Source organism: Modestobacter sp. URMC 112, assembly GCF_053502575.1.
This window is the reverse complement of the sequence record NZ_CP199957.1, coordinates 840,477-1,301,849: the sequence shown is the minus strand read 5'-3', so window position 1 is coordinate 1,301,849 and position 461,373 is coordinate 840,477. Positions and strand designations below refer to the sequence as shown.

The 461,373-nt window shown below is 75.0% G+C and carries 415 protein-coding genes, 6 tRNA genes and 1 pseudogene (2 of these 422 running past the window's edge); 148 read left to right on the top strand and 274 right to left on the bottom strand.

Annotation, left to right across the window (positions count from 1 at the left end):
- The 12 genes from ACWIX6_RS06215 to ACWIX6_RS06160 form a co-directional block, all read right to left on the bottom strand.
- Window positions 1–839: the 5' portion of a YifB family Mg chelatase-like AAA ATPase gene (locus tag ACWIX6_RS06215; RefSeq protein ID WP_448615968.1), read on the bottom strand. It extends 682 nt beyond the left edge of the window; only the first 839 of its 1,521 coding nucleotides appear in the window; the start codon lies at window positions 837–839; its stop codon lies off the left edge, out of view.
- Complete coding sequence (locus ACWIX6_RS06210; protein ID WP_448615967.1) at window positions 839–1,240, bottom strand: YraN family protein; 402 nt, start codon at window positions 1,238–1,240, stop codon at window positions 839–841. The genes ACWIX6_RS06215 and ACWIX6_RS06210 overlap by 1 nt, the downstream gene beginning before the upstream one ends.
- 127 nt (window positions 1,241–1,367) lie before the next feature.
- Window positions 1,368–1,688, bottom strand: coding sequence for a DUF2469 domain-containing protein (locus ACWIX6_RS06205; protein ID WP_163612132.1), 321 nt, complete (start codon window positions 1,686–1,688; stop codon window positions 1,368–1,370).
- On the bottom strand, window positions 1,685–2,434 hold the full coding sequence (locus ACWIX6_RS06200; RefSeq protein WP_448615966.1) for a ribonuclease HII: 750 nt from the start codon (window positions 2,432–2,434) through the stop codon (window positions 1,685–1,687). The genes ACWIX6_RS06205 and ACWIX6_RS06200 overlap by 4 nt, the downstream gene beginning before the upstream one ends.
- Window positions 2,435–2,684: 250 nt before the next feature.
- Window positions 2,685–3,389, bottom strand: coding sequence for a LuxR C-terminal-related transcriptional regulator (locus ACWIX6_RS06195; RefSeq protein ID WP_448615965.1), 705 nt, complete (start codon window positions 3,387–3,389; stop codon window positions 2,685–2,687).
- A gap of 183 nt (window positions 3,390–3,572) precedes the next feature.
- A complete protein-coding gene (gene lepB / locus ACWIX6_RS06190; protein WP_448615964.1) occupies window positions 3,573–4,595 on the bottom strand; it encodes a signal peptidase I in 1,023 nt (340 codons plus the stop codon).
- A 120-nt stretch (window positions 4,596–4,715) separates the two neighbouring features.
- Window positions 4,716–5,072: a 50S ribosomal protein L19 gene (gene rplS / locus ACWIX6_RS06185; RefSeq protein WP_448615963.1), complete on the bottom strand. Its 357-nt coding sequence runs from the start codon at window positions 5,070–5,072 to the stop codon at window positions 4,716–4,718.
- A 235-nt stretch (window positions 5,073–5,307) separates the two neighbouring features.
- On the bottom strand, window positions 5,308–6,060 hold the full coding sequence (gene trmD / locus ACWIX6_RS06180) for a tRNA (guanosine(37)-N1)-methyltransferase TrmD (protein ID WP_448615962.1): 753 nt from the start codon (window positions 6,058–6,060) through the stop codon (window positions 5,308–5,310).
- On the bottom strand, window positions 6,057–6,602 hold the full coding sequence (gene rimM / locus ACWIX6_RS06175; protein ID WP_448615961.1) for a ribosome maturation factor RimM: 546 nt from the start codon (window positions 6,600–6,602) through the stop codon (window positions 6,057–6,059). The genes trmD and rimM overlap by 4 nt, the downstream gene beginning before the upstream one ends.
- A 14-nt stretch (window positions 6,603–6,616) precedes the next feature.
- On the bottom strand, window positions 6,617–6,853 hold the full coding sequence (locus tag ACWIX6_RS06170) for an RNA-binding protein (RefSeq protein ID WP_448615960.1): 237 nt from the start codon (window positions 6,851–6,853) through the stop codon (window positions 6,617–6,619).
- Window positions 6,854–6,856: 3 nt separating this feature from the next.
- Entirely contained in the window at window positions 6,857–7,348 is a 492-nt protein-coding gene (gene rpsP, locus ACWIX6_RS06165) for a 30S ribosomal protein S16 (RefSeq protein ID WP_448615959.1), read from the bottom strand.
- 201 nt (window positions 7,349–7,549) lie between these two features.
- The gene (locus tag ACWIX6_RS06160; protein WP_448615958.1) at window positions 7,550–9,706 is read right to left on the bottom strand and encodes a molybdopterin-containing oxidoreductase family protein; all 2,157 of its coding nucleotides are present in this window, start codon (window positions 9,704–9,706) and stop codon (window positions 7,550–7,552) included.
- Between the two features lie 206 nt (window positions 9,707–9,912).
- Here ACWIX6_RS06160 and ACWIX6_RS06155 point away from each other — a divergent pair, with 206 nt between their 5' ends.
- The gene (locus ACWIX6_RS06155; protein WP_448615957.1) at window positions 9,913–10,953 is read left to right on the top strand and encodes a helix-turn-helix domain-containing protein; all 1,041 of its coding nucleotides are present in this window, start codon (window positions 9,913–9,915) and stop codon (window positions 10,951–10,953) included.
- Here the strand turns inward: ACWIX6_RS06155 and ACWIX6_RS06150 are convergent.
- The 7 genes from ACWIX6_RS06150 to ACWIX6_RS06120 form a co-directional block, all read right to left on the bottom strand.
- On the bottom strand, window positions 10,934–12,670 hold the full coding sequence (locus ACWIX6_RS06150) for a proline--tRNA ligase (RefSeq protein ID WP_448615956.1): 1,737 nt from the start codon (window positions 12,668–12,670) through the stop codon (window positions 10,934–10,936). The genes ACWIX6_RS06155 and ACWIX6_RS06150 overlap by 20 nt on opposite strands.
- A gap of 62 nt (window positions 12,671–12,732) precedes the next feature.
- Window positions 12,733–13,821 carry an amidohydrolase family protein gene (locus ACWIX6_RS06145; protein ID WP_448615955.1) on the bottom strand — a complete coding sequence of 363 codons (1,089 nt, stop codon included), beginning with the start codon at window positions 13,819–13,821 and terminating at the stop codon, window positions 12,733–12,735.
- Entirely contained in the window at window positions 13,818–15,413 is a 1,596-nt protein-coding gene (ffh, locus tag ACWIX6_RS06140) for a signal recognition particle protein (protein ID WP_448615954.1), read from the bottom strand. The genes ACWIX6_RS06145 and ffh overlap by 4 nt, the downstream gene beginning before the upstream one ends.
- Window positions 15,414–15,664: 251 nt before the next feature.
- Entirely contained in the window at window positions 15,665–15,865 is a 201-nt protein-coding gene (locus tag ACWIX6_RS06135) for a hypothetical protein (RefSeq protein ID WP_448615953.1), read from the bottom strand.
- 116 nt (window positions 15,866–15,981) lie between these two features.
- Window positions 15,982–18,354, bottom strand: coding sequence for a [protein-PII] uridylyltransferase (locus ACWIX6_RS06130; protein ID WP_448615952.1), 2,373 nt, complete (start codon window positions 18,352–18,354; stop codon window positions 15,982–15,984).
- 163 nt (window positions 18,355–18,517) lie between these two features.
- Window positions 18,518–18,856: a P-II family nitrogen regulator gene (locus tag ACWIX6_RS06125; protein ID WP_110552495.1), complete on the bottom strand. Its 339-nt coding sequence runs from the start codon at window positions 18,854–18,856 to the stop codon at window positions 18,518–18,520.
- The gene (locus tag ACWIX6_RS06120) at window positions 18,853–20,220 is read right to left on the bottom strand and encodes an ammonium transporter (protein ID WP_448615951.1); all 1,368 of its coding nucleotides are present in this window, start codon (window positions 20,218–20,220) and stop codon (window positions 18,853–18,855) included. Before ACWIX6_RS06120 ends, ACWIX6_RS06125 begins: the two co-directional genes overlap by 4 nt.
- 348 nt (window positions 20,221–20,568) lie before the next feature.
- Between ACWIX6_RS06120 and ACWIX6_RS06115 the strand changes: the two genes are divergently transcribed.
- The 5 genes from ACWIX6_RS06115 to ACWIX6_RS06095 are packed head-to-tail and all read left to right on the top strand — an operon-like array spanning window position 20,569 to window position 24,356.
- Window positions 20,569–21,285 (top strand): energy-coupling factor ABC transporter permease, encoded by a 717-nt coding sequence (locus tag ACWIX6_RS06115; protein ID WP_448615950.1) that lies wholly within the window; start codon window positions 20,569–20,571, stop codon window positions 21,283–21,285.
- Window positions 21,282–21,659: a PDGLE domain-containing protein gene (locus tag ACWIX6_RS06110; RefSeq protein WP_448615949.1), complete on the top strand. Its 378-nt coding sequence runs from the start codon at window positions 21,282–21,284 to the stop codon at window positions 21,657–21,659. The genes ACWIX6_RS06115 and ACWIX6_RS06110 overlap by 4 nt, the downstream gene beginning before the upstream one ends.
- Before the next feature lies 1 nt (window position 21,660).
- On the top strand, window positions 21,661–22,446 hold the full coding sequence (gene cbiQ, locus ACWIX6_RS06105; RefSeq protein WP_448615948.1) for a cobalt ECF transporter T component CbiQ: 786 nt from the start codon (window positions 21,661–21,663) through the stop codon (window positions 22,444–22,446).
- The gene (locus tag ACWIX6_RS06100; RefSeq protein ID WP_448615947.1) at window positions 22,443–23,201 is read left to right on the top strand and encodes an energy-coupling factor ABC transporter ATP-binding protein; all 759 of its coding nucleotides are present in this window, start codon (window positions 22,443–22,445) and stop codon (window positions 23,199–23,201) included. The genes cbiQ and ACWIX6_RS06100 overlap by 4 nt, the downstream gene beginning before the upstream one ends.
- A gap of 51 nt (window positions 23,202–23,252) precedes the next feature.
- A complete protein-coding gene (locus ACWIX6_RS06095) occupies window positions 23,253–24,356 on the top strand; it encodes a phytase (protein ID WP_448615946.1) in 1,104 nt (367 codons plus the stop codon).
- 96 nt (window positions 24,357–24,452) lie between these two features.
- On the opposite strand, the gene ftsY is transcribed toward ACWIX6_RS06095, so the two are convergent.
- Complete coding sequence (gene ftsY, locus ACWIX6_RS06090) at window positions 24,453–25,670, bottom strand: signal recognition particle-docking protein FtsY (protein WP_448615945.1); 1,218 nt, start codon at window positions 25,668–25,670, stop codon at window positions 24,453–24,455.
- 72 nt (window positions 25,671–25,742) lie between these two features.
- On the opposite strand from ftsY, the gene ACWIX6_RS06085 reads away from it, so the two are divergent.
- Complete coding sequence (locus tag ACWIX6_RS06085; protein ID WP_448615944.1) at window positions 25,743–27,404, top strand: alkaline phosphatase D family protein; 1,662 nt, start codon at window positions 25,743–25,745, stop codon at window positions 27,402–27,404.
- Window positions 27,405–27,463: 59 nt separating this feature from the next.
- Entirely contained in the window at window positions 27,464–28,267 is an 804-nt protein-coding gene (locus ACWIX6_RS06080) for an endonuclease/exonuclease/phosphatase family protein (RefSeq protein ID WP_448615943.1), read from the top strand.
- Between the two features lie 18 nt (window positions 28,268–28,285).
- On the opposite strand, the gene smc is transcribed toward ACWIX6_RS06080, so the two are convergent.
- From smc to ACWIX6_RS06020, 12 genes are all read right to left on the bottom strand, one after another.
- Window positions 28,286–31,834: a chromosome segregation protein SMC gene (gene smc / locus ACWIX6_RS06075; protein ID WP_448616979.1), complete on the bottom strand. Its 3,549-nt coding sequence runs from the start codon at window positions 31,832–31,834 to the stop codon at window positions 28,286–28,288.
- 85 nt (window positions 31,835–31,919) lie between these two features.
- Window positions 31,920–32,123 (bottom strand): hypothetical protein, encoded by a 204-nt coding sequence (locus ACWIX6_RS06070; RefSeq protein WP_448615942.1) that lies wholly within the window; start codon window positions 32,121–32,123, stop codon window positions 31,920–31,922.
- A 152-nt stretch (window positions 32,124–32,275) separates the two neighbouring features.
- A complete protein-coding gene (locus ACWIX6_RS06065) occupies window positions 32,276–32,563 on the bottom strand; it encodes an acylphosphatase (RefSeq protein ID WP_448615941.1) in 288 nt (95 codons plus the stop codon).
- The gene (gene mutM / locus ACWIX6_RS06060; protein ID WP_448615940.1) at window positions 32,560–33,450 is read right to left on the bottom strand and encodes a bifunctional DNA-formamidopyrimidine glycosylase/DNA-(apurinic or apyrimidinic site) lyase; all 891 of its coding nucleotides are present in this window, start codon (window positions 33,448–33,450) and stop codon (window positions 32,560–32,562) included. Before mutM ends, ACWIX6_RS06065 begins: the two co-directional genes overlap by 4 nt.
- Window positions 33,451–33,453: 3 nt before the next feature.
- On the bottom strand, window positions 33,454–34,254 hold the full coding sequence (gene rnc, locus ACWIX6_RS06055) for a ribonuclease III (protein ID WP_448615939.1): 801 nt from the start codon (window positions 34,252–34,254) through the stop codon (window positions 33,454–33,456).
- Between the two features lie 22 nt (window positions 34,255–34,276).
- The gene (rpmF, locus tag ACWIX6_RS06050) at window positions 34,277–34,456 is read right to left on the bottom strand and encodes a 50S ribosomal protein L32 (RefSeq protein ID WP_222049252.1); all 180 of its coding nucleotides are present in this window, start codon (window positions 34,454–34,456) and stop codon (window positions 34,277–34,279) included.
- Between the two features lie 2 nt (window positions 34,457–34,458).
- Window positions 34,459–35,001: a YceD family protein gene (locus ACWIX6_RS06045; protein ID WP_448615938.1), complete on the bottom strand. Its 543-nt coding sequence runs from the start codon at window positions 34,999–35,001 to the stop codon at window positions 34,459–34,461.
- A gap of 236 nt (window positions 35,002–35,237) precedes the next feature.
- A complete protein-coding gene (locus tag ACWIX6_RS06040) occupies window positions 35,238–35,927 on the bottom strand; it encodes a hypothetical protein (protein ID WP_448615937.1) in 690 nt (229 codons plus the stop codon).
- Window positions 35,928–36,000: 73 nt separating this feature from the next.
- A complete protein-coding gene (coaD, locus tag ACWIX6_RS06035; protein WP_448615936.1) occupies window positions 36,001–36,486 on the bottom strand; it encodes a pantetheine-phosphate adenylyltransferase in 486 nt (161 codons plus the stop codon).
- The gene (rsmD, locus tag ACWIX6_RS06030; RefSeq protein WP_448615935.1) at window positions 36,483–37,040 is read right to left on the bottom strand and encodes a 16S rRNA (guanine(966)-N(2))-methyltransferase RsmD; all 558 of its coding nucleotides are present in this window, start codon (window positions 37,038–37,040) and stop codon (window positions 36,483–36,485) included. Before rsmD ends, coaD begins: the two co-directional genes overlap by 4 nt.
- Window positions 37,037–39,241 carry an ATP-dependent DNA helicase RecG gene (gene recG / locus ACWIX6_RS06025; RefSeq protein WP_448615934.1) on the bottom strand — a complete coding sequence of 735 codons (2,205 nt, stop codon included), beginning with the start codon at window positions 39,239–39,241 and terminating at the stop codon, window positions 37,037–37,039. Before recG ends, rsmD begins: the two co-directional genes overlap by 4 nt.
- A gap of 70 nt (window positions 39,242–39,311) precedes the next feature.
- A complete protein-coding gene (locus ACWIX6_RS06020) occupies window positions 39,312–40,919 on the bottom strand; it encodes a DAK2 domain-containing protein (RefSeq protein ID WP_448615933.1) in 1,608 nt (535 codons plus the stop codon).
- 220 nt (window positions 40,920–41,139) lie between these two features.
- Between ACWIX6_RS06020 and rpmB the strand changes: the two genes are divergently transcribed.
- Window positions 41,140–41,331 (top strand): 50S ribosomal protein L28, encoded by a 192-nt coding sequence (rpmB, locus tag ACWIX6_RS06015; protein WP_091537495.1) that lies wholly within the window; start codon window positions 41,140–41,142, stop codon window positions 41,329–41,331.
- A gap of 171 nt (window positions 41,332–41,502) precedes the next feature.
- On the opposite strand, the gene ACWIX6_RS06010 is transcribed toward rpmB, so the two are convergent.
- From ACWIX6_RS06010 to ACWIX6_RS06000, 3 genes are read right to left on the bottom strand one after another with little or no spacing between them, the layout of a single operon-like run.
- Window positions 41,503–42,132: a cytidylate kinase-like family protein gene (locus ACWIX6_RS06010; RefSeq protein ID WP_448615932.1), complete on the bottom strand. Its 630-nt coding sequence runs from the start codon at window positions 42,130–42,132 to the stop codon at window positions 41,503–41,505.
- Entirely contained in the window at window positions 42,120–42,650 is a 531-nt protein-coding gene (locus tag ACWIX6_RS06005) for a GNAT family N-acetyltransferase (protein WP_448615931.1), read from the bottom strand. The genes ACWIX6_RS06010 and ACWIX6_RS06005 overlap by 13 nt, the downstream gene beginning before the upstream one ends.
- On the bottom strand, window positions 42,634–43,668 hold the full coding sequence (locus tag ACWIX6_RS06000) for a thiamine-phosphate kinase (RefSeq protein ID WP_448615930.1): 1,035 nt from the start codon (window positions 43,666–43,668) through the stop codon (window positions 42,634–42,636). The genes ACWIX6_RS06005 and ACWIX6_RS06000 overlap by 17 nt, the downstream gene beginning before the upstream one ends.
- Before the next feature lie 107 nt (window positions 43,669–43,775).
- Here ACWIX6_RS06000 and ACWIX6_RS05995 point away from each other — a divergent pair, with 107 nt between their 5' ends.
- A complete protein-coding gene (locus ACWIX6_RS05995; RefSeq protein WP_448615929.1) occupies window positions 43,776–44,009 on the top strand; it encodes an Lrp/AsnC ligand binding domain-containing protein in 234 nt (77 codons plus the stop codon).
- A 108-nt stretch (window positions 44,010–44,117) separates the two neighbouring features.
- Entirely contained in the window at window positions 44,118–44,657 is a 540-nt protein-coding gene (locus tag ACWIX6_RS05990; protein WP_448615928.1) for a DUF3515 domain-containing protein, read from the top strand.
- A gap of 64 nt (window positions 44,658–44,721) precedes the next feature.
- Here the strand turns inward: ACWIX6_RS05990 and ACWIX6_RS05985 are convergent, their stop codons facing one another.
- From ACWIX6_RS05985 to ACWIX6_RS05960, 6 genes are all read right to left on the bottom strand, one after another.
- On the bottom strand, window positions 44,722–45,372 hold the full coding sequence (locus ACWIX6_RS05985; protein WP_448615927.1) for a hypothetical protein: 651 nt from the start codon (window positions 45,370–45,372) through the stop codon (window positions 44,722–44,724).
- The gene (locus tag ACWIX6_RS05980; protein ID WP_448615926.1) at window positions 45,369–46,562 is read right to left on the bottom strand and encodes a D-alanine--D-alanine ligase family protein; all 1,194 of its coding nucleotides are present in this window, start codon (window positions 46,560–46,562) and stop codon (window positions 45,369–45,371) included. Before ACWIX6_RS05980 ends, ACWIX6_RS05985 begins: the two co-directional genes overlap by 4 nt.
- A gap of 11 nt (window positions 46,563–46,573) precedes the next feature.
- Entirely contained in the window at window positions 46,574–47,761 is a 1,188-nt protein-coding gene (locus tag ACWIX6_RS05975) for a cystathionine gamma-lyase (protein WP_448615925.1), read from the bottom strand.
- A 46-nt stretch (window positions 47,762–47,807) separates the two neighbouring features.
- Complete coding sequence (locus ACWIX6_RS05970) at window positions 47,808–48,803, bottom strand: NAD(P)H-dependent glycerol-3-phosphate dehydrogenase (protein ID WP_448615924.1); 996 nt, start codon at window positions 48,801–48,803, stop codon at window positions 47,808–47,810.
- A complete protein-coding gene (locus ACWIX6_RS05965; RefSeq protein ID WP_448615923.1) occupies window positions 48,800–49,645 on the bottom strand; it encodes a lysophospholipid acyltransferase family protein in 846 nt (281 codons plus the stop codon). The genes ACWIX6_RS05970 and ACWIX6_RS05965 overlap by 4 nt, the downstream gene beginning before the upstream one ends.
- Window positions 49,646–49,747: 102 nt before the next feature.
- Window positions 49,748–51,184, bottom strand: a complete 1,437-nt coding sequence (locus ACWIX6_RS05960; RefSeq protein WP_448615922.1) for a serine hydrolase domain-containing protein — start codon at window positions 51,182–51,184, stop codon at window positions 49,748–49,750.
- Window positions 51,185–51,276: 92 nt separating this feature from the next.
- Here ACWIX6_RS05960 and cofC point away from each other — a divergent pair, with 92 nt between their 5' ends.
- The 3 genes from cofC to ACWIX6_RS05945 are packed head-to-tail and all read left to right on the top strand — an operon-like array spanning window position 51,277 to window position 54,986.
- Window positions 51,277–51,924, top strand: coding sequence for a 2-phospho-L-lactate guanylyltransferase (gene cofC / locus ACWIX6_RS05955; RefSeq protein WP_448615921.1), 648 nt, complete (start codon window positions 51,277–51,279; stop codon window positions 51,922–51,924).
- 43 nt (window positions 51,925–51,967) lie between these two features.
- A complete protein-coding gene (locus tag ACWIX6_RS05950) occupies window positions 51,968–54,055 on the top strand; it encodes an RNA degradosome polyphosphate kinase (protein WP_448615920.1) in 2,088 nt (695 codons plus the stop codon).
- Complete coding sequence (locus tag ACWIX6_RS05945; RefSeq protein ID WP_448615919.1) at window positions 54,039–54,986, top strand: NUDIX hydrolase; 948 nt, start codon at window positions 54,039–54,041, stop codon at window positions 54,984–54,986. Before ACWIX6_RS05950 ends, ACWIX6_RS05945 begins: the two co-directional genes overlap by 17 nt.
- A gap of 87 nt (window positions 54,987–55,073) precedes the next feature.
- Here ACWIX6_RS05945 and leuD read toward each other — a convergent pair whose 3' ends face one another.
- The gene (leuD, locus tag ACWIX6_RS05940; RefSeq protein ID WP_448615918.1) at window positions 55,074–55,679 is read right to left on the bottom strand and encodes a 3-isopropylmalate dehydratase small subunit; all 606 of its coding nucleotides are present in this window, start codon (window positions 55,677–55,679) and stop codon (window positions 55,074–55,076) included.
- A 26-nt stretch (window positions 55,680–55,705) separates the two neighbouring features.
- Complete coding sequence (leuC, locus tag ACWIX6_RS05935) at window positions 55,706–57,124, bottom strand: 3-isopropylmalate dehydratase large subunit (RefSeq protein WP_448615917.1); 1,419 nt, start codon at window positions 57,122–57,124, stop codon at window positions 55,706–55,708.
- Window positions 57,125–57,224: 100 nt separating this feature from the next.
- Here leuC and ACWIX6_RS05930 point away from each other — a divergent pair, with 100 nt between their 5' ends.
- A complete protein-coding gene (locus tag ACWIX6_RS05930) occupies window positions 57,225–57,902 on the top strand; it encodes an IclR family transcriptional regulator (protein WP_448615916.1) in 678 nt (225 codons plus the stop codon).
- Window positions 57,903–58,032: 130 nt separating this feature from the next.
- Here ACWIX6_RS05930 and ACWIX6_RS05925 read toward each other — a convergent pair.
- The 6 genes from ACWIX6_RS05925 to ACWIX6_RS05900 form a co-directional block, all read right to left on the bottom strand.
- Window positions 58,033–58,105: transfer RNA gene (locus ACWIX6_RS05925), tRNA-Glu, on the bottom strand.
- 137 nt (window positions 58,106–58,242) lie between these two features.
- Window positions 58,243–58,315, bottom strand: a tRNA-Glu gene (locus ACWIX6_RS05920).
- A 55-nt stretch (window positions 58,316–58,370) separates the two neighbouring features.
- Window positions 58,371–58,442 (bottom strand) — tRNA-Gln (locus ACWIX6_RS05915).
- Window positions 58,443–58,528: 86 nt separating this feature from the next.
- Window positions 58,529–59,791: a CPBP family intramembrane glutamic endopeptidase gene (locus ACWIX6_RS05910; protein WP_448615915.1), complete on the bottom strand. Its 1,263-nt coding sequence runs from the start codon at window positions 59,789–59,791 to the stop codon at window positions 58,529–58,531.
- A 332-nt stretch (window positions 59,792–60,123) separates the two neighbouring features.
- Window positions 60,124–61,587 (bottom strand): glutamate--tRNA ligase, encoded by a 1,464-nt coding sequence (gene gltX / locus ACWIX6_RS05905; protein ID WP_448615914.1) that lies wholly within the window; start codon window positions 61,585–61,587, stop codon window positions 60,124–60,126.
- An 8-nt stretch (window positions 61,588–61,595) separates the two neighbouring features.
- On the bottom strand, window positions 61,596–62,408 hold the full coding sequence (locus ACWIX6_RS05900; RefSeq protein WP_448615913.1) for a fumarylacetoacetate hydrolase family protein: 813 nt from the start codon (window positions 62,406–62,408) through the stop codon (window positions 61,596–61,598).
- Window positions 62,409–62,535: 127 nt separating this feature from the next.
- Between ACWIX6_RS05900 and ACWIX6_RS05895 the strand changes: the two genes are divergently transcribed.
- On the top strand, window positions 62,536–62,865 hold the full coding sequence (locus ACWIX6_RS05895; RefSeq protein WP_448615912.1) for a putative quinol monooxygenase: 330 nt from the start codon (window positions 62,536–62,538) through the stop codon (window positions 62,863–62,865).
- 79 nt (window positions 62,866–62,944) lie between these two features.
- Here the strand turns inward: ACWIX6_RS05895 and ACWIX6_RS05890 are convergent, their stop codons facing one another.
- Window positions 62,945–64,153, bottom strand: a complete 1,209-nt coding sequence (locus tag ACWIX6_RS05890) for an FAD-dependent monooxygenase (protein ID WP_448615911.1) — start codon at window positions 64,151–64,153, stop codon at window positions 62,945–62,947.
- 26 nt (window positions 64,154–64,179) lie between these two features.
- Between ACWIX6_RS05890 and ACWIX6_RS05885 the strand changes: the two genes are divergently transcribed.
- Window positions 64,180–64,563, top strand: a complete 384-nt coding sequence (locus ACWIX6_RS05885; protein WP_448615910.1) for a VOC family protein — start codon at window positions 64,180–64,182, stop codon at window positions 64,561–64,563.
- A 27-nt stretch (window positions 64,564–64,590) separates the two neighbouring features.
- Here ACWIX6_RS05885 and cimA read toward each other — a convergent pair whose 3' ends face one another.
- From cimA to serA, 3 genes are all read right to left on the bottom strand, one after another.
- Complete coding sequence (cimA, locus tag ACWIX6_RS05880) at window positions 64,591–66,174, bottom strand: citramalate synthase (protein ID WP_448615909.1); 1,584 nt, start codon at window positions 66,172–66,174, stop codon at window positions 64,591–64,593.
- Window positions 66,175–66,507: 333 nt separating this feature from the next.
- Window positions 66,508–67,530: a 3-isopropylmalate dehydrogenase gene (locus ACWIX6_RS05875; RefSeq protein WP_448615908.1), complete on the bottom strand. Its 1,023-nt coding sequence runs from the start codon at window positions 67,528–67,530 to the stop codon at window positions 66,508–66,510.
- A gap of 94 nt (window positions 67,531–67,624) precedes the next feature.
- Window positions 67,625–69,238, bottom strand: coding sequence for a phosphoglycerate dehydrogenase (gene serA, locus ACWIX6_RS05870; RefSeq protein WP_448615907.1), 1,614 nt, complete (start codon window positions 69,236–69,238; stop codon window positions 67,625–67,627).
- 170 nt (window positions 69,239–69,408) lie between these two features.
- On the opposite strand from serA, the gene ACWIX6_RS05865 reads away from it, so the two are divergent.
- Entirely contained in the window at window positions 69,409–70,119 is a 711-nt protein-coding gene (locus ACWIX6_RS05865; RefSeq protein WP_448615906.1) for a hypothetical protein, read from the top strand.
- 314 nt (window positions 70,120–70,433) lie between these two features.
- Here the strand turns inward: ACWIX6_RS05865 and ilvC are convergent, their stop codons facing one another.
- From ilvC to ilvD, 6 genes are all read right to left on the bottom strand, one after another.
- Entirely contained in the window at window positions 70,434–71,462 is a 1,029-nt protein-coding gene (ilvC, locus tag ACWIX6_RS05860; protein ID WP_448615905.1) for a ketol-acid reductoisomerase, read from the bottom strand.
- A gap of 78 nt (window positions 71,463–71,540) precedes the next feature.
- Window positions 71,541–72,065, bottom strand: coding sequence for an acetolactate synthase small subunit (gene ilvN / locus ACWIX6_RS05855; protein ID WP_448615904.1), 525 nt, complete (start codon window positions 72,063–72,065; stop codon window positions 71,541–71,543).
- Between the two features lies 1 nt (window position 72,066).
- Window positions 72,067–74,004: an acetolactate synthase large subunit gene (locus tag ACWIX6_RS05850; RefSeq protein WP_448615903.1), complete on the bottom strand. Its 1,938-nt coding sequence runs from the start codon at window positions 74,002–74,004 to the stop codon at window positions 72,067–72,069.
- 264 nt (window positions 74,005–74,268) lie between these two features.
- Window positions 74,269–77,049, bottom strand: a complete 2,781-nt coding sequence (locus tag ACWIX6_RS05845) for a putative bifunctional diguanylate cyclase/phosphodiesterase (RefSeq protein WP_448615902.1) — start codon at window positions 77,047–77,049, stop codon at window positions 74,269–74,271.
- Window positions 77,046–79,724, bottom strand: coding sequence for a putative bifunctional diguanylate cyclase/phosphodiesterase (locus tag ACWIX6_RS05840; protein ID WP_448615901.1), 2,679 nt, complete (start codon window positions 79,722–79,724; stop codon window positions 77,046–77,048). The genes ACWIX6_RS05845 and ACWIX6_RS05840 overlap by 4 nt, the downstream gene beginning before the upstream one ends.
- 155 nt (window positions 79,725–79,879) lie before the next feature.
- Window positions 79,880–81,586: a dihydroxy-acid dehydratase gene (gene ilvD / locus ACWIX6_RS05835; protein ID WP_448615900.1), complete on the bottom strand. Its 1,707-nt coding sequence runs from the start codon at window positions 81,584–81,586 to the stop codon at window positions 79,880–79,882.
- Window positions 81,587–81,666: 80 nt separating this feature from the next.
- Between ilvD and ACWIX6_RS05830 the strand changes: the two genes are divergently transcribed.
- Window positions 81,667–82,056: a PH domain-containing protein gene (locus ACWIX6_RS05830; protein ID WP_448615899.1), complete on the top strand. Its 390-nt coding sequence runs from the start codon at window positions 81,667–81,669 to the stop codon at window positions 82,054–82,056.
- Between the two features lie 19 nt (window positions 82,057–82,075).
- Here ACWIX6_RS05830 and ACWIX6_RS05825 read toward each other — a convergent pair whose 3' ends face one another.
- Complete coding sequence (locus ACWIX6_RS05825) at window positions 82,076–83,038, bottom strand: 2-hydroxyacid dehydrogenase (protein ID WP_448615898.1); 963 nt, start codon at window positions 83,036–83,038, stop codon at window positions 82,076–82,078.
- Window positions 83,039–83,108: 70 nt separating this feature from the next.
- Between ACWIX6_RS05825 and ACWIX6_RS05820 the strand changes: the two genes are divergently transcribed.
- Window positions 83,109–84,269, top strand: a complete 1,161-nt coding sequence (locus tag ACWIX6_RS05820; protein WP_448615897.1) for a PQQ-dependent sugar dehydrogenase — start codon at window positions 83,109–83,111, stop codon at window positions 84,267–84,269.
- A gap of 107 nt (window positions 84,270–84,376) precedes the next feature.
- Here ACWIX6_RS05820 and ACWIX6_RS05815 read toward each other — a convergent pair whose 3' ends face one another.
- From ACWIX6_RS05815 to gatC, 5 genes are all read right to left on the bottom strand, one after another.
- Window positions 84,377–84,565: a hypothetical protein gene (locus ACWIX6_RS05815; protein ID WP_448615896.1), complete on the bottom strand. Its 189-nt coding sequence runs from the start codon at window positions 84,563–84,565 to the stop codon at window positions 84,377–84,379.
- 97 nt (window positions 84,566–84,662) lie between these two features.
- Window positions 84,663–86,165 (bottom strand): Asp-tRNA(Asn)/Glu-tRNA(Gln) amidotransferase subunit GatB, encoded by a 1,503-nt coding sequence (gene gatB / locus ACWIX6_RS05810; RefSeq protein WP_448615895.1) that lies wholly within the window; start codon window positions 86,163–86,165, stop codon window positions 84,663–84,665.
- The gene (locus ACWIX6_RS05805) at window positions 86,162–86,359 is read right to left on the bottom strand and encodes a hypothetical protein (protein ID WP_448615894.1); all 198 of its coding nucleotides are present in this window, start codon (window positions 86,357–86,359) and stop codon (window positions 86,162–86,164) included. Before ACWIX6_RS05805 ends, gatB begins: the two co-directional genes overlap by 4 nt.
- A complete protein-coding gene (gene gatA / locus ACWIX6_RS05800) occupies window positions 86,356–87,891 on the bottom strand; it encodes an Asp-tRNA(Asn)/Glu-tRNA(Gln) amidotransferase subunit GatA (protein ID WP_448615893.1) in 1,536 nt (511 codons plus the stop codon). Before gatA ends, ACWIX6_RS05805 begins: the two co-directional genes overlap by 4 nt.
- A complete protein-coding gene (gatC, locus tag ACWIX6_RS05795) occupies window positions 87,888–88,187 on the bottom strand; it encodes an Asp-tRNA(Asn)/Glu-tRNA(Gln) amidotransferase subunit GatC (protein WP_448615892.1) in 300 nt (99 codons plus the stop codon). The genes gatA and gatC overlap by 4 nt, the downstream gene beginning before the upstream one ends.
- Before the next feature lie 207 nt (window positions 88,188–88,394).
- Between gatC and ACWIX6_RS05790 the strand changes: the two genes are divergently transcribed.
- Window positions 88,395–89,060 carry an ACT domain-containing protein gene (locus tag ACWIX6_RS05790; protein ID WP_448615891.1) on the top strand — a complete coding sequence of 222 codons (666 nt, stop codon included), beginning with the start codon at window positions 88,395–88,397 and terminating at the stop codon, window positions 89,058–89,060.
- Window positions 89,061–89,119: 59 nt separating this feature from the next.
- On the opposite strand, the gene ligA is transcribed toward ACWIX6_RS05790, so the two are convergent.
- The 14 genes from ligA to ACWIX6_RS05720 form a co-directional block, all read right to left on the bottom strand.
- Entirely contained in the window at window positions 89,120–91,297 is a 2,178-nt protein-coding gene (ligA, locus tag ACWIX6_RS05785) for an NAD-dependent DNA ligase LigA (protein WP_448615890.1), read from the bottom strand.
- Between the two features lie 141 nt (window positions 91,298–91,438).
- The gene (locus ACWIX6_RS05780; RefSeq protein ID WP_448615889.1) at window positions 91,439–92,473 is read right to left on the bottom strand and encodes a methionine synthase; all 1,035 of its coding nucleotides are present in this window, start codon (window positions 92,471–92,473) and stop codon (window positions 91,439–91,441) included.
- A 38-nt stretch (window positions 92,474–92,511) separates the two neighbouring features.
- A complete protein-coding gene (locus tag ACWIX6_RS05775; RefSeq protein ID WP_448615888.1) occupies window positions 92,512–94,365 on the bottom strand; it encodes a bifunctional metallophosphatase/5'-nucleotidase in 1,854 nt (617 codons plus the stop codon).
- A 72-nt stretch (window positions 94,366–94,437) separates the two neighbouring features.
- The gene (mnmA, locus tag ACWIX6_RS05770; RefSeq protein WP_448615887.1) at window positions 94,438–95,535 is read right to left on the bottom strand and encodes a tRNA 2-thiouridine(34) synthase MnmA; all 1,098 of its coding nucleotides are present in this window, start codon (window positions 95,533–95,535) and stop codon (window positions 94,438–94,440) included.
- Window positions 95,535–96,725 (bottom strand): cysteine desulfurase family protein, encoded by a 1,191-nt coding sequence (locus tag ACWIX6_RS05765; protein WP_448615886.1) that lies wholly within the window; start codon window positions 96,723–96,725, stop codon window positions 95,535–95,537. Before ACWIX6_RS05765 ends, mnmA begins: the two co-directional genes overlap by 1 nt.
- Before the next feature lie 16 nt (window positions 96,726–96,741).
- Window positions 96,742–98,139: an MFS transporter gene (locus ACWIX6_RS05760; RefSeq protein ID WP_448615885.1), complete on the bottom strand. Its 1,398-nt coding sequence runs from the start codon at window positions 98,137–98,139 to the stop codon at window positions 96,742–96,744.
- 218 nt (window positions 98,140–98,357) lie between these two features.
- Window positions 98,358–99,320 carry an electron transfer flavoprotein subunit alpha/FixB family protein gene (locus tag ACWIX6_RS05755; RefSeq protein WP_448615884.1) on the bottom strand — a complete coding sequence of 321 codons (963 nt, stop codon included), beginning with the start codon at window positions 99,318–99,320 and terminating at the stop codon, window positions 98,358–98,360.
- 33 nt (window positions 99,321–99,353) lie between these two features.
- Window positions 99,354–100,133 carry an electron transfer flavoprotein subunit beta/FixA family protein gene (locus ACWIX6_RS05750; protein WP_448615883.1) on the bottom strand — a complete coding sequence of 260 codons (780 nt, stop codon included), beginning with the start codon at window positions 100,131–100,133 and terminating at the stop codon, window positions 99,354–99,356.
- Window positions 100,134–100,276: 143 nt separating this feature from the next.
- Window positions 100,277–101,377: a PLP-dependent cysteine synthase family protein gene (locus ACWIX6_RS05745; RefSeq protein WP_448615882.1), complete on the bottom strand. Its 1,101-nt coding sequence runs from the start codon at window positions 101,375–101,377 to the stop codon at window positions 100,277–100,279.
- Between the two features lie 4 nt (window positions 101,378–101,381).
- Complete coding sequence (locus tag ACWIX6_RS05740; protein ID WP_448615881.1) at window positions 101,382–102,167, bottom strand: enoyl-CoA hydratase/isomerase family protein; 786 nt, start codon at window positions 102,165–102,167, stop codon at window positions 101,382–101,384.
- 72 nt (window positions 102,168–102,239) lie between these two features.
- On the bottom strand, window positions 102,240–103,733 hold the full coding sequence (locus ACWIX6_RS05735; protein WP_448615880.1) for a glycosyltransferase family 39 protein: 1,494 nt from the start codon (window positions 103,731–103,733) through the stop codon (window positions 102,240–102,242).
- A gap of 121 nt (window positions 103,734–103,854) precedes the next feature.
- On the bottom strand, window positions 103,855–105,453 hold the full coding sequence (locus tag ACWIX6_RS05730) for an NAD(P)/FAD-dependent oxidoreductase (RefSeq protein ID WP_448615879.1): 1,599 nt from the start codon (window positions 105,451–105,453) through the stop codon (window positions 103,855–103,857).
- 133 nt (window positions 105,454–105,586) lie between these two features.
- Entirely contained in the window at window positions 105,587–107,275 is a 1,689-nt protein-coding gene (locus ACWIX6_RS05725; protein ID WP_448615878.1) for a hypothetical protein, read from the bottom strand.
- Window positions 107,276–107,286: 11 nt separating this feature from the next.
- The gene (locus ACWIX6_RS05720) at window positions 107,287–108,084 is read right to left on the bottom strand and encodes an ABC transporter ATP-binding protein (RefSeq protein ID WP_448615877.1); all 798 of its coding nucleotides are present in this window, start codon (window positions 108,082–108,084) and stop codon (window positions 107,287–107,289) included.
- A 74-nt stretch (window positions 108,085–108,158) separates the two neighbouring features.
- On the opposite strand from ACWIX6_RS05720, the gene glgX reads away from it, so the two are divergent.
- Window positions 108,159–110,297, top strand: a complete 2,139-nt coding sequence (gene glgX / locus ACWIX6_RS05715) for a glycogen debranching protein GlgX (protein WP_448615876.1) — start codon at window positions 108,159–108,161, stop codon at window positions 110,295–110,297.
- Between the two features lie 214 nt (window positions 110,298–110,511).
- On the opposite strand, the gene ACWIX6_RS05710 is transcribed toward glgX, so the two are convergent.
- From ACWIX6_RS05710 to glgP, 6 genes are all read right to left on the bottom strand, one after another.
- Window positions 110,512–111,483, bottom strand: coding sequence for an FHA domain-containing protein (locus ACWIX6_RS05710; RefSeq protein WP_448615875.1), 972 nt, complete (start codon window positions 111,481–111,483; stop codon window positions 110,512–110,514).
- A gap of 155 nt (window positions 111,484–111,638) precedes the next feature.
- Window positions 111,639–112,370, bottom strand: a complete 732-nt coding sequence (locus ACWIX6_RS05705) for an ABC transporter ATP-binding protein (RefSeq protein ID WP_448615874.1) — start codon at window positions 112,368–112,370, stop codon at window positions 111,639–111,641.
- Entirely contained in the window at window positions 112,367–114,223 is a 1,857-nt protein-coding gene (locus ACWIX6_RS05700; RefSeq protein WP_448615873.1) for a branched-chain amino acid ABC transporter ATP-binding protein/permease, read from the bottom strand. The genes ACWIX6_RS05705 and ACWIX6_RS05700 overlap by 4 nt, the downstream gene beginning before the upstream one ends.
- Entirely contained in the window at window positions 114,223–115,098 is an 876-nt protein-coding gene (locus ACWIX6_RS05695; protein ID WP_448615872.1) for a branched-chain amino acid ABC transporter permease, read from the bottom strand. Before ACWIX6_RS05695 ends, ACWIX6_RS05700 begins: the two co-directional genes overlap by 1 nt.
- An 88-nt stretch (window positions 115,099–115,186) precedes the next feature.
- Window positions 115,187–116,365, bottom strand: a complete 1,179-nt coding sequence (locus tag ACWIX6_RS05690; protein WP_448615871.1) for an ABC transporter substrate-binding protein — start codon at window positions 116,363–116,365, stop codon at window positions 115,187–115,189.
- 337 nt (window positions 116,366–116,702) lie between these two features.
- Complete coding sequence (gene glgP, locus ACWIX6_RS05685; RefSeq protein WP_448615870.1) at window positions 116,703–119,252, bottom strand: alpha-glucan family phosphorylase; 2,550 nt, start codon at window positions 119,250–119,252, stop codon at window positions 116,703–116,705.
- Window positions 119,253–119,361: 109 nt separating this feature from the next.
- On the opposite strand from glgP, the gene ACWIX6_RS05680 reads away from it, so the two are divergent.
- From ACWIX6_RS05680 to ACWIX6_RS05655, 6 genes are all read left to right on the top strand, one after another.
- Window positions 119,362–121,380, top strand: a complete 2,019-nt coding sequence (locus tag ACWIX6_RS05680; RefSeq protein WP_448615869.1) for an alpha-1,4-glucan--maltose-1-phosphate maltosyltransferase — start codon at window positions 119,362–119,364, stop codon at window positions 121,378–121,380.
- Between the two features lie 49 nt (window positions 121,381–121,429).
- A complete protein-coding gene (gene treS / locus ACWIX6_RS05675) occupies window positions 121,430–123,295 on the top strand; it encodes a maltose alpha-D-glucosyltransferase (protein ID WP_448615868.1) in 1,866 nt (621 codons plus the stop codon).
- Window positions 123,296–123,368: 73 nt separating this feature from the next.
- Window positions 123,369–124,739, top strand: a complete 1,371-nt coding sequence (locus ACWIX6_RS05670) for a maltokinase N-terminal cap-like domain-containing protein (protein WP_448615867.1) — start codon at window positions 123,369–123,371, stop codon at window positions 124,737–124,739.
- A 95-nt stretch (window positions 124,740–124,834) separates the two neighbouring features.
- Window positions 124,835–127,939: a 1,4-alpha-glucan branching protein GlgB gene (glgB, locus tag ACWIX6_RS05665; RefSeq protein WP_448615866.1), complete on the top strand. Its 3,105-nt coding sequence runs from the start codon at window positions 124,835–124,837 to the stop codon at window positions 127,937–127,939.
- A gap of 148 nt (window positions 127,940–128,087) precedes the next feature.
- Window positions 128,088–129,494, top strand: a complete 1,407-nt coding sequence (locus tag ACWIX6_RS05660) for a neutral zinc metallopeptidase (protein WP_448615865.1) — start codon at window positions 128,088–128,090, stop codon at window positions 129,492–129,494.
- Between the two features lie 61 nt (window positions 129,495–129,555).
- Window positions 129,556–130,245, top strand: a complete 690-nt coding sequence (locus ACWIX6_RS05655) for a haloacid dehalogenase type II (protein ID WP_448615864.1) — start codon at window positions 129,556–129,558, stop codon at window positions 130,243–130,245.
- Window positions 130,246–130,269: 24 nt separating this feature from the next.
- Here ACWIX6_RS05655 and ACWIX6_RS05650 read toward each other — a convergent pair whose 3' ends face one another.
- The 4 genes from ACWIX6_RS05650 to ACWIX6_RS05635 form a co-directional block, all read right to left on the bottom strand.
- The gene (locus ACWIX6_RS05650) at window positions 130,270–131,241 is read right to left on the bottom strand and encodes a tetratricopeptide repeat protein (protein WP_448615863.1); all 972 of its coding nucleotides are present in this window, start codon (window positions 131,239–131,241) and stop codon (window positions 130,270–130,272) included.
- A gap of 273 nt (window positions 131,242–131,514) precedes the next feature.
- On the bottom strand, window positions 131,515–132,987 hold the full coding sequence (locus ACWIX6_RS05645) for a phytoene desaturase family protein (RefSeq protein WP_448615862.1): 1,473 nt from the start codon (window positions 132,985–132,987) through the stop codon (window positions 131,515–131,517).
- Window positions 132,988–133,027: 40 nt separating this feature from the next.
- Window positions 133,028–134,050: a methylmalonyl Co-A mutase-associated GTPase MeaB gene (gene meaB / locus ACWIX6_RS05640; RefSeq protein WP_448615861.1), complete on the bottom strand. Its 1,023-nt coding sequence runs from the start codon at window positions 134,048–134,050 to the stop codon at window positions 133,028–133,030.
- Complete coding sequence (locus tag ACWIX6_RS05635) at window positions 134,047–135,249, bottom strand: acetyl-CoA C-acetyltransferase (protein WP_448615860.1); 1,203 nt, start codon at window positions 135,247–135,249, stop codon at window positions 134,047–134,049. Before ACWIX6_RS05635 ends, meaB (ACWIX6_RS05640) begins: the two co-directional genes overlap by 4 nt.
- A gap of 195 nt (window positions 135,250–135,444) precedes the next feature.
- Here ACWIX6_RS05635 and mce point away from each other — a divergent pair, with 195 nt between their 5' ends.
- From mce to ACWIX6_RS05605, 6 genes are all read left to right on the top strand, one after another.
- Window positions 135,445–135,897, top strand: coding sequence for a methylmalonyl-CoA epimerase (gene mce, locus ACWIX6_RS05630; RefSeq protein WP_448615859.1), 453 nt, complete (start codon window positions 135,445–135,447; stop codon window positions 135,895–135,897).
- An 84-nt stretch (window positions 135,898–135,981) separates the two neighbouring features.
- A complete protein-coding gene (gene ccrA / locus ACWIX6_RS05625; protein ID WP_448615858.1) occupies window positions 135,982–137,313 on the top strand; it encodes a crotonyl-CoA carboxylase/reductase in 1,332 nt (443 codons plus the stop codon).
- A gap of 252 nt (window positions 137,314–137,565) precedes the next feature.
- Entirely contained in the window at window positions 137,566–138,816 is a 1,251-nt protein-coding gene (locus ACWIX6_RS05620) for a DivIVA domain-containing protein (RefSeq protein ID WP_448615857.1), read from the top strand.
- A 200-nt stretch (window positions 138,817–139,016) separates the two neighbouring features.
- Window positions 139,017–141,194 carry a hypothetical protein gene (locus ACWIX6_RS05615; protein ID WP_448615856.1) on the top strand — a complete coding sequence of 726 codons (2,178 nt, stop codon included), beginning with the start codon at window positions 139,017–139,019 and terminating at the stop codon, window positions 141,192–141,194.
- Between the two features lie 133 nt (window positions 141,195–141,327).
- Window positions 141,328–142,188, top strand: coding sequence for a DUF4397 domain-containing protein (locus tag ACWIX6_RS05610; protein WP_448615855.1), 861 nt, complete (start codon window positions 141,328–141,330; stop codon window positions 142,186–142,188).
- An 8-nt stretch (window positions 142,189–142,196) separates the two neighbouring features.
- On the top strand, window positions 142,197–142,826 hold the full coding sequence (locus ACWIX6_RS05605; RefSeq protein WP_448615854.1) for a class F sortase: 630 nt from the start codon (window positions 142,197–142,199) through the stop codon (window positions 142,824–142,826).
- Window positions 142,827–142,885: 59 nt separating this feature from the next.
- Here the strand turns inward: ACWIX6_RS05605 and ACWIX6_RS05600 are convergent, their stop codons facing one another.
- From ACWIX6_RS05600 to nucS, 3 genes are all read right to left on the bottom strand, one after another.
- Window positions 142,886–143,092, bottom strand: a complete 207-nt coding sequence (locus ACWIX6_RS05600; RefSeq protein WP_448615853.1) for a hypothetical protein — start codon at window positions 143,090–143,092, stop codon at window positions 142,886–142,888.
- Window positions 143,093–143,216: 124 nt separating this feature from the next.
- On the bottom strand, window positions 143,217–144,998 hold the full coding sequence (locus ACWIX6_RS05595; protein ID WP_448615852.1) for a 3-hydroxyacyl-CoA dehydrogenase family protein: 1,782 nt from the start codon (window positions 144,996–144,998) through the stop codon (window positions 143,217–143,219).
- A 74-nt stretch (window positions 144,999–145,072) separates the two neighbouring features.
- On the bottom strand, window positions 145,073–145,744 hold the full coding sequence (gene nucS, locus ACWIX6_RS05590; protein ID WP_448615851.1) for an endonuclease NucS: 672 nt from the start codon (window positions 145,742–145,744) through the stop codon (window positions 145,073–145,075).
- A 59-nt stretch (window positions 145,745–145,803) separates the two neighbouring features.
- On the opposite strand from nucS, the gene ACWIX6_RS05585 reads away from it, so the two are divergent.
- Window positions 145,804–146,706: a hypothetical protein gene (locus tag ACWIX6_RS05585; protein WP_448615850.1), complete on the top strand. Its 903-nt coding sequence runs from the start codon at window positions 145,804–145,806 to the stop codon at window positions 146,704–146,706.
- 87 nt (window positions 146,707–146,793) lie between these two features.
- Here the strand turns inward: ACWIX6_RS05585 and ACWIX6_RS05580 are convergent, their stop codons facing one another.
- Both ACWIX6_RS05580 and ACWIX6_RS05575 read right to left on the bottom strand, forming a co-directional pair.
- Complete coding sequence (locus ACWIX6_RS05580) at window positions 146,794–147,570, bottom strand: enoyl-CoA hydratase-related protein (RefSeq protein WP_448615849.1); 777 nt, start codon at window positions 147,568–147,570, stop codon at window positions 146,794–146,796.
- Window positions 147,567–147,830, bottom strand: a complete 264-nt coding sequence (locus ACWIX6_RS05575) for a hypothetical protein (protein WP_448617028.1) — start codon at window positions 147,828–147,830, stop codon at window positions 147,567–147,569. Before ACWIX6_RS05575 ends, ACWIX6_RS05580 begins: the two co-directional genes overlap by 4 nt.
- On the opposite strand from ACWIX6_RS05575, the pseudogene ACWIX6_RS05570 reads away from it, so the two are divergent.
- A pseudogene (locus ACWIX6_RS05570) lies at window positions 147,712–148,477 on the top strand (YqjF family protein). The gene ACWIX6_RS05575 and the pseudogene ACWIX6_RS05570 overlap by 119 nt on opposite strands.
- Window positions 148,478–148,487: 10 nt before the next feature.
- On the opposite strand, the gene ACWIX6_RS05565 reads toward ACWIX6_RS05570, so the two are convergent.
- The gene (locus ACWIX6_RS05565) at window positions 148,488–150,497 is read right to left on the bottom strand and encodes a methylmalonyl-CoA mutase family protein (RefSeq protein ID WP_448615848.1); all 2,010 of its coding nucleotides are present in this window, start codon (window positions 150,495–150,497) and stop codon (window positions 148,488–148,490) included.
- Window positions 150,498–150,620: 123 nt separating this feature from the next.
- Here ACWIX6_RS05565 and ACWIX6_RS05560 point away from each other — a divergent pair, with 123 nt between their 5' ends.
- On the top strand, window positions 150,621–150,944 hold the full coding sequence (locus ACWIX6_RS05560) for a hypothetical protein (protein WP_448615847.1): 324 nt from the start codon (window positions 150,621–150,623) through the stop codon (window positions 150,942–150,944).
- A gap of 145 nt (window positions 150,945–151,089) precedes the next feature.
- Here ACWIX6_RS05560 and murA read toward each other — a convergent pair whose 3' ends face one another.
- Window positions 151,090–152,373: a UDP-N-acetylglucosamine 1-carboxyvinyltransferase gene (murA, locus tag ACWIX6_RS05555; RefSeq protein WP_448615846.1), complete on the bottom strand. Its 1,284-nt coding sequence runs from the start codon at window positions 152,371–152,373 to the stop codon at window positions 151,090–151,092.
- A 108-nt stretch (window positions 152,374–152,481) separates the two neighbouring features.
- On the opposite strand from murA, the gene ACWIX6_RS05550 reads away from it, so the two are divergent.
- A complete protein-coding gene (locus ACWIX6_RS05550) occupies window positions 152,482–153,084 on the top strand; it encodes a cob(I)yrinic acid a,c-diamide adenosyltransferase (RefSeq protein WP_448615845.1) in 603 nt (200 codons plus the stop codon).
- A 48-nt stretch (window positions 153,085–153,132) separates the two neighbouring features.
- On the opposite strand, the gene ACWIX6_RS05545 is transcribed toward ACWIX6_RS05550, so the two are convergent.
- The 3 genes from ACWIX6_RS05545 to ACWIX6_RS05535 form a co-directional block, all read right to left on the bottom strand.
- The gene (locus tag ACWIX6_RS05545) at window positions 153,133–153,537 is read right to left on the bottom strand and encodes a DUF2550 domain-containing protein (RefSeq protein WP_448615844.1); all 405 of its coding nucleotides are present in this window, start codon (window positions 153,535–153,537) and stop codon (window positions 153,133–153,135) included.
- Window positions 153,538–153,571: 34 nt separating this feature from the next.
- Window positions 153,572–153,961, bottom strand: coding sequence for a F0F1 ATP synthase subunit epsilon (locus tag ACWIX6_RS05540; protein WP_448615843.1), 390 nt, complete (start codon window positions 153,959–153,961; stop codon window positions 153,572–153,574).
- A 177-nt stretch (window positions 153,962–154,138) separates the two neighbouring features.
- Window positions 154,139–154,375, bottom strand: coding sequence for a hypothetical protein (locus ACWIX6_RS05535; protein WP_448615842.1), 237 nt, complete (start codon window positions 154,373–154,375; stop codon window positions 154,139–154,141).
- Window positions 154,376–154,702: 327 nt separating this feature from the next.
- On the opposite strand from ACWIX6_RS05535, the gene ACWIX6_RS05530 reads away from it, so the two are divergent.
- Window positions 154,703–155,239: a DUF6318 family protein gene (locus tag ACWIX6_RS05530; RefSeq protein WP_448615841.1), complete on the top strand. Its 537-nt coding sequence runs from the start codon at window positions 154,703–154,705 to the stop codon at window positions 155,237–155,239.
- A 470-nt stretch (window positions 155,240–155,709) separates the two neighbouring features.
- Window positions 155,710–156,135, top strand: a complete 426-nt coding sequence (locus ACWIX6_RS05525; RefSeq protein ID WP_448615840.1) for a hypothetical protein — start codon at window positions 155,710–155,712, stop codon at window positions 156,133–156,135.
- 127 nt (window positions 156,136–156,262) lie between these two features.
- Here the strand turns inward: ACWIX6_RS05525 and atpD are convergent, their stop codons facing one another.
- The 21 genes from atpD to argS all read right to left on the bottom strand — a co-directional run bounded on the left by atpD (window position 156,263) and on the right by argS (window position 179,160).
- Complete coding sequence (gene atpD / locus ACWIX6_RS05520) at window positions 156,263–157,708, bottom strand: F0F1 ATP synthase subunit beta (protein ID WP_448615839.1); 1,446 nt, start codon at window positions 157,706–157,708, stop codon at window positions 156,263–156,265.
- 87 nt (window positions 157,709–157,795) lie between these two features.
- Window positions 157,796–158,764 (bottom strand): F0F1 ATP synthase subunit gamma, encoded by a 969-nt coding sequence (locus ACWIX6_RS05515; protein ID WP_448615838.1) that lies wholly within the window; start codon window positions 158,762–158,764, stop codon window positions 157,796–157,798.
- Between the two features lies 1 nt (window position 158,765).
- Complete coding sequence (atpA, locus tag ACWIX6_RS05510) at window positions 158,766–160,403, bottom strand: F0F1 ATP synthase subunit alpha (RefSeq protein ID WP_448615837.1); 1,638 nt, start codon at window positions 160,401–160,403, stop codon at window positions 158,766–158,768.
- A 61-nt stretch (window positions 160,404–160,464) separates the two neighbouring features.
- Window positions 160,465–161,295 (bottom strand): F0F1 ATP synthase subunit delta, encoded by an 831-nt coding sequence (locus ACWIX6_RS05505; RefSeq protein ID WP_448615836.1) that lies wholly within the window; start codon window positions 161,293–161,295, stop codon window positions 160,465–160,467.
- Window positions 161,295–161,900 (bottom strand): F0F1 ATP synthase subunit B, encoded by a 606-nt coding sequence (locus ACWIX6_RS05500; RefSeq protein ID WP_448616978.1) that lies wholly within the window; start codon window positions 161,898–161,900, stop codon window positions 161,295–161,297. Before ACWIX6_RS05500 ends, ACWIX6_RS05505 begins: the two co-directional genes overlap by 1 nt.
- A 50-nt stretch (window positions 161,901–161,950) precedes the next feature.
- The gene (atpE, locus tag ACWIX6_RS05495) at window positions 161,951–162,184 is read right to left on the bottom strand and encodes an ATP synthase F0 subunit C (RefSeq protein ID WP_448615835.1); all 234 of its coding nucleotides are present in this window, start codon (window positions 162,182–162,184) and stop codon (window positions 161,951–161,953) included.
- A 99-nt stretch (window positions 162,185–162,283) separates the two neighbouring features.
- Window positions 162,284–163,114 (bottom strand): F0F1 ATP synthase subunit A, encoded by an 831-nt coding sequence (atpB, locus tag ACWIX6_RS05490; protein ID WP_448615834.1) that lies wholly within the window; start codon window positions 163,112–163,114, stop codon window positions 162,284–162,286.
- On the bottom strand, window positions 163,111–163,335 hold the full coding sequence (locus ACWIX6_RS05485; RefSeq protein WP_448615833.1) for a hypothetical protein: 225 nt from the start codon (window positions 163,333–163,335) through the stop codon (window positions 163,111–163,113). The genes atpB and ACWIX6_RS05485 overlap by 4 nt, the downstream gene beginning before the upstream one ends.
- Window positions 163,336–163,453: 118 nt before the next feature.
- Window positions 163,454–163,927, bottom strand: coding sequence for a hypothetical protein (locus ACWIX6_RS05480; protein ID WP_448615832.1), 474 nt, complete (start codon window positions 163,925–163,927; stop codon window positions 163,454–163,456).
- A complete protein-coding gene (locus ACWIX6_RS05475; protein ID WP_448615831.1) occupies window positions 163,924–165,216 on the bottom strand; it encodes an MraY family glycosyltransferase in 1,293 nt (430 codons plus the stop codon). Before ACWIX6_RS05475 ends, ACWIX6_RS05480 begins: the two co-directional genes overlap by 4 nt.
- Before the next feature lie 17 nt (window positions 165,217–165,233).
- Window positions 165,234–166,541, bottom strand: coding sequence for a serine hydroxymethyltransferase (locus ACWIX6_RS05470; RefSeq protein ID WP_448615830.1), 1,308 nt, complete (start codon window positions 166,539–166,541; stop codon window positions 165,234–165,236).
- A 353-nt stretch (window positions 166,542–166,894) separates the two neighbouring features.
- A complete protein-coding gene (locus ACWIX6_RS05465) occupies window positions 166,895–167,536 on the bottom strand; it encodes an L-threonylcarbamoyladenylate synthase (protein ID WP_448615829.1) in 642 nt (213 codons plus the stop codon).
- Window positions 167,537–167,550: 14 nt separating this feature from the next.
- Window positions 167,551–168,402, bottom strand: a complete 852-nt coding sequence (prmC, locus tag ACWIX6_RS05460; protein ID WP_448616977.1) for a peptide chain release factor N(5)-glutamine methyltransferase — start codon at window positions 168,400–168,402, stop codon at window positions 167,551–167,553.
- A gap of 14 nt (window positions 168,403–168,416) precedes the next feature.
- Window positions 168,417–169,496, bottom strand: a complete 1,080-nt coding sequence (gene prfA, locus ACWIX6_RS05455; protein ID WP_448615828.1) for a peptide chain release factor 1 — start codon at window positions 169,494–169,496, stop codon at window positions 168,417–168,419.
- Window positions 169,497–169,604: 108 nt separating this feature from the next.
- Entirely contained in the window at window positions 169,605–169,841 is a 237-nt protein-coding gene (rpmE, locus tag ACWIX6_RS05450) for a 50S ribosomal protein L31 (RefSeq protein WP_448615827.1), read from the bottom strand.
- A 175-nt stretch (window positions 169,842–170,016) separates the two neighbouring features.
- Window positions 170,017–172,386, bottom strand: a complete 2,370-nt coding sequence (gene rho / locus ACWIX6_RS05445) for a transcription termination factor Rho (protein ID WP_448615826.1) — start codon at window positions 172,384–172,386, stop codon at window positions 170,017–170,019.
- Between the two features lie 253 nt (window positions 172,387–172,639).
- Window positions 172,640–173,581, bottom strand: coding sequence for a homoserine kinase (thrB, locus tag ACWIX6_RS05440; RefSeq protein WP_448615825.1), 942 nt, complete (start codon window positions 173,579–173,581; stop codon window positions 172,640–172,642).
- A gap of 17 nt (window positions 173,582–173,598) precedes the next feature.
- Complete coding sequence (thrC, locus tag ACWIX6_RS05435) at window positions 173,599–174,717, bottom strand: threonine synthase (protein ID WP_448615824.1); 1,119 nt, start codon at window positions 174,715–174,717, stop codon at window positions 173,599–173,601.
- Window positions 174,717–176,012: a homoserine dehydrogenase gene (locus tag ACWIX6_RS05430; RefSeq protein WP_448615823.1), complete on the bottom strand. Its 1,296-nt coding sequence runs from the start codon at window positions 176,010–176,012 to the stop codon at window positions 174,717–174,719. The genes thrC and ACWIX6_RS05430 overlap by 1 nt, the downstream gene beginning before the upstream one ends.
- Window positions 176,009–177,502 (bottom strand): diaminopimelate decarboxylase, encoded by a 1,494-nt coding sequence (gene lysA, locus ACWIX6_RS05425; RefSeq protein ID WP_448615822.1) that lies wholly within the window; start codon window positions 177,500–177,502, stop codon window positions 176,009–176,011. Before lysA ends, ACWIX6_RS05430 begins: the two co-directional genes overlap by 4 nt.
- A complete protein-coding gene (gene argS, locus ACWIX6_RS05420; protein WP_448615821.1) occupies window positions 177,499–179,160 on the bottom strand; it encodes an arginine--tRNA ligase in 1,662 nt (553 codons plus the stop codon). Before argS ends, lysA begins: the two co-directional genes overlap by 4 nt.
- A gap of 153 nt (window positions 179,161–179,313) precedes the next feature.
- Here argS and ACWIX6_RS05415 point away from each other — a divergent pair, with 153 nt between their 5' ends.
- A complete protein-coding gene (locus ACWIX6_RS05415) occupies window positions 179,314–180,141 on the top strand; it encodes a DUF3105 domain-containing protein (protein ID WP_448615820.1) in 828 nt (275 codons plus the stop codon).
- The gene (locus ACWIX6_RS05410) at window positions 180,138–180,812 is read left to right on the top strand and encodes a DUF305 domain-containing protein (RefSeq protein ID WP_448615819.1); all 675 of its coding nucleotides are present in this window, start codon (window positions 180,138–180,140) and stop codon (window positions 180,810–180,812) included. Before ACWIX6_RS05415 ends, ACWIX6_RS05410 begins: the two co-directional genes overlap by 4 nt.
- On the opposite strand, the gene ACWIX6_RS05405 is transcribed toward ACWIX6_RS05410, so the two are convergent.
- Window positions 180,809–181,804 carry a hypothetical protein gene (locus ACWIX6_RS05405; RefSeq protein ID WP_448615818.1) on the bottom strand — a complete coding sequence of 332 codons (996 nt, stop codon included), beginning with the start codon at window positions 181,802–181,804 and terminating at the stop codon, window positions 180,809–180,811. The genes ACWIX6_RS05410 and ACWIX6_RS05405 overlap by 4 nt on opposite strands.
- Before the next feature lie 122 nt (window positions 181,805–181,926).
- On the opposite strand from ACWIX6_RS05405, the gene ACWIX6_RS05400 reads away from it, so the two are divergent.
- A tRNA-Arg gene (locus ACWIX6_RS05400) sits at window positions 181,927–182,001 on the top strand.
- 75 nt (window positions 182,002–182,076) lie between these two features.
- Here the strand turns inward: ACWIX6_RS05400 and ACWIX6_RS05395 are convergent.
- Both ACWIX6_RS05395 and ACWIX6_RS05390 read right to left on the bottom strand, forming a co-directional pair.
- Window positions 182,077–183,714 carry an ABC-F family ATP-binding cassette domain-containing protein gene (locus tag ACWIX6_RS05395; RefSeq protein WP_448615817.1) on the bottom strand — a complete coding sequence of 546 codons (1,638 nt, stop codon included), beginning with the start codon at window positions 183,712–183,714 and terminating at the stop codon, window positions 182,077–182,079.
- Window positions 183,715–183,744: 30 nt separating this feature from the next.
- Complete coding sequence (locus tag ACWIX6_RS05390) at window positions 183,745–184,791, bottom strand: adenylate/guanylate cyclase domain-containing protein (protein ID WP_448616976.1); 1,047 nt, start codon at window positions 184,789–184,791, stop codon at window positions 183,745–183,747.
- Between the two features lie 415 nt (window positions 184,792–185,206).
- Between ACWIX6_RS05390 and ACWIX6_RS05385 the strand changes: the two genes are divergently transcribed.
- The 5 genes from ACWIX6_RS05385 to ACWIX6_RS05365 all read left to right on the top strand — a co-directional run bounded on the left by ACWIX6_RS05385 (window position 185,207) and on the right by ACWIX6_RS05365 (window position 192,113).
- On the top strand, window positions 185,207–186,019 hold the full coding sequence (locus ACWIX6_RS05385) for an ankyrin repeat domain-containing protein (RefSeq protein WP_448615816.1): 813 nt from the start codon (window positions 185,207–185,209) through the stop codon (window positions 186,017–186,019).
- Between the two features lie 173 nt (window positions 186,020–186,192).
- Complete coding sequence (locus tag ACWIX6_RS05380; protein WP_448615815.1) at window positions 186,193–190,083, top strand: multifunctional oxoglutarate decarboxylase/oxoglutarate dehydrogenase thiamine pyrophosphate-binding subunit/dihydrolipoyllysine-residue succinyltransferase subunit; 3,891 nt, start codon at window positions 186,193–186,195, stop codon at window positions 190,081–190,083.
- A 14-nt stretch (window positions 190,084–190,097) separates the two neighbouring features.
- Window positions 190,098–190,274 carry a DUF6104 family protein gene (locus ACWIX6_RS05375; protein ID WP_448615814.1) on the top strand — a complete coding sequence of 59 codons (177 nt, stop codon included), beginning with the start codon at window positions 190,098–190,100 and terminating at the stop codon, window positions 190,272–190,274.
- A gap of 121 nt (window positions 190,275–190,395) precedes the next feature.
- Window positions 190,396–191,109, top strand: coding sequence for a metal-dependent hydrolase (locus ACWIX6_RS05370; RefSeq protein ID WP_448615813.1), 714 nt, complete (start codon window positions 190,396–190,398; stop codon window positions 191,107–191,109).
- A gap of 26 nt (window positions 191,110–191,135) precedes the next feature.
- The gene (locus ACWIX6_RS05365; RefSeq protein WP_448615812.1) at window positions 191,136–192,113 is read left to right on the top strand and encodes a 2-hydroxyacid dehydrogenase; all 978 of its coding nucleotides are present in this window, start codon (window positions 191,136–191,138) and stop codon (window positions 192,111–192,113) included.
- On the opposite strand, the gene ACWIX6_RS05360 is transcribed toward ACWIX6_RS05365, so the two are convergent.
- Both ACWIX6_RS05360 and ACWIX6_RS05355 read right to left on the bottom strand, forming a co-directional pair.
- Complete coding sequence (locus ACWIX6_RS05360; RefSeq protein WP_448615811.1) at window positions 192,100–193,287, bottom strand: NAD(P)-dependent malic enzyme; 1,188 nt, start codon at window positions 193,285–193,287, stop codon at window positions 192,100–192,102. The two genes, ACWIX6_RS05365 and ACWIX6_RS05360, sit on opposite strands and share 14 nt — an antisense overlap.
- 51 nt (window positions 193,288–193,338) lie before the next feature.
- A complete protein-coding gene (locus tag ACWIX6_RS05355; protein ID WP_448615810.1) occupies window positions 193,339–193,701 on the bottom strand; it encodes a S26 family signal peptidase in 363 nt (120 codons plus the stop codon).
- A 52-nt stretch (window positions 193,702–193,753) separates the two neighbouring features.
- Between ACWIX6_RS05355 and sodN the strand changes: the two genes are divergently transcribed.
- The 6 genes from sodN (at window position 193,754) to ACWIX6_RS05325 (ending at window position 198,479) form a co-directional block, all read left to right on the top strand.
- Window positions 193,754–194,158, top strand: a complete 405-nt coding sequence (sodN, locus tag ACWIX6_RS05350) for a superoxide dismutase, Ni (protein ID WP_448615809.1) — start codon at window positions 193,754–193,756, stop codon at window positions 194,156–194,158.
- A gap of 252 nt (window positions 194,159–194,410) precedes the next feature.
- The gene (locus ACWIX6_RS05345; protein WP_448615808.1) at window positions 194,411–195,658 is read left to right on the top strand and encodes a PP2C family protein-serine/threonine phosphatase; all 1,248 of its coding nucleotides are present in this window, start codon (window positions 194,411–194,413) and stop codon (window positions 195,656–195,658) included.
- 49 nt (window positions 195,659–195,707) lie between these two features.
- Window positions 195,708–196,373 carry a phosphatidylserine decarboxylase gene (locus ACWIX6_RS05340; protein ID WP_448615807.1) on the top strand — a complete coding sequence of 222 codons (666 nt, stop codon included), beginning with the start codon at window positions 195,708–195,710 and terminating at the stop codon, window positions 196,371–196,373.
- A 14-nt stretch (window positions 196,374–196,387) separates the two neighbouring features.
- Entirely contained in the window at window positions 196,388–197,179 is a 792-nt protein-coding gene (gene pssA / locus ACWIX6_RS05335) for a CDP-diacylglycerol--serine O-phosphatidyltransferase (protein ID WP_448615806.1), read from the top strand.
- Complete coding sequence (locus ACWIX6_RS05330; protein WP_448615805.1) at window positions 197,176–197,700, top strand: N-acetyltransferase family protein; 525 nt, start codon at window positions 197,176–197,178, stop codon at window positions 197,698–197,700. Before pssA ends, ACWIX6_RS05330 begins: the two co-directional genes overlap by 4 nt.
- A complete protein-coding gene (locus ACWIX6_RS05325) occupies window positions 197,697–198,479 on the top strand; it encodes an HAD-IIA family hydrolase (protein ID WP_448615804.1) in 783 nt (260 codons plus the stop codon). The genes ACWIX6_RS05330 and ACWIX6_RS05325 overlap by 4 nt, the downstream gene beginning before the upstream one ends.
- Before the next feature lie 54 nt (window positions 198,480–198,533).
- On the opposite strand, the gene ACWIX6_RS05320 is transcribed toward ACWIX6_RS05325, so the two are convergent.
- Entirely contained in the window at window positions 198,534–199,019 is a 486-nt protein-coding gene (locus ACWIX6_RS05320; RefSeq protein ID WP_448615803.1) for a hypothetical protein, read from the bottom strand.
- Between the two features lie 99 nt (window positions 199,020–199,118).
- Here ACWIX6_RS05320 and ACWIX6_RS05315 point away from each other — a divergent pair, with 99 nt between their 5' ends.
- Window positions 199,119–200,066, top strand: a complete 948-nt coding sequence (locus tag ACWIX6_RS05315; protein WP_448615802.1) for a diacylglycerol/lipid kinase family protein — start codon at window positions 199,119–199,121, stop codon at window positions 200,064–200,066.
- A gap of 314 nt (window positions 200,067–200,380) precedes the next feature.
- Window positions 200,381–200,632 (top strand): WhiB family transcriptional regulator, encoded by a 252-nt coding sequence (locus tag ACWIX6_RS05310; protein WP_448615801.1) that lies wholly within the window; start codon window positions 200,381–200,383, stop codon window positions 200,630–200,632.
- Between the two features lie 109 nt (window positions 200,633–200,741).
- Here the strand turns inward: ACWIX6_RS05310 and ACWIX6_RS05305 are convergent, their stop codons facing one another.
- The 3 genes from ACWIX6_RS05305 to ACWIX6_RS05295 all read right to left on the bottom strand — a co-directional run bounded on the left by ACWIX6_RS05305 (window position 200,742) and on the right by ACWIX6_RS05295 (window position 203,817).
- Window positions 200,742–202,223, bottom strand: a complete 1,482-nt coding sequence (locus ACWIX6_RS05305; RefSeq protein WP_448615800.1) for a sensor histidine kinase — start codon at window positions 202,221–202,223, stop codon at window positions 200,742–200,744.
- A gap of 183 nt (window positions 202,224–202,406) precedes the next feature.
- Window positions 202,407–202,631: a biotin/lipoyl-binding carrier protein gene (locus tag ACWIX6_RS05300; RefSeq protein ID WP_448615799.1), complete on the bottom strand. Its 225-nt coding sequence runs from the start codon at window positions 202,629–202,631 to the stop codon at window positions 202,407–202,409.
- Between the two features lie 145 nt (window positions 202,632–202,776).
- On the bottom strand, window positions 202,777–203,817 hold the full coding sequence (locus tag ACWIX6_RS05295; RefSeq protein ID WP_448615798.1) for a biotin carboxylase N-terminal domain-containing protein: 1,041 nt from the start codon (window positions 203,815–203,817) through the stop codon (window positions 202,777–202,779).
- A 224-nt stretch (window positions 203,818–204,041) separates the two neighbouring features.
- On the opposite strand from ACWIX6_RS05295, the gene ACWIX6_RS05290 reads away from it, so the two are divergent.
- The gene (locus ACWIX6_RS05290; RefSeq protein ID WP_014742531.1) at window positions 204,042–204,116 is read left to right on the top strand and encodes a 50S ribosomal protein bL37; all 75 of its coding nucleotides are present in this window, start codon (window positions 204,042–204,044) and stop codon (window positions 204,114–204,116) included.
- Window positions 204,117–204,202: 86 nt separating this feature from the next.
- On the opposite strand, the gene rsrA is transcribed toward ACWIX6_RS05290, so the two are convergent.
- Together rsrA and ACWIX6_RS05280 are read right to left on the bottom strand one after the other, a co-directional pair.
- Window positions 204,203–204,577, bottom strand: a complete 375-nt coding sequence (gene rsrA, locus ACWIX6_RS05285) for a mycothiol system anti-sigma-R factor (protein WP_448615797.1) — start codon at window positions 204,575–204,577, stop codon at window positions 204,203–204,205.
- Window positions 204,574–205,275 (bottom strand): sigma-70 family RNA polymerase sigma factor, encoded by a 702-nt coding sequence (locus ACWIX6_RS05280; RefSeq protein WP_448615796.1) that lies wholly within the window; start codon window positions 205,273–205,275, stop codon window positions 204,574–204,576. The genes rsrA and ACWIX6_RS05280 overlap by 4 nt, the downstream gene beginning before the upstream one ends.
- Window positions 205,276–205,486: 211 nt before the next feature.
- Between ACWIX6_RS05280 and ybaK the strand changes: the two genes are divergently transcribed.
- On the top strand, window positions 205,487–205,972 hold the full coding sequence (gene ybaK / locus ACWIX6_RS05275) for a Cys-tRNA(Pro) deacylase (RefSeq protein ID WP_448615795.1): 486 nt from the start codon (window positions 205,487–205,489) through the stop codon (window positions 205,970–205,972).
- Here ybaK and ACWIX6_RS05270 read toward each other — a convergent pair.
- Together ACWIX6_RS05270 and ACWIX6_RS05265 are read right to left on the bottom strand one after the other, a co-directional pair.
- On the bottom strand, window positions 205,956–207,425 hold the full coding sequence (locus ACWIX6_RS05270) for a fused MFS/spermidine synthase (protein WP_448615794.1): 1,470 nt from the start codon (window positions 207,423–207,425) through the stop codon (window positions 205,956–205,958). The genes ybaK and ACWIX6_RS05270 overlap by 17 nt on opposite strands.
- A 113-nt stretch (window positions 207,426–207,538) precedes the next feature.
- Window positions 207,539–208,285 (bottom strand): SOS response-associated peptidase, encoded by a 747-nt coding sequence (locus ACWIX6_RS05265; protein ID WP_448615793.1) that lies wholly within the window; start codon window positions 208,283–208,285, stop codon window positions 207,539–207,541.
- Window positions 208,286–208,437: 152 nt separating this feature from the next.
- Here ACWIX6_RS05265 and ACWIX6_RS05260 point away from each other — a divergent pair, with 152 nt between their 5' ends.
- The 4 genes from ACWIX6_RS05260 to rsgA all read left to right on the top strand — a co-directional run bounded on the left by ACWIX6_RS05260 (window position 208,438) and on the right by rsgA (window position 212,699).
- Window positions 208,438–209,889 carry an NAD-dependent succinate-semialdehyde dehydrogenase gene (locus ACWIX6_RS05260; protein WP_448615792.1) on the top strand — a complete coding sequence of 484 codons (1,452 nt, stop codon included), beginning with the start codon at window positions 208,438–208,440 and terminating at the stop codon, window positions 209,887–209,889.
- Between the two features lie 61 nt (window positions 209,890–209,950).
- Window positions 209,951–210,391, top strand: coding sequence for a YdeI/OmpD-associated family protein (locus ACWIX6_RS05255; protein ID WP_448615791.1), 441 nt, complete (start codon window positions 209,951–209,953; stop codon window positions 210,389–210,391).
- Between the two features lie 23 nt (window positions 210,392–210,414).
- Window positions 210,415–211,689 carry a 3-phosphoshikimate 1-carboxyvinyltransferase gene (aroA, locus tag ACWIX6_RS05250; protein ID WP_448615790.1) on the top strand — a complete coding sequence of 425 codons (1,275 nt, stop codon included), beginning with the start codon at window positions 210,415–210,417 and terminating at the stop codon, window positions 211,687–211,689.
- Window positions 211,690–211,700: 11 nt separating this feature from the next.
- Window positions 211,701–212,699, top strand: coding sequence for a ribosome small subunit-dependent GTPase A (rsgA, locus tag ACWIX6_RS05245; protein ID WP_448615789.1), 999 nt, complete (start codon window positions 211,701–211,703; stop codon window positions 212,697–212,699).
- 97 nt (window positions 212,700–212,796) lie between these two features.
- On the opposite strand, the gene ACWIX6_RS05240 is transcribed toward rsgA, so the two are convergent.
- Window positions 212,797–213,357, bottom strand: coding sequence for a DUF2087 domain-containing protein (locus ACWIX6_RS05240; protein WP_448615788.1), 561 nt, complete (start codon window positions 213,355–213,357; stop codon window positions 212,797–212,799).
- A gap of 52 nt (window positions 213,358–213,409) precedes the next feature.
- Between ACWIX6_RS05240 and ACWIX6_RS05235 the strand changes: the two genes are divergently transcribed.
- Both ACWIX6_RS05235 and hisN read left to right on the top strand, forming a co-directional pair.
- Entirely contained in the window at window positions 213,410–213,592 is a 183-nt protein-coding gene (locus ACWIX6_RS05235) for a DUF2795 domain-containing protein (protein ID WP_448615787.1), read from the top strand.
- A 185-nt stretch (window positions 213,593–213,777) separates the two neighbouring features.
- Window positions 213,778–214,593 carry a histidinol-phosphatase gene (hisN, locus tag ACWIX6_RS05230; RefSeq protein ID WP_448615786.1) on the top strand — a complete coding sequence of 272 codons (816 nt, stop codon included), beginning with the start codon at window positions 213,778–213,780 and terminating at the stop codon, window positions 214,591–214,593.
- Between the two features lie 10 nt (window positions 214,594–214,603).
- Here hisN and ACWIX6_RS05225 read toward each other — a convergent pair whose 3' ends face one another.
- The 4 genes from ACWIX6_RS05225 to ACWIX6_RS05210 all read right to left on the bottom strand — a co-directional run bounded on the left by ACWIX6_RS05225 (window position 214,604) and on the right by ACWIX6_RS05210 (window position 217,250).
- The gene (locus tag ACWIX6_RS05225; RefSeq protein ID WP_448615785.1) at window positions 214,604–214,789 is read right to left on the bottom strand and encodes a hypothetical protein; all 186 of its coding nucleotides are present in this window, start codon (window positions 214,787–214,789) and stop codon (window positions 214,604–214,606) included.
- Window positions 214,790–214,921: 132 nt separating this feature from the next.
- A complete protein-coding gene (locus ACWIX6_RS05220; RefSeq protein ID WP_448615784.1) occupies window positions 214,922–215,458 on the bottom strand; it encodes an XdhC family protein in 537 nt (178 codons plus the stop codon).
- Window positions 215,455–216,498, bottom strand: coding sequence for an aldo/keto reductase (locus ACWIX6_RS05215; RefSeq protein ID WP_448615783.1), 1,044 nt, complete (start codon window positions 216,496–216,498; stop codon window positions 215,455–215,457). The genes ACWIX6_RS05220 and ACWIX6_RS05215 overlap by 4 nt, the downstream gene beginning before the upstream one ends.
- Window positions 216,499–216,548: 50 nt before the next feature.
- Window positions 216,549–217,250, bottom strand: coding sequence for a GAF and ANTAR domain-containing protein (locus tag ACWIX6_RS05210; RefSeq protein ID WP_448615782.1), 702 nt, complete (start codon window positions 217,248–217,250; stop codon window positions 216,549–216,551).
- Between the two features lie 247 nt (window positions 217,251–217,497).
- On the opposite strand from ACWIX6_RS05210, the gene ACWIX6_RS05205 reads away from it, so the two are divergent.
- Both ACWIX6_RS05205 and ACWIX6_RS05200 read left to right on the top strand, forming a co-directional pair.
- Window positions 217,498–218,904, top strand: a complete 1,407-nt coding sequence (locus ACWIX6_RS05205; protein ID WP_448615781.1) for a cystathionine beta-synthase — start codon at window positions 217,498–217,500, stop codon at window positions 218,902–218,904.
- Window positions 218,901–220,046 (top strand): cystathionine gamma-synthase, encoded by a 1,146-nt coding sequence (locus ACWIX6_RS05200; RefSeq protein WP_448615780.1) that lies wholly within the window; start codon window positions 218,901–218,903, stop codon window positions 220,044–220,046. The genes ACWIX6_RS05205 and ACWIX6_RS05200 overlap by 4 nt, the downstream gene beginning before the upstream one ends.
- Window positions 220,047–220,427: 381 nt before the next feature.
- On the opposite strand, the gene map is transcribed toward ACWIX6_RS05200, so the two are convergent.
- Window positions 220,428–221,198, bottom strand: a complete 771-nt coding sequence (gene map / locus ACWIX6_RS05195; protein ID WP_448615779.1) for a type I methionyl aminopeptidase — start codon at window positions 221,196–221,198, stop codon at window positions 220,428–220,430.
- Between the two features lie 49 nt (window positions 221,199–221,247).
- Here map and ACWIX6_RS05190 point away from each other — a divergent pair, with 49 nt between their 5' ends.
- Together ACWIX6_RS05190 and ACWIX6_RS05185 are read left to right on the top strand one after the other, a co-directional pair.
- Complete coding sequence (locus ACWIX6_RS05190) at window positions 221,248–221,688, top strand: SRPBCC family protein (protein WP_448615778.1); 441 nt, start codon at window positions 221,248–221,250, stop codon at window positions 221,686–221,688.
- 44 nt (window positions 221,689–221,732) lie between these two features.
- Window positions 221,733–222,617 carry a glycosyltransferase family 2 protein gene (locus ACWIX6_RS05185; protein WP_448615777.1) on the top strand — a complete coding sequence of 295 codons (885 nt, stop codon included), beginning with the start codon at window positions 221,733–221,735 and terminating at the stop codon, window positions 222,615–222,617.
- On the opposite strand, the gene ACWIX6_RS05180 is transcribed toward ACWIX6_RS05185, so the two are convergent.
- Together ACWIX6_RS05180 and ACWIX6_RS05175 are read right to left on the bottom strand one after the other, a co-directional pair.
- Window positions 222,595–223,464 (bottom strand): polysaccharide pyruvyl transferase family protein, encoded by an 870-nt coding sequence (locus ACWIX6_RS05180; protein ID WP_448615776.1) that lies wholly within the window; start codon window positions 223,462–223,464, stop codon window positions 222,595–222,597. The genes ACWIX6_RS05185 and ACWIX6_RS05180 overlap by 23 nt on opposite strands.
- A 42-nt stretch (window positions 223,465–223,506) precedes the next feature.
- A complete protein-coding gene (locus tag ACWIX6_RS05175; RefSeq protein WP_448615775.1) occupies window positions 223,507–223,977 on the bottom strand; it encodes a MarR family winged helix-turn-helix transcriptional regulator in 471 nt (156 codons plus the stop codon).
- 80 nt (window positions 223,978–224,057) lie between these two features.
- Here ACWIX6_RS05175 and ACWIX6_RS05170 point away from each other — a divergent pair, with 80 nt between their 5' ends.
- On the top strand, window positions 224,058–224,570 hold the full coding sequence (locus ACWIX6_RS05170) for a VOC family protein (protein WP_448615774.1): 513 nt from the start codon (window positions 224,058–224,060) through the stop codon (window positions 224,568–224,570).
- Between the two features lie 88 nt (window positions 224,571–224,658).
- Here the strand turns inward: ACWIX6_RS05170 and ACWIX6_RS05165 are convergent, their stop codons facing one another.
- The 5 genes from ACWIX6_RS05165 to ACWIX6_RS05145 all read right to left on the bottom strand — a co-directional run bounded on the left by ACWIX6_RS05165 (window position 224,659) and on the right by ACWIX6_RS05145 (window position 228,814).
- The gene (locus ACWIX6_RS05165; protein WP_448615773.1) at window positions 224,659–224,934 is read right to left on the bottom strand and encodes a GNAT family N-acetyltransferase; all 276 of its coding nucleotides are present in this window, start codon (window positions 224,932–224,934) and stop codon (window positions 224,659–224,661) included.
- 61 nt (window positions 224,935–224,995) lie between these two features.
- On the bottom strand, window positions 224,996–226,177 hold the full coding sequence (gene galK / locus ACWIX6_RS05160; RefSeq protein ID WP_448615772.1) for a galactokinase: 1,182 nt from the start codon (window positions 226,175–226,177) through the stop codon (window positions 224,996–224,998).
- Complete coding sequence (galT, locus tag ACWIX6_RS05155) at window positions 226,174–227,328, bottom strand: galactose-1-phosphate uridylyltransferase (RefSeq protein WP_448615771.1); 1,155 nt, start codon at window positions 227,326–227,328, stop codon at window positions 226,174–226,176. The genes galK and galT overlap by 4 nt, the downstream gene beginning before the upstream one ends.
- Before the next feature lie 88 nt (window positions 227,329–227,416).
- Window positions 227,417–227,490: transfer RNA gene (locus ACWIX6_RS05150), tRNA-Met, on the bottom strand.
- Between the two features lie 67 nt (window positions 227,491–227,557).
- Entirely contained in the window at window positions 227,558–228,814 is a 1,257-nt protein-coding gene (locus tag ACWIX6_RS05145) for a DUF4032 domain-containing protein (RefSeq protein WP_448615770.1), read from the bottom strand.
- Window positions 228,815–228,968: 154 nt separating this feature from the next.
- Here ACWIX6_RS05145 and ACWIX6_RS05140 point away from each other — a divergent pair, with 154 nt between their 5' ends.
- The 7 genes from ACWIX6_RS05140 to ACWIX6_RS05110 all read left to right on the top strand — a co-directional run bounded on the left by ACWIX6_RS05140 (window position 228,969) and on the right by ACWIX6_RS05110 (window position 235,637).
- Window positions 228,969–229,736: a DUF6544 family protein gene (locus ACWIX6_RS05140; protein WP_448615769.1), complete on the top strand. Its 768-nt coding sequence runs from the start codon at window positions 228,969–228,971 to the stop codon at window positions 229,734–229,736.
- 89 nt (window positions 229,737–229,825) lie between these two features.
- Complete coding sequence (locus ACWIX6_RS05135; RefSeq protein WP_448615768.1) at window positions 229,826–231,895, top strand: GAF domain-containing protein; 2,070 nt, start codon at window positions 229,826–229,828, stop codon at window positions 231,893–231,895.
- The gene (locus tag ACWIX6_RS05130; RefSeq protein ID WP_448615767.1) at window positions 231,892–232,578 is read left to right on the top strand and encodes a response regulator; all 687 of its coding nucleotides are present in this window, start codon (window positions 231,892–231,894) and stop codon (window positions 232,576–232,578) included. Before ACWIX6_RS05135 ends, ACWIX6_RS05130 begins: the two co-directional genes overlap by 4 nt.
- Before the next feature lie 103 nt (window positions 232,579–232,681).
- On the top strand, window positions 232,682–233,065 hold the full coding sequence (locus ACWIX6_RS05125; protein ID WP_448615766.1) for a hypothetical protein: 384 nt from the start codon (window positions 232,682–232,684) through the stop codon (window positions 233,063–233,065).
- 141 nt (window positions 233,066–233,206) lie between these two features.
- Window positions 233,207–233,971, top strand: coding sequence for a DUF4389 domain-containing protein (locus ACWIX6_RS05120; protein WP_448615765.1), 765 nt, complete (start codon window positions 233,207–233,209; stop codon window positions 233,969–233,971).
- A 116-nt stretch (window positions 233,972–234,087) separates the two neighbouring features.
- Entirely contained in the window at window positions 234,088–234,855 is a 768-nt protein-coding gene (locus tag ACWIX6_RS05115) for a DUF4386 domain-containing protein (RefSeq protein ID WP_448615764.1), read from the top strand.
- Complete coding sequence (locus tag ACWIX6_RS05110) at window positions 234,852–235,637, top strand: DUF4386 family protein (RefSeq protein ID WP_448615763.1); 786 nt, start codon at window positions 234,852–234,854, stop codon at window positions 235,635–235,637. Before ACWIX6_RS05115 ends, ACWIX6_RS05110 begins: the two co-directional genes overlap by 4 nt.
- A gap of 117 nt (window positions 235,638–235,754) precedes the next feature.
- Here the strand turns inward: ACWIX6_RS05110 and ACWIX6_RS05105 are convergent.
- The 3 genes from ACWIX6_RS05105 to ACWIX6_RS05095 form a co-directional block, all read right to left on the bottom strand.
- Window positions 235,755–235,831: transfer RNA gene (locus ACWIX6_RS05105), tRNA-Met, on the bottom strand.
- Window positions 235,832–235,916: 85 nt separating this feature from the next.
- Entirely contained in the window at window positions 235,917–238,868 is a 2,952-nt protein-coding gene (locus ACWIX6_RS05100; protein WP_448615762.1) for a UPF0182 family membrane protein, read from the bottom strand.
- Window positions 238,869–239,071: 203 nt separating this feature from the next.
- A complete protein-coding gene (locus ACWIX6_RS05095) occupies window positions 239,072–240,094 on the bottom strand; it encodes a YlbL family protein (RefSeq protein WP_448615761.1) in 1,023 nt (340 codons plus the stop codon).
- A 206-nt stretch (window positions 240,095–240,300) separates the two neighbouring features.
- Here ACWIX6_RS05095 and ACWIX6_RS05090 point away from each other — a divergent pair, with 206 nt between their 5' ends.
- The gene (locus tag ACWIX6_RS05090; protein WP_448615760.1) at window positions 240,301–241,710 is read left to right on the top strand and encodes a zinc-dependent metalloprotease; all 1,410 of its coding nucleotides are present in this window, start codon (window positions 240,301–240,303) and stop codon (window positions 241,708–241,710) included.
- Here the strand turns inward: ACWIX6_RS05090 and ACWIX6_RS05085 are convergent.
- Entirely contained in the window at window positions 241,704–242,336 is a 633-nt protein-coding gene (locus ACWIX6_RS05085) for a M48 metallopeptidase family protein (protein ID WP_448615759.1), read from the bottom strand. The two genes, ACWIX6_RS05090 and ACWIX6_RS05085, sit on opposite strands and share 7 nt — an antisense overlap.
- Window positions 242,337–242,731: 395 nt before the next feature.
- Between ACWIX6_RS05085 and ACWIX6_RS05080 the strand changes: the two genes are divergently transcribed.
- Together ACWIX6_RS05080 and ACWIX6_RS05075 are read left to right on the top strand one after the other, a co-directional pair.
- Window positions 242,732–243,805 carry a ThiF family adenylyltransferase gene (locus ACWIX6_RS05080; protein ID WP_448615758.1) on the top strand — a complete coding sequence of 358 codons (1,074 nt, stop codon included), beginning with the start codon at window positions 242,732–242,734 and terminating at the stop codon, window positions 243,803–243,805.
- Window positions 243,806–243,809: 4 nt separating this feature from the next.
- Entirely contained in the window at window positions 243,810–245,132 is a 1,323-nt protein-coding gene (locus ACWIX6_RS05075) for an ABC1 kinase family protein (protein ID WP_448615757.1), read from the top strand.
- A gap of 143 nt (window positions 245,133–245,275) precedes the next feature.
- On the opposite strand, the gene ACWIX6_RS05070 is transcribed toward ACWIX6_RS05075, so the two are convergent.
- The 4 genes from ACWIX6_RS05070 to ACWIX6_RS05055 form a co-directional block, all read right to left on the bottom strand.
- Window positions 245,276–245,587 carry a hypothetical protein gene (locus ACWIX6_RS05070; protein WP_448615756.1) on the bottom strand — a complete coding sequence of 104 codons (312 nt, stop codon included), beginning with the start codon at window positions 245,585–245,587 and terminating at the stop codon, window positions 245,276–245,278.
- Window positions 245,584–245,934 (bottom strand): WhiB family transcriptional regulator, encoded by a 351-nt coding sequence (locus ACWIX6_RS05065; RefSeq protein ID WP_448615755.1) that lies wholly within the window; start codon window positions 245,932–245,934, stop codon window positions 245,584–245,586. Before ACWIX6_RS05065 ends, ACWIX6_RS05070 begins: the two co-directional genes overlap by 4 nt.
- A gap of 147 nt (window positions 245,935–246,081) precedes the next feature.
- A complete protein-coding gene (locus ACWIX6_RS05060) occupies window positions 246,082–246,420 on the bottom strand; it encodes a hypothetical protein (RefSeq protein WP_448615754.1) in 339 nt (112 codons plus the stop codon).
- Between the two features lie 190 nt (window positions 246,421–246,610).
- Window positions 246,611–248,650, bottom strand: coding sequence for an ATP-dependent helicase (locus tag ACWIX6_RS05055; protein ID WP_448615753.1), 2,040 nt, complete (start codon window positions 248,648–248,650; stop codon window positions 246,611–246,613).
- A gap of 146 nt (window positions 248,651–248,796) precedes the next feature.
- Here ACWIX6_RS05055 and ACWIX6_RS05050 point away from each other — a divergent pair, with 146 nt between their 5' ends.
- The 3 genes from ACWIX6_RS05050 (at window position 248,797) to ACWIX6_RS05040 (ending at window position 250,540) form a co-directional block, all read left to right on the top strand.
- Window positions 248,797–249,060: a mycoredoxin gene (locus ACWIX6_RS05050; RefSeq protein ID WP_448615752.1), complete on the top strand. Its 264-nt coding sequence runs from the start codon at window positions 248,797–248,799 to the stop codon at window positions 249,058–249,060.
- 95 nt (window positions 249,061–249,155) lie between these two features.
- Complete coding sequence (locus ACWIX6_RS05045; protein WP_448615751.1) at window positions 249,156–249,845, top strand: ANTAR domain-containing protein; 690 nt, start codon at window positions 249,156–249,158, stop codon at window positions 249,843–249,845.
- Between the two features lie 95 nt (window positions 249,846–249,940).
- On the top strand, window positions 249,941–250,540 hold the full coding sequence (locus tag ACWIX6_RS05040) for a uridine kinase (protein ID WP_448615750.1): 600 nt from the start codon (window positions 249,941–249,943) through the stop codon (window positions 250,538–250,540).
- Here the strand turns inward: ACWIX6_RS05040 and nudC are convergent.
- The 6 genes from nudC to ACWIX6_RS05010 all read right to left on the bottom strand — a co-directional run bounded on the left by nudC (window position 250,506) and on the right by ACWIX6_RS05010 (window position 257,732).
- Entirely contained in the window at window positions 250,506–251,507 is a 1,002-nt protein-coding gene (gene nudC, locus ACWIX6_RS05035) for an NAD(+) diphosphatase (RefSeq protein ID WP_448615749.1), read from the bottom strand. The two genes, ACWIX6_RS05040 and nudC, sit on opposite strands and share 35 nt — an antisense overlap.
- Complete coding sequence (locus ACWIX6_RS05030) at window positions 251,504–252,880, bottom strand: M16 family metallopeptidase (RefSeq protein WP_448615748.1); 1,377 nt, start codon at window positions 252,878–252,880, stop codon at window positions 251,504–251,506. The genes nudC and ACWIX6_RS05030 overlap by 4 nt, the downstream gene beginning before the upstream one ends.
- The gene (locus ACWIX6_RS05025) at window positions 252,877–254,187 is read right to left on the bottom strand and encodes a M16 family metallopeptidase (RefSeq protein ID WP_448615747.1); all 1,311 of its coding nucleotides are present in this window, start codon (window positions 254,185–254,187) and stop codon (window positions 252,877–252,879) included. Before ACWIX6_RS05025 ends, ACWIX6_RS05030 begins: the two co-directional genes overlap by 4 nt.
- Before the next feature lie 170 nt (window positions 254,188–254,357).
- The gene (locus ACWIX6_RS05020) at window positions 254,358–255,269 is read right to left on the bottom strand and encodes a DUF2510 domain-containing protein (RefSeq protein WP_448615746.1); all 912 of its coding nucleotides are present in this window, start codon (window positions 255,267–255,269) and stop codon (window positions 254,358–254,360) included.
- A gap of 53 nt (window positions 255,270–255,322) precedes the next feature.
- Window positions 255,323–256,312 (bottom strand): protein kinase domain-containing protein, encoded by a 990-nt coding sequence (locus ACWIX6_RS05015; RefSeq protein ID WP_448615745.1) that lies wholly within the window; start codon window positions 256,310–256,312, stop codon window positions 255,323–255,325.
- A 4-nt stretch (window positions 256,313–256,316) separates the two neighbouring features.
- Window positions 256,317–257,732, bottom strand: coding sequence for a dipeptidase (locus ACWIX6_RS05010; RefSeq protein WP_448615744.1), 1,416 nt, complete (start codon window positions 257,730–257,732; stop codon window positions 256,317–256,319).
- Between the two features lie 53 nt (window positions 257,733–257,785).
- On the opposite strand from ACWIX6_RS05010, the gene ACWIX6_RS05005 reads away from it, so the two are divergent.
- From ACWIX6_RS05005 to ACWIX6_RS04995, 3 genes are all read left to right on the top strand, one after another.
- A complete protein-coding gene (locus tag ACWIX6_RS05005; RefSeq protein WP_448615743.1) occupies window positions 257,786–258,634 on the top strand; it encodes an alpha/beta fold hydrolase in 849 nt (282 codons plus the stop codon).
- Window positions 258,635–258,788: 154 nt separating this feature from the next.
- Window positions 258,789–259,391 carry a DUF1326 domain-containing protein gene (locus tag ACWIX6_RS05000; RefSeq protein WP_448615742.1) on the top strand — a complete coding sequence of 201 codons (603 nt, stop codon included), beginning with the start codon at window positions 258,789–258,791 and terminating at the stop codon, window positions 259,389–259,391.
- Between the two features lie 15 nt (window positions 259,392–259,406).
- Window positions 259,407–260,216, top strand: coding sequence for a DUF2182 domain-containing protein (locus ACWIX6_RS04995; protein ID WP_448615741.1), 810 nt, complete (start codon window positions 259,407–259,409; stop codon window positions 260,214–260,216).
- A gap of 6 nt (window positions 260,217–260,222) precedes the next feature.
- On the opposite strand, the gene ACWIX6_RS04990 is transcribed toward ACWIX6_RS04995, so the two are convergent.
- From ACWIX6_RS04990 to ACWIX6_RS04955, 8 genes are all read right to left on the bottom strand, one after another.
- Window positions 260,223–263,498, bottom strand: a complete 3,276-nt coding sequence (locus tag ACWIX6_RS04990; RefSeq protein WP_448615740.1) for an ATP-dependent helicase — start codon at window positions 263,496–263,498, stop codon at window positions 260,223–260,225.
- A gap of 116 nt (window positions 263,499–263,614) precedes the next feature.
- Window positions 263,615–266,887, bottom strand: coding sequence for an ATP-dependent helicase (locus tag ACWIX6_RS04985; protein WP_448615739.1), 3,273 nt, complete (start codon window positions 266,885–266,887; stop codon window positions 263,615–263,617).
- A 39-nt stretch (window positions 266,888–266,926) separates the two neighbouring features.
- Window positions 266,927–267,232 (bottom strand): MGMT family protein, encoded by a 306-nt coding sequence (locus ACWIX6_RS04980; protein WP_448615738.1) that lies wholly within the window; start codon window positions 267,230–267,232, stop codon window positions 266,927–266,929.
- 1 nt (window position 267,233) lies between these two features.
- Window positions 267,234–268,094, bottom strand: a complete 861-nt coding sequence (locus ACWIX6_RS04975) for a hypothetical protein (RefSeq protein ID WP_448615737.1) — start codon at window positions 268,092–268,094, stop codon at window positions 267,234–267,236.
- A 151-nt stretch (window positions 268,095–268,245) separates the two neighbouring features.
- On the bottom strand, window positions 268,246–268,821 hold the full coding sequence (locus ACWIX6_RS04970) for a TIGR03086 family metal-binding protein (protein ID WP_448615736.1): 576 nt from the start codon (window positions 268,819–268,821) through the stop codon (window positions 268,246–268,248).
- A 126-nt stretch (window positions 268,822–268,947) separates the two neighbouring features.
- Complete coding sequence (gene moeZ / locus ACWIX6_RS04965; RefSeq protein ID WP_448615735.1) at window positions 268,948–270,108, bottom strand: adenylyltransferase/sulfurtransferase MoeZ; 1,161 nt, start codon at window positions 270,106–270,108, stop codon at window positions 268,948–268,950.
- A 121-nt stretch (window positions 270,109–270,229) separates the two neighbouring features.
- Window positions 270,230–271,237 (bottom strand): DUF3152 domain-containing protein, encoded by a 1,008-nt coding sequence (locus ACWIX6_RS04960; RefSeq protein WP_448615734.1) that lies wholly within the window; start codon window positions 271,235–271,237, stop codon window positions 270,230–270,232.
- 71 nt (window positions 271,238–271,308) lie between these two features.
- Window positions 271,309–272,379 carry an alpha/beta fold hydrolase gene (locus ACWIX6_RS04955; RefSeq protein WP_448615733.1) on the bottom strand — a complete coding sequence of 357 codons (1,071 nt, stop codon included), beginning with the start codon at window positions 272,377–272,379 and terminating at the stop codon, window positions 271,309–271,311.
- Between the two features lie 67 nt (window positions 272,380–272,446).
- Here ACWIX6_RS04955 and ACWIX6_RS04950 point away from each other — a divergent pair, with 67 nt between their 5' ends.
- The 3 genes from ACWIX6_RS04950 to ACWIX6_RS04940 all read left to right on the top strand — a co-directional run bounded on the left by ACWIX6_RS04950 (window position 272,447) and on the right by ACWIX6_RS04940 (window position 275,650).
- Window positions 272,447–273,103, top strand: coding sequence for a TetR/AcrR family transcriptional regulator (locus tag ACWIX6_RS04950; RefSeq protein WP_448615732.1), 657 nt, complete (start codon window positions 272,447–272,449; stop codon window positions 273,101–273,103).
- Window positions 273,104–273,204: 101 nt separating this feature from the next.
- The gene (locus ACWIX6_RS04945; protein WP_448615731.1) at window positions 273,205–273,435 is read left to right on the top strand and encodes a DUF3107 domain-containing protein; all 231 of its coding nucleotides are present in this window, start codon (window positions 273,205–273,207) and stop codon (window positions 273,433–273,435) included.
- Between the two features lie 259 nt (window positions 273,436–273,694).
- A complete protein-coding gene (locus ACWIX6_RS04940) occupies window positions 273,695–275,650 on the top strand; it encodes a methyl-accepting chemotaxis protein (protein WP_448615730.1) in 1,956 nt (651 codons plus the stop codon).
- A gap of 101 nt (window positions 275,651–275,751) precedes the next feature.
- Here ACWIX6_RS04940 and ACWIX6_RS04935 read toward each other — a convergent pair whose 3' ends face one another.
- Window positions 275,752–276,402, bottom strand: a complete 651-nt coding sequence (locus ACWIX6_RS04935; RefSeq protein WP_448615729.1) for a ferritin-like fold-containing protein — start codon at window positions 276,400–276,402, stop codon at window positions 275,752–275,754.
- 256 nt (window positions 276,403–276,658) lie between these two features.
- On the opposite strand from ACWIX6_RS04935, the gene ACWIX6_RS04930 reads away from it, so the two are divergent.
- From ACWIX6_RS04930 to ACWIX6_RS04915, 4 genes are all read left to right on the top strand, one after another.
- A complete protein-coding gene (locus tag ACWIX6_RS04930) occupies window positions 276,659–278,422 on the top strand; it encodes a DEAD/DEAH box helicase (protein WP_448615728.1) in 1,764 nt (587 codons plus the stop codon).
- 122 nt (window positions 278,423–278,544) lie between these two features.
- Window positions 278,545–279,717, top strand: coding sequence for an outer membrane protein assembly factor BamB family protein (locus tag ACWIX6_RS04925; protein WP_448615727.1), 1,173 nt, complete (start codon window positions 278,545–278,547; stop codon window positions 279,715–279,717).
- Window positions 279,718–279,890: 173 nt separating this feature from the next.
- Entirely contained in the window at window positions 279,891–280,838 is a 948-nt protein-coding gene (locus tag ACWIX6_RS04920; protein ID WP_448615726.1) for an alpha/beta fold hydrolase, read from the top strand.
- The gene (locus ACWIX6_RS04915; protein WP_448615725.1) at window positions 280,835–281,704 is read left to right on the top strand and encodes an oxygenase MpaB family protein; all 870 of its coding nucleotides are present in this window, start codon (window positions 280,835–280,837) and stop codon (window positions 281,702–281,704) included. The genes ACWIX6_RS04920 and ACWIX6_RS04915 overlap by 4 nt, the downstream gene beginning before the upstream one ends.
- A 179-nt stretch (window positions 281,705–281,883) precedes the next feature.
- Here ACWIX6_RS04915 and ACWIX6_RS04910 read toward each other — a convergent pair whose 3' ends face one another.
- Complete coding sequence (locus tag ACWIX6_RS04910; RefSeq protein WP_448615724.1) at window positions 281,884–282,777, bottom strand: LysR family transcriptional regulator ArgP; 894 nt, start codon at window positions 282,775–282,777, stop codon at window positions 281,884–281,886.
- Window positions 282,778–282,847: 70 nt separating this feature from the next.
- Between ACWIX6_RS04910 and ACWIX6_RS04905 the strand changes: the two genes are divergently transcribed.
- The gene (locus tag ACWIX6_RS04905) at window positions 282,848–283,477 is read left to right on the top strand and encodes a LysE/ArgO family amino acid transporter (protein ID WP_448615723.1); all 630 of its coding nucleotides are present in this window, start codon (window positions 282,848–282,850) and stop codon (window positions 283,475–283,477) included.
- 16 nt (window positions 283,478–283,493) lie between these two features.
- Here ACWIX6_RS04905 and ACWIX6_RS04900 read toward each other — a convergent pair whose 3' ends face one another.
- The 5 genes from ACWIX6_RS04900 to ACWIX6_RS04880 form a co-directional block, all read right to left on the bottom strand.
- Window positions 283,494–284,339 carry a RecB family exonuclease gene (locus tag ACWIX6_RS04900; RefSeq protein WP_448615722.1) on the bottom strand — a complete coding sequence of 282 codons (846 nt, stop codon included), beginning with the start codon at window positions 284,337–284,339 and terminating at the stop codon, window positions 283,494–283,496.
- Between the two features lie 95 nt (window positions 284,340–284,434).
- Complete coding sequence (locus ACWIX6_RS04895) at window positions 284,435–285,292, bottom strand: PHP domain-containing protein (protein ID WP_448615721.1); 858 nt, start codon at window positions 285,290–285,292, stop codon at window positions 284,435–284,437.
- 82 nt (window positions 285,293–285,374) lie between these two features.
- Entirely contained in the window at window positions 285,375–286,115 is a 741-nt protein-coding gene (locus ACWIX6_RS04890) for a PH domain-containing protein (RefSeq protein ID WP_448615720.1), read from the bottom strand.
- Window positions 286,116–286,122: 7 nt separating this feature from the next.
- Entirely contained in the window at window positions 286,123–286,278 is a 156-nt protein-coding gene (locus tag ACWIX6_RS04885; RefSeq protein WP_179653873.1) for a hypothetical protein, read from the bottom strand.
- A 166-nt stretch (window positions 286,279–286,444) separates the two neighbouring features.
- Entirely contained in the window at window positions 286,445–287,068 is a 624-nt protein-coding gene (locus ACWIX6_RS04880; RefSeq protein ID WP_448615719.1) for a DUF6758 family protein, read from the bottom strand.
- Between the two features lie 96 nt (window positions 287,069–287,164).
- Between ACWIX6_RS04880 and ACWIX6_RS04875 the strand changes: the two genes are divergently transcribed.
- Window positions 287,165–287,578, top strand: coding sequence for an NUDIX domain-containing protein (locus tag ACWIX6_RS04875; RefSeq protein WP_448615718.1), 414 nt, complete (start codon window positions 287,165–287,167; stop codon window positions 287,576–287,578).
- A 34-nt stretch (window positions 287,579–287,612) separates the two neighbouring features.
- Here the strand turns inward: ACWIX6_RS04875 and ACWIX6_RS04870 are convergent, their stop codons facing one another.
- Window positions 287,613–288,119 (bottom strand): MaoC family dehydratase, encoded by a 507-nt coding sequence (locus ACWIX6_RS04870; RefSeq protein WP_448615717.1) that lies wholly within the window; start codon window positions 288,117–288,119, stop codon window positions 287,613–287,615.
- Window positions 288,120–288,243: 124 nt separating this feature from the next.
- On the opposite strand from ACWIX6_RS04870, the gene ACWIX6_RS04865 reads away from it, so the two are divergent.
- Together ACWIX6_RS04865 and ACWIX6_RS04860 are read left to right on the top strand one after the other, a co-directional pair.
- Window positions 288,244–288,732, top strand: a complete 489-nt coding sequence (locus ACWIX6_RS04865) for a hypothetical protein (protein WP_448615716.1) — start codon at window positions 288,244–288,246, stop codon at window positions 288,730–288,732.
- Window positions 288,729–289,652 carry an HTTM domain-containing protein gene (locus ACWIX6_RS04860; protein WP_448615715.1) on the top strand — a complete coding sequence of 308 codons (924 nt, stop codon included), beginning with the start codon at window positions 288,729–288,731 and terminating at the stop codon, window positions 289,650–289,652. The genes ACWIX6_RS04865 and ACWIX6_RS04860 overlap by 4 nt, the downstream gene beginning before the upstream one ends.
- A 46-nt stretch (window positions 289,653–289,698) precedes the next feature.
- Here ACWIX6_RS04860 and ACWIX6_RS04855 read toward each other — a convergent pair whose 3' ends face one another.
- A complete protein-coding gene (locus tag ACWIX6_RS04855; RefSeq protein ID WP_448615714.1) occupies window positions 289,699–289,992 on the bottom strand; it encodes a WXG100 family type VII secretion target in 294 nt (97 codons plus the stop codon).
- Between the two features lie 150 nt (window positions 289,993–290,142).
- Here ACWIX6_RS04855 and ACWIX6_RS04850 point away from each other — a divergent pair, with 150 nt between their 5' ends.
- Window positions 290,143–294,504, top strand: coding sequence for an FtsK/SpoIIIE domain-containing protein (locus ACWIX6_RS04850; protein WP_448615713.1), 4,362 nt, complete (start codon window positions 290,143–290,145; stop codon window positions 294,502–294,504).
- Window positions 294,505–294,509: 5 nt separating this feature from the next.
- Here ACWIX6_RS04850 and ACWIX6_RS04845 read toward each other — a convergent pair whose 3' ends face one another.
- The 4 genes from ACWIX6_RS04845 to ACWIX6_RS04830 all read right to left on the bottom strand — a co-directional run bounded on the left by ACWIX6_RS04845 (window position 294,510) and on the right by ACWIX6_RS04830 (window position 298,662).
- On the bottom strand, window positions 294,510–295,013 hold the full coding sequence (locus ACWIX6_RS04845; RefSeq protein ID WP_448615712.1) for a DUF6912 family protein: 504 nt from the start codon (window positions 295,011–295,013) through the stop codon (window positions 294,510–294,512).
- A gap of 120 nt (window positions 295,014–295,133) precedes the next feature.
- Window positions 295,134–296,528 carry a WS/DGAT/MGAT family O-acyltransferase gene (locus ACWIX6_RS04840; RefSeq protein ID WP_448615711.1) on the bottom strand — a complete coding sequence of 465 codons (1,395 nt, stop codon included), beginning with the start codon at window positions 296,526–296,528 and terminating at the stop codon, window positions 295,134–295,136.
- Between the two features lie 98 nt (window positions 296,529–296,626).
- Window positions 296,627–297,907: an AAA family ATPase gene (locus tag ACWIX6_RS04835; RefSeq protein ID WP_448615710.1), complete on the bottom strand. Its 1,281-nt coding sequence runs from the start codon at window positions 297,905–297,907 to the stop codon at window positions 296,627–296,629.
- The gene (locus ACWIX6_RS04830; protein ID WP_448615709.1) at window positions 297,907–298,662 is read right to left on the bottom strand and encodes an SAF domain-containing protein; all 756 of its coding nucleotides are present in this window, start codon (window positions 298,660–298,662) and stop codon (window positions 297,907–297,909) included. The genes ACWIX6_RS04835 and ACWIX6_RS04830 overlap by 1 nt, the downstream gene beginning before the upstream one ends.
- Window positions 298,663–298,851: 189 nt before the next feature.
- Between ACWIX6_RS04830 and ACWIX6_RS04825 the strand changes: the two genes are divergently transcribed.
- Window positions 298,852–299,109 (top strand): helix-turn-helix domain-containing protein, encoded by a 258-nt coding sequence (locus tag ACWIX6_RS04825; protein ID WP_448615708.1) that lies wholly within the window; start codon window positions 298,852–298,854, stop codon window positions 299,107–299,109.
- 27 nt (window positions 299,110–299,136) lie between these two features.
- Here ACWIX6_RS04825 and ACWIX6_RS04820 read toward each other — a convergent pair whose 3' ends face one another.
- Window positions 299,137–299,706 carry a hypothetical protein gene (locus tag ACWIX6_RS04820; protein ID WP_448615707.1) on the bottom strand — a complete coding sequence of 190 codons (570 nt, stop codon included), beginning with the start codon at window positions 299,704–299,706 and terminating at the stop codon, window positions 299,137–299,139.
- Between the two features lie 88 nt (window positions 299,707–299,794).
- Here ACWIX6_RS04820 and ACWIX6_RS04815 point away from each other — a divergent pair, with 88 nt between their 5' ends.
- Together ACWIX6_RS04815 and ACWIX6_RS04810 are read left to right on the top strand one after the other, a co-directional pair.
- Complete coding sequence (locus tag ACWIX6_RS04815; RefSeq protein ID WP_448615706.1) at window positions 299,795–300,673, top strand: LysM peptidoglycan-binding domain-containing protein; 879 nt, start codon at window positions 299,795–299,797, stop codon at window positions 300,671–300,673.
- 56 nt (window positions 300,674–300,729) lie between these two features.
- Window positions 300,730–301,329, top strand: coding sequence for an Rv3235 family protein (locus ACWIX6_RS04810; protein WP_448615705.1), 600 nt, complete (start codon window positions 300,730–300,732; stop codon window positions 301,327–301,329).
- Window positions 301,330–301,485: 156 nt separating this feature from the next.
- On the opposite strand, the gene secA is transcribed toward ACWIX6_RS04810, so the two are convergent.
- A complete protein-coding gene (gene secA / locus ACWIX6_RS04805; RefSeq protein ID WP_448615704.1) occupies window positions 301,486–304,614 on the bottom strand; it encodes a preprotein translocase subunit SecA in 3,129 nt (1,042 codons plus the stop codon).
- Between the two features lie 79 nt (window positions 304,615–304,693).
- On the opposite strand from secA, the gene ACWIX6_RS04800 reads away from it, so the two are divergent.
- Complete coding sequence (locus ACWIX6_RS04800) at window positions 304,694–305,086, top strand: pyridoxamine 5'-phosphate oxidase family protein (protein WP_448615703.1); 393 nt, start codon at window positions 304,694–304,696, stop codon at window positions 305,084–305,086.
- A 107-nt stretch (window positions 305,087–305,193) separates the two neighbouring features.
- Here the strand turns inward: ACWIX6_RS04800 and hpf are convergent, their stop codons facing one another.
- The 12 genes from hpf to ACWIX6_RS04740 all read right to left on the bottom strand — a co-directional run bounded on the left by hpf (window position 305,194) and on the right by ACWIX6_RS04740 (window position 318,745).
- Entirely contained in the window at window positions 305,194–305,871 is a 678-nt protein-coding gene (gene hpf / locus ACWIX6_RS04795) for a ribosome hibernation-promoting factor, HPF/YfiA family (protein WP_448615702.1), read from the bottom strand.
- 38 nt (window positions 305,872–305,909) lie between these two features.
- Window positions 305,910–306,758, bottom strand: coding sequence for a ComF family protein (locus tag ACWIX6_RS04790; RefSeq protein WP_448615701.1), 849 nt, complete (start codon window positions 306,756–306,758; stop codon window positions 305,910–305,912).
- A 95-nt stretch (window positions 306,759–306,853) separates the two neighbouring features.
- Window positions 306,854–308,572: an LpqB family beta-propeller domain-containing protein gene (locus ACWIX6_RS04785; protein WP_448615700.1), complete on the bottom strand. Its 1,719-nt coding sequence runs from the start codon at window positions 308,570–308,572 to the stop codon at window positions 306,854–306,856.
- A complete protein-coding gene (gene mtrB / locus ACWIX6_RS04780) occupies window positions 308,569–310,317 on the bottom strand; it encodes an MtrAB system histidine kinase MtrB (protein ID WP_448615699.1) in 1,749 nt (582 codons plus the stop codon). Before mtrB ends, ACWIX6_RS04785 begins: the two co-directional genes overlap by 4 nt.
- Window positions 310,318–310,384: 67 nt before the next feature.
- On the bottom strand, window positions 310,385–311,092 hold the full coding sequence (gene mtrA / locus ACWIX6_RS04775) for an MtrAB system response regulator MtrA (RefSeq protein WP_448615698.1): 708 nt from the start codon (window positions 311,090–311,092) through the stop codon (window positions 310,385–310,387).
- Between the two features lie 344 nt (window positions 311,093–311,436).
- Window positions 311,437–312,921, bottom strand: coding sequence for an adenosylhomocysteinase (gene ahcY / locus ACWIX6_RS04770; protein WP_448615697.1), 1,485 nt, complete (start codon window positions 312,919–312,921; stop codon window positions 311,437–311,439).
- A gap of 165 nt (window positions 312,922–313,086) precedes the next feature.
- Window positions 313,087–314,262, bottom strand: a complete 1,176-nt coding sequence (gene manA / locus ACWIX6_RS04765; RefSeq protein ID WP_448615696.1) for a mannose-6-phosphate isomerase, class I — start codon at window positions 314,260–314,262, stop codon at window positions 313,087–313,089.
- A 72-nt stretch (window positions 314,263–314,334) separates the two neighbouring features.
- Complete coding sequence (locus tag ACWIX6_RS04760; protein WP_448615695.1) at window positions 314,335–315,435, bottom strand: cation diffusion facilitator family transporter; 1,101 nt, start codon at window positions 315,433–315,435, stop codon at window positions 314,335–314,337.
- A 97-nt stretch (window positions 315,436–315,532) separates the two neighbouring features.
- A complete protein-coding gene (locus ACWIX6_RS04755) occupies window positions 315,533–316,678 on the bottom strand; it encodes an SIS domain-containing protein (RefSeq protein WP_448615694.1) in 1,146 nt (381 codons plus the stop codon).
- Window positions 316,675–316,905, bottom strand: a complete 231-nt coding sequence (locus tag ACWIX6_RS04750; protein WP_448615693.1) for a Trm112 family protein — start codon at window positions 316,903–316,905, stop codon at window positions 316,675–316,677. Before ACWIX6_RS04750 ends, ACWIX6_RS04755 begins: the two co-directional genes overlap by 4 nt.
- Window positions 316,902–318,269: a phosphomannomutase/phosphoglucomutase gene (locus tag ACWIX6_RS04745; protein ID WP_448615692.1), complete on the bottom strand. Its 1,368-nt coding sequence runs from the start codon at window positions 318,267–318,269 to the stop codon at window positions 316,902–316,904. Before ACWIX6_RS04745 ends, ACWIX6_RS04750 begins: the two co-directional genes overlap by 4 nt.
- Window positions 318,270–318,394: 125 nt before the next feature.
- Window positions 318,395–318,745: a DUF3499 domain-containing protein gene (locus tag ACWIX6_RS04740; protein ID WP_448615691.1), complete on the bottom strand. Its 351-nt coding sequence runs from the start codon at window positions 318,743–318,745 to the stop codon at window positions 318,395–318,397.
- A gap of 140 nt (window positions 318,746–318,885) precedes the next feature.
- On the opposite strand from ACWIX6_RS04740, the gene ACWIX6_RS04735 reads away from it, so the two are divergent.
- Window positions 318,886–319,344: a metallopeptidase family protein gene (locus ACWIX6_RS04735; RefSeq protein WP_448615690.1), complete on the top strand. Its 459-nt coding sequence runs from the start codon at window positions 318,886–318,888 to the stop codon at window positions 319,342–319,344.
- Between the two features lie 298 nt (window positions 319,345–319,642).
- Window positions 319,643–320,710: a hypothetical protein gene (locus tag ACWIX6_RS04730; protein WP_448615689.1), complete on the top strand. Its 1,068-nt coding sequence runs from the start codon at window positions 319,643–319,645 to the stop codon at window positions 320,708–320,710.
- A 16-nt stretch (window positions 320,711–320,726) separates the two neighbouring features.
- Here the strand turns inward: ACWIX6_RS04730 and ACWIX6_RS04725 are convergent, their stop codons facing one another.
- Together ACWIX6_RS04725 and ACWIX6_RS04720 are read right to left on the bottom strand one after the other, a co-directional pair.
- A complete protein-coding gene (locus ACWIX6_RS04725; protein ID WP_448615688.1) occupies window positions 320,727–321,560 on the bottom strand; it encodes a hypothetical protein in 834 nt (277 codons plus the stop codon).
- A 367-nt stretch (window positions 321,561–321,927) separates the two neighbouring features.
- A complete protein-coding gene (locus ACWIX6_RS04720; RefSeq protein ID WP_448616975.1) occupies window positions 321,928–322,170 on the bottom strand; it encodes a WhiB family transcriptional regulator in 243 nt (80 codons plus the stop codon).
- A gap of 431 nt (window positions 322,171–322,601) precedes the next feature.
- Here ACWIX6_RS04720 and cofD point away from each other — a divergent pair, with 431 nt between their 5' ends.
- From cofD to rfbA, 3 genes are read left to right on the top strand one after another with little or no spacing between them, the layout of a single operon-like run.
- Complete coding sequence (gene cofD / locus ACWIX6_RS04715) at window positions 322,602–323,576, top strand: 2-phospho-L-lactate transferase (protein ID WP_448615687.1); 975 nt, start codon at window positions 322,602–322,604, stop codon at window positions 323,574–323,576.
- Complete coding sequence (locus ACWIX6_RS04710) at window positions 323,573–324,721, top strand: coenzyme F420-0:L-glutamate ligase (RefSeq protein ID WP_448615686.1); 1,149 nt, start codon at window positions 323,573–323,575, stop codon at window positions 324,719–324,721. Before cofD ends, ACWIX6_RS04710 begins: the two co-directional genes overlap by 4 nt.
- A gap of 11 nt (window positions 324,722–324,732) precedes the next feature.
- A complete protein-coding gene (rfbA, locus tag ACWIX6_RS04705) occupies window positions 324,733–325,605 on the top strand; it encodes a glucose-1-phosphate thymidylyltransferase RfbA (RefSeq protein ID WP_448615685.1) in 873 nt (290 codons plus the stop codon).
- Between the two features lie 111 nt (window positions 325,606–325,716).
- Here rfbA and ACWIX6_RS04700 read toward each other — a convergent pair whose 3' ends face one another.
- The 6 genes from ACWIX6_RS04700 to ACWIX6_RS04675 form a co-directional block, all read right to left on the bottom strand.
- A complete protein-coding gene (locus ACWIX6_RS04700) occupies window positions 325,717–326,349 on the bottom strand; it encodes a hypothetical protein (RefSeq protein ID WP_448615684.1) in 633 nt (210 codons plus the stop codon).
- A 119-nt stretch (window positions 326,350–326,468) separates the two neighbouring features.
- Complete coding sequence (locus ACWIX6_RS04695) at window positions 326,469–327,407, bottom strand: DNA-3-methyladenine glycosylase family protein (RefSeq protein ID WP_448615683.1); 939 nt, start codon at window positions 327,405–327,407, stop codon at window positions 326,469–326,471.
- 447 nt (window positions 327,408–327,854) lie between these two features.
- Window positions 327,855–328,625 (bottom strand): SDR family NAD(P)-dependent oxidoreductase, encoded by a 771-nt coding sequence (locus ACWIX6_RS04690; protein ID WP_448615682.1) that lies wholly within the window; start codon window positions 328,623–328,625, stop codon window positions 327,855–327,857.
- Entirely contained in the window at window positions 328,622–328,804 is a 183-nt protein-coding gene (locus ACWIX6_RS04685) for a hypothetical protein (RefSeq protein WP_448615681.1), read from the bottom strand. Before ACWIX6_RS04685 ends, ACWIX6_RS04690 begins: the two co-directional genes overlap by 4 nt.
- Before the next feature lie 71 nt (window positions 328,805–328,875).
- Entirely contained in the window at window positions 328,876–329,976 is a 1,101-nt protein-coding gene (locus ACWIX6_RS04680) for a mannose-1-phosphate guanylyltransferase (RefSeq protein WP_448615680.1), read from the bottom strand.
- A 2-nt stretch (window positions 329,977–329,978) separates the two neighbouring features.
- Window positions 329,979–330,896 (bottom strand): glycosyltransferase family 2 protein, encoded by a 918-nt coding sequence (locus tag ACWIX6_RS04675; RefSeq protein WP_448615679.1) that lies wholly within the window; start codon window positions 330,894–330,896, stop codon window positions 329,979–329,981.
- Between the two features lie 126 nt (window positions 330,897–331,022).
- Here ACWIX6_RS04675 and glf point away from each other — a divergent pair, with 126 nt between their 5' ends.
- Complete coding sequence (glf, locus tag ACWIX6_RS04670) at window positions 331,023–332,210, top strand: UDP-galactopyranose mutase (RefSeq protein WP_448615678.1); 1,188 nt, start codon at window positions 331,023–331,025, stop codon at window positions 332,208–332,210.
- Window positions 332,211–332,215: 5 nt separating this feature from the next.
- A complete protein-coding gene (locus ACWIX6_RS04665; RefSeq protein ID WP_448615677.1) occupies window positions 332,216–334,162 on the top strand; it encodes a glycosyltransferase in 1,947 nt (648 codons plus the stop codon).
- Here ACWIX6_RS04665 and glfT1 read toward each other — a convergent pair.
- From glfT1 to ACWIX6_RS04635, 6 genes are all read right to left on the bottom strand, one after another.
- Window positions 334,149–335,045 carry a galactofuranosyltransferase GlfT1 gene (glfT1, locus tag ACWIX6_RS04660; protein ID WP_448615676.1) on the bottom strand — a complete coding sequence of 299 codons (897 nt, stop codon included), beginning with the start codon at window positions 335,043–335,045 and terminating at the stop codon, window positions 334,149–334,151. The two genes, ACWIX6_RS04665 and glfT1, sit on opposite strands and share 14 nt — an antisense overlap.
- Window positions 335,042–335,803 (bottom strand): galactan export ABC transporter ATP-binding subunit Wzt/RfbE, encoded by a 762-nt coding sequence (gene wzt, locus ACWIX6_RS04655; RefSeq protein ID WP_448615675.1) that lies wholly within the window; start codon window positions 335,801–335,803, stop codon window positions 335,042–335,044. Before wzt ends, glfT1 begins: the two co-directional genes overlap by 4 nt.
- A 2-nt stretch (window positions 335,804–335,805) precedes the next feature.
- Window positions 335,806–336,642 (bottom strand): galactan export ABC transporter permease subunit Wzm/RfbD, encoded by an 837-nt coding sequence (gene wzm / locus ACWIX6_RS04650; RefSeq protein WP_448615674.1) that lies wholly within the window; start codon window positions 336,640–336,642, stop codon window positions 335,806–335,808.
- A gap of 114 nt (window positions 336,643–336,756) precedes the next feature.
- Complete coding sequence (locus tag ACWIX6_RS04645) at window positions 336,757–339,192, bottom strand: LGFP repeat-containing protein (protein ID WP_448615673.1); 2,436 nt, start codon at window positions 339,190–339,192, stop codon at window positions 336,757–336,759.
- A complete protein-coding gene (locus tag ACWIX6_RS04640) occupies window positions 339,189–339,797 on the bottom strand; it encodes a hypothetical protein (RefSeq protein WP_448615672.1) in 609 nt (202 codons plus the stop codon). Before ACWIX6_RS04640 ends, ACWIX6_RS04645 begins: the two co-directional genes overlap by 4 nt.
- Window positions 339,798–339,909: 112 nt before the next feature.
- Window positions 339,910–342,681 carry an N-acetylmuramoyl-L-alanine amidase gene (locus ACWIX6_RS04635; protein ID WP_448615671.1) on the bottom strand — a complete coding sequence of 924 codons (2,772 nt, stop codon included), beginning with the start codon at window positions 342,679–342,681 and terminating at the stop codon, window positions 339,910–339,912.
- Window positions 342,682–343,050: 369 nt separating this feature from the next.
- Between ACWIX6_RS04635 and ACWIX6_RS04630 the strand changes: the two genes are divergently transcribed.
- Entirely contained in the window at window positions 343,051–344,574 is a 1,524-nt protein-coding gene (locus ACWIX6_RS04630; RefSeq protein WP_448615670.1) for an LCP family protein, read from the top strand.
- 484 nt (window positions 344,575–345,058) lie between these two features.
- Here the strand turns inward: ACWIX6_RS04630 and ACWIX6_RS04625 are convergent, their stop codons facing one another.
- On the bottom strand, window positions 345,059–346,060 hold the full coding sequence (locus tag ACWIX6_RS04625) for a decaprenyl-phosphate phosphoribosyltransferase (RefSeq protein WP_448615669.1): 1,002 nt from the start codon (window positions 346,058–346,060) through the stop codon (window positions 345,059–345,061).
- Window positions 346,057–346,596: a phosphatase PAP2 family protein gene (locus ACWIX6_RS04620; protein WP_448615668.1), complete on the bottom strand. Its 540-nt coding sequence runs from the start codon at window positions 346,594–346,596 to the stop codon at window positions 346,057–346,059. The genes ACWIX6_RS04625 and ACWIX6_RS04620 overlap by 4 nt, the downstream gene beginning before the upstream one ends.
- A gap of 81 nt (window positions 346,597–346,677) precedes the next feature.
- Here ACWIX6_RS04620 and ACWIX6_RS04615 point away from each other — a divergent pair, with 81 nt between their 5' ends.
- The 4 genes from ACWIX6_RS04615 to ACWIX6_RS04600 all read left to right on the top strand — a co-directional run bounded on the left by ACWIX6_RS04615 (window position 346,678) and on the right by ACWIX6_RS04600 (window position 350,037).
- A complete protein-coding gene (locus tag ACWIX6_RS04615) occupies window positions 346,678–347,481 on the top strand; it encodes a TIGR03089 family protein (RefSeq protein ID WP_448615667.1) in 804 nt (267 codons plus the stop codon).
- A 40-nt stretch (window positions 347,482–347,521) separates the two neighbouring features.
- On the top strand, window positions 347,522–348,319 hold the full coding sequence (locus tag ACWIX6_RS04610) for a CoA transferase subunit A (RefSeq protein ID WP_448615666.1): 798 nt from the start codon (window positions 347,522–347,524) through the stop codon (window positions 348,317–348,319).
- Between the two features lies 1 nt (window position 348,320).
- The gene (locus ACWIX6_RS04605; protein WP_448615665.1) at window positions 348,321–348,989 is read left to right on the top strand and encodes a CoA transferase subunit B; all 669 of its coding nucleotides are present in this window, start codon (window positions 348,321–348,323) and stop codon (window positions 348,987–348,989) included.
- Window positions 348,990–349,215: 226 nt separating this feature from the next.
- Window positions 349,216–350,037 (top strand): DUF1028 domain-containing protein, encoded by an 822-nt coding sequence (locus ACWIX6_RS04600; RefSeq protein WP_448615664.1) that lies wholly within the window; start codon window positions 349,216–349,218, stop codon window positions 350,035–350,037.
- A gap of 19 nt (window positions 350,038–350,056) precedes the next feature.
- Here ACWIX6_RS04600 and ACWIX6_RS04595 read toward each other — a convergent pair whose 3' ends face one another.
- A complete protein-coding gene (locus tag ACWIX6_RS04595; RefSeq protein ID WP_448615663.1) occupies window positions 350,057–350,824 on the bottom strand; it encodes an SGNH/GDSL hydrolase family protein in 768 nt (255 codons plus the stop codon).
- Window positions 350,821–353,967, bottom strand: coding sequence for an arabinosyltransferase domain-containing protein (locus ACWIX6_RS04590; RefSeq protein ID WP_448615662.1), 3,147 nt, complete (start codon window positions 353,965–353,967; stop codon window positions 350,821–350,823). The genes ACWIX6_RS04595 and ACWIX6_RS04590 overlap by 4 nt, the downstream gene beginning before the upstream one ends.
- Before the next feature lie 131 nt (window positions 353,968–354,098).
- Here ACWIX6_RS04590 and ACWIX6_RS04585 point away from each other — a divergent pair, with 131 nt between their 5' ends.
- From ACWIX6_RS04585 to ACWIX6_RS04570, 4 genes are all read left to right on the top strand, one after another.
- Window positions 354,099–355,466, top strand: coding sequence for a lipopolysaccharide biosynthesis protein (locus ACWIX6_RS04585; RefSeq protein ID WP_448615661.1), 1,368 nt, complete (start codon window positions 354,099–354,101; stop codon window positions 355,464–355,466).
- Window positions 355,463–356,581 (top strand): glycosyltransferase family 4 protein, encoded by a 1,119-nt coding sequence (locus tag ACWIX6_RS04580; RefSeq protein ID WP_448615660.1) that lies wholly within the window; start codon window positions 355,463–355,465, stop codon window positions 356,579–356,581. The genes ACWIX6_RS04585 and ACWIX6_RS04580 overlap by 4 nt, the downstream gene beginning before the upstream one ends.
- 344 nt (window positions 356,582–356,925) lie before the next feature.
- Window positions 356,926–357,510, top strand: coding sequence for a cysteine dioxygenase (locus ACWIX6_RS04575; protein ID WP_448615659.1), 585 nt, complete (start codon window positions 356,926–356,928; stop codon window positions 357,508–357,510).
- On the top strand, window positions 357,507–357,926 hold the full coding sequence (locus ACWIX6_RS04570; RefSeq protein ID WP_448615658.1) for a rhodanese-like domain-containing protein: 420 nt from the start codon (window positions 357,507–357,509) through the stop codon (window positions 357,924–357,926). The genes ACWIX6_RS04575 and ACWIX6_RS04570 overlap by 4 nt, the downstream gene beginning before the upstream one ends.
- A 13-nt stretch (window positions 357,927–357,939) precedes the next feature.
- Here ACWIX6_RS04570 and ACWIX6_RS04565 read toward each other — a convergent pair whose 3' ends face one another.
- The 5 genes from ACWIX6_RS04565 to ACWIX6_RS04545 form a co-directional block, all read right to left on the bottom strand.
- Entirely contained in the window at window positions 357,940–358,878 is a 939-nt protein-coding gene (locus ACWIX6_RS04565) for an ABC transporter permease (protein ID WP_448615657.1), read from the bottom strand.
- Complete coding sequence (locus ACWIX6_RS04560) at window positions 358,875–360,083, bottom strand: quaternary amine ABC transporter ATP-binding protein (protein ID WP_448615656.1); 1,209 nt, start codon at window positions 360,081–360,083, stop codon at window positions 358,875–358,877. Before ACWIX6_RS04560 ends, ACWIX6_RS04565 begins: the two co-directional genes overlap by 4 nt.
- A 1-nt stretch (window position 360,084) precedes the next feature.
- Window positions 360,085–361,041 (bottom strand): glycine betaine ABC transporter substrate-binding protein, encoded by a 957-nt coding sequence (locus ACWIX6_RS04555; protein WP_448615655.1) that lies wholly within the window; start codon window positions 361,039–361,041, stop codon window positions 360,085–360,087.
- 133 nt (window positions 361,042–361,174) lie between these two features.
- A complete protein-coding gene (locus tag ACWIX6_RS04550) occupies window positions 361,175–362,068 on the bottom strand; it encodes a TauD/TfdA dioxygenase family protein (RefSeq protein WP_448615654.1) in 894 nt (297 codons plus the stop codon).
- 44 nt (window positions 362,069–362,112) lie between these two features.
- Window positions 362,113–362,202 carry a putative leader peptide gene (locus ACWIX6_RS04545; protein ID WP_448615653.1) on the bottom strand — a complete coding sequence of 30 codons (90 nt, stop codon included), beginning with the start codon at window positions 362,200–362,202 and terminating at the stop codon, window positions 362,113–362,115.
- A gap of 276 nt (window positions 362,203–362,478) precedes the next feature.
- Here ACWIX6_RS04545 and chrA point away from each other — a divergent pair, with 276 nt between their 5' ends.
- Together chrA and ACWIX6_RS04535 are read left to right on the top strand one after the other, a co-directional pair.
- Entirely contained in the window at window positions 362,479–363,885 is a 1,407-nt protein-coding gene (gene chrA, locus ACWIX6_RS04540; RefSeq protein WP_448615652.1) for a chromate efflux transporter, read from the top strand.
- A gap of 124 nt (window positions 363,886–364,009) precedes the next feature.
- A complete protein-coding gene (locus tag ACWIX6_RS04535; protein WP_448615651.1) occupies window positions 364,010–364,345 on the top strand; it encodes a YnfA family protein in 336 nt (111 codons plus the stop codon).
- Window positions 364,346–364,505: 160 nt separating this feature from the next.
- Here the strand turns inward: ACWIX6_RS04535 and ACWIX6_RS04530 are convergent, their stop codons facing one another.
- The 7 genes from ACWIX6_RS04530 to ACWIX6_RS04500 all read right to left on the bottom strand — a co-directional run bounded on the left by ACWIX6_RS04530 (window position 364,506) and on the right by ACWIX6_RS04500 (window position 372,136).
- The gene (locus ACWIX6_RS04530) at window positions 364,506–366,818 is read right to left on the bottom strand and encodes a heavy metal translocating P-type ATPase (RefSeq protein WP_448615650.1); all 2,313 of its coding nucleotides are present in this window, start codon (window positions 366,816–366,818) and stop codon (window positions 364,506–364,508) included.
- 45 nt (window positions 366,819–366,863) lie between these two features.
- Complete coding sequence (locus tag ACWIX6_RS04525) at window positions 366,864–367,850, bottom strand: hypothetical protein (RefSeq protein ID WP_448615649.1); 987 nt, start codon at window positions 367,848–367,850, stop codon at window positions 366,864–366,866.
- A gap of 16 nt (window positions 367,851–367,866) precedes the next feature.
- Window positions 367,867–368,148 carry a metal-sensitive transcriptional regulator gene (locus ACWIX6_RS04520; protein ID WP_448615648.1) on the bottom strand — a complete coding sequence of 94 codons (282 nt, stop codon included), beginning with the start codon at window positions 368,146–368,148 and terminating at the stop codon, window positions 367,867–367,869.
- 107 nt (window positions 368,149–368,255) lie between these two features.
- Entirely contained in the window at window positions 368,256–368,465 is a 210-nt protein-coding gene (locus ACWIX6_RS04515) for a heavy-metal-associated domain-containing protein (RefSeq protein WP_448615647.1), read from the bottom strand.
- Between the two features lie 728 nt (window positions 368,466–369,193).
- Window positions 369,194–370,348 (bottom strand): acyl-CoA dehydrogenase family protein, encoded by a 1,155-nt coding sequence (locus ACWIX6_RS04510; RefSeq protein WP_448615646.1) that lies wholly within the window; start codon window positions 370,346–370,348, stop codon window positions 369,194–369,196.
- A 53-nt stretch (window positions 370,349–370,401) separates the two neighbouring features.
- Entirely contained in the window at window positions 370,402–370,905 is a 504-nt protein-coding gene (gene purE / locus ACWIX6_RS04505; RefSeq protein WP_448615645.1) for a 5-(carboxyamino)imidazole ribonucleotide mutase, read from the bottom strand.
- Window positions 370,898–372,136 carry a 5-(carboxyamino)imidazole ribonucleotide synthase gene (locus ACWIX6_RS04500; RefSeq protein ID WP_448615644.1) on the bottom strand — a complete coding sequence of 413 codons (1,239 nt, stop codon included), beginning with the start codon at window positions 372,134–372,136 and terminating at the stop codon, window positions 370,898–370,900. The genes purE and ACWIX6_RS04500 overlap by 8 nt, the downstream gene beginning before the upstream one ends.
- A 66-nt stretch (window positions 372,137–372,202) precedes the next feature.
- Here ACWIX6_RS04500 and ACWIX6_RS04495 point away from each other — a divergent pair, with 66 nt between their 5' ends.
- A complete protein-coding gene (locus ACWIX6_RS04495; protein WP_448615643.1) occupies window positions 372,203–372,727 on the top strand; it encodes a GtrA family protein in 525 nt (174 codons plus the stop codon).
- A gap of 197 nt (window positions 372,728–372,924) precedes the next feature.
- Complete coding sequence (locus ACWIX6_RS04490; RefSeq protein WP_448615642.1) at window positions 372,925–374,490, top strand: acyltransferase family protein; 1,566 nt, start codon at window positions 372,925–372,927, stop codon at window positions 374,488–374,490.
- Between the two features lie 99 nt (window positions 374,491–374,589).
- On the opposite strand, the gene ACWIX6_RS04485 is transcribed toward ACWIX6_RS04490, so the two are convergent.
- From ACWIX6_RS04485 to ACWIX6_RS04470, 4 genes are all read right to left on the bottom strand, one after another.
- Entirely contained in the window at window positions 374,590–377,550 is a 2,961-nt protein-coding gene (locus tag ACWIX6_RS04485; protein WP_448615641.1) for an AAA family ATPase, read from the bottom strand.
- A complete protein-coding gene (locus ACWIX6_RS04480; protein WP_448615640.1) occupies window positions 377,547–378,695 on the bottom strand; it encodes an exonuclease SbcCD subunit D in 1,149 nt (382 codons plus the stop codon). Before ACWIX6_RS04480 ends, ACWIX6_RS04485 begins: the two co-directional genes overlap by 4 nt.
- A 78-nt stretch (window positions 378,696–378,773) precedes the next feature.
- Window positions 378,774–379,331 (bottom strand): PH domain-containing protein, encoded by a 558-nt coding sequence (locus ACWIX6_RS04475; RefSeq protein ID WP_448615639.1) that lies wholly within the window; start codon window positions 379,329–379,331, stop codon window positions 378,774–378,776.
- Window positions 379,332–379,406: 75 nt separating this feature from the next.
- Complete coding sequence (locus ACWIX6_RS04470; protein WP_448615638.1) at window positions 379,407–380,225, bottom strand: biotin--[acetyl-CoA-carboxylase] ligase; 819 nt, start codon at window positions 380,223–380,225, stop codon at window positions 379,407–379,409.
- Between the two features lie 171 nt (window positions 380,226–380,396).
- On the opposite strand from ACWIX6_RS04470, the gene ACWIX6_RS04465 reads away from it, so the two are divergent.
- Genes ACWIX6_RS04465 through ACWIX6_RS04455 form a run of 3 tightly spaced genes read left to right on the top strand, consistent with a single transcriptional unit; the run spans window position 380,397 to window position 382,842 of the window.
- A complete protein-coding gene (locus ACWIX6_RS04465) occupies window positions 380,397–382,025 on the top strand; it encodes an acyl-CoA carboxylase subunit beta (protein WP_448615637.1) in 1,629 nt (542 codons plus the stop codon).
- Window positions 382,022–382,237, top strand: a complete 216-nt coding sequence (locus ACWIX6_RS04460) for an acyl-CoA carboxylase subunit epsilon (RefSeq protein ID WP_448615636.1) — start codon at window positions 382,022–382,024, stop codon at window positions 382,235–382,237. The genes ACWIX6_RS04465 and ACWIX6_RS04460 overlap by 4 nt, the downstream gene beginning before the upstream one ends.
- Complete coding sequence (locus ACWIX6_RS04455; RefSeq protein WP_448615635.1) at window positions 382,234–382,842, top strand: Maf family protein; 609 nt, start codon at window positions 382,234–382,236, stop codon at window positions 382,840–382,842. The genes ACWIX6_RS04460 and ACWIX6_RS04455 overlap by 4 nt, the downstream gene beginning before the upstream one ends.
- Before the next feature lie 21 nt (window positions 382,843–382,863).
- On the opposite strand, the gene ACWIX6_RS04450 is transcribed toward ACWIX6_RS04455, so the two are convergent.
- Window positions 382,864–383,586 carry a class I SAM-dependent methyltransferase gene (locus tag ACWIX6_RS04450; RefSeq protein WP_448615634.1) on the bottom strand — a complete coding sequence of 241 codons (723 nt, stop codon included), beginning with the start codon at window positions 383,584–383,586 and terminating at the stop codon, window positions 382,864–382,866.
- A 148-nt stretch (window positions 383,587–383,734) separates the two neighbouring features.
- Between ACWIX6_RS04450 and ACWIX6_RS04445 the strand changes: the two genes are divergently transcribed.
- Window positions 383,735–385,492, top strand: coding sequence for an acetyl/propionyl/methylcrotonyl-CoA carboxylase subunit alpha (locus ACWIX6_RS04445; protein ID WP_448615633.1), 1,758 nt, complete (start codon window positions 383,735–383,737; stop codon window positions 385,490–385,492).
- 15 nt (window positions 385,493–385,507) lie between these two features.
- Here the strand turns inward: ACWIX6_RS04445 and ACWIX6_RS04440 are convergent, their stop codons facing one another.
- The 3 genes from ACWIX6_RS04440 to ACWIX6_RS04430 form a co-directional block, all read right to left on the bottom strand.
- The gene (locus ACWIX6_RS04440; protein ID WP_448615632.1) at window positions 385,508–388,285 is read right to left on the bottom strand and encodes a zinc-dependent metalloprotease family protein; all 2,778 of its coding nucleotides are present in this window, start codon (window positions 388,283–388,285) and stop codon (window positions 385,508–385,510) included.
- 128 nt (window positions 388,286–388,413) lie between these two features.
- The gene (locus ACWIX6_RS04435) at window positions 388,414–391,803 is read right to left on the bottom strand and encodes a S8 family serine peptidase (protein WP_448615631.1); all 3,390 of its coding nucleotides are present in this window, start codon (window positions 391,801–391,803) and stop codon (window positions 388,414–388,416) included.
- Between the two features lie 93 nt (window positions 391,804–391,896).
- A complete protein-coding gene (locus tag ACWIX6_RS04430) occupies window positions 391,897–393,306 on the bottom strand; it encodes an NAD(P)H-quinone dehydrogenase (protein ID WP_448615630.1) in 1,410 nt (469 codons plus the stop codon).
- A gap of 116 nt (window positions 393,307–393,422) precedes the next feature.
- On the opposite strand from ACWIX6_RS04430, the gene ACWIX6_RS04425 reads away from it, so the two are divergent.
- Window positions 393,423–393,881: a gamma-glutamylcyclotransferase family protein gene (locus ACWIX6_RS04425; protein WP_448615629.1), complete on the top strand. Its 459-nt coding sequence runs from the start codon at window positions 393,423–393,425 to the stop codon at window positions 393,879–393,881.
- A gap of 42 nt (window positions 393,882–393,923) precedes the next feature.
- Here ACWIX6_RS04425 and ACWIX6_RS04420 read toward each other — a convergent pair whose 3' ends face one another.
- The 7 genes from ACWIX6_RS04420 to ACWIX6_RS04390 form a co-directional block, all read right to left on the bottom strand.
- Window positions 393,924–394,865 carry a hypothetical protein gene (locus ACWIX6_RS04420; RefSeq protein ID WP_448615628.1) on the bottom strand — a complete coding sequence of 314 codons (942 nt, stop codon included), beginning with the start codon at window positions 394,863–394,865 and terminating at the stop codon, window positions 393,924–393,926.
- A gap of 174 nt (window positions 394,866–395,039) precedes the next feature.
- Entirely contained in the window at window positions 395,040–396,095 is a 1,056-nt protein-coding gene (locus ACWIX6_RS04415) for an alpha/beta fold hydrolase (protein WP_448615627.1), read from the bottom strand.
- A gap of 79 nt (window positions 396,096–396,174) precedes the next feature.
- Window positions 396,175–397,176 (bottom strand): methylmalonyl Co-A mutase-associated GTPase MeaB, encoded by a 1,002-nt coding sequence (gene meaB / locus ACWIX6_RS04410; RefSeq protein ID WP_448615626.1) that lies wholly within the window; start codon window positions 397,174–397,176, stop codon window positions 396,175–396,177.
- Complete coding sequence (gene scpA, locus ACWIX6_RS04405; RefSeq protein ID WP_448615625.1) at window positions 397,176–399,383, bottom strand: methylmalonyl-CoA mutase; 2,208 nt, start codon at window positions 399,381–399,383, stop codon at window positions 397,176–397,178. The genes meaB (ACWIX6_RS04410) and scpA overlap by 1 nt, the downstream gene beginning before the upstream one ends.
- Entirely contained in the window at window positions 399,380–401,380 is a 2,001-nt protein-coding gene (locus ACWIX6_RS04400; RefSeq protein WP_448615624.1) for a methylmalonyl-CoA mutase family protein, read from the bottom strand. Before ACWIX6_RS04400 ends, scpA begins: the two co-directional genes overlap by 4 nt.
- 44 nt (window positions 401,381–401,424) lie before the next feature.
- Entirely contained in the window at window positions 401,425–402,657 is a 1,233-nt protein-coding gene (locus ACWIX6_RS04395) for an amidohydrolase (RefSeq protein ID WP_448615623.1), read from the bottom strand.
- Window positions 402,654–403,802: a glutamate--cysteine ligase gene (locus tag ACWIX6_RS04390; protein WP_448615622.1), complete on the bottom strand. Its 1,149-nt coding sequence runs from the start codon at window positions 403,800–403,802 to the stop codon at window positions 402,654–402,656. Before ACWIX6_RS04390 ends, ACWIX6_RS04395 begins: the two co-directional genes overlap by 4 nt.
- A 115-nt stretch (window positions 403,803–403,917) precedes the next feature.
- On the opposite strand from ACWIX6_RS04390, the gene ACWIX6_RS04385 reads away from it, so the two are divergent.
- The 5 genes from ACWIX6_RS04385 to ACWIX6_RS04365 are packed head-to-tail and all read left to right on the top strand — an operon-like array spanning window position 403,918 to window position 407,942.
- A complete protein-coding gene (locus tag ACWIX6_RS04385; RefSeq protein ID WP_448615621.1) occupies window positions 403,918–404,733 on the top strand; it encodes a purine-nucleoside phosphorylase in 816 nt (271 codons plus the stop codon).
- A 17-nt stretch (window positions 404,734–404,750) separates the two neighbouring features.
- Window positions 404,751–405,575, top strand: a complete 825-nt coding sequence (locus ACWIX6_RS04380) for an NAD-dependent epimerase/dehydratase family protein (protein ID WP_448615620.1) — start codon at window positions 404,751–404,753, stop codon at window positions 405,573–405,575.
- Window positions 405,572–407,200 (top strand): phospho-sugar mutase, encoded by a 1,629-nt coding sequence (locus ACWIX6_RS04375; protein ID WP_448615619.1) that lies wholly within the window; start codon window positions 405,572–405,574, stop codon window positions 407,198–407,200. Before ACWIX6_RS04380 ends, ACWIX6_RS04375 begins: the two co-directional genes overlap by 4 nt.
- A gap of 43 nt (window positions 407,201–407,243) precedes the next feature.
- Complete coding sequence (locus tag ACWIX6_RS04370) at window positions 407,244–407,429, top strand: hypothetical protein (RefSeq protein WP_448615618.1); 186 nt, start codon at window positions 407,244–407,246, stop codon at window positions 407,427–407,429.
- Window positions 407,430–407,435: 6 nt separating this feature from the next.
- Window positions 407,436–407,942 carry an HAD-IA family hydrolase gene (locus ACWIX6_RS04365; RefSeq protein ID WP_448616974.1) on the top strand — a complete coding sequence of 169 codons (507 nt, stop codon included), beginning with the start codon at window positions 407,436–407,438 and terminating at the stop codon, window positions 407,940–407,942.
- Between the two features lie 121 nt (window positions 407,943–408,063).
- Here ACWIX6_RS04365 and ACWIX6_RS04360 read toward each other — a convergent pair whose 3' ends face one another.
- The 4 genes from ACWIX6_RS04360 to ACWIX6_RS04345 all read right to left on the bottom strand — a co-directional run bounded on the left by ACWIX6_RS04360 (window position 408,064) and on the right by ACWIX6_RS04345 (window position 411,198).
- Window positions 408,064–408,498: a DUF805 domain-containing protein gene (locus ACWIX6_RS04360; RefSeq protein ID WP_448615617.1), complete on the bottom strand. Its 435-nt coding sequence runs from the start codon at window positions 408,496–408,498 to the stop codon at window positions 408,064–408,066.
- A 226-nt stretch (window positions 408,499–408,724) separates the two neighbouring features.
- The gene (locus tag ACWIX6_RS04355; protein ID WP_448615616.1) at window positions 408,725–409,615 is read right to left on the bottom strand and encodes a Gfo/Idh/MocA family protein; all 891 of its coding nucleotides are present in this window, start codon (window positions 409,613–409,615) and stop codon (window positions 408,725–408,727) included.
- Window positions 409,616–409,617: 2 nt separating this feature from the next.
- Window positions 409,618–410,241, bottom strand: a complete 624-nt coding sequence (gene upp / locus ACWIX6_RS04350) for a uracil phosphoribosyltransferase (RefSeq protein ID WP_448615615.1) — start codon at window positions 410,239–410,241, stop codon at window positions 409,618–409,620.
- A 63-nt stretch (window positions 410,242–410,304) separates the two neighbouring features.
- On the bottom strand, window positions 410,305–411,198 hold the full coding sequence (locus ACWIX6_RS04345) for a DUF4349 domain-containing protein (RefSeq protein WP_448615614.1): 894 nt from the start codon (window positions 411,196–411,198) through the stop codon (window positions 410,305–410,307).
- A gap of 225 nt (window positions 411,199–411,423) precedes the next feature.
- Here ACWIX6_RS04345 and ACWIX6_RS04340 point away from each other — a divergent pair, with 225 nt between their 5' ends.
- From ACWIX6_RS04340 to ACWIX6_RS04320, 5 genes are all read left to right on the top strand, one after another.
- Window positions 411,424–411,585 carry a hypothetical protein gene (locus ACWIX6_RS04340; RefSeq protein ID WP_448615613.1) on the top strand — a complete coding sequence of 54 codons (162 nt, stop codon included), beginning with the start codon at window positions 411,424–411,426 and terminating at the stop codon, window positions 411,583–411,585.
- Window positions 411,586–411,740: 155 nt separating this feature from the next.
- Window positions 411,741–412,736, top strand: a complete 996-nt coding sequence (deoC, locus tag ACWIX6_RS04335; RefSeq protein ID WP_448615612.1) for a deoxyribose-phosphate aldolase — start codon at window positions 411,741–411,743, stop codon at window positions 412,734–412,736.
- Window position 412,737: 1 nt separating this feature from the next.
- Window positions 412,738–414,183, top strand: coding sequence for an aldehyde dehydrogenase family protein (locus ACWIX6_RS04330; RefSeq protein WP_448615611.1), 1,446 nt, complete (start codon window positions 412,738–412,740; stop codon window positions 414,181–414,183).
- The gene (locus ACWIX6_RS04325; protein ID WP_448615610.1) at window positions 414,180–415,046 is read left to right on the top strand and encodes an aldehyde dehydrogenase family protein; all 867 of its coding nucleotides are present in this window, start codon (window positions 414,180–414,182) and stop codon (window positions 415,044–415,046) included. The genes ACWIX6_RS04330 and ACWIX6_RS04325 overlap by 4 nt, the downstream gene beginning before the upstream one ends.
- A 188-nt stretch (window positions 415,047–415,234) precedes the next feature.
- On the top strand, window positions 415,235–416,632 hold the full coding sequence (locus ACWIX6_RS04320; RefSeq protein ID WP_448615609.1) for a hypothetical protein: 1,398 nt from the start codon (window positions 415,235–415,237) through the stop codon (window positions 416,630–416,632).
- Between the two features lie 324 nt (window positions 416,633–416,956).
- On the opposite strand, the gene ACWIX6_RS04315 is transcribed toward ACWIX6_RS04320, so the two are convergent.
- From ACWIX6_RS04315 to ACWIX6_RS04270, 10 genes are all read right to left on the bottom strand, one after another.
- Window positions 416,957–418,582: a DEAD/DEAH box helicase gene (locus ACWIX6_RS04315; protein ID WP_448615608.1), complete on the bottom strand. Its 1,626-nt coding sequence runs from the start codon at window positions 418,580–418,582 to the stop codon at window positions 416,957–416,959.
- A 232-nt stretch (window positions 418,583–418,814) separates the two neighbouring features.
- On the bottom strand, window positions 418,815–419,891 hold the full coding sequence (locus tag ACWIX6_RS04310; RefSeq protein ID WP_448615607.1) for an adenosine deaminase: 1,077 nt from the start codon (window positions 419,889–419,891) through the stop codon (window positions 418,815–418,817).
- A 57-nt stretch (window positions 419,892–419,948) separates the two neighbouring features.
- The gene (locus ACWIX6_RS04305; protein WP_448615606.1) at window positions 419,949–420,767 is read right to left on the bottom strand and encodes an ABC transporter permease; all 819 of its coding nucleotides are present in this window, start codon (window positions 420,765–420,767) and stop codon (window positions 419,949–419,951) included.
- Window positions 420,764–421,666: an ABC transporter ATP-binding protein gene (locus tag ACWIX6_RS04300; protein WP_448615605.1), complete on the bottom strand. Its 903-nt coding sequence runs from the start codon at window positions 421,664–421,666 to the stop codon at window positions 420,764–420,766. Before ACWIX6_RS04300 ends, ACWIX6_RS04305 begins: the two co-directional genes overlap by 4 nt.
- Before the next feature lie 160 nt (window positions 421,667–421,826).
- On the bottom strand, window positions 421,827–423,134 hold the full coding sequence (locus ACWIX6_RS04295; protein ID WP_448615604.1) for a thymidine phosphorylase: 1,308 nt from the start codon (window positions 423,132–423,134) through the stop codon (window positions 421,827–421,829).
- Complete coding sequence (locus tag ACWIX6_RS04290; protein WP_448615603.1) at window positions 423,131–423,532, bottom strand: cytidine deaminase; 402 nt, start codon at window positions 423,530–423,532, stop codon at window positions 423,131–423,133. The genes ACWIX6_RS04295 and ACWIX6_RS04290 overlap by 4 nt, the downstream gene beginning before the upstream one ends.
- Window positions 423,532–424,806 (bottom strand): ABC transporter permease, encoded by a 1,275-nt coding sequence (locus ACWIX6_RS04285; RefSeq protein ID WP_448615602.1) that lies wholly within the window; start codon window positions 424,804–424,806, stop codon window positions 423,532–423,534. The genes ACWIX6_RS04290 and ACWIX6_RS04285 overlap by 1 nt, the downstream gene beginning before the upstream one ends.
- On the bottom strand, window positions 424,803–425,972 hold the full coding sequence (locus tag ACWIX6_RS04280; protein WP_448615601.1) for an ABC transporter permease: 1,170 nt from the start codon (window positions 425,970–425,972) through the stop codon (window positions 424,803–424,805). The genes ACWIX6_RS04285 and ACWIX6_RS04280 overlap by 4 nt, the downstream gene beginning before the upstream one ends.
- On the bottom strand, window positions 425,969–427,507 hold the full coding sequence (locus tag ACWIX6_RS04275; RefSeq protein WP_448615600.1) for an ABC transporter ATP-binding protein: 1,539 nt from the start codon (window positions 427,505–427,507) through the stop codon (window positions 425,969–425,971). Before ACWIX6_RS04275 ends, ACWIX6_RS04280 begins: the two co-directional genes overlap by 4 nt.
- Before the next feature lie 191 nt (window positions 427,508–427,698).
- Complete coding sequence (locus ACWIX6_RS04270) at window positions 427,699–428,763, bottom strand: BMP family lipoprotein (RefSeq protein ID WP_448616973.1); 1,065 nt, start codon at window positions 428,761–428,763, stop codon at window positions 427,699–427,701.
- 285 nt (window positions 428,764–429,048) lie between these two features.
- On the opposite strand from ACWIX6_RS04270, the gene ACWIX6_RS04265 reads away from it, so the two are divergent.
- Window positions 429,049–430,428: a D-alanyl-D-alanine carboxypeptidase family protein gene (locus tag ACWIX6_RS04265; RefSeq protein ID WP_448615599.1), complete on the top strand. Its 1,380-nt coding sequence runs from the start codon at window positions 429,049–429,051 to the stop codon at window positions 430,426–430,428.
- On the opposite strand, the gene ACWIX6_RS04260 is transcribed toward ACWIX6_RS04265, so the two are convergent.
- From ACWIX6_RS04260 to hisC, 4 genes are read right to left on the bottom strand one after another with little or no spacing between them, the layout of a single operon-like run.
- Window positions 430,391–431,518 (bottom strand): YihY/virulence factor BrkB family protein, encoded by a 1,128-nt coding sequence (locus ACWIX6_RS04260; protein WP_448615598.1) that lies wholly within the window; start codon window positions 431,516–431,518, stop codon window positions 430,391–430,393. The genes ACWIX6_RS04265 and ACWIX6_RS04260 overlap by 38 nt on opposite strands.
- 10 nt (window positions 431,519–431,528) lie before the next feature.
- Window positions 431,529–432,128, bottom strand: coding sequence for a 2'-5' RNA ligase family protein (locus ACWIX6_RS04255; RefSeq protein ID WP_448615597.1), 600 nt, complete (start codon window positions 432,126–432,128; stop codon window positions 431,529–431,531).
- Complete coding sequence (trpS, locus tag ACWIX6_RS04250; RefSeq protein ID WP_448615596.1) at window positions 432,125–433,153, bottom strand: tryptophan--tRNA ligase; 1,029 nt, start codon at window positions 433,151–433,153, stop codon at window positions 432,125–432,127. Before trpS ends, ACWIX6_RS04255 begins: the two co-directional genes overlap by 4 nt.
- Before the next feature lie 27 nt (window positions 433,154–433,180).
- The gene (gene hisC / locus ACWIX6_RS04245; protein WP_448615595.1) at window positions 433,181–434,332 is read right to left on the bottom strand and encodes a histidinol-phosphate transaminase; all 1,152 of its coding nucleotides are present in this window, start codon (window positions 434,330–434,332) and stop codon (window positions 433,181–433,183) included.
- A gap of 72 nt (window positions 434,333–434,404) precedes the next feature.
- Between hisC and galE the strand changes: the two genes are divergently transcribed.
- Window positions 434,405–435,361, top strand: a complete 957-nt coding sequence (galE, locus tag ACWIX6_RS04240) for a UDP-glucose 4-epimerase GalE (RefSeq protein ID WP_448615594.1) — start codon at window positions 434,405–434,407, stop codon at window positions 435,359–435,361.
- 83 nt (window positions 435,362–435,444) lie between these two features.
- On the opposite strand, the gene ACWIX6_RS04235 is transcribed toward galE, so the two are convergent.
- The 6 genes from ACWIX6_RS04235 to ACWIX6_RS04210 form a co-directional block, all read right to left on the bottom strand.
- Window positions 435,445–436,776 carry a hemolysin family protein gene (locus ACWIX6_RS04235; protein ID WP_448615593.1) on the bottom strand — a complete coding sequence of 444 codons (1,332 nt, stop codon included), beginning with the start codon at window positions 436,774–436,776 and terminating at the stop codon, window positions 435,445–435,447.
- 134 nt (window positions 436,777–436,910) lie between these two features.
- A complete protein-coding gene (locus ACWIX6_RS04230; RefSeq protein WP_448615592.1) occupies window positions 436,911–437,813 on the bottom strand; it encodes a hypothetical protein in 903 nt (300 codons plus the stop codon).
- A 245-nt stretch (window positions 437,814–438,058) separates the two neighbouring features.
- The gene (locus tag ACWIX6_RS04225) at window positions 438,059–439,276 is read right to left on the bottom strand and encodes an NADP-dependent isocitrate dehydrogenase (protein ID WP_448615591.1); all 1,218 of its coding nucleotides are present in this window, start codon (window positions 439,274–439,276) and stop codon (window positions 438,059–438,061) included.
- An 82-nt stretch (window positions 439,277–439,358) separates the two neighbouring features.
- Window positions 439,359–440,312 (bottom strand): malate dehydrogenase, encoded by a 954-nt coding sequence (gene mdh, locus ACWIX6_RS04220; RefSeq protein WP_448615590.1) that lies wholly within the window; start codon window positions 440,310–440,312, stop codon window positions 439,359–439,361.
- Window positions 440,313–440,398: 86 nt separating this feature from the next.
- Window positions 440,399–440,725, bottom strand: a complete 327-nt coding sequence (locus tag ACWIX6_RS04215) for a DUF3017 domain-containing protein (RefSeq protein ID WP_448615589.1) — start codon at window positions 440,723–440,725, stop codon at window positions 440,399–440,401.
- Window positions 440,722–441,591, bottom strand: coding sequence for a bifunctional methylenetetrahydrofolate dehydrogenase/methenyltetrahydrofolate cyclohydrolase (locus ACWIX6_RS04210; protein WP_448615588.1), 870 nt, complete (start codon window positions 441,589–441,591; stop codon window positions 440,722–440,724). Before ACWIX6_RS04210 ends, ACWIX6_RS04215 begins: the two co-directional genes overlap by 4 nt.
- Before the next feature lie 101 nt (window positions 441,592–441,692).
- On the opposite strand from ACWIX6_RS04210, the gene ACWIX6_RS04205 reads away from it, so the two are divergent.
- The gene (locus ACWIX6_RS04205) at window positions 441,693–442,451 is read left to right on the top strand and encodes a hypothetical protein (protein ID WP_448615587.1); all 759 of its coding nucleotides are present in this window, start codon (window positions 441,693–441,695) and stop codon (window positions 442,449–442,451) included.
- A 213-nt stretch (window positions 442,452–442,664) separates the two neighbouring features.
- Here ACWIX6_RS04205 and purH read toward each other — a convergent pair whose 3' ends face one another.
- The 7 genes from purH to ACWIX6_RS04170 all read right to left on the bottom strand — a co-directional run bounded on the left by purH (window position 442,665) and on the right by ACWIX6_RS04170 (window position 450,032).
- Complete coding sequence (purH, locus tag ACWIX6_RS04200) at window positions 442,665–444,215, bottom strand: bifunctional phosphoribosylaminoimidazolecarboxamide formyltransferase/IMP cyclohydrolase (protein ID WP_448615586.1); 1,551 nt, start codon at window positions 444,213–444,215, stop codon at window positions 442,665–442,667.
- Window positions 444,212–444,868 (bottom strand): phosphoribosylglycinamide formyltransferase, encoded by a 657-nt coding sequence (gene purN / locus ACWIX6_RS04195; protein WP_448615585.1) that lies wholly within the window; start codon window positions 444,866–444,868, stop codon window positions 444,212–444,214. The genes purH and purN overlap by 4 nt, the downstream gene beginning before the upstream one ends.
- A gap of 97 nt (window positions 444,869–444,965) precedes the next feature.
- Entirely contained in the window at window positions 444,966–446,162 is a 1,197-nt protein-coding gene (locus ACWIX6_RS04190; RefSeq protein WP_448615584.1) for a cell division protein PerM, read from the bottom strand.
- 81 nt (window positions 446,163–446,243) lie between these two features.
- Entirely contained in the window at window positions 446,244–446,756 is a 513-nt protein-coding gene (locus ACWIX6_RS04185; protein ID WP_448615583.1) for a hypothetical protein, read from the bottom strand.
- A gap of 121 nt (window positions 446,757–446,877) precedes the next feature.
- Entirely contained in the window at window positions 446,878–447,756 is an 879-nt protein-coding gene (gene sucD, locus ACWIX6_RS04180; protein ID WP_448615582.1) for a succinate--CoA ligase subunit alpha, read from the bottom strand.
- An 83-nt stretch (window positions 447,757–447,839) separates the two neighbouring features.
- A complete protein-coding gene (sucC, locus tag ACWIX6_RS04175) occupies window positions 447,840–449,000 on the bottom strand; it encodes an ADP-forming succinate--CoA ligase subunit beta (RefSeq protein WP_448615581.1) in 1,161 nt (386 codons plus the stop codon).
- 96 nt (window positions 449,001–449,096) lie between these two features.
- Entirely contained in the window at window positions 449,097–450,032 is a 936-nt protein-coding gene (locus ACWIX6_RS04170) for a hypothetical protein (protein WP_448615580.1), read from the bottom strand.
- Between the two features lie 353 nt (window positions 450,033–450,385).
- Here ACWIX6_RS04170 and ACWIX6_RS04165 point away from each other — a divergent pair, with 353 nt between their 5' ends.
- Together ACWIX6_RS04165 and ACWIX6_RS04160 are read left to right on the top strand one after the other, a co-directional pair.
- Entirely contained in the window at window positions 450,386–451,309 is a 924-nt protein-coding gene (locus tag ACWIX6_RS04165) for an esterase/lipase family protein (protein ID WP_448615579.1), read from the top strand.
- A gap of 240 nt (window positions 451,310–451,549) precedes the next feature.
- Entirely contained in the window at window positions 451,550–452,575 is a 1,026-nt protein-coding gene (locus ACWIX6_RS04160; RefSeq protein WP_448615578.1) for a peptidoglycan DD-metalloendopeptidase family protein, read from the top strand.
- A gap of 207 nt (window positions 452,576–452,782) precedes the next feature.
- On the opposite strand, the gene pcrA is transcribed toward ACWIX6_RS04160, so the two are convergent.
- Entirely contained in the window at window positions 452,783–455,077 is a 2,295-nt protein-coding gene (gene pcrA / locus ACWIX6_RS04155; protein ID WP_448615577.1) for a DNA helicase PcrA, read from the bottom strand.
- Between the two features lie 258 nt (window positions 455,078–455,335).
- Between pcrA and ACWIX6_RS04150 the strand changes: the two genes are divergently transcribed.
- The 4 genes from ACWIX6_RS04150 to ACWIX6_RS04135 all read left to right on the top strand — a co-directional run bounded on the left by ACWIX6_RS04150 (window position 455,336) and on the right by ACWIX6_RS04135 (window position 458,014).
- Window positions 455,336–455,617 carry a chorismate mutase gene (locus ACWIX6_RS04150; RefSeq protein ID WP_448615576.1) on the top strand — a complete coding sequence of 94 codons (282 nt, stop codon included), beginning with the start codon at window positions 455,336–455,338 and terminating at the stop codon, window positions 455,615–455,617.
- A gap of 136 nt (window positions 455,618–455,753) precedes the next feature.
- Window positions 455,754–456,329 carry a carboxymuconolactone decarboxylase family protein gene (locus tag ACWIX6_RS04145; RefSeq protein ID WP_448615575.1) on the top strand — a complete coding sequence of 192 codons (576 nt, stop codon included), beginning with the start codon at window positions 455,754–455,756 and terminating at the stop codon, window positions 456,327–456,329.
- Window positions 456,326–457,216, top strand: a complete 891-nt coding sequence (locus ACWIX6_RS04140) for an RNA polymerase sigma-70 factor (RefSeq protein ID WP_448615574.1) — start codon at window positions 456,326–456,328, stop codon at window positions 457,214–457,216. The genes ACWIX6_RS04145 and ACWIX6_RS04140 overlap by 4 nt, the downstream gene beginning before the upstream one ends.
- A gap of 63 nt (window positions 457,217–457,279) precedes the next feature.
- Window positions 457,280–458,014 carry a PIG-L deacetylase family protein gene (locus ACWIX6_RS04135; protein WP_448615573.1) on the top strand — a complete coding sequence of 245 codons (735 nt, stop codon included), beginning with the start codon at window positions 457,280–457,282 and terminating at the stop codon, window positions 458,012–458,014.
- 33 nt (window positions 458,015–458,047) lie between these two features.
- Here ACWIX6_RS04135 and ACWIX6_RS04130 read toward each other — a convergent pair whose 3' ends face one another.
- Complete coding sequence (locus tag ACWIX6_RS04130; protein WP_448615572.1) at window positions 458,048–458,743, bottom strand: response regulator; 696 nt, start codon at window positions 458,741–458,743, stop codon at window positions 458,048–458,050.
- The gene (locus ACWIX6_RS04125; RefSeq protein WP_448615571.1) at window positions 458,740–459,939 is read right to left on the bottom strand and encodes an ATP-binding protein; all 1,200 of its coding nucleotides are present in this window, start codon (window positions 459,937–459,939) and stop codon (window positions 458,740–458,742) included. The genes ACWIX6_RS04130 and ACWIX6_RS04125 overlap by 4 nt, the downstream gene beginning before the upstream one ends.
- A 135-nt stretch (window positions 459,940–460,074) precedes the next feature.
- Between ACWIX6_RS04125 and ACWIX6_RS04120 the strand changes: the two genes are divergently transcribed.
- The 3 genes in view from ACWIX6_RS04120 to ACWIX6_RS04110 are tightly spaced (at most 28 nt apart) and all read left to right on the top strand, a layout consistent with a single transcriptional unit that may run on beyond the window.
- Window positions 460,075–461,004 (top strand): PspC domain-containing protein, encoded by a 930-nt coding sequence (locus ACWIX6_RS04120; RefSeq protein ID WP_448615570.1) that lies wholly within the window; start codon window positions 460,075–460,077, stop codon window positions 461,002–461,004.
- Entirely contained in the window at window positions 460,997–461,287 is a 291-nt protein-coding gene (locus tag ACWIX6_RS04115) for a hypothetical protein (RefSeq protein ID WP_448615569.1), read from the top strand. The genes ACWIX6_RS04120 and ACWIX6_RS04115 overlap by 8 nt, the downstream gene beginning before the upstream one ends.
- A gap of 28 nt (window positions 461,288–461,315) precedes the next feature.
- A protein-coding gene (locus ACWIX6_RS04110) for a hypothetical protein (RefSeq protein ID WP_448615568.1) crosses the window boundary here: on the top strand, window positions 461,316–461,373 show its beginning. Its footprint extends 263 nt past the window's final position; 58 of the gene's 321 nt are visible here — the first part of the coding sequence; the start codon lies at window positions 461,316–461,318; its stop codon lies off the right edge, out of view.

Below are 461,373 nucleotides of genomic sequence, written 5' to 3'. Positions count from 1 at the left end.
AGGGCCGCCATCGTGGCCGAGTGGTGCGGTGCCTCGAACGGTGGCCGGACGGCGAGCGCCTGACCCGGGGACAGCGTGCCGGCCACCGAGGCGATCGCGGTCACCTCCAGTGCGGCCGGTTCGTCCAACGGCGGGAGCACCCCGGGAAGCCGTTCGGCGAGCATCGTCTTGCCCGCGCCCGGTGGACCGGTGAGGAACAGGTGGTGCCCGCCCGCGGCGGCGACCTCCACCGCCCGCCGCCCTGCCGTCTGCCCCACCACGTCGGCCAGGTCCGGCCCCGGCGGCGCAGGCGAGCCCGGCGCGCGGACGTGCGGCACGAGCCGCGCTCTCCCCACCAGGTGGGCGACGACCTGGCCGAGGCTGCCAGCGCCGAGCACCGCGATGCCTTCGACCAGTGCGGCCTCGTCGGCGTTCTCGGCCGGGACCACGACCTCCCGGTGGCCGGCCTGAGCGGCGGCCAGCACGGCGGGCAGCACGCCGCGCACCGCCCGCAGGGAGCCGTCCAGGCCCAGCTCCCCCAGCAGCACGAGCTCGTCGACCGCCGGGCGCGGCAGCACGCCGGCTCCGGCCAGCACGGCCACGGCCAGCGCCAGGTCGAACCCGCTGCCCTGCTTCGGCATCGCCGCCGGGGACAGGCCGATGGTGACCCGCCGCAGCGGGAACTCGTGGCCGCTGTTGACCACCGCCGCCCGCACCCGGTCCACCGACTGCCGGACCACGGCGTCCGGCAGGCCGACCAGCACCACCGTGGGCACCCCGGAGGCCAGGTCGACCTCCACCTCCACCAGGGCGCCCCGCACGCCGGCCAGCCCCACCGACCACGTCCGCGCGAGCGGCATCAGAACGCGTTCCGCAGATGGGTGACCCGGGCCGGGCCCGACGACGTCACCAGCACGCCCACCACGTCGAAGCGCAGGTCGGGTGCGTGCTCGTCGTGGGCGTTGAGCCAGGCGCGGGCCAGCTGCCGGAGCCGCCTCCGCTTGTCCGCGGTGACGGCCTCGACCGGGTGCCCGAAGCCGCTGGCCGAGCGGGTCTTGACCTCGCAGAACACCAGCGCCGAACCGTCGCGGGCGACGAGGTCGAGCTCACCGGCCCGGCAGCGCCAGTTGCGGTCCAGCACCTGCATGCCGGCATCGGTCAGCACCCGGACGGCCACCCGCTCCCCGTAGGCGCCCAGCGGCGCCCGGGTGGAGACGCGGCGGGGCGGTGCAGGTGGCGGGGCGTTCTGCTCGGTCGGCACACGACGACCGTCCCCGCGCCGCGCCCCCGGCGACAGGCACGCGGTCAGGTTGTGGAGGACGGCCCTGGCTGTGGACGGCGGACGGCGGAGCGCGCGACGAGCGGGGACGCTCCCCCGGTGCGACGGATCAGGGCAGGCGCGGGTTGTCCGGCAGCTCGAGGTCGGGCTTGTCGAGCTCCTCCACGTTGACGTCCTTGAACGTCACCACCCGCACGTTCTTCACGAACCGGGCCGGGCGGTACATGTCCCACACCCACGCGTCGGACAGCTTGAGCTCGAAGAACACCTCGCCGCCGGCGTCGCGGACCTGCAGGTCCACGGAGTTCGCCAGGTAGAACCGCCGCTCGGTCTCCACCACGTAGGAGAACTGCCGGACGATGTCCTTGTACTCGCGATAGAGCTGGAGCTCCATCTCGGTCTCGTACTTCTCGAGGTCCTCGGTGCTCATCGCTCGGCTCCGCCCACGAGCACCGGGAAGTCGGTCGGCTGGGTGCTCACCGGCTCATCATCGTGCATGGACCCACCACCCGACAGCCGCGGCACCCGCGTGGCGTGCAGCCGGCTGGCCCGGGCCACGTTGACGAACCGCATCCGGTGCTCCGGACACGGCCCGTGCCGGTCCAGCGCCGCACTGTGCGCGTCGGTGATGTAGCCCTTGTGCTCGTCGAAGCCGTAGTCCGGGAACCGCTGGTGCAGGTCGAGCATCACCCGGTCCCGGGTGACCTTCGCCAGCACCGAGGCCGCGGCGACGCAGGCCGCGACCCGGTCGCCCTTCCACACGGCCAGGCTGGGCTGCGCCAGCCCGCTGACCGGGAAGCCGTCGGTGAGGACGTAGTCCGGTCCGGGCTCCAGCACCGACACCGCCCGGCGCAGTGCCTCGATGTTGGTCACGTGCATGCCCCGGGCGTCCAGGTCGGGCACCGGGATGGCCACCACCGACCAGGCGACGGCGCGGGCGACGACCTCGCCGTAGACCTCCTCCCGGACGGCGGGGGTCAGCAGCTTCGAGTCGGCCAGGCCGGGGACCCGGCCCCGGCGGCCGGCGGGGAGCACGCACGCGGCCGCGACCAGGGGCCCGGCGCAGGCACCGCGACCGGCCTCGTCGGCTCCGGCGATGGCACCGAAACCACGGCGGCGCAGTGCCCCCTCCATGACCCACAGGTCGTCGGGGACGGGAGCGGGACGAACAGCCATCGCCGTCCGACACTACGTCGCCCGAGGGCGGGGTCGACGGACCGCCACCGGCTCGCGCCGGGCGCCCATCCTGGCCCGGGAACAGGACCGCGAGCCGGTCCCCGGGGGAACGGGGACCGACTCGCGGACGACCACGCCGGACTCCAGGGGGGTCCGGCGCGGCCACCGGACCGCCACCGAGGTGGACGGTCCGGCCGTGCGGTCGGGACCGGGCGCTGAGGAGACCACCCGGGCCCGACGGGCCGGGAGGTCAGACGCCGCTGAGGGCGTGCGCGCCGCAGGTGCAGCCGGGGCGAGCGGGGTTGCGGGCGGAGAGCACCAGGGAGACCGCGTGGGCGCGGTCCCGGGCGCCCAGCTTGCGCAGGATCGCCTTGACGTGGGACTTGACGGTGTCCTCGCTGATGAACAGGTTCCGGCCGATCTGCCGGTTGGACTGCCCCTGGATCAGCTCGTCGAGGACGTCGGACTCGCGCCGGGTGAGCGGCACGGACGGGGTGAGCTCCTTGGCGACCGGCTCGGCGGCGCCCTCGGTGCGGCGGATCTGCGGGTCGACGACGACCCGGCCGGCGCGGGCGGCCAGCACGGCCCAGCCCAGCAGCGTCGGCGAGGTGTTCATCAGCAGGTAGCCACGCACCCCGGCGGCCAGCGCCTCGTTGACGACGGCCGCGTCGTCGGAGGTGGCCAGCGCCACGATCGCGACCTGGGGGAAGCGGCGGCGCAGGTCGCGGCAGGCGTTCAGCGTCTCGGCCCGGCCGGCACCCAGCTCCACCACGACGGCGTCGGGGCGGGCGGCCTCGGCGAGGGTGAGGGCCCGGCGGGCCTCCCCCGGAGCCCCGACGGCCTGCAGGCCGGCGGTCTCGTTGATCATGCTGAGCAGACCACGGCGCAGGACCGGGGCGTCGGCGAGGATGAGCACGCGGGTGACGCCGCGGGTGTTGGCCAAAGGTGCAGACACAGCCTGACTCCGTTCAGATCCGGTGAACTCTCACAATGCTCATCGGACGGGTGAACGGTGTACTTGAACACTTTTTCAAGAATTGTCGGGAATGGAGTCCGACCACGGAGTGAGAACCCGTCGAGCCATTCACCCGCTTGTGTGAGGGAATGTCGACAAAGCGTCGCCCCACACCGCGAATGGTCAGTCGCCGGTGGACTCCCGCCCCGGCCGGGTCCGCTTCCCGCGGCGCAGCCGGCGCCACCCGGTGCCCGGGGGGCGACTCGAGGGCCCGGCGAGGACGGCGCGGTGGCGCGCCGTGCGGCGGCGGCGCCGCCACGTGGTGAGCGGGACGGCACCGATCAGACCGAGCAGGTAGGGGGTGGCGACCGCCGCGCCGCCCTGGACGACAGGCGCGCCCAGGGCCTGGTCCTGTCCCTGGATGTCCGGGCTGTCGAGCAGGGTGAACCGGTTCAGCGGCCAGACGACCAGCGCCGCCTTGCCGATGACGTCGTCCACCCCGATGGTGCCGGAGTACTGGTCGGTGACGTGCTCGCGGGAGTCCGCCGACGCCACCCGGTGGTCCCCCATGACCCAGAGCCGGTCCTCCGGCACGGTGACCGGACCGAAGCCGCGCTGCTCGATCGGCTTGTCCTCGAAGATGTAGGGCTCGTCGAGCGGCCGCCCGTCGACGGTGACACGGCCCTCCAGGTCGCAGCACTGAACCGTCTGGCCCTCCGTCGCCACCACCCGCTTGACGAAGTCGTCCTCGCTGGGCGGTGCGATGCCGATGGCCCGACCGATGGTCAGCAGCGCCCCGGAGGCCCAGTTGCCCGGCTCGTCGACGGCGATCTCCGGCGACCAGGTGTCCGGGCCCTTGAAGACCACGATGTCGCCGGGCTCGGGCTCCCCGAACCAGTAGGGGACCTTGTTCACCAGCACGCGGTCGCCGGTGCAGCCGGTGCAGCCGTGCAGCGTCTGCTCCATCGAGCCCGACGGGATGAAGAAGGCCTGCACGAGGAAGGTCTTGACCAGCAGCGCCAGCAGGAAGGCGATGACCAGCAGCACCGGCAGCTCGCGCAGCAGCGACGTCTTCTTCTCCCCGCCGGCCGGCCGGTGCGAACCGCCGCCGCGTCGCGCCCCGGCCCCCTCCAGCCGGTCCCCGGACTGCTCGGGCACGGGACCGTCAGCGGCGTCAGCAGGCCCGTCGGCCCGGTCGGTGCTCATCGGCTCCAGCCTACGGTCCGCACCGGAGGGGAGTCGGGACCGCGCGCGGGCGCCCCTCCACACGCGACCGGGCCGGCTGCCCGCAGGCAGCCGGCCCGGTCGGGCGGCACGGAGGTCGCGTCAGCGCGCGACGGTCTCGCGCTTCTCCTTGATCTTGGCGGCCTTGCCGCGCAGCTCGCGGAGGTAGTACAGCTTGGCCCGACGCACGTCACCGCGGGTGACGACCTCGATCTTCTCCACCACCGGGGTGTGCACGGGGAAGGTGCGCTCCACACCGACACCGAAGCTGACCTTGCGGACGGTGAAGGTCTCCCGGATGCCACCGCCCTGCCGGCGGATGACCACGCCCTGGAAGACCTGGATGCGGGAGCGGTTGCCCTCGATGACCCGCACGTGGACCTTCACGGAGTCCCCGGGGCGGAAGACGGGGATGTCGTCGCGCAGCGACGCAGCGTCGAGGGCGTCCAGGGTGTTCATCGCAGCAGTCCTCAGTCCTCGTGTCTCGTTCTCGACACGGACAGCGGCGTACCCGGCCGTCCGTACTCGGGAGCTGCGCCCTGCGCCGGGCTGGTCGTCGACCAGCGGGGCCGGAGCCACCGTCGGCACGTGCCGACGGCCTGCAGCAGCTCTCTACTGTGCCACATCCCGGCGGAGCCGTGCACAGCGGGCCGGTGCCGAGCACCTCGGTGCCACACCGGGGATGGCGGAGCGGTCAGGTCCCGGGCTGCGGATCGGCGTCGAGCACCGCCCGGTCGGCGCGGCTCAGCGCGCCGTCGGGCAGCGCGGCCAGCAGGTCGGGACGGCGGTCGGCGGTGCGGCGCAGCGACTCCGCGCGCCGCCACCGGGCGATCGCGGCGTGGTCCCCGGACAGCAGCACCGCGGGGACCTCGTGACCCCGCCAGCTGGCCGGGCGGGTGTAGGACGGGCCCTCGAGCAGGCCGTCGGCGTGCGAGTCGTACTCCACCGACTCCGCGTTGCCGACCACCCCGGGGACCAGCCGGGTGACGGCCTCCACCATCACCAGCACCGCGGACTCCCCGCCGGCGAGCACGTAGTCCCCGATCGAGACCTCGGACACCGGGCCGCTGCCGGCCGCCCAGTCGGCGACCCGCTGGTCGATGCCCTCGTACCGGCCGCAGGCGAAGACGAGGCCGGGTTCGCCGGCCCAGGCGGCGGCGGTGGCCTGGGTGAACGGCCGCCCCGCGGGGGTGGGCACGACCAGCCGGGTGCCGGGCGGCCGGACGGCCTCCAGGGCGCGGGCCCAGGGCTCGGGTCGCATCACCATCCCCGGCCCACCGCCATAGGGGGCGTCGTCCACGGTGCGGTGCACGTCGTCGGTCCACTGCCGCAGGTCGTGCACGCCGATGGAGACCAGGCCGCGGGCGGCGGCCCTGCCCAGCAGCGACTGGCCGAGCGGGGCGAGGTACTCCGGGAAGATCGTCAGGACGTCGATCCGGAGGCTCACAGGTCCAGCAGTCCCTCGGGCGGGTCCACGACGACGTGGCCGGCGGCCACGTCGACGGTCGGCACGATGGCGCGCACGAAGGGCACCAGCAGCTCGCCGGCCTCGGGACGGCGGACGACGAGCAGCTCCGCCCCCTCGTGGCGGACCGCGGTGACCTCGCCGAGCGGCGACCCGTCGGGCAGCTGCGCGCGGAGCCCGACCAGCTGGTGGTCGTAGAAGGAGTCGGGGTCCTCGAGCTCGGGCAGGTCGGTGACCGGGACCAGCAGCCGGGTGTTGCGCAGCATGTCGGCGGACTCCCGGTCGCCGAGGACGCCGCCGTCCGGGCGGGCCAGCTGCAGCAGCAGGGTGCCGCTGTGCCACCGCTTGTCCACGACGGTCAGCGGTCCCCGTTCCGGCGGTTCGGTGGCGAGCACCGCGCCGGGTGCGAAGCGGAGGTCGGGGTCGTCGGTGCGCACCTCGACGGTGACCAGACCACGGACACCGTGGGGCCGGCCGATGCGGCCGACCACCACGGTGTCGGTGGACTCAGGAGGTACGGGCACGGGGCCGGTGGTGCTCAGCGCCCGTCGGTGTCGACGACGTCGACCCGCAGGCCGCGGCCGCCGACCCCGGTCATGACCTGGCGCAGCGCCTTGGCGGTGCGCCCGCCGCGGCCGATGACCTTGCCGAGGTCGTCGGGGTGCACCCGGACCTCGAGGGTCTTGCCGCGCCGGCCGTTGACCAGGTCGACGGCGACGTCGTCGGGGTTGTCGACGATGCCCCTGACCAGGTGCTCGAGCGCCTCTTCGAGCACGTCTTACTCGGCGGGCGTCTCGGCCGGGGCGCCCGCGGCGGCCCCGGCGCCACCGGCTCCCGCGGCGGAGGCCACGGTGTCGGCAGCGGGCTCGCCGGCCTCGGCCTTGGGGGCGGCCTTCTTGCGCGGCGTGGTGGCGTCGCCGGTCGGCTCGCCCATGGCGGCGCGGGCGGCCTCCTCGTAGATGGCCTTCTTGTCGGCCTTGGGGGCGGCGACCTTCATGGGCGGCGGCGCGGCCTCGCCCTTGAACTTCTGCCAGTCGCCGGTCACCCGGAAGATGGCGGCGACGGCCTCGGTCGGCTGCGCGCCGACGCCCAGCCAGTACTGCGCCCGCTCGCTGTCGACCTCGATGAAGGAGGGGTCCTCCTTCGGGTGGTACTTGCCGATGGTCTCGATCGACCGGCCGTCCCGCTTGGTGCGGGCGTCGGCGACGACGATGCGGTAGTAGGGCGCGCGCATCTTGCCCAGGCGCATGAGCTTGATCTTGGTGGCCACGGTGTGTGGTGTGCTCCTCGAACGTGTGTGGTTGCTCGCCGGACGGACGCGTGGGGGTACGCCGGGGCGGAGCGATGGACACGGGCGACGACGGTGAGAGGGCCGCGGACGCCGTGTTCGACGGTCCATGATGCCAGATCCCGCGCAGCGCCCGACGACCGCTCCGGGGAGGGCCTGCGCCCCGCGGTCCTGGGAGCCGTCCTACCCGGTGGTCGGCCGCCCGTCGCCCGCCCGGACCGGGCGGACGTCGACGCGGCTGTCGGAGAAGGTCGGCGCCCGGCCCAGGTCGGCGAAGACCGACGGGTTCACGGCGTTCACGGTCGCCCCGCCCACCTGCTTGCGCCAGCCGCCCATCGGGGACACCACGACGCCGCGGGCGACGTCGTCGGTGACCTGCAGGCGGGCGGCGAACTGGCCGCGGTCGTTGACGACGCACACCTCCTCGCCGTCCACCAGGCCCCGCGCGGCCGCGTCGTCGGCGTGCACCAGCACGACCTGCCCGCCCTGCACCCGCTGCTGCCCCGGGCGGTCGGCGAAGCTGGAGTTCAGGAAGGCGTGCGACTTGGGCGAGAGCAGCATCAGCGGGTAGCCGGAGTCGGCGGTCTCCCGGGGGCCGATGTAGTGCGGCAGCGGGTCGACGGCCTCCCCCGCCTGGTGCTCGTTGGAGCCCTGCCGGAACAGCGGGAGCACGAAGTTGCCGCCGGCGGCGACGGAGGAGACGAACTCGACCTTGCCCGACGGGGTCGGGAACCCGCCCTCGGCGTGCGGCGCGTACTGGTCGGGCGCCGGCAGCCGCAGCCGGGCCCAGCCGTCGCGCTCCAGGGTCTCGGGGGTGATGCCCTCCATGACCGGCGCGGACCAGTCGAAGGCCTCGGCGACCATCTCCTCGTCGGTCCGGGTGAAGTAGCGCTCGGTGAAGCCCATCCGGGCGGCGAGCCGCCGGAACAGCTCGGTGTTGGGCACCGCCTCGCCCAGCGGGGCGATCGCCGGGTTGTTCATGGTCACGTAGAACTGACCCCAGGAGAACATGACGTCGCGCTGCTCGAGCTGGGTCGTGGCCGGCAGGACGAGGTCGGCGTAGTCGGCGGTGTCGGTCATGAAGTGCTCGCTGACGACGGTGAACAGGTCCTCCCGCGCCAGGCCGGCGACCAGCTTGTCCTGCTCGGGGCAGACGACGAGCGGGTTGCTGTTGTAGACCATCAGGGCCTGGATCGGCGGGTCGAGCTGCAGCTCCCCGGTCAGGGCCTGCCCCAGCAGGAACTGGTTCACCACCCGCGTGCCCGGCGTGATCATCTCCGCGCCGAGGAAGGCCGGCCAGTTCACCGGGAACGCCCACAGCGGCAGCTGCAGCAGCCCGCCGCCGGGGTGGCGCCAGGCACCGGTGAGCGCGGGGAGGCAGGAGATCGCCCGGACCGTCTGCCCGCCGCCGGCGTGCCGCTCGATGGCCACGCCGATCCGGATGACCGAGGGACTGGCCGCCGCGTACTCGCGGGCGAGGGTGACGATGTCCTCGGCCGGGATGCCGGTCTCCCGGCTCGCCCACTCGGGGGTGTACTGCTGCACCCGCTCGGCGAGCTCGTCGTAGCCCACGGTGTACCGGGCCACGTAGTCCGCGTCGGTCAGCCCCTCGGTGATGATCACGTGCATCATCGCCAGCGCCAGCGCGCCGTCGGTGCCCGGCCGGATCGGGATGTACCAGTCCGCGTGCCGGGCCGTGCGGTGCCGCATGGGGTCGATCACCACGACCTTCGCGCCGCGGCGCTGCGCCTCGGCCACGAACGGCCACAGGTGCAGGTTGGTGCTGAGCATGTTGTTGGCCCAGATGACGATGTATCGGGCGTGGGCGAGGGCCTCCGGGTCCACCCCGGCGGTGGCCCCCACGGTCATCGCGTAGGCCGTGCACGACCCCGAGTCGCAGTACGTGCGCTCGCTGATGGTCGCGCCGAGCCGGTTGAAGAACGGGTCGCCGACGTTGAGCCCGTTGAGGATGCCCTGGGTGCCCAGGTAGCTCACCGGCATGATCGCCTCGGGCCCGGAGGTGGCGGCGATCTCGGTGAAGCGCGCGGCGATCTCGTCGAGTGCCGCGTCCCAGGAGACGCGCTCGAACCGGCCGCTGCCCTTGGGACCGGTCCGCCGCATCGGGTACAGCACCCGGTCGCTGCTGTAGACCGTCTTCTCGTAGTCGTTCATCTTGACGCACAGTCCGCCCTTGGTGAACGGGTGCTCACGGTCACCGCGGACCCGGGTCGCCCGGCCGTCCTCGACGGTGACGTGCAGGGCGCAGGTGTCCGGGCAGTCGAGCGGGCAGGCGCCCCGGACGGTCGTGGTGCCCGGCACGGGCAGGTCGGTCAGCGTCATCGTCGTCCTCCTCGGGGTGACCCGATGGTGGACGTCGACGTGCCCGGCACCTCGACCGTGCGCGCCAGGTCCTCGACCGTGCGTGCCAGATCCGGCGGGCGCCGTCCCGCCGGCGGGCCTTTACCCGGCCGGTCCGCGGTGGCAACCTCCACCCACGGACCGAGCGCCCGCCCCGCGCGGTGGTCGCCCGACGTCAGCGAGGGCCCATGGACACGACGGCTCCCCCGTCCCCTGTGGTGACCGGGCACGGCGTCAGCTGGCCGGACCTGCTCGGCGAGCACTTCGTCGAGCTCGACGTCGCCACGGACCTCCCCGGTCCGGTCCACGGCACGGTGCAGAGCCGGACGGTGGACGGCCTGCAGCTGTCCCGGGTGCGGTCGGTCGACCAGCGGGTCCACCGGACCCCGGGTCTGACCCGCTCGGACCCGCGGTCGTACCTGCAGATGGGACTGGTCGAGAGCGGCCGGGGCCGGGTGCAGCAGGACGGCCGGGAGTGCTGGCTCGGCGCCGGGGACTTCGTGCTGTACGAGACCGCCCGCCCGTTCACCTGGGAGCTGCTGGCCCCGCGGACCGGCGGGTCCTGGACGCTGCTGGTGCTCACCTGGTCCCGGGACTCGCTGCCGCCGCTGGCCGCCGACTGCGCCGACCTGACCGCCCGGCGGCTGGACGGGCGGTCCGGGATCACCGGCGTCGTGGGCCGGATGGTGCGCGACCTGGTCACCAGCCAGGACGTCGTCGGCCCGGGACCCGGCACCGGGGTGGCCGCCGAGCTGGGCCGGCTGGTCACCTCGGTCGCGGCCGCGAGCTCGGAGGACGTCGAGCAGCCGCCGGACACCCCGGGCCGGCGCGCGCTGGCCCGCGCGGTTCGGGAGCACATCGAGCACCGGCTCGGTGACCCCGGGCTGGACCCGACCACGATCGCGGCCGCGCACTACATCTCGGTCCGGCAGCTGCACCGCCTCTTCGCCGACCAGGACGAGACCGTGGCGCGCTACGTCCGCCGGCGACGGCTCGAGCGGTGCCGGGACGAGCTGCTGCGCTCGCCCGGGTCGAGCCTCACCTCCATCGCGCACCGCTTCGGGTTCCCCGACCCGGGCGTCTTCGGCCGCAGCTTCCGCGCCGCGTACGGCACGAGCCCGTCGCAGTACCGCGCGTCCGGCGGTGACGGCCCCTCCGCAGGGCCCCGCCGCGAGCCTGCGAGCGGTGGCGGGTGGAGGGGTCCTCCAGTCAGCCGCGGACCGCGGTGAGCACGGCGGCGGCTGCGTCGGCGACCGGCACCTCGGTCCGCTCCCCCGACGCCCGGTCCCGGACCTCGATCACGCCCTCGGCCAGGCCGCGGCCGACGGTGACGATGGTCGGCATCCCCAGCAGCTCGGCGTCCTTGAACTTCACCCCCGGCGACACCTTCGGGCGGTCGTCGAACAGCACGGTGAGCCCGGCCGCGACCAGTTCCCCGGCCAGGGCCTCGGCGGCCTCGAACACCGCGGCGTCCTTGCCGGTGGCGACGAGGTGGACGTCGGCCGGGGCGACCTCGCGCGGCCACACCAGGCCCAGCTCGTCGTGGGTGGACTCGGCGATCGCGGCCACGGCGCGCGAGACGCCGATGCCGTAGGAGCCCATGGTGACGGTGACCAGCTTGCCGTTCTCGTCGAGCACCTTGAGGTCCAGCGCCTCGGCGAACTTGCGGCCGAGCTGGAAGATGTGGCCCATCTCCACCCCCCGCGCCAGCTCCAGCGGCCCGGAGCCGTCCGGCGCCGGGTCACCGGCGCGCACCTCGGCCGCCTCGATGGTGCCGTCCCAGGAGAAGTCGCGGCCGGCGACGAGGTCGAAGACGTGCCGGCCCGGCTCGTTGGCCCCGGTGATCCACCGGGTGCCCTCGACGACCCGGGGGTCGACCAGGTAGCGGATGCCGGTCTTGGACACCGAGCCCAGGACCTGCGGGCCGATGTACCCCTTGACCAGGTCCGGGTGCTGGTCGAACTCGGTGAACGGCACCACCTCCGCCGGGTGCACCACCGCCCCGAGCCGCTTGCCGTCGACCTCCCGGTCACCGGGGAGGCCGATCACCAGCGGCTCCCGGGTGCCGTCGGGGTGCACCAGGGTCACCACGACGTTCTTCAGCGTGTCCGCCGCGGTGTACCCGGCGTCCGGGAAGAGCTCGTTCGCCACCACCACGAGCGTCTCGATGGTCGGGGTGTCCGGGGTGTCCTCGACGTGCGCCTCGGGCAGGCCGTCCAGGGCGACCTTCTCCGGCGCGACGGTGGTGACCGCCTCGACGTTCGCCGCGTACCCGCCCGGCGAGCGGACGTAGGTGTCCTCACCGATCTCGGTCGGGTGCAGGAACTCCTCGCTGGCCGAGCCACCCATGGCCCCGGACATCGCCGCGACGATGACGTAGTCCAGGCCGAGCCGGTCGAAGATCCTGATGTAGGCCTCGCGGTGCGCGGCGTACGAGCGGTCCAGGCCGGCGTCGTCCACGTCGAAGGAGTAGCTGTCCTTCATGGTGAACTCGCGGCCACGGAACAGCCCGGCCCGCGGCCGCGCCTCGTCCCGGTACTTAGTCTGGATCTGGTACAGCCAGAGCGGCAGGTCCTTGTAGGAGCCGTAGAGGTCCTTCACCAGGAGCGTGAACATCTCCTCGTGCGTGGGGCCCAGCAGGAAGTCGTTCCCCCGGCGGTCCTGGAGCCGGAAGATGTTCGGGCCGTACTCCGTCCAGCGGCCGGTGGCCTCGTAGGGCTCGCGCGGCAGCAGCGCCGGGAAGTGCACCTCCTGCCCGCCCATCGCGTCCATCTCCTCGCGGACGACGCGCTCGACGTTGCGGAACACCCGCCAGCCCAGCGGCAGCCAGGTGAACCCACCCGGCGCGGCACGCCGGATGTAGCCCCCGCGGGCCAGCAGCCGGTGGCTGGGGACCTCGGCGTCGGCCGGGTCGTCACGCAGGGTCCGCAGGAAAAGGGTCGACATCCGCAGCAGCACGGAGCGAGTGTCCCAGGCGGCGGGAGACCGCCGTCCATCGGTTTGCCGGGTCAGCCGACGACGACGCCGCGCAGCAGCATGCGCTGCGGGCGCTGCAGTGTGTCCAGGTCGGTGCGGGGGTCGGCCCCGTAGACCACCAGGTCCGCCGGGGCGCCCTCCTCGAGCCCGGGCAGGCCCAGCCAGCTGCGCGCCGCCCACGACCCGGCGGCCAGTGCGGCCTCGCGCGGCAGCCCGGCCGCGTGCAGCGCCCGGATCTCGTCGGCGACCAGCCCGTGGTCGATCCCGCCCCCGGCGTCGGTCCCGGCGAACACCGGGACGCCGGCCTCGTACGCCGCGCGCACCACCGCCCCGGAGCCGGCGTACAGCCGCCGCATGGTCGAGGCGTAGGCGGGGAACTTCGCCTCCCCCGCGGCCGCGAACCCCGGGAAGTTCTCCACGTTCACCAGGGTGGGGACGACGGCAGTGCCGCGCGCCGCCATCACGCCGACCAGCTCCTCGGTGAGGCCGGTGCCGTGCTCGATGCAGTCGATGCCCGCGCCGATGAGGTCGGGCAGTGCGTCGGTGCCGAACGTGTGCGCGGTGACCCGGGCGCCCTCCTCGTGGGCGGCCGCGATCGCCGCCGTGAGCACCTCGGCCGGCCACTCGGGGGCCAGGTCGCCCACCCCCCGGTCGATCCAGTCGCCGACCAGCTTCACCCAGCCGTCGCCCCGGCGGGCCTGCTCGCGGACCCCGGCCACCAGGTCCGCCGGCTCCACCTCGACGGCCAGGCCGGGGATGTACCGCCGGGGAGCGGCGAGGTGCCGGCCGGCCCGGATGATGCGCGGCAGGTCCAGCTCGTCGTCCAGGGCCCGGGTGTCGACCGGCGAGCCGCAGTCGCGCAGCGCCAGCACCCCGGCTGCCCGCTCGGTGAGCGCCTGTTCCCGCGTGGCGTCCAGGTCCGCGACCGGTGTGCCACCGCGGGCGATGCCCACGTGGCAGTGCGCGTCGACCAGGCCGGGCAGCACGAAGCCGCCCCGGCTGACGGTCTCGGCGCCGGGCACCGGCTCGAAGGTGATCCGCCCGTCCCGCACCCACAGCTCGCGGTGGTCGCCCGCGGGCAGCAGCACCCCCGCCAGGTGCAGGGGTGGCAGCGGCGTCACCGACCGGCCCGGCCGTCCCCGTCGGGTTGGTCGAAGCGCAGCTTGGTGAGGTCGGGGAGGCCCTGGCCAGGGGGCAGCCCGGGCAGGCCACCGGGCATCCCGCCGCCGGGCATCCCCGGGAAGCCGCCGGGCACCCCGCCGGGCATGCCGCCCGGGGCGCCGATCGGCCGGCGGGCCGGACCACCCTTCGCCTTGCCCTTGCCCTTCTTGCCGCCCTTGCCCCGCGCGGCGGTCTGCATCTGCCGGCCGCGGGCCTTCTTCGACATCGGGCCCATGCCGGGCAGGCCCATGCTGCCGGCCATCTGGCCCATCATCTTCTGCGCCTGGACGAACCGCTCCAGCAGCTGGTTGACCTCGGTGACGCTGACCCCGGAGCCGTTGGCGATGCGGACCCGCCGCGAGGCGTTGATGATCTTGGAGTTGACCCGCTCCTCGGGCGTCATCGAGCGGATGATCGCCGCCGTGCGGTCCAGGTCGCGGTCGTCGACCTGGGCCAGCTGCTCCTTCATCTGCCCCGCGCCGGGCAGCATGCCGAGCAGGTTGGCGATCGGGCCCATCTTCCGGATGGCGAGCATCTGCTCGAGGAAGTCCTCGAGGGTGAAGCCCTCGCGGGAGGCGAGCTTGCCGGCCATCTTCTCGGCCTGGTCGGCGTCGAAGGCCTGCTCGGCCTGCTCGATGAGGGTGAGCACGTCGCCCATCCCGAGGATGCGCGAGGCCATCCGCTCGGGGTGGAAGACGTCGAAGTCGGCCAGCTTCTCGCCGGTCGAGGCGAACATGATCGGCTGGCCGGTGACGTGCCGGACGGACAGCGCCGCGCCACCGCGGGCGTCGCCGTCGAGCTTGGTGAGGACCACGCCGGAGAAGCCGACGCCCTCCTGGAAGGCCGTCGCCGTGGTGACGGCGTCCTGGCCGATCATCGCGTCGACCACGAACAGCGTCTCGTCGGGGCGGACGGCGTCGCGGATGCCGGCGGCCTGCGCCATCAGCTCCGCGTCGATGCCCAGCCGGCCGGCGGTGTCGACGACGACGACGTCGTGCATGGTGCGCCGGGCGTGCTCGATCGACGCCTCGGCGACGGCGATCGGGTCGCCGACGCCGTTGCCCGGCTCGGGGGCGAACACGTCCACGCCGGCCTGACCGGCCACCACGGACAGCTGCTGCACGGCGTTGGGGCGCTGCAGGTCGGCGGCGACGAGCAGCGGCGCGTGCCCCTGGGCCTTGAGCCAGCGGCCCAGCTTGCCGGCCAGCGTCGTCTTCCCGGCGCCCTGCAGGCCGGCGAGCATGATCACCGTCGGGGACTGCTTCGCGAACCGGATCCGCCGCGTCTCGCCACCGAGGACGCCGACGAGCTCCTCGTTGACGATCTTGATGATCTGCTGGGCCGGGTTCAGCGCCTGCGAGACGTCGGCCCCGCGGGCCCGCTCCTTGACCGCGGTGATGAACGAGCGGACCACGGGCAACGCGACGTCGGCCTCGAGCAGCGCGATGCGGATCTCCCGCGCCGTGGCGTCGATGTCCTCGTCGGAGAGCCGGCCCTTGCCGCGCAGACCGGTGAAGACCTTGTCCAGGCGGTCGGAGAGGGTCTCGAACACAACACGTCCTCAGCAGTCAGGCGTGCAGCCGCCGGCCGGCCGCGGGGACCGGGAGCACGGCTCGGGCTCCCGGGGCCACCCCGGGGCCGTCACGCCACCACCCTCCAGCGTAATGGCCCGGGTGTGGACCCGGCCCGAGCGCTGAGTGGCCTCGCTCAGAGGCTCGCCCCGAGTTGAAGGACCCGCCGCGAGTGGCCTCGCTCAGAGGCTCGCCCCGAGCTTGCGAGGGGTGAGGGGAGCGAGGTCCTTCTTCAGGCGGCGTGGACGAGCAGGCCGGCGTCGACGGCGACGGCGGCGGGGGCCACGTCCCCGCTGACGAACGCCGTCCCGCAGTCGACGCACGCCCACTCGGGGCAGTCGCCGCCGTCGTCGGTGTGCCCGTCGACGCAGACGGGCTGCTCGAACCGGCTGTCCGGCCCGCAGGTGGGGCAGGGCCACGTCGGGTGCTCCATGGCACGTCCTCTCCGGAACTGGGCTGCTGGTACGCCGGTGCCCGGTGCGGGCGCCGGGGCGCTCGCCCCGCCGGCTGGGACCAACGTGTCACGGAGGTACGACAGAACTGGGCAACTCAGGCCGGCGTGTCGGCCTTGCCCCACGCCGCCGGGTCTGGTGCCTCACCGCCGGCGGCGGCCAGCAGCGCCTGCTCCGCACGGACCCGCTGCTCGGTGCCGATCGGGGCGCCGGAGTGGTCACAGACGTAGAAGGCGTCCACGGCGTCGCCACCCAGCGTCTCCACTGTCGCCGAGCTGACACTGAGGCCGGCGCCGGCCAGGGCCGCGGTGAGCCGGTGCAGCAGGCCGGCCCGGTCCCGGGCGCGCACCTCCACGAGGCTGGCCGTCCCGGTCGCCTCGGCGTCGAACCAGGAGACTCGGGGCGGAGCGCCCGGGGCGCCGTCCTGGCTGTAGTCGTGCTCGCGCTGACGCAGCCGGTCGGCGAGCGGCAGCGTCCCCTCGAGAGCGGCGCGCACGCTGTCGGCGAGGATCTCGGGCACCGGCGGCCGCCCGAAGCGCGGCCGGACGGCGAAGACGAGCGTGGCGTGGGCGCCCGCGACGCTCACCCGGGCGGCCCGGACGTCGAGCTGGTTGAGCGCCAGCACCCCGGCGCACAGGCTGAACAGCCCCGGCCGGTCGGGGGCGCCGAAGGTCACCTGCTGGCCGTCGAGCACGTCCTCGACGCCCACCGTCACCGGCTCCGTCCGGCCGGGGATGGCCGGTGCCGGGGCGGTGACCTGCGGTTCGGTGGGCTCCAGCACCGGTCCGGGTGTCGGGGCGCTGCCGAGGCGGGCGGCGACCCGGGCGACCAGCGCGGCGACCAGGTGTGCCTTCCACGGCGACCAGGCCGAGGAGCTGGTGGCCGCGCCGTCGGCCTGGGCCAGGGCGTGCAGCAGCTGCAGCAGCGCCGGGTCGGCGCCGATCGCCTCGACCACCCGGTCGACGGTCAGCGGGTCGTCGATGTCCCGGTGGGTCGCCACGTCGGGCAGCAGCAGGTGGTGCCGCACCATGGCGACCAGCGTGGACACGTCGGCCGGGCCGAAGCCCATCCGGGCGGCCATCTCCCCGATGACCACCGCGCCGACGTCGGTGTGGTCACCGGGCCAGCCCTTGCCGATGTCGTGCAGCAGCGCACCGACCAGCAGCAGGTCGGGCCGGTCGACGTCGCGGGTCAGCTCGGCGGCCGCAGCCGCGGCCTCCACCAGGTGCCGGTCCACGGTGAACCGGTGCCACGGGTGGCGCTGGGGCATGGACCGGACCCGGTCCCACTCCGGCAGCATCCGGGCGAGCAGGCCCTCCTGGTCCAGCTGCTCCAGCACGGCCACCGCGCTCCGGCCGCTGGCGAGCAGGCGGAGGAAGGACCAGCGCACCTCCGCCGGCCACGGCTCGGGCAGCGGCGGCGCGTGCACGGCCAGCACCTTGAGGGTGTACGGGGAGAGCAGCAGGTCCGCCCGCGCCGCGGCGGCGGCGCCGCGCAGCACCAGGCCGGGGTCGGCGGCCGGCCGGGCGTCGCGGGCGAGCACGACCTCGTCGCCCTGCCGGACCAGGCCCTCGGCGAGGGGTTCCCGGCGGACCCGGCGGTACCGGGACCGAGGGCGGCGCAGCACCGCCGCGTCGACCCGGCGCCAGGTCTCGTCGGCCACGAAGGCCAGCCGGCGGCCGGCCAGGCTCACCTGGCGCAGCAGCGCGTCGTCGTCGGGCAGTCCCAGCGCCTCGGCCACCGGCCGCTGCGACTGGCGGACCAGCACGTCGGCGGGCCGGCCGGTGGACCGGCGCAGCTCGTCACGGACGTCGAGCAGGAAGGCGTAGGCCTCCCCCGCGTCCGGAGGAGGCTCGTCGGCGAGCTGGGCGGCGGCCAGCGCGTGCAGCACCTGCCCCTCCCGCAGCCCGCCGTAGGCCTCCTTGAGGTCGGGCTCCAGCAGGAAGCCCAGCTCGCCCACCTGCCGGCCGCGGGCCCGCCGCAGGTCCCGGAGCTGGGGCAGCAGCCGGGTGACCTGCTGCCGCCACGACGCCAGGGTCGCGGTGCGCAGGGCGGCGGACAGGCCGGCGTCACCGGCCACGTGCCGGACATCGAGCAGCCCCAGCCCGGCCTTGACGTCGGCCGCGGCCACCGAGACCGCCTCGGCGACGGTGCGCACCGAGTGGTCCAGCCGGAGGCCGGTGTCCCAGACCGGGTACCACAGGGCGTCGGCGAGCGCGGCGATCCCGGGCCGGCCGTCGTGCACCAGGACCAGGTCCAGGTCGCCGTAGGGCGGGAGCTCCCGCCGTCCGAGGCTGCCGACGGCGACCAGGGCGACCCCGCCGCCGTCCGGCGCCGGCTCCGCGCCGCGGCGCGGAGCCGGCCGCGGCGAGCGGGCGAGCGCGTCGGCCAGCAGGCCGGCCAGCCAGCCGTCGAGGACCTCCCCGCGCTCGGCACGGCTCAGACCGGGCAGGGCGGAGGTGTCGAGCACGAGGACCTCTCCGGTCGGGATGGCGGTGCCGGCGCGCAGCGGCGGGAGCGAGGAAAGGGGTCGGCCAGGGCAGCGGGTCGCCCCACTGCCCCGGCCGACGTCCGGCCCTCCTGCAGGGTCCCGCCGCGAGCGTGCGAGCAGCGGGGGGCAGGAGGGTCCTTCTTCAGAGCGCGTCGGCTCCCCGCTCACCGGTGCGGACGCGGACGACCTCGTCGATCGTGGTGACCCAGACCTTGCCGTCGCCGATCTGGCCGGTGGAGGCCGACTCGACCACGGCGTCCACCACCCGGGCGGCGTCCAACTCGCTGACGACCACCTCGATGCGCACCTTCGGGACGAAGTCCACCTGGTACTCCGCACCGCGGTAGACCTCGGTGTGCCCGCGCTGACGGCCGAAGCCCTGGACCTCGCTGACCGTGAGGCCGGCGATGCCGATCAGCTCGAGGGCGTTCTTGACGTCGTCGAGCTTGAACGGCTTGACGATCGCGGTGACGAGCTTCATGCCCGGGTCGCTCCTTCGGTGGTGCGGGCCAGGTGCGGTGACGGGGCGTGCGCCTGGCCGGCGGGTGATGGGCCGCTCCCGCCGCCGAGCGAGGCGAGGTCGTAGCCGGTCTCAGCGTGCTCGACACCGTCGATGCCGGCCACCTCGTCCTCCTCGGTGATCCGGAAGCCCACGGTCCGCGAGATCGCGAAGCCGATGACCAGCGTCAGGACGAAGGAGTACCCCAGGACGGCGACCGCACCCACGACCTGACGCCAGAGCTGGTCGACCCCGCCGCCGTAGAAGAGGCCGTCGACCCCGGCCGTGGTCGCGGCGGAGGCGAACAGCCCGACCGCGACGGTGCCCCACAGACCCCCGACCAGGTGGACGCCGACCACGTCGAGCGAGTCGTCGTAGCCGAGCCGGTACTTCAGGCCGACCGCCAGGGCGCACAGCACGCCGGCGACCAGGCCGATGACGATGGCGCCGATCGGGGTCACCGACGAGCAGGCGGGGGTGATCGCGACCAGGCCGGCCACGACACCGGAGGCGCCGCCCAGCGAGGTGGCGTGGCCGTCGCGGAGCTTCTCGGTCAGCAGCCAGCCCAGCGCCGCGGCGCCGGTGGCCACCAGGGTGGTCACGAAGACCTCGGCGGCCTGGCCGTTGGCCGAGAGGGCGGAGCCTGCGTTGAAGCCGAACCAGCCGAACCACAGCAGCCCGGCGCCGGCCATCACCAGCGGGAGGTTGTGCGGCCGCATGGGGTCGCGGCCGAACCCGCGCCGGCGGCCGAGCACCAGTGCGAGGGCCAGGCCCGCGGCGCCGGCGTTGATGTGCACGGCCGTCCCGCCGGCGAAGTCGATGGCCAGCAGGTCGTTGGCGATCCAGCCGCCGGTCTCGGACTCGGCGCCGTCGAAGGCGAACACCCAGTGCGCGACCGGGAAGTAGACGACGGTCGCCCAGATGCCGGCGAAGAGCAGCCACGGCCCGAAGCGGGCCCGGTCGGCGATCGCGCCGGAGATCAGCGCGACCGTGAGGATCGCGAACACGCCCTGGAAGCCGACGAAGGCCAGCGACGGGACGGTGAAGACCAGGTTGCTGGCGGCGAAGCCGCTGTCCAGACCTTCGGTGCCGATCAGGCCGGACAGGCCGAAGAACTCGGTGGGCGAGCCGAGCAGGCCCATGCCGACGTCGTCGCCGAAGGCCATCGAGTAGCCGTAGAGCACCCAGAGCACGCTGATCAGCGCCAGGGCCCCGAAGCTCATCATCATCATGTTCAGCACGCTCTTCGCGCGGACCATGCCGCCGTAGAAGAGTGCGAGGCCCGGGGTCATCAGCAGCACCAGGGCGGCGCTGATCAGTACCCAGGCGGTGTCGCCGGTGTCCACGGCAACCTCCTGGAGTGTGGTCGTGGCGGGGCCACGCGGTGGGCGGTCCGGCTGTCCGGTGGCTGCAGCCGGGACGTCGCCGCGCTGGGCGGTGACGAGCAGGGACCACGGTGCCGACCTGGTGTTTCCGGAGGCGGTGCGGACGTGTTTCCCGGCGGTGAACACCGCCCCGCGTGTCGGTCCCCGGTGTTCCAGTCGTGTTGCGGGCCGCCCGGAGGACTCCGCTGGGTGACGCGCACCACACGCGTCCCGCTTGTTGCAAGTGGTGTGCAACTGCGAGCGACCTGCAATAGGGTGTCCGCAACCGACGCCCGGCCCCGGGCGACCACCCCTCCCCGGAGGTCCCGCGTGCACGTGCCTGACGGGTTCCTGGACCCCGCCACCTCCGCGGCCACCGCCGCGGTCGCCGTCGCCGGCGTCGCCGTGGCCCTGCGGGGCGCGCGCCGCGAGCTGGACGAGCGGACGGCGCCGATGGCCGGCCTGACCGCCGCCTTCGTCTTCGCCGTGCAGATGATGAACTTCCCCGTCGCCGCGGGCACCAGCGGCCACCTCGTCGGCGGCGCCCTCACCGCCGTCCTCGTCGGCCCCTGGACGGCGGTGCTGTGCATGACCGTCGTCCTGATGGTGCAGGCCCTGGTGTTCGCCGACGGCGGGCTGACCGCGCTGGGCACCAACGTCACGCTGCTCGCCCTGGTCGCCGTCGCCGTGGGCTACGGCGCCTTCCGGGCGCTGACCGCGGTGCTGCCGCGCACCCGCGGAGGGGTCCTCGCCGCTGCGGGGGTGGGGGCGTTCCTCTCCGTGCCGGTCGCGGCGCTGGTGTTCGTCGGCCTGTTCAGCGTGGGCGGGGTCGCCGACGTGGCGGTGGGCACGGTCGCGGCCACCATGGCCGGGGTGCACCTGCTGATCGGGCTGGGCGAGGCCGCCATCACCGTGGCGGTGCTCAGCGCGGTCCTCGCCGTCCGGCCGGACCTGGTGCGCGGCGCCGGGCACCTGCGGCGCGAGCTGGTGCTGGCGCCCCGCGCGGCTCCGGTGCCGGCCCGTCCGGTGCCCGCGGACGCCCGGTGACCGCCTCCCGGCGCCGCACCACCGGCTTCGTCCTCGCCGGGCTGCTCGTCACGCTGCTCGTCGCCGGGGTGGGCAGCTGGTACGCCAGCAGCTCCCCGGACGGGCTGGAGTCCGCCGCCGAGCGCAGCGGGTTCGCCGACACCGCCCGGGACAGCGCCGCCGCGGACTCGCCGCTGGCCGACTACGGCGTCGCCGGGGTGTCCGACGGCCGGCTGTCCGGCGGGCTGGCCGGGGTGGTCGGCGTCCTGCTCGTGCTCGCGCTCGCCGGCGGGCTGACCCTGCTGCTGCGCCGCCGCGCCCCCGCCTCCGACGCTGCCTCCCGCGCGGACGCCGAGGAGGCTCCCGCCGGGCGGCTGCCCACCGGCCGGGACTGAGGTGGGCGCGGGACACGGCTGGGGCGTGCTGTCGGCCGGCTACCGGCCGGGGACCACCCCGGTGCACCGCCTCGACGCGCACCTGAAACTGGTCGCCGTCCTGGGCTTCGCCCTGGTGGTCGTCGCCACGCCGGTGCACGCCGGCTGGGCGCCGGCGGCCTACCTGGGCTTCCTGGCGCTGCTCGCCGGGGTCGCCGCGGTCGCCCGGGTACGCCCCGGCCGGCTGCTCCGCGGGATGGCCGTCGAGCTGCCCTTCGTCGCCTTCGCGGTGCTGCTGGTCTTCGTCTCCCGCGGACCGCGCACCGAGGTCCTCGGGCTGTCGGTGTCCGCCGGCGGCCTCGCGGTCGGCGGCGGGCTGCTGGCCAAGGCGACCCTGTCGGTGCTCGCCGCCACGCTGCTGGCCGCCACCACCGAGCCCCGCGCCCTGGTGCACGGCCTGGAGCGGCTGCGGCTCCCCCAGGTCCTCGTTCAGATCCTGATGTTCATGATCCGCTACGCCGACGTGGTCGGGGGCGAGCTGCGCCGGATGCGGGTGGCCCGGGAGTCCCGCGGGTTCCGGGCCCGGCACCTGGGCGCGCTGCGCGTGCTCGGCCCCGCGGCGGGGTCGCTGTTCATCCGCTCCTACGAGCGCGGCGAGCGGGTGCACCTGGCGATGCTGTCCCGCGGCTACAGCGGTCGCCTGCCCACCGGGCCGGTCGCCGCGGCCGGGAGCCGGTCCTGGGCGACGGCGCTGAGCCTGCCGCTCGCGGCCGCCGGCGTGCTGGCGGCCGGGGCGCTGACCGGGTGAGCGCCGCCCCGGGCCCGCCGCCCTCCCTGCTGGTCGAGGACCTCGCCTTCGCCTACCACGACGGGCACCAGGCGCTCTTCGGGGTGGACCTGCGCGTCGAGGCCGGCGAGCGGGTCGCCGTCCTGGGGCCCAACGGCGCGGGCAAGACCACCCTGGTGCTGCACCTCAACGGCATCCTGCGCGGCGGGCGGGGCCGGGTCACGGTCGCCGGCCTGCCCGTCGGGGGGCGCGACCTCGGCGAGGTCCGGCGCCGGGTCGGGCTGGTGTTCCAGGACCCCGACGACCAGCTGTTCATGCCCACCGTCGGCGAGGACGTCGCGTTCGGTCCGCGCAACCTGGGGCTGCCCGAACCGGAGGTCGCCCGCCGGGTCGCGGACGCGCTGGCCGCCGTCGACATGGCCGACGCCGCCGACCGCGCCCCGCACCACCTGTCCTTCGGCCAGCGCCGGCGGGTCGCGGTGGCCACGGTGCTGTCCATGCGGCCCGAGGTGCTGGTGCTCGACGAGCCGTCGTCCAACCTGGACCCGGCCGGCCGCCGGGAGCTGGCCGAGGTGCTGCAGGCCCTGCCGGTGACCCTGCTGATGGTCACCCACGACCTGCCGTACGCCCTGCAGCTGTGCCCGCGCTCGGTCGTGCTCGACGGTGGGGTCGTCGTCGCCGACGGCCCCACCCGGGACCTGCTCGCCGACACGGAGCTGTTGACCGCTCACCGTCTGGAGCTGCCGTTCGGGTTCGACCCGCGCGCCGTGGGGTGAATCCGGCGTCGGGCCTCCCGACCCCTCCGGCGGCACGCCACGATGGTCGCCATGGGCAGGTCCCGACCGAACGCCACCACTTCCTTCGTACCGCTCCTCTGCAGCGCGCTGCTGCTGGGCGGCTGCTCCGCGGCCGAGCCGAGAGCCGAGGCCCAGGTGGTCCCGGCCGCGGCGGCCGTGATCAACCCGGAGGTCGTGGCCACCGTCGAGACCGTGCCCGTGCCGCACAGCGGTGACGCCGCCGACGACCCGGCCGTGTGGGTCGACCCCGCCGACCCGTCGCGCAGCGTGGTCATCGGCACCGACAAGAAGGGCGGGCTGGCCGTCTACGACCTGGCCGGGCAGCAGCTGCAGTACCTGCCGACCGGCGAGGAGAACAACGTCGACGTCCGTCCCGCGGAGAACGGCATGACGCTGCAGGGCCGCCCGGTCGTCCTGGTCGTCGCCGGGAACCGCACCACCAACACCATCGACGTCTTCGAGCTGGACCCCGGGACCCGCTCGCTGCGGGACGTCGCGGCCGGCCCCATCCGGCCCGACCTGGAGGTCTACGGGTCCTGCCTGTACCGCAGTGCCTCGACCGGCCGGGTGCACGCCTTCGTCAACAGCAAGGACGGCGAGGTCGAGCAGTGGGAGCTGGCCGACGACGGGTCCGGCCGGGTCGCCGGGACACGGGTCCGCTCCTTCGGCGTGGGGTCGCAGACCGAGGGGTGCGTGGCCGACGACGAGCTCGGTGACCTCTACCTCGGGGAGGAGGAGCGGGGCATCTGGCAGTTCGGCGCCGAGCCGGACGCCGGGACCACCGGCACGCTGGTCGTCGAGGTCTCACCGTCGGGTCCGCTGGTCTCCAACGTGGAGGGGCTCGCGCTGACCTACGGGAACGGCGGCACCGGCTACCTGATCGCCTCCAGCCAGGGCAACGACTCCTACGCCGTCTACCGGCGCGAGGGGGAGCACGCCTACGTGGGCTCGTTCCGGATCAGCGACGGGTCGCCGGGCGGGATCGACGGGGCGGAGAAGACCGACGGGATCGACGTCACCACGGCCGCCCTGGGCCCGTCGTTCCCCGCGGGGCTGTTCGTGGCCCAGGACGGCGTCAACGAGGGAGGCCAGAACTACAAGCTGGTCCCGCTCCAGGACGTCCTGCCCGGCTGACGCCGTCCGCTGTGCGCGGAGGGCTGCCTCGGCGGGTCCGAGGCAGCCCTCGGCGCACGACGGCGCGCGGGGCGCGCGCTCGATGCTCCGCCGGCGTCAGCCGACGATCGCCTCGGCGAAGGCCTCCGGCTCGAACGGCGCCAGGTCGTCCGGCCCCTCCCCCAGCCCGATCAGCTTCACCGGGATGCCCAGCTCGCGCTGCACCGAGACCACGATGCCGCCCTTCGCGGTGCCGTCCAGCTTGGTCAGCACGATGCCGGTGACGGTCACGGCCTCGGTGAACACCCGCGCCTGGACGACGCCGTTCTGCCCGGTGGTGGCGTCCAGCACCAGCAGCACCTCGCCGACCGGGGCCTGCTTCTCCACCACCCGCTTGACCTTGCCCAGCTCGTCCATCAGCCCGGACTTGGTGTGCAACCGCCCGGCGGTGTCGATCAGGACGGCGTCCACCTCGCCCTCGGCGCCGGTGCGGACCGCCTCGAACGCGACCGACGCCGGGTCCCCGCCCTCGCGGCCGCGCACGGTCAGCACACCGACCCGCTCGCCCCAGGTCTCCAGCTGGTCGGCCGCGGCGGCGCGGAAGGTGTCGGCCGCACCGAGCACCACGCTCTTGCCGTCGCCGACCAGGGCCCGGGCGATCTTGCCGACCGTCGTCGTCTTGCCGGCGCCGTTGACCCCGACCACCAGGACGACGGCGGGCAGGCCGCCGTGCCGGTCGGTGGCCAGGCGGCGGTCCAGGTCGGGCCCGAGGACGGCGGTGAGCTCACGGACCAGCAGCTCGCGCAGCTCGGCGCCCGACGCGGTGGCCAGCACCAGGCTCTGGGTGCGCAGCCGCTGGACGATCTGGGTGGTGGCCGCGACGCCGACGTCGGCGGCGAGCAGGGTCTCCTCGACCTCCTCCCAGTCGTCCTCGGTGAGCTTCTCCCGGGCGAGCACGGTGAGCAGTCCCCGGCCCAGGGAGGACTGGGACCGCGCGAGCCGCGACCGGAGCCGGACCAGCCGGCCGGCCGAGGGCAGCGGGGTCTCGAAGACCAGGCCGGGCTCGGGCTGGGCAGGCGGCAGCTCCACCGGGGGCGCCGGCGGGGCGGGCGGACCGGTGTAGAGGTCGGCGGCGGTCGCCCCCGAGGTGGGGCTGGGTCCCGGCGCGGGCTCGGTGTCGGTGGTCGGCTGGGGCGGGCGCGGCCGGGTGAGCGTGGTCCCGGCCGCGGCGTCGGAGTCCAGCCGGGTGGTCCGTCGCCCCCGGTTCACCAGCAGACTGATCCCGGCCAGCAGGGCCACCACGAGGATCGCGATCGCGATCAGCACGAACTCCATGACCCCCATCCTCCCAGCCGCCGCACACCCCGCACTGGGCGGCGCCTGGCCTGGTGCGTCACGCTGTGGGGCATGCCCGAGACCGCCGGCACGACCCCGTTGCTCCTGCTCGGACCCCTGCTGCGCCACGTCGACCCCGTCTCGGCGACCATCTGGGTGGAGACCGACCGCGCCTGCGAGGTGACGGTGCTCGGCCGCCGGGCCCGCACGTTCCGCGTGCAGGGCCACCACTACGCGCTGGTGCTCGTCGAGGACCTGGAGCCGGGGAGCTCGACCCCCTACGAGGTGCACCTGGACGGGCACCGGGTGTGGCCGCAGGCCCACTCGGACTTCCCGCCGAGCCGGATCCGCACCGTCGGGCAGGACCGCGCGTTCCGGCTGGCGTTCGGCTCCTGCCGGTACGCGACCCCCTCCACGGTCGACGTGCGGGACGGCATCGCGCCGGACGCGCTGGACGGCTACGCCACCCAGATCGTCGCCACCCCGGAGGAGGAGTGGCCGGACGCGTTGGTGATGCTGGGCGACCAGGTCTACGCCGACGAGATCACCCCGGGGACGCACGCGTGGCTGGCGTCCCGCCGCGACCTGGACCAGCCGCCCGGCGACCAGGTCAGCGACTACGAGGAGTACAGCCGGCTCTACGCCGAGTCCTGGGGTGATCCGCAGGTGCGGTGGCTGCTGTCCACGGTCCCGTCGTCGATGATCTTCGACGACCACGAGATGATCGACGACTGGAACACCTCGGAGGCCTGGCGGGCCGAGGTCACCCGCACCGACTGGTGGCAGCAGCGCATCACCGGGGGACTGACCAGCTACTGGGTCTACCAGCACCTGGGCAACCTCTCCCCCCAGGAGCTGGAGAAGAACGAGGTCTGGCAGGCGATCTGCCGACTCGGCGAGGACGACGACGACGCCGGTCCGATGCTCGACCAGATGGCCCGCGCCGCCGACGCCGAGCCGCAGACGGTGCGGTGGAGCTACGTGCGGCACTGGGGCTCGACCCGGCTGATCATGATCGACAGCCGCGCCGGCCGGGTGCTGACCGAGGGCGACCGGAAGATCGTCGACGACGACGAGTTCGACTGGGTGGAGGCCGCCGTCCAGCAGGCGGTGTCCGACGGGGTGCAGCACGTGCTGATCGGGACGTCGCTCCCCTGGCTGCTGCCGCACGCCGTCCACGACATCGAGCGGTGGAACGAGACGCTGACCTCCCGGCACGCCGGGAAGCCGCTGGGCCGGCTGTCGGACAAGCTGCGCCAGGCCGCCGACCTCGAGCACTGGGCCGCCTTCGGGCAGTCCTTCGAGCGCCTCGGCCGCGTCCTCATCTCCCTCGCGCGCGGGGAGTACGGGCCGGCACCGGCGACCGCCATGGTGCTCTCCGGCGACGTGCACCACGCGTACGCCGCCGAGCTCGTCCAGCCCGGCGACCTGACCACCCGGGTGCACCAGCTGACGGTGTCCCCGCTGCACAACCAGGCACCGCACGCCATCGAGATCGGGTTCAAGATCGGTTGGAGCCGGTGGGCCCGGGGGGTCACCGGGCTGCTGCGCGCCGTGAGCCGGGTGGAGTCCACCGGCCTCCAGTGGCGCAAGCAGGCCGGCCCGTTCTTCGGCAACGAGCTGGGCGAGCTGGTCCTGGACGCGGGCGACGCCCGCTTCCGGCTGTTCGCCACCAGCCGGGACGAGGCCGGCCGGGACCGCTTCGACCAGGTGCTGGACACCGAGCTGGCCTGACCCGGCGGCGGGAGGGGCCGGGGTCGTCCGGGGAGCGGGGCATCCGGGAAGCTGGGCCGGTGACCAAGCCCGCCCCCGGTCCTGACCAGCCACCGATCCCGGTCCGGCTGCTGAGCTTCAACGTCCACCACGGCGTGGGCCGGGACGGCCGGCACGACCTCCCCCGGCTGGCCCGGCTGCTGGCGGACACCGATGCCGACGTCATCTGCCTGCAGGAGGTCGACCGGCACTACGGCGAGCGCAGCGAGCACGTCGACCAGGGGCTGCTGCTGTCCCGGGCGCTGGACATGCAGCTGGCCTGGGGTCCGGCGATCGACCGCCCGACGCCCGGCCCGGGCGGGGACCGGCAGCAGTACGGCAACGCGCTGCTCTCCCGGCTGCCCATCCTGATCAGCGACGTGCACCCGCTGCCCGGCGGCGGTGAGCCGCGCAGCGCGCTGCGCACGCTGGTGGAGCTCGACGGCGGCGCCCTGTGGGTCACCACCACGCACCTGAGCCCCGGGTCCGACGCCGACCGTGCCGCCCAGGCCGCCACCCTCGCCGGTCTGCACGACGAGCCGATGGAGACCGGCGTCCTGGTCGGGGACCTCAACGCGGACGCGGGGGCCCCCGAGCTGGACGTCCTCCGGGAGCGCTTCACCGACGCCTGGCAGCTCGCCCGGGCGCGCAGCGACCAGGCCGGCCGCTGGTCACTGCGCGCGGACCAGGGCCTGACCCACCCGGCCCGGCACCCCCGGGTGCGGATCGACCAGGTGTGGGTGTCGTCCGGGGTCGCGGTGCGGGACGCGCAGGTGCTCGACGGGGCGGACTGCTCGGACCACAACCCGCTGCTGGTCGACCTGGAGATCACCTCCGGGGTGTAGTGGCCCCCTCCCGGGGCCTCAGGCCGGTTGGGGGTCCCGTAGGCGCTGGCTGATCACCCCGGTGATGCCGTCGCCCCGCATGCTGACCCCGTAGAGGGCGTCGGCGATCTCCATCGTCCGCTTCTGGTGGGTGATGACGATCAGCTGGGACGTGTCGCGCAGCTGCTCGATCAGCGTCAGCAACCGGCCCAGGTTGACGTCGTCCAGGGCCGCCTCGACCTCGTCGAGCACGTAGAACGGCGACGGGCGGGCGCGGAAGATCGCCACCAGCAGCGCGACCGCGGTCAGCGACCGTTCCCCGCCCGACAGCAGCGACAGCCGCTTCACCTTCTTGCCCGCCGGGCGGGCCTCGACCTCGACGCCGGTGGTCAGCAGGTCCTCGGGGTCGGTCAGGACGATGCGCCCCTCGCCGCCGGGGAACAGGGTGGCGAAGACCTCGGTGAACTCGCGTTGCGTGTCTGCGAAGGCCGCCGCGAACACCTCGTGGATGCGGGCGTCGACCTCCCGGACGACGGTGAGCAGGTCGCGGCGGGTGGATTTGAGGTCCTCGAACTGGGTGGCCAGGAAGGTGTGCCGCTCCTCCAGCGCGGCGAACTCCTCCAGCGCCAGCGGGTTGACCTTCCCCAGGGTGGCCAGGTCGCGCTCCGCCCGGGCTGCGCGGCGTTCCTGGGTCGCCCGGTCGTAGGCCGCCGGTGGCGGCTCCGGCTCCCCCGCCGCCGCGGCGGCCGCCGACTCCGCTCGGGTCGGCGGCACCGCGGCGGCCGGTCCGTACTCGGCGAGCAGGGTGGGCAGGTCGACGCCGTACTCCTCTGCCGCGCGGGCCTCCAGCGCCTCGATCCGCAGCCGCTGCTCGGCGCGGGCCACCTCGTCGCGGTGCACCTCGTCGGTGAGCCGGTCGAGCTCGGCGGTGTGCTCGCGCACCCGGACGCGGACGGCGAGCAGCTGGGCCTCCCGGGCGGTGCGTGCGGACGCCAGGGCGTCCCGCTCGGCGGCGGCCCGGGACGACGACGTCGCCAGGGCCGCCAGCGCCGTCTCGGCGCCGGCCCGGACACCGGCGGCGACCCGGGCCCCGCGCTCGCGGGCGAGCCGGGCGGCCGCGGCCCGTTCGCGGGCGGCCCGTTCCTGGCGGGCCTGCCGGCGCAGCGACTCCGCCCGGCCGGACAGCGACCGGGCGCGCTCCTCGGCGGTGCGCACCGCCAGCCGGGCCTCGGTCTCGGTCTGCCGGGCCGTGGTGGCGCCGGCCCGCAGCCGGTCGCGCTCGTCGGTGGCCGGCTCCTCGGGCACCGGCGCCGCCTCGGCGTCGGCCAACCGGCGTTCCAGGTCCGACAGCCCGGCGCCGGCCTGCTCCAGGGCCTGCTCGGCGCGGACCCGCGCGGCCTGCAGCCGCTCGGCCTCGGCCACCGCGGAGCGGGCGGCGGCGCCCAGCTCGGCGAGCTCCGCGGCGACCACCGACCGGCTGCGCTCACCGGCCTGCCGGGCGGCCAGCGCCGACTCGACGTCGGCGGACCGGTCGGCGGCAGCCTGGCGCGCGGCGGCGAGGTCCTCGGCCAGCCGGGCGGCGCGTGCGGTGGCCTGCGACAGCTCGGCGGTGGCCTCGTCGACCCGGGCGCGCACCTCCAGCCCGGACGGGGCGTCGCGCTGCCCGCCGCTGGCCCAGTCGGCGCCCAGCAGGTCCCCGTCGGCGGTGACCGCACGCACCCGCGGGTGGACTCGCAGCAGCGCGACAGCCGCCGGCAGGTCGGCCACGACGGCGACCCGCTCCAGCGCCCGGGCGAGCGCCGGGCCGAGCTCCGGCGGGGCGTCGAGGAGGTCCAGTGCCCAGCGGGCATCGGTGGGCAGCTCCGGCCAGCCCTCCCGGCCCACCGGCGGGAGGCCACCGGTAACCAGCAGCCCGGCCCGCCCTCCCCCGGCCCCGGCGAGGTGCTCCAGGGCGGCCGCTGCCGCCTCGACCCCGGAGACGACGACGGCGTCGGCCGCCCTCCCCAGCGCCGCGGCCACCGCGACCTCGTCGCCGGCCTGCACGCCGAGCCGGTCGGCCACCGGGCCGAGCACGCCGGGGAGGCCGCCGGCCAGCACGGCGGCGGCGCCGTCGGCCGGGGCCAGGCCGAGGGCCAGGGCGTCCCGGCGGGCCTGCCAGCCGGCGCGGTCGCGCTCGGCGGCACGCTCGGCGTCGGCGAGCTCGGTGACCCGGCGGACGGCGGCGGTGTGCGCGGTGACGGCGTCGGCGTGCGCGGTGGCCAGCTCGACGTCGCCGTCGGACTCCTCGACCGCGCTGCGCCGGGCGGCCAGCCGCTCGGCGGCCGCGTCGGCCCGCCCGGTGGCCTCGTCCGCGGCGGCGGCCAGCCGTTCGATCTCGGCGCGGCCGGCGGCCGCCCGGGACCGCCCGGCAGCGACCTGCCCGGACAGCCGGGCGAGCTGCTCGCGCCGGTCCGCCAGCGCCCGGGCGGCGGCCACCAGAGCCCGCTCGGCCTCGGCCAGCGCCTGCTCCAGCTCGGCGCGGGCGGCGCCGGCGGCGGCCGCCCGGGCGCGCTCGGCGGTCAGGTTGTCGGCCAGCTCGCGTTCGGTCGCGGTGACCCGGTCGGCCTCGGCGTCCAGCTGGTCGGGGTCCCGGCCGGGCGCGCCGGCCGGCACGGGCGCGGTGAGGTGGCGGTGCCGCTCGGCGGCGAGCTGCGCGACGCTGCGGAACCGTTCGGCCAGGGTGGACAGCCGGAACCAGGTGTCCTGGGCGGTGGCCAGCCGGGGCGCGTCGGCGGCCAGCTGGGTCTCCAGCGTCGACTCGCTGGTGGCGGCCTCGCCGAGGGCGGCCTCGACCACGGCCCGGCGGGCCCGGGCGGCGCTCTCGTCGGCGATGTCCCGGTCCAGCGCGTCCCGCAGCGCGACCAGGTCGTCGGCCAGCAGCCGCAGCCGGGCGTCGCGCAGGTCGGCCTGCACCCCGGCGGCCCGGCGGGCGACCTCGGCCTGCCGGCCCAGCGGCTTGAGCTGGCGCCGGAGTTCCGCGGTCAGGTCGCCCAGCCGGTCCAGGTTGGCCTGCATCGCATCGAGCTTGCGGAGGGCCTTCTCCTTGCGCTTGCGGTGCTTGAGGACGCCGGCCGCCTCCTCGATGAAGGCCCGCCGGTCCTCGGGGCGCCCGGACAGGACGGCGTCGAGCTGCCCCTGGCCGACGATGACGTGCATCTCCCGGCCGATGCCGGAGTCGCTGAGCAGCTCCTGGACGTCGAGCAGGCGCACCTTGTCGCCGTTGATCTCGTACTCGCTCTCACCGGAGCGGTACATCCGGCGGGTGATCGACACCTCGGTGTACTCGATCGGCAGCGCGCCGTCGGTGTTGTCGATGGTCAGGCTCACCTCGGCCCGGCCCAGGGCCGGGCGACCGGCGGTGCCGGCGAAGACGACGTCCTCCATCTTGCCGCCGCGCAGCGTCTTGGCGCCCTGCTCGCCCAGCACCCAGGCGATGGCGTCGACGACGTTGGACTTGCCCGAGCCGTTGGGGCCCACGACGGCGGTGATCCCCGGCTCCAGCCGCAACGTCGTCGTCGACGCGAAGGACTTGAAGCCCTTGAGCGTCAGGCTCGACAGATACAGGACCCCGTCCCCCTCACCACTCGCACGCTCGCGGCGAGCCTCCGGACGGGGCCATACAGGGCAGGACTGATTATGCGGAGGTGGTGGCCAGGGCGGGGGCGGCGGGCTCCTCGGCCATGCCGAGGAGCTCGCGGGCGATGGCCGCGTCGCGCTCGGCCTGGAGCACCGCCAGCTGCTCCTCGAGGCGTCGCACCCGGGCCCGCAGGGCAGCGTTCTCCTCGGCTGCTCGAAGCTCGTGCGGAGCTACGACGGAACCGAACAGGGCCTTCGCCATGGCTTGAGCGGCCTTTCCGAGTGCAGGAGGTACCACGTGGCACCGCCGGGGAGCGGTCTGCGCGGGGTGGGGTCCACTCAGGGTGACACCCGAGGGGACCCCGGTCAACGTCTCGCGGGCGACTCCCCCGTGTCGGGGACGTGTCGTCTTCGTCACCCCTGCGTGAAGGGAGCGTCCCCGTCGCCGGCTCCGGCGGCCCTCTCCGGACCCACCTCGACCCCGGTCACCCGCCCGGGCGCGGCCGGGCCGGACAGCGCGCTCACCAGCGCACCGACGTCCTCGGCGGGTCCGACGGCGCGGACCTCGACCCGGCCGTCCACGAGGTTGGTGGCCGACCCGGCCAGGCCCAGCCGGCGGGCCTCCCGGACGACGAACGCGCGGTAGCCGACCCCCTGCACGCGCCCGGACACCCAGGCGGTGACCTCCACCCGTCCGGTCACCGTGCGCTGCGGATCCGTGGCCGGGGCTGGCAGCGGGGGCAGCTGTAGCTCGACCGGTTCATGAAGGACTCCCGGACCACGGGCGTGCCGCAGCGGGGGCAGGGCCGGTCCTCCTGGCCGTAGACGGCCAGGAACCGGGAGAAGTAGCCGCTCTGGCCGTTGACGTCGACGTAGAGGGAGTCGAAGGAGGTGCCGCCCTGGGCCAGCGCCTCGCCCAGCACGTCCCGGATCCCCTCGAGCAGGGCGGCGACCTGCGGGCGGGTGAGCCGGTCGGTGGGCCGGGCGCCGTGCAGCCGGGCCCGCCACAGCGACTCGTCGGCGTAGACGTTGCCCACCCCGCCGATCAGCGTCTGGTCCAGCAGCGCCCGCTTGACCTCGGTGCGGCGCCGGCGCAGCGCGGCTCCGAAGGCCGTGTCGTCGAAGCCGGGGTCCAGCGGGTCGACGGCGATGTGCGCCAGCCGCGGGGGCAGGCCGTCGCCCGCGGCGTCGGGTGCCGCCTCCTCGACCGACAGGCCGCCGAAGGTCCGCTGGTCGACGAAGCGCAGCTCGCGGCCGCCGTCGGTGAACCGGAACCGGGCGCGCAGGTGCACCTCGTCGGGCTCGTCGGGCTTCTCCACCAGCAGCTGGCCGCTCATGCCCAGGTGCGCGACCAGGGTGGCGCCCGCCGGGGTGCCGTCGGGCGCGGTGAGCGGCAGCCACAGGTACTTGCCGCGGCGGTGCGCCGCGGCGACGGTCGCCCCGGTGAGGGTGCCGACGAAGGCCTCGGTGCCGGCCAGGTGCCGCCGGACGGCCCGCGGGTGGTGCACCTCGACCTGGGCGATGGTGCGGCCGGCCACCCAGCGCTCCAGCCCTCGCCGGACCACCTCGACCTCGGGCAGCTCGGGCACCGGTCAGGCCTCGGTGGTGAGCGCGCGCCAGGCCGTCTCGGCGGCCTCCTGCTCGGCGGCCTTCTTCGTGCGGCCGGTGCCGCGGCCGTGGACCGTCCCGCCCAGCATCACCGCGGCGGTGAAGGTCTTGGCGTGGTCGGGGCCGTCGTCCTGCACGTCGTACACCGGGGGGCCCAGCCCCTGCGCGGCGCCGAGCTCCTGCAGGCTCGTCTTCCAGTCCAGGGCGGCCCCGCGGGTGGCGGACTCGGCCAGCAGCGGGTCGAACAGCCGGTGGACCAGCGCGGCGGCGGCGTCCAGCCCGAGCTCCAGGTGCACCGCGCCCAGCAGCGCCTCGAGGGCGTCGGCCAGGATCGAGTCCTTCTCCCGGCCGCCGGTGGTCTGCTCGCCGCGGCCCAGCAGGAGGTGCGGGCCGATGCCGCCGTCCCCCAGGGAACGGGCGACCTTGGCCAGGGACGTCATGTTGACCACCGAGGCGCGCAGCTTCGCCAGCTGCCCCTCGGCCAGCCGGGGGTGGCTGCGGTAGAGCTCGTCGGTGACCACCAGTCCGAGCACCGAGTCCCCGAGGAACTCCAGGCGCTCGTTGGTCGGCAGCCCGCCGTTCTCGTAGGCGTAGGACCGGTGGGTCAGCGTCAGGGTGAGCAGGTCGGCCGGGAGCTCGACGCCCAGGGCGTCCCTCAGCCAGGCGGCCGCGCGTGCGGCGTGCTCCGGGCCGATCACCTGCGGACCGGCGGGCAGGCGTCCGGCGGCGTCCCCGGGAGCGGACTGGCCGCCCGGGGACACCGCCGGAGGGGTCGCACGAGCCACGCCGGGAGTACCTGTGCGGCGGTCAGACCGCCAGGACCTGACGGCCGTCGTGCTGGCCGCAGGTCGGGCACGCCTGGTGCGGGGGCTTGAGCTCGCCGCAGGCCCGGTTGGGGCACGGGGTCAGGGTGGGGGCGCTGGCCTTCCACTGCGACCGACGGGAGCGGGTGTTGCTCCGGGACATCTTCCTCTTCGGGACGGCCACGGTCAGATCTCCTCTGGGTTGGTGCGAGCGGACCCCGGTCGGGGTCCCTCCGCGCTGTCGGTCGTGTCGGGCTCTTCCGCCAGGCGGGCGGCCAGGCCGGCCCACCGGGGGTCGATGACCTCGTGCGAGTGGTCGGCCGGCAGGTCGTCGAGCCGCTCGCCGCAGTCCACGCACAGCCCGGCGCAGTCCGGGGTGCAGGTCGGGGACAGCGGCAGGGTGAGGACGACGGCGTCCCGGACCAGCGGGGCGAGGTCGAGGTGGTCACCCTCGATCCGGCGCACCTCGTCCTCCTCGCTGGTGGCCTCGGTGGTGCTGCCGGCGTAGGCGTACAGCTCCTGGACGTCGAGCTGGAGGGTGTCGGCGACCGGCTCCAGGCAGCGGGCGCACTGCCCGGACACCGGGGCCTCGACCTGCCCGGAGACGAGCACGCCCTCCATCACCGCCTCCATCCGCAGCTGCAGGTGCAGCGGGGCACCCTCGGGGACGGCGATCATCTCCAGCCCCCAGCGCTCGGGGGCGGGCAGGGTCACGTCCCACTCGCGCATGGACCCGGCCTGCCGGCCGAGTTCCCGGAGGTCGAACCTCCAGGGGTCGGCGGCGGGGCGCCGGACGTCCGTGGACGGGGCACCGTGGCGGGGCGAAGAGGCAGCAGGCATGTCGGTACTCGTTGTCGGCAGTGGGGGTGACCGGCGCGGGACCCCAGCGGGTGGGGGCGTCAGCGACCGGGCAGAGACTGCAGCCTACCCGATCGCGTCGCCGCGCCTCCCTGACCGGGGCCCGGTCAGGGGTGACGCAGGTTGTCCCGCGCCTTGTCGACCGAACGCGACATGTGGGCCAGCGTGTTCCCGAAGTCGGCCAGCCGGCTGTCGACGTACTCGTCGACCTCGGCGCGCATCTGCGCCACCTCGGCGACGGTCTGCGCGCCGAGCTCGTCGGCCCGGCTGACCGCGCCGCGGTACACCTCGGTCTCGGTGACCAGCCGGTCGTGCTCCTCCTGGCCGGCGGCGACCAGCTCGGCGTAGCGCTCCTCGCCGTCGGCGATCAGCTGCTCGCGCCGGCGCTGCCCGTCGGCCACCAGCGCTGCCGCCTCGGCCTCGGCCTCGGCCAGCAGCGCGTCGACCTCGGCCTGCGCGGCGGCGATGAGCTCGTCACGCTGCCGGCGGGCGGTGCCGATCAGCTCGTCGCGCTGGCGCCGCGCGGAGCCGATGACCTGCTCGGTCTCGCTGCGGGTCCGGCCGGTGAGCCGCTCGGCCTCGGCCTGGGCCTGCTGCAGGATCTCGGTGCGCTGCTCGACGATCGCGCCGGCCTGCTGCACCTCCTCCGGCAGCGACTCGCGCAGCTCGTCGAGCAGGTCGAGCAGGTGGTCGCGCGGCACCATGCAGGAGCTGGACATCGGCACGCTGCGGGCGTTCTCGATGACCGTGGTCAGCTCGTCGACCGTCTCGTACAGCCGGTACACGACCTCCGTCACGTGCCCTCCTCGCCGGCGCTCGTCAGGCACGTGCCGGGACGTGCTGCGCCCTTGCGTGACCTCGCGAGCTCGATCACCCGCGCCGGCCCTGCCCCTGGGCCACCAGCCGGTCGTTGACGCCCTTGGGCACCAGCGAGGACACGTCGCCGCCGAACCGGGCGATCTGCTTGACCAGGCTGGAGGAGAGGTGGCCGACCTGGGGAGCGGTGGGCACGAAGAGGGTCTCCACGCCGGCCAGCTCGCGGTTCATCTGGGCCATCTGCAGCTCGTACTCGAAGTCGCCCACCGCGCGCAGGCCCTTGACGATCACCGGCACGTCGTGCGCCCGGCAGTAGTCGACCAGCAGCCCCTCGAAGCTGTCGACGGTGACGTTGGGCAGGTCGACGACGGCCTCGCGCAGCAGCGCCATGCGCTCCTCGACCCCGAACAGGCCGGCCTTCCCGGGGTTGACCAGCACCGCCACGACCAGCTCGTCGTACAGGGCGGCGGCACGGATGATGACGTCGACATGGCCGTTGGTGACCGGGTCGAACGAGCCGGGACAGACCGCGCGCCTCACGGTGCCCGACCGTACCGGAGCACCGCCTCGCCGTACCGCCGATCGCGGACACCGGTCAGGGGTGTCGGCCATTCCCAGGGTTCCTCGCGGCTGGACCGCTCCACCACGACCACCGCCTCGGGGGCCAGCCAGCCACCGTCGGTGAGCGCCTGCAGCACGCCGAGCACCTGCGGGACGCCGACGGCGTAGGGCGGGTCGGCCAGCACCAGGTCGAACGCGGCCGGAGCCGGGCCGGTCACCACCGCCGACACCGCCGCCCCGATCACCCGGGCGCCGGGCAGCCCGACCGTGGCGACGTTCGCGCGCAGCACCGGCAGCACCCGGGGACCGGACTCGACCAGCAGCACCTCGGCCGCGCCGCGGGACAGCGCCTCCAGCCCGAGGGCGCCGGACCCGGCGTAGAGGTCCAGCACCCGGGCCCCCTGGAGCTCGAGCAGCGAGCCCAGCGAGTTGAACAGCCCCTCCTTGGCGCGGTCCCCGGTCGGCCGCACCCCCGACGGCGGCACCGCCAGCCGCCGCCCGCGCGCCACCCCGGACACGATCCGCGTGCTCACGCCCGCTCCAGCCAGTCCGCGCGGTCGTCCACGGCCAGTGCGGCGACGGCGGCGGCCAGCTCCGGGTGGGCGGCCAGGCCGCGGTCGCCCTCCACCAGCGCGGTGGCCTCGGCGCGGGCCTCGCTGATCAGCGCCTCGTCGTCGAGCAGGGACAGCAGCCGCACACCGGAGCGCCGGCCGGACTGCGCGGCACCGAGCACGTCGCCCTCGCGCCGGGTCTCCAGGTCCAGCCGGGCCAGCTCGAAGCCGTCGGTGGTCGCGGCCACCGCCGCCAGCCGCTGACCGGTGGCCGAGGACGAGGACGCCTCGGTGACCAGCAGGCACAGCCCCGGATGGGCGCCGCGGGCGACCCGGCCGCGGAGCTGGTGCAGCTGGCTGACCCCGAACCGGTCGGCGTCCATGACCACCATCACGGTGGCGTTTGGCACGTCGACGCCGACCTCGACGACGGTGGTAGCGACCAGGACGTCGATCTCGCCCGCCCCGAACGCCCGCATCCGGGCCTCCTTCTCGTCGGCCGGCAGCCGGCCGTGCAGCACCTCCACCCGCAGCGCGGCCAGCGGCCCCGCACGCAGCCCCTCGGCCACGTCCAGCACGGCCAGCGGTGGGCGCCGGTCACCGCCGCCGGTCTCCTCCGGCGGTGCGCCGTCGGCGTCGTCCGGACCGTCGTCGTCCCCGCCCGGACCACTCTCCTCGTCCCCGATCCGCGGGCAGACGACGTAGGCCTGCCGGCCGGCGGCGACCTCCTCGCGCACCCGCGCCCAGGCCCGGTCCAGCCAGGCCGGCTTCTCCCCGGCCGGGACCAGCGAGCTGGACACCCCGCCGCGGCCGGCCGGGAGCTGGCGCAGCGTGGAGGTCTCCAGGTCCCCGTAGACCGTCATCGCCACCGTGCGCGGGATCGGCGTGGCGGTCATCACCAGCACGTGCGGCGGCCGGGAGCCCTTGGCCCGCAGCGCGTCGCGCTGCTCGACGCCGAACCGGTGCTGCTCGTCGACCACCACCAGCCCGAGGTCGGCGAACTCGACGCCCTGCTGCAGCAGGGCATGGGTGCCGACCACGATCCCCGCGCTGCCGTCGGCGACCGCGGCGCGGGCCTCGCGGCGGGTGGCTGCCTTCTGCGAGCCGGTGAGCAGCACGACCCGGGTGCCGGCCGGGTCGCCGTCCAGCTCGCCCGCTCGGCCCAGCGGGCCGAGGACCGCGCCCAGGCTGCGGGCGTGCTGGGCGGCGAGCACCTCGGTCGGGGCCAGCAGCGCGGCCTGCCCCCCGGCGTCGACCACCTGCGCCATCGCCCGCAGCGCCACCACCGTCTTGCCCGACCCCACCTCGCCCTGCAGCAGGCGGTTCATCGGCTGCTCCCGGGCGATCTCCCGGGCCAGCTCCTCCCCGACCTCCCGCTGCCCGTCGGTGAGCGAGAACGGCAGCCGCGCGTCCACGGCGTCCAGCAGGCCGCCGCTGCGCCGCGGCCGGGCGATGCCCGGCTCCAGGGCCGCCGCCCGGCGGCGGGCGGCCAGCGTGGCCTGGAGGACCAGCGCCTCGTCCCACTTGAGCCGCTCGTCGGCCACGTCGACCTGGTCGGTCGTCTCGGGCCGGTGCTTGTGCAGCAGCGCGGTGGCCAGGGTGACCAGGCCGTGCCGGCGGCGGACCGCCTCGGGGATCGGGTCGTCGAGCGCGCCCTCCAGCGCGTGCGGATCGGCCAGCAGCAGCTTGACCGACCTCTGGATGACCCAGCTGGAGACGTCCTTGCTCGCCGGGTAGATCGGCACGAGGGCGCGGGCCCAGTCGTCGTCGTCCCCGGTGATCACGTGACAGTCGGGGTGGGTGAACTGCAGGTCGCCCTGCCACCTGCCCACCGTGCCGGCGAACAGGCCCCACTCCCCCACCGCCAGGTGGGCGTGCCGGTTGTTGAAGAAGACCAGGCGCATGCTCCCGGCGCCGTCGCCGACGGTGACCTCGGTGAGCGTGCCGTGCCGGCGCTGCATCTTCCGGGTGGAGACCCGCTTGACCTGGGCCAGCACGGTCACCCGGTCCCCCACCTCCAGGTCGTCCAGCTTGGCCATCTCCCCACGCCGGGCGTACCGGCGCGGGTAGTGGCGCAGCAGGTCGCGCACGGTGTGCAGGGCGAGCTGGTCGCCCATCGGCTTGGCGGTCTTGGGACCGACCACCTTGACCAGCGGGGTGTCCATCGAGATCGCCACCGTCATCCACCTCCTCGCCGGCGCTCGTCGGCCAGCTGACGGCGTGCTCTGCCCCTGCGTCCGCTCGCGAGCTCGCTCACTCGACCCCGATCAGCAGCGGCACCGCCCCCGGGCCGCCGGCGTAGCGGACCACCTCGACGGTCGGGTGGACCGCGGACAGGTGGGCGCAGACGGCGTCCCCGAGGCCGGTGAGCTCGCCGGTGTCGTCGGCGCCGACCACCACGGTGGCCAGCTCGCCCCCGGCGGACAGCAGCCGGTCCAGCAGCTCGCAGCCGACCGCGGTCAGGTCGGTGCCCAGGACGACGACGTCCCCGTCGACCGCGCCGAGCACGTCACCCGGCGAGCAGCGGCCCGCCGAGGTCAGCGCCTCCTGCCCGGCGAGGCTGACCTCCGCCCACCGGGTCGCGGCCGCGGCCTCGGCCATCGCCACCGCCTCGTCGCCCAGCCGCCGGGTGGGGTCGGCGACGGCCAGCGCCGCCAGGCCCTGCACCGCCGAGCGGGTGTGCACGACGACGACCTCCCGGCCCTCCTCGCGGGCGCGCTCGGCGGCCGCCGCCGCGACCGGGACCAGGGCGGGGTGGTTGGGCAGCAGCACCACCTGCCCGGCGCCGCTGCCGAGGACGGCGGCCAGCAGCGCCTCCTCGTCGACCCCGCCGGCCGGGGCGGTGAGCACGCTGACGCCCTCGCCGGCGAAGAGCCCGGCCAGCCCGGCGGAGGCGGCGACGGCCACCACGGCCCGGACCCCCGCGGCGGGGGCGGGCGGGCGGACCGGCGCCAGCGGGGTCACCGAGATGCGGTGCGGACGGCCGGCGACGACGGCCGCCTCGACCGCGGCCCCCACGTCGCCGACGTGGACGTGCACGTTCCACTCCCGGCCGGCCGGGGTGTCCACGCCGACCACCACCAGGCAGTCGCCCAGCTCGGCCAGCCGGTCCCGCAGGCGGGCGACGGCGTCCTCGGTCGAGTCGGCCAGCAGGAACTGGACCTCGCTGCCGGGGCCCTCGACCGGCTGCTGGACCGCGACCGGCGCGTGGTCGGGACGGGTGTCGCCGTCGATCGGCGCGCGGACCGGCTGCTCCCCGGTCACCGTGCCGACCAGGGCGTCGAGCACCACGCACCAGCCGGCGCCCCCGGCGTCGACCACCCCGGCGTCGCGGAGGACTGCGAGCTGGCCGGGCGTGGCCCGCAGGGCGCTGAGCGCGCCGTCCGAGGCGGCCCGGACGACGTCGGCGAGGGCGGTGCGGCCGGCCTCGACCGCGGCCGCGGCGGCCTCAGCCCCGGCCCGGGCGACGGTGAGGAAGGTGCCCTCCTCGGGGTCGGCGACCGCGGTGTAGGCGGTCCGCGAGGCGCGGGCGAGCGCGTCGGCGAGGGCCCGGCCGTCGACCTCCGGAGTGCCGGCCAGCGCGTCGGCCAGCCCGCGCAGCAGCTGCGCCAGGATCGCCCCGGAGTTGCCGCGGGCGCCCAGCACCGCGCCGCGGGCCAGCACCGCCCACGGCGACTCGGCGCCGCGCCCGGCGAGTGCGGCGTGCCCCGCCTCGGCGGTGAGCAGCAGGTTGGTGCCGGTGTCCCCGTCGGGCACCGGGAAGACGTTCAGCTCGTCCAGCCGGGTGCGGGCACGGGCGAGCCCGTCGACCACGGCGCCGCTCCACCGGCCGACCGCGGCCTCGTCCAGCGCCTCCAGCACGTGCGGGAGGGTACCTGCGGACACCGACGGGACCGGCCGGCCGAGCGCGGGACGCCGTCCGGGCACCGGGGGCGCGCGACGTCCCGGGCGGCGACCGGTTACAGTGGTCGGGAGCTTCGCCTGGGCGCACGGCGCCGTGCTGACCGCACCGCCGCGCGCCCCGGCCTGCCGGCACTGGGCCTGCAGGCCATCCTGAACCAATCTCTGGGAGTGATCAGCCGTGGCTGCCGTGTGCGATGTCTGTGGCAAGGGGCCCGGTTTCGGTATGTCGGTGTCGCACTCGCACCGCCGGACGCCGCGCCGTTGGAACCCGAACATCCAGGCCGTGAAGGCCGTCGTCGGCGCGGGCACCCGCCGCCGCATCAACGCCTGCACCTCCTGCATCCGCGCGGGCAAGGTCGTCCGCGGGTGAAGGGCCCCGCTGCCCCCCACGCCTCGTACCTCGGCGCGGGCCCCTGCAGCGGGGCCTGACCGTCCTCCTCACCCCTCGCAGGCTCGGGGCGAGCCTCTGGACGGGGCCACGCGGCGGGATCGTGCTCGACGACCCCGGAGGTCTGCTGACCTCCGGGGTGACTCGCGTGCCTCAGCCGGCGCCGACTCCCCGCGCCCGCGCGGCGGCGACCACCATGTCCACGACCACGTCGTGCGGCAGCGCCGTGGCGTCGACCACCAGGTGGTAGTGCCGGGCGTCCGCCGGGTCGGCGCGGTAGAAGTGCCGGACGTAGGCGACCCGCGCGGCATCGGCGGCCTCCATCTCCCGCCGGACCTGGTCCTCGGGCAGGTCGAGCAGCGCCCTGGCCGCGGCCAGCCGGCCCGCGGGCGGGCCGTCCAGCCGGACGTGCAGCGCGTCGGGCCGGTCGGCCAGCACCATCGCCGCCGCCCGGCCGAGCACCACCCCGCCCGGTCCGGCGGCGATCTCGGCGAGCACGCGCTCGGTCTGGTCCCGGTAAGCCCGCTCGTCGGGCAGCGTGGAGACCGGCAGCACCCCGCCGACCGGGTCGGGCATCGACCCCAGCGAGGTGATCAGCCGCCACAGCCCCCGGGCGATGGTCTCGTCGTTGGCCTCGGCCTCCGCGACCGGAACCCCGAGCCGCCCGGCGACGAGCACGGGGATGGCCCGGTCGTGGAACGGCAGCCCCAGCCGCTCGGCCACCGCGGTGGCGATCTCCGGGCCACCGGCGCCGAACGACGCCGACACGGTCACGACGCCCATGCGTCCTCCTCCTCGCCCGGGGCAGGGAGGTCCCTGCCCAGGAAGACAGCACCGCGTTCCTCGGCGTACACCCCGTAACCGGGAACCGGTGTGTACCCCGCCTGCGCGTACAGCGCCAGGGCCTCCGGCTGGCGGCCACCCGAGTTGAGCAGCAGGTGCCGGTGCCCGGCCGCCGCGGCCGTCGACTCCAGGGCGGCGAGCAGCCGGCGGGCCAGCCCGTGCCGGCGGAACGCGGGCTCGACGTACATCCGCTTCAGCTCTGCCACGCCCGGGGCGTGCACCCGCCATCCCCCGCAGCCCGCCGGCGCCCCGTCCACCTCGGCCACCAGGAACAGCCCGGCCGGCGGGGAGAACTCCGCCGGGTCCACGACCGCGGCGTCGCGGCCGCCGTACCGGACGACGTACTCCTGCTGGACCCGCTCGATGAGGTGCTGGGCCACCGGGTCGGCGTAGCCGACCACCCGCAGCTCGATGCGGGGCCGCTGCTCCGACGGCGCCCGGTCACCCGAAGTGCACATGCCCGGTCCTCCCCGCACCCAGCGCCGCGGCCACGTCGTCGGCGGGGACGCCGTCGACCCACACCCCGGGAGCGCCGTCGGCGACCCGGCCGACGGCCGCCCAGCCGTGCGGCAGGGCGGCCTCCGCGGGGAACGTGGCCACCAGGGCGTGGTCCTCCCCGCCGGTGAGCACCCAGGCCATCGGGTCCCCGCCCAGCGCGGCGGCCACCTGCTGCATCGGGCCGGGCGGCTCCAGGAAGCTGCGGGTCAGCGCCGCCCGGTCCAGGTCGATGCGGACGCCGCTGGCGGTGGCGAGGTGCCCGGTGTCGGCGAGCAGGCCGTCGCTGGTGTCGCACATGGCGGTGGCACCGGCGTCGGCGGCCGCCGGCCCGGCCCCGTAGGGGGGCGTGGGCCGGCGGTGCGCGGTGACCGCGGCGATCGGGCTGGCGAACCCGCGCCGGAGCACCGCCAGCCCGCAGGCCGACCAGCCCAGCCGCCCGGCCACGGCCACCACGTCGCCGGCTCGCGCCCCCGAGCGGGTCACCGGCGACCGGCCACCGAGGTCGCCGAGCGCGGTGACCGACAGGACGACGGCGGCGGAGTCCGGTGCGCTGGCCACGGTGTCCCCGCCGACGACCGCGGCACCGAAGCGGGCGCACTCGTCGGCCATCCCGGAGGCGACCTCCTCCAGCCAGGCCGTCGGCGTCCCCGGCGGGCAGGCCAGCCCGACGAGCAGCGCGGTGGGGACGGCGCCCATCGCGGCCACGTCGGCCAGGTTCGCGGCCGCGGCCTTGTGCCCGACGTCCTCGCCCGAGGACCAGTCCCGGCGGAAGTGCCGGCCCTCGACGAGCACGTCGGTGCAGGCCACCACCCGGCCGTCGGGTGCCCGCAGCACGGCGGCGTCGTCGCCGGGACCGACGTCGGCGAGGTCGGCCGCTCCCGACCGGGCGAGCACTCGGGCGATCACCCCGAACTCCCCGACGACGCCGACGCTGTCGGCCGCGTCGGGCGGGGGCACCAGCGGGCGGGGTCGGGTCATCGGGCCCCTCCCCGCGCTGCGGTACGTTGCCGGTCGGTCCGCCTCCCGGCGGTCGGTTCGTGCTCCCAGCCGCCGCCGGATCGGCGACGCCCGAGGAAGGTCAGCCCGTGGTCCACGCCTACATCCTGATCCAGACCGAAGTCGGCAAGGCAGCCGCGGTCGCCGCGGCCATCGGACAGATCGCCGGGGTGACCAAGGCGGAGGACGTCACCGGCCCCTACGACGTGATCGTCCGCGCCGAGGCCGCCAGCGTGGACGACCTGGGCCGGCTGGTCGTCGCCCGGGTGCAGTCCGTCGACGGGATCACCCGCACGCTGACCTGCCCCGTCGTCAACCTCTGACGCACCCGCGCGCGGTGCCGGGGTCCACCCGCTCCGCCCAGCCCTGAGGAGACCCGCCTGAGCACCGCACCGGCCGGCGGTGACCCGGTCCTGCGCCGGGCCGCCGTCGTGGTCGCCGCCGTCGTCCTCCCGGTGGTGGTCGTGCTGGTCGTGCTGGCGAACGTGCTGGGCCGGGACGGCGGCGCGGCGGACGGGGACGGTCCCGTCGCCGACGTGCAGGGCACCACGCCGGCGCCGCGCGGCGACCTGCCACCGGTCGAGGTGGACACCCCCGAGGTCACCCCGGAGGCCGAGCTGGCCTGCCCGGTGCTGATGCAGCAGCTGCCGCTGGAGATCGCCGGGGAGACCTCCCGGCAGGTCCGCTCGGACACCCCGTACGCCTACGCGTGGGGCGACCCCCCGGTGGTGCTGGTCTGCGGGGTGGCACCACCGGCCGGGTACACGACCGGCTCGGGCACGCTGGCGGTCAGCGGCGTGGAGTGGTTCGTCGACGACACCGACCCCGACGTCTACGTGTGGACGACGGTCGACCGGCTGGTGCCGGTCGAGGTGCGGGTGCCGGCGGACTACGACAGCGCCCTGGTGACCGCGCTGGGCCCGCTGATCAGCACCACGCTGCCCTACACCGAGCCGACCCCCGCGTCCTGATCCCGGCCCCCGTGCAGGGTCCCGCCGCGAGCCTGCGAGCGGCGGGGGGCACGGGGGTCCTTCCTCAGCGCGGCAGCCGGTCCAGCTGGGCCCGGGTGACCGCCTCGACCTCCGCGCGGGCCGCCTCCGGGGTGCCGGCGGTCGCCGCGACCGCCACGCTGAACACCCCGTGCGGGCACCAGGAGAACGCCGTCGGGCCGGTGAGCCCGAGGTGGTCCGCCGGTTCGTCGACCGCCATCGCCGCACAGCCCTCGGGCAGCCCGGGCGGGTCGGCCTCGGGGACCCCGCCGTAGTACTCGGCGTCGTTGCGGACCAGATCGGCGGCGTAGGCGTCCGCGCCCGTCGAGGCGCCGAACTGGTCGACGAACACGGTGGTCAGCGCGTCGCCCGAGCGCCAGAACCGCTCCCAGCCGTGCTGGTAGCCGTACGTCTCGAGCACCCGGCGCTGCTCGGCGGCGTCGTCGGCGTACCCGGCGACGTCGTCGACGGTCTTCTCCCCCGCGGGCGGGTCCAGGTCCAGGTCGGGCACCCGGGGCAGCCCGGAGGGCACCTCGGGGACCAGCAGGTCCTCCAGCCCGGCGGCGGTCCCCGGCAGGTCCGGAGCAGGGGTCGCGGGAGCCGCCCGCGCCTCGCCGGGCACGTCCGAGGCGCACCCGGCGCATGCGCTGCCGGCCAGCAGCAACGCCACCGCCGCGCCGGGCAGGCGCCGCGTCACCCGGAGGTCCGGGCGCCACCGTCCAGCACGCTCCCGGCCGGCACGCCGCCCTCCGGGGCGGTGCGCCCCGGAGCGGCCCCCGCCAGGGCACTGGCCACGAGACGGTCGACCAGCTCCGGGTAGGCGACGCCGGAGGCCGCCCACATCCGGGGGAACATCGAGATCGGAGTGAACCCGGGCATCGTGTTGACCTCGTTGACGACCAGCCGGTCCGCGCCGGTCGCCGGGTCGGTGCCGAGGAAGAAGTCGACCCGGGCCAGCCCCTCGCAGTCCAGCGCCAGGAACGCGCGCACCGACATCTCCTGCACCGCGCGGGTCTGCTCCGGGGTGAGGTCGGCGGGCACGTCGAACTCGACGGCGTCCTCGAGGTACTTGGCGGCGAAGTCGTACCAGTCGGTGCCGGCCCGCAGCCGGATCTCCGCGGGCAGGCTCGCCTGCGGCAGCCCGCCGCCCGCCCCGGCGAGGACCCCGCACTCGACCTCCCGGCCGGGCACCGAGGCCTCGACGACGACCTTGGGGTCCACCGCGGCCGCGGTGGCGACCGCGGCCGGGAACTGGGCCCAGTCGGTGACCCGCGTGATCCCGATGCTGGACCCGGCGCGGGAGGGCTTGACGAACGCCGGCAGGCCCAGCCGCTCCCGCGCGGCGTCGTCCAGCAGGTCGGGGTCGGCGCGCACCGCGCCGGTGGCGTCGCGCAGCACGACGTGGTCGCCCTGCGGGATGCCGGCCGCGGCGAGCAGCTTCTTGGTGTGCTCCTTGTCCATCGAGGCGGCGCTGGCGAACACCCCGGAGCCGACGTAGGGCAGCCCGGACATCTCCAGCAGGCCCTGGATGGTGCCGTCCTCACCGTAGGCGCCGTGCAGCACCGGGAAGACGACGTCGACCTCGGTGAGCCGGCCGATCGCCTGCCCGGCCTCCAGCACCGCCAGGCCCCGGCCGGCCGGGTCGCCCACCAGGGAGACGGCGGTGCCGCCGGTGACCTCGGGCAGCCGGCCGTCGGTGATGGCGAGCGCGGCGCCGTCGTGGAGCACCCACCGGCCGTCGCGGGCGATGCCCACCGGCACCACCTCGTAGCGCTCGGGGTCCAGCGCGGCCAGCACGCTCCCGGCCGAGACGCAGGAGATGGCGTGCTCCGCGCTCCGCCCGCCGAAGACGACAGCGACCCTGGTCCTGCGCGAGCTCCCGGTCATCGCCGACGACCCTAGCCGAGGGACTCGAGGGCCCGGTCGAGGTCGGCGACCAGGTCGGCGGTGTCCTCGATGCCGCAGGAGAAGCGCAGGAACCCCTCGGGGACGGCGTCGCCGCCCCACTGCGCCCGCCGGTCGACGGTGGTGTGCATGCCGCCGAAGCTGGTCGCGGCGAGGAAGAACCGGCTGTGCCGCACCAGGTGCAGCACCGCGTCGGCGTCGGCCAGCTCGGCGGACACCACGCCGTTGGGGCGCAGCATCTGCCGCTGCGCCAGCGCGAAGGAGGGGTCCTGGGGGCGCCACGGCCACCGCACGCCGCGGACGGCCCGGGCACCGGCCAGCACCTCGGCGACGGCCGCCGCGTTGGCCGCCTGGCGGGCCAGCCGCAGGTCCAGCGTGCCCATCGAGCGGTGCCCCAGCCACGCCTCGAACGGTCCCGGCGTGTTGCCGGTGGTCTTGCGCCAGGCGGCGATCCGGGCGTGCAGCTCCCGCCCGGCGTCGGTGGGCGCGCTGCTCACGTGCCCGAGCAGCACGTCGCTGTGGCCGGTCAGCGCCTTGGTGTCCGCCCCGATGGTCAGGTCCGCGCCCAGGGCCAGCGGCCGCTGCCCGATCGGGGACGCCGTGGTGTTGTCCACCGCGAGCACGGCCCCGGCGGCCCGGGTGGCCCGGGCGACCGCCGCGATGTCGCACAGGTCGAGCTGGGGGTTGCTGGGCGTCTCCAGCAGCACCAGCCGGGCGCCGTCCAGGTCGCCCCGGGCGGCGACGTCCCCGATCTCCGTCGTCGGGACCAGCTCGACGCGCAGGCCCAGGCGCTCCAGCTCGTCCCGCGCCAGCACCCGGGTCGCGTAGTAGCCGTCCGAGGGGAGGACGACGCGGTCCCCGGCCCCGGCCACGGCCAGCACGGCCGAGCTGATCGCCGCCATGCCGGTGGCGAAGGCGAGGCAGTCGCCGCCGTCGAGGTCGCCGACGGCGCGCTCGAAGACCCGCAGCGTGGGGTTGTCCGGCCGGGCGTACCCGTCGGCCCCGCCGGCGCCGGGCGGCTGGTCGCCCAGGTGGTAGGGCGCGGCGAACACCGGGGACGGGCGCAGCGGGGTGCCCGGGACCACCGGCTCGTCACCGGCGTGCACCAGCCGGGTGCCGTCACCCAGCTCGGGCCCGAGCCGGTGCCGGTCCGCCGACGGGGTCGGTCCAGGGGCGTCCACGCGTCGTCCTCCTCGGGGGCCGGCCTGTGGCCGGCGGTGCTGGGCGCTACTCGGGTTTCGCCTCGCGGGTCATCATCTCGCGCATGATCCGGCCGGCCGACTCGCCCTCGTGGCAGACCCGGACGACGGCCTCGGTGATGGGCACGTACACGTCGTGCGCCCGGGCCAGGTCGAGCACCGACCGGCAGGACTTCACGCCCTCCGCCGTCTGCCGGGTGGTCCGCAGCACCTCCTCGACGGACATGCCCCGGCCGATCCGCTCGCCGAACGTGCGGTTGCGCGACAGCGGCGAGGAGCAGGTGGCGACCAGGTCGCCCAGGCCGGCCAGCCCGGCGAAGGTGGCCGGCTCCGCACCCAGCGCCACGCCCAGCCGGGCGGTCTCGGCCAGGCCGCGGGTGATCAGGGACGCCCGGGTGTTGTCGCCGAAGCCCATCCCCTCGGTGATGCCCACGGCCAGCGCGATGACGTTCTTGATCGCCCCGCCCAGCTCGCAGCCGACCAGGTCGGCGTTGGTGTAGGGCCGGAAGTAGCCGGTGTGGCAGGCGGCCTGCAGCGCCTCGCCCCGGTCGGTGTCGGTGCAGGCGATGACCGTGGCCGCCGGCTGCTCCTCGGCGATCTCCCGGGCCAGGTTGGGCCCGGACAGCGCCGCCACCCGGTCCGGCGTCGCCCCGGTCACCTCGCAGATGACCTCGCTCATCCGCTTCGTCGTCCCCAGCTCCACGCCCTTCATCAGCGACAGCAGCGACGCGTCCGGGGGCAGCAGCGGCGCCCAGGCGGTCAGGTTGTCCCGAAGCGTCTGCGAGGGGACGGCGAGGACCACCACGTCGGCGTCGTCCAGCGCCTCGGCCGCGTCGGTGGTGGCGCGCACCTTCTCGGGCAGCCGCACACCGGGCAGGTACTCGGGGCTCTCCCGGGTCTCGGTGATGGCGGCCACCAGCTCGGCGCGGCGGGCGTGCAGCACCACGTCGGTCCCGGCGTCGGCGAGCACCTTGGCGAACGTCGTCCCCCAGGAGCCGGCCCCCAGCACGGCCGCGCGGGTCACCGGTCCTCCCCCGGCAGGTCCCCGGGGACGTCCCCGGGCAGGTCCCCGGCGACGTCCCCGCGCAGCGGGCGGGACGGCCGGGGGTGGAAGGCCACCGGGGGCTGCTCGCCGCGCAGCTCGCCGAGCTGGTCCCGGACCCGCGTCATCAGCTGGTCGGTCACCTCGCGCAGCAGCTCGCCGGACAGCGGCAGGCCGGCGCGGACCCGGGCGCGCAGCCCGGCGAGGTCCACCGGCTCCCCGACCAGGTACTCCGCCGGCGTCCGCAGCCGCGGGTGCAGCCGCCGGGCGTGGTAGTCGTGCACCCGCTGCGGCCCCCACTGCGCCACCGGCAGCACCACGGCGTCGGTGGTGAGCGCCAGCCGGGCCACCCCGGTGCGGGCCTGCATCGGCCACCAGTCCGGGTCCCGGGTCACCGACCCCTCGGGGTAGATCACCACCAGCCCGCCCTCCTCGAGCGTCCGCCGCGCGGCGCGCACCGAGGAGGAGGCCGCGCTGGAGCCGCGGGACACCGGGAGCTGGCCGGCGGCGCGCAGGATCGTGCCGGCCAGGCCGACGAAGAGGTCGTCCTTGGCCAGGAAGTGCGGCGCGCGGCCGTGGTCCCAGGCCAGCCGGGCGCAGGCCAGCGGGTCGAGCACGGACACGTGGTTGACCACCAGCAGCACCCCACCGGTGGGCGGGATCCGGCCGCCGTGCCGGTAGCGCATGGAGAACAGCACGACGGTCGCCGGGTGGACGACGGCGACGCACAGGCGCAGCGCCCAGGAGACCGGGCGCCGCGTGCGGCGGCGCGGCGGTCGCGGGGCGTGCTCGTCCACGGCGACCGCGGGGAGCGGCTGCGGCACTGTTCTCCTCCCGGTTCCTGCGGGTGATCCGGTACGTGATCGTGCCCGCACCCCCCGGCCACGGTCGCACTGCCCCCCGTGACCGGGCGGCGGCGGGGACCGTCAGCCGGCCGGCGGCTGCCGGACCTGACCGGCCCGCTGCGCGCGGAAGACCTCCACCGGCCAGGAGGAGATGCCGCCGACCCGCACCCGGGCCGCGGCGCCGTCCGGCTCCCACTCGTAGTGGACCGTCTCCCCGGCGGACCCGAAGCCGGCCACCGACTCCATCCGCAGCGTGTCCGGGCCGGTGACCTCGAGCTCCAGGTGGCCCTCGGTCGGGTCCGGGGCGCCGGGGCGCAGCAGCACCAGCCGGCCGCCGAGCAGTGCCACGTCGGTGACGCCCCAGAGGTTGGCGAACCGCCCGGCGAACCGGGCCGGGTCGGGCCCAGCCGCGGGTGTCCCGCCCGCGGGGGCGGCCAGGGCGAGGTCCAGCAGCGTGATCAGGCCGCGGGCCAGGACGTCGGCCGGCCCGTCGACGGCGTTGGTGAGCACGCTGACCACCAGCTGGGCGTCGGGGTCGATCCAGGTGCGGGTGATGTGGCCCGGGTACCCGCCGCTGTGTCCGACCAGCCGGCGCTCTCCCACGGTGCGCAGGTCCATCCCGAGGCCGTAGTGCCGGACCTCCTCGTCGTGCGCCCGGATCTCCGACTCCGGCCGCCGCATCAGCCGCTTGCTCTCCTCGGCGAGCAGGCCGCGGGCGCCGGTGAAGTGCGCCGCCCCGAACGTGGTGAGGTCGGCCGCGGTGGAGAAGAAGCCCGTCGCGGCGGCCAGGGCGCGGGTGTCCACGTGCGGCACGGTCAGCCGCGCGTCCTCGCCGTCGAGCAGGCCGGTGTGCCCGGCGGCGTACTCGCGCGCCCGGGCGGGGTCCCACTCCGGCCCGGTGTCGGTCAGGCCGAGCCGGTCCACCACCTCCCGCTGGACGTGCTCGGCGTAGCTGCGCCCGGTGACCGCCTCGATCGCCGCGCCGAGCAGCCCGTAGCCGACGTTGGAGTACTTGAAGTGCTCGTTGCGCCCGAACACGGCCCCGCCGTCGGCGGCCAGGCCCAGCAGGCCGGCCTCGTCCGGGAAGGGCCGCAGCAGCTGCCAGTGGTCGTTGTCCCGGCCGTCACGGACCACGCCGCCCTGGTGGCCGAGGAGCTCGCGCACGGTGACCGCGGCCAGCTCCGGCGCCCGCTCCCGCACCGCGGGCACCCAGCGCCCGATCGGGTCGTCCAGCCGCATCCGGCCGGCCTCGACCAGCTGCAGGACGGCGGTGGCGGTGAACGTCTTGGAGTGCGACGCGATCCGGAACAGGTGCCGGGTGGTCAGCGGCTCCCCGCTGTCGGCGTCGGCGACGCCCAGCGCCGTGGACAGCACCACCCGCTCGCCGACGCGCACCGCGGCCTGCACGCCGGGCACCCGCGCGCGGCGGCGCTGGTGGTCCAGCCAGGACTCCAGGTAGGGCGCGGCGGCGGCGGCCACGGCGGTCGCCTCGGCTACCCGGGCGGGCGGCGTGCTCATGTCGGGGCTCCTGGACGTCGGAGGGCGCGGGCCCCGGCAGGCGCGGCGGCACGCGGGACCGGGCGGTGTGCTGAGCTTCCCAGGTGCAGGAGGTGGGGCTGGTGCCGTGGTCGGTGGTCGTGCCGGCCAAGCGGCTGGCCGCGGCCAAGACCCGGCTGCGCCCGCTGACCGGCGCCGGCGGGCGGGTGGGCCACGACGACCTGGTGCTGGCGCTGCTGGCCGACACCGTCGCCGCGGTCACCGGCTGCCCGGCGGTGGGCGACGTCGTGGTGGTCACCGACGACCCGGGGGCGGCCGCGGTGGTCTCCGCCCTGGGCGCCCGGACGGTGCCCGACGAGCCCGGCCGGGGGCTGAACCCGGCCCTGGACCACGGCGCCCGGCGGGCCGCGGGCGGTCCGGTCGCCGCGCTGTCCTCCGACCTGCCGGCGCTGCGCCCGGCCGAGCTGGGCGCGGCGCTGGCCGCGGCGGCCCGCACCGGCGCACCGCGGTCCTTCGTCCCCGACGCGGCGGGCACCGGCACCACGCTGCTGGCCGTCGCCGCCGGGCCGCTGGACCCCCGGTTCGGCCCCGGCTCGGCCGCGGCGCACGAGACCTCGGGCGCCGTCCGGCTGGCCGGCAGCTGGCCGGGGCTGGCCCGGGACGTGGACACGCCCGCGGACCTGCTGGCCGCCCGGGCCCTCGGCCTGGGGCCGGCGTCCGCGGCGCTGGCCGCGCGGCTGTGGCCGGCGGCCGGGAACTGACCGGCACCGCCCGCCGTCCTCCGGGATGCGGCACGATCGACCGGTGCCCCGAGAGACGCTCCCGACCACCGCGCCGCTGCCGGCCGACCGGTTCCTCAACCGCGAGCTGTCCTGGCTGGACTTCAACGCCCGAGTGCTCGAGCTCGCCGAGGACGACGCCGCCCCGCTGCTGGAGCGGGTGAAGTTCCTGGCCATCTTCGCCAGCAACCTCGACGAGTTCTTCATGGTCCGCATCGCCGGCCTCAAGCGCCGGCAGAGCACCGGCCTGTCGGTGCGCTCCCCCGACGGGCTGACCATCCGCGAGCAGCTGGTCCGGGTCACCGAGCGCACCCAGGACCTCGTCCACCGGCACGCCAGCGTGTTCGACAAGGACGTCGCGCCGCGCCTGGAGTCCGAGGGCATCCGCATCGTGCACTGGGACGACCTGGCCGACACCGAGGCGATGCGGCTGCGGGAGTACTTCCGAGACCAGGTGTTCCCGGTGCTGACCCCGCTGGCGGTGGACCCCGCGCACCCGTTCCCCTACATCAGCGGGCTGTCGCTGAACCTCGCCGTCTCGGTGCGCGACCCCGACACCGGCGCCCCGCGGTTCGCCCGCCTCAAGGTGCCCAACAACGTGCCGCGGTTCATCCCGGTGGGGACCGGCGGGGTGCGGGGCACCGACGCCGGGGCGGTGTTCCTGCCGCTCGAGGACCTGATCGCCGCCCACCTGCAGCAGCTGTTCCCGGGGCTGGACGTGCTGGACCACCACCTGTTCCGGGTCACCCGGAACGCCGACGTCGAGGTGGAGGAGGACCGCGACGAGGACCTGCTGCAGGCCCTCGAGCGCGAGCTCGCCCGCCGCCGCTTCGGCCCGGCGGTGCGGCTGGAGGTCACCGAGACGATGGACCCGCAGATCCTCGAGGTGCTGGTGTCCGAGCTGGAGATCAGCCCGGCCGACGTCGTCTCGGTGCCGGGCCTGCTGGACCTGAGCGCGCTGACGGCGCTGTACGACCTGGACCGCCCCGAGCTCAAGGACGAGCCGTTCGTGCCGGCGACCCATCCGCGGCTGAGCGAGGGGGAGACGCCCAAGAGCGTGTTCGCCACCCTCCGGGAGGGCGACGTGCTGGTGCACCACCCCTACGACTCCTTCGCCACCAGCGTCCAGCGGTTCATCGAGCAGGCCGCCGCGGACCCGAACGTGCTGGCGATCAAGCAGACCCTGTACCGCACGTCGGGCGACTCCCCGATCGTGGAGGCGCTGATCGAGGCGGCGCAGGCCGGCAAGCAGGTCGTCGTCCTGGTGGAGATCAAGGCCCGGTTCGACGAGGAGGCCAACATCAGCTGGGCCCGGTCGCTGGAGCGGGCCGGCTGCCACGTCGTCTACGGCCTGGTGGGCCTCAAGACGCACTGCAAGACCGCGCTGGTCGTCCGGATGGAGAACGGGGTGATCCGCCGCTACTGCCACATCGGCACGGGCAACTACAACCCCAAGACCGCCCGCATCTACGAGGACCTCGGCATCCTCACCGCCGACCCGCGGGTGGGCGCGGACCTCACCGACCTGTTCAACACCCTCACCGGCTACTCCCGGCAGACCACCTACCGCTCGCTGCTGGTCGCCCCGCGGGGCATCCGCACCGGCCTGCTGGAGAAGATCCGCCGGGAGGCCCGCAACGCCGCCGAGGGCCGGCCCAGCGGCATCCGGATCAAGGTGAACTCGCTGGTCGACGAACAGGTCATCGACGGCCTGTACGAGGCGTCGCGGGCCGGCGTCCCGGTCGAGCTGGTCGTCCGCGGCATCTGCGCGCTGCGCCCCGGGGTGCCCGGGCTGAGCGAGACCGTGCACGTGCGGTCCATCGTCGGCCGGTTCCTGGAGCACTCCCGGGCCATGTCGTTCCTCAACGCGGGGACGCCGGAGTGGTGGATCGGCAGTTCGGACCTGATGCACCGCAACCTGGACCGTCGGGTGGAGGTGCTGCTGCGGGTCAACGACGCGGCGGTGCAGCGGGACCTGCAGCGGGTGTTCGACGCGGCGCTGGCCCCCGACGTCCGCAGCTGGCACCTGGCCGCCGACGGCAGCTGGAACCGGACCGGGCACCACGACCACCAGGCCGAGCTGCTCGCCACGCGAGGTGAGCACGCTGCCTGACCGGCCGGCCGTGGTGCGCGCCGCCGGCGGCGCGCTGTGGCGCACGGCGGACGACGGGACGCTGGAGACCGCGCTGGTGCACCGGCCCAAGTACGACGACTGGTCGCTGCCCAAGGGCAAGCCCGAGCCCGGCGAGCACCCGCTGGAGACCGCGGTCCGCGAGGTGGGCGAGGAGACGGGCCTGCGGGTCGCGGTCGGCCGGCGCAGCGTCCGCACCCGGTACACCGTGCGGTCCAAGGACGGGCAGCAGGCGGCCAAGGAGGTCGACTACTGGCTGATGCGGGTGGACGGCGGCGAGTTCGCCGCCAACGACGAGGTCGACGAGCTGCGCTGGCTGACCCTGGACGCGGCCGCCGGCCTGGTGTCGCACGCGCACGACCGGGCGGTGCTGGCCGACCTGGCGCGCGCCGACGTGCCCCGCGCGCCGGCGCTGCTGCTGGTCCGGCACGCCAGCGCCGGGGACCGGGCGGACTTCGACGGCCCGGACGCGCTGCGGCCGCTGGACCGGCGGGGCCGGGCGCAGGCGCGGCGGCTGGCCCGGGTGCTGCCGGTGTTCTGCCCCGGCGAGCTGCTGACCGCCGAGCCGGTGCGCTGCCGGGAGACCCTCGTCCCGCTGGGCGAGCGGACCGGCCTGGAGGTGCGGTCGCTGCCCGAGCTGGGCGAGGAGCGGTTCACCGCCGACCCGGAGGCCGGGGTCGCCGCGGTGCAGCGGCTGCTCGCCGGACGGGCCGACGGCGCGGTGTCGGTGGTCTGCAGCCAGGGCGGGGCGATCCCGTCGGTGCTGCTGGCGCTGGGCGTGCGGTGGGAGGGGGCCGCCGGCGCGCTCTGGCCGCCGTCGGGCAAGGGCAGCGTGTGGGCGCTGGGCGGCCGCCCCGGAACGCTGAGCGCCGACTACTACCGCGACCTCGCCGACGACCCCGCCGACTGTTGACGGACCCCCGTGCCCGGGAAGGCTCCCGGCCCCTCTGCAGGGTCCCGCCGCGAGCTTGCGAGCGGTGGGGGGCAGAGGGGTCCTTCTTCAGGAGGGCAGGGCCGGGAGGGCCTTGGGCAGCCAGGACGGCCGGGCCGCCTCGTAGGCCTCGACGTCGTCCAGGTGCCGCTCGGTGAGCCCGACGTCGTCCAGGCCCTCCAGCAGCCGCCACCGGGTGTACGGGTCGATCTGGAACGGGACCACCACGTCGCGGTAGCGGACCTCCTCCGCCTGCAGGTCGACGGTCACCGGCAGCGCCGGGTCGCCCTCGACGGCGGACCACAGCGCCTCCACGTCGGCCTGCGGCAGCACGACGGTGAGCAGGCCGGCCTTGGTCGAGTTGTTGCGGAAGATGTCGGCGAAGCGGGAGCTGATCACCACCCGGAAGCCGCCGTCCAGCAGCGCCCAGTTGGCGTGCTCGCGGGAGGACCCGGTGCCGAAGTCGGGTCCGGCGACCAGGATCGAGGCGCCGGCGTACTGCGGCTGGTTGAGCACGAAGTCCGGCTCGTTGGTGCGCCAGGCGATGAACAGCCCGTCCTCGAAGCCGGTGCGGGTGATCCGCTTCAGGTACTCGGCCGGGATGATCTGGTCGGTGTCGACGTTGGTGCGGCGCAGCGGGGCGGCGGTGCCGGTGTGGGTGGTGAAGGCGTCCATGTCGGGGGGCTCCAGTCGCGGTGGCGTCAGACGCCGGCGGGGACGTCGGGCAGGTCGGCCGGGGCGGTGAGCTTCCCGGTGAGCGCGGTCGCGGCGGCGACGGCCGGGGAGACCAGGTGGGTGCGCCCGCCCTTGCCCTGCCGGCCCTGGAAGTTCCGGTTGCTGGTGGACGCCGACCGCTCGCCGGGCTGCAGCTGGTCGGGGTTCATGCCCAGGCACATCGAGCAGCCCGCGCCGCGCCACTCGGCTCCCGCGTCGGTGAAGACCCGGTCCAGCCCCTCGGCCTCGGCCTGCAGCTTGACCCCCACGGACCCCGGGACGACGAGCATCCGGGTGCTGGCGTCGACCTTCCTGCCCTTCAGCAGGGCGGCGGCCACCCGCAGGTCCTCGATCCGGCTGTTGGTGCACGAGCCCAGGAACACCGTGTCCACGTCGATCTCGCGCAGCGGGGTGCCGGCGGTCAGCCCCATGTAGGCCAGCGCCGACTCGGCCGCCCGGCGGTCGCCCTCGTCGGCGATCTCCGCCGGGTCGGGCACCGCGCCGCTGATCGGCAGGCCCTGGCCGGGGTTGGTGCCCCAGGTGACGTAGGGGCTCAGCGAGGCGGCGTCGATGTGCACCTCGCGGTCGAAGAAGGCGTCGGGGTCGGTGCGCAGCGTCGACCAGTGCGCCACGGCGGCGTCCCAGTCGGCGCCCTGCGGGGCGTGCGGGCGGCCCTGCAGGAACTCGAACGTCGTCCGGTCGGGGGCGATCAGCCCGGCTCGCGCCCCGGCCTCGATGGACATGTTGCAGATCGTCATCCGCGCCTCCATCGACAGCGCCTCGATCGCGCTGCCGCGGTACTCGATGACGTGTCCCTGCCCGCCACTGGTGCCGATCCGGGCGATGACGGCCAGGATGACGTCCTTCGCCGAGACCCCCGGGGGCAGCTCGCCGTCCACCGTGACCGCCATCTGGCGGGCCGGCTGCTGCGGCAGCGTCTGGGTGGCCAGCACGTGCTCGACCTCGCTGGTGCCGATGCCGAAGGCCAGCGCGCCGAAGGCGCCGTGGGTGGAGGTGTGGCTGTCCCCGCAGACGATGGTCATGCCCGGCTGGGTCAGCCCCAGCTGCGGGCCGATGACGTGCACGATGCCCTGGTCGCGGTCGCCCATCGGGGCCAGCCGGATGCCGAACTCGGCCGCGTTGCGGCGCAGCGCCTCCACCTGCGCCCGGCTGACCGGGTCGGCGATGGGGCTCAGGATGTCCAGCGTCGGGACGTTGTGGTCCTCGGTGGCCATGGTCAGGTCCGGCCGGCAGACGGTGCGCCCGGCGGCCCGGAGCCCGTCGAAGGCCTGCGGGCTGGTGACCTCGTGCACCAGGTGCAGGTCGATGTAGAGCAGGTCGGGCTCACCCTCGGTGCGCCGCACGACGTGCTGCTCGTAGACCTTCTGCGCCAGGGTCTGGCCCACGGTGGTCCTCCTCGACGGGGTGGGACGGGGCGAGACTGCCCGACCGTCCCACTGGATGAGATGGCAGTATTGCTGCGTGGGACAGCCTAACCCCGTTGCCGTGCTGGACAAAGCCGTGGCGATCCTGCGCTCGGTCGCCGAGGAGCCGGCCAGTCTGGCCGACCTGGTGGCCCGCACCGGCCTGCCGCGGGCCACCGCCCACCGGCTGGCCACCGCGCTGGAGGGGCACCGCCTGCTGCGGCGCACCCCTGGCGGGGCGTGGACGCCGGGGCCGGGCCTCGCCGAGCTCAACCGCGGCGGCACCGACCTGGCCGAGGTCGCCGGACGCCACCTGCCGGCGCTGCGCGACGCCAGCGGCGAGAGCGCCCAGTTCTACGTCCGGGACGGCGCCAGCCGGGTCTGCGTCGCCGCCGCCGAGCGGCTCAGCGGGCTGCGCGACACCGTGCCGGTCGGCGTCCGCCTGCCGCTGACCGCCGGCTCGGCGGCGCACGCGCTGCTGGCCTTCGCCCCGGCCGACGAGGTGACGCCGCTGCTCCCGTCCGCCAGCTTCACCGCCCGCACGCTGCTCGACGTCCGGCGCCGCGGCTGGGCGCACAGCGTCGCCGAGCGGGAGGCCGGGGTCGCCTCGGTCTCCGCCCCGGTCCGCGACGGCGCCGGCGGCGTGCTCGGTGCGGTCTCCATCTCCGGCCCGGTCGAGCGGCTGGGCCGCCGGCCGAGCCCGGAGGTCGTCACCGCCGTCCTGGACGCCGCCGTCGCCATCTCCCGCGCCGCCCGCTGAGGAAGGACCTGCCTGCCCCCACCACTCGCGAGCTCGCGGCGGGACCCTGCAGGCAGGCCACCGGCTGGCAGGCCGCGGTCCGGGACGGCGAGAGCCCCCGACCCGGGTGGGTCGGGGGCTCTGCGCGGTGTAGCCCCGAAGGGATTCGAACCCTCGCTACCGCCGTGAGAGGGCGGCGTCCTGGGCCGCTAGACGACGGGGCCAGGTCCTGCTCCAGCGTCCTGCTCCAACGGGTGGGGCAGGCGCGCTTCGATGATGCCATGCCCATCAGGGGCCGGCGCGCCGGGGCCCGGGACGGCGAGAGCCCCCGACCCGGGTGGGTCGGGGGCTCTGCGCGGTGTAGCCCCGAAGGGATTCGAACCCTCGCTACCGCCGTGAGAGGGCGGCGTCCTGGGCCGCTAGACGACGGGGCCAGGCTCTCGTGCTGCTCGGTGGTGCGGTCGTGCCGGAGGAGATGGTGCTTCCTCGCTGGGGTACCAGGACTCGAACCTAGACTAACGGAACCAGAAACCGTCGGGCTGCCAATTACCCCATACCCCAAGGGTCGTTCAGCGCCTCCTGGCGCCGGGAGAGAACTGTACCCGATGCCCGGCCGGGGTCCGCGGCGACCCACCCCCGACCGCGCGTCAGCCGGTCCGGCCGGGTCCGGGACCGGGCAGTCCGCCCAGGTCAGCAGCGTGCGACCCGCCCGGTGTGTCCCGCGCCGCAGTCGGACGCGCCCACCGGTCGTCCGGGGGCGGCGCCCACCGGGGCGCCGACGGCGGCGCCGGGGACCAGGACGGTGCCGGCGTCCACTGCCCGGCCGCCGGCCACTGCGGCGCCGCCGTCCACTGGGGCGCCGGGGCCCACTGTCCAGCCGGAGTCCACTGCCCGGCGGGGGCCCACTGCCCGGCGGGGGCCCACGGCCCTGCCGGGGCCCACTGCTGGCCGCCGGGACCGGGCGGCAGCGCACCGCGGAGGTCCAGCGCCGGGCTGAGCAGCTCGGGCTGCAGCCGCCCTCGCGAACGGGCCACCCAGGCCACGTACGCGGCCATGGCCAGGATGCCGAGCGCGACGGTGGCCCAGTCCACCAGGGGACTGCCGGTGGAGGACTCGGTGACCGTGAGCGCCTCCTCGCCGAGCAACCCGACCAGCACGAAGATGACCACGTTGTTGACCGCGTGCAGCACGATCGCGGCCTCGAGCCCGCCGGTGAGCCAGACCACCGCGGAGAAGGCCAGGCCGATGGCGAACCGGCTCAGGAAGGTGAGCAGGTCCGGCGGGGCGTGCACGAGGGAGAACAGCGCGGCGGTCAGCACTCCGGCGACGACCGCGCCGGCGGTGGGGCGGCCGATCCACCCGGCGACCGCCTGGCTCAGGTAGCCGCGGAAGAAGTACTCCTCGGCGGCGGACTGCAGCGGCGTGGTGAGCAGCACGACGAGCAGCACCCACCCGAACGAGGCGTCCGGGCCGGTGATCTCCGCCCCGCTGGACACGACGGTGACCAGGACGCTGGCGCCGACCGCGACGCCCAGGGTGAGCAGCGCGCCGATCGTGTACGGCAGGAGCAGGCGCCAGCGCAACCGGCCGAGCACGGAGGAGGACCAGCCGATCCGGAGGCCGTGCGGCACCGCCCAGCACAGCCACACGATGGGGATCGCCACCACCAGCGAGGCGTTGGTGACCAGCAGCACCAGCGGGTTGGTGAGGTCCAGCAGGGCGAGGTCGGGTGCCACCCCGGTCACCGCGGCGACGACCACCAGGACGAGCACCGCGACCAGGTACAGGACGCTGAAGAGCAGCAGGCCGAGCACCGGTCGCCACCACGCCCAGTCCCGCGCCCGCATGAGCATCAGGAAGGGCTGGGGGACGTCGTGCGGCGGGGCACCCGGCGGCGTGGTCGGCCGCACCGGGCGTGCGGCGGGGAAGGCGCCGGGGCCGGCCCCGTACCCGCTCGAGGGGCCGTAGGGCGGGAACCCGTAGGGCGGGGATCCGTAGGGTGGGGGGCCGTAGGGCGGGGGGCCGTAGGGCGGGGAACCGTAGGGCGGCAGAGCGCCGCTGGGCACCAGCGGGGGCGCGCCGTAGCGCCCGGTGGGCGGCGGGCCGGTGTAGGGCGGCTCGGAGGACGTGTCCGTCCCGGACGGCCAGCTCCCGGCGGCGGACCCGCCGGACCAGGGTCGCCAGTCGGCCGGCTGCCCGCCCGGCGGGGAGCCGGGTGGCCCGGTCCCCCGCCCGGGCGAGCTCACGTCCCGGTCCGCGTCCGGGCGGCCGCCAGCCGGGCCAGGGTGCGGTCCCGCCCGAGCAGCTCCATCGACTCGTACAGCGGCGGGGAGACGGTGCGTCCGCTGACCGCGACCCGCACCGGCCCGAACGCCTGCCGCGGCTTGCGCCCCAGCCCCTCGACGAGGGCCTCCTTGAGCGCCGTCTCGATGGCCGGGGTGCTCCAGTCGGCCAGCCCGGTGAGGGCGGCGGCGGCCGCGTCGAGCACCTCGTCCGCGCCCTCCCCCAGCTGCTTGTCCGCGGCGGCCGGGTCGATCTCCACCTCGTCGGTGAACAGGAAGCCGAGCAGGCCCACGGCATCGGACAGCACGATCATGCGCTCCTGGGCCAGCGGCGCGATCTCGGTGAGCACCCGATGCTGCTCCGCCGTCGGCGGGTCGGCCACCAGGCCGGCGCCGGCCAGGAACGGGGTGACCCGGGCGATGAACTCCTCGACCGGCAGGGCGCGCAGGTGCGTGGAGTTGATCGCCTCGGCCTTCTTCAGGTCGAAGCGGGCCGGGTTGGCGCTGACCCGGGTGACGTCGAAGGCCTCCACCAGCTCGGCCACCGAGAACACGTCCCGGTCGTCGGCGATGGCCCAGCCGAGCAGCGACAGGTAGTTGATCAGGCCCTCGGGGAGGAAGCCGCGCTCCCGGTAGACGTCGAAGTCCGACTGCGGGTCGCGCTTGGACAGCTTCTTGTTGCCCTCCCCGAACACCAGCGGGAGATGACCGAACCGCGGGGTGCCCTGGGCCACGCCGATCGCGGTGAGCGCCTGGTACAGGGCGATCTGCCGCGGCGTGGACGGCAGCAGGTCCTCGCCGCGCAGCACGTCGGTGATGCCCATCAGCGCGTCGTCGACCGGGTTGGTGAACGGGTAAAGCGGCGCCCCGTTGCCGCGCATGAGGACGAAGTCGGGCACGGAGCCGGCGGCGAAGCGGACCTCGCCCCGCACCAGGTCGGTCCAGACCAGGTCCTCCTCGGGCATCCGCAGCCGGAGCACCGGCGAGCGGCCTTCGTCGCGGAAGGCCTGCTTCTGCGCGTCGGTGAGGAAGCGGTCGTGGTTGTCGTACCCCAGCTTGGGGTCCTGACCGGCCGCCCGGCGGCGGACGTCGACCTCCTCGTTGGTCGAGAAGGACTCGTACGCGTGCCCGGACTCCAGCAGTCGGGCCGCGACGTCCCGGTAGACCTCGTGCCGCTCGGACTGCCGGTACGGGCCGTTCGGTCCGCCGACCTCCGGGCCCTCGTCCCAGTCCAGGCCCAGCCAGCGCATGCAGTCCAGCAGGTGCCGGTAGGACTCCTCGGTGTCCCGGGCGGCGTCGGTGTCCTCGATCCGGAAGACGAAGGTGCCGCCGGTGTGCCGGGCGTGCGCCCAGTTGAACAGCGCCGTCCGCATCGCACCGACGTGCACCAGCCCGGTCGGCGAGGGGCAGAAGCGGGTCCTCACCGGCACCGTCATCGGGTGCCGCCGGCGGTGGAGGTGGGGTCGGCGCCGGCCACGGTGTTGGCCAGCGTGCCCAGGCCCTCGATCGAGCACTCCACCCGCTGCCCCGGGGCGATGGGGCCCACGCCGGCGGGGGTGCCGGTGAGCACCACGTCGCCGGGCAGCAGGGTCATCACCGTCGAGATGTGCGAGATCAAGGTGGGCAGCCCGAACAGCAGCTGGCTGGTCCGGCCGGACTGGCGCAGCTCGCCGTCCACCGTGCAGGTGATCTCCAGATCGGCGGGGTCCTTGCCGAGCCCGCGCAGGTCGGTCTCGATCCAGGGGCCGAGCGGGCAGAAGGAGTCGAAGCCCTTGGCTCGGGTCCACTGCCCGTCGCTGCGCTGCATGTCGCGCTCGGACACGTCGTTGCCGATGGTGTAGCCGAACACGCTGTCCAGGGCCTGCTCCGGGGTGACCTGCCGGGCGCCGCGCGCGCCGATGACGACGGCCAGCTCGACCTCGTGGTGGACGTTGGTGCTGCCGGCCGGGATGCGGATGGCGTCCCCCGGGCCGATCACCGACGTGGAGGGCTTGAGGAAGATCAGCGGCTCCTTCGGCGCGTCACCGGTCTTCATCTCGGCGACGTGGTCGGCGTAGTTCTTGCCGATCCCGACCACCTTGCTGGGCAGGATCGGCGAGAGCAGCCGGACGTCGGCGGCGGCGAAGCGCTGGCCGGTGAAGGAGATCTGGCCGAACGGGTGCCCCTCGATCTGGGCGACCTGGCCGTCCCCGTCGAGGACCCCGAAGGACATGCCGGCTGGGTGGGCGAAGCGGACGATGCGCACGTCGACGAGGTTACTGACCGCACCTCCGGGCCGCGCCGACGCGGCCGGGCCCCTACGGTCGGGGCGGCCAACGCACTCGTCCGCCCGTTGCGGCTCGACCGCTGTCACCCACCAGCAGGAGGACCCCGTGATCCTGATCGTCATCAAGTTCCCCGTACGTCCCGACCGGATCGACGATTTCCGGTCACACGCCGACGACTACGCGGCGGCCGTGAACGCCGAGGAGGGCAGCCTGTTCTTCGAGTGGTCCCGCAGCGTCGAGGACCCGAACACCTTCGTCTGCATCGAGGGGTTCCGGGACTCCGATGCCGGCGCCTCGCACGTCGCCACCCCCCACGCCAAGGCCGCCTTCGACTGGATGTCGGACCTGGTCGCCGAGCAGCCGCAGATCATCTACATCGACGCCCCGGAGGTCAGCGGCTTCGGTCCGATGGGCGAGGTCAAGCCGAGAACCTGACGCGCCCCTCGCCTCCCCGCCGGCCGGGTGGCCGGCGGGGGTCCCGCCCCGGCTCCGGCGAGGGCGCACCGGGACCGCGTCACGCCGGAGCGCCGCCCGGCCGTGGGGCCTCCCAGCGCAGCACCGCCGTGCCCGCCGCCTCGACCGGACCCGCCGGGACGGCGCGCAGGACGGCGTTCCGGACGGCCTGCGGCAGCCCGCCGGGCACGTGGGCGCCGAACCGGGCGGTCTGCCGGGAGCGGCGGGAGATCTGCCGGCACCGCGGCCGCCGGGCCCGGTCGTAGGCCGCCAGCGCGGCGGCCAGCGGCACGCCGGCGTCGACCGGCCCCGCGACGAGCCGACCGACGCAGAGGCCGTCCTCGATCGAGGTGTTGGCGCCCTGCCCCATCGTGGGCAGCATCGCGTGGGCCGCGTCGCCGATGACGACGGTCCGTCCGCGGACGTAGGTCGGCAGGCCACCCGGCAGGTGGTGGACGTCGTGGCGCAGGAGCTGCTCCGGCCTGGTCGCCGCGACAGTGGCCCGGACCTCGGGGGCCCAGCCGGAGAACCGCTCGACCGCCGCGCCGAGCTCGTCGTCGATCCGCCGCCCGGCCGGGTGGGGGAAGTAGCCGTACCAGTACACCTGGGTGGCGCTGACCGGGACCGCACCGAACTCGGTGCCCGGCCCCCAGTAGGCGGCGAACCCCGCGTCGGAGGTGCCGTCGTGGTCCACCACCGCCCGCCAGCAGGTCCGGCCGCTGTAGCGCAGGGCGGGGGAACGAGGACCGAACAGCTCCCCGCGGACGGCGCTGCGCATGCCGTCGGCCGCGACCGTCAGCTCCGCGGTCGCGGTGTGCTCGCCCGTCCCGTCGACCCAGGTTACCGAGGCCGGCTCGCCCGCCGGGTCTCCGGACCGCACGCCGACCACGCGGGCGCCGGTGACCAGGTCGGCGCCGGCGGCGGCGGAACGCAGCAGGGCGTGCAGTCGCTGCCGGTGCACTCCCCACGCGCGGTTCATCGCCCCGGGGGCGTCCGGGTCGCCCGGGAGCCGCAGCAGCCACCGGCCGTGCAGGTCACGGGTGCCCGCCGCGGACGTCGGGTGGCCGACCGCCCGGAGCTGCTCCCCCAGCCCGAGCGCGTCCAGCGCCGCCATGCCGTTCCGGGTGACCGCCAGGCCGGCGCCCACCTCGCCGAACCCGGCGGCGCGTTCGAGCAGCAGCACGCGCCAGCCGGCCTGCAGCAGCGAGGCCGCCGCGGCGAACCCGGCGATCCCTCCGCCGACCACCGTCGCCGTGCGCGGTCCCGCCATCGGAGCCCCTCCCCTAGTCTCGGTCGATGGCCTGCCGGATCACCGAACTCGCCCTCGACTGCCGTGATCCTGCCGCGCTCGCCGCGTGGTGGGCGGAGGTGCTGGGCTACGAGGTCGTCGGCACCGAGGACGGCGTCGTCGAGATCGGCCCGCCGGGTCAGGGCGAGAAGGGTGCCGTCCCCACGCTGGTGTTCGCCCCTGTCGCCGACCCGACACCCGGCAAGCTGCGGCTGCACCTGGACCTCAACGCCACCGACCGCGGCCAGGACGAGGAGCTGGAACGGCTGCTGGCCCTGGGCGCCACCCGGGCCGACGTGGGCCAGACCGGCGAGGAGAGCTGGCACGTGCTGGCCGACCCCGAGGGCAACGAGTTCTGCCTGCTGAGCAGCCGGGTGACCCCCCTCCCCTGAACAGGGCCCCAGCGGGCACCGGCGTCGTCAGCGATGGCGGACCGCATAGGTGAGGGCGTCGACCAGCGCGTGCCAGGAGGCCTCGACGATGTTGTCGTGGACGCCGACGGTGGTCCACTCCCCCGCGCCGTCCGTCGTGTCGATGAGCACCCGGGTGGTGGCGCTGCTGCCGCCCTTCCAGCCGAGGATGCGGACCTTGTAGTCGGCGAGCGCGACGCCCGCCAGCTGCGGGTACCGCCCGACGAGCGCCTGGCGCAGCGCGTTGTCAAGCGCGTTGACCGGCCCGTTGCCCTCGCCGGTGCTGATGATCCGCTCCCCGTCGACGTGCACCTTCACCGTGGCCTCGCTGACGACCACGCCGTTGCCCCAGTGCTCGACCGAGCTGCGGTAGCTCTCCAGCTCGAACAGCGGCGCGGGCGCGCCGGGCAGCTCGGCGCGCAGCAGCAGCTCGAACGATGCGTCGGCGGCCTCGAACGACCAGCCGTCGGCCTCGAGCACCTTGACCTGGTCCACGACCCGGCCGATCACGTCGGCCTGGCCGGTGAGGTCCACGCCGAGCTCGCGGCCCTTGAGCTCGACGGAGGCCCGGCCGGCCATCTCGGTGACCAGGATGCGCATGTCGTTGCCGACGACGGCCGGGTCGAGGTGGTTGTACAGCTCCGGGCTGACCTTGATGGCGCTGGCGTGCAGACCGGCCTTGTGCGCGAACGCCGAGCTGCCGACGTAGGGCTGGTGGTCGTCGGGGGCGATGTTGGCCAGCTCGGCGATCGCGTGGCTGACCCGCTTGAGCTCAACCAGGCACTGCGGCGGCACCACCGGCAGGCCCATCTTCGTCACCAGGTTGGCGATCAGCACGAACGTGTCGGCGTTCCCGGCCCGCTCCCCGTAGCCGTTCGCCGTCCCCTGGACGTGGGTGACCCCGGCCTCGACCGCGGCCAGGGAGTTGGCCACGGCGCAGCCGGTGTCGTCCTGGCAGTGGATGCCCAGCCGTCCGGTGGTGCGGGCGCGGACATCGGCGACGACGCGGCCCACCGTCGAGGGGAGCATCCCGCCGTTGGTGTCGCACAGCACGCCGACCTCGGCGCCGGCGGCGAAGGCCGCCTGCAGCACCGCGACGCCGTGGTCGGGGTCGGCGGCGTACCCGTCGAAGAAGTGCTCGCAGTCGACGAACACCCGCCGTCCGTGCGCGACGAGGAAGGCGACCGTGTCGGCCACCATCGCCAGGTTCTCCTCCGGCGTGGTGCGCAGCGCGTCGCGCACGTGCCGGACGTCGGACTTGGCGACCAGGCAGACCACCGGCGACCCGGCGTCGAGCAATGCGCGGACCTGCGGGTCGTCCTCGACCCGGACGCCGGCCTTGCGGGTCGCCCCGAAGGCCACCAGCTGGGCGTGCCGCAGGTCCAGCTCGGTGCGGGCGCGGGCGAAGAACTCGGTGTCCTTCGGCAGCGCCCCGGGCCAGCCGCCCTCGATGAAGCCGACGCCGATCTCGTCCAGCAGCCTGGCGACGGCGAGCTTGTCGGCGACCGACCAGCTGACGCCCTCGCGCTGCGCGCCGTCGCGCAACGTGGTGTCGAAGACCTGGAAGTCGACGGGCTGTGCTGACGAGACCACGGGAGCTCCTGGGAGAGGGGCGCGGACCGGCCCCGACACGAAAAAGACCTCCCGGGAAGGGGAGGTCTGCGCGCAGTCGGGGAGGTGACTGCGCGCTAGGTGATGACGATCGTGTCGGTGCGGGACATCGCGCCCAGTACAGCACAGGGCCGCCTGACCGGGGCACCCGGCTGAGCGGAGCGGCCCCGTTGCGACGTGACGTGCTGGAACGGCCCGTCCGCAGGGGCCCGGGCCGAGCGGAGCGAGGTCCGGGGTGAGGTGACGTACCGGAGCGGCCCCGCTGCAGGGGCCCGCCGCGAGCTTGCGAGCGGTGGGGGGCAGCGGGGTCCTTATTCAGCCGCCGGCGAGGGCGGCGAGCCGGTCCCCGACCTCGGCGGTGCGGACCTGCGCCTTGGGGTCGCGGGTGGACAGGTCGAAGGCGACCGCGGCGTTGACCTTGCGGGCCTGGTCCGAGCGGCCGAGGTGGTCCAGCAGCAGGGCCACCGACAGGACGGTGGCGGTGGGGTCGGCGACGCCCTGCCCGGCGATGTCCGGGGCCGAGCCGTGCACCGGCTCGAACATGCTCGGGTTGGTGCCCGAGGCGTCCAGGTTGCCGCTGGCGGCCAGCCCGATGCCGCCGGTCACGGCGGCAGCGATGTCGGTGACGATGTCGCCGAAGAGGTTGTCGGTGACGATCACGTCGAAGCGGGACGGATCGGTGACGAAGAACATCGAGGCCGCGTCCACGTGCTGGTAGGCCACCGCCACCTCGGGGAACTCGGCGGCCACCTCCTCCACCGTCCGGGACCACAGCGAGCCGGCGTGGGTGAGCACGTTGGTCTTGTGGATCAGCGTGAGGTGCTTGCGCGGCCGGGCGACGGCCCGCTCGAAGGCGTAGCGGACGACCCGCTCCACCCCGAAGGCGGTGTTCAGGCTGACCTCGGTCGCCACTTCCTGCGGGGTGTCGCGGCGCAGCACGCCGCCGTTGCCCACGTACGGGCCCTCGGTGCCCTCGCGGATGCACAGCATGTCGACCTCCCCCGGGTCGGCGAGCGGGCTCTGGACACCGTCGTAGAGCCGGGCCGGGCGCAGGTTGACGTGGTGGTCGAGCTCGAAGCGGAGCTTGAGCAGCAGTCCGCGCTCCAGGATGCCGGCCGGCACGGTCGGGTCGCCGACGGCGCCGAGCAGGATGGCGTCGTGCTGGCGGAACTCGTCGAGCACCGCGTCCGGCAGCAGCTCACCGGTCCGCTGCCACCGGGCCGCCCCCAGGTCGTAGGGGGTGGCCTCGACGTCCGGGGCGACCGCCCTCAGGACCTTGAGGCCCTCGGCCACCACCTCGGGACCGATGCCGTCTCCAGGGACCACTGCCAGGCGCATGGGGCACGAGGCTAGTGGGCGGGGTCCCCGCAGGCCGCACCCGCACCGGGGAGCGCCCCGGCGCGGCGCGGGCCGCCGGGGTCGCCGGGGGCGTTCAGACCGGGTTGAGGTCGGCCGAACGGGCCTGGCGCGCGCCGATCTGCGCGGCGATGGCCGACAGCAGCTCGCCGCTGACCGGGCTGTCCACGGTGATCGCCATCAGCGCCTCGCCACCCTGGGTGGTCCGGCTGACCTGCGCTCCGGCGATGTTGATGCCGGCCTCGCCCAGCGCCGCGCCGACCGCGCCCACGACTCCGGGCCGGTCGGTGTAGACGAAGAAGAGCAGGTAGCCGTCGGCGGTGAGGTCGAGGTCGAAGCCGCCGACCTCGGTCAGCTTGGGCACCTGGTTCTTGCCGTACAGGGTGCCCGAGACGGTCACGCCGGTGCCGTCGGCCATGGCGCCGCGGACGGTGATCAGGTTCCGGTAGTCCGGGCTCTCCGGGTCACTGCGCAGCGCGACCTCGAGCCCCCGCTGGGCGGCCAGCAGCGGGGCGTTGACGTAGGTCACCGGCTCCTCGACGACGTCGGCGAAGACGCCGCGCAACACGGCCAGGGAGACGACCGAGACGTCGAACTCGGCGATCTTGCCGAGCACCTCGACGTTGACCGACTGGGCCAGCCCCCCGGCGACGGCGGTGAACACCCGGCCGAGCTTCTCCGCCAGCGGCAGCCCCGGGCGGACGTCCTCGGCGACGACCCCGCCTGCCTGCACGTTGACCGCGTCGGGGACGAAGTCGCCCTGCAGGGCGAGCCGGACGCTGCGGGCGACCGCGGTGCCGGCCTTGTCCTGGGCCTCGGTGGTGGAGGCCCCCAGGTGCGGGGTCACGACCACGTTGGACAGACCGAACAGCGGGCTGTCGGTGCACGGCTCCTTGGCGTACACGTCGATGCCGGCCGCGCCCACCTGCCCGGACTCCAGGGCGGCGGCGAGCGCCGCCTCGTCGACCAGGCCACCACGCGCGGCGTTGACGATGATCACGCCGGGCTTGGTGGCGGCCAGCTGTGCGGCCCCGATGAGGCCCAGGGTCTCCGGGGTCTTGGGCAGGTGGACGGTGATGAAGTCCGACTCGCGCAGCAGCTCGTCCAGGGAGACCAGCCGGACGCCGAGCTGGGCGGCCCGGCCGGGCTGGATGTAGGGGTCGTAGGCCAGGAGGGTCACCCCGAAGGCGGCCAGCCGCTGGGCGACCAGGACGCCGATGCGCCCGAGGCCCACCACGCCGACGGTCTTCTCGGTGACCTCCACGCCGGTGAACTTCGACCGCGCCCACGTCCCGGCGCGCAGCGAGGCGTCCGCGGCGGGGATGTGCCGGGCGGCGGCCAGCAGCAGCGCCACGGCGTGCTCCGCGGCGCTGACGATGTTGGACGTCGGGGCGTTGACGACGAGCACGCCGCGCTCGGTGGCGGCGGCCACGTCGACGTTGTCCAGGCCGATCCCTGCCCGGGCCACCACCTTGAGCCGGGACGCCGCGGACAGTGCCTCGGCGTCGATCCGGGTGGCCGACCGGATGAGGACGGCGTCGGCGTCGGCGAGGGCCGGCAGCAGGGCGGCGCGGTCGGCGCCGTCCACGTGCCGGATCTCGACGTCGTCGCCGAGCACCTCCAGGACGCTGGGGGCGAGCTCCTCGGTGATCAGGACGACGGGCGCTTGCCCCGACACGGTGGCGGTCACGGGGCATCAGCGTAGGAGCGTGCCGACGGTGGTGGTCCGGCGGCCGTCGGCGCGGACACCGCACCGCCGGGGCGACCCCCGTCCGGGTGCCCGGTGCTTGCTGCGCCGCGGCCCGCGCGGCCATCCTGAGCCGGCAGCGCCGGGTCGGCCGGCCCGGTGCGGAGGAGACCATGAGCGACGAGCGCGGCGACCAGCGACCGACCGGGCCGCAGCCCCACCACCCGCCGCCGGGAGACGGCCGGCCTGCCGGGTACGGGCAGGCTCAGCAGTACGGCCCGCAGTACGGGCAGCCCCAGCAGTACGGCCAGTACGGCCAGTACGGAGGACCGCAGCAGTACGGGCCGTCCCAGCCGTACGGGCCCTACGGCGGGCCGGGGCAGTGGGGTGTGCCGGCCCGTCCGGGGTCGGTGGTCACCTCGGCGGTGCTGGGGTTCGTCTACGCCTCCTTCGGGCTGCTGGCCGCGGTCGGGACGCTCGCCTTTGGTGCGGTCGTCGACGACCTGGTCGGGGTGCTGGAGGACAGCGACCCGTCGCTGGGTCAGGTCGAGACCGGGCTCGTGGACGCCGCGCGCACCGGCCTGCTCGTCTTCGGCCTGATCGCGCTGGCCTGGACGGTGGCCATGGTGTGGGGCGCGGTCCTGGCCGTGCGGGGGCGCAGTCGGGTGCTGCTGCTCGTCAGCGGCTCGATCGCGGTGGCGGCCACCGGGTTCCTGCTGGTGGTCGGTGGCCTGGGCGCCGCCGACCCGGCGGCCCAGGACGCGGCGGCCGGCGTCGTCTTCTCCCTGCTGCTGTTCCTGGGCGCGCTGGCGATCGTGGTCCTGCTGTGCCTGCGCAGCGCCGGGCAGTACTTCGCCGCCCACCGAGCCCGCCGCGCCGCCTGACGGAGGACGCACGAGGGCCCCCTGCCGCACCAACCGGTGCGACAGGGGGCCCCGCCGCGAGCTCGCGAGCGGCGGGGGCATGGCCCCTCTGCAGGGTCCCGCGCCGAGCCTGCGAGGCGCGGGGGGCCTGTCGGTGCCTGGAACGGCCCCCTCGCAGGGCCCCGCCGCGAGCTCGCGAGCGGCGGGGGCATGGCCCCTCTGCAGGGTCCCGCGCCGAGCCTGCGAGGCGCGGGGGGCCTGTCGGTGCCTGGAACGGCCCCCTCGCAGGGCCCCGCCGCGAGCTCGCGAGCGGCGGGGGGCGAGGGGGTCCTTCCTCAGTTGCGGGCGGCGCTGCCGGTGTAGTCGTCCGAGGCCGAGACCCAGCTCATCAGCCCGCGCAGCTGGCGGCCGGTCTCCTCGATCGGGTGCGCCTCGGCGGCGGCCCGCTTGGCCTTGAAGTCGGGGGCGCCGGCGTCCTGGTCGGCGATGAAGGCGGCGGCCCAGGAGCCGTCCTTGATGGCCGCGAGCACCTCCTGCATCGTCTCCTTGACCCGGGCGTCGATCACCTTCGGGCCCGAGGTGTAGTCGCCGTACTCGGCGGTGTCGGACACCGACCAGCGCTGCTTGGCGATGCCGCCCTCGTACATCAGGTCGACGATGAGCTTCAGCTCGTGCAGGCACTCGAAGTACGCGATCTCGGGCTGGTAGCCGGCCTCGGTGAGGGTCTCGAAGCCGGCGGTGACCAGCGCCGACATGCCACCGCAGAGCACCGCCTGCTCGCCGAACAGGTCGGTCTCCGTCTCCTCGGCGAAGGTCGTCTTGATGACCCCGGCCCGGGTGCCGCCGATGGCCTTGGCGTAGGACAGCGCGAGGGCCTGCGCCGAGCCGCTGGCGTCCTGCTCGACGGCGATGAGGCAGGGCACGCCCTTGCCGTCGCTGAACTCGCGGCGGACCAGGTGGCCGGGGCCCTTGGGAGCGACCATGGCGACGTCGACACCGGCCGGGGGCTTGATGTAGCCGAACCGGATGTTGAAGCCGTGGCCGAAGAACAGCGCGTCGCCGTCCTGCAGGTTGGGCTCGACCGACTCGGCGTACAGGCTCCGCTGCACGTGGTCCGGCGCCAGGATCATGATCAGGTCCGCCTCGGCAGCGGCCTCGGCCGGGGTGACCACCCGCAGGCCCTCGGCCTCGGCCTTGGGCCGGCTTTTCGAGCCCTCCGGCAGGCCGACCCGGACGTCGACGCCCGAGTCGCGCAGGGACAGCGCGTGCGCGTGCCCCTGGCTGCCGTAGCCGAGGACAGCGACCGTGCGCCCTTGGATGATCGAGAGGTCGGCGTCGTCGTCGTAGAAGATCTCGGCGGCCATCAGGCGGTGGTTCCCTTCGGTTGAGCTTTATGGCGATAAAGCGCGGGGTGGCGACCGGCGCCGGGAGGCGCCGGAGGGCTAAGCGGAGCGCTCGACCGGGCGCAAGGTACCGGCGCCGCTCATCGACCGCGGCCCCCGGCCCAGGGCGACGGTCCCGGACTGGGCCATCTCCTTGATGCCCAGCGGGGCGAGCACGGCGAGCAGGGCCTGGAGCTTGTCCGGCGTCCCGGTGGCCTCGAGGGTGACGGTGTCGGTGTTGACGTCGATGACCCGGGCCCGGAACAGCTCCGCGGTCTGCAGCACCTGCTGCCGGTCGGCCAGCGGCGCGCGGACCTTGACCAGCAGCAGCTCGCGCTGCACGGCCGCGGTGTCCAATTCGACGATCTTGATGACCTCGATCAGCTTGTTCAGCTGCTTGGTGATCTGCTCCAGCGGCTGGGCCTCCGCGTCGGCGACGATCGTCATCCGGGACAGGTCCGGGTTCTCGGTCGGGCCGACGGCGAGGGACTCGATGTTGAAGCCGCGCCGGCTGAACAGCGCCGACACCCGGGCCAGCACCCCGGACTTGTTCTCGACCAGCACCGAGAGCGTGTGCCTGGTCATCTCACACCTGCCCTTCGCCGAAGACCGGGCGGACGTCCCGCGCGGCCAGGATGTCGTCGTTGCTGGCGCCGGCGGCCACCATCGGCCACACCTGCGCGTCCGAGCCGACGATGAAGTCGATGACCACCGGGGCGTCGTCGATCGCCATGGCCTTCTCGATCACCGCGTCGACGTCGTCCTTGCTCTCGCACCGCAGCCCGACGCAGCCCAGCGCCTCGGCCAGGGTGACGAAGTCGGGGATGCGTACCTGCTTGACCGACCCGTCGCCGGCGTGGGTGTTGAGCCGGGTGTTGGAGTAGCGGCCCTCGTAGAACAGGGTCTGCCACTGCCGGACCATCCCGAGGTTGCCGTTGTTGATGACCGCCACCTTGATCGGGATGCCCTCGATGGCGCAGGTGGCCAGCTCCTGGTTGGTCATCTGGAAGCAGCCGTCGCCGTCGATGGCCCACACCGTGGTCTCCGGGCGGCCGTACTTGGCGCCCATCGCCGCCGGGACGGCGTAGCCCATGGTGCCCAGGCCGCCGCTGTTGAGCCAGGTGCCCGGCTTCTCGTAGGAGATGAACTGGGCGGCCCACATCTGGTGCTGCCCGACCCCGGAGGCGTAGATCGCGTCCGGGCCGGCGATGGCGCCCAGCCGCTCGATCACGTACTGCGGGGATAGCGCGCCGTCCTCGGGCCAGTCGTAGCCGAGCGGGTACTTCTCCCGCCACTGGTCCAGCTGCCCCCACCAGGCGGTCAGCTCGGGGGTGCGGCCGGCGGCGTGCTCGGCCCGCAGCGCGGACACCAGCTCGGTGATGGTCGCCTTGGCGTCGCCCACGATCGGCACGTCCGCCTTGCGGTTCTTGCCGATCTCGGCCGGGTCGATGTCGGCGTGCACGACAGCGGCGTGCGGCGCGAAGCTGGACAGCTGGCCGGTCACCCGGTCGTCGAACCGGGCACCGAGGGCGACCAGCAGGTCGGCCTTCTGCAGCGCGGTGACCGCGGTGACGTTGCCGTGCATGCCGGGCATGCCCAGGTTCTGCGGGTGGCTGTCGGGGAAGGCGCCGCGGGCCATCAGCGTGGTGACCACCGGCGCACCGGTCAGCTCGACGAGCTCGGCCAGCTCCTCGGTGGCCCCGGCCTTGAGCACGCCGCCACCGACGTAGAGCACCGGCCGGGTGGCGCCGGCGATGAGCGCCGCGGCCTCCCGGACCTGCTTGCCGTGCGGCCGGGTGGTCGGCTTGTAGCCGGGCAGGTCGATCCGCGGCGGCCAGGCGAAGTCCGTCGTGGCCTGTAGGACGTCCTTGGGGATGTCGACCAGCACCGGTCCGGGCCGGCCGGTCGCGGCCAGGTGGAAGGCCTCGGCGATCCGCTGCGGGATCTCCCGGGCGTCGGTGACCAGGAAGTTGTGCTTGGTGATCGGCATCGTGATGCCGCGGATGTCGGCCTCCTGGAAGGCGTCGGTGCCGATGGCGGCGGTCGGCACCTGGCCGGTGATCGCCACGATCGGCACCGAGTCCATGTAGGCGTCGGCCAGCGGGGTGACCAGGTTGGTGGCGCCGGGGCCGGAGGTGGCCATGCAGACGCCCACCCGGCCGGTGGCCTGCGCGTACCCCTGGGCGGCGTGCCCGGCGCCCTGCTCGTGGCGCACCAGCACGTGCCGTAGCGGGGAGTCGAACAGCGGGTCGTAGGCCGGCAGGATCGCCCCGCCCGGGATGCCGAAGACGACCTCCACACCGACGGCCTCCAGGGACCGGACCAGGCTCTGCGCGCCGGTGATGCCGGTGGCCGGCTGGGCGGCCGCCTCGGCCATGGTCCGGGCGGTCGTCTCGACGCCGAGCGCTGCCTGCGCGGCGGAGTCCGACGGGGTGGTCGCGGTCGCCGGGGCGGAGCCGGCGCCCGGCGCGGGGCCGACGCCGGGGACCGGGGCGGGGCGGCCGGCGCTGCTGGTGGTGCTCATCTTCGACGATCTCCCTGACGGGGTGGGGTGCGGCGAGGGGGCGCGGGCGCTGACCGGAGACGCTCCCGGCCAACAAAAAACCCCTCGTGCCGATGGCACGGAGGGGTGGCGCGTCGGTCGGGGTGGACCGGCGCGCTAGGGGATGGCTACGAGGAGCAGACGGGTGCGGAGCACAGGCACACTGTGCGCCCGGGGACGCCCCGGCGTCAACCAGGCCGTCCCAGACAGTGGACACCGCCGTCCTCGGGCGTGGGACGGCGGTGGTCAGTCCTGCGGCGCCGGCCCCGGTACCGGACCCGCGAGGACGTCGAGCAGGTCCGCGTCGAACGCGTCGATCACCGCGGCCAGGTCCGCGACCTCGGTGGGCCGGCCGAGCAGGAAGCCCTGCAGGAAGCGGCAGCCCAGTCGCTGCAGCGCGGCGAGCTGGCCGGGGGTCTCCACGCCCTCTGCCACCACGTCGATGCCCAGCCGCCGGCCGAGGGTGATGACGCTGTGCACGAGTGCCGCGCCGCGCTCGTCGTCCTCGATGCCGGCCAGGAACTCCCGGTCCATCTTCAGCACGTCGACCGGCAGCCGCGCGAGGTGGGCGAAGCTGGACCAGCCCCGGCCGAAGTCGTCCAGCGAGATGACGACCCCCATGTCGTGCAGGGTGGTCAGGTCCCCGCCGGTCCGGTCCCGCTCCCCGATGAACAGCGACTCGGTGACCTCCAGCATCAGCCGGTCCGGCGCCAGCCCTGTCCGGCCCAGCGCGGCCACCACGTCGGGGACCAGGCAGCCGGCCTGCAGGTGCCGGACGCTGATGTTGACCCCCATGCGCAGGTCCCGTCCCTGGCCGGTCAGTCGGGCCAGCGCGGTGGTCGCCTCGTCGAGCACCCAGCGCTGCAGCGGCACGATGAGGCCGTCGTCCTCGACCAGCGGGACGAACTCCTCCGGGGACACCTCGCCGAGCACGGGGTGCTGCCAGCGCAGCAGCGCCTCCAGCCCGAGCACGCGGCGCTCCACGAGCCCCACCACGGGCTGGTAGACCACCCGCATCTCGCCGCGGGACAGCGCATCGGGGAGGTCCCGGGCGAGCCGGGTGCGCCGTCCGGTCACCGGGTCCGCGGCCTCGCCGTGGCAGCGCACGCAGTCCTTGCCGGCGGCCTTGGCCGCCCGCAGCGCCAGGTCGGCCGACCGGACCGTGCCGGGGACGTCGTCGGCCGGGTCCAGCTCGGTGACCCCGACGCTGCACGACACGTCGAACACCAGGTCCGGGTCGCCGCCGCCGGTGGGCACCGAGCGGTGCACGTCCCGCAGTTCCAGGACGATCCGCTCGGCCAGCGCGGTGGCCTCCTCCAGCCCGGCGGCGACCAGGACGGCGAACTCGTCGCCCCCCAGCCGGCCCACCAGGTCCCGGTCGCGGACGGTGGCGCGCAGCCGCGCCGCGACCTCCACCAGCAGCAGGTCCCCTGCCTCGTGGCCGGCGACGTCGTTGACCGCCTTGAAGCCGTCCAGGTCCAGCAGCAGGAAGCAGGACGGCCGGCCCTCGGCGGCGCGGCCGCGGGCGCTGGCCAGCGCGGCCATCAGCCGCGCCCGGTTCGGCAGCCCGGTCAGGTGGTCGGTGTAGGCCAGCCGGTGGAGCTCCAGCTCGCTGCTGCGCCGCTCGTCGACGTCGCGCAGGTGCAGCACCAGGCCGCGGTGGTCGCCGCCGTCCGGGTCGTCCCCGCCCGGGTCGGCCTGCAGCTCCGCCGAGGGCACCACCCGGACGGTCTCGAACGCCCGCCAGCCGCCGTCGCGGGTGCGCAGCCGCAGCACCTGGCCCCGGGCCTGCACCGGGTCGGTGGCGCCGGCGAGCACCCGGGCCAGCTCCGCCCGGTCCTCGGCGTGCACGACGTCGGCCAGGTCGCGGCCGGCGAGGTCCCGCGGCGTCCAGGTCGCCGGCCCGCGGCCGGCTCCGGAGCTCCAGGTGATCCGGGCCCGGTGGTCGAGCACCATCGTGACGTCCGCGGCGCTGTGCACCAGCGTGCGGAACCAGGCCTCCGTGCGCACCACCCGGCGGGTGAGCCGGGCGGTGTCGGCGACCCACACGAGGGTCCGGGTCAGGATGAGCACCGCGAGCACGGTCGCCGCTCCCGCCTCGAGGGAGGTCGGCACCCGGCCGGCGATGCCGGCGGCCAGCAGCACCAGGACCGTGCCGAACCCGACGCAGTAGCTGACGGCGACGCCGGCCAGCGGCACCGCCGCGACCGGGTCGTCGCTGCCGGCGCGTGCACCGGGGTCGGCGGCCAGGGCCAGGGTCGCGGCGGCCAGCATGCCCAGGTAGGCGGTGGTCGCACAGACGTCGAGCAGGGGCGACGGAGCGGCCGCGGCCAGCGCACCGCTGATCATCGTGACGCCCAGCGAGCCGAAGGCGACCAGCAGCCAGCCGGCCGCGGCGCGGCGGGCCGCGGACACCTCAGCGAAGGTCACCAGCCCGACCGCGCAGAGCACGGCGCTGACCGCGGGGTACCCCACGCCCAGCACCGGGTCGGTCCCCGCGGTCAGCGGCTGGAGCAGCGCGACCAGCAGCCCGAGGGCCACCAGCGCGACGGCGCCGTCGAGGACGACCGGCAGCCGCACCCGGCCGCCGGTGGACCGGACCAGCCGCACGCACAGCAGCACGGCCACCGGTGCGGTGGCGGCCAGCGGCACGTCGGGCAGGCCGACGGCGAGCGGGTTCACGCCCACCCCGGCGAGCGCGCGCATGGCGTGCCCCAGCCCGAGCAGCGCGGTGATGACCGCGAACGCTCGCCGGACCGGTGCCGCCGCGGCGTCCAGCGACCGGCCGTGCCGGACGACGAGCGCGCCCACCGCCCAGGTCGCCACGGCCAGCCCGGCGGGACCGGTGTGCCCACCGGTGTCCGGGGCGAGCAGCCGCAGCACGGCCAGGACGACGGCCAGGCCGGCCAGGCCGGCGACGACGGGCGTCCGCGGCCAGCCGGGCGCGGACGCCGGGGCGACCGGCAGGTGCGCCGGGACGCCGGGCAGGGGACCGGCGGGCAGGCCCCGAGCGCCGAGAGCGGTCACACCCGTCCGGGGACGCCGGGCCACAGCTGACCCACCCCCCGGTCCAGCAGCTCGACGAGGGCGGCCGTCCCGACCGGCCGGGAGAGCAGGAAGCCCTGCACGTAGCCGCACCCCAGCTGCTCCAGCACCGCGAGCTGGGCAGTCGTCTCGACCCCCTGGGCGACGATGTCCACGCCCAGGGACGCGCCGATGCCGACGACCGCCTGGCAGATGGCGCGGGTGGAGCGGTCGCGGTCGATGCGGGACAGGAACGACCGGTCGAGCTTCAGCACGTCGATCGGCAGCCGGGTGATCTGCGACAGCGACGACTGGCCGCTGCCGAAGTCGTCGAGCGCGAGGTGGACCCCCATCAGCCGCAGCGCCGTCACGTCCGCGGCCTCGCGCTCCCCGGCCAGTGCGACCGCGGCCTCGCGGATCTCCAGGACCAGCCGCTCGGGCGGCAGGCCGCTGGCCTCCAGCGCGCTGGACACGTCGCCGACCAGGGTCCCGGCGGCGAGGTGCTCCATGGAGACGTCCACGCCCAGCTTGAGCGCCGGCTCGTGGTCGGGCAGCCCGGCCGCGGCCCGGGTGGCCTCGCGGAGCACCCAGCGCTGCAGGTCGACCTCCAGGCCGGCGCGCGCGGCCACGGCGAGGAACTCCTCGGGCGGCACGTCCCCGTAGACCGGGTGCCGCCACCGCAGCGACGCCTCGATGCCGGTGACCCGGTGGTCGGACAGGGCGACGATCGGCTGCCACGCCAGGGCGAGCTCCCCCCGCTCGCGGGCGCCCACCAGGTCACGGCGGAGCTGCTCCCGGCGGTCGCGGACCGCGCCGAGGGAGTCGGCGTAGCGGCGCACGGTGCCGGGGCCGGCGGCGTGGGCGGCGCGCACGGCCAGCTCCGCGCGGTCCAGCGCGTCCCGCTCGGACAGGCCCGCGGAGAGCGGGACCAGCCCGAGAGCGGCGGTCAGGTCGACCAGGCCGACGTCGGTCATCAGCGGCTGCTCGATCACCGACAGGCAGCGGGACGCCACCCGGTCGGCGTCCGCGGTGGTGCCCAGCGCCAGGATGCTGAAGGAGTCCGCGGCGACGCGGGCGACCTGGTCCTCGTTGCGCAGCACGCCGCGCAGCCGCCGGGCCACCTCCACCAGCGCCTGGTCGACGAGGTCGCTCCCGGCCAGGTCGTGCAGCTCGTGCAGGCCCTGCAGCTCCACCACCAGCAGCGAGACGGCCCGGTCGTCGTCGGCGTCGTCCTCGGGCGACTGCGCGTCCGCCCGGTCGTTGAGCGCCCCGAGCCGGCTGCCGAGGGCCGCCAGCTGGGCGGCCCGGTTGGGCAGCCCGGTCAGCGGGTCGGTGAAGGCGATGGAGTGCAGCTCGTCCTCCCGGTCGAGCCGGGCGGTGACGTCGCGGCAGTGCAGCACGAGCGCCGCGACGTCGGCGTCGGCACGCAGGTCGCTGACGCCGGCCTCCAGCACCCGCCAGCTACCGCGTGCGGCCGGGAGCCGGAAGGTCCGCAGGCCGGTCGGGCCGGCCCCGGACACGGTGCCGGTCAGCCAGGTCGCGACCGGCTCGGCGTCATCGGGGTGCACCACCGCGGTCAGCCGGTTGCCACGCAGCTCGGTGCCGGTCGCGGCGACGGCGTCCGCCAGCGCCGGTGCCGCCCAGGTCACGCGGAGGTCGCCGTCCAGGATGAGGACGGCGTCGCTGCTGGAGCGGACCAGGGAGCGGAAGTAGGACTCGCTGCGGTGCAGCCGGGCGGCGACCCGCGCCTCGTCCCGGGCGGTCACCGCCCGGTGCACCGCGGTCAGCACCAGCCCGGCCAGCACCGCGGAGGCGGCCGTGGGCGTGTGGGAGGCGCCGAGCACGGCGGAGCCGACGAAGGCCAGGGCGGCCAGCACGGTCACCAGGTGCGGCAGCACCTGCCCGGCCAGGGTGAGCCGCGTGGCCCGCGCCGTCGACGGCCCGGTCCCGGCGTCCGGGCCGCGGTCGCGCAGCACGGCCACGACGACCAGCAGCAGTCCGGCGATCAGGGCCGCCGGCGCCGCGGCGGCCGGCACCGGCTGCCCGGCCTGGGCGACCACGTCGAGCGCGCGTCCGGCGACCATGGTGGTGGCCGCGAGCAGCAGCAGCGCGCCGGTGCTGCGGCGCTCGTCCGGCGAGGCCGACACCAGCACCAGCACGGCCGACAGCAGCGCCGCGGTGGCTCCGCAGGACAGTTCGATGGCGGTCCGGGCGGCGGCGTCCAGCCCCGGACCCTCGAAGACCGGGCCCACGACGAGCACCTGGGCCAGCACCATGGCCGCGCTGAAGAACAGGGCCGTCTCGGTGACCAGCCGGGCTCCGCCCGCACGCAGCTGCGCCCGGGTGAGCAGGGTCAGCACACCGGCGACGGCGAGCAGGACGGCCGGGACGTGCACCAGCCCGGGGACCGCGGCGGACAGGGTCTCCGCGCCGGGCCACCGCACCCCGGCGACTGCGCTGCCGGCCAGCCCCAGCAGGACGGCGAGCGAGAGCAGCGTCCAGCCGTGCAGGCCGCCGCCGGAGCGCCGGCCGGCCCGCCACAGCACCGCGGCGGTGCCGAGCGCGGTGACGAGCACCGCGAGCTCGGCCGCCAGCGCGGCTGCGCCGCCGGCCGCGCCGGTCAGTGCCGGGACGGCCAGCAGCCAGCGCCGGGATGTGCGTTGCCGCGTCTGGTCCACAGCTGGGTTGTCGGCCCCTGGGTGGGGTCACCACAGCAGGAGGGTCGGCGCCTCACCCCTCGGGGGTGGGTGGCCCCCCGGCCGGCGGGCGGCCGGAACCACCCTTCAGGGGCCCGCGCCGAGCTCGCGAGGCGTGGGGGGAGGGTGGTCCTTCGTCAACCGCAGATCGCGCCCTGCGCGGCCGAGCCGACCAGCTTGGCGTACTTGCCCAGGACGCCGGTGGTGTACCGCGGGGCCGGCGGCGCCCAGCCCTCCCGCCGGCGGGCCAGCTCGTCCTCGTCGACCAGCAGGTCGAGGGTGCGGGCCGCCAGGTCCAGCCTGATCGGGTCGCCGTCGCGCACGAACGCGATCGGGCCGCCGTCGGTGGCCTCGGGCGCGATGTGCCCCACGCACAGTCCCGTGGTGCCGCCGGAGAAGCGGCCGTCGGTGAGCAGCAGCACGTCCTTGCCCAGCCCGGCGCCCTTGATGGCACCGGTGACCGCGAGCATCTCCCGCATGCCGGGCCCGCCGCGGGGGCCCTCGTAGCGGATGACGACGACGTCGCCCTGCCGCAGCGTGCCCTCGGTGACGGCGTCCATGGCCCCCTGCTCGCCGTCGAAGACCCGGGCAGTGCCCTCGAAGACCTCGGCGTCAAAGCCCGCCGACTTCACCACGGAACCGTCGGGGGCCAGCGAGCCGCGCAGGATGCTCAGCCCACCGGTCCGGTGGATCGGGTCGGCCATCGCGTGGATGATCGCGCCGTCCGGGTCCGGCGGGGAGATCTCGGCGAGGTTCTCCGCCAGCGTCCTGCCGGTCACGGTGAGCACGTCGCCGTGCAGCAGGCCGGCGTCCAGCAGGGCCCGCATCACGACCGGGACGCCGCCGATGCGGTCGACGTCGGTCATGACGAACCGGCCGAAGGGCTTGACGTCGGCCAGGTGCGGCGTGCGGTCGCCGATCCGGTTGAAGTCCTCCAGCGTCAGGTCGACCTGCGCCTCGTGCGCGATCGCCATCAGGTGCAGGACGGCGTTGGTGGAGCCGCCGAGCGCCATGGCCACGGTGATGGCGTTCTCGAACGCCTGCTTGGTCATGATCTGGCGGGCGGTGATGCCCTTGCGGAGCAGGTTGACGACGGCCTCGCCGGAGGCGATGGCGATGGCGTCGCGGCGGGCGTCCGGCGCCGGTGGGGCGGCACTGCCGGGCAGCGCCATGCCGAGCGCCTCGGCGACGCTGGCCATCGTGTTGGCGGTGTACATGCCGCCGCAGGAGCCCTGCCCGGGGCAGGCCGCCTTCTCGATCGCGGTGAGCTCGTCGCGGGTGATCTTCCCGGCGGCGCAGGCGCCGACGCCCTCGAAGACGTCGATCAGCGTGAGGTCCTTGTCGCCCAGCCGCCCGGGGAGCGTCGAGCCGGAGTAGACGAACACGCTGGCCAGGTCGAGCCGGGCGGCGGCCATCAGCATGCCGGGCAGCGACTTGTCGCAGCCGGCCAGCAGCACCGAGCCGTCCAGCCGCTCGGCGAACATGACCGTCTCCACCGAGTCGGCGATGACCTCGCGGGAGACCAGCGAGGCGCGCATGCCCTCGTGGCCCATGGAGATGCCGTCGGAGACGGAGATCGTGCCGAACTCCAGCGGGTAGCCGCCGGCGGCGTGCACGCCCTCCTTGGCCCGCTTGGCCAGCCGGTCGAGGGACAGGTTGCAGGGGGTGATCTCGTTCCAGGACGACGCCACCCCGATCTGCGGCTTCTCCCAGTCGTCGTCCCCCATGCCCACGGCGCGCAGCATCGCCCGGGCGGGGGCCTTGGCGTCGCCGTCGGTGACCTCACGGCTGCGCGGCTTGACGTCGACGGTGCTGGCGGCGGGGCGGTCTTCGACGGTCGTCACGTCCGGGGATGGTAGGCCCGCAGCGCGGCCCGTGGCGGAGCCGGTGGTCGTCGTCCTCCCGTCTGGGATCATTCGGAGACGTGGCTGTCGCTCGCTTCCGGATGAGCCGGACCGCACTCCTGCCCGTCGGGCTGCTGCTGCTCTGCGTCCTCCCGGTCGCGGCCGCCGCCCCCGCGGCGGCCGCGCTCCTGCTGGTGCCCGTCCTGGCCGCGGCCTGGGTGCTGTGGATGGGCGTCGACGTGGACGGCGACGGGGAGGCCGCCGGGGTCACGGTGCGGTCGCTGCTGGGACGCCGGCGGGTGCCCTGGAGCGAGGTGAGCGGCCTGCGGGTCGGCGGCCGCGGCGAGCTGTGGCTGGTGACCACCGGCGGCCGCGAGGTCCGGCTGCCGGTGCTGCGGCTGCGCGACCTGCCTCAGCTGTCGGCCGCCTCCGGCGGTCGCATCCCCGCCCCCGACACCGCCGCCTCCTGAGGAAGGGCCCGTCCTCCGCTCAGTAGTCGCTGACGACGTCGGCGGGGGGCTCACCGGCCAGCAGCCGGGCCAGCTGCGCGGTGACCGCCCGGGCGGCCCGCTCGCCGCTCTGCGGCACCGCCCCGCCGACGTGCGGGGTGAGCAGCAGCCCGGGGGCGGACCACAGCGGGTGCCCGGCCGGCAGCGGCTCCGGGTCGGTCACGTCCAGCGCGGCACGCAGCCGGCCGGAGGTCAGCTCGGCGAGCAGCGCGCCGGTGTCCACGACGACGCCCCGCGCGGCGTTGACCAGCAGGGCGCCGTCCGGCATCGCGGCGAGGAAGTCGGCGTCCACCAGGCCGGTCGTCTGCGGCGTGACCGGGACGACGAGGACCACGACGTCGGCGTGCGGGAGGAGCTCCGGCAGCTCGCCGACCCCGTGGACGCCGTCCCGGGCGGTGCGCGCGACGTAGGTCAGCTGCACGTCGAAGCCGGCCATCATCCGGCCGATGGCCGCGCCGATGTCGCCGGCACCGACCACCAGCACGCGGGCGCCGACGAGGCTGCGGTGCACGGTGGTGGACCACCGCCCGGCGTCCTGCTCACGGACGAACGTCGGCAGGCCCCGCTGCGCGGCGAGCACGGCGGCCATCACCCACTCGGCCGTGGCCGGGGTGTGCGCGCCGCGGGCGTTGCACAGCACCACGCCCTCCGGCAGCCGGCCGATGTAGGCCTCGGCGCCGGCGCTCTGCAGCTGCACCAGCCTGAGCCCGGGCAGGCCGGCCAGGAAGCCGTTGTCCGGCACCCCGGCGCCCGGGCCGGCCGGCGGCACCCACACCTGGGCCCGCGCTGCCTCGCCGGTCACCGCACCGTCCCGCGGGTCGGCCACGTGGGCGCGGACGCGGGGCGACACGGCCTCGGCCGCCTCCGCCAGCTCGCCGGTGGGCACCAGGACGTGCAGCGGCTCGTCGGGGCCGAGGAGGGGGTCGGGGAGCGTTGCGGGCACGGCTCCCGACCCTAGGGCCCCGCCCGCCGTCGACCGCACGGCACCGCCCGCCGCACGTACTGTGGCCGGGGTGGGACGGCGGACGGCGGAGCGCGCGGCGGCGCGGTGGCGCCGGCTGGCCCCGGCACTCGCCGGCTGCCTGCTGGCGGCGGGCTGCTCGACCGGGTACCAGCCGGCCGGGCCCTTCCGGGAGCGCCCGCAGGGGCCGCCCCCGCAGGTGGCCCCGCCCTCGAGCAGCTCACCGGTGCCCGCCCCCGGTGAGCCGGCGACGCCGGGGGCCGGCGAGGAGGTCGAGGGCGACCCGAACGTCGTGGCCACCGACCTGGCCGTGCCCACCGGCCTGGTGGTCCTCCCCGACGGCACCGCGGTGGTCGGGGAGCGGGAGACCGGGCGGCTGCTGCAGGTGTTCCCGGACCGCTCCCCCGCCCGCGAGCTGATGACCCTGCCGGGCGTGGACACAGCCGGCGAGGGCGGCCTGCTCGGGCTGGCGCTGTCCCCCACCTACGACCAGGACGGCCTGCTGTACGCCTACCTGAGCACCGCCACGGACAACCGGGTGGTGCGGTTCCCGCTCGGCGGCAGCCCCAACCCGGTGCTCACCGGGATCCCGCGCGGCGAGGTGCGCAACGGCGGCGGGCTGGTGTTCGGCACCGAGGGGACGCTCTACGTGGGCACCGGCGACACCGGCGACGCCGGCCTGGCCGGTGACCCCGGCTCGCTGGCCGGGAAGGTGCTGGCCGTGGACGTGTTCGGCCAGCCGGTCGGCGAGAGCCCGGTGTTCTCCCGCGGCCACAGCGACGTCACCGCGCTCTGCGTGGGCGGCGACGAGCAGGTCTACGCCACCGACGACCTCCCGTCCGGCGCGGACGAGTTCGACCTCCTGGCCGACGGCGGCGACCACGGACCGCAGGGGCGGGCGCCGCTGCTGGAGGTGCCCGAGGCCGAGGCGGGTCTCGGCGGCTGCGCGGTGTCCGGGCCCTACGTGTTCCTCGGCGAGCGCACCGGCGAGCAGGTGCTCGTGCTGGAGCTGGACGGGCAACGGCGGCCGGTCGAGGACCCCGAGGGCTTCCTCACCGGCCAGTACGGCCGGCTGCGCACCGTCGTCATGGACCCGGCCGGTGCGCTGTGGGTGACCACGTCCAACGAGGACGGCGCCGGGACGCCGGAGGAGGACGACGACCGGGTGCTGCGGGTCCTGCCGCCGTCCTCCGACGCCGACTCCCCGCTCTGACGAAGGACCCCGCTGCCCCCCACCACTCGCACGCTCGTGGTGGGTCCCTGCAGCGGGGCCTGACCCGCGCGCCCTGCGACGGGGCCGACCAGCTCGGTCCGGCGGTGCTACCTACTGCGGCTGATGGTGGCTGCCCCGAACGTGCTGACGACCAGGGCCACGTCCTGGAACCCCGAGGTGTCCCCGGTGAGCCACACGACCGCGGCACACAGCAGCAAGCACATCGAGAACGCCACCAGTACCGCGACCACGACCGGATCGAGCGAGTGGATCTCCTGGACCGGACGCTTCTTCACCTGGTTCCCCCTGTTCTCATGTGGACACACGTCACCCGACGCGGCGAGTGAGCAGGGGTGGAACCAGGTCAGGGCACCAGAGCGGTGACCCGCGGGGTCAGGAGCTGAGGACGCGCTCCTCGAGCATGCGGCGCACGGTGGCGGCGTCGGCGGTGCCGCGGGTGGTCTTCATGACCGCCCCGACCAGCGCGCCGAGCGCCTGCACCTTGCCGCCCCGCACCTTGGCGACCACGTCGGGCGCCCCGGCGATGGCGGCCTCGACCGCGGCGACCAGCTCGTCGGACTCCCCCAGCACGGCCAGGCCCTCGGCCTCCACCACCTCGGCGGGGCCGCCCTTGCCGGCCAGCACCCCGTCGAGGACCTGGCGGGCCAGCTTGTCGTTGATCGTGCCGGCGTCGACCAGCCCGGTCAGCTCCGCGACCTGCGCCGGGGTGATGGCCAGCTCCGCCAGCTCGACACCGGACTCGTTGGCGCGCCGGGCGAGGTCGCCCAGCCACCACTTGCGGGCGTCGGCGGCCGACGCCCCGGCGGCCACCGTGTCCTCGACCAGGCCGAGCGCGCCGGCGTTAGCCAGCCACTGCATCTCCGTGGCGGTGGCGCCCCACTCCTGCTGCAGCCGGGCCCGGCGGGCGGCGGGCAGCTCGGGCAGCCCGGCCCGCAGCTGCTCGACCCAGTCGGCGTCCGCCGCGATCGGCACCAGATCGGGCTCGGGAAAGTACCGGTAGTCGGTGGCCTCCTCCTTGCTGCGCCCGGCCGAGGTCGAGCCGGTGTCCTCGTGGAAGTGCCGGGTCTCCTGGACGATCCGCTCGCCGTCGTCGAGCCGGGCGGCCTGGCGGCGCATCTCGTAGCGCACCGCCCGCTCGACCGACCGCAGCGAGTTCACGTTCTTGGTCTCGGTGCGGGTGCCCCACTCGGCCGCGCCGACCGGGTTGAGCGAGAGGTTGACGTCGCAGCGCAGGCTGCCCTGCTCCATCCGCACGTCGGAGACGCCGAGGGTCTGGATGATCTCCCGCAGCTCGGTGACGTAGGCGCGGGCCACCTCGGGCGCCCTGGCACCGGCGCCGGGGACCGGCCTGGTGACGATCTCCACCAGCGGGATGCCGGCCCGGTTGTAGTCGACCAGCGAGTGGTCGGCGCCGTGGATGCGGCCGGTGGACCCGCCGACGTGCAGGTTCTTGCCGGTGTCCTCCTCCAGGTGCACCCGCTCGATCTCCACGCGGTGGGTCTCGCCGTCCACCTCGACGTCCAGGTGCCCACCGACGCACAGCGGCTCGTCGTACTGGCTGGTCTGGAAGCCCTTGGGGATGTCGGGGTAGAAGTAGTTCTTGCGGGCGAACCGGCACCACGGCGCGATCTCCGAGCCCAGTGCGAGACCGATCCGGATGGTGGCCTCGACGGCGGCCGCGTTGGCCACCGGCAGCGAGCCGGGCAGCCCCAGGCACACCGGGCAGGTCTGGGTGTTGGGCTCGGCGCCGAAGGTCGTCGAGCAGCCGCAGAACATCTTCGACGCGGTGCCCAGCTCGACGTGGGTCTCCAGCCCGATCACCGGCTCGTAGCGGGTGGTGACCTCGTCGAGGTCGACGAGGCGGTCGCTGCTCACGGGGTCTTCTCCTCGGGGGTGGTGCTGGTCGTGCCGGGAGGGCTGCGGAGGGCGAAGGCGGCTGCGACACCGGTGGCCACGCCGACGACGATGAACAGCGCGAACCCGGCCCGGCCGGTGACCGCCCAGGCGATCCCGCCGGCGAGGACGACGAAGGCGGTGAGGGCCCAGGCGGCCTTCAGTGCCCCGTTCACGCCGCACCCGCCGGGGTGGCCAGCTCGTCGAGCAGCCGGTGGCCGCGGGCGGCGTCCTGCGCGGCCTCCAGTGCAGCGGCGACCCGGTAGCAGCGGTCGTCGGCGAGCGCGGGCGCCATGACCTGCAGGCCCACCGGCAGCCCCTCGGACAGCCCGCACGGGACCGAGATCGCCGGCACGCCGGCCAGACTGGCCGGCAGGGTGCACAGGTCGGCGGCGTACATCGCGACCGGGTCGTCCACCCGGGCGCCGATCGGCCAGGCGACGGTCGGGCTGGTGGGGCTGACCAGCACGTCGACGTCGGCGTAGGCGGCCGCGAACTCGCGGGTGATCAGGGTGCGGACCTTCTGCGCCTGCCCGTAGTAGGCCTCGTAGTAGCCGCTGGACAGGGCGTAGGTGCCGAGGATGATCCGGCGCTTGACCTCCGGGCCGAAGCCCTGCTCCCGGGTCAGCGCCATCATCTCGTCCAGGTCGTGGCTGCCGTCGTCGCCGACCCGCAGCCCGAACCGGACGCCGTCGAAGCGGGCCAGGTTGGACGAGGCCTCGCTGGGGGCGATCAGGTAGTAGGCGGCCAGGGCCAGGTCGAAGGACGGGCAGGAGATTGGCCGCACCTCGGCGCCGAGCTCGGTGAGCAGCGCGACCGCCTCGCCGACCCGGTCCAGCACCCCGGCGCCGTAGCCCTGGCGATGCCCCTCGCCGCCGAGCTCGGTGACCAGCCCGACCCGCAGGCCGGACAGGTCACCGCGGGCGCCGTCGCGGGCGGCCTCGACCAGCGGGGGCACGGGCGCGTCGATGCTGGTGGAGTCGAACGGGTCGTGCCCGCCGATGGCCTCGTGCAGCAGCGCCGCGTCAGCGACCGTGCGGGCCATCGGGCCGGCCTGGTCAAGGCTGGAGGAGAAGGCGATGAGCCCGAAGCGGGACACCCCGCCGTAGGTGGGCTTGTGCCCGACCAGCCCGGTGAGGGCGGCGGGCTGGCGGATCGAGCCGCCGGTGTCGGTGCCGATCGCCCACGGCGCCAGGTGTGCGGCGACCGCGGCGCTGGAGCCGCCCGAGGAGCCACCGGGGACCCGGTCCAGCGCCCAGGGGTTGCGGGTGGGGCGGTAGGCGGAGTTCTCGGTGGAGGAGCCCATGGCGAACTCGTCCATGTTGGTCTTGCCGAGCAGCACCGTCCCGGCGGCCTTGAGCCGGGCGGTGACGGTCGCGTCGTACGGCGGTCGCCAGCCCTCCAGGATCCGCGAGCCGCTGGTGGTGGGCACCCCCTCGGTGACCACGAGGTCCTTGAGCGCGACCGGCACCCCGGCCAGCGGCCCGAGCTCCTCACCGGCGGCCCGGCGCCGGTCCACGTCGGCCGCCGAGGCGAGCGCGGCGTCGCCGTCCACGTGCAGGTAGGCGCCCAGCCGGGAGTCCTCGGCCTCGATCCGGTCCAGGTGGGCGCGGGTGACCTCCACCGCGCCGACCTCCCCGGAGGACAGCGCCTGCTGCAGGGCCGAGACGTCGAGCGTCGTCAGGTCGGTGCCCACCGCCCGGCTCACGCCTCCTCCCCCAGGATGCGCGGCACGCGGAACCGGTCGTCCTCGGCCGCCGGGGCGCCGGCGAGGACCGCGTCGCGCGGCAGGCTCGGCGTGACGACGTCGGGACGGAAGACGTTGGTCAACGGGACGACGTGCGAGGTGGGCGGGACGTCGCCGACCGCGGCCTCACCGACCCGGGCGACGGCGGCGAGCACGCTGTCCAGCTGGCCGGCGAAGACGTCGAGCTCCTCGTCGGTGACCGCGAGCCGCGCGAGGCGGGCGAGGTGCTCGACGTCGGTGCGGGAGAGGCTGCTCATGCTGCGCTCGGACCCTCCGTCGACTGCCGGTCGGACCTTGCTCGACTGCGCTCCACGACCGGCCACTCTACGGGGGCGGCGGCGCCCTGCGACGCGCCCGGGGGTTGGCCAGGAGGCCCTCCGATGCGGGAGGCTGTGCCCCGATCGACGGCGATCACCGCAGCCCGGGCAGACCGGGACAGGCACAGGACGGCACCCGGAGGATCCGTGTCCTACCTCTTGCGGCTGGTCGTCCCCGACCGGCCCGGCACCCTCGGCGCGGTCGCGACCGCACTGGGCGAGGCCGGCATCGACATCGTGTCCGTCGACGTCCTGGAACGCGCCGGCGGGGTGGCCGTCGACGACGTGGTCGTCGAGCTGCCTCCCGACCGGGTGGCGGACAGCCTCATCACCGCGGTGATGACCGTGCCCGGCGTGCAGGTGGAGACGCTGCGGCCCTACGCCGGGCCGCTGGACACCCACCGGGAGCTGGTGCTGCTCGAGGCGCTCGCCCGTGCCGGCACCGGCACCCCCAAGCTGCTGGCCGCGGAGCTGCCCCGGGTGTTCCACAGCGGCTGGGCGGTCGTGCTGGCGCCGGACGGCGGGGGCGGGGCGACGGTGCTGGCCGCCTCGGAGGCAGCTCCCGTGTTCGATGGCGTGGCGGTGCCCTGGCTGCCGCTCACCACTCCCCTGCTGCTGCCCAGCGACGCCGACTGGGTGCCCGAGCGCTGGCAGGAGCTGGCCGTCGAGATGATGGCCTCCCCGCTGGACGACGCCGGGACGGCCGTCGTCGTAGGCCGGTCCGGTGGCCCGCCGTTCCGCCGGTCGGAGCTGCTGCGCTTCGCCCACCTCACCGGGATCGCCGCCACCGTCGCGCGGCTCCCCCCGGCCTAGGCCCCGCTGCAGGGGCCCGCGCCGAGCCTGCGAGGCGTGGGGGGCAGCGGGGTCCTTCTTCACTCCTCCGCAGGCGGCTGGGTACCGTCGCCGATGGTGGCGACCTCGCGGGCGGCGTCGGGGCCCTGCTCCAGCAGCACGGCGAACCCGTCGTCGTCCAGGATCGGCGCCTTGACCGCGACCGCCTTGTCGTACTTGCTGCCCGGGTCGGCCCCGACGACGACGAAGCCGGTCTTCTTGGAGACCGACCCGGTGACCTTGCCGCCGCGCTCCTGGATCGCGGCGATCGCCTGGTCGCGGCTGAGGTCGCGCAGCGAGCCGGTCACCACCACGGTCACCCCCGTCAGCGGGCCCGGGCCGGTGTCGGACTCGGGGTCGGCCATCCGGACGCCGGCCTGCCGCCACTTGTCCACCACGCCCCGGTGCCAGTCGACGGCGAACCAGTCGCGGACGGCGGTGGCGATGGTGGGCCCGACACCCTCGGCCGCGGCGAGCTCCTCCTCGCCGGCCTCCACCAGCCGGTCGATGGAGCGGAACTCCCGGGCCAGGGCCTGTGCCGCGGTCGGTCCGACGTGCCGGATGGACAGCGCGACGAGCACCCGCCAGAGCGGCACGTCCTTGCGGGTCTGCAGGTTGGCGAGCAGCTTCTGACCGTTGGCCGACAGGGTGCCGTCCTTCTTGGTGAAGAAGGCCGACCGCTGCAGCGCCTCCGCGTCGAGGGAGAAGACGTCGCCCTCGTCGGTGAGCAGCCCGCTCTGCAGTAGCGCGATCGCCGCCTCGTAGCCGAGCACCTCGATGTCGAAGGCGCCGCGGCCGGCCACGTGGAAGACGCGCTCCCGGAGCTGCGCGGGGCAGGACCGGGCGTTCGGGCAGCGGATGTCGGCGTCGCCCTCCTTCTCCGGCCGTAGCTCGGTGCCGCACTCGGGGCAGTGCGTGGGCATGACGAACTCACGTTCGGAGCCGTCCCGGGCGGCGACCACCGGCCCGAGGACCTCGGGGATGACGTCCCCGGCCTTGCGGATCACGACGGTGTCGCCGATCAGGACGCCCTTGCGCTTCACCTCGCTGGCGTTGTGCAGGGTGGCGAGCTGGACGGTGGACCCGGCCACCTTGACCGGCTCCATGTAGGCGAAGGGGGTGACCCGGCCGGTGCGCCCGACGTTGACCCGGATGTCGTGCAGCTTGGTCGTCGCCTCCTCCGGGGGGTACTTGAAGGCGATCGCCCAGCGCGGGGCGCGACTCGTGGAGCCCAGCCGGCGCTGCAGCGCCACCTGGTCGATCTTGACGACGACGCCGTCGATCTCGTGCTCGACCGAGTGGCGCTGCTCGCGGTAGCGCTCGATGTAGGCCCACACGGCCTCGAGGTCGGGGACCACCTCGTAGCGGGTGCTCACCGGCAGACCGAGCGCGGCCAGCCGCTCGTAGGCCTCGGACTGCCGCTCGGTCTCGAAGCCGCGCCGGGCGCCGAGGCCGTGCACCACGAGCCGCAGCGGACGGGAGGCGGTGACCCGGGCGTCCTTCTGCCGCAGCGAGCCGGCGGCGGCGTTCCGGGGGTTGGCGAAGGGCGCCTTGCCGGCCTCCACCTGGCCGGCGTTGACCTCGGCGAAGGCGGCGACCGGGAAGTAGACCTCGCCGCGCACCTCGAGCAGCTCGGGCACGTCGGTGCCGGTCAGCTGCTTGGGCACGTCGGCCATGGTGGCGACGTTGGCGGTCACGTCCTCCCCCGTGACGCCGTCGCCACGGGTGGCGGCGCGGAGCAGCCGGCCGCGCTCGTAGACCAGGTCGATGGCCAGGCCGTCGACCTTGAGCTCGCAGAGGAATCCGCCGCCCGCCGCGCCGTCCCGGTCGGCGCGCGCCGCCCAGGCCGAGAGCTCGTCCGAGGTGAAGGCGTTGTCCAGGCTCTGCATCCGCTCCAGGTGCTGCACCGGGGCGAAGGTGGCGCCGAAGCCGCCGTTGACCTTCTGGCTGGGCGACTCGGGGGTGACCAGGGCCGGATGGGCGGCCTCGATGGCCTTCAGCTCGCCCATCAGCTCGTCGTACTGGCCGTCGCTGACCAGCGGCGCGTCCTGCACGTAGTAGGCGAAGGCGTACCGGTCGAGCTCCTCGGACAGGTCGCGGTGCCGGGTGCGTGCGTCGTCGGGGACCTCGGTGACGTCCTCCCGGTCGACGGCGGCCTCGACCTCGGGCTGCTCCGGACCGCCCAGGGCCTCCTGCTCCACCTCTGCCTCGGTGCTCACGGCGGAGACGGTAACCGCCGGGTACGACGGTGAACCGGGGAACGGGCCGGGCGCGACCCCCGCGGGTGACGACGCCCGTTGTGCGCCCCGGGTCGTGTCAGCCGCCGGATGACGACGATCGGCGCACAACGGCGACGAGGGTCACTCCGGCAGCAGGTACCTCGCCGCCTCGCGGACGTGGGTCATCGCGGCGCGGGCGTACGCCGGGCTCGCCCCGGCCATCCCGCAGGCGGGCGTGAGGGTGACCGCGGTGTGCAGCTGCTCGGCGGGGAACCCGAGCTCCCGCCACCATGCCTGCAGCCGGGTGGCGGTCGCCTTGGGAGCCGGCAGCGTCGCGTCGGTGGCGGGCACGACACCGAGCAGGAGGTGGGTGCCCGCCTCGACGGCCGTCCCGACGGCGTCCAGGTCCTGCACCAGCCCGTGGTCGAAGGAGAGTCCGGCCGCGCCGGCGACCCGGAACAGCCCGAGCGGCGCCCGGGAGGCGCAGCAGTGCACCACCACCGGCCCCGGCAGCCGGCGGACCAGCCCGGCCAGGCCCTCCTCGACCAGGTGGGACTCGACCGCGGGCAGCTTGCCGAAGCCGCTGGCGGTGGGCAGCCCGCCCTGCAGGACGGCGGGCACCGACGGCTCGTCCAGCTGGACCACCACGGCGGCGCCGGGCACCCGGGCGGACACCGCGGCCACGTGCGCCGCCAGGCCCTCCGCCAGGGACTGGGCCAGGTCCCGGCGGGCGCCGGGGTCGACGACGGCCCGGTCGCCGCGGGTCCGCTCCAGCCCGGCGGCCAGCGTCCACGGTCCGGCGGCCTGCACCTTGAACGGGCCGGTGTAGTCCGCGGCGACCTCGAACAGGGCGTCCAGGTCACGTTCCACGACCTCGTGGGCCCGGCGCAGGTCGTTGCCCGGTCGCGCCACCAGCCGCCACCCCGCGGGGGTCAGGTCCACGGCGACGTCGACCAGCAGCGCCGCGGTCCGGCCGATCAGGTCCGCGCCCGGTCCGCGGGCGGGCAGCTCGGGCAGGTGCGCGAACCCGGGCAGCTCCCCGGTGACCAGCCGCAGCGCCTCGGCCGGGTCGGTCCCGGGCAGCGACCCGACGCCGGTGGCCGGCCCCCACCGTGGTGACTCCCCCGCCCCGTCCCGGGGTCCGTCGAGGGGTCCTTCTCCAGTCGTCGAGGCCACGGCGCCGACGGTAGCCCGCCGGCACCGGCGCCCTGACCTCAGCAGGTGGGCGCGGCCACCAACACGGCGTGGTCGCCGGCCGGCGGGGTCAGCGGTGAGTTCGCCGCCAGGTACGCCACGGCGGTGTCGACGTCGACCGGGCCGGTGACCGGGTCGGTCCCGCCGGTGAACGCGGTGAAGCTGTCGCCGCCACCGAGCAGGAACGAGTTGGCGACCACCCGGTAGGTCCCGGCCGGGTCGACCGGGACGCCGCCGATGGTGAGCGAGCAGTCGAACACCCGGTCGCCCTCGGCGCGGGCCGGGTCGTACTGGTACCCGAAGCCGTCCGACGTGGACAGCAGCAGCGTGCTGTCCCGGGTGGCCGAGGGGAACTGCTGCTCCAGCACGGCGTCGATGTCGGCGCCGGTCAGGGTCACCGAGTTGACCGTGTTGCTGAACGGCTGGACGTCGAACAGCTCCCGGTAGGTCACGTTCCCGTCGCCCTCCCCGGCCGGACTGCTCGCGAACGGGATGTCGGTGCGCAGGCCGCCGGGGTTCATGAACGCGACGACGGGCTCACCGAGCTCCGGCACGGCCCGGGCTCCGGCGAGCTGGGCGTTCGCCACGAACGTGCCGAGCACCGACTCGTCGTCCCGCACCGGGGCGCCGGTGGCGTCCCGCGCCCGCAGCAGGTCACCGGTCACCGACCCCACGACGACGTTCCCGGCCTCGGCGGCCCGGGTCGCCCAGTGGTCGACGATCGACTGGACGCCGGCGTCCGCCTGCCGACGGGTCACCGGGACGTTGGTGGCGGCGTAGGTGGCCGCGCGGTCGACGTCACCGGTCTGCCCGTCCAGGGTCAGCCGGATGTCGGTGACCAGCCGGCCGTAGAAGCCGGCCTGGGTCACCAGCCGCGGCTCGCCGCCGGGAACCGGGAGCAGGCAGTCGTAGGCCTGGTGGGTGTGCGCGCTGACGATGAGGTCGACCGCGTCGTCGACGGCGTCGTTGATCTCCGTGATCGGCCCGGTGAGCTGGTCGCAGCCGTTCGGGTCGAGCGCCGCGGGCCCCTCCGCCTCCCCGCCCTCGTGCACGAGGACCCCGATCGCCTCGATCCCCTCGGCCTGCAGCTCCGGCAGGTACCGGTTCACGGCCTCGGCCTCGTCGACGAACTCGACGTCGGTGATCCCGGTCGGCGCGACGATGGTCGGCGTGGTCTCGGTGACCACCCCGATGAGCGCCACCCGGGCCCCGGTCGGGGTGTAGAAGACCTGGTACGGCGGGAGCATCGGCTCGCCGCTCTCGGCGTCGAGGACGTTGGCCGCCAGGTAGGGGAAGTCCGCGCCGGTGAAGGCGTGCTCGTCGGTGCCGAAGCAGCCGTCGACCCCCGGTGTGACGCCCTCGCAGGCGGTCACGTCGTCGGTGAAGTGGCCGTCGGTGGCCGCGGAGATGCGGCGCAGCTCCTCGGTGCCCCGGTCGAACTCGTGGTTGCCCACCGACGAGACGTCCAGCCCCATCGCGTTGAGCACCTCGATGGTCGGCTCGTCCTTGAAGACGCTGGACTCGAACGGGGAGGCGCTGACCAGGTCACCGGCACCCACGAAGAACGACGCCGCCGAGCCGCCGGCCGTGCTGCGGAACGCCGACTGCAGTTCCCGGACCGTGACGGCCACGTTCGCCGAACCCCCGACCTCGGTGATCTCGTCGTCGTCCGTGCCGTAGGCGCCGTCCGGTCCCGGCGCGGTCACCAGCTCGCTGTCCCCGCCGCTGGTGAGCGAGATGCGGCCGTGGAAGTCGTTCATCGCGATCAGCTGGACGTCGACGTCCCGGGAGGTGGCCGAGGCCGCCGCGGGCAGGCCGGCGAGGGTGGCCGAGGCCGCCAGCGTCGCGGCGAGGGTGAGGCGGGTTCGGCGCACGGGTCCTCCATGACGAGAGTGCGGGGGCCGGTGGTCCGGACGCTAGCGGGACCCTCCTGGCGCCGCCACGCGTCAGTGGTGGACCGACGGCCGGCGTTCCCCCGCACGCGCCACCGCGCCCTGCCCGAGCACCCGGTCGCCGCGGGCGGCGTCCGGCGCGTACAGCACCGCGGACTGCCCCGGCGCCACCCCGCGCTGCCGCTCGGTCAGCGCGATGCGCAGGCCGCCGTCCTCGCTCGGGGTGACCTCGCACGGCACCGGGGTGCCGTGGGCGCGCAGCTGCACCTGGGCGGTGAAGGGGAGGTCCGGCACCGGGCCCGTCCAGGTGGGCGTGCCGGTGAGCACCTCGTCCACCCCGGCCTGGTCGGCGGTGCCGACGGTGACCGTCCGGGTGACCGGCTCGATGCCCAGCACGTACCTCGGCCGCTGGTCGCCGGCGGTGACGCCGAGGCCGCGCCGCTGGCCGATGGTGAACCCGTGGGTGCCGGCGTGCTCGCCGATCGTCTCCCCCGTGGCCGCGTCGACCACCGGCCCGGGCCGCGCACCCAGCCGCCGGCTCAGGAAGCCGCGGGTGTCCCCGTCGGGGATGAAGCAGATGTCGTGCGAGTCGGCCTTGGTGGCCACCGCGAAGCCCCGCTCGGCGGCGATCTCGCGCACCCGGTCCTTGGTGATCGAGCCGAGCGGGAACAGCGCACCGGCCAGCTGGTCGGCGGTCAGCACGGCCAGGACGTAGGACTGGTCCTTGGCCGCGTCCACCGACCGGCGCAGCTCGCCGCCGTCCAGCCGGGCGTGGTGGCCGGTGACGACCGCGTCGAAGCCGAGGGCGCGGGCCCGGTCCAGGACCGCGGCGAACTTGATCTTCTCGTTGCAGCGCAGGCAGGGGTTCGGCGTCCGCCCGGCGGCGTACTCGGCCACGAAGTCGTCGACGACGTCCTCACGGAACCGGTCGGCCAGGTCCCAGACGTAGAAGGGGATCCGCAGCTCGTCGGCCACCCGCCGGGCGTCGTTGGCGTCCTCGACGCTGCAGCACCCGCGGGCGCCGCTGCGCAGCGTCTGCCGGTCCGGAGACAGGGCCAGGTGCACCCCGGTGACCTCGTGGCCGGCGTCGACGGCCAGCGCCGCGGCGACGGCCGAGTCCACTCCCCCGCTCATCGCGGCGATCACCCGCATCAACGTCGTCCGGTCCCCGCCCGGCGGGCGCGCTCCACGACCGGGGCGATCACCTCGAGGACGGCGTCGACGTCGGCGTCGGTGGAGGTGTGCCCGAGGCTGAAGCGCAGCGAGCTCCGGGCCCGCGCGGCGTCGGCACCGGCGGCGAGCAGCACGTGGCTGGGCCGGGCCACCCCGGCGCTGCAGGCCGAGCCGGTGGAGCACTCGATGCCGCGGGCGTCCAGCAGCATGAGCAGGGCGTCCCCCTCGGCCCCGGGGAAGGACAGGTGCGCGTTGCCCGGCAGCCGGCCCGTTCCGCCGGCGACGACGTCGTCCAGCGGCGGGCCGTTGAGCTCGGCGTCGGGCACCTGCGCGACCACGCCGGCCACCAGCCGGTCGCGGAGCGCGGCCAGCCTCGGCGCCCGCTCGGTCCGCTCGGCGACCGCGGACACGGTGGCCACCGCCAGGCCCACGATGGCGGCCACGTCGAGGGTCCCGGACCGGACGTCGCGCTCCTGGCCGCCGCCGTGCAGCAGCGGGGTGCAGTCGGCGTCCCGGCGGAGCAGCAGCACCCCGGCGCCCATCGGCCCGCCGAGCTTGTGCCCGGTCATGGTGAGCGCGTCCACGCCGCTGGCGGCGAAGTCGACCGGCAGCTGCCCGACGGCCTGCACCGCGTCGGTGTGCAGCGGGACGCCGACCTCGTGGGCGACCGCGGCCAGCGCAGCCAGGTCGCTGACCGCGCCGATCTCGTTGTTGGCCCACATCACACTGGCGAGGGCGACGTCGCGGCCGTCCCCCAGGGCCTCGGCCAGCGCCCCGGGGGTGACCCGGCCGGTGGGCTCGACCCGGAGCCAGGTGACCTCGGCGCCGTCGTGCTTCTCCAGCCACTCGACGCTGTCCAGGACGGCGTGGTGCTCGGCCGGGCTGGCCACGATCCGGCGGCGGCGCGCGTCGGCGGTGCGCCGCGACCAGAACAGGCCCTTGACGGCGAGGTTGTCGCCCTCCGTGCCGCCTCCGGTGAACAGCACCTCCGACGGGCGGGCGCCGAGCGCCTCGGCCAGCCGCTCGCGGGACTGCTCGGCGACCCGGCGGGCCTCCCGGCCGCTGGCGTGCAGGGACGAGGCGTTGCCCACCCGCGCGAACTGCTCGGTCATCGCCGCCAGCACCGCCGGCAGCATCGGCGTGGTGGCCGCGTGGTCCAGGTAGGTCATGGCTGGTCCCGGTAGGTCATGGCGTGGCCAGGGTAGTCGCGTCCGCCGGCTCGGCCGCGGCCGCGACGGGGGCGGTCACCCGGCCGGCGACCCCGACGCCGATCAGGGCCAGGGCGGTGAAGCCCGCGACGGAGACGAGCACCGCGACGGGCATGGACACCAGCCCGGCGGTGGCCGCGGCCACGAGCACGCCGGCCACCCCGACGCACAGCGCCGAGGAGGTGACGTCGGAGATCTGCAGCGAGGCCGAGTCGGCGCCGCGCCGGTGCTCGGGCGACTGCTCCAGCAGCAGCACCCCGACGCTGGGCATGCCCAGCCCCATGCCCAGACCGGCCACGGTCCAGAACGGGTACGCGGGCCAGCCGCCGAGCGCCGGCAGCGCGGCCAGCGCCGTCCCGGTGAGCCCGACGGTGAGCAGCACGAACCCGGCGCGGAGCAGCCGCTCGCGCGGCAGGTCGGGACGCCGGCCCTGCAGCGCCGACGCGGCGGCCCAGCCGAGGGCCCCGGCGGTGAGCGGGAGGCCGGCCGCGGTGGGGGTGTAGCCGTGCACGGAGGACAGGGTGAGGGGCAGCAGGACGTCCATCCCGAAGAAGGCCCCGGCCAGCAGGCCACGCGAGGCGACGACGGCGGGCAGCCCCCGGCCGGCGCGGACGGTCCGGGGCGGCAGCAGCGGCCGCAGCCCGGCCAGCAGCGCGGCGAGCCCGACGGCGGCCAGCGGCAGGGACAGCAGGTCCAGCCGCTGGCCGGCGTACTGCAGGACGATGATGCCGAGCCCGGCGAGCGCGGCCCACCAGCGACGGGCCGGCACCGCGGGCCGCGGGTCCGCCGGCGCGGTGAGCCGGCGCCCCGCCGACATGACCAGCAGCGTGCCGAGCAGGATCAGCGGCAGCAGGCCGAGGAAGACCAGCCGCCAGCCGAGGTGCGTGGTCACCAGCCCCGACACGAGCGGTCCGACGAGCGCGGGCAGCACCCAGGCGGCGGAGAACACCCCGAACAGCCGGGGGCGCAGGGCCGGCTCGTAGGCCTGACCGGCGACGACGTACAGCAGGACGACGATGACCCCGGCGCCCAGGCCCTGGACGGCGCGGCCGGCCACCAGGACGCCCATGTCCCCGGCGACCCCCGCGGTGAGCAGGCCCGCGGCGAAGACGCCGACGCCCCAGGGCAGGGCGGTCCGCGGACCGCGCCGGTCGCCGACCTCGCCGCCGACGACCATCCCGACGACCGAGGTCACCAGGAAGGCGCTGAAGGCCCAGCCGTACCAGGCGAGGCCGTCCAGCTCGGCCACGGCGGAGGGCATCGCCGTCCCGACGGCCATCGACTCGAAGGCCACGAACGTGATGAGCATGAGCAGGCCCGTCGTGGTCAGCCGGTGCTGGGCGTCGAACACCCCCGCCGTCCGCCCGCTGGTCACCTCCCCGCCAACCCGCGGCCGGCCCACCTGCTTCCCGCCCTCCTGACACGAGTCGGGCGCCGGTCCCAGGAGGGACCGGCGCCCAACGCGTCGAGGCGGGGTCAGGCCTCGCCGCCGTTCCGTCGGCCCCCTTGCAGGGCCCCGCCGCTAGCGTCAGACGGCCTCGCTGCAGGGGCCCGCGCCGAGCGTCAGCGAGGCGTGGGGGGCAGCGAGGTCCTTCACTTGCGGGCGGCGATCTGCTCGGTGGCGGCCGGGACGACGGTGTTCAGGTCGCCCACGACGCCGAAGTCGGCGAGCTCGAAGATCGGCGCCTCGGGGTCCTTGTTCACCGCGACGATGGTCTTCGAGGTCTGCATGCCGGCCCGGTGCTGGATGGCCCCGGAGATGCCTACGGCGATGTAGAGCTGCGGGGACACCGTCTTGCCGGTCTGCCCGACCTGGAAGGTGTGCGGGTAGAAGCCGGAGTCCACCGCCGCCCGCGACGCCCCGACGGCCGCGCCGAGGGAGTCGGCCAGGCCCTCGATGAGCGAGAAGTTCTCCGCCGAGGCGACCCCGCGCCCGCCGGAGACCACGATGGAGGCCTCGGTCAGCTCGGGGCGGTTGGACTTCTGCTCCACCACCCGCTGGACCACCCGGGTCTGCTTGGCCTGCTCGGACACCGTCACCGCGACGGCCTCCTCGGCCGCGGCGGCCGGGGCCGGCACGGGGGTGACGGAGTTGCCGCGGACGGTGTAGATCGGCGTCCCGACCGTCACCTTGGAGTGCACGACCGTCGACCCGGCGAACGCGACCTGCGTCGCCGTCCCGTCGGGCTGGACGTCGGTGACGTCGGCCAGGAACCCGCTGCCGGTCTTGATCGCCAGCCGGCCGGCGACCTCCTTGCCCTCCGGGGAGGAGGGGATGACGACCGCGGCGGGGGACTTCTCGGCGACCAGCTGGGCGAGGACCTCGGCCTTGGGGGCGACCAGGTAGTCCTCGATGTCGGGTGACTCGGCGACGTACACCTTCGCCGCGCCGTACTCGGCCAGCGCGTCGCGGACCGTGGCGGCGGTGCCAGGTGCGCCCAGCACGACCGCGGACGGCTCCCCCAGCACCCGGGCCAGGGTGAGCGCCTCCAGGGTGGTCTTGCGGACACCGGTGCCGGCGGGGTTGAGCTCGACCGGGACCAACACTTCAGCCATGACTGCTTCTCCTCAGCGCTCTACGGGTCCGGGTCAGACGATCTTCTGCGCGGCCAGGTAGCCGACCAGCTTGTCCGCGCCGTCGCCCTCGTCGGTGACCTTCACGCCCTCGCCCTTGGGCGGGCGGCCGGCGAAGTCGAGCACCTGGGACGTCGCGGTCGCCAGGCCCACGGTGGACGGGTCGATGCCCAGGTCGGCCAGCGTCTTGTTCTCCACCGGCTTCTTCTTCGCCGCCATGATCCCCTTGAACGAGGGGTAGCGGGGCTCGTTGATGGTGTCCCAGGTCGACACGATCGCCGGCAGCGGGGCCTCGACCTCCCAGTACCCGCCGTCGGTCTGCCGCTCGATCTTGGCCATCGAGCCCTCGATCGTCAGCTTGCGCGCGCCCGACAGCTGCGGGATGCCCAGCCGCTCACTCAACAGCGCCGGCATCACCGACACCTGCCCGTCGGTGGACTCCGCGCCGCACAGCACCAGGTCGTACTGCATCTGGGACAGCGCGGCCGCGATCACCGCCGACGTCTGCGGCGCGCACGCGCCGTGCATCGCCGGGTCCGAGACGTGCACGGCCTTGTCCGCGCCCATCGACAGCGCCTTGCGGATGGCGTCCTTGGCGGTGTCCGGCCCCACGGTCAGGATCGTCACCTCGCCGCCGTGCGCCTCGCGCACGGTGAGGGCCTCCTCGATGGCGTACTCGTCCATCTCGTTGATCACGTTGTCCGCGGTCGCCCGCTCGACGGTGTTGTCCGCCGGGTCCAGCTTCCGCTCGGTGCCGGAGTCGGGGACCTGCTTGACCAGAACGACGATGTTCATCGTCAGACCATCCTCTGCGGTGGCTCGGGGCGCGGGCGACGGCCCGCCCTGCTGCGGACGAGGTTACTTCCGGGTAACGACGGCTGGGCAACCCGTGCCCGGGTGACCCCGGTCACCAGTCTCGCGCCCGGCCGGCGGGGACGTCAGCCGGCCGGCGCCCGCCACTCCCCGGTGCGGGTCAGGTGCTCCAGCGTCGCGGTGTACGGGGCGAGGTCCAGCCCCTGGGCGGCCACCCACCCGTCGTCGTGGTACGTGTGGGCGTAGCGCTCCCCGCCGTCGCAGAGCAGCGTGACGACGCTCCCGCCGCGGCCGGCGGCCACCATCTCCGCCACCAGGCCGAGGGCGCCCCACAGGTTGGTGCCGGTGGACGCACCGGCCCGGCGGCCGGTCACCCGCTCCAGGTGCCGCATCGCCGCCAGCGAGGCGGCGTCCGGGACACGGACCATCCGGTCGACGATCGTCGGTACGAAGGACGGCTCCACCCTGGGGCGCCCGATCCCCTCGATCCGCGACCCGCGGCCGGTCGCGGCCGGGTCGCCGTCCCGCCAGCCGGGGAAGAAGGCCGACCCCTCTGGGTCGACGACGGCGAGCCGGGTGGGCAGCCGGCGGTAGCGCACGAAGCGGCCGATGGTCGCGCTGGTGCCGCCGGTCCCCGCACCCACCACGATCCAGTCCGGGACGGGGTGGCGCTCGAGCCCCAGCTGCTCGAAGACCGACTCGGCGATGTTGTTGTTGCCGCGCCAGTCGGTGGCCCGCTCGGCGTTGGTGAACTGGTCGAGGTAGTGGCCGCCGCACTCCGCGGCGATCCGCCGGGCCTCGTCGTACACGGTGGAGGGGTCGGTGACGAGGTGGCAGCGGCCGCCGTGGAACTCGATCAGCGCGATCTTCTCCGGGCTGGTCGCCGCCGGCATGACGGCGACGAAGGGCAGCCCGAGCATCCGGGCGAAGTAGGCCTCGCTCACCGCCGTGGAGCCGCTGGAGGCCTCGACCACCGTGCTGCCCCGGCCCAGCTGGCCCGAGCACAGCGCGTAGAGGAACAGCGAGCGGGCCAGCCGGTGCTTGAGGCTGCCGGTCGGGTGCGTCGACTCGTCCTTCAGGTACAGGTCCACGCCCCACTCCGGGGGCAGCGGGAAGGCCAGCAGGTGGGTGTCGGCGCTGCGCAGCGCGTCGGCCTCGACCAGCGCGACCGCCCGGTCCAGCCAGGCCCGACCGCCCGCGTCGGACCGGTCGAGGTCGTCGGTCACCGGCTCAGCGGCCGGTGAAGGTGGCCTTGCCGGGCCCGTTCTCCAGGAAGGACCGCATGCCGGTCGCCTGGTCCTCGGTGTCGAACAGCTCGGCGAACAGCCGGCTCTCCAGCTCCAGGCCGGTGGCGAGGTCGCCGTCCCCGCCGCTGTCGATGGCCCGCTTGGCCGCGGCCAGGGCGAGCGGCGGCCCGGCGGCGAACTTGCGGGCCATCGCCACGGCCGTCGCGTACACCTCCTCGTCCGGGACGACGGCGTCGGCCAGGCCCATCTCCAGCGCCTCCTCGGCCCCGACGTGCCGCCCGGTGAACACCAGGTCCTTGGCCTTGGCCGGTCCGACCAGCCGGGTCAGCCGCTGGGTGCCGCCGGCGCCGGGGATCACGCCGAGCAGGATCTCCGGCTGGCCGACCTTGGCCGTGGAACCCATGACGCGGAAGTCCGCGCACAGGGCGAGCTCGTAGCCGCCGCCGAGGGCGTAGCCGGTGATGGCGGCGATGACCGGCTTGGGGACCTGGGCCACCGTGGTGAAGGAGACGGTCAGCTCACGGCCCCAGTCGACCATCCCGGCCTTGTCGAGCTCGGCCATCGCCTTGATGTCGGCCCCGGCGGCGAACACCCGCTCGCCCCCGTAGAGGACCACGGCCCGCACGTCGTCCCGGCCGGCGGCCTCCTGCGCCGCGGCCCGCACCTCCCAGTGCAGCTGCTCGTTGATGGCGTTCATCTTCGGTCGGTCGAGGCGGATGGTGCCCACCCCGGCCTCGACCTGCAGGGTCACGAACTCCGGCGCTGCCATGGTGGCTCCTGTCGGGAAGGGACGTCGTCGTCTGGAGGGCACCCTAGGGGAGCCGGCCGGGGCGGGTCCCGGTCAGCCGGGGAAGCGGTGCACGCGCATGCCCTCGGGCACCCCGGGGCGGCGCGCGACCACCGGGGCCGCCTCACCCCGCAGCTCGGTCAGCGCCTGCCGCAGGTCCCGGCAGTCCTGCTCGGACGGCACCCGGAAGCCCTCGCCGGTCACCACCCAGACGGCCTGCGCACCCGCCCGGGCGTCGAGTGCGGCCGCGGTCGACGCCGGGTCCGCCGCCGCGTGCCGCGCGGTGTAGTCGGTCCAGTCGACCCGGTCGGCGGGGCGCAGGTCGGGGTAGACGACCAGGTCCAGCCCCGGGGGCGCCAGCCGGCTCACGGACGGCCCCAGCTGGTCGGGGCAGAACGCGACGACGTCCCCGGGCGCGGCCTCCCGGACCAGCGCGGACGCCACCTCCCCGGCCTGGGTCCGCGGGGTGCGCACCGAGGACGCCGCCCCGCCCAGCCCCAGCAGGACGACGACCGCCGTGAGCACCGCGTACCCCCGCCGGCCGGGGACCGTGGCGAGCCCGCAGGCGACCAGGGCCAGGAAGGCCGGCAGGGCGACGCCGGTGTAGCGGCCGCTGACCGCGCTGCCGGTGACCCAGCTGACCAGTCCCCCGACGACCAGGGTGCCGGCCGACAGCGCCAGCAGCGTCCAGCGGGTGCGGCTCCGGGACGCCGCCAGGGCCAGACCCGGCCGGCCGGCGACGGCCGCGGGCACGGCGACCAGGGCGAGGACGGCGAGGCAGACCTGGGCGTGGGTGAGCAGCACCGCGGTGACGTCGGTACCGCCGTGCCAGGTCCGCAGCGCGGACGGGATCGAGGACAGGCCGCCGGTCCGAGCCCAGGGCGTGCCGGTGTGGGCCAGCTGGGAGCGCAGGCTGGGCAGCCACGGCAGGAACGCCAGGGCGCCGAGCGCCAGCCCGGTCAGCACCCGGACGGCCGGGGCGCGGTGCCGGCGCAGCGCCAGCAGGCAGGCGAGCCCGGTGACGGCGAGGAGGTGGACCGACCAGTAGTGGGTCAGCAGCAGCGCGGCCGCGCCGGCGGCGACCGCCAGCACCGGGGCCGGGCCGCCGCGGGAGACCGCCCAGCGGACGGCCAGCCCGCCGAGCAGCACGAGCAGGACCAGCAGCGAGTACATCCGCGCCTCGCTGGCGTACCGGACGGCGTAGGGCGAGGCGGCCAGCACCAGGGTCAGGGCCACCGCACCGCGACGGCCGGCCAGCTGCCGGCCCAGCAGCCACGCGACCGGCAGGGCGAGCACGGCGCAGAGGCCGGACAGCGCCCGCACCGCCGGAGCGCTCTCCCCAACGACGCCCGTCCAGCCGTGCAGCAGCAGGTAGTACAGCGGCGGGGAGCCGTCCTGGCGCAGCGCCGTGAGCAGTTCCGGCACCGGCAGCCGGGCGATCGCCACGCTCTGCGCCTCGTCCAGCCACAGGTCCGCGGGCGCGAGGAACCGGAGCACCACGCCGGTCAGGACCGCCGCGGCGGCCGCACCGGTGACCCAGCGGGGCACGCCGCCGCGCTCCCCGGAGCCGGGCGACGGCGCCCGCGCCACCGTCGCCGTGCCGCCGGCCCCCGTGCCCGGAGCGGGGGCGCCCGGGGTCACGGCGCCGGCCGCCCCGCTGCGGGGGACCTCAGGCGGCACGGACCGGCCGGCGCGGCCGGACCGGCGCGGCCCGGCCGGTGCCCAGCGCGGCGCTGGTGGTGCCCTCCGCGCCGGACCGGCCGTCCTCGGAACGATCGCCGTCCGGGTGGTCGGCGTCGGTCCGGGCCGCGGCGTCGGCGGGTGCGCCGCCCTCCTCGTGGTAGTCCGCCTCCACGTTGACCGCCCACACGTCGTGGCCGGCGCCGTCGAGGATGTTCTCCACGGTCAGCATCGCCGTCACCATCGAGTGGTCGGCGTTGTTGTAGCGGTGCATGCCGTTGCGCCCCACCGGGTGCACGTTTGGCGTCGCCTCGGCGAGCCACCCCCGGATGACGTCGACCTGCCGGTCGTAGCCCTCGTCGTAGACGGGGTAGGCCTTGGGCATCCGGACGACGTAGCCGCGCTCCACGACCCCGGCGGACACCAGCCCCAGCATCTCCAGCTCGCGGGTGGCCAGCGCCACCAGGTCGGCGTCCGCGGACTCCCACAGGTCGTCGCCCTCGTCGACGAAGTACTCCAGCCCCAGGCAGGTGCGTCCGTCCTTGACCAGGTACGGCGACCAGCTGCCGAAGTTCTGCACCCGGCCGACGCGGGCCTCCGGCGAGTGGACGTAGATCCAGTTGTCCGGGAACCCGGCGGACTCGGGCACCACCAGGGCGACGGTGAGGAAGTCCCGGTGGGTCAGCGCCCGGGCGGCGGTCTGCACGTGCTCGGGCGCCGGCGGGTCCATCGCCAGGACCAGCTCGGGCAGCGGCATGGAGCTGATCACCTCGGTGGCCGGCAGCCGCTCCTCCCCCACGGTCCGGCCGCGGCCGTCGGTGGTCCGGGCGTGCACGGCCACCACGCCGTCCTCGTCGCGCTCGAGCCAGGTGGCCTCGGTGCACATCCGGACCGCCCCGCCGGCGGCCCGGACCCGCTCGGTGGCCCGCTCCCACATCAGCCCGGGCCCCGTGCGCGGGTACTGGAACCGGTCGATCAGCGTGGTCACCGTCGTCCCGGACCGGCCCGGGCGCAGCGCGTGCAGGATCGCCGTCCCCAGCGACAGGTCCTTGATCCGCTGGGCCGCCCAGTCCGCCTGGATCTCGGTGGCCGGGATCCCCCACACCTTCTCGGTGTAGGTCTTGAAGAACATCCCGTAGAGCCGGCGGCCGAACCGGGCCGAGACCCAGCCCTCGAAGTGCGACTGGTCCTTCGGGGGCCGGACCCGCGCCGCGACGTAGGAGACCACGCAGCGCACGGCCTCGACCAGCCCCAGGTTGCGCAGCGCGTTCATCGGCTTGAGCGGGTAGTCGAACAGCGTGCCGGCGTAGAGGATCCGCGACAGCCGGGGCCGGGACAGGAAGTCCTCACCGAGCACCTCGTGCCACCAGGCCTCGACGGCGGGCACCTTGGTGAAGAAGCGGTGACCGCCGATGTCGAAGCGCCACCCCTCGCGCTCGACCGTGCGGCTGATGCCGCCGACCACGTCGTCGGCCTCGAGGACGGTCACCGGCATGCCACGCCGGGTCAGCTCGTGGGCCGCGGTCAGGCCGGCCGGGCCGGCGCCGATGACCACGACGTCGGGCCGGGCGGTGGGAGACAGGGGCACGGGACCTCCGAACACGGGCCACCGGCCGCGGTGCTCGCGGGCGGTGGACAGGACGAGGCCTGCGTCCACGGGGCTGACGGACGCGGGCCGGCACAGGGCGACGGCGCAGCGACAGGCAACCGTACTGACGCCGCTACCCGCCACCCCGGACCGGCAACCTCCGCCAGACCGTGACATGGCCCTCCGGTCCCGACGTCGCGACCTGCTCGAAGCCGGCCCGGAGGTCGCCGAGCACCCGCGCCGTCCGGCGGGCGTCCCGCACCCACGGCTCGGCGTCGTCCAGCCCGACGACCAGCACGTGGTCCAGCCGCCGGTCCGCCAGCACCCGCACCGTGGGCGGCACCTCCCCCAGGCCGTCGAAGCCGGGGTCGATCGCCGCGCGCACGGAGTCGCCGGGGAAGCGCACCTGGAAGTAGGGGTAGACGGCCTCGTAGTGACCGACGTCGACCCCGCCGGCGTGGACGGCCAGCAGGCTGGACAGGTGCCGCAGCGGGTTGGGCTCCCCCTCGACCGGCGCCAGCACCGCCTCGTGCCCGCTGAACCGGACCATCGCGAAGGTGCTGCCCGGCGGCAGGTCGGCCGCGACGGAGAGCATCTCGGCGGCGTAGCGCTGGTCGCGCAGCTCGGTGGGCAGCCGGACGAGGAGCGCGGCGACCGCGGCCAGGACCAGGCAGCCGGCGGCGACGGGGGCGGCCGCCCGCCGGGTCGGGAGACGGGTGGCGCAGAAGAGCACCAGCAGCAGGGGCGGGAACCAGGACAGCCGCTCGGGGAGGAAGCCGTAGTCGCCGCCCAGCCGCTCCGGCGAGAGCAGGAACAGCCCCGTCGCCAGCAGCGTCGCCGTCCCGAGCACCAGCCGGTCGGCGCGGGCCGGGGCCGGCGCCTCCGGCCCGCGGGACCGGCGGAGCGCGGCGACGGCCAGCGCACCCAGCGTCGCGGTGACCAGCACCGCCGGCACCACCTCCCACCAGCTGGCGACCACCAGCAGGCGGGACTGGACGAGCAGCGCGACCAGCCGGTCCGGGCCCGGAGCACCGGCCGCGGCTCCCGGCGGCGCCTCCCGCCGCAGCACGTAGGCGGCGCTCAGCGCGACGGTCGGCAGCACGGCCAGCGCCGGCACCAGGAGATGGCAGGTGGCCACCCGGGCGACCGGCACGCCGTCGCGGAGGCCTCCGGCCGAGCGCGCGACCACCAGCCCCCCGACGACCAGGACGGCCACCAGCCAGGGCAGCAGGTGCGCGGACCAGACGAGCAGGAGCAGCCCGGCGAGCAGCACCCCGGCGCGGAGGTCCCACCCTGCCCGCCGGCGCAGGGCCACACCCAGGGCGAACAGGGACAGCGCGATGCCCCACCCGAAGTTGTAGAACCCGTAGGCGACCAGCTCGCTGCCGGCCAGCGGCAGGGCGGCGACGGCCAGCCAGCCGGCCCGCCGGTCCACGCCGCGGAGCGCGAAGCGCAGGCCGGTCACCAGCAGCAGGACGAACCCGCCGACCACCAGCTTCTCGGCCAGGCCCGGCCCCACCACGGACTGCAGGGCGACCAGCAGGAGCGTGGTGAGCATGTTGGGCACCGGGCTGAGGTCGACCTCGTAGGTCCGCCGCAGCAGCTCCCCGAGCGGGCCGTCGTCCCCGTGGTGCAGCAGCACCCAGGCACCGGCCACGTGGGCCGGTCCGTCCTGGGTCAGCACCCGCGGCAGCAGCACCAGCGGCGCGAGCTGCACCGCCAGACCGGCCAGCAGCAGGACGGCGGGCCACCGGGGCGCCCGTGCCCGGACGGGCGTCTCCGCCGGTGCGGATGCGGTCCGCAGCCCGGGCTGGCTCTCCACCGGTCGGGGGGTCAGGCCCGGCGGGCGTTGTACCGCCCGTTCTCCCGCTGCACCTGCAGCGGGAGGCCGAACGCCTCGGACAGCAGCGGGGCGGTGAGCACCTCGGGCGTCGGCCCGGCGGCCAGCACCTGGCCCTCGCGCAGCAGCAGGGCGTGCGAGTAGCCCGGCGGGATCTCCTCGACGTGGTGGGTGACGAGCACCTGGGCGGGGGCGTAGTGGTCGTTCGCCAGGCCCGACAGCCGGGCGACCAGGTCCTCCCGGCCGCCCAGGTCGAGCCCGGCGCCGGGCTCGTCGAGCAGCAGCAGCTCCGGGTCGGTCATCAGCGCCCGGGCGATCTGCGTGCGCTTGCGCTCCCCCTCGCTCAGCGTGCCGAAGGTCCGGTGCGCCATCGGCGCGACGCCCCACTGCTGCATGAGCATGGCCGCCCGGGTGAGGTCGTGGACGTCGTAGCGCTCGCGCCACCGCCCGACGACGGCGTAGCCCGCGCTGACCACGACGTCCCCGACCCGCTCCGCGTTGGCGATCCGCTGGGCCAGCGCGGCGCTGGTCAGCCCGATCCGCGGCCGGAGCTCGAACACGTCGACGGCGCCCATCGTCTCCCCGAGGATCCGCACCTCGCCGCGGGTCGGGTGCAGCTGGGCGGCGGCCAGCTGCAGCAGCGTCGTCTTCCCCGCGCCGTTGGGACCCAGCAGCACCCACCGCTGGTCGGCCCGGACGGTCCAGTCGACCCCGCGCAGCAGGTGCGCGTCCCCCCGGACGACGTCCACACCGCGGATCTCGACGACCGGTTCGCTGTCCACGGCCACCATCCAACCAACCCGGCGGGGACCGCGTCGGACGTGGCTGCGACACCGCCCCGGCCGGGTCGGGCACGATGCTGCGGGTGAACCCCGATGCGAGCGGCCTGACCACGGAGGTGTGGCCCGGGGCGGCCGCGCCCCTCGGCGCCCACTGGGACGGCACCGGGACGAACTTCGCGCTGTGGTCGGCCGGGGCGACGGGGGTGGACCTCTGCCTGTTCGACCCCGACGGCACCGAGCACCGCCAGCGCCTGCAGGAGACCACCCACCAGGTGTGGCACGGCCGGCTGCCCGGCGTCCGGCCCGGGCAGCGCTACGGGTACCGGGTGCACGGTCCGCACGACCCGGCGTCCGGCGCCCGGTACAACCCGGCCAAGCTGCTGCTGGACCCGTACACGCGGGCCGTCGACGGCGAGCTCGTGCTCGACCAGTCCCTGTTCGCCCACCGCGAGCACGACCCGGGCCAGGCCGACGCCGCCGACTCCGCACCGTTCGTGCCGCGCGGGGTGGTCATCCACGACTCGTTCCCGTGGGAGGGCGACACCCTGCTGCGCACACCGTGGTCGGACACCGTCGTCTACGAGGTGCACGTCAAGGGCGCCACGATGCGCCACCCCGACGTCCCGCCGCCGCTGCGCGGAACCTATGCCGGGCTGGCCCACCCCGCCTTCGTCGAGCACCTGGTGTCCCTCGGGGTCACCGCGGTCGAGCTGCTGCCGGTGCACCACTTCGTCAGCGAGCCGCACCTGCTCCGCCGCGGGCTGACCAACTACTGGGGCTACAACACGCTCGGGTACTTCGCGCCGCACGCGGCCTACAGCTCGGCCGGGTCGGGCGGGGCGCAGGTCACCGAGTTCAAGGCCATGGTGAAGACGCTGCACGCCGCCGGGATCGAGGTGGTCCTCGACGTCGTCTACAACCACACCGCGGAGGGGGACCACACCGGCCCGACGCTGTCCTTCAAGGGCATCGACAACGCCGGGTACTACCGGCTCGGCGGCGGCGACCGGTCCCGGTACACCGACTACACCGGCTGCGGGAACACCCTGGACGTGCGCCGCCCGCCGGTCCTGGCCCTGCTGATGGACTCGCTGCGGTACTGGGTCAGCGAGATGCACGTCGACGGGTTCCGCTTCGACCTGGCCTCGGCGCTGGCCCGGTCGATGCACGACGTCGACCGGCTCTCGGCGTTCTTCGACGTCGTCCACCAGGACCCGGTGGTCAGCGGGGTCAAGCTCATCGCCGAGCCCTGGGACGTCGGCGAGGGCGGCTACCAGGTCGGCAACTTCCCCCCGCCCTGGACGGAGTGGAACGGCAAGTACCGCGACACCGTCCGGGACGTGTGGTCCGGCGCGCGGGTCGGCGTCCGGGACCTCGCCTACCGGCTCACCGGCTCCTCGGACCTCTACCGCTCCGACGGCCGCCGCCCGTTCGCGTCGGTCAACTTCGTCACCGCGCACGACGGGTTCACCATGACCGACCTGGTCAGCTACCAGGACAAGCGCAACGAGGCCAACGGCGAGGGGAACCGGGACGGCGAGAGCCACAACCGCAACTGGAACTGCGGGGTCGAGGGACCCAGCGACGACCCCGCCGTGGTGGAGCTGCGCGCCCGCCAGGTCCGCAACCTCCTGGCCACGCTGCTGCTGTCCACCGGCGTGCCGATGATCACCGCCGGCGACGAGCTGGGCCGCACCCAGGGCGGCAACAACAACGCCTACTGCCAGGACAACGAGATCTCCTGGCTGGACTGGGGCGCCATCGACGCCGACCTGTGGACCTTCGTGTCCCGGCTGGTGGGGCTGCGGCGGGGCGCGCCGGTGCTCCGCCAGGAAGCCTTCTTCGAGGGGACGGAGATCCCCGGCACCGGCGGCACCCGCGACCTGGCCTGGTTCGCCCCGGGCGGCGGGCAGCTGACCAGCAGCGACTGGTTCGACACGGGGCTGCAGACGATCGGCATGTACCTGGACGGCCGGGGCATCCGGCACCGGGACGACCGCGGCCGTCCCGTGGTCGACGAGTCCTACCTGATCTGGCTGCACGCCGGGCCCGACGCGGTGAACGTCGAGCTCCCGGGGCCGCCGTGGGGCGACGGGTACGAGCTGGCGCTGTCCACCGAGTACGCGACCGGCGTCCCACCGCGGCCCGCCGTCGTGGCCCCCGGCCCCATCGAGGTGGGGTCGCGCTCGGTGATGGTCCTGCGGGTGCTCCGCCGGCCCTGAGAGAAGGACCCCTTCCTCCCCACCCTTCGCAAGCTCAGGGCGGGACCCGGGAAGGGGCCGAACGGATCGCACCGCGGCCAGGCACCGTCCCCGACGGCGATGAGCCGCTGCGTCGCTCCTCGCGGGACCCTCCGGGTCCCACTCCTCACGACCCCTGGTGGCCGGCTTCGTGCAGCGAGGCCGGCCCCGGTCGCGAAGGGCCAGCGGAGCTGTGTTACTCGGCGGGCTGCTCGAAGGTGATGACGGTCCAGCCGAGCAGCAGCCGGTCGCCGTCGGAGAGCGGGTGCGAGACGCCGGGCTCCAGCTGGGTCCACTCGGTCGCCTCGGGCCCGGCGACGTGGGTGCCGTTGAGCGAGCCGAGGTCGGTGAGCGAGACCTCGCGGCCGGCCCGCTGGATGGCGGCGTGCGCGGAGGAGAGCACGTTCTGGGTGTCGGCGATGGGCACCGGGCGGGCGCTCCCGCTGGTCACCAGGTCGTGGCCGTCGGGACGGCGGCCGAGCACCAGGTCCTCGTCGACGGTGACGACCATGCCGTCGTCGAACCGCAGCACCGGCGCGGCGGCCGGCTCGGGCCGCCAGAACGCCGTCGACTCCCCTGACTGCGCCAGCGGCGCCGAGATGGGACCGCCCACCGACGTGCCGAAGCCGACGTCGGACCCCGCGGTGAACGACTCGGGGGCGGGGGTCGGCGTGGCCGCGGGCACCGCGACGCCGGAGGGGACGGACGCGGCCAGCTGCAGCAGCGCACCGGACCCGGGGACGGTGCCCTCGGTCAGGTCGAAGGCCACGCCCGGCGGCACGGACGAGGCCGGCTGCCCCGGTCCGACGTAGAGGGTCTGGCCCAGGGCGAAGCCGCTGGCCAGCGTGCAGCCGTCGACCGAGGAGCCGGACACCGGGACGCCGTCCACGGCGGGCTGGCCCTTGCCCGACCACAGCGCGACCCCGGAGCCGGAGCCGGCGGTGGTGTCGGAGATGACCAGGGCGAAGGACGCCGGGCCGTCGGAGAGCCGGGAGACCTGGCCGGCGACGGCGCCGAGCACCCGCTCGGCGCCGGGGCCGGCGACCCCGAGGCAGGCGTGCAGGGCAGCGACCAGCGCCGGCGAACCAGGGGCGTCGACCCACAGCAGGCCACCGCCACGGCGTGCGACGACAGACTCTCCGGGGAGCACCTCACAGCGGTCGGGCATAGGAGCAGCCTAGTTGTGCCCGCGGGCATCCGGCAGACGCGCCGGCGCGTGGCACGCCGACAGGTGAGCCCGTCCCGCACCACCGGACGCACCCGCCGCAACTGACCCGGGCTCAGCGTACTCAGCCTGGGACGCTGGGTGAGGTCAGCGTCCCCTCACGGCGGCCCGGACCTGCCGTCCACCCCCAGGTAGGCCTGCACGATGCGCTCGTCGGCGAGCAGGTCGGCGGCCGGGCCCGAGGAGACGACCTCGCCGCTCTGCAGCACGTAGCCGTGGTCGGCCGCCCGGAGCGCCCGCCGCGCGTTCTGCTCGACCAGCACCACCGTCGTGCCCGACGCCCGGATCTCCTCGATCACCCGGAACACCTCGTCGACGATCTTGGGCGCGAGCCCCATCGAGGGCTCGTCCATCAGCATCACCGAGGGGGCGGCCACGAGCGCGCGGGCGATGGCCAGCATCTGCTGCTCACCGCCGGAGAGTGTCCCGGCCGGCAGCGTGCGCCGCTCGGCCAGCACGGGGAAGCGGTCGTAGACGGCGTCGATGTCGGCCGCGGCGGCGCCACCCCGGTGCCAGGCGCCCATGAGGACGTTCTCCTCGATGGTGAGGGTGGCCAGGACCTGGCGTCCCTCCGGCACCTGGACCAGCCCTCGGCGCACCAGCGTGTGCGCCGGGGTCCGGGTGACGTCCTCCCCGCGGAAGGTGATCCGCCCGCCCGAGGGCCGCAGCATGCCCGAGACGGCGTTGATCACAGAGGTCTTGCCGGCGCCGTTGGCGCCGACCAGCGTCACCAGGGACCCCGGTGCGGCCTGGAAGGAGACGCCGCGGACGGCCTCGACCCGGCCGTAGCTGACCGCGAGGCGGTCGACCTCGAGGATGGGGTCGCTCATGTCGCGTTCCTCGAGGTGGTGTCCGGCGGCGGGAGCGTGCCCGCCGCACCCGGGTGCACGTTCGTGACGGCGCCGCCCGCCGCGCCGTCCGCGCCGCCCGCCCTCGGGTCGGACGCGGTGCCCTCGGCGACGGACCCGCCGGCGGCGTCGTCGTCGTCGGGGGTGCCGAGGTAGGCCTCGATGACGGCCGGGTCAGCGGCGATCTCCTGCGGGGCACCGCTGGCGATGACCTGGCCGAAGTCCATCACGACCACCCGGGTGCAGGTCTCCAGCACCATCCCGACGTTGTGCTCGATGAACAGGATGGTCAGCCCGTCCGCGGCCAGGGAGGTGATCAAGGTGGACAAGCGGGCGGCCTCGACGTGGTTCATGCCGGCGGCCGGCTCGTCGAGGATCAGCAGCGACGGGTCGGAGGCGAGCGCCCGGGCGATCTCCAGCCGGCGCTGGTCGCCGTAGGACAGCGACGACGCCCGCACGGTGGCCAGGTCGCCCAGCCCGACCCGCGCCAGGCAGCCGGCCGCCCGCTCGAGCGCCGCCTGTTCGTCGCGGCGGGCCGAGGGCAGCCACAGCAGCCGCCGCAGGAAGGTCGGCCGGCTGACCAGGTGGGCGCCGACGAGGACGTTCTCCAACGCCGACAGCCGGTTGAAGAGCTTGGAGTGCTGGAAGGTGCGGCTCACGCCGGCCGCGGCCATCCGGTGCACGGGGGTGCGCCCGACCGTGGTCCCCAGCACCGTGGCGCTGCCGGAGCTGGGCGGCACCAGGCCGCTGATCATGTTGACCAGGGTGGTCTTCCCCGCGCCGTTGGGCCCGATCAGCCCGACGACCTCGCCGCCGCGGACCTCCAGGTCGACGCCCCGGACGGCGTGCACCCCGCCGTACTCCTTGCCCAGGCCGGCCAGCGCGACGACGGTCTCCCCGGCCGCGGGGTGCCGGCGGCCGGCGAGGTGGGGAGCCGGGTCGCCTTCCGCGGACCGCTCGCCCACCGCGGCCGGACCCGCCGACGCCGGCATCCGGGTGCGCCGCCGGGGCAGCAGGCTGGCCAGCCCGCCGGGGAGGAACAGGATGACCACGAGCAGCAGCAGCCCGGCCAGGAACGGGCGGATCCACCCCGCCTCGACCCCGACCGCGCGCTGCACCTCCGGGACCATGGTCTGGAAGCCGCTGCCCAGCAGCGGGCCCAGGACCATCGTCGAGCCGCCGACCACCGCGGTGACCAGGCCGTCGACGGCGGCGACGAAGTCGAAGTCGTTCGGTGCGATCAGCCGCACGTAGTAGGCGAACAGCACGCCGTACAGGCCGGCGACCGCGCCTGCGGTGACGAACGCGGCGAGCCGGTGGCGTCCCACGTCGACGCCCATGGCCCGGGCGGCCAGCTCGTCCTCCCGGATGGCCTCCAGTGCCCGGCCGAACCGGGAGCGCCCCATCCGCCAGAACCAGTACGCGACGACGGCCAGCGCCGTCCACGCCATGCCGACGGTGAGGACCCGGGGCACGGACAGCCCCTGCGCGCCTCCGGTCCACTCCGAGTTGAGCAGCACGATCCGCACCGCCTCGGCGAACCCGAGCGTGGCGATGGCGAGGAAGACCCCCCGCAGGTGCATCGTCGGCAGGCCGAGCACGACGGCGGCGAGCGCCCCGACCGCCATGCCGATGACGATGGCGACCAGCAGGGCCGGGACGTCGCCCACGTCGTCGGGGCTGGGGCCGAGGCCGGCGCCGGCGAAGGCCCCCAGGGCGGCGAAACCGGCCTGGCCCAGGCTCAGCTGCCCGGCGATCAGCACGGCGTAGAAGGAGTAGGCGAAGATCGCGCCGAGGGCGACGAAGGTCAGCGGCGTCGCGTACTCGAGCAGCATCAGACCTCCCGCACCTTGCGCGCGCCGAGCAGCCCCTGCGGACGCAGCAGCAGGATGACGAACAGCAGCCCGAACGCGATCACGTCACGCCAGGACGACCCGATGTACTGGACGGCGAAGACCTCGGCCAGCCCCAGCACGAGGCCGCCGATCAGCGCCCCGGGCAGCGAGCCCATGCCGCCGACGATGATCACCGCCAGGCCCTTCAGCTCGATCGCCGATCCCATGCCGAGCTGGGCGGTGTTCACGTTGATGGCGAACAGCACCCCGGCCACCGCCCCCAGGGCGGAGGAGATGGCGAACGTGACGGCGGTGATCCGGTCGACGTCGACGCCCAGCACCCGGGCCGCGGTGGGGTTCTCCGCGATCGCCCGCATCCCCCGGCCCAGCCGGGTCCGGGTGACGAGGTAGGTGAGGCCGGCCATCAGCGCGACGGCGATGCCGAGGATGGCGACCTGCACCAGCGTCACCTGCGCGCCGAACACCTCGAAACGGGTGTCGGGGAACGAGCCCGCCGGGAACCGGCGGGTGTCCGGCCCGTAGCGCCACTGCAGCAGGGCGATCAGCATGCCGGCGAGCGCGATGGAGGAGATCAGTCCGGCGAAGTGGGCGTCCGGCCGGCCCTTCAGCGGCCGGAAGGCCACCCGTTCGATGACCAGGCCGAGCAGCGCGCCGAGCACGAAGACCACCGGCAGCGCCGTCCACAGCGACAAGCCGCCCCGCTCGACGAGCTCGATGCCCACGAACGCCGAGACGGCGAACACCGCGGGATGGGCGAGGTTGAGCCGGTCCAGGATCCCGAAGACCAGCGTGAACCCGATGGCGAACAGCGCGTAGATCGAGCCGATGAAGATCCCGTTGAGGAGCTGCTGCACCGCTGTCCCTGTCTGGTCGGATCCCGGACGTCGGCGCCCGGGCGGGCGGGCTCCTCCGGCCGGTCCCGTCCGGCCGGAGAAGCCGAGGTCACTCGAGGACGGCGAAGGCGCCGTCCCGGACGACCTGCACGACGGCCGGGTGGACGGCGTCCCGGTTCTCGTCGATGGAGAACTCCCCCAGCACGGTCGGGACGTCCTGCAGCTCACCGAGGGCCTGCTTGAGGCTCTCCCGGTCGGCGGCGCAGCCGCTGCGCACAGCCTGGTCGACGAGCATCAGGCCGGCGTACGCCTGCGCGGCGAACTGGTCGGGCGCGGCGTCGTACTCGGCCTGGTAGTCGGCCAGGAAGGCGGTGTTCTCCGGGTTGTCCGACGCCGAGTTCCAGGCGGCGCCGACGACGACGCCCTCGGCGGCCTCGCCCGCGTCGGCCATCAGGCGCGGGTTGTTGAACCCGTTGCCGCCGATGATCGGCACGTCGATGCCGAGCTCGCGGGCCTGGGTGACCAGCGGGATGGCCGCCTCGATCAGCGCGGAGACGACCAGCGCGTCGGGATCGCTGGCCTGGGCCTGGGTGAGCAGGGCACGGAAGTCGGTGTCGGCCTTGGAGAAGGTCAGCGTCTCGGTCACGGTGACGCCCTCGTCCTCCAGCGCCGCGGCGAACGCCTCGTAGCCGGACTCGGTGAACGCGTCGTCGTTGCTGTACATGACGACGACGTCGGCCAGCCCGAACTCCTCGGTCGCCTTCGCGATGGTCTGCGGGATGACGGCCTGCTCGGTGAGCGAGTTGCGGAAGACGTAGTCACCGATGTCGGTGACCCCGGCGGCCGTGTTGGAGATGCCCAGCACCGGCACGCCGGCCTCCTGGGCGATGGGGTCGGACTGCAGTGCGGCGTTGGACAGCGTGGGCCCGATGATCAGGCTGACGTCCTGGGAGATGAACTGGTCGAACAGGGTGATGCCCTGCCGCGGGTCGGTCTGGTCGTCCTCGATGGTGAGGTCGTAGGTGACCCCGCCCTTCTCGGCGAGCTGCGCGGCGGCCAGTTCCAGGCCACGCTGCTGGGACTCCCCGTAGCTGGCGGCCGCTCCGGTGAGGCTGAGGACGGCCCCGATCGGGACCTCGCCCTCGATGGTGCAGGAGTCGCCGGTGCCCTCACCGGTGAGCCCGCCGGCGTCCGCCTGCCCGCCACCCCCCGCGTTCCCGGAGCCGCAGGCGGCGAGGGCGAGGGCCGCGGTGGTCGTCGCGGCCATGATGCTGAGCTTGACGCGCATGTCTCTCCTGTGGGTGGGGCAGGTGCGGCCGCCGGGTGGCCCGGCCGGTGCGAGGCCCAGGTGTCCACGGCGGACGCCGGACGGCCTCGACGGAGGTGACCTGGTGCACGGACACAGTAGGTACCCGGGCACGGCCGCGACCCCGGGAGGCCGACGACCGTGCCCAGACCGTGACCCACCCGGGACCGCACGCAGGGCCCGCGCGGCCACCCTCCAGGGGCCCCGCCCCGGCCTTGCTGCAGGGGCCCGCGCCGAGCTCGCGAGGCGTGGGGGGCAGTGCGGCCTCCCTCCAGGGGCCCACCGTGAGCTTGCGAACGGTGGGGAGGAGGGAGGTCCTTCAGGCGGTGACGACGACGCCCAGCTCGGCCGGGTCGGCCATGTGCTCCGAGCGGGGCAGCACGCGGACGGTGTAGCCGAAGGCGCCGGTGCGCTCGAGGGGCACGGTGGCGGTGAACCACTGCCGCGACCCCTCGGTGTTCTCGTGCTGCATCGGCACGGTGGTCACCTGGTGCAGGCCGTCGGCGTCGTCCACCCGCCCGAAGGCGGCCTGGACCAGGACGTCGCCGGGGGTCAGGCCGGGCAGCTCGACCTCGGCGCGCAGGTCGATGCTCGAGCCGATCTCCGGGGTGTCGCCGACGCCGGTGGCCTCCACGTGGGCCACCCGGACGCCCTGCCAGTTCTCCAGCAGGTGCGAGCGCCACGCCGCCTCCCGGCGGGCGACGTCGTACCCGCCGGCGGCCAGCGAGCGGGACGAGCCGGCCGCCGGCACGTACAGCCGCTGGACGTAGTCGCGCACCATCCGGGTGGCCAGCACCTTCGGGCCGGTGCCCCGCAGCGTGTGCCGGACCATCTCCACCCAGCGGGTCGGGATGCCGTCGGCGTCGACCTCGTAGAACCGGGGCAGCACCTGGCGGTCCAGCAGGTCGTAGATGGCCTGGGCCTCGACGTCGTCGCGGCGCTCGGGGTCCTCGACGCCGTCCGCGGTCGGGATCGCCCAGCCGTTCTGGCCGTCGAACCACTCGTCCCACCAGCCGTCGCGGATCGAGAGGTTCAGCCCGCCGTTGAGCGCGGACTTCATGCCGGAGGTGCCGCAGGCCTCCAGCGGTCGCAGCGGGTTGTTCAGCCAGACGTCGCAGCCCCAGTAGAGGTAGCGCGCCATGCCGATGTCGTAGCCGGGCAGGAAGGCGATGCGGTGCCGGATCTCGGGGTCGTCGGCGAACTTCACCATCTGCTGGATCAGCTGCTTGCCGCCGTCGTCGGCCGGGTGGCTCTTGCCGGCGATGACCAGCTGGATCGGCCGGTCGGAGTCCAGCAGCAGGGCCTTGAGCCGGGCCGGGTCGCGCAGCATGAGGGTCAGCCGCTTGTAGGACGGCACCCGGCGGGCGAATCCGATGGTCAGCACGTCGGGGTCGAAGGCGGTCGCCGTCCACCCCAGCTCGGCCTCGGCGGCCCCGCGGGACAGGGCGGTCTCGCGGATCCGGCGGCGCACCTCCTCCACCAGCCGACCGCGCAGCAGCCGGCGGGTGCTCCACAGCTCGCCGGCGTCGATCCGGTCGACCCCGTCGAAGAAGACGTCGCCGTCCACGTCCACCGGGTCACCCTGGCTGGTGCTCTGGGTGCCCAGCTCGACCAGCTCGCGGGCGGTCCAGGTGGCGGCGTGCACGCCGTTGGTGATGGAGCTGATCGGCACGTCGTCCTCGTCGAACCCCGGCCACAGCCCGCCGAACATGTCCCGGCTGACCGAGCCGTGCAGCTGGCTGACGCCGTTGGCCCGCTGTCCCAGCCGCAGGCCCATGTGCGCCATGTTGAACTTGCTCGGGTCCTGCTCGGCGCCCAGCGTCAGCAGCTGGTCGACCGGGACGCCGAAGCTGGTGAAGTACCGCTCGATCAGCGCCCGCGGGAACCGGTCGATGCCGGCCGGGACCGGGGTGTGGGTGGTGAAGACCGTGCCGGCGCGCACCGCCTGCAGCGCCTCGCTGAACGACAGCCCGTGCGACTCGGTCAGCTCGCGGATCCGCTCGATGCCCTGGAAGCCGGCGTGCCCCTCGTTGGCGTGGAACACCTCCGGCTGCGGGATGCCCATGAGCGAGCAGTAGGCGCGCAGCGCGCGCACCCCGCCGATGCCCAGCAGCATCTCCTGGCGGAGCCGGTGGTCCTCGCCGCCGCCGTAGAGCCGGTCGGTGACCCCGCGCTCGGCGGGGCCGTTCTCCTCGATGTCGGTGTCGAGCAGCAGCAGCGCCACGCGGCCGACCTGGGCCCGCCACACGTGGGCGTGCAGCACGCGCCCCTCGGGGAGCGGCACGGTGATCACCACGGCGTTGGCGTCGTTGTCGCGGAGCAGCTTCAGCGGCAGGCCGTGCGGGTCGAGCGCGGGGTAGTGCTCGAGCTGCCAGCCGTCGGCGGACAGACCCTGCGAGAAGTAGCCGGCCCGGTAGAGCAGCCCCACCCCGATCAGCGGGACGCCGAGGTCCGAGGCGGCCTTCAGGTGGTCCCCGGCGAGGATGCCCAGGCCGCCGGAGTACTGCGGCAGCACCTCGGTGATGCCGAACTCGGCAGAGAAGTAGGCGATGGTGGCCGGCGCCTCCTCCCCCAGGGACTGGTACCAGTGCGGCGCGTCCAGGTACTCCTGCAGGTCGTCGGTGACGTCCTGCAGCCGGCGGAGGAACCGCCGGTCCTTGGCCAGCGCGGCCAGCCGTTCCGCCGACACCTCGCCCAGCACCTGGACCGGGTCGCCGCCGCAGCTGTCCCACAGCTCGGGGTCCAGTGCCTCGAAGAGGTCCCGGGTCTCGGGGTGCCAGGACCAGCGCAGGTTCATGACCAACTGGGACAGCGGCAGGAGCGCGTCGGGGAGGGATGCTCGGACGGTCAGTCGGCGGAGGGCTCGCACGGGCAGGAGCGTATCGGCCGCGGGGCCGCCGGCACGCTCCCCACGGGGGTCGGGCAGCCGGACCGACGCCGACGTGCCCGCGGACAGCGCGATCGATAACGTTGCGCCGATGACTGGCCGCGCTGACCTCCGCCTCGGCATCACCGATGTCGCCCCTGTCGTGTCGTGCGGGTCGTTCTCGACCCGCGCCGTGGTCGGCGAGCACGTGCCGATCACTGCCACCGTCTTCCGCGAGGGCCACGACGCGGTCGGCGCCAACGTGGTGCTCACCCCGCCGGAGGGCAGCGGTGCCCCCGCCGGGCCCCCGCCGCTGGTCCGGATGACCGAGTTCGGCCCCGAGCCCGACCGGTGGCAGGCGACCGTCGTCCCCGACCGGGAAGGCCGGTGGACCTTCCACGTCGAGGCCTGGGACGACCCGCTGCGCACCTGGCGGCACGACGTCGAGGTCAAGGTGGACGCCGGCCAGGGCACCGACGAGCTGGCCAACGACCTGGAGTCCGGCGCCCGGCTGTTCGAGGAGGTCGCCCGGGCGGTCCCCGACCACCGGCGGGCCCTGCTCGCCGCGGCCGCGGCGCTGCGCGACGGCATGCTGGACCTGACCGCCCGGCTCTCCCCGGCCCTGGGGGCCGACCTCGCGCGGGTGCTGCTGGAGAACCCGGTCCGCCGGCTGGTCACCGCCTCCCCCCGCTACGAGCTGTGGGTCGACCGGCAGCGTGCCCTCTACGGCTCCTGGTACGAGTTCTTCCCCCGCTCCGAGGGGCCGGTCGTCGACGGCAAGCCCACCCACGGCACCTTCGCCGACGCCGCCGAGCGGCTGCCGGCGATCGCCGAGATGGGCTTCGACGTCGTCTACCTGCCGCCGATCCACCCGATCGGCACGGCGAACCGCAAGGGCCCCAACACCGCGCAGTTCCCGGGCGGCAACCCCTACGACGTCAGCCCCGACGACGTCGGCTCACCCTGGGCCATCGGCAGCGCGGAGGGCGGCCACGACGCCGTCCACCCGCAGCTCGGGACGATGGAGGACTTCACCGCCTTCGTCGCCCGCGCCCGGGAGCTCGGCATGGAGGTGGCGCTGGACTTCGCGCTGCAGGCCGCGCCGGACCACCCGTGGGTGACCTCGCACCCGGAGTGGTTCACCACCAAGCCCGACGGCACGATCGCCTATGCGGAGAACCCGCCGAAGAAGTACCAGGACATCTACCCGATCAACTTCGACAACGACCCCGAGGGCCTGTACGCCGAGTGCCTGCGGGTGATGCGGGTCTGGATGGACGCCGGGGTCCGGATCTTCCGGGTGGACAACCCGCACACCAAGCCGCTGAACTTCTGGCACTGGCTGATCTGGGAGGTCAAGGGCACCGACCCCGACGTCCTCTTCCTGGCCGAGGCGTTCACCCGGCCGGCGATGATGCACCAGCTGGCCCGGATCGGGTACACCCAGAGCTACACGTACTTCACCTGGCGCACCGGCAAGGCCGAGCTCGAGGAGTACGGCCGGCACCTGGCCGACAGCGCGCACTACATGCGGCCGAACTTCTTCGTCAACACCCCGGACATCCTGCACGAGTCGCTGCAGCTCGGCGGCCCGCCGATGTTCAAGATCAGGGCCGTGCTGGCCGCGATGCTGAGCCCCACCTGGGGCGTCTACTCCGGCTACGAGCTGTTCGAGCACGTGGCCGTGCGCCCGGGCAGCGAGGAGTACCTGGACAGCGAGAAGTACCGGCTGCGCCCGCGCGACTGGGCCGGCGCCGAGGCCTCCGGACGGACCCTGGCGCCCTACCTGCGCCGGCTCAACGAGGTCCGCCGCGCCCACCCCGCCCTGCAGCAGCTGCGCACCCTGCACTTCCACGCCGTGGACAACCCGAACCTGCTCTGCTTCAGCAAGACCGACCCCGGGTCGACCGACGCCGTCCTGGTCGTGGTCTCGTTGGACAGCACCTACACGCAGATCGGGACGACGGCGCTGCACCTGCCGACGCTGGGGTTCGACTGGTCCGACCGGTTCACCGTCACCGACGAGATGACCGGCGCGGACTACCACTGGGGCGAGTTCAACTACGTCGAGCTCGACCCGCACCGGGAGCCCGCGCACGTCTTCACCGTGCACCGCTCCCTGCCCGCCTGACCTGCCCCGACAGCCAGACCTGGACTCCCGAGATCGAGGGCACCTCCCCATGAGCCTCCCCGTCCCCGCCCAGTCGACCCCCGGAGCGGGCGAGCAGTCCACGCTGCCCACGCCGGGCACGGACCCCGAGTGGTACAAGCGCGCCGTCTTCTACGAGGTGCTGGTGCGCGGCTTCGCCGACAGCAACGCCGACGGCATCGGCGACCTGCGCGGCATGCTCGGCAAGCTGGACTACCTGCAGTGGCTGGGGGTGGACTGCCTGTGGCTGCCGCCGTTCTTCGCCTCCCCGTTGCGCGACGGCGGCTACGACGTCAGCGACTACACCGCCGTGCTGCCCGAGTTCGGCGACATCGAGGACTTCAAGGAGCTGATCGGCGAGGCCCACTCCCGGGGCATGCGGCTGATCATCGACTTCGTCATGAACCACACCTCGGACCAGCACCCGTGGTTCCAGGCCAGCCGCAGCGACCCGGAGGGGCCCTACGGCGACTTCTACGTGTGGGCCGACGACGACACCGGCTACGCCGACGCGCGGATCATCTTCGTCGACACCGAGAGCTCCAACTGGACGTTCGACCCGGTCCGCAAGCAGTACTTCTGGCACCGGTTCTTCAGCCACCAGCCGGACCTGAACTTCGAGAACCCGGCGGTGCAGGAGGCGATCATCGACGCCCTGCGCTTCTGGCTGGACCTGGGCATCGACGGCTTCCGCCTCGACGCCGTCCCCTACCTGTTCGAGGAGGAGGGGACCAACTGCGAGAACCTCCCGCGGACGCACGCCTTCCTCAAGCGGGTGCGCAAGGTGGTCGACGCCGAGTACCCCGACCGGGTCCTGCTGTGCGAGGCCAACCAGTGGCCGGCCGACGTCGTCGAGTACTTCGGCGAGGACGGCGACGAGTGCCAGATGGCCTTCCACTTCCCGGTCATGCCGCGCCTGTTCATGGGCGTGCGGCGGGAGCAGCGGTTCCCGATCTCGGAGATCATGGCCCAGACGCCGGCCATCCCCGGCAACTGCCAGTGGGGCATCTTCCTGCGCAACCACGACGAGCTGACCCTGGAGATGGTCACCGACGAGGAGCGCGACTACATGTGGGGCGAGTACGCCAAGGACCCCCGCATGAAGGCCAACATCGGCATCCGCCGGCGGCTGGCCCCGCTGCTGGACAACGACGTCGACACCCTGGAGCTGTTCAACGCCCTGCTGCTGTCGCTGCCCGGCTCGCCGGTCCTCTACTACGGCGACGAGATCGGCATGGGGGACAACATCTGGCTCGGTGACCGCGACGGCGTCCGCACGCCCATGCAGTGGACGCCGGACCGCAACGGCGGGTTCTCCACCGCCGACCCGCAGCGCATGCACCTCCCGCTGGTCGCCGACCCGGTGTACGGCTACCAGGTCACCAACGTGGAGGGGCAGCTGCGGAACACCACGTCGCTGCTGCACTGGATCCGCACGATGATCGCGGTCCGCAAGGAGCACCCGACCTTCGGCGTCGGCAGCTACAGCGAGGTCGGGTCGCGCAACCCCACGGTGCTGTCGTTCGTGCGCGAGTTCGGCGACGACGTGGTGCTGTGCGTCAACAACCTGTCGCGCTTCCCCCAGCCGGTGGAGCTGGACCTGCGCCGCTTCGAGGGCTACACGCCGGTGGAGCTGACCGGCCGGGTGCAGTTCCCGCAGATCGGCGTCCTGCCCTACATGCTCACCCTGGCCGGGCACGGCTTCTACTGGTTCGAGCTGTCCAAGCCGGCCGCGTCGGCCCCCGAGGCCGACGAGGGCTGGGAGACCACCACCAGCAGCAGGGTCGCCCAGTCCCTCCTCGACGCAGGCGTGGTGGGCGGCACGGACGCCCCCGCCGGCAGCGGCGGGCTGGGCGCCGAAGCCGCCCCGACCCCGACCGACGGAGACTTCCGATGAGCGAGCTGGCGAGCTCATCAAAGAACGCAGCAGTGCCGCGAACGCGGACGACGAGCGCCAGCGAGGAGACCAAGTGAGTGCGTTGACCGACATCCTCACCGACTGGATGCCCCACCAGCGCTGGTTCGGCGGCAAGGGCCGTGAGTGGGCCGGCGTCAGCGAGGACGGCTTCTTCCTGGACAAGTCCGACCCGGCGCTGTCGGTGCACCGGGTCCGGGTCCGCTACACCGACGGGGCCACCGAGACCTACCTCGTGCCGCTGTCCTGGCGGGACTCCCCCGCCGAGGAGCTCTCGTCCGCCTTCGTCGGCGCGGTCTCCGGCTCCCGGGGTGCCAACTACGCCTACGACGCGATGCGCGACCGCGAGTCGACGGTGCCCTGGCTGACCCACCTGGTCGCCGCCTCGACGGTCGGGCCGATGCACTTCCACCCCGCGGGCGTGGCCTACATCCCGGAGGGCACCCCCGGCGACGTCATCTCCACCGAGCAGAGCAACACGTCGCTGGTCTACGGGGAGACCGCGATCCTCAAGCTGTTCCGCCGGCTGGAGCCGGGGCTCAACCCCGACGTCGAGGTGCACGACGCGCTGCGCAGTGCGGACAACCCGCACATCGCGCCGCTGCTGGGGCACGTCGAGATCGACGACGCCGACCCCGGCCAGGAGCCGGCGACCGTGGCGATGCTGCAGGCCTTCGTGCCGAACGCCAGCGACGGGTGGCGGCTGGCCACCTCGAGCGTCCGGGACCTCTACGCCGAGGGCGACCTGCACGCCGACGAGGTGGGCGGCGACTTCGCCGGGGAGAGCGAGCGGCTGGGCGAGGCGGTCGCCACCGTGCACGCCGACCTCGCCCGGGTGCTGCCCACCGAGCAGGCCGACGAGGCCTGGTTCGGCACCGTCACCGAGCAGATGGGCGCCCGGCTGGACGCCGCGCTGCAGGTCGTGCCGGACCTCGCCGAGCACGCCGACTCGCTGCGGGCCCTGTACCGGGCCGCGGCCGAGGCCCGGCAGCCCGTGGTCCGCCAGCGGGTGCACGGCGACCTGCACCTGGGCCAGGTGCTGCGCACCACGACCGGCTGGATCGTCCTGGACTTCGAGGGCGAGCCGGCCCGTCCGCTGGCCGCGCGGCGGGAGCTGGACACCCCGCTGCGCGACGTGGCGGGGATGCTCCGCTCCTTCGACTACGCCGCCCGGCACATGCTGGTCGAGCAGCCCGGGGACCCGCAGCGGGCCTACCGCGCCCAGGAGTGGGCGGTCCGCAACCGGCAGGCCTTCCTGGCCGGCTACGCCGCCGGCGGCGGCACGGAGCTGGACCCGGACTCGGCGCTGCTGCGGGCCTTCGAGGCGGACAAGGCGGTCTACGAGTGCGTCTACGAGGCGCGCAACCGGCCGCACTGGCTCATGATCCCGCTCCAGTCGGTGTCCCGGCTGACCACCACCGACTGAAAGAGGCCCTCCCTGCCCCCCACGCTTCGCAAGCTCAGCGCGGGCCCCTGCAGAAGGGCCGGACAAGACCGACGTACCCAGAGGGACGGAGCACCATGACGATCGACGACGACTCCAGCCCCACCGGCGGCGGCAGGCCCGCCGACAAGGACGAGCTGACCCGCCGGGTCGAGGAGGTCACCCGGTCCGTCCGCGAGGACGCGGCCGACGCCGACACCCCCACCGGGTCGGTGCAGGAGACCGCCGCCGGACGCGCCCGGGCCGACGACCGGACCCCGACCAAGGGCCGGTCGGGCAAGGCCGTGAAGGCGCCCGGCGTGGTCGCCGAGCCGGCCACGACCGCGGCCGCACCGACCGGGGGCCGCAAGGTCGCCGACAAGGACGAGCTGACCCGCCGGGTCGAGGAGATCACCGAGTCCGTCCGCGAGGACGCGGCCGACGCCGACACCCCCACCGGGTCGGCGCAGGAGACCGCTGCCGGACGCGCCCAGGCCGACGACCGGACCCCGACCCCGGGCCGGGCGGGCAAGGCGGTGAAGGCGCCCGGCGTGGTGGCCGAGCCGCCCGCGAAGGCGAAGAAGGCCGCCAAGCGTACGGCGAAGAAGGCCGCGCCCGCCGAGGCGCCGGCCGCCGAGGCGCGGGCTCCGAAGAGCCCGCGGAAGGCTGCGAAGAAGGTCACCGCGGCACCGGTCGTGGCGCCGGCGCCGATCGCCGAGCCGGGCAACCGGGCGGCGCCGTCGGCACCCCAGCCGGAGCCGCCGAGCCCCGACCCGGCAGAGCCGAGCACGCCGCACGTGCCCGAGGGCGCGGCACAGGCCGGCACCGGCGGCAGCTCGCCGGCGCGCACGGCGTCCCGGCCGGCCGGCGCGGCCCGCACCATCGAGGGCGGGTACGTCGCACCCCCCGCCCCGGACGCACCGCCGACGGCGGACCCGACGCCCACCACGACGGCCTCGGCCGGCGGCGCCGAGGTCGGCGAGGAGGCGCTCCGCGCCGTCGTCGAGGGCTGGTCGCACGACCCGCACGGCGTGCTGGGAGCGCACCAGCTGCCCTCGGGGTGGGCGGTCCGCACGCTGCGCCCGGACGCCGTCGCGGTCACCGTGGTCGACCAGGACGGCTCCCGGCACGAGGCGACCCAGGTGCACGACGGCGGGGTCTTCGAGGCCCGGCTCCCCCAGCAGCCCGGCGACTACCGGGTCGAGGTCACCTTCCCCAACGACTCCGGCGCCACCGACACCTACCTGGTGGACGACCCCTACCGCTGGCTTCCCACGCTCGGCCAGCTCGACCAGCATCTCATCCGCGAGGGCCGGCACGAGCAGCTGTGGACCGTCCTCGGCGCCCACGTCCGGGGCTACGACACCCCGGGCGGGCGGGTGGAGGGCGTCTCGTTCGCCGTGTGGGCGCCCAACGCGCGCGGCGTGAAGGTCACCGGCGACTTCGACTACTGGCAGGCCCGCGCCTACCCGCTGCGCTCGCTCGGGTCCTCCGGGATCTGGGAGGTCTTCATCCCCGGCGTCGCGGTCGGCAGCCGCTACCGGTTCCACGTGCTGGGCGCCGACGGCGACTGGCGGATCAAGTCCGACCCGATGGCGTTCGCCACCGAGGTGCCCCCCGCCAACGCCTCGGTGGTCACCTCCTCCGACTACACCTGGGGCGACGACGAGTGGCTGGCCGCGCGTGCCCGCGGCAACTGGCACCAGCGGCCGATGAGCGTGTACGAGGTGCACGTCGGCTCGTGGCGCCAGGGGCTGTCCTACCGGCAGCTCGCCGACGAGCTGGTCGGCTACGCCGCCGGCGCCGGGTTCACCCACCTGGAGTTCATGCCGGTCGCCGAGCACCCCTTCGGCGGCTCCTGGGGCTACCAGGTCACCTCCTACTACGCCCCGACCTCCCGGTTCGGCTCCCCCGACGACCTGCGGTACCTCATCGACCGGGCGCACCAGGCGGGTCTGGGCATCATCGTCGACTGGGTGCCGGGGCACTTCCCCAAGGACGACTGGGCGCTGGGCCGGTTCGACGGCACCGCGCTCTACGAGCACGGCGACCCCCGTCGCGGCGAGCAGCCGGACTGGGGCACCTACGTGTTCGACTTCGGCCGCTCCGAGGTCCGCAACTTCCTGGTCGCCAACGCGCTGTACTGGTGCAAGGAGTTCCACGTCGACGGCATCCGGGTCGACGCGGTGGCCTCGATGCTCTACCTGGACTACTCCCGCAACGAGGGCGAGTGGACGCCCAACGTGCACGGCGGGCGGGAGAACCTCGAGGCCGTCGCGTTCCTGCAGGAGATGAACGCCACCGTGTACCGGGAGGTCCCGGGCGTGGTCACCATCGCCGAGGAGTCGACGTCGTGGCCGGGGGTCACCCGCGCCACCCACCTCGGGGGCCTGGGCTTCGGCTTCAAGTGGAACATGGGCTGGATGCACGACTCCCTGGCCTACGTCTCCAAGGAGCCGGTCTACCGCAGCTACCACCACAACCAGCTGACGTTCTCCATGGTCTACGCGTTCTCGGAGAACTTCGTGCTGCCGATCAGCCACGACGAGGTCGTGTACGGCAAGGGCTCGCTGCTGCGGAAGATGCCCGGCGACCACTGGCAGCAGCTGGCGAACCTGCGGGCGTTCCTCGGCTTCATGTGGGCCCACCCCGGCAAGCAGCTGCTGTTCATGGGCTCGGAGTTCGGGCAGCTGGCCGAGTGGGCGGAGAGCCGCTCGCTGGACTGGTGGCACCTCGACGACCCGGCGCACCGCGGCATCCTGCAGCTGGTCGGTGACCTCAACGCCGTCTACCGGGGGCACGAGGCGCTGTACACGCAGGACAGCGACCCGGCCGGCTTCCAGTGGATCGACGCCAACGACGCCCCGGGCAACACGTTGTCCTTCCTGCGGTACGGGTCCGGCGGGCAGGTGCTGGCATGCGTCGCCAACTTCTCCGGCGGGCCGCACCACGCCTACCGGGTCGGGCTGCCGCGCGGCGGCCGGTGGCGAGAGGTCATCAACACCGACTTCGCCGGCTACGGCGGGTCCGACGTCGGCAACCTGGGCGGGATCCACGCCGAGCCGGAGCCCTGGCACGGCCAGCCCTTCTCCGCGACGCTGACGGCACCGCCGCTGGCCACCGTCTGGTTCGTGTACGAGGGCCCCGACCAGGCCGGAGGGGACGGGTCGGCCACCTCTGACGGCGGGGACACCGCGGGCTGAGCGCGCCCGCGGGCTGAGCGACACGGCGGGCTGCGGGCCCCGGCTCCGGCCGGGGCCCGCGGCCGGTCCGACGGGGGGCGGCCCCGGGCACGGTCCGGCAGGATGGGAGAGGCCAGCCGGCCCTGCCGGCCCGACCGAACGGGAGCTCATGCCCTCCTCGCCCCGCCGACTCCTGGGCGTCCTCCTCGCCGCCGCCACGGTCCTCAGCGTGGTCACCGGCTGCGCGGTGGCCCTCGTGCCGGGGAGCGCCTCCCCGGCAGCGGGCCAGGTGGGCGAGGTCGAGGCCGCGGACTTCCCGATCATCGGCGCGGTCGACGACGAGATCGACGTCCTGGCGCGCAACGCGCTCTCGGACCTGAACACCTACTGGGCCGAGCAGTTCCCCGGCACCTTCGACCGGCAGTTCACCCCGCTGGCCGGCGGCTACTACTCCGTCGACCCAGGCAACGTGGACCCGGCGCAGTACCCCGGCGGCCGGATCGGCTGCGGCGAGGAGCCCCAGGCCGTCGAGAACAACGCCTTCTACTGCCCGCCGAGCAACCAGTACCCCAACAGCGACGCCATCCAGTACGACCGGGTGTTCCTCCGCGAGCTGGCCGACCAGTACGGGCGGTTCATCCCCGCCCTGGTGATGGCGCACGAGTTCGGGCACGCGGTGCAGGGCCGGGTGGGCTACCCGATCGACGTCTCCATCGCGATCGAGACGCAGGCGGACTGCTTCGCGGGCGCCTGGACCGCGTGGGTGGCGGACGGGCAGGCGCCCAACACGACGCTGCAGACCCCCGAGCTCGACGACCTGCTGCGCGGGTACCTGCTGCTGCGCGACCCGGTGGGCACCGGCCTGGGCGAGCAGCAGGCACACGGGTCCTACTTCGACCGGGTCTCGGCGTTCCAGCAGGGCTTCGACGACGGTCCGGTCGCCTGCCGGGACGCCTTCGGCGCCGACCGGCCCTACACCCAGACCGGGTTCGTCAGCGACGAGGACTTCGCCTCCGGGGGCAACGCCGACTACCCGGAGACCGAGCGGCTGCTCCGGGAGTCGCTGCCCGCGTTCTGGACGGCGACCCTGCCCCGGCTCGGGGAGCAGTTCTCGGCCCCGGACCTGGTCGCCTTCGACGGCACGGCCCCGGACTGCGAGGGCGAGGACGCCGACACCGACCTCGTCTACTGCGCCGCCGAGGACGCGGTCGGCTACGACGAGAGCGACCTGATCGGCCCGGTATACGAGGAGTTCGGCGACTACGCCGTCCTGACCGCGGTGTCGATCCCCTACGCGCTGGCCGCGCGGGAGCAGCTGGGGCTGTCCACCGAGGGCCCCGACGCGGTCCGGTCGGCCGTCTGCCTGACCGGCGCGTTCACCGCCGCGGTGCTGGAGCGGGCGGTCCCCAACATCGTCATCTCCCCCGGCGACGTCGACGAGAGCGTGCAGTTCCTGCTGGAGTACAGCGCCGAGCCTGCGGTGCTGGGCGAGAGCGGCCTGACCGGCTTCCAGCTGGTCGACGTCTTCCGCGGCGGGGTCTTCCAGGGTCTGTCCGCCTGCGACGTCGGCGCCTGAGCCCGGTGCACCGACCGGTGCCCCGTCCGCCCCACCCCGTCCCCGACCGCCGGGAGGTCCGATGGACACCGCTCCGTCCGTAGTCGTGTTCGACGTGAACGAGACCCTGTCGGACATGGGACCGATGGCGCAGCGCTTCACCGACGTCGGGGCACCCGGGCACCTGGCCAGGCTGTGGTTCACCACCCTGCTGCGCGACGCCTTCGCGCTCACCGCCGCCGGTGGTCGGCGGCCCTTCGCCGAGCTGGCCGTCACCTCGCTGCACACCGTCCTGCACGGCCTGGACCTCGACCGCGGGCTGCCCGACGCCGTCGACCACGTGATGACCGGGTTCAGCCGGCTGGGGCTGCACCCCGACGTCCCCGAGGGCGTCCGGGCACTGCGTCGCTCCGGTCTCCGGCTGGCCACGCTGTCCAACGGGTCGGCCGCGGTCGCCGAGCGGCTGCTCACCGACGGCGGCCTCCGCGCGGAGTTCGAGGCGCTGCTCTCGGTGGAGCAGGCCGGCGCCTGGAAGCCCGCCCGCGCGGCCTACGAGCACGCCGCCCGCAGCTGCGGCGCCGAGCTCGCCGACATGATGATGGTCGCCGTCCACCCGTGGGACGTCGACGGTGCCGCCCGCGCCGGCATGAGCACCGCCTGGATCGACCGGGACGGCGCTCCCTACCCGGAGGTCTTCACCCCGCCGACGGTGACCGCCGACAGCCTCACCGGCCTCGCCGCGCAGCTGACCGGGGACGGCTTCCGGCGATGAGCGACGCGGCGGGCGCGGGAGGGGTCAGAACAGCGCGGCGGTGAGCGCCCGGCGGGCCGGGCCCACCCGCGGGTCGTCGTCGCCGACGATCCCGAAGAGCTCGACCAGGTGCTTGCGGGCCATGTCGCGGTCCTCACCGGCGGTGCGGCGCACCACGGCGAGCAGCCGCTCGAACGCCGCCTCGACGTTGCCGGTCCCCAGCAGGAAGTCCGCCGCGCGGGTCTGGGCGGCGACGTCGTCGGGAGCCGCGTCGGCCGCCTGCAGCGCGTCCGGGCCGGCCTCCTCGGCGCGGCGGAACAGCTGCACCTGGCGGAGCGCGAGACCGGCGACCGGGTGGTCGGGCTCGGCGTCGAGGATCGCCTGGTAGGCGGCCTCGGCCGCGGCCAGGTCACCGCGGTCGAGCGCGGCCTCGGCGGCGTCCAGCCGCGGGTCCTCGGGCTCCCCCGGGTCGATGTCCCCGGCTCCGCCGGGCAGCGCCCCGCCGGTGGTGGCGGCGACCAGTTCGGTGACGAACTGGCGGGCCTGCTCCTCGGGGATGGCGCCGGTGAACTCGGCGACCAGCTGTCCCTGCCAGACGGCCTTGACCGCCGGGATGCCCTGCACCCGCAGGCCCTGGGCCAGCGCGGGGTTGGCGTCCACGTCGACCTTGGCGAGCACCCAGCTGCCGGCGCCCTCGGCGGCCAGCCGCTCCAGCACCGGCGAGAGCTGCTTGCACGGCCCGCACCACTCGGCCCACAGGTCGAGCACCACGGGGACCTGGAAGGAACGGTCGAGCACCTCGCTCTGGAAGGTCGCCTCGTCGACGTCGACGACGACGCCGCCGGGGGTCCCGGCCGGCGCGGCGGCGGTGGGCGGGGGCGCTGTCTGGGCGCGGGCGGCCGCCTCCGAGCGGGCCTTGACGGCCGCGAGGTCGACCGCGCCGGCCAGCGAGGCCGCCATCCGGGCCTGCTGGGCCTGGGCGCGCGGGTCGGGTCGAGCGGGACGGTTCGGCTGCATGACCTCGATCATCCCACCGCGCCCGTCGCGGCGCCGCAGCCCGTCCCCGGCGGCCTCCACCGTCGAGGTGCGGCCGACCCGGAACGGCTCGACCGGCTACTCGCCGCAGGATGGCGGGTGGTGTTGGGAACGGCGCAGGACCTGTTGCGTCCGGAGCGCCTACTGGCCCGCGTCGCAGCCGCGTTGGCAACCTGACCGCGCATCCCGCGCCGGCGGCTTCTCGCAGGGGTCCGCCGCGAGCTCGCGAGCGGTGGAGGGCGGGGAGGTCCTTCGTCAGCCGGCAGGTGCGGGGCGCAGTCGGGGGACGCGCCGGACGCCGAACACCTCCCGGAGGGCCACCTGGGCGGCGTTGTCCCCGCAGGCGCCGTGCACCGCCGGACCGGGCGGCGTGGCCGCGGAGGCGAGGTAGGTGCCGCGGACCGGCGTCTTGTAGGTGTTCCACCGCGGCACCGGCCGCGCCAGCATCTGGCGCAGCGAGGCCTCGCCGTTGGAGATGTCCCCTCCGACGTGGTTGGGGTTCCACTGCTCCATCTGCGGCGCGTTCTTGGTGACCCGGGCGACGATGGTGTCCCGGAACCCGGGCGCGAACCGCTCGATCTGCCGCTCCATGGCCTCGGTCATGTCGACGTCGGACCCGTGCGGCACGTGCACGTAGGCCCAGAACACGTGCTCGCCGCCCGGTGCCCGGGTCGGGTCGGGCACGGTCGGCTGCACGGCGAGCACGTACGGCCGGTCGGTCAGCCGGCCCGCGGCCGGCGCCGACTCGCCCTCGATCGTCTCGGCCAGCGTGCCAGCGACGTGGATCGTGCCGGCCCGGCGGACGTCGGGGTTGGTCCACGGCACGGGCTCGGACAGCAGCCAGTCGACCTTGAAGACGCCGGGCCCGTGCCGGTACCGCTGCACCCAGCGGCGGTAGCCCTCGTGCACCCGGTCCCCGGCCATCGCCACGAACGCGCTCGGGGTGGTGTCCAGCAGCACGGCCGGGACGCCGTCGAACTCGCGCAGGTCGGTGACCTCGTGCCCGGTGACCACCTCCCCGCCCTGCTGCTCCAGGGCGGTGACCATGGCGTCGGCGAGCCGCTGGGAGCCGCCCTCGACCAGGGGCCAGCCGGCGTGGTGGGCGAGCATGCCGAGCACCATCCCCAGCCCCGCGGTCAGCGGTCGCCGCAGGTCCAGCATGCCGTGCGCTGCCGCTCCAGCGATCAGCGCCTGGGCGGCCTCGGTGTCGAAGTACCGGCGGGCCAGCCAGCTGACGTTCGGCAGCGCGTTGAGCGCGAAGTGGGTGATCGACCCGACGCTGCGCGTGGGCAGCCGCCGCAGCCGGCTGGTGAGGAAGAAGTCGATGACGTCGTCCCCGTGGTCGACCAGCGGCTGGAACAGCCGGCGGTACGCAGCGCCGTCGGGCCCCAGCCGGGCCGCCGTCTCCTCCAGCGAGCCGACGGACACCGCGGCGCGGCCGCCGTCCAGCGGATGGGCGTAGGCGACCTCGGGCTGCACCAGCCGGACACCCCGGGAGGGCAGGTCGAACTCCCGGAAGAACGGCGCGGCCGCGCCCATCGGGTGCACGGTCGAGCAGACGTCCATCCGGACGCCGGCGCGGACCGGCTCCTCGGTGCGCATCCCCCCGCCGGGCCGGTCGGCCCGCTCGACGACCCGCACGGACAACCCGGCCGCGGCCAGCCGCAGGGCGGCGGCCAACCCGTTGGGACCCGATCCGACGACGACGGCGTCCGGTGTGCCGTTCACTGACTCAGCCCGTCCACGGAGCCATCGTGCCGGGCCGGGCTCAGAGGCGCCCGACGAGCTCGTCCGCCGCGCGGTGCGGGTCGGTCCGGCCGGCGGCCACCTCCTCCGCCAGGGCAGCAAGCGCCGCCGGTCCCCCGTCGCGGCCCAGCCGGTCGCGCAGCACGGTCAAGGCCAGCGCCTCGACCTCGCGGGCGGCCCGGGCCACTCGCCGCCGCCCCAGCTCACCGCTGGCCTCCAGCCAGGCCCGGTGCGCCTCGACCGCGGCGAGGACGCCGTCCATCCCGTCGTCGTCCTCCCGGGTGGCCACTGTGCGCAGCACCGGCGGTTCCCAGCTGCCGGCCGGCCGCTCGCCCAGGGCCAGCATGCCGCGGAGCTCGCGCACGGTCCGGTCGGCGCCGTCCCGGTCGGACTTGTTGACCACCAGGACGTCGGCGACCTCCATGATCCCGGCCTTCGCGGCCTGGATGCCGTCGCCGGCGCCAGGGGCGAGCAGCACGAGCGTGGTGTCGGCCAGCGAGGCGACGTCGAGCTCGGACTGGCCGACGCCGACCGTCTCGACCAGCACCACGTCGCACCCCGCTGCGTCGAGCACCCGCAGCGCCTGGGGGGTCGCCCAGGCCAGGCCGCCCAGGTGGCCGCGGGTGGCCATGGAGCGGATGAAGACCCCCGGGTCGCCGTCGTGGTCGGCCATCCGCACCCGGTCACCGAGGAGGGCCCCGCCGGAGAACGGGGACGACGGGTCGACCGCCAGCACCCCGACCCGCTGGCCGCTCCGGCGCAGCGCCCGGACCAGCGCGGTGGTGGTCGTCGACTTGCCGACCCCCGGTGGACCGGTGAGCCCCACCACGCGGGCCCGGCCGGTGTGCGGCGCCAGCGCGGCGGCGACCTCGCGCAGCAGCGGGCTGTCGGTCTCGATCAGCGAGATCAGCCGGGCGACCGAGCGGGGGTCACCCTCCCGGGCCCGCTCGACGAGCGTGCCGACGTCGGCGTCCCGCCGTCCCCGCCGGCCGGCCGGGCCCGCCGGCCCGGCCGGGCCCGCCGGCCCGGCCGCCGGGTCGGTCAACGAGCGGGTACGTGGAGGACGAGCGCGTCGCCCTGGCCGCCGCCGCCGCAGAGCGCGGCCGCGCCGACCCCACCGCCGCGGCGGCCGAGCTCCAGGGCGAGGTCCAGCACGATGCGGGCACCGCTCATCCCGATCGGGTGGCCGAGGGCGATGGCCCCGCCGTTGGGGTTCACCTTCTCCGGGTCGATGCCCAGCTCCCGCGTGGAGACGATGGCCACCGCGGCGAAGGCCTCGTTGAACTCCACGAGGTCGAGGTCCTTCGGGTCGATGCCCTCGCGGGCACAGGCCTTGGCGATCGCCCGCGACGGCTGCTCCTGCAGCGAGGCGTCCGGGCCGGCCACCACGCCGTGGGCGCCGATCTCCGCCAGCACGGTGCAGCCGAGCTCGGCGGCCTTCGCCGCGGACATGACGACGACCGCGCAGGCGCCGTCGGAGATCTGCGAGGCGGTGCCGGCGGTGATCGTGCCGTCCTTGGCGAAGGCGGGCTTGAGCTTGGACAGGCTCTCGGCGGTGGTGTCGGGCCGGACGCCCTCGTCCTCACGGAACTCGATCGGGTCGCCCTTGCGCTGCGGGATGAGGACGGGGGTGATCTCGGCGTCGAAGACGCCGTCCTTGGCCGCGCGGGCGGCCTTCTGGTGGCTCTCCGCGGCGAAGGCGTCCTGCTCCTCGCGGGTCAGGTCGTACCGGGAGTTGGTCTGCTCGGTGAGCGCACCCATGGCCACCTGGTCGAACGTGTCCGACAGCCCGTCGTGGGCCATCGAGTCGACCAGGGTCGCGTTCCCGAACTTCGTGCCGGTGCGCGACCCCGGCAGCAGGTGCGGGGCCTGGCTCATCGACTCCATGCCGCCGGCGACGACGACGTCGAACTCGCCGGCGCGGATGAGCTGGTCGGCCAGCGCGATGGCGTCCATGCCGGAGAGGCAGACCTTGTTGAGGGTGAACGACGGCACCGACATCGGGATGCCGCCGGCGACCGCGGCCGGGCGGGCCGGGTTCTGTCCGGCCCCGGCCTGGAGGACCTGGCCCATGATCACGTAGTCGACCTGGTCGCCGGTGATGCCGGCGCGCTCGAGCGCGGCCTTGATGGCCACGCCGCCGAGGTCGGCGGCGGAGAAGTCCTTCAGCGAACCGAGCAGCCGCCCCATCGGGGTGCGGGCCCCGCTCACGATCACGGACCGGGACTGCGTGGGCTGGCTCATCGAGGCCTCCAGTGGGCGGGCCGCCCTCGTCGGCGGCACCTCCGGGATGGCGGCACGTGGGCCACGCGACGCCGCGGGAATCCCCCGAGGATAAGCCGCCCGGGCAAGGGTCCGGCCCTGTCGTGACCGACGTCACGTCGTCCTGCCCGTCCGGAGAGGTGTCGGCCCGGGTGCCCGACCGGCACGATGCGGGAGGTGACCGACGCTGCGCACACCGGGATCCCCGCCGGGCTGTTCACCACCATCGACCACGTCGGCATCGCGGTGCCCGACCTGCGGGAGGCCATCGCCTTCTACGAGCTGGCCTTCGGCATCACCTCCGTGCACGAGGAGGTCAACGAGGAGCAGGGCGTGCACGAGGCGATGCTGGCGGTCGGGGACGGCGAGACCCGGATCCAGCTGCTGGCACCGCTGACGCCGGACTCGACGATCGCGAAGTTCATCGGGCGGTCCGGCCCCGGCCTGCAGCAGCTGGCGTTCCGGGTGGCGGACGTCGAGGCCGCCAGCGCGACCCTGCGCGAGCGGGGGTTGCGCCTGCTCTACGACGTGCCGCGCCGCGGCACGGCGGGCAGCCGGGTGAACTTCGTGCACCCCAAGGACGCCGGCGGGGTGCTGGTCGAGCTGGTGCAGCCCGCCACCGAGCACTGAGCTGCTCTGTCCCTACGCATTACCGGTCAGTAACCTCCGGCCGACCGCACTGCCCTCCGAGCCAACGACGACCCGGGAGCACGCATGGACCAGATCAGGGACGCGATCCTCGCCGACCACCTCGAGGACATGGGCGGCCTGGCCGTCCCGGAGTCCTACCGGGCGGTCCTGGTGCGCAAGGACGAGCAGGACATGTTCGCCGGACTGCCCGCCAGGGACAAGGACCCGCGCCAGGCGCTGCACGTGGAGGAGGTGCCGACCCCGGAACTGGGCCCGGGCGAGGCGCTGATCGCGGTGATGGCGTCCTCGGTGAACTACAACACCGTGTGGACGTCGATCTTCGAACCGGTGTCGACGTTCGGGTTCCTGGCCCGCTACGGCCGGCTGTCCTTCCTCACCAAGAAGCACGACCTGCCCTACCACGTGGTGGGCTCGGACCTGGCCGGCGTCGTCCTGCGCGTGGGTCCGGGGGTCAACCGGTGGAAGCCCGGGGACGAGGTGGTCGCGCACTGCCTGTCGGTGGAGCTCGAGGACCCGGCCGGCCACGACGACACGATGCTGGACCCGCAGCAGCGGATCTGGGGGTTCGAGACCAACTTCGGCGGGCTGGCCGAGCTGTCCCTGGTGAAGTCCAACCAGCTGATGCCCAAGCCCGCGCACCTGACCTGGGAGGAGGCCGCCTGCCCGGGGCTGGTGAACTCCACCGCCTACCGGCAGCTGGTCAGCCACAACGGCGCGAACATGAAGCAGGGCGACGTCGTCCTGATCTGGGGCGCCTCCGGCGGCCTGGGGTCCTACGCCACCCAGATGGCCCTCAACGGCGGGGCGACCCCGGTGTGCGTGGTCTCCAGCCCGGAGAAGGCCGAGATCGTGCACTCGATGGGCGCGGAGCTGGTGATCGACCGCTCCGCCGAGGGCTACCAGTTCTGGAAGGACGAGGAGACCCAGGACCCCAAGGAGTGGCAGCGCCTGGGCGCGAAGATCCGCGAGCTGACCGGCGGGGACGACGCCGACATCGTGTTCGAGCACCCCGGCCGGGAGACCTTCGGCGCCAGCGTCTACGTCGCCAAGAAGGGCGGCACGATCGTCACCTGCGCCTCCACCAGCGGCTTCCTGCACCAGTACGACAACCGCTACCTGTGGATGAACCTCAAGCGGATCATCGGGTCCCACTTCGCCAACTACCGCGAGGCCTGGGCGGCCAACCGGCTCATCGACCGCGGGCTGATCCACCCCACGCTGTCCAAGACCTACGCCATGGACGACGTCGGCCAGGCCGCCTGCGACGTCCACCGCAACCTGCACCAGGGCAAGGTCGGCGTCCTCACCCTCGCCCCTCGCGAGGGGCTCGGCGTCAAGGACACCGAGAAGCGCGAGAAGCACCTCACCGCGATCAACCGCTTCCGCGACGTCTGAGGAAGGACCCCCCTGCCCCCCGCCACTCGCACGCTCGCGGCGGGACCCTGCAGGGGGGCCTGCGAGGCGGCCTGACCTCGCCCCTGCGAGGGCCGCACCTCGCGGGGGTCGACGGTCGGTGAGGGGTCCGTGACGGGGAGCTGGTGACCCCGGGTGGACAGCCCTTCCGCCGCGAGGGAGGGCTGCTGGGGGCCTCCGCCTGCAGCGACGGATCCGCTGACCCTGTCCGGGATCAATGCGAGGATGCAGTCCATGAGCGACGCCCACCACGACATGCTGCCCCTGCGTGGAGCCGGCCCCTCCTTCGACGTCGTGCGCAAGGGCTACGACCGGGACCAGGTGGCCGAGGCGCTGGAACGGCTCGAGGCCGACATGCACGTCGCGCTGGCCGACCGGGACGCCGCCCTCGCGCGCTCGGCGGACCTCGCCGGGCAGCTCTCGGCGCTGCACGGCGAGGTGGAGTCGCTGCGTCGCCGCGCGGCCAGCGCCGGCGCGCCGACGTTCGAGAACATGGGCGAGCGCATCTCCAACATGCTCCGGCTGGCCGAGGAGGAGGCGGCGGAGATCCGCCGCTCGGCCGAGGAGCACTCGCTGCAGCTGCGGCAGTCCGCGGCCGCCGAGGCAGAGGCGGTGCGGGAGCGGGTCGCGGGCGAGGAGCGGGCGTTCGGCGAGCGGCAGGCGGCCAGCCGGGCCGAGGCCGAGCGGCTGGTCACCGAGGCCCGCCAGCACGCCGAACAGATCGCCGCGAAGGCGCAGGCGCGCGCCGACGAGCTCGTGCACAAGGCGCAGGAACGCGTCACCGGGCTCGACGCCCACGCCCAGGCCCGGCGGGCCAAGATCGAGGAGGACTTCGAGATCGCCCAGCGGGCCCGGCGCACCGAGGCCGCCCGGGCCGAGGAGGAGCGCGAGGCCTCCTCGATCGCGGCGGCCGAGCAGCGGGTCGCGGCTGCCGACCAGCACGCGGTCCGGACCGTGGCGGCAGCCGAGGAACGCGCCGCACGGACCGTGAGCGAGGCCGAGGCTGCCGCGGCCGCGATCCGGGCCGTACGCGACGACCTGACCCGGCGGCTGGCCGAGGTCCGCCAGCTGCTGCGCGGTCTGCCCGACCTCAGCGACCGGGACGTCCCGGCCCCAGGCGATGGCCAGGCAGCTGCGTCCGGCCAGGCCCAGCCGGGCCCCGCCCAGTCCGGGCCTGCCCAGGGCGGCCCCGCCGGTGCGGGCGCGCCGCCCACCGAGGCGATCGTCACCGAGGCGGTCGTGCCCTCCGCCCCGTCCACCCACGGCGCGACCGCCGTGGGCGCTCCCGCGCAGCAGCCGGCCCCCCAGCAGGTCCCCCCGGGGCAGGCCGGGCCGGGACGTCCTGACCCGTCCTTCCGGCCCCAGCCCACCCAGCGGCAGACGCCACCGGTGCCGGCCGCAGGGGCACGCACCGGCGACCCGGCGACCGCGACCCTGCCCGCCGCCGGTACGCAGCAGCCGGCGGGACGACCCTCGTCGTCCTGACCGCGACGCTCCTCCTGACCCCGACGCCGGGCTGCGGCTCCGCGGCGTGACGGCGCGCCCGGGGTCCCGGTGGCCCGAGCGACGGGCGCATGCCACAGTCGTGTCCGGCGACCCGGGTTCCGGCTCCGGGACCTGGACCGCGAGGGCTGACCGCGCGCTGACGCCGCGTCCGCGCTCGGACGCCGGGAGGAGCTGTGCACGTGCCGGACCGTCCGCCCAGACCGGCTCCGGTCGACGCCGCCTCCGCCGCGGGGCCTGCTCGCTCCGCCGAACCCGCCTCGACCGGCGCTCGTCCCGGCGGTGCGACCGACGACCCGTTCGGCTCGGACCAGGCCGACCCCGACCGGCCCCCGACCGGCGCGGCGCTCCCGGACCGGCCCCTCCCCGAGCAGGCGCCTCCGGACGCGGGCCCGCTGGACGCGACGCCCGCCACCGACCGGGACACCGCCCAGCCCGTTCGGCACCCGTCCATCTCCGACGCGACGGCGGACGACATCGGAGAGGTCGGCGGCGAGGGGACCGCTGACGCCGGCAGTCCGGAACCGGACGTCCCGGAGGAGCCGCCGCTGGTCGCGCCGCGGGCCCGGCACCGGCCGCCGCGCTCGTCCTTCCTCCCCGAGCCGCGGCTCGGCGTGCTGTGGCCGGTGGCCGCGCTGGCCGCCGTGGGGTTGCTGGGCGCGAGCACGCTGCGCGGCCGGCCCCTGCCCGACGACGGCGGGCTGACCGCCCCGGCCTTCGACCTGCTGCGCGGCGGGAGCGACCTGGCCGTGCTGGCGCCGGAGTCGGTCGGAGCGGTGCACGCGGCGGTGTACGCCACGGTGGCCCGGGCGTTCCAGCGGCACGAGACGCTGGCCGGCGCCGGGCGGGAGCTCATGCTCGCGGTGCTGCTGGCCTCCGCGGTGCTCGTCTGGCGCACCACCCGCCGGCTGGGCGCCGGGGACCTCGCGACGGCGGTGGCGGTGCTCGCGTTCGGCGCCGTGCCCTGGCTGGCCCCGGCGCACGCCACCGGCGGACCGGCGGCGCTCGCCGCCGGGTGGCTGCTGGTGGTCGGCTGGTTGCTGGCCCCGGGCCGTCCCTCCCCGGCCGCCTGGGCCGCGGCCTCCCTGGCCGCTGTGCTCGCGGTCTTGATGGCGCCCGACACGCTCGTGCTCGTCCTGGCCGCGCTCGCCGCGGCCGTCGGCACCGGACAACTGCGTCCGGGGTGGTCGGCAGGCCGCCGGACGACGGTCACGGCCCTGCTCGTCGCCGGCACCGCCGGCGCGCGGCTGGCGCTGCCCGGATGGGACCCGCAGGCCGCGGACCCGGGCCGCTGGGCGGCGACGACGTCGGGGCTGGTGGCCGTGGGCCTCGTCGTCCTCGGGACCGGGGTGCTGACCGCGCTGTGGCGGCCCCGGTTGCAACCGGTCGGCATCGCCGTGGCCGTGACCACCGTGCTGGCCGTCCTGCCGCCGTCAGGCCGGCTGCCCGCGCTGCTGGTGTGCCTGCCGGTCGCCGCCGTGCTCGCCGGTGTGCTGGCCGACGGGCTGGTCTCCGCCGCGCCGGCTCCGGCGTCCGCCGGGCGGCGACGCCGCCGCCGCGCGCGACCGTCCTGGGTCCCCGGCGCGGTCGTCACCGCTGCCCTGGGCCTGGCGCTGATCGGCGGCGTCGCCGCGTTCCTCACCGTCCCCGGCAGCGACTTCGGCGCCACCGCGACCGGGCGGCTGGCCGGCTGGGCCGCCGAGCAGCTGCCGGAGGGCAGCCGGCTGTCGGTGCCCGCGACCCTGGGCGCCGAACTGGTGCACGCCGGGATGGACCCCGACCAGCTGGGCAACGCTGTGGACCCGCAGCTGGCCGCGACCTCCGAAGAGGGCACGGTGCTCCGGGTGGTGACCGGGGAGCCCCCGGCCGGGAGCGCTCCGGTCGCCCGGCTGGACGGCGCCGACGGCGTGCCCGCGCTGACCGTCGTCCACCCCGACCCGGTCGCCCCGACGACCGAGGAGGTCGAGCGCCGCCGGGTGCTCGGCGAGGCCCTGGCGGCGAACCCGACGACGCTGGCCGGCGAGGACGTCCGTGCCGTGCTGGCGAGCGGAGAACTGGACCCCCGCCTCATGTCCCTGCTGGCCGGCATCGGCGCGGCGTCGGGGATCGGGCTGGAGGGCCTCCCCGTCGTCCCGGGCGAGGAGGGCAGGACGCTGCCCCGGTACGCGGTGCTCACCAGCGTCGGCGGCGTCCCGATCGCGGGCGACGCGCTGCAGACCGAACGGGTACTCACCCTGCTCCGGGCCCAGCGGCCGCCCTACACCCCGGACGTCGTGCGCGAGGTCGGGGACGGTCTGCTGGTCGGTTACCGTTACGTCCCGGATCCGGACGCCGTCCTCACCCGGGCCGGCGTCGGCTGATCCGGCGGCGTCCGAGATGCGATCACCGGCGCCGACGGGTACACGTGTTGTGTCACCGAGCGGTCGCGCACCGCAATCCCTCGCACCGTGCCACCCACCTCGCTCCCCCGAGCGTGTCCACTGGAGGAACCCCATGGCCCGGTCGACCCGAGCCCTCCTGCTCGCCCTGATGGTCGCGGTGCTGTCCACCGCGGGCGGGACCCCCGCAGGCGCGGCTCCGGCCGACCAGACCGGCCTGGTCCGGATGATGCACCTGTCCCCGGACACCCCCGCCGTGGACGCCTACATCGACTCGGTCTCCGACCCCTCGGCCAAGGTGGTGCTGCCGGCGGTCACCTACGGCGACGTCTCCTCCTACCAGTCCGTCCCCGCCGGCACCTACACGGTCAGCGCCCGGGCCGCGGGCGCCGACCCGGCGAGCCCGCCGGTCCTCGGCATCACGGTCACCGTCACCCCTGGCACCGCCACCACCGTCGCCGGGGTGGGCTACTTCGCCGACCTGGGCTTCGCCGTGCTCGAGGACGACCTGACCCTGCCGCCGGCCGGCCAGTCCCGCGCCCGGGTCATCAACGCCGCCGGCACCGCGTCCTCGCTCGACCTGACGCTGGCCGACAAGGGGCCGCTCGCCGAGGGCCTCGCCTTCGCCACGAACAGCGACTACGTCGACGTCCCCGGCGGTGCGGGCAAGCTGAGCGTCGCCGGCGGCGCGGCCCCCGCCGACCTGCCCGTCGACCTGTCCGCCGGGTCGGTGTACACCGTGCTGGTGCTCGACAGCGACGGGGGCGGACTGACCGTGGAGACGGCGCTGGACGCCGCCAGCCCGGGTGTCGTCCCGGCCGGTGGCGTGGAGACCGGCGCCGGCGGCGCGGCTGCCGCCAGCGGCTGGACGATCGTCGGCTTCGCCGCCGCCACCGTCTCCGCCGTCGCGCTGCTGGTCACCGTGCTCCTGCGCCGGCCGGACCGCGGCCGGGCGCCGCGGCACGCCGCCTCCTGACCCGGCCGGTGGGCAGGCACGCTGCCCGCCCCGGACGGCTGGTCGGCCGGCTCCGGTGGGGGCTGGCCGCCGTCGTGGTCACCGCCGGGACCCTCGCGCTGGTCGCGCCCGGCGGTGACCCCGGCACCCCGGTGCCGGCCAGCACCGCGGGCTCCCCGCCGGCGCCGGTGCTGCTGCGCGCCCCCGAGGCGGAGCCGGCGGCGACGCCCGAGGAGGTGACCATCCCGGCCATCGGGGTGCGGAGCACCCTCGCCGACCTCGGGATCGACGAGGCCGGGGCGCTCGTGCCGCCCACGGACTTCGACCAGGCCGGCTGGTTCTCGGCGGGCACAGTGCCCGGGGAGGTGGGGCCTGCGGTGATCGCCGGGCACGTCGACTCCTACACCGGGCCGGCGGTGTTCTTCCGGCTGGAGGAGCTGGTCGTGGGCGACGCCGTCCTGGTGCGGCGCAGTGACGGCCGGGACGTCGAGTTCCGGGTCACCCGGGTGGCCCAGTACCCGAAGGACGACTTCGCCACGGCCGAGGTCTACGGCCCGACCACCGGACCCGAGCTCCGGCTGATCACCTGCGGAGGCAACTTCGACACCGGCCGGCGCAGCTACCGGGACAACGTGGTCGTCTACGCCACCGCCACATGATGAAGGACCCGTCCTCCTCACCCCTCGCACGCTCGGGATGAGCCTCGGGACGGGGCCGTCTAACGGCGGCGGTCCCGGGCCCGCCAGCAGGCGGTGTGCCAGTGCCGCCGGAGGTCGGCCGCGGAGTCGGTGTCCCACGGGTCCAGGTCCGAGTCCCGGGCGTAGGCCGGCCAGCTCACCACGTGCGGGGTGCGCGGCCGGATCTCCTGGTCGCAGCCCGGGCAGCGGTAGGTCTTGTCACTGCCCGCCCCGGGGACCGCCCGCACCGCCCAGTCCCCGTCGGCGGCCTCCTCGACCGGCTGCCGCCGAGGGGGCAGCTGCCCACCGCCGGGCCGTCCGGAGCGGGCCTGACCCGGCCCCCGGCGCGGATTGCCTCGGCGGGGCACCGGCTCAGCGCGCGGAGTGGTCGCGGAAGCCGCGACCGGCCTTGCGCCCGAGGTAGCCGGCGGTCACCAGGTGCTCGAGCAGCGGTGCTGGCGCGAAGCCGGGCTCACGGAACTCGGTGTACAGCTCCCGCTCGATGGCCAGCGCCACGTCCAGGCCGACCACGTCGAGCAGCTCGAAGGGGCCCATCGGGTAGCCGCAGCCGACCTTCATCGCCGCGTCGATGTCGTCGGCGGTGGCGTAGTGGGCCTCGAGCATCTTCACCGCGTCGTTGAGGTACGGGAACAGCAGCGCGTTCACGATGAACCCGGCCCGGTCCGCGCACGCGACGGCGTGCTTGCCCAGCTGGGCGCAGAAGGCGTGTGCGGTGGCGGCGACGTCCGGCGCGGTGGCGATCGTGGAGACCACCTCGACGAGCTTCATCACCGGGGCGGGGTTGAAGAAGTGCAGGCCCACCACGTCGGCGGGGCGCTCGCTGGCCTTGGCGCACTCGATGACCGGCAGGCTCGAGGTGGTGGTGGCCAGCACCGCACCGGGCCGGACGATCTCGCCCAGGGCGGCGAACAGGGCCTGCTTGACGCCCAGGCTCTCCACCACGGCCTCGACGACCAGGTCGGCGTCGGCGAGGTCGTCGAGCCGGGTGCAGCCGGTGACCTGGGCCAGCGCGGCGTCCCGCTCGTCCTCGGTGAGCCGGCCGCGCAGGACCTGCTTGTCCAACGACCGGGCCAACGCCGCCTGCACGCCCTCGACCTTCTCCGGGGTGCGCGCCACGAAGGTCACCGGGAGGCCGGCCTTGGCGACCACCTCGACGATCCCGGCGGCCATGGTGCCCGAGCCGACGACACCGACCGTCCGCACCGGCCGGGCGCCTGCCGCGGCCTCGGTCTCGGTGGGGGTCTGCGCGTCCGGCACGACCTCGGCGGAGTCCCGCTCGGCGTAGGTGTAGAAGCCGCGGCCGGACTTCCGGCCCATCAGCCCGGCGGTCATCATCTGCTTGATCAGCGGGCTGGGGGCGTGCAGCCGGTTGCGCGACTGCTGGTACATCGTCACGAGGATCTCGTAGGCGGTGTCGATGCCGATCAGGTCCATCAGTGCCAGCGGGCCCATCGGCAGGCCGCAGCCCAGCCGCATCGCGGCGTCGATGTCCTCACGGCTGGCGTAGCGGGCCTCGTACATGGAAACCGCGTGGTTCAGGTAGCCGAAGAGCAGCGCGTTGGCGATGAAGCCGGCCTTGTCGCCGATCGTCACGTCGACCTTGCCCAACCGGGCGGCCAGCGCCTCGACGTCGTCGACCACCGACGGCTCGGTGACGACCGTGCGCACCACCTCGACCAGCTTCATCACCGGCGCGGGGTTGAAGAAGTGCATCCCGATGACCTTGCCCGGGCGCCCGGTGGTCACCGACAGCTCGGTCACCGACAGGCTGGAGGTGTTGGTCGCCAGGATGGTGTCCGGCGGGCAGATGGTGTCCAGCGCGCTGAACACCTGTGCCTTGAGCTCCATCCGCTCGGGGATGGCCTCGACGACGAGCTCGGCCTCGGACAGGTCCTCCAGCCGGGTGGTGAGGCTGATGCGGGACAGGATGGCGTCCCGATCGGCCGGGTCCAGCTTGCCGCGTGACACGGCGCGCCCGGTGGAGTGCTCCAGGTGCTGACGCCCCCGCTGCACGGCCGCGTCGTCGACGTCGACCGCGGTGACGTGCAGACCGGCGCGGGCCAGCACCTCGGCGATGCCCGCGCCCATGGTCCCCAGCCCGACGACCCCGACCTCGCTCAGTTCCCTGGCCACCCCGGGAGTCTCCCACGGCCCCCTGCAGGGCCCCGCCGCGAGCGTGCGAGTGGTGGGGGGCGGGGGTCCGCTTCCTAGAAGAGCCGCGCGGACGGGTCGTCGGTGCCCTTGAGGACGGCGTAGTCGACCGTCACGCAGTCGATGCCGCGGTCGGTGGCGAGCACCCGGGCCTGCGGCTTGATCTCCTGGGCGGCGAAGACGCCCTTCACCGGGGCCAGCAGCGGGTCCCGGTTGAGCAGCTCCAGGTAGCGGGTGAGCTGCTCGACGCCGTCGATCTCCCCGCGCCGCTTGATCTCCACCGCGACGACGGCACCCGCGGCGTCCCGGCAGAGCAGGTCGACCGGGCCGATCGCCGTCGGGTACTCCCGACGCACCAGCGACCAGCCGGGCCCGAAGGTCTCCACGTGCAGGGCCAGCAGCCGCTGCAGCTCGGCCTCGACGCCGTCCTTCTGCAGGCCGGGGTCGACGCCGAGCTCGTGCCGGGAGTCGTGCTCGACCGACTCGATGGTGATGACCAGCTGCTCACCGGCCTTGTTCGTCACCGTCCACGTCCCGGCGCCGTCCACCAGCTCGTCCTTGAGCGTGCACGGCGGGGTCATCCAGTTCAGCGGCTTGTAGGCGCGGTCGTCGGCGTGCACGGACACCGAGCCGTCGGCCTTGACCAGCAGCAGCCGGAGGGCGGTGGGGAGATGGGCCGTGAGCCGCCCGATGTAGTCCACGGAGCAGCGGGCGATGACCAGACGCACGGACGCCGACGCTACCGGGTGGCCGGGAACTCCCCCGCGGGCCACGGCGTCTTCCCGGCATGAGTCCCGCCCGCGCGGCCCGGTCGGCGGGCGCGCTCGGCCTGGCGCTGCTGCTGTGCGCCTGCGCCCAGCGCGCCGGCGGGGCCCCGGCGCCGGGCCCGGCCCCGCAGCTGCCGCACGATCCGGACGCCCTGGTCCTGCAGGTCGGCCACACCGGCGGCTTCGTGACCCCGGAGATGCTGGCCGCCCGGCTGCCGCTGGTCAGCGTGTACGCCGACGGCCGGGTGGTCACCGAGGGACCGGTCATCGCCGTGTACCCCGGGCCCGCCTGGCCCAACGTGCAGGTCCAGCAGATCGACCCGGCGGGGGTGGCGACCCTGGTCGAGCGGGCCCAGGAGGCCGGGGTGACCGAGACCGGCGACCTGGGCACCCCACCGCTCGCCGACGTGCCCAGCACCCGGTTCACCCTCACGACGGCGGCGGGCACGACCGTGCGCGAGGTGTACGCGCTCGCCGAGTCCGCGGGGATGGACGCCGGCAGCAGCGGGCTCACCGAGGAGCAGCTGGCGGCCCGAGCGGAGCTGCGCGGCCTGATGGACACACTGACCGACCTGCCGGGCCCGCTCGGTCCCGACGCGGTCCCGGCGGCGGTGCCCTACGAGCCCTCGGCCGTGGCCGCCGTCGTCCGGCCGTGGACGGCGGCCGACCAGGAGGCCGCGCCGGACCTGCCGCAACCGGAGGCGCGGTGGCCCGGGCCGCCGCTGCCCGGCCAGCCGCTCGGCCCGCTCCCGGACCTGACCTGTGTGACCGCGACCGGTGACCAGGCGCCGGCGCTGGCGACCGCCGCGCGGGAGGCGAACCGGCTGACGCCGTGGGTCACCGACGACGGCGCGCGCTGGGCGGTGACCTTCCGCCCGCTGCTCCCGCACGAGTCCGGTTGCGCCGACCTCAGCGGCGCATGAAGGACCCTCCTGCCCCCCACCGCTCGCAAGCTCGCGGCGGGCCCCTGCAGGAGGGCCGCCCGTGAGCCCGAGGGACGGGGTCCTTGACTAGTCGGTCCAGACCGGGCGGCGCTTCTCCAGGAAGGAGCTCATCCCCTCCCGGGCACCGTCCAGCTGGCTGGCCGCCGCCATGACCTCGACCGCGATGGCGTAGGCGTCGTGCTCCGGACGGTCCAGCTGGGCGTACATGGTCTGCTTGCCCCAGGCCTTGCTCGCCCGCGAGCCGCGGGTGGCCCGACCGAGCAGGTCCGCGACGGCCCCGTCCAGCTCGGCGTCGGGCACCACCCGGTTGACCAGGCCCCACTCCAGCGCCGTCCGGGCGTCGATGACGTCACCGGTCAGCGCGAGCTCCATGGCCCGCTTGCGCCCGACGTTGCGGGCGATGGCGACCATCGGGGTGTGGCAGAACCAGCCGCCCTTGCCGCCGGGAGCGGCGAAGCCGGCCGACTCCGCGGCGACGGCGAGGTCGCAGGACGCCACCAGCTGGCAGCCTGCCGCGGTGGCCAGTGCGTGCACGCGCGCGATGACCACCTGCGGGACCGACTGGACGGCGTTCATCAGCTCGGTGCACAGCAGCAGCAGGCTGCGCACCTCGCCCACCGGGCGTCCGACGACGTCGGCGAAGTCGTGCCCGGCGCTGAACACCGGCCCCTCCCCGGCGAGGACCAGGCCGGTCGCGTCGCTCTCCCCCGCGGCGGTGATCGCCGCCAGCAGCTGGGTCAGGTGCTCGCGGGACAGCGCGTTGCGCTTGGGTCCGCGCGTCATGGTGATGCAGATGGTGTCGCCCGAGCGCTCGACACGGGGCGCCCCGTCGGAGCTGGTCACCGGTCCTCCTCCTCGCCGCGGCCGTGCGCCTCCCCGGTGGGTCCGGGGTCGCCGGCACGGGGCCGTCCCACCGAGCCCACCACGTCGGCGGCCGGCGGGCAACGCCCGCCTGCTCCTGCCGGCAGTAGCAGGCGGGCGACGGTGCGCGCCGGGCCGCTGGAGGGGACGCTCGGAGCCGTGACCACCCCCGAGCCGTTGAGCCCCACCGCGCCGCGGCCGGTGACCCGCACGGTCTTCACCCAGGGCTGGCGGGACGTCACCTTCCTGCACTGGGCGGTGGAGCCCGCCGTCGTCGCGCCGCTGCTGCCGCCGGGCACGGTGCCCGACGTGCACGACGGCGCCAGCTACGTGGGGCTGATCCCGTTCCGGATGCGCCGGATCGGCCTGCTCGACACCTGGCCTGCCCTGGGTCGGGTCGTTCGCCGAGACCAACGTGCGGCTGTACTCGGTGGACGCGCAGGGCAGGCGCGGAGTCGTCTTCCGCTCCCTGGAGGCCGAGCGGCTGCTGCCGGTGCTCGCCGCCCGCTGGGTCGCGCGGCTGCCCTACCTCTGGGCCCGGATGTCGGTGCACCGCGACGGCGCCGAGATCGGCTACCGGTCCGCGCGGCGCTGGCCGGGCCCGCGGGGCGCCGGCTGCCGGATCACCGTCCGGGTCGGGGAGCGGCTGGCCGACCCCGGCCCGCTCGCCCGCTTCCTGACCGCCCGGTGGGGGCTGCACCGGCCCGCCGCCCGCGGCCCGGTGTACTGGCCCAACGAGCACCCCGAGTGGCCGCTGCACTCGGCGGAGCTCCTGGAGCTCGACGAGTCGCTGCTTGTCCCGGCCGGACTACCCGGCCGCGGCGGCGCCCCGGACAGCGTGCTGTTCTCCCCCGGCGTCGACGTCCGGTTCGGCCCCTACCTGCGCTGAGCGCCCCGACTCAGGCCGGGACGGGGGCGTCGAGGCCGTTGGCGACCCGCACCACGTCGACGATCTCGCCCATGATGTCGGTGATCGCGAAGTCCTTCGGGGTGAAGACCCGGGCGACGCCGAGCTCCCGCAGCCGCCGGGCGTCACCGTCGGGCACGATGCCCCCGACCACGACCGGGACGTCGTCCAGCCCGGCGGCGCGCAGCCCGTCGAGCACCGCGGGCACCACCTGCAGGTGCGAGCCGGAGAGCACCGACAGGCCCACCACGTGCACGTCCTCCTCGACCGCGGCGGCCACGATCTGGGCCGGGGTGAGCCGGATGCCCTGGTACACGACCTCGAAGCCGGCGTCCCGGGCGCGGACGGCGATCTGCTCGGCGCCGTTGGAGTGCCCGTCGAGGCCCGGCTTGCCGACCAGCAGCCGCAGCCGGCCGCCCAGCTCGGCGCCGGTGGCCCGCACCCGCTCACGGACCTCGGTGAGCGTGAGGTCACCCGCCCCGCCCGCCGCGGAGCCGACACCGGTCGGTGCCCGGTACTCACCGAACACCTGCCGGAGCACGCCGGCCCACTCCCCCGTGGTCACGCCCGCGCGGGCGCAGTCCAGGGTGGCCGGCACCAGGTTGGCGTCGGTGCCGGCGGCCGCCCGCAGCGCGTCGAGCGCCGTCCGCACCGGTCCCGGGTCCCGCTGCGCCCGCCAGGCCCGGACCGACTGCTGGGCGGCGGCCTCCACGGCCGGGTCGACGGTCTGGATGGCCGACCCCAGGTCGGCCAGCAGCGGGTTGTCCTCGGTGGACTGGAAGCGGTTGACGCCGACGACGACGTCCTCGCCGCTCTCCATCCGCCTCCGGCGCTCGGCCAGCGAGGCCACCAGCCGGCCCTTCATGTAGCCGGACTCCACGGCGGCGACCGCGCCGCCGAGCTCCTGCACTCGGGCCATCTCGGCACGCGCGCCCTCGACCAGCTCGGCGACCTTCGCCTCGACCACCACCGAGCCGGTGAACAGGTCCTCGTACTCCAGCAGGTCGGTCTCGTGGGCCAGCACCTGCTGCAGCCGCAGGGACCACTGCTGGTCCCAGGGCCGCGGCAGCCCGAGTGCCTCGTTCCAGGCCGGCAGCTGGACGGCGCGGGCCCGGGCGTCACGGGACAGGGTGACCGCGAGCATCTCCAGCACGATGCGCTGGACGTTGTTCTCCGGCTGTGCCTCGGTCAGGCCCAGCGAGTTGACCTGCACGCCGTAGCGGAACCGGCGGTGCTCGGCCCGCTCGACGCCGTAGCGCTCCCGGGTCAGCTCGTCCCAGAGCTGCCCGAAGGCACGCATCTTGCACATCTCCTCGACGAACCGGACCCCGGCGTTGACGAAGAAGGACATCCGGGCGACCACGTCGCCGAAGCGCTCGGGCGGTACTTGCCCGGAGTCGCGCACCGAGTCCAGCACGGCGACGGCCGTGCTCAGCGCGTAGGCGATCTCCTGCACCGGCGTCGCGCCGGCCTCCTGCAGGTGGTAGCTGCAGATGTTGATCGGGTTCCACCGGGGCATCGACGTGACCGTGTAGGCCACCATGTCGGTGATCAGCCGCATGCTCGGTGCCGGCGGGAACACGTAGGTCCCGCGGGACAGGTACTCCTTGATGATGTCGTTCTGCGTCGTCCCGGCGAGCTCCCGGACGTCGTGACCGTGCTCCTCGGCCACCACCTGGTAGAGCGCCAGCAGCCACATCGCCGTGGCGTTGATGGTCATCGACGTGTTCATCTCGTCCAGCGGGATGCCGTCGAACAGGGCACGCATGTCCCCGACGTGCGTGACCGGGACGCCCACCTTGCCGACCTCGCCGACGGCGAGCTCGTCGTCGGGGTCGTACCCGGTCTGGGTGGGCAGGTCGAAGGCAACCGACAGACCCGTCTGCCCCTTCGCCAGGTTGCGCCGGTAGAGCGCGTTGGACTCCGCCGGCGACGAGTGACCGGCGTAGGTGCGCATGACCCAGGGACGGTCACGCTCCCCCGGCGTGTGCGGGAAGGGCATGCCCGCGGAGTGTAGGTGCGCTACCCGTCGGTAACCAGACGGCCGACCAGCGGCGCGGTGGCACACTCGTCAGCAGCCCGGCGTCTCGACCCGGGACCACCGCAGCCGCCCGGGAGGGTCCGCGTGCCGATCGACGCCGGGAGCCTGCACTTCGCCGTCGGGCCGTTCATCGCGCTGCTGATGATCGCGCTGATCGCGCTGTTCCTCCGCTGGGCGTTCGGGTCCGATCGACCCGCCCGCCGGACGGGGGCCGCACGCGACGGCCTGCTGACGCCGGTGGCCACGCTGACCCGCCGGGAGTCGGCGCTGGCGCTGCGCGCGGTGCTCTCCGACGCCGGCATCCGGTCCACGCTCCGCGAGCCGGCTCCGCACCGGACCGACGTGCTGGTCTTCCCGGAGGACGCCGAGCGCGCCCGCGCCCTGGCCATGTCCTTCCGCGGCAACTGACGAAGGACCCCGCTGCCCCCCACCCTTCGCAAGCTCAGGGCGGGCCCCTGCAGCGGGGCCTGACCCTTCCCCCACACCCTTCGCAAGCTCAGGGCGGGCCCCTGGAAGGGGGCCTGACCGTGCCCGCTGCCTCGCCGCGGGACGGTCAGTCGGGGCGTTCGGTCCGCTCGATCTGCACGCCGACGCCGCGGAGCTGCTCGACGAAGTCGGGGTAGCCGCGGTCGATGTGCCGGACGTCCTGCACCTCGGTGACACCGTCGGAGAGCAGTCCGGCGAGCACCAGGCCGGCGCCGGCCCGGATGTCGGTGGCCAGCACCGGCGCGCTGGACAACCGCTCACGGCCACGGACGACGGCGTGGTGGCCGTCGATACGCACGTCGGCGCCGAGTCGCACCAGCTCGTTGACGAACATGAACCGGCCCTCGAACACGTTCTCCGTGATCAGCGCCGTCCCGGTGGAGACCGCCGCCAGGGCGACCGCCATCGGCTGCAGGTCCGTCGGGAAGCCCGGGAACGGCAGCGTCACGACGTCCACACCCCGTGGCCGGTCGGCCATGGCGACCCGCACCCCGTCGGGGACCTGTTCCACGGTCGCGCCGGCGCTGACCAGCTTCTCCAGGGGCACGGTCAGGTGCTCGGCGACCGCGCGCTCGACGACGACGTCCCCGCGGGTCATGACCGCACCGATCGCCCACGTCCCGGCCACGATCCGGTCCGGCACGGTGGTGTAGGCCACCGGCTGCAGTCCCTCCACGCCCTGCACGGTGATGGTGGAGGTGCCGGCCCCGTCGATCTGGGCGCCCATCGCGGTGAGCATCCGGCAGAGGTCGGTGATCTCGGGCTCACGCGCGGCGTTGTCCACGATCGTGGTGCCCTCGGCGAGCACGGCGGCCATGACCAGGTTCTCCGTCGCACCCACGGAAGGGAAGTCCAGCCAGATGGACGTGCCGACCAGCTTCGGCGCGGTGGCGATGAGGAAGCCGTGCTCGTTGACCACCGTGGCGCCGAGCCGCTCCAGGCCCGCGACGTGCATGTCCAGGCCGCGGGAGCCGATGGCGTCACCTCCGGGCAGCGCCACCTTCGCGGTGCCGCAGCGGGCGACCAGCGGGCCGAGCACGCTGATCGAGGCGCGCATCCGGCGCACCAGGTCGTAGTCGGTCTCGCTGGAGGGCTGCTCCGGGACGTCGATGTGCACCCGGCCGCCGCCGCCGCTGCCTGCCGGGTAGCGCTCGTACTCCACGCCGCAGCCCAGCCGGCGCAGCACCTCGCTCATGATCTCGACGTCGAGGATGTCGGGGACCTCCTCGAGGGTGGTCCGGCCGGAGGCGAGGAGCGCGGCGGCCATCAGCTTGAGCGCGCTGTTCTTCGCACCCGTCACCCGCACCCGCCCCTGCAGCGACGTCCCACCGGTCACCGAGAAGCAGTCCACCCGGTCACCTTACGGTGGCCCTGCGGCGGGGCCCCACCGCCAGTTCGAGGACCCGTCCTCCTCGGGACGGGGCCAGGGGCAGCAGGGTCCTTCTTCTACGCTCAGCACATGACGGTCCGGCTCACCCGCATCTACACCAAGACCGGCGACGCCGGCCAGACGCACCTGGGCGACATGAGCCGGGTGACCAAGACCGACCCCCGGCTGGTCGCCTACGCCGACGTGGACGAGACCAACAGCGTCATCGGACTCGCGATCGCCCTGGGCTCACCGGCGCCGGAGGTCGCCGCGCTGCTGCGCAGCGTGCAGAACGACCTCTTCGACGTGGGCGCCGATCTGTCGACCCCGGTCACCGAGGCCCCTGCGCATCCCCCGCTGCGGATCACCGCCGAGTACACCGAGCGGCTCGAGACGGCCTGCGACGTGGCGAACGAGGAGCTGCCGGCGCTGACGTCGTTCGTGCTGCCCGGCGGGACGCCGCTGGCCGCGCTGCTGCACCAGGCGCGCACGGTGAGCCGGCGGGCGGAGCGCAGCGTGTGGGCCCTGCTGGCCGTCGACGCGGAGCGGACCAACGCGGAGACCGCCCGCTACCTCAACCGGCTCTCGGACCTGCTGTTCATCCTGGCCCGGGCGGCCAACCCGGACGGCGACGTGCTGTGGGAGCCCGGCGCGCACAGCGGGGTGCACGCCCAGCGCGCCGCCCGCGACTGACGACGTCCCGCCGCAGGGCCCCTCAGCGCGGGGGGCAGCGGGGGTCCGTCACCGGTCGTACGGCGGAGCCGACTCGATCCAGGACAGGAAACCGGTCTCGGTCGACCGGTCCATGGCCAGCTCCTGAGGGCCCGCGCCGGTCCGGCAGGTCAGGACCACCGTGTCGTCGGGGAGGGAGACGTCCGCCCGGGTCGACCGGCGCCGGGCGTCGACCCGGAACTCCGAGCGGCACAGCCGCTGGTTGGGGCGGACCGACAGCGACAGTCCGCGGTACCAGAGCAGCGTGTTCCCGGAGTACCAGGCGACGCCCGGCGACCAGCGGGTGGCACCCGCCGGGCGCAGCCACATCTCGACTGCCCCCAGGCCGGAGAGCAGGAACCGACGGCGGAGCAGGAACGCCGCCACCAGCGCGGCCAGCAGGAGCGCGACGACGACCAGGACGACGGTGGTCACCGGGTCGGTCGCGGCCGCTGTGGTCCGTGTCGGCTCAGGCGTCCTGGCCGGCGGCGCGCAGGCGGGACTGGGCGCGACGGGCGGCCGCCTGGGCCTCGGGGTCGTCACCCTCGGCCTCGGCGCGGCGCAGTGCCTCACGGGCGCGCTCGACGTCGATCTCGCTGGCGATCTCGGCGGTCTCCGCGAGAATGGAGACACCCTTCTCGGTGACCGAGAGGAACCCGCCGTGGGCGGCGACGATCAGCTCCTCGCCGGACTCGGGGCGGATGCGCACCACGCCGCCAGGGGCCAGCTCGCCCAGGAGGGGCGCGTGACCGGGCAGGACACCGAGCTCACCCTCGGTGGTCCGGGCGATGACCATGGTGGCCTCACCGGACCAGATCATCCGCTCCACGGCCACGAGCTCGACCTGCAGGGTCGCCACGACACTCCTCGGGGTCCACCAGGCCGGCGGTGCTGGACCGGCGGGTGCGGGGCCGCCGGACCGGGTGGACACGGCGACGGGTCGGTGCCCACTCTAGCGGCGCCCTCGCGCCCTCCGGGGACCACTCCCCCGCACCGCCCGGCGGGGACGGGACGACGCACGATCCGGACCCGCAGGTCAGGCGCTGCGTCGGTAGAGGACCGTCCAGCGGCCCAGCCGGAGGAGGGGGTGCTCGACCGAGGACGCCGGCGCCCACTCCGGGGTCTCGAACGGGCCGGCGGAGGTCTCGACCGGCGCGTAGGGGGGCCAGCTCCAGTCGAGCGCGTCCGCATCGGCCTGGCCGGCCCGCGAGGTGCCGAGCGTGGCCGTCGTGCCGGTCGAGGTCGGGACCGACAGGGCTCGTCTGCTGCGCACGGTGCTCTCCCAGCGAGGCGTCCGCGGTCCGGACGCGCTGACACGATGATCGGCCCATCCAGCGCACTGCTTGAGACCTGCAGGGTGCTGTCACCCGATCGGCGCACAGCGGCCCGCTTGCCGTCACGTACGGCGACGGCCTTCGTCACTGATCGTGGCGCGGTCTGGTCGTTCTCCCGGTCAACGGAGGGCGCGGGATCCACAGGGGGCACGTCCTGGCGGGGCGACAGAGCGCTGAGCTGCGTAGTCTCCGTCTTCCGACTCGGACCGGGACGACGGAGGACACGGATGCGGCTGGCGCGGGGAGCTGCCGGGACGCTGGTCGCCATGGCTGTGCTGGCCGGGTGTTCCGATGGTCCGGAGCCGGCCAGCGACTCGCTGCCGAGCGCGGCGCCGACGTCCGCCGGGGCCAGCGAGACCCTGCCGCCCTTGGGCCCGCCCGACTTCCCGATGCCCCCCGAAGCTCGCGAGCAGACCCCCGCAGGCGCCGAGTCATTCCTCCGCTACTACTTGAACCTATACAACCGCGCGCAGGCCGACCTGAATACCGCCTACATGAGCGAGTTGAGCAAGGATTGCGAGACCTGCGACCAGCTGATCAATAACATGAACGAAGACGCCCAAAACAGCCGATCGTACGAGGGTGGCACCGTTGAGCCAGTCAGTATCACCCCGGCATCCCTGGCAGATGGTCGGGCCGAGTTGGCCTTCTCTCTGGCTCAATCAGCACTAGTGGTGCGAACAGCCGAGGGAGCCACGATCGGCGAATTAAGTGCGCCGCCAGCAACCCTGCAATGTGGCGCTGTCCTGACGTGGTCAACACAGAGTACGAGTTGGGTCTTCTCGCAGTGGGACGTCACCTAGGCTCCGTCGTCGCGGTCACGATCACCGCGACGAGTCTCGTCTTGACGGGCACGGCCGCCGCCGAGTCATGCCGCTCACTCGCTTGCGTGAAGACGGAACTTGATCAGGGAGCCGCGTGGCTCGCCGCAGAGGAAGTGTCGAGCGGCGATGACGGTACTTACACCGCAACTAATGTTCGGTCGGTCAGCCAGGCGCTCTTCAAATGGCGACTTCGGACGCCATGCCAACTCACCGACCCGCAGACTGGCGGTTGCGAGGTCGAGACCCGTTCCTGTCCGACTGTCGAGGGTCGGGTGATCGGTTACTACCAAGTGCAGAGACAACGCCTTGCCCAAGCGGACTTGGCGCCGGTCGACGACGTAGCTCCACCGCTTGACGCCACGCCCGGCAGCCCGTACGGGGCTTGGGGGACCGTGGCTGAGTCCTGCGTAGACGTCACGGACCTGAATCCGCCGCCGTCGCCGGACGAGGTGTTCCGCTACTTCCAGACCCTCCCCCTGCCGAAGCTGGCCACCCAGCAGCAGCCGCCGGGCAACGGCCTGGTGGGGCTCCCGGTCATCTTCTTCACGACCGGCCCCACCACCGAGACCTTCACCGTCGACATCCGCGGGTTCGACGTCGACATCACCGCCCGCGCCACCGGCTTCGCCTGGCACACCGGCGACGGGACCAGCCTCACCACCACCGACCCCGGAGCGCCGTACCCCCGCCAGACCATCACGCACGACTACCGGGCGGGCACCTACACGGCCTTCCTCACCACGACCTGGGGTGCCACCTACTCCGTCGACGGCGGAGCATCGGCCGACGTCCCGGGCACCACGACGACCGACGGGCCGCAGGTCACCTTCGCCGTCCTGCAGGCCCGCACGGTCCTCACCGACCCCTACGACTGACGTCGGCCTCTCCCGGGACGCCGACGGCCGGGCCCCTCGAGTGAGGAACCCGGCCGTGACGACCTGTTGGAACGGCCACCCTTCAGGCCATCGCCGAGCCTGCGAGGCGATGGCCTGAAGGGTGGTCCTACGACTTCTTCAGCTTGTCGAAGTTGCGCTCGAGGTCCTCGAGGCCACCGCACATGAAGAAGGCCTGCTCGGGCACGTGGTCGTACTCGCCAGCGGCCACCGCCTTGAACGCCTGCAGCGTCTCCGACAGCGGGACGTAGGAACCGGGCTGGCCGGTGAACGCCTCGGCGACGAACATGTTCTGCGACAGGAACCGCTCGATGCGCCGGGCCCGGTTGACGGTGACCTTGTCCTCCTCACCGAGCTCGTCGATGCCGAGGATGGCGATGATGTCCTGCAGCTCCTGGTAACGCTGCAGGATCCGCTGCACCTCGCGGGCCGTGTCGTAGTGCTCCTGCCCGATGTACTGGGCGTCCAGGATCCGGCTGGTGGAGTCCAGCGGGTCCACCGCCGGGTAGATGCCCTTCTCCGAGATCGGCCGGGAGAGCACGGTCGTGGCGTCCAGGTGCGCGAACGTGGTGTGCGGCGCCGGGTCCGTGATGTCGTCGGCGGGGACGTAGATCGCCTGCAGGGAGGTGATGGACCGACCCCGGGTCGAGGTGATCCGCTCCTGCAGGGTGCCCATCTCGTCGGCCAGGGTCGGCTGGTACCCCACGGCGGAGGGCATGCGGCCCAGCAGCGTCGAGACCTCGGAACCGGCCTGGGTGAACCGGAAGATGTTGTCGATGAAGAGCAGCACGTCCTGGTCCTGCTCGTCGCGGAAGTACTCCGCCATCGTCAGCGCCGACAGCGCCACCCGCAGCCGGGTGCCCGGCGGCTCGTCCATCTGGCCGAACACCAGCGCGGTCGAGTTGATGACGCCGGACTCGGTCATCTCCGTGATCAGGTCGTTCCCCTCACGGGTGCGCTCGCCGACTCCGGCGAACACCGACACGCCACCGAACTCCTGGGCGACGCGGCGGATCATCTCCTGGATGAGCACGGTCTTGCCCACGCCGGCCCCACCGAACAGGCCGATCTTCCCGCCGCGCACGTAGGGGGTCAGCAGGTCGATGACCTTGATGCCGGTCTCGAGCAGCTCGGTGCGGCCCTCGAGCTGGTCGAACTTCGGCGCGTGCCGGTGGATCGTCCAGCGCTGGGCGTCCGCGCCGTAGCCAGGGGTGTCCAGGCACTCCCCGAGGGCGTTGAACACGTGCCCGGTGACCACGTCACCCACCGGCACGGAGATGGCGGAGCCGGTGTCCCGGACCTCGGCACCCCGCACGAGGCCGTCGGTGGGGGCCATCGAGATGGTGCGGACCACGTTGTCGCCCAGGTGCTGGGCGACCTCGAGGGTCAGCGTCTTGCCCAGGTCGGCGAGGGTGACCTCGACCTTGAGCGCGTTGAACAGCTCGGGCATCGCGTCGCGGGGGAACTCGACGTCGACGACCGGGCCGGTGACCCGGACGACCCGGCCGGTGCCGGTGGTCTCCTGGGTGCTCGGACGGTCCTCGGTGACGGTCATCTGTGTTGCTCTCCTGCCCTGGGGCTCGGTGGTCTCGCGTGTCCGGTGTCCCAGCCCGCGGCGGGTGGCGCCGCGGCCGGGGGTCGATCAGTTGTCGTTGCCCGCCGAGACCAGCGCGTCGGCGCCGCCGACGATCTCGCTGATCTCCTGGGTGATCTCCGCCTGGCGGGCCTGGTTGGCCTGCCGGGACAGGTTCTTCGCCAGCTCCTCGGCGTTGTCCGACGCCGACTTCATCGCCCGCCGGCGCGACGCCGACTCCGAGGCCGCCGCCTCGAGCATCGCCGCGTAGATCCGGGTGGTGATGTACTTCGGCAGCAGCGCGTCCAGCAGCGCCTCGGCCGACGGCTCGAACTCGTAGGAGGTCGGCACCTCGCTGGTGCGCTCGGCCTCGAGCTGCTCGTCCCGCTCGTCGCGGAACTCCTCGACCTCCTCCACCTCCAGCGGGGCCATCCGCTTGGCGACGGGCACCTGCGACAGCAGCGAGCGGAACTCGGTGTAGACGATGTGCAGCTCGTCCACGCCCAGGATCCCGTCGGCCCCGGCGCCGGTCTCGTCGTCGTCCTCGCCGGCGGTGAACGCCTCGATCAGCGCCCGCCCGACCTCCTGCGCGTTCTGGTACCCGGGCTGCTCGGAGAAGCCGGTCCAGGTGTCGACCATCTCCCGGTCACGGAACCGGTAGTAGGTCTCGCCCTTGCGGCCGACGACGTACAGCTGCGGGTCCTTGCCCTCGTTGCGCAGCAGTCCGAGCAGCTCCTCGGTGCGGCGCAGCACGTTGACGTTGTAGGACCCGGCGAACCCGCGGTCGGAGGTGATCACCAGGACGGCGACCCGGCCCGGCCTCTCCCGCTCGGTGAGCAGCGGGTGGTCGAGGCTGGCCGAGGAGGCCAGCGCCGAGAGCACCCGGGTGATCTCCCGGGCGTAGGGCTTGGACGCCTCCACCCGGTTCTGCGCACGCACGATGCGGGCACCGGCGATCAGCTCCTGGGCCGAGAAGATCTTCTTCGTCGACTGCGTGGAGCGGATCCGGCGCCGCAGCGCGCGGAGGGAACCGGCCATGTCAGCGGCTCCGCTTGACCTGGACGGTCTCCTGGCCACGGTCGCTGGCGTCCATGGCCTCGACCTCGGCCTCGTTGACCTTCAGCGACTCGCCCTCGCTGGTCCGGAACTGGTCCAGGAAGGAGTCCACCGCCCGCTCCAGGCTGCCGACGGTGTCGTCGTCGAGCTTCTTGGAGTTGCGGATGTCGTCGAAGATCGTGTTGTCGCCCCGGCCGATGAACTCGAGGAACTCGGACTCGAAGCGGCGGACGTCGGGCACCGGGACCTGGTCCAGCTTCCCGGTGGTGCCCAGCCACAGCGACACGACCTCGCGCTCGACCGGGTACGGCGAGTACTGACCCTGCTTGAGCAGCTCGACCAGGCGCTGACCGCGGTCCAGCGTCGCGCGGCTGGAGGCGTCCAGGTCCGAGGAGAACGAGGCGAAGGCCTCGAGCTCGCGGTACTGGGCGAGGTCCAGGCGCAGCCGGCCGGCGACGGACTTCATCGCCTTGATCTGCGCCGAGCCACCGACCCGGGACACCGAGACGCCGACGTTGATCGCCGGGCGGACACCGGAGTTGAACAGACCGGTCTCCAGGAAGATCTGCCCGTCGGTGATCGAGATGACGTTGGTCGGGATGTACGCCGAGACGTCGTTGCCCTTGGTCTCGATCAGCGGCAGCCCGGTCATCGAGCCCGCACCCAGCTCGTCGGAGAGCTTGGCGCAGCGCTCGAGCAGCCGGGAGTGCAAGTAGAAGACGTCGCCCGGGTACGCCTCGCGGCCCGGCGGGCGGCGCAGCAGCAGGGACACGGCGCGGTAGGCCTCGGCCTGCTTGGACAGGTCGTCGAACACGATCAGGACGTGCTTGCCCTCGTACATCCAGTGCTGGCCGATCGCCGAGCCGGTGTAGGGAGCGATGTACTTGAAGCCGGCCGCCTCGGAAGCGGGGGCGGCGACGATGGTCGTGTACTCCATGGCGCCGGCGTCCTCCAGCGCGGCACGGGTGGCCGCGATGGTGGAGCCCTTCTGGCCGACCGCCACGTAGATGCAGCGCACCTGCTGGCTCGGGTCGCCCGTGGCCCAGGCCTGCTTCTGGTTGATGATCGTGTCCAGCACGATGGCCGACTTGCCGGTCTGCCGGTCGCCGATGACCAGCTGACGCTGGCCGCGGCCGATCGGGGTCATGGCGTCGATCGCCTTGATGCCGGTCTGCATCGGCTCGTGCACCGACTGCCGCTGCACCACGGTGGGCGCCTGCAGCTCGAGGGCGCGCCGACCGGTGGTGGCGATCGGGCCGCCACCGTCGATGGCGTTGCCCAGGGGGTCGACGACCCGGCCCAGGTAGCCGTCACCGACGGGCACGGAGAGCACCTCGCCGGTGCGGCGGACGGTCTGGCCCTCCTCGATGTTGGCGAAGTCGCCCAGGATGACCACGCCGACCTCGCGCACGTCGAGGTTCAGCGCCAGGCCACGCACGCCGCCCTCGAACTCGAGCAGCTCGTTGGTCATGACCGAGGGGAGGCCCTCGACGCGGGCGATGCCGTCACCGGCCTCGGTGACGATCCCGACCTCCTCACGGGAGACGTCGGGGCGGTAGTCACTGACGTAGTTCTGGATCGCACTGCGGATCTCGTCCGCGGAGATCGTCAGCTCGGCCATGGCTCTGCGTCCTCTTCCTGCTGCTCTGTGGGTGGTGCGGGTCTGACGCTGTCGGTGCGGCTCAGACGGCCAGCTGGCGGCCGGCGGCCTCGAGTCGGTGGGCGATGCTGCCGTCGATGATCTCGTCACCGACGCGGATGACCAGACCGCCCAGGACGGCCGGGTCGACCTGGACCTGCAGCCCGATGCTCCGCCCGTAGAGGCGCTCGAGCACCTCGGCCAGCCGGCGCTCCTGCTCGGGGGTGAGGACGACGGCACTGGTCACGTGCGCGACCGACCGGCCCCGCCGACGGGCGGCGACCTCGGACAGCCGCTCGACGACGTTCTCGGCGTTGTGCACGTGCGGGCTGGTGAGGGAGTTCCGCACCAGCCGCTCGGTCACCGGGCTCACCTTGCCGGCGAGCAGGCGGTCCAGGAGGGCGGTCTTCCCCTCACGCGGCGCGGTCCGGTCGCCGAGGATGCGGAGCAGGTCGTCGTCGCCGGCGATGATCCGGCCGAACCGGAACAGCTCGTCCTCGACGCCGTCGAGTTCAGCCCGCGCCTCGGCCGCGTCCAGCGCCGCCTCGACCGCGAGGGTCTCGGTGGCCTCGACCAGGTCGAGCGGGCGGGACCAGCGCTGCCGCGCGACGGCCTCGACGACGGTCAGCGCCGTGGGGGAGATCTGCGCGGACAGCAGCCGACGGGCCAGCCCGGCGCGGTCGTCGGGCCGCGCGGAGGCGTCCGACAGCGCGCGGCGCAGCGAAGGCTGCCCCTCCAGCAGGTGCGCCACTGCGAACAGCTCGTCGGCGAGGGCGAGCAGCGTGTCACCCCGCCGGTTGCTCGGGGCACCCTGCGTCTGCTCGACCAGCGCCGCGCGCGCCTCGGCCATGGCCGCCCGGCTGGAGGCGTGCATCAGCGGTCGCCCTGCGGGACGTACACCGAGCTGCCGCCCCGGCCGTCCGTGGACGGCGCCGGCGACGGCGTCCCGGTGGTCGTGGCTGACATGCCGTCGAGCTGGTCCAGGAACCGGTCGACGGTCCCGCTGCGGCGGGCGTCCTCGGCGAGGGACTCCCCGACGACCCGGCTGGCCAGGTCCACGGCGAGCATGCCGATCTGGCCGCGGAGCTGGTTGACGACCTGCTGCCGGTTGGCCGCCAGCTGCTCCTCGCCGCGGGCGACGATCCGGGCGGACTCCTCCTGGGCCTGGGCCCGGAGCTGCTCGAGGATCTGCTGCCCCTCGGCCCGGGCGGCGTCCCGGATCTGCGCTGCCTCGGTGCGCGCCTCGGCCAACTGGCCGCGGTACTGCTCCAGCGCCGCCTTGGCCTCGGCCTGCATGGCCTCGGCCCGCTCGATGCCGCCCTCGATCGCCTCGCGGCGGGCCCGGAACGTCTTCTCCATCTGCGGGAAGACGAACTTGGCCAGCACGAAGTAGAGGATCGCGAAGGCGATGATGCCGACGACGATCTCTCCGAGTGGCGGCAGCAGCGGGTTCGCGCTCTCCGCGGCCAGGATGTTCATGCTCTGCACGTCCCTAGGTCAGCTGGGTACGGATCCGGCGGGGAGCCAGGTCACGGCCCGAAGATGAAGGGCACGACCAGGCCGATCAGGGCGAGCGCCTCGGAGAGGGCGGCACCGAGGAAGGCGTAGGTCCGGGTCAGGCCGGCGGACTCGGGCTGACGGGCGGTCGCCTGGATGTAGGCGGCCCACACGATGCCGACACCGATGCCCGGGCCGATAGCGGCGAGGCCATAGCCGACCGAGCCGATGCTGCCGGTCAGTCCTTCAGCGGCCAGAAGATCCATTGCGGGGTGTTCCTCCTGTGTCGGTCGCCCGGGGTGGTCCCGGGCGGCTGGCGGGGTGGTGCCGGTGGTGCTGGTCCTGGGGTGGGGTGGCGCGGTGGGTCAGTGCGCGGGCTCGATGGAACCGCTGAGGTAGGTGGCCGTCAGGACCACGAACACGTAGGCCTGCAGCACGATCACCAGCAGCTCGAAGAAGGTCATGATGATGGCCATGAGCAGCGAGAACGGCGCGAAGACCACCGAGAAGTTGCCGACCTGGAGCAGGTAGACCGCACCCAGGGAGAAGACCACCAGCAGCATGTGCCCGGCGAACATGTTGGCGAAGAGCCGGACGGCGAGGGTGAACGGCCGGATGACGAAGACCTGCAGCAGCTCGATCGGCGTCACCAGGATCAGCGCGGCAGCCGGGACGCCCGGCGGGACGGCTGCGTCCTTGAAGTACCTCGCCGCGCCCTGCTCCCTGATGCCGATGTAGTTGTAGAGGATCCACACGAACACCGCGAGGACCAGCGGGAACGCGAACTTGCTCATCGGCGAGATCTGGAAGAACGGCACGATGCTCATCGCGTTGTTCGCCAGGATGAAGAAGAACAGCGACCCGAGGAACGGGGCGAACGGCAGGCCCTTGGGACCGATCACGTCCCGGGCGATGCCGTCCCGGACGACGGAGTAGCCGCTCTCGGCCAGCCACTGCATCTTGCCCGGCACGATGCCCGGCCTGCGCATCGCCAGGACCAGCAGCAGCAGGATCGCCGTGGTCGCGATGAACAGGATGAAGGTGATCCGGGTGAACTCGAAGTCGATCCCCAGTACCGAGAACGACACGAGCGACTCGGGGTAGAACTCCGCGATGCTCGGAGCCTGGAAGCCGCTGTCGCCCTCACCGCCCTCGGCGGCGAGCACGTTGACGAGCGCGGAGGCGCTGGGGGTCACCGTTGTCCCTTCTGCGACCCGGGCCGACTCCGACGGCCGCCCGGGGTGGATCCGCGCCCCGCCTTGCCGGCGGGCGGCAGCGGCGGTGCGTACTTCATGACCACGAGGTAGATGGCCACGCCGAGACCGAGGAGCGCGCCGATGAGGACGAAGAAGTTCGTCCCCAGCCAGCGGTCGAGCGCCAGCCCGGCGCCACCCCAGACGATCAACCCCGAGAGCATCGTCCCGGTGATCCCCCAGCCGACGTCGGCCCCACTGGGCTGACGGTCGCCTGCGGCCTGCGGTCGCGGTCGGGCTCCCCCAGGTGCGGGAGTGTCCTCGGCCATCGCGGGGACCTTATCAGCCGCCTGTGCGCGGGATTTCCGGGTCCGCCGTCCCGGTCCGCGCAGGTGGCGCAGGCGGCGGGACGTAGTAGAGCTGCCGGGTCCACACCCACCGGGCCTGCACCAGGCTCCACAGCACCGCGCCGGCGACCACCGTCCAGGCCAGCGTCCGGCGGTCCAGCCAGCCGTCGGCCGGGAGGGCGCTCAGCACGGGGAAGAGCAGCACGACCTTGACGGCGAAGCTCCCCAGCGCGGCCGGCAGGGTGAAGCTGTCGTGGAGGCGTCCGGCCCAGGCGATGACGAGCCCGGACAGGCAGAAGAAGAAGGCCACCACCGCCGCGCCGACGAGGACGCCGAGGGCATCGGCCCAGCTCAGGAGCACACCGACGACCGGGACGGCCACCGCGGTGGCCGCCAGGGTGGCCAGCACCCCGACCCGCAGGAACGAGACGTCCCAGGGGGCGGCGGGCTGCGCTCCCGGTGCGGTCACCGCCGCACCCCGGCCGGCGGACCGGTGGTGGCGGGCGGCGCCGACGAGCTCAACGGCTTGGGCACCGCCGGAGCACCGCCCGGGCTCACCGCCCCGCGGGTGGCCACGGTCCGGGCCACCCGCCGGGTCGGGTGGGCAGACCGGCTGCGCTGCCGCTGCGCGGCGACCTCGGCCTGCCGGGCGGCGATCGCCGCCCGCCGCGCCCGCGGACTGAGCACGACGACCACGCCGACCACCAGCAGCGCCCCGACCACGACGAGGACCTCGACCGTCCCGCCGGTGATCGACAGCGCCACGGCGCCGAAGCTCAGCAGGGCCGCCCAGAAGTACATGATCAGCACGGCCCGCCGGTGCGAGTGCCCGATGGACAGCAGCCGGTGGTGCAGGTGCATCTTGTCCGGCGCGAACGGCGACCGGCCCCGACGGGTGCGCCGGACGACGGCCAGCACCAGGTCCGCAACCGGGATGAACAGCACCGCGATCGGCACCAGCAGCGGCAGGGCGAGGGGCAGCAGGCTGGCCGCCGAGTCGAACGTCTGCGGGTCGGCCTGCCCCGTGGCCGACACCGCGGCCGCCGACAGCATGAGACCGACCAGCATCGAGCCCGAGTCGCCCATGAAGATCCGGGCGGGGCTGAAGTTGTGCGGCAGGAAGCCCAGGCAGGCCCCGGCCAGCACCGCCGTGATCAGCGCCGGGGCGCTGGCCACGTCGTCGTAGCCGACCAGGCCCAGGTGGTAGCTGTAGGCGAAGAAGGCCAGCGCGGCGATCGCCGAGACCCCCGCCGCCAGCCCGTCGAGGCCGTCGATGAAGTTCAGCGCGTTCACCGTGAGCACGGTCAGCAGGATGGTCGCCGGCACGCCGACCGATGGTCCGAGGATCAACGTGCCGATGTCGGCGACCGGGAGGAAGAGGTACAGCAGCTGGACGCCGCCCAGCACCATCACCCCCGCGGCGGCGATCTGGCCGGTGAGCTTGGTCAGCGCGTCGAGGCTGAACCGGTCGTCCAGCACTCCGAGCAGGCAGATCACCCCGCCGGCGACGAGCACCCCGACGGTCTGCGAGTCGTCGAACGTCCGCTGCAGCGCGGGCAGCCGGGTGGCCACCAGCACCGCGGCGGCGACCCCGAGGTACATCGCCACCCCCCCGCCCCGCGGGGTGGGGATGACGTGCACGTCGCGGTCCCGGACGGCGGCCATCATCCGCATCCGGATCGCCGCCACCCGGACCACGGGGGTGGCCAGGAACGTGACCACCCCTGCGGTCAGCAGGACGACGACGTACTCGCGCATCGGATCGGGCCCGGCGCTCAGCCGCGGCGGCTCGGCGCCGGGTAGGCCGGGTGCGCGCCGACGAGGTCGCGGACACCGGCGGCGACGTCCGCCGTCCGGGCGCCGGCGGCGTCGCGGATCGCCGTCCCGATGAGCGAGGCGACCGCCTTCATGTCGGTCTCGACCATCCCCTGCGTGGTCACCGCCGGGCTGCCGACGCGGATGCCCGAGGCGACCGACGCCGGCTGCGGGTCGTTGGGGATGGCGTTCTTGTTCAGCACGATGCCGGCGGCGTCGCAGCGGGCCTCGGCGACCTTGCCGGTGACCAGCTCGCCGGCGTCGTCGGTGACCTGCTGCAGGTCGAGCAGCGCGAGGTGGGTGTCGGTCCCGCCGGCGACCGGGCGCAGGCCTTCAGCGGCCAGCCCCTCGGTGAGCGCCTGGGCGTTGGAGACCACCTGGCGGGCATAGGCCTGGTACTCCGGGGTCAGGCACTCCTTGAAGTTCACCGCCTTCGCGGCGATGGCGTGCATCAGCGGGCCGCCCTGCATCATCGGGAAGGCGGACTTGTCGATGGCCTTGGCGTGCTCCGCCTTGCACACGATGGCGCCCCCGCGCGGGCCGCGGAGCACCTTGTGCGTGGTGAAGGTGACGACGTCGGCGTAGGGCACCGGTGAGGGGATCGCCTTGCCGGCGACCAGACCGATGAAGTGCGCGGCGTCCACCATCAGGATCGCGCCGACCTCGTCGGCGATCTCCCGGAAGGCGGCGAAGTCGATCAGCCGCGGGATGGCCGAGCCGCCGCAGACGATCAGCTTGGGCCGGTGCTCGCGGGCCAGGTCGCGGACCTGGTCGTAGTCGATGTGCTCCGTGTCGGGGCGGACGCCGTACTGGACGGCGTTGAACCACTTGCCGGAGAACGAGACCTTGGTGCCGTGGGTCAGGTGCCCGCCGTGCGGCAGCGCCATGCCCAGCAGCGTGTCGCCCGGGGACAGGAACGCGCCGTAGGCGGCCAGGTTGGCGCTGGCGCCGGAGTGCGGCTGCAGGTTGGCGTGCTCGGCGCCGAACAGCTCCTTCGCCCGGGCGATGCCGATGTCCTCGGCGCGGTCGACGACTTCGCAGCCGCCGTAGTACCGCCGTCCCGGGTACCCCTCGGCGTACTTGTTGGACAGCGTGCTGCCCAGCGCGGCGAGCACCGCGGGACTGGTGAAGTTCTCGCTGGCGATCAGCTGGAGACCGCCGCGCAGCCGGTCCAGCTCGTCGAGGACCACGCTGGAGATGTCGGGGTCGAAGGCGGCCAGGGCGTTGAAGTCCGGGCCCCAGTAGGGGGTGTCGGCGGTGCTGCTCATGGCGGCTGCACTCCAGGGGCTCTGACGACGGTGCGTCGGTGCGGGCGCCCGCGAGCACCCGACCGGTCGGGCGCGCGGCTGTCGCACCACGGTATCGCCTTGACATTGCGATCCTCCGGATCGCACCGCGGCCAGGTGCTGTCCCCGAGCGCCGTTGAGCTGTTTCGTGCGTTGCCGGCGGGAGCCTGCGGCCCCGCGCCGACCCCGCACAGTCGTCCTCTCGGACGACGCCGTACTCGGCTCGCGACGTCGACTTGCCCGTGTGTTCCCCGGTGCCATGCACACGAAGACCTTCGGCCCCGTTCAAAGGCTCGCCCCAAGCTCGCGAGCGGTGGGGGCAGCGGGGTCCTTGCCTAGTCCGTGATGTCGGGGACGACCTCGCGGAGGCGGTCGACCTCGATCGCACCGACCCGGAGCACCCGGGGGGTGGGGCCGGTGCAGTCGACGATGGTGCTGGCCGCCGAACTGTCCCGGGGGCCGTCGTCCAGAACGACGGCGGCGTGCTCGCCGAGCTGGTAGTCCGCCTGCTGGGCGGTCGTCGCGGCCGGGCGGCCGGAGCGGTTGGCGCTGGAGACGGCGAGCGGGCCGGTGCGGCGGAGCAGGTCCCGGGTGACGTCGTCGTCGGGGAGCCGCACCGCGACGGTGCCCTGGGCGTCCCCGAGGTCCCAGGCCAGCGACGGCGCGTGCTCGACGACCAGCGTCAGGCCGCCGGGCCAGAAGGCCTCGGCCAGCTGGTGGGCCACCGGCGGCACCGTGGTCACCAGCCCGGCGAGGGTCGAGGCCTCCCCCACCAGCACCGGGACCGGCATGGACCGCCCGCGGTTCTTCGCCGCCAGCAGCTTGGTGACCGCGGACGCGGTGAACGCGTCGGCGGCCACCCCGTACACGGTGTCGGTGGGCAGGAGCACCAGGTCGCCGCGGGACAGCGCCGCGGCGGCGGCGTCCAGCCCCGCGGTGCGCCGGTCGGGGTCACTGCAGTCGTAGATCTCGGCCACGGGACCGGAGTCTGTCACTGCCCGCGCGCGGCCAGCCGGGCCGTCGTGTACCGCGGCCGGCCGGCCAGGTCCGGGTGGTCGCCGACGTCGGTCCAGCCGCCGGCGGCCCGCACCAGCGCGGGCAGCGCGCTCCCCTGCTGGTCGGCGTGCTCGATGCCCAGCCAGCCGCCGGGACGGAGCAGCCGGGCCGCGGTGCGCAGCAGCCCGCGGACGACGTCGAGTCCGTCCGGGCCGCCCCACAGGGCCAGCGCCGGGTCGTGGTCGGCGACCTCCCGCGGCAGCCCGGCGCCGTCGGGGACGTATGGCGGGTTGGAGACCACGACGTCCACCTGCCCGTCCAGCTCGCGGAGCAGCCCGTCGTCGGTCATGTCACCGGCGAGCACCTCGACCGGGGTGTCCCCCGCGGCGGCCCGGACGGCGGCGTTGTGCCGCGTCCAGCCGATGGCCCCCGGGTCGGCCTCGACGGCGACGACCCGGGCTCCGGGGTGCTCGTGGGCGACCGACAGGGCGATCGCGCCGGAGCCGGTGCCCAGGTCCACGACCAGGGGCCGCTCGGTCCCGGCGATCCGGTCCAGCACCCACCCGGTGACCAGCTCGGTCTCCGGGCGGGGCACGAAGACGCCCGGACCCACGGCCAGGTCCAGGAACCGGAACGGCGCGGTGCCGGTGAGGTGCTGCAGCGGGACCCGGGAGGCCCGCTCGGCGACCAGGCCGGCGAACCGCCCGGCGGCGTCGTCCGGGACGGTGTCCAGGGTGAGCAGCCGGGCCCGCGGCACGCCGAGCACGGCGGCCAGCAGCAGCTCGGCGTCCACCCGCGGGGACGCCACGCCGCCCTCGGCGAGTTCCCGGGCGGCGTCGGCGAGCAGCAGCCGCGCGGGGGTCAGGAGCCGGCCGCCATCAGCTCGGCGGTGTGCGCGGCGGTGAGGGCGTCGATCACGGGGTCGAGCTCGCCGTCCAGCACCTGGTCCAGGTTGTGCGCCTTGAAGCCGACCCGGTGGTCGTTGATCCGGTTCTCCGGGTAGTTGTAGGTGCGCACCCGCTCGCTGCGGTCGACGGTGCGGACCTGGCTGCGCCGGACGTCGCTGGCGGTGGCCGCCGCCTCCTCGCGCGCGGCGGCCAGCAGCCGGGAGCGCAGCACCCGCAGCGCGGACTCCCGGTTCTGCAGCTGGCTCTTCTCGTTCTGCGAGCTGACCACGATGCCCGAGGGCAGGTGGGTGATCCGGACGGCGGAGTCGGTGGTGTTGACGCTCTGCCCGCCCGGCCCGGAGGACCGGAACACGTCGATCCGCAGGTCGTTCGGGTCGACGCTGACGTCGACCTCCTCGGCCTCCGGCAGCACCAGGACGCCGACGGCCGAGGTGTGGATCCGTCCCTGGGACTCGGTCACCGGCACCCGCTGCACCCGGTGGACGCCGCCCTCGAACTTCAGCCGGGACCAGATCCCCTCGTCCCCGCGGGACTTGACCGCGACCGCCACGTCCTTGTACCCGCCCAGCTCGGCGTCCACGGCGTCCAGCACCTCGGTGGCCCAGCCGCGCCGCTCGGCGTAGCGCAGGTACATCCGGAGCAGGTCCCCGGCGAACAGCGCGGACTCCGCACCGCCCTCCCCCGCCTTGATCTCGAGGATGACGTCCTTGTCGTCGTCGGGGTCCTTGGGCAGCAGCAGCTCGGTGAGCCGGTCCCCCAGCTCGGCGACCCGCTGCTCCAGCGCGGCGGCCTCGGCGCCGAAGGAAGGGTCCTCGCCGGCCAGCTCGCGGGCGGCGGCCAGGTCGCCGCGGGCCGCCTCCAGCGCACGCGCGTGCTCCACCAGCGGGGCCAGCGCGGCGTACCGGCGGCCCAGCCGCCGGGCGCGGCCGGCGTCGGCGTGCACCGCGGGGTCGGCGAGCTCGGCCTCCAGCGACGCGTGCTCGGCGAGCGCGTCAGCGAGCCGGTCGGTGCCGGCGTCGGTGCTGCTGCTCACGGGGCCTCCCTCGTACATGAGCCCGAAAAAGCACACCGGGCGGGTCCGGACACGACGACGGCGCCCGCCCCGCCCCCGGGAGGGGCGGCGCGGGCGCCGTCGGTGGTGCTACTTGGCGTCGGCGGAGGCACCCGCACCGGCGCGCTTGCCGAACCGCTTCTCGAAGCGGGCGACCCGGCCACCGGTGTCCATGATCTTCTGCTTGCCGGTGTAGAAGGGGTGGCAGGCAGAGCAGACCTCGACGGTCAGCGCGGGCTGGCCGTAGGTGCTGCGGGTGCTGAACGTGTTGCCGCAACCACACGTCACCTGGGTGACGGTGTAGTCCGGGTGGATGTCGGCCTTCATGCCGCTCACCCTCTCTCTGCTCGATTGGTCTGCTGTCGGGAACGCCGTCGTCGGTGCTGGTCTTCCACCGCAACGCAGGCCCGATCGGCCAGTGTACGGCCGCGGTGACGTGCTGGAGCGGCCCCCTCGCAGGGCCCCACCGCGAGCCTGCGAGCGGTGGGGGGCGAGGGGGTCCTTAATCCTTCTCGCCGGCGCCCAGCGTCGTCTTCTGTACCTGCATGAGGAACTCGATGTTGTTGCGCGTCTTGCGCATCCGGTCCAGCAGCAACTCGATGGCCTGCTGCGGCTCCAGAGCCGACAGCACCCGGCGCAGCTTGATCACGATGGCCAGCTCGTCGGGCGCCAGGAGGATCTCCTCCTTGCGGGTGCCCGACGCGTTGACGTCGACGGCGGGGAAGACCCGCTTGTCCGCGAGCCGCCGGTCGAGCTTGATCTCGGCGTTCCCGGTGCCCTTGAACTCCTCGAAGATGACCGTGTCCATGGTGGACCCGGTCTCCACCAGCGCCGAGGCGATGATGGTCAGCGAGCCGCCGTTCTCGATGTTGCGGGCGGCGCCGAGGAAGCGCTTCGGCGGGTACAGCGCGGTCGAGTCGACGCCACCGGAGAGGATCCGGCCGCTGGCCGGGGCGGCCAGGTTGTAGGCGCGGCCCAGCCGGGTGATCGAGTCGAGCAGGACGACGACGTCGTGGCCCATCTCGACCAGCCGCTTGGCCCGCTCGATGGACAGCTCGGCGACCGTGGTGTGGTCCGACGGCGGCCGGTCGAAGGTCGAGGCGATGACCTCGCCCTTCACCGAGCGCTGCATGTCGGTGACCTCTTCGGGCCGCTCGTCGACGAGAACGACCATCAGGTGGCACTCGGGGTTGTTGGTGGTTATCGCGTTGGCGATCGCCTGCAGCACCATCGTCTTGCCCGCCTTGGGCGGGCTGACGATCAGGGCGCGCTGGCCCTTGCCGATCGGCATGACCAGGTCCATCAGCCGGGTGGTCAGCTGGTTGGGCTCGGTCTCCAGCCGCAGCCGCTCCTGCGGGTAGAGCGGGGTCAGCTTGGTGAACTCGGGGCGGTTGCGGGCCTGCTCGGGGTCCAGGCCGTTCACGGAGTCCAGCCGGACCAGGGCGTTGTACTTGTCCTTGCGCTCGCCCTCGCGCGGCTGGCGGACGGCGCCGGTGATGGCGTCGCCGCGGCGCAGGCCGTAGCGGCGCACCTGGGACAGCGAGACGTAGACGTCGTTCGGCCCGGTCAGGTAGCCGGAGGTGCGGACGAAGGCGTAGCTGTCGAGCACGTCGAGGATGCCGGCGACCGGCAGCAGGACGTCGTCCTCGCTGACCGTCGGCTCGGTGGGCTCGAAGCGCTCGCGGCCGCCGGGGGCGTTGCCGCCGCGGCGGTTGCGGTCCCGGTAGCGCCGGCCGCGGCGCCGGCCGCTGCCCTCGAAGTCGTCGTCGTCCTCGTCGGGACGCCCGCCGTCGCGGTCGTTGCGGCCGGTGTCGGCGCGCCCGTTGTCCTCGCCCCGGCCGTTGGCGCGGCCGTTGCCGTTGTCCCGGCCGTTGCCGTCGTCGCCGCGGCCGTCGGCCCGGCCGTCGGCCCGACCGTTGGCCCGGCCGTTGTCGTTGCCGTTGCGGCCGCCGTCCCGGTTCCGCTCGGGGCGGTCCTCGCGGTTGCCCCGCTCGTTGCGGTTGCGGCCGCGCTCGGGACGCTCGGCCGACTCGGGATCGCCGCCGCGGTTGCGTCCGCCGCGCTCCTCGCCGCTGCCGGTGTCCGGACGCCGGTCCTCGCGGGTGGTGTCCTCGCGGCTGCCGACCTCACGGGTGGTGGTCTCGCGGGTGTCGGCGCGGTCCTCGGAGGCGGCGGCGCGCTCGCCGCGGTCCCGGTTGCCCCGGGTGCGCGGAGGCCGGCCGCCGTCGGTGCGGCCCTCGGCCGGGACGGACTCGGCGGGCGTGTCCCCCGTCGGGGTGGGGTCGGTGGTCGTCCCCGCCGCCGGTGCGGCGGTCGCGGCGTCGGCGGCCGGGGCGGCGGCGTCGCCCGCGGGGGCGCCGGCCGGACGGCTGGCGGTGCGGCGGCGACGCCCGCCGGTCTCGGCGGCGGGGGCGGCGGTGGGGGCCGCGGGTGCGTCGGGGGCGTTGCCGTTCAGCCGGGCGCCGTCGGTGGGCGCGTCGGTGCCGGCGGACGGGGTGGTGACCGGCGCGGCGTTGCCGCCGCCGCTCACCGGCGCCTCGGGCGGGGCGCTGGAGGTGGCGGGACCGCGGTCGCGCGCCGGGTCGGTGCGCGGGGCGGGCACCGACGTGGTGGGGGCGGCCGGAGCGCCGGCGGGGGCGCCGGACGCGCCGCCCACCTGCCGCTCGGAGATGGCCGCGACCAGGTCGCTCTTGCGCATGCGCGCGGTGCCGGGGATGCCGAGTTCGCCGGCCAGGCGCTGCAGCTCGGGCAGCAGCATCCCGGCCAGGCCGCTGCCACGGCGCCGGGAGCGGGCGGCTCCGGCGTCGGCAGCTCCCTCGTTCGACGGGGTCGCGTCGCTCGCGGCGTCGACGAGGTCGGTGGTGTCGCTCACGTACAGGTCCTTCCCTGCGGTGACCTGCGCCTACCGGCGCAGGGGGTGACCCGCCCCCGGACGACGCGGCCCACGGTCAGAGCTGCGGTCGCCGTCGGAGGCGCGGGTCTGTGGATGCGGGGCGAGGCTGAGCGGCGACGGATCGCACGGCTGCAACGCCCCGTGAGGCACGCCCGGAGGCGGCTACGACGTCAGCCTAAGCACAGGCCGACAGTGCCCACAACACCGTCTGCCACCGGTGTGTTCCGGGCGACTAGAAAGATACCGCATCGTGATCGTCGGTGCCCGGGCGCACCGTCGCGCCGGTGTGGTCGACCTGCAGCGGGAGGCACTCCCACCCCGGTGGGGTGCGGTCGGCCAGCGCCCGGACGGCGGCGACGGAGGCCGGGTCGCCGAGGTGCTCGTCCGCGGCCAGCGGGGCGAGCACGAGCACGGTGGGGCCGGCGCCGGACACCACCGCGGCGTGGCCGTCGGCACGCAGCGCCCCGAGCAGCGCGGCGCTCTCCGGCATGGCCGCGGCCCGCTGGTCCTGGTGCAGCCGGTCCTCGGTGCCCTCGAACAGCAGCGCCGGGTCGCGGGTCAGCGCGTGCACCAGCAGCGCGGACCGGCCGGCCGCGTGCGCGGCGTCGGCGTGCGGGACGACGTCGGGCAGCAGTCCGCGGGCCACGTGCGTGGACAGCGTGCTGCCGGGGACGAAGAGCACCGGGGCGATCCGGGGGTCGACCGCCAGCCTGGCGGCGCGGGCCCCGTCGGTCGCTCTCCAGGACAGCGTCGCGCCGCCGAGCAGGCAGGCCGCCACGTTGTCCGGGTGGCCCTCCAGCGCCGAGCACAGCCGCAGCACGGCCGGGTCGTCCACGCTGGGGACGTCCGGGCAGAGCGCCCAGGCGGCGAGCACGCCGGCGGTGACGGCGGCCGCGGAGGACCCCAGCCCGCGCCCCTGCGGGATGCCGTTGCGGGCGGACAGGTGCAGCCCGGGCGGGCTCCAGCCCAGCTCGGCGCACGCGGCCCGGAAGGCCTGCACCACCAGGTGCGTCTCGTCGGTGGGCAGCTCCTCGGCCCCCGAGCCCTCGACCTGCACGGTCAGGCCGCCGTTGGTCACCCGGACGTCGAGCACGTCCCAGCAGGACAGCGCCAGGCCGGCGCAGTCGAAGCCGGGACCGAGGTTCGCACTGGTGGCGGGGACGCGGACGCGCACCCCCGGTCCCGGTCGGGTCACGTCGACGACAGGCCCAGCTGGGCGGCCGCCGCGGCCGCGTCGACCGGGATGGTCACCGGGGCCGGCGCTCCGGAGATGGCCCAGTCGGGGTCCTTGAGCCCGTTGCCCGTGACCGTGCAGACCACCCGTTGGCCCGGCTCCAGCTCCCCGGCGGCCGCCACCTGCAGCAGGCCGGCCACCGAGGCCGCCGAGGCGGGCTCGACGAACACCGCCTCGGTGCGGGCCAGCAGCCGGTAGGCGGCCAGGATCGCCCGGTCGGTGACCGCGTCGATCCGCCCGCCGGAGGCGTCCCGCGCCTCCAGCGCCTTGGTCCACGACGCCGGGTTGCCGATCCGGATGGCGGTGGCGATGGTGCTCGGCGACTCCACCACCTGCCCGGTCACGATCGGCGCGGCGCCGGCGGCCTGGAAGCCCCACATCCGCGGGGTCCGGGTGGCCGGTCCGTCGGCGGCGTACTCGCGGTAGCCCTGCCAGTAGGCGGTGATGTTGCCGGCGTTGCCGACCGGCAGGCAGTGCACGTCCGGCGCGTCACCGAGGACGTCGACGATCTCGAACGACGCCGTCTTCTGGCCCTCGATGCGGTACTGGTTGACGCTGTTGACCAGGCTGACCGGGTAGTCGAGCGCCAGCTTGCTGGCCAGGGCCAGGCAGTCGTCGAAGTTGCCCTCGACCTGCAGCAGCTTCGCCCCGTGGACCAGCGCCTGGGCCAGCTTGCCGGTGGCGATCTTGCCCTGCGGGACCAGGACGGCGCAGACCAGCCCGGCGCGCGCGGCGTAGGCCGCCGCGCTGGCGCTGGTGTTGCCGGTGGACGCGCAGATCACCGCCTGCGCGCCCTCCTCCACGGCCTTGGTGATCGCCATGGTCATCCCGCGGTCCTTGAAGGACCCGGTCGGGTTGGCCCCCTCGACCTTCAGCCACACCTGGCAGCTGGTGCGCCGGGACAGCTCGACGGCCTCCACCAGCGGCGTGGCGCCCTCCTGCAGGGTCACCACCGGGGTCGACGGGCTCACCGGGAGCCGGTGCCGGTAGGCCTCGATCAGCCCAGGCCAGAACGGCGACACCGCGCCGCGCAGGGCCGCGGGCGCGCCGGGGGTCGTTCCCTGGATCCCGGTCATCAGGACAGTCCCTCCACACGGAGCACGCTGGTGACACCACGGACGGCGGACATGCCGCGGAGCCGTTCGACCGTCGTCGCGAGCGCGGCGTCGGGAGCCCGGTGGGTGACGATGACGAGGGAGGCCGCGTCGCCGTGGCCGTCCTGCCGGACGGTGGCGATGCTGACCCCCTGGGCGGCGAACTCCTGGGCCACGGTGGCCAGCACGCCGGGCTTGTCGGCCACGTCCAGGCTGACGTGGTAGCGGGTCGGCGTGTCGGCCATCGGCCGGGTGGGCAGCGCCGCGTAGCCGGTGGCGTTGGGCCCGGCCACCCCGGACACCCGGTTGCGGGCCACGGCGACCAGGTCACCGAGCACGGCGCTCGCGGTCGGTTCCCCGCCGGCGCCCTGCCCGTAGAACATCAGCTGCCCGGCGGCCTCGGCCTCGACGAAGACGGCGTTGAACGCGCCGTTCACCGAGGCCAGGGGGTGCGTGGTCGGGATCATCGCCGGGTGCACGCGGACGGCGATGGAGTCCCCCGCGCCTCCGGGACCCACCCGCTCGCAGATCGCCAGCAGCTTGACCGTGCAGCCGATCTCGGCCGCCCGGGCCACGTCGGTCGCCGACACCGCCGAGATGCCCTCGCGGTACACGTCCGCGGCCGTGACCTGGGAGTGGAAGGCCAGCGACGCCAGGATCGCGGCCTTGGCCGCGGCGTCGAAACCGTCCACGTCGGCGGTGGGGTCGGCCTCGGCGTACCCCGCCTCCGTCGCCTCGGCCAGCGCCTCGCCGAACCCGGCGCCGCTCGCGGCCATCGAGGACAGGATGTAGTTCGTCGTGCCGTTGACGATCCCGACCACCCGGCGCAGCTGGTCACCGGCCAGCGACTCGCGCAGCGGGCGGAGCAGCGGGATGGCGCCGGCGACGGCGGCCTCGTAGTAGAGGTCCACCCCGGCCTCGGCCGCGGCGGCGTGCAGGGCGACGCCGTCGTCGGCCAGCAGCGCCTTGTTGGCGCTCACCACCGACTTGCCGGCGGCCATGGCGGCCAGCAGGAGGCTGCGGGCCGGCTCGATCCCGCCGATCACCTCGACCACCAGGTCGACGTCGGGCCGGGTCACCAGGGCGTGCGCGTCGGTGGTGAGCAGGTCGGCGGGCACCTCGGGATGCCGGTCGGGACGGCGGACGGCGACCCCGGCGACCTCCACCGGGCGGCCGATCCGCGCGGCCAGGTCGGCGGACTGCTCGGACAACAGCCGCAGCACGGCGCTGCCGACCGTGCCGCAGCCCAGCAGCGCGACCTTCAGCGAGTCGCTCACGACCGGGCCCCCACGGCGTGCTCGGGCGCCGGCTGGGAGGGCGCGGTCGTCGGGGCGGGCACGTCGGCGAGGACGGCGTCGAGGGCCAACACGTCCGACAGTGTCTGTCGCCGCACCAGCTCGGTGGCGACGCCGTCCCGCACCGCGACCACCGGCGGCTTGAGCAGGTAGTTGTAGTTGCTCGCCATCGACCAGCAGTAGGCGCCGGTGGCGGCCACCGCCAGCAGGTCGCCGGCCTGCACGTCCGAGGGCAGCCACAGGTCGCGGACCAGCACGTCGCCGCTCTCGCAGTGCTTGCCCACCACCCGGCACAGCGCCGGCGCGGCGTCGGAGTCCCGGTTGGCCAGCACGCAGGTGTAGGAGGCGTCGTACAGCGCCGTCCGGATGTTGTCGCTCATCCCGCCGTCGACCGACACGTAGTTGCGCACCAGCGGGGTGCCGGGTGCGCCGCTGGCCCCCACCCGCACCGGCTTGATGGTGCCGATCTCGTACAGCGTGACGGTGCCCGGGCCGGCGACGGCACGGCCGGGCTCGACGGCCAGCCGCGGCACCGGCAGCCCGAGGGCGGCGCACTCGGCCGCGACGACGGTCCGCAGCCGGGTGGCGACGTCCTCGGGGGTCACCGGGTCGTCCTCGGCGAGGTAGGCGATGCCGAAGCCGCCGCCGAGGTTCAGCTCGCCCAGCAGCTCACCCGTGGCCTGGTGCACCTGGCCGAGCAGCCCGACCACCCGGTGGGCGGCCGCCTCGAAGCCGGCGGTGTCGAAGATCTGCGAGCCGATGTGGCTGTGCAGGCCGGAGAGCTGCAGCGCCGGCTCCCGGATCACCCGCACCGCGGCGGTCAGCGCGTCGCCGGTGGCCAGCGAGAAGCCGAACTTCTGGTCCTCGTGGGCGGTGGCGATGAACTCGTGGGTGTGCGCCTCGATGCCGACCGTGGAGCGGATGAGCACCGGCACCGGGCGACCGCCCCCGGCGACCCGCGCCGCGGCCAGCGGCACCAGCCGGTCGATCTCGTCGAAGGAGTCCAGCACCACGTGGCCGATGCCGGCGTCGACGGCCAGCTGCAGCTCGACGAGGGACTTGTTGTTGCCGTGCAGGGCGATCCGCTCGGCGGGGAAGCCGGCGGCCAGCGCCAGGGCCATCTCGTTGCCGCTGCAGGCGTCCAGGTGCAGACCGTCCTCGGCGATCCATCGGGCGACCTGCCCGCAGAGGAAGGCCTTGGACGCGTAGTGCACGTCGGCGTCGGCGAAGGCGCGGGCGAAGTCCGCGGCCCGGCCGCGGAAGTCCGACTCGTCCAGCACGAACAGCGGCGTGCCGTGCTCGCGGACGAGCTCGGTCACCGGGCGGCCGCCCAGCTGCAGCTCGCCGTCCACCCGGCGCGCCGAGCGCGGCCAGACCCGCGGCTCCAGCGCGCCGAGGTCGGCGGGAGCGGGTCCGGCCGCCGCGGGCGGGGCGATGCTGCCGTGCAGCGGCCCCGCGGGGTGCGCCCTCACATCCGCTCCGGTGCGTGAACGCCGAGCACGGCCAGGCCGTTGCGCAGCACCGTGGCCGTGGCCGCGCACAGCCAGAGCCGGGCGGTGGTCACCGCGGTGGCCTCCTCGTCGCCGCGCGGCAGCACCCGGCAGGAGTCGTAGAAGCGGTGGTAGGTGCCGGCCAGCTCCTCCAGGTAGCGGGCCACCCGGTGCGGGGCGCGCAGCTCGGCGGCGCCGGAGAGCACCCGCGGGAACTCCGCGATCGCCCGCAGCAGGTCGCTCTCCCGCGGGTGGCCGAGCTCGGTCACCTGCACGTCGCCGCCCTCGCCCAGCCGCAGACCCAGGTCCGCGGCCCCCCGCAGCAGCGAGGAGATCCGGGCGTGGGCGTACTGGACGTAGAAGACCGGGTTGTCGTTGGTCTGCCGGCTCCACAGGTCCAGGTCCAGGTCGATCTGCTGGTCGATCGAGGCCCGGGCCAGGGCGTACCGGGCGGCGTCGGCGCCGATCGCGTCGGTCAGGTCGCCCAGGTTCACCACGTTGCCGGCCCGCTTGCTCATCCGGACCGGCTCGCCGCCCTTGACCAGGTTGACCAGCTGGCCGATCAGGATCTCCAGGTGGCTGTCCGGGTCGTCGCCGAACGCGGCCACCAGCGCCTTGTACCGGCCTACGTAGCCGGTGTGGTCGGCGCCCAGCATGATCAGCACCCGGTCGAAGCCGCGTTCCCGCTTGTCCAGGTAGTAGGCGCAGTCGGCGGCGAAGTAGGTCGGCTCGCCGTCGCCCTTGACCAGCACCCGGTCCTTGTCGTCGGCGAAGGTCGTCGTCCGCAGCCACACCGCGCCGTCGGCCTCGTACACGTGGCCCTGCTCGCGCAGCCGGGCGACCGCCTTCTCCAGCGCGCCGGTCTCGTGCAGGGTCCGCTCGCTGAAGTAGACGTCGAAGACGACGCCGAAGTCGGCGAGCGAGGTGCGGATCTCCACCCACATGAGCTCGACGCCGCGGCTGCGGAACACGGCCAGCTGCTCGTCGTCGGAGCGGTCCAGCACGCCCGGCTCTGCGGACACCACCTGCGCGGCGATGTCGTCGACGTAGGCGCCGGCGTACCCGTCCTCCGGCACCGGCCGGCCGGCCGCGGCGGCCTGCAGGCTGCGGGCGAACCGGTCGATCTGCGCACCGGCGTCGTTGAAGTAGTACTCCCGGGTGACCGCGGCGCCGCTGCTCTCCAGCAGCCGCCCCAGGGCGTCGCCGACCGCGGCCCACCGGACACCGCCGATGTGCACCGGGCCGGTGGGGTTGGCCGACACGAACTCCAGGTTCAGCCGCTGCCCGGCCAGCACCTCGGTGCGCCCGTAGCCCTCCCCCGCGGTCACCGCCTCGACCGCGATCGCCCCGAGGACGCCGGAGGCGAAGGTCACGTTGAGGAAGCCGGGGCCGGCCACGTCGACGGTGGCGATGCCCGGGTGGGCGCGCAGCTGCTCGGCGAGGACCTCGGCGACCTCGCGCGGCGGCCGGCCGGCGCCTTTGGCCAGCCGGAGGGCCACGTTGGTGGCGTAGTCGCCGTGCTCGGGGTTCCGGGGGCGTTCGACGACGACGTCGTCGGGGACCTCGACCGCGAGCGTCCCGTGCTCCACGGCCGCGGCTACGGCGGACCGGACGACGTCGCGCAGCTGCTCGGGTGTCACCGCACGAGCGTACTGACGGCGCCGGTCCGGCCCGGGCTCGGTGCCAGGGAGGGCACAGATCAGCGACCTACACTCCCGTGCTGTCCCCCGGCTCCCTGCCGGAGCGGCAGGCAGACGGTCGGTGGCGCGCGCGCCCGGCAACGAGGAGTGGCAGTGGCCAAGGACCCCAAGCCCGAGAACGGCCGCCCGTCCGGCGGCGCGTCCCGCGGAGGGGCCAGTCCCGCCGGCCGGGGTGGCGGGGCACGCGGCGGCGGCCAGGGCGGCGGCCGCACCCGGCCGCCGGTCGACGTGGTCAACCCGCCGAAGCCCTGGGGGCTGATCGCCGGGGCGATCGCGATCGCCGTCTTCGCCGTCGCCGCCATCGGGTACGCCGTGGTCCGCGTCAACGCCGAGAACGCCGACCGCATCACCTCCGCCGACCAGCTCGAGGGCCTGCAGACCTTCAAGTACGCCCCCGGCCAGGAGCACGTCGCCACGCCGGTCACCTACGAGCAGACCCCGCCCGTCGGCGGGCCGCACGACCCGGAGTGGGCCGACTGCACCGGTACCGTCTACGACGCCGACATCCGGCACGAGAACGCGGTGCACAGCATGGAGCACGGTGCGACCTGGATCACCTACGACCCCGCCCGGGTGGCCGGCGACGACCTCGCCACGCTGGAGGACCTGGTCGACGGCACCTCCGGGCTGATGCTCTCGCCGTACGAGGGCCAGGCGTCCGTGGTCAGCCTGCAGTCGTGGAACCACCAGCTCTCGGTCGACTCGGTCACCGACCCGCGGGTCGAGCAGTACGCCGACTTCATGACCTTCAACGACGAGTTCTACCCCGAGGTCGGGGCCAGCTGCGAGAACCCGACCTTCATCAGCGACCCCCTCGTGACCGGTGACGAGAGCCGGGCCGCCGCCGGCTCCACCGACGTCCCGACCGACGCCCCGACCACCCCGACCCCCGAGGCCGGGAGCACCACCCCCGCGCCGTGACCGGCCCCCGGTTGCGGGCGGCCCTGCTCGCGGTGATCGCCGTCGGCCTGGTGCTGGCCGGCGGCGGGCTGGCCGTCGCCCTGGGCATCGGCCGCACCGCCCCGCCGGCCGGGGACTCGGTCGAGGCGGGCTTCGCCCGGGACATGGGCCGGCACCACCTGCAGGCGGTCGAGATGGCCAACCTGGCGCTCGCCCGCACCGAGGACGCCGAGGTCGCGCAGCTGGCCTTCGACATCTCCAGCACCCAGACCAACCAGGCCGGCCGGATGCAGGGCTGGCTGTCGCTGTGGGGGCTGCCCCGCACCGGCGGCGAGGTCATGGCCTGGATGTCCGTCTCGGCGGACCACACGGCGGACCACGCGGCGGACCACGCGGCGGACCACGCGGAGCACGGCGGGGCCGACGGCGCGCTGATGCCCGGCATGGCCACCGAGGCGGAGCTCGCCGAGCTGCGCGGCCTGTCCGGCACCGCGTTCGACGTGCGGTTCCTCCAGCTGATGACCCGGCACCACCAGGGTGGGCTGGAGATGGCCGAGTACGGCCGCGACCACGCCGACGTGCCCGCCGTCCGGCGGCTGGCGGAGTCGATCGCCGAGACCCAGGCGGCGGAGACGACGACCATGGAGGCCATGCTGCGGGCGCGCGGTGGCGCCCCCCTGCCCGCCCCCTAGGACCCGGCCCTCCTGCAGGGGCCCGCCGCGAGCTCGCGAGCGGTGGGGGGCAGGAGGGTCCTTGCCCATTTGAGCACCCGGAGCGCGCGGAGGGTGTTCCAGCGGCTCGGCTCCCCGTCGGCCCCCTCCAGCGGGAAGTGCACGCGACCGGGGTGGGTGTCCTGCAGCGGCCAGCGGCCGTCCTCGCCGCGGGCCTGCTCGAGCAGGCCGACGGCCTCGGCGCACCGGCCATCGGGCTCGGCACCCGAGTCGCGCAGGTGGTCCAGCCCCCGCAGCACGTCGAAGTACCAGCGGGGCGGGAACGAGGACAGCGCGAAGGACGGGTCGATCACCGCACCCGTCGACGCCCGCCGCAGCAGTCCCCGCTCGAGCAGGTACTCCTGGCCCCGCAGCCGCGCGGCCCGCGCCTCCGGCGCGCCGCCGACGGCGCGCTCGTGCTCCAGCAGGCCCTCCAGCACGGCGATCGTCGTGTGGAACGACGACCGGGTGGAGCCGTGCTCCGCCCGGCAGTTCCACCCGCCGTCCTCGAGCTGCTCCCCCAGCAGCCGGTCGGCGATGCCCTGCACGTCCTGGCCGAAGTACGCGCCGACGGCCACGGCCATGCCGTTGATGCACGGCTCGACCTCGCCGGCGAAGAACGGCTGGCCCGCGTGCTCCCAGCGGCTGTGCGCGGCGACCAGCGCCACCGCGCGCCGCGCCGGCCCACCGGCCGGGTCCAGGCCGAACTGGCGGAGCAGGGCCAGGGTGTGCGCGGTCGCCGTCCAGGGCTGGCCCGGCTCCTCGGCCGCGGCCGGGTCGCCGGGGAAGTAGGTGCCGCCGTCCCACTGCCCGTCCGGTCCCTGCAGGGCCAGCAGCCGGGCGCCCCATCCCTCGGTCGCCACCCGTGCCCGCTCGGCGGCGACGACGTCGGCGGGAGCCCCGCACAGGTCGCGCAGCACCTGCCAGCGGATGGCCGGGTCGGCGTCCAGCAGCCAGGCGGTCGGCGGCGTCACCGCGCCACCGTAGGGACGACGGCACCGTCGCACCAGGGGGCCGCGACCCAGCTCCGGGGAGCCCGTCCCGGACTGGTAGCGTCTCCTCCCGGCGCCGCGAGAGCGGTACGCCAGCGGAACGAGCCCCCGTAGCTCAGGGGATAGAGCACTGCCCTCCGGAGGCAGGGGCGCAGGTTCGAATCCTGCCGGGGGCACCACGGCCCCAGCTCGCACCGCGCCTCCCCGCCCGCCCAGGACCCCGTCCCGGGCGGGCGGAGTCGTCTGCGGCCGGCTCAGCCCTCCTGCACCTGGCCGCCGGCGACGACCAGCCGGCGGGTCGTGTGCACCGCCTCGAGCATCCGGCGGTCGTGGGTGACCAGCAGCAGCGTCCCCGCGTAATCGGCCAGCGCCTGCTCCAGCTGCTCGATCGCGGGCAGGTCCAGGTGGTTGGTCGGCTCGTCGAGCACCAGCACGTTCACCCCGCGGGCCTGCAGCAGCGCCAGCGCCGCACGGGTCCGCTCCCCCGGCGACAGCGTCGCGACCGGCCGGACGACGTGGTCCGCGCGCAGCCCGAACTTCGCCAGGAGGGTGCGCACGTCGGCGTCGGGCAGGTCGGGCACCGCGGCGCCGAACGCCTCGGCCAGCGGCTCCTCGCCCAGGAACAGCCCCCGGACCTGGTCCACCTCCCCCAGCCGGACGCCGGACCCCAGGGACGCTGTGCCCTCGGCCAGGGTCTCCCGGCCGAGCAGCGCCGCCAGGAGCGTGGTCTTGCCCGCGCCGTTCGCGCCGGTGATCGCCAGCCGGTCGCCCCAGTCCACCTGCAGGTCGACCGGGCCCAGCCGGAAGTCGCCGTGCCGCACCACCGCGCCGCGCAGCGTGGCCACCACCGCACCGGCGCGCGGGGCCGCCGCGATCGCCATCTGCAGCTGCCACTCCTTGCGGGGCTCCTCGACCACCTCCAGCCGCTCGATCCGCCGCTCGGTCTGCCGGGCCTTGGCCGCCTGCTTCTCCGACGAGGCCCGGTCGCGCGCCTTGATGTGCTTGTCGCCGTCCTTCTGCTTCTTGATCGAGTCCCGCACGCCCTTGGCCATCCAGTTGCGCTGCATCCGCGCCCGGCCCTCCAGGCCGGCCTTCGTGTCGGCGTACTCCTCGAACTCCTCGCGGGCGTGCCGCCGGGCCACCTCCCGCTCCACCAGGTAGGCCTCGTAGCCGCCGTCGTGCACCCGGACCAGCTGCTGGGCCAGGTCCAGCTCGACCACCCGGGTGACCGTGCGGGCCAGGAACTCGCGGTCGTGGCTGACCAGCACCACCCCGGTCCGCAGCCCGGTGACGAAGCGCTCGAGCTGGTCCAGGCCGGCCAGGTCCAGGTCGTTGGTCGGCTCGTCGAGCAGCAGCACGTCGTAGCGGGACAGCAGCAGGGAGGCCAGCCCCACCCGGGCGGCCTGCCCGCCGGACAGGCCGGTCATCGGCGCGGTGGGCGCGACGCCGGGCGCGACGTCGGCGAGCACCTCCTCGGCCCGCTCGGCGAGGTCCGCGCCGCCCAGGGCCAGCCACCGTTCGAGGGCGTCGCCGTAGGCGTCGTCGGACCCCGGCGCGCCCGCGGTCAGCGCCCCGGTGGCCTCGTCGAGGGCGCGCTGGGCGTCGGTGACGCCGGTGCGCCGGGCCAGCGCCTCGAGCACGGTCTCCCCGGGACGCCGGTCGGGCTCCTGGGGCAGGTAGCCGACGGTCGCCGTCGGCGGGCTGAGCGACACCGCGCCGGCCTCGGGCGGCAGCAGGCCGGCCAGCGTCCGCAGCAGCGTGGACTTCCCTGCGCCGTTGACGCCGACCAGCCCGACCACGTCCCCGGGGGCGACGACGAGGTCGAGGTCGGCGAACAGGGGCCGGACGCCGTGGCCGGCGGCCAGCCCACGGGCGAGGAGGGTGGCGGACACCCGCCCATGGTGCCGACCTGTCCGGGCGGCTCAGGACGCGGGTGGCGGGTCCGGCGGCTCGTCCTCGGGCCGGTCGAGGACGTCGTCGGCGATCTCGTCGAGCAGGTCCTCGAACGCGTGCACCGCGGCGACCTCCTGCTCGGCCGGCACGGCGCGGCGGACCAGCCACGGCTGCAGGTCCTCGTACCCGCGCACCGAGACCCGGTTCAGCGGGCGCACCCGGTAGGCGCGCAACCCGCGCAGGTGACGGGCCAGTGCCTCGTCCACCAGCACCGTCGAGGGCCGGCCGATCGAGGTGAGCCGGCTGGCCAGGTTCACCACGGGCGAGTAGACGTCGCCCAGCCGGGTCAGCACCCGGCCGTAGGCGGCACCGACCCGCAGCGGCGGCCGGTCCGGCGCGTTCCACTCCTGCGGCAGCCGCAGGCCGATCTCCACCGCGTCCACCGGGACGACGCTGGTGAACAGCACGCCGTCCCCGACGGTCTTCACCACCCGGCCGTGGTGCCGTGCGATGACGTCGGCGGCCAGCCCCTCGAAGTCCTCCACCATCGCGCCGAGCTCCCGCCCGCCCATGCCGCGGCTGCGGGTGGTGTAGCCGACCAGGTCGGCGAAGCCGACGGTCAGGTCCCGGCGGTCCACCTGCCCGCGGTGGCCGAGCATCAGCCGGCCGGCGTTGGCGACCAGGTGCCGCCGCCACACGTAGTCCTGCAGGTCGCGCATCAGCGGCAGCAGCCGCTCGGCGGCGGACACGACGCCGGTCAGCCCGGCGGCGTCCTCGCCCGCGGCCGCGGCGTCGGACAGCGCGGCGGCGAGCATGTCGGTCTGCCAGTCGGCCAGCCGGGACAGCGACTGGCCCATCGCCCGGGCGATCGAGGCCTCGGTCTCGGCGTCGACGAAGCCGGACTCGATGAGCACCCGCAGCCGGTCGAGGGCCGCCACGTCGGCATCGGTGAAGGCCGGGGCGTCGTCGGGCAGGTCGGCGAAGCCGAGCGCACGCCACAACCGCTGGGTCCGCTCCGGCGGCAGTCCGGCGAGCCGGGCGACGTCCAGCCGGGTGTAGCGGCGCGGGCCGCCCAGCAGCAGCTCCTCCAGCAGCTCGTCCGGGGAGCGCTCGGAGCCCGGCGCGCCGCTCCGCGGGACGTCGGGAGGACCGTAGGCCAGCGGTCAGTCCGTCGTCGGTACGACGCGGACCGCACCCGTGCGACAAGCGCTCACGGCCGGGAACCTACCCAACCGGGCGGCTCCGGTGTGGGCGGGGTCACGCGCGCCCGGGAGCACGCAGGTCGACCCAGTGGGGGCGGTGCGCTGGAGGCGGTGACGGCCACGTCCCGGGGGCCGGAGCTGCTCACCGCGTGGCATGGCGGGCTGCTGCTGCTGCGTTACGGTCTGGTGGCCGCCGTCCTCGGCACCTTCCTGGCCGTGCGCCGGGACGTCGTCCGACCGCGGAGGCAGTGCACGCCACCGCTCCGGTACGTCCACGAGGGAGCCAGCCATGACCGTCCGCATGACCGCGCAGCGGCTGAGCCGGCTGATCGCCGACGGGGACGCCGCGGCCGTCCGCAGTGCGGTCGACGCCCAGCCCGGGCTGCTGGCCGCCCCGGTGGAACGGGACGGCGTGGGCGGCTGGACGCCGCTGCACGTGGCCGTCGCCACCACCTCCACCGAGGTCGTCGCCGAGCTGGTGGCCGCCGGCGCCGACGTGACCGCCCGCACCGAGGACGGCCGCACGCCGCTGCACGTGGCCCTGCAGCACTCCCCCGACCTCGTCGCCCAGCTCCGCTCCCTGGGCGCCCCGGTGGACGCGGCCAGCGCCGCCTACCTGGGTGACACCGAGCGGCTGGCCGGCGAGCTGGACGCCGGGGCCCGGCTGCACGACCCGGCCACCGACGTCGACCTGCTGACCCTGGCCGCGTCGGGAGGGTCGGTCGCCACGGTGGAGCTGCTGCTGGCCCGGGGAGCCGACCCCGACGCCGGCGCGCTGCACGCCGCGGCCGCCACCGGCCGCCCCGACGTGGTCGAGTGCCTGCTGGCGGCCGGCGCGGCCGTCGACCGGCGGGACCCCGGCACCGGCCGGACGCCGCTGCACGCCGCCGTCTCCGCCGGTCCCGACCACGGGGACGCCGCCACCGTCGTCGGCCTGCTGCTCAACGCCGGCGCAGACGTCAACGCCACCACCAACGACGGGGCCAGCGCGCTCGACATCGCCCGGGTGGCCGCGGCCCGGCAGCGCGCCGAGGCGGCCGGGCGGGCCGGCGGGCACGACGCGCTGACCGACGCGCTGGTCGCCGCCGGCGCCACCAACTGACCCCCTGCCCCTCGTGAGCCGGGACACATGGCAGCCCCCCACGTCGGAACGGTCCATGTGAACGGCGAGTGTCTAGACTCGGTTCCCGGTCCAACGACGTCCACAGACGAAGAAGGCGTGACCTCGTGTCAACCGTGAGCTCATCCCAGCCATCCGCCTCGTCCCCCTCGTCGGTGGCGGGTTTCGGCACGAACGAGTGGCTGGTCGAGGAGATGTACCAGCAGTACCTCTCCGACCCGCAGAGCGTCGACCAGGCGTGGCACGAGTTCTTCGCCGACTACCGCCCCGGCAGCCCGGTGTCCGACACCGCCGACCGCGCCGACGACACCGCCGACAGCGGGGGCCCGCCGGAGCCCGCCGTCCCCGCGGCCACCTCCTACGACTCCCCGGCGCCCGCGGACGAGGTGACCACCGCCGTGCCCGAGAAGACCTCCACCCCGCCGGCGACCTCGGCCGGGATGCCGGACCAGGCCGCCGCCGAGGGCTCGGCCACCCGGCCGAGCAGCCCGGCCGTCGCCCCCGGCGCCACCGCCCCCACCTCGCGGGCCACCGCCGTGGAGGAGCGCACCGAGGGCACCGTCGCGGCGAAGCCGGCCGAGCGTGCGGCGCAGGCCCAGCCGGCGGAGCCCGCCCCCAAGCCGGCCGCCAAGCCGGCCGCCAAGCCCGCGGCCAAGCCGTCGGCGGGCACGCCGGCGGAGGGCGGGGGCCCCAAGCGCACCCCGCTGCGCGGTGCGGCGGCCAGCGTCGTCAAGAACATGAACGCCTCGCTGACCGTGCCGACCGCCACCAGCGTGCGCGCCGTCCCGGCCAAGCTGCTCGCGGACAACCGCGTGGTCATCAACAACCACCTCGCCCGCAGCCGGGGCGGGAAGGTGTCCTTCACCCACCTGATCGGCTACGCGCTGGTCCGGGCGCTGGACGACTTCCCGGAGATGAACGCCTCGTTCGCCGAGGTGGACGGCAAGCCCACGCTGGTGCAGCCCGAGCACGTCAACTTCGGCCTGGCCATCGACCTGCCCAAGTCCGACGGCAGCCGGTCGCTGGTCGTGGCCAACATCAAGGGCTCCGAGGCGATGGACTTCGCCGCGTTCTGGGGCGCCTACGAGGACGTCATCCGGCGGGCCCGGGCGGGCAAGCTGACGATGGACGACTTCACCGGCACCACGATCAGCCTCACCAACCCGGGCACCGTGGGCACCAACCACTCCGTCCCGCGGCTGACCGCCGGCCAGGGCACCATCGTCGGCGTCGGCGCCATGGAGTACCCGGCCGAGTTCCAGGGGATGAGCCCGGAGACGCTGACCGACCTCGCCGTCGCCAAGACGATCACGCTCACCTCGACCTACGACCACCGGATCATCCAGGGCGCCCAGTCGGGCGACTTCCTGCGGCGGCTGCACGGCCTGCTGCTGGGCCAGGACGGCTTCTACGACGAGGTCTTCCGCTCGCTGCGCATCCCCTACGAGCCGGTGCGCTGGATGCCGGACGTCACGGTGCGCCACGAGGGCCAGATCGACAAGGAAGCCCGGGTCATCGAGGTCATCGAGGCCTACCGGCGCAACGGCCACCTGATGGCCGACACCGACCCGCTGGAGTTCAAGGTCCGGGCGCACCCCGACCTCGACGTCCTGCAGCACGGCCTGACCCTGTGGGACCTGGACCGCAAGTTCCCCGTCGGCGGCTTCGCCGGCGAGCGGCTCATGGCGCTGCGCGACATCCTCGGCGTGCTGCGCAACTCCTACTGCCGCACCGTCGGCATCGAGTACATGCACATCACCGACCCCGAGGAGCGCACCTGGCTGCAGGAGCGCATCGAGGTCAAGCCCGAGGCCCCCGACCGTGCCAAGCAGAAGCGGGTGCTGGGCCGGCTCAACGCCGCCGAGGCGTTCGAGACGTTCCTGCAGACCAAGTACGTCGGGCAGAAGCGGTTCAGCCTCGAGGGTGGCGAGTCGGTCATCCCGCTGCTGGACGAGGTGCTGGTCTCCTCCGCCGAGTACGGCCTGGAGGAGGTCGCCATCGGCATGGCGCACCGCGGCCGGCTCAACGTGCTGGCCAACGTGCTGGGCAAGAGCTACGCCAAGATCTTCGGTGAGTTCGAGGGCAACATCGACCCGGGCACCGTGCAGGGCTCCGGCGACGTGAAGTACCACCTGGGCGCCGAGGGCACCTTCGAGCACCCCGAGGGCAAGGGCACCATCGCGGTGTCGCTGGCCAGCAACCCCAGCCACCTGGAGACGGTCAACCCGGTGCTCGAGGGCATCGTGCGGGCCAAGCAGGACATGATCGACAAGGGCGAGGGCGGCTTCACCGTGCTGCCCGTGCTGCTGCACGGCGACTCCGCGTTCGCCGGCCAGGGCGTGGTGCAGGAGACCCTCAACCTGTCCCAGCTGCGCGGCTACCGCACCGGCGGCACCGTGCACGTGGTCATCAACAACCAGGTCGGCTTCACCACCAGCCCGGCCGCGGCCCGCTCCAGCCTCTACTCGACCGACGTCGCGCGGATGATCGGTGCGCCGGTCTTCCACGTCAACGGCGACGACCCCGAGGCGTGCGTGCGGGTGGCCCGGCTGGCCGTGGACTACCGCCAGGCGTTCAAGAAGGACGTCGTCATCGACCTGGTCTGCTACCGCCGGCGGGGGCACAACGAGGGCGACGACCCGTCGATGACCCAGCCGCTGATGTACGACATCATCGACCGCAAGCGCTCGGTCCGGAAGCTGTACACCGAGGCGCTGGTCGGCCGCGGCGACATCACGCTGGCCGAGGCCGAGGAGGCGCTGAAGGACTACCGCGGGCAGCTGGAGCGGGCCTTCGCCGAGACCCACGACGCGCAGGACGCCTCCCGTCCCGAGCCGGTCATGGACCCGCGGTCGCCCCAGCAGGCGACCGTCGAGACCGCGATCTCCACCGAGGTCCTCAAGACCATCGGCGACGCGCACGTCTCCTTCCCGCCCGACTTCACCCCTCACCCGAAGCTGCAGAAGATGCTCGAGCGGCGCGCGGCGATGGCCAGCGAGGGCGGCATCGACTGGGCGATGGGCGAGCTGCTCGCCTTCGGGTCGCTGCTCATGCAGGGCGTCACCGTCCGGCTGGCCGGCCAGGACTCCCGGCGCGGCACCTTCGTGCAGCGGCACTCGGTGCTGATCGACCGGGAGACCGCCGGCGAGTACACGCCGCTGGCCAACCTGACCCCCGAGCAGGCGAAGTTCTTCGTCTACGACTCGCTGCTGTCCGAGTACGCCGCGGTCGGCTTCGAGTACGGCTACTCGGTGGCCAACCCCAAGGCCCTGGTGCTCTGGGAGGCCCAGTTCGGCGACTTCGTCGACGGCGCACAGATGGTCATCGACGAGTTCATCAGCAGCGGTGAGGCCAAGTGGGGGCAGCGCTCCGGCGTCGTCCTGCTGCTGCCGCACGGCCTCGAGGGCCAGGGGCCCGACCACTCCAGTGGCCGGATCGAGCGCTTCCTGCAGCTGTCGGCCGAGAACAACATGACGGTCGCCAACTGCTCCACCCCGGCGAACTACTTCCACCTGCTCCGCCGCCAGGCGCTGTCCGACGTGCACCGGCCGCTGGTCGTCTTCACGCCGAAGTCGCTGCTGCGGGCGAAGGCCGCGGTCAGCCCGGTGGCGGAGTTCACCGAGCAGCGGTTCCAGCCCGTCCTCGGCGACCCCGGTGTCGGCGGCGAGCCGCTGGACGACGCGGCGGTCCGCCGGGTGCTGCTGTGCAGCGGCAAGGTCAGCTACGAGCTGCTCGCGCAGCGGGAGGCCGCGGGCACCGCCGACACCGCAGTCGTACGGGTGGAGCAGCTCTACCCGCTGCCCGCCGAGGAGATCGTCGAGGTGCTGGAGCGCTACCCGAACGCCACCGACGTCGTGTGGGCGCAGGAGGAGCCGGCGAACATGGGCGCCTGGCAGTTCATGGCCTGCAACCTGCCCGAGCACCTCACCGGTGGTCGAACGCTGCGCCGGGTGTCCCGCAAGGCGTCGGCCAGCCCGGCCGTCGGGTCGGCCAAGGTGCACGACGCCGAGCAGCGCCAGCTGGTCGCCCAGGCCTTCGCCGACTGACCCGGGCGGTCCCCGTGTACTTCACCGATCGCGGGATCGAGGAGCTGGCCGGCCGGCGGGGCGAGGAAGAGGTCTCCCTCGCCTGGCTGGCCGACCAGCTCCAGGCCTTCGTGGACGAGCACCCGGACTTCGAGGTGCCGGTCGAGCGGCTGGCCACCTGGCTGGCCCGCGGCGGCACCGACGACGAGTGAAGGACCGCCCTTCCCCCCACGCCTCGCAGGCTCGGCGCGGGACCCTGAAGGGCGGCCGTTCCATCGAGGTCTGACCGCGCGCCTCCCCCGCGCAGACGTCGAGCGGCGTCACGCTTCGCTCGTGCTCGGTCACTCGCATGCCCTGTCCGGTCTGGCTGCCGGGGCGGCGACGCTGCCCTGGGCCCCCGTGCAGGGGCCCGTCGCCCAGGCCGCGTGGGTCGCCGCGGCGGGCGGGTTCGCGATGCTGCCCGACCTCGACCAGCAGGGCTCGACCATCTCGCGGATGTGGGGCCCGTTCACCGACGCGCCGTCGGGGCTGATCAACGTCGTCGCGCGGGGACACCGCTGGGGCACCCACGACGCCGTCCTGGGCCCGGTGGTGTTCGGCCTCCTGGCCATCGCCGCGTCCGGCGCCTACTGGTCCAGCCTGCTGGTGCTGGCCCTGGCCATCGGGCTGGCCCTGCGCGCACTGCACTTCGTCATCCCCGGCCGGGCGGAGAACACCGTCATCGGCAACCTGCTGCTGTCCTGGGGCAGCGCCTGGCTGCTGCTCGCGCACAGCCCGAGCCCGGTCTGGCTGCCCTGGGCGGTCGCCGTGGGCGTGCTCGCGCACATCGCCGGTGACTTCCTGACCAAGGAGGGCGTGCCGGTGCCGCTGTTCTGGCTGCTGCGGCGCAGCCGGCTCGCGCCGGTGCACCTGCGCACCGGCGCCACGGTGGAGAAGGCCGTGCTGGCGCCGCTGTTCGGCGTCGCCACGCTGGCGTTCCTCTACCTCAACACCGGCGCCCGCGGCGCGCTGGACCCGATCGTCGACCTGCTGGCCCAGCGTCCCTGACCCGACCGCCACTACGGTCTCGCGGTGTGACCGACCCCGCCGCGCACGTCTACGTCACCCGACTGCTCACCGACGACGCCATGGCGGCGGTCGGGGCGCTCGGCCGGCCGGTCGTCGTAGGTGGTGAGGAGCCGCCGGCCCGCGACGACGTGCTCCGCGACGTGGCCGGTGCCGTGGCGGTGGTCAGCACCCTCACCGACCGGGTCGACGCCGCCGTGCTCGACGCGGCGGGACCCGGGCTCCAGGTGGTGGCCAACGTGGCGGTCGGCTACGACAACGTGGACGTCGGGGCCGCCGCCGAGCGCGGCGTGGTCGTCACCAACACCCCCGGCGTCCTCGACGGCGCCACCGCCGACCTCACGCTCGGCCTGGTCCTGGCCGCCGCCCGGCGGATCGCCGAGGGCGACCGGTTCCTGCGCCGGGGCACCCCCTGGATCTGGGGCCCGCGGATGATGACCGGCCTGGACCTCTCCGCCGGCGCCACGCTCGGCGTGGTCGGCTACGGCCGGATCGGCCGGGCGGTGGCCCGGCGGGCGCGGGCGTTCGACCTCCGGGTGCTGGCCACGCCCACCCGCGGGGAGCTCACCCCGGAGGAACGCGACGCCGTGGAGTTCCGCGAGCTGCCCGACCTGCTGGCCGACAGTGACGTCGTCACCCTGCACTGCCCGCTCACCCCGCAGACCCGGCACCTGGTGGACGACGACGCGCTGGCCCGGATGCGCCCGACGGCGCTGCTGGTGAACACCGCGCGCGGCGGCATCGTGGACACCGACGCCCTGGTGCGGGCGCTGCAGGACGGACGGCTGGCCGGCGCCGCCCTCGACGTGTTCGAGGACGAGCCGGTGGTCGACCCGCGGCTGCTCGCCCTGGAGCAGGTGGTGCTGACCCCGCACCTGGGCAGCGCCGGTGACCGCACCCGCAGCGCCATGTGCGGGCTGGCCGTCGACAACGTCGCGGCGGTGCTGGCCGGCCGCGGGCCGCTCACCCCGGTCAGTCCCGGATGACCTGCTCCCGCCGGGCGCAGTCGGCCACCGCCTCGGCGACCGCCGTGGCCACCCGGCGGTCCAGCGGGCTGGGCACCACGTAGTCGGTGCGCACCTCGTCCCCGACCACGTCGGCGATGGCGGTGGCCGCGGCCAGCTTCATGTCCTCGGTGATGCTGTGCGCCCCGGCGTCGATGGCGCCGCGGAACACCCCCGGGAACGCGAGCACGTTGTTGATCTGGTTGGGCAGGTCGCTGCGCCCGGTGGCGACGACGGCGGCGTACCGCGCGGCCATCTGCGGGTCGACCTCCGGCGTGGGGTTGGCGAGGGAGAACACGATCCCGCCCGGCGCCATGGTGGCGATCGCCGACTCCGGCACCGACCCGCCGGACAGGCCGACGTAGACGTCGGCCCCCTCCAGCGCACCGGTCATCGTCCCGGCGTAGCCGCTGCTGTTGGTGTTGTCCGCGAGCCACTGCTTCACCGGCGTGAGGTCGTCCCGGCCGGTGTGCAGCACCCCCCGGGAGTCGGCCACGGCCAGGTCGCCGACGCCGGCACCCAGCAGGATCTTCGCGGTGGCGACGCCTGCCGCGCCCGCCCCGGCGATGACCACCCGCAGGTCCGCCGGCGTCCGGCCGGTCACCCGGGCGGCGTTGCGCAGCGCGGCCAGCACCACGATCGCCGTCCCGTGCTGGTCGTCGTGCATGACCGGGATGTCCAGCCGCTCGCGCAGCCGGGCCTCGATCTCGAAGCACCGCGGCGCGCTGATGTCCTCCAGGTTGATGCCCCCGAAGGACGGCGCGATCGCGGCGACGATCTCCACGATCAGGTCGGTGTCCTTGGTGTCCAGCACGATCGGGACGGCGTCCAGCCCGGCGAACTCGCTGAACAGGCAGGCCTTGCCCTCCATCACCGGCAGCGAGGCCGACGGGCCGATGTCACCGAGCCCGAGCACCGCGGTCCCGTCGGAGACGACCGCGACGACCCGCGACGCCCAGGTGAACCGGCGGGCGAGCGCGGGCTCGGCGGCGATGGCGCTGGACACCCGGGCCACACCCGGGGTGTAGGTGAGGGCCAGGTCAGCGATCGAGTCGATGGACCGGGTCGGGCGCACCGAGAGCTTGCCGCCCTCGTGCACCGCGAACGCGGGATCGTCGGAGAAGCGGTCAGGAGTGCCACGCTGCACGGAGCCCATGGACCCCGGAGGGTAGAGCAGGAGCTCCGGCGGCGCCCTCCGCTCCCGGGGTCACCGGAGCCAGGGGCGCAGCCGGCCGGGCCGGGGCCACAACCGGGCGGTCACCCGGCCGACGACCACGGCCGGCCCGAACGCCCGGCTGTCGTCGGCGACCAGGGGGTTGTCGCCCTCGACCCAGTGCCCGCCCGGCACCGCCCGGCGCACCCGCTTGACCACCAGCAGCTCCGGTCGGCGGGGGAACCGGGCGAGCACCACCTGCCCCGGCCGGACCTCGTCACCCGGGCCGCAGCGGTGCACCAGCAGCCGGTCGCCGTGCCGCACCGTCGGGGACATCGAGGGCCCGGTCACCCGGGCCAGGACCCACCGGGTCGGCAGCCCCGGCGGCCGACCGCCGGACGTGTCCTGGGTGATCACCGCGGGTAGGGTCGCAGACGAACCCATCCCCACGACAACCGGAGGCACCCTCATGCGTCTGTTCCGCATGTTCTCCGCCGTGGAGGCCACCGCGCACTGCGACCTCCCCTGCGGCGTCTACGACCCCGCTCAGGCCCGGATCGAGGCCGAGAGCGTCAAGGCCATCCAGGAGAAGTACCAGGCCAACGAGGACCCGGTCTTCCGCACCCGCGCGATCATGATCAAGGAGCAGCGCTCCGACCTGGCCAAGCACCACCTGTGGGTGCTGTGGACCGACTACTTCAAGCCCCCGCACTTCGAGAAGTACCCGCAGCTGCACGAGCTGTTCAACAAGGCCACCAAGCAGGCCGGCGCCGCCGGCGGCAAGGGCAGCATGGACCCGGCCGAGGGACAGAAGCTGCTCGACTACATCGCCGAGATCGACAAGATCTTCTGGGAGACCAAGGCCGCCGCCTGAGGAAGGACCCCCTTCCTCCCCGCCCTTCGCAGGCTCAGGGCGGGTCCCTGGAAGGGGGCCGGGCGGGTCCCTGGAAGGGGGCCGGGCGGGTCCCTGGAAGCGGGCCTGACCCTGCCCCCCACCGCCGGCACGCTCGCGGCGGGACCCTGCACGAGGGCCAGCGCTGCTGGATCGTCACCCGACGGTCCGGCAGCGCTGCCATGTCATGGACCCTCACCCCGGCGACGTCGCGCCTCCGCCCAGGGTCAGCCGATGCGCGGCTCGGAGGGTTTCGTGATCGACGTAGGCCGGCTGTTGGAGAAGGTCGAGACAGCAGCACCCATCGACGCGATGGAGGCGGTCGCCGACGCCCTCGGCGAGATGGTCGAGGCCACCAGCGTGAGACTGCTGATCGCCGACTTCAGCGGCCGGGCCGTCGTCCGGCTGACCTCCGCCGAGATGGTCGACGGTGCGCGAGGGCGCGGGGTCGAGCAGGCCGAGACGCTGCCGCTGGCCGGCACCGTCTACGAGCGGGTGCTGCGTACGCAGGAGGCCGACGTCCAGGCTGCCGGGGACGGAGCCCGGATGGTCGTGCCGGTCACCGATCGCGGCGACGCGGTCGGGGTCATCGAGCTCGTCCTGCCCCGCTACCCCTCCACGGAGGAGGTCGCCGACGTCCGCACCGCCGGGCACGCGCTGGCGTACGTCGTCATCGCCGCACGACGGCACACCGACGTCTTCGAGTGGGGGCAGCGATCCATGCCCTTCGCGCTGGCCGCGGAGATCCAGCGGCGGCTGCTGCCGCCGTCCTACACCTGCGAGGCAGGGCAGTTCACCCTGGCCGGCTGGCTGGAGCCGGCCGCCTCGGTGGGCGGGGACACCTTCGACTACAACCTGGACCGCGACAGCCTGCAGCTGTCGATCACCGATGCGGTCGGCCACCAGGTCACGGCAGCACTCCTGGCCACCCTCCTCGTCAGCAGCCTCCGCAACGGTCGCCGTGGCGGCATGGACCTCGGCAGGCAGGCCGCGTACGCCAACGACTCCCTGGCCCAGAACGCCGACCCCGGACAGTTCGTCACCGGACAGCTGCTGCGGGTCGACCTGCACTCCGGCACAGCGGCGATCGTCAACGCCGGACACGTCCTGCCCCTGCGGCTGCGCAACGGCCGGGTCGACGAGGTGGACCTGCGGGTCGAGCCGCCCTTCGGTGTGGTCCCGGGCAAGTCCTTGCAGGTGCAGCCCTTCCCGCTGGAGCCTGGGGACCGGATCGTCTTCCTGACCGACGGCATGCAGGAACGCAACGCGGTGAGCCTGGACGTCGCCACCGCCCTCGCCGACACCGCGGACCTGCATCCGCGGGAGGTCGTCCACGCCCTCGGCGCCGCCGTGCTGCAGGAGACCAAGGGCGACCTCCGCGACGACGCCACGATGATCTGCCTCGACTGGTACGGCGGCCCCCCGCGCGGGCGCAACACCGAACAGGGCGCCGACCCGGACCTCGCGTCGGGGCCCGGCTGAGCCGGACGCCGGGAGGCCGCCGACCGCATCCCGGTAGCCTCGGGAGTCGATGCGCATCGACCGGGCCGGATGGCCCTTCCTCGCCGTCCCCCTCGGGTCCGCGGCCGGGTTCGCCGGACTGGGCCGCGCCACCGGGCGCCGCTGGGCGCGGGTGGCCGCCTGGCCCTGGCTGGCCCTGACCGCCTACATGGCGGTCTTCTTCCGCGACCCGGACCGGCGTTGCGACCGCGAGCCGACCCCCGCCGAGGACGTGCTGTCCCCCGCGGACGGCGTCGTCATGGTGGCCGGGGACCCGCAGCCCGGTGTCGCGCCCGAGGGCGACTGGAAGCAGGTGAGCGTCTTCCTGTCCGTCGTCGACGTGCACGTGAACCGCTCGCCCTACCGCGGGCACGTGACCTCGACCAGCTACCGCCCGGGGAGCTTCCTGGCCGCCTACCGCAAGGAGAGCGCGCACCGGAACGAGCGCAGCGAGATCTGGCTGCAGGACGGCGACCGCACCGTGGTCTTCCGCCAGGTGGTCGGGGTGCTCGCCCGCCGGATCGTCACCCGGGTGCAGGCCGGGGACCAACTGGCCACCGGCCAGCGGATGGGGCTGATGAAGTTCGGCTCCCGCATGGACGTCTTCGTGCCGCCCGGCTGTAACGTGCCGGTCACGGTGGGCCAGCGGGTGCGGGGCGGCGAGACCGTGATCGCGCGCTGGCCCGGTCCCAGCTGAGGAGGTCGAGCCCGATGCGGCGAACGACCACCGTCGAGTTCGTCCGGGGATCGGTGCGGGGTGGCCGGCGGCGGGCCCGCTCCTGGCTGCCCAGCCTGTTCACCCTGGCGAACATGATGTGCGGGTTCGGCGCGATCCTGGTCGCCTTCCGCGGCTCCTACGGGCTGGCCTGCGTCCTGATCGGGCTGTCGGTGGCCTTCGACATCGCCGACGGCGCGGTGGCCCGGCTGGTGGGCGCCGTGTCCCCCTTCGGCCTGCAGTTCGACTCCCTCGCCGACCTGGTGAGCTTCGGGCTGGCGCCGGCGCTCCTGGCGTTCGCGCTGTTCTCCGACGGCCGTCACGAGCTGGACGCGCTGGGCTGGGTGGTCTGCTTCCTGTGGGTGGCGTGCGCCGCGATCCGGCTGGCCCGCTTCAACACCACCGTCGACCCGACGGCGGACAAGCGGTTCTTCACCGGCCTGCCCAGCCCGGGGGCCGCCGGGGTGGTGCTGGCCAGCGTCTTCGCGTTCGCCGACCAGATGCAGGGCCGCGACCGGCTGTGGGTGCTGCTGGTCGTCGTCGTCCCCGGGCTCCTGATGATCAGCACCGTCCGCTACCGGTCGTTCCGCTCGCTGGTCAGCCCGAAGAACGGCCGGCCCTACGGCCTGGTCGCCGCCGGCCTGCTGGTCGTCGTCGGGCTGGCCACCGTGCCGGTGGTCACCGCCTGTGTGCTGGCCTACGGCTACCTGTTCTCCCCCGTCCTGGTGCCGGTGCTCGCGCCACTGGCCCGCCTGGTGCCGCCGCGGATCCGGCAGGCGCTCTCGTGAGCGTGCGGCCGGTGCGCCCGGCCGACGTCCCGGCGGTGCTGGGCATGGTGCGCGAGCTCGCCGCCTACGAGCGGGCCGAGCACGAGGCCCTGATGACCGAGGACCAGCTGCACACCGCGCTGTTCGGGGAGTCCCCGGCGCTGTTCGGGCACGTCGCCACGGCCGACGACACGGCCGACGGAGACGGGGCGCCGGCCGGCTTCGCGCTGTGGTTCCTCACCTTCTCCACGTGGCGCGGGACGCACGGCATCCACCTCGAGGACCTGTACGTGCGTCCGGGCCACCGGGGCACCGGACTGGGGCGCGAACTGCTGCGCACCCTCGCCGCGCTGTGCGTGGACCGCGGACTGGCCCGGCTGGAGTGGTCGGTGCTGGACTGGAACACCCCCTCCATCGACTTCTACCGGGCCGCCGGCGCGGTCCCGATGGACGAGTGGACGGTGTACCGGCTCACCGACGAGGCCCTCGCCTCCTTCGCGGCCGACCGGCGGCCCCCGACCCGACCGACAGGAGACGCGTGACCACCGAGCGCGGCGAGTCCGAGTGCTGGCTGACCGACATGGACGGCGTGCTGGTGCACGAGGGGCTGGCCCTGCCGGGCGCCGCGGAGTTCCTGCAGCGACTGGTCGACCGGCAGCGGCGGTTCCTGGTGCTGACGAACAACTCGATCTTCACCCCGCGCGACCTGTCCGCCCGGCTGGCCCGCAGCGGCCTCCAGGTGCCCGAGCCCAACATCTGGACGTCGGCGATGGCGACCGCGGACTTCCTGGCCTCCCAGCTGCCGGCCGGGTCGGCGCACGTGGTCGGCGAGGCCGGACTGACCACGGCGCTGCACGAGGTCGGTTACACCCTGACCGACACCGACCCGGACTACGTCGTCCTGGGCGAGACCCGCACCTACAGCTTCGAGAGCATCACCCGGGCGATCCGCCTGGTGGAGCGCGGCGCGCGCTTCATCGCCACCAACCCCGACGTCACCGGCCCCTCGCCGGAGGGACCGCTGCCGGCGACCGGCGCCGTGGCGGCGATGATCACCAAGGCCACCGGCGCGGAGCCCTACTTCGTCGGCAAGCCCAACCCGATGATGTTCCGCAGCGCGCTCAACCGGATCGACGGGCACTCCGAGTCCACGACCATGGTGGGCGACCGGATGGACACCGACATCGTGGCCGGCATCGAGGCAGGCCTGAAGACGGTGCTGGTGCTCACCGGGTCCACCAGGGCCGCGGACGTCGCCCGGTTCCCGTTCCGACCGGGCCGCGTCGTCGACTCCATCGCCGACGTCATCGACCTCGTGTAGGACCCCTCCGGCCCACCGCTCCCAGGCTCACGGCGGGCCCCTGCGCGGGGGCCGTCAGCGCTGGAAGTAGGCGAGCCGGGCCTCCGGGGTGGCCAGCAGCCAGAAGACGGTCGCGACCATCACCAGCACCGGGACGCCGATCAGCGGCAGGCTGCCGTGGAACGTCACGGACCAGCCGAGCAGCCCCAGCAGGACCTGCAGCACGACCACCGGTGCGCGGGCCCAGCCGGCCGCCCGCCACAGCCCCACCGCGGCGGCGGTGAGCAGCCCGGCGCCCAGGCCGACGTAGACGACCTCGGCGAGCGCCCGCCCCACGCTGTCCGGGTCGCCGGTCACGGTGAGCCAGAGCAGCACCAGGGCGACCGCGGCCAGCAGCGCCGCCTCCAGGGCCACCACGAGCGCGGCACGGCGCACCGCCCCCGGCGCGCCCTCCCGGGGCCGGGCCGGGCGTGGGCGCTCGACGGCGGCACCACCGAGCAGGCTGTCGGTGCGGCGCCGGGCACCGCGCTCGTCGGGCGCGTCGTCCTGCTGCCGGCTCACGGCGCCGAGATTACGCCGTGCCGGCGACCGACCGGCCCCGCGACGGGGCGGTCGGGCCGTCCCCGGGACCAGCGCAGGACGCTGGTTATGTTGGGCGGCATGCGAGCGCTGCTGGTGGCGAACCCGGCGGCGACCACCACGAACCGCGAGGTCCGCGAGGTGCTCGTGCGGGCGCTGTCCGGCGACCTGGAGCTGGAGGTCGCCGAGACCGGGCACCGGGGACACGCCCGGGAGCTCGCCGCCCGGGCCGCCCGGGACGGCGTGGACGTCGTCGTCACCCTCGGCGGCGACGGCACGGTGAACGAGACCGCCAACGGGCTGCTCGTCGACGGGCCGGGGCCGCACGTGCCGACGCTCGCCGTCGTCCCCGGTGGGTCCACCAACGTCTTCGCCCGCGCGCTGGGTCGCTCCCGCGACCCGCTGGAGGCCATCGGGGAGGTCCTGGAGTCTCTGCGCGCCGACCGGACCCGCCTGGTCTCGCTGGGCACGGCGTCCGCCCGCACCCCGGGCGGGTGGAGCGACCCCCGCTGGTTCGCGTTCTCCGCCGGCTTCGGGTTCGACGCCGACGTGATCTCCCGGGTGGAGGCGCAGCGGGCCCGCGGACGGCGGTCGACCGGCGCGCTGTACGTGCGCGCCGCCGTGGACGCGTTCGTGCTCGGCCGGGACCGCCGCCGGCCACCGCTGACGCTGACCGTCCCCGGCCGACCCCCGGTCGACGGGCTGTTCCTCGCCCTGGTCTCCAACGTGAGCCCGTGGAGCTACCTGGGCGCCCGGCCGGTCGACCCGAACCCCGACGCCTCGTTCGACGCCGGCCTGGACGTCTTCGCGATGGGCCGGGTCGGTGTGGTGCGGATGCTGCACCACGTCCGGCAGACGATGGCGGCGCGACCGGACGCGCGCGGCCGTGGCGTGCACCGCTGGCACGACCTGGCCGAACTGGAGCTCAGCGCCTCCCGGGCCCAGGGCTGGCAGCTGGACGGCGACCACCTGGGGACGACGACGGGACTCCGGGTGCGGTCGGTGCCCGAGGCCCTGCGCGTCGTCTGAGGAAGGACCCCGCCCTCCGCCCCCCTCGCGAGCTCGGGGCGGTGCCCTGGACGAGGCCGGCCGCGAAGAGGCGGCACCGACTCCCGCACGACGAGTGGCGAGCCTCCCACACCCGTGGTGAGGTTGCTCACGCGTGGACCGACAGGACTGCTGATCTGCTTGACAGTGCGTCGTCTCGTGAAAGCATCACAAGCAAGCAACCTGCCAGTAACAAGGCAGGCGGTCGCCGTCCAGGGCGCTCATCGGCGCCTGCCCTGCGGGAACCGACTCGGACCGGCGACCGACCACCAGACGACACCAAGGAGTACCCGGCCATGGACTGGCGCCACCGCGCCCTCTGCCGCGACGAGGACCCGGAGCTCTTCTTCCCCATCGGGACGACGGGCCCTGCTGTCGTGCAGATCGATCAGGCCAAGGCCGTGTGCCGGCGCTGCCCCGTGACCCAGTCCTGCCTGGACTGGGCCCTCAGCTCCGGTCAGGACTCCGGTGTCTGGGGCGGCCTGTCGGAGGACGAGCGCCGCGCGCTCAAGCGCCGCACCGCCCGCACCCGGGTCCGCACCGCGTAAAGGACCCCGCTGCCCCCCAACGCTCGCGAGCTCGCGTCGGGGCCCTGCAGCGGGGCCGGAGAACGTCCGCCCCGGGGTCGCTCCACGATGGAGCGACCCCGTCGGCCGTTCAGCGGCGCGGCCGGCCGGCGCCCGGGATGGTCAGCACGGCCTCCGTCCCCGGACCGCCACCCGCAGGCGGGCCCATGGACAGCGTGCCGTGCAGTTCGCTGGTGACCAGCGTCCGCACGATCTGCAGGCCGAGCCCCGTGCTGGCGGCCGGGTCGAACCCCTCGGGCAGTCCGCGGCCGTCGTCCCGAACCCGGACGACCAGGTCGTCGCCGTCCCGCTGGGCGACCAGCTCGATCGAACCCGGCGCACCGTCGTCGAACGCGTGCCCGGCGGCGTTGTGCAGCAGCTCGGTCACCGCCATCACCAGCGGCGTCGCCGCGGCCGCCGGCAGCTCGCCGAACCGCCCGACCCGCTGGATGCGCGCCGCCGGGCCCACCGACGTGACGTCGCCGAGCATGGGGACGACCTGGTCCAGGACGTCGTCGACCTCGACGACGTCCTCCCGGCTGCCGGCCAGCGTCTCGTGCACCACCGCGATGGACGCCACCCGGCGCACCGACTCCTCCAGCGCGGCCCGGGCCTCGGGCTCGGTCATCCGGCGGGCCTGCAGCCGCAGCAGGGCGGCCACCGTCTGCAGGTTGTTCTTCACCCGGTGGTGGATCTCCCGGATGGTCGCGTCCTTGGTCATCAGTGCGCGGTCCCGGCGGCGCACGTCGGTCACGTCGCGGACCAGGACCAGCGCGCCCGGCTCGCCTCCCGGCGCCCGCAGCGGCAGCGCCCGCACCAGCATGGTCGCCGCGTCGTTCTCCACGTCCATCGGCTCGGGGAACCGGCCGGCCACGGCCGCCCCGATGCTGGCGGCGACGGCCTCCCCCGCCACCCGGTCGGCCGACGCCCGGCGGGTCACCTCGGCCAGGTCGGCGCCCACGACGTCCCCGGTCAGCCCCATCCGCCGGTAGGCCGACAGCGCGTTGGGACTGGCGTAGACGGCCGTGCCGCGGGCGTCGAGGCGCACCAGCCCGTCGCCCACCCGCGGGCTCATCTCGGCGTCCTCGAGCATGCGCGGCGGGAAGGTGCCCGCGGCGACCATCAGCGACAGGTCGGCGGCGATGTCGAGGTAGGTCAGCTCCAGGGTGGACGGCGCGCGGGTGGCGGCCAGGTTGGTGTCCTTGGCGAGCACCGCGACGACCGTGCCGTCGTGCCGGACCGGGATCACCTCCCGCCGGCGGGGGCTCGCCCCGGACCAGTCCGGGTCGCCGTCGGTGACCGGCCGCTCTTCGCGGTGCGCGCGCGACAGAGGCTCGGCGGCGAGCCCGGTGGCCTCGGAGCCGACGAGGTCCTCGGGCTGGCTGGTGGGCGCGGTCAGCGGCCGCACCTGCGCGACGCACCACCACGCGCCGGACTGCAGCGGCACCCACAGGGTCAGGTCGGCGAACGCCAGGTCGGCCAGCAGCTGCCAGTCGGCGACCAGCCGGCGGGCGTGGTCCACCTGCGACGGGCTCGCCGACCCGCGGTTGAGACGTTCGGAGAGGCTGGCCATGGTGCAGCCGAGCCTAATCGGCCCCCTCGCAGGGCCCCGGTGCGAGCGCGCGAGTGCTGGGGGGCGAGGGGGTCCTCCACCTGCCCCCCGTCGCTCGTTGAGCCCCGCCGGCCTCGCCCGGAGGCTCAGCCCGAGCTCGCGAGGGGTGAGAGGGGCGAGGTCCTTCTACCTGCAGCGCGGCCGTCAAGCGGCGACGACGGTGGCGATCAGGTCGCCCTCCTGGAGGACCTCGCCCTCGACCACGTGCAGCTCGCCGACGGTGCCCGCGTGCTCGGTGAGCACCGGGATCTCCATCTTCATCGACTCGAGGATGACCAGGGTGTCCCCGGCCGAGACCTCCACCCCCGGGGCGACCAGGACCTTCCACACGCTCGAGACCATCTCGGCGTGGATCTCCTCGACCGCCACCGCGCCCCCCGGACTCCGTGCCCCCTCGTCCGCCGGGCCCGGCGGACAGGCACATACAAGCACGTCAGGACGGCGCGGACGCGCACGCCGGCGATCGCCCGCACCCTGACCCGGGAGCGCTCCGGCCGCAGCCCGGTCAGGCGGCTCAGTCGCGGCGGGACCCCTCCGGGACCAGGCCGCCGGCGATCCGGTGCAGCGTGGCGCAGACCTCGGCGCCGTCGTGCGGGACGCCTGTCTCGGGCAGGCCCGTGAGCAGGTCGCTGGCCCGTCGCGCCGCGGTCGCGGTGTCCGGGCCGGCGGCGCTGACCGTGGCGAGCAGCGCGTCGTACCAGCCGTCCAGCCGGTCGCCGGGGTCGTAGCCGGTGACCGCGACGAGTGGCTCGGTCGGACGGCCGGGCAGGTCGGGGAGCCGGCCGGTGACCCGCCCGTCGGTGCCGGCCGGCAGGGAGGCGCGCAGCTGGACGGCGACGGCCGCCCACGGCCGGGCCGCCGGCGTGGTGCGCGAGGCGCGGCCGGTGGCGCTGGCCAGCGCCAGCTCCACGGCGTCCACGCCGTGCGCGCGCTCGAGCACGGCCATGTCCAGCGAGAACCCGGCGGCCACCTCCGCCAGCTCGCCGTCCGGGTCGATGCCCACGGTCACCAGCCCGCGCCAGCCCAGGTCGGGCAGCCGCTGGGCGGCCGGCGGGAGCGGGCCCACCCCGGCCTGCGGGGACCAGGACACCCGGGTGGTCCCGCCGGACCGGTCGCGGAGCACCGGGGTCACGTGGTGCAGGCCGTCGTCGTCCACCCAGGCGAGGAAGCCACGCTCGCTGGCCGGCTCGGCCCCGTCCCCGCCCAGCCGCTCCAGCACCTCGGCGTCGGGCCCGATCCAGGTCAGGTCGGCGGCGGTGACCGCCTCGGCCAGCGCCGCGTTGCCGGCCAGCGCCGGGGGGACGGGCAGGACGGCGTCCACGCGGGAGCGGCGCGCGGCCTCGACCAGCCGGTTGACGGCCAGGTAGGACTCGGCCGCGGGCGCGGGCCCCAGCAGCACCGACTCGTCGGCCAGCCGCATGTGCCGCGCGCCGCGCTCGACCTCGGAGAAGACCGCGACCGTCTTCACGCCCAGCCGGGAACAGGCCTGGACCACGGCGCAGGCCATCGGCCCACGACCGGCCACCAGGACGCTCTCCACTGCACCCTGCACCACTGCGTCTCCCCACGTCCCGCCGGTGCGCCGTCGCGCCGACCGCCAGCGTCCCGCCGGCCCGGGCGGTGCCGCACCGGCGCGGGCTGCCGCTCGGTGCCGTGAGACCCTGTCGGGGTCAGCTTGACCGGTCCCCCGGTGCGCTGCAGCACCGGGTCACCCGTCGGGGTCGGGACGGTCAGCCGGTCCGACGGACCGGGAACGAACACCAGGAGAGGAAGGCACCCATGTCCAAGCGTGGACGCAAGCGGCGCGCCCGCAAGAAGAGCGGCGCCAACCACGGCAAGCGCCCCAACGCCTAAAGGACCCTCCTGCCCCTCACCGCTCGCCGGCCCCCTGCAGGGTCCCGCCCGCGAGCTCGCGAGCGGGTGGGGGGCAGGGGGTCCTCCTAGGGGCGCTCCCCCTGGGTCTCCCGCGTGGTCGCCGACTCGTAGGTGGTCCGCTCCACCCACACCTGGGTGCCATCCTCCTCGAAGGACACGCTGGTCAGCTGCAGCTTGATCCGGTCCCGCAGGCCCACCGGGGTGGGGTCGCCGCCGCACCGCCGGCGCACCAAGGCCTTGAACTCCTGCTCGATGCCGAACTGCCGCAGGCACGGCGAGCAGTCCTCGAGATGCTCGGCGATGACCGCGCGGCGCGCGTCGTCGGTCTCCCGGTCGAGGAACTCGAACACGTGCGAGAGCACGTCGTCGCAGGACGTGATCTCCTCGGCGTCGTGCCCGGCGTGCTCCGGTACGGGGCCGGTCGACTGGTCGGAGCTCATGACCGCGTCGCCTCTTCGGCACCGGCACGGACGAAGCCGCGCTCGCGGGCGTAGTCGGCCAGCAGCTTCTGCAGCCCCCGCCGGCCACGGTGCAGCCGGGACATCACCGTGCCGATGGGCGTGCCCATGATCTCGGCGATCTCCTTGTAGGCGAACCCCTCGACGTCGGCCAGGTAGACGGCGAGCCGGAAGTCCTCCGGGAGCTGCTGCAGGGCGTCCTTGATGTCGGAGTCCGGCAGGTGGTCCAGTGCCTCGATCTCCGCCGAGCGCAGCCCGCTGGAGGTGTGCTGCTCGGCGTTGAACAGCTGCCAGTCCTGCACCTGGTCGGTGGGGTACTGCTGCGGCTGGCGCTGCTTCTTGCGGTAGCTGTTGATGTAGGTGTTCGTCAGGATCCGGTACAGCCAGGCCTTGAGGTTCGTGCCCTCGGCGAACTGGTGGAACGCGGAGTAGGCCTTGACGAAGGTCTCCTGGACCAGGTCCTCGGCGTCCGAGGGGTTCCTGGTCATCCGCAGCGCGGCGGGGTACAGCTGGTCGAGGTAGGGCAGCGCGTCCCGCTCGAAGCGGGCGTCGCGCTCGGCACGCGTCTCGGCCAGCTCGGCGCGGCTGCCGTCCGCACGCGGTTCGGGGGTCTCCTCCAGCGACGGCGTGACCACCGCGGCCGTCTCGTCGGCGGGGTCGACCGCGGGCTCCTCGGGCACCGACCGTCCTCTCTGGGGCACCCGGGAACGGGCGACCACGTCGGTCGATCCTAGCCGGGAGCGGTCAGGTCGGCCGGGGGGACGGCGGGAGGGGGCGGGACCGCGCGCGCTGCGCGCCGGTGCCCCCGCGACTGTGCTGCTCACGGTCGCTGCAACCGAGCCCGGGTCGAGGGGATTCCCCGCCCCGGCGACTGTCCTAGGCTGCTGCGCCGTGGCGGCGACCCCGGCGGTGCGGACCCTGGAACGGGCGGGGGTCCCCTTCACGCTGCACGAGTACGACCCCGCGCACGGCGACCCCACCGCGCACGGCCACGGCGAGGTCGCGGTCGCCGCGCTCGGCGCCGACCCGGCGCAGGTGTTCAAGACACTGGTCGTCCGGGTGGACGGCGCGCTGACCGTCGCCGTCGTCCCGGTCAGCGGCCGGCTGGACCTCAAGGCGCTCGCCGCGGCGGCCGGCGGCCGGAAGGCGGCCATGGCCGACCCCGCCGACGCCGAGCGCACCACGGGGTACGTGCGCGGCGGCATCAGCCCGCTGGGGCAGCGGAAGGCCCTGCCCACCGTGGTGGACGCCAGCGCCCTGGAGCTGGGCACGGTGCTGGTGAGCGGCGGTCGCCGCGGCCTGCAGGTCGAGCTGCCGCCCGGCGACCTGGTGCGGCTGACCCGGGCCCGGACGGCGGCGATCAGCCGTACGGCGTGAGCAGCTGGTCGACCGGGGCGAAGTCGTCGGTGAGCACCTGCGCGTCCCCGACGAACGCGTCCAGCTCGGGGCCCTCGGCGACCTGCCAGGCCAGGCCCCGCTGCTCCAGCGCCGCGGCGATCGCCTCGGCCGGAAGCGGCTGCTGCGAGGCGACCGCGACCACGTTCCCGCCGTCCTCACCGGCCAGCACCGGCGCCCGGGCCAGCAACAGCACGGAGCCGAAGACCGACCGCAGGGTGGCCAGCTCGGCGCGGACGAAGGCCAGCGGCGGGTGGTCGATGAGGTTCACGGCGTAGACCCCGTCGTCGGCCAGCGCGTCGTCGACCAGGGTCAGCGCCTCGGCCGTCGTCAGCTGCCAGGGCACCGACAGCCCGCCGAAGGCGTCCCCGACGACCAGGTCCCGCTCACCGGCCGGCTCCTCGGAGAGGCCCACCCGGGCGTCGCCGACGTCGACGCTCAGGTCCGCGGAGGTCTGCAGGCCCAGCTGCTCCTCGTCGATGGCGACCACCCCAGGGTCGACCTCGAGGACCCGGCTGGTGGTGCCCGGACGCACCGCGGCCAGGTAGCGGGGCACGGTCGCGCCGCCGCCGCCGACGTGCAGGGCCGACAGCGGCTCCCCCACCGGGGCCATCGCGTCGGTGACCGAGGCGATCGCCTGGACGTACTCGAACTCCAGGTGCTGGGGGTCGGCGAGGTCGACGTAGGAGTGCCGCAGCGTGTCCAGCCGGAGGACCCGGCCGCTGCTCCGCTCGGGGTCGGTCTCCACCCGGGCGCAGTGGTACGCCGTCTCCTCCCCGCACGGCGTGGGCGCCACGGCCGCCAGCACCGGCGCGACCAGGGCGAGCACGAGCAGCCCGACCGGCAGTCGGCCGGCCGCACCCGGCGCCCGGCGGCGCAGCAGGAAGGTCAGCACCAGGCCGGCGAGCACGACCAGCAGGCCGGTGCCGACGAGGATGACGCTGCTGGGCAGGACGGCGACCAGCACGAACCCGGTCGCGAACGTCGCGACGATCCCGCCGAGCGTGCCGATCCCCGACAGCTGGCCGACCACCGACCCCGTCTCGTCCAGGCTGCCCAGCTGCAGCGCCACGATCATCGGCGGCACGGCGGACAGCAGCGCGGCGGGGACGACGACGGACACGGCGGCCAGCAGCAGGACGTTGCCGGCCTGGGCGCCGCTCAGCAGCTCGCCGGCGAAGCGGACCAGCGGCAGCACCGCGACGATCAGGGCGCCGCCGGCCACCATCAGGGGCGCGAGCAGGCGGCGGGGGTCGGTCCGGTCGGCGGTGGCACCGCCCGCCCAGGCACCGATGGCGATGGCGGCCAGCGCGAAGCCGATGACCGCGGTGCTGGTCTGCAGGGTGATCCCGACGTAGGGGGCGATCAGCCGCAGCCCGACGATCTCCAGGACCAGCACCGAGCCCGACGCCAGGAAGGTGATGACGGCGGCCACCGGACCCGGCAGCGCCCGGGAGGCGGGTCGCTCGGCGGCGGCGGGCCGGGCGGCCGCGTCGGGGGTCTCGGTGCTCAGTGGGTCACCTCGGGGGTCGGGCGTGCGGACGGTGGTCAGAAGAGGGCGGGCTGGTCGGCGGGCTCGGCGACGGACCCGGCCTGGGCGGTGAGCTGCGGGCCGTTGTTGGCGACGTTGCCGACCGCGGCCCCCACCGGGCGGATCTCCAGCCGCTCGACGTACTCCGGCGGTGTGGGGGTGGCCAGCGGCGCGACGTCCTCCTGGGCGGGGTCGAGCCAGTCCGCCCACCGGTCCGGCGGCAGCACCAGCGGCATCCGCGGGTGCACCTGGGCCAGCGCGCCCACCGCCGGGGCGGTGACCACGGTGCAGGTGTAGAGCCGGTCCTCACCGCGGCCCCAGACCTCCCACAGCCCGGCGAACGCCAGCCCGCCGCCGTCCTCGGGCGTGACGAAGTACGGCTGCTTGCCCGGCGCGTCCTGCCGCGGCGCCCACTCGTACCAGCCGTCGGCGGGCACCAGGCAGCGCCGGGAGGCCGCCGCCGTGCGGAAGGCCGGCTTCTCGGTCAGCGACTCGACCCGGGCGTTGAGCATCCGGTTGCCGACCGAGGGGTCCTTGGCCCAGGAGGGCACCAGCCCCCAGCGCACCACGCGCAGCTCGCGGTGCCCACCGCCGGTCGGCCGGCCCTCGGCGTCCCGCTCCTTGGCGTGCCGGACGACGTACACGTCCTTCGTGGGGGCGACGTTGTAGTCCGCCGGCAACGGCGACTGCCCCTCGGCGGCCACCGCCTCGAACTCCACGACCAGGTCCTCCGGCCGGCGGCTGGCGGCGTAACGACCACACACGGCGATCTCCTCCCCGGGTCCACGACGCCCCCGAGGGTAGGTGGGGCCGCCGACAGGTGTGCCGGCCCACGGCCCGGTGGTGACGGTCGCGGCGGGCAGGGGTAGGTGTGGGGGGACACAGATCCGACGCCATCCGACGGAGGCACCGCACCGTGACCACCACCCAGTCCCCCTCGGCAGAGCAGCCGAAGACCGCCGACGGCACCCGGACGTACGCGACGGTCAACCCCTACACCGGGCAGACCGAGCAGGAGTTCCCCTTCCTGGAGACCAGTGAGGTGGACGGCGTCGTCGAGCGCGCGCACGCCGCCTTCGGCGAGTGGCGACGGCGGTCGGTCGAGGACCGCGCCGCCGTCGTCCGGCGGGCCGCCGAGCTGATGCGCGAGCGCACCGACGACCTCGCCGCCCTGATCACCAAGGAGATGGGCAAGCGCATCCAGGAGGCGGCCGGCGAGGTCGCGCTCGCGGCCAGCATCCTGGAGTACTACGCGGACAACGGGCCCCGGTTCCTGGAGTCCAAGCCGATCGACGTGATGGCCGGCGAGGCGGTCGTCGTCAACGAGCCGATCGGCGTCATCCTGGCCATCGAGCCGTGGAACTACCCGCTGTACCAGGTCGTCCGGGTGGCCGGGCCGAACCTGACGCTGGGCAACACCGTCTTGCTCAAGCACGCGGAGAACAACCCGCAGTGCGCCCTGGCGCTCGAGCAGCTGTTCCGGGACGCCGGCGCGCCCGAGGGCGTCTACACCAACCTGTTCCTCAAGATCGCCGACGTCGAGCGGGTCATCGCGCACAAGGCCGTCCAGGGCGTGACCCTGACCGGCAGCGAGCGGGCCGGCAGCAGCGTCGCCCAGCTGGCCGGCAAGCACCTGAAGAAGTCGGTGCTCGAGCTCGGCGGCAGCGACCCGTTCATCGTGCTCGACGCCCCCGACATGGGCCGCACGGTCAAGGCGGCGACCATGGCGCGGATGGCCAACACCGGCCAGGCCTGCATCGCGGCCAAGCGGATCATCGTGCTCGACGAGGTCTACGACGACGTGGTGGCCGGCCTGCAGCAGGCCTTCTCCACCTTCACCCCCGGCGACCCGGCCGACCCCTCGACCACGCTGGGGCCGCTGTCCACCGAGCGCGCGGCGCAGGACCTCGCCGCCCAGATCAAGGACGCCGTCGACAAGGGCGCGACCGTCCTCGCCGGCGGCGGCCGCCCCGAGCACGACGGCGCGTTCGTCGAGGCCACCCTGCTGGCCGACGTGACCCCGGAGATGCGCGCGTACCACGAGGAGCTGTTCGGGCCGGCGGCCGTCGTCTACCGGGCGGCCGACGAGGAGGAGGCCATCGAGCTGGCCAACAACAGCGACTTCGGGCTCAGCGCCGCGGTGTACGCCAGCGACGTCGAGCGGGCCCGGTCGGTCGCCGACCGGCTGGAGTCCGGCATGGTCTGGATCAACCAGCCCTCCGGGTCCTCCCCCGAGCTGCCCTTCGGCGGCGTCAAGCGGTCCGGCTACGGCCGCGAGCTGTCCGAGCTCGGCATGTTCGAGTTCGCCAACCGCCGGCTGGTCCGCACCATGCCGGCCAAGAAGGCCAGCAAGCCGGCCGGCGGCTGACCGCGTTCCCCCGGCCCGGGTGCTGTCGCGCCCGGGCCGGGGGCTGCCATCCTCTGCGGCCATGGACTTCACCACCACCGTGGAACTAGGCGGGAAGACCGCGACCGGCATGGAGGTGCCCGCCGAGGTGGTCTCCGCCCTCGGCGCGGGGAGGAAGCCCGCGGTGCGGGTGACCGTGGGCGGGCACACCTACCGCAGCACCATCGCCACGATGGGCGGGCGCTTCCTGCTCCCGCTCAGCGCGGAGAACCGCACGGCGGCCGGCGTGGCCGCCGGTGACACCGTCGCGGTGCACGTCGAGCTGGACACCGAGCCGCGGACGGTGGAGCTGCCGGCGGACCTGGCCACGGCCCTGGACGCCGACCCGGAGGCGCGCCGCCGGTTCGACGCGCTGTCCTACAGCCACCAGCGGCGGCACGCCCTGGCCGTCGAGGGCGCCAGGGCCGAGGAGACCCGGGCCCGCCGGGTCGCCGGGGTCCTCGCCGCGCTGACCGGCGACTGAGCGGACTCGGGCAGGATGGCGCCGTGACAGACGTGTGGACGACGCCGTACGCCGGCGCGCCGGTGGACGCCGTCGTCACCCTGCCCGGCTCCAAGTCGATCACTGCCCGGGCCCTGGTGCTGGCCGCCCTCGCCGACGGCCCGAGCCGGCTGGTCCGGCCGTTGCGGGCCCGGGACACCGACCTGATGGCCGCGGGCCTGCGCGCGCTCGGCGTCGGGGTCGCCGAGGACGGGGACGACTGGGTCCTCACCCCCGGCGAGCTGCGCGGACCGGCGACCGTGGACGCCGGGCTGGCCGGCACGGTGCTGCGGTTCCTGCCCCCGGTCGCCGCGCTGGCCACCGGCGACGTCCGCCTGGACGGCGACGCGCGGCTGCGGGAGCGGCCCAACGCCGGGCTCATCGACGGGCTCCGGCAGCTCGGCGTCGACGTCGACGACGGCGGGCGCGGCCGGGCGCCGTTCACCGTGCGCGGCACCGGGGCGGTGCGCGGTGGCGCGGTGACCGTGGACGCCAGCGAGTCCAGCCAGGTGGTGTCCGGCCTGCTGCTGGCCGCCGCCCGCTTCACCTCCGGCATCGACCTGGCCCTGACCGGTGCGGTCCCGTCGCTGCCGCACGTGGAGATGACCGTCCGCACGCTGACCGAGCACGGCGTCGACGTCGCGCGCACCGACCGCGGGTGGCGGGTCTCCCCCGGCCCGGTCGCGGCGCTGGACCGGGTGGTGGAGCCCGACCTGTCCAACGCCGCCCCCTTCCTCGCCGCCGCCCTGGTCACCGGCGGCCGGGTCACCGTCCGGGACTGGCCGGCCGACACCACCCAGCCCGGCGCCCAGCTGGACCGGCTGCTCACCGCGATGGGCGCCGACGTCGCCCGCACCGCCGAGGGGCTGCAGGTGACCGGGACGGGGACGATCGCGCCGCTGGTCGCCGACCTCGGCGACGTCGGGGAGCTCACCCCGGTGCTGGCCGCGCTGTGCGCGTTCGCCGACGGGGAGTCCCGGCTGACCGGGATCGCCCACCTGCGCGGGCACGAGACCGACCGGCTGCAGGCGCTGGACGAGGTGCTGACCGCCGTGGGCGCCCGGGTGCGGCAGCTCCCCGACGGGCTGGTCGTCACGCCGGGTGCGCCACGCCCGGCCCGGCTGGACTCCTACGCCGACCACCGCATGGTGATGGCCGGCGCCGTCCTGGGCCTGCGGGCCGCCGGGGTGGAGGTGGCCGATCCCGGAGCCGTCGGCAAGACGCTGCCCGACTTCGCGGAGCGCTGGGCGGGGCTGCTCGGTGGGACGGCGGGCCGGTGAGCGGCCGGCGGATGGACAGCCGCTCGGACGAGGACGACGTCCGGGTCCGGCCGACCCGGCACGGCTCGCGGCCGCGCACCCGCCAGCGCCCGGCCCACGAGGAGGCCGTGCCCGGCCTGGTCATGGCGGTGGACCGCGGCCGGATGACGGTGCGCGTGGACGGCCCGGACGGCCGGCCGGTCGAGGTCACCGCGATGCGGGCCCGGGAGCTGGGCAAGCACGGCGTCGTGGTCGGCGACGCCGTCCGGCTGGTCGGTGACGTCAGCGGGCAGGCCGACACCCTGGCCCGGATCGTCACCATCGCCGACCGGCGGACGACGCTGCGCCGCTCGGCCGACGACACCGACCCCACCGAGCGGGTGGTGGTGGCCAACGCCGACCAGCTGGTGGTGGTCAGCGCGGTCCGCGACCCCGAGCCCAGCGAGGGGTTCCTGGACCGGTGCCTGGTGGCCGCGTACGCCGGCGGCCTGAGCCCACTGCTGCTGTTCACCAAGGGCGACCTGGGCAGTCCCGAGCACCTGCTGCGCCGCTACGCGGGCCTGGACGTCGACACCGTGGTCGTCTCCCGGGACACCCCCGTGGACGACGTCGCGGCCCGGCTGGCGGGTCGGACCAGCGTGCTGATCGGCCACTCCGGAGTCGGCAAGTCGACACTGGTCAACCGGCTGGTCCCCGACGCGCTGCGGGCCACCGGGGACGTCAGCAAGATCGGCAAGGGCCGGCACACGTCGTCCTCGGCGGTGATGCTGGACCTGCCCGGCGGCGGGCAGATCATCGACACCCCGGGCATCCGCTCGTTCGGGCTGGCGCACGTGACCGCCGACGACGTGCTGGCCGCCTCCCCGGACATGGCCGAGGCGGCGGTGGACTGCCCGCCGGGCTGCGGGCACCGGGCGCAGGACCCGGAGTGCGCCCTGGACGCCTGGGCGGCGGCCGGGCCACCCGAGCGCGCCCAGCGGCTCGCGGCGCTGCGGGTGCTGCTCGACGCCGTCGGCCAACTCGACCCCTGACGGACCCCGCTGCCCCTTCGGCCCCTCTGCAGGGTCCCGCCGCGAGCCTGCGAGCGGTGGGGGGCAGAGGGGTCCTTCTGCTGCAGAGGGGCCGCCGCTAGACCTCCACGGGGCCGCCGCTGCGCCAGTAGACGCCGGCCTCCCGGGTGAGCAGCCCCTCGTCGACCAGGTACCGCCGCAGTGCCGCGACGTCGGGGTACCAGGCCCGGAGCAGCGCGTTGACCTCCCGCTCCGGGTAGCGGACCCCCGGCTCGAAGACCCGCACCAGGTGGTCGAGCACCAGCCGCCGCTTGGTCTGCTGGGCCGGCACCGAGACCAGCCGGCCCTCGCGCAGGAACGCCTGCAGGACGGCGTCCTCGGCCGGGTCCTCGGACAGCGGCGGAGGTGGCGGCGTGCCCTCCGCGGCGGCCCGGGCGGCCTCGGCGAAGCGCTCGGTGAGGAGGACCAGGCCGTGCCCCTCGCGTCGGACCAGCCCGGCCCGGGACAGCCGGCGCGCGGACAGCGCGACGTCCTTGAGCGGCAGGTCCGCGGCGGCGGCGACCTCCTCGATCGTGCGCGCACCCAGCGCCAGCGCGGCGACCACCTTCAGCCGCACCGGGTCGGCCAGCAGCCCGACGATCGTCCCCGCCGCCCGGCCCGCCCCCGGCTGTGCACCCACGCCCCGACGGTATCCGCGCATCGGTCCGCCGGTCGCGGGGTAGGTGCTCGGCATGGTGAGCCCGATCGACATCCAGAAGGCCCTGTCCGGCATGGACTACCCCGCGAAGAAGGCCGACGTGGTGAAGCACGCCGAGTCCCAGGGCGGCAGCGACGAGGTGCTGGAGGCGCTCAAGGGCATCTCCGACCAGGAGTACGACACCCCGGCCGCCGTGAGCAAGGCCGTCTTCAAGTAAAGGACCCTGCCCCCGGCCCCGTCCCGAGGCTCGCCCCGAGCCTGCGAGGGGTGAGGAGGACGCGGTCCTTCCACTCGCGGCGGGACCCCGCAGGGGCCGTGTCCCGGCCGTCGCGCATCCGGGGCGGTGCCGACCGCGCCCGTCGGGCACGGACGGCGCCCTCCCGGCGGCTAGGTTCGGCACCCATGACGTCCGGGCAGCGGGGATACAACGAGGACATGCACCTGGCGCACGTGCTGGCCGACCAGGCGGACTCGATCAGCCTCGAGCGGTTCCGGGCCCAGGACCTGCAGGTGGACACCAAGCCGGACCTGACGCCGGTGACCGACGCGGACCGGGCGGTGGAGGACCAGCTGCGCCGCACGCTGGCCCGTGCCCGCACCCGGGACGCCGTCCTCGGCGAGGAGTTCGGCACCACCGGCCGCAGCGACCGCCGCTGGGTGGTCGACCCGATCGACGGCACCAAGAACTTCGTCCGCGGGGTCCCCGTCTGGGCCACGCTCATCGCCCTGATGGACGGCGACCTGCCCGTCGTGGGCCTGGTGTCCGCCCCGGCACTGAACCGCCGGTGGTGGGCCGCCGCCGGCGTCGGCGCCTGGACCGGGCGCCGGCTGGAGAACGCCTCCCGGTGCACCGTCTCCCAGGTCGGCCGGCTCGCCGACGCGAGCGTGTCCTACTCCAGCCTCACCGGCTGGGAGGAGCGCGGCCTGCTCGACGGGTTCCTCGACCTGTCCCGCTCGGTGTGGCGGACCCGCGCCTACGGCGACTTCTGGAGCTACATGATGGTCGCCGAGGGGGCCGTCGACGTGGCCTGCGAGCCCGAGGTCTCGCTGTGGGACCTGGCGGCCCTCGACGTCATCGTCCGTGAGGCCGGCGGGGTCTTCAGCGACCTGACCGGCGCACCGGGACCGGCCGGGGGCAGCGCGGTGGCGACCAACGGCGTGCTGCACGCGGACGTGCTGACGGCGCTCGCCCCAGGGGGACGAGCGCCGTCGGCGTGAGCTCGGCGGGTCAGCGCACCGGACCCTGGCCGGGTCCACCGCGGCCGCCCTGCACCCGGCGGCGCACCTCGTCGATCTTGGCCCGCGTCTTGGGGTCCTTGGCCATCTGCTGGGCCTTGTCCGTCGCCTGACGGATCATCTGCTGGCCCTTGGGGCTGCTGGCGAACTGGGCCACCTTGCTGAACAGCGATGCCATGACGAGCCCGCCTCCTTCCTCCGCGCGGGACCCGGTCCGGGCCCCCTCTGAGCTGTCAACGGTGACAGGACCGCGGCCGTTCCGCGCGTCGGCGCGGACCCGCAGCGGGCGCCGCGGGAGGCCGCGCTGCGCTCAGCCGGGCGGGAAGAACCCGCCGGGACGGCCGTTGCGGTCGGCCAGCAGGCCCGCCAGCGTGGCGACCGCGATCTCGGCCGGGGTGCGGGAGCCGACGTCCAGACCGATCGGCCGGTGCACCCGGGCCACCTCCTCCGGCGGCACACCCAGCGCGGCCAGGGCCGCCACGTGCGGACCCTCGTGCCGCGGGTTGCCCATGACGCCGAGCCAGCGCACCGGGCGGCCCAGCGCGTCGCGGAGCAGCGGGCCGAGCTCCTCGCGGTGGTGGTCGGTGACGACGACGTCCGCCACCGGCCCGGCCAGCGCGTCCGGCAGCTCCGGCACCGCGGCCACCCGGACGACGCCCTCCGGCAGCCCGGGCGGCGCCGGCCGCTGCGGGTCCGGTTCCACGAGCACCGGGGCGAAGCCGAGGTCGGCGCCCATCCGCAGCAGCGCGCCGGCGACCGGGGAGGCGAAGACGGCGACCAGCACCCGGTCGGGCGCCTCCCCGTCCGGGACGTGCCCGTGCGCGACCCCGCAGGCGGCGTCGGTCATGCCGGTGTCCGCTCGGGGCTGTTGCCGTAGGCGTACGCCGCGTCGGCGTACCGGCCGCCCTGCGCGACGCCGGGCGGGGCGATCTCGCCCAGCCGGGCGAGGTCGTCCGCGGTGAGCTGCACGCCGACGGCGCCGACGTTCTCCTCCAGGTAGCTGCGCCGCTTGGTGCCGGGGATGGGCACGACGTCCTCCCCCTGGGCGAGCACCCAGGCCAGCGCGAGCTGCCCGGCGGTCACCCCGCGCTCCTTGGCCATCTCCCGGACGGCCTCGACCAGCCGCAGGTTGGCGGTGAAGGCCTCACCGGTGAACCGCGGGTGGGTCCGCCGCCAGTCGTCCTCGGCGAAGTCGTCGGGGCTGGTGATGGCGCCGGTGAGGAAACCGCGGCCGAGCGGGCTGAACGGCACGATGCCGATCCCGTGCTCGCGGGCCACGTCCAGCACGCTGTCCCCGCCACCCGTCCCGTCCCCGGTCGTCTCCAGGTCGCGGGTCCACAGCGACCACTCGCTCTGCAGGGCGGCGATCGGGTGGACGGCGACGGCCCGCCGGATCGACGCGGCGCTGGCCTCGGACAGCCCCAGGTACCGGACCTTGCCCGCCTGCACGAGCTCGGCCATCGCCCCCACGGTGTCCTCGATGGGCACCGTCGGGTCGACCCGGTGCTGGTAGTAGAGGTCGATGACGTCGACACGGAGACGGCGCAGGCTGGCGTCGGCGCAGGCCCGCACGTTCTCCGGCCGGCCGTCGATGGCCATGCCCCCGCGGTCGTCCCGGCGGAGCGAGAACTTGGTGGCCAGCTGGACCTCGTCGCGCCGGCCGGCGATCGCCTCCCCGACCAGCTCCTCGTTGTGCCCGTCGCCGTAGACGTCGGAGGTGTCCAGGAAGGTGACGCCCAGGTCGAGCGCCCGGTGCACGGTGGCCAGCGACTCGGCCCGGTCCGCGGCGCCGTACATCTGGCTCATGCCCATGCAGCCCAGGCCGAGGGCCGGGACCTCCAGACCGCCGAGGCTGCGCCGGGGCACCGGCGGGATCGTCTGGGTCATGGCCGCATCCTGGCCCGGCCGGGCGACGCGACGCCAGCCGGGTGGCGGGGTCAGGCGCCGCGCAGCACGCCGGTGCTCGCGAGCTCGTCGGCGATGTCCCGGAGCTTCACGTTGTTGCGCTGGGAGGCGTGCGTGAGCAGGGTGAACGCCTGCTCCGGGGTGATCTTGTAGCGCTCCATCAGGATCCCCTTGGCCTGCTCGATCACCGACCGCGACGCCATCGCCTGCCGCATGTTCTCCACGTCGGTGGTGGCCCGGGCGGCGGCCTCGGCGTTGCCGACGGCGATGGCCACGAAGGCCGCGGCCTCCTGCCCCAGCTGCACGTCCGCCACCCCGAACGCGTCCGGTGTGCGGGCGTAGTTGTTCAGCGCCCCGATGGTCGCGCCCTGGAAGGGCAGCGGGACCGACAGCGAGCTGAGCACCCCCAGCTCGGCGACGTGCCGCGCGTAGTCCGGCCAGCGCTCCTCGGTGCGCATGTCGGTGACGACGAAGAGCTCACCCGCCCGGCCGGCGTCCAGGCACGGGCCGTAGCCGCGCTGGTACTGCAGCTCGTCGGCGTCCATGGCCAGCTGCCCGTCGAAGGCCGCGGTGAACGAGCGCTCGTCGCGGATCAGCGTGATCGAGGTCGCCTCGGAGCCGAGGATCGCCCGCCGGGCGATGTGGACCACCTCGTCGAGCACCTCGGGGAGCTCCCGGGCGGCCAGCACCACGCCGGCCAGCTCCCGGTGCAGGGCGCCGAGCGGGTCGGTCATGGCGGACAGGTCCTCTCGGGACTCGGACGGGACGCCGCCGGCTCGACGACCGTCCACGCGGTGCTCAGGCCGTGGCCGGACCAGGGTAGAGCGTCGGGCCCGGCAGCGCGTCGATGAGCGGGTGCCTTGGTCGCTCGCCCGCCGCCGGCGGACGTCAGCCGAGCCCGGGCCGGCCCGGTCTGGTGGGATGGTCGTACCGGCCGGGCGCGTGACCCGCCCCGGCTCCCCCACGTCCGCAGGAGATCCCGTGCAGTACGCCGAGTCCGTCGTCGAGCTCATCGGCAACACCCCGCTGGTGCGGCTGCGCCACGTGACCGACCACCTGGGACCGGACGCACCGCTGGTGCTGGCCAAGGTCGAGTACCTCAACCCCGGCGGCTCGGTGAAGGACCGCATCGCGCTGCGCATGGTCGAGGCCGCCGAGGCCTCCGGCGCCCTGCGGCCCGGCGGCACCATCGTGGAGCCGACCAGCGGCAACACCGGGATCGGGTTGGCCATCGTGGCCCAGACGCGCGGCTACCGCTGCGTCTTCGTGTGCCCGGACAAGGTCGGCCAGGAGAAGATCAACGTGCTGAAGGCCTACGGGGCCGAGGTGCACGTGTGCCCGACCGCCGTCGACCCGGCGGACCCGCGCTCCTACTACTCGGTGTCCGACCGGCTGGCCCGGGAGACCCCCGGCGGCTGGAAGCCCGACCAGTACGCCAACCCGGCGAACCCGCGCTCCCACTACGAGACCACCGGCCCGGAGATCTGGACCCAGACCGAGGGCCGGATCACCCACTTCGTCACCGGGGTGGGCACCGGCGGCACCATCTCCGGGATCGGCCGGTACCTGAAGGAGGCCAGTGACGGCCGGGTGCAGGTCATCGGCGCCGACCCGGAGGGGTCGGTCTACTCCGGCGGCACCGGCCGGCCGTACCTGGTCGAGGGCGTGGGCGAGGACTTCTGGCCCGACGCCTACGACCGCACGGTCGCCGACAGGATCGTCGCGGTCAGCGACGCGGACTCCTTCGCCATGACCCGGCGGCTGGCCCGCGAGGAGGGGATGCTGGTCGGCGGCTCGTGCGGGATGGCGACGGTCGCCGCGCTCCGGGTGGCCGAGGGGCTGACCGCGGACGACGTCCTGGTCGTGCTGTTGCCCGACGGCGGCCGCGGCTACCTCAACAAGATCTTCAACGACCAGTGGATGGCCGACTACGGCTTCCTGGACGCCGGCGGCGGCGAGACCGTCGGCGAGCTGCTGGACAGCAAGACCGGGAGCACGCCGACGCTGGTGCACACCCACCCCAACGAGACCGTCCGCGACGCCATCGACATCCTGCGGGAGTACGGCGTCAGCCAGCTGCCGGTGGTCCGCGCGGAGCCACCGGTCACCGCCGGCGAGGTCGTCGGCTCGGTGGCGGAGAAGAACCTGCTGGACTCGCTGTTCGCCGGCCGGGCGACGCTGTCGGACCCGGTGGAGCGGCACATGTCCGAGCCACTGCCGATCATCGGCTCCGGGGAGCCGGTGGCCGCGGCGGTCAGCGCGCTCGGGTCGGCCGACGCGCTGCTGGTGCACGTGGACGGCAAGCCCGCCGGCGTCGTCACCCGGCAGGACGTGCTCGGTCACCTGGTCGGGCTGCCGGCCGCCAGCGCCCCTACGGTCGGGGCATGAGCGGTTTCAGCACGCGGGCCATCCACGCCGGGCAGGAGCCCGACCCGGCCACCGGTGCGGTCGTCGTCCCGGTGCACCTGACCAGCACGTTCAAGCAGGACGGCGTCGGCGGGCTGCGCGGCGGCTACGAGTACAGCCGCAGCGGCAACCCCACCCGCACCGCGCTGCAGGAGGCGCTGGCCGCCCTCGAGGAGGGCAGCACCGGGCTGGCGTTCGCCTCCGGCCTGGCCGCCGAGGACGCGCTGCTGCGCACGGTCTGCGCTCCCGGCGACCACGTCGTGCTGCCCGGGGACGCCTACGGCGGCACCTTCCGGCTGGTGTCCCGGGTCTACTCCGCCTGGGGGGTCGAGCACACGCCCGTCGACCTCAACGACCTGGACGCGCTGCGCGCGGCGATCCGGCCGACCACCCGCGTCGTCTGGTGCGAGACGCCGACGAACCCGCTGCTCAACGTCTCCGACATTGCGGCGCTGGCCGAGGTGGCGCACGAGGCGGGCGCGCTGCTGGTCGTGGACAACACCTTCGCCTCGCCCTACCTCCAGCGGCCGCTGACGTTGGGCGCGGACGTGGTGGTGCACTCGACGACCAAGTACCTGGGCGGGCACTCCGACGTCGTCGGCGGCGCGCTGGTCGCGGCGGACGCCGGACTCGGCGAGCAGCTGGCCTACCACCAGAACGCGATGGGCGCGGTGGCCGGGCCGATGGACTCCTGGCTGGTGCTGCGCGGGCTGAAGACCCTCGGCGTCCGCGTCGACCGGCACGGCGAGAACGCCGCCCGGATCGCCGAGTTCCTGCTCGGCCACCCGGCCGTGGGCGACGTGCTCTACCCCGGCCTCCCCCAGCACCGGCACCACGAGATCGCAGCGAAGCAGATGTCCGGCTTCGGCGGCATGCTCTCCTTCCGGCTGACGGGCGGGGAGGAGGCGGCGCTGCGGGTGTGCGAGCGGGCGCAGTTGTTCATCCTGGCGGAGTCGCTGGGCGGGGTGGAGTCGCTCATCGAGCACCCGCACCGGATGACGCACGCCAGCGCCGCCGGCTCCCCGCTGGAGGTCCCGGCGGACCTGGTGCGGCTGTCCATCGGCATCGAGGACGTCGAGGACCTGATCGCCGACCTCGATCAAGCGCTCAGCTGGTCGTCCTGACCTGACAGGTCGGTGCGCGGCTGGCCGATGGTCGGCCGCCGAGTGCGACGTGGACGGCGAAGGCCCGGTAGCAGTTGCCGTTGCCGGTGAGCACTCGCTCGACGTCGATGCCGCAGGTTGCGGAGTGGGCGTGGCGCGCAGCAAGAACGCTGCGGCGGTCTCCTCAGCGCTCGTCGGCGAGCCACTCGGTGTAGGGCGGCCGGGAGTGGCCATCCAGCGCGCGGTCCGGACCTCACTCGGAGGTCTTCCCCGAGTCACCAGACGCCGTCACCACGTCCGTGGTCGCGGCAGCCAGTCCGGAACCGTCCCCGACCCTCGCCGTTGTGCGCTCGATGCTGCCTTTTCGGGGACGAGGCAGCATCGAGTGCACGACGGCGGTTCCTAGGCCGGGGCGGTGAGGATGCGGGGGCCGTCGTCGGTGACCGCGACGGTGTGCTCGACGTGCGCGGCGCGGCTGCCGTCGGCGCTGCGCAGCGTCCAGCCGTCGGCGTCCACCCGGTAGTCGTCGGAGCCGCCGGCCAGGAACCACGGCTCGATCGCGATCACCAGGCCGGCCCGCAGCGGCAGACCGCGGCCGGGACGGCCCTCGTTCGGCACGTGCGGGGCCTCGTGCATTGTCCGGCCGACCCCGTGACCGCCCTGGTCGGTGTTGATGCCACACCCGCCGGCCCTCCCGACCGCGGCGATCGCAGCCGAGATGTCGCCGACCCGGTTCCCGGGCACGGCGGCGGCGGTGCCGGCGGCCAGCGCGCGCTCGGCGGTGTCGACCAGCTGCAGGTCGGCCGGGCGCGGGGTGCCCACGGGGAAGGTGGTCGCGGAGTCACCGACCCAGCCGTCCAGGGTGGCGCCGGCGTCCACGCTGAGCAGGTCGCCGTCCTCCAGCGGCATCGGGGTGGGGATGCCGTGCAGCGCGACGTCGTTGACCGACAGGCACACAACGCCCGGGAACGGCGGTGTCGTGGCCAGCGGGGCATAGCCGAGGAACGGCGAGGTGGCCCCCGCGTCGGCGAGGACGTCGCGGGCGACGGTGTCCAGCTGGGTCAGCCGGACGCCGGGTGCCGCGGCGGCCCGGACGGCGGCCAGCATGTCGGCCACCACCGCGCCCGCGGCCCGCATCGCGTCGAGCTCACCAGGGGTGCGGAGTTCGATCACGCCTGGGACGCTACCGACCTGGGAGCAGCCCGCTAGAAGGAGGCGGTTGATGCTCGTCCGCTACAGCCTGCAGACCAGAGCAACGCCCGAGCAGGTCGTCCGCGCCTTCACCGACTTCAGCGACCGCCGGCTCCAGGTGTGGCGGCGGACGCTCGATCCGGAGAAGTACGAGGTCCGCGAGCTGGGGGAGAGCTGGGCCGTTGTCCGGGAGGGGAGCGCCGGCACGAAGATCTGGGTCGTCCTGCGCTACGACTGGCAGGAGCCGGGGACGATCCGCTGGACGCTCGTGGACAGCGACCACTGCACGGGTGGCCGGGGTGAGGTCGTGGTGCACCCCCTGGACAGCGGCGGGAGCCGGGTGGACGCCCTCATCGACCACACCGGCCCGCGGGGGCCGAGAGGCCGGGTCATCCTGCTGGTGCAGCGGCTGGTCGGCCCGATCGCCTTCCCGAGGCTCTGGCGGTCCGCGCTGGACTCCCTGCCGGACTGATCACACCTCGGTGCGACGCGGCGGCCGCCGGGTAGGACGGGGACGTGAACGCTTCCCGGGTCAGCATCGTCATCGCCACCCGGGACCGGCGGGAGTCCCTGCTCCGCTCGCTCGCCCGGCTCGACGTCCCCGGCGGGCCACCGGTCGTCGTGGTGGACAACGCCTCCGCCGACGGCACCGTCCCGGCGGTCCGGGCCGCCCATCCGGACGTGACGGTGGTCCGGCTGCCGGGGAACGCCGGCGCGGTGGCGCGTACAGACGGCGTCCTCCGGGCCGGGACCCACTACGTCGCCTTCGCCGACGACGACTCCTGGTGGGAGCCCGGCGCGCTGGAGCGGGCCGCCGACCTGCTGGACGCCCACCCCGCGGTCGCGGTGGTGGTCGGCCGGGTGCGCCTGGCCGGCGACGGGGCGGTCGACGCGGTGTCCCGCAAGCACCGGGCCGCCGTGCTGGGCCGCTCCCCCGGTGCCCCCGGCCCCGACGTGCTCAGCTTCCCGGCGTTCGCCGCGGTGCTGCGCCGGGACGCCTACCTGGCCGTCGGCGGCTTCTCCCCGCTGCTGTTCTTCGGCGGCGAGGAACACCTGCTCGCCCTCGACCTGGCGGCCGCGGGCCACCAGCTGGTGTACGTCGACGACGTGGTCGCGTGGCACGACCCGGCCGGCCCACCGCGGCCGACCCCCGCGCGCTGGGCGCTGCAGACCCGCAACGACCTGCTGGTCGACTGGCTGCGCCGCCCGCTGCCCGTGGCGGCATCCGGCACCGCACGGCTCACCCGGCGGGCGCTGAGGGACCCGGCCTGCCGCGCGGCCCTGGCCGGCCTGCTGCGACGGCTGCCCGCGGCGCTGCGCGCCCGGCGCCCGGTCCCCGCGCTCCTGGAGCGGCGGTTCGCCGCCGCGCAGCGTCCGCTCAGCGGCCCAGCTGCCGGGTGAACCAGTCGCGGGCCTCGGCGTTGCCGGCCCGGCTGCGGCGCTGCGCCTCGTCGATCGCCGGGCCCAGCGTGCCGGACAGGGCGTGCTCGAGCGCGGCGTCCAGGGAGGCCGGGTCGATCTCGCCGGCGGTCAGCAGCAGCGGCCAGTCCAGTGCCCGGGCCTGGGCGGCGACCTTGGCCCCTCCGGCCACCGCGTCGCAGGCGATGACCGGCACCCCGTGGGCCAGTCCGAGCACCAGCCCGTGCAGCCGCATGCTGAGGACCACGTCGGCCCGCCGGACCAGCGCCTCCACCTGGGCGGGGAACCGGTCGTAGGGCTTGTCGTAGAGGTCCATGTCCAGCTCGAACCAGGGCAGCGCCCGGGCGCCGAGCCACTGCTCGAGGACCCCGCGCACCCGGTCGGCCTGGCTCCGCGTGCCGTACTCCTCCTGGGACGGCGCGAAGGCCACCGCGAGCACCGGGACGTCGGGCGTCGTCGTCCCGCCGGCGAGGTCGGGCCGGGCCACGCCCGGGGCGTCGCGCTCCCAGACCTGGTGGAACAGGCCGCGCCCCACCTCGTCGACGACCGAGACGTTGACCGCCCAGCGCTGCGCACCGGAGAACACCCCGGCCAGCTCGTGCAGCAGCGAGTAGTCCATCAGCGGGCCGCTGACGAAGACCAGGTGGGTGTACCGGCCCGGGTCCACGTCCCGCCAGTTCGGACCGCGCTGCAGGTAGGGCGCCCAGGCCACGTCGTGCTCCACGCCCAGCTCGGTGAGCCAGCCGGTGACGACGTCGGCGCCCAGCTCGTCCCCGACGGTCGCGATGACCTCGTCGAAGCTGAACCACCCGGCAACGAGGATCCGCATGCGCCCCACCCTGTCAGGCGGCTCGTGCGGCCCGGCGGGTGGTCAGCCGGGCTGGTCCTCGAGCCTGTCCAGGACGGCGCCGGTGACCTCCAGCAGGGCGCGCACCTGCTCCTCGGTCAGGACGTCGAACACCAGCGCCCGCACCGTCTCCACGTGCGCCGGCGCGGCCGCCTCGATCGCGACCCGGCCCGCGGGCGTCAGCACGACCTCCGACCCGCGCCCGTCGGCGGCGACGTCCTCCCGGGCGACCAGACCGCGTCGTTGCATCCGGGTGAGGTGGTGGGACAGCCGGCTCTTCTCCCACTGCAGAGCGGCGCCGAGCTCACCGACCCGCAGCCGCCCCGCCGGGGTGTCGGTGAGCTGCACCAGGACGTCGAAGTCGGCCAGGGACAGGTCGGAGTCGGCCTGCAGCTCGCGGTTGAGCCGGGCCGGCAGCCGGCTGCTCACCGCCAGCCACTGGCGCCAGGCCCGCTGCTCCTCGGCGGACAGCCACCGCGGCCGCGTCCCGGTCACCGCGGCAGCCTAACCGCCATTTGTTGACACGTCACCTACTGTGCACCACGCTGGGGGCAGCACCCGCCGAGGAGGACGCCGTGAGCAGCTCCACCCCCACTCAGCCGGACCTGGCCGCCCTGGCCGCCGAGCGGGCCCGGCTCCGGGACCACCACCTGCGTCCGGCCGGGGAACGGCCCGCCTCCACCGCCCGGGGTCTGCACCACACCGCCCTGATCAGCAGCGACGTCGAGGCCACCATCGCCTTCTACCAGGACGTGCTGGGCTTCCCGCTCACCGAGCTGATCGAGAACCGGGACTACCCGGGGTCCTCGCACTTCTTCTTCGACATCGGCAACGGCAACCTGCTGGCCTTCTTCGACTTCCCGGGTCTGGACGTCGGCCCCTACGCCGAGGTGCTCGGCGGACTGCACCACGTGGCCATCAGCGTCGAGCCGGACCGGTGGGAGCGGCTGGTCGAGCGGCTGACCGCGGCCGGCGTGGAGCACGCCGTGCACAGCGGCGTCTCGGTGTACTTCCGCGACCCGGACGGCGCCCGCATCGAGCTCATCGCCGACCCGCTCGGCGAGATGTACGGCGAGCACGTCCTCTAAGTGAGGACCCCGCCCTCCTCACCCTTCGCAAGCTCAGGGTGAGCCTCTGGGCGGGGCCGATGGGCGACGGGACCCTGCAGAGAGGCCGTCAGAGCTCGTGGGCGACCAGGTCGCGGTACTCGGGGTGCCGCTCGATACAGCCACGGACGAACGGGCACCTCGGGACGACGGTGCCCCCTTTGCTCCGCACGTCGTCCAGCGCGGCACGGACCAAGGTGCCGCCCAGCCCCGAGTGCCCGGAGTCGCTGTCGACCTCGGTGTGGGTGAAGACCACCTGGTCCCCACGGCGCTGGTAGGCGGCCAGCCCCAACCGCCGGTCGCCCTCGCGGATCTCGTAGCGGCTGTGGTCCGGGACGTCGGTCACGGTCGGCTCCATGCCGTCCCGAACGGTGCGCCCGCGGGAGCTGTTCCCCGCGGGCGGCGGGTCAGCGCAGCCGGCGGGCGGCCGGTCCTGAGGTGACCGCGAGCGTGCCCGGCTCGGTCAGCCCGCGCTCCCGGCAGGCCGCGACGACGGCGTCGCCGACCGCGTCGACGGCGTCGTCGGGCACGAGGGCGATGGCCGAGCCGCCGAAGCCGCCGCCGATCATCCGGGCGCCCAGCGCCCCGGCGGCGGTGGCGGCCGCCACCACGGTGTCCAGCTCCACGGCCGAGACCTCGTAGTCGTCGCGCAGCGAGGCGTGCGAGGCGTCCAGCAGCGGGCCGCAGTCGGCGATCCGGCCGGCGCGGACCAGGGCCACCAGCTCGTCGACCCGCTGGTTCTCGGTCACCACGTGCCGGGCCCGGGCGCGCAGCCGCGGGTCCTCCAGCCGGTCGACGTCGGCCGCGGTCGCCTCGCCGAGGAGGTCCAGCCCCAGCAGCCGGGCGGCCTCCTCGCAGTCCCGGCGGCGCCGCGCGTACTGGCCGTCGGCCAGGGCGTGCCGCACCCGGGTGTCGACGACCAGCAGCAGCAGCCCGGCCTCGGCCAGCCCCAGCGGGACCGGCGTCGTGTCCCCGGTCGCGGTGTCGACGAGCAGCGCGGCCCCCGGTTCGGCCAGCAGCGCGACGGTCTGGTCCATGCCGCCGGTACCGGCTCCGACGACGTCGTTCTCGGCCCGGATGCACGCGTCGATGAGCAACCGGCGCAGCCCCGCGTCGTCCGGCCGGCCGGCCAGCTCGGCGGCGGCCAGCGCGACGGCGGCCTCCAGCGACGCCGAGCTGCTCAACCCCGCGCCCAGCGGCACGTCGCTGCTCACCGCGAGGTCCATCCCGGGCACCGCGATGCCCGCCTCGCGCAGCGCCCACAGCGTGCCGGCCGCGTAGGTCGCCCATCCGTCGACCGAGCCCGGGCCGAGGTCGCTCAGCGTGCCCTCGAACGGGACGGCGTCCGGGTCGGTGCTGGACAGCCGCACCCGGTCGTCGTCGCGCCGGCGCACCGCCGCGGCCGTGACCCGGGTCAGCGCCATCGGCAGGCACCGGCCGCCGCTGTAGTCGACGTGCTCGCCGATCAGGTTGACCCGCCCGGGCGCCGCCCAGACGCCGTCCGGCTCGACCCCCCAGGTGCTGGCCAGCTCCGCGGCGGCGAGACCGGCCTGCCGCTGTGCGCCGTCCGCCGATTCGCTGCCCCTCATGAGGCCACCTCGCGGAGCCGGTCGGCGATCCGCTCTGGCGTGGTGTCCACGATCCAGGCCCCCATCCCGGACTCGGACCCGGCCAGGTACTTCAGCTTGCCCGGTGCCCGCAGCAGCGAGAACAGCTGCAGGTGCAGCCGGCCCAGCTCGCGGTCCGGGCCGGTCGGCGCCTGGTGCCAGCCGGAGATGTAGGGCGCCTGCGGCACCCCGGGGTGGAAGCGGTCCAGCCGCCGCAGCAGCTCCTGGTAGACGACGGCGAGCTCGGCCCGCTCGGCGTCGTCGAGCGCGGCGAGGTCCGGCACGTCCCGGTGCGGGGCCAGGTGCACCTCGACCGGCCAGCGGGCCGCACGCGGGACGTAGGCGGTGAAGTGCTCGCCGCGCAGCACCACCCGGCGGCCCTCGGCCTGCTCGGCGGCGAGCACGTCCCGGAGCAGGTGACCGCCGGTGGCCGAGCGGTGCCGGCGGGCCTGCTCGACCAGCTGCGCGGCACGTGGCGGCACGAACGGGTAGGCGTAGACCTGGCCGTGCGGATGGGTGAGGGTCACCCCGATCTCCTGGCCCCGGTTCTCGAACACGAAGACCTGGGCCACCTCGGGGTCCGCCGAGTGCGCGGCGGTCCGCGCCGCCCAGGCCTCGACGACGGTGCGCATCCGCTCGGCCGGCAGCTCCACGACCGACGCGTCGTGGTCGCTGGAGAACACGACCACGTCGCTGTTCCCGGTGGCGGGGCGGTCCGGTGGCCCCAGCGCGGGCGGGTGCTCCGCCAGGGCGGGCCCCACCGTCAGCGGCGCGTAGCTCGGGAACCGGTTGGCGAACACCACGACGTCGTAGTCCGCGTCGGGCACCTCGCTCGGGTGCGCCGGGTCGCGCGTCGGGCACAGCGGGCAGTCGGCCGCGCTGGGCAGGAACGTCCGGTTCATCCGGTGCCCGGCGACGGTCACCCACTCCCCGGTGAGCACGTCGAACCGGACCTCCCCGGCGTGCGGCGGCTCGGGCAGCGGCCGGGTGTCGACCGCGGTGTGCACCTCCCCCGGCCTGGCCCGGTCGTCGAAGTACAGCACCGGCCGGCCGTCGGCCAACGCCCGCGCGGTGACCCGTCCGGGCCAGGGCGGTCCCGCGGAGTCCGACTGTCCGTCACCTGCGTGCCGCACCTGGGCCTCCCTGTCGCCGCGCACCCACCCGACCGGCAGGAGACGAGCGGAGGGCCCGGTCACCAGTGGTGACCGGGCCCTCCCTGAGTAGCGGGGACAGGATTTGAACCTGTGACCTCTGGGTTATGAGCCCAGCGAGCTACCGAGCTGCTCCACCCCGCGCCGGTACAGGCCACTCTACACAGGGCCCGCCGGCGCGACGCGGGGGGTCGGCCGCCCTCCTGCCCGGTCACCGGGACGGCGACTCGGGTCCGGGGGCCCGCGGCTGCGGGGCGACCCGGTCCGGCGGCACCGAGGGCAGCACGCGCTCGACGTAGTCGCGCGCCGCGGCCGCCATGCCGACGTCCCGGCCGGCGGCCTCGGACAGGAACCACCGGTGCTCGAGCACCTCGTGGAAGACCTCCGCGTCGTCCAGCCGGTTGCGCAGGTGCGCCGGGACGTGCGCCATGGCCGGCTCGTAGACCTCGGCCAGCCAGCGCAGGGCCGCCACGGCCTCGGGGACGCGCCGCTGCTCGGCCTGCTCGAGCGCGCCGCGGTACCCCGCGATGTCGGCGAGCAGCCGGCGGGCCTGGTTCTCCTGGACGTCCAGGCCGGTGCTGGCGAACAGCACCTGCCGGTGGTGGCCCGGCTCGGCCACCCGGGTGCGCAGCCGGAGCCGGCTCCCGCCGGCCGGGTCGTCGACGAGCTCGACCTGGTCGACGTCGAACCCCAGGTCCTCCAGCCGGCGGACCCGCTCGGCGATGCGGAAGGCCTGCTCCCCGTCCGGGACCACCTCCTCGTCGGTCAGCTCGGCCCACAGCTGCTCGTACCGGGCCACCAGGTCGGCGGCCGCGAGGGCCGGGTCGAGGTCCTCGGCGAGCGAGCCGTCGGCGCGCAGGTCCTCCAGCTCGCCCCTGACCCGGCGGTAGGCGACCTCCAGGTCGGAGTCGCGCCGGCCCTGGGTGAGCTGCTCGTGCACCTCCCCGGCCTCCGCGTCGACCAGGTAGGCGGTCAGCGTCCCGGCGTCGAACCGGAACAGCGTGTTGGACAGCGAGCAGTCGCCCCACAGCACGCCCGCCAGGTGGATCCGGGTGAGCAGCTCGACCTGGGCGTTCATCACCCGGCTGATCAGCTCCGGGCCGCGCGGGCCGTGCTGGTTGGCGAACAGCGCCAGGAAGGACGACGAGTAGTCCAGGAAGCGGGTGACCAGCACTGCCTCCTGCCCGTCGGGCCGGTCGACGACGACGCCGACCACCTCCACCGCCGGGATGCCGAGGTCGTGCAGCCGGCGCAGCACCTGGTACTCCTGCCGGGCGGCGCGCTCGGGCAGCTCCTTGAGCGCGAAGACCTGCCCGGCCTCGGCCACGAACCGCACGACGTGCCGGGGACGGCGCAGCTGTGGGATCGCCAGCACCCGGTCGTCGCTCCAGGACCCGAGCGGGACCGCCCACGGCAGTCCCACGAGCTCCGTCGCCGCCGAGCCGGGAGGGCTGAACACGAAGCGCATCCCCCACCTCCGGCTCCTGCGGCCGGCGAGCGGGTCCGGCCTGCACGCGGGAGCCTCCTCCCCCGGCCACCCCGCCGCATCCCCTCGCGGACGCCCCGGACGCGCCCGAGACCGCCGTCCGGGTCGGCTGGATGCCGTCGATACCGTCCTGCGGATGACGGACTCATCGGTGCCCTGGGCTGCGCGCAGGGTGCGTCGGGAATGGGACCTGCTGTGCGGCCGCACGGACGGACCGAGGGCCTTCGACCCGTCGATGGTCGCCGGTCTGCCGGAGCCGGCGCGTCGCTGGCTGACGCACGCGATCGCCCCCGGGACCCCGCTGTGGCAGTCCGTGGAGCTGTCGATGCGCGGGCAGATCCGCCTCGGTACCTGGCGGCCCTTCACCGCGCGTCAGGTGCTGGCCCCACCCCGGGGCTTCATCTGGGCCGCGACCGCCCACGTCCTCGGCATCCCGGTGATCGGGTTCGACCGGCTCAGTGCGGGATCGGGCCAGATGCGCTGGCGACTGGGCGGCCTGGTCCCCGTCGTGTCCGCCACCGGGCCCGACGTCACCCGCAGCGCCGCCGGCCGCCTGGCCGGCGAGACGGCCCTGGTGCCGACCACCTTCCCCGCCGCGACCTGGACACCCGGCTCCGACGACGACCGGGCCGTCGTCACCTGGCGGATCGACGGAGAGGACGAGAGTGCCGAGTTGCACGTCGGCCCGGACGGGCGGCTGCTCGGCGTCCTCATGCAGCGGTGGGGCGATCCCGACGGGGCGTCGTTCGGCCGCCACCCGTTCGGCGTCGCCATCGAGGCCGAGCAGACCTTCGCCGGCGTGACCATCGGCTCGGCGCTCCGCGCAGGCTGGTGGTGGGGAACGGACCGGCAGCCGGAGGGCGAGTTCTTCCGGGCCCGGATCACCGGGGCCGTGTTCCGGTGATCCGGACCGATTCCACCCGGCCGTAGGCCGTCCAGGACCGCCTCCCGCGAGTACGGTCGGCGGCAGCCGACCTCTGGGTGGTGGTGGCCGTGAGGAGCGCTGCGGACACGCGCACCGCTGCCCCGGCCTGGGACGAGGCCTGGTTCGGGATCCGGGGCATCGACGACCTCACCCGGATCGTGGACGGCCTGCCGCAGGGCGTCGCCCTGCTCACGCCGGACCTGCGCGTGCTGCACGTCAATCCCGCCGGGCGGGCGCTCGGCGGCGCCGGCCGCGCGGCGCTGTCGGGTCCGGCCGCACCGCTGCTCACCGCCAGGACCACCGTGCCGGACGAGCAGCCGGAGCCGGGCGCGGGGAGCGGGCGACGCGAGGTCGAGTACTCGGACGTCCCCCTCGAGCTCCAGGGCGAGCACGTCGTCGTGCGAGCGTTCCGGGACGTCACCGAGGAGCGGCGCGCGGTGCGCTGGCAGGCCATGCTCGTCCAGGTGGCGGCGCGGGTCGCACTGGCGGAGTCCCTGGAGGCCACTCTCGACAGGGTCGCCGAGTGCCTGCTGGAGTCCACCGGGATGAGCGGCTGTGCCGCCATCGTCTTCGACGGCGAACCTCCCCGGCTGCGGGTCGCCGGGACCGCCGGCCTCCCGGACGACTACGCCGAACGCTTCCGTCGGGCACTGCGGTCGGGCAGCGAGGTCCTGCCCGCGCTGTCGGCCTTCCGCAGCCAACGGACGGTCGTCGTCGACCGGACGCGCGACGAGCCGGTGCTCCGTGCGCTGGAGGACCTCGACGGCGACCTGCGATGGCGCAGCATCGCGTCCTTCCCGATGGTCGCCCGCAACCACCCGGTCGGAGCGGTCAAGACGTTCTGGCCGGGCCCACCCCCGGACGGCGAGGAGCTGCGGTTCCTCGCCGCGGTCGCCGACCAGGCCGCGACGGCCGTCGACAACGCCCGGCTGTTCGCCGACGCCGCCGCGTCGTCCCGCCGGGACGAGGGCCTCATCGCGGCCGGGCTGGCGCTGGCGTCCGAACTGTCGCTCCCGGCGGTGCTGACAAAGATCGTCGAGCTGGCCTGCGACGTCGCCGACGCGAGCTACGGCGCCGTGGGGGTGCTCGGCCAGGACGGCCACCTGGAGGACTTCATCACGCACGGCCTCCCCGAGGAGCAGCGCGCCGCGATCGGGCCCCTGCCCATCGGCCGGGGGATCCTCGGGGCGCTGATCTCCGACGCCCGTCCGTTGCGACTGACCCGCATCCAGGACGACCCGCGCTCGGTCGGCTTCCCGCCGCACCACCCGCCGATGACCTCGTTCCTGGGGGTCCCGATCAGCGTGCGCGGCCGGATCTACGGCAACCTCTACCTCACCGGGAAGCGCGGCCGGTCACGGTTCACCGACGACGACGAGCGTGCCGTGGTCACCCTCGCCGCGCAGGCCGGTGTCGCCATCGAGAACGCCCGGCTGTTCGCCGACGCGCAGCAGCGGCTGGCGCTGGAGGCCCGGCACCGGCTGGCCCGTGAGCTGCACGACTCGGTGTCCCAGGCGCTGTTCTCGATGACGCTGGAGACGCGCGGCGCCCAGCTGCTCCTCGAGCGCTCGGGCCTGCCGGCCGACGGGCCGCTGGGCGAGCGGCTGCACAACCTGCGCCAGCTGACCCAGGGCGCACTGGCGGAGATGCGGGCACTGATCTTCGAGCTGCGTCCCGAGGCACTGCGGGAGGAGGGTCTGGCGGCGGCGATCCGCAAGCAGGCCGAAGGCGTCAGCGCGCGCACCGAGATCGCCGTCGAGGTCCGCGTGCCGAAGCGGCCGATCCCGCTGCCGGCCGAGGTCGAGGAACAGGTCTACCGGCTGGTGCAGGAGGCCCTCGCCAACATCGCCCGGCACTCCCGGGCCCGGTCCGCGATCGTGCAGCTGCGCCGCCGACGGACCGGGCACGAGCTGCTCGTCGAGGTGACCGACGACGGCGTGGGCTTCGACGCGTCCCTGCCCCAGCCCGGCCACCTGGGCCTGGGCACCATGGGACAACGGATGGAGCAACTCGGTGGCTCGCTTCTGGTGGACTCCCGCCCGGGCGGCGGGACGCGGGTCACCGCCACCATCCCGCTGTCCCCCCTGGGACCCCGGCTGGCCGTGGAGGCGCCGGTGCAGACCACAGGCCGACCATGACCGCGCCGGAGGCGGGCGGCGCCCGCATCCGCGTCTGCCTCGTCGACGACCACGCGGTGGTGCGGCGTGGGCTGCGTGGCTACCTCGAACTCGTGGAGGACATCGAGATCGTCGGCGAGGCCGCCGACGGCCAGGCCGCCCTCGACGTGGTCGACGCGTTGGTCGCCGACGGCAGGACCCCGCACGTGGTCCTCATGGACCTGCTGATGCCCGGCACGGACGGCGTCACTGCCACGCGGCTGCTCACCCAACGGTGCACGGGGGTCGCCGTCCTGGCCATGACCAGCTACAGCGAGGTGGACCGGGTCCGCGGCGCACTGGAGGCCGGCGCCTCCGGATACCTGCTCAAGGACGCCGAGGCCGAGGAGGTCGTCGACGGCATCCGGAGGGCGCACCGCGGGGAGATGCCCCTGGGACCAGCGGTGTCCCGGCAGCTCGCCCGCGCGTTCGGCGCCCCCGGCCGGGTGGCCCTGGACACGCTCACCGCGCGCGAACACGAGGTCCTGCTCCTGCTCGCGGCCGGGTTGTCCAACCAGCAGGTCGCCACCCGGCTGTCGATCAGCGAGCGCACCGCGCGCACCCACGTCAGCAGCATCCTGGAGAAGCTGGGACTGCGGTCGCGCACCCAGGCGGCGCTGTACGCGATCAAACGGGGCCTCGGTCCCGCGTCGCCGTCCCCGTAGTCCCCGCCGTTCGTCCCTGCCGCAGCAGGACATTGCGCCGATGACGCCCCGCCCGGCACGTGGTGGGCTGGCGAGCAGGCACTCCGAGTCAGGGTGGTGCGGCGTGAGGGTGCTCGTTGCCGCTCGGGACCTCCGCGTCCGCCGGGCCCTGTCCAGGCTGCTGGAGCTGCACGGGGACCTGGTCGTGGGTGCGACCGACGCCGGGCCCGGTCTGCTGCCGGACCTGGACGACCAGCTCGGCCCCGACCTGGTGGTGCTGGAGCTGGACCGCAGAGCGCAGCCCCAGGACCTCCGGGTCGTCAGCGAACTGGCCCGTCGCGGACGGCCGGTGATCGCCGTCTGCAGCAGCGGGTCCACGCCCTGCGCGGCCGTCCTGGCGGCCGGGGCACGGGCCTGTCTGGACGAGGACGTCCACTTTCCCGATCGACTCGCGGAGGCGGTGCAGGCGGTGGGTGGCTCCGCCCGGGGGGCGGCCCCGCCTGCGTGACGGGACGCGGCCCGTCACCGGGACTACGTCAAAGAGCCCCCTCCGGTCCGGTCATCGCACCGATGACCGGGCCGCCGACCCGGCTCCAGACTGCAGTCCTCACCGCACCCCACGCGAACGCCCGCCTCGAGGAGGTCGGACATGACCGAGGACCGAACGCCCTATCCCGTCCGCGTCGACGCGTCCCTGGACCCGACGCTCTCCCGCGGCCTGTGGCTGGTCAAGTGGCTGCTGCTCGTCCCGCACGTCGTCGTCCTGGTGTTCCTGTGGCTGGCCTTCTGCGTGGTCAGCGTGATCGCGTTCTTCGCGATCCTGTTCACCGGGCGCTACCCACGCGCCCTCTTCGACTTCAACGTCGGCGTCCTGCGCTGGAGCTGGCGGGTGCACTACTACGGCTACGGCGCCCTGGGCACCGACCGCTATCCGCCGTTCACGCTGGCCGAGGTGCCGGACTACCCGGCGCACCTCGACGTGCCCTACCCCGAACGGCTGTCCCGGGGCCTGGTGCTGGTGAAGTGGTGGCTGCTGGCCATCCCCCACTACGTGGTGCTCGGGATCTTCGTCGGCGGCGGGCTGTGGATCAGCACCCGGGGCGGGACCGGGAACGACTGGGACGACGGCTGGACGGCCGGCGGCGGGCTCGTGGGCCTGCTCGTGCTGATCGCCGCCATCGTGCTGCTGTTCACCGGCCGCTACCCCAAGCCGCTCTACGACTTCGTCCTCGGCATGGACCGCTGGGCCCTGCGCGTGGCTGCGTACACGTCGCTGATGACCGACCGCTATCCGCCCTTCCGGCTCGACCAGGGCGGCACCGACCCCGGTTCCCGGCCGGTCTCGCCCCCGCCGCCGGCCCCGTCCGGTGAGCCCGTCGCCACACCGCCGGCCCCGCCCGTCCCGGCACGGTGAACCCCTGGTCGCCTCGGGGTGGCCAGGCCCCCGGGGCGATCAGGAACACCGGCGCCGACCGTCCGCCTCCGCGCCGAGGCCCCACCTCCGACCCCCGGGACGAGACCGTCATGACGATGCCCAGCCCGACTGCGGCGACCAGCGCGGTCCAGAGGGACCCATCGAGGACGACCGCGTTCCTGGCAGGGGCGCTGTACCTGATTACCTTCGCCGCCTCGATCCCTGCGGCCTTCTACTTCCTGGACCCCGTCCTCAGCGACCCGGGCTACGTCGTCGGCCCGGGCGCCGACACCCGCGTGCTCGTCGGCGGCCTGCTGGACATGGTCAACGCCCTCGCCTGCATCGGCACCGCGGTCGTGCTGTTCCCCGTGCTGAAGCGGCAGGACGAGACCCTGGCGCTCGGCTTCGTCACCTCCCGCCTGCTGGAGGCCTCGATCATCTCCGTCGGCGTGGTCAGCCTGTTCGCGGTCGTGACCCTGCGGCAGGACCTGGCCGGTACCGCCGCAGCGGACGACCCGTCGCTGGTGGCCGTCGGGGCGTCGCTCGTGGCGGTCCGCGACTGGACCTTCCTGCTGGGGCCCGGCGTCATGGCGGCCGTCAACGCCCTGCTGCTGGGCACCCTGATGTACCGGTCCGGCCTCGTGCCCCGCGCCATCCCGCTCCTGGGACTCGTCGGAGCACCGCTGCTGCTCTCCGCCCAGATCGGGATCGTGCTCGGCGTCAACGACGAGTTCTCGCTGTGGTCGGCGATCGCGCTCGCGCCGATCTTCTGCTGGGAGCTGTCGCTCGGCACCTACCTCGTGGTGAAGGGGTTCCGGCCCGCTCCGGTCCTCCCGGAGGTCACCACGGCCGGTCGCCCGACCCGCGTGGGTGCCGACCGATGACCGCCGCGGACCCGGACGTGGGCCTGCGCCGGACCACCGGGGGCCTCCTCGTGGCCGGTGCGCTGGCGTTCGGCGCGGCGGCGACGGTGCTGTCGGCCACCTTCGACTGGCCCGACGTCCTGCGCGAACCGGCCGACGTGGTGCTGCCGGCCGTCGTCGACGGCGGGCCCGCCCTGGTCTGGACCTGGTTCGCCACCGCATGGACGTACGCGATCCTGCTCGTCCCGATCCTGCTGCTGCCCGCGGCGCTCGGGCGACCCGGGGACCCGGTCCTGCGGGCGGCCACCTCCGTGGGAGCCACCTCGGTGGTGCTCGCACTCATCGGGTTCCTGCGCTGGGTGTTCGTCGTGCCCCCGCTCGCCGCGTCCTACGTGGCCGGCGACGCCGGCGCCGCAGCGGCGTGGACAGCGCAGCACCAGTTCGGGGGTGCGCTGCTCGGGGAGCACGTGGGCCAGCTGCTGGGGATCTGCTGGTCGGTGACCGTGAGCGTGGTCATCGTGCGCACCCGGGTGCTGCCGCGCTGGCTGGGCGTCCTCGGCATCGTCGTCAGCGCGCTGTACCTGACCAACCAGGGCGACGTCCTGGCCACCGCCGTCCCCGGGTTCCCGGTCTGGGACCTCGGCGGCCTGATCGGCAGCACCGGTTGGGGCCTGTGGGTGGTCGTCCTGGGGGTCGTGCTGTTGCGGCCGACCCGCGCCGGGGGCCCTGCCCGCGCCGACGCGTCGTCCGCGGACCCCGCGCAGGCCCCGCGTCCGCGGTCCTCCTCCGGCGTCACGAGCTGACCACCGTGCCCGTCGGCGGAGGCGTCGGCGGGGGGCACGAGCAGGATCGACGGGGCAGCGGACCTGCACCAGCACACGACAGAGGCCCTCACAGTTGCTGTGAGGGCCTCTGTCCGGTGGTAGCGGGGGCAGGATTTGAACCTGCGACCTCTGGGTTATGAGCCCAGCGAGCTACCGAGCTGCTCCACCCCGCGTCGGTGACACCACCATACACGGGGCCGGGCGCCGCACTCCGGGGGCCGGGCGCCGGCGCCCTCGGGGAGGGGCCGGCGCCCGGGTTCAGCCGGTGGGCTGGGCCGCGGTCTGTCCGGAGGCCGACCGGTAGGCCTCCACCGCGGCCTGCAGGTCCGCCTGCGCCTGGCCGATCCGGGCGAAGTCCCCGGCCCGCTGGGCATCGGCCAGGTCGGCGAGCGCCGCGTCCAGCGCCGCCACCGCCTGGTCGCGGGCCGAGGTGTCGCCCTCCCCTCCGCCGTCCGCCGGCGGGGCCGTCGTCGGTGCCGGCGTGGTCGGCTCGGGCACCGGTTCGCCCACGCCGCCGTCGGGGACCTCCCCGCTGTCGACGGCGACGTCACCCGCACCCGCGCCGAACACCTGGTCCAGCGCCTCGGACAGGGTGTTGCCGTAGCCGATCCGGTCGGCGTAGTTGACCAGCACCTTCTGCAGCAGCGGGAAGGCGTTCTCGCCGGTGCCCTGCACGTACAGCGGCTCGACGTAGAGCAGGCCGGCGTTGCCGATCGGCAGGGTGAGCAGGTTGCCGAACACGGCGGTCGAGTTCTCGCTGTTGAACAGGGTCAGGTCCGGGCGGACCTGGTTGTTCGTGGTGAACGAGTTCTGCACCTGCCGTGGACCCCGGTACGGCGTGTTGCCCGGCAGCCGCAACACCTGGATCTCGCCGTACGAGCCGGGGTCGGAGGACGCGGAGATGAACGCCGACAGGTTGTCCCGCTGGAAGGCGTTCAGCGCGCTGGTGAGCTGGAAGCTCGCCCGCTCGTCACCCGGGCGCTGGGCCAGGATGTAGTACGGCGGCTGCAGCGCGTCGGTGTTCTGCGTCGGGTCCGCCGAGACCTGCCACCGGTCGTTCTGGTTGTAGAAGTCGATCGGGTCGGCCACGTGGTACCGGGTGAGCACGTCCCGCTGCAGCTTGAACAGGTCCTCCGGGTACCGGACGTGGCTGACCAGCTCCTCGCTCATCGCGTCGCGCGGCTCGACGATGTCCGGGAAGGCCTTCATGTAGGTCTTCAGGACCGGGTCTTCCTCATCCCAGGCGTACAGCTTCACGGTGCCGTCGTAGGCGTCGACGGTGGCCTTGACCGAGTTGCGGATGTAGTTGAACTGGTCGTTGGGCAGCGCCGTCGTCCCGGTCCCGGTGAGGGCGTCCGACGTGGCCTCACCCAGGGTCATCTGCTCGGCGTAGGGGTAGGCGTCCGAGGTGGTGTAGCCGTCGAGGATCCACTGGATCCGGCCCTCCACCACCGCGGGGTACGGGTCGCCGTCCACGGTGAGGAACGGGGCCGCCTTCTCCACCCGCTCGAGCGGGTCGCGCACGTAGAGCACCTTCGACTGGTCGTTGACCGCGCCGGAGAGGATGAAGTTCCGCTCCCGGTAGTAGATGGCGTAGGTCAGCTGCCGGAAGAAGCTGCCGATCGAGACGCCGCCTCCGCCGTCGTAGGTGGAGTTGATCTGCCCCTCCTCCGAGCCGCCCTCGGGCTGGTCGAACTCGCGTCGCTCGGTGCCGCCGACCACGGAGTAGACGTCCTGGCCGGCGGCGTTCAGCAGCTCGCCGTAGTACACCCGGGGCTGCTCGACCTCGATGTCCCCGCGGGTGGGCAGGTCACCGGTGGTGAAGTTCGGCTCGCCGCCCTCCTGCCCGGCCACGACCTGGTTGGCCGGCGCGGCGACGAAGCCGTTGCCGTGGGTGTAGACGGTGTGCCGGTTGATCCAGCTGTTCTGGTTCTCGCTCAGGCCCGCGCTGTTGAGCTCGCGGACCGCCACCACGTAGTCCTGGGTGACCCCGTCGATGGTGTACCGGTCGATGTCCAGCTTCTCGGGGAAGCCGTACACGTTGCGGATCTGCTGGCGGGCGGTGAACGTGTCGGAGAGGACGTTGGGGTCCAGCAGCCGCGCGTTGGGGATCGTCTCGGTGTCGTTGCGCAGCGCGGCGACCGCCGCGTCGGCGTCGGCGCCGGAGGTCTGGTCCTGCGCGTACTGGACGTACTCCACCGCGTCCAGGCCGTAGGCGGCCAGCGTCGACTCGATCGCCCGGTCGGTGTACTCCTGCTCCTTCTGGTCCGCCGACGGGCGCACCACGAACTGCTGCACGATCGCCGGGTAGGCCACCCCGATCACCAGGCTGGCCACCAGCAGCAGCACCAGCGCGGCGGCCGGCAGCAGCGTGTTCCGGACGAGGATGTTGGCGAAGAACGCCACGGCGCAGAAGGCGGCGACGAACACCAGGATGTTCTTGGCCGGCAGCAGCGCGTTGACGTCGGTGTAGGACGCCCCGGTGAAGAACCCGCCGCGGTCGGAGTAGGCCAGCCCGTAGCGGTCCAGCCAGTAGCCCACCGCCTTGAGCGCCATGAAGATGCCCAGCAGCACCGAGAGCTGCACCCGGGCGGCGCCGGACAGCTTCTGACCCGGGGTCTGCAGGCGCAGCCCGCCGAACACGTAGTGGGTGAGCAGCGACCCGATCAGGGCCAGCAGCACGGTCGCGAACGCGAACCCGAGGACCAGCCGGTAGAAGGGGTAGTCGAAGACGAAGAAGGAGATGTCCCGGCCGAACTCCGGGTCGGTCCGGCCGAAGTCGGTGGAGTTCCGGAAGGTCAGCCAGGTCTGCCAGCTGCCCTGCGCCGCGAAGCCGGCGAACAGGCCGAGGACGGCGGCGATCGCGGTCAGCACGACCTTGCGGCGCGGCTCCAGCGACTGCCGGTAGCGCTCCAGGTTCTGCTGCTCCAGCGACATCGGCCGGAAGGTCGGGCGGAACCGGTAGGCCAGGTACACCGCCAGCGCGGTGAGCCCGCCGGTGGTGATCCCGGCGACGGCGAACAGCAGTGCACGGGTCTGCACCTCGGTCCAGAAGACCTCGGTGAAGCCGGTCTCGTCGAACCACAGGAAGTCGACGTAGACGTTGGTCAGGGTGCCGATGACGGTGAACAGCACGAGCAGCACGGCGACGATGCCGATGACCGTCTTCGCGCGCCGGGACAGCGTCGGCACCGGCACAGGGGGCCGCATGGCCACGAGCGGTCTCCTCACAGATCTGGAGTGGCCGGGAGGGCCACGAGTTCGGCTCCCACGGGAGGCCCGGGGTCCGCCTCTCCAACTGATGCCGGCAGGAGCGGGTTCCCGGGCCCCAAGCACACCACGGTGGCGGCCGTCCACGCTCCCGAGCTCCCCAGGTCGCGGCCTTACCGTGACCCGCCGCCCGGGCGCCGCGGTCAGCAGGGAGCGGGTGTGCGTCCCGCCCGGAGGTCGTCGAGCGCGGCGAGCGCGTCGTCCAGCGTGGCGACCCGCGCCATCGGCACCTCGGGCTGGGCGTTCCGCAGCGCCTCGGCGCAGTTGTCCGCCGGCACCAGGAACAGGTCGGCCTCGATCTCGCGCGCGGACACCAGCTTGAGCGGGATGCCGCCGATCGGGCCGACGGCGCCCTCCTCGGTGATCGTCCCCGTCCCCGCCACCACCGCACCCCCGGTGAGGTCGGTGTCCCCCACGAGGTCGAGGATCCCGAGGCTCAACATCAGTCCGGCCGAGGGCCCGCCGACGTCGTCGACCTCGATGTCCACGGTGAACGGCGCGTACGGCGACTCCAGCACCAGCACGCCCAGCGCCGACCCGTCCCGCTCGGGGGCGGCCGCCGTGGTGACCGTCGCGCTCCCGGGCTCCCCGAGCCGGGTGTAGGTCACCGGCACCGACGACCCCGGCGGGATCGCCGACAGGGCAGCGGTGAGTGCCGCGGTGTCCGGGGTGGGGGTGCCGCCCACCGACTCCAAGGCGTCCCCGGCCTCGAGCCGGCCCTCGGACGGCGAGTCCTCGGCGAGCTCCTGGACGACGACCTTCACCGGGTAGTCGAGCTCCCCCAGGGCCGCCATCCGGGCCGCCTGCTCCGAGGTCAGGAAGGCCTGCCGGTTCTGCTGCTGGGTCTCCTCCTCCGACTGGCCGGAGGGGTACACCTGCTCCCGCGGGACGACGGTGACCTCGCTGTCGAACCAGCCCTGCACCGCGCCCACCAGGGTGAGCGGGTTCTGCGGCACCCCGACGGTGGTCAGGTTGAGGTTGCCGGAGGTGTCGTTCCGCTCCCGCCCCTCGAGCGAGATGATCGGTTCGCCGTCGATGTCCCCCAGGGTGTTGAAGGTGGGACCGGGCACCTGCGCCACGTAGGGCACCGGCAGCAGGGCCCCGACCACCCCGAAGACCAGCAGCAGCACCGCACCGGTGACCAGGACGGCGATCCGACGGCTCACGACCGGCGAGCGTAGGTGACCCGGCTGTCGAGGGGGTCCGGCCGTGCCCGTCCGCGCCCGCCCCGGCGTCCGGACCGGGCCCCGACACACCGCTGCCGGACCGCTGTCGCCGGCGGGACGGGGTGGCCGCCGGCGTTCCGCTGGAGGCGTACGTCCGGGCTGGTCGGGCCGGGTCACCGCCGCTGCTACGCGGCTACGGTGGTGACATGAGCGACGTCCCCTTCGGCTTCGGGCTGCCCGACCGCGATCCCGAGCGCCGGGGCGAACCCGGCGGCAACCCCGGCGACCCGTTCGGCCTCGGCGCCCTGTTCGGCGGCATGGGCCCGGGCGCCGGGGGCGGGTCCCCGGAGGACCTGCTGGGCAAGATGCCGCTGTTCGCCGAGCTGCAGAAGCTGATGAACTGGTCCGGCGGCCCGGTGAACTGGGACCTCGCCCGCCAGGGCGCGATCAGCCAGCTGGCGCCCGGGCACCAGCCCACCTCCGAGGCCGAGCGCACCGCGGTCGCCGAGGCGCTGCGGCTGGCCGACCTCTGGCTCGACGAGGCGACCGAGCTGCCCTCCGGCATGGACCGCGGGCTGGCCTGGTCGAGGGTTGAGTGGGTGGAGCAGACCCTGCCCGCCTGGGGCCGGCTGATCGACCCGCTGGCCGAGCGCGTGGTCGCGGCGATGACCGGCGCGCTGCCGGCCGAGGCGGCCGCGATGATGGGCCCGCTCGCCGGGATCATGGGGCAGATGGGCGGCGTCATGTTCGGCGCCCAGGTGGGTCAGGCGCTGGGCAAGCTGGCCGACGAGGTGCTCACCAGCACCGACGTCGGACTGCCCCTCGGCCCGGACGGGGCCGGGGTGCTGGTGCCGCAGAACGTGGCCGCCTTCGGCGCCGGGCTGGACCGCCCGCTGGACGAGGTGCGGCTGTTCCTCGCCCTCCGCGAGGCCGCCCACCAGCGCCTGTTCGGCCACGTGCCCTGGCTGCGCCAGCAGCTCACCGACGCGGTGCACGCCTACGCCCGCGGGATCCACGTCGACCGGGAGGCCATCGAGCGCGGCCTGACCGAGGCGATGGGCAGCATGGAGGGCGGCATCGACCCCAGCGACCCGGAGAGCATGCAGCGCCTGCTCGGCAGCGGGCTGCTCGAGCCCGAGGAGACCCCCGAGCAGCAGATGGCCCTGCGCCGGCTGGAGACGCTCCTGGCCCTGGTCGAGGGCTGGGTGGACAGCGTCGTCGGTGCCGCCGCCGCCGCCCGGCTGCCCGGGCACGCCGCCCTGACCGAGACCATGCGCCGCCGTCGCGCCTCGGGCGGCCCGGCCGAGCAGACCTTCGCCACGCTCGTCGGGCTCCAGCTGCGGCCGCGCCGGCTGCGGGACGCCAGCACGGTGTGGGGGGCGATGGCCCAGCAGCACGGCACCGCGGCGCGGGACCGGCTGTGGTCGCACCCGGACCTGCTGCCGACGTCGGACGACCTGGACGAGCCGCTGGACTTCGTCGCCCGGCAGGGAGGCCGCGACGTGTTCGCCGAGCTCACCGACGACCTGACCGACGGCGGGGCGACCCCGCCCGCGGACGGCGCGGACGGCGCGGACGACACGACCGGCGAGGGCCCGGCGCCCCGCGGTCAGTAGCGAACGGCGGGCTCCTCGACGTCGCCCTCGGGCGCGTCGCCGACCGGTGCGGCGGAGCCGAACTCGACGCCCTCCAGGAAGCCCAGCGCCCGCTCGGCGCGCGGGTAGGCGTGCACCAGCGCCCAGAAGCGGTCGTCGTGACCGGGCTCGATCAGGTGGGCCAGCTCGTGCACCAGCACGTAGTCGACGACGAACTCAGGCATGCCGCGCAGCCGGTTGGACAGCCGGATCGTGCCCTCGCTCGGGGTGCAGGAGCCCCACCGCCGGTTCTGGTTGTCCACCCAGCGGACGCTCCGGGGCACCGCGCGGCCGGCGAAGAAGGCCTCCGACAGCGCCGTCGCCCGGCTCATCAGGTCCCGGTCGGAGGCCAGCGCACGGCGGCGGCGCTCCTCCCGCGTCTGCAGCTTGGCGACCATCTGGTCCACCCAGCGCTGCTCTTCGGCCGCGCTGAAGGCAGCCGGGATGAGCACGACCGTGCGGCCGTTCTCCCGGTAGGCGGTGACGGTGCGCCGGCGCCGCGCACTGCGGCGGACCTCGACGACGTCCCGGCTGCCCGGCGCCGTGCGGGTGCCGGCCGCGGGGACGGCGGACGCTCCGGGCTGACGGCGGTCGGGTCGCTTCTCCACGCACGCACGGTAACGGTCGGTGCCTGCACCGCCCACCCGAGGACACCCGGAGGTGGACAGGTGCACACGGACAGTGGAACCGGCGTCCGCCGGTGTCGCCCGAACGGAGGACACCCGGCCCGTTCCACAGCCTGAGCACGGACGTCGTCCCTGGTCGGAGGCGCGATGACGCCCTCCGGCCGCGCGCGGGCCGGGCCCTCTCCCGGGCCGGTGCACAGCGACACACCGACGGGTCCCCACGGTGTCCACAGTCCTGTCCACAGGCTGTGGGTACCGGACCCGGACGGTCCGCCCCGGGAGCGTCCACCGTTGCCCTCCGGCTCCGGCCGGGACCGGTCCCGGGGCCCTGTGGACGGCGGAAGCGGAGGGACCGTCGGGACTGGCACCCTGCGCCGGTGACCGACAGCCCGCACCCCCTCCTGCCCGCCGGGACCCCGCTGCTGCGGCTGGCCGGCGAGACGGTGCAGGTGGGCGGTGTGGACGGCACGGACGGGCTGCGGGTGCACCCGGCCGGTCCCGCCGTCCGCTCGCTGCTGCGGAGGCTCGACGGCCGGCGGAACGAACGCGCGATCCGCGCGGAGGCGCTGGCCGACGGCCTGGCCGGCCCCGCGGTCGACGACCTGCTGGCCGGTCTGCGGGCCGCCGGCCTGCTGCACGACCTCGCCCCCGCCGACCTGCTGGCCGGCGACCCGGGCCCGGCCGCCGCCGCCCGGGCGGCGACCGAGCTGCCGGCCGCCGTCCCCGGCCCGGCCGGCGGGCGCTGGCGGCTCCGGAGGCAGAGCGCCGTCGTCGTCGACGGCGCCACCCGGGTGGGCACGCCGCTGGCCGCCGTCCTGGCGGCCAGCGGCGTCGGCTGGGTGCACGTGCGCGACCGCGGACCGACCGCGGCCGCCGACGCGGTGGTCGGCGGGGCGGCCGCCGCCGACGAGGGCCGCCCGCGGGCCCTGGCCGCCGCCGACGCCGTCCGCCGGGCGAGCCCGCTGACGGACCTGCGGCCGCTGCCGCCGGGCCGCGCGCCGGACCTGGTGGTGCTGTGCCGTCCCTGGTCGGCCACCGACCCGCTGCAGGAGGGGTTGCAGCGCGAGGGGGTGCCGCACCTGGTGGCCACCGTGCGCGGCGAGACCGGTGTCGTCGGGCCGCTGGTCCTGCCGTCGCTGACCAGCTGCCTGCGGTGCGCCGACGCCTGGCGCCGCGACGACGACCCGGACTGGCCCCGGCTGGCCGCCCAGCTCACCGCGACCGAGCCACCGCCCACCGGGGCGACGGTGACGTGCCTGCTGACCGCGGTCACCGCGGCGGTGCAGGTGCTCGCCCACCTCGACGGCGCCGGCCGCCCGGCCGCGCTGGAGACCGCCCTGGAACTGCGTCCCCCGGAGCTGTCCCCGGTGCTGCGTCGCTGGCCGCCGCACCCCTCGTGCCCCTGCGGCGTGGCCGCCCGACGCGGCGCGGACGCCGAACGTGGACACTGAGGGAGTGAGCGACTCCGAACGGGACATCCCACGGGGGACGGTGTCCCGGACGGCACGGCTGGCGTCCCTCCCGCTGGGCGCGGCAGGACGGGCCACCCTCGGCATCGGGAAGCGGCTGTCCGGCCGACCCGCCGAGGAGGTCAACGCCGAACTCCAGCAGCGCACGGCCGAGCAGCTGTTCGCCGTCCTTGGGCAGCTCAAGGGCGGGGCGATGAAGCTCGGGCAGACCCTGTCGGTGTTCGAGGCCGCCGTGCCCGACGAGGTCGCCGGCCCCTACCGCGAGGCGCTGACCAAGCTGCAGGAGGCCGCTCCGCCGATGCCGGTGCGCACCGTGCACTCGGTGCTGGCCCAGCAGCTGGGCGGCAGCTGGCGGCAGCGGTTCCGCCACTTCGACGACACCCCGGCGGCCGCCGCGAGCATCGGGCAGGTGCACCGTGCGACGTGGCACGACGGGCGCGACGTGGCGGTAAAGATCCAGTACCCCGGGGCCGGCACCGCGCTGATGGCCGACCTGAACCAGCTGGCCCGGTTCGCCCGGCTGTTCGCCGCGCTGTTCCCCGGGATGGAGGTCAAGCCGCTCATCGCCGAGCTCAAGGCCCGGGTGGTCGAGGAGCTCGACTACGGGATGGAGGCGGACTCGCAGCGGGCGTTCGCCGCCGCCTACGCCGACGACGAGCAGATCGTCGTCCCCCGGGTCGTCGCGAGCGCCCCCAAGGTGATCGTCTCCGAGTGGCTCGAGGGCATCCCGCTGTCCCGGGTGATCGCCGACGGCAGCCGCGAGCAGCGCGACCGCGCCGGCCTGCTGATGGCGGTCCTGCACTTCTCGGCCCCGACGCGGGCCCGGCTGCTGCACGCCGACCCGCACCCGGGCAACTTCCGGCTGGTGCCCGACGGCCGGCTGGGGGTCATCGACTTCGGCGCCATCGCGCGGCTCCCCGACGGGCACCCGGAACCGATCGGCCGGTTGGTCCGCTGGGCGCTGGATGGGCGGGCGGAGGACGTGCTGACCGACCTGCGCGCCGAGGGCTTCATCCGGCCGACCGTCGAGGTGGACGCGCAGGGCGTGCTGGACTACCTCCTCCCGCTGCTGGACCCGGTCCGGGAGAAGACGTTCAAGTTCACCCGGTCCTGGATGCAGGAGCAGGCCGCCCGGATCGGTGACCCGCGCAGCGACGCCAACCGGCTCGGCCGCCAGCTCAACCTGCCGCCGGCCTACCTGCTCATCCACCGGGTGACCATCGGGTCCATCGGGGTGCTGTGCCAGCTCGACGCCGAGGCGCCCTACCGGGGCGTCTGCGAGGAGTGGCTGCCCGGCTTCCGGGCCTGAGGGGTGCCCGTCGTCGTCCTCCGGACGACACCGCGGCCGAGGCCCTCCCGGCCACCTCTGAGCCGCTGCGTCCGTCCCGGCCGGGAGCTTCCGGCCCCGCGACCGGGACGGACAGCGGCTGTCGCCGCCTCGTGCCGGCGGTCCTACCTCACCGCCGCGCTGGCACGGGCGGCCCGGCGGGACGCCCGCTCCGCCCGGCGCGCCCAGCGCCGGGCGGCGATCAGCCGGCGCGCCCGGGCGGCGGAGTCCGCCTGGAACTGCAGGTCGCGCATGCGGCTGCGCGCCCAGTCGTGCTCGATCAGGTCCATCTCGGTCCCTCGCTGTACGGAGGCGCCGGCAGGCACCTCGTCGGATGACTTCTCGTCGGGCGACTCCTCGGGAGGAGCCGCCGGGGTGGACGCGTTCGGGGTGGACGCGTTCGGGGTGGGCGCCGCCGGGGTGGGCGCCGGGATCACGCCGCGTCCTCGGCCCGGACCTTGCGCGGACGGCCACGCGGCCGCTTGCGCGCGATCACGACGCCGTGGTCGAAGATCTCCCCGCCCCACACCCCCCAGGGCTCGCCCCGGTCCAGCGCCCCAGCCAGGCAGGCGGTGCGCGCCGGGCACCCGGCACACAGCGTCTTGGCGTGCTCCAGCTGGGCCGGGCTCTCGGCGAACCAGAGGTCGGGGTCCTGGACCCGGCACGGCAACGTCCGGCGGCCCCCCGCCGGTGGTCCGGCCGGTGGGAGCCCACCCGTGGACGTGTGCGTGCGGTCGAGCCCGGGACGGCGCTGGGACGCCGATCGCTCGATCGTGTGCTGCACGGCCGCTCCTCCTCGTCTTCGGTCAGGTCGACCGGTCAGCGGGACCCCGCCGACCGGAGGTCGGGGTGGGTCCACGGCCCTGACATGACAGAGGCCGCGGATCCCGGTGTCCGGGTTCCGCGGCCTCGAGGAGGACCAGCTGAGCAGCTAGCTCAACGGGTCCCTCGGGGGCTGGGCTCCCGGGGCGGTGCTGGTGGTGCCGGTGGTGCGCTGGGCGTAGCCGCCCAGGAAGGCGGGGACGCCGGTGTCGTCGTGACCGAGCTCGAGGCGGGCGATGCCGGGCTCCTCGGTGGACGGCCGGCCCCACGGCCGGACGGCCGGGATCGCGGGCCGCATCCCACCGGTGGAGGGCAGACCTGTCCCCCGGGCCGGAGCGGCTGCGGGCGCGACGGCGACCCACCCGTCGCACCGGGACGGACGCACGACGGCAGCCGGCAACGGGGCTCCGCCTGCCGCGCCGGTGGTGAACGTGTCGGTGCTGCCCATGCTGATCCCCTCCTCCCGGAGTCGGGGCCCGGCCTGTCGGCCGCGCCCCCTGCTGTCGTCTCGGTCCTGCGGTCGTGCTCCTGGTCACTGCCAGGTGGTGTGCCCAGAGGCTAGGGGAGGTCCCGGAAGCCGGTCAACGCAATTAACGACGGACTCCCCCGCCGAGCGCGGCCGGCCGGGAACGGCCAGCTCAGTCGGCCAGTTCCGCCAGCACGTCGGCTCCGTAGAGCTCCAGCTTGCGGGCCCCGATCCCCGGCAGCCCGGACAGCTCGCGCAGCGACGCCGGACGCGCCTCGGCGATCGCCTGGAGCGTGGCGTCGGTGAAGACGACGTACGCCGGCACCGACGCCGACGCCGCGGTGCTGCTGCGCCAGGCGCGCAGCCGCTCGAACCGCTCCCCCGCCGCCCCCTCCAGGACCACCTTGGGCCGCTTTGCGGGCCGGCGCACCGGGGCGGCCGAGTCCGGGGCCAGCCCGTCGAGGAACCGGCTGCGCGGCCGGGACCGCCGTCCGCCGGGGTTGCGGGCCAGCGACCAGGACAGCGTCAGCTGCTCGCGCGCCCGGGTCACCGCCACGTACAGCAGCCGCCGCTCCTCCTCGACCGCGTCGGGCCGGCTCTGCGACTGGGCGATCGGCACCACCCCGTCGACCAGCCCGACGACGAACACCGCGTCCCACTCCAGGCCCTTGGCCGCGTGCATCGAGGCTAGCGTGACCCCCTGCACGGTGGGGGCGTGCTGGGCGGCGGCCCGTTCGGCCAGGTGGGCGACGAAACCGGCGAGGTCCAGGGTGGGCTCCTCCGCGACCAGGTCCACCGCCAGGTCGACCAGGGCGGCCAGCGACTGCCAGCGGTCCCGGGCCGCGCCGCCGGCCGGAGGGCGGTGCTCCACCCAGCCGGTCGAGGCCAGCACGTCGCGGACCGTGGGGACCAGCGCCCCCGGCTCGCTGCCACCGGCCGCGGCACCGCGGAGCAGCACCACGGCCTCCCGCACCTCGGGGCGCTCGAAGAACCGTTCGCCGCCCTTGAGCACGTACGGGACCCCGACGTCGGTGAGCGCGGACTCGTAGACCTGCGACTGCGCGTTGATCCGGAAGAGCACCGCGATCTCGCTGGCCGGCAGGCCGCCGTCCACCAGCTCGCGGCAGGCCCGGGCGACCGCCGCCGCCTCGGCCGGCTCGTCGGGGTGCTCGACGAACCTCGGCTCCACGCTGTCCCGCCGCTGGCCCAGCAGCCGCAGGCCGGGCAGGCCCCGGCGCGGCGGCGCCTGACCGATCAGCTTGTTCGCCAGGCCCACCACCTGGGGGGTGGAGCGGTAGTCCCGCTCCAGCTTCACCACCTCCGCGTCGGGATAGCGGTCCGCGAAGCCCAGCAGGTAGTCGGGGTCGGCGCCGGTGAAGGAGTAGATGGTCTGGTTCGGGTCGCCGACGACGCAGACCTCGGCGCGGCCACCCAGCCAGGCGTCGAGCAGCCGCTGCTGCAGCGGGTTGACGTCCTGGTACTCGTCGACCACGAAGAACCGGTACTGGCCGCGGACCTCCCGGGCCACGTCCCGGTGCTCCTCCAGCGCGTAGGCGGTGACCAGCAGCAGGTCCTCGAAGTCCAGGGCCCCGTCGCGCTGCTTGGCCGACTCGTAGCTGCGGTAGACCTCGGCCACCGCCGACGCGTCGAAGGGCAGCTCCCGGCCGGCCCTGGCCGCCCGTGCGGGGTAGTCCTCAGGGGTGGCCAGCGTCGTCTTGGCCCACTCGATCTCGCTGGCCAGGTCACGCAGGCTGGTGCGGTCGGTGGTCAGCCGGGCCCGCGAGGCGGCCGCCGCGACCACCCGCAGCTTGTTCTCGATCAGCTCGGGCATCGGCCCGCCCAGCACCCGGGGCGCGAAGTAACGCAGCTGGCGCATGGCCGCGGCGTGGAAGGTGCGGGCCTGCACGCCTCCGACACCGAGCGCGGACAGCCGGCCACGCAGCTCCCCCGCCGCCCGCGCGGTGAAGGTCACCGCGAGCACCTGCTCGGGGACGTACACCCCGGTGTGCACGCCGTACGCGATGCGGTGGGTGATCGTGCGGGTCTTGCCCGTCCCCGCGCCGGCCAGGATGCACACCGGCCCCTGCACCGCCGAGGCGGCCGCCCGCTGCTGCTCGTCCAGCCCGGCCAGCACCTGCTCGGCGGCGGTGGCGGCGTCCCCGGGCTCGTCCGGGTCCGGTCCTCGTCCGATCGGCGGTCCGATCTGCGGCATGCCCACGCACCCGATCCTCCCAGCCGGCACCGACGGGGCGGGGGAAGCATCCCCAGGCGCCCGGCGTTGCCAGCCCCGCACCCGGCGGACGGGTCCGCCGCCCCCCGGGTGGCCTCCGCCCGCACCCGCGAGAGAGGATCCCCGTGATGAGCGCTCCTGATACGGCCGTGACGATGTACACCACCAGCTGGTGCGGGTACTGCGTCCGGCTCAAGAAGATGATGCAGAACGAGGGCATCGACTTCGCCGAGGTCAACATCGAGACCGACGAGAGCGCAGCCGACCTGGTCATGGCGGCCAACGGCGGCAACCGCACCGTCCCCACCCTCGTCTTCGCCGACGGGACCGCGCTCACCAACCCCAGCATCGACCAGGTCAAGGCGCAGCTCGCCACCTCGCCCGGCGCGTGATCCCCGGCCCGCGGCCCTCGGCGGGCGATCATCGTGCCCACGGGGGTTGCGGGTCCGCCGCTGCCCAGGAGCCGCCGGACCCCAGGGAGGGCACGATGACCGCACAGTGCCCGTCCGCTCCGGCCGGGCGGCCGGCGTGGGCCACCGCCCTCCCCGAGGACGTCATCCGCACCCCGTCCGGTGACCCGGCGGTGGTGCTGGTACGCACCCCGCGCGGATGGTCGGTGCTCAACGACCCCGGGGCGGACCCCGACCTCGAGGCCCCCGGCCGCCTGCCGCTCGTGGAGGCCATGTCCCTGGCCGACCTGGTGGCGGAGGAGAGCGGCGCGACCCCCGAGCCGGACCGGCCGGCCCGGCTCGCCGCCCGCGGCCCGGTCCCCGGCGCCGGGTCCGAGGACGCCGACCCACGCGACGCCGAGCTCGAGGCCCTGCGCCGCACCGTCGGCCAACTCGAGCACGCGCTGGCCGCACGGGTGTCCATCGAGCGGGCGATCGGCGTGCTCGCCGAGCGGCACGGGACCGGCCCGAAGGACGCCTTCGACGAGCTCCGCCGGCGGGCCCGGGCCCAGGGCCGGCCTGCCCAGGAGCTGGCCCGGGAGGTCCTCGACGCGCTCGCCGCCCGGGTGTCGGTCCCCGATCAGCGCACGCCCGGCGACGACCTGCGTGACGCATCCGGCGCGGGTCCGGCCGAGCCCGACCCCGGCCGGGCCCCCACCGCCCGGCGGGTGTCCCGTCGCCAGCGACAGGCGGTGACCCCCGGCTCCGAGCCGGAGGGCGTCTCCTGAGCGGGCCGGTCCCGCTGGGTCCCGACGCCCTGGCCGAGCGGCTGGCCGACCTGCTGGCCGACGTCCCGCCCGAGCCGGGTGCCGCCGTCCTGCGGGTGGGGGTGGACGGGCCGGAGCTCACCGGCCCTGCCGGCTCCGTCCCGGGACCGCGCGCCCTGGCCGCCCGCCTGGCCGAGCTCCTCCCGGTGCGCAGCCGGCCCTCCGCCGTCGTCCCGGCGGAGGGGTTCTACCGGCCGGCGTCCCTGCGGCTGGAACACGGCCGCACCGACCCCGACGCGCGCTACACCGACTGGCTGGACGTCCGGGCGCTGGCCCGGGAGGTGCTGGACCGCACCGGTCCGGGCGGGCCGGGTGAGTACCTGCCGGCGCTGTGGGACACCGACCGGGACCGCGCCGCCCGCGCCGGCTACCTGAGCGCACCGCCCCGCGGCGTGCTGCTGGTGCCCGGGTCGCTGCTGCAGGGGCTGGGGCTCGCCTTCGACGTCGTCGTGCACCTGCGGGTCGGCCCGGCGGCCCGGCGCCGGCGGGTGCCGCCGGACCGGGCCTGGGAGCTGCCCGCCTTCGACCGCTACGACGACGAGGTCGACCCCGCGGGGCTGGCCGACGCCGTGGTGCTCGCCGACCACCCCGACCGCCCCGCCCTGGTCCTGCAGGGCCGCTTCACTCCAGGTCGCCCGCCACCCAGCGGTCGATGATGTGCCGGGCGATGGACACCGCCGGGGGCAGCGCCTGGGGTCCGGTGCCCGAGCGCAGCTCGTCCCGGCTGAACCAGCGGGCCTCCTCGATCTCGTCGTGGTCGATCCGCAGCTCCTCGTCCAGCGCCCGGGCCACGAAGCCGAGCATCAGCGACTGGGGGAACGGCCAGGGCTGGCTGGACACATAGCGGACGTCGGTCACCGCGAGCCCGACCTCCTCGGCCACCTCGCGGACCACCGCCCCCTCGGCGGACTCCCCCGGCTCGACGAAGCCGGCCAGGATGGAGAACCGGCCGGCCGGCCACACCGCCTGGCGGCCCAGCACGCACCGGTCGCCCCCGTCGTGCACCAGCATGATCACCGCGGGGTCGGTGCGCGGGAAGACCTCGGCGCCGGTCTCGGGGTCCCGCTGCACCCAGCCGGCGCGCTCGATGGTGGTGGCCGCCCCGGACAGCGGGCTGAACCGGTTGCGCTCGTGCCACTCGACGATGCCGATCGCCTCGGCCAGCAGCCCGGCGTCCAGGTCGCCGAGGTCGGCGCCGAGCTCACGCAACCCGGACCACTGGTCGACCGGTCGGCCGTTGACGGTGAGCGCCCGCTCCCCGCGGACCGCGGCGTAGACCGCACCGTCGGCCTCGCCGAGGTAGATGCCCCCGGCCGGCATGCCGGGGCGCTCGTCGTACACCAGTTCCGGGCCGTCGGGGCCCTCGTGGACGGGCACCGTCCGCCGCTCGTCGACGGTGAGCACCCGGACCGGGCGGCCCTGGGCCGGGTCGGCCAGCGACCGGGCGAGGTGGCCGCGGTCGTGCGCGGCCCGGGACAGCAGGGGCACCGCCGTGGGGGTGGAGGTCGTCGTCGTCGGCCAGTCCGCCGTCGTCATCGGAGGCGGGTTGTCCGCCGTCGTGCTGCCGCCGGCGGGGACGCCGTCGCCCGCCGGGACGTCGGCGGCCGGGAGGTCCGCGGTCACGCGTCGGCCGCCACGGTCCTCGCCGGGGCGGTGACCTCCACCGGGCCCAGCGCGCGGAGCGGCTCCGCGGCGGCGTCGGCGTCCCCGACCACCACCGCGGTGAGGCCGGCCGGGTGCAGCCAGCGACGGGAGGCCTCGGTCACCTCGGCCACGCCGACCGTGGCGAGCGCCCGCTGGTGCTCGGCGAGCCACTCGGCGGACAGCCCGGCACCGAAGAGCGCCGAGAGGGTGCTCGCCAGGCCGGAGTGGGTCGCCGTCCCGAGGGCGAGCGTGCCGAGGAGGTAGCGCCGCGCGGACTCCAGCTCGGCCTCGGTGACCGGGGTCAGCGCCATCCGGCCGAGCTCGTACCAGGTCTCCAGGAACGCCGGACCGGTGACCTCGGTGGCCACGTCGGCCTCAACGGTGAACGAGGACCCGCCCACCAGGTGCTCGACGGAGCTGCGTGGGCTGTAGGTGTAGCCCCGCCGCTCCCGGATGTTCTCCACCAGCCGGGAGGAGAAGTAGCCGCCGAAGACCATGCTGGCCAGCCGGACGGCGGGGAGCTCCGGGTCGGTGCGACCGGGGGCGGGCCCGCCGAGGCGCACGTTGGACTGCACGGCCCCGGGGCGGTCGACGAACTGCAGGACCTCGGGCGGCGCCGCCGGCACCGGCGGGGCGGCCACCGCGGTCCCGACCGGCGACCAGCCGGCCAGGGCGGTGCCGACGGCGTCGGCCGCCGCCGACGGGTCGACCTCGCCGACCAGGACCAGGGTGCTGCCGGCCGGGAGCACCCGTTCCTTGTGCAGCTTGCGCAGCATCGCCGGGGTGACCCCGGCGACCAGGTCGGCGGCGGGCAGCTGCTGGGCGTAGGGGTGTGCTCCGAAGCGCCGGGCGGCCATAGCCGTCCGGGCCACCACGCCGGGCTGCGACCGCGCGATCCGCAGCCGCTCCCCGACCCGGTCCCGCTCGGCGGCCACCTCACCGCTGGCATAGGCGGGGCTGAGCAGCAGCTCGGCGAGCACGCCCAGCACCGGCCCGAGGCCGGTGGGCAGCAGCGTGGTGGAGAACAGCAGCCGGTCGGGGTCGGCCGACACCGACAGCTCGGCGCCGTGGGCCTGCAGGAGCTGGGCCAGCTGGAGCTGGTCGTGCTCGGTGGTGCCGAGCAGGACCGAGCCGGTGAGGACGGAGGTGCGGGCCACGTGCGCCGCGGCACCCCGGGGGGTGGCGGCGGCGAAGGGGACCCGCAGCCGCAGCTCGACGAGCGGGACCCCGGGCCGGGGCACGACGATCAGCCGCAGTCCGTTCGGCAGCGTCGTCTCGTGGACCTCGGGGACCGGCTGCGGCCGGGGCTCCCCCAGCGGCGGGACGAGGGAGGACGGGGTTGCGGGGCTCATCGGGGTCCTCCGGTCGCGCGCAGCTCGAGCACCGCGGCGGTGTCCGCGGACAACCCGCGCGCCGCCGTCCGCACCTGGTCGGGCGTCACGGCGGCCAGCCGGGCCGCCAGCTCGCCGGCCAGCTCGGCCCGGCCGTGCACCAGCTCGGCGGCGGCGAAGCCGAGGGTCCGGCCCAGCACCGAGTCGGCCTGCTGCAGCAGCTGGGCCTCCACCCGGGCCTGCACCCGCTCGAGCTCGTCGGCGGCCACGCCGTCGGTGGCCACCCGGTCGACCTCCTCGTGCACCGCGGCGAGCACGCGCTCGACCGGCACCTCCGCAGGATGGTGCACCTGGGTCACCAGCAGCGTCGCGTCCCGGACGTCGAACGGGTCGCCGAACAGGCCCAGGTAGCTGCTCTGGGCGACGGCGAGGCGGTCGGTGTGCAGCAGGCGGCGCTCCAGGCGCGAGGCGTCGCCCTCGCTGAGCAGCTCGGTGAGGAGCACGGTGCCCAGGTAGGTGTCGAAGTCCGCGACCGGGTCGGGCACCCGCCAGCCCAGCGCCACGGCCGGCGCGGGGGCGAGCGGGTCCTCGACCACGCCGTACCGGGAGGTGGTCGGCGAGGGTTCGCCGGTGACCGGCACGGGGGGCGCGGGACGGGCCTCGACGGCGTCGAACCAGCGACGGACCAGCCGCTCGGTCTCGGCCGGGTCGAGGTCCCCGCCGATGCAGAGCACGGCGTTGGCCGGGGAGTAGTACCGGTCGAAGAAGTCGGCCGCGTCGTCCACGGTGGAGGACTCGAGGTCGACGAAGGAGCCGTAGCCGTCGTGGGTGTTGGCGAAGCTCTCGAAGGCGATCGGGGGCAGCTGGAGCCACGGGAACGCGCCGTAGGGGCGGTTGAGCACGTTGACCCGGATCTCCTCCTTCACCACGTCGATCTGGTTGCGGAGGTTCTCCTCGGTGATCGCCGGGGCGGCCATCCGGTCGGCCTCCAGGAACAGCGCGCGCTCCAGGGCCTCGGCGGGCAGGGCCTCGAAGTAGTTCGTGTAGTCCTGGTGGGTGGAGCCGTTGAAGGTGCCGCCGGCGGCCTGGACCAGGCGGGCGTGCTCCATCTTCGGCACGTTGGCCGAGCCCTGGAACATCATGTGCTCGAAGAGGTGGGCGAACCCGGTGCGGCCGACCGGCTCCGAGCGCATGCCCACGTCGTAGTACACGCTGACCGCGACGACCGGGACACTCCGGTCGGGGGCGAGCACCACCCGCAGGCCGTTGTCGAGCCGGAAGCGCTCCACCGGATGCCGCAGGGTCAGATCGGCATCGACTGCTGTCACGCCCAGGACAGTAATGGTGGGGCCGGGCCGGCCCACGTCGGGCCGACCGCCGCGCAGCGGCTCGGGCCCGACGAGTGGGGCCCGGAGGGTCCCGCGAGGAGGACCGGCAACGGCTCAGCTGAGCGCGGGGACGGCACCCGGCCGCGGTGCGATCCGCGAGGATCGCCATGTCACAGCACCTCGACGTCGCCGAGCACCCGGTCGATCACGCCGTACAGCTCGGCGTGCGTGTTCGGTATCGACACGTAGAGCAGGGCGGGAGCGGGCCGGCCGACGTCCACGAGCAGCAGGGCGGCCCGTTCGCCGCTCGCGTCGTACCCGCTGACCTCCCAGGAGAGGTCGAACTCGACCACCCACGCCGCGGCGCCGTCGACGGTGACCGCCTCGGACCGGCGCACCGTGCGCTCGTTGGGCGCCGGGTAGTAGTTGCCGCGGACGCTGTCGGCGAGCGCGGTGGCCGTCGCCTCGAGGCTGTCCGGACCGGCCCAGCCGTACCCCTCGACGACCGGCCCGGAGGTGCACTGGGCGATGAACGGCCCGGTGCTGTCGGGCAGGTCGTCCTGGGTGACGAAGTACTGGCCGGCCACGCTGGCGGTCTCGGTCTGCGGGCTGAGGTCGAACTCGTACCAGCCGTCGCCGAGGAAGGGGTAGGAGATGCCGGCGGCGGGGTCGACGATGCGCACCGTCCCGGGCGGGAACTCCGGGCCGGCGGCGGTCGGGGGCAGCGCGACGGGGGCGTCGTCCTCGGGGTCGGGGCTGCCGCCGAGCACGGCCACGAGCACGAGCAGGACGACGACCAGCAGGGCGAGCCCGCTGGCGCCGATGAGCAGCGTGGTGCGGCGGGAGCGGGGCGGGCGGTCCGGGGACCCGCTGTCCAGGTCCCCGTCGACGGGCGGTGCCGGCTGCGCCGGGGCCTCGAACGGTTCGCCGACGGCCACGCCGGGGCCGACCGGCGTGGTCACGTCGGACCAGGAGGCGCCGTCCCACCAGCGGGCGAGCCCGACGGCGCCGTCGGGGTCGGGGTACCAGCCGGGCGGGGCGGTGACGGGCCCGCGCGCCTGCCCCCAGCCGACGTCCGTCATCTGCCCTCCTCGCCGGCGCTCGCCGGCCCGGTGTCCCGACCTGCTCCGCTCCTTCAGCGTAGGCGGCGCCCACCCCGTCGGCGGCTGCCCGTGCGGCGTCGGCGCGCCAGCGCGGCGATGCCGAGGACGGCCAGCACGGCGGCTCCGACGGAGGCCGCGCCGGCGGGCCGGCGGGTGCGCGACGGTCCGGCCGGGTCCGTCGCCGGGCCGCTGCCCGGCAGCTCGGCCGGCCGGGAGACCTCCACCCCGCCGAGGGCCAGTGCGGCGCGGGCGCCGGCGGCCATCCCCCCGGCGGACCTCCACCGCTGCCCGGGGTCCTCGGCCAGGCCGCGCAGGACGACGGCGTCGAGCTCGGGCGGCAGGCCCGGGCGCAGCACCGACGGCGGCCCCGGCGCCGCAGCGGGACGGCGACCGGTGAGCAGCTCGTAGAGCAGGCCGGCGAGCCCCTGCACGTCGATGCCGGCGTCCGGCGTCGCGCCCGCGGACGACGGTGGACCGGTGGGCCCCTGCCCCGGCGCCGGGGCGACCCCGAGGTCGGCCAGCAGGACGGCGTCCTCACCGGCCGCGGAGTCCGCGACGTCGCGTCCGTCCGCCCGCGCCGCCACCAGCACGCTGGACGAGGAGACGTCCCCGTGCACCAGCCCCGCGGCGTGCGCGGCGTCCAGCGCCCGGGCGAGCTGCCCCACCAGGTCGACGGCGCGCGCGGGGTCCAGCGGCCCGGTGCGGGCGAGCACCGCGGACAGGTGCTCCCCCTGCACGAGCGGCATGGCCACGAACAGCCGGCCGCCGACCTCGCCGTAGCGCAGCACCGGCACCAGGTGCGGCTCGGTCAGCCGGCGGACGACCGGCATCTCCCGCAGGAACCGCTCGCGCCGGCCCTCCCCCGGCTCCTCGACGGGCAGGACGCGCAGGGTGACGTCCCGCCCGTCCTCGACGTCGTGTGCGCGCAGCAGCTGGGTGCCGGGCCCGGCCAGCGGCTCGGCCAGCCGGTAGCGGCCGAAGGTGGGGCGGTCCGGCCCGTTCCCGGGCGCCGGGTCGGTCACCGGCTCAGCGCGGGAAGGGGACGGTGGCCAGTTCCCGCCACAGATGGGCAGCGGCCTCGGCCCCGCGGTAGAGCATCGGGAGCAGCACCCGCTCGTTCGGCGAGTGGATGCGGTCGGTGGGGAGCCCCGCGCCCAGGAAGACCAGCGGCGCGCCGAGCACGCCGGCCAGGTCGGCCTCCGGTCCGCTGCCGCCCTCCCGGGTGAACAGCACCTGGTCGGGCGTGGTGTCGAAGGCCTGCGCGATCGCGCGCAGCAGGGCGTCCATGGCCGGGGAGTCCAGGTCGCTGGCGCACGGGGCGACGCCACCGGCCGGCACGTGCACGTCGGCCTCGATGCCGGCGGGGACGTTGGCCGTGACCCAGGCGCGCACCTGCTCGGCGAGGTCGGCGGGCTGCTGGTCGGCGACCAGCCGGAAGGTGATCTTGGCGTGCGCCTCGGCCGGCACGATCGTCTTGTGGCCGGGGCCGGTGTAGCCGCCCCACATCCCGTTGACCTCGGCGGTGGGCCGGGCACCGACCCGCTCGAGGGTGGTGAACCCCGCCTCGCCGGCGGCGACCCGGGAGGCCGCCGGCCCGGCCAGCCAGGCCTGCTCGTCGAAGGGCACCCGGCCCATCAGGTCGCGCTCGCGGTCGGTGAGCGGCCGGACCCGGTCGTAGAACCCGGGCAGCGTGACCCGGCCCTCGGCGTCGTGCAGGCTGGCGACCAGGTCGGCCAGCGCGTGCAGCGGGTTGGGCACCGCGCCGCCGAAGGAGCCCGAGTGCAGGTCGACCGCGGGGCCGCGCAGGGTGACCTCGGCGTCGGCGAGGCCGCGCATCGCGGTGACGACGCTGGGCACGTCAGGAGCGGCCATGCCGGTGTCGCTGACCACGACGACGTCGCAGCGCAGCCGGTCGGCGTGCTCGCGGAGCAGGTCGGGGAAGTGCGGCGACCCGGACTCCTCCTCGCCCTCGACGATCAGCTTGACGGTCACCGCGGGGGTGTCCCGGCCGGTGGCGGCCAGGTGGGCACGCATGCCGAGCAGGTGGAAGGCGACGTTGCCCTTGTCGTCGATGGCGCCGCGGGCGTGCAGCTCCGGGCCGTCGGGGCCCTCCACCCGGGTGGGCTCGAAGGGCGGGTGCTCCCACAGCTCCAGCGGGTCGACCGGCTGCACGTCGTGGTGGCCGTAGACCAGCGCGACCGGGGCGCCGGCGTCCGCGGAGGGCCACTCGGCGTAGACGGCCGGCGCGCCGGCGGTCGGCCAGACCTCCACGGTCGGGAAACCGGTGCGGCGCAGCGCCTCGGCCAGCCACTCGGCGCTGGCGGCGACGTCGCCCGCGTGGGCGGGGTCGGCCGAGATGGACGGGATCCGCAGCCACGCCTCGAGGTCGGCGTGCAGGTCGTCGAGGTGGGCGGTGACGTGGTCGCGTTCGGCGCTGCTCACGGCCGGCACCGTATCCCGCGGCCCCGCACCGCCCGGCGGGCTAGGTTGCCGGGGTGGCCGTGGGCATGCAGCAGGTGGACGTCGGTGACCTCGCCTTCGACGTGCGGACCGACGGCCCGGAGGACGGCCCGCCGGTGCTGCTGCTGCACGGCTTCCCGGAGACCTCGCTGAGCTGGTCGGCGGTGACGCCGCTGCTGGCGCAGGCGGGGCTGCGCACCTACGCGCCCGACCAGCTCGGCTACTCCCCCGGCGCCCGGCCGCTGGAGGTCGACGCGTACGCCCTGACCAACCTGGTGCAGGTCACCGCGGACCTGATGACCGCGCTCGACGTGCCGGCGGCACACGTCGTCGGGCACGACTGGGGCGCCAACGTGGCCTGGGGCCTGGCCGCCTGGCACCCCGACCGGGTGCGCACGCTGACCGCGGTCTCGGTGCCGCACCCGACCGCCTTCACGCTGGCCTACCGCGCCGACCCGGAGCAGCGGGAGCGGTCGGGCTACTTCCGGCTGTTCCGGCAGGAGGGCAGGGCGGAGGAGGTGCTGATGGCCGACGGCGCCCGGCGGCTGCGGCGGCTGCTGGACGCGCCCGGCAGCGGCGTCCCGGCGGAGGCGGTGGACGTGTACGTGGCCCAGCTGTCCGCGCCGGGCGCGCTCACCGCGGCGCTGAACTGGTACCGGGCGATGGGCGCCGCGCCGCCGGTCGACCCGGTCGAGGTGCCGACGACGTTCGTGTGGAGCGACGGCGACGTTGCCATCGGCCGGACGGCGGCCGAGGCCTGCGCCGACCAGGTCACCGGCGACTACCGGTTCGTGGAGCTGGCCGGGGTCACCCACTGGGTCCCCGAGCAGGCACCGGACCAGCTCGCCCGGGCGGTGCTCGACCGGGTGGCGGCGGCCCGGTGACCGGGCCCGCCGCCGCGCTGCCCGCGCCGCCGAGCTGACCACCGGCAGCGCCCCGTCACCGCGCTGTCGCGACACGACGGACGGCGCCGGGCCGGGCATTGCCGCTGGTCACGAACCGGGTCGACACTCGACGCCTCGCGGAGGGAGCCCGGCCATGTCGTGGAACCTGAGGGGCAGTTACGCGGAGACGTGTTCCTGCGAGCTGATGTGCCCCTGCAACCTCTCCTTCGACCACGGCGCCACCTACGACTACTGCCGGGCGACCCTGGCCTTCACCATCCGGGACGGCCAGGTCGACGGCACCGACGTCAGCGGCCGCCGCGTGGTCACGATCATCGACACACCCAAGGTCATGACCGACGGCAACTGGCGGCTCGGGATGTTCGTCGACGAGGAGGCCACCGACGAGCAGTTCGAGAAGCTCGCGCAGGTCTTCGGCGGGCAGCTCGGCGGGCCGATGGCCGGGCTGGCCCCGCTCGTCGGCGAGGTGGTCGGGATGGAGCGGGCGGCGATCGAGCTGGTCGACGACGGGCTGCGGCACAGCGTCCGGGTCGGGGACGCGATCGACTTCGAGATCGAGGACATCGTGCCCTTCGGTGTGGAGACCGGTGAGCCCGTGCGGTTCGCCGGCATGTTCCACCCGGTGGCGTCGGACCTGACCATGGCCGAGGCGCGGCGGTCCCGGATCGACGCCTTCGGCATACGGTACGAGGGCAGGACCGGGCTGTCCACCGCCGACTTCTCCTGGTCCGCCTGACCACCGGGCCGCGCCGTGCAGCGCCTGGCTCGCACCGACGACCTGGCCGCCGCCTTCGCGGCCGCGCGCGTGCGCCTGGGACTGGTCGCGGCGCTGTTCGTCCTCGCCGGGCTCGGCTGGTGGTGGACGGCCGGGCAGATGCGGGGCATGGACCAGGGCCCCTGGACCGCGCTCGGGACGCTGGGCGGGTTCCTCCTGGTCTGGGTCGTGATGATGGCCGCGATGATGTTCCCGTCGGTCGCCCCGACGGTGGCGCTCTACGCCCGGATGACCCGGAAGCGGTCCCCGGTGCTGCCGCTGGTGTTCACCGGCGGCTACCTGGCCACGTGGGCCGGGGCCGGACTGCTGGCCTTCGCGATCGGCGCTGCCGCAGCGCAACTGCCGGGCGACCCGCTCGGGTGGGCACAGGGCGGCCGGTGGGTCACCGCGGGCACCCTGCTGGTCGCGGCGGGGTACGAGCTGACCCCGCTCAAGGACGTCTGCCTGCGCCGGTGCCGCAGCCCCCTGGGTCTGCTGCTGGGTGGCTGGCGGGACGGCTGGTCGGGCGCGCTGCGGATGGGGGCGCGCAACGGCGCGTGGTGCGTCGGCTGCTGCTGGGCGCTGATGGCCTCGCTGTTCGCGCTGGGGGTGATGAGCGTGGTGTGGATGGCGCTGGTCGCCGGACTGATCGCGGTGGAGAAGACCGTCCCGGCGCGACGGGCGGCGACCTACGGCACGGCGGCGCTGCTGTTCGTGCTCGGCCTCTGGCTGCTGATCGCGCCCGACGCGATCCCCGGTCTCACCGTCCCCGGCGCCGGGCCGGAGATGCCGGGGATGGGCTCCTGACGCCGGTCACCGCTCGGCTCCGGTGACCAGGGCGAGCAGGCCGGCCTCGTCGAGCAGGTCGACGGGGCGCAGGGTGACGCCGGCGGCGACGTGGTGGAACCCGGCACTGACGCGCTCCACCGGGACACCGGTCAGCCGCGCCCAGCCCAGCCGGTAGGCCGCGAGCTGCACGCCGGCCGCGGCGAGGTCCGCGGGACCGGGCACCGGGCCGGTCTTCCAGTCGATGACCTCGTAGCCGCCGTCGGGCGTGCCGTAGACCGCGTCGATCCGCCCGCGGAGGGTGAGTGGGCCCAGCGGGGTCTCGAACGGCGCCTCCACGTCCACCGGCTGGCGGTCGGCCCAGGGACTGGCCAGGAACGCGGCCTGCAGCGCGCCGAGCGCGGCGTCGGGGGCGGCCTGGGCGTCGCCGGAACCCGGCAGCTCGTCGAGGTCGATCAGCCGCGAGGCGCCGAAGCGCTCCTCCAGCCAGGCGTGGAAGGCCGTGCCACGTCTGGCCAGCGGCGCCGGGGCGGCGGGCATCGGCCGGCGCAGCCGCCGGGCCAGCTCCCCGGGGTCGCGGCGCAGCGCCACCAGCGCGGAGACCGACAGGTGTGCCGGCAGCGGGACGTCGACGGTCCCGCGGCTGTGCTCCGCCCGCTCCCGCAGCAGCAGGTCGGCGTCGCGGACCCAGGAGGCGATGAGCGGGTCGTCGGTGGCGCCCAGGGCGGCCTCGGTGAGCGGGTGCGGCTGCGAGGCGGCGACCAGCTCGGCTGCCGCGGTCAGTGCGCGGCGCCGGCCGGAGGACAGCGGGTCGGCCGGCCACACCCCGATCGGCCACTCGGCCAGCGCCGGGTTGCCGGCGCCGTCCTCGGGGGCCGGCGCCCAGGCCTGGACCACGCCGGCCCCTCGCTCGCAGGCGTCCCGCACGGCCAGCAACAGCGAGGAGGGGCCGCACACGCTCTTGCCGTCGCGCCACCAGCTGCCCGAGCAGATCAGCAGATGCTTGGCCCGGGTGACCGCCACGTAGCCCAGGCGCACCTCCTCGGCCAGCCCGAAGTCCTTCCACTCCGCGACGTAGTCCTCCAGCGCGCTCCGGACCGCGGCCTGGTCGCCGGACCCGGGCACCGGCAGCCGCAGGGCGGGCAGCTCGGCCCGGTCGGTGGCCCGCAGCTCGGCGGGCACCGCGCCCGGGTCGCGGATCCACGAGTCGGCGGCGTCGGTGCGGGCGGGGAACTGCCCGACGGTCATGCCGGGGACGGCGACGACGTCCCACTCCAGGCCCTTGGCCGAGTGCCCGGTCAGCAGCTGCACCGCCTCCGGGTTGACCGCCACCTCCCCCGGCTCCAGGCCGCGCTCACGCACCTCAGCGTCGGCGAGGTAGCCGAGGAACGCCGGCAGGGAGGGCAGCTCCGCCAGCTCGGAGAACTCGGCGGCCACCTCGTGCAGCGCGTCCAGGTGCGCGCGGGCGCCACCGGGGGTCGCGTCGGGGTGGCTGGCCAGCTCGGTCTCCAGCCCCAGCGCGCGGGCCACCTCGTCGACCAGGTCGGGCAGCGACTCGCCCAGCCGGGAGCGCAGCGAGGCCAGCTCCGCGCCGAGCCGGCGCAGCCGGCGGTGGCCCTCCGCCGAGTAGGCCTCGGGCCGGCCGAGGTCGTCGAGCGCCTCGACGATGCTGCCGCGTTCCCGCGCGGCCGGGGGGACCGGCGCCCCCTCGTCCTGCGCGGTCGGGCCCGCGACCGACCGCCGTTCCCGGACCAGCGCCCGGGCGCGGCCCTCCAGCGCGGCCAGGTCGCGGGGCCCGATCCGCCAGCGGGCGCCGGTGAGCAGCCGGCCGAGCGCGTCCCCGGCGGTCGGGTCCACCAGCACCCGGAGCGTGGCGACGACGTCGGACACCTCCGGCACGTCGAGCAGCCCACCGAGGCCCACCACCTCCACGGGCACCCCGCGGGCCCGGAGCGCGGCGGCGATCCCGGGCAGCTGCGCCCGGCGCCGCGCGAGCACGGCGACCGTCGGCCGCGCCGCCGCGCCGCCGGGCCCCTGCCAGGCCGCGGCCAGCTGGTCGGCCAGCGCCTCGGTCTCCTCCGCGACCGTCCCGTAGAGGCCGCAGCGCACCTCGCCCGGGCCGGCGACCGGAGCGGGCGTGAGGTCGGGCAGCGGCTGGTCCGGGGCGGGCGGGGGCAGCGCGCCGGCCACGGTGTTGGCCACGGCCAGCACCGCACGGTCGTTGCGCCAGCTGGTGGACAGGGTGAGCCGCTGGAACTGCCGGTCCGGGGTGCCGGGGAAGGTCCGGCCGAACCGCTCGATGGTGCCGGCCGACGCCCCGCGCCACCCGTAGATGGACTGCCGGGGGTCGCCGACCGCGAGCACCGGGTGCCCGCCCGGCCCGCCGAACAGCGCCTCCAGCATCCGCAGCTGCCCGACGCTGGTGTCCTGGTACTCGTCGAGCAGGACCACGCGCCAGCGGGCCCGCTCCCGCCGGCCCACCTCGGGGGAGGTGACGGCGACCTTGGCGGCGAAGGCGACCTGGTCGGCGTAGTCGATGGACCCGGCCGCCCGCTTGCGGGCCTCGAACGCCTCGACCATCGGCAGCAGCGCCACCCGGGCACGCTGCCGGGCGAGCATGTCGCTGACGTCCTTGTAGACGCCCTTCTTGCGTCCGGCGTCGGGGTAGCCGGCCACCTGCTGCTCCAGCCGGGTGGTCCAGGCCCGCAGCGCCGCCGGGCTGATGTCGTGCTCCCCCAGCTCGGCGGCCAGCTGGAGGACGTCCTCCGTGGTGGTCACCAGGCCCAGCGCGACGTCGCTCATGTCCCCGGTGTGCCCGGCCACGACGGTCGCCGCCTGTCCCCAGCACATGGCCGGGCCCAGCACGCCCGCGCCGGGCTCCACCCCGATCCGGAGCCCGTGCTCGGCGACGATCGCCGCGGCGTAGCCGTGGTAGGTGGCCACCGTGGGCGCGGCCACGGCCAGGCGCTCGCGCAGCGCCGGGTCGGTGTCGGGGTGCTCGGCCAGCGCTCCCAGACGGAGTCGCACCCGGGCGTTGAGCTCACTGGCGGCCTTGCGGGTGAAGGTCAGCCCGAGCACGGCCTCGGGCGCCACCAGCTGGTTGGCGACCAGCCAGGCGACCCGGGCGGCCATCGTCTCGGTCTTGCCCGAGCCGGCGCCGGCGACGACGACCAGCGGCCGGTCCACCGGGGCGCGCACCACGTCGGCCTGCTCGTCGGAGGGGGCGTACGTCAGCCCGCAGCGGGCCGCGACCTCGGCGGGGCTGAGCAGCCGCGGCAGGGCCGGCGCGGCCGGGAGGACCATCCCCGGCAGGTCGAAGGCGAGCTGAAGGACCTCGTCCTCCCCTCCGCTCGCACGCTCGCGAGGGAAGCCGGGACGAGGCCTAGACCCCGCAGACGAAGCAGCACCACCGCCGGCGGTCATCGGGTCACCTGCCGGCCGGACTCCTGCACCGGGCAGCTGCGCCGGAACGAGCAGCGCTCGCAGTCGACGTCGGTGCGGGCCAGGAAGGTGCCGGCGCCCATGCCGTCCCCGACCTCGGCGAGCAGCTCGCCGGCCCAGGTCTCGTGCGGCGGCACGTCGGCCGGCAGTGGCGGCTGCGCGTGTTCCTTGGCGGCCTTCTGGCTGCCGCCCACCTGGAGCAGGGCGGCCCCGCCGGCCACGCTGCCGTGCTGCCCGAAGGCGCCCTCGGCCACCGCGAGCTGGTAGGCGGCCAGCTGACCGTGCTCCTCCACCGCGCGGGGCGCGGTCTTGCCGGTCTTCAGGTCGACGACGACCAGCCGGCCCTCCGAGTCCCGCTCCAGCCGGTCGACCTGGCCGCGCAGGCGCGCCCGGCCGACCACCACGTCGAAGTCCTCCTCCGCGGCGACCAGCTCCCGGTCGGCGCGCCGGTGCCAGGCGAGGAACTTGGCGAGCATCTCCTGGGCGCGGTCCCGCTGCCGCTGGTCGAACCAGCCCGGCCCCAGGTCGAGGCCGTCGAGCTCGGCGTCCAGCGCCGCAGGGGCGTCGGCCGGCGCCAGCCCCTCGGCCACCTGCTGCGCCACGTCGTGCACCGCCGAGCCCACCGTCCGGGTGGCCTCGGGCGCGGCCTCGGCGCCGACGGCACCCAGCACCCACCGCAGCGGGCAGCGCTGGAACGTGTCGATCGCCGAGGGCCGCACCGGGACGACGTCGTCGGGGTCCACCAGCGGGCCCTCCTCGGACAGCGGCGCCAGCCCCCACCAGCTCGCCGGCGCGGCCCCGGGCACCCGCTCGTCGGCCAGCCGGCGCAGCACGGCCGCGGCGCCGGCCCGACGCGCGGCGGGGGTGTGCGGATCGGTGACGTGCCGCCGGAGCTCCGCGACCAGGGCGGGCAACGTGAGCTGGCGGGGCAGCGCGGTGTGCGGCCGCGCTCCGTCGGCGCCGTCGACCCGTGCGGGGGCGACCAGGTCCAGGAACCGGGACGCCGTGGCACCGGCGTCCCCGCCGTCGAGTGCCCCGTCGACGGCGGTGACCACCAGCCGTCGGCGGGCGCGGGTGCAGGCGACGTAGAACAACCGGCGCTCCTCGGCCAGGGCCAGCGTGCGCCGGTCCAGCGTGGCCGCGTCGGTGCCCGCCGCCGCCTCGACCAGGTCCTCCGCCCCCAGCAGGCTGGCCCGGCTGCGCAGGTCGGGCCACAGCCCCTCCTGCACACCGGCCACGCAGACCAGGTCCCACTCCAGGCCCTTGGCCGCGTGCGCGGTGAGCAGCCGCACGGTGTCCTCGACCGCGGCGCGGGCGGCACCGGTGTCCCCTGGCAGCTGCTGGGCGGCCAGGTGGTCCACGAAGGCGGCGACCTCGGCGTGCGGGAGCCGGTCGACGAAGCCGGCGGCGGCGTCGAAGAGCGCCACCACGGCGTCCAGGTCCCGGTCGGCGACCGCGCCGGTCTGGCCTCCGGCGGCGCTGGCCCGGGCCCAGCGCGGGCCCAGCCCGCTGGCCTGCCACATCGCCCAGAGCACGTCCTCGGCGCTGCCGCCGCCGGCCAGCGACAGCCGGCCGGCGTCGAGCACCCGCACCGCCCGGGCCGCGGGACGCGCGACGTGCTCGGGCACCGCCTCGAGCAGGGCTGCGTCGGCCAGCAGCGCGGCCAGCGGAGCGGCGCGCACGGCTGGGTCCTCGCCGCGGGCCGCGGTGGCCCGGCGGACCGCGCGACGCAGCCGGCGCAGGTCCAGCACGGTGGCGCCGCCCAGCGGGGAGGCGAGCAGCGCCTCGGCGCCCGGCTCGTCCAGGCCGGCCTCGAGCCCGGCGGTGCCGGAGCGGACGTCGTCGGGAGCCCCCGGCGCCCGCCCGCCCCGGTCCCGCGGGGGGAGCAGGGCGTCCACCGCGGCGAGCAGCGGCTGCACCGCCGGCTGCCCGGCCAGGCCGACGTCGTCGGCGGAGACGGCGACCGGCACCCCGGCCTGGGTGAGCGCCCGGCGGACCGGGGCGAGCCCGGCCGACGCCGACCGGACCACGACCGCCATCTGCGACCACGGCACGCCGTCGAGCAGGTGCGCCCGGCGCATGGTGTCGGCGAGGAACGCGGCCTCCACGGCCGCGGAGTCGAAGACGTGCACCTCCGCCGACCCTTGCTCGGTCCCCTCGCCCGGCACCAGCCGGCGGTGCTCCCAGGGGCCGGGCAGGCCCTCGGCGACCCGGCGGCCGACCGCCAGCAGGTCGGCTCCCGACCGGCGGCACACCCCGAGGGACAACCGGTCGGCCGGGCGGCCGTCCCGGTGCCGGAACCGGTCACCGAACTCGAGGATGCCGCGCGGCTCGGCGCCCCGGAAGGCGTAGATGGCCTGGTCCGGGTCGCCCACCACGACCAGGTCCCCACCACCGCCGGCCAGCAGCTCGAGCAGCTCCACCTGGGCGGGGTCGGTGTCCTGGTACTCGTCGACGAACAGCCAGGCGGCGCGTTCCCGCTCGAAGCGGAGCAGCGCCGGGTCGTCGCGGAGCTCGTCGATGGCCGCCCGGACCAGCTCGGCGGGGTCGTAGCCGCTGGCCCCGCCCCGCGCCGCGGTGGCGAAGGCGGTGACGCCGGCGTACTGGTCGGCGAAGCGGGCCGCGGCCTCCCAGTGGGGCAGGCCGCGCTCCGCGCCCCACGCGGCCAGCCGGCGGGCGTCGACGCCCCGCTCGGTGGCCCGCAGCAGCAGTTCGCGCAGCTCGTCGCGGAACCCGTCGGTGCCCAGGGCGGCGGACAGCTCGTCGGGCCAGCGGACGCCGTCCTCGTCCGCGTCGCCGCGCAGCAGCTCGGCGACGACCGCGTCCTGCTCCGCGGCGGTGAGCAGCCGCGGAGCAGGCTCTCCGCGCAGCACGGCCGCCCGGCGCAGCACGCCGAAGGCGTAGGAGTGGAAGGTGCGGGCGACCGGCTCGCGGATGGTGCGCCCGACGCGGGCGGTGATCCGGGTGCGCAGCTCGGCGGCGGCCTTGCGGCTGAAGGTCAGCACCAGCAGTCGCTCGGGGTCGGCGCCGGCCTCGATGCGGGCGGCCACCGCCTCCACGATCGTCGTCGTCTTGCCGGTGCCCGGGCCGGCGAGCACCAGCAGCGGACCGCCCGGGTGGTCGACCACCGCCTGCTGCGTCGGGTCGAGCCGCGGGCGGACCCGCGGGGCCACCTCCGGCTGGACGAGCCGGTAGACCGGCGCCGGAGCACCGGTGAGCTCTGCGACTGCGACTGCTGTCTCCCCCCGCACCCCTCGATGAGACCACGGGCCACCGACGGTCCTGGGGAGTCAGTGCCGGTCCGGCCACCCCACGGCGGACAGGTCGACCCGGCCGTCGCGCACGGGCACCCCCTCGGCGGCCAGCAGCTCCAGCTGGCGGACCCGGACCGGCTCGGCGGCCGTGCCGTCCGCGCGCACCACCCGGTGCCAGGGGACGGCCGCCCCGCCCGCGGACAGCGCCCGGGCGACCCGCCGCGGGCCGACGCCGACCAGTCGCCCGATGGCGCCGTAGGTGCTCACCCGGCCGGGCGGGATCGCCTCGACGGCATCGAACACCGCCTCGTCGACGTCCGGTCCGTCCGGCCGGTCGGCCACGTCAGCCCTGGTAGTAGCTGTGCTCGGTCCACCAGGCGTACAGCGCCGCGACGTCGGCCTGGGTGGTCCCGGGCGCGGACACGATCCCCTCGGTGAGGAACCGGTCGTCGGTCCAGGCCAGGCTCACCGTCCCGTCGTCGAGGATCGCGCAGCCGTACAGCCCGCCGGTCTCCCCCGTCGTCTGCCACGCGCCGTAGCCGACGGAGGTGGAGCAGTCCTGCTCGTCGGTGAACTCGGTGAGCCCGCTGCTGTCCACGTCGTTGCTGAACACGGCGTCCAGGGTCCGCACGTCGGGATAGAGGTAGAAGCGGGCGCCGGTGGGCCCGGGCTGGGTGCCGGCGGCGCCGCAGCCGGCGGCCAGCAGGTCGCCGTCCCCGGCCCGTGGGGCCTCCCCGCAGTCGGTGAAGTCCGCCGGCAGCGTGGCCAGGAACGCCTGCAGGTCGGCCGGGGACGGCGCCGACGGACCGGCGGGGGTCGGCGGCGCCGACTCGGCGGCCGACGAATCGCTGCCGCCGCGCAGCCCCAGGAACAGCAGGACGGCGACCGCCAGGACCGTCACGAGCCCGGCGATCCCGGCGATCAGCAGGGCCTTGTTGGTGCCGCCACTGCGGCGAGGACCCGGCGGGCCCCCGGGCCAGCCCGGCCCGGTCGGTCCACCTGGACCGACCGGGCCACGGGGCGCGTCCCAGCCGGGGGCGCCGCCGTACGGGCCTGGTCCGGCCGGGCCGGGCCCGTACGGCGTCGGCGGCGACTGGGGTGACCCGCCCCAGCCGGCGTCCGGGTGGGCCTGCGGCGGGGGCTGCTGGTCCCATCCGCCGTCCTCACCGTGCCGGGGTGGGGGCTGCTGGCCCCATCCGGTCACCGGCCCCGGCTGCGGTCCTCCTGCCCCCTCGGGACGGACGGACTCGGGCGGTCGGGTCATCAGGTGCCTCCGGATCGACGGGCGTGGGGCTCGGATGGTAGGTGCCCGATACCCGATCGGTGCTCTCCGTGACCTCGCCCGTTCGCTCCGATCACACCGGACGGCCGAACCGGGCGACCAGCCGGGTCAGCGGGTCGGCCCCCGGCGGGACGGGCACCGGCGGGTCGACCAGGCCCGGGACGCCGTCCTCCCCGAGGTGTTCCTCGGCGAAGTCGAGGGCGTCGACCACCAGGCCCCGGTCGAGCCGGGTGTCCCCGCCGACGGCGCGCGCCAGGTCCCAGGCGTGCACCGTCAGGTCGGCGGTCATCGCCCGGAGGTGGTGGGCGGCGGGCACCGGACCCCCCGGCAGGTCCACGGTGCCGTCGAGTGCGCCGTCCCCGGCCCAGGCGGTCAGCGCGTCGTCGGCCGCGTCCTCCCAGGCGCTGAGCGGGTCGTCGCCGAGCAGGTCGCGGGGCTGCGAGGACATGCCGACCGCGCTCCCACCGTCCAGCAGCTGCGGTACGGCCAGCTGGTCGGCGGTCAGGTGGGCGACCAGGTCAGCGACCGTCCAGCCGGGCAGCACGGGCGCGTCCCACTGGCCGGGCTCGACGGCGTCGACGCGGTCGGTGAACTGGGCCTGGGCCCGCTGATAGCGCTCCAGCAGCTCAGCACGAGGCAGGTCGGACATGGGCCCAGTCAAACCCAGGGCGCGAACGCAGCAGGGCCCGGCACCCTGAGGTGACGGACCCTGCTGGAGCGGCCTCGTCCCAGGGACCCGCGGCGCGCGCAGCGTGTCGTGGGGAGGGACGAGGTCTTAATAGGTGGGGAGCGCCTTGTCGATGCGCGTCGCCCAGGCGGTCACGCCGCCCTGCACGTGGACGGCGTCCCGGAAGCCGGCTGCCTTCACCGCGGCCAGGGCCTCGGCGGAGCGGACACCGGTCTTGCAGTGCAGCACGATCGGCCGGTCCTGCGGCAGCTGGGACAGCGCCCGGCCGGACAGGATCTCGTCCTTCGGGATCAGCTTGGCGCCGGGGATGGACACGATCTCGTACTCGTTGGGCTCCCGGACGTCGATGAGCTCGAAGTCCTTGCCGGCGTCCATCATGTCCTTGAGCTCGTCGACGGTGATCGTCGAGCCCGCGGCCGCCTCCTGGGCCTCCTCGGAGACGACGCCGCAGAAGGCCTCGTAGTCGATGAGGCCGGTGATCGGCTCGCCCTCGGGGTCCTTGCGGACCTTGATCTCGCGGAAGGTCATCTCCAGGGCGTCGTAGACCATCAGCCGGCCGAGCAGCGTCTCGCCGATGCCGGTGATCAGCTTGACCGCCTCGGTGGCCTGGACGGCGCCGATGGTCGCGCACAGCACGCCCAGCACACCGCCCTCGGCGCAGGAGGGGACCATCCCGGGCGGCGGCGGCACCGGGTAGAGGTCGCGGTAGTTGGGGCCGTGCTCGTTCCAGAAGACCGACACCTGGCCGTCGAAGCGGTAGATCGAGCCCCAGACGTAGGGCTTGCCGAGCAGCACGCAGGCGTCGTTCACCAGGTACCGGGTGGCGAAGTTGTCGGTGCCGTCGACGATGAGGTCGTACTGGCTGAAGATCTCCTCGACGTTCGAGCTGTCCAGCCGGGTCTCGTGCAGCCGGACGTCGACGAGCGGGTTGATCTCCTTGATGGAGTCGCGGGCGCTCTCGGCCTTGGAGCGGCCGACGTCGGACTGGCCGTGGATGATCTGGCGCTGCAGATTGGACTCGTCGACGGTGTCGAACTCGACGATCCCGAGGGTCCCGACACCTGCGGCGGCGAGGTACATGAGCACCGGCGAGCCCAGGCCGCCGGCACCCACGGCCAGCACCTTGGCGTTCTTCAGCCGCTTCTGCCCGTCCATCCCGACGTCGGGGATGATCAGGTGGCGGCTGTAACGGCGGACCTCGTCGATCGAGAGGTCGTCGGCGGGCTCCACCAGGGGTGGCAACGACACGGGGGCTCCTTCGGGGCGACTGCGGTTGCTCGGCGCGCCGGCCACCTCGGCCGACGTCCTCTGCTCCGCAAACACCCGGGCACGCGCCCGGAATTCCCGGCCCCGCGTCCCGGCCGTCGGGTCAGGGGTACGGCCAGGCGTTCTTGGTGCAGCCGTCCAGGCCGAGGGTCTGCTGGGCCATGACGGGAGCCCGCTGACCGGGTCCGGGGCAGTCCTGGTGGCCGTTGCCCAGCGCGTGGCCCACCTCGTGGTTGACCACGTACTGCCGGTAGGTGGGGATGTCGCCGCCGTAGTCGGGGACGGCGGTCTCCCAGCGGGCCAGGTTGATGACCGCCCGCTCGCCGTAGCGGCAGGACGTGTAGCCGCCGGTGCCCACGCCGGGGCAGTAGCGCTCCATGCTGCCGGGGCTGACCAGGCTGACCCGGAAGTCGTACCGGCCGGCCGCGGCGTCCGCGGCGCCGACCCGCTGGAAGGACAACCGGCCGCCACCGCCCCAGGAGCGCGGGTCGCCGAGGGTGGCCTCGACCGCGGCGGCGAAGCCCGCCCCGTCCACGGCGATCCCGTCCTCGACCTCGACGACGAAGCGTTGCAGCGGACCGCTGCCGTAGACCCCGGAGGTGCCGTCGACGACGGACACCGACCCCGCGCCCTGCTCCACGTAGGTCGGGGAGCTCGGCGGGGCGGGCGCGTCGCTGGGCACCCCCTCCCCGACGGCCGGCGCGGTGGGCTCCGGCGTCCCGGCCGCGCTGGGCTCCACCGCGGCCGCGGAGGGGGTCGCGGAGGCCACCGGGTCGGCCGGCGGGGTCCCGCCGGCGACGCTGCGGGCGGCCACGTCGACCAGGGCGACCAGCGTGGCGAGGGTCAGCACCGGGATGGCGTAGGCACGCCAGCCCCAGCGGCGGACGAAGCGCCGGACCCGCCCTCCGGACTGCCGGCTCGAGGCGGCGTGCCGGGGCCCGGCGGGATCACGCCGGGCCACCAGCGGCTGCGCCGTCCCCCTCGTCCGGGGGTCGGTCCCCACGCGCGGGCCGACCGCGGGCCGCGGTGCGGTGGCCGGGTGCTCCGGCGGAGCACCCGGGGCACCGGTCCGCAGGCCCCGCTGCGCGCCACGCAGGTCCGGTCCGGTCACGACGTCGAGGTTCTCACGACCGGCCGCCGACCCGGGACACCTCGCCGGGGGTCGCTGCGTGTCCGGCCCGGTCAGCCGCGCGTCGGCCCGGCACCGGCGGCCCCGGCCACGGCACCCGCGGTCGCAGCCGCGCCGCGCCCGGGCGTCTGGCCGGCGGCGTCCTCGGCGAGCCCCAGCACCGCCCGGGCGGTGGCCTCCGGCGACTCCAGCATGGCCAGGTGCCCCACCCCGGGGAGGACCTGCAGCCGGGCGTCGGGGAGCGCGGCGGCCAGCCGGGGGGCCAGGACCGGGTCGACCAGCCGGTCGTGGTCGCCCCACACCACCAGCGACGGCATCCGCACCGACCGCGCCATCCGCCACGCGTTGGCCCGGCCGAACCGCAGGTAGGAGGTCATCAGCCCGCGCAGGCTGCGGGTCAGGGCCTGACCGGCCCAGGGCTGGGCGTCGTGCTCGCGCAGCTCCTCCACCGCCTCGGTCAGCCGCTCCGCCGGGACCCGGGAGGGGTCGCCGATGCACATCCGGACCAGGTTGCGGACGCGCTGCTCCGGGCTCACCCCGGCCAGCCGCTTCTCCGCCAGCGCCGGGACCCCGGGCAGCAGGACCAGGGCGATCGCCCGGTCGAAGGCGGCCGGCACCCGGTACACCGGCATGGCCGCGGAGACGAGGGTCAGGGTCGCGACCAGGTCCGGCCGCCGGGTGGCGACCCACAGGCTGACCAGCCCGCCGAGGGAGTTGCCCAGCAGGTGCACCGGCTGCCCCTGGCCGGGGCCGGGCCGGGCCACCACCCACTCCAGGACGTCGACCACCGCCTGGACGTGGCGGCGCATCGAGTAGCTGCCGCCGGGCGGCGGCGCGGACCGGCCGAAGCCGGGCAGGTCCAGCGCGTACCCGTCGAAGCGCACGGCCAGCAGCGCGGCCAGGTCGGTCCAGTTGGTGGAGGCCCCACCCAGCCCGTGCACGTACAGCGCGCGCTCGTGCGGGGCGTCGTCGGCGGGGTCCGCCGGCCCGCCGACCGGGCCGACCCAGGGGGTGTGCCGGACGAAGACCCGGCCACCGGCGACCGGCACCTGCTCCCCCGGCCACGGGGGCACCAGGGTCCGTGACCGTGGCAGGGACACGTCGGAGAGGCGGGCGTCGGGCACCCGTCGACGGTAGACCGGCGCCCGAGCCGGGGCCCGGGCACGGACGCGCCGGTAACATCGCCCCGCCATGCAGCCCAGCCGACCCGTCCCCGCGCCGACGCCCGCGCCCCGCACGTCCCGGCTGCCGCGCGGCGCCCGGCGGCAGCAGCTGCTGCGCGCCGCCCGCGACGTCTTCGTCGCCCAGGGCTTCCACGCGGCGGCGATGGACGACATCGCCGACCACGCCGGGGTGAGCAAGCCGGTGCTCTACCAGCACTTCCCGGGCAAGCGGGAGCTGTACCTGGCGCTGCTGGAGCAGCAGGTCGACGAGCTGAGCGACCGGGTGCGCCAGGCGATGGACGGCACCGCGGACAACCGGACCCGGGTGGACGGCGCGGTCGGTGCCTACTTCGACTTCGTCGGCGCCGAGGGCGAGGCGTTCCGGCTGGTGTTCGAGTCCGACCTGCGCAACGACCCCGAGGTGCGGGACGCCGTGGACCGCGGCGCCCGGCAGTGCATCGAGGCGATCGCCGAGGTCATCGCCGTGGAGACCGGGGCGGACCCGGAGCGGTCCCTGCTGCTGTCCGCGGGCATGACCGGGCTGGCCGAGACCAGTGCCCGCTGGTGGCTGGCCACCGACGGCACGGTGTCCCGGGACGAGGCCGTGTCGCAGATGTCCGCGCTGGCCTGGCGGGGCATGTCCGGCTTCCCGCGGCGGGACGACGACGGGGCGGCGGCCGGCTGAGCCGGCCGGCGTTCGCTGTCGGCGCAGCTGCCACGGCGGGCCGGCCGGCCCGGCTGGACTAGCGTGGGGAACACCCAGTCCGACTCGAGGAGGCATCCCGCGTGGAAGTGAAGATCGGTGTCCAACACTCGCCCCGTGAGCTGGTCATCGACAGCCCCAGCACGCCGGACGAGATCGCAGCCGAGGTCTCGAAGGCCATGACCGGGTCCAAGGACGGCCTCCTGACGCTGGTCGACGAGCGCGGTCGCCGCGTCGTCGTCCCGACCGACCGGATCGCCTACGTCGAGATCGCCGAGGCCGACCAGCGGCGCGTGGGCTTCATCGCCGGCTGAGGAAGGACCCCCTCCTACCCACCCCTCGCAAGCTCGGGGCGGTGCCCTGGAGAGGGCCGCAACGCTCGCCGCGGGTCCCTGCACCGGGGCCAGTTCCAGTACGTCCCCGACGGGGCGTCGCCGCAGCTGCGGCGGCGCCCCGTCGTCGTCCTCCGGTCCGGGCCGGCGACGGGCCCCGACGGTTCGAGAGCCGGAGGTGTCAGCCGATAGCAGGGGCACGGCCACCCCGCCGCCGACACCTCCCGCTCCTGGAGCACCCATGACCGTCAAGACGCGCCTCGTCGCCAGCACCGCCGCGCTGCTCGCCGTCGCACTCGTCGCCCTCGTCGCCGTGGTGACGACGCTGACGAGCTCCCGGGCGCGGGAGGACGGCGCGCGGTACGCCGCCACCCTCGCCGAGGAGCACGCCGCGGAGGTCGGCGCCGGGATCGCCCGGCAGCTGGGGACGGCCCGGGACCTTGCGCAGACGCTGGGCACGATGGCCGTCGACCGGGGCGGGGACCGGAGCCTCGCCGACCGGATCGAGCGGCAGCTGCTGGTCGCCGACCCGAGCCTGATCGGGACCTGGTCGGTGTTCGAGCCCGACGCCTTCGACGGACGGGACGCCGGCAACGTCGGCAGCCCCACCAGCGACGCCACGGGCCGATACATGTCCTACTGGTTCAGGGACGGCGCCGACATCGCGGTCACCGCCATCGTCGGCTACGAGGAGCCCGGCACCGGCGACTTTTACCTGCTGCCCCGGGACAACGGGACCGCGATGGCCATCGAGCCCTACACGTACGAGGTGGCCGGTCAGGAGATCCTGATGACCTCGCTGGCCGCCCCCGTCCGGGTCGGCGACCAGGTCGTCGGGGTGGCCGGCGTCGACATCCCACTGGACGGCGTCGCGGAGCAGATCGCCGCCATCCGCCCCTACGACGTCGGCCGGGCGGTCCTGGTGTCCACCGGCGGCAACGTCGTGGCCAGCAACCGGGACGGCGACCAGCCTGGCGAGGCACCGGGCGGCGCGGCGGCGGAGGCCACCGCGGAGGCACTGGCGTCCGGGGAGGTCGTGCAGCGGACCGTGGACACGGCGGCCGGCGCGACGATGCTGGTGGCGACCCCGATCGAGGTCGGGGACGGGCAGAGCTGGGCCCTCCTCGTCGAGGTGCCGGAGAGCGCCGTCCTCGCCGGGGCGCACGCGCTGCGGACGACCGTCCTGGTCGGGGCGGCGATCACCATGCTCCTGGCCGTCCTGGGCACGTTCCTCGTGGCCCGCCGCGTGGTCGCCCCGCTGGACGCGCTGCGCGAGCGGATGGAGGAGATCGCCGACGGCGACGGCGACCTCACCGCCCGGGTGGACGAGAGCCGGGCGGACGAGATCGGCCGGCTGGGGGCGGCGTTCAACCGCTTCGTGGTCAAGGTGGCCGACACGGTGGCCGGGATCGGCCGGCTCTCCGGGACGCTGACCGAGGTGTCCCAGGGGATGTCGGGGGTGTCCGGCCGGCTCGCGGACGGCGTCGAGCGGACGGCCGCGCAGACCCTGCAGGTCTCCGCCGTCGCCGAGCAGGTTTCCCGCAACGTGCAGACCGTGGCCGCGGGCGCCGAGGAGATGGGCGCGAGCATCCGCGAGATCGCCACCAACGCCAACGAGGCGGCCCGGATGGCCGGCGAGGCGGTCTCCGCCGCCCAGGCGACCAACGCGACGGTCACCAAGCTCGGCGAGTCCTCCCGCGGGATCGGCGACGTGGTCAAGGTGATCACCTCCATCGCCGAGCAGACCAACCTGCTGGCGCTCAATGCCACGATCGAGGCCGCGCGGGCCGGTGAGGCCGGCAAGGGCTTCGCGGTGGTGGCCAACGAGGTGAAGGAGCTGGCGCAGGAGACGGCGCGGGCGACGGAGGACATCGCCCGGCGGGTGGAGGCCATCCAGGGCGACACCACCGGCGCGGTGGCCGCCATCGCCCGCATCGACGAGGTGATCTCGCAGATCAGCGACTACCAGACCACCATCGCCAGCGCGGTGGAGGAGCAGACCGCCACCACCAACGAGATGTCCCGCGGCGTCAGCGAGGCCGCCCAGGGGACCGGCTCGATCGCCTCGTCGATCACCACCATCTCCACGGTCACCGACGAGACCGGCGTGGACGCCGTGCAGGCGCGCACGGCGGCGGAGGGACTGGCCGACATCACCGGCGAGCTGTCCCGGCTGGTGTCGCAGTTCAAGGTCTGACCGCCCCGGCCGGGAGGGGCGGCCCCGGTGCCCGCGCCGAGCGCCGAGGCCCCTTCAGGGCACCGCCCCGAGCCTGCGAGGGGCGGGGGGAAGGGGGTCCTTCATGGGTTGAGGCCGAGGGCGCGCATCCGGTCCCCGTGCGCGGTGGTGATCCGCTGCAGCAGCTGACCGACCCCGGCCAGGTCGCCCGTGCCGGCGATGATCAGGTCCGCCAGCCGGTCGTGCTCGGCGATGACCGCCTGGGACTGGGTCAGCGCCTCGCCCACCAGCCGGCGGGCCCACAGGGCCAGCCGGCCGGCCAGGGTGCGGTCCGCGGCGATGGCGGCGCGCACCTCCCGGACGGCGAAGTCGGCGTACCCCGTGTCGGCGAGCACCTCCTCCACCAGCGCGCGGTCCGGCTGCGGCAGGAACGCCGCGACCTCCCGGTAGAAGTCGGTGGCCAGCCCGTCCCCCACGTAGGCCTTGACCAGCCCCTCCAGCCAGGTGCTGGCCCGGGTGCCGTCGTGGAAGGCGTCCAGCGGGACGACGAACGGCGCCATCGCCTCGGCCGGCTCCACGCCCAGCTCCCGCAGCCGCGCCGTCACCCGGGTGTGGTGGGCGACCTCGGCGGCGGCCATCCGGGCCAGCGCGGCGTGCCCGTCGAGGGTGGGGGCCAGCCGGGCGTCCTCGGCCAGCCGGTCGAAGGCGGTGAGCTCGGCGTAGGCGAGCACCCCCAGCAGGTCGGGGACGGCCCGCTCGTCCACCGTGGCCACGTGCTCCCCCTCGTCCCCCGCCCGGGGTGCTCCGGGCGCGCGCAGCGAGGCTAGCGGGCCCGGCAGGTTAGGATGGCATCAGCGGGCCGCCAGGCTCGTTCCTGCAATGCAACTCCGTGTGCGCTGATGACCGCTGGATCTCATCCTCGAGACCGGCCCCTGTGGGCCGTCTCCCGGGCAGTCCGTTCCTGACGCCCGGTCCGCTGGCCGCGTCGGCGCTGGACGACCATCCCGGAACCGACCCCGGGACCGGCAGGTGTCACCGGGCCCCTCGGGCGCCGACGACGCCCCGGTCCCCCACCAGACCGAGGCGAGAGAACTGACCTCCAGCGACCCCACCCCCACCACTCCCGAGCTCGAGCACTCCGAGACCGGCGCGCCGGCCCCCGAGCAGCTCGAGTCCGTCATCGAGGAACTCGGCGGCGCCCCCGTCGCCAGCGACAGCCCGCTGTTCAGCGACTTCGACGTGCACCCCGACGTCGTGGCCGCCCTGGCCGAGGTGGGCATCACGCGCACCTTCGCCATCCAGGAGCTCACCCTCCCGCTGGCCCTGACCGGCAACGACCTCATCGGCCAGGCGCGCACCGGCACCGGCAAGACGCTGGGCTTCGGCGTCCCGATGCTGCAGCGGGTGGTCCCACCAGCCGAGGGCGGGGACGGCGTCCCGCAGGCGCTGGTCGTCGTGCCGACCCGCGAGCTGTGCGTCCAGGTGTCCCGCGACCTCTCCGCCGCCGGCTCACGCCGCGGCATCCGCGTGCAGGCCATCTACGGCGGGCGGGCCTACGAGCCGCAGGTCCAGGCGCTGCAGGGCGGCGTCGAGATCGTCGTCGGCACCCCCGGCCGGCTGCTCGACCTGGCCCAGCAGGGTCACCTGATCCTCGGCAAGGTCCGCGTGCTGGTCCTCGACGAGGCCGACGAGATGCTCGACCTGGGCTTCCTGCCCGACATCGAGCGGGTGCTGCAGATGGTCCCGGAGAAGCGGCAGACGATGCTCTTCTCCGCCACGATGCCCGGCCCGATCGTGAACCTGGCCCGCCAGTTCATGACCCAGCCGACGCACATCCGGGCGCACGGCAACGACGAGGGCAGCACCGTCCCGCAGACGACGCAGTTCATCTACCGGGCCCACAACCTGGACAAGCCCGAGCTGCTGGCGCGGGTGCTGCAGGCCCGCGACCGCGGCCTGGTCATGGTCTTCTGTCGCACCAAGCGCACCGCGCAGAAGGTCGCCGACGACCTGGTGGAGCGCGGGTTCGCCGCCGCGGCCGTGCACGGCGACCTCGGCCAGGGCGCCCGCGAGCAGGCGCTGCGCGCGTTCCGCAGCGGCAAGGTCGACGTGCTGGTCGCCACCGACGTCGCCGCCCGCGGCATCGACGTCACCGGCGTCAGCCACGTCGTGAACTACCAGTGCCCGGAGGACGAGAAGACCTACGTGCACCGGATCGGCCGGACCGGTCGCGCGGGCAGCGCCGGCGTCGCCGTCACCCTGGTCGACTGGGACGACATCCCGCGCTGGCAGCTGATCAACAAGGCACTCGGCCTGGAGTTCACCGACCCGCCGGAGACCTACTCCACCTCCCCCGCCCTGCGCGCCGACCTGGACATCCCGGAGACAGCCACCGGCCGGCTGCCCCGGGCGCAGCGCACCCGGGAGGGCCTGGACGCCGAGCAGCTCGAGGACCTGGGCGAGACCGGCAAGCGCCAGCGCGGCGCCGGCCGTTCCGGCGGTGCGCAGTCCGGCCCCGGCCGGGACAGCGGCGGCCGGGACTCCGGCAGCCGGGACGGCGGGACGGACACCGAGCCGGCCGCCGGACCGCCCAAGAGCCGTCCCCGCCGGCGCACCCGCGGCGCCGGCCCGGCCGCGGAGGGTGCGAAGGCGGCCTACGACGCCCCGGTGGGCGCGACCGCACCCGAAGCGGCGACCACCGGTGCGGCCGACGGCGAGGGCGGCGCCGGCCGTCCCCGGCGTCGTCGGCGTCGTGGCGGCTCCGGCCGCGGCGGCTCCGAGTCCGCCGCCTGAGGGGGGACCCCCTTGCCCCTCACCGCTGACAAGCTCGCAGCGGGACCCTGCAAGGGGGCCGGCCTCCACCCCTTGCTCCGCTCGGGGCGGGCCCGTGGATGCGGGCCGCTCCAGCACGTCGGGTGAGCACGCACCGGCGTCCGTCGTCCCGTCCGCCGCTGCGCGTGGTGGTCTGGACGGCGGCCACCCTCGTCCTGGTCGCCGTCGCGGCCCTGCTCTGGCGCGGCTCGGACGCCGCGGCGACCAGCAGCACCACCGCGGCGGCGGCCGCCTTGCCGGCCGGGCAGCCCGCCGCCCGGCTGGCCGCGGCCTGGTCCGCCGACTCCTCCCCGGCCCCCCGGCGGGTGGTGGAGAGCGGACGGGTGCTCACCGCCAGCCCCACCGGGGTCACCATGCGCGACCCGGTCACCGGCCGGGAGGCCTGGCACTACACCCGGGACAACGCCCGGCTCTGCGACGCCACCGCGGTCGACGGCGTGGTCGTGGCGGTGTTCCGCACCGCCGGCCGCTGCGACGAGGCGGTGGCCCTGCGGGCCTCCACGGGGGTCCGGGTCTGGTACCGCAACGTCGACTTCCGCGGGGACACTCAGCTGTCCAGCACCGCCGGGATCGTGCTGGCCAGCTCGCCGACCGGGGTCGCCACACTCGACCCGGCCGGCAACACGCTCCGCTGGCGGCACCACGTGCCCGACGGCTGCGAGCTCGTCGGCGCCGACGTGGGCAGCACCGGGGTGGCCCTGCTGCAGCGGTGCGCCGACCGGCCCACCCTCCAGGTGGAGCTGCTGAACGGCTTCGAGGGCAGCAGGCTGTGGACCCGGGAGCTGGACACCGGGGCCGGCACGGCCCGGCTGGTGGGTGCCGACCGGTTGGTGGACGTCGTCGTCGGGAACCGGCTGCTGGTCCTGTCCCCCCTCGACGGCACCCAGCTGCAGGAGCTGCCGCTGCCGTCGCTGCCGGCCGGTGCGAGCCCGACCCGGGAGCCGTTGCAGCAGGCCGGGATGGACGACGTCGCGCTGGTGTGGGTCCGGAGCACCGTCCTCGCCCTCGACCAGCTCACCGGTGCGCCGCGCTGGCAGGCCGCTGCGACCGGCCTGCCCTCGGTCAGCGGCGCGACCGGCCCGGACGCCGAGGTCCTGGTCCCCGAGCCGGGCGCTCTGGTGCGGCGGTCCCTCGTCGACGGGGTCGAACGGGGCCGGTCGGGGGTGGCCGCCGAGCTCTCCCCCGGCGGCCGCACGTCGGTCGTCGGCCCGGCGGTCGTGTACGCCACAGCGGACGGCGTCGTCGGGCTGCGCTGAGGAAGGACCCTCCTGCCCCCCACCGCTCGCACGCTCGCGGCGGGCCCCTGCAGGAGGGCCAATCGGGGCGAGCCTCCGGACGGGCCACCAGGAGCTCGGCACGGGCCTTCGAAGGGGTGGCCGTCGGGCTGGGTCGGCGGCGCGGGGGCGCAGCTCGGGGCACACTCGGTGCCATGGTCCTGCCCGGAGGCTCCGAACACACGGCGCCCGACGACCTCCGCCAGCTGTCCGCCCACTCCGCCGTCCCGGTCACCTTCGACGGCGACGCCGGCCCGCTGGCCGCGCTGGACACCGGCCCGGCCGCCCGGGGCACCGTGCTCCTGGTCGCCGGGTACACGGGCAGCAAGGAGGACTTCGCGCCGCTGCTGGACCCGCTCGCCGAGGCCGGGTTCCGCGCCGTCGCGGTCGACCAGCGCGGCCAGTACGAGTCGCCGGGCCCCGACGACCCGGCGCGGTACACCGTCGCCGAGCTCGCCGGGGACCTGCTGCAGGTCACCCGTCAGCTGCGCGCGGAGTCCGGCGCGCCCGTGCACCTGCTCGGCCACAGCTTCGGCGGGCTGGTCGCCCGGGCCGCGGTGCTGGCCGACCCGGGCGCCGTGGACTCGCTCACCCTGCTCGGCAGCGGTCCCGACCGGCTCACCGGGGCGCGGGCCGAGCTGCTGGACCACCTGGGTCCGCTGCTGGCCACCGGCGGCGTGCAGCTGGTCAGCGACACCCTCGACCAGCTGGCGATGACCGACCCCCGGCACCTGGAGGTGCCCCGCGCCACCCGGGAGTTCCTCACCGCCCGCTTCCTGCGCAACAGCGCCGCCGGCCTGCTGGGCATGGCCGACGCCATGCTCGGCGAGCCCGACCGGGTGGCCGAGCTGGCGGCCACCGGGGTGCCGGTGCTGGTCGTGCACGGCATCGCCGACGACGCGTGGAGCCCGGCCGCGCAGGAGGACATGGCGCACCGGCTTGGCGCCCGGCACGCGGTCGTCGACGCCGCGGTGCACTCCCCGGCGATCGAGAACCCGGCGGGCACCCTGCGAGCCCTGCTGGACTTCTGGTCGACCCTGCCCGACGACCGCCGCACCGGTCCCGAGGACGCGCGGGACGACGCCGCCGGGGCCCTGCGGTGACCCGGCCGCCGTCGGTCTCCGAGTTCACGGCCGAGGAGGACCGGCTGGGCTTCTTCGGCCCGGACAGCGTCACCTGGCGAGTGCACGCCGACCCGAGCTTCTCCGTCGGTGGCATCCGCGCGCTGCTGCTGCAGGCGCTGCACCCGGTCGCGATGGACGGCGTCCACCAGTTCTCCGAGGGGTTCCGGACCGACCCGTGGCCGCGGCTGACCCGCACCGCGGAGTACGTCGCCACGCTGACCTTCGGCACCCGGCGCGACGCGCTGCGGCAGGTGCGCCGGGTCCGCGGCATGCACGGCCGGTTCGCCGGGGTCGACCCGACCACCGGTCGCAGCTACCGGGTCGACGACCCCGACCTGCTGCTGTGGGTGCACAACTGCGAGGTCGACTCCCTGCTGTCGGTCGCCCGCCGGGCCGGGGTGCCGCTGACCGACGCCGAGGCCGACCGCTACGTGGCCGAGCAAGTGACCGCGGCGACCCTGATCGGTGTGCCGGCCGCCGACGTCCCGGCCTCGACCGCCGCCCTGGACGACTACTTCGAGCAGGTGCGGCCCGAGCTGCGGCTGACCGCGCCGGCGCGGGCCGGCGCCGGGTTCATCCTGCTGCCGCCCATGCCCGGCTGGGTGCAGCTGCTCACCCCGGCCCGGCCGGGCTGGGCGAGCCTCGCGTCGCTGGGAGCCGCCACGCTGCCGAGGTGGGCGCGGAGGATGTACGGGCTGCCCGGCCTCGGACTGACCGAGCCGGCCGCGACGGCCGCGGTGAAGGCGTTCCGGCAGGCCGCGCTGGCCGTGCCGGCCCGGGTCCGGGAGTCGCCGATCCTCCGCGCCGCCCGGGCCCGTGTGGAGGCCGAGCCGCTGACCGCCTGAGAAGTCGAAGGACCCCCTGCCCCCCACCGCTCGCACGCTCGGGGTGAGCCTCGGGACGGGGCCGACGGCGGGACCCTGCAGGGGGCCATCGGGACGGGGCCGACGGCGGGACCCTGCAGGGGGCCATCGGGACGGGGCCGACGGCGGGACCCTGCAGGGGGCCGTCGGCGCTCGGAGCCTCAGCGCTGGTCGAGGTGCTGACGGGCGGCACCCAGCAGGGCGGCGGCCACCCGGTCCAGGGACGGCGAGCGCAGCTTCCACTGCTGCCAGTGGAGGACGACGTGCACGCCACCGGCCGGGTCGAGCGCGACCAGCCGTGCGTCGTCCCCGGGGACGAGCTGCAGGTCAGGGACCATCCCCCAGCCCAGGCCCAGCCGCACCGCCTGGACGAAGTCGACGGACGAGGGCACGAAGTGCTGCGGCGGGTGGACCGGGACGTCGGTGCTGGCGCGCAGCCACTCGTGCTGCAGCTCGTCGCGCCGGTCGAAGACCACGACCGGTGCGGCGGCCAGCGCCGCCGTCGTCACGCCGTCGGGGAACCACCGTGCGACGAACGCGTCGGTGGCCATCGGCCGGTAGCGCATGCTGCCCAGCCGGGTGGCGCTGCAGCCGGGCACCGGGTCGGGCTCTGCGGTGACCGCGCCCACCACGGTCCCGTCCCGGAGCAGGGCGCTGGTGTGCTGCTGGTCCTCCCGGCGCAGGTCGAAGGCTATCTCCCCGGCCAGCGGGGCGAGCGCCGGCAGGACCCAGGTGGCCAGCGAGTCGGCGTTCACCGCTATCGGGACGACGACCGGACCGCCGTCGGTGACCGGCGCGGAGTCGCCCAGCTCGCGGACGGTGTCGGCGGTCAGCAGGTCGACCTGGCGGGCCAGCCGGAGCACCGCCTCGCCGGACGGCGTGGGCCGCACCGGGCGGCTGCGGACGAGCAGCACCCGCCCGGTCGCCGACTCCAGGGCGCGCAGCCGCTGGCTCACCGCCGACGGGGTCACGTGCAGCACCCGGGCGGCCCCGTCCAGGCTGCCCTCGGACACCGCCGCCTGGAGGGCGCGCAGCTGCGCCAGGTCGAGCTCCATGAAGACACGCTAATGCAGCGTGAGCAAGTGAAGCTGGGCTTTCGCAGCGTCCCTGCCTAGCGTCGATACCGTGATCCCCTCCCCGCTGCTCGCGGCCGCCGCCGGACTGGGGCTCGGGTTGTCCCTGATTGTCGCGATCGGGGCACAGAACGCCTTCGTCCTCCGCCAGGGGCTGCGCACCGAGCACGTGTCGGCGGTGGTCGCCGTCTGCGCGCTGTCCGACGTGGTGCTGATCATGGCGGGCGTGGCCGGTGCCGGAGCGCTGCTCGACCGGGAGCAGTGGCTGGTGCCGGTCGTCTGCTTCGCCGGCGCGGCGTTCCTGCTCGGGTACGGACTGCTGGCCGCGCGGCGCGCCGTGCGGCCGGCGGCGCTCCAGGCCGGTCCCGGAGGCGTGGCCACCGGCCTGGCCGCTACCGTGGCCACCTGCCTCGCGCTGACCTGGCTCAACCCGCACGTCTACCTGGACACCGTGGTGCTGCTGGGCTCGCTGGCCAGCACCTACGGCGACCAGCGATGGTCGTTCGCCACCGGGGCCGCCGTCGGCAGCATCGCCTGGTTCACCGCCCTGGGCTTCGGCGCCCGGCTGCTCCGGCCGGTCTTCGCCCGGCCGGCCGCCTGGCGGGTGCTCGACGCGACGATCGCGGTGGTCATGGTCGCGCTGGCCGTCTCGCTCGCCGTCCGTGGCGTCCGTGGCGACTGACCCCTCGGCTCCGGTCTCAGCCGCCGTCCTCCGCAGGGAGGAAGCTCCAGGTCTCCCGCGCCGGGGCGGCCGCCCGGCCGGTCGGACAGGCGGCGCGGAAGTCGCACCAGCTGCACTGCTGCCCGGGCACGGGTGGGAAGGCCTCGTCCACGTCCGCGCCGCCGGCCAGCGCCTCGGTGGCGGTGCCGATGTCGGCGGCGATGTCCTCGGCCCGGCGGACGTGGTTGGCCAGCGACCGGTCGGTGTGCTCGAAGGCCGCGACGGTGCCCGAGGGCAGGTGGTGCAGCTCGACCCGGTTGCACGGTCGTCGCAGCGTCCGGCGCACGCCCAGCACGTAGAGCGCGAGCGCCGGTGACCCGCGGGCCTCGTCCTCCGAGCTGGGCTGCCGGCCGGTCTTGTAGTCCACGACGACGAGCTCGTCGCCGCGCCGGTCGATCCGGTCGACCCGCCCGGACAGGGCCAGCCGCTCGGTGGTGGCGCCGACGGTCCGCTCCGTGCCGACCGGTTCCTCGGCGGGGTCGAGCCCGGCGACGTAGTCGGTGAGCCAGACGGCCGCCCGGGACCTCCACCGGTCGGCCTGCTCGTCGTCCCGGAAGCCCGCCCGGGACCAGACTCCGTACAGCAGCTGCCGGGCCGCGGCCGGGGTGCGCCGCTCGACCGGCAGCTCCCACCACGACCGCAGCGCCGCGTGCACCGCCGCCCCCACGGTGTTGTGCGCCCACGGCGGCCCCTTGGGCGGCGAGGGACGGTCCACGTAGGCGAACCGGTAGCGGCGCGGACAGTCGGCGAAGGTGGCCAGCTTGCTGGGGGTGCAGGCGAACAGCCGCGCGGGCATGCCCGGCATCTCCAGCTGCGCGCTCACCGCCGGCCGCCGTCCCCGGTGGTCACCGCGCCGTCCCGCACCCCGGTCGTCTGCACGCCGCCACGGTAACCGGGGGCACCGACAGGTCCCGCCGGTCACCCGGTCAGCGGCGCGCTGCCCGTCCCCGCGGCCAGCAGCGCCTCGTACTGCTCCGGGTCCGTGGTGCAGGCACCGATCGGCGTCTGCTTGTTGCTGCCGTGGTAGTCGCTGGACCCGGTGGTCAGCAGGCCGTGCTCGGCGGCCAGCCGGCGCAGGTGCGCCCGCTCCTCGCCGGTGTGGTCGGGGTGGTCGACCTCGAGGCCGAGCAGCCCGGCGCCCACCATGGCGGCGACCGCCGCGTCGCCGACCACCCGGCCGCGCGAGCGGGCCAGGCCGTGGGCGAACACCGGGACCCCGCCCGCGGCCCGGACCAGGGCGATCCCGTCGAGCACGTCGGTGTCGGCCTTGGCCGCGTAGTAGGGGCTGCGGTGGTGCAGCAGGTCGGCGAAGGCCTCGTCCACCGAGGCGACGACGCCGGCCTCGACGAGCGCCCGGGCGATGTGCGGCCGGCCGACCACGCCGCCGGCGCTGCGCTCGAGGATCTCCGTCCACACCACCGGGTGGCCGTCGGCGGCCAGTGCGGCGACGATCCGCTCGCCGCGGGTGAGCCGCTCCTCGCGCAGCCGGGCCCGCTCGGCCACGAACGCGGGGTGCAGCGGGTCGAACAGGTACCCCAGCAGGTGGACGCTGATCGGCGGCTGGTCGTCGGGGAACCAGCGGCAGGACAGCTCCATGCCGGGGACCACCGTCAGCCCGGCCGGACGGGCCTCCTGCGCCGGACCCCATCCGGCGGTGGTGTCGTGGTCGGTGAGCGCGACGACGTCGAGCCCGGCCGCGGCGGCGGCCGCCAGCAGCCCGGCCGGGCTGTCGGTCCCGTCGGACACCGAGGAGTGGGTGTGCAGGTCGATGCGCACGCACCCACCCTGCCCCACTCCCCGCCGGAGCACCCGGCGGCTCCGGCCCGCCGGCCGCGGTCGGGCCGCCGGGCGCGGGGGCTCAGTCCTCCGGTCCGCCGTCGGGTGGCACGCGGGGGATCGGCGCGGTGTCCCGCTGGCCGGACCGGGACGGCGGCGGCGGCGGGGGCGGCGGTGCGCTGCGGGCCCGGCCGCGCCGCCCGGTCCGCGGAGGGGGCCGGCCGTCCGTCGACCCGGTGCCGTCCTCGTCGTCGACCGGGTTGGTGGAGGCGTCGGTGCCGAACATCAGCTGGCTGAGCTTCCGGTAGAAGACGTCGGGCTGCGGGACGAAGTCGATGACGTCCAGGCCCTGGTCCTGGCCGGCGGACTCGAACCGGAAGGTGCCGTAGCCGAGCACCTGGCCGAAGAGGGTCTCCTGGTAGGTGAGGTCGGTGATCCGGCGCAGCGGCATCATCGCGACCCTGCGGATGATCACCCCGGAGGTCAGCAGCACCCGTCGGCGGGTGATCAGGAGGTGCCGGACCCGCCACTCGGCGACGTAGAGGCCCAGGTACCCCAGCGCGCCCAGCGCGACGAGCAGGCCGGCGCCGCTGCTGACGGAGTTGGTCGGGTCCAACTGCAGGACCCAGACGCCGGCCAGCAACGCCGGCACGCCGCGCACCGCGGGGCGGGAGAGCACGGCCCAGTGCCGCCGGGTGGCGATCACCGGCGGCTCGTCGTCCAGCAGGTACTTGGCTGCGTCCCTGCCCCACCGCGTCTGCCGGGTGCGCGGCTGACGAGGGTCGGGCTCCTGCGGGCTGGTCTCCCGCGAGGGACCGGGCACGATCCGGCTAGGCCAGCGAGCCCACGAAGGCCGCCAGCGACGAGGCGGCGTCACCCAGCGCCTGCCCGGCGCTGCGGACGATCTCGGCCGAGGACTCGGGGGCCTTGATCACGTAGAACACCACGAAGGCGATGGCCAGCCAGGTGAGGACCTTCTTCAGCACCGCACCGTTCCCTTCGTGCGCTGGTCACGACGGACGCGGGCTCGTGCACGCGGCGACGCCACGACCGGGCGGGTCGCGACACATGAGTAACAGACGCCTCTCCCGTCGCGCACGCGCCACGCCGGGTCCCCGGCGTGCCGTGACCGCCCGGTGACCGGGCGGTCGGTCAGCGACCGGGCAGCAGGTGCTCGCTCGTCGGCCCGAGGGGCAGGTCGGGGTAGACCCGGTCGCGCAGGTCGAGCAGGCCGAGGTCCTCGGCGAGCAGCCAGGCGGCCGAGGCCGGGAAGGTGACCAGCCACAGCCAGACGCCGTAGGCCTCCCCGACGAAGGCGGCGCGGTCGTCGCCGGTGGGCACCGGCCACAGCGGCGCGCGCTGCCCGGCGGCCCGGACCGCCGCGGCGGAGGGCCCGTCGATCAGCTCGCCGGGGTCCACGCCGGGGAGTCCCGCGTAGCCGCAGCCCAGCCCGGTGCCCGGCTCCTCGGCGACCAGCAGCAGCTCGGCGGAACCGCCCAGCGGAGCCGGACCGGCGCAGGCGACGACGATCGCCCGGGCGCCCGGCTCGCCGCCCCAGGCCAGCCCGGTCACCGCCCAGTCGGTGGGCATCGGGTCCGGGACCCAGGCCGGCACCCGGGCGTCGGCGCAGACGGCGCTGATCGCGTCGTGCGCCACGACGACGGTGTGGTGGAGCGGGGTGACCGCGGCGTGCAGGTGACACCACCCCTCGGCCGTGGACCCAGGACGGACCACCAGCACCTCGCCGCAGCGAGGGCAGACCGGGGACACGCTCATCGCCGCTCACCGTCCTGTTCCGGCGGGTCCACGTCAAGCACCGATTACCGCAGGGCCCGATCGCGGCGACCGGACGAGCGGCCGTAGCCTCGCCCGGTGCCCGAGAGACCGGTCGAGGTGCCGTGCGTGGGCGCGGTCGTGCACGACGACCGCGGGCGCCTGCTCCTCGTCCGGCGCGGCAACCCGCCCAGCCGGGGGCTCTGGTCGGTGCCCGGCGGACGGGTCGAGCCCGGGGAGTCCGAGCTGGACGCCGTCGTCCGCGAGGTCGCCGAGGAGACCGGCCTGCAGGTGTCCGCCGGCGCGCTGGTGGGCCGGGTCCGGATCCCCGGCGACGGCGTGGTCTTCACCGTCGCGGACTACGCCTGCTCCCCCACCCGACCCGGTCAGATGCCGGTGGCCGGGGACGACGCCGCCGACGTCGCCTGGGTGGACGCCGCCGGGCTGGCGACGCTGGCCTGCACGCCGGGACTGGTGGCCGCCCTCACCGGCTGGGGCGTGCTCCCCCGCTGAGACCCCGGCACCCGGCCGCGACGGCACCGCGCGCTCAGCGGCGGATCGGCTCGGGACGACCGGGCTGCTCGCCGCCGCGGCTGTCCCCGTAGGAGCGCTTGGGGACCATGACCTTGCGGCGGAAGACGCAGACGACGGTGCCGTCCTGCTTGTAGCCGATGGTCTCCACGTACACGACGCCGCGGTCGTCCTTGGACCGCGACTCCGTCTTGTCCAGCACGGTGGTCTCGCCGTAGATCGTGTCCCCGTGGAAGGTCGGGGCCACGTGCCGCAGCGACTCCACCTCCAGGTTGGCGATGGCCTTGCCGCTGACGTCGGGGACGCTCATGCCCAGCAGCAGCGAGTACACGTAGTTGCCGACGACGACGTTCTCGCCGAACTCGGTGGTCTCCCCGGCGAAGTGCGCGTCCAGGTGCAGCGGGTGGTGGTTCATGGTGAGCAGGCAGAACAGGTGGTCGTCGTACTCGGTGACGGTCTTGCCGGGCCAGTGCCTGTAGACCGCGCCGACCTCGAACTCCTCGTAGTACCGGCCGAACTGCATGGCTGCGCTCCCGCGGTCGACGGATCCAGGTCCTGCGGTCGGTGCGCCACGGGTCACCGGCAGGAGGCGACGGCACGGGGCGAGGGTGACCGGGATGGAGGGGCGCCGATCCTACGATGGGCGGGTGCAGCTGCAGTCCCCTCCTGACGCGCCGGCGGAGCCCGACGTCGTCGGGCTGTCGAGAGCCGGCCGGCTGTCGCGTCTGACGGCCACCGTGGCGGTGCTGGTCGCGCTGCTGGCCGGGACGCTGTGGGGCACCGACGCCGACTTCCCGTTCGGCCCCTTCAAGATGTACTCGACCCGCGCCGACCCCGACGCGCCCGTGGTCTCGACCCGGGTGGTGGGGGTCACCGCGGCGGGTGAGGAGGTGCGGCTGTCCGGCGGACAGGTGGGCCTGCGCCGCGCCGAGTTCGAGGGCCAGCTGCCCCGGTTGCAGGCCGAGCCCGAGCTGCTGGGCCTGCTGGCCGGCTCCTACACGGAGCAGCACCCCGGTGGACCCGAGCTGGTCGAGGTGCAGGTCGTCCAGCGCCGGTTCGAGCTGCGCGACGGCGCGCGGACCGGCGCCTACGAGGACACGGTGCTGGTCGCGCACGAGCTGGACGGGCAGCCGTGAGCGCGGCGCTGGACGCCCTGCCGGCGGACGACTCCCCGGAGACGACCCGGGTCCCGCCGTTGACCGCCCGCTGGTGGTTCCGGCCGGTACCGCTGGCCCGGATCGCGGTGTTCCGGGTCATCGCCTACCTGTTCGTCCCGGTCGACGTCTTCCTGACCACCGCCTGGGTGCGCGCGCACGCCGACGTCCCCACCGCCTACTACCAGCCCCTGCGCATCGGCGAACTGCTGCACCTGCCCGTCCCGACGGCGACGGTCGTCGTGGTGGTCCAGTGGGCGCTGGTGGTCGCCGCGCTCGCGGCGGCCACCGGCCGTGCGCCGAGGCTGCTCGGCCTGGCCGTCTTCGTGCTCTACGCGGAGTGGATGGTCATCGCGATGAGCTACGGCAAGGTGGACCACGACCGGATCGCCTTCCTTGTCGCCCTCGCCGTGCTGCCGACCGTGGGTCGGGCCCGGTTCCGCGACCGGCGCTCGTCGGAGGCCGCCGGCTGGGCGATGGCCGCGGTCTTCGTGACGGTGATGCTCACCTACTTCCTGGCGGCCTGGGCGAAGATGCGGTTCGGCGGCTTCGACTGGGCCACCGGCTCCACGCTGACCCGGGCCGTGGTGCGGCGCGGCACCGACCTGTCGACGTGGACCCTCGAGGTGCCGTGGCTGCTGTCGGCGGCGCAGTGGGTCATGCTCGTGCTGGAGTTCGCCGCGCCGCTCATGCTCCTGGTCCGCACCGACCGGGCCCGCGTCGGCCTGGTCCTCTTCCTGCTCGGCTTCCACGTCATGGTCTACGCCGGCGTCACGATCATCTTCCTGCCGCACTGCATCGCGATCCTGTCGATCCTGCCGTGGGAGCGGCTCACCACCGCGCGGGGCGCGGTGTCCGGAGGCGGCCCCCGGCACCCGGTGCCCGCCGTCGGGACCGGCTGACCGCGGAGCCCTCGGCCGCGCGACACCGTCCCGCCGCCGGCCGCGGTCAGATCATCGCCCCGATCCGGGCGGCCATCTCGGTCTCGTGCTGCTGATAGGCCGCCGCCACGCTGTTCAGCAGCTGCCCCATGCCGGTGAGCGCCTCGCTGACCCCCTGGCTGGACAACCGCCACTTCTCGTACAGCTCGCTGAACTGCACCGCCGCCTGGCTGTCGGTCCAGCCCTCCAGCACCGAGCTGTTGATGCCGCTGGACAGCGTGGCGTGCCGTGACGTGGTGTCCGCGGCCTCGCTCGAGCACCGTCCGGCCATGGTGTGCAGCGTCGCGATGTCGACCCTCATGACTCCTCCTCCGGTCCGGGGACCTCCCGGTCGGGTCGACGCTAGGCAGCCCCGGCCGGCCGGGCGGGTCCGCTGTCCACAGGAGGGGCCGCCGTCCACAGGTCGCCGCCGGTCGTCGTGCCGCGGTCCCGCGGACCTGAGGATCGACCCGTGTCCCCGACGTCCGCGCCGACCCACGGCCCTCCGACCCGTGCCGCCCCCGCCGGCCCGCTGGTCCCGGACGGCGGGACCCGGAGCTGGACGCTCTGGTCCCCCGGCGGGCCGGTCGACGTCGACGTGGACGCGCCCGACAGCAGCACCCTCGGCGAGGTGCTGGCCGCGCTGTCCCCGGTTCTCGGACTGCCGGCCGGGTCGCTCTGGTGCGGGTCCTCGCCGCTCCCGCCCGCGACACCGCTGTCCGCGGCGCCGCTGCGGCACGGCGCCGCACTCGGCGTCGACCGGGCCGGTCCCCCGACCGGGGACCGCGACACGGAGGCTCCGGGCCGCGTCGGGGACGGTGCCCTGGAACTGCACGTCGTCGGGGGCCCCGATGCCGGGCGGGTGGCGCCCCTGCGGCAGGGCGACCTGGTGATCGGGCGGGGTGCCGCGGGGCGTCTCCCGCTGACCGACCCGGACGTCTCCCGGCGGCACCTGCAGGTCGGTGTCCGCGCCGGGCGGGTCACCGTGGCCGACCTCGGGTCCTCCAACGGCAGCGAACTGCGGACGTCGACCGGGACGTCGCGGCTGGGCACGGCACCGGTGCCCTGGCCGGTGGGCGGGGTCGTGTCGGTGGGCGCGAGCGCCGTCCGGTTGACCGGCCCCTCGGGCGTGCCGCTGGACTGCCGGCCGGCTCCCGCCGGCCGGGTGCGCGTCTCCCCGGTCCCGGCACCCGGCCGGGCCGCCCCCGAGGTGGTCGTCCCGTTCCCGGCCGCGCCGGCGGAGCGTCCCCGGCGCCGGCTGGGCTGGGTGGCCGTCGCCGTGCCGGCGGTCGCCGGCCTGCTGATGGCCTGGGTCCTGGCGACCCCGCAGTTCCTGTTCTTCGCACTGCTCGGTCCGGTCGTGGCCGTGGGCGGCTGGCTGTCCGACCGGGTGTCCGGGAGACGCGACCGCCGCCGGTCGTCGAGCGACCACCGCGCGGCGCAGGAGGCTGCGGAGACACGGCTGACCGCCGCGCTCGCCCGGGCCGCCGCCGACCTGGACGAGGCCCATCCCGATCCGGCGGCACTGGTGGTGGCCGCGCGGCGCCGGTCGAGCCCGCTGTGGTCCCGGACCGGTACCGGCCGCGGACCGGTCGTCGTCCGGCTCGGCCTCGGCCCGGGTCCGACCTCCGTGCTCCGGTCGGCCGCCGACGGAGCGCGCGAGGTGGTGACCGCGGCCTCCGTGCCGGTGACCGTGGACCTGGCGGCGAGCGGCGGTCTCGGCCTGGTGGGCCCCCGAGCGCCCACCGCCGGTGTGCTCCGCGGGCTGCTCCTGCAGCTCACCACGCTGGTGCCCCCCGGCCTGCTGCGGGTGGTGGTCGCCGCCTCCGCCGGTCACGCCGCCGACTGGCGGTGGACGACCTGGCTCCCGCACGTCGCCGGGTTCGCCGTCGGCGGGGACGGCGACCGCACCGATGACCTCGACGCCGCCCTGCTGGCCCTGCTCGCCGAGTCGGCGACGACGGAGCCCGGCGCGAGCCCGGTCGCCGCGCGCCCGGTGACGGTCGTGGTCCTGGACGCACCCGTGGGGCCGGAGACGGCGGCGGCCCTGACGGCCGCGGACGACGTGCTCTGCCTTGCCCTGGCGGAGTCGCGCAGCCGGCTGGCCGTACCCGCCGCGGCGACCGTCACCGTCACCGGGGAGACCGGCTCGCTCGGCCGTCTGTGGCGACGTGGCCAGGCGACCGACCGCGAGCTGGTCCTGGACCCGGTGCCCGAGACGGTGGCCGCCGACGCCGCCCGGTCGCTCGCCCCGCTCGCGCCGCCCGCCGTGTCCGGCGGCCTGCCCGACAGCTGCCGGCTGCGCGACGTCCCGGCGGAGGGCCTGCGCGTCGACCCCGCGGTCGGTGCCGTCTCGGGCAGCTGGCGCCGGGGCCGCGGCGAGCTGCTGTGCGTGCTGGGCGAGGACACCTCCGGACCGGTCACGCTCGACCTGTGCGCGCAGGGGCCGCACGCGCTCGTCGCCGGGACCACCGGTGCGGGCAAGTCCGAGCTGCTGCAGACACTGGTGACCAGTCTCGCCCTGCACCAGCCGCCGGACCGGGTGTCCTTCCTGCTCGTCGACTACAAGGGCGGAGCCGCCTTCGCCGACACCGCCGCACTGCCGCACACCGTCGGGCTGCTCACCGACCTGGACTCCCGCTCCACCGAGCGGGCGCTGCGCTCGCTGGTCGCCGAGCTCACCCGCCGCGAGCGGGTCCTGGCCGGCCACGGCGTCCGGGACGTCACCGAGCTGGCCGCCGACGTCGCGCTGCCCCGGCTGGTCATCGTCGTCGACGAGTTCGCCACGCTGGCCGAGGAGCTGCCCGGCTTCGTCAGCGGACTGGTCGGCATGGCCCAGCGGGGGCGGTCCCTGGGCGTGCACCTCGTCCTGGCCACCCAGCGGCCCTCCGGGGTCGTCAGTCCGGAGATCCGGGCCAACTGTTCACTGCGGATCTGCCTGCGCACCACCGACGAGACCGACTCCAGGGACGTGCTCGGCAGTCCGCTCGCCGCCTTCCTCCCGGTGCGCCGGCCCGGACGCGCCTACCTGCGGGCCGGCAGCGCTGCACCGCGGTTGTTCCAGGTGGCCCGGGTCGCCGGCGGTCCCGGACGCCGTACCGCCGGGGTCCGGGTCCGTCGCCGGTCGTGGCCACCCGCGCCGGCACCCGACACGACGGCACCGGCGGACCCGGCGACCGGGCGGGCCCGGCCGGCCGGGGAGCTGGCGGATGTCGTCGCCGCGCTGCGGATCCGCGCCGCGGCCGAGGGGCTCGACCTCCCGCCCCGCCCGTGGTTGCCGCCGCTGACCGACCGGCTCCGGGCGGAGGACCTGGACCCCGGGGACGGCGGCCGCCCCGCGGACACCGCGCTGGCCATCGGTCTGCTGGACTCGCCGGACACCCAGCGCCAGCGCCCGCTGGTGCTGGACCTGGCGGTCGGCGGCGGCTGGCTGGTCGTGGGAGGGCCACGGAGCGGGCGGACGACCGCCCTGCGCACGGTGCTGCGCGAGGCGGTCCACCGGCTGCCACCCGGCCGGCTGCAGGTGCACGTCCTCGACGGCGGCGGCGGGGGGCTCGCGGCGGAGGCAGCCCGGCTGGCGCACACCGGCACGGCGGTGGGCCAGGACGACCCCTACCGCAGCGAGCGGCTGGTGGCCCGGCTCCAGGACGCCGTCGACCGCCGTCGAGCCGACGGGCCGTCCGGCGGTCCGCACCTGCTGCTGCTGGTCGACGGCTGGGAGGGTCTTGCTGCGCAGCTCGACGAGATGGACCCCGGTGGCGGGTCGAGCGGCTTCCTGCGGCTGCTCCGCGACGGCGCCGCCGCCGGACTGACCTGCGTCGTCACCGCGGACCGGGCGGTCCCCGGCAGCCGGCTCGCAGCCGCCGCGTGTACCCGGCTGGTCCTCCCGCTGCCCGACCGGGCGGACTACGCCGTGGCCGGCGTCCCGCCCCGGGCCGTCCCGAGCACTCGCCCGCCCGGGCGGGCCGTCGTCGGTGAGGACGCCGAGGAGTGCCAGCTCGCCCTCCCCCGCGAGTGGGGGGACTCCGGTTCGGGACCGGCCACCGACCCGGCCGGTCCCGCCACCGCCGATCCGGCCATCTCCACCGCCGATCCGGCCATCTCCATCGTCACCCTGCCGGCCGACCCCGTCCTCGACCTGGCGGAGGCGGGCGGGGGCAGCGGCGGACTGTGGCTGGCGATCGGCCCCGGGGACGACGACGGCCGGACGATCGGGGTCGACCTGCTGCGCAGCGGCGGCCTGCTCGTCGTGGGGCCGCCGGGCAGCGGACGCACCTCCGCCCTGCGGGCGTTCACCGCGCGCTGCCGGCACGCCGGCGCCCGGGTGCTGCAGCTCGGCGGCCCGGGATCCGGCCGTACCGCCCGGCCCGACCCCGACCGTCCCGGCAACGCGGACGGGGCGACCGCCGACGTCGGCGACGTCGAGGCACTCCACGTCTGGGCGGCCGCGGCGGGCCGGCCATCGGTGGTGGTGGCCGACAACGTCACCGCCCTCCCCGATGCCATGGCGGACGCCGTGGCGTCGCTCGCCGGCCCGGGCCGGGAGCTCCTGGTGCTGGCCTCCGGCGGCGCCCCCGACCTGGCGGGCGCGTTCCGGGGTCCGACGGTGACGCTGCGCCGCAGCCGCACGGCGCTGCTGCTGCGGCCCACGGCGGCGGACGGGCAGCTGCTCGGCATCCGTCTGCCCCGGACCCCGCTGCCGCCCCGCCCGGGGTCGGGCTGGCTCGTCACCGGGGGGAGCGCCCGGCGGGTGCAGGTGGCCCGGCACCGGGTGGCGGGCGCTGCTCCGGGTCGTGCGGCCGCGGGGCCCGTCGACCCCGCGGACGTCGGATGAGCCGCTCAGAGCAGCTCGAGGACCGGTCCGATCTCCTGGGTCGCGTACCAGGCCAGTTCGTGGCCCTCTGCCTGGTCGACCACGAACTGGGCGTCGTCGCTGCCCAGGTCGGCCTCGAGGACCACACCGACGGCCCGGGCGACGTCGGCCTCGGCCTCGGCGACGTCGACGTGCGCGCTGGCCACGGCCGCCAGCGGCAGGTCCACCCGCACCCGTGCGGCACCGGCGTCCGCCGCGTCGTCCTCGATCGGGGTGACCGCGGTGTCCGGCACGTCCGCGGCCAGCACCACCCGGCGGCGGGCCGCGGTGGGGTCGACGTCGATCAGCCGGAGGCTCGCCCGCGCCGCGGCCAGCAGCGCGGCGTACTCCAGCTCCTCGTCGGTGTCGCTCAGCGGGTAGTGCTCGCGCAGCTGCGGCGTCACCGCGAAGACGGTGAACGGCGCCTCCAGCCGGCCCTGGTCCAGCAACCGCTGCAGCACGGTGGTCGTGGCCGGCAGGTACACGCGCACCCCGGTCGCCTCCCTCAGTCGTCGGACAGCGGACACAACGCCGGGCGCGCCGAACCCTTCCCGGCACCCTCCCTGGCTCCCCCGCCCGCGCTCCTGCCGGGCCCGTGCCGGCAGTCACGGTCAGGAGGCGGTCTCGACCAGGAAGGCGACCTCCTGCTCGATCAGGTCGGCCAGCACGTGCACGTCGCTGATGCTGTCCCGGTCGGCGTTGAGCCCGACGAACACGGTGCCGTCGTAACTGGTCAGCCCGATCGCGAGCCCCTGTCCCTTGGCCAGCGGGACGACGGGGAAGACCTCCACCATCCGCGCTCCCCCGGCGTACCGCGGCGTCTGGGGGCCGGGGACGTTGGTGACCACGAGGTTGAACAGCCGGCGGGACAGCCCGCTGGCAGCCCGCGCCCCCAACGCGTGCAGCGTCGGAGGGGCGAACCCGGACAGCGCGCTGAGGGTGTCCGCGCCCACCGACTGGTTGCTCTGGGTCAGCGCCCGCATGGCGTAGCTGATCCGCGCCAGCCGCACCCGCGGGTTGGGTTCCCCCACCGGCAGGTCCAGCAGCAGCGAGGAGACGGTGGTGACGTCCTCGTCGTCGCCACGTACCGAGACGGGCACGAGGGCCCGGACCGACGTCGAGCCCACCACCGGCTCGCCACGGGACAGCAGCCACTCCCGCAGTGCGCCGGTCACCACGGTGAGCAGCACGTCGTTGACGGTGCCCCCGTGTGCCTTGCGGACCACCTTGATGTCGTCCAGGGCAGCGCGGGCGACCGCGACCCGCCGCTGCCTGCCGATCGGGGCGTTGAGCGGGCTGGTGGGGGCCGGCCGCACGGCGGTCCGCGCGGCGGCGGTGAGCAGCCCCCCGGCGACCCCGACCCAGCGCGAGGCGGTGGCCCGCACGTCGCCGGCAGCGGTGCGGGCGGTCTCCAGGACGGCGGTGGGCCGCCGCAGGTACTCCTCCCACGCCTCCCACACCAGGGCCACCGAGCCGGGCGCGCGCCGGGGTCGCCAGTCGTCGGTGTCCGGCGCGGTGGCGGCCTCGGCGTCCGGGCTGCTGTCCAGGATGACCTGGCCGATGTCGATCGCGCTCATCCCGTCGACCAGCGCCGGGTGCGTCTTGGTGACCACCGCGCTGCGGCCACCGGCCAGCCCCTCGACCAGGTACATCTCCCACAGCGGGCGGTGCCGGTCCAGCGGCCGGGCGGTGAGCCGGGCCACCAGGTCGAGCAGCTGCTCCTCGGTGCCCGGGCGGGGCAGCGCCGACCGCCGGACGTGGTAGCTCACGTCGAAGTCCGGGTCGTCCACCCAGACCGGGTTCGCCAGGTGCCCCGGCACCTCGAGCACGCGCTGCCGGTACCGCGGGACCAGCGGCAGCCGGGCCCGGACCAGGTCGACCAGCGCGTCGTGGTCCAGCACCCCGGCGGGGCACTCGAGCACCAGCACGCCGCCCACGTGCATGGGCGTGTCCGGGTCCTCCAGGTAGAGGAACGACGCGTCCAGTGCGGTCAGCCGTTCCACCACGTGGTCCTCCTCGCTCGCGGGTCCCTCACGCTACGTCCCCGCGGCGGGGCGGGGGCACCCGACCGGTTGCGCCCGCCACCGTGCCCCGGCCGGGCCGCTCAGCGGCGTCCGCGACGGCCTCGGCGGGCGGGCTCCGGGACGTCGGCGAGCTGCGCGGCCAGCCCGCGCAGCGCGGTGCGCAGCACCGAGCCCGGGGCGACCTCGGCGAGGGTGCGGCCGGCGGCCAGCGCGGCGTCGGTGGCCCGGCGGTCGGCCGGCAGGAAGGCGTGCACCGGCTGCCCGGTGAAGCGCTCGAAGGCGGCGGCGATCTCCTGCCGCGGGTCCCCGGGCACCGGCCCCCGGCGCAGCTGGTTCACCACGACCAGCGGCTGGACGTCCGGCAGCACCTCGCGCAGCTCCGCCAGCGCGCGGACGGTGCGCTGCAGCGCCACCGGGTCGGCACCGCTGACGCACAGCACCTCGTCGGCGGCCTCCAGCAGCGCGAGGGTGGCGCCGTTGCGCCGGGGCGCCGCGGTGTCGAAGGACAGTTCCTCGTCCTCCTCCAGGCTGAACGAGCAGTCCAGCACGGTGAGCGCGGCCAGCCTGCGGGCCTGCTCGACCACCGTCGCGACGGCTGCCGGCCGCAGCTCCGGCCAGCGGTCGGCGCGGGCCAGTCCGGTCAGCACCCGCAGCCGCGGGTGCACCGACCAGGCGAGCCGGGTGAGCGCGGCGACGTCCAGGGCGCCGCTCCCGGCCTGCCGGGCGGCGGCCGCGATGCCCGGTGACTCGTCGAGCAGCCCGAGCACCTGGGCCACCACGCCGCCGTAGACGTCCGCGTCGACCAGCAGGGTGCCGACGCCCAGCCGGGCCGCCTCGTCGGCCACCCCCACCGCGACGGTGGTCCGCCCGGGGGCGCCGGTCGGGCCCCAGACGGCGACCACCCGGCCGGGTCCCGCCGGAGGTGCCGCGGGCTCCGCCGGGAGGCCGAGGGCAGGCAGCGCGGTGCGGGGGTCGGCGATGTCGCGCCCGGGCACCACACCGCCGCTCACGGCGTCCCGGAGCGTCCGGGCGATCACCTCCGGAGACGAGTCGGCCGGCAGCACCCGGGCGACCCCGAGCTGGTGCAGCCGGTCGGTCGCCGGCTCGTCGCCCGGCTCGACCAGCCCGACCACGGCCACACCGGCCGCGGCCAGCCGCGCGACCGCGGCCCCGTCGAGGCGACGCAGGTCGGCCGACAGCAGCGCCGCCTGCCCCGTCCCGGTGGCTGCGGCCGCCAGCAGCTCGGCGACGTCCACGCAGCGCCGCACCACGGTGACGCCGTGGTCGTCGCGGTCCAGGGCGCCCACCAGCTCGGACTCCCAGGCGGCTCCGGTGACGGCGGTGAAGACCTGCAGGGCCATCAGCCGGTGGGCCCAGCCGGTGCGCCCGCCGGAGGCACCGCGCCCGGCAGCGGAGCGGCGTCCACGTCGTCCCGGACCACCACGACCAGGCCGCGCCCGCCGATGCTGGCCAGCACGCCGGCGGCCTGCTCCGCGGGGACCGCGACGACGACCTGGAGCGTGGTGGTGGCGGTGGACAGCACCCCGTCGCCGCGCCCGGACACCGCCTGGACCGGAGCCGCGGACACCACCAGGTCGACGGCGGCGCCACCGGCACCGGTCGCGCCCACCGCCGGGTCCGCCACGGCGTAGACGTCGACGAGTCGGCCGCGGTCCAGGCCGGGCGGCACGTAGCCGGCCTGCACCGGGAGGGCCAGCTGAACACTGCCGGTCGGCTCGTCCAGCGCCGACCGCGGCAGCAGCTCCCCCGCCCGGACGGCACGGGTGAGCACCCGCCCCTCGGGCCGGGTGCTCGTGGCGAGGTAGGCCGGGGCCACGTCGTCCAGGCGCACCGGGACGGCGACCAGGTCACCGTCGGCGAGGACGGTGCCCTCGGACAGGTCGGTGGACGCGGCCCACACGGGGACCGTGGCGTCCGCTGCGGTGAGCACACGGGCGCCCACCAGGACCGACCCGAGCACCAGCAGCACACCCAGGACCAGACGCAGGTCCAGCCAGCGCGGCGGTCCGACCCGACGCGGACGGGGACCGCTGGGTGCGGGGTCACCGCCGGTGGGGCGACCGACCACCGTCGGCGCGCCTCTCGACACGGTCATCCCTGCACTCCCGTCCACCCGCGTTCGATCCCCGGCGACGCCGGCGGCTGCCCGTCGCCGGGTGCGGAGGGAGATCATGACCGAGCCGCGGACCTGCGCGCACCGGTTGTCCACACCTTCGGGTGGCGGGACCGGCCCGGACCGGGCGGCTGACAGACTGGCCGCACCTTCGACGGAGACGGACACCTGATGGCGACCCAGCGGTTCCTGACGCTCGACGACGTGGCCGAGATCCTCGCCGTCTCGTGGTCCCAGGCCTATGCGCTGGTCCGCCGCAAGGAGCTGATCGCCATCCAGATCGGTGGCCGCGGTCAGTGGCGGGTGGAGAAGGACGAGCTGGAGCGGTTCATCCAGCAGAAGTACGCCGAGGCCCGGGCCACCCCGGCCGAGCAGGCCGCCGACGGCGAGCGGGTCCCCGACGAGCACGAGGTCGACCGCACCCGCTGAGCGCGGCCGCCGGTCGGACGCGCGGCCTCAGTCCTCGGCGGGTCGCGCCGTGCGGACCGCAGCGACGGCGTCCAGGAGGACCGCCCGCACCCCGGTGACCGCACCCCGGCGCCGGAGGACGTCGAGGGGGTGCTCCGCCAGTTCCACGAAGTCCGCGCCCACCCGGTCGACCGTCCCGGTCAGCACCGTGCCCTCGTCGAGCAGGCGGGAGACGACGGCCCGGTCCCGGGCCAGCCCCCGCATCGCCCGGCGCAGGTCCAGCCGCCGGGCCACCTGACCCATCTCGCCGACCGGTGTGGTGACCGCGGCCAGGCCGCCGACCGCGCGCACCGCTGCTGACGCGACCAACAGCTCCCGGCCCGCCGGGTCGACGAGCAGCAGCCAGTCGACCCCCACCTCCAGCAGCCGGCCGCTCAGCTCACCCACCCCCCGGCAGGTGAGGGTGACCGGTCGGCCCTGCGCTCCGCGCAGCCGGTCGGTCAGCAGCAACCGGCCGTACTCGGCCCGGGACCGGGAGGCGGCCTCGGCTGCGTCGTCGTCCGGGGACTGGCCGGCGAACTGTGCCTCGAGGTCGGCGAACAGCTGCTCCCAGCGCACCGGACCAGGCTAGCTGTCCACAAGTCCTTGCGTTTGGTTGCGTTTGATGCGGTTGGTGGTGTTTCGTCACACCGTCGAGGAGGTGGGCATGTCACTGGGGCGCTGGACGGCGACGTCGGTCGTGATGGCGGCGGTCGCCTGGGCGCTCGCGGGGCTGGGTCCGCAGAGCGCCCGGGCGTGGGCAGCGGTCATCGCACCGCAGGCGCTGGTGGACGCCGCCGGCGTGGACGCGCTGCTGGTCCCGGTCGCCGCCGCGGCAGGCTGGGCCTGTTGGGCCTGGGGTGTCCTGGGGCTGGTCCTGACCGCGCTGTCAGCACTCCCCGGGGCAGTCGGCCGGACGGCCGACCTGCTGCTGATGGCGCTGCTGCCGGCAGGGGCGCGACGGCTGGCCGCCATGGCCGTGGGGCTGACCGTGGGCGCCGGGGCGCCGCTGTCGGCCGTCCCCGCCGTCCCGGCGCTGGACCCGGGGACGGCGGTGCTCACGGCGGCCGCCGACCACCGACCCGCACCCGACGACCTGACGTCCACGACGGGGGCCGGGATCGGAGGCCCGGTGGCCGACTGGCCCGCCGGCCGGGCCGAGGGCCCGCCGGTCGGCGCCGAGGGCCCGTCGGTCGGCGCCGAGGCGGACGAGCCGGACGGAGGCGGGCCGCCGGACTGGCCCGCACCGCCGACCGCCACCCCGTCGAGCCCGGCACCGGCTCCCGCCCCGAGCCAGGCCCCGGCCGGCCCGGCAGCGGACCAGCACGTCGTCCTGCGCGGGGACTGCCTCTGGGACATCGCCGCCGACCGGCTGGCCGCGCAGCGTCCCGGCGCCCCGGTCGGCGACGCCGACGTCCTGGCCGCGGTCCACGCCTGGTGGCAGGCCAACGCCGGGGTGATCGGTCCCGATCCCGACCTGCTGCTGCCCGGACAGGTGCTCAGCGCGCCCCCTCTCGCCACGCCTCGTCCCGCCGCACCCCGGTGAGACCCGCCCCCGGCGCGTCCCCCGTGCCCGCCACCACCACCGACAGGAGGCTCGCCGTGAGTGCCCCCCTGGCCCCGGCCCCCGTGCCCGCCGGCGACCTGACGTCCGCCGCGTCGCCGGCCGCCACGGATCCCCGACGGTCACCGCTGCGGCTCACCGTGGTGCGGACCCCTGGGCCGCCGGCCGTCCAGCCGCGGGGTCCCGTCGCCCTCGTCGTGCCGGGGCGCTACCCGGATCGGCAGGCGCCGCCGCCGGGTCCCCGGCCGAGGATGGACGCCCCGGCCCAGTTCCCCGGGGTCGACCCGGAGTTCGGCCCCAGGCACACCCGGCGGACCGAGCTCCCCGAGGCCACCGGTGCCGGACGGCGGCTGGTGACCCTGGCCCTCGAGGCCTTCGCCGGACGGCGGCCGATCGCCCAGCTGCGGCCGGTCGTCACCCCGGCGCTGTTCGCCGCGTTGAGCTCAGGGCGACGTCCCCGCTGGTGCGCGGAGGGCACCGCCGCGCTGGCGGTGACCTCGGTCCGGGTCTGCGAGCCGGTCGACGGGGTCGCCGAGGTCAGCGCCGTGGTCCGGCGGAGCGGCCGGGCGCATGCCGTCGCGGCGCGGCTCGAGGGGATCGACGGGCGCTGGCGCTGCACCGCCCTGCAGGTGGGCTGACCCCGCAGACGGTCCCGGAGGCGGAATCCCCGCCCGGGGCTCCTGGTCAGCGGCCTCGCTGCAGGAGCCCGCCCTGAGCTCGCGAGGCAGGCCCGGCTGCAGGGGCCCACCGCGAGCCCGCGAGTGGTGGGGGGCAGCCGGGTCCTTCCACCTTTCTCAGTGCCCGGCGGCGCCGTGGCACTGCTTGTACTTCTTGCCCGAGCCGCAGGGGCACGGGGCGTTGCGCGGGGTCTCCTTGGTGCCGGTGACCGTGGCCGACTTGGCGGCCTTGGAGCGGCCGCCGTCCTTCGCCGAGGCGTCCAGGCTGGGAGCGCTGTAGGTCAGCGCCTCCTGCTTCGGCGCCTCCAGTCCCTTCACCGCCAGCTCCGGGCCGGTCCCGGTGCTCGACGCGGCCGGCGCGGGGCCGTCCGTGGCAGGCGCGGGGGCTGCCGCCGCGGCGGGCCGGCGGACCCGGCGGGCGGTGCCGGCCTGAGCGGCCGCCGGCGCGGGCGCTGCCGCCGGCGCGGTCGGAGCCGTCGCCGGCGGCGGCGCGGCCCCGTTGCCGTTGCGGTTGCCGACCGGAGCTGCCGACGGTGCGGGAGGGGACGCCTGAGCCGGGGCTGCTGGCGTCGCCGGAGCCGGAGCCGGCGGCGCCGCAGCGGCCTGAGCCTGGGCGGCCTGGGCGGCGGCAGCCTGAGCGGCGGCGGCCCGCTGGCGGGCGAGCACCCGCTCGGTGCCCGCCTGCGCGGCGGCCAGCGCGGCCGCCTCGGTCTCGGCCTGCTTCGCCGCGGCCTCGGCCGCCTGCTGCTCGGCGGTCTTGACCTCCAGGTTGAACAGGAAGCCGACCGACTCCTCCTTGATGCCGTCGAGCATCGCGTTGAACATGTCGTAGCCCTCGCGCTGGTACTCCACGACCGGGTCCCGGTTGGCCATCGCGCGCAGGTGGATGCCGGCCCGCAGGTAGTCCATCTCGTAGAGGTGTTCGCGCCACTTGCGGTCCAGCACGGACAGCAGCACCCGGCGCTCCAGCTCCCGCATGACCTCCGACCCGAGCGCCTCCTCGCGGGCGGCGTAGGCGGCGTGCACGTCGTCGAGCAGCTCGGACCTGAGGACGTCGGCGGTCAGCGCGGCCTGATCACCGTCGGCGACCCGGTCCAGCAGGTCCTGCCGGTCCAGACCGACCGGGTAGAGGGCCTTGAGGCCGGTCCACAGCTTGGCCAGGTCCCAGTCCTCGGCGTAGCCGGTCTCGGTGGCGCCGTCGACGTAGGCGCCGATGACGTCGTCCACCATGCTCTGGACCTGGACGTGCAGGTCCTGGCCGTCGAGCACCTTGCGGCGCTCGTCGTAGATGACGGTGCGCTGCCGGTTGAGGACCTCGTCGTACTTCAGGACGTCCTTGCGGATCTCGAAGTTCTGCTGCTCGACCTGGGTCTGCGCGGACCGGATGGCGCGGCTGACCATCTTGGACTCGATCGGCTGGTCCTCCGGCACCCGCAGCGTGTTCATCATCGACTCGAGCATCGGGCCGTTGAAGCGCCGCATCAGGTCGTCGCCCAGCGACAGGTAGAAGCGGGACTCGCCCGGGTCGCCCTGGCGCCCGGAGCGGCCACGCAACTGGTTGTCGATCCGCCGGCTCTCGTGCCGCTCGGTGCCCAGCACGTACAGGCCGCCGGCCTCGGTGACCTCCTCGTGCTCGGCCGCCACCTGCTCGCGCGCCTTGGCCAGCGCGTCGTCCCAGGCGGCCTCGTACTCCTCCGGGGTCTCCGCCGGCGACAGACCGCGGGCCCGCAGCGCCTCGTCGGCGAGGAAGTCGGGGTTGCCGCCCAACTGGATGTCGGTGCCGCGACCGGCCATGTTGGTGGCGACGACGACCGCCCCCAGCCGCCCGGCCTCGGCGATGATCGCCGCCTCCCGGGCGTGGTTCTTGGCGTTCAGCACCTCGTGCTTGATGCCCTTGCGGAGCAGGAACTTCGACAGCAGCTCGGACTTCTCGACGCTGGCGGTGCCGACGAGCACCGGCTGGCCGGCCTCGTGCCGGTCGGCGATGTCCTCGACGACGGCGTCGAACTTGGCCTTCTCGGTCTTGTAGATGACGTCGGCGCGGTCCTCGCGGACCATCGGCCGGTTCGTCGGGATCGGGACGACGCCCAGCTTGTAGGTCTGGGACAGCTCGGCGGCCTCGGTCTGCGCCGTGCCGGTCATCCCGGCGAGCTTGTCGTAGAGCCGGAAGTAGTTCTGCAGGGTGATCGTGGCGAGGGTCTGGTTCTCGTCCTTGATCTGCACCTTCTCCTTGGCCTCGATGGCCTGGTGCATCCCCTCGTTGTAGCGCCGTCCGGCGAGCACGCGGCCGGTGAACTCGTCGACGATGAGGACCTCGCCGTTGCTGACGATGTACTGCTGGTCGCGGTGGAAGAGCTCCTTGGCCTTCAGCGCGTTGTTCAGGTAGCCGATCAGCGGCGTGTTGGCGGCCTCGTAGAGGTTCTCGATGCCGAGCTGGTCCTCGACGAACTCGACGCCCTCCTCGGTGATCGCCACCGTCCGCTTGGACTCCTCGACCTCGTAGTGCCGGTCGCGCTTGAGCAGCGGGGCGATGCGGGCGAACTCGCCGTACCAGCGGGCGCTGGTCTCGGCCGGGCCGCTGATGATCAGCGGCGTGCGGGCCTCGTCGATGAGGATGGAGTCGACCTCGTCGACGATGGCGAAGGCGTGCCCGCGCTGGACCAGGTCGGCCTTGGACCAGGCCATGTTGTCGCGCAGGTAGTCGAAGCCGAACTCGTTGTTCGTGCCGTGCGTGATGTCGCAGGCGTACTGCTCGCGGCGCTCGACCGGCTTCTGACCGGACAGGATCGTGCCCACCGACAGCCCGAGGAAGCGGTGCACCCGCCCCATCCACTCGGCATCGCGCTGGGCGAGGTAGTCGTTGGTGGTGACCACGTGCACGCCGGAGCCGGCCAGGCCGTTGAGGTAGGCCGGCAGCACACCGGTCAGGGTCTTGCCCTCACCGGTCTTCATCTCGGCGATGTTGCCCAGGTGCAGCGCGGCACCGCCCATCAGCTGCACCTTGTAGTGGCGCTGACCGAGGGTCCGGGTCGCGGCCTCCCGGACGACGGCGAAGGCCTCCGGGAGCAGCACGTCCAGGCTCTGCCCGTCGGCGTAGCGCTCCTTGAACTCGTCGGTCTTCGCGCGCAGCTCGGCGTCGGTCAGATCGGTGACCTCGGGCTCGCGGGACTCGACCGCGTCGGCGATCTTCGACAGCCGTCGGACGATCTTGCCCTCACCGGCACGCAGGATCCTGTTGAACACCACGGCCCCAGCGTAGGCGGCGGAGCTGTCAACGGTCCTCACCCGACCGACCCGGTGCGCCGGGGGCCGTAGCGTGCGCGGTGTGTCCAGGGACCTCGACGACCTCGGTGCCAGCGCCCTCGCCTTCCTGGAGGAGCGGCACCTGGCGACGCTGACGACGCTGCGCGCGGACGGCAGCCCGCACGTCGTCCCGGTGGGGGTGACCTACGACCCGGCCACCCGGACCGCACGGGTGATCACCTCCGGGACGTCCCAGAAGGCCCGGCACGTGCGCGCCGGGCAACCGCGGGTGGCGGTGTGCCAGGTCGACGGCCGCCGCTGGCTGACCCTGGAGGGGACGGCGCAGGTGCGCGACGACGCGGCCGCGGTGGCCGACGCCGTCGCCCGGTACGCGCGCCGCTACCGGCAGCCGCGGGAGAACCCGTCCCGCGTGGTGATCGAGATAGCGGTCGACCGGGTGCTCGGCAACGCCTAGGGACGGCGGCGGGCCGCCTCCCCGAGGGAGACGGCCCGCCGGGCATGGCCCCTGTGCAGGGCCCCGGCCCGAGCTCGCGAGGGCTGGGGGGGCGCAGAGGTCCCTCCTCAGACGCCCGCCGGCTGGCGCGCGGCTCCGGCTGAGGCGCCGTCCGTGCTGGTGAGCGATGCGCCCAGCCGGATGAGGCCGTAGTCGTAGGCGTGCCGTCGGTAGACGACCGAGGGCTGGCCGGTGTCGGCGCAGAGGAACAGGAAGAAGTCGTGCCCGACCAGCTCCATCTCGTGCAGCGCCTGGTCGACGTGCATCGGGGTCGCCGGGTGCACCTTCTCCCGGACGATCTGCCCGGGGAGGTGCTCGTCGAGGTCGGTGACGTGCGGGCCTTCGGCGAGTGCGCGGTCGCGTGCGACGGCCTCGACCGCGGGAGTGGTGGCGTCCATTGGCGCCGCGTCGATCCGCACGCTGGCCGGGGTCCGCCGGCCGTGGTGCACCCGCCGGCGGTCGTTGGCCCGCCGGAGCCGGTTCTCCACCTTGTGGGCGGCCAGTTCCAGCGCCGCGTAGAAGTCCGGGGCGTCGGCCTCGGCTCGGGCGACCGGGCCCTTGCCGCGCAGCGTGATCTCCACGCGCTGGCAGTGGTCGGACTGGCGTGGGTTCTTCTCGTGCAGCAGTTCGACGTCGATGCGGATCAACTTGCCGTCGAACCGTTCGAGCTGGCCGACCTTGTCCTCGACGTGCTGGCGGAAGTGCTCCGGCACCTCGACGTTGCGACCACGGACCACGATCTCCATGAACCCTCCCGGTTGAGCGGGGTGTGATCCAACCGACGCTAGCCCTGTCCGGCCGGACCCGACAGTCGATCAGTGCCGCTCCGGTCGCGCACCGTGAACGCCTCCCCGCGGCCCGGGAGAGGCCGCTGCACGGGACGCCGCGGGGTGGCCGCGACCACCGCGGCGACCGCCGGCCGGGTCCCGGCCGGGTCCCCGGTGCCGGCCGCGCCGGCGTCGGCGAGCAGGGCGGACAGCGCCCGCGCCGCCTCGGTGAGCGTCGCGCCGCTGGACACCACGTCGTCCACGAGCACCACGGTGCCGACCGGGAGACCGCCGCGCGGGGGCCGGGCGCGGAACCGGCCGGCCAGGTTGCTCCGCCGCTCGGTCGCGTCGAGGCCGGCCGAGTCCCGGGTGCCCCGCGTCCGGCGGAGCACCGGCACCGACCGGGCCGGCACCCCCGCCGCCCGCAGCTCGGCCGCGCCCCACCCGGCCAGCTCCCGCACGTGGTCCCGTCCGCGGCGCTGCACCGCCGCCGCGGAACTGGGCACCGGGACCAGGACCACCGGGCCGCGGACGGCGCCGGCGGCGTCGGGCAGCCCGCTGAGCAGCACGGTCACGGCCAGCGCCAGGGCCGCGCCGAGCGGGCGGGCCAGCTCGGCGCGGCCCTGCTCCTTGAAGGCCAGCACGACCGGGCGGACGGGACCGGCATACGGACCGGCCGCCACGGTGGGCGGCATCCCCACCGGGTGCCGGCGCGGCGTCGCCAGCCGCGGGGCGGCGAGCCAGCGGCGACAGCGCGGGCACACGCCGCTGCCCGGGACCCCGCAGCCGGCGCAGGTGCGCGGCAACACCAGGTCGGTCAACGCCCGCCACCCCGCCGCCGGGCTCGCGCGCCCGTCGGGGGTCACCGGAGCAGCCTGCCCCCGGCCGTGGTGCGACGGGCACCGGTCGGCCCGGTCGGGGACGGGCACGTCCGCCGGGGAGGGCCGCCGGCGTCCCGCGCTCAGATCGGGTAGAGCGGCGCCGTCCCGGCCACCGGCTGCTGGCCGCGCACCAGGGTGACCCACGTCCCTCCGGCCAGCAGCCACAGCGTCCCGTCGGCACTGACCAGCGGCTGGCGGCTCGGCGCGGCGGCGACCGCGGTCGGCTGCCCGGGCAGCCCGGCGGTGGTCACCGCGGTCAGCCCCCAGCCGTCGACGCCGACCGAGTACGGGACCGTGCGGCTGCTCCCGGGGTCGCCGGCCAGCACCATGAGCACCTCGGCGTTGCGCCAGGCCACGTCCACCACCTGGCGCAGCGAGGGCGCCACCGAGCGGAGGTCGCGGACCGTGACCACGTCGTCCGCGCGGACCACCGTGCCCATCAGCAGCCGGCCGCCCTCGGGGGTCTCCACGACCACCGCCGCGCGCACGCCGTCGGGCGACAGCTGGAACACCGACGTCCGGCCGAGCCCGGGGAGCGTGGGGGCGCTGACCGTCTGCGTGGTCCCGCCGGAGGGCAGCCGGACCACCTCGGTGCCGTCCCGGACCGTCCAGATCTCCGACCGGGGACCGGCGGCGGTGGGCTCGGTGAAGCTCGCGCCGCTGAGCACGGACGCCAGGTCGCCGCCGTAGGGCCCGGCGAGCAGGGTGGCACTGCCACCGGCCGCCGTCACCCCGGCGGTCAGGCCGAGTGCGCCGGTGCGCTCGTCGGCCGACACGGCCGCCGAGGTCAGTCCGTACGCGCCGGCCCCGGCCGGGCCGGGAGCAGGTTGTCCGTCGGTGGCGCGCCGCAGCGCCCCGCCGTCCAGGTAGTGGCCCACCGCCTCCACCGGCGAGGCGTCGGGGTCCAGACCGGCCCAGTCGTCGACGCTCTGCAGCTCGGGGACGTCGGCCAGCCCCAGCCGCTGCCCGTCGCGGAGCACCCGCACCGACCGCAGCCCGAGTCCCGGCTGCGACAGCGACCACACCAGCTGGGCGGAGACCCCCTGGAGTGTGGCCTCAGGGGCCTCCTCCAGCCCGGTCAGGTCGACCGTCGCGGTCTGACCGTCGCTCTGGACCGCGGCGCGCAGCCGCGCCTCGGCCAGCGGGTTGGCGACCCCGGCGGCGATCGTGGAGGCCGGGCCGGCGATCAGCCGCTCGACCAGGGCGTTGGGTTGCGCCTGCCCGGCGACCAGGAACCGCGGGTCGGGCACCAGCCGGGTGCCGGTCGGGTCGAGGAAGAAGGCGTCGAGCTGGTCGTAGGTCCGCTGGAAGTCCGGCAGCAGGAGGAGCAGGCCGTCCTCGGGGTCGGCGATCCGCCACTCACCCGACTCGTCGGTGAGCGTGAAGGACCGGGTGAAGACGGTCCCGTCCCCGACGGTGAACACGCCGCGGCCGTCCAGGGTGCCGACCAGCTCCGCGGTCAGGTCCACGGTGCCCTGCTGGGAGGAGACGGCGGAGTAGGAGGCGCTGATGACGGTGACGCTCTCGCTGTCCGACCAGCTGCCGGCCGCCTCCTCGGTGAGGAACTGGCGGGCCACCGGGTGGTTGCGGACGACGCTGGCGCTGGCGTCGATGAACCCGGCGACCACCTCCTCGGGCGCGGCACCGGCCTCCGGTGGCAGCGGCTCGATCCCCACCGGCCCGTCCGGCGCCTCGGCCATCTGGGTGATCCGCACCGTCGGTGAGCTGCTGGGCACGGTGCTGCACCCGGCCAGCAGCCCGACGGCCAGCAACGCCGCCGCGGCGTGCAGCCGCCTCACGACGGGTCCCCGCCGCGACGCAGCCCGATGGGGCGCAGCGGCAGCGGCGAGCCGGTCAGCTCCCCGCCCGCGGTCAGCGGCAGCGTCAGCCGGAACTGGGCGCCCTGGCCGGGCAGGCCCCACACCTGCAGCCAGCCGCCGTGCAGCCGGGCGTCCTCCAGGCTGATCGACAGCCCCAGCCCGCTGCCGCCCACGGTGCGCACCCGTGCCGGGTCGGCCCGCCAGAACCGGTCGAAGACGTGCTGGGCATCGGCGGAGCTGAGGCCGATCCCGTGGTCGCGCACCGTCAGCGCCGCCGCCGTCCGGGAGGCCGCGAGCGTGATCTCCACCGGCTCCCCGGCGCCGTGCTCGATCGCGTTGCCGACCAGGTTGCGGAGCACCCGCTCCACCCGGCGGGCGTCCACCTCGGCGACGACCGGGGCCTCGGGCACCTGCACCCGCAGCTCGCAGCCGCGCCGCTCCGCGAGCGAGGACATCCCCGCCACCACCCGGTCCACCACCTGGCCCAGGTCCTGCGGCTCGGCCTCCAGCACCGCCGCGCCGGCGTCGTAGCGACTGATCTCCAGCAGGTCCGAGAGCAGCCCCTCGAAGCGGTCCAGCTCGGCGTGCAGCAGCTCCGCGGACCGGGCGACGGCCGGGTCGAAGTCGCCCCGGGCGTCGTGCAGCACGTCAGCCGCCATCTGCACGGTGGTGAGCGGGGTGCGCAGCTCGTGCGAGACGTCGGAGGTGAACCGCTGCTGCAGCTGGGACAGCCCCTCGAGCTGGGTGATCTGCCGCTGCAGGCTGTCGGCCATCGCGTTGAAGCTCGTCGCCAGCCGGGCGAGGTCGTCCTCCCCCCGCACCAGCAACCGTTCCTCCAGCCGCCCCTCGGCCAGCCGCTGGGCGCTGACCGCAGCCCGCCGCACCGGGTCGACGACCAGCCGGGTCACCAGGACACCGATGCCGACGACGAAGAGCACCAGCGAGACCCCACTGATCACCACGGTGCTGCGGATCAGCTCCAGGCTCTCCCGCTCCTGCTCCAGCGGGAAGGCGAAGTACACCTCGACCCGGTCGCCGCTCTGCCCGTCCGCCGGCACGGGCGCACCGACCAGCAACGTCGGGACCGGGTCGCCCGCCGCGTCGGGCACCAGCCCGTACCGGTAGGCCTGGGCGCCCTGGGCCACCTGGGCCCGCAGGTCGGGGGGCAGGGCGCCGTAGACCATCGGCCGGCTCCACGCCGGCCGCTCGTCGTCCCCGGAGCGGTAGACCATGACGACGTCGAAGTCACCGGCCGCGCCGCCCCGGGACCCCAGCCCCTGCACCGCCCGGTCCAGCGCCGAGCGGACGCTGGCCGGGTCGCCGGTGGCGATCCCGCTCACCTCGGACTGCGCGTAGAGCACCCCGGCCAGGGACTGGTCGACCGCGGCCTGCCGCTTGACCCGGAGCAGCTGGTCGCTGATCTGCCGGAACAGCACCAGGCTGACGATCACCACGACGACGGCGGCGACCAGCATGGTGATCGCCCCGACCCGCAGCTGCAGCGAGGCCCGCCAGGCGTGCAGCGAGGCGCGGAACGCCCGGCGTGCCACCCGGTGGGCCCGCAACGCCCGGCGGCGCACCCAGAGCCGGGCACGCCGGGCCGAGGAGGGCCGGCGCCGGGCACGCCCCTCCTCCACCGCCGGTCCCCCGGCAGCACCGGCCGGCCGGCCGGCCGGAGCCGGCGGCAGGTCCCCGGACGGGGTGACCACCTGCGGTCCGGCCACGTTGCTCACCGTCCGGTGGCGCGACCGGTCACGGTGCACGTCGGTCCGCTCCCGCGGGCCTGTCCGCTCATGGTGGACCGGCCTTGTAGCCGACCCCGCGCACGGTCAGCACCACCTCGGGGCGTTCGGGGTCGCGCTCGACCTTGGCCCGCAGCCGCTGCACGTGCACGTTGACCAGCCGGGTGTCGGCGGCGTGCCGGTAGCCCCACACCTGCTCCAGCAGCAGCTCCCGGGTGAACACCTGGCGGGGCTTGCGGGCCAGGGCCACCAGCAGGTCGAACTCCAGCGGTGTCAGCGCGATCGGGACGCCGTCCCGGGTGACCTGGTGCGCCGGGACGTCGATCTGCACGTCGCCGATGGTGAGGCTCTCGGCCTGCCCGTTCTCCCCGCGGCGCAGCTGGGCGCGGACCCGGGCGACGAGCTCGACCGGCTTGAACGGCTTGGTCACGTAGTCGTCGGCTCCGGCCTCCAGTCCCTGCACGACGTCGATGGTGTCGCCCTTGGCGGTGAGCATGACGATCGGGACGGTGGACTGGGTCCGGATGTCGGCGCAGATCTGCAGCCCGTTCCGGCCGGGCAGCATCAGGTCGAGCAGCACCAGGTCGGGACGGAGTTGCTGGAAGGTCGCCACGGCCCGGGCGCCGTCGGAGACGAACGCGGGTTCGTAGCCCTCGCGGCGCAGCACGATGCCCAGCATCTCGGCGAGGGCGGCGTCGTCGTCGACGACGAGGACGCGGCCGCGGCTGGTCCCCGTGGGGGGAGCGGAAGGTGGCACGGACCCATTCTGCCCACGCGGGGCCCACAGACGGCCCCACCCGCCCGGGAAGGCACCCGGGCGGGTGGGAACGTACTGGTCAGATCACCCGAGACCCGGTACGGGCCCCGGGAGTGGCCCCGTCCGCGAGGACGAGGCCCGGCCGCCCTGCAGGGCCCGCCGCGAGCCCCGGAGTGGCGGGGGGCAGGAAGGACCACCCTTCCCCCCACGCCTCGCGCGCTCGGCGCGGGCCAGCCCCCTTCCAGGGGCCCGCCCTGAGCCTGCGAAGGGTGGGGAGGAAGAAGAAGGACCACCCTTCCCCCCACGCCTCGCGCGCTCGGCGCGGGCCCCTGAAGGGTGGCCGCTCAGTAGCGGTAGTGGTCGGACTTGTAGGGGCCCTCGACCGGGACGCCGAGGTAGTCGGCCTGGACCTTGGTCAGCTCGGTCAGCTTGACGCCGAGCGCACCCAGGTGCAGCCGGGCGACCTTCTCGTCGAGGTGCTTGGGGAGCACCGTGACGTCGGGCGTCTGGCCCGCGTAGGCCGCCTGGTTGGTCCACAGCTCCAGCTGGGCGAGCACCTGGTTGGAGAACGAGTTGCTCATCACGAAGCTGGGGTGCCCGGTGGCGTTGCCGAGGTTCAGCAGCCGGCCCTCGGACAGCACGATGATCGTGTGGCCGTCGGCGAACCGCCACTCGTCGACCTGCGGCTTGATCGTGGTCCGGGTGACGCCCGGGGTGCGGGCCAGGCCGGCGATGTCGATCTCGTTGTCGAAGTGCCCGATGTTGCCGATGATCGCCTGGTGCTTGGTGGCGGCCAGCTGCTCGGCGGAGATGATGTCCTTGTTGCCCGTCGCGGTGACGATGATGTCCGCCGTGCCGATGACGTCGTCCAGCGTGGTGACCTGGTAGCCCTCCATCGCCGCCTGCAGCGCGCAGATCGGGTCGATCTCGGTGACGATGACCCGGGCGCCCTGGCCGCGCAGCGCCTCCGCGCAGCCCTTGCCGACGTCCCCGAAGCCACAGACGACGGCGACCTTGCCGCCGATCATCACGTCGGTGGCCCGGTTGATGCCGTCGATGAGGGAGTGCCGGCAGCCGTAGAGGTTGTCGAACTTGCTCTTGGTGACCGAGTCGTTGACGTTGATCGCCGGGAACAGCAGCCGGCCGTCGCGGGCCAGCTCGTAGAGCCGCAGGACGCCGGTGGTGGTCTCCTCGGTGACGCCCTTGATGGCCTCGCCGACCCGGGTCCAGCGCTGCTGGTCGGTGGTCAGGCTCTCCCGCAGCACGTCGAGGATGACGCCGTACTCCTCGGAGTCGGCCTCGGTGGCGTCCGGGACGGCGCCCTCGGCCTCGAACCGGGTGCCCAGGTGGACCAGCAGGGTGGCGTCCCCACCGTCGTCCAGGAGCATGTTCGGCCCGATGACGGTGCCCTCGTCGTCGGTGAACTCGAACAGCCGCTGGGTGCACCACCAGTACTCCGGCAGCGTCTCGCCCTTCCAGGCGAAGACCGGCACCCCGGTGGGCTGCTCGGCGGTGCCGTCGCCCACGACGATCGCCGCGGCCGCGTGGTCCTGGGTGGAGAAGATGTTGCAGCTGACCCAGCGGACGTCGGCGCCGAGGGCGACGAGGGTCTCGATCAGGACGGCGGTCTGCACGGTCATGTGCAGGGACCCGGCGATGCGGGCGCCGGCCAGCGGCTGTTCGTCGCCGTACTCGGCGCGCAGCGCCATCAGGCCGGGCATCTCGTGCTCGGCGAGGGAGATCTCCTTGCGGCCGAAGCCGGCCAGGGAGATGTCGGCGACCTTGTAGTCGTCGGTGGTCAGTACTCGGGTGCCGATGGTGGCGGTCATGTCGCTCCAGTGTCCGGCCCGGCCCGGCCCCGGTCGGGGCGGGCAGGCGCAGTGCGGTCGCTGTGCGAGCATGCCGAGGCTTCGGCGGGGCTCGTGCCGAGGTCCAGGGTAACCGCCGGCGGGACCGCTCCGCCCCAGCTGCGCTCGGAGGACCGGGGCGTGGCCCTACCGGAGGGCGGTGGTGGCCCGGTAGAGCAACGCCGGGCCGCGGGCCGAGAGCGGCGCCCCGGCCGGGACGAAGGCCGACTCCCCGGTGCGCAGCACCAGCTGCTCGTCGCCGTCGACCAGCACCGCCGTCCCCCGGGCGCACAGCACCAGCTGCGGGCCGGCGGTGGTCAGCACGCCGGCGTCGGTGCCCAGCTCCACCCGGGTGAGGTCGAAGTCCTCGACCGGCACCGGGTACCGCAGCCCGCCCGGACCGAGCACCGGGTGCAGCACCGGGACCCGGCCGTCGGTGAAGTCCAGCACCTCGATGAGCGCTGCCAGGTCGACGTGCTTGGCGGTCAGCCCGCCGCGCAGCACGTTGTCCGAGCTGGCCATCACCTCCACACCGGCGCCGCAGAGGTAGGCGTGCAGGTTGCCGGCGGGCAGGAAGACCGCCTCGCCGGGGGACAGCCGCAGGTGGTTGCACATCAGCGAGATGACGACCCCGGGGTCACCGGGGTAGTCGCCGGCGAGCTGGGCCGCCCAGCGGTAGGTGTTGATAAACTCGGGGTCGTGGGCGGCGACGTACCCGGCGGCCCGCTCCGCGACGGCGCTCACCAGTGACTCCCGACGCCGCTCGGACAGGGCGAGCAGCTGCGGGACCGCCGCCCGCAGCCCGCCCCGCGCCAGCGCGGCGATGGTCGGCATGAGCTCGGGCAGCTGGAGCTTGGCCAGGCAGTGCAGCGACTCCTGCACCGGGCGGAAGCCGCACAGCGCCTCGACCGGTGTGATCGCCAGCAGGACCTCCGGCTTGTGGAACGGGTCCTTGAAGGTGCGCGCCGGATCGTCCTTGGGGACGCCGGCGGCCTCCTCGGCGGCGAACCCCGCCTCGGCCTGGGCCGTGGTGGGGTGCGCCTGCAGCGACAGCGGCTTGTCCGCGGCCAGCACCTTCATCAGGAACGGCAGCCGGGGGCCGAAGCGCTCCCGCACGGCCGGACCGAGCAGCTCGTCGGGCGCGGCCGCGATGGCGGCGTCCAGCGGCGTGCCGTCGGCCAGCCGGCTCGGGGCGTCGGGGTGCGCCCCCATCCACAGCTCCGCGTACGGCTGCTCAGCCGGGCTGTCCAGCCCGAGGAGTTCGGGGATGACGGTGCGGCTGCCCCACGGGTAGTGCCGGACGGTACTGGTGAGCTGCCACATCACGCTGGAGGCTACTGGCGCGACGGGCACCTCGGGGACGCCGGCCCGGCAGGCCCCCACCTCCGGGTGAGGTCACCCGGCGGGAGCGGCTCCCTGGTCCCCGGCTCCGGCGCCGGCCGGCGTCGTCCCCCGGCGGATGTCCGGTTCCAGGTAGACGACGCGGGCCATCGGCTCGGCGGCGCGCAGCCGCTCCTCCGCCGCGTCGATCGCCCGGGCGACGCTGGCCGCGGTGTCGTCGGAGCGGACGGCGATCTTGGCGGCCACCAGCAGGTCCTCCGGCCCGAGGTGCTGGGTGCGCATGTGGATGACCGACAGCACGTCGTTCCCGGCCTCGATCGCCGTGAGGATCCGCCGCTGCGCCTCCGGGGTGGCCGACTCGCCGATCAGCAGGCTCTTGGTCTCCACGGCCAGGATCACAGCGATCACGACCAGCAGGACGCCGATGGCCACGGTGCCCATCCCGTCGAAGGCGGCGTTGCCGGTGAGCGTGGTCAGCCCCACCCCGAGCAACGCCAGGGTGAGGCCAAGCAGCGCCCCCGTGTCCTCGAGGAGCACGACCGGCAGCTCGGGGGCGCGGGCGTGCCGGATGAAGGCCCAGTAGCTCTCTCCCGGCCCGCGGACGGCGTCGGTCTCCTTGACCGCGGTGCGCAACGAGAAGCCCTCGAGGACGATGGCCACCAGGAGGACCCCGATCGCCCAGGCCGGCGACGTCAGCTCCTCGGGGTCCAGCAGCTTGTGCACGCCCTCGTACACGGCAAAAAGTCCACCCAGGCTGAACAGCACGATGGCCACGATGAAGCTGTAGACGTAGCGGTCCCGACCGAAGCCGAACGGGTGCTGGGGGGTGGCGGCCCGCTGGGCCCGCTTCCCACCGACCAGCAGCAGCACCTGGTTCCCCGTGTCGGCCACCGAGTGGATGGACTCGGCGAGCATCGAGGACGCCCCGGTCACCAGGAACGCGACGAACTTGGCGATCGCGATGCCGATGTTCGCCAGCATCGCGGCGATGATCGCCTTGGTGCTGCCGCCGTGGCCACCGCCTTCGGCGTCCTTGCCGTCCCTGCCGTGCTCCCCGCCGGGGGCGTGGTCGGTGGGGTGGGTGGCGCCGGCCCGGGCGTCGGCCGGGTGCACATCCGACCCGGTCGCGGACGGGGTCCCCGTGTGTTCGGTCATGGCTGGGGTCTCCCGGGTGGGCTGGGCGGGCGGGTCGCGCGGTCGCCCTGTGCCCAGCCGGTGACCCGGCCATGCGGTGCGGGCCGGACGGCCGGACTCAGGAGGAGCCGGCCCGCTCGTGGTCGAGGGCCAGCGCGAGGTAGACGGCGCTGAAGTCGGCCACCGCCAGCTGCCGGGCGAGCTGGACCAGGCGCGCCGGACGCTCCTGGTCGCCGTGCTCGCCCAGCCGGCTGACCGGCACGTTGGCGGCGGTGGCCGTGCGCAGCACCTCCTGCATGGCCTCCGCCGCCGAACGGGGCTCCCGCTCGTGGGCGCCGTCGTGCTCGCCGACGTCGGCGTCCCGGATGGTCAACAGCCGCAGCCGCCGACCGGTGTCGTCGGCCCGGTCGCGGAAGAAGTCGTCGGCACCGGCCTCGGGTGCCAGCGGACCGGCCAGCACGGTCCGGGCGGCGACACGCTGGTCGGGCAGCCGGAACGCGGTGACCGGCAGGCCGGCCAGGGTGGCCAGCTGGTCGGCCACCCGTTCCGCGGCCGCCCCGGCCAGCGGCCCCTCGGCGGCGATCACCGGCAGCGCGTCCAGCAGTTCCAGGGCCAGGGTCTTGGCCGGGTTGACGAACGACTCGCGGGTCGGGCCGCACTCCGCGGCGACCTCGTCCAGCGCGGCGGCCACCAGCTCGGTGTCGGCGACGCCGGCGGGGAGCAGTCCCAGCTGGTCGGCCAGCAGCAGCATCGGGGTGAGCAGGGACCACAGCGTCGTGTGCCGCACCCGGGAGGCCGGCAGCGCCACGTAGGGCGCCCGGGAGCTGGCGCAGGCGGCGTGCAGCGGCGCGTCCTCGGCGCCGATCCCCACCACGGCCACGCCGCGGCGGGCGGCCTCGTAGGCGGGGGTCACCGCGTACCGGCCGGCGCCGGTCCGGGTGGCGATCACGGCGATGTCCGAGGCGCCCATCCAGACCGGCAGCGCCGGGCCCGGGACGACGTCGACGGTCACCGGGCTGGAGGGGCCGAGCAGCGCCCGCAGCACCGCGGCGGCCACCGCCCCCTCCCGGCGGGCGACGATGACCAGACCGCGCGGCCGGCCGCCGGCGGTCACCCGCCCCAGGCCGGCCTCCTCGGTCAGCCGCGCGGTCTCCCGCACCTGCGCGCCGGCCCCGGCGACGGCCGGGAGCAGGTCACGGGGGTCCCGGGCGCGGAGCAGCGCCGGGTCGTCGAAGACCTCCTCGGCCAGCTCCGCGGAGGTCACGCCGTCCGCCGCCGCGCCTCGTCGAGCAGCAGCACCGGGATCCCGTCGCGCACCGGGAACGCCCGCGAGCAGGTCCCGCAGACCAGCTCGGCGGCCGCGACGTCGACGGTCAGCGGGCTGTGGTGGGTGTCCGGGCAGGCCAGGATCGCCAGCAGCGCGGGGTCGATGCCCAGCGTCTCCGGCCGGCCACCACCGTCGGCGGCGTCCACCGCTCCCGGCCCGCTCACGCGCGCACCACCCCGAGGACCTCGTCGCGCAGCGCCGTCATCCGCGCTTCGTCCCGCGCCTCCACGTTGAGCCGGAGCAGCGGCTCGGTGTTGCTGGCCCGCAGGTTGAACCACGAGCCGTCGGCGAGCGCGACGGTCAGCCCGTCCAGCTCGTCGACGGAGACGCCGTCCCGGGAGCTCCACGTCTCGCGCACCTCGGCGACCCGGCCGGCGGCGTCGGCGACCGTGGAGTTGATCTCCCCGGAGGCGACGTACCGGGCGTAGGCGGCGGTCAGCTCCGTGAGCGGCCGCGGCTGCTCGCCCAGCGCGGCGAGCACGTGCATCGCGGCCAGCATGCCGGTGTCGGCGCGCCAGAAGTCACGGAAGTAGTAGTGCGCCGAGTGCTCGCCGCCGAAGACCGCGTTGGTGCGGGCCATCTCGGCCTTGATGAACGAGTGGCCGACCCGGGTCCGCACCGGGACGCCGCCGTGCTCGCGCACGATCTCGGGCACCGCCCGTGAGGTGATCAGGTTGTGGATCACCGTGGAGCCGCGGCCCTTGGCCAGCTCGCGGACCGCCACCAGCGCGGTGATCGCCGAGGGGCTCACCGCCCCGCCCCGCTCGTCGACGATGAAGCACCGGTCGGCGTCCCCGTCGAAGGCCAGGCCGATGTCGGCGCCGTGCTCGACCACCGCCGCCTGCAGGTCGACCAGGTTGGCCGGGTCCAGCGGGTTGGCCTCGTGGTTGGGGAAGGAGCCGTCGAGCTCGAAGTACATCGGGACGACGTCCAGCGGCAGGCCGGAGAGCACCACCGGGACGGTGTAGCCGCCCATGCCGTTGCCGGCGTCCACGACCACCTTGAGCGGCCGGATGCCCGACAGGTCGACCAGCGACCGCAGGTGGGCGGCGTACTCGGCGAGCACGTCACGGCCGCTCACCGAGCCGACCCGGTCGGGCTGCCGGTCGAAGCGGCTGCCCTGCTCGGCCCACTCCCGGATCTGCACCAGCCCGGAGTCCTGCCCGATCGGCGCGGCCCCGGCCCGGCAGAGCTTGATGCCGTTGTACTGCGCCGGGTTGTGGCTGGCGGTGAACATGGCACCGGGCAGGTCCAGCGAGCCGGCCGCGAAGTACAGCATGTCCGTGGAGCCCAGCCCGGCCTCCACGACGTCGAGGCCGCGCTCCAGCACGCCCTCGGCGAAGGCCCGGGACAGCGGGACGGAGGAGTCGCGCATGTCGTGCGCGGTCACCACCGCGGTCGCGCCGGTCTCCTGGTGGACGAACTCGGCGAAGGCGGCGCCGATGGCGCGGGCCACGTCCTCGTCCCACTCGTCGGGGACCACGCCCCGCACGTCGTATGCCTTGATGATCGACGACAGGTCGGACAACGGCTCACCCTCGCACTAGCCCCTGCCGCGGCCGGTGCGACCGGCGGCGCGTCGACCCTAGTGGCGGGGCGCGCCGGAGGCGCACGCGGAGGCCCTGCCCCGGCCCCGGCTGCAGGGGCCCTCCCTCACGGGAGGTTGGGCAGGACGCGCAGGTGCCCGCGGCGGGTGCCACTGCCGTCGTCGGCGGGGTCCCGCGGCGGCTCCGGCCGGGCGGCCTCGCGGACGGCGTCGGCCAGTGCCAGCAGGTCGTCGCCGGTGGGGCCGGCGTCCTCGGCGTCCATCTCGTGGCGCACGACCTCCCAGCCGCGCGGCACGGTCAACCGTCCGGCGTGGAACTCGCACAGGTCGTAGCTGTGCGGCTCCGAGTACGTCGCCAACGGACCGACGACGGCCGTCGACTCCGCGTACACGTAGGTCAGTGTCGCCGCCGCCGGTTGCGCGCAGCCGCTGCGCGAGCAGCGACGTGACTGCCTCACCACCGGGTCCTCACAGTCGGGCACACTAACCGCGATCGGCCCCCGTGGGGAGCAGGCACACCGGAAAACGGGCTCATCCGCCCCACCGGCCCCCACGACGGGGGCCCCGGGGGGCCGGGGGACGTAGGCTCGCACCCGCGATGGACCGTCCCCCTGCCCGCGCCCGGCGCGACCGCCACGGCCGCGGGCTGCGCGGACGCCTGGTGCCGCCCACCGTGCCCCTGTCCCGCAGCCGCGCCGAGCAGTTCGACGACCTCGTCCTGGACGCCGTCGAGGACCTGGAGCGTCGCTGGGAACGCGAGCTCGCCGGGGTCGAGTTCGCCGTCGAGGACGTGCCCTGGGTCGACCACACCAGCCCCGACGACGTCGTCCTGGACGCCGACGTCCTCGACGACGGCAGCGTCCCGCTGGCCCGGGTCCTGCCCGCGCACCACGAGGACGGGCGGGAGCACCCGGCGCGGATCGTGGTCTACCGCCGACCGCTGGAGATCCGGGCCACCGACCGGGACGACCTCGCCGACCTGGTGCGCGACGTGGTGGTCGACCAGGTGGCCGTCCTGCTGGGCCGCGACCCGGAGGAGATCGACCCCACCGGCTGAACAAGGACCCCGCTGCCCCCCCCACCGCTCGCAGGCTCGCGGCGGGACCCTGCAGCGGGGCCACCTTCCTCCCCGCCTTCGCGAGCTCAGGGTGGACCCCTGGAAGGGGGCCACTCCAGCGCCCGCAGCGGGGCCGTCCCAGCGCCTGCAGCGGGGCCGTTCGAGCGCCTACGGCCGGGCCGTTCCGACACGTCGGCACGGGGCGTCCCGTCGGCTTTGCCATGCTGGGCGGCGAGATGAGCAGGAACGACGGACCGGGCCGCGCCGGCAGTGCTCCCGCGGCAGCGGGGCCGGGGCGGTGAACGCCGTCTCGCTCACCGCCCCGGCGCTGGCGGGCTGGCTCGTCCTGGCACTGGTGGCCGGCCTCGTGCTCGGGCTGTCGCTCGCGGCGGTGACCGGCCGCCGCCCGGACCGCTCCACGCCCGCTGCGGCACCGGAGCCGAACCCGCCCGACGCCGCCGCGCGGCCCGCCGCGGCACCTCCCCCGCGGGCCGTGCTGGAGGTCGACGACCTCCCCGGCTTCCTCGAGCACCCACCCGGCTCGCCCCTGCCCCCGGCCGCGGCGCCCGCCCCGGCGGTGGCGGCCAGGCCGGCGACGTCCACCGGCGCGACCGCGGTCCACGCGCCGGCGACGGCGGGGCGGGCCCGGCACACCCGGCGCGGTGGCCCGATCGGGGAGCCGGGCACGCGCCGGACGCTGGTGCTCATGGTGCTGGCGGCCGCCGTCCTGGTGCTCGCCGCCGTCGTCATCGCACTGGTCGGCCGCGCCGAGGACCCGACGCCCGGCGGCCGGGCAGCCGCCCCGGCGGCAGCGCCCGGCACGACGGCGCCGCCGCCGGAGCCTGCGGGCAGCCAGGTCCCGGCCGGCGCGCTCGCCGCCCGGTCGGTGCCGCTCGGGGAGGACGGCGTCGCCGCCCGGGCCATGTTCGGCAGCGTGCTGCTGGAACGACGGGCGGTGGGCGTCACGGTCACCCGCCCCGGCGTGAGCACGAGCACCGACGGGACGCGGGCGCTGGCGCACGTCGTCCTGCCGGCGTTCAACTGCCTGACCCGGGAGCCACCGGCCGACCCGGAGGCAGCCGGGTGCGCGCGGGCGGCCACCGAGTACGCCGACCTCGCCGACCCCGAGCTACGGCTGCGCCGGGACGGCGACCGGCTGGAGCTCGCCGGACGCTTCCCCACCTACACCCGGCCGCGCGGGGGACCGCCGACCTACACCGGCCGCAGCTACCCGATCACCGTGACCCTGGCCGCCGACGGGCGGGAGCGGGAGGGCCGGGTGCCGGCCACCGGGGTGCTCCGGCAGGGGGTGCACCGCACGACCACCACCGGCGGGCCGGACCAGAACGTCCTGCAGCTGCGCTGATCCCCGGGCCGACGGCTCAGCGGCGCCGGGCCCGCCCGCGGAGTCCGGCGGAGGCGGTGAGGGTGGCCACCGGCGAGCCCAGCCGGCGGTCCAGTCCGCCGGCGTCGGAGAAGCCCCACCAGGGCAGCCGGACGTCGGCGCCGGGCCCGTCGAGCAGGGTCAGCAGCGCGGCGGCCGGTCCGGACGGTCCGGGCAGCACCGCCACCTCCACCCGGCCGATCGCGGCGTGCAGCCGGGCGGCCGCCCGGGCGAAGGTCCGCTGGGCCGGCGGAAGGTGGTCCAGCAGCAGGGGCAGCCGGCGCTCCACCTCGGCGGGGTCGCGGCTGCGCCGGACGTCCCCGACGGTGTCCAGCTCGTCCACCAGCCGGCGGCTGCGGCTGGTGGCCACCTCCCCGGTCGCCAGGACGGCGGCGAGCCGCCGGAGGGTGGGGTCGCCGAGCGGCAGGCCGGACAGCCGCAGGGTCCACGGGCCGCGGAGCCGGTCGAGGACCTCCACGATCCCGTCGGCGAGCCGGCCGGCGGCCGCGTCGTCCCGGGCGTACAGCCTGCGGGACGGCGACCCGCCGGGGACCGGGCCGGCGGCGTCACCGAGCAGGGTGCCGGCGGCCACCGGCCCCCGACGGAGGAAGGAGAGCAGGGCCACCCCGTCGGGGTCACCGTGCGGGTGCTGCCCGACCACGACGGCCCGTGGGCGGACCCGGGCGAGGAGGGGTGCCCGGCCGTCGTTCAGGACTGCGGTGAGCCACGGCCCGCGGGCGGTGACCGGCACCGCCAGGTCGGACATCAGCGGCGCGGCCGCACGCACCTCCCGGACCACGGGAGCGCGTCCGACGGCGACCCGGGTGTGCACACCGCCCAGTCGACCACACCCCGTCGCCCACCCCGCTGGGGTGCCCCGAGGACCGGACCCGAACAGGCGATGAGCTGGAACGGCCCCAGGCAAGGGCCCGCCGCGAGCGTGCGACGAGCTGGAACGGCCTCGTCGTAGGGGCCCGTGCCGAACGTGCGAGGTACGGGGGCTGGCCCCCCTGCAGGGGCCCACCGCGAGCGTGCGACGAGCTGGAACGGCCTCGTCGTAGGGGCCCGTGCCGAGCTTGCGAGGTACGGGGGCTGGCCCCCCTGCAGGGGCCCACCGCGAGCGTGCGACGAGCTGGAACGGCCTGGTCGTAGGGGCCCGTGCCGAGCTTGCGAGGTACGGGGGGCGACGAGGTCCTTTCTCAGCCGGCGCGGCGACGGAGCCGACGACGCTCGCGCTCGGACAGCCCGCCCCAGATGCCGAAACGCTCGTCGTTGGCCAGCGCGTACTCCAGGCACTCGGCCCGGACCTCGCAGCCGGTGCAGATCTTCTTGGCCTCGCGGGTCGAGCCGCCCTTCTCCGGGAAGAACGCCTCGGGGTCGGTCTCGGCGCACAGGGCGCTCTCCTGCCAGCCCTGCTCGTCGGCGTCCCCGCCACCGGTCAGGCCGGCGTCGAACGAGGCCCCGGCGCCGGTACCGAGGCCGAGCACGTCAGCCGCGCGGGCGGTGGGTGCGGCACCGGCAGCGGCGCTCTTGTACTCGCTCAACCATGAGACCTCGGCCATCACGATGCGTCCCCTCACGTCTCGTCACGGCGAGCGTCCACGGGCGGATCCCGAGCGGCCAGCGCCTGATGACAACGTCGGAATTACACGCGTGTCGTTGAGTCGGGGTCAAGTTGACGAGGTGTAACGCCGGACCCCACGGACCCCAGCCGTCACCCCACGTCTCGAAGAGGTCACGAAGACCCTCGACACGCCGAGCCGGAAGGCACCTTCTGCCCACGGCTGCGCACAGGTTTCGTACAGATTCTGAGACGCCGGATGCGTCGGATCCGGGTCCTAGGTCGACTTCTGCCATCGGGCACGATGGCAGGGTGCAGATCGTCGTGCTGGCCGGAGGCGTCGGCGGCGCCCGCTTCCTCCGCGGCGTGCTGGCCGCGGAGCCGAGTGCGCAGGTCACCGCGGTGGTCAACACCGGCGACGACGTCACCCTGCACGGGCTGCGGATCTGCCCCGACCTGGACACCGTGATGTACACGCTGGGTGACGGGATCGACGAGGAACGGGGCTGGGGACGGCGCTCGGAGACCTGGACCGTCAAGGACGAGCTCGCCGCCTACGGCGCCGAACCGACCTGGTTCGGGCTGGGTGACCGGGATCTCGCCACCCACCTGGTCCGCACCCGGATGCTCGACGCCGGGTACCCGCTGTCGGAGGTGACCGCCGCGCTCGCCGACCGCTGGCAGCCCGGCGTCCGGCTGCTGCCGATGAGCGACCAGCGCGTCGAGACCCACGTGCTGGTCACCGATCCGGACACCGGCCGCCCGCAGGCGATCCACTTCCAGGAGTGGTGGGTCCGGCACCGGGCCGCCCTGGCCGCCAGCGCGTTCGTCCAGGTCGGGGTGGACGACGCCCGGCCCGCCCCCGGCGTCGTCGAGGCCCTCACCGGGGCCGACGCCGTGCTGTTCGCCCCGTCCAACCCGGTCGTGTCCATCGGCACGGTCCTCGGCGTCCCGGGCATCCGGGAGGCGCTGCGGGGCGCGGCCGGCCGGGTCGTCGGGGTCTCCCCCGTCGTCGGCGGCCGGGTGGTGCGCGGGATGGCCGACCGCTGCCTGCCCGTACAGGGCATCGAGGTGAGCGCCGAGGGCGTCGGCCGGCACTACGGCGCCCGGTCCGCCGGCGGGCTGCTGGACGCCTGGCTGGTGCACACCGGGGACGCCGCCACGGTGCCCGGCGTCGACGTCCGCGCCGTGCCGCTGCTGATGAGCAGCCCCGAGGCGACCCGGGACCTGGCCCGCGCCGCCCTGGACGCCGCCCTTCCCCCGGACGGCGCCCCGGAGGGCCGATGACCGGACAGGGACCCCCTGACGCCGCCTCCCGGGCCCGGGGCGGGGCTCCGCGGCCGACGGGCGGCCTCTCGGTGCACCCGGTCCCCGGGCTCCCCGAGTTCGCCCCGGGCGACGACCTCGCGGGCGCCATCGCCGCCGCGGCGCCCTGGATCGCCGACGGGGACGTCGTGGTGGTCACCTCCAAGGTGGTCTCCAAGGTCGAGGGCAACCTGGTGCGCGTGGAGCCCGGCGCCGACCGCGAGAACGCGCGCCAGCGGGCCGTGGCCGCCGAGACCGTCCGGGTGGTGGCCCGGCGGGGTCCGCTGTCCATCGTGGAGACCAGGCACGGCTGGGTGGTCGCCGCGGCCGGCATCGACGCCTCCAACGTGGCGGCCGACGCGCTGGTCCTGCTGCCCGTCGACGCCGACGCCTCGGCCAGGGAGCTGCGTGCCCGGCTGGCTGAGCTGCTGGGGGTGCAGGTGGGTGTCGTGGTCAGCGACACCTTCGGCCGCCCCTGGCGCGAGGGCCTGACCGACGTGGCCATCGGCGCGGCCGGGGTGCCGGCGCTGCTGGACCTGCGCGGCCACGTCGACCCGCACGGCAACCGGCTGGAGACCACCCAGGTCGCCGTGGTCGACGAGCTGGCCGCCGCCGCCGACCTGGTGAAGGGGAAGCTGGGCGGGGTGCCGGTGGCCGTCGTCCGCGGGTTCACCGCACCCCTCCCCGAGCCCGACCCCGGCTCCCGGCCGCTGGTCCGGCTCGGCCCCGGGGACCTCTTCCCGCTGGGCAGCCGCGACGTCGTCGCCGGCCGCGCCCCGGCTCCCGAGCTCACCCCCCGGGACGGCGACGTCGAGGCGGTGGCCGCCGCCTTCCGGGTCGCCGCGGCCGCGCTCCCCGAGTTCCCGGTGGTGCTGTCCTGGGGCCGGGACGACGACGGCGCGGTCGACGTCCACCTCACCGACGCGGCCGGCCTCACCACCGCGCTGAACCTCGGGGCGGTGCTCGGCGCGGTGCTGGTGCACCTGCGCGCCGAGGGCTGGGCGACCCGGTGGGAGCCGGTCCCCACGCCGGGTGCGTCGTCCCTGATGGGGCGCCTGTGGCTGGGGGGCGACCGCGGCGGCGCGGCCGGCCCGGGACTGCGGGGCGGCGGCCGGACCGCCCACTAGCGTGGCCGCCCATGCGGGGCATCATCCTGGCCGGTGGCACCGGCAGCCGGCTCTTCCCGATCACCCAGGCGGTCAGCAAGCAGCTGATGCCGGTCTACGACAAGCCGATGGTCTACTACCCGCTGTCCACGCTGATGATGGCCGGCGTCCGCGAGGTGCTGGTGATCACCACCCCGGGCGACCAGGAGGCGTTCCGCGCGCTGCTCGGCGACGGGTCCCGGCTCGGGATGCGGATCGAGTACGCGGTGCAGCCGCGCCCCGAGGGCCTGGCCCAGGCCTTCCTCATCGCGGCGGACTTCCTGGACGGCGAGGCCGCGGCACTGGTGCTGGGCGACAACATCTTCTACGGCGCAGGGCTGGGCACCGCGCTGGCCCGGCTCCCAGAGCCCGAGGGCGGGCACGTCTTCGCCTACCACGTGGCCAACCCGGCCGAGTACGGCGTCGTGGCCTTCGACGAGCAGGGCAGGGCGCTGTCGATCGAGGAGAAGCCGGCGAAGCCGAAGAGCTCCTACGCCGTGCCCGGCCTGTACTTCTTCGCCGCCGACGTGGTGGACGTCGCCCGCGGGATCACGCCCAGCGCCCGCGGCGAGCTCGAGATCACCGCGGTCAACGAGCACTACCTGCGCCAGGGCCGGCTCACCGTCACCGTGCTGGACCGGGGCACCGCCTGGCTGGACACCGGCACGTTCGCCTCGCTGCGGCAGGCGACGGAGTTCGTGTCCGTGGTCGAGGAGCGGCAGGGCCTGAAGATCGGCTGCATCGAGGAGGTCGCCTGGCGCAACGGCTGGCTGGACGACGACGGCCTGCGCGCCATCGCCGAGCCGCTGGCCAAGAGCGGCTACGGCAGCTACCTGCTCGGCCTGCTGGACGACCCCGTCCTCTAGCCGTGTCTCCGCGGTCGTCGGTCCGGGAGGGCCCCGGGACACAGCCAGCCGGACTGCACCACCCCGACGGGAGCTCGCCGACGAGTGACACGTCTCACCGGCCGGGACACGTCACGCAGGGGTGCGCGAGCCGCCGTCCACACGAGGAGGTGCCGTCGCACGCCGGCGGTGGTGGGCGATGACGAGGGCGGCGCCTGTCACCGCGGCGATCCACACGATCCAGCGGGCCCAGACCGCCTCTGCCGGCACGAGGGCACCGCCGAGACCGACCGGGAGGACCGCCATCTGTACCGCCGCTCCGACCGGCACCACCAGGCCGGCGAGGAGCCCGCTCGTCCCGGGGCATCGGGTGATGGCGCCGACCACCCCCAGGGGTGTCCCCAGGACCAGGCCGGCGAGCCACCAGACCCCCATCTCCGACCAGTAGCCGGTGAACGGCTCCTGGCGCACGAGAGCATCCGTGAGGTAGTAGGCCACCGTGGCGGCTGTGAGGGAGATGACCGCGGCCATTGCTCCCCGGGCTCGTGTGGCCCCGATCCATCCGGAGAGCACCGCCAGTGCCGCCCACGACCAGCCTGCGTCCAGCAACAGGCTGGCCACCTGGACGCCCGACTGCGCCGAGGAGTCGGCGAGGATGCTGCCGACCGGGCCGTACGGGGACGAGGCGGCATTGCTGGAGGAGGTGGCCGCACCGAAGGCCAGACCGAGGAGAAGGCAGCGCAGCAGCCGCCCCAGGACCTCCACCTGGCCAGGCTAGTGACTGCCGGGCTGCGTCGATGGCAACGACCACCTGACGTGGCCGGAGATGCGCGCCGATGGCAGAAGCGCGCGGCGCGCCACTGTGCCCGCGGGCAGGGGGCCGCTCAGATCGCCCGGTAGTCGGTCGGCGCCATCCGGGGTCCCCGCTTGGGCGGACGGCTGCCGCCGATCTCCAGCAGCCGGACCACCCGCTGACGGTGCCCGCGCCAGGGCTCGAGCAGGACCAGCATCCCGTCGTCGTCGGTCTTGCGGCCGGCCAGTGACCAGCCCACCAGGTTCTTCAGGTGGTAGTCCCCGACGCTGACCGAGTCCGGGCAGCCCACGGTCCGCTGGGCCACCTCGGCGGCGGTCCACACGCCGATGCCCGGCACGGACTGCAGCCGCCGGCGCAGGTCCGCGCAGTCGGTGTGGTCGGTGACCTCCAGCCGACCGGCCACCGACGCGGCGGCGCGCAGGGCCCGCCGGCGGGCGCCGTCGAGGCCGCAGCGGTGCCACTCCCAGTCGGTCACCTCGAGCACCCGCCGCGCGGACGGGACGACCCGCATGCCGGCCGGCGCCGGTCCGGGTGCCGGCTCCCCGGCCAGCCGCAGCAGTTCCCGCCAGGTGCGGTGGGCCTCGATGCCGGTGACCTTCTGCTCCAGCACGGCCGGGACCAGCGCGTCCCAGGTGCGCCCGGTGCGGCCCAGCCGCAGCCAGGGCGAGCTGCGGTGCAGCCGGTCGACCAACGGGTGCTCCCCCACCGGGAAGCCCGCGGGGGAGTCCCCGGCGCCGAGCCAGCCGGGCACCGCCGTCCCGGCCCACGCCGCGCCCGGTCCCCAGGCGGCGATCCGCAGCTCCGCCGGCGAGCCCCACAGCCGCACCGTCGCCGGGCCGTCGGGGGTGGTGGTGGTCCGCCACACGCCTGACTCGGTGTACTGCAGGGACGGGTCGGCGACCCCGCGGCGGTCACGGGACAGCGTGCGCCGGACGTCGACCGGCCAGTCCGGACACCAGGTCGCCTCGTACGCCGGGGCCGCGTCGCGCGCGGCGAGGGTGCTGGTCACGCAGGGCTCCATCGCAAGCCGGGGGAAGAGCGGCCACCCGTCATGATGCCGCGCCCACCCCGACGGGCGTGACGGACCCGCGGCGACCCTCGAGGGCCCCGCGCCGACCCTGCGAGGTGTGGCGGTCAGGCCTCCTTCCAGGGGCCCACCCTGAGCTCGCGAAGGGTGGGGAGGAAGGAGGTCCTTCCACCTTCAGGGGCCCGCGCCGAGCTTGCGAGGTGTGGGGGGAAGGGTGGCCACCCTTCAGGGGCCCGCGCCGAGCTTGCGAGGTGTGGGGGGAAGGGTGGCCACCCTTCAGGGGCCCGCGCCGAGCTTGCGAGGTGTGGGGGGAAGGGTGGCCACCCTTCAGGGGCCCGCGCCGAGCTTGCGAGGTGTGGGGGGAAGGGTGGCCACCCTTCAGGGGCCCGCGCCGAGCTCGCGAGGTGTGGGGGGAAGGGTGGTCCTTCTTCAGCGCGGGGCCATCCGCAGGGCGGCGTCCATCCGGATGACCTCGCCGTTGAGGTAGCCGTGCTCGACGACCGCCAGGGCCAGCTGCGCGAAGTCCGCCGGGAGGCCCAGCCGCTTGGGGAAGGGGATGCCGGCGGCCAGCGCGGCGCGGGCCTCCTCGGGGAGGCCGGCCAACAGTGGCGTGTCGACCAGACCGGGGGCGATGGTGACCACCCGGACGCCGACGGAGGCCAGGTCGCGGGCGGCGGGCAGCGTCAGCCCCACGATGCCGCCCTTGGACGCCGCGTAGGCCACCTGGCCGATCTGGCCGTCGTAGGCGGCGATGGAGGCGGTGTTGACCACGACGCCGCGCTCGCCGTCCTCGCCCGGCTCGGTGCCCGCCATCGCGGCCGCGGCCAGCCGCAGGACGTTGAAGGTGCCGATCAGGTTGACCGTGACGGTGCGGGTGAAGGCGTCGAGGTCGTGCGGCGAGCCGTCCCGGCCGACCACCCGGCCGGCCCAGCCGATGCCGGCGCAGTTGACCGCGATCCGCAGCGGGCGGTCCTTGCCGGTGGCGTCGACCAGCGCCGCCTGCACCGAGGCCTCGTCGGTGACGTCGGTGCGCACGAAGGTCGTGTGCCCGCCCAGCTCGGCGGCCAGCGCCTCCCCGCGGTCGGCCTGCAGGTCCAGGATGGTCACCGCGGCGCCCCGGGCCGCGAGCGCGCGGGTGGTGGCCTCGCCCAGGCCGGAGGCGCCGCCGGTGACGACGGCCGCGACGTCGAAGTCCTTCATGCCCCTGAGCGTAGGGGCAGCCCCCGGCCGACCTGCGTGGCCAGCCGCCGGCTGGGCCGCTCGACCAGGTGGTGGAAGGCCAGCGCGGCGGCCAGGCTCAGCGGGATCCCGACGCCGGTGACCACCCGGTCCAGCAGCAGGGTCGGGGCGGGGACCTGTCGGACCGGCCCGGACGCCACGGCGCCGGCGCGGGTCGCGGCCCAGCCGTCACCGCCGTCCCAGCACCCCCAGGCGTCCCGGGCCGGGGTGGTCAGCCGAAGCGGTCGCCGAGCCGGCCCTGCACCTCGGCGAGCAGCGTCTTGACCCGCTCGGCGTCGGCCACCGGGCACACCATCGTGACGTCGGCGGTGTGCACCACCACGCTGTCCCGCACGCCCACCAGCGCCACCAGGTGGTCGGGGTCGTCGCTGAGGACGACGTTGCCGCTGCTGTCCAGCAGGACGGTCAGACCGCGCACGGCGTTGCCGGCGGCGTCGGTGTCCAGGGTGTGCGCCAGGGCCGGCCACGAGCCGACGTCCAGCCAGTCGACGTCCAGGTCGACCACCGCCACGCGGCCCGGCTCGGCCGCGGCCGGTTCGAGCACGGCGTAGTCGACGCTGATCTTCGGCAGGGTCGGGAAGACCTCGGCGAGGACCGCCGCCCGCTCGGGCCCCGCGGGCGCGGCGACGACCCGCGCCAACCCGGCGGCGGACTCCGGCAGGTGGTCGGCGAGGGCGTCGAGGACGGTGCGGGCCCGCCAGACGAACATCCCGGAGTTCCACACGTACTCACCGCTGGCCAGGTAGGCCTCGGCGGTGGCCCGGTCGGGCTTCTCCCGGAACGAGGCGGCCTCCGCCGCGCCGGGCACCTCGGTCGGCGCGCCCTTCTGCACGTAGCCGAAGCCGGTGGCCGGCGACGTCGGGGTGACCCCGAGGGTGACCAGCGCCCGGGGCCGGACCGCGAGCACGTCGTAGGCGGTGCGCAGCGCGTCGGCGAAGCGGTCGACGGGCCGGATGACGTGGTCGGCGCTGACCACCGCCAGCTCGGCGTCCGGGTCGACGTCGGCGACCAGCGCCGCGGCCAGGCCCACCGCGTTGGCGGTGTCCCGCGCGACGGGCTCGAGCACCAGCCGGTCGGCGTGCAGCTCCGGCAGCGCGGCCCGCACCTGGTCGCCGTAGCGCGCGGCGGTGCACACCCATATCTGCCCGGTGGGGAGCACCGCCTGCAGCCGGCCGAAGGCCTCGGCGAGCAGGCTGTGCGTGCCGCCGCCGTCCTCGGCGATGACGTCGAGCAGCTGCTTGGGCCGGTCGGCGCGGGACAGCGGCCACAGCCGCGTCCCGGAGCCGCCGGCCATGATCACCGCGTGCCGCACGGTCAGCCCTCCCTGGACCCGAGGTCGTCGGCGCCGCGCTGGAAGCGCGCGCCGGCGGCCACCCGGCCGCTGACGTAGGAGACCAGCACCCGGCCGGCCAGGCCCGCCCGGAGGGCCAGCCGCAGCGGAGCGTGCCGCGCTCCCGGGTACTGGCCGGACAGGTAGCGCAGCGCGCTGGCGTGGTGCACCCGCTGCATCCGGTGCGGCTCGCGCCGGGTGGCGTGCCCGCCCTCGTGGACGACGACCGCCGACGGCGCGTAGACGTGCAGCCAGCCGCGCCGGCCCAGCCGCTGCGCCAGGTCGACGTCCTCGAAGTACATGAAGTAGCCCGGGTCGAACCCGCCCACGGAGTGGAAGGCGGCCAGGTCGACCAGGAAGCAGGACCCGGACAGCCACCCGGCGGGGCGCTCCCGCGGGGTCTCGCGCTCGCGCCGGTAGCGCGCCGTCCACGGGTTGGCCGGCCACAGCCAGCCGACCAGCGCGTGCCCGATGCCGGTGCCCAGCGCCGGCAGGTCGCGGGCGGAGGGGTAGAGCTCGCCGTCGGGGGTGCGGATGGCCGGCCCCACGGTGGCCGCCCGCGGCCAGCGCGCGGCGACGGCCAGCAGCTCGTCGACCGAGCCCGGCTCGAAGCGGACGTCGGGGTTGGCGACCAGCGCGTAGCCCTCGCGGACGTCGGCCAGGCCGGCGTTGGCCGCGGCGCCGTAGCCGATGTTGCCGCCGGTGCGCAGCAGCCGCACGTGCGGGTGGCGGGCCGCGGCGCGCTCGGGGGCGCCGTCGGTGGAGCCGTTGTCGGCGAGGACCACGTCGACCGGGCGGGCGGTCGCGGCGGCCAGGGAGTCGACGAAGCCGTCGAGGGCCTCGCCCGGGGAGTAGGTCACGGCGACGACCCGCAGGATGTCGCGCTCGGCTCCGGCGTCCACCGGGTGAGACTAGGACGGGCACCGCGCGGCCCCGGTCACCGGAGCGGTGGGGCCGGTGGTGCGGAGGGTGCGCGGACCCCGGTACACCCGGTCGGCACGCGCCGTGCACCGGTATGGTCGTACGGCGTGACCACAGCCAGTCCTGACCTCGTCATCGTCGGCTCCGGCTTCTTCGGCCTGACCGTTGCCGAGCGGGTGGCAACGGAGCTGGACAAGCGCGTGCTGGTCATCGACCGCCGCGACCACATCGGCGGCAACGCCTACTCCGAGCCCGAGCCGGAGACCGGCATCGAGATCCACCGCTACGGCGCCCACCTGTTCCACACCTCGAACGAGCGGGTGTGGGAGTACGTGAACCGGTTCACCGAGTTCACCAAGTACCAGCACAAGGTCTACAGCATCTACGACGGGCAGACCTACTCGCTGCCGATCAACCTGGCCACCATCTGCCAGTACTTCGGCAAGAGCTACTCCCCCGTCGAGGCGCGGGCCCTGGTGGCCGAGCAGGCCGGCGAGATCGACACCGCCGCCGCGGCCAACCTCGAGGAGAAGGCGGTCTCGCTGATCGGCCGCCCGCTGTACGAGGCGTTCATCCGCGGCTACACGAAGAAGCAGTGGCAGACCGACCCGACCGAGCTGCCCGCGGAGGTCATCGCCCGGCTGCCGGTGCGTTACACCTTCGACAACCGCTACTTCAACGACACCCACGAGGGCCTGCCGGTCAAGGGCTACACCGCGTGGCTGACGACCATGGCCGACCACCCGAACATCGAGGTGCGGCTGTCCACGGACTACTTCGACGTCCGCGACGACCTGCCGACCGACGTCCCGGTGGTGTTCACCGGCCCGATCGACAAGTACTTCGACTACCAGGCCGGCGAGCTGGGCTGGCGCACCCTGGACTTCGAGCAGGAGGTCCTGCCGATCGGGGACTTCCAGGGCACCTCGGTGATGAACTACGCCGACGAGGACGTCCCGTTCACCCGGGTGCACGAGTTCCGGCACTTCCACCCCGAGCGCGACTACCCGACGGACAAGACGGTCGTGGTGCGGGAGTACTCCCGGTTCGCGCAGACTGGGGACGAGCCGTACTACCCGATCAACACCCCCGAGGACCGGGCCAAGCTGGAGGTCTACCGGGAGCTCGCCAGGAAGGAGGCGGCCGAGAAGCGGGTGCTCTTCGGCGGCCGGCTGGGCACCTACAAGTACCTGGACATGCACATGGCGATCGGCTCGGCGCTGACCATGTTCGACAACCGCATCCGTCCCTTCTTCGATCAGGGCGCCTCGCTCGACGGCCGCCTGGAGGACTGACTCACATGACCACGACCGACTCCCCGGTGTCCCCGGACCTCGTGAGCGAGCCCTCCCTCAGCGACCTGTCCGGGCACAAGGCCGTGACCCTGCTGCAGCGGGTGATCCTGCCCCGGCCCGGCGACCCGTTGAAGGTCCGCTCGCTCTACGTCGACGAGACCCGCACCAAGCGGGTGAAGTCCGCCAACCGCACCGAGGCGACCGTCGCCGCCGGCAACGAGGTCTCCTTCGCCAGCTACTTCAACGCCTTCCCGGCCAGCTACTGGCGCCGCTGGACCGTGCTCAAGAACGTGGTGCTGGCCATGGAGGTGTCCGGCCCCGGCCGGGTCGACGTCTACCGGTCCAAGGCCGACGGCAGCATCATCCACGTCACCGGTGCGACCACCACCGGCGCCCGCCGGCCGCTGGAGTTCGAGCTGGACCTGACCCCGTTCGAGGACGGCGGCTGGTACTGGTTCGACGCCACCGCCGACGACGGCCCCTTCACGATCCACCACGCCGCCTGGTCGGCCCCCGTCCCCCCGCTGCAGGAGGCCCGGCTCTCCATCGGGATCTGCACCTTCAACCGGCCCGACGACTGCGTCGCGGCGCTGACCGCGCTGGCCGACGACCCGGTGGTCGCTGCGTTGATCACCAAGGTCATCGTGGCCGACCAGGGCAACAGGAAGGTCACCGCCGCCGGCGGGTACGCGGCCGCGGCCGGCAGCCTGGGCGACAAGCTGCTGCTGGTCGAGCAGCCCAACCTGGGCGGCAGTGGCGGGTTCTCCCGCACGATGTACGAGATGCTGCGGTCCACCGACGCGACCCACCACATCCTGCTCGACGACGACGTCCTGCTCGAGCCGGACAGCATCGCCCGGGCGTTCGCCTTCGCCCGCTACGCCAAGCGGCCGATGCTCGTCGGCGGCCAGATGCTCGCCCTGCAGGACCGCTCGGTGCTGCACACCATGGGCGAGGTGGTCGACCGTGGCCGCTTCTTCTGGCGCGCGGCCCCCAACACCGAGTACGCCCACGACTTCGCCAAGAAGAGCCTGCGCAAGTCGCCGGACCTGCACCGCCGGATCGACGTGGACTACACCGGCTGGTGGATGTGCCTCATCCCGCGGACGGCGATCGAGCAGCTCGGCCTGGCCCTGCCGGTCTTCATCAAGTGGGACGACGCCGAGTACGGCATCCGCGCCGGCGAGGCGGGCTTCCCGACCGCCACGCTCCCGGGCGTGGCCGTCTGGCACCTGTCCTGGAGCGACAAGGACGACACCGCGGGCTGGCAGGCCTACTTCCACACCCGCAACCGGCTGGTCGCCGCCGCGCTGCACACGCCGTTCAAGCACGGCGGCAAGCTGCTGCAGGACACCTTCAAGTTCGACCTGAAGTTCCTGATCATGCTGCAGTACGCCACCGCGGCGCTGCACCACCGGGCCTACGACGACTTCCTGGCCGGCCCGGACCGGCTGTTCCCGATCCTGCCCACCGCGCTGCCCACCGCGGTGCGGCACCAGGGCGACTACCCCGACGGCCAGGTCATCGAGTCCTCCTCGGACCTGCCGCTGCCCTCGATGGGCATGCAGAAGGCGGAGCGGTTCATGCAGCCGCCGACGACGCCGGTCACCATCGGCCGCACGCTGCTCGCGGCGCTGGTGCACAACCTGCGCAAGCCCAAGCCGGACTCCGTGAACCGGCCCGAGGTCAACATCAGCGCGCAGGACGCCCGCTGGTTCCTGCTCTCCCGGCTGGACAGTGCGACCGTCGGCACCGCCGACGGCCGCGGGGTCACCTTCCGCCGGCGGGAGCCCGACACCTTCTGGCGGATGCTGCGCCACTCGGTGAAGGTGCACGTGCAGCTCTACCGGGAGTTCCCCCGGCTGCAGGAGGAGTACCGGCGCCACCTCGGCGAGCTGACCTCGCCGGAGAGCTGGGAGAAGGCGTTCCGGGGGCAGCTCACGGACGGGTGAGCTGCTCCCGCCGCCCGGCCCGGGTGAGCCGGCGCCACTCGCGCCAGCCACCCGGGTCGCGGCGGTGGACCAGGAAGAACCAGCCGAACCGCAGCACCTCCAGCGGCCGCAGCCAGCGCATGCCGGGCTGCGCCATGAGGTAGCCGCGGTTGCGGTAGGTGAAGTACCGCTTGACCTCGTTGGCCGGGTACTGGGCCGACAGGTGACCCCGCATGATCGGCTCGAACTCGCTGGTGCCCTCGGGGTGCAGGTACAGCGCCGCGGGGGCCGTGCCGAACGGCAGCCCGGACCGCAGCAGCCGCCGGTGCACCTCGGTCTCGTCGCCGCGGAAGAACAGCCGGTAGTCCGGCACGCCGACGACGTCGAGCGCCGCGGCGCTGAACAGCGCGCCGTTGAACAGCGACGCGTAGCGCGGCAGGACCTCCACCCCGGCGAAGTCGCTGCGCAGCCGGCGCCAGCGCAGCCCCCGGCGTAGCGGGAAGGCCAGCCGCTCCCGGTCGGCCATGTCGGTGACCAGCGGGGAGACCTCCGCCAGCCCGTGCCGGCGGGCGGTGTCGAGCAGGGTGGCCAGCACCGTGCCGTCGGCCGGGCGGCCGTCGTCGTCGGCGCACCACACCCAGTCCGCCCCCCGGGACAGCGCTGTCAGCATGCCGAGGGCGAACCCACCGGCGCCGCCGAGGTTGCGGTGGCTGGGCAGGTAGGTGGCGTCCAGGCCGCTGGCCGCGACCACCGGCTCGGCGGACTGGTCGGGGCCGTTGTCCACCACCACGACGTGGTCGACCGGCCGCGACTGGGCGCCGATCGCGGCCAGGCTCTCGGCCAGCAGCTCGCGGCGGTGCCGGGTGACGATGACCGCGACGACGAGCTCGCCGTCGGCGGTCACGCGCCGCTGCCCTTGTAGGCCCGCAGCACCTCACCGAGCTCGCCCTGCTGGCGGATCCGGCCGTGCTCCATCCAGATGGCGGTGTCGCACAGCTCCTTGAGGAACTCGTCGGAGTGCGAGGCGAACACCAGCAGGCCCGACCGCTCGACCAGCTCGGACAGCCGCTTCTTCGACTTCTCCAGGAAGGCCGCGTCGACCGCGCCGATGCCCTCGTCCAGCAGCAGGATCTCCGGGTCGATGCTGGTGACCACGCCCAGCGCCAGCCGGACCCGCATGCCGGTGGAGTAGGTGCGCAGCGGCATCCGCAGGAAGTCGCCCAGCTCGGTGAAGTCGGCGATGTCGTCGACCCGCTGCTCCATCTGCTTGCGGGTCATCCCGAGGAACAGGCCACGGATGATGATGTTCTCCAGGCCCGAGACCTCGGGGTCCATCCCCACGCCCAGGTCGAACACCGGCGCGACCCGGCCGCGGATGTCCGCCGTCCCACGGGTCGGCTCGTAGATGCCCGACAGCAGCCGCAGCAGGGTGGACTTGCCGGCCCCGTTGTGGCCCACCAGGCCGACCCGGGCCCCGTGGTCCAGGCGCAGCGTGACGTCGCGCAGCGCCTCGATGATCGGCACCCGGCTCCCGCTGGCGATGTTGCCGCCCACCAGGCCCATGACCGTCTTCTTCAGCGAGCGGCTCTTGGCGTCGAAGATCGGGAAGTCCACGCAGGCGTCCTGCGTGGTGATGCTGACTTCTTGCGCGAGCTGAGACACGGTCACACCCAATAGGAGACGCGGGCCCGGTAACGACGCAGCACGACCAGCGTGAGCGCCCAGCCGAGCACGGTGATGATGCCGACGACGACCCAGTGCCGCAGCTCCTGCGGCTGGCCCAGCATCGGACGGCGGAGGATCTCGATCAGGTGCAGGAACGGGTTGAGCTCGGCCAGCCGGGCCCGTTCGGCGATGGCCGGGTTCGGGCTGTTGAGCAGGTCCTCGTAGATCCACACGATCGGGGTGAGGAAGAAGGCGAGCTGCACGACCGACTGGGTGATCGGCAGCAGGTCCCGGAACCGGGTGGTGACGATGCCGATCAGCAGCGCCACCCAGGCGCCGTTGACGGCCAGCAGCAGCACCGCCGGCAGGGCGGTCAGGTCGGTCCAGTGCAGGTCCTGCGGGAAGACGACCAGCATCACCGCGTAGACGACGAGGTTGTGGGCGAAGAACAGCACCTGCCGCCAGACCAGCCGGTAGACGTGCACGCTCAGCGGCGCCGGCAGGTGGGTGATCAGCCCGACGTTGGAGGTGAAGACCTCCGCCCCCTCGCTGATGCAGCCGCTGATGAAGCCCCAGATGATGAAGCCGACCAGGATGTAGGGCAGCTGCACCTCGAGCTCGTTGCCGAACAGCCCGGCGTACAGGATGCCCAGCGCGATCGCGGTGACCGCCATGGTGATGGAGATCCAGATCGGGCCGAGCAGCGAGCGGCGGTACCGCTGGCGGATGTCCTGCCAGCCCAGGTGGGCCCACAGCTGGCGTTGCTGCCAGCCCCCGGCGAGGTCGGCGAAGGCGGCCTTCCAGGCGCGTGTCGTCGAGATGCTCCCGGCCGTCATGTCCAGAACGCTACCCACGGGTTTCCTGTCTCTCTCGGTGCGCCTCCCGGCGCTCGCTCTCGGTGCACCTCCCGGCGCGTCGGTCGCCCGACGCGGCCGGCAGCTGGTCCTGGCTCAGCGTCCGGTGACGGTGATCGCCCAGGTGCGGGTGTCGACGGTGATGGAGCCGCCCTGGAAGTCGCTGCGTCGGCCGCCGGACACGGAGTACTCGTTGCTCACCGGCAGACCCAGCGAGGACGACGGGCCGCCCAGCTCCAGGTACCGGGTCAGGATCGCCCCGTGCACCTCCCGCGCCCCGGTCGCACCCGAGGAGTAGATGTGCCCGCCCTGGAACCGGGCCAGCACCCCACCACCGGGCAACGGCGTCTCATCCGACACCGGGTAGCCCAGGAAGCTCTGCTCCCCGTTCAGCGAGGAGTACAGGTCCCGGACCCAGCCGTGCACCTCCCACGCCCCCGTGCCCGGGGTGAAGTAGATCGCCGCCCCCGAGGAGAACACGTTGGCCTTCCCCACCCCGTCGGGCATGGTCAGCTCGTCGGTCACCGGCGCCCCCGGGAAGGAGAACCCACCCAGCGCCGCCCACTTCTGCCCGATCGACCCGTGCACCTCGTGCGCCCCGGTCGCCGGCGAGGAGTACACGACCCCACCCTGGAAGGTCTGGAACACCCCCACCCCGTCGGGAGCCCGCTGCTCATCGGAGGTCGGATAGCCCAGCGCCCCGCTCTTGCGCGCCCACAGGTCACCGATCCACCCGTGCACCTCGAAGGCCCCACTGGTCGCCGAGAACAGGATCGACCCACCCTGGAAGGAGTTCAACCACCCACCCCCGGGCAACGGCCGCGCATCCGCCGTCGGGTACCCCAGGAACGACCGCACCCCACCCATCGCCCGCCACTTCGCCGCCGCCGGACCCACGATGTCGTGCGCCCCGGTCGCCGGGCTGTAGTAGATGAGCCCGTTGGAGAACTCCGAGAACGCACCCACCCCGTCCCCCGCCGGCCGCTCGTCCGCCACCGGGAACCCCACGAACGACCGGGCGCCGCCGAGCGCGGCCCAGCGGATGTTGATCCAGCCGTGCACCTCCCGGGCCCCGGCCTGCGGGGTCCAGTAGATGGTCCCGCCGGTGAAGGTGCTGTACGCCCCGGCCGGGGTGGCGATCTCGTCGGAGGTGGGGAAGCCCATCATCCCGGCCTCGCGGCCGAGCTGGGTCCACCTGTCCAGGATCCAGCCGTGCACCTCCCGCGCCCCGGTGGACGGCGAGGAGTAGATGACCCCCTTCTGGAAGGTCTGGGCGACCCCGCCGCCGGCCACCGGCCGCTCCTCGCCGGTCGGGTAACCGAGGACGCCGAGCTCGCGCCGGTGCACCGTCCACCGGTCGTAGACCCAGCCGACGACCTTGTGCGCCCCGGTCACGGGTGAGGAGAAGATCGTGCCGCGCTGGAAGACCTGCCACGCCCCGCCGCCGGCGGCGGGCATCTCGTCGGTCACGGGGTAGCCGAGCGAGCCGTTCTCCCGGCTGTCGCCCGTCCACCGGGAGGCGATCCAGCCCGCGGTCACCCGCGCGCCGGTGGCCGGGGACCAGTGGATCGCGCCGTTGCGGTAGTCCTGGAAGCAGCCGCCGTCGCGCAGCCCGCAGGTGATCAGCGACGTCGCCCCGCCCAGCGACCCGGTGGCGCCGCCGTACTGCGCGTACTTGGTGGCCACCTGGCCGCCGCCGGGGTGCTGCGTGGTGCCGAACCAGTCGGTGTAGTACAGCCAGAAGTTGCGGTTGCCGTACGCCGAGCAGCCGTCGCCCTCGCCGTAGCCGGCGCGCAGCGCCGCGGCGTTCGGCTGGTACGGCGTGTAGTTGTAGAGGCCCGCCGTCGCCTGGTTGGCCAGGTACACCCCGGACGCGCCGCAGGCGGTGTTCGGGTGGAAGCGGACCTGGTTGACGATGCCGGCCCGGTAGCCGAACCGGCTGGCGTTGACCCGGTAGTTCTGGAACTGCCGGGCGGCGTTGTAGACCTGGTAGAAGAAGCCGCCGTACGCCGGGTCGCAGGGCGCGGTGTCCGGGCAGCCGAAACCGGTGGCCTTGAGGTACCGGTCGCGGTACAGGCTCGACCCGGTGTTGGTGATCAGCGACTGCTCCTTCTGCAGCAGCACCATCAACACCCGGGGGTTGACCCCGCAGGACCAGCCGACCTTGGCGATGATGTCGGCCGCGCTCTCCTGCCAGCCCCCCGGGTAGAAGCCGCAGAAGGCGGTGGCCGGCATCGACGGCGTGTCCTGCCGGTAGGCCTTGATGCAGGGTGTGCCGTCCGCGCCCGGGCGGCAGGTGGGCGCCTTGGAGTCCAGGAACGCCTGCACCTCGGGGGCGGTCATCGACCGGCCGTCGAAGAAGACCTCGTCGGAGATGATGTTGCCGGGGTCGAAGCGGCTGGTGTCGGCGGCCGGGGCGAGCCGGACCTCCGCGGGCCCGGCCGCGGGCGGGGCGACGACCAGGGTGGCCAGCGCCAGGAGGGCGAGGACCAGGGCGGCGGCACCGGGGAGCCGGCGGGCCAGGGGGCTCACGGGACCTCCACCTCCACGGCGGGCGCCTCTCCCGACGAGCGGTCGGACTCGTAGCCGAGGACCGCCTCCCACGTCCCGGACGCGAGGTCGGACAGCGGGACCGCGAGCCCGCCGCAGGCGGTGGTCGTCGCGTCCGGGGTGCCCTCAGCGCTCGCCGTCCGCACGGTGTCGTCCCGGGTCAGGGTCAGGGTGCAGGTGCCGCCCTGCTCGACGACGCCGACGTAGCCGCCGGCCTCAACCGACGACCCGCCGGCCAGCACACCGGCGTAGGTCGTCGTGACGGCCACCGAGCGCGGCCCCCCGCCGGCGTCGGTCGCCGCGGGGTCCTTCTCGCCCGGGTCCTCCCCGGATCCGCCGGCCGCGGCACCGTCGTCCCGCGCCGGCGGGTCGGTGGCCACCTCGGTGGTGTCCACCGTGACGCTCGACGGCGGTGCGGTGGCGACCGGGGACGCCGACGCGACCGCCGCGGCACCCGGTGCCGCAGCGCCGTCCGCGGTGTCCCCGCCGCTGGAGCAGGCGGCGAGCGACCCGACGGCGAGGGCCGCGGCGACGAGGGCGGTGCCGACCGTCGCCGAGGGGGTCGACATGCCGAGGAACGAGCGCACAGGGGCCTCCCGGGGGGTGGGTGGAGGGGTTCCGCGGTGTCGGCGACGACGGCGACGGGCGCCGGAGGACCCGGCGCCCGTCGAGTGTCACCCAGCGAGGCGGAACTGTCCGTCAGCGACTGGTGACGGTGAGGACCCCGGTGCGGGTGTTGCAGATGATGGAGCCGCCCTGGAAGTCGCTGCGTCGGCCGCCGGACACGGAGTACTCGTTGCTCACCGGCAGACCCAGCGAGGACGACGGGCCGCCCAGCTCCAGGTACCGGGTCAGGATCGCCCCGTGCACCTCCCGCGCCCCGGTCGCACCCGAGGAGTAGATGTGCCCGCCCTGGAACCGGGCCAGCACCCCACCACCGGGCAACGGCGTCTCATCCGACACCGGGTAGCCCAGGAAGCTCTGCTCCCCGTTCAGCGAGGAGTACAGGTCCCGGACCCAGCCGTGCACCTCCCACCCCCCCGTGCCCGGGGTGAAGTAGATCGCCGCCCCCGAGGAGAACACGTTGGCCTTCCCCACCCCGTCGGGCATGGTCAGCTCGTCGGTCACCGGCGCCCCCGGGAAGGAGAACCCACCCAGCGCCGCCCACTTCTGCCCGATCGACCCGTGCACCTCGTGCGCCCCGGTCGCCGGCGAGGAGTACACGACCCCACCCTGGAAGGTCTGGAACACCCCCACCCCGTCGGGAGCCCGCTGCTCATCGGAGGTCGGATAGCCCAGCGCCCCGCTCTTGCGCGCCCACAGGTCACCGATCCACCCGTGCACCTCGAAGGCCCCACTGGTCGCCGAGAACAGGATCGACCCACCCTGGAAGGAGTTCAACCACCCACCCCCGGGCAACGGCCGCGCATCCGCCGTCGGGTACCCCAGGAACGACCGCACCCCACCCATCGCCCGCCACTTCGCCGCCGCCGGACCCACGATGTCGTGCGCCCCGGTCGCCGGGCTGTAGTAGATGAGCCCGTTGGAGAACTCCGAGAACGCACCCACCCCGTCCCCCGCCGGCCGCTCGTCCGCCACCGGGAACCCCACGAACGACCGGGCCGACCCCAGGGCCATCCACCGGGCATTGATCCACCCGTGCACCTCGTGCGGGCCCGTCTCCGGCGTGGACCAGATCGCGCCGCCGGCGAAGGTGTTGTAGACGCCCGACGGCGTGCCCACCTCGTCCGACGTCGGGAAGCCGAGGAACCCCGTCTCCCGGCCCAGCGACGTCCACTTGTCCAGGACCCAGCCGTGCACCTCCCGCGCCCCGGTGGACGGCGAGGACGAGATGACCCCGCCCTGGAAGGACTGCGTGGACCCGCCCGCGACGGCCACCTCCTCGCCGGTCGGGTAACCGAGGAAGCCGTGCTCGCGGGTGTGCACCGACCACCGGTCGTAGACCCAGCCCCGCACCCACTTGGCGCCGGTGGACAGCGACCAGAAGATCGAGCCGTTCTGGAACGTGGCGTGGTAGCCGGTGTTGCCGCCGGTGGGCAGGTGGTCGGTGACCGGCGCCCCCAGCGCCGCCGGGCCGCCCAGCGCGAGGTAGCGGCCGAGGATGTCACCCCACAGGGCGCGCGCCCCGGTCGCCGGCGACCAGTACATCCGGCCGTTGGCGTAGACCTGCCAGGTGACGCCGTTGCTGCTCTGCTCGCCGCCGGACGGCGCCCCGAGGACCGACCGGATGCCGGCGTCGGAGGTGTAGCGGCTCTGGATCGGCGACACCGCGTTCGCCATCCGGGCGGCGACCTGGTTGCGGATCTCGCCGAGCCGGGCGTACCCGTACTTGCCCGGGCAGGCGGTGGCCTTCACGTCGATGTGCCCGAAGATCGTGGGCAGCGTGACCTTGCTGCCCGCGGCGTAGCGGGAGGTGCTGCCACCGCCGGTGAGCACCGTGGTGCCGGTCGGGTTGACGCCGAACAGCGAGAACTTCCAGGCGATGATCGCGGCGACCGAGTCGACGGTCGCCTGGGGCACGGGCGCCGTGTCGTAGTTGCCCAGCATGGAGACGCCGAAGGTCCCGGTGTTGAACCCGCCGGCGTGCGCGCCGATCACGGCCTTGTCCAGGCCGCCGGCCCGGCCCTCGTACAGCCGGCCGAACTTGTCGACGATGACGTTGTAGCCGATGTCGCCCCAGCCCAGGCTGACCGCGTGGTACCGGTAGATCGACCGCATGATCGCCGGGACCTGGTCGGCGGTGTAGGCGTTGGAGTCCGCGGTGTGGTGCAGGGTCGCGGCCTTGAGCGTGGCGGCGTACTCGGGGGCCCAGGTGCGGATCCCCTCGTCGGCTCCCCACTGCGCGCGGGAGAAGACCGGCGGCATGGTCGCCGCCGCGTTCGCGGTGTCGGTGATCTCCGGGTCGTCCAGCGAGGCGTCGGCCGGGCTCTCGCCCGGGTCCACCAGGTCGAGGACGACGTCGGTGGGCTGCGCGCCCGACCGGGTGACCAGCTCCACCTCGACGCCGGTGCTCGGACCGGTCCACAGCGGGCTCGTCCCGCCGCGCAGCTCCGCCCCGGTGTCGGCGGCGGGGCTCTGCTCCGGGCCCTCGGTCGCGACCTCGGTCCAGGAGCCCCAGCCGCCGTCCTCGGTGCGGACCCGCACCTGGACGACGGTGTCGGTGACCCCCGGGTCGTACGCCCAGGTCACGCCGACCAGGGAGAACGGCGTCACGTCGTCCTGCCGGACGGTGAGCGCCGGAGCGGTCGTGGGCACTCCGACCACCGGGTCGGTGGTGCCGTCCTGCACGTCGGCCTCGGGCGCCGGCTCCTCGACCGACCCCATCGGCACCTCGTCGCTGGAGGTGGTCACCGGCTCGGGCTCGGGCGTCGGGGCGGCGTAGACGGGCAGGACGAGCAGGGTCGCGGTCAGCGTCAGGAACGCCAGGAGACCCGCGAGGATGCGGCGCACGAAGAGGTCCTCCGATGGGACGACGGACGGCCGGCCCGCCGTCGGCGGACCGCTTCCCTGTCTTCTTCGTCCGGCAGGACCCCGATGTTGAGCTCTCGGCGCGCGGACGTGGCGATCCTGGTCACCGCGTGGCGTGACCGTCTCGACCCGGGTCGAGTGTGCGGCTCCCGGCCGCCGGACCGGGCACGGATGAGGGCTCCCGGGGCACGTGTGCCCACTGTGTCGTCCGGGACGACGCGGCACCCCGACACCGCGCCCGAGGGGCCCGTCAGGCACAGGCCCGGGTCGTACAGTCGCCAGGACCGCCGCCTGACGACGGGCCTCCAGCGGCACCTCCCGACGTCGGCACCCTGACGTGAGGACTGACCCGTGAGCAGAGACGACGAGCGCGCAGCGCCGGGACAGGCGCGCCCGCTCCCGCCACGGCTGGACCCCCGCGCGGGCCGCTCCCCCGGCCCCCAGGCCGCCGGGCCCGCGCCGTCGGGCCGCGGCGGCTCCCGTGCCGCCGTCGCCGCCCGCGTGGTGGCCGGTCTGCTGTCGCTGGTCCTGCTGGGCACCAGCGGCTGGGGCTGGTACCTCGGCCGGGTCGCGGAGGCGACCGTCAACCGCACCGACGCCATCCCCAGCGCGGGCAACGAGGGCGCGGGCGGGGTCGAGGCGTTGAACCTGCTGCTGGTCGGCAACGACAGCCGGGCGTCGCTCACCGAGGAGCAGCTCGCCGAGCTGAACGCCGGCACCGACTCGGGCACCAACACCGACACCATGATCCTGGTGCACGTCCCGGCCGACGGGTCGAAGGCGTCCTTCGTCTCCTTCCCCCGCGACTCCTACGTGGAGATCCCCGGGTACGGCTGGGACAAGCTCAACGCCGCCTACGCGCACGGCTACCAGGACTCCGAGGCCGCCTCGGAGGAGGGCCGGCTGGCCGCCGGCGCCCAGCTGCTGGTCAAGACGATCAGCTCGCTCACCGGCCTGCAGATCGACCACTACGCCGAGGTGGACCTGCTCGGCTTCTTCGAGCTCAGCAGCGTGGTCGGCGGGGTCGAGGTCAACCTGTGCGCCCCCGTGGACGACTCCTACTACTCGGGCGCGGTCTTCGACGCCGGCCCGCAGACGATCAGCGGCGCCGACGCGCTCGAGTTCGTCCGCCAGCGCCACGGCCTGCCCCGCGGCGACTTCGACCGGATCGTGCGCCAGCAGGTCTTCATCGCCGGCGTGCTGCGCAAGATGCTGTCCGAGGACGTGCTGCTGGACGTGGGCAAGCAGCGCGAGCTGGTGCAGGCGGCGGCGAACTCGCTGACCGTCGACCAGTCGCTGAACCTGCTGCAGCTGGCCCAGCAGATGCAGACCGTGACCCCGGGCAGCATCGACTTCCAGACGGTCCCGAACCTGGGGACCGACCGGGACGAGCAGGACCGGTCGATCATCCGGCTGGAGGACGAGCGCACCCTGCGCGCCTACTTCGCCGACCTGTCCGCCGAGCCGGCCGAGCCCGCCGCCCCCAGCAGCGAGCCCCCGGCCGTGGCAGCGCCCGCCGACGTCTCGGTCCAGGTCTACAACGGGTCGGGCACCGCGGGGCTGGCCAGCAGCGCCGGTGCGGCGCTCACCCAGGCCGGGTTCGTCGTCACCGAGACCGCGAACGCGGACTCGATGGACTACACGGTCACCGAGATCCGGCACGCGCCCGGCGATGGTCCGCTGGCCGCGGCACTGGCCGCGGTGGTGCCCGGCGCCGTCGTCGAGGAGGTCGCCGACGCCACCACCGGCACCGTCCAGCTGGTCCTGGGCTCGGACTTCAACGGGATCGGCCAGCCGGTGACCGCGCCGCCGCCGGCCCCGCCGACCGAGGGCATGGACCCCCGGACCGCGGCGGACACCTCCTGCATCAACTGAGGAAGGACCCCGTTCCCCCCACCCCTCGCACGCTCGGGACGGGGCCCTGAACGGGCCGGGGCATCACCCCCGATGACGACGGAGCCGGAGGACCCCAGGTCCTCCGGCTCCGTCGTTCCCGGGACACGACGGTCCCGACGTGTCCCGCTCGGGGCCACCGGCCCGCGGCTCCCCCGCGGCAGTTCCCTGCGCGGGCCACTGGCTCCCCGCCCCGCACAGTCGGAAGGCGACCTGCCCGGGCCGCCGCACCCGGTCACCGGCGATCATGGCGCCGGCGGGCCGACGCGCCGCAGCCGAGCGGCCGGTCGCCACCGCAGCGCCATGATCGCCGGGAACAGCGGCGGGGTCGCCGGGAGCAGAGGCGGGGTCGCCGGGAGCAGGACCCGGCGGGGCCGGAGCGGTCTCGTAGATGCGAACTGCCGCCCACCCGGGGGATCCCGGACGAGCGGCAGGACGGCGGGGGCGGTGGCCACCCGTCGCGGGGTCAGCGGGTGAAGACCCCCACGCCGACGAGGGCCGCCCAGAGCACGCCCAGCAGGAGCAGCACCTTGTCGCCCATGACGATCTCCTCGGGCGCCCCGGCGGCCCCCTTGTCTACGTCCACGGCGTAACGGAGCACCCCGACGACGAACGGGGCGATGGAGAGGGTCGCCCAGGGCGCGCCGTCCTGGCTGGCGGCCATGTCGAAGGCCCAGAGGCTGTAGGCGGTGCAGGCGACGCCGGCCGAGAGGCTCCAGACGAAGCGCAGGTAGCTGGCGGAGTACTCACGCAGCGTCTTGCGGGTGGCCGCCGCGTCCCCGACGACGACCAGCTCGGAGTACCGCTTGCCGGCCACCATGAACAGCGACCCGAAGGCGGCGACCAGCAGGAACCACTGCGACAGCAGCAGCCCGGCCGCCACACCGCCGGCGATGCCACGGAGCAGGAAGCCCGAGGCCACCACGGCCAGGTCGATGACCGGCTGGTTCTTCAGGAACGTGCAGTAGCAGAGCTGGATGACCACGTAGCTGCCCAGCACCCAGGCCAGCGCGGGCCGGGTCAGCAGCACGGCCGACACCAGCGCGACGGCGGCCAGGACGACGGCCATGGCGACCGCCAGCGGGCGGGGCACCAGGCCGGCGGCGATGGGCCGGAACCGCTTGCGCGGGTGCCGGCGGTCCTCCTCCACGTCGATCGAGTCGTTGACCAGGTAGACCGCGGACGACGCCAGGCAGAACAGGACGAACGCGAGGGCGGTCGGCCGCAGCACGTCCGGGTCGAAGATCGCGCCGGCGGCCAGCGGCGCGGCCAGCACGAGCACGTTCTTCACCCACTGGCGGGGACGGAGCGCGCGCACCACCGCCCAGCCGCGGGAGCCGCGCAGCCCGGGGACCCGCGGCGGCAGCTCCACCACGTCGGGCCGGCCGGTGCCCTGGACCGGGGTCAGCGACGGGGCCTCCGCGGGGCGGGTCGGCGGGTCCGGGTGCGGGTGGGGGTGGGCGGTCACGGTCGGGCCTTCCTGGCGGATGGGGTCGCGCGGCGCCGGACCAGGCCGGCCACGCCCGCGCCGAGCGCGGCGCCCGCGACGACGTCGCTGGGGTAGTGGACACCCAGCAGCACGCGGGACACCAGCATCAGCCCGGTCGCCGCGGTCATGACCGGGGCGCCGAGCATCGGGGCGAAGCCGACGGCGGCCGCGGCGGTCGAGCAGCTGTGCGCGCTGGGGAAGGACAGCCGGCTGGGCGTGGCCACCAGCGCCGGGACGTCGGTCAGCGCGGGGCGGACCCGGCGGACCACCCGCTTGACGACGACGCCGGCCCCGTGCGCGGCCACCACGCCGACGACGCCGGCCGCCCAGTCGCTGCGCCGCCGGCCGGAGAGCCACCCGAGCGAGCCCAGGGCGATCCAGCCGAGGGCGTGCTCACCGAAGTGCGACATGCCCTGGGCGACGGGGACCGCGGGGGTGCCACCCAGCGCACGGCGCGTGGAACGGAGGACCGCGTGGTCGAGGCGGACCAGGGCGGAGCCGGGTGCTGCAGTCATCGGTTGTCGACTCTAACCGCGGCTGCGCGGCCGAGGGGGTCTCCGGAGGGGCGGGCGGCCCGCCCCTGTCACTCTGGACCCGTGCCCCTCAACGCCCCCACCGTCCCGTCGGACCTGCTGGCTGGCGTCCTGCGCCGGGACGCCGCCGCCCCGCTCGTCACCCAGTACGACGACTCCACCGGGGAGCGGGTGGAGCTGTCCGGGACGACGCTGGCCAACTGGGTGGCCAAGACCGCCAACCTGCTGCAGGACGAGTTCGACGTGGGCACCGGCAGCACCGTGGCGCTCGCCCTGCCGGTGCACTGGCAGACCGCCGCGGTGCTGCTGGGCGTGTGGAGCTGCGGCGCCGCGGTGCTCGACACCGCCGCCGAGGACGACGACCGGCTGTCCGCCGCCGACGTCGTCCTGGCCTCGGCCGACCGGCTGCCCCCGCTGGAGGAGCAGGGCCTGGAGGAGCTGCTGGGCCTGTCCCTGCACCCGCTGGGCCTGGGCATGGCCGGCTACGCGGGGCCGGCGCGGGACTTCGCGCTGGAGGTCCGGGCGCACGGCGACTCCTTCTCCCCCTACGTCCTCCCGGACCCGGCCGCCCCCGGGCTGCTGCTCGGCGGGGTGCAGCTGACCCTCGGCGGGCTGGTGGACACCGCCCGGGAGCTGGCCATCCGGCTGGGCCTGGCCGCCGGTGACCGGGTGCTGGTGGACGAGCACACCGCCACCGAGGCCGGACCGGTGGCCTGGCTACTCGCGCCCCTGCTGGCCGGCGCCTCGCTGGTGCTCTGCCGGCACCCGTTCGCAGAACGACTGCCGCAGCGTGCGGCGGACGAACGGGTCACCGCTACCCTCGGCGTGAAGCTCGACGGGATCCGCGAGCTGGGCCGCCCCGCCTGACGCTCCACGAGCCCAGCACTCGATGGACGGTGGTCGCTGTATGGACAAGGTCGTTGCCAGCGCTCGTGAGGCCGTCGCCGACATCCCCGACGGCGCCACCCTCGCCGTCGGCGGGTTCGGCTTGTGCGGAGTCCCCTACGCGTTGATCGACGCGATCCTGGAGCAGGGCACGAGTGGGCTCACCACGATCTCCAACAACTGCGGGGTCGACGACCAGGCCCTGGGCGTGTTGCTCTACGCCGGCCGGATCGTGAAGACCATCAGCTCCTTCGTCGGCGGCAACAAGGAGCTCGCGCGGCTGTACCTCACCGGTCAGATGGAGGTGGAGCTGACCCCGCAGGGCACGCTGGCCGAGCGGCTGCGCGCCGGCGGCACCGGCATCCCCGCCTTCTACACCCCCACCGGCGTGGGCACGCTGGTCGCCGACGGCGGCATCCCGGTGCGCTACGACGCCGAGGGCACCGTGGTGCAGACCAGCCCGCCCAAGGAGGTGCGCGAGTTCGGCGGCCGGCAGTACGTGCTGGAGACCGCGCTCACCGCCGACTTCGGGCTGGTCCGGGCCGCGGTCGGCGACCGGCACGGCAACCTGGTGTTCCGCGAGTCCGCGCGCAACTTCAACCCGCTGGCCGGCATGGCCGGGCGGGTCACCGTCGCCGAGGTCGAGCAGCTCGTCGAGCCCGGTGAGATCCGCCCCGAGGACGTCCACCTGCCCGGGGTGTACGTGCAGCGCGTCGTCGAGGTCGGCGCCGAGGGCAAGAAGATCGAGTTCCGCACCACCCGGCCCCGCCCGAGCGCGTCCACCCCCGCGGCGGCCGGCACCGAGACGACGGAGTCCTGACATGGCACTGACCCGCAACGAGCTCGCCGCCCGCGCCGCGCAGGAGCTGGAGGACGGCCAGTACGTCAACCTCGGCATCGGCATGCCGACGCTGGTGCCGAACTACGTGCCCGAGGGCGTGCACGTCGTCCTGCACAGCGAGAACGGCATCCTCGGCGTCGGCCCCTACCCCGTCGAGGGCGAGGAGGACGCCGACCTGATCAACGCCGGCAAGGAGACCGTGACGATCCTGCCGGGCGCGAGCTTCTTCGACTCCTCGACGTCCTTCGGCATGATCCGCGGCGGTGCCCTGGACCTCGCCATCCTCGGCGCCATGCAGGTCAACCCCCGCGGCGACCTCGCCAACTGGCTCATCCCCGGCAAGATGGTCAACGGCATGGGCGGCGCGATGGACCTGGTCCAGGGCGCCAAGCGGGTGATCCTGATGATGGAGCACGTGGCCCGGGACGGGTCAGCGAAGATCGTCGAGGAGTGCACCCTGCCACTCACCGGCAAGGCCTGCGTGGACCGGATCATCACCGACATGGCCGTCATCGACGTGACCGACAACGGCCTGGCCCTGCGCGAGGTCGCCCCTGGCGTCACCGTCGACGAGGTGGTCGCGGCCACCGGCGCCCGGCTGCAGGTCCCCGACTCCGTCCCCACCATGGACCTGCCGGTCGCCGCCTGACGAAGGACCCCCTTCCTCCCCACCCTTCGCACGCTCAGGGCGGGCCCCTGGAAGGGGGCCTCAGCCCCACGCCTCGCACGCTCGGCGCGGGCCCCTGCAGGGGGGCCTCTGCCCCCACCCTTCGCACGCTCAGGGCGGGCCCCTGGAAGGGGGCCTCAGCCCCACGCTTCGCACGCTCAGGGCGGGCCCTCGCAGGGGGCCGTGCCCGGTCGAGGAACGAGAGTCGGTGACCTTCTCCGTCGTCGCCCGGGACCCCGGCACGGGCGACCTGGGCATCGCCGTCTCCTCCTGCATCCTGGCCGTCGGCCGGGCGGTGCCCACCGCTCGGCCCGGCGTGGGGGTGGTCGCGGTGCAGGCCCGCAGCCGGCGGGGACTGGGCGGTGCGCTGCTGGCCGGGCTGGCCGACGGGACGCCGCCGGCGGACCTGGTCCGCCGGGCAGCGCACTCGGCGGAGGACGCCGACCGGCAGATCGCCGTGCTGGACACCGCCGGGCGGGTGGCCGCCGACACCGGCCGGGGGTCGCTGCCGGTCAGCGGCCACCTGCTCGGGGACGGCTTCAGCGTGCAGGGCAACATGCTCGGCTCGGACGACGTCCTGCCGGCGATGCACGCGGCCTTCACCGCGGGCACCGGGCCCCTGGCCGACCGGCTGCTGGCCGGGCTGGCCGCAGGTCAGGACGCCGGCGGCGACCTGCGGGGACGCCAGTCGGCGGCGCTGCTGGTCGTCAGCGGGACACCGGCCTCCGACGAGGACGACGGCGTCCGCACCGACCTGCGGGTGGACGACTCCGGCGACCCGGTCGCCCAGCTCCGGATGCTGCGGAACCTGCAGCGGGCCTACGACGAGCGGGACTACGAGACCCTCGCCGTCTTCGCGCCCGAGGGGGCCCGCGACCTGTACGTGGCGCTGGCCGCGTCCCGGCGCGGGGACCGGGCGGCGGCGCGGGAGGCGCTGGAGGCGGTGCGGTCCCGTCCCGGCTGGTCGGCGTGGCTGGCGTCGATGTCCGGGGACCCACGGCTGTCCGCGGTCTCCCGGCTGCTCGGCTGAGCCGGCGGGCGCGCGCGGGTCAGAAGCCGATGGTCCGCAGCGCCAGGGCCAGGTCCTCGCCGAGCTCGCGGTAGCCGTCGTCGTCGGGGTGCACCGGGTCGGCGTAGAGCCCGTCCACCGGCAGCAGCCAGCCGGCGGCGATCGGGTCGATGAACGGGACGCCCGCCGCGAACGCCGCCCGGGCCACGGCGTTGCGGATGTCCCCGACGGCCACCGGGTCCACCCCTGGCGGCGCCAGCGGCCCGAGCACGACGACCCGGGCGGTCGGCACGGCTGTCCGCAGCCCGCGGTAGAGCTCGGTCGCCGCGGCCTCCACCGACTCCCACGGCCTGCCGACGTCGTTGGTGCTGCCCTGCACCACCACGATGTCGGGCTGCGCGGCGGCGACCTCAGCGAGCCGGCCCCCGTAGACCGACTGGCCGGTGTCGTCCGACGGGTTGACGTACCCCGTCCCGCCCTGGCCCTGCGTCACCGCCCGCCAGCCCAGCAGGGCGGCCGTGCGCTGCACGTAGCCCGCCTCCGGCGAGCTGGCGCCGATCCCCACGGTGTACGAGTCGCCGAGGAACAGTGCGGTGGGCGGCTCGTCGGGCACCGGGTCGGACGGCGTCGCCGTGGTGGAGCCCGTCGCCGTCCCGGTCGGACCGGCCGACGAGGCGGCCGGTCCGGACCGGCTGAGACCGTCCGCGGCCGGGGCGGCGTCCTCGATGCTGCAGCCGGCGAGGAGCCCGGTCAGCAGGAGGACGGCGACCAGCAGCACCCGCGGGCCGGGTGCCCGGCGCGGGCTCACGGGCCGGCCCAGCCCATCCGCCCCACGCGCCCGGAGGTCAGGTCGTAGGCGCGCTCGGGGTAGGGGTACTCGAACCGGTAGGCCTGGACGGTGCGCACCTCCGGCGCGGACGGGAAGCCGACGACCAGCTGGGTCACCGCCCCGGTGCGCCGCACCGGGGCGAACAGCCCGCCGCGGAAGTCCTGCCAGGTGTTGTCGTCCAGTCCCCGCAGACCGCCCTCGCCCCAGACGACGCCGTACCCGGCCGGCTCGGTGATCCCCGAGGCGACGACCGGCTGGCGCTGGCAGTTGAAGAGGAAGGCGATCTGCCAGGCCACCGCGACCGCGGCGTCCTCCGGCAGGTACTCCTGCAGCGAGGTGAAGGGCACCGACGCCGGGGCGGTGAAGGCCAGCCAGCCGCCAGGGCCGGTCGTGCCGTCCACCGCGGTGACCCGGACCAGTTCGGCGCCGCTGTCGGCGATCACCTGGCCGTCCAGCAGGAAGGTGCGCCACTCGGGGGCGTCGACCTCGTCGTCGAGCACCTGGGTGCCCACCACCTCGACCGATCCCCCGGCGCCGCCGCTGCCGTACTCGACGGTGAGCGAGTTCCCGCCGCCCAGCCGGCCGGCGGCCAGCAGGCCGAGCACCGAGCCCTCGGCCGGCGCCGGGAGGACCGACCACGGGGAGCTGACCGACCCGGTCCGCGCCTCGCCCCCGTCCGCGGCCTCGTCGTCCACCAGGCTGCCCCACGCCTGGGTGTCGATGCCGCCGTCCTGCGGGGGCGGGCTCGCCTCGAACCACCCCTCGCCGACGCCGAAGGCGCCCGCCTCGGCAGCGGCACCCGGGTCCCCCGCGTCCGGGGCCGCAGCCAGCGGGGTGGCCTGCTCGACGTCGTACACGCGCAGCGCGCCGGCCGGGCCGCAGCCGGTGCCCAGCGGGTCCTGCAGGGCGTCGGCCCACGGCGAGTACGTGTCCAGCGTCCGGGCCGCCGCATAGCTGAAGCTGCCCAGCAGGTAGCCGTTGTTGACGAGCAGGAAGACCAGCGCCAGGGCGGGCAGTGCCTGCAGCCAGACCGCCGGACGGGTGGCCTCGTCCTCCGGGTCGGCCCACTGGCGGCGCCGCAGCCACAAGAGGGCGGCCACGACGCCGCCGAAGGCCAGCAGCCAGACGGCCAGGCTGTCGAAGGAGATCCAGGAGACGAAGGGCGCCTGCCGGGCGTGCGGCATCCCCAGCAGCCACGAGTACGCCCAGTCGTTGGGGCCGTGGAAGGCCAGCGCGAAGACGACGACGGAGGACGCCACGCCGGCCACCGCGACGGGCCACCGGATCCCCTCGCCGCCGGTGACCGCGCGCACCAGCACCGGCGCGGACACCAGGAACAGCGCGAGGAAGGCCGGGCCGAGGCCGGACAGGGCGCCGAAGTGGTGGGTCCACTTGCTGGGGGTGATCCACAGCAGCAGGAAGCCCAGGGCCAGCGAGTGCGCGGCGAGCACCAGCGGCGCGGGGAGCTCGTACCGCCGCACCCGGGCGGCCACCGCGACCAGCAGGTACCAGCCCAGGCAGAGCAGCCCCAGCAGCACCGCGGTCCGCTTGGCGTAGGCGCCCATGGCGATCTCGCTGAACAGGAAGTCGTAGCGCTGGTACTCGTCGAACCAGTCGTTCTGCTCCTGGATGGACAGGAAGATCTCCTGGCCGCGGGAGAAGTCGTTGAGCGTGCCGTCCCCGAAGGCGGCGGCGCTGGCGAGCGCGCCGGGAGCCACCAGCAGCGCTGCGCGGGTCCAGCGGACCAGCCCCTGCCCGCTCTGCCGCAGCAGGTCGACGGTGGCCGGCAGGCCGGCCAGGACCGGGGCCAGGGCGACGAACCCGGTGGGGTGGCAGACCGCGGCCAGGCTCGAGGCGGTGAAGGCCCAGGCCAGGGGGGTCAGCCGGCGCTGCCGGAGGCCGGTGCGGACCAGCAGCAGCGACACCACGGCGAGGGTGCCGACCATGGCCTCCGGCCGGACGCCCATGCCGTAGGGCAGCCACCAGGCGAGGAAGGCCGCCGCCAGCACCAGGCGCACCGCCGCCGGGCCCCAGCGCTGCTCGGCGACGGCCGCCGGCAGCGCCTCCCGGAAGGTGAAGCGGCGGAGCACGAACCAGCTGATCAGCCCCGCCGCCAGGGCCGGGAAGCGCAGCACGACCGGGCTGTCGCCAAGGTTCTGCCACCAGTCCAGCACCCGGTAGAACCAGGTGAACGGGGTGAAGCTCTGGTTGAGCAGCTGGTAGTAGTTGCCGACGTACCCCTCCGCCGAGGCGTTGCGGGCCATCGCGGCGTAGTAGCCGTCGTCGTCGGACATCGGGGCGATGAACGCCCAGAGCACCATGGTCGCCGGCACCAGCACGTCGATGACCGGCAGCCGCCGGCGGGGGCGGCCTCCGGTCCCGGCCGGGCGCGTCGCGGCCGGCAGCCGGAGGTCCAGGCGGCGCAGCAGCAGGAACGACGCCGCCACCGCGAGCAGCAGCACCACGATCAGCAGCTTCTTGGCCAGCCCCGGCGTGGTGTTGAACTGGTCGTCGACGACCAGCTCGGCGCTCAGCACGTCGCCGTCCGCCGGGGTGAGCGAGGTCACCGAGGTGGCCAGGACGTCGACGTCGGGCAGCACCACCGCCGCGGGGTCGGCCGACCGGTCCACCGAACCGAGGACCTCGCCGTCCCGGGTGGCGGTCAGGACGCCGCCGGCGCCGGTCACCGCGTAGCTGCAGTCGCCGGCCGGCGGGACCTCGTCGACCAGCCGCTCCCCGCGGACGGTGACGGTCAACCGCCCGTCGGCGACCTCGGCGACCAGGCCCTGCGTGGGTGCCGCCGGCTGGGCCGGGACGAGCGTGGCGAGGACGGTCCCGTCGTCGGTGCTGGCGGCGGCGGCCACGACGCTGCAGGAGAACCGCACGTCCAGGCTCAGCGGGGTCTGGTTGGTCAGCTCGAGCATCGTCGACGTCGGGGCGCCGGGGTCCTGCGGCCAGCTCACCGTCGGCGTGCTCATCTGCACCGGCGCGACGGGCAGCAGCACCGCCGCACCGATCGCCAGCAGCGCCGCGACCAGGGCGGCCAGCACCGGGCCGCGCCGGCTGGGTCGGTCGTCCCCGGCGGCGGTCGCCCCGTCCCGGGCCTCCGGACGACGTTCCACTACAGCCACGATGTCCCCTCCACGTCCCCGGCGGGTCGCGAGGCCGGGACTCCCAGTGAACACCGGAACCTCTCGAACACGAAGCGGCCACGCAGGCGCGGCGTGCCGGACCGGTCCGGCCAGCGGTTACCGTGGGCACCCGTGACCCCACGCCCGGCAGCCCCGCCGTCGAGTCGCGGGACAGTCCGCTGACCCGCCCGCCGGGCCAGCTGCGGTCGGTCAGCTGGGTCGCCGTCTGCATCGTCGGGTCCGGGGTGCTGACCTACGCCTACCTGGCGCTGGTCGCCCGGGCGCTGCCCGCCGAGGAGTACAGCTGGTTCGGGTCCTACTGGTCCCTGGCCCTGGTGATCGGCTTCGGCGCGTTCCTCCCGGTGGAGCTGGAGCTGGCCCGGCTGCTCAGCCTGCGCGGGCGCACCCGACCGCTCCCCCGCGGCACGGCGGCATCGCTGGCCGGGCTGACCGCGGCCGGCGCCGCCGCGCTGCTGGCCTCCGCGGCCGTGCTGGTCCCCTCGCTCGGCGGCGACGCCGGCTTCCTGTTCGCGCTGCTCGCCGTCTGCCTGGTGTCACCCGGTCAGTTCCTGCTCCGCGGGCTGCTGCTGGGCACCGGTCGACTCGGCATGCACGGCGTGGTCCTGCTGGTCGACTCCGGGCTGCGGGTGGTGTTCGCCACCGGGCTGACGGTGCTGGTGCCCGGCGCCGACGCCGCGGACTACGCCTGGACGCTGGTGGCCGCCATGGCGCTGGCCCACCTCCCCTACCTCGCCCTGGCCCTGCGCCGCCGCCCGGCCGCCGCGCCGCAGGACGGCGCCGACGCGGACGCGGGGTCGGGCCGCCCGTTCACCGCGGCGATCAGCCACCTGCTGGTCGGCTCGCTGTGCGCGCAGGTGCTGCTCAACGCCGCGCCGGTGGTGATCACCGCGCTGGCCGACGGCGACGAGCAGACCGTGGCCGCCCGGTTCGTCGCCTCCTACACGCTGGTCCGGTTGCCGCTGTTCGTCGCCGTGCCGCTGCAGAGCGCGCTGATCCCGCTGCTCACCCGGGTCCAGGCCGAGGGTGACGCGGCCACCCTCCGCCGCATCGTCGGCCGCGGGCTCGCCGCCGTCGCCGGGCTGTGCGCGGCCGGGGCGGCGGTCGGGCTGTTCGCCGGTCCCGCGCTGGTCAGCCTGGTCTTCGGCGCCCGGTACGCCCTCACCGGTCCGCAGATCGCCGTCCTCGCCCTGGGCAGCGCCCTGCACCTGGGCCTGCTGGTGGCGAGCCAGGCGCTGGTCGCCTCGGCCCGGCACCGGCAGGTCGCCGTCGTCTGGGTCACCGGCCTCGCCGCCGCCGGGGTGCTGCTGGCCGCCGTCCCCGACCTGGTGCTCCGTGCCGGGCTGGCCTTCACCGTCGGCTCCGGGGCGGCCCTGGCCGTCGCCGCCGCCGTCCTGCTCACCACCGGCCCGCGGGACACCGCCGGCGCCGCCCGCGCACCGCTGGTCTCCCCGGGAGGAACCCCGACATGAGCGCCGCCCACGACCTGCTCATCGCGCTGAACTACTACACGCCCTACGTCAGCGGCCTGACCAACGTGGCACGCGACGTCGCGGTCGCGCTGGTCGAGCGCGGCCACCGGGTCAAGGTGGTGACCAGCCGGCACGACCCGGCGCTCCCGGAGCGGGAGACCCTCGACGGCGTGGACGTCGAGCGGACGCCGGTGGTCGCCCGGCTGGGCAAGGGCGTCATCAGCCCCGCGCTGGTCACCCGGACGATCAGCGCCAGCCGGGACGCCCGGGTGACCAACCTGCACCTGCCGATGCTGGAGGCCGGGCTGATCGCCGCCCGCTGCGCCTCGCCGCTGGTGGTGACCTACCACTGCGACGTCAGCCTGCCGCCGGGCGCGTTCAACGCGGTGCAGCGCACCGGCATCGACCTGTCCAGCCGGCGGGCGCTGCGCGCCGCGCGGACCGTGGTGGTCACCAGTGACGACTACGCCCGGCACAGCCGGCTGTTCCCGGCCATGCACGGGCGGACGGTGGCGATCCCGCCGCCCTGCCACGAGCGCCCGCGCGGGGTGCCCCGGTTCCGGGACGGCGACGGGCTGCACGTGGGCTTCCTCGGCCGGATCGTGGAGGAGAAGGGGCTGCAGTACCTGGTGCGCGGCTTCCAGGCGCTCGGCGACCCCGATGCCCGGCTGCTGATCGGCGGCGACTTCGCCCAGGTGGTCGGCGGCTCGGTGGTGGACGAGGTGCGCGCCCTGGTCGCCGAGGACCCGCGGGTCCGGCTGCTGGGCTTCCTGCCGTTCGAGGAGATCGCCGACTTCTACGCCTCGCTCGACGTGTTCGCGCTGCCGTCGGTCAACGCCTTCGAGGCGTTCGGCATCGTGCAGGTAGAGGCCATGATGGCCGGCGTCCCGGCGCTGGCCAGCGACCTGCCCGGCGTCCGGACCCCGGTCCAGGAGACCGGGTTCGGGCGGATCGTCGCGCCCCGGGACGTCGAGGGCATCGCCGCGGGGCTGCGCAGTCTGGGCACCGCGCAGCTGGACCGGGAGGCCGGCGCCCAGCAGGCCCGCGAGCGGTTCGCCGCGAGCACGGTGATCGACGCCTACGAGGAGCTGTTCCGCTCGACCGCGCGCTCCTGACCGGCCGGGCGGCGGGACACGCCGGCCCGATTCCCGGCAATCCCGATCGACATGGTAGACATCGCGCCGTGACCGTCCTCCCGACCGCTCGGTCGTCCGCTGCGGGAGCCGCTCCGCGGCTGACCCGGCGGGTGCACGTCGACCTGGGCCGGGTGTGGTCGGCGACCTGTCGCTGACCACCTGACGCAGTCCCCGCCCGCACCCTCGTCCCCGCCCGCCTCGTGCCGGGGGGACGACGTGCGCCCGGCCGGCCCGCTCCCGCCGTCCGGGCCGCCGACCACTGCTCGACGACCTCCCGCACCGGCCCTGGGCCGGTTCCCGCGCCTGCTCGGAAGAAGAGACCGATGACCTCTGTGCCCGTCCTGTCCACCGCTCCTCCGTCGGCGGCAGCCGGACCCGGCCGTCCCGACGACGACCCCACCACCCGCCGGACCGGCCCCGCCGCCCTCGCGGCTGCCCTCGCCGCGTCATCCGGGGACTGGCTGCACCTCGTGCGCCACCGGCCGGACTCCCGGTGGACCCATCTGCTCCCCGGGGACGAGGCGGCCGCGCTGGTGGCCCCGGCACTGCACGCCGACCTGGCGGGGGCCCAGGTGTGGCTGCTGTCCTGGCTCCCGACCCAGGGCACCCCGCTGCACGACCACGGCCGGTCCGGCGGCGCCTTCGCCGTCGTGCGCGGCACCCTCACCGAGCGCGTCGTGGCCGCGGACCGCCCGGGACGGGCGGTCCGGGAGGGCACCGCCGACCTGACCGCCGGCCGGGTCCGCGCCTTCGGGTCCCACTACGTGCACCAGGTGACCAACACCGCGGACCGGCCGGCGGTCAGCGTGCACGTGTACGCGCCCCGGCTGACCGAGATGAACACCTACCGCGTCGCCGGCGACCGGCTGGAGCGCACGGGCACCGAGCAGGCCGGGGTGGACTGGTGAGCGCGCCCGCCGCGCCGGACCGGCCGCCGGGCGCGCGCTCGGTCGACGAGCTGCTCGCCGACGCCCGGTCCCGGCTCACCCGGGTCACCCCCCGCGAGGCCGCGGCCCGGATGGCCGCCGGTGGCGTGCTGGTGGACATCCGGCCGGCCGCGCAGCGCGCCCGCGAGGGCGGCGTCCCCGGCGCCCTGGTCGTCGAGCGGAACGTCCTGGAATGGCGGTTCGACCCGGCCAGTGACGCCCGGCTGCCCGAGGCCACCGGCTACGACCTGGACGTGATCGTGCTCTGCTCGGAGGGTTACACCTCCAGCCTGGCCGCCGACGCGCTGCGCTCCCTCGGACTGTCCCGGGCGACCGACGTGGTCGGGGGCTTCTCCGCCTGGACGGCCGCCGGACTGCCGACGACCCCCGGCACCTGAAGGCCGGGCCCCGTCAGCGGGGCGCCCGCCCGCCGGCCGGGGCCGGCTCCCCGGACCGCGCGGCCGGGGGTCCCGGGTCGGGGCCCGGCGGCGTGCGCCGCGGCCGCGACCGGAGCACCCGCGACAGGGCCGTCGGGTGGCCGAAGGCGGCCGTGAGCCGGTCGAGGAAGATCGCGAGCAGGACGACCGCCAGGCCACCCTCGACGCCGGAGGCCACGTCGAGCTGGGTCACCGCCCGCACCACCACGGCCCCGAGACCGGCCGCGCCGAGCAGTCCCGCCGTGACCACCATCGACAGCGCCAGCATGATCACCTGGTTGACGCCGGCCATGATGGACGGCAGCGCCAGCGGCAGCTGCACCTCGCGCAGCACCTGCCCCGGCCGGGCGCCGAAGGCGCGAGCGGCCTCGACCACCTCCCGGTCGACCTGCCGGATCCCGAGCTCGGTCAGCCGCACCCCGGGCGGGATGGCGAACAGGATGGTCGCCACCACCCCGGGGACGACGCCGACGCCGAAGAAGAAGACGGCGGGGATCAGGTAGACGAAGACCGGCGTGGTCTGCATGAAGTCCAGGACCGGCCGGACCGCGACGCTGACCGCCCGGTGCCGCGCCGCCAGGATCCCGAGCGGGACCCCGATCGCCGCGGCGACGACCGCGGCCACCAGCACCAGCGCGAGGGTCTGCATCGTCTCGACCCACAGCTCCAGCGACACCACCAGCAGGAACGCCAGCACCGTGTAGAGCGCCAGCCACGGGCCGCGCAGCAGGAGGGCCAGCACCGCCGCGACCACGATCCAGACCACCGGCGGTGGTGACACCAGCGCGTCGGTCAGCCCATCGACGAGGAACTGCATGACCGCGGAGATCGCGTCGAACAGCCACGGCACGGTGTCCAGCAGCCAGTCGATGGAGTCGGCGACCCAGCGGCCGAGCGGGACGTGCGGGATCACGACCGCCTCCCCCGGACCGGGCCGGCGGACAGCGCGTCGAGCACCGCGGCCCGAGGGACGACACCGAGCAGCCGCCCGTCGCCGTCCACGACACCGAGCGGGACGCTGTGCCGCCCGACCAGGTGCACGAAGTCCACGACGGGCCGGTCGGCCGCGATCGTGGCGTAGTCGGGGACCAGTTCCCGTGGACCGAGCGCCGTGCGTCCCTCCTGCACCGCACGGGCCAGCAGGTCGTCGCGGGCGACACCGGCGACGCGCCGGCCGCCGTCGAGCACGTAGACGCCATTCGCCTCGGCCGCGCCCAGGGCCTTGAGCACGTCGCTGGGCGCGTCCCCGAGCCGGACCGTCAGCCGCGGCTCCCGCAGCAGGTCGCCCGCGGTGAGCACCCGGGTCCGGTCGACGTCGGAGGTGAAGTCGGCGACGTAGTCGTCCGCGGGCGCCGCGATGATCTCCGGCCCGGTGCCGAGCTGCACCGTCCGGCCGTCCTTGAGCATGAGGATCCGGTCGCCGAGCCGCATGGCCTCGTTGAGGTCGTGCGTGATGAAGACGATCGTCTTCGACAGCTCCGACTGGAGCCGCTCCAGCAGGTCCTGCATGTCGCGGCGGATCAGCGGGTCGAGCGCGGAGAACGGCTCGTCCATGAGCAGCACCTCGGAGTCCGCGGCGAGCGCGCGGGCCAGGCCCACGCGCTGCCGCATGCCGCCGGACAGCTCGTCGGGCCGGGCGTCGGCCCGCTCGAGCAGCCCCACCGTCTCCAGCGCCCAGTCCGCCCGCTCGCGCTGCGCGGCCGCGCTCACCCCGCGGACCTTGAGGGCGTAGGCGGCGTTCTCCCGCACGGTGCGGTGCGGCAGCAGCGCGAAGTGCTGGAAGACCATGCTGATCTTCTCGTTGCGCACGCTGCGCAGCTGGGCGTCGTCGAGCGCCCCCAGGTCCCGGCCGTCGACCTCGACGGTGCCGGCGGTGGGCTCGATGAGCCGGTTGAGCAACCGGACCAGCGTGGACTTGCCGGAGCCCGACAGCCCCATGACGACGAACAGCTCACCGCGCTCGACGGCGAAGCTGACGTCGTGGACCGCCAGCGTCGCCCCGGTCCGGCGGAGGAGCTCGTCGCGCCGGACACCCTCCCCGGCCAGTCGCAGCGCCTCCTGCTCCCGCGCCCCGAAGACCTTGGTCAGACCCGAGACGCGCAGCACCGGCGGCGCCACGTCAGCCGATCCACTCGTCGATCTGGTCCGCGTGGGCGTCGACCCACTCCCGCGCGACCGCGCTGAGGTCCTCGCCGTCGACGTCCACCCGCTTCTGCATGTCCTCCATCTCCTCGACGGAGATGCGCAGGTCGGTCAGCAGGTCGACGAACGCCGGCGCCTGCTCGGCCAGCTCGTGGCTGGCCGCGATGTTGGCGCTGTAGGAGGGCATCGCGCAGGCGCCGTCCCCGGTGGTCAGGCAGCCCTCCGTGTAGGGCGTGGGCTCCTCGAGCTGCACCATGTCGTACTGCGCGAAGACCGCGTGCGGGTGGTACAGGTACAGCACGATCGGCTCCTCGCGGCTGTAGCTGTTCTCCAGCTGCGCGAGCTCGGCGGCCTCGCTGGACACCACCTGCTCCAGCTCGATGCCGTAGCCCTCGAGGCGCTTGGCGTTCTGCTCGGTGGTGATGTAGCCCGGGTCGGCGTCGTAGAACTTCCCCCCGAGCTCGCCGGCGTACTCGTTGAGCTGGGTGACGCTGGTCAGCCCCTCCAGCGGTCCGCCGGGCTCCACCGCGTAGGCCGGCACGAACCAGCCCTGGGCGGCGTCGCCGTAGGTCTCCGACACGATCTCCACGCGGTCGGCGGCCTGGTCGGCGAGCTCCTGCTGGTTGGGCAGCGCCACCTCCGTCAGCAGGTCGATGTCCCCGCGCTGCGCGCCGGTCCAGGCGGCAGCCGGGTCCAGCTGCGTCGTCTCCAGGGACGCGACGCCGAGGTCGGGGTGGTCGGCGGCGACCTCGCCGAGGATGCCGTTGGTCAGCCCGGCCGCGGTCCAGCTGAACTGCGCGGCCTGGACGGTGATGCCGCTCCCGTCGCCGGCCCCGGAACCCGCCTCCTGGCTGGTGCAGCCGGCGATCGCGGCGGTGAGGACGGCGGTCAGGGCCACCGCGGACGCGCGGGGGCTGGGTGTCGTGCGGTGCATTCGGGGTCTTCTCTCGTGGGAGTGGGCGCCAGGGGCCGACGGGACGCCGGCAGAGCCCGGTGACGGTGCAGCACAGGTCTCCTCGGACCTGGGCATGCTCCGGCGGGTGGTGGACCGGGGTGGGACGCCGCGCTCAGGCGGTGGCGGGCCCGACGGGCTGGTCCCCGCGCAGGGTGATGCGGTGCATCACGCGACGCTGGTCACCGTAGTCGCGGTTGGCGTAGTGCACCGTGGAGCGGTTGTCCCACATGACGACGTCGCCCACCGACCAGCGGTGCCGCACGATGTGCTCGGGCTTGGTGATGTGCGCGTAGAAGAGGTCGAGCAGGTACCGGCTCTCGGCGTCCGACACGTCCTTGATGTGTGACACGAAGCCGGGGTTCACGAACAGGCCCCTGCGACCGGTCTCCGGGTGCACCCGCACGACCGGGTGCTCGATCGGGACGAGGGCACGGAACTCCTCGCCCTCCCACCTCGTGCGCTCCTCGCGCTGGGCGAGGTAGTAGCCGAACTCCCGGGTGCCGTCGTGGACCGCGACCAGCTGGTCGGCCAGCCGCCGCACCGGCTCGCTGAGCGACCGGTAGGCCAGCTCGAGGTCCGCCCACTGGGTGTCCCCGCCCGTCGGCGGGAGGACGACGGCCCGCAGCACCGAGCCCAGCGGGGGCCGGCGCACGAAGGTGACGTCGGTGTGCCACACGTCGGCGAAGCCGCCGGTGGCGCTGTCGAGTGCGTAGATCTCCGGGTGCTGGTCGTCGACGCCGGGGACGACGGGGTGGGACTCGGTGACCTCGCCCAGCCGGCGGCCCAGCGCGATCTGGCTGTCGGGGTCCAGGTCGTGCTGGCCGGCGAAGAACAGGACCTTGTGCTCGGCGAGCGCGGTCCGGATGGCCCGGACCTGCTCGTCGGTGGCGCGGTGGAGGTCGACGCCGCGGACGCGGGCGCCGATCGTGGGCTCCAGCCGCTGGACGTCGAGGACACCGCCGTCGACGTCGACGGGCGAGGAGGGGGCAGCAGCGAGCAGGGTCATCGGGGGTGCTCCTGGGGTGGGTGGCGAGCGGGGTGGCGGGGTCCTCAGGCCCGACAGAGCGCGCTCGCGCACCGCAGCAGGTCGACGTGCCGGCGCTCGACGAGCGCCATCTGCACGATCCCGACCGACTTCATGCGGATTACCGTAGCGGCCGCGACCACGGTCGTGCGCCCAGGGTGCGACGTGTCGTTGCCGCCGGCCTCCGGGCGGACCGGCGGGGAGGAGCGCGCTCTTGCCAACTCCAGCCCCGTGCTCGACGGTCTGTACGGGTCCGACCGCTGCCGTCGGCCTGGACCCCGGCATGATCGCTGCCGGCTCCACGGTCGGCCCGGCCGTGGTCCTGCTCGAACTCGGCCCGCCCGCGGTGGTCGGCCACTGCCCTGCACCTCCCCCGACCGACGAGGACGTCCATGAGCCGCGAGGCCTCCCGACCGCGGGACACCGCACCGGCGGGTCCGCCGGAGCAGACCGTCGTCCCCTTCCGCACGGCGGTGCGGGCCTGGTTCGCGATCAGCCTGCAGACCTTCGGCGGCCCGGCCGGGCAGATCGCGGTCATGCAGCGCACCCTGGTCGACGAGAAGCGCTGGATCGGCCAGCGCCGCTTCCTGCACGCGCTGAACTACTGCACGCTGCTGCCTGGGCCCGAGGCGCAGCAGCTGGCCACCTACGTGGGGTGGCTGCTCCACGGCACCCGCGGCGGCCTGGTCGCCGGCGGGCTGTTCGTCCTGCCGGGCGTCGTCGCCCTGCTGGCGCTCTCGGCGGTCTACGTCGCCTTCGGCACCACGACCCTGGTCACCGCGGTGTTCACCGGTCTCGCCGCGGCGGTGCTGGCCATCGTCGTCCAGGCGGTCGTCCGGGTGGCGAAGAAGGCGCTGGACAGCCGCGCCCTGGTCGCGCTCGCGCTGGCGTCGTTCGTCGCGCTCGCCCTGTTCGGGGTGCCGTTCCCCGTCGTCGTCGCGCTCGCCGGCCTCGCCGGGTGGGCGCTCGCCCGCCGGCGCCCGGCCGCCCTGCCGCGGAAGGGCGCGGCCGAGGGCCCGGACGCCGGACCACCGCCGGTCGTCTCCGACGACGTGCTGCACCACGAGGCCCCCTCCGCCCGCCGCACCGTGCGGGTGCTGCTGGTCGGGCTGCTCGTCTGGGGGCTGCCCGTCGCGGCGGTGGCCCTGCTGACCGGCGCGGACAGCGTCTTCACCCAGCAGGGGCTGTTCTTCTCCGGTGCCGCGGTGGTGACCTTCGGCGGCGCCTACGCCGTGCTCGCCTACGTCGCCCAGCAGGCGGTGGAGGTGTACGGCTGGCTGGCCCCGCGCGAGATGGTGCGCGGGCTGGCGCTGGCCGAGACGACGCCCGGACCGCTGATCATGGTGGTGCAGTTCGTCGCCTTCCTGGGCGCCTACCGCAACCCCGGTGCGGTCGACCCGTGGGTGGCCGCCGTGCTGGCCTCGCTGCTGGTCACCTGGGTGACCTTCGTGCCCAGCTTCCTGTTCGTGCTGCTCGGCGCCCCGTACATGGAACGGCTGCGCGGCAACCCGTCGCTGTCCGCGGCGCTGCGCGGGATCACCGCCGCGGTCGTCGGGGTGATCGCCAACCTGGGCGTCTACTTCGCCGTCCACACGCTGTTCTCCGAGACGGTGGCCGTCGACGGCGGCCCGCTGTCGCTGGAGCTGCCCGACCCGACGACGCTGCGGGTGGTGCCGCTGGGCATCGCGCTGGTGGCCGCCTGGCTGCTGTTCCGCGTGAAGTGGTCGGTGCTGCGCACCCTCGGCGTCTGCGCCGTCCTCGGTCTCGCCGCCGGCCTGGCCGGACTGCCCGTCGGCTGAGGACCGGCGGCGTGCCGTGTCGCCGTCGGCCCGCACGCGTCCGGCCAGCCGCCGGGACGGGGGTCCGGTGCGACCGACATCGTCACCCGCGGCGACGAGGGCGCGGGCTGGCACGCTCGGGGGCATGACAGTCGCGCGGTCCGTCCTGTTGTTCGTGCTCGCGGCGGTCGCGGAGATCGGCGGCGCGTGGCTGGTCTGGCAAGGCGTGCGGGAGCACCGCGGCTGGCTGTGGACCGGCCTGGGGGTGCTGGCGCTGGGTGCGTACGGGTTCGTCGCGACACTGCAGCCCGACGCGGACTTCGGCCGCATCCTGGCCGCCTACGGTGGCGTGTTCGTCGTCGGCTCGCTCCTGTGGGGCATGGTCGCCGACGGCTTCCGGCCCGACCGCTACGACGTCACCGGGGTGGTCCTCTGCCTGGTCGGCGTCGCGGTCATCATGTACGCGCCCCGGGCGGCGTAGCGCGGCCCGCAGGCCACCGCACGGGTGACCACGCTGGGTGCGGGGTGCCGTGGACATGCGGGAACTCCCGCGAGTCAGGGAGGCGGCGGCCCGGCACGTGGGCCGGCCTGCCGTGCGGTGTCGTGCGGTGTCGTGCGGAGGCGGGTGTGGCGGCGCGGTGTCAGTGCGCCGCGGCAGTTGCCGGGCGGCGGGCGCTGCGGAAGCGGCGCAGCCGCAGGCTGTTGGCGACGACGAACACCGAGGAGAACGCCATCGCCGCGCCGGCGAGCATCGGGTTGAGCAGGCCGGCAGCGGCCAGCGGCAGGGCCGCGACGTTGTAGGCGAAGGCCCAGAACAGATTGCCCTTGATCGTGCCCAGCGTCCTGCGGGACAGCCGGATGGCATCGGCGGCGGCCCGCAGGTCGCCGCGGACCAGGGTGAGGTCGCTGGCCTCGATCGCGACGTCGGTGCCGGTGCCCATCGCCAAGCCCAGGTCGGCCTGAGCCAGCGCGGCAGCGTCGTTGACGCCGTCGCCGACCATCGCCACGACCTTGCCCTCGCTCTGCAGCCGGCGGACGACGTCGACCTTGCCGGCGGGCAGCACCTCGGCGATGACCTCGTCGATGCCCACCTGGGCCGCGACGGAGCGGGCCACGGTGGCGTTGTCGCCGGTCAGCAGGACCGGGGTCAGGCCCAGGTCGCGCAGCCGGCCGATCGCCTCGGCGGAGGTGTCCTTGACCGCGTCGGCGACCACGAGGACGGCGCGCGCGGCGCCGTCCCAGCCGACCGCGACCGCGGTCTTGCCCTCGGTCTCGGCCGCGGCCTTCGCCTGCTCCAGCTCCGGTGTCAGCCGGAGCGACCAGTCCTCGAGGAGGCGGGTGCGGCCGACGGTCACGGCGTGCCCGTCGACGACGCCCTGGACGCCGAGGCCCTCGACGTTGCTGAACCCCTCGACCGGCGGCAGGTCGCCGATGGCCTCGGTGGCGGCGGTGGCGATCGCCCGGGCGACGGGGTGCTCGGAGGCGTTCTCCACGGCGCCGGCCAGCCGCAGCGCCTGCGCCCGGTTCTCGCCGGCGGCGGGGACGACGTCGAGCAGGGTCATCCGGCCGGTGGTGACGGTGCCGGTCTTGTCGAGGACGACGGTGTCGACCCGGCGGGTGCTCTCCAGCACCTCGGGACCCTTGATCAGGATGCCCAGCTGGGCGCCGCGGCCGGTGCCGACCATGAGCGCGGTCGGTGTGGCCAGCCCGAGCGCGCACGGGCAGGCGATGATCAGGACGGCAACGGCGGCGGTGAACGCCGCGCCGGCTCCGCCGCCGGTCCCGAGCCAGAAGCCGAGGGTGCCGACGGCGAGGGCGATGACGATCGGGACGAACACGCCGGAGATGCGGTCGGCGAGGCGCTGCACCTGGGCCTTGCCGTTCTGGGCGTCCTCGACCAGCCGGGCCATCTGCGCCAGCTGGGTGTCGGCGCCGATGCGGGTGGCGCGGACGACCAGCCGGCCGCCGGCGTTGACGGTGGCGCCGACGACCGTGTCGCCGGGGCCGACCTCGACCGGCACGGACTCGCCGGTGAGCATGGAGGCGTCCACGGCCGAGGAGCCCTCGGTGACCAGGCCGTCGGTGGCGACCTTCTCGCCGGGGCGGACGACGAACACGTCACCGACCGTCAGCTGGCCGATGCCGATGCGCTGCTCGCGGCCGCCGCGCAGGACCGAGACCTCCTTCGCCCCCAGCTCGAGCAGGGCGCGCAGGGCGGCGCCGGCGCGGCGCTTGGAGCGGGCCTCGAAGTAGCGCCCGGCGAGGATGAACGTGGTGACCCCGGCGGCGGCCTCGAGGTAGATGTTCGCCGCGCCGTCGGTGCGGGCGACGGTCAGCCCGAACGGGTGCGTCATGCCCGGCTCCCCGGCGGTGCCGACGAACAGGGCGTACAGCGACCAGGCCAGCGCCGAGATGGTGCCCATCGAGATGAGCGTGTCCATCGTCGAGGCGCCGTGGCGCAGGTTGGTCCAGGCCGCCTTGTGGAACGGCCACGCACCCCACACCACCACCGGCGCAGCCAGCGTGAGCGACGCCCACTGCCAGTAGGTGAACTGCAGCGCGGGGACCATCGCCATCGCCACCACCGGAACGGTCAACAGCGCGGAGACGAGCAGCCGCTGCCGCAGGCCGGCAACGTGGTCGTCGACTCCCGAGGTCCCCGACTGCTCGCCGTCCGGCGCGGCTTTCGGCGGCTCGGGCAGCGCCGCGGTGTACCCGGTCTTCTCCACCGTCGCGATGAGATCGGCGGGCGTGACGTCGCCGGTGAAGCTGACCTTCGCCTTCTCGGTGGCGTAGTTGACCGTGGCGGTGACGCCGTCGAGGCGGTTGAGCTTCTTCTCGATGCGCGCCGCGCAGGAGGCGCAGGTCATCCCGCCGATCGTCAGCTCGACCTGGCTACTGGAACCGGGGGCGCCGGCAGGCAGCGGGGTGGTGGTCGGTGTCGCTGAGCTCATCGTCTTCTTCCTCGGAGCGTGCTCGTGGTGCGGAGGGGATCTGCGTCAGGGGTGCGCGTGGCCGTCGTCGCCGTGCCCGTCCGCATCGCCGACGGCCGGGGACCCGGTGCCGGTCGGCGTGGTGCCGGGATCGCCGGCACGGACGGTGAACTCGGCGGTGCGCACGACGTCGCCGTGCTGGAAGTCCAGGAACAGGCGGTAGTCACCAGCCGACGGCGCGGTCGCGTAGAAGGTGATGTCCGGGCCGGCAGCGGTCACGCCGTCACCGGGCTCGCCGGCGGGGTGAACGTGCAGGTAGGCGAGGTCGCCGTCGCGCAGCGCCACCAGGTGCCCGTAGGCGGCGAGGTAGGGCTGGAGATCGGTGACCGGCTCCCCGTCCCGGCTGACCGACAGGGTCAGCTCGGACTCCTGCCCCGGGACCAGCTCACCGTCGAGGGTGACGTCGTACCCGTCGACCTCGGACGTGGTGGACGGCTCGGGCAGCGGCTGCGGGGCGTAGTCGCCGGCGACGGCGACGTCGGCGCCCAGGACGAGCGCAGGGGCGTCGCCGGCGGGGTCGAAGTCGGCGAACAGCCGCCAGGTGCCGGCCGTCAGATCCAGCGGGATCGACCAGGTGCCGTCGAGCGCCAGCTCGGGGTGCACATGCTGGTAGCCGGTCAGGTCCCGGCGCACGGCGATCAGGTGCAGGTCCTCGTCGTGCGCGGTGTCGTAGGCGGTGACCGGGCGCCCGTCGGGGCCGAGGATCCGGAAGGACACGGGCGTGGCTTCCCCGGCCGGCAGGGAGCCGGGGACGTCGAGGGTGTAGCCGTCCTGGGAGATCTGCAGGCCGCCGGGCAGGTGGTCGGCGCGTGCCTGCGATGCGCTGGTGTTCATCGGGGACTCCATCTGCGTCTGGGTGTGCGTCTGGGTGTGGGCGGCGGCGTCCTGCGCCGGTCCGCCGATGGGTCCGGTCAGCGAGCCGATGCCGGCAGCCGCACCGAAGACGGCGACCAATCCGAGCGCGTAGGCGCCGAGGCGGGTGGGGGTGTTCATGACAGGCCTTCCTGCGTCAGGAGCGGACGAGGCGGGCGATCGCCTCGGAGGCCTCGCGGACCTTCGCCTCGGCCTCCGGTCCGCCCTTCTGCGCGGCGTCGACCACGCAGCCGGCCCGGTGCTCGTCGAGCAGGCCGAGGGAGAACGACTGCAGGGCGCGGGTCGCCGCGGACACCTGGGTGAGGATGTCGATGCAGTACTGGTCGTCCTCGACCATGCGCTGCAGCCCGCGGATCTGGCCCTCGATGCGGCGCAGCCGCTCGAGGTGCTCGTCCTTCGCTTGGGTGTAGCCGGCCACGTCGTCCTCCTCGGACAGTCAGCTGGTGCGGTGGGTGCGGTGTCGCCGGCGGGGTGGGACGGAGCGCCGGGTCCGGCGGAGAGCCGGCGCTCCGCTCCGGACTCCGATCAGGCGGGCACGACCTCGTAGCCGGCCTCGTCGACCGCCGCGGCAACGGCGTCGCCGGACACCGGCTGGTCGGTCTCGACGGTCACCCGGCCGGCGGTCACATCGACCTGCACGCCGGTGACACCGGGGATCTTCGAGACCTCCTCGGTCACCGCGCCGGCGCAGTGCCCGCAGGTCATGCCGTGAACGGCGTAGTCGGTGGTGCTCACGGGCGTTCTCCTCTCAGGCGGGGCTGATACCCCCTAGCGGTATGCAGTACAAGATATACCCCCGGGGGGTACCTTTCGCAAGCAGGTGTGTGGTGACCGCAGTTCCCCCTGCCGCCGGGCAAGATCAGCGATGCCCTGGGCTTCGGGGGCGGACTGCCGTTTGATCCGCCACCGCTACCCGCCGGCGTGACGCATCTGTGGCTGGCTCCGCACTTCAGCCGACGGGTGCTGGTCGGTACGGCCGCCGGCTGGACCGAGCACCATCCCCACGACGACCGAGGAGGCAGGCTCGTACCCGGCCGGGACGTACGTCAGGAGGTCGGCCGCATCACCATCGCCGGGTCACGGCTCGACCTCCGACTGGGGCTGCTCTGCCACCGACTCGACAAGGGCACCCCGTTCGAGGTGACCCGCTGGAGCACCGGGACGCCCGGCGAGCGGCTGAGTTCGACGTCGCTCCGCGCGTCGTCGAGGTCGACCAGCGTGCGCCGACCAGCCCACGCAGCGGCCGCGTCGGTGACGTCCTGACCGAGGCCGGGGCCGTGACACAGCTGAGCCTCCCGGGGGCTCAGACCGCCGGAATGCGTCACACAGGCGTCGCACCGGCGGCGCCGGGCGGTTCCGTCGGGTGCCGGGATCACCCCGGCATGTGGTCGTCCGAGCGACCGGCACCGGCGTCCCCACAGCAGCCCATCATGGCGTGACCTGCAGGAACGCCGGTCGACGTCCTACTTCAGGAGACTCCGTGCGATCACCATGCGCTGGACCTGGTTGGTGCCCTCGTAGATCTGGGTGATCTTGGCGTCGCGCATCATCCGCTCCACCGGGAAGTCCTGGGTGTAGCCGGCCCCGCCGAACAGCTGCACGGCGTCCGTGGTCACCTGCATGGCGACGTCGGAGGCGAAGGCCTTGGCCGAGGCGGAGACCCGGGTGACGTCGGGGCGGCCGGCCTCGCCGGCGGCCGCGGCGACGTACACCAGCTGCCGGGCGGCGTCGATCCGCATGTGCATGTCGGCCAGCATGAACTGCACGCCCTGGAAGTCCGCGACCCTGGACCCGAACTGGCGGCGCTCCTTGGTGTAGGCCACCGCCGCGTCCAGCGCGCCCTGGGCGATGCCCACGGCCTGCGCGCCGATCGTCGGCCGGGTGTGGTCCAGGGTGCGCAGCGCGGTGGTGAAACCGGTGCCGGGCTCCCCGATGATCCGGTCCGCGGGGATGGTGCAGTCGGTGAAGTACAGCTCGCAGGTGGGCGAGCCCTTGATGCCCATCTTGCGTTCCTTGGGGCCGACGGCGAAGCCCGGGTCGTCACGGTGCACCACGAAGGCGGAGATGCCCCTGGCGCCGCGCTCCGGGTCGGTGACGGCCATGACGGTGTACCAGTCGGAGATCCCGGCGTTGGTGATCCACGCCTTGGTGCCGTTGAGCACCCAGGTGTCCCCGTCGCGGCGGGCCCGGGTGCGCATGGCGGCGGCGTCCGAGCCGGCCTCCCGCTCGGAGAGGCCGTAGCTGATCATCGACTGGCCCGAGGCGATCGAGGGCAGCACACGCTGCTTCAGCTCCTCGGACGCCGACAGCACGATCGGCGTCGAGCCGAGCTTGTTGACCGCCGGGATCAGCGACGCGGTCGCGTCGACCCGGGCGACCTCCTCGATCACGATGCAGGTCGCGATGGCGTCGGCGCCCTCGCCGCCGTACGCCTCGGGGAGGTGGGTGGCGTGGAACCCGGCGGTGGTCAGCGCCTTGCGCGCCTCCTCCGGGAACCGGGCGTCGGCGTCGACCTCGGCGGCGTACGGGCCGATCTCGCGCTCGGCGATGTCCCGGACGGCCTCCCGGATCGCCTCGTGCTCCTCGGTCAGCGCGTAGCAGCCAACGTTGTTACCCACGAGTAGAGCGTAGGGCCGCAGCGCGCCCGGCTCAACGACCTCCTCCCCGCGGGTCAGTCCCCGGCGAGGCGCTCCTGCAGCTGCGCGTCCCGCGCCAGGACGCCGTCGGCCAGCTCGGCCTGGAACCGGACGACCGCGGCGCGCAGCCGGTCGTCCCCGGCGGCCAGGACCCGGACGGCGAGGAGCCCGGCGTTGCGGCCCCCACCGATGGAGACGGTCGCGACCGGCACGCCGGCGGGCATCTGCACGATGGACAGCAGGCTGTCCAGGCCGTCGAGCCGGTCCAGCGGCCGGGGGACGCCGATGACCGGCAGCGGCGTGGCCGCGGCGACCATGCCGGGGAGGTGGGCCGCTCCCCCGGCGCCGGCGATCACCACCCGCAGACCGCGGTCGGCGGCGGTCTCGGCGTAGTCGAGCATCCGGCGGGGGGTGCGGTGGGCGGAGACGACGTGCACCTCGTACGGGACGTCGAACTCGGCCAGCGCCTCGGCGGCGGGCTCCATCATCGGCCAGTCCGAGTCGCTGCCCATCACGATGCCGACGACCGGGTCAGTCATGCCGGGCTCCTCCGTGCTCCTCGCCCGAGGCCTCGTCGCCGAACGCGAACGCCTCGTCGACGACCCCGTCGGCCAGGTAGCGGGCGGCAGCCACGGCGCGGGCACGCACCTCGGTCAGGTCGGCACCGAGTGCGGTCACGTGGCCGAGCTTGCGGCCGCGCCGCTGACCCTTGCCGTACCAGTGCAGCTTGACGTCGGGCCAGTGCGCCATGAAGTGGTGCACCCGCTCGTCCAGGGCCGGCCCGGCCCAGTCCGGCTCGGCCGCCGCACCGCCGAGCACGTTGGCCATCACCGCGACCGGCGCGGTCATCTCCGTGGAGCCCAGCGGGTAGTCCAGGACGGCGCGCAGGTGCTGCTCGAACTGGCTGGTCCGGGAGCCCTCGATCGTCCAGTGGCCGGAGTTGTGCGGGCGCATGGCCAGCTCGTTGACCACGATGCCGCCGGCGGTCTGGAAGAGCTCGACGGCCAGCATGCCCACCACGCCCAGCCGGTCGGCGATCCGGACGGCGAGCTCCTGGGCCGTGGTGGCCAGCTCCTCGTCCAGGCCGGGCGCGGGGGCGAGCACCTCGTTGCAGACGCCGTCCCGCTGAACGGTCTCGACCACCGGCCACACGGCGACCTGGCCGAACGGGGAGCGGGCGACCTGGGCGGCGAGCTCGCGGACCATGTCCACCCGCTCCTCGGCCAGCAGGGTGCCGTGCCGCTCGATCAGGGCGGCGGCCTGAGCCTCGTCGTCCACCACGAAGACACCCTTGCCGTCGTAGCCGCCGCGGGGGGTCTTCAGCACCACCGGCCAGCCGTTCCCGGCTGCGAACGCCGCGACGTCGGCGGCGGTGTCCGCCTGCGCCCAGGCCGGTTGCGGCTCCCCGGCGGCGGCCAGGGCGCGGCGCAGGACGAGCTTGTCCTGGGCGTGCACCAGCGCCTCCGGCCCGGGGGCGACCCGGTGCCCGGCGTCGACCAGCGCCTGCAGGTGCCCGGTGGGCACGTGCTCGTGGTCGAAGGTGACCACGGTCGCGCCCTCGGCGAGCCGCTGAAGGTCGGCGAGCTCCCGGTGGTCGCCCAGCCGGACGTCGGCGGCGACGAGGGCCGCGGACTCGTCCGGGCCGGCGGACAGCACCCGCAGCGACTGGCCCAGGGCGACGGCGGCCTGGTGCGTCATCCGGGCGAGCTGCCCTCCGCCGACCATCGCGACGACCGGCATCCCGGTGCGCGCGTCGAGGGGGTCGGCCATGGCACCGACAGGTTAGCGGGCCGCCCCTGCGCGCCCGGGTGGCGGAGGCTCCCTACAGTCGTGGGCATGCCGTTCCTCGAGGCCCTCCGCCGGCGTCTGGGCGGCAGCGTGGGGCAGCTGGTCAGGGAACTGGGCGCCTTCGGCGTGGTCGGCGGCGTGGCCTTCGTGATCGACGTGAGCCTGTTCCAGCTCTGCTACGCGCACCTGGGCACCGGCGCGGTCACCGCCAAGCTGCTGGCCACCCTGGCGTCGATGACGGTCGCCTACCTGGGACACCGCTACTGGTCGTTCGCGCACCGCAACCGGGACGGCGTCCGGCGGGAGTACCTGTTCTTCTGCCTGGTGAACGGGCTGGCGCTGCTGGTGGGGCTGGGCATCGTGGCGTTCGTCCGCTACCCCCTGGGGCAGGAGAGCGCCCTGGTGCTGCAGCTGGCCAACCTCGTCTCGATCGCGATCGGCACGGTGATCCGCTACCTGCTGTACCGGCGCTGGGTGTTCAACGCCCCGCGGACAGCCCCGGTGGCCGCCTCGCAGCCGGGGTCCCCGCCGGTTCCCCGCGCCGCGGTGGACGGCGCCGTCCGGGGCAGCTGAACCGCCTGCGCAGGCCCCGCCGGAGGGGGCGGTGGGCCACCCGGTGCCTCGTGTGTCGGGTGTGATCGCGATCGTTGGCGAGTCCTGGACCGCTGGGTACCGTCGAGTCGACCCCGGGGGGCGGTGAGCCCGTCAGGCAGCGAGCGCGTCCCTGCGCCGGCCATTGCGGGTCGACGCGTTCAGGAGGATGCCGACCCGTGCCTGCACCCACGCTCCCGAAGGTCGCCCCGCCCCGGTTGGGGATGCTCGACGCGCTCCGCTTCATCGCCGCCTTCGCCGTCGTGGCCTTCCACTACACGGCCCGGGTGAACCCGGGCTGGGGCGGCGCGCCGCCGGTGGAGCTGGCCGAGCTGGGCCGCTGGACCTCCTACGGCCGGCTCGGGGTGCCGCTGTTCTTCGTGATCAGCGGCTTCGTGCTGCTGATGTCGGCGTGGGGCAAGGACGTGCCGTCCTTCGTCGCCTCGCGGATCGGACGGCTGTTCCCCGCCTACTGGCTGGCCGTCGTGCTGAGTGCGGGCCTGGTCCTCTTCCTGTGGCCGGAGAACCCGGTGTTCTTCGGGCACACGGTCACCAAGGCCGGTGCGGCGTTGAACCTGACGATGATCCAGTCGGCGTTCGGGGTCGCCGACGTCGACGGCCCCTACTGGACGCTCTGGTACGAGGCCCGGTTCTACCTGCTCATCGCGGTGTTCATGCTGGTCGGCATCAACCGGCGCCGGGTGCTGGCGTTCTGCGCCCTGTGGCCGGTGGTGGGCGCGATGGCCTCCGCCTCCGGGAACGGGTTCCTGGTCACCCTGCTGATGCCGGACTACGCACCCTTCTTCGCCGGCGGGATGCTGCTGTACCTGCTGTACCGCGACGGCCACGACCTCGGCACCTGGCTGCTGGTCGGGTTCCAGGTCCTCATCGCGGTCAACTTCACGATGGCCGTCTACCCGCAGATCCTCACCATCGAGACGCCCTGGGTGCCCTCGAACATCGTGATCGGCGCGGCCACGCTGGCCTGCTTCGGGCTGGTGGCGCTGGTGACCCTGACCCGGGTCAACCGCTGGCACGCCCGGTGGATGGTCTTCGCCGGCGCGCTGACCTACCCGGTCTACCTGCTGCACGAGAACCTGGGCTGGTACCTGTTCCACCTCTACGGCGACGTGCTGGGCCCGTGGGCGGTCCTCGGCGTCGCGACGGCGAGCACGCTGCTGGCCGCCACGGCCGTCCACTACGCCGTCGAGCGCCCCTTCGGGCCGCGGCTGCGGCGGGCGACGCTGACGGCGATCCGTCGGACCCTCGACCGGGACGAGGTGACGTCCACCGGGCGGCACCACGCCGTCCGCCCGTCCGGGTCGGCGGCCGCGCCGTCCGTGACCGCCGTGTCCGTCAGCGCGCTGTCCGGGGCCGCCCCCGCCGCCGCTGTCCCCTCCGCCGCGCCCGGCGCCTCGGTGACGGCGCCCGCCGCCTCCGACGCCGCGACCCCTGCCGCCGCGACCCCCGCCGCCGCGACCCCCGCCGCCGCGACCCCCGCCGCCGCGGTCCCTGCCGCCGCGTCCTCCGAGGTGGCCGACCCCTCTCCCGGCGCCTCGGTGCCGGCCGGTGCGGTGCACCACCGCTCCCGGTCGCTGTCCGGGTCCGGGCACGGCCCCCGCGGACACGCGGGGCTCGGACCGGCCACCGCCGGGCACCGCGCGGTCCGTCCCGGTGACGCCGCCGGCGACGGGCGGGACCCGGTGGCCGCCGGAGCCCGGTCGCGGGCACCCGAGCAGCCCTGAGCGACGGGCGCCGGACCGCCCGGCGGCACCTCACCGACGGCTGACCGACGTCAGGCGGGCCGGTCGGTTTCCCCGGCCGGCGGACGGACGGCCGATCGGTCAGGCGGCGAGCCGTGAGCCGTGCCGCCCGGCGAGCACCTCGATCCGGCTGCCGATGCGGGTGCGCAGCTCCTCGACGTGGCTGATCAGCCCGACGGTGCGACCGCCGCGGCGGAGCTCGTCGAGGACGGTCATCACGGCGTCCAGCGCCTGCGGGTCCAGCGTCCCGAAGCCCTCGTCGACGAACAGGGTGTCCAGCCGGACGCCACCGCTCTCCGCGGTGACGACGTCGGCCAGCCCCAGCGCGAGGGCCAGCGAGGCCATGAAGCTCTCCCCGCCGGACAGCGTCTTGGTGGGTCGGCGGACCCCGGTGTACTCGTCCAGCACGTCCAGGCCGAGCCCGCCGCGGGCGCCGTGCCGACCCTGGGCGTCGCTGTGCACGAACGTGTACCGACCGCCGGACATGTGCCGCAGCCGACGGCTCGCCACCCCCGCGACCTCCTCCAGCCGCGCGGCCAGCACGAAGGACTGGAGCCGCATCCTCAGCTGGTTGGAGCCCCGGCCGTTGACCAGGTCGGCCAGCGCGGCGACCTGCTCGGACCAGGCCCGGCGGTCGTCCAGCTCGAGGTCGACAGCGGTGACCTCACCGGCCAGCGTCTCCAGCGCCTCCGCGCACCGCTCGGCCTGCTCGGCCTGGGTGACGGCGGCCTCCCGGGCGGCGGTCGCCTCCCGGCAGCCTCCCTGGACGGCGTCCAGGTCCGGGCGCGGCCCCAGGTCGGCGAGCTCCGGTTCGGCCAGGGTGGCGCTCACCGCGACCAGCTGGTGGTCGTGCTCCTCCACCTGCCGGGCGAGCGCGGCGAGGCGGCTCCGGTCGAGCAGGGCGGCGGCGGCGTCGAGCACGTCGTCGAATCCGCCTTCGGCCGCCCGCTGCTCGGCGGCCCGGCGGGACTCGTCCGCGGCCACGCGGGCGCGGAGCTCGGCACCGGAGGCGTCCACCAGCGTCTCGCAGCGCTCGGCCTCGACCACCAGGCGGGAGATCCGGGTGTCCAGGTCCGGGTCTCCGCCGCACGCCGCGTCGAGGCGGGCCTGGACCTCGGCCCGGGCCGCGGTGGTCGCGGCCGCCTCGGCGCGGGCACCCTCCAGCCGTTCCCGGTCCTCGGCGAGCTGACCCTGGGTGCGGTCGCGCCGAGTGGCGAGCTCCGCCTGGTGCGCGCGCGCCTCCGCGAGCCCGCCGGCGAGCTCGGCCGCGGCCGTCTCCTCGGCCCGGGCGGTCCGGAGCTGCTCCCGCAGCTCGGCAGGCGGGACCTCGCCGGCGCGCGCCCGGTGGCCGGCCAGGGCCTGCTGCAGCTCCTCGCGGGCGGCGCGCGCGGTGGTGACCCGCGCCTCGGCGAGCTCGACGACCTCGCGGGCGGCGTCCTCGTCCGCGGCGGTGACGACCGGCCCGTCGGCGGTGGCCGGACGCGGGTGCTCGGTCGCTCCGCAGACCGGGCAGTCGGCGCCGTCGCGCAGCTGCGTCGCGAGCTCGGCCGCCATCCCGTCGAGCCGGGCGGCCCGCAGCCGGGCCAGTTCCTCCCGGGCGTCGAGCCAGGCGTCCCGGGCGTCCTGCTCGGCCTCCCGGCCGGCCGTGACCCGGTCGACGAGGACCGCCGCGGCCTCGGCGGCCTCGAGGGCCGACCGGAGACCGGCGGCGACGGCGGCCAGCGCGGGCAGCCGGACCGTGGCCTCCTGCGCCGCCGCGACCACCGCGTCCTGGGCGGCGAGCCGCACGGGCCAGCCGGCCAGCTCGTCCTCCTCCTCCCGCACCCGCGTCCCCAGCTCGGCGACCGTGCGCGCCAGCCGGTCACTCCGGCGGCGCAGGTCGTCGGCGCGGTCGACGTCGGGCAACAGTGACCGGGCCGCGGCCGCCGCGTCGCGCAGCTCCCGGGCGACGACCGTGGTGGCCTCCCGCCCGGCGGCGACCTCGGCCCAGTCCCGTTCGGCCCCACGCAGTGCGCCGGCGGCCGCCTCGGCTGCGAGCGCGTTCCGGCCGGCCGTCTCCAGGGCGTCGCGCAGCGGCTCGGCCCGCCGGCCGGCGTCCAGCAGCGCCCGGACGTCGGCCAGTTCGGTCTCCGCCGCGGTGAGCCGTTCCAGCTCCCGCCGGGCGCGCTCGCGCCGCAGGTGCCGGTCGGCCAGCGCGCGGGCCGCGGCCAGCGCACGGTCCTGCTCGGCCACCCGCTCGGCCGCCCGCTCCGCGGCGGCGCAGGCCGCCGCCCGCCGCTCGCCGGCCAGCGACCGGACGCGGGCCACCCACGGGCCCACCCGGCTCCCGGCGGCGGCGCCGACGAGCTCCGGGGCGAGGTCCTCGGGGACCTCGACGTCGGCGACCTGGGCGACCCGGGCGATCAGCGTGCTCATCCGGACACGGACCGCCTCCAGCTCGGCGCGCGCGGCCTGACGCTCGCCGGCCAGCCACTCCTCGGCGCGGGCGAACCGGCCGACGTCGAACAGGGTGCGCAGCAACCGGGCCCGGTCCTCCGGCTCCGCGCGCAGGAACCGGGCGAAGTCGCCCTGGGGCAGCAGGACCACCTGGCAGAACTGCTCGGCGGACAGCCCCAGCCGGGTGCGCAGGTGCTCGGAGCCCTCGTCGATGCGGGTGCTGACCGGTTCCCAGCCGCCGGCGGTCTCCCGCTGGACGGTGAGCTTGGCCTGCTCGGTCGTCCAGCCGGTGCCGCGCAGCTTGGGCCGCTGCTGCTCGGGTCGCCGGACGACCAGCAGCCGCTCGCCGCCCAGGGTCAGCTCGCACCGCACCTCGGTGCGCACGCCCGAGCCGGCGTGGTCGCTGCGCAGCCGGCGCTCCTCGCCGCGGGCGCCGGGCACGGTGCCGTAGAGCGCGAAGACCACGGCGTCCAGCAGGGTCGTCTTCCCCGCCCCGGTCGGGCCCCACAGCAGGAAGAGCCCGTCCCGGCCCACCTCGTCGAAGTCGACGGTCACCGTCTCGGCGAACGGCCCGAACGCGGTGACCTCCAGCCGGTGCACCCTCACCGGGCGGCCTCCTCGCGGCCGGCGGTGAGCAGGGCCCGGCCCAGCAGCTCGCGCTCGGCCTCGCTGGCCTCCTGGCCGCGGACGTGCTGGACGAACTCCCCGGCGACCTGCAGGTCGCTGCGGCCGGCCAGCCGCTCGGTGTAGCTGCGACCGTCGGACCCGGCGGCCCCGCCGGTCCACTCCAGGTGGACGCAGTGCGGGAAGCGGGCCTGCAGCGTGCGCATCGGGTCTCCGGGCCGGACCGGGTCGGTCAGCCGCACGGACACGAAGTGGTCCTCGACGCCGGCGTACGCCGGGTCGACGAGCAGGGTGGCCAGCTCACCGGTCAGCACGCTGAGCCGCCGGGAGGCCGGCAGCGGGACGGCGTGCACCCCGGCCAGCCCGTCGGCGTCCAGGTCGACCAGCCAGGCCTGCTTCTCGTGGCCGGCCTCGCCGAAGGAGTAGGCCAGCGGCGAGCCGCTGTAGCGGACCCGGGGGCTGAGCGTCTGCGGCCGGTGCAGGTGGCCGAGCGCGACGTAGTCGACCCCGTCGAACACCGCGGCCGGCACCAGGTCGACCCCGCCGACGCAGATGTCCCGCTCGCTGTCGCTGGGCAGCCCTCCGCCGACGAAGGCGTGGGCCAGCACCACCGAGCGGGTGCGCGGCCGGAGGAAGAGGTCGGCGCGCACCCGGTCCATGGCCGCGCCGAGCACGGCCTCGTGGCTGCGGCCCTCGGTCAGCCCGAGCTCGTGCCGGGCGATGTCGGGCTCCAGGTACGGCAGGCCGTAGACCGCGACGTCACCGTGCTCGTCGGCGAGCAGCACCGGCTCGTCCAGCGCGGGCGTCGAGGCGCGGACGTGCACCCCGCTGACCGCCAGCAGCCCGGAGGCGAAACCGAGCCGGCGGGCCGAGTCGTGGTTGCCCGGGGTGAGCACGACGTGGGCGCCGGCGGACCGCAGCCGGGTGAGCACCCGGTCCAGCACGCCGGTCGCGTCGGCCGAGGGCACCGCCCGGTCGTACACGTCCCCGGCGACCAGCACGACGTCGACGGACTCGGCGGCCACCACGTCGGCCAGGCCGCCCAGCACCGCCTCCTGCTCGGCGAGCAGGTCGGTGCCGTGCAGGGACCGGCCGAGGTGCCAGTCCGACGTGTGCAGCAGCCGCATGCCGCGGACGTTAGGTGGGGTCACCGACAGAACCGGCCAGGCACGCCGTGACGGACCGGTCACAGGGCCGGTCGCCGGTCACACGAAGGGGCGGGTGTCCCAGGCGAACTGCTCGGTGCGGGAGCCGGTGGCGGGCTGCGCCCGGCGCTCGGCGTCCTCCTCGACCAGCTCGCTGAGCAGCTGCTGGACCCCGTCGCTGTCCGGGATGGCGGTGAGCACGGTGGGCCCGCCCTCCCCGGCCGTCTCGAGGGTCACCGTGCCGGAACCCACGACCCGGTCCCACAGTGTCTGCCGGTAGGAGACGTCGGTGATCCGGGACAGCCCGACGTCCCGGCCGGTGCAGGTGAACACGCCCACCCGGTACAGCACCCGGTGGGTGGTGAGCACGTAGTGGGTGGTGCGCCGGCGCAGCAGCGGGACGGCGACCCGGACGACGGCCAGGACGAGTGCGGCGCCCACCACGACCAGCCGCCACAGCCCCTGCCCCGGGCCGGCCGGGACGAGCGCCGTCCCGAAGGAGGCGACACCGACGAGGAGCAGGAAGGTGACGACCGGCCAGAACACCGTCCGCCAGTGCGGGTGCAGGTGCCGCACCACCTCTTCGTCCTCGCCGAGGACCTTGTCCGGGTACGCCACCCCGGCAGGATGACTCGCTGCGACGACGCGGTCACGCATCTCCGGCCGGGGCGTGCGCCGGGTGGGGCAGGCGGGTCAGGAGGTGCGCCGTACGTGCCGCACGTCCCCGGAGGCCAGCGCCACCGGGCCGGCGGGGCCGCGGACCAGCAGCCGGCCGTCCCAGTCCACGGACTCGGCGACGCCCTCGAGGGTGGAGCCGTCGGGCAGGGTCACCGTGACCGTCGTCCCGACCGTGGAGCACCAGGCCAGGTAGTCCTGCGCCAGCCCCGAGGCGACCGGGTCGCCGAGCACCTCCACCCAGCGCCGGTACCGCCGCTCGACGCCGCGGAGGAAGGCGACCAGGACCGCCTGCCGGTCGACGTCGGCGCCGCGGGCCAGGGCCAGCGACGTCCCGGTGTCGGGCAGCTCGGCGGCCGTCGTCGACACGTTGAGCCCGACGCCGACCACCACGGCCCGGCCGGAGCTCTCGGCCAGGATGCCGGCGAGCTTGGCCCCGTCCGGGGCGAGCAGGTCGTTGGGCCACTTCAGCGACGCCCGGACGCCCGCGACCTCGGCGACGGCCTCGCCGAGGGCCACCCCCACCAGAAGGGACAGCCACGCCCGGCGGGCGGCGGGGACGTCGGGACGCAGCAGCAGCGAGACGGTGATGCCGGCGCGCGGCGGGGACGTCCAGGCCCGGTCCAGCCGTCCGCGGCCGGCCTCCTGGTGCTCGGCGACCAGCACGGTGCCCTCGGGGGCGTCCCCGGCCGCCGCCGCGACCAGCGCGGCGTTCGTGGACCCGATCCGCTCGACGACCTCGACCGACCGCCACAGCCCGCCGCCGACGAGCGCGGCGGTGAGCGCGGCGCCGTCCAGCGGCGGCCGTCCGGGTGCTGGGGAGCCGCTGTCGGTCACGTCACTACGCTACGGACCCGTGAGCGAGCATCGCAGCGAGCGCAGGAGCCGACAGGTCGCGAGCATCGCAGCGAGCGCCAGCGAGCGAGGAGCGGAACGACCGCGGAGGCGACCTGTGATGCAGCGAGCGAGGAGCGGAACGAACCTCCGAGCGGAGCGAGGCATGACGCCGTGAGCGCTGCCGAGCTGGAGGACGCCGGGGAGCACGTGCCCGGCGACGTCGACGTCCACACGACCGCCGGGAAGCTGGCCGACTTCGAGCGCCGCGCGGAGGAGGCCACCCACGCCGGGTCCGCGCGCGCGGTGGAGAAGCAGCACGCTGCCGGGAAGATGACGGCCCGGGAGCGGATCGAGGCGCTGCTGGACCCGGGCTCGTTCACCGAGCTCGACGAGTTCGCCCGGCACCGCTCGACCAACTTCGGGATGGACGCCAAGCGGCCCTTCGGGGACGGCGTGGTCACCGGGTACGGCACCGTCGACGGCCGCCCGGTCTGCGTCTTCTCCCAGGACGTCACCGTGTTCGGCGGCAGCCTCGGCGAGGTGTACGGCGAGAAGATCGTCAAGGTGCTCGACCTCGCCGTCCGCAACGGCTGCCCGGTCATCGGCATCAACGAGGGCGGCGGCGCGCGGATCCAGGAGGGCGTGGTCTCCCTCGGTCTGTACGCCGAGATCTTCCGGCGCAACGTGCACGCCTCCGGCGTCGTCCCGCAGATCTCCCTGGTGATGGGCGCCGCGGCCGGCGGGCACGTCTACTCCCCCGCGCTCACCGACTTCATCGTGATGGTCGACAAGACCAGCCAGATGTTCATCACCGGCCCGGACGTGGTGAAGACGGTGACCGGCGAGGACGTCACCCTCGAGGAGCTCGGCGGCGCACGCACCCACAACACCAAGTCCGGGGTGGCGCACTACCTGGCCGCCGACGAGGCGGACGCGCTGGACTACGTCAAGGCGCTGCTGGCCCACCTGCCCAGCAACAACCTCGACCCGCTGCCGGTGGTGGAGGTGCCCCCGGTCGACATCGCGCTGCCCGAGGCCGTCACCGACGACGACCTGGAACTGGACACCTTCATCCCCGACTCCCCCAACACCCCCTACGACATGCACACCGTCGTGGAGCACGTGCTGGACGACGGGGAGTTCCTCGAGGTCCAGGAGCTGTGGGCGCCCAACATCCTGGTCGGCTTCGGCCGGGTCGAGGGCCGGCCGGTGGGGGTGGTGGCCAACCAGCCGACCCAGTTCGCCGGCACGCTGGACATCGACGCCAGCGAGAAGGCGGCCCGCTTCGTGCGCACCTGCGACGCCTTCAACATCCCGGTGCTCACCTTCGTCGACGTCCCCGGGTTCCTGCCGGGCACCTCCCAGGAGTGGGACGGCATCATCCGGCGCGGCGCGAAGCTGATCTACGCCTACGCCGAGGCCACCGTCCCGAAGATCACCGTGATCACCCGCAAGGCGTACGGCGGGGCCTACGACGTCATGGGCTCCAAGCACCTGGGCGCCGACGTGAACCTGGCCTGGCCCACCGCCCAGATCGCGGTGATCGGCGCCCAGGGCGCGGTGGGCATCCTCTACCGCAAGGAGCTCGCCGCCGCCGAGGACCCCGAGGCCAAGCGGGCCGAGCTGGTCACCGAGTACGAGGACACCCTGGCCAACCCCTACGTCGCCGCCGACCGGGGCTACGTCGACGCGGTGATCCGGCCCTCGCACACCCGGATCCAGGTCGTCCGGGCGCTGCGGCTGCTGGCGAACAAGCGCCAGACGCTGCCGCCCAAGAAGCACGGGAACATCCCCCTGTGAGCGAGGCGCAGACCCCCCTGCTGCGGGTCGTGAAGGGCGAGCCGAGCCCGGAGGAGCTGGCTGCGCTGACCGTCGTCGTCGCGGCGCTGTCCCGGCGCCGTCCCCGTCGGCGGCCCACCCCGGTGGGCGGCTGGGCGTCCCCGGCGCACCGGGTCCGCCGGCCGCTGCAGGCCGGTCCGGGCGGCTGGCGCGCGGCGGGGTGGTCCGCGTGACCGTCGACCGGCGGCTGGTGCTGGCCTCGGCCTCCCCGGCGCGACTGCAGCTGCTGCGGCAGGCGGGGCTGGCCCCCGAGGTGGTGGTCAGCGGCGTCGACGAGTCCACGGTGACCTCGCCGCGGGTGGGCGAGCTGGTCGCGTTGCTGGCCTCGGCCAAGGCGCAGGCCGTGGCCCGGCGCGAGACCGACGCGCTCGTCGTCGCGGCGGACTCGGTGCTGGAGTTCCGCGGTGAGGTGATGGGCAAGCCGGCCGACGCGGCGGACGCCCGCACCCGCTGGCAGCGGATGGCCGGGCGCAGCGGCACGCTGCACACCGGCCAGGCGGTCTTCGACGTCCGCGGCGGCACGATCGCCGCCCGGGACGTGGGCGTCACGTCCACCGTCGTCCACTTCGCCTCGCCCAGCCGGGCGGAGGTCGAGGCCTATCTGGCCACCGGCGAGCCGCTCGCGGTGGCCGGCGCCTTCACCCTGGACGGGCTGGGAGCGCCGTTCGTCCGGCGCATCGAGGGCGACCCGTCGTCGGTCATCGGCCTGTCGCTGCCGCTGCTGCGCACCCAGTTCCTGGCCCTGGGGCTGACCATCACCGACCTCTGGCGGCGCTGAGCCCCCCGGCCGCCGCCGGGCTCAGCGCAGCTGCAGGTCCAGCACGACCGCGCCGGCCACCGGCCGGAGGCGCTCGAACCGGAGCTCGACCCGCTCCGCCCAGGCCGGCAGCTGCGTCACCCCGCTGGGGTACAGGTACATGTTGTGCCGGCCGACCAGCTCCCAGCCGCCCCGCCGGGCCCGGCGCAGGAAGTCGCGGGCGTTGAAGGTCCGCTCCCCCGCGGTGGCCACGTGGTAGACCCAGACGTAGGGGTGCACCCGGTTGGGCTCCATGGCCCGCCAGCGCGCGCCCGGCACGGCCGCCCGCGCCACCTCCCGCACCACCTGGTCGGTGTCGGTCACGTGGTGCAGTGCGTCGACGCTGATCACCAGTCCCACCGACTCCGGCTCCACCACCGAGGACAGCGTCTCGCCCGTCGCCGCCTCGAACCGCACGTTGCCGGTCCCGGCCGCGGCCGCCTTGCCCCGGGCGAACTCGACGTAGTTGGCCAGCGGCTCGACCCCGATGAACTGCCGGTCCGGTCGCCGGGCCGCCAGGTTCCGCAGCAGGGTGCCCGTGCCGCAGCCGATCTCCAGCACGGTCCCCGGGACCGCGTCGACGACGTCGGTGAAGTAGTCGGCCCGCCGCCGGGCCATGTGCCCGGCCGCTCGGAGCTCGTCGTAGGCCTCCGGGAACTCGTCGAAGGCGGCGTTGTAGGGCTGCGCCACCACGGCGTCGGCCGGGGTGTCACGGTCGTCGGGCATCCGGGAACTGTAGGGCAGCCCGCTCCCCGGGCGACCGGTCCCCGCCTCGCTCCCCCCGTTCTGGGGACGTCCCGGGTCGCCCGCCCCGCCCGGACCGCCGCCCGCCGCGCTGGCTACAGTCCGCTCTGGTCGACGGACGGAGACACCAGTGGAGAAGGTCCTCATCGCCAACCGCGGCGAGATCGCGGTGCGCGTGGCCCGCGCCTGCACGGACGCCGGCCTCACCAGCGTGGCCGTGTACGCCGAGCCCGACCGGGACGCGCTGCACGTCCGGGTCGCCGACGAGGCGTTCGCCCTCGGCGGGACGACGCCCGGCGACTCCTACCTGGTCATCGACAAGATCCTGGACGCCGCCCGGAAGTCCGGGGCCGACGCCGTCCACCCCGGGTACGGCTTCCTCTCCGAGAACGCCGAGTTCGCCGCCGCCGTCATCGACGCCGGGCTGACCTGGATCGGGCCCTCGCCGCAGGCCATCATCGACCTCGGCGACAAGGTCGCCGCCCGGCACATCGCGACCAAGGCCGGGGCGCCGCTGGTGCCGGGCACCAAGGACCCGGTCGCCGACGCCGCCGAGGTCGTCGCCTTCGCCGAGGAACACGGCCTGCCGGTGGCCATCAAGGCCGCGTTCGGCGGCGGCGGCCGGGGCCTGAAGGTGGCCCGCACCCTCGAGGAGATCCCCGAGCTGTTCGACTCGGCGGTCCGCGAGGCGGTCTCCGCCTTCGGCCGCGGGGAGTGCTTCGTCGAACGGTTCCTCGACCAGCCGCGGCACGTCGAGGCTCAGGTGCTGGCCGACACCCACGGCAACGTGATCGTGGTCGGCACCCGCGACTGCTCGCTGCAGCGCCGCAACCAGAAGCTGGTCGAGGAGGCGCCCGCCCCGTTCCTCACCGACGAGCAGCGCGAGCGGATCCACTTCTCGGCGAAGGCCATCTGCCTGGCCGCGGGCTACGTGGGCGCCGGCACGGTCGAGTACCTGGTCGGCGCCGACGGCTCGATCTCCTTCCTGGAGGTCAACACCCGGCTGCAGGTCGAGCACCCGGTCAGCGAGGAGACCGCCGGCATCGACCTGGTCCGCCAGCAGTTCCGGATCGCCGACGGCCACCCGCTGGAGATCACCGAGGACCCGGTGCCCCGCGGGCACAGCATCGAGTTCCGGATCAACGCCGAGGACGCCGGCCGCAACTTCATGCCGGCGCCCGGACCGGTGACCCGGCTGGAGATCCCGCAGGGTCCCGGCGTCCGCTGGGACTCCGGCGTCGAGACCGGCGGCGAGGTCGTCGGCGCGTTCGACTCCATGCTGGCCAAGCTGATCGTCACCGGCGCCACCCGCACCGAGGCGCTGCAGCGCGCCCGCCGTGCCCTGGACGAGCTGGTCGTGGAGGGCATGCCGACCGTGGTGCCCTTCCACCGCGCCGTCGTCCGCGACCCGGCGTTCACCGCCGAGCCGTTCAGCGTGCACACCCGGTGGATCGAGACCGGGTGGGACAACCAGGTGCCGCCGTACACGGCCGCTCCTGTCGAGGCCGAGGACGACGAGCCACGTCAGACCGTGGTCGTCGAGGTCGGCGGCCGCCGGCTGGAGGTGTCGCTGCCGGCCGGCCTGGCCGTCGGCGGCGGAGCGCCCGCGGCGGGCGGCGCCAAGCCGCGCAGCCGGGGCGGCCGCAGCGGCGGCGGGTCGGGCGCCTCCGGCGACAGCCTCACCTCGCCGATGCAGGGAACGATCGTCAAGGTCGCGGTTCAGGACGGCGCGACCGTCGCCGCCGGCGACCTGGTCCTCGTGCTCGAGGCGATGAAGATGGAGCAGCCGATCACCGCGCACAAGGCCGGCACCGTCTCCGGGCTGTCGGCGGAGGTGGGCGCCACCGTCACCAGCGGCGCCGTGCTCTGCACGATCGCCGACGGCTGAGCCGGCACGGCTCGGTCAGGTCCCCCAGAGGTACCGGCCATCGGCCCGGTGGATCGCCAGGTGCCCGTCGTCCCGGATGACGGCGTAGGCGCCCGGGTTCCCCCAGGTGCGGCTGCTCCACACGGCGCCACCGTCGCGCGTGTAGACGACCAGATTGCCGTCGGTCTGCATGACGACCCGTTCACCAGAGGCGTTGTAGTCCTCCGTGTTCGAATGCCACTTGGGCGTTCCATCTGCGACGGAGAAGACCTGGAGATCCTGGTTGTACAGGCTGAGACTCCATCGGCCGTTCGCTGACACGAGCCGCTGCCCCTCGATCAGCTCCTGGCCCGGGCGGAGCCGGTCAGGGGTGTCCCAGCCGGTCGACCACAGCGGCACCCGGTCGCCGCGCCACAGCACCAGGTCCCCGTTGTCCTGCATCACCAACTGGACACCCCAGGCGCCCCAGGTGCGGGTGTCCCAGACCGGCCGGCCGTCCCTGCCGTAGGTGACCAGGTTGCCGTCGGTCTGCAAGAGGGTCCAGCCGTTGGTGACGTACCGGTTGCTGGCCCACAGCACCCGGCCGTCGGCGGCGGCGTACACGACCAGGTTGCCGTCGGACTGCGCCTTCGCCCGGTACCGCCCGTTGGCCGACACCAACTGCTGGTCGCGCTCGAGCACCTGGCCGGGACGCAGCCGGTCGGGGGTGTCCCAACCGGTCGACCACAGCGGCACCCGGTCACCACGCCAGAGCACCAGGTCCCCGTTGTCCTGCATCACCAGCTGCGCGCCCCACGCGCCCCAGGTCCGGGTGTCCCAGACCGGCCGGCCGTCCCTGCCGTAGGTCACCAGGTTGCCGTCGGTCTGTAGGACGGTCCATGCGTTCGCGGCGTACCGGTTGCTGGCCCACAGCACCCGGCCGTCGGCGGCGTACACCACGAGGTTGCCGTCGGCCTGCGCCACCGCCCGGTACCGCCCGTTGGCCGACACCAGCTGCTGGTTCCCCTCCAGCACCTGCCCGGGGCGGAGCCGGTCGGGGGTGTCCCAGCCGGTCGACCACACCGCGACGCCGTCGGCGCGCCAGAGCACCAGGTCGCCGTTGTCCTGCATCACCAGCCGGACGGCCCCGCGCCCCGCCGTCCGGGACTCCCAGATGCGGCGCCCGTCGGTGGCGAGCGAGACCAGGTTGCCGTCGCGTTGCAGCACCAGACGGGCACCTGGGGCATGGCGCCCGCTGGCCCACAGCACCCGGCCGTCGGAGGAGTACACCACCAGGTTGCCGTCGGCCTGAGCTGCCGCCCGGTAGCGGCGGTCGCGCGAGATCAGGCTCTGGCCGGCGGCGAGTTGCTGGTCGGGGAGCAGTTCCACGGCGGCGTCGGCGCTGTACGCGCCGGCCCGGGTGACCACGCGGACCGTCGCGCTGCCGTCGACGGCCTGGACGGTGACCGTGAAGTCCCCGCCGGCCACCGGGACCGGCGTCCCGACCGGCAGGGCGACCCGGATGTCGTCGTCCCAGCCCGAGGGCGGGGACGGGGTCCCGTCCAGCAGCAGCGAGGTGTCCGGCTGCTCCGCCCCCCGGCGCAGCAGCACGCCGGTGTCGAAGGCGGGTGTGTCGTCGTACGGGGAGGTCAACCAGGTGTCCTGGCCCACCGCCTGGCGGTTCTCCAGCCAGTAGACCGTGCCGTCGGTACCGGTCAGCGAGATCGCCCGCGTCCCACCGGCGGCGGCGGCCGGCGCGAGAGTGTGGACGGCCGTCGCGCTGGTCGCGGTGAGGGCGACCCGCTCCGCGGCCGGGAGCAGGCCGAGCCGTGCCGCGTGTGGCGGGTTCAAGCTGCCGACGTACCTCCAGGAGGTGCCCATGACGTCGTACCAGTCGTCGTAGCGGACGACCCGGCACGTGCCGGCCTCCACCACCCGGTCGCACTGCTTCGCCGAGGCGTGGCCCAGGCCGAAGTTGTGTCCCAGCTCGTGGGCGACGACGTTGCCCATCGTCTCCGGACTGATCCAGAAGTTGCTGACGTACAGCCGTCCGCCGCTGCCCAGGGACGTCCCGATCTCGGCCAGGCCGGCGGCGCACCCCGGGGAGGAGTCGGGGAGGTGGACGAGGAGGTGCTTGCCCGGCCCGGCCGTCCAGCCGACGGAGGCCGCGGCCTGCGTCATCAGCCCGAAGGGGTCGGAGCAGTCGGCCGTCATCGGTGTGGTTCGCCGGTCCTCAGCGGCGGTGACCCCGATGCGCACCCTGCCGTCGCTCTGCCCGGCCCAGAACGCGGCGACGGGTCCGTCCACCAGGTCCACGACGCCGTCGAGCCAGCTGTGGTCGCCCACGCCCCCTGCCGGCACCACCATGACGACGGTGACCTCGTGGGTCAGGGCACCGGCGGCAGCCGTCGGTGCCGCCGGCGCGGCGGGAGCGGCCTGTACGACCGCTGCCTCCAGCACCTCGCGCGCCGGGTCCAGCCCGGCCTCGGCGGACGCCTCGTCCTCGACCTCGTCCCCGACGGTCACCTCGACCGTGGCACCCACCGAGGCTCGGGCGACGTCCTCGATCGACTCGGTGGGGATGCGGACGGCCTCGCCGTCCGGCGTCTCCACCCAGGTCAGCGGGCCCTCGTCGGCGTGCTCGGCGGCCGCGGCCGGGTCCTGGTGCTCCGGCCAGGCCTGGACGAGCTCACCGACGACGGTGTCCCCGGCCGCCACGTCTGCCGGCTCCTCGGCGCGGGCGGCGTCCGGGAGCGCCAACTGACCCGCGGAGAGGACGACCACGGCCGCCAGCAGCAGGGACCGCGCGGTCAGCGGTCGTCGGGCAGCGCGCACGCTCAACTCCAGGGCAGAGGGGGGACCGCCCTGAGCATCGGCAGCGGACCCCCGAGACGGGGGCACCCACGGGCGCGACACCCGGCGGGCGACCCCTCCCGTCCCGCGGGCCCCACGGCCCGGGCCGGCTACCGGGAGACCCGGACCCCGGTCCCGGCGGTCCAGCTCGCCGTCCCGCCCTGGAAGGCCTGGGTGCAGGACGTCGTCGACGAGCAGGTCATCCGGGACGTCGGGTAGCCCAGCTTCCCGGTCTCCCAGCCCTGCGCCGCCCAGGCGTCCCGGATCGGGCCGGAGAGGGCGAAGGCGCCGGTGGTCGGCGACCAGTAGACGGTGGCGTTGCGGAACCCCTGGTAGCACCCGCTCGACCGGAGCCCGCAGACCTCCTCGGTGACCGGGTAGCCGACGGCCCCGAACTCCCAGCCCTCGGCCGCCCACCGGTCACGGATGGCGCCCCACACCCGGCGGGCTCCGCCCGTCGCGCTGGAGAAGATCGACCCGACCTGGAAGTGCTGGAAGCAGCCGTTGTCGGCCAGGCCGCAGACGGTGTCGGTGACCGGGTAGCCCATCGGCCCGCCCTCCCAGCCCTGGTCGGCCCAGCGCCCGGCGACGACCCCGCTGACCGTGTGCGCGCCGCTGGCGGCCGACCAGTAGACGGTGCCGCGCTGGTAGCCCTGGTAGCAGCCACCGGAACGCAGTCCGCAGATCTCCTCGGTGGTCGGGTAGCCGAGCGCACCGCTCTGCGCTCCCCCGGCGACGTAGTGCCCGGCGATGGCCCCCCAGACCGCGCGCGCGGCGGTGGAGGCGCTGGCGTAGACACGCGCCGACTGGAAGGTCTGCGCGCACCCGCCGTCGGGCAGGCCGCAGACGGTGTCGGTGAGCGGGTAGCCCATCGGGCCGGACTCCCAGCCCTGGGCGGCCCAGCGCGCGGCGACGGCGCCGCTGACCAGGTGCGCCCCGCTGGCCGCCGACCAGTACGCCGTGCCCTGCGAGAAGCCGCGGTAGCAGCCGCCGTCCCGGAGCCCGCAGATCTCCGCGCCGGTCGGCGCCCCCCACGGCCCGACGTCCCCGCCGGTGGCCTGGTGCGCGACGGTGATGGCGCTGGGCGCCCGGGGCGTGGCCGCGGCGCTCGCCGCGCTGGCCGGTCCGGTGCCGGCCACGTTGGCGGCGGTCACCCGGAACACGTAGCTGGTGCCGTTCTGCAGTCCGGTCACCGTGGCGGTGGTGGCGCCGGTGGTCGTGGCCGTGGCCGTGCCCGGGGACGCCGTCACCGTGTAGGCGGTGACCGGGCTGCCGTTGTCCGGCGCGGCCGACCAGGACACCACCGCGCGGCCGTTGCCGGCCACCGCCGTCACCGCGGTCGGGGCTCCCGGCACGCTCACCGGCGCGACCGGGGTCACCGCCGGGCTGGCGGAACTGGCCGGGCCGGTCCCCACGGCGTTCGCCGCGGTGACCGTGAACGTGTACGCGGTGCCGTTGACGAGGCCGGGGACGGTGGCGGTGGTCCCGGTGGTCGTCACCGACGCCCCGCCGGGGGACGCGGTCACCCGGTACTCCGCGACCGGGCTGCCGTTGGCGGGTGCGGCCGTCCAGGACACGGTCGCCTGCCGGTCCCCCGCCACCGCGGAGACGCCGGTGGGCGCGCCGGGGACGGCGGCGACCGGGGAGGTCACGCTCACCCGGGCGGTCGGACCCGCCTGGCCCCACGCGTCCACCACGGCGACGTCGTAGCTGCGCTGCCCGCCCGCCGGCGGGGCCGGGAGGGCGGATCCGGCGGTCTGCGGGGTGTCCACCACGGTCCCGCCGACGCTGACCCGGTAGGTGTAGGCGGTGCCGAGGTCGTCCCAGGTCAGCAGGGTCTGGTCACCGTCGACCCGGCCGGCCAGGCCGGTGGGCGGCGTGACGGGTGCCGGCGGCCGGCCCGACCCGGCGACCACGGCGTTGGACGCGGCCGAGGTGCGGCCCAGGGCGTCCACGGCCCGCAGTTGCCAGCGGGTCTCCTGCGTCGGCATCGGACCGATCTGCAGCGACAGCGTCCGCGGGGTGCTGGACGGCGTCCAGGAGACCGCCCCGATGCTCACCCCGTCCCGGATGATCCCGTATTTCGGCGCCACAGCGCCGGCGACCGAGACCGAGAGGTTGACGACGGCGCTCGTGCTGGTGCCGGAGATGCTGGCCGAGTGCAGGGTGGGGACGCCGGGCGCCGTGGGGCCGACGGTGGCCAGGACGGGCCGGCTGCGGTCGCCGTTGCTCGGCTGGACGTCGACCGCGACCTGGTTGCCGTCGGTCAGCCCGGTCACCCGTGCGTTCGTGCCCGTCACGGTGGCGCGCACAGTGCCGTCGACCCGGACCGTGTACCCGGTGGCCCCGGCGACCGGCGCCCAGGAGACGTCGAGGGTCTGCGGGGAGGTCGTGACGGTGGGTGCGGCGGCCGTGCGGTCGGAAGCGGCGAGGGCAGTGGGGACGCCGAGGCGGCCGGCGCCCCAGGCGCGGTCCCAGGCTGCACTGTCCACGCCGGCCTGCAGCGCGGCCTGCACCTCCTCGGTGGTGATGCCGGGCCGGCTGCTGCGCAGCAGCGCAACGGCGCCGGCGACCGCAGGGCCGGAGAAGGACGTTCCCGTGCCGTTGCCGTAGCCGTCGCCGGGCATGGGCATCAGCACGCCGTCCCCGACGGTGGAGACGTCGACCTGCCAGCCGTGCACCGCCCAGTCGGCGGGCGCGCCGTCGGGCGCGGTGGCGGAGACGGCGATGACGCCGCTGTTGGCCGCGGGGTACATCACCGGGTTGCCGTCGAGCCCGCTGTTGCCAGCCGAGGCGACGACCGAGATGTTCTTGCCCAGGGCGTACTGGATCGCCCCGAGGGTGACGTCGCTGTACCCGGCGCCGGACAGCGACATGTTGATGACGTCGGCGCCGTGGTCGACCGCCCACAGGATCCCTCGGGCGACCGAGCCGGAGCTGCAGCCGGCGTCGTTGCACACCCGGACCGGCATCACCCGGGCGTCGGGGGCCATCCCGGCCGAGCCGAGGCCGTTGTCCGCCCGGGCGGCGATCACCCCGGCGACGCCCAGCCCGTGCCAGCCGTCGACCGCACCCCCGGCGATGTCGGTGCCCGGCACCACCGCGCCGGCCAGGTCCTCGTGCGTCAGGTCCACGGCGGTGTCGAGCACGGCGACGACCTGGCCGGCTCCGCGGGTCCGCGGCCACACGTCCCGGACGTGGCTGACGGCGCCCGGGTCGTCCGCGTCCCAGTACGGGTCGGGCTGCCCGTCGACCTGGTACACGACCTGCGGGCTGGCGGCGACGACCTCCGGGGCGTCCTCCAGGTCCGCCGCCGTCGCCTCGGCACCCGCGGCCGGGACCGTGACCGTCTCGACCACGTACTCGCCGTCGACGACCTTGAGGACGTCGACGACGGTCTGCGGCTCCTCCGCCGAGGCAGCGGGGACCGCGAGGACGGGGACGACGGTGGCTGCGGCCAGGGCGATGGCCAGCCCGCGCAGGGACGGTCGACACGACATGGTCCAGGGATCGGCACGGGTCGCCCGGTCCTGGAGCGCCGGCGCGGGTGCACGGCCGGGATCCCACCCGCGAGGGTGGCTCCCGGCCCCGGGTCAGCTGTGCTCGTCCTCGATGCCCATCAGCCGGCGGCCGGCCTCGGTGATCGAACCCGACAGCGACGGGTAGATCGCGAAGGTCTGCGCCAGGTCCCCGGCGGTGAGCCCCTTGGTGACCGCGAGCGCGATCGGGAGGATCAGCTCGGAGGCCCCGGGAGCGACCACGACACCGCCGACGACGACGTCCGTGGAGCGGCGGGCGAACAGCTTGATGAAGCCGTCGTGCAGGTCGCCCATCTTGGCCCGCGCGTTGGTGGCCAGCGGCAGCCGGACCACCTCCATGTCGGCGTCCTCGGTCAGCGACTTCTCCTGCACCCCGACCGTGGCGATCTCCGGGTGGGTGAAGACGTTGGCGGCGACGGTCTTGAGCCGGATGGGCGCGACCGCCTCCCCCAGCGCGTGCCACATCGCGATCCGGCCCTGCATCGCCGCGACGGAGGCGAGCTGGAAGACCCCGGTCACGTCGCCGGCGGCGTAGATGCCCGGGACCGTCGTCCGGGAGACCCGGTCGACGACGATGTGGCCCGCCTTGGTGACCTCGATGCCGCAGGCGTCGAGGTTCAGGCCCTCGGTGTTGGGGACCGTGCCGACGGTCATCAGGGCGTGCGAGCCCTCGACGACGCGGCCGTCGGTCAGCTCGACCCGGACGCCCTTCTCGGTGCGCAGCACCTTCTCGGCCCGGCCTCGCTCGGCGATCCGGCCGCCACGGGACTGGAAGACCTGCTCGACGACGGCGGCGGCGTCGGCGTCCTCACCGGGCAGCACCTGGTCGCGCGAGGAGACCAGGGTGACCGGGACGCCGGCCTCCAGGTAGCCGGAGGCGAACTCGGCGCCGGTGACCCCGGACCCGACGACGACGAGGTGCTCGGGCATGTCCTCGAGGTCGTAGACGTCGCGCCAGGACAGGATCCGCTCGCCGTCCGGCTCCGCGCCGGGCAGCACGCGCGGGTCGGCGCCGGTCGCCAGCAGGACGACGTCGCCCTCCAGCTCCTCGAACACGTCGCCGTCCGGGTCGAGCACCTGCACCGAGTGCGCCGCCATGCCCCGGACCTCGTCGGAGAGCCGGCCCTGGCCGGCGATCAGCCGGACGCCCTCGGACTGCAGGCGGGCGTGGATGTCGGCGGACTGCGCGACCGCCAGGCCCTTGATCCGGTGGTTCACCGCGGCCAGGTCCAGGCCGACGGTGGCCAGGTCGGTGCCGCGCAGCCCGAGCACGGTGGAGTCGCGGACGGAGGTCATGGCGCCCGCCGAGGCGATGAAGGTCTTCGACGGGACGCAGTCGGTGAGGACGCTCGCGCCCCCGATGCCGTCCCGCTCCACCACGGTGACCTCGGCACCGAGTTGGGCGGCGACGAGGGCGGCCTCGTAGCCGGCCGGGCCGCCGCCGATGATCACGATGCGGGTCATGAGGGTCCCTCTGCTGTCCGTGGGGCGTTCTGGCCCCATCCTCCCCGTTCGACGGCCCGGAGGGCGGGAGCGCCCCTCGTCAGACCTGACACATCCGACTGGCTAGGCTCGGCGGGATGGGCCTCTATGCCGCGTACGGGTCGAACATGGACCCGGCACAGATGCTGCGGCGCTGCCCGTCCTCCCCCTTCGCCGGCACCGGCTGGATCCCCGGCTGGCGCCTCACCTTCGGCGCGGAGGAGTTCGGCTGGGAGGGTGCGCTGGCCACGCTGGTGCCCGCGGAGCAGGCCTCGCCCGGGGTCTTCGTCGCGCTGTACGACCTCACCGAGGCCGACGAGGCCACCCTGGACGCCTGGGAGGGCGCCGACCACGGCCTGTACCGGAAGGTGCGGCTGCGGGTGCACACCCTGGCCGGGGACGTGGTGGCCTACGCCTACGCCTTGGACGCCTTCGAGGGTGGCCTCCCCTCCGCGCGGCACCTGGGCGCGATCGCGGACGCCGCCGAGGCGGCCGGGGCGCCCGCCGACTACCTGGCCGACCTCCGCCGCCGCGACTGCCGGTCGATCCCCAACTGACCCAGTCCGACCCTCCCCGCGATCATGGCGTCGCGACCACTGTCAGCGCCCCAGAGGTGGTCCTGGCGCCATGATCGCCAGGAATGGACGCCGCATCTGACGCCGGACGGTCGTCACCATCTCCCCGGGTCTGCGGTACACGTGCTGGGCGGTGAAGTGCAGCAGCCGCCATGAGTGCTCGGTGAGCCAGTTGTGCCGGTCCCGGTCGGCGACCAGCTGGTCCCGGGTCATGTGCGCGGCCAGGCCGTCGAACTCGGCGCCGATCCGGTGGTCCTCCCACCCGGTGTCCAGCCGGTGCCAGCGCCCGCTGTCCCCCACGCTCACCTGGAGCTCGGGTGCGGGCAGCCCGCCCTCGACGAACCGCCACCGCATGCGCGACTCCATCGGCGACTCGGCGCGGTGGTCGGCCAGCGGCACCAGCCCCCGCAGCCGGGTCACCTCACGCAGCCCCGCCTGCTCCTCCGCCGCGACGAGCAGTTCGTCGGTGGTGCAGCGGCCGGAGCGCAGAGCCAGGTCCAGCGTGGCGAGGCCGTCGATCGGCGGGGTCAGCCGGACGACGTCGCAGGCGGTCCGCGCGGGCGGCGTGCACCACACGCCGGCGACCCGGACGGCGTCCTCCGTGCCGAGCGACGACGGGTGCACCTGCAGGCCGGCCAGTCGTCGGTTGTCCAGGCCGGGCGGGCCGAGGAAGTGCAGCAGCCCGGCACCGGACCCGCCGTCGTGGACGTCGAAGCCCCACAGCCGGGCCGCCGTCCCGTGGCAGACGACCAGGTCGCCACCCAGCCAGAGGGACGCCGCCCGGAGCTGTGTGGGCAGGTCGCGGGGCAGCTCGCCGTCGACGTAGACGCCGCGCCACGGAGTGCGCCGCCATTGCCCTCGGCGCAGCCGGGACCGCACCTCGGCAGCGGAGTGCCCGGTGAGTGCCTGGTCCAGGGTGAAGACGCCGCCTTGCCTGGTGACCAGTCGGGAGAAGTCCAGCAGCACGCCCAGGACCGTGCTCCAGGCCGAGGCACGACGGGACCGATCACGGCCATCTGTGGACGACCACTCAGGCTGGGGACAGCGTCCTCGCCCCCGCGATCATGGCGTCGCGACCACCACATCGGCGTCCGAGGCGGTCATGGCGCCATGATCGCCGGGGAGCGGGGCAGAAGCCGATCAGGCGTCGGTGGCGAGCAGGTCGCGCAGCGCCGAGTCCACCTGCTCGACGTAGGACGGCGTCAGCCCGAACAGCGAGGCGTGGCCGTGCAGGTCCTCGATCACCCGCAGCTCGCTGCCCGGGACCAGGGCCTGCTCCGCGGCACAGTCCTCCGGCGGGAAGAACTTGTCGGTGCTGATCGGCATCACGAACGTCTTCGCGGTGATCCGGCCCAGCGCCGCGGCCAGGTCCCCGCCCGTGTGCCGGCTGACGTCACCGTGCTGCCACTTCCATGCCATGGCCAGCAGGGCGCCGGCGTCCATCGGCTGGAAGTAGGCCTCCAGGAAGCCGGTGACGAAGTCCTCAGGTGAGCTGAAGCCCAGCGCCCGCCAGTGCTCGCCGGTCCAGAACTCGTTCGACAGCACGTACAGCGCGAAGAGCCCGGCGTGCCGTTGCAGGCCCTCCCTGACGTCGGCGGAGTCGCGGTACCAGCCGCCGGCGTAGCCCGGGTCCCCGCGCAGCGTGTCGATCAGCGTCTGCGCCCAGATCACGCAGTGCTGGTACATCCGCGCGGTCCCGGCCAGCGGCGCGGCCCGCTTGACCCGGTCGGGGAAGCGGACGGCCCACTCGTAGGTCTGCTGGGCGCCCATCGAGCCGCCGAACACCAGCGCGAGCTGCTCGACGCCGAGGACCTCGCGCAGCAGCCGCTCCTGCGCCACCACGTCGTCGCCGATCCGGACCCGCGGGAAGCGCCCCTGCCCGTAGGGACCCGCGAGGTTGTGCGGTGACGTGCCCAGCCCGCTGCCGATCTGGTTGACCAGGACGACGAAGTGGTCGGCGGGGTCGATCGCCCTGCCCGCCCCCACGTAGGTGTCCCGCATGACCGAGTGGTTGCCCGAGTACCAGGTCGGGACCAGCACGGCGTTGTCCTTGGCGGCGTTCAGCGTGCCCAGGGTCTGGTAGGCCAGCTGGCAGCCCCGGAGGGTGGCGCCCTCCTCCAGCAGGAGGTCGCCGATGTCGGCGAGCTCGAAGTCGCCGTGCACGGCGGCGGTGTAGTACGGGTTCTCGACCGGCATGACGTCCTCCGGGGGTGGCGCGGGATGCCGGGCGACCCGGCCGACCGCCAACCTAGCGTGACCCGGGTCACGCCGCGGGTCAGCCGGTCGGCGGGGGTCCGGGCAGGAAGGCCTCGAGCAGCTGCCGGGCGGCCAGGGCGGGGGTGAGCTCGCCGGCGAGGACCGCCTTCTCCAGGTCCGGGGCCAGCGCCCGCACGGCGGGGTGCGCGCGCAGCCGGTGCTCGAGCTCGTCGCGCACCATCCCCCAGGTCCAGCGCACCTGCTGGTCCCGCCGCCGCTGGTCGAACGCGCCGGAGGCACGCATCCGGTCACCGTGCGCGACGACCTGCGCCCAGACCTCGGGCAGCCCCGTGCCGGTCAGCCCGGCGCAGGTGAGCACCGGCACCTCCCAGCCGTCCTGGCCCTTGCCGCGCAGCATCCGGATGGCCCCGGCCAGCTCGCGGGCGGCGCGGCGGGCGTCGACCTCCCCGGGCCCGTCGGCCTTGTTCACCGCGATGACGTCGGCGATCTCCAGGATGCCGCGCTTGATCCCCTGCAGCTGGTCACCGGTGCGGGCCAGGGTGAGGAAGAGGAACGAGTCGACCATCTCCGCGACGGTCACCTCCGACTGGCCCACGCCCACGGTCTCCACCAGGACGACGTCGTGGCCGGCGGCCTCGACCACGACCATCGACTCCCGGGTCGCCTGCGCGACGCCGCCCAGCGTCCCGGCGGTCGGTGCCGGCCGGATGAAGGCGCGCTCGTCGACGGCGAGCCGGGCCATCCGGGTCTTGTCCCCCAGGATCGACCCGCCCGAGCGCGCCGACGAGGGGTCCACGGCCAGCACGGCGACCCGGGAGCCGGCCGCGGTGAGCGTCGTCCCCAGCGTGTCGATGAACGTCGACTTGCCGACCCCGGGCACGCCGCTGATGCCGACCCGCCGCGCCTTCCCGGCGTGCGGGAGGAGCTCGACCAGCAGCTCCTGGGCGGCGTCCCGGTGGTCGGCGCGCCGGGACTCGACCAGCGTGATGGCCCGGGCCACCGCCCGCCGCTCGCCGGCGAGCACGCCCGCGGTCAGCCCCGGGACGTCCGGTGCCCCCATCAGTGCCCGAGGCGCTGCGACAGGGTCCGCAGCAGCTCCTGGGCCGCCTCGGCGATGACGGTGCCGGGCGGGAAGACCGCGGCGGCCCCCATCTCCAGCAGCGTCGGGACGTCGGCCGGCGGGATCACCCCGCCGACCACGACGAGCACGTCCTCGGCGCCGAGCTCGACCAGCGCGTCGCGCAGCGCGGGCACCAGCGTGAGGTGGCCGGCGGCCAGCGAGGACACCCCGACGACGTGCACGTCGGACTCGACGGCCTGCCGGGCGACCTCCTCCGGCGTCTGGAACAGCGGGCCGACGTCGACGTCGAAGCCGAGGTCGGCGAAGGCCGTGGCGATCACCTTCTGCCCGCGGTCGTGGCCGTCCTGGCCCATCTTGGCCACCAGGATCCGCGGGCGCCGGCCCTCGGCCTCGGCGAACTGCTCGGCCATCGCCCGGGTCTCCTGCACCGGCCCGTCGTCCCCTGCCTCGTCGCGGTACACCCCGGAGATGGTGCGCACCTGGCCCGAGTGCCGGCCGTACACGGCCTCCAGCGCGTCGGAGATCTCCCCGACGGTGGCCTTGGCCCGGGCCGCGTCGACGGCGAGCCGCAGCAGGTTGCCCTCCAGCCCGGGGTCCCGCCGTCCCTCGGCCGCGGCGCGGGCCGCGTCGGTCAGCCGGGCCAGCGAGTCCTGCACCGCCCGGTCGTCCCGCGAGGCGCGCAGCTCGGCCAGCTTGGCCTTCTGCTGGGCCAGCACGTCGGCGTTGTCGACCTTGAGCACGTCGAGGGCCTGGTCGGCCTCTACCCGGTACTTGTTGACCCCGATCACCGGCTGCCGGCCGGAGTCGATCCGCGCCTGGGTGCGGGCCGCGGCCTCCTCGATCCGCATCTTCGGGATGCCGTCGTCGATGGCCTGGGCCATCCCGCCGTGCGCGGCGACCTCCTGGATGTGCGCCCAGGCGCGCCGGGCCAGGTCGTAGGTCAGCTTCTCCACGTAGGCCGAGCCGCCCCACGGGTCGACGACCCGCGTCGTCCCCGACTCCTGCTGCAGCAGCAGCTGGGTGTTGCGGGCGATCCGGGCGGAGAAGTCGGTGGGCAGCGCCAGCGCCTCGTCCAGCGCGTTGGTGTGCAGCGACTGGGTGTGCCCCTGAGTGGCGGCCATCGCCTCCAGGCAGGTGCGGACGACGTTGTTGTAGACGTCCTGCGCGGTCAGCGACCAGCCCGAGGTCTGGCAGTGGGTGCGCAGCGACATGGACTTCGGGTTCTGCGCGCCGGCCTCCTTGACCAGCCGGGCCCACAGCAGCCGCCCGGCCCGCAGCTTGGCGACCTCCATGAAGAAGTTCATCCCGATCGCCCAGAAGAACGACAGCCGCGGGGCGAAGGCGTCGACGTCCAGGCCGGCCGCCCGGCCGGCCTGCAGGTACTCGACCCCGTCGGCGAGGGTGTAGGCCAGCTCCAGGTCGGCCGTCGCCCCGGCCTCCTGGATGTGGTAGCCGGAGATGGAGATCGAGTTGAAGCGGGGCATCTCCGCCGAGGTGAAGGCGAAGATGTCGCTGATGATCTGCATCGAGGGCTTGGGCGGGTAGATGTAGGTGTTGCGGACCATGAACTCCTTGAGGATGTCGTTCTGGATGGTCCCGGTGAGCTGCGCCGGGGCCACCCCCTGCTCCTCGGCCGCCACCACGTAGAGCGCCAGCACCGGCAGGACGGCGCCGTTCATGGTCATCGAGACGCTCATCCGGTCCAGCGGGATGCCGTCGAAGAGCTGCCGCATGTCCAGGATGGAGTCGATCGCCACCCCGGCCATGCCGACGTCGCCGACCACCCGCGGGTGGTCGGAGTCGTAGCCGCGGTGGGTGGGCAGGTCGAAGGCGACCGACAGGCCCTTCTGCCCGGCGGCCAGGTTGCGCCGGTAGAACGCGTTGGACTCGGCGGCCGTGGAGAACCCGGCGTACTGCCGCACCGTCCACGGCTGGGTGGTGTACATCGTCGGGTAGGGGCCGCGCAGGTAGGGCGCGATGCCCGGCCAGGTGTCCAGGAAGTCGACGTCGGCCAGGTCGGCCGGGGTGTACAGCGGCGGGACGTCGATGCCCTCGGGGGTGTGCCAGGTGGCCTCGTGCACGTCGCGGCCGGCGGCCTCCGCGTAGGCCTTGGCCCAGTCGTCGGGCGCCGCTGTCGCTGCCGGCGCGCCCAGCTCGAGGCCGCCGAAGTCGGGGATCGTGGTCATGCCCGTGCCTCCTCGTCGGTGCCGGGGCGGGGACCCCGGTCGATGCCCAGGTGGTCGTGCACGGTCCGCAGCGCGGCCAGGGCGTCACATCCGGCGTACACGTACCCGTCGACGCCGTCCACCCCCAGTTCCCGTCTGCCGGCCAGCCACACCGAGGTGGCCCCTGCTGCCCGCAGCTCGGCGGCCAGTCCGGCGGCCGAGTCGCCGTAGTCGCGGTCGGTGCCGCAGATGCAGGCCACCGTCGTCCCGGCTTCGGCGAAGCCGGACACCCCGTCGCCGGACGGGGTCTGCAGGCCGCCGGCCTGGAAGAGCTTGCCGGCGAAGCCCGCCCGGGCCGAGTGCCGGGCGACCGGGCCGATGGTGGCCAGGTAGACCCGGGGGCGCGGGTCCGTGCCCTCGGCGCGGTCGCGGAGGTCCTCGAAGGCCGCCGCCGCCCGGACCCGGGGCAGGCCGCCGGGGCCACGCGGCAGCACCTCGACCTGCGGCCGGCGGGGAGGCAGCACCTCGGCGGGGTCGGGGAACTCGCTGACGCCGGTGAGCGCCTCGGTGCGGGTGGCCAGCCGCTCCGACCGCTGCTCCCAGGCGGCGGCGAGCCGGTCGCCGACCAGCCCGGAGGACAGCGCGGCGACCAGCCCGCCGGCCCGCTCGATCTCGGTGAACCAGCTCCACGCGGCCTGCGCGAGGTCCTCGCTGAGCGACTCGACGTACCAGGAGCCGCCGGCCGGGTCGAGCACCCGGGCCAGGTGCGCCTCCTCGACCAGCAGGCTCTGGGTGTTGCGCGCGATCCGGCGGGCGAAGGCGTCGGGCAGCCCCAGCGCGGCGTCGAAGGGCTGCACGGTGACCACGTCGGCCCCGCCCACCCCGGCGGCGAAGCAGGCCACCGTGGTCCGCAGCATGTTGACGTACGGGTCGTGGCGGGAGGTCATCACCGAGGAGGTGACGGCGTGCAGCCGCAGCGGCCGGGCGGCCACCGAGGCACCGCTGGCCTCGCCCACCCGGTCCCACAGCCGCCGCGCGGCCCGCAGCGCCGCGATGGTGGTGAACTGGTCCGCGGGAGCCGACAGCCGGAACTCGACCTGGCCGAATGCCTCGTCGACGTCCAGGCCCCCGGCGGTGAGGGCGCGCAGGTAGGCCACCCCGGCGGCCAGCGCGCAGCCCAGCTCCTCCACCGCCGAGGCACCGGCGTCGGCGAACACCGTGCCGTCGGCGACCACCGTGCGCAGCGCGGGCCGGGAGCCGGCACGGTGCGCGGCGGCGCGGCGGGCCAGGTCGGCCAGCCCGGTGAGGTCCTGCTCCTGCCCCGTCGCGGCCTGCACCCCGATCGGGTCCAGGCCCAGCGAGCCTCCGGGCGCGAGCGGCCGGTCGCTGCCGGTGCGCTCCCCGACCAGGGACAGGAAGGCCTCGGCCGCGACCTGCCCACCGGTCCCGACGCCCTGCACGGTCACCGGCGCGAGGTCCAGGAGGACGTCGGCGAGCACGTCGCCGAGCGCGTCGACCGGGATCGCGCCCTTCCCGAGGACCAGCCAGAGCGAGGAGACCCCGTTCTCCAGGTCGGCGAGCACCGCCTCGCGGGTGGCGGCGACGTCGGGGTCGGCGTGCCGTTGCCGGACGTCCCAGCCGCCGGGCACGTCCGGGTCGGCCCCGCCGGCCGCGGTGACCCCCGCTGCCCCGGCCCGGGAGCCGCGGACGAAGGGCGGCAGCCCGGGCACGCCCACCGCCGCGGGCAGGTCCCCGGCGTCCTCGGCGGTGTAGAGCGGCGCCACGGTGACGCCGGTGGCCACGACGGTGCGCAGCGCGTCCTCGACCGGGTCGGGGAGCTCGGTGCGGCCGGCCTTGCGCAGCACCCCCGCCACCAGATCGCGCCACTGGTCGCGGTCCGCCGCGGGGAACGCCCCGCCGAGGGTGAGCTCCTCGGGCGTGGGTGGCTCGGCGGGCACCTCGGCGTCGGCCGGGAGGGCGGGCGGGCTGGCGTCGTGCTGCTGGTCGGTCGAGCTCATGGTCAGGTCACCGGCTCTCGTGGACGGGCACTGATGGGAGAGGTCTACATGCCAGGTGGTCCGGGGGTGGTGGCGGGTACCGCGGGCCGGGCGGCCAGGGCGAGCAGCGCCGTGCGGGCGAGCAGCCGCACGCCCACGCCGATGGCCCGCTCGTCCACGTCGAAGGTGCCGCGGTGCAGGTCCAGCGGGGCGCCGCCGCCGGAGGTGCCGAGCCGGGCGAGCGCGATCGGCACCCGGTCGGCGAACCAGCCGAAGTCCTCGCCGCCCATGCTCTGCGGCGACAGCAGGACGGCGTCGGCGCCCACCGTCTCCACGGCGGCGGCCCGCAGCAGGGCGACGGTGCGCGGGTCGTTGACCACCGGCGGCACCCCCCGCACGTACTCCACCGCCACGTCGGCGCCGCTGCCCGCGGCGACCTGGGTGACCAGGGTGGTCACCAGCGCCTCGGCGGAGTCCCAGGCGGCCCGGTCCAGCACCCGCATCGTGCCGCGGAGCCGGCCGGTCTCCGGGATGGTGTTGGGTGCGACGCCGGCGCTCACCGACCCCCAGACCAGGGACATGCCCGCCCGCGGGTCGACCAGCCGGGACAGCAGCCCGGGCACCTCGGTGACCACCCGGCCCAGCGCGTGCACCAGGTCGACGGTCAGCTGCGGCCGGGCGGTGTGCCCGCCCGGCCCGGTGACCGTCACCTCGACCCGGTCGCAGGCCGCGGTGATGGAGCCGGTGCGCAGCCCGACCCGGCCGACCGGGACCGCGGGGTCGCAGTGCAACGCGAAGGCCGAGGTGGCGCCGTCCAGCACGCCCTCCTCGACGACCTGCAGCCCGCCGCCGGGCACCTGCTCCTCGGCCGGCTGGAAGACGCACCGGACGGTGCCGGGCAGGTCCGGGAGCGCGGCCAGCGCGAGGGCCACACCGAGCAGCACGGTGGTGTGCACGTCGTGCCCGCAGGCGTGGCAGAGGCCCGGGCGGGTGGAGGCGTAGGGGACGTCCTTGAGGTCGGTCAGCGGGAGGGCGTCGATGTCGGCGCGCAGCACCACGACCGGCCCGCCGGTGTCCGCGCCGTCCCCGACGTCGCAGACCAGGCCGGTGCCGCCGGCCAGCCGCCACGGGTCCAGGCCGGCGGCGCGCAGCTGTTGCTCGAGGAAGGCGGTGGTCTCGTGCTCGGCGAAACCGAGCTCGGGGTGGGCGTGCAGGTGCCGGCGGACGGCGACGAGCTCGTCGTCGTGCCCCCGGGTCCAGCTGTCGACCGCGCGGGCGCGGTCGGTGGCCACGGTCACGCCGGCGTCGCCCCGGGGAGGTCGTCACGCAGCTCGGCGAGCAGGCTGTCGACGACCGGGCGCAGGTCGCCGCCGTGCGCCGCGGCCACGGCGCGCTGCCGCTGGTAGGAGGCCCCGGCCTCGAGGATGCGCAGCACGTCGGCCAGCTCGTCGGCGCAGCCCAGCCGCCGGGCGGTGGGCGCGAGCTCCTCGACCAGGTCGGTGATCGCCTGCCGCACGGGGACCACGGTGCACTTCTCGTCGACGATGATGTCGGCGTCCAGCCCGTACCGGGCGGCGCGCCACTTGTTCTCCCGCAGCACCCAGCCGGCCGGCACCGGGAGGGTGTAGCCGCGGTCGATCTCCCGGTCGAACTGCTCCACCAGGCACTGGGACAGGGCGGCGACCGCCCCGACCTCGGTGAGGGTGGGCAGGCCGTCGCAGATGCGCAGCTCGACGGTGCCGAAGTCCGGGTGCGGGCGGATGTCCCACCACACCTCGCGCACGCTCTCGATCGCGTGGGTGGAGATCAGCGTCTCCATGTACTCCTCGAAGCGCTCCCAGCCCGACAGCTGGTAGGGCAGCCCGGCCGTCGGCATGCCCTCGAAGACCTTGGACCGGGCCGACGCCAGCCCGGTGTCCGCGCCCACCCAGTAGGGCGAGGACGCCGACAGCGCCAGGAAGTGCGGCACGTACTGGGACAGCGCGTTGACGATCGGGATGACCTTGTCCGGGGAGCGGACGCCGACGTGCACGTGGACGCCGAAGATCTGCAGCCGGCGGGCCAGCCACTGCATCTTCTCCACCAGCTCGCGGTAGCGCTCCTTGGGCGAGATCTGCTGGGTCTGCCAGTCGGTGATCGGGTGGGTGCCGGCGCACATCAGCGCCAGCCCCTGCCGCTCGGCGGCCGCCGCCACCTCGGCGAGCGTGCCGGCCAGGTCGGCCTTGGCCTCGGCCACCGTGCCGCAGATGCCGGTGATGATCTCGATGGTCGACTGGAGCAGCTCGTGCTTGGCCTTGGGGTGCTCCTCGGCACCCTCGGGCTTGATGGCGGCGAGGATCTCGTTGGCGCCTGCGGTCAGCTCACGGGTGTCCGGGTCGACGAGCTGCAGCTCCCACTCCACCCCCAGGCTCGCGCGCTCGGACGAGTGGAAGGCGATCTGCACCCTGCGAGTCTAGGTTCGCCGACGATCATCCGCGCCCCGCCGAGGCCTCGGGCACAGGAAGCTCTCCAGGCGGTCGCGGCGCCGGACCTCCTGGAGGGCTTCCTATGCTCCGGGGGTGAGTGACTCCTCCCAGTTCCCGACCGACCCCGCCGCCCGCGCCGCCCGGGCGGCCGGGGACCTGATCAGCGCCCTCGGCCAGGGCCACGAGGTCGCCGTCGTCATGGGGTCCGGCTGGGCTCCGGCCGCCGAGGCGTTCGGACCGGCGCAGGCAGCCGTCGAGATGGCCGAGCTGCCCGGCTTCAGCGCGCCGACGGTCGCCGGGCACGGCGGGGAGATCCGGTCGGTCCGGGTCGGGGGGCGGCGAGTGCTGCTCTTCCTCGGGCGCACCCACCTCTACGAGGGCCGCGGCGTCGGCCCCGTCGTGCACGGCATCCGCACCGCCGCCGCGGCCGGGGTGGGGACGGTCCTGCTGACCAACGCCGCCGGCGGCCTCTCCCCCGACCACCGCGTCGGCCAGCCGGTGCTGATCAGCGACCACCTCAACCTCACCGCCCGGTCCCCGCTGGTGGGCCCCACCTTCGTCGACCTCACCGACCTCTACTCGGCCCGGCTGCGTGCCCTCGCCCGCGAGGTCGACCCGTCCCTGACCGAGGGCGTCTACGCCGCGCTGCCCGGCCCGCACTTCGAGACGCCGGCCGAGATCCGGATGCTGACCACGCTGGGCGCGGACCTGGTCGGCATGTCCACCGCGCTGGAGGCGATCGCCGCCCGCGCCGCCGGGATGGAGGTGCTCGGCCTGTCGATGGTCACCAACGCCGCGGCCGGGATCACCGGCGAAGCGCTGGACCACGCGGAGGTGCTGGCCGCCGGCAAGGCCGCGGCGGGCCGGTTGGGGCAGTTCATGGTCGAGCTGATCGGCCGGCTGCCGTGAGCGCACCGACGAGCACCGTGAGCGGGCCGGTCCTGGTCACCGGGGCCGCGGGGCTGATCGGCGGGTGGCTGCGCGCGGCGCTGCCCGAGCGGGGCTGGGCGCTGCGCAGCCTGGACGTCGTCCCGGTCCCCGACGTCCGCCCGGGCGAGGAGCACCTGCAGGCCGACGTCACCGACCTCGCGGCGATGGTGGACGCGGCCACCGGGGCCTCCGCCGTCGTCCACCTGGCCGGCATCGCCACCGAGTCCACCTGGCCGGCCATCAGTCACGCGAACATCGAGGGCACCTTCTGCGCCCTGGAGGCCGCCCGCCGGGCAGGGGTCTCGCGGGTGGTGCTGGCCAGCAGCAACCACGCGACCGGGTACACGCCGCGACCGGAGCAGGGGTTGCTGACCGAGGCCGACGCCCCGCACCGGCCGGACACCTACTACGGCGTCTCGAAGGCGGCGATGGAGGCGCTCGGCTCGCTCTACGTCGACCGGTACGGCCTGGACGTCGTCTGCCTGCGGATCGGCAGCGCGCTCCCGGAGCCGACGTCGGTGCGCCACCTGTCCACCTGGCTGTCGCCGCGGGACACGGTCGGCCTGGTCGACGCCGCGCTCCGGGCCCCCTCCCCCGGCTTCGCCGTCGTGTGGGGCGTCTCGGGCAACACCCGCCGGTGGTGGGACCTCACCGCCGCCCGGGCGCTGGGCTACGAGCCGGTGGACGACGCCGAGCCGTACGCCGCCGCGCTGATCGAGGCGCACGGTGAGCCGGACCCCGCCGACCCGGTGCACGGCCGGGTGGGCGGCGAGTTCACGACCGGGGCGTTCGACGTCGAGCGCCTCGAGGCCCAGCAGTGACCGACCTGCTGGGGACCGCCCTGGCCTGGGCCGCCGGCGATCCGCACGAGGGCGACCGCGCCGAGATCGAGGCGCTGCTCGCGGCCGGGGACACCGCGGAACTGGCCCGCCGGTTCGCCGGGCCGCTGACCTTCGGGACGGCGGGGCTGCGCGGTCCACTGCGCGCCGGGCCGGCCGGGATGAACGCCGCGGTGGTCACCCGCGCGGCCGCCGGGCTGGCCCGGCACCTGGCCGACGAGGGGCCGGCCGGCCGCGGCGTGGTGATCGGCTTCGACGCCCGGCACCGCTCCGGCGAGTTCGCCCGGATCACGGCCGAGGTGCTCGCCGGCGCCGGCTTCGCGGTGCAGGTGCTGCCCCGGCCGATGCCCACGCCGGTGCTGTCCTACGCCGTCCGGCACCTGGGCGCGGTGGCCGGCGTGATGGTCACCGCCAGCCACAACCCGCCGCGGGACAACGGCTACAAGGTCTACCTGGGCGACGGCGCCCAGCTGGTGCCGCCGGCCGACCGCGCGATCGAGGCCGCCATCCAGGCGGTCGGCCCGGCCCGCGACGTACCCCGTTCCGACGACTGGGTCACCTTGGGCGACGACGTCGAGGACGACTACGTCGCCGCGGTGGTGGCGGCGCTGGACCCCGGCCGGGTGGACGCCGCCGCGCGGCGCCGGCTGGTGGTGGCCTACACCGCGATGCACGGCGTCGGTGCGGTCACCACCGCCCGGGTGTTCGCCGCGGCCGGGTTCGCGCCGGTGCACGCGGTGCCCGAGCAGGACCGGCCGGACCCGGACTTCCCGACGGTCGCCTTCCCGAACCCGGAGGAGCCCGGCGCGGTCGACCTGCTCACCGCCCTGGCCGACCGGGTGGCCGCCGACGTGGCCATCGCCGAGGACCCGGACGCCGACCGCTGCTCGGTGGTCTGCGGCGGCCGGCAGCTGACCGGCGACGAGGTGGGCGCCCTGCTCGCGGACTGGCTGCTGCGGCACGGCGTGCGCGGCACCTACGCCGCCTCGCTGGTCAGCGGCTCGCTGATGTACGAGCTGACCCGGGCGCACGAGGTGCCGTTCGCTGAGACCCCGACCGGCTTCAAGTGGATCATCCGGGCCGGCTCCGCGGAGGCGCCGCTGGTGTACGGGTACGAGGAGGCGCTGGGCTACGCGGTGACGCCGACCGTGGCGCGGGACAAGGACGGCGTCTCCGCCGCGCTGGCCGTCGCGCTGCTGGCCGCCGAGCTGGCCGCCGACGGCCGCACGCTGACCGACCGGCTCGACGAGCTGGCCCGGGAGCACGGGCTGTTCGCCACCGGGCAGTACTCGGTGCGGGTGGAGGACCTCTCGGTCATCGGCGCGGCGATGGACCGGCTGCGCGCGCAGCCGCCGGACCGGCTGCTCGGCCGCCCGGTCGAGGCCACCGACCTCGCGGGGACCGACCCGCCGGTGGACGCGGTCCGGCTGCTCGGGGACGGCGTGCGGGTGATCGTGCGGCCCAGCGGCACCGAGCCGAAGCTCAAGGCGTACCTGGAGACCGTCGTCCCGGTGCACGACGACGCCGGGGTGCTGGCCGCCCGCGGCCGGGGCGCGGACGAGCTGGACCAGCTGCGCGCCGAGATGGCCGCGGCGCTGGGGCTGTAGACGCCGGGGCTCCCGGAACCGAGAGCCCCATCGAGGAGAGGTGGTGGCCGTGGACCTGCGCGCGCTGGTGTTCGACGTGTTCGGCACCGTCGTCGACTGGCGGAGCGGGGTGACCCGGGAGGTCCGGCGGCTGCTCGGCGACCAGGTCGACCCGGCGGCCTTCGCCGACGCCTGGCGGGACCGGTACGCGCCGTCGATGGACCGGGTGCGGTCCGGCGCGCTGCCCTGAACGCCGCTGGACGCGCTGCACCGGGCGTCGCTGGACGAGCTGCTGACCGAGGCGGGCGCGGCGGACGTGGACGAGGCCACCCGGGCCGAGCTGGTGCTCGCCTGGCACCGGCTGGACCCGTGGCCCGATTCCGTGCCCGGCCTGACCCGGCTGCGGCGGGCGCACGTGCTGGCCCCGCTGTCCAACGGCAACGTCGCGCTGCTCGTGGACCTGGCCCGCCGGGCCGGGCTGCCCTGGGACCTGGTGCTGGGGGCGGAGATCGTGCAGCACTACAAACCCGACGCCGAGGTCTACGACTCGGTGCCGCGCCTGCTGGCGCTGCGCCCGGAGCAGGTGCTGATGGTCGCCGCGCACACCGACGACCTGCGGTCGGCGCGGGCACGCGGACTGCGGACGGCGTACGTCCACCGCCCCGACGAGTTCGGCGGGCGGGTCGTCCCGCCGGAGTCGGACCCGGAGGCGGACCTGTCGGTGGGCTCGCTGACCGAGCTCGCCGACCGGCTGGTCGGCTGACCGGCCGGCGGCCTCGTCGACACCGTTGTCGGGCGGGCCGCCGGCCGAGCGTCCCGAGCATGACGCCCGCGGCGCGCGGTGTCTGTGCCCCGACCGGGTGACCCGGCGTCCCGCCGGGCGGTCAGGACCAGGTCGGCGGCACGTACAGCTGGTCTCCCGACGGTTCCTGCGGCGCTCGCGGGGGCGGGCCGTACCGGTTGGGTCCGCCGTCCCCGCGCAGGAAGCCGGTCATGACCAGCAGCGCCACCACGCCGACCAGCGGCACGAGCGCCAGCAGCAGCCACCAGGCCGAGTGCCCGCGGTCGTGCAGCCGGGTGACCGTGGAGCTGACCGACGGGACGAACGTCAGCAGGGCGACCACGGTGACGAACGGTCCGGAGCCCGCAGTGCCCAGCGACCCGTCCGCGGGGACCAGGTCGGCCCACTCGGTGTAGCCGAAGGCCAGGTCCGTGAGCGTCGCCAGCAGGCTGAGCAGCACGAGCGGCAGCGTGTACCGCAGCCACCAGGTCGACCGGTCGATGCGGCCCCGGCTCACGTACCACTGCGCCAAGGTCACCGGGTTGCTCCTGTCGGGACGACGGCCGGGCGGGCGTGGCGGTCGGGCCCGGGCCGGGTGCCCAGGACCAGCGCCAGGACGGCGGTGACCGGTCCACCCTCGCCCGGGTGGGACCAGAGCGGTCGTGGACCGTCGTCGCCGTACAGGAAAGGGTAGGCGGTCGGGGACCGCCGGACGTCGACCCGGCCCGCCGGCCGCCTGGGGACCGACGCCTGCACCTGCGCGGTCACCGCCCGACCGTCTCCCGGCAGCCGCTGCCGAGCGCCCGCTGGGCCGCCTCGAGCACGGTGACGACGTCGCGGCCGAAGGCGGCGTCGCAGGGGTGCGCGCCTCCGGTGAGCGCGGCCGCGGCGAGCTCGGTCACGGCGGCCTGGTGCGCCTCCACCGGGTCGTCGAACTCCGGCAGCAGCACCAGCCGTCCGGCGTCGCCGTGCACCCACGTCTCGATCCCCGTCGCCAGCTCGGCGGCGGTGTGCGACAGGGTCACCGTGCTCGCCCGGCCGCCGGGGTGGGTGAGCACCAGGTGGACCGTGTCGCCCTGCCCGGCGCCGGCCTGCACGGCCTCCACCGGACCCAGCGCGGGCACCAGCAGCGCGAGCGCGTGCGGCCCGATGTCCCACAGGGCGCCGTGCTCGTCGCGCCAGGGCGAGTCCTCGAACGGACTGCCGGCGCGGGCGCTCAGCCAGGTCATCGCCCCGCCGGCCAGCGTGGTGCGGGCGGCCTGCTCCAGCCAGGTCGAGGTCGCCGTCCGGAAGCGGGCGGTGAAGAAGACGACGGAGGCGACGCCCGCGGCCTCGGTGGTGGCGACGACCCGGTCGGCGGCCTCGGTGGAGAGCGCGACCGGCTTCTCCAGCAGCAGGTGCCGGCCGGCCGCGGCGGCCCGCTCGGCGAGCGGCGCCTGGACGTCGGGCGGCAGGGCGATGCTCACCGCGTCGACGTCGGCGAGCAGCCCGTCCAGGTCGTCGGTGCCGAGGGCGTCGAACTCTGCGCCGGCCGCCTTGGCCTTGGCGAGGTCCCGGCCCCACACCCCGACGAGCTCGGCGTCGGGGTGCCCGGCCAGGGACGCTGCGTGCACGGTGCGGGCCCAGTAGCCGGTGCCCAGGACGGCGAAGCGCACGGTCAGACCGCGCCGAACTGGCGGTCGCCGGCGTCGCCCAGGCCCGGGACGATGTAGGCGGACTCGTTGAGCCGCTGGTCGACGCTGGCGGTGAACACCCGCAGCGGGAGCCCGCTCTCCTCCAGCCGGCGCAGGCCCTCGGGGGCGGCGAGGGCGCACAGCACGGTGATCGAGGTGGCGCCGCGTCCGGTGAGCAGGCCGCAGCAGTGCACCAGCGAGCCGCCGGTGGCCAGCATCGGGTCGAGGACGAACACCTCGCGGTCGACGAGCGACTCGGGCAGCGAGGCCATGTAGGCCTCGGGCTGGAAGGTGACCTCGTTGCGGGCCAGCCCGACGAACCCCATCTGCGACTCGGGCAGCATCCCGTGCGCTGTGTCGGCCATGCCCAGGCCGGCCCGGAGCACCGGCACGATCAGCGGCGGCGCGGCCAGCCGGTACCCGGTGGTGTCGGTGACCGGGGTGGTGATCGGCTCCTCGGCGACGGCGAGGTCGCGGGTGGCCTCGTACACCAGCATCTGGGTCAGCTCCCGCAGCGCCGCCCGGAACGCGGCGTTGTCGGTGCGCTCGTCGCGCATCCGCGACAGTCGCGCGCGGGCCAGTGGGTGGTCGACGACGGTCAGCTGCACGGCGCACAGGCTATCGGCCGGGCAGCGGGGCAGCGCTCGTCCCGGGGGACGGACCGCGTCCCCTCACTCCTGCCGGGGCGCCGCGGGCGCCGGCACCGCGGCGCGGCGCCGTGCCAGGCGGAGCGGCACCAGCACCGCTGCGGTCACCAGCACCGCGACCGCCAGCCACGGCAGGACGACGCCGAGGACGACGACGGCGGCGCCGGCCGTCGACGCCAGGGCCCGCCACCCGGTGCCCAGCCCGTCGAGGAAGCCGTCCGGCCCACCGGCGGGCGCCACGCCGAACGGTTCCAGGTGCACGCGGAGCGTCGACAGCTCCACCTGGTCGGCCAGCAGGGCCCGCTGGGACTGCAGCGCCTCGAGCTCCCCCTGCCGCTCGGAGAGGGACCGTTCGGCCGCCAGCAGGGCCTCGGTGGTGGCTGCGCCGTCCATCAGGGCCTGCAGCCGCGCCACCGAGGTCTGCAGCGCCGAGATCCGGGCGTCCAGGTCGACCACCGTGCCGGTCACGTCCGAGCGGGACACCGAGACGTGCTCGACGTCGCCGACGTCCTCCAGGTCGGCCAGGACGCCGGTCAGCGCGGTCGCCGGCACCCGCACCACGAGGTCGGCGACGGCGCCCTCGACCCCGTCCTCCCCGGACGCCGCCCGCTCGGTGCGCTCGTCGACCCGGCCGCCGGCCGAGTCGACCAGCTCGCTGACCCGCTGGGCGGCCTCGGCCGGGTCCTCGACCGCGAGGGAGGCGGCGGCCGTGGTGACCACCTGCCGATCGGCGTCGGCGTCCACGGCGCCGGCCGGCGCGCCCCCGGGCTCCTCGGCGGCGACCTCGGGGCTGCTCACCCCCTCGCCGGCGCTGCCGTCCGCGCCGCCCGAGGCCCCGCTGCCCGTGCCCGTGCCCGTGCAGCCGACGAGCAGGGCGAGTGCCAGTGCCGTCGCCGCCGTGCTCAGGGAGCGCCTCACGGTGCGGACGGTAGGGGTCCGACCAGGGCGCTGACCAGCGTCGATGCCCAATCGTGACGCCGGACGCGCCCGGCGGACCGGGTCGGGTCCCCGTCATCTGAGTGCGCTCGCACCGCCCCCGAGAAGGGTCACTTCTAACCCAGGCTTCTGTCCGGTCCGGCCGGGGTAGTGGCTCCGCCCTGACTGTCCGGACCCGGACGGCACCCCTCGACCGGGAGGTCCGGCATGGCCAAGGAGAGCGGCAAGGGCAGCGCCACGGCGAAGAAGGCGAACGCCAAGGCGGACAAGGAGGGCAAGAAGAACCCCCGCAAGAGCTCCGCCGCCCAGAGCGAGCTGGGCAAGAAGGGCGGGAAGAAGGGGGGCAAGAAGAGCGGGAAGAAGTCCTGAACGAGCGCTCGTCGACCGTCGGACGCTGCTGCCCCACGGCGGGCCGTCCATCAGGGGCTGGGCGCCGGCAGCGGCCTGACGCGCGCCACCCGGGCACCCACCATCAGGGTGAGCGGCACGTCCCCGCCGCCGCACGGCAGTGGAGAATGCCGCGCATGACCCATGTGCTCGACCCCGACGCGCTGTCGCGCGAGGGCCGGCCGGTCCCCGGGCCGCTGGAGCCCTTCGCCGACGTCACCCGCTCGGACGCCGCCTTCCGCGCCTTCCTGCACGGCCTGCCCGGCGTCGACCAGGTGGGCGCGGAGGCGCGGGCGACGGTGCTGGGCACCCGCTCGATCAAGACGACGGCGAAGGCCTGGGCGATCGACACGGCGATCTCGATGGTCGACCTCACCACCCTCGAGGGGGCCGACACCCCCGGCAAGGTCCGGTCGCTGGCCGCCAAGGCCCGCCGTCCCGACCCCGGGGACCCCACCTGCCCGCCGGTCGCGGCGGTCTGCGTCTACGGCGACCTCGCCGGGGTCGCGAAGGAGGCCCTGGCCGGCACCGCGATCAACGTCGCCGCCGTCGCCACGGCCTTCCCGTCCGGCCGGGCCAGCCGGGCGGTCAAGCTGGCCGACGTCCGGGACGCCGTGGCCAACGGCGCCGACGAGATCGACATGGTCATCGACCGCGGGGCGTTCCTCGCCGGCCGGTACCTCGACGTGTTCGAGGAGGTCGTCGCGGTCAAGGAGGCCTGCGGCGAGGCGCACCTCAAGGTCATCCTGGAGACCGGCGAGCTGGTCACCCTGGACAACGTCCGCCGCGCGTCCTGGCTGGCCATGCTGGCCGGTGGCGACTTCATCAAGACCTCCACCGGGAAGGTCTCCCCCGCCGCCACCCTGCCGGTCTGCCTGGTCATGCTCGAGGCGGTGCGCGACTTCCGCGCCGCGACCGGCCGCCAGGTCGGGGTCAAGCCGGCCGGTGGCATCCGGACGACGAAGGACGCCGTCAAGCACCTGGTGCTCATTAACGAGACCGTCGGTGCCGACTGGCTCTCCCCCGACTGGTTCCGGCTCGGCGCCTCCAGCCTGCTCAACGACCTGCTCCTGCAGCGCCAGAAGCTCCGCACCGGCCATTACTCCGGCCCCGACCACGTGAGCGTGGACTGACATGACCAGCCTGTTCGAGTACGCCCCGGCGCCCGAGTCCCGCTCGATCGTCGACCTGAAGCCCAGCTACGGGCTGTTCGTCGACGGCGAGTTCACCGAGGGCACCGGCACCCCGCTGAAGACGCTGAACCCGGCCACCGAGGAGGTGCTCGCCGAGGTCGCCACCGGCGGCGAGGACGACGTCGACCGGGCCGTCCGCGCCGCCCGCCGGGCGTTCGTGAAGACCTGGGGGCCGATGCGCCCGGCCGACCGCGGCAAGTACCTGTTCCGCATCGCCCGGCTGCTGCAGGAGCGGTCCCGGGAGTTCGCCGTCCTGGAGACCCTGGACAACGGCAAGCCGATCCGCGAGTCCCGGGACGTCGACGTCCCGCTGGCGGCGGCGCACTTCTTCTACCACGCGGGCTGGGCCGACAAGCTCGAGCACGCGGGCCTCGGGCCGGCCCCCCGGCCGCTGGGCGTGGCCGGCCAGGTCATCCCGTGGAACTTCCCGCTGCTGATGCTGGCCTGGAAGGTCGCACCGGCGCTGGCCACCGGGAACACCGTCGTCCTCAAGCCGGCCGAGACCACCCCGCTGAGCGCGCTGCTGTTCGCCGAGGTGTGCCAGCAGGCCGACCTGCCGCCGGGTGTGGTCAACATCGTCACCGGCGCCGGTGACACCGGCCGCGCCGTCGTCGCGCACCCCGACGTGGACAAGGTGGCGTTCACCGGCTCGACCGAGGTCGGCCAGTCGATCGCGCGGGCCGTCGCCGGCACCCACAAGCGGCTGACCCTGGAGCTGGGCGGCAAGGCGGCGAACATCGTGTTCGACGACGCCCCGGTCGACCAGGCCATCGAGGGCATCGTCCGCGGCATCTTCTTCAACCAGGGCCACGTGTGCTGCGCCGGCTCCCGGCTGCTGGTGCAGGAGTCGGTGCACGACGAGGTCGTCGCCTCGCTGCAGCGGCGGATCGGCACGCTGCGGGTCGGCGACCCGCTGGACAAGAACACCGACCTGGGCGCGATCAACTCGGCCGAGCAGCTGGCGCGCATCCGCGAGCTCTCCGACGTCGGGGAGGCCGAGGGCGCCCGCCGGTGGCAGCCGGACGGCGAGCTGCCCGACAAGGGCTTCTGGTTCAAGCCGACCGTCTTCACCGACGTGTCCACCGCCCACCGGATCGCCCGCGACGAGGTGTTCGGTCCGGTGCTGTCGGTGCTGACCTTCCGCACCCCCGACGAGGCGGTCGCCAAGGCGAACAACAGCACCTACGGGCTGTCCGCCGGCGTCTGGTCGGAGAAGGGCTCCCGGATCCTGGCGATCACCGACCGGCTGCGGGCCGGCGTGGTGTGGGCCAACACCTTCAACGAGTTCGACCCGACCTCGCCGTTCGGCGGCTACAAGCAGTCCGGCTACGGCCGGGAGGGCGGCCGCCAGGGACTCGCCGCCTACCTCAAGGGAGCGGAGCAGTGACCGACCGGCTCGCGGTCCGCAAGACCTACAAGCTGTACCTGGGCGGGGCGTTCCCCCGCTCGGAGTCCGGCCGCACCTACGAGGTGCACGACGCCAGGGGCCACTTCCTGGCCAACGCCGCGCACGCCTCCCGGAAGGACGCCCGGGACGCCGTCGTGGCCGCCCGCGCCGCGTTCCCGAAGTGGTCCGGCGCGACCGCCTACAACCGCGGCCAGGTGCTGTACCGGGTGGCCGAGGTGATGGAGGGCCGCGCGGCCCAGTTCGCCGAGGAGGTCGCCGCCGGCGAGGGGCTGTCGGCCGCCCGCGCCCGGGCCGCGGTGGACGCCGCCATCGACCGGTGGGTGTGGTACGCCGGCTGGACGGACAAGCTGGCCGCGGTGCTGGGCAGCACCAACCCGGTCGCCGGCCCGTACTTCGGGTTCTCGGTGCCCGAGCCGACGGGGGTGGTCGCCGTCCTCGCACCGCAGCGGAGCTCGCTGCTCGGGCTGGTCAGCGTGCTCGGGCCGGTGCTGGCCGGCGGCAACACCGCCGTCGTGGTCAGCTCCCGGCAGCGGCCGCTGCCGGCGGTCACCCTCGGCGAGGTGCTGGCCACCTCCGACGTCCCCGGCGGCGTGGTGAACCTGCTGACCGGGGACGCCGCGGAGATCGGTCCGTGGCTGGCCGAGCACGCCGACGTCGACGGCATCGACCTGGCCGGCGCGGCCGGGCCGCTGGCCATGGAGCTGGAGCGGTCGGCCGCCGGCACGGTCAAGCGGGTGCTGCGGAGCACGCCCGAGGAACCGGACTGGACCGCCGACCCGGGCCTGGCGCGGATGACGCCCTTCCTGGAGACCAAAAGCGTCTGGCATCCGATGGGCCTATGAGGCCCCGTCCCGGGCCCCGACCCTGAGCCTGCGAAGGGTTGGGGAGGACGGGGTCCTTCTGCTGGCATCCGATGGGCATGTGAGGCCCCGTCCCGGGCCCCCACCGCTCGCGAGCTCGCGGCGGGACCCTGCAGGGGGGTCTCCGGGCCCCTTGGCGTCCGGACAGCCAGACCGGGCAGGATGAGCGGGTGGCCAGGCCCAGCATCGTCCCCATCGCGCTCACCCTCGACGACCGCACGGGCTACACGCTGTGGGCGCCGCCCTGGGAAGAGGACGGCGAGGAGTGGCAGGCCTTCCTCGGCAGCACCGACGAGGACGCCGAGGACGGGCCCGTCGCCCGGGTGCACTTGTTCCCCTCGCCGGCCCTGCTGGCCGCCTTCTGCCGCACCAACACCGACCACGACCTGGCCGACCACCCGGTGTGGCCGGTGGTGACCGGCCTGGGCCCGGCCGACCTCACCCCGGACGAGGACCACCGTTACGACCTGGACGGCGTCTACGACATCGTCGCCGAGGCGCCCGACCGGTGGGCCGTGGACGAGCTGGCCGCCGTCCTGGACATCGTCGGCCGGCTGGCCGACTGCTGCGACACCAGCGACGAGGACGACGACGACGCCTTCGAGTCCGTCGCCGAGCTGGCCGCCCGCCCCGAGGTGGCCGCCCTGAACCTGGGCGTCGAGGCGTTCGTCGGCCGCAGCGGCGAGGAGAGCTGGAGCCGGCTGGGCACCGCGGTCGACGAGCTGTGGGAGGACGTGCTCGAGGAGCTCGACGAGCACCTGGACTGGACCGGCGCGGGGACCACCACCGCCGCCGCCTACCCGTCGGCGAGCGAGGAGGCCGAGGCCCGCGGCCCGCTGGCCGCCGACGACGAGGACGAGGACGACGACATCGAGCTCGTCGAGGTCGCGGCTCCCCAGGCGCGCGCCACCGACCGTCCCGCTTCTGGCGCCGGCACGGCCGCCCCGGCCGACACCGGCACCAGCGCCATCCGCGGCGGCAGCCGGCTCACCGCCAGCCCGGCCGCCGTGGCCAAGGCCCAGGAGTTCTGGGAGGCGGTGGGCATCCTGCCGGTCGAGCTGGTCGTCCCCGACGGCGCCGGGCTGACGCTGCGCTGCTACGTCGAGGACCGGGCGCGCTTCCTCGGCCGGGACGGCGAGGTGTTCCTGTTCCCCACGCCGGCCGACCTGGCCCGCTTCTGCGCCGGTGACGAGCCGCACGACCTGACCGAGATCGCCTCGTGGCCCGAGGTCGCCGACACCGACACCCCGCCGCTGCCCGCCGACCAGGACCGGTACGACCTGACCGAGCTGGCTGACGTGCTGGGCGAGGTCGCCGACGGGGCCGGCGGGCTGGTCCAGCACCGGGCCCTGCTGCAGCCGGTCGAGGGGGTCCGGGACCTCGCCGAGTACGCCGGGCTGACCCGGGTGGAGGCCCTGCTGGCGCCCACCACGCCGCTGGGCCGGGCGGTGGCCCGGGCCGAGACCGAGCCGTCCGCGACGGTGCGTGCCGAGGACGCCGCCGTCCTGGCCGGCGCCTGGGACGAGGTCGTCGTCGAGGTCGGCTCAGCCCTGGTCTTCCGCGACTGAAGAAGGACCCCGTCCCTCTCACCCTTCGCGAGCTCAGGGCGAGCCTCCGGACGGGGCCGAAGAACGGTGGGACCCTGCAGCGGGGCCGAACTGCCCTTGCTCCACCCAAAGTTGATCATTGACGTCGTGTCGCTCGACACGCCGTGCTCCGGCGTGTCCAACGACAACGAGGCCATGATCAACGAGGACTGGGGAGCGCGTCACCCCCGACGCAGAACGGCCGACGGCCGGCCCTCGCGGTGCGGGAGCCGGCCGTCAGGCCCTCAGGCCCCGTCCAGAGGCTCACCCCGAGCGTGCGAGGGGTGAGGAGGACGGGGTCCTCTTTCAGTAGGAGCGCGCGGGGCGCGGCGGGCGGCCGCCGGACCCCTGGCCCCCGCGGTGGCCGCCGGGACGGCGGTCGCGGGAGTCCCCACCCGGGGTGCGATCCCGGTCGCCGTAGGAGCGCTCGCCCGAGGGGCGGCCTCCGTACGAGCGATCGCGGTCGCCGGAGGAGCGCTCGCCGCCGGTGCGATCCCGGTCGCCGTAGGAGCGCTCGCCCGTCGGGCGGTCTCCGTACGTGCGATCGCGGTCGCCGGACGGACGGCGCGGGCCGCTGCCGTAGCCGCCGGGGCGGTCGCCGTCCCGGCGGGGACGACGGGCACCCGGGCCACCGGCACCGGCGGGCCGGCGCGACTCGCGCACCGGACGCTGCACCGGCTCGACGAAGGTGCCGCCGGCGACGAGCTCCGTGATCGGGGCGTCGCCCGGGCGGACCCGCGTCACCGGGGTGTCGATGGCGGCCTGGCGGAACCGGCGCTTGGCCTGCCCCACCTGGTCGGGCAGCAGCAGGGAGACCACGACGCCCGCGGCGCCGGCCCGGGCGGTGCGCCCGGAGCGGTGCAGGTAGGTCTTGTGGTCTGCCGGCGGGTCGTAGTGCAGGACCAGCGACACGTCGTCGACGTGGATGCCGCGGGCGGCGACGTCGGTGGCGACCAGCACCGGGCTGCGGGCGTCGGTGAACGCCTCCAGCGCCCGGCGGCGCGCGGCCTGCGGGAGCCCGCCGTGGATCGGCTCGGCGTTGATGCCGACGGCCTGCAGGTTGCCGGCCAGCCGGTCGGCGCCGTGCTGGGTGCGCACGAACACGATGATCCGGCCCGGGCGGGCGGCCATCTGCTCGGCCACCTTCAGCTTGTCCGGGAAGGACACGCTGTAGGCCAGGTGCTCGGCCGGCGGGGCGGAGTCGGCGGGGGTGACCACCGAGTGCCGGGCCGGGTCCTTGAGGTAGCGGCGGACCAGGGTGTCGACCTCGCCGTCCAGCGTGGCCGAGAACAGCAGCCGCTGGCCGTCGGGGCGGGTCTGGTCGAGCAGCTCCTTGACCACCGGCAGGAAGCCGAGGTCGGACATGAAGTCGGCCTCGTCGATGACGGAGACGACGACGTCGGCGAGGGTGGCCTCGCCCTGGTTGATCAGGTCCTGCAGCCGGCCGGGGGTGGCGATGAGGACGTCCACGCCGCGACGGAGCTGCTGGATCTGGCGGTACATCGAGGCGCCGCCGTAGACGGCGGCCAGCTGGACGCCGATCGACTGGCCCAGCGGGGCCAGGTTGTCGTGCACCTGCTGGGCGAGCTCGCGGGTCGGCACCAGGATGAGCCCGCGGGGGCTGCGCCGGCCGTGCTGCGGCTCGGCGCCGAGGCGGGAGAGCAGCGGCAGGCCGAAGGCGAGCGTCTTGCCCGAGCCGGTGGCGGCCTTGCCCAGCACGTCGCGCCCGGCGAGGGCGTCGGGCAGGGCGACGGTCTGGATGGCGAACGGGTGGCTGATGCCCTTGCGCTCGAGCGCGGTCACCAGGTTCTGGGGCAGGCCCAGCTGGGCGAAGCTCGGACCACTCGGCGCGGGGGCCGCCTCGGCCACGGGGGCCTCGAGCGGGGTGGTGTCAGGGGTGAACTGGGCGTCGACAGAGTCGAACGAGGACAAGCGGGAACTCCGATACAGATCGGTGCGCGTCCCGTGGTGATGCTGATCGCCGGATGCCCGGCGTCCACACTGGTGATCGTCGCCGTCTGCGATGACGCGTGATCTGCACGGATGCGCTGCCCGGACAGGACCGTCCGGGAGGATGACCGGCACTCACCGGCACGATCAGGTTAGCAGCGTGCGGGGCCGCGTGATTCCCCCGGGCGGGGGTGGGCGCCGTCACTGCCCCCCGTCAGGCGCGCTCCCGCAGCGCGGCGTAGGCCGGCCGGACGACGTCGGCGAGCAGCCGGTCGCGGACGGCGGCGTCGGCGAAGGCGCCGGCCAGGGCCCGCTCGGTGACCGTCTCGACGTCGTCCCAGTCCCAGCCGGACACGGCGGCGACGTCGGTCAGCTCGCTGCTGGCCGAGACCCCGCTCATCAGCCGGTTGTCGGTGTTCACCGTCACCGCGAAGCCCAGCCGGTGCAGCCGGTCCACCGGGTGCTCGGCCAGCGACGGGTAGGCGCCGGTCTGCACGTTGGACGACGGCGCCACCTCCAGCGGCACCTGCTCGTCGAGGACCCGCTTGGCGAGGTCCCCGAGCGCGCCGTCCACCGGGACCTCGTCGGCGATCCGGATGCCGTGGCCCAGCCGCTCGGCCCGGGCGCCGTCCAGCGCTGCCCGGATGGAGGCCGTCCCGGCCGCCTCCCCGGCGTGCACGGTCCGGTGCGCCCCGGCCCGGTCCAGCACGGCGATCGCCTCGGGGATGCGGTCCGGCGGGAAGCCGTCCTCCGGGCCGGCCAGGTCGAAGCCGACCACCCCGGCCCCGCGGTACCGGACGACGGTCTCGGCGACCTCGACCCACCGGTCGGCCTGCCGCATCGCGCACAGCAGCGTGCCGACCACGATCGGGCGGCCGGCGGCCGCGGCCTCCCGGCAGCCCTGGTCGTACCCGTCGAGCATCGCCTCGACGGCGGCGTCCAGGGGCATCGCGGTGAGCAGCTCCGGGGCCATCCGGACCTCCGCGTAGACGACCCCGTCGGCCGCGAGGTCCAGCGCGCACTCGCGGGCCACCCGTTGGACCGCCTCGGGCCGCTGCATCACCGCCACGGTGTGGGCGAAGGTGAGCAGGTAGCGCTCCAGGGAGCCCGAGTCGGCGGCCTCCTGGAACCAGCGGCCCAGGGCCGCGGGGTCGTCGGTGGGGAGCTCCCGGTAGCCGACCTGGTCGGCCAGTTCGAGGACCGTCTGCGGCCGCAGACCGCCGTCCAGGTGGTCGTGCAGGAGGACCTTCGGCGCGGCGGCGACGTTCTCGGCAGTCAGTGGTGCAGGCACCGCCGCAACGCTACCGGGGTCCCTCCCGACCGGGCTCCAGGTCCGGGTCCCGGTGTGTCAGCCGGTCCCCTCGTCCTGCCACCGGAAGGTGCGCACGCACAGCAGCAGGCCGACGACGCACCAGACGGCGAGCACCAGCGCGACCCGGCCGAGCTCCCAGGTGCCGGCCGGCTCGGCCGCCGCCAGGGCGTCGGGGAGGAACACCGACCGCAGGCCCTGCGCCATCCACTTCAGCGGGAACACCGCGGCCACCGTCTGCAGCCAGGTCGGCACCTGGCTGAACTGGAAGAAGACGCCGGAGATGAACTGCAGCACAAGCGCGACGGGGGTGACGGTCGCCGAGGCCGACCGGCCGTTGCGGGCCAGGCTGGAGATGGCGATGCCCAGCAGCGTGCACGCCGCCGACCCCAGGGCGGTCACCCAGGCGAAGGTCAGCCAGTCCGCCCCGGACGGCGGCTCGATGTCGTAGAAGACCGCCCCGATGACCAGCAGGATCGCCACGATGGCGGCGGTGACGACGAGGACCTGCACGACCTTGCCGACGAAGTAGGCGCTCTTCGGCATCGGCGTCCCGGCCAGCCCCTTGAGCGTCCCGTCCGACCGCTCGGTGGCGATGCTGATCGCCATGTTCTGCAGGCTGGCGCCCAGGATGCCGGCGGCGATCACCCCGGCCATGAAGTACTGGATGAACGACACGCCGCTGCCCAGGTCGTAGTCCAGCACCGCACCGAAGACCAGCAGCAGGATCACCGGGAACATCAGCGTGAAGACGACGGACTCCCGCTGGCGGAAGAACTCCTTGAGCTCCACCCCGGCGCGGGTCCGGCACACCCGGCCGACCGAGGGCAGCTCGCGCTCCGTGGTCCCGGCGCTCATGCCGCCTCCCCGATCATCCGCAGGTACACGTCCTCGAGGGTGGGCCGGGCCACCGCCAGGTCGGGCACCTCGCCGGGGAACCGGCCGGCCAGCTCCCGGACGAACGCGGTGGGCGTGGCGGTCTCCGCGGTCCGCCGGGCGCCGTCCTCGGTCCAGGTGACGACGGCGGGAGCGCGGCCGCGACCGCCGAGCTCGGCGGGGACGGCGACCTCGACGAGCCGGCCGCGGGCGATGACCCCCACCCGGTCGGCCAGCTCCTCGGCCTCGTCCAGGTAGTGGGTGGTCAGCAGCATCGTCGTCCCCAGGTCCCGCAGGGAGCGGATCAGCGACCAGAACTGGCGGCGGGCCTCCGGGTCGAACCCGGTCGTCGGCTCGTCGAGGAACAGCAGCCGGGGGCGGCCGACGATGCCCAGCGCCACGTCCAGCCGGCGCCGCTGCCCGCCGGAGAGACTCCGGCCGCGGGCGCCGGCCTTCTCGGTGAGCCCGACCAGCTCCAGCACCTCCGCCGGGTCCCGCGGATCGGCGTAGTAGGACGCCTGCGCGCGGAGCAGCTCCAGGCAGCTCAGCTGGCTGTCGCCCGCGCCGGACTGCAGCACGATGCCGATGTCGGCCTTCCAGTGCCGGCCGCCGACGGCCGGGTCGACGCCCAGCACCCGGACGTCGCCGCCGTCCCGCCGGCGGTAGCCCTCCAGCACCTCGACGGTGGTGGTCTTGCCGGCGCCGTTGGGCCCGAGCAGCGCGAAGATCTCCCCGCGCCGGATGTCCAGGTCGAGGTCCGCGACGGCGGTGCTGTCGCCGTAGCGCTTGACCAGGCCGCGCACCGAGATGGCCGCGTCGGGGTCCAGGGGGGTCTCGGGGCGCACCGCTCCGGGCGCGGTCTCGGCCGGCGTTCGGGTCACAAGGGGTCAGTGTCCTCCACGTCCGTGTGGCCCCCTGCAGGGTCCCGCCCCGAGCTCGCGAGGGGTGGGGGGCAGGGGGTCCTTCTCCCGTCCCCGAGGGAGTGGAGCCGCTGCGTCGCTCCTCGCGGGACCCTCCGGCCCCACTCGTCCCGACACCGCCCTACGGATGGAGGCGGTCCAGGACCAGGGGCAGCGGGACGTCGTCGGTGTCCACGCCCACCGCGCCCTCCAGCGCCTCCAGGGCCCGCGGGATCCGGCCGGCGTCGTCGGTCTGCAGCTCCAGCAGCGGCTGCCCGGCGGTGACCTGCTCCCCCACCCCGGCGTGCCAGACGACGCCCGCCGCGGCCGACACCGGGTCCTCCTTGCGGGCCCGCCCGGCGCCCAGCCGCCAGGCCGCCACCCCGAGCGCGTAGGCGTCCAGCCGGGTGAGCGTGCCGGTGGCCGGAGCCGGCACCACGTGCCGCTCCGCGGGCTGCGGCAGCGCGGCGTCGGGGTCCCCGCCCTGGGCGGCGATCATCCGGCGCCACACGTCCATCGCCCGGCCGTCGGCCAGGGCGTCGGCGGGGTCGACGTCGTCGCGTCCGACGCCGGCCAGCATCTCCCGGGCCAGCGCCAGGGTGAGCTCGACGACGTCGGCCGGACCGCCACCGGCCAGCACCTCGACCGACTCGGCCACCTCGACCGCGTTGCCGGCGGCGCGGCCCAGCGGCCGGTCCATCGCGGTCACCAGCGCGACCGTGCGGACGCCGGCCGCCTCGCCCAGCTCGACCATGGTGCGGGCCAGCTCACGGGAGCGCTCGGGCTGCTGCATGAAGGCCCCGGACCCGGTCTTCACGTCCAGGACCAGCGCGTCGGCCCCCTCGGCGATCTTCTTGCTCATGATCGAGCTGGCGATCAGCGGGATCGACTCCACGGTGCCGGTGACGTCCCGCAGCGCGTAGAGCGCCTTGTCCGCCGGGGCCAGGTCGTGGCCGGCCGCGCAGATGACGGCGCCCACGTCGCGCAGCTGGGCCAGGTACTCGACGTCGGACACGTCGGCCCGCCAGCCGGGGATCGACTCGAGCTTGTCCAGCGTGCCGCCGGTGTGCCCCAGCCCCCGCCCGGACAGCTGCGGCACGGCGACCCCGCAGGCGGCGACCAGCGGCGCCAGCGGCAGGGTGGTCTTGTCCCCCACGCCGCCGGTGGAGTGCTTGTCCGCGGTCGGCCGGCCGAGGGAGGACAGGTCCTTGCGGACGCCGGAGTCGATCATCGCCCGGGTCCAGACGGCGAGCTCGTCCGGCGCCATGCCGCGGAAGAAGACGGCCATGAGCAGCGCGCTCATCTGCTCGTCGGGGACGACGCCGTCGGTGTAGGCGCCGACCACCCAGCGGATCTGCTCCGCGGTCAGCCGGCCGCCGTCCCGCTTGGCCCGGATGACGTCGATCGCGTCGAACGGCTGCGCCGTCCGGGACCCCGCCGGTCCGGTCACCGACGGGCCTCGACCAGGTCCTGCGGGCCGAAGGCGTCCGGGAGCACCTCGGTCATCGGCACGATGCCCAGCGACACCGTCTCGATCAGCATGGCCGCACCGCCGTGCTCCCACAGCAGCTGCCGGCAGCGCCCGCACGGCATCAGCGGCTTCCCGTCCCCGCCGACGCAGGCCACGGCCACCAGCCGGCCGCCGCCGCTGCGGGCCAGGTCGCTGACCATGCCGCACTCGGCGCACAGGCCCAGCCCGTAGGAGGCGTTCTCCACGTTGCAGCCGGTGACCACCCGGCCGTCGTCCACCAGCCCGGCCACCCCCACCGGGAAGCGCGAGTAGGGGACGTAGGCGTGCGTCATCGCCTCGCGGGCGGCCGTGCGCAGCGCGTCCCAGTCCACGTCCATCAGTTCTCTCCTCGTCGGTAGACCAGCCCGTCGGCCTTCGGCATCCGCAGCCGCTGGGAGGCGAGCGACAGCACCAGCAGCGTGATCAGGTGCGGGGTGAAGGAGACGATCCCCTCGGGGAGCTCCTCGACGGCGAGGAACCCGACCAGCGAGGCGCCGGCGAAGGCCGCGGCGAGCACCGCCTGGACCAGCTTGCGGCGCACCGCCTGCCAGACCGCCACCGCGGCCAGCAGCAGCGCGACCAGCAGCAGCAGCGCCACCACCGCCGTCCGGCTGCGCAGCTGCAGGGCGTCGGCGAAGCCGAAGAGCCCGGCGCCGGCGGCCAGCCCGCCCGGACGCCAGTTGCCGAAGATCAGCGCGGCCAGGCCGATGAAGCCGCGCCCGCCGGTCTGGCCCTCGCGGTAGATGTTGGCGACGAAGACCAGGAAGACGCCGCCGAGCCCGGCCAGCGCGCCGGAGATGAGGACGGCGACGTACTTCAGCCGGTACACCGGCACGCCGAGGGAGTCCGCCGCCGCCGGGTTCTCCCCGCAGGAGCGCAGCCGCAGCCCGAACGCCGTCCGCCAGAGCAGCAGGTAGGACGCCGGGACCAGCAGCACCGCGAGCACCGTCAGCACGCCCACGCCGGCGGTGAAGCCGCGCAGCAGGCCGGCCAGGTCCGACACCAGGAACCAGTGCAGCGACTCGACGTCGCCCAGCAGGTCGGGCCCGGAGGACAGCACCGGCAGCGAGAAGCTCGGTGGCCGGCTGGACAGCGCCGGCGACTGGGTCACCCCGCCGCCGGCCGGGTTGTCGGTGTAGAGCAGCTCGGACAGGAAGCGGACGACGCCCTCGGCCAGGATGTTGATCGCCACGCCGGACACCACGTGGTCCACGCCGAAGGTCACCGTGGCGATGGCGTGCACCAGGCCGCCGAGCGCGCCGAACACCGCGCCGCCGATGAGCGCACCGGCCCATCCCCACTGGTAGCCGGCCCAGCCGGCACCCCAGGTGCCCAGCACCATCATGCCCTCGAGGCCGATGTTGACCACGCCGGCGCGTTCGGAGAACAGGCCGCCCAGCGCGACCAGGCCCAGCGGCACGGCCAGCAGCAGCGCGGCGCTGAACGTCGAGGACGAGGTGAGCGCCTGCTCCCCCGAGATCACCCGGACCGCGGAGACCAGCACCAGCAGGCCGACCAGCAGGTAGACCAGCCGACGGGACCGGTTGCCCCCCAGCAGGCGCTCGGTGAGCGCGCCCCGGGCGGACGTCGGGCTCGACGTCGCGGTGCTCATGCCCGGGCCCCCTCTCGCTCGTCGTCGGTCGTGCTGTCGGTGCTCCCGTCGCCGGTGGCCGGCGGGGCGACGGCCTGGCCGCTGCCGCGTTCGGCCTGCCGGCGGGTGATCCGCCGGGCGACCTGGTTGGCGACGACGACGGCCAGCACGATCGTGCCCTGGATGATCGTCACCACCGAGGCGGGGATGCCCTCGAACTGCAGCGGGATGGCGGCCCGGTCGAGGAAGCCGAACAGCAGCGCGGCCAGCGCGATGCCCAGCGGGGTGTTCCGGCCCAGCAGCGCGACGGCGATCCCCAGGAAGCCCAGGCCGGCGGTGAACTCCGTGCCGTAGTGGTGCGAGGCGCCCAGCAGGTCCGGCAGGCCGATCAGCCCGGCGACCGCGCCGGAGATCAGCATCGTCTTCACCACCATGCCGCGGGCGTCGACGCCGCTGGCGGTCGCCGCCGAGGGCGACAGGCCGGTGGCGCGCAGGTCGAAGCCGAACCGGGTGCGCGTGATCAGCACCGAGACGACGACGCCGGCGACCACCGCGACGACCAGGAAGCCGTAGAGGTCCGAGCGGGGCTCGGCGAGCCCCAGCCCGGTGAACAGCACGTTCAGGCCGGGGAACCAGCCGGACTCGGGGATGTCGGCGGTGGTGATGACCGAGGCGCCCTCCGGGCTCCCCCGCAGCGGGCCGGTGAGCAGGAAGGACGCCGTCCCCAGCGCGATGAAGTTCAGCATGATCGAGCTGATCACCTCGCTCACGCCCCGGGTCACCTTGAGCACGGCGACGACCGACGCCCACAGCGCGCCCACCGTCATCGCGACCACGACGATCAGCAGCACGTGCAGCGGGGCGGGCAGGACCACCGCGGCCCCGACCGCGGCGGCGATGATCGTGGCCAGCCGGTACTGGCCCTCCACGCCGATGTTGAACAGCCCCATCCGGAAGGCCACCGAGACGGCGAGCCCGGCCAGGAACAGCGGGACCGCCCGGTTGAGCACCACCACCATCGCCTGGGTCTGCTGAGACGGGGTCTCCCCGAAGTCCAGCATCACGCGGACGGCGGTGAGCGGGTCCTCCCCGATGAGCACGATGACCAGCGCCGAGATCGCCAGCGCGACGACGATGGCCAGCACCGGCGCGAACAGCGCCAGCCCGACCCGGCGGAGGAGCGTCATGCCGCACCCACCGTCGGGTCGCCGGCCCCGGTCATGTGCCCGCCGAGCTCCTCGGGGGTCAGGCGGGCCGGGTCCAGGGTGGCGACCAGCCGGCCGCGCAGCATCACGTGCAGCGTGTCCGACAGCCCGATCAGCTCGTCCAGGTCGGCCGAGACGAGCACGATGCCCATCCCCTCCGCGCGGGCGTCCTTGAGCAGCTCCCAGATGACCGCCTGCGCGCCGACGTCGACGCCGCGGGTGGGGTGGGCGGCGATCAGCAGCCGCGGCCGGGCGCTCATCTCCCGCCCGACGATCAGCTTCTGCTGGTTGCCGCCGGACAGCGCCATGGCCAGGGTGTCGGGCCCGGGGGCCCGCACGTCGTACTCCCGCATGATCCGCTGGGTGTCGGCCCGGGCGCCCCGCCGGTCGATGAACGGCCCCTTGACCGCCGGCGGACGGGTCTGGTGGCCCAGGACCCGGTTCTCCCAGAGCGGCGCCTCCAGCAGCATCCCCTGCCGGTGCCGGTCCTCGGGGATGAAGCCCAGGCCCTGCTCCCGGCGGCGCCGGGTCGACCAGGCGGTGATGTCCTCGCCGCCCAGCGCGACGGCGCCGGCGGTCAGCGGCCGCAGCCCCATGACTGCGTCGACGAGCTCGGCCTGCCCGTTGCCCTCGACCCCGGCGATGCCGACCACCTCGCCCTCGCGGACGGTCAGCGAGACGTCGTCCACCGCGGGCCGGCCGCCGGGCGCCGCGACGGTCACCCCGCGCAGCGACAGCACCGGGGTGTCGCGGACCGTGGAGGTGCGGGTCTGCGGCGTGGGAAGCTCCGCGCCGACCATCATCTCGGCCAGCTGCCGGGCCGTCGTCGTCCTCGGGTCGGCGGTGCCCACGGTCGTGCCCCGGCGGATGACGGTGATGGCGTCGGCGACCTTCCGCACCTCGTCCAGCTTGTGCGAGATGAAGACGACGGTGAGGCCCTCCCGCTTGAGCTCGGCCAGGTTGCCGAACAGCTCGTCGACCTCCTGCGGCACGAGCACCGCCGTCGGCTCGTCCAGGATCAGCGTGGTCGCCCCCCGGTAGAGCACCTTGGCGATCTCCACGCGCTGCCGGTCGCCGACGCCGAGGTCCTCCACCAGCACGTCGGGGTCCAGCCCCAGGGCGTAGCGGTCGGAGATGTCGCGGATGCGGGTCCGCGCCGTGGCGCGGTCCAGCCGGCCACCCCGGGTGGGCTCGCTGCCCAGGACGACGTTCTCCAGGACGGTGAAGTTGTCGGCGAGCATGAAGTGCTGGTGGACCATGCCGATGCCCGCGGCGATGGCGTCGGCCGGGCTGCGGAAGGTGACCGGCCGGCCGTCGAGCAGGATCTCGCCCTCGTCGGGCCGGTGCATGCCGTAGAGGGTCTTCATCAGCGTCGACTTGCCGGCGCCGTTCTCCCCCACGATGGCGTGCACCTCACCGCGGCGGACCCGCAGCGCGATGTCCGAGTTGGCCACCACGCCCGGGAAGCGCTTGGTGATGCCGCGCAGCTCGACCGCCAGCGGTGCCGGCTCGTTCAACGTGTCTCCCTCGGGGCGGTGCGGTGGACGTCGCACGGGCTCGGCGGGGCCGTGCGGCCGGAGGTCCTCCGGCCGGCGGGCCGTTCCTCGGTGTCCCTTCCGACGTCGAGACGGTACACACGGAAAACGGCGGGCCCGGGCGGTGTGTACCGCCCGGGCCCGCCGCCGTCCAGTGCTCTACGACCGGTGGGTCACGGGGTGGTGGGGACCGTGATCCCGCCGTCGATGATCTGCTGGCGGTAGTCGTCGATCGTCGCCTGGATGTCGTCGATGTAGCCGCCGGAGGTGGACAGGCCGACGCCGTCGGACTCCAGGTCGTAGGTGACGTCCGTGCCGCCCTCGACCGACCCCTCCGAGTACGCGGTGATGAACTCCTGCACCGCGTTGTCCACCCGCTTCAGCATCGAGGTCATGATCACGGCCTGCTGCTCAGGCGGAGCGGTCAGGTACTGGTCGGAGTCGACGCCGATGGCGCGCTTGCCGGCCTCGACCGCCGCCTGGAAGACACCCTCACCCGAGCCACCGGCGGCGTGGAAGACGATGTCCGCGCCGGCCTGGTAGAAGCCCTGGGCGACGCTGTAGCCGCGGTCGGGGGCACCGAAGCCGCTGAAGTCACCGGCCGGCGACAGGTAGGACACGTCGACGGTGATGGCGGGGTTGACGGCCTTGGCGCCGGCGACGTACCCGGCCTGGAACTTCTCGATGAGCGGGCTCTGCACGCCGCCGACGAAGCCGATCCGGTCGGTCTCGGTCTTCGACGCCGCGGCCACGCCGGCGAGGAAGGAGCCCTGCTCCTCGGCGAAGAGGAGGCCGGTGACGTTGTCGCCCTTCGCGCCGTCGGCGTTCGAGCCGTCGACCTGGGCGAACGTGGTGTCGGGGAACTCGGGGGCGACCTCGCCGATGATCTCGTCGTAGTTGAAGCCGACGGCGATGACCGGGTCGTAGCCCTGCTCGGCCAGCTGGGTGAGCAGCTCGCCGCGGTTGGACGCGTCGTCGTTGGGCGACAGGGTCTGGACGTTCTCCTCGACGGTGCCGCCGAGCGCCTGGACGGCCGCCTCGACCCCGGCGAACGCCGAGTCGTTGAACGACTTGTCGCCGCGGCCGCCGGTGTCGAAGGCCAGGCCGATCTTCAGGTCCTCGGTGCCGCCACCCCCGCCACCGCCGCCGCCCCCGGCGCTCTGGGGTTCGTCGCTGGCACAGGCCGCGAGGGCCAGGCTGCCGGCCAGCAGCAGGGCGGCTGCCTTCATCCCACGCACTCGGCGCAAGACGGTCTCCTCTCTCGGGAGGCGCCGGGCGACGTCCGTCGCCCGCGCCCCGGTGGTGGTCCGGGTCGTCCCGGGGTGCGCTCGCCGTCCGGCGGCCCGCGGGGCGGACCGGCCAGGGGGACGGCGACTCCGGCACGCTAACCGCGGCTCCCGCCGCGGGCCCCCTCCGGGCCGGGGACCGATGCCGGATCGTTGCCTTGGAGCACGACCGCCCGGACGCCGGCCGGTCACCGTCCGGGCGTCCGGCCCCCCGGGCACCCGATAGCGTCTGACCCCGTGCACCGGCAGCCCTCGCGAGCCCGCCGGGCGGCCGCCGCGGTGGCTGCCGGGCTGCTGCTGGGGGTGGCGTCCCCGGTGCTGGGCCCGGTGTCGGGCCCGGTGCCCGTGGCGCTGGCCGAGGCGCCCCCGCCGACCGTGGACCCGGCGGCCCCGACGCCCACCTCGCCTCCGGCGGGGCCTCCGCCGCAGGGCAGCGCACCGGACGGGACGACCGTCGGCGGGGAGCAGCTGGACACCCGCGGCCTGGTCACGGTGCCCGGCGCGCCGCCGCTGCCCGAGGGCGTCGACGCCCGCGGCTGGCTGGTCGCCGACGCCGGCACCGGTGCGGTCCTCGGCGCGCAGGACCCGCACGGCCGCTACTACCCGGCCAGCACGCTGAAGACGCTGACCCTGCTGACCCTCACGCCGGTGCTGGACCCGGCGCTGGTGGTGGAGGGCACCACCGAGGACGAGGCCGTCGAGGGCAGCCGCGTGGGGCTGGTGCGCGGCGGGCAGTACCCGGTGTCGCTGCTCTTCCAGGCCCTGATGATGCAGTCGGGCAACGACGCGGCCAACGCGCTGGCCCGCGCGGCCGGCGGGCCGGGCCCGACGCTGGCGGCGATGAACGCCACGGCGCGGCGGCTGCAGGCCTTCGACACCGTCGCGGGGACGCCGTCGGGGCTGGACGTCGCCGGGCAGTCGTCCTCCCCCTACGACCTCGCGCTGGTCATGCGCCAGCTGGTGGCCGACCCGGTCACCCTGGCGGTGCTGCAGACCCGGACGGCGCAGATGCCGCCGGTCCCGGGGCTCACCGAGGGCTACCAGATCCAGAACGACGTGGCGCTGCTGGACAGCTACCCCGGCACGCTGGGCGGCAAGAACGGCTTCACGGACGCGGCCCGGCACACCTTCGTGGCCGCCGCCGAGCGGGACGGCCGCCGGCTGGTGGTCAGCCTGATGCAGGCCGAGCGGGTGCCGGTGCCCCCGGCGGACCAGGCAGCCCGGCTGCTGGACTGGGGCTTCGCCGTCCCCGCGGGGGCGTCGGAGGCCGGGCGGCTGGTGGAGCCGCGGGCCACCGGCGCGACCGAGCCGCCCGCCGACGTCACGGCCGCCGACGTCACGGCCGCCGACGGCACGCTGTCCTCCGCCGACGCCTCGTCCGCGTCCGCGTCCTCGTCCGCCGCCTCGTCCGCGGCCCGTGCGGTGCGGGCCGCCGACGCGGACGACCCCGCCGGGGGGTCCCCGCTGCTGCCCATCGGGCTGGGGACGGGGGCCCTTGCCATCGTGGTGGCGACAATCCTGGGCCGCCGGCGCGCCGTGCGACCGGCACCGGGGGGCGGCGACGCCGGTGCCCCCGCGGTCAGGCGCCCGCCGGCCCGCCGCCCGCCCGGCGGCTGACCGTCCTCCGGTCGCTCACGTCCCGGCGGCGGAGCAGCCGGGAGAGCACCCCGGCCCCCGCCGCCCCGGCCAGTGCCCCGACCGCCAGCAGTCCGCCGACGACCCGCATCGGCGACCGGCCCGCCGTCGCCGGCGTCCGCACGTAGCCGGGCGCGGGCAGCGGCGGCGGGGCGGGATCACCGGTGACGGCGAGTCCCTCCGCCTCGATCGCCGGGATCGTCGCCGTCCACGCGGCGGTGTAGAACGCGAAGCGGGCGACCACGTTGATCCACACGATCACGCCGACCGTGCCGCCGAGGGCCTGGGCGGTGACGTTGCTGTCGATCAGCGACAGGTACCAGTTGCCGGCCAGCTTCAGCAGCTCGAACCCGACCGCGCCGAACACCGCGCCGGGCAGCAGCCGGCCCACGCCGAAGGGGTTGTCCGGCACGCCCTTCAGCAGCCAGAGGAACACCAGCACGTCACCGGCGACCGCCAGCGTGATCGCCACGCCGCCGGTGAGCAGGAAGAAGCCGGGGACCTCGTCCAGGCCGAGCAGGTCCAGCAGCCGGGAGGACGCCGTGGTCGCCGTCGTGGTGAGGGCGACGCTGGTCACCCCGGCGACGGCCAGGCCGAGCAGCGCCACCAGGTCCTTGACCCGGTCGGCGAGGAACTCCGGGGGGTCCGGGCGGCCCCGCCAGACGACGTCCATGCCGACCCGGAGCTTGTCCATCGCGCCGAGCCCGACGAAGAGGAACCCGGCCAGGCCCACCACACCGAAGGCCGTCGCGCTGCCGATGGCAGCGGTGACCTGCTCGGCGAGCTCCGCGCCGGTGGTCCCCGGCACGGTCTCCCGGACGGCGGTGGTCAGCTGCTCCTGCAGCAGCGGGTCCCCACGGAGCACGAAGGCGGCGACCGAGGCCAGCAGCAGCAGGACCGGGAACAGCGCCAGGACGGCGTAGTAGGTGACCCCGGCGGCCAGCAGGTCGCCCTGCACGCGGTTGTAGTGGCCGCCGGCGTGGACCAGGTGGTCCAGCCAGGGCCGGCGCGCCCGTTGCCGGCGCAGCAGGCCCCGCGCCGCGGCGGTCCCGCGGCTGATCGGGTCGGTCACTCGCCGGGGTTCAGCGGGGCGGACCGGTGAGCGGGTACTCGCACGACACGGCCCAGGCGCCGTCGGGGAGCTGCTCGAACTCGGTGAACGAGTCCACCCGGAACTCGGCCTGCAGCTCGGCGAGCCCCTCGTAGGCGACGTCCAGCATGTCGGTGGGGACGTCGTGCGCCACGGTCACGTGCGGGTGGTACGGGAAGGTCAGCGGCCGGGCCAGCGGCCCGGTGCGCACGTCGCCGGCGATGAGCTCGCAGTCGGCGATGCCGCGGGCGACGGCGACGAAGACGACCTCGGAGACCGGCCGGAAGGTGCCGGTGCCGGACAGGTGGACGTCGAAGGGCGGGTGCCGCCGGGCGACCCGGGCCAGGTGCGCGGAGATCCGCGCGCGGTCGCTCACCCGGACCACGGTCGGGGGCAGCAGGGTGACGTGCGGCGGCACCAGGCTGGCCTGCGGGTCGCCCACCTTGGCCCGCCAGTCGACGAGCAGCTGCGCCCACGGCTCGGGCACCGACACCACGACGCCGAGCACGGCCGTGTCCCTCGCGGCGACGGGTTCGCGCTGCGGGAGGAAGGTGAAGGTGTCCTCGTTGGTGCGCCGCGGCCGGGTGGTCACCGTGGCGCCCCCGTGGCGGCCGGCGGCAGGAAGCCGACGCGGTCGTAGGCGGTGGCCAGGGTCACGGCAGCGACCTCCCGGGCCTTGGCGGCGCCGCCGGCCAGCACGCGTTCCAGCTCCGCCGTGTCGGCCATCAGCTCGGCGGTGCGCTGCTGGACCGGCGCCAGGGCGTCGGTGACGACCTCGGCGAGCTCCTTCTTCAGGTCGCCGTACCCGCGCCCGGCGAAGCGCTCCTCCAGCTCGGCGACCGACAGTCCGGAGAACGCCGAGTGGATGGTCAGCAGGTTGGTGACGCCGGGCTTGCCGACCGGGTCGGCCACCACCTCCCGGCCGGTGTCGGTGACCGCCGAACGGATCTTCTTGGCGTTGACCTTCGGGTCGTCCAGCAGCGACAGGCAGCCGGCGCCGGGCAGGCTCTTGCTCATCTGCTTCTCCGGCGTCTGCAGGTCCAGCACCTTCGCCGCGCCGGCCGGGATGTGGGCCTCGGGCACGGTGAACGTCGTCCCGAACCGGCCGTTGAACCGGGTGGCCAGGTCCCGGGTCAGCTCCAGGTGCTGGCGCTGGTCCTCACCGACCGGCACCCGCTGTGCCTGGTAGAGCAGGATGTCGGCGGCCTGCAGCACCGGGTAGGTGAAGAGCCCGACGCTGGTGCTGGCCGTCCCCTGCCGCTGGCTCTTGTCCTTGAACTGGGTCATCCGGCCGGCTTCGCCGAACCCGGTCAGGCACTGCAGGACCCAGGCCAGCTGGGCGTGCTCGGGCACGTGGCTCTGCACGAACAGGGTGCTGCGCGCCGGGTCGACCCCGAGGGCGAGCAGCTGGGCGGCGGAGACCAGCGTGCGCCGGCGCAGCACCTGGGGGTCCTGCTCGACGGTGATCGCGTGCAGGTCCACGACGCAGTAGAAGGCGTCGTGGTCGTCCTGCATGCTCACCCACTGCCGCAGGGCTCCCAGGAGGTTCCCGAGGTGGAAGGAGTCCGCCGTCGGCTGGATGCCGGAGAGCACGCGTGGAGCAGGCACGCCCTCCATCGAACCACGCGCGCCCCAGTGGTCCGCTCAGGCTCCCGGTGCCCCGCTGGGCACGCTGGTCAGCGGCGCGTCGGGACGCTCCGTGTCGAGGACGGCGTCCAGGGCGGCGAGGAAGACGTCGTCCTCCTCCGGTGTGCCGACGGTCACCCGCAGCCCCTCACCGGCGAACGGCCGGGTGATCACCGCGCGCGCCTCGAGCGCCGCGGCGAGCTCGGCGGTCCGCTCCCCCAGCGGCAGCCAGACGAAGTTGGCCTGGCTGTCGGCGACCGTCAGGCCGCGGTCGCGCAGCGCCGCGGTCAGCCGGGCCCGCTCGGCGACGACGGCGGCGCACCGTTCCCGGACCTCCGCCTCGCTGGCCAGCGCGGCCACGGCGGCGGCCTGGGCCAGCGTCGAGACGCTGAACGGGACGTGGGTCTTGCGCACCGCCTCGGCCACCGCTGGGTCCTCGGCGACCAGGAAGCCCACCCGCAGGCCGGCCAGCCCCCACGCCTTGGAGAAGGTGCGCAGCACCGCCACGTTCGACCGCCCGCGCATGAGCTCCAGGCCGTCGGGGACGTCGGGGTCGGTGACGAACTCGCGGTAGGCCTCGTCCAGGACGACGAGCGTCTCGGCGGGGACGGCGTCGAGGAACCGCTCCAGCTCCGTCCGGCGCACCGCCGTCCCGGTGGGGTTGTTCGGGTTGCAGACGAAGACCAGCCGGGTGCTGCCGTCGATCGCGGCGAGCAGCCCGTCGAGGTCGTGCGTGTCCGGTGTCCCGCCCGGGCTGCCCGGCACCAACGGGACCCGCACGTCGCGGGCACCGGCCACCTGGGCGAGCAGCGGGTACATCTCGAAGGACCGCCAGGCGAAGGCCAGGCTGGTGCCGGGGTCGTTGTAGGCCTGGGCGAGCTGCTGGCACACCGTCACCGCGCCGCAGCCGGTGGCCACCTGGCCCGGGTCGACGCCGTACCGCCGGGCCAGTGCGGCCGTGAGCACCGAGGCCGCGTTGTCGGGGTAGCGGTTGGTCTCCCCCGCGGTGACCCGGATCGCCTCCAGGACGGCCGGCAGCGGCGGGAACGCCACCTCGTTGCTGGCCAGCTTCACCGCCCGCTCGACGCCGATCTCGCGGGCCAGGTCCGCGGGGTTGCGGCCGGGCCGGTAGGCCGGCAGGGCCGTCACGACGGGGCGCGCGCTGACCACGGCTGCTCCTCCTGCGCCCCTCCCCGGCCGGGCACGGCCCACCGGTCGGGCGGCGTCTCTAGGCTGGTGGGCATGGACGTTCTGGTCGCCGGCGGCGCCGGCTACATCGGCAGCGTAGTCACCGCGGCCCTGCTCGAGTCCGGTCACCGGGTCACCGTGCTGGACGACCTCTCCACCGGCCACGCGGACGCCGTCCCCGAGGGGGCGACGCTGGTCCGCGCCTCGCTGCACGACTCGGGGCCGGTGCTGGCCGACGTGCGGCCCGAGGCGGTGCTGCACTTCGCCGCCAAGAGCCTGGTCGGGGCCAGCCAGGTCACCCCGGAGGAGTACTGGCACACCAACGTCGGCGGATCGCTGGCGCTGCTGGAGGCGATGCGCGCGGCGGACTGCCGGCGGATCGTGTTCTCCTCCACCGCGGCGACCTACGGCGAGCCCGACGAGGTGCCCATCCCCGAGGACGCCCCGACCCGGCCGACCAACACCTACGGCGCCAGCAAGCTCGCCGTCGACCACATGTTGACCTCCTACGCGGTGGCCCACGACTTCGCCGCGGTGAGCCTGCGCTACTTCAACGTCGGCGGCGCCGCGTACGGCCTCGGCGAGCGGCACGCCACCGAGACCCACCTGATCCCGATCGCGCTGCAGGTCGCCGCCGGCACCCGCGACGCGCTCACCGTGTTCGGCGAGGACTACCCCACCCCCGACGGCACCTGCATCCGCGACTACGTGCACGTGAAGGACCTGGCCGCCGCGCACCTGCTCGCCCTGCCGGCACCGGCACCCGGCGAGCACCGCGTCTACAACCTGGGCAGCGGCACCGGGTTCTCGGTGCAGCAGATGGTCGACGCCGTCCGCACCGTCACGGGGCACCCGGTGCCGGTCGTGGTCGGCGACCGGCGGGCCGGCGACCCGGCGCGGCTGGTGGCCAGCTCGGGGAGGATCCACCGGGACCTGGGCTGGACGCCGGAGCACACGGAGCTCACCGAGATCGTGGCCGACGCATGGGAGTTCACCCAGCGCCAGAAGTGAGGAGGACCCCTCGCCCGGCCCCCGTGGCCCCGTCCCGAGGCTCGTCCCGAGCTTGCGAGGGATGAGGAGGACGGGGTCCTTCCTCAGCTGGAGGCCGGCGCGGCGGGGGCCTGCTCGGTGTCGGTCTCCTCGGCCTCGACCGGCGGGGAGACCGACAGCCGGGCGATCCGCCGCCCGTCCAGCTCCAGCACCCGCACCTCGCGACCCTCGACCGTCACGGTGTCCCCGACCTCCGGCAGCCGCCCGAGGTCAGCGAGGACGTAGCCGGCGACGGTCTCGTAGGGGCCCTCGGGCAGTCGCAGGCCGGTGGCCTCGGCGAAGTCGTCGAGGTTCAGCAGCCCGTCCACCTCGTGGGGGCCGCCGGCCGGCTCGTCGTCGGTCCGGGCGTCCTCGTCGTACTCGTCGTAGATCTCCCCGATGACCTCCTCGATGAGGTCCTCCAGGGTGACGATGCCGTCGGTGCCGCCGTACTCGTCGACCACGATGGCGAAGTGCGCGTTCTCCTTGCGCATGTCCGACAGCGCGGTCAGCACACCGGCGGTGCCGGGCAGCTGCTTCACCTGCCGCGCCAGGTCGCCGACGGTCGCCGCCCGGCCGGCCGGGTGGTTGGGCAGGAACAGGTCGCGCACGTGCACGAAGCCGACGACGTCGTCCTGGCTGCGGCCGACCACGGGGTAGCGGGAGAAGGTCGACTCGGCCACCTGCTTGGCCGCGCGGCTGGCGGTCATCGACGCGTCGAGGAAGTCCACCTCGGTGCGCGGCGTCATGACCTCGCGCACCTCCCGGTCACCGGCCCGGAAGACGTCGTCGATCAGCCGGCGCTCGTCGCTGGACAGCGACTCGTGCGCGGCGACCAGGTCCCGCAGCTCCTCCTGGCCGATCGCCTCGCCGCTGGCCTTGGGGTCGCCGCCGAGCAGCCGCACGAGCAGGTCCGTGGAGCGGGACAGCAGCCAGATGATCGGCCGGAACGCGGTCGCGATGCCGTTGAGCGGCGCCGCCACCAGCAGCGAGAAGCCCTCCGCGCGCTGCAGGGCGAGCCGCTTGGGGGTCAGCTCGCCGACCACCAGCGACAGGTAGCTGATCGCGATGGTGACCGCGACGAACGCCACCGGGTCGGCCACCCCCGGCTCGAGCCCGAGGCCGGTCAGCCAGTCGGCCAGCGGTCCGGACAGCGTGCTGGCGCCGAAGGCGGCGGAGAAGAACCCGGCCAGGGTGACGCCGACCTGGACGGCGGCGAGGAAGCGGTTGGGGTCACCCAGCAGCTTGTTGAGCGCCTGGCCGCGGCGGCCGCTCTCGGCGAGCGCCCGCACCTGCGACTCCCGCAGCGAGACCAGGGCGATCTCGGCGCCGGAGAAGGCGCCGCCGATCAGGACGAAGGCCAGGACCATGACGATGTTGAGCCAGATGTCGCTCACCGGGGTACGTGCTCCTCCTGGGTGGTGCCTCGACGGGAGGCTCCCGTGTCCCGACCACGCTAGCGGCTCCCGTCAGGTCCTCCGGCAGTGCGCCGCTGCGCGAGATCGGGGACGTGGGGCACCCGTCGACGGGGTCAGCGCCCTGCTCCCCCGATCTCGGTGGCGGACAACAGTGCGCGGACCCTCGCCACCACCTCGGTCGGCCGCCGCAGGTCCGCCACCGTCACGTGCAGCACCCGCCAGCCGGCCGACACGAGGGAGTTGAGCCGCCGCCGGTCCTGGATCAGCTGGCCCGGCCGGCCGTGCCAGACACCGTCGTACTCGACCGCCAGCTTCGCATCCGGGTAGGCCAGGTCCACCCGGGCGACGAAGACGCCGTCCGGGCGGCGCACCCGCCACTGCGGGACTGGCGGCAGGCCGGCCAGTGTGAGCAGCACGCGCAGCTGCGACTCCGGTGGCGACTCGGACCGTTCGTCGGCCAGCGACACCGCCTGCCGCGCCCGGCGACACCCACGGCCGGACGGGATCTGCCCCGCCGCAGTCTCCAGCTCCGGTCGGGCGACGACGGCCCGGGCGAGCATCGCGTCCAGTAGCGGCACCGAACTGATCAGCGGTTCCAGCCGGGCAACGTCCAGTGCGGTCCGCACCTCGGCGGTGCAGCGGTGCCCGCCCCAGACGACCACGTCGCCGTCGGGCACCGTCGCCTGACGGATGCGCAGTCCCGTGACCGGACCGAACCGGGCGCTGGGCGGGACCGTCACGTCGACCGGGGTGGTGACGTCCACCGCCTCGCGGAGCCCGTGCAGGAAGGCCGCCGACCGGCCCGACACCACCGCCTCGGGCGGGACGAGCAGCGCGGCACCGGCCAGCCGGAGCCCGTGGTCGTCGGGGACGGCGGAGTCGGCGTAGACGTCCCGGAAGAGCCGGCGCCAGCAACGACCACGGAGCATGTCGCGTGTGAGCAGGCCGGCGCTGACCGCGTCACTGCCTCGGAAGACCCGCCCGACGAGCTGTACGGGACGATCGGGGACAGGCACTGCGGCACCCTGCCGCATCGGCGGCTCCCGCTGCAGGCGTCGTCCACAGGTCATCGAGATCGGGCATCAGGGAGGCTCGGCTCCCCGCTGAGGGCCCCGAATCCCCGTTCTCGACGCACCGACCGACCCCGGGACGCGCGACGGCCCCCTCGACCACGGAGGTCGAGGGGGCCGTCGTGCCGGTCGGCTCCCCTGCAGGGCCCCACCGCGAGCCTGCGAGCGGCGGGGAGCAAGGGGGTCCTTGCTCAGGAGGCCATGGCCTTCTTCAGGTTGGCGTCGATGGCGCCCAGGAAGTCCTGGGTGGTCAGCCACGGGCTGTCCTTGGAGATCAGCAGCGCGAGGTCCTTGGTCATCTGACCGCTCTCCACGGTGTCGATGCAGACCTTCTCCAGCGTCTCCGCGAAGCGGGTCACCTCGGGGGTGCCGTCCAGCTTGCCGCGGTGGGCCAGGCCCCGGGTCCAGGCGAAGATCGACGCGATCGGGTTGGTCGACGTCTCCTTGCCCTGCTGGTGCTGCCGGAAGTGCCGGGTGACCGTGCCGTGCGCGGCCTCGGCCTCGACCGTGCGGCCGTCCGGGGTGGCCAGCACCGAGGTCATCAGGCCCAGCGAGCCGAAGCCCTGCGCGACCGTGTCGGACTGCACGTCACCGTCGTAGTTCTTGCACGCCCAGACGTAGCCGCCCTCCCACTTGAGCGAGGCGGCGACCATGTCGTCGATGAGCCGGTGCTCGTAGGTGATGCCGGCTTCCTTGAACTTGTCGGCGAACTCGGTCTGGAAGACCTCCTCGAAGATGTCCTTGAACCGGCCGTCGTAGGCCTTGAGGATCGTGTTCTTCGTGGAGAGGTAGACCGGGTAACCGCGGGCCAGGCCGTAGTTCAGCGAGGCCTGGGCGAAGTCGCGGATCGACTCGTCCAGGTTGTACATCGACAGCGAGACACCGGCGCCCGGGGCCTGGAACACCTCGTGCTCGATCGGCTCGGAGCCGTCGGACGGGGTGAAGGTGACCGTCAGGGTCCCCGCGGAGGGGAACTTGAAGTCGGTGGCGCGGTACTGGTCGCCGAAGGCGTGACGACCGACGATGATCGGCTTGGTCCAGCCCGGCACCAGCCGCGGCACGTTGGACATGATGATCGGCTCGCGGAAGATGACGCCGCCGAGGATGTTGCGGATCGTCCCGTTCGGGGACCGCCACATCTTCTTCAGGCCGAACTCCTCGACCCGCGCCTCGTCCGGGGTGATGGTCGCGCACTTGACGCCCACGCCGTGCTGCTTGATGGCGTTCGCGGCGTCGACGGTGACCTGGTCGTCGGTCGCGTCGCGGTGCTCGATGCCCAGGTCGTAGTACTCGAGGTCCACGTCGAGGTACGGCAGGATCAGCTGGTCCTTGATGAACTGCCAGATGATCCGGGTCATCTCGTCGCCGTCGAGCTCGACGACCTTGCCCTCTACCTTGATCTTGCTCACAGCATCCTCCTCATGCTCGTGTGGCCCGGCTGCAGGGTCCCGCCGCGAGCGTGCGAGCGGTGGGGGGCAGTGGGGTCCTTCTTCAGAGGTCGGCCACGTCGGCCTGCTTGGCGCGCACGGCCTCCGCCGCCTCGCGCAGCCCGGCCAGCTCACTGTCGGACAGGTCGCCCTCGACGACCCTCCGCACGCCCTCCCGGCCGATCTCGGCCTCGACGCCGAGGTAGACCCCCTCGATGCCGTACTGGCCGTCGACCCAGGCGCAGACGGGCATGACCGCGCCGCTGTCCTCGATGACCGCACGGGCCATCCGGGCGGCGGCGGCGGAGGGCGCGAAGTAGGCCGAGCCGGTCTTCAGCAGGGCCACCACCTCGGCCCCGCCGTTGCGGGTGCGGGTCACCAGGTGCTCGATGCGGTCGGCGGGCAGCACGTCGGACAGCGGCTTGCCGTCGACGGTGCAGCGCGAGGGCACCGGCACCATGGTGTCGCCGTGCGACCCGAGGGTCAGCGTGCGCACCGAGGAGACCGGGACGCCGAGCTCCTGGGCGACGTTGTCGGTGAACCGGGCGGTGTCCAGCATCCCGGCCTGGCCCATGACCCGGTTCTTCGGGAAGCCGCTGGCCAGCTGCGCCAGCGCCGTCATCTCGTCCAGCGGGTTGGACACCACGATGAGGACGGCGTCCGGAGAGGTCTGCGCGATGGACTCGGCGACCTGGCGGACGATGCCGGCGTTGGTCTCCAGCAGGTCCATCCGGCTCATGCCGGGCTTCCGCGGCAGCCCCGCGGTGATCACGACGACGTCGGAGCCCTCGGTGCCCTCGTAGGACCCGCCCCCGACCCCGACGACCTTGGTCTCGAAGCCCTCGATCGGCCGCGACTGGTTGAGGTCCAGCGCCAGCCCCTCGGGCTTGCCCTCGACGATGTCGGTGAGGACGACGGTCTCGAAGACGTCGTACTCGGCCAGCCGCAGTGCGGTGGTGGAGCCGTAGAAGCCGGCGCCGACGACCGTGACCTTGCCCCTCCGTGCCTGCTCTGCCATGCCCGCCAACCTAGCGCCGAGCAGCACCGCCCGCCCGCGCGGGGCTGCCGCCGCGGGTGGACCGCTCCTCCGCCGGGGGCCGAGCCTCAGCCGGAGGGCAGGGTGAGCGCGATCAGCGCGATGGTCAGGCCGGCGCCGGCAGTGAGGGTGGCGTCGATGGTGCGGCTGCGGACGGCCAGGAACCCCAGCCGCGGCAACGGCAGCAGCAGCCGGAACACCGCCGCCACGACGAGGGCCAGCCCGACGACGACGAGACCGCGACGCCAGTGCTCCAGGGCGACCATCCCCAGCCCCACGCCCACGCCCACGATGACCAGGAACAGCGGCCACTGCCGCACCAGCCCGGCCAGCAGCGGCCGCCGCACGTAGAGCGGCGGCCGGGTGCCCGGCGGCGGGGCGGCCGGGCGGGTCATGCGCTCAGCGCCTCGGCACCCACGGCCTGCTCGGCGGCGAGCACCACGTTGGCCAGCAGCATCGCCCGGGTCATCGGCCCCACCCCGCCGGGGTTGGGGGCCACGTGGCCGGCCACCTCGACGACGTCGGCGGCGACGTCCCCGGCGATCTGCCCGTCCACCCGGCTGACGCCCACGTCCAGGACGGCGGCGCCGGGCTTCACCATGTCGGCGGTGATCAGCCCGGGCACCCCGGCGGCGGCCACCACGACGTCGGCGGTGCGGGTGTGCGCGGCCAGGTCGCGGGTGCCGGTGTGGCAGAGGGTCACGGTGGCGTTCTCGGTGCGCCGGGTCAGCAGCAGCCCCAGCGGGCGGCCGACGGTGATGCCGCGGCCGACGACGGTGACCTCCGCGCCGGCCAGCGGGACGTCGTACCGGCGGAGCAGCTCGACGATGCCCTGCGGGGTGCACGGCAGCGGCGCCGGGACGCCCAGGACCAGCCGGCCCAGGTTCACCGGGTGCAGCCCGTCGGCGTCCTTGGCCGGGTCCATCCGCTCCAGCACGACGCTCTCGTCCAGTCCCCGCGGCAGGGGCAGCTGGACGATGTACCCGGTGCACTCCGGGTCGGCGTTGAACTCGTCGACGACGGCGAGGACGTCGGCGAGGTCCGCGGTCGCCGGCAGCTCCCGCTGCAGGCTGGCGATGCCGACCTGCGCGCAGTCCTTGTGCTTGGCCGAGACGTACCAGCGGCTCCCCGGGTCGTCGCCGACGAGCAGCGTGCCCAGCCCCGGGCGCCGTCCGGCGGCCGCGAGGGACGCCACCCGCTCGGTCAGCTCGGTGCGGATCGCTGCCGCGGTCGCCTTGCCGTCCAACGTCGTCGCAGCCACGTGCCCAGTCTGCCCGACGTCCCCGGCGGGAGGCCCCACCCGCCCTAGGCTCGCGGGACGGACGGCGGCGCGGCCGCACCTCCTGCGCACGAGGAGACCCGATGACCGACCCCGCAGTGCACGGCAGCTCCGCCCACCGTGGTGCGACCGGGCAGCCGCTGGCCGAGCAGCCGACCACCGAGGTGGTGTACGACCGGCACGAGGCCGGCGCGGCGCCGTACCAGCAGCCGTACCAGCCGCACCCGCCGGAGCGGTACGACGACGACCCGTACGACGACCGCTACGACGACCCGCAGCCGGAGCTGCTCGGGGGAGGGACCGCACACCGGGACGACGACGGGTACGACGGCGACGACGTCGAGGACCTGCAGGACACCGAGGACGGGGAGGACGACGACCCGGCCTGGGACCCGTACGTCGGCACCGCGCCGGTGGAGGTCCGCCGCGCCGACATCGTCGCCGGGCTGCTCCTCCTGCTGGCCGGCATGGCCGCCGGGGTGAGCCTGCTGGTGGTCTGGGTCGTCGGCGGCGCGACCGGGCTGGAGCTGGTGCGGGACGGGCTGACCGGCACGACGTCGGGCGGGACCGGCTCCTGGCAGCCGCCCGCGGTGGTCGGCAGCGGCATCGTGCTGTTCGTGATCGGGCTGCTGATGTACGCCCCGGCCCGCACCCACCAGCTGCTCGGCGTGCTGGCGCTGCTGGTCTCGATGGTGGCCGCGGCTGCAGTGCTGGTCCCGCTGGCCGACGCCGGGTGGGACCTCGAGGCCTTCGCGGTCGGCGCCTGGTTCGCCGTCGCGGTCGCCGCGCTGGGCATGCTGGGCGCGCTCAAGGCGATGAGCACCGGCCCGCGCCTGCGCTGAGCGACCCCGCCCCGCGTCCGCCGCGAGCCTGCGAGCGGTGAGGGGCAGCGCGGCCCCCGTACAGGGTCCCACCGCGAGCCTGCGAGTGGTGGGGGGCAAGTCGGCCCCCGTGCAGGGTCCCGCCGCGAGCCTGCGAGCGGTGAGGGGCAGCGCGGCCCCCGTGCAGGGTCCCACCGCGAGCCTGCGAGTGGTGGGGGGCACGGGGGTCCTTTTTCAGTGGGCGAAGTGGCGGGTGCCGGTCAGGTAGAGGGTCACGCCCGCCGCGGCAGCGGCCTCGACCACCTCGGCGTCCCGGACGGACCCGCCCGGCTGGACCACCGCGCGCACCCCGGCGTCCAGCAGCACCTGGAGCCCGTCGGCGAAGGGGAAGAACGCGTCGGAGGCGGCCACCGACCCGGCGGCCCGGTCCCCCGCCCGCGCGACGGCCAGCCGCGCGGCGTCCACCCGGTTGACCTGCCCCATGCCCACCCCGACGGTGGCCTTGTCGCTGGCGAGCAGGATCGCGTTGCTGCGCACGGCGCGCACGCTGCGCCAGGCGAAGACCAGGTCGTCCAGCGCCGCGGCGTCCAGCGGCTCGCCGCTGGCCAGGGTCCAGCTGGTCGGGTCGTCGCCGGGCGCGTCGATCCGGTCGGCGGTCTGCAGCAGCAGCCCGCCGCTGACCGCCCGCATCTCCACCGACAGCCGGGGCGCCTCCGGCATCCGCAGCAGCCGGAGGTTCTTCTTCGCGGTCAGCAGGGCCAGGGCGTCCTCGGTGAACGACGGGGCGACGACCACCTCGGTGAAGACCTCGGCGATCTGCTCGGCCAGCGTGAGGTCGACCTCCCGGTTGGCCGCGATCACCCCGCCGAAGGCGGAGACCGGGTCGCAGGCGTGCGCCTTGCGGTGCGCGGCGGCGATGTCGGAGCCGACCGCGATCCCGCACGGGTTGGCGTGCTTGATGATCGCCACGCAGGGGTCGACGTGGTCGTGCGCGGACCGCCACGCGGCGTCGGTGTCGACGTAGTTGTTGTAGGACATCTGCTTGCCGTGCAGCTGCTCGGCGTCGGCCAGACCCGGCTGCCCACTGCGGTACAGCGCGGCGCCCTGGTGCGGGTTCTCCCCGTACCGCAGCACGTCGGTGCGCTCCCAGCTGCCACCGATCCAGTCCGGGAAGCCGCTCTCGTCGTCGGGGGCCAGCACGTTGCCCATCCACGAGGCGACGGCGACGTCGTAGGCGGCGGTGTGCCGGAAGGCCTCCGCGGCCAGCCCCTGGCGCTGGGCGAGGGTGAACCCGCCGGCCTGCACCGCGGACAGCACCTGGTCGTACCGGTCGGGGGCGACCACGACGGCGACCGAGGGGTGGTTCTTCGCCGCGGCGCGGACCATCGCCGGGCCCCCGATATCGATCTGCTCCACGCACTCGTCGGCCGAGGCGCCGGAGGCGACGGTCTCGCTGAACGGGTACAGGTTCACGACGACCAGGTCGAAGGGCGCGATGCCCAGGTCGGCCAGCTGGGCGACGTGGTCGGGCTTGCGTCGGTCGGCCAGGATGCCCGCGTGCACCGTCGGGTGCAGCGTCTTCACCCGGCCGTCCAGGCACTCGGGGAACCCGGTCACCTGCTCCACCGGGGTGACCGGGACGCCGGCCGCGGCGATCCGGGCCGCGGTGGCGCCGGTGCTGACCAGCTCGACACCGGCCTCGGCCAGGCCCCGGGCGAGCTCCTCCACGCCGGTCTTGTCGTAGACGCCCAGCAGGGCCCGGCGTACGGGGATGCGCTCGCTCATCGACTGCTCTCCTCGATCCCTGTGCGGATGGTCGGTGTGCCGGCTGCCGGACGCCGGTCGGTGGAGGCGGCCAGCTCGGCCACCGTCTGCACCAGGAGCTCCCGCTCCACGGTCTTGATGCGCTCGTGCAGGGTGGCCTCGTCGTCGCCCGGCCGGACCGGCACCGGCCGCTGGGCCAGCACCGGACCGGTGTCCATCCCGGCGTCGACCACGTGCACGGTGGCCCCGGTGACGGCGGCGCCTGCGGCCAGGGCGTCCCGGACGGCGTGCGCGCCGGGGAACGACGGCAGCAGCGCCGGGTGGGTGTTGACCACCCGGCCGGGGAAGGCGGCGAGCACGGCCGGGCCCAGCAGCTTCATGAAGCCCGCGCAGACGACCCAGTCGGGACGGTGGCCGGCCAGCTCGGCGGCCAGCGCCCGGTCCCAGGCGGCCCGGTCGGGGTGGTCGCGCAGCGGCGTCACGAAGGTGGGGAGTCCGCGGGTCCGCGCGTGGTCCAGCCCCGCGGCGTCGGGGCGGTCGGAGCCGACGGCGACGACCTCTGCCGGGTGTCCCGGGTCAGCGGTCGCGGTCAGGAGGGCGGCACAGAGGCTCCCGGTACCGGAGAGCAGGACGACCACGCGGGACCGCGGTGTGGCGGGCGCGACGGCGGGCACGTTTGCCAACCCTAGCCGCGCGGAGCCGGTGGCCCCCGGCCCCCTCGCAGGGGCCCGCCGCGAGCTCGCGAGCGGTGGGGGGCGAGGGGGTCCTTTCTCAGCCGCGGGCGCGCCACCGGCTGACCGCGCCGGCCGGCACGGCGGCGATGCCGGCCTGGGCGGCCACCGCCAGTCCGGTGGCCAGCGCGGGTGCGCCCACCTCGGCGAGCGCCCCGTCCCCCAGCTGGCCCCCGGCGACCAGCACGCCCAGCCCGGCGAGGACGCCGACACCGACCCCGGCGAGGACCGCCCACAGCGCGGCGGTGATCGTCCCGCCGTCGGTGTCGCCCATCCGGCGGCCCAGCGCCGTCCCGGCACCCAGGCCGGCGAGCACCGGGAGCGCCTGGGAGAGGAAGGCCAGCAGCGGCACGGCCTGGGTGTCGGGCAGGGCGGCGACCAGCGGCAGGGCCGGCACGCTGCCGAGGGTGACCCCGCTGACGGACACCAGCGTGCCGGCGCCCAGCTGGAACCCGGGTCCGGCGGCCACGCCGAGCGCGGCGGCGGTGGCGTTCGGCAGCAGCAGCAGGCTCAGCCCCACCTGACCCGCCGCGCCGGCACTGGCCCCGCCGAGACCGGTGGCCAGGTCCGCGACGCCCTCGACGTCGGCGGCCAGGGCGACGGCGACGACGGCAGTGCACCCGGCAGCCAGCCACCACCCCCCGGCGGCGACACCCCGCAGGACAGCGGGGCCGGGGCCGGGGAACCGCTCGAGCACGGCCTCCCCCAGCCCGGACTCCCGCAGCGCGCCGGTCCCGGCGGCGAGCAGCGCCAGCACCGCCGCACCGACCGCGGGCCGCAGCAGTCCCACCGTGGCCTGCTCGCCGTCCACCAGTGCCGCCACCGCGACGGTGGCGGCGGTGTGCACGCCGACCAGCACCGCCAGCGCGCCGGCGACGCCGCGGGCCTCGTGCAGTTCCCGCAACGCCACGACCGAGCGGCCCGCCCGGCTCAGGCCCCACGCGACGCCCAGGGTGAGCAGCAGTGGCGCGACCCGCAGCGGCCCGGACGCCAGCCCGAGCTCCGCGCCGTGCGCCAGCAGCCACAGCGCTCCGGCCACCCGGGCCGAGGAGGGCAGCGGGAGCCCGCCGGCCGGGTCCAGCTGCTGGACGACGACCAGGGCCAGCACCAGGGCGAGCAGCCCGGTGAGCGTCACCGCGATCGCGGTGCCGGCGGCCAGCCACCCGGTCGGCGGCCCCCACGGCTCCCCCGGACGGCGCTCCGCCCGGCGGGGCAGGCGGGACAGGAGGGACGTCACGCCTCCACTGTCGCAAGCCCGGCCGACGTCGCGGCGGCGCACGCGCCGGGCGTCGGGGAAGTCACCGGCGCCGCGACCGGGTCACCGGGGCGTCGGGGACCCGGGAGAGCCTCCCGCGGGCGCCCGGAGCTCGGGCAGCAGGGAGAGCACCGCGCAGACCCCGACCGCCGCGGTGACCAGGACCGCCAGCAGCGGTACGGGCTCGAAGCCGTAGTCGGTGCTGCGCAGCCAGACGACCAGGGTCAGCAGGAAGGCCGACGCGGCCAGCCCCACGGTGACCAGGCCGGCGGGGAACCGCACGGCGGGGCGGGCCGACGGGGGCAGCGCCGTCCAGACGGCCGCCGCGAGCAGCAGGAGCACGCTGACCGGGACGAGGACGCTGAACCCGTAGCCGCGGGCCGAGACCCGTCCGAGCACGTCGAAGGTGACCGACGCCCAGGGCAGGGCGGCCAGGGCCGCGTACACCACCCCACCCGCCACGACGCCCGCGTCGCGCCAGGTCAGCCGGCCGGTGACCGTGCTCAGCCGCGCTCGGGCCCGGGCACGGGAGGGGCCGGACGCCGCGGAGGGCGGGTGCGGGCCGTCCGACGTCATCGCCGCTCCTCTCGCCGGTCGCCGTCCCCGGGGCGACCGGTCCCGGTACGCCGCTGCCCGGCACCCGCGAGGGGTGCCGGGCAGCGGATAGGCCCTCCTGCAGGGGCAGGAGGGTCCTCCCTCAGGAGCCGATGATCTCCCGCATGAGGCGCGCGGCCTCCGACGGGGTCTTGCCGACCCGCACGCCGGCTGCCTCGAGGGCCTCCTGCTTGGCGGCGGCCGTGCCGGCCGAGCCGGAGACGATGGCGCCGGCGTGGCCCATGGTCTTGCCCTCGGGGGCGGTGAAGCCGGCGACGTAGCCGACGACGGGCTTGGTGACGTTGGCCTTGACGAAGTCGGCGGCCCGCTCCTCGGCGTCGCCACCGATCTCGCCGATCATCACGATGGCCTCGGTCTCCGGGTCGTCCTGGAAGGCCCGCAGGCAGTCGATGTGCGTCGTCCCGATGACCGGGTCACCGCCGATGCCGACCGCGGTGGAGAAACCGATGTCCCGCAGCTCGTACATCATCTGGTAGGTCAGCGTGCCGGACTTGCTGACCAGCCCGATCTTCCCGGCCTGGGTGATGTTCGCCGGGATGATGCCGGCGTTGGAGCGCCCGGGGCTGATCAGGCCGGGGCAGTTGGGGCCGACGATCCGGGTCGAGCCGCCCTGGGCGTGCGCCCAGAAGTACGTCGAGTCGTGCACCGGGATGCCCTCGGTGATGACCACGCACATCCCGATCTGGGCGTCCACGGCCTCCAGGACGGCGTCCTTGGCGAACTTCGGCGGCACGAAGACGACGGACACGTCGGCCCCGGTCTCCTTCATCGCGTCGCCCACGGAGCCGAACACCGGCACCGAGGCACCGTCGAACTCGACGCTCTGGCCGGCCTTGCTCGGGTTGACGCCACCGACGACGGCGGTGCCGGAGGCGAGCATGCGCTGGGTGTGCTTGCGCCCCTCGGACCCGGTCATGCCCTGGACGATGACCTTGCTGTTCTCGGTGAGGAAGATCGACATCTCTGGTGTCCTGTTCTTGAGGTGGCCCCCTTCCAGGGGCCCGCCGCGAGCGTGCGAGTGGTGGGGAGGAAGGGGGTCCTTCCCTAGGCGGCGAGCTCGGCGGCCCGGCGCGCGGCGGCGTCCATGGTGTCGACCACGGTCACCAGCGGGTGGTTGGCCTCGGCGAGGATCCGCCGGCCCTCCTCGACGTTGTTGCCGTCCAGCCGGACGACCAGGGGCTTGGTGGCCTCGTCGCCGAGCATGCCCAGCGCGGACACGATGCCGTCGGCCACGGCGTCACAGGAGGTGATCCCGCCGAACACGTTGACGAACACGCTCTTCACGGCCGGGTCGGACAGGATGATGCCCAGCCCGTCGGCCATGACCTGCGCCGAGGCGCCGCCCCCGATGTCGAGGAAGTTGGCCGGCCGGACGCCGCCGAACTCCTCACCGGCGTACGCGACGACGTCCAGGGTGCTCATGACCAGGCCGGCGCCGTTGCCGATGATGCCGACCGAGCCCTCGAGCTTGACGTAGTTGAGGTCCTTCTCCTTGGCCGCGGCCTCCAGCGGGTCGGCCGACGCGGCGTCCTCGAGGGCGTCGTGCCCGGTGTGCCGGAAGCCGGCGTTCGCGTCCAGGGTGACCTTGGCGTCCAGCGCCAGCACGGTGCCGTCGGGGGCCTTGGCCAGCGGGTTCACCTCGACCAGGGTGGCGTCCTCCTGGGCGAAGACCTCCCACAGCTGGACGGCGATGGCGATCACCTGGTCGCGGACCTCGGCGGGGAAGCCGGCCGCGTCGACGATCTCGGCGGCCTTCTGCGCGTCCACCCCGACCGTGGCGTCCACCGGGACCCGGGCCAGCGCCTCGGGACGCTCGACGGCGAGCTGCTCGATGTCCATGCCGCCCTCGACCGAGGCCATCGCCAGGAAGGTGCGGTTGGAACGGTCGAGCAGGTACGAGAAGTAGTACTCCTCGGCGATGTCGCTGGCCTGGGCGACCATCACGCGGTGGGTGATGTGGCCCTTGATGTCCAGACCGAGGATGTCCTGGGCGCGCGCCCGCGCGGTCTCGGGGTCGTCGGCGAGCTTGACGCCGCCGGCCTTGCCCCGCCCACCGACCTTGACCTGCGCCTTGACGACGACCGGCGCCGCGATCTCGCGGGCGATCGCCTCCGCCTGGTCCGGCGTCTCGGCGACGCCGCCGGGGAGCACGGGCACACCGTGCGAGGCCAACAGGTCACGGGCCTGGTACTCGAAGAGATCCACGAACAGGGACCGTAGCCCGGCCGGGACCCGGTGTCTCATGTGCCTCGACGACCGTGCCCGGCATCACAGGTGACCGCCCGGCCGGGACGCCGCCGGTCAGCGTCCGGCGCGGGGGCCCTTCCGCCAGCGCCAGGCCAGCACCGTGACGCCCGCCGAGGCCACGGCCAGCAGGAGCAGGCCCATCCCGGGCACGGTCCAGTCGACCTCCGGGCTGCGGGCGGCGTCCCGGAGCCCGGCGAGCGCGGTGGCCAGCAGGGTGACGGTCACCGCCAGCAGACCGCCCACGGCGCCCAGCCGGGGCCGCAGCGACGGGGCGATGACCGAGCACAGCAGCAACGCCCCGGCCAGCAGCAGCCCGCCGAGCAACGCCAGGCCGGGCCGTTCCAGCAGGGCCTGCGGTCCCTCGACGGTGACCACGGTCTCCAGGCCGGTCGCCGGGTCGGTCTGCACCCGGTCGGGCACGTCGGCGGCGGGCACGGCGAGGCACAGGACGGCGGCGACCCCGATCAGCGAGGCCGCGGCCGCCAGTGCCGGACGAAGCGGGTCCAGCGACCCGCCGTCCTCCATCACCGTGCGGCCCCAGGCCACCAGGGCGACCAGCCCGGCGAGCACGGTGAGAGCCAGCGCGACGACGCCGAGCACCCACCCCGCACCGGTCTCGACCGAGCTGGTGAGCACCCGCTCGCCGGCGAGCACCTCGACCGCGGGCCTGGTGGTCGAGCCGGTCCCCTGGTAGAGCTCGATCAGCAGCCGTCCGACGGCGAGCGTGCCGGTGACCGCGGCGTAGGCCAGGCCGAGGCGGGGCACCCGGCCCAGCACCAGCCCGACCCCGACGACGACGGCGGCGACCGGGCCGACCAGCGCCAGCAGCGCCTCGACCGGGCCGGTGACCAGCGAGACGACCTGACCGCCGACGACGAGGTAGGTCGGGAAGAGGGCCACCGCACCGACCACCCCGGCCAGGGCCAGGAGCAGCCCGGTGAGGCGCGCCGTGTTCGGGACGGCGCCGACCACCACGACGTCGGGGGACACGGACGGCCCGTCCGCCGGTCGCCGGGCCGTCGGGCGCCGGGCGGTGGCGGCGGGCCGGGCACCCGGCCGCCGGGGAGCGGCGGCCGCTCCGGAGCCGGTCTCCCGACCAGGGGCGGCGCGGCCGGGGGCGCGGTCACGGGCGGGCACGGGGTCCCCTTCCATGGGGTGGTGTCGGGAGGCAGGGGAGCCTCCCGGTCGGAACTCTCGGCGCCCGGGGCGGCGAGGGGGTACCGACGGGCTGTCGTGTTGCCGATGTGTGACATCAGACACACGGGGGCATCACAGCCGCCGCGATGAGCACACACCCATTGCGCGCCGGCCGGTGCGGACCGGACTCGACAGAGGGAGGCGCGGTGGGCGCGACGGAGCTGTGCTCCGCCCCAGGGTGGCACGACCGGCCGCGGGCAGTCGTCAGCGACCTGCCGGCCCCGTCTCCCGGCACCGTCCGCGCCGGCCTCCGCTCGCTGCTCTCGCCCAGCGGTCTCACCGGTGGGGTCACCGAGCTGGCCTGGGTGGGCGCGCACGCCCTGCTGTACCCCCTGGGCGCCCGGACCGAGCAGCTGCGCCCCGACGTCCGGTACCGGCCCGGCGCCCAGCCGCCCGGCGTACGCGCGCTGTTCGCCGACGACCCGCTGGCCGCACGCATCCCGGTGGTCCTGGTGCACGGCCTGGTGGACAACCGCTCGATCTTCGCGGTCATGCGCCGCAGCCTCCGCCGTCGCGGGTTCGCCCAGGTCTGCTCCTGGAACTACAGCCCGCTGGTGCGGGACGTCGAGAGTGCCGCCGCCTCGCTGGGGCGGCACATCGAGCGCGTCTGCCAGGACACCGGCCACGAGCGGGTGCACGTGGTGGCCCACAGCATGGGCGGGCTGGTGGCCCGCTACCTGGTGCAGCGCCTGGACGGCGACCGGCGGGTGGACTCCCTGGTCACGCTGGGCACGCCGCACGGGGGCACGCTGTGGGCCCACGCGCTGCCCACGCCGCTGGGACGCCAGCTCCGCCCGGGGTCACCGCTGCTCCGCGAGCTCGCCCAGCCCGCGCCGGACTGCCGGACGCGGGTGACCTCCGTCTACAGCGACCTGGACCAGATGCTGGTCCCCGCCACCGTCGGCCGGTGCGAGCACCCGGACCTGCGCGCCCGGAACGTGTTCGTCCGAGGGGTCGGGCACATGTCGCTGCCGATCCACCGGGGCGTCCTGGACGAGGTCGCCGCCACGCTGGCCGGTCGCCGCGAGGCCCCTGAGCCTGACGTGTCCACGGAGACAGCGGTCGCCTGAGACGACCAGGTCCTGTGGCTCGTGTGACGACTGGTGCTGACACTGCGTTGTCGTGGTGACACGCCCGGTCAGGTCGTTGGACCACCCCGTGCGGCTGCCTAGCGTGCGGGACGACGCCTGAGGGAGCAGTCCGGAGGCGTCACGCACAACTGATGTGCAGCAGCGGTGGGCCCTCCCCGGCCGGCCGGTGTCCGTTCGGTGCCACGGCTCCCCCGTGTCGCCCGCTCGGAAGGTGCCGCGGTGTACCGCCAGGACGAGTTCGCAGGACGGTCGTGGCCCGACGTCGCCACGGCGTCCCGGCCTGCCATCGGCCTCGGTGCCTCCGTGCCCCCGCTGCCCCGCAGCAGCCGGCCCGCCACCGTCAGTAGCCGGGAGACCGGCCGCATCGCCCTCGAGGACCGTCCCCGCCCGGTCGACCGGGACCGGCTCCGTCCCGCCCTCTCCCCCGCCGCCCCCTCCCCGACCCCGCTGCCGAGCCCGCGCGCCGCGGCGGACGACACCGCCTCCGCGCACGGCCCCCGGACGTCGGTCGAGGTGGTGTCGCCGGCCGACGCGCCGGCCGACGAGGAGCGCACCGCACCCGGTCCCGCCGACGGGCCCCGTCGACGCCGCCGGCTGCCCGCCGCCCCGGGCCGCCGGCCCGCGCTGCTGCTCGCCGCCCTGGTGGTCGGCGCGCTCATCGCCGCGCTGCCCGGCGGCGGGGACGCCACCTCGTCGTCGGCCGCCTCCGGACTGGACTACGGCCTGGGCATGGAGGCCGACACCGGCTTCGCCGGGGGCGTCGAGGTCGCCGGCGCCCGCGGTGAGATCAGCCAGGCGGAGGCCGAGGCGCGGCTCAACGAGATCGCCGCCTCCCGGGCGGCCCGTGCGCCCAAGTTCTTCCTGCCCACCGAGGGCCGCCTGACCACCTGCTTCTGCATGCGCTGGGGCAGCATGCACTGGGGTCTCGACCTCGCCGCGCCCCTGGGCACGCCCATCCTGTCCGCCGCCGAAGGCGTGGTGCTGCGCGCCGGCGCCGCCTCCGGCTACGGCAAGGCCATCTACATCCAGGACGCCGACGGCGACGTGCACGTCTACGGGCACATGCGGCACCTCCTGGTCGAGGCCGGCGACGTCGTCGCGGCCGGCGACCTGATCGCCAAGGTCGGCAACGAGGGGCAGTCGACCGGTCCGCACCTGCACTACGAGATCCACAAGGGCGGCATCAACGGCAAGCCCATCGACCCCGAGGACTGGCTCGGCGAGCGCGGCATCTCCGTCCGCTGACACCGTGCACCTCGTCGTCCTGACGGACGACCCCGCGGCCACGTGCCGTCACCTGTCGCGATGAGCCGTTGAGTCCCGCCTGCGCGGGAGCCTCCGGCCCCACTCGGCGGGATCCCCAGTGGCCGGCACCGTCGTCGGCGCCTCGGGGGTCCGGTCCCGCCCTGGCCTCGTCGGCTCCCCGGCCGCTGGGCACGTGTGCCCCGACGACTACAGCTTGACCAGCGGGGCGTAGCGCAGCACCAGCCGCTTGGTGCCGCCGGAGCCGAAGTCCACCGTCGCCTGCGCCTTGTCCCCCGCGCCGGTCACCTCGACCACCGTGCCCATCCCGAAGGCGTCGTGGCTGACCCGGTCCCCGACGTCCACCATGATCACCGGCCGGTTGCCGGCGCCGCCGCGCAGCCCGCCGGTGGACAGCCCGGTGGCGGCCACCCGGGTCTGCGCAGAGCTGTAGCCGGTGGACACCGGCGCCGGCGTCATGCGCTCCCAGTGGACGGCGTCAGCCGGCAGTTCGTCGAGGAACCGGGACGGCGGGTTGTAGGCCGGCTGCCCCCAGCTGGTGCGCACCGTGGCCCGGGACAGGAACAGCCGCTGCTGCGCGCGGGTGATGCCGACGTAGGCCAGCCGGCGTTCCTCCTCCAGCTCGCGGGGGTCGCCCAGCGCCCGCAGGTGCGGGAAGACGCCGTCCTCCAGGCCGGTGAGGAAGACGACCGGGAACTCCAGTCCCTTGGCGGTGTGCAGGGTCATCAGGGTGACCACGCCGGCGTCGTCGCCGGTCACCGGTATCTGGTCGGCGTCGGCGACCAGCGAGACCTGCTCGAGGAAGCCGGTGACCGTGCCGCCGGGGTTGGCCGCCTCGAACTCGGCCGCCACCGAGATGAGCTCGTTGAGGTTGTCCACCCGGCCCTCGTCCTGCGGGTCGGTGCTGGCCTCGAGCTCGGTGAGGTACCCGGTGCGGTCGAGGATGCTCTCCAGCAGCGCCGCCGGACCCGAGCCGGTCTCCACCAGCTGCTCGAACTCCTCGAGCAGCGCCACGAACTCCTCGATGGCCTTGAGCGAGCGGGTGGCCAGGCCGGGGGCGTCCGCGGCCCGCCGCAGCGCCGCTCCGAACGGCACCCGGTCGCGGTCGGCCAGCTGCTCCACGCAGGCCTCGGCGCGCTCGCCGATGCCCCGCTTGGGGGTGTTCAGCACCCGGCGCAGGCTGACCACGTCGGCGGGGTTGGCCACCACCTTCAGGTAGGCCAGCGCGTCCCGGACCTCGCGGCGTTCGTAGAACCGGACCCCGCCCACCACCTTGTAGGGCATCCCGACCCGGATGAACACCTCCTCGAAGACCCGGGAGGCGTTGTTGGTGCGGTAGAAGATCGCGATGTCCGCGGGCCTGGCCTTGCCCTCGTCGGTGAGCGCGTCGATCTGCTCGGCCACCCAGGCGGCCTCGTCGTGCTCGTTGTCGGCGACGTAGCCCTCGATCAGCTCGCCGTCGCCGGCGTCGGACCACAGGTTCTTGGGGCGGCGCGAGGTGTTGCGGGCGATCACCTGGTTGGCCGCCCGCAGGATTCGCTGCGTCGAGCGGTAGTTCTGCTCCAGGACGATGGTGGTCGCCTCGGGGTAGTCGCGCTCGAACTCGTCGATGTTGCGGATGGTCGCGCCGCGGAACGCGTAGATCGACTGGTCGGCGTCACCGACCACGCACAGCTCCGCCGGCGGCACCGAACCACCGGGCAGGCCGACCAGCTCCCGGACCAGCACGTACTGCGCGTGGTTGGTGTCCTGGTACTCGTCGACGAGCACGTGCCGGAAGCGCCGCCGGTAGTGCTCGGCGACGTCCGGGAAGGCCTGCAACAGGTGGACCGTGGTCATGATCAGGTCGTCGAAGTCCATCGAGTGGGCCTCGCGCAGCCGCCGCTGGTAGAGCCGGTAGGCCTCGGCGAGCACCTTCTCCGGCGCGGTCTGCGGCGCGAAGGACTCCTCGTCGACCAGCTCGTTCTTCAGGTTGGACACCTGCGCGGCCAGCGAGCGCCCGGGGTAGCGCTTGCTGTCGAGGTCCAGGTCGCGGGCCACCATCGTCATCAGCCGGACCGAGTCGCCCTGGTCGTAGATGGTGAACGAGCTCTTCATCCCGAGCTTCGCTGCCTCGGCGCGGAGGATCCGCACGCACATCGAGTGGAAGGTCGACACCCACATCGCCCGCGCGCGGGGGCCGACCAGGGAGGCGACCCGCTCCTTCATCTCACCGGCGGCCTTGTTGGTGAAGGTGATGGCCAGGATCTCGCCGGGCTGGGTGTGCCGGGCGCCGAGCAGGTAGCTGATCCGGTGCGTGAGCACCCGGGTCTTGCCGGAACCGGCGCCGGCCACGATGAGCAGCGGGCCGCCCTCGTGGACGACGGCCGCACGCTGCGGGCCGTTGAGGCCGGACAGCATCCGGTCGAGCTCCCGCCCGGCCTGACCGGGGGTCGCGCGGGCGAGTGCGGCGGTGCCGGGGAGGGCTTGCTGCGGGCTGCTCATGACCCAGCCACTCTAGGCCGGGACACCGACGGTCCCGAGCCGGAGCACCGACGTGCCGGCGGTGCGCTGGCGCGCCGTCGCCCGGCCGTGCCACACTCTCCGCGTGCTGCGCCACCGCGAGTTTTCCTACGGCCACCGGGTCCCGGTGTCCGTCGCCGCTGGCTGAGCAGCCACCGCACACACGACGCCCCGGGCCCACGGCCCCGGGGCGTTTCTCGTTCCCGGGGGTCGAGGTCCTGCCACCCTCCGGAGGACACCATGGACACCGTCACGCTGAGCAGCGACGACGCCGCCGAGCCGGCCGACCGGATCGGTGAGCTGCGCACCGAGATCGACGACTGCGACGCCCGGATCATCGAGCTGGTGCAACGCCGGCTGGCCATCTCGCAGGAGATCGGCGCGCTCCGCACCTCCACCGGAGGCATGCGGCTGTCGCTGTCCCGCGAGCGGCAGGTGCTGTCCCGGTTCCGCAACGCGCTGGGCCCGGACGGCGCCACGCTCGGCATGATGCTGCTCCGCCAGGGCCGCGGCCGGCTGTAGAGGAAGGACCCCCCGGCCCCGTCCCGAGGCTCGCCCCGAGCTTGCGAGGGGTGAGGAGGACGGGGTCCTTCCTGTCACATCCGAGGGGGGGTGTGTCGTCTTCTCGGGTGTACACCCGATGAGGAGGGACCCACCCATGGCACGCATCCCGCTCGACCCGCCCCGCACGCTCGTCCACCGGCTCACCGAGTGGTACTGCCGCCGCCGGTTCGGGACGCTCGTCGAACCGGCCACCGCGATGGCGCACAACACCCGCGTGCTGCTGACCGACGCCCGGCACGAGATGGCGCTGGAGAAGTGGCACGCCCTCGACCCGACCCTCAAGGACCTCGCCGTCATGGCGTCCGCCGTCACGGTCGGCTGCTCGTGGTGCGTGGACTTCGGCTACTGGCTCAGCACGACCAAGGGCGTCGACCCGGCCAAGCTGCGCGCCGTGCCGCAGTGGCGCGACAGCGACCTGTTCTCCGACACCGAGCGCGCGGTCCTGGCCTACGCCGAGGCGGTGAGCACCACGCCTCCGGCCGTCACCGACGCGATGGTGGCCGGCCTGCGGGAACGCCTGGACGACGCCGCCCTGGTGGAGCTGACCATGATGATCGCCGTGGAGAACCAGCGGTCGCGGTTCAACAGCGCGCTGGGCCTGACCAGCCAGGGCTTCTCCGACCGCTGCGAGGTCCCGGCGTCGACCGCCGGCACGGCCTCGTCCGCATGAGCACGCCCCCGGTGCCGGACGCCGAGCTCGACGCCTTCGACCGGCACCGGCGGCTGCTGTTCGGGGTCGCCTACCAGATGCTCGGCAGCGTCGCGGACGCCGAGGACGTCGTCCAGGACGCCTGGCTGCGCTGGTCGTCCGCCGACCGGGCCGACGTGGCCGACCCGAAGGCCTACCTGGTCCGGGTCACCTCCCGGTTGGCGCTGGACCGGCTCGGTGCCGCCCGCACCCGGCGGGAGACCTACGTCGGCCCGTGGCTCCCCGAGCCGCTGCTGACCGAGGCCGTCGCACGCGGGCCGGAGGAGGCGGCCGAACTGGGCGAGGAGGTCTCGCTCGCCGTCCTGGTGGTGCTGGAGACGCTGTCCCCCGTCGAGCGCGCGGTCTTCGTGCTGCGCGAGGTCTTCGGGATGAGCTGGGCCGAGGTGGCGCGGGCCCTGGACCGGTCGGAGGCCGCCGTCCGACAGCTGGGCCACCGGGCGCGGGAGCACGTGCAGGCCCGTCGTCCCCGCTTCGACGCCGACCGCCGGGCGCAGCAGGAGGTGACCGAGCGGTTCCTGGCCGCCTGCGCCGGTGGCGACGTGGAGGCGCTGCTGGCAGCGCTCTCCCCGGGGGTCGTGCTCCTGACCGACGGCGGCGGCCGGGCCAAGGCGGCACTGCGACCGATCGTCGGGGCGGACAAGGCCGCCCGGTTCCTGATCGCCGTCTCGGCCGGGCTGTCCCAGCCGGGGTCGCGGGTCCGGCTGGTCGACGTCAACGGTGCGCCCGGGGTCCTCGTCGAGAACGACTCCGGTCCGGTCATCGCCGTGTCGCTGGTCGTCGCCGACGGCCGGGTGGAGCAGGCCCTCGTCGTCCTCAACCCGGACAAGCTGGCCGGCATGCGCGGGTGAGGGACCGGGTGGCCCTCCTGCGGGTGGGTGGGGCAGGAGGGGCCTTCTCCTAGGCTCCCGCAGGTGACCTCACCGCCTCCCTCGCAACCGGCCGCGCACGTCGAGCGCGCGCTGTGCGTGCTCGCCCACCCCGACGACGTGGACTTCGGCAGCGCCGGCACCGTCGCCACCTGGACCGCGGCCGGCACCGAGGTCACCTACTGCATCGTCACCGACGGCGACGCCGGCGGCTTCGACGACACCCCCCGCGAGCAGATGGGCCCGCTGCGCCAGGCCGAGCAGCGCGCCGCCGCCGCCGCGGTGGGCGTCTCCGACGTGCGCTTCCTCGGGTATCCCGACGGCCGGCTCGAGCTGACCCTGGACCTGCGCCGCGACATCAGCCGGGTGATCCGGCAGGTCCGCCCGCAGCGGGTGCTGACCAGCTCACCGGAACGGTTCTGGGAGCGCATCGGCGCCAGCCACCCCGACCACATGACCGTCGGGGAGTCGACGCTGCGCGCGGTCTACCCCGACGCGCGGAACCCGTTCGCCTTCCCCGAGCTGCTGGCCGACGAGGGCCTGGAGGCGTGGACGGTCGACGAGGTCTGGCTGGGCGCGAGTCCCCGCGCAGACCACGCCGTCGAAGTCACCGAGGTCGTCGACCGCAAGTTCGCCGCGCTGCGGGCGCACGTGACCCAGGTGGGCCACCGGACCGACCTCGAGGAGTTCGTGGGCGGCTGGATGCGGCGGACCGCACGCCTGCACGGCCTGCCCGAGGGTCGGATGGCCGAGGCCTTCCACGTCGTGCACACCGCCTGACGGAGGACCCTCCGCAGGGCGGAGGGGCCGCGACTACAGGAGGCGGTTGGTGGCCGCCCAGCGGGTGAGTTCGTTGCGGTTGGACAGCTGCAGCTTGCGCAGCACGTTGGAGGCGTGCGACTCGACGGTCTTGACCGAGATGAATAGCCGCCCGCCGATCTCGCGGTAGGTGTAGCCGCGGGCCAGCAGCTGCATGACCTCCCGCTCGCGGGCGCTGAGCAGGTCCAGCCCGGGGTCGGTCGCCGGGTCGTCGGCGGCCACCGGCGCGGGTGCGGTCGCCGCGGGTGTGGCGGCGAAGGCGTCGAGGACGAAGCCGGCCAGCCGCGGACTGAACACGACGTCCCCGTCGGCGACCCGCTGCACCGCGGCCCGCAGGTCCGGACCGGAGATCGTCTTGGTGACGTAGCCCCGGGCGCCGGCCCGGATCACCGCGATGACGTCCTCGGCGGCGTCCGAGACCGACAGAGCCAGCCACCGGACGGCCGGCAGCTCGGCGTGCAGGGCGGCCAGCACGGCGCGCCCGCCACCGCCGGGGAGGTGCACGTCGAGCAGGACGACGTCCGGCGTGGTCGCCCGGATCCCGTCCACCGCGGAGGCGACGTCCGAGGCCTCCCCCACCACGTCGACCGCCGGGCCGAGCTCGGCGCGCACCCCGGCGCGGACCATGGCGTGGTCGTCGACGATGAAGACCCGCGGCCGGTCGCCGGGAGCCGCCTCCGGGGCCGTCACGCCGGCACCTCCGTCGTGACGCGGGGCAGGCACAGCTCCACCTCGGTCCCCTCCCCCGGCGCCGAGCGCACCGTGGCCGTGCCGCCCGAGCGGGTCAGCCGGGCCACCACCGAGTCGCGCAGGCCCCGGCGGTCGGGAGCGACCGTGGCCGGGTCGAAGCCGGTGCCGCGGTCCCGGACGAAGACCACCACCGAGGACGGCGTGACCTCGCTGTAGAGGGACACGCTGGGGGCACCGGAGTGCTTGGCGGCGTTGACCACGGCCTCGCGGGTGGCCTGGCCGAGCGCGGCGACCACGTCGTCCACCGGCAGGTCGCCGACGACGACCGGCTCGACGGTGACCGCGTGGTCGGCCTCCACCTCGGCGACCAGCCGGGCGACCAGCCCGGCCCAGGTGCCGCCGGTGGCCACCGTGGGCTCGTACAGCCAGGTGCGCAGCTCCCGCTCCTGGCTGCGCGCCAGCCGGCCCACCAGCTGCGGGGACTCGGCGTGCCGCTGGATGAGGGCCAGGGTCTGCAGCACCGAGTCGTGCAGGTGGGCGGCCACCGCGGCCCGCTCCTCGGACCGGATCCGGGCGGCGCGCTCCTCGGAGCGCTGGTCGAGCAGCCGGCGCCACAGCGGCGCGGTGGCCAGCGCGACCCCCACCAGGATCACCAGGGTCGCGGAGAAGCCGTTGCGGGCGTTGACCAGCTGGCCGGTGGTGGCCAGCAGCAGCACCACCCCGCCGACGCCGAGCAGGACGCCGGCGACCAGGCCGGCGCGGTTGGCCCCGCGGGCGAGGGTGCGCTCGCCGTCGAACTGCCGCCAGATGAGCGCGATCCCGGCGCCGGCCAGCAGCAGCGGGACGACGACGTTGCTGCCGCCCCAGCTGGCCAGCGGGGTGACCACCACGAGGGCGACCAGGCCGAGCAGCCCCAGGCCCAGCACCTGCCGCCGGCTGGGCGGCTCCGGGGCTCCCTCGTCCGCCTGCTCCGCCTCGGTGGTGGGGTCGGCCAGCCGCATGGTCATCCAGAGCAGCGCGTAGGCGATGACGCCCATGCCGCCGGCCACGGCGAGCACGACGAAGCCGATCCGGACGACCAGGGGCTCCAGCTGCAGGTGGCGCGCGGTGCCGGCGGCGACCCCACCGATCAGTCGTCCGCGCCGCGGGCGCGCCAGGGGCGGCCGGGGCGGCGCGGGCACGACGGAGGTGGTCACGGACCGATCGTCCCACCCTGGTGGGGCCTCCAGACACCCGTGATCACCCGGAGTCGCGGCGGGCAGGGACGCTCAGGGTCGGATCAGGTGGTTCCCCGATACCGGTGGAGCGGCCGGCTCGGCAGGCTCCTGGGCATGAGCTCCCCACCCTTCCCCCCGGCACCACCCAGCTACGACCCGCCCATGGGCGAACTGCCCGCCCCGCCGCCCGGCCCTCCCCCGCGTCCGCCGCTGCAGCGCAGCCGGACCAACCGGGTGATCGGCGGCGTGAGCGGCGGCCTCGCCGAGTACACCGGTGTCGACGCGCTGCTCTGGCGGGTGGGCTTCGTCGCCGTCACCCTCGCCTGGGGCGTCGGCCTGATCGTCTACCCGCTCCTGTGGCTGCTGATGCCGGCCGCCCCGGTCGACCCGACCGCCCAGGTGGTCCGCGCCCAGCGGGCGCCGGCCGGGCCGCGTTCCCCGGTCCCCGGCATCACGCTCGCCGTCGTCCTCATCCTGGTCGGCATCGGCGCCCTGCTCACGCGGTTCACCGGCATCGACCTGGGTGCACGGGCGTTCCTCGGCGGCGCCCTGCTGGTGGTGGGCGTCGGCCTGGCCGTCGCGGCGGTCACCGGCGCCCGACGCGGGTCCAAGGTCGGCCTCATCGTGCTGGGCGTCGTGCTGTCCTTCGCCGCCGTCGCGGCCACCACCGTCCGCATCCCCGACGCCCCGGAGGGCGACCGCAGCTTCAAGCCGGCCACCGCTGCGGACGTGGAGGCGCAGTACGACAGCGGTGTCGGCGACCTCACGCTGGACCTGACCGACATCGACCTCGCCGACGTCGGCCGGCCGATCAGCGTCACGCTGCACGCCGGCATCGGCGACGTGGAGGTCGTGGTGCCCCGTTCGGCCGACGTCCAGGTGCAGGTGGACAACGGCATCGGGGACGCCGACGTCTTCGGCGAGCCCTCCGACGGCGGCTTCTACCCCGGCACCGGGTCGGCGGCCTGGACCGACGACGACGACGCCGAGTTCCGCCTCACCATCGAGTCCGGCATCGGAGACGTGGAGGTGTCCCGTGGCTGACTACAGCGAGTTCCCGACGACGCCCACCCGGTGGCAGGAGAACCTGTGGCCGGAGCCGATCACCACTCCCGAGCCCGAGCCCGCACCCCCGGCACGACGCTCGATCGACCCGGTCTCCCTGGTCGCGGGCCTGGTCTTCGCCCTGCTGGGGACGCTGGTGGTCGCCGGGGTCGACCTCCCCGACTCGCCCCTGTGGGACGGCGGCCTCGGCTGGCTGTTGCTGATCGGTGGCGGGGTGGCGCTGCTGGTGACGGAGCTGCGCCGTGCCCGTCGCCGCCGCTGACCGGACCGCCCCGACCCGGAGGTGCGACGTGACGCAGGTCCCCACTCGCACCGCCGGGCCCGGGGCGGCGGGCCGGCCGGCCTGGT

Coding starts and splice junctions, on each gene's coding strand:
- ACWIX6_RS06205 (WP_163612132.1), bottom strand. CDS start 1,688: ATGAGCACCGAGGACCTCGAGAAGTACGAGACCGAGATGGAGCTCCAG.
- ACWIX6_RS06200 (WP_448615966.1), bottom strand. CDS start 2,434: ATGGCTGTTCGTCCCGCTCCCGTCCCCGACGACCTGTGGGTCATGGAG.
- lepB (WP_448615964.1), bottom strand. CDS start 4,595: ATGAGCACCGACCGGGCCGACGGGCCTGCTGACGCCGCTGACGGTCCC.
- rplS (WP_448615963.1), bottom strand. CDS start 5,072: ATGAACACCCTGGACGCCCTCGACGCTGCGTCGCTGCGCGACGACATC.
- ACWIX6_RS06160 (WP_448615958.1), bottom strand. CDS start 9,706: ATGACGCTGACCGACCTGCCCGTGCCGGGCACCACGACCGTCCGGGGC.
- ACWIX6_RS06155 (WP_448615957.1), top strand. CDS start 9,913: ATGGACACGACGGCTCCCCCGTCCCCTGTGGTGACCGGGCACGGCGTC.
- ACWIX6_RS06150 (WP_448615956.1), bottom strand. CDS start 12,670: ATGTCGACCCTTTTCCTGCGGACCCTGCGTGACGACCCGGCCGACGCC.
- ACWIX6_RS06135 (WP_448615953.1), bottom strand. CDS start 15,865: ATGGAGCACCCGACGTGGCCCTGCCCCACCTGCGGGCCGGACAGCCGG.
- ACWIX6_RS06125 (WP_110552495.1), bottom strand. CDS start 18,856: ATGAAGCTCGTCACCGCGATCGTCAAGCCGTTCAAGCTCGACGACGTC.
- ACWIX6_RS06095 (WP_448615946.1), top strand. CDS start 23,253: ATGGGCAGGTCCCGACCGAACGCCACCACTTCCTTCGTACCGCTCCTC.
- ftsY (WP_448615945.1), bottom strand. CDS start 25,670: ATGGAGTTCGTGCTGATCGCGATCGCGATCCTCGTGGTGGCCCTGCTG.
- ACWIX6_RS06085 (WP_448615944.1), top strand. CDS start 25,743: ATGCCCGAGACCGCCGGCACGACCCCGTTGCTCCTGCTCGGACCCCTG.
- ACWIX6_RS06070 (WP_448615942.1), bottom strand. CDS start 32,123: ATGGCGAAGGCCCTGTTCGGTTCCGTCGTAGCTCCGCACGAGCTTCGA.
- ACWIX6_RS06045 (WP_448615938.1), bottom strand. CDS start 35,001: ATGCGCGAGTGGGACGTGACCCTGCCCGCCCCCGAGCGCTGGGGGCTG.
- recG (WP_448615934.1), bottom strand. CDS start 39,241: ATGACGGTGGCGATCTCGATGGACACCCCGCTGGTCAAGGTGGTCGGT.
- ACWIX6_RS06010 (WP_448615932.1), bottom strand. CDS start 42,132: ATGGGCGTCGTGACCGTGTCGGCGTCGTTCGGCGCCGGTGGCCCGGAG.
- ACWIX6_RS06005 (WP_448615931.1), bottom strand. CDS start 42,650: ATGTGCACTTCGGGTGACCGGGCGCCGTCGGAGCAGCGGCCCCGCATC.
- ACWIX6_RS06000 (WP_448615930.1), bottom strand. CDS start 43,668: ATGACCCGACCCCGCCCGCTGGTGCCCCCGCCCGACGCGGCCGACAGC.
- ACWIX6_RS05980 (WP_448615926.1), bottom strand. CDS start 46,562: ATGACCGGGAGCTCGCGCAGGACCAGGGTCGCTGTCGTCTTCGGCGGG.
- ACWIX6_RS05960 (WP_448615922.1), bottom strand. CDS start 51,184: ATGAGCACGCCGCCCGCCCGGGTAGCCGAGGCGACCGCCGTGGCCGCC.
- leuD (WP_448615918.1), bottom strand. CDS start 55,679: ATGGACGCCTTCACCACCCACACCGGCACCGCCGCCCCGCTGCGCCGC.
- ACWIX6_RS05890 (WP_448615911.1), bottom strand. CDS start 64,153: ATGGCGGGACCGCGCACGGCGACGGTGGTCGGCGGAGGGATCGCCGGG.
- ACWIX6_RS05885 (WP_448615910.1), top strand. CDS start 64,180: ATGGCCTGCCGGATCACCGAACTCGCCCTCGACTGCCGTGATCCTGCC.
- ACWIX6_RS05875 (WP_448615908.1), bottom strand. CDS start 67,530: ATGCGCCTGGCAGTGGTCCCTGGAGACGGCATCGGTCCCGAGGTGGTG.
- ACWIX6_RS05865 (WP_448615906.1), top strand. CDS start 69,409: ATGAGCGACGAGCGCGGCGACCAGCGACCGACCGGGCCGCAGCCCCAC.
- ilvC (WP_448615905.1), bottom strand. CDS start 71,462: ATGGCCGCCGAGATCTTCTACGACGACGACGCCGACCTCTCGATCATC.
- ilvN (WP_448615904.1), bottom strand. CDS start 72,065: ATGACCAGGCACACGCTCTCGGTGCTGGTCGAGAACAAGTCCGGGGTG.
- ACWIX6_RS05850 (WP_448615903.1), bottom strand. CDS start 74,004: ATGAGCACCACCAGCAGCGCCGGCCGCCCCGCCCCGGTCCCCGGCGTC.
- gatC (WP_448615892.1), bottom strand. CDS start 88,187: ATGAGCAGCCTCTCCCGCACCGACGTCGAGCACCTCGCCCGCCTCGCG.
- mnmA (WP_448615887.1), bottom strand. CDS start 95,535: ATGCGGGTGATCGCCGCGATGAGCGGGGGAGTGGACTCGGCCGTCGCC.
- ACWIX6_RS05765 (WP_448615886.1), bottom strand. CDS start 96,725: ATGACCTACCTGGACCACGCGGCCACCACGCCGATGCTGCCGGCGGTG.
- ACWIX6_RS05755 (WP_448615884.1), bottom strand. CDS start 99,320: ATGGCTGAAGTGTTGGTCCCGGTCGAGCTCAACCCCGCCGGCACCGGT.
- ACWIX6_RS05750 (WP_448615883.1), bottom strand. CDS start 100,133: ATGAACATCGTCGTTCTGGTCAAGCAGGTCCCCGACTCCGGCACCGAG.
- ACWIX6_RS05740 (WP_448615881.1), bottom strand. CDS start 102,167: ATGGCAGCGCCGGAGTTCGTGACCCTGCAGGTCGAGGCCGGGGTGGGC.
- ACWIX6_RS05720 (WP_448615877.1), bottom strand. CDS start 108,084: ATGGTGGCCGTGGACAGCGAACCGGTCGTCGAGATCCGCGGTGTGGAC.
- ACWIX6_RS05710 (WP_448615875.1), bottom strand. CDS start 111,483: ATGCCCGACCGCTGTGAGGTGCTCCCCGGAGAGTCTGTCGTCGCACGC.
- ACWIX6_RS05705 (WP_448615874.1), bottom strand. CDS start 112,370: ATGAGCGACCCCATCCTCGAGGTCGACCGCCTCGCGGTCAGCTACGGC.
- ACWIX6_RS05700 (WP_448615873.1), bottom strand. CDS start 114,223: ATGCTGCTCGAGTACGCGACGCCGCTGACCTTCGTCGCCCTCGGCGCG.
- ACWIX6_RS05690 (WP_448615871.1), bottom strand. CDS start 116,365: ATGCGCGTCAAGCTCAGCATCATGGCCGCGACGACCACCGCGGCCCTC.
- ACWIX6_RS05680 (WP_448615869.1), top strand. CDS start 119,362: ATGACTGGCCGCGCTGACCTCCGCCTCGGCATCACCGATGTCGCCCCT.
- treS (WP_448615868.1), top strand. CDS start 121,430: ATGAGCCTCCCCGTCCCCGCCCAGTCGACCCCCGGAGCGGGCGAGCAG.
- glgB (WP_448615866.1), top strand. CDS start 124,835: ATGACGATCGACGACGACTCCAGCCCCACCGGCGGCGGCAGGCCCGCC.
- ACWIX6_RS05660 (WP_448615865.1), top strand. CDS start 128,088: ATGCCCTCCTCGCCCCGCCGACTCCTGGGCGTCCTCCTCGCCGCCGCC.
- ACWIX6_RS05655 (WP_448615864.1), top strand. CDS start 129,556: ATGGACACCGCTCCGTCCGTAGTCGTGTTCGACGTGAACGAGACCCTG.
- ACWIX6_RS05650 (WP_448615863.1), bottom strand. CDS start 131,241: ATGCAGCCGAACCGTCCCGCTCGACCCGACCCGCGCGCCCAGGCCCAG.
- ACWIX6_RS05635 (WP_448615860.1), bottom strand. CDS start 135,249: ATGAGCCAGCCCACGCAGTCCCGGTCCGTGATCGTGAGCGGGGCCCGC.
- ccrA (WP_448615858.1), top strand. CDS start 135,982: ATGGACCAGATCAGGGACGCGATCCTCGCCGACCACCTCGAGGACATG.
- ACWIX6_RS05620 (WP_448615857.1), top strand. CDS start 137,566: ATGAGCGACGCCCACCACGACATGCTGCCCCTGCGTGGAGCCGGCCCC.
- ACWIX6_RS05610 (WP_448615855.1), top strand. CDS start 141,328: ATGGCCCGGTCGACCCGAGCCCTCCTGCTCGCCCTGATGGTCGCGGTG.
- ACWIX6_RS05585 (WP_448615850.1), top strand. CDS start 145,804: ATGAGTCCCGCCCGCGCGGCCCGGTCGGCGGGCGCGCTCGGCCTGGCG.
- ACWIX6_RS05565 (WP_448615848.1), bottom strand. CDS start 150,497: ATGCCCTTCCCGCACACGCCGGGGGAGCGTGACCGTCCCTGGGTCATG.
- ACWIX6_RS05550 (WP_448615845.1), top strand. CDS start 152,482: ATGACGGTCCGGCTCACCCGCATCTACACCAAGACCGGCGACGCCGGC.
- ACWIX6_RS05530 (WP_448615841.1), top strand. CDS start 154,703: ATGGCTGTGCTGGCCGGGTGTTCCGATGGTCCGGAGCCGGCCAGCGAC.
- atpD (WP_448615839.1), bottom strand. CDS start 157,708: ATGACCGTCACCGAGGACCGTCCGAGCACCCAGGAGACCACCGGCACC.
- ACWIX6_RS05515 (WP_448615838.1), bottom strand. CDS start 158,764: ATGGCCGGTTCCCTCCGCGCGCTGCGGCGCCGGATCCGCTCCACGCAG.
- atpA (WP_448615837.1), bottom strand. CDS start 160,403: ATGGCCGAGCTGACGATCTCCGCGGACGAGATCCGCAGTGCGATCCAG.
- ACWIX6_RS05505 (WP_448615836.1), bottom strand. CDS start 161,295: ATGCACGCCTCCAGCCGGGCGGCCATGGCCGAGGCGCGCGCGGCGCTG.
- ACWIX6_RS05500 (WP_448616978.1), bottom strand. CDS start 161,900: ATGAACATCCTGGCCGCGGAGAGCGCGAACCCGCTGCTGCCGCCACTC.
- atpE (WP_448615835.1), bottom strand. CDS start 162,184: ATGGATCTTCTGGCCGCTGAAGGACTGACCGGCAGCATCGGCTCGGTC.
- ACWIX6_RS05485 (WP_448615833.1), bottom strand. CDS start 163,335: ATGCTCTCGGGGTTGATCGTCTGGGGTGGCGCCGGGCTGGCGCTCGAC.
- ACWIX6_RS05475 (WP_448615831.1), bottom strand. CDS start 165,216: ATGCGCGAGTACGTCGTCGTCCTGCTGACCGCAGGGGTGGTCACGTTC.
- ACWIX6_RS05470 (WP_448615830.1), bottom strand. CDS start 166,541: ATGAGCAGCACCGCCGACACCCCCTACTGGGGCCCGGACTTCAACGCC.
- rpmE (WP_448615827.1), bottom strand. CDS start 169,841: ATGAAGGCCGACATCCACCCGGACTACACCGTCACCCAGGTGACGTGT.
- thrC (WP_448615824.1), bottom strand. CDS start 174,717: ATGACCGGGATCCAGGGAACGACCCCCGGCGCGCCCGCGGCCCTGCGC.
- ACWIX6_RS05385 (WP_448615816.1), top strand. CDS start 185,207: ATGACCGTCCGCATGACCGCGCAGCGGCTGAGCCGGCTGATCGCCGAC.
- ACWIX6_RS05360 (WP_448615811.1), bottom strand. CDS start 193,287: ATGGGCTCCGTGCAGCGTGGCACTCCTGACCGCTTCTCCGACGATCCC.
- sodN (WP_448615809.1), top strand. CDS start 193,754: ATGCGTCTGTTCCGCATGTTCTCCGCCGTGGAGGCCACCGCGCACTGC.
- ACWIX6_RS05345 (WP_448615808.1), top strand. CDS start 194,411: ATGCGCGGCTCGGAGGGTTTCGTGATCGACGTAGGCCGGCTGTTGGAG.
- ACWIX6_RS05340 (WP_448615807.1), top strand. CDS start 195,708: ATGCGCATCGACCGGGCCGGATGGCCCTTCCTCGCCGTCCCCCTCGGG.
- pssA (WP_448615806.1), top strand. CDS start 196,388: ATGCGGCGAACGACCACCGTCGAGTTCGTCCGGGGATCGGTGCGGGGT.
- ACWIX6_RS05315 (WP_448615802.1), top strand. CDS start 199,119: ATGCGAGCGCTGCTGGTGGCGAACCCGGCGGCGACCACCACGAACCGC.
- ACWIX6_RS05310 (WP_448615801.1), top strand. CDS start 200,381: ATGGACTGGCGCCACCGCGCCCTCTGCCGCGACGAGGACCCGGAGCTC.
- ACWIX6_RS05305 (WP_448615800.1), bottom strand. CDS start 202,223: ATGGCCAGCCTCTCCGAACGTCTCAACCGCGGGTCGGCGAGCCCGTCG.
- rsrA (WP_448615797.1), bottom strand. CDS start 204,577: ATGAGCTCCGACCAGTCGACCGGCCCCGTACCGGAGCACGCCGGGCAC.
- ACWIX6_RS05255 (WP_448615791.1), top strand. CDS start 209,951: ATGGACTTCACCACCACCGTGGAACTAGGCGGGAAGACCGCGACCGGC.
- rsgA (WP_448615789.1), top strand. CDS start 211,701: ATGGACAGCCGCTCGGACGAGGACGACGTCCGGGTCCGGCCGACCCGG.
- ACWIX6_RS05235 (WP_448615787.1), top strand. CDS start 213,410: ATGGTGAGCCCGATCGACATCCAGAAGGCCCTGTCCGGCATGGACTAC.
- hisN (WP_448615786.1), top strand. CDS start 213,778: ATGACGTCCGGGCAGCGGGGATACAACGAGGACATGCACCTGGCGCAC.
- ACWIX6_RS05225 (WP_448615785.1), bottom strand. CDS start 214,789: ATGGCATCGCTGTTCAGCAAGGTGGCCCAGTTCGCCAGCAGCCCCAAG.
- ACWIX6_RS05220 (WP_448615784.1), bottom strand. CDS start 215,458: ATGACCGACGCCGCCTGCGGGGTCGCGCACGGGCACGTCCCGGACGGG.
- ACWIX6_RS05215 (WP_448615783.1), bottom strand. CDS start 216,498: ATGACCCAGACGATCCCGCCGGTGCCCCGGCGCAGCCTCGGCGGTCTG.
- ACWIX6_RS05210 (WP_448615782.1), bottom strand. CDS start 217,250: ATGACCGACCCGCTCGGCGCCCTGCACCGGGAGCTGGCCGGCGTGGTG.
- ACWIX6_RS05200 (WP_448615780.1), top strand. CDS start 218,901: ATGAGCGGTTTCAGCACGCGGGCCATCCACGCCGGGCAGGAGCCCGAC.
- ACWIX6_RS05190 (WP_448615778.1), top strand. CDS start 221,248: ATGCTCGTCCGCTACAGCCTGCAGACCAGAGCAACGCCCGAGCAGGTC.
- ACWIX6_RS05180 (WP_448615776.1), bottom strand. CDS start 223,464: ATGCGGATCCTCGTTGCCGGGTGGTTCAGCTTCGACGAGGTCATCGCG.
- galK (WP_448615772.1), bottom strand. CDS start 226,177: ATGAGGGGCAGCGAATCGGCGGACGGCGCACAGCGGCAGGCCGGTCTC.
- ACWIX6_RS05145 (WP_448615770.1), bottom strand. CDS start 228,814: ATGCGCTTCGTGTTCAGCCCTCCCGGCTCGGCGGCGACGGAGCTCGTG.
- ACWIX6_RS05140 (WP_448615769.1), top strand. CDS start 228,969: ATGACGGACTCATCGGTGCCCTGGGCTGCGCGCAGGGTGCGTCGGGAA.
- ACWIX6_RS05130 (WP_448615767.1), top strand. CDS start 231,892: ATGACCGCGCCGGAGGCGGGCGGCGCCCGCATCCGCGTCTGCCTCGTC.
- ACWIX6_RS05120 (WP_448615765.1), top strand. CDS start 233,207: ATGACCGAGGACCGAACGCCCTATCCCGTCCGCGTCGACGCGTCCCTG.
- ACWIX6_RS05115 (WP_448615764.1), top strand. CDS start 234,088: ATGCCCAGCCCGACTGCGGCGACCAGCGCGGTCCAGAGGGACCCATCG.
- ACWIX6_RS05110 (WP_448615763.1), top strand. CDS start 234,852: ATGACCGCCGCGGACCCGGACGTGGGCCTGCGCCGGACCACCGGGGGC.
- ACWIX6_RS05100 (WP_448615762.1), bottom strand. CDS start 238,868: ATGCGGCCCCCTGTGCCGGTGCCGACGCTGTCCCGGCGCGCGAAGACG.
- ACWIX6_RS05090 (WP_448615760.1), top strand. CDS start 240,301: ATGAGCGACGTCCCCTTCGGCTTCGGGCTGCCCGACCGCGATCCCGAG.
- ACWIX6_RS05060 (WP_448615754.1), bottom strand. CDS start 246,420: ATGGGCAGCACCGACACGTTCACCACCGGCGCGGCAGGCGGAGCCCCG.
- ACWIX6_RS05055 (WP_448615753.1), bottom strand. CDS start 248,650: ATGCCGCAGATCGGACCGCCGATCGGACGAGGACCGGACCCGGACGAG.
- ACWIX6_RS05050 (WP_448615752.1), top strand. CDS start 248,797: ATGAGCGCTCCTGATACGGCCGTGACGATGTACACCACCAGCTGGTGC.
- ACWIX6_RS05045 (WP_448615751.1), top strand. CDS start 249,156: ATGACCGCACAGTGCCCGTCCGCTCCGGCCGGGCGGCCGGCGTGGGCC.
- ACWIX6_RS05030 (WP_448615748.1), bottom strand. CDS start 252,880: ATGAGCCCCGCAACCCCGTCCTCCCTCGTCCCGCCGCTGGGGGAGCCC.
- ACWIX6_RS05020 (WP_448615746.1), bottom strand. CDS start 255,269: ATGACGGACGTCGGCTGGGGGCAGGCGCGCGGGCCCGTCACCGCCCCG.
- ACWIX6_RS05000 (WP_448615742.1), top strand. CDS start 258,789: ATGTCGTGGAACCTGAGGGGCAGTTACGCGGAGACGTGTTCCTGCGAG.
- ACWIX6_RS04990 (WP_448615740.1), bottom strand. CDS start 263,498: ATGGTCCTCCCGGCCGCGCCGGCCCTGCCGCGGCTGCTCAGCCCCGCC.
- ACWIX6_RS04970 (WP_448615736.1), bottom strand. CDS start 268,821: ATGTCCGACCTGCCTCGTGCTGAGCTGCTGGAGCGCTATCAGCGGGCC.
- ACWIX6_RS04950 (WP_448615732.1), top strand. CDS start 272,447: ATGCAGCCCAGCCGACCCGTCCCCGCGCCGACGCCCGCGCCCCGCACG.
- ACWIX6_RS04940 (WP_448615730.1), top strand. CDS start 273,695: ATGACCGTCAAGACGCGCCTCGTCGCCAGCACCGCCGCGCTGCTCGCC.
- ACWIX6_RS04920 (WP_448615726.1), top strand. CDS start 279,891: ATGGTCCTGCCCGGAGGCTCCGAACACACGGCGCCCGACGACCTCCGC.
- ACWIX6_RS04910 (WP_448615724.1), bottom strand. CDS start 282,777: ATGGAGCTCGACCTGGCGCAGCTGCGCGCCCTCCAGGCGGCGGTGTCC.
- ACWIX6_RS04880 (WP_448615719.1), bottom strand. CDS start 287,068: ATGAGCGTGTCCCCGGTCTGCCCTCGCTGCGGCGAGGTGCTGGTGGTC.
- ACWIX6_RS04870 (WP_448615717.1), bottom strand. CDS start 288,119: ATGCAGTTCGGCCGGTACTACGAGGAGTTCGAGGTCGGCGCGGTCTAC.
- ACWIX6_RS04855 (WP_448615714.1), bottom strand. CDS start 289,992: ATGAGGGTCGACATCGCGACGCTGCACACCATGGCCGGACGGTGCTCG.
- ACWIX6_RS04835 (WP_448615710.1), bottom strand. CDS start 297,907: ATGGCCCTGCAGGTCTTCACCGCCGTCACCGGAGCCGCCTGGGAGTCC.
- ACWIX6_RS04830 (WP_448615709.1), bottom strand. CDS start 298,662: ATGACCGTGTCGAGAGGCGCGCCGACGGTGGTCGGTCGCCCCACCGGC.
- ACWIX6_RS04825 (WP_448615708.1), top strand. CDS start 298,852: ATGGCGACCCAGCGGTTCCTGACGCTCGACGACGTGGCCGAGATCCTC.
- ACWIX6_RS04815 (WP_448615706.1), top strand. CDS start 299,795: ATGTCACTGGGGCGCTGGACGGCGACGTCGGTCGTGATGGCGGCGGTC.
- hpf (WP_448615702.1), bottom strand. CDS start 305,871: ATGGAGATCGTGGTCCGTGGTCGCAACGTCGAGGTGCCGGAGCACTTC.
- ahcY (WP_448615697.1), bottom strand. CDS start 312,921: ATGACCGCCACCATCGGCACCCGAGTACTGACCACCGACGACTACAAG.
- manA (WP_448615696.1), bottom strand. CDS start 314,262: ATGTGGCAGCTCACCAGTACCGTCCGGCACTACCCGTGGGGCAGCCGC.
- ACWIX6_RS04760 (WP_448615695.1), bottom strand. CDS start 315,435: ATGACCGAACACACGGGGACCCCGTCCGCGACCGGGTCGGATGTGCAC.
- ACWIX6_RS04735 (WP_448615690.1), top strand. CDS start 318,886: ATGGACCGTCCCCCTGCCCGCGCCCGGCGCGACCGCCACGGCCGCGGG.
- ACWIX6_RS04710 (WP_448615686.1), top strand. CDS start 323,573: ATGACCGGACAGGGACCCCCTGACGCCGCCTCCCGGGCCCGGGGCGGG.
- rfbA (WP_448615685.1), top strand. CDS start 324,733: ATGCGGGGCATCATCCTGGCCGGTGGCACCGGCAGCCGGCTCTTCCCG.
- ACWIX6_RS04690 (WP_448615682.1), bottom strand. CDS start 328,625: ATGAAGGACTTCGACGTCGCGGCCGTCGTCACCGGCGGCGCCTCCGGC.
- ACWIX6_RS04665 (WP_448615677.1), top strand. CDS start 332,216: ATGACCACGACCGACTCCCCGGTGTCCCCGGACCTCGTGAGCGAGCCC.
- wzm (WP_448615674.1), bottom strand. CDS start 336,642: ATGACGGCCGGGAGCATCTCGACGACACGCGCCTGGAAGGCCGCCTTC.
- ACWIX6_RS04620 (WP_448615668.1), bottom strand. CDS start 346,596: ATGACTGCAGCACCCGGCTCCGCCCTGGTCCGCCTCGACCACGCGGTC.
- ACWIX6_RS04610 (WP_448615666.1), top strand. CDS start 347,522: ATGGACAAGGTCGTTGCCAGCGCTCGTGAGGCCGTCGCCGACATCCCC.
- ACWIX6_RS04605 (WP_448615665.1), top strand. CDS start 348,321: ATGGCACTGACCCGCAACGAGCTCGCCGCCCGCGCCGCGCAGGAGCTG.
- ACWIX6_RS04580 (WP_448615660.1), top strand. CDS start 355,463: ATGAGCGCCGCCCACGACCTGCTCATCGCGCTGAACTACTACACGCCC.
- ACWIX6_RS04575 (WP_448615659.1), top strand. CDS start 356,926: ATGACCTCTGTGCCCGTCCTGTCCACCGCTCCTCCGTCGGCGGCAGCC.
- ACWIX6_RS04555 (WP_448615655.1), bottom strand. CDS start 361,041: ATGCACCGCACGACACCCAGCCCCCGCGCGTCCGCGGTGGCCCTGACC.
- ACWIX6_RS04550 (WP_448615654.1), bottom strand. CDS start 362,068: ATGACCCTGCTCGCTGCTGCCCCCTCCTCGCCCGTCGACGTCGACGGC.
- ACWIX6_RS04545 (WP_448615653.1), bottom strand. CDS start 362,202: ATGAAGTCGGTCGGGATCGTGCAGATGGCGCTCGTCGAGCGCCGGCAC.
- chrA (WP_448615652.1), top strand. CDS start 362,479: ATGAGCCGCGAGGCCTCCCGACCGCGGGACACCGCACCGGCGGGTCCG.
- ACWIX6_RS04535 (WP_448615651.1), top strand. CDS start 364,010: ATGACAGTCGCGCGGTCCGTCCTGTTGTTCGTGCTCGCGGCGGTCGCG.
- ACWIX6_RS04530 (WP_448615650.1), bottom strand. CDS start 366,818: ATGAGCTCAGCGACACCGACCACCACCCCGCTGCCTGCCGGCGCCCCC.
- ACWIX6_RS04525 (WP_448615649.1), bottom strand. CDS start 367,850: ATGAACACCCCCACCCGCCTCGGCGCCTACGCGCTCGGATTGGTCGCC.
- purE (WP_448615645.1), bottom strand. CDS start 370,905: ATGACTGACCCGGTCGTCGGCATCGTGATGGGCAGCGACTCGGACTGG.
- ACWIX6_RS04500 (WP_448615644.1), bottom strand. CDS start 372,136: ATGGCCGACCCCCTCGACGCGCGCACCGGGATGCCGGTCGTCGCGATG.
- ACWIX6_RS04495 (WP_448615643.1), top strand. CDS start 372,203: ATGCCGTTCCTCGAGGCCCTCCGCCGGCGTCTGGGCGGCAGCGTGGGG.
- ACWIX6_RS04480 (WP_448615640.1), bottom strand. CDS start 378,695: ATGCGGCTGCTGCACACGTCGGACTGGCACCTCGGCCGGTCCCTGCAC.
- ACWIX6_RS04450 (WP_448615634.1), bottom strand. CDS start 383,586: ATGCCCGACGACCGTGACACCCCGGCCGACGCCGTGGTGGCGCAGCCC.
- ACWIX6_RS04435 (WP_448615631.1), bottom strand. CDS start 391,803: ATGTCGTGTCGACCGTCCCTGCGCGGGCTGGCCATCGCCCTGGCCGCA.
- ACWIX6_RS04430 (WP_448615630.1), bottom strand. CDS start 393,306: ATGACCCGCATCGTGATCATCGGCGGCGGCCCGGCCGGCTACGAGGCC.
- ACWIX6_RS04425 (WP_448615629.1), top strand. CDS start 393,423: ATGGGCCTCTATGCCGCGTACGGGTCGAACATGGACCCGGCACAGATG.
- ACWIX6_RS04415 (WP_448615627.1), bottom strand. CDS start 396,095: ATGCCGGTCGAGAACCCGTACTACACCGCCGCCGTGCACGGCGACTTC.
- meaB (WP_448615626.1), bottom strand. CDS start 397,176: ATGGGGGCACCGGACGTCCCGGGGCTGACCGCGGGCGTGCTCGCCGGC.
- scpA (WP_448615625.1), bottom strand. CDS start 399,383: ATGACCACGATCCCCGACTTCGGCGGCCTCGAGCTGGGCGCGCCGGCA.
- ACWIX6_RS04400 (WP_448615624.1), bottom strand. CDS start 401,380: ATGAGCTCGACCGACCAGCAGCACGACGCCAGCCCGCCCGCCCTCCCG.
- ACWIX6_RS04340 (WP_448615613.1), top strand. CDS start 411,424: ATGGCCAAGGAGAGCGGCAAGGGCAGCGCCACGGCGAAGAAGGCGAAC.
- deoC (WP_448615612.1), top strand. CDS start 411,741: ATGACCCATGTGCTCGACCCCGACGCGCTGTCGCGCGAGGGCCGGCCG.
- ACWIX6_RS04330 (WP_448615611.1), top strand. CDS start 412,738: ATGACCAGCCTGTTCGAGTACGCCCCGGCGCCCGAGTCCCGCTCGATC.
- ACWIX6_RS04305 (WP_448615606.1), bottom strand. CDS start 420,767: ATGAGCGCCGGGACCACGGAGCGCGAGCTGCCCTCGGTCGGCCGGGTG.
- ACWIX6_RS04290 (WP_448615603.1), bottom strand. CDS start 423,532: ATGGACGTGGACTGGGACGCGCTGCGCACGGCCGCCCGCGAGGCGATG.
- ACWIX6_RS04285 (WP_448615602.1), bottom strand. CDS start 424,806: ATGAGCACCGCGACGTCGAGCCCGACGTCCGCCCGGGGCGCGCTCACC.
- ACWIX6_RS04280 (WP_448615601.1), bottom strand. CDS start 425,972: ATGACGCTCCTCCGCCGGGTCGGGCTGGCGCTGTTCGCGCCGGTGCTG.
- trpS (WP_448615596.1), bottom strand. CDS start 433,153: ATGGAGGGCGTGCCTGCTCCACGCGTGCTCTCCGGCATCCAGCCGACG.
- galE (WP_448615594.1), top strand. CDS start 434,405: ATGGACGTTCTGGTCGCCGGCGGCGCCGGCTACATCGGCAGCGTAGTC.
- mdh (WP_448615590.1), bottom strand. CDS start 440,312: ATGGCAGAGCAGGCACGGAGGGGCAAGGTCACGGTCGTCGGCGCCGGC.
- ACWIX6_RS04215 (WP_448615589.1), bottom strand. CDS start 440,725: ATGACCCGCCCGGCCGCCCCGCCGCCGGGCACCCGGCCGCCGCTCTAC.
- ACWIX6_RS04205 (WP_448615587.1), top strand. CDS start 441,693: ATGACCGACCCCGCAGTGCACGGCAGCTCCGCCCACCGTGGTGCGACC.
- purH (WP_448615586.1), bottom strand. CDS start 444,215: ATGAGCGAGCGCATCCCCGTACGCCGGGCCCTGCTGGGCGTCTACGAC.
- ACWIX6_RS04185 (WP_448615583.1), bottom strand. CDS start 446,756: ATGACGTCGGACGGCCCGCACCCGCCCTCCGCGGCGTCCGGCCCCTCC.
- sucD (WP_448615582.1), bottom strand. CDS start 447,756: ATGTCGATCTTCCTCACCGAGAACAGCAAGGTCATCGTCCAGGGCATG.
- pcrA (WP_448615577.1), bottom strand. CDS start 455,077: ATGAGCAGCCCGCAGCAAGCCCTCCCCGGCACCGCCGCACTCGCCCGC.
- ACWIX6_RS04150 (WP_448615576.1), top strand. CDS start 455,336: ATGGACACCGTCACGCTGAGCAGCGACGACGCCGCCGAGCCGGCCGAC.
- ACWIX6_RS04145 (WP_448615575.1), top strand. CDS start 455,754: ATGGCACGCATCCCGCTCGACCCGCCCCGCACGCTCGTCCACCGGCTC.
- ACWIX6_RS04140 (WP_448615574.1), top strand. CDS start 456,326: ATGAGCACGCCCCCGGTGCCGGACGCCGAGCTCGACGCCTTCGACCGG.
- ACWIX6_RS04120 (WP_448615570.1), top strand. CDS start 460,075: ATGAGCTCCCCACCCTTCCCCCCGGCACCACCCAGCTACGACCCGCCC.